This is a genomic window from Luteipulveratus halotolerans, from assembly GCF_001247745.1.
Lineage (GTDB): Bacteria > Actinomycetota > Actinomycetes > Actinomycetales > Dermatophilaceae > Luteipulveratus > Luteipulveratus halotolerans.
Genome location: NZ_LAIR01000002.1, coordinates 113,557 through 564,891, shown reverse-complemented (window position 1 = coordinate 564,891; position 451,335 = coordinate 113,557). Strand labels below are relative to the sequence as shown.

At 70.1% G+C, this 451,335-nt stretch carries 449 protein-coding genes, 8 tRNA genes, 1 other RNA gene, 2 pseudogenes, 2 riboswitches and 1 other annotated feature (2 of these 463 cut by a window edge); of the genes and pseudogenes, 182 read left to right on the top strand and 278 right to left on the bottom strand.

The features are described 5' to 3' along the window. Positions 1-817, top strand: the 3' portion of a protein-coding gene (locus VV01_RS03205; RefSeq protein ID WP_050668623.1) for a hypothetical protein. Its footprint begins 38 nt before the window's first position; the window shows 817 of its 855 coding nt (coding positions 39-855); its start codon lies beyond the left edge, outside the window; the stop codon is at positions 815-817. Between the two features lie 74 nt (positions 818-891). On the opposite strand, the gene VV01_RS03200 is transcribed toward VV01_RS03205, so the two are convergent. Then, positions 892-1,341, bottom strand: a complete 450-nt coding sequence (locus tag VV01_RS03200; RefSeq protein ID WP_050671692.1) for a DUF6326 family protein — start codon at positions 1,339-1,341, stop codon at positions 892-894. A 161-nt stretch (positions 1,342-1,502) separates the two neighbouring features. Here VV01_RS03200 and VV01_RS03195 point away from each other — a divergent pair, with 161 nt between their 5' ends. Beyond that, a complete protein-coding gene (locus tag VV01_RS03195) occupies positions 1,503-2,642 on the top strand; it encodes a sensor histidine kinase (protein WP_050668622.1) in 1,140 nt (379 codons plus the stop codon). Further along, a complete protein-coding gene (locus tag VV01_RS03190; protein ID WP_050668621.1) occupies positions 2,639-3,295 on the top strand; it encodes a response regulator in 657 nt (218 codons plus the stop codon). Before VV01_RS03195 ends, VV01_RS03190 begins: the two co-directional genes overlap by 4 nt. A gap of 78 nt (positions 3,296-3,373) precedes the next feature. On the opposite strand, the gene tuf is transcribed toward VV01_RS03190, so the two are convergent. The 6 genes from tuf to rfbA all read right to left on the bottom strand — a co-directional run bounded on the left by tuf (position 3,374) and on the right by rfbA (position 9,492). Beyond that, complete coding sequence (tuf, locus tag VV01_RS03185) at positions 3,374-4,567, bottom strand: elongation factor Tu (protein ID WP_050668620.1); 1,194 nt, start codon at positions 4,565-4,567, stop codon at positions 3,374-3,376. Between the two features lie 90 nt (positions 4,568-4,657). After that, entirely contained in the window at positions 4,658-6,772 is a 2,115-nt protein-coding gene (fusA, locus tag VV01_RS03180; protein WP_050668619.1) for an elongation factor G, read from the bottom strand. 104 nt (positions 6,773-6,876) lie between these two features. Next, positions 6,877-7,347 carry a 30S ribosomal protein S7 gene (gene rpsG, locus VV01_RS03175; protein ID WP_050668618.1) on the bottom strand — a complete coding sequence of 157 codons (471 nt, stop codon included), beginning with the start codon at positions 7,345-7,347 and terminating at the stop codon, positions 6,877-6,879. Continuing rightward, complete coding sequence (rpsL, locus tag VV01_RS03170) at positions 7,347-7,721, bottom strand: 30S ribosomal protein S12 (protein WP_050668617.1); 375 nt, start codon at positions 7,719-7,721, stop codon at positions 7,347-7,349. The genes rpsG and rpsL overlap by 1 nt, the downstream gene beginning before the upstream one ends. Positions 7,722-8,020: 299 nt before the next feature. Continuing rightward, a complete protein-coding gene (locus VV01_RS03165) occupies positions 8,021-8,617 on the bottom strand; it encodes a dTDP-4-dehydrorhamnose 3,5-epimerase family protein (protein WP_050668616.1) in 597 nt (198 codons plus the stop codon). Next, a complete protein-coding gene (rfbA, locus tag VV01_RS03160) occupies positions 8,617-9,492 on the bottom strand; it encodes a glucose-1-phosphate thymidylyltransferase RfbA (RefSeq protein ID WP_050668615.1) in 876 nt (291 codons plus the stop codon). Before rfbA ends, VV01_RS03165 begins: the two co-directional genes overlap by 1 nt. Positions 9,493-9,571: 79 nt before the next feature. On the opposite strand from rfbA, the gene VV01_RS03155 reads away from it, so the two are divergent. Genes VV01_RS03155 through VV01_RS03140 form a run of 4 tightly spaced genes read left to right on the top strand, consistent with a single transcriptional unit; the run spans position 9,572 to position 14,268 of the window. Further along, positions 9,572-11,164 (top strand): glycosyltransferase family protein, encoded by a 1,593-nt coding sequence (locus VV01_RS03155; protein ID WP_157508722.1) that lies wholly within the window; start codon positions 9,572-9,574, stop codon positions 11,162-11,164. Then, positions 11,161-12,156 carry a dTDP-glucose 4,6-dehydratase gene (gene rfbB, locus VV01_RS03150; protein ID WP_050668613.1) on the top strand — a complete coding sequence of 332 codons (996 nt, stop codon included), beginning with the start codon at positions 11,161-11,163 and terminating at the stop codon, positions 12,154-12,156. The genes VV01_RS03155 and rfbB overlap by 4 nt, the downstream gene beginning before the upstream one ends. Positions 12,157-12,158: 2 nt before the next feature. After that, positions 12,159-13,001 carry a dTDP-4-dehydrorhamnose reductase gene (rfbD, locus tag VV01_RS03145; RefSeq protein ID WP_071606271.1) on the top strand — a complete coding sequence of 281 codons (843 nt, stop codon included), beginning with the start codon at positions 12,159-12,161 and terminating at the stop codon, positions 12,999-13,001. Positions 13,002-13,059: 58 nt separating this feature from the next. Further along, positions 13,060-14,268: an MFS transporter gene (locus VV01_RS03140; protein ID WP_050668612.1), complete on the top strand. Its 1,209-nt coding sequence runs from the start codon at positions 13,060-13,062 to the stop codon at positions 14,266-14,268. A gap of 188 nt (positions 14,269-14,456) precedes the next feature. Here the strand turns inward: VV01_RS03140 and VV01_RS03135 are convergent, their stop codons facing one another. From VV01_RS03135 to VV01_RS03110, 6 genes are all read right to left on the bottom strand, one after another. Continuing rightward, a complete protein-coding gene (locus VV01_RS03135; protein WP_050668611.1) occupies positions 14,457-18,344 on the bottom strand; it encodes a DNA-directed RNA polymerase subunit beta' in 3,888 nt (1,295 codons plus the stop codon). Positions 18,345-18,460: 116 nt separating this feature from the next. Next, positions 18,461-21,946, bottom strand: a complete 3,486-nt coding sequence (gene rpoB / locus VV01_RS03130) for a DNA-directed RNA polymerase subunit beta (RefSeq protein ID WP_050668610.1) — start codon at positions 21,944-21,946, stop codon at positions 18,461-18,463. Between the two features lie 447 nt (positions 21,947-22,393). Then, positions 22,394-25,900 carry an ATP-binding cassette domain-containing protein gene (locus VV01_RS03125; protein ID WP_050668609.1) on the bottom strand — a complete coding sequence of 1,169 codons (3,507 nt, stop codon included), beginning with the start codon at positions 25,898-25,900 and terminating at the stop codon, positions 22,394-22,396. A gap of 125 nt (positions 25,901-26,025) precedes the next feature. Beyond that, entirely contained in the window at positions 26,026-26,412 is a 387-nt protein-coding gene (gene rplL, locus VV01_RS03120; RefSeq protein WP_050668608.1) for a 50S ribosomal protein L7/L12, read from the bottom strand. A 75-nt stretch (positions 26,413-26,487) separates the two neighbouring features. After that, entirely contained in the window at positions 26,488-27,096 is a 609-nt protein-coding gene (rplJ, locus tag VV01_RS03115) for a 50S ribosomal protein L10 (RefSeq protein WP_050668607.1), read from the bottom strand. Between the two features lie 263 nt (positions 27,097-27,359). Further along, positions 27,360-28,283: a hypothetical protein gene (locus VV01_RS03110; RefSeq protein ID WP_050668606.1), complete on the bottom strand. Its 924-nt coding sequence runs from the start codon at positions 28,281-28,283 to the stop codon at positions 27,360-27,362. Between the two features lie 203 nt (positions 28,284-28,486). Here VV01_RS03110 and VV01_RS03105 point away from each other — a divergent pair, with 203 nt between their 5' ends. From VV01_RS03105 to VV01_RS03095, 3 genes are all read left to right on the top strand, one after another. Then, positions 28,487-29,482, top strand: a complete 996-nt coding sequence (locus tag VV01_RS03105; RefSeq protein ID WP_050668605.1) for a hypothetical protein — start codon at positions 28,487-28,489, stop codon at positions 29,480-29,482. Then, a complete protein-coding gene (locus VV01_RS03100) occupies positions 29,479-30,033 on the top strand; it encodes a SigE family RNA polymerase sigma factor (protein ID WP_050668604.1) in 555 nt (184 codons plus the stop codon). The genes VV01_RS03105 and VV01_RS03100 overlap by 4 nt, the downstream gene beginning before the upstream one ends. A gap of 90 nt (positions 30,034-30,123) precedes the next feature. Next, positions 30,124-30,918: an isocitrate lyase/PEP mutase family protein gene (locus tag VV01_RS03095; protein ID WP_050668603.1), complete on the top strand. Its 795-nt coding sequence runs from the start codon at positions 30,124-30,126 to the stop codon at positions 30,916-30,918. A gap of 82 nt (positions 30,919-31,000) precedes the next feature. Here the strand turns inward: VV01_RS03095 and rplA are convergent, their stop codons facing one another. The 5 genes from rplA to VV01_RS03070 form a co-directional block, all read right to left on the bottom strand. Then, positions 31,001-31,726 (bottom strand): 50S ribosomal protein L1, encoded by a 726-nt coding sequence (gene rplA / locus VV01_RS03090; protein ID WP_050668602.1) that lies wholly within the window; start codon positions 31,724-31,726, stop codon positions 31,001-31,003. 80 nt (positions 31,727-31,806) lie between these two features. Beyond that, entirely contained in the window at positions 31,807-32,235 is a 429-nt protein-coding gene (gene rplK, locus VV01_RS03085; protein ID WP_050668601.1) for a 50S ribosomal protein L11, read from the bottom strand. Between the two features lie 89 nt (positions 32,236-32,324). After that, entirely contained in the window at positions 32,325-33,257 is a 933-nt protein-coding gene (gene nusG / locus VV01_RS03080; protein ID WP_050668600.1) for a transcription termination/antitermination protein NusG, read from the bottom strand. Between the two features lie 125 nt (positions 33,258-33,382). Beyond that, entirely contained in the window at positions 33,383-33,679 is a 297-nt protein-coding gene (gene secE, locus VV01_RS03075; protein WP_050671690.1) for a preprotein translocase subunit SecE, read from the bottom strand. Between the two features lie 36 nt (positions 33,680-33,715). Further along, positions 33,716-33,788: transfer RNA gene (locus tag VV01_RS03070), tRNA-Trp, on the bottom strand. A gap of 156 nt (positions 33,789-33,944) precedes the next feature. Here VV01_RS03070 and VV01_RS03065 point away from each other — a divergent pair. Then, the gene (locus tag VV01_RS03065; RefSeq protein ID WP_050668599.1) at positions 33,945-34,439 is read left to right on the top strand and encodes a DUF5709 domain-containing protein; all 495 of its coding nucleotides are present in this window, start codon (positions 33,945-33,947) and stop codon (positions 34,437-34,439) included. Then, a complete protein-coding gene (locus VV01_RS03060) occupies positions 34,436-35,467 on the top strand; it encodes an adenosine deaminase (RefSeq protein WP_050668598.1) in 1,032 nt (343 codons plus the stop codon). Before VV01_RS03065 ends, VV01_RS03060 begins: the two co-directional genes overlap by 4 nt. A gap of 27 nt (positions 35,468-35,494) precedes the next feature. Here the strand turns inward: VV01_RS03060 and VV01_RS03055 are convergent, their stop codons facing one another. The 12 genes from VV01_RS03055 to VV01_RS03000 form a co-directional block, all read right to left on the bottom strand. Further along, positions 35,495-36,169, bottom strand: coding sequence for a hypothetical protein (locus VV01_RS03055; protein WP_157508721.1), 675 nt, complete (start codon positions 36,167-36,169; stop codon positions 35,495-35,497). A 152-nt stretch (positions 36,170-36,321) separates the two neighbouring features. Then, positions 36,322-36,996, bottom strand: coding sequence for a hypothetical protein (locus VV01_RS03050; protein WP_050668596.1), 675 nt, complete (start codon positions 36,994-36,996; stop codon positions 36,322-36,324). A gap of 126 nt (positions 36,997-37,122) precedes the next feature. Further along, positions 37,123-37,980: a hypothetical protein gene (locus tag VV01_RS03045; RefSeq protein ID WP_050668595.1), complete on the bottom strand. Its 858-nt coding sequence runs from the start codon at positions 37,978-37,980 to the stop codon at positions 37,123-37,125. After that, positions 37,977-39,047 carry a UDP-N-acetylmuramate dehydrogenase gene (locus tag VV01_RS03040; RefSeq protein ID WP_050668594.1) on the bottom strand — a complete coding sequence of 357 codons (1,071 nt, stop codon included), beginning with the start codon at positions 39,045-39,047 and terminating at the stop codon, positions 37,977-37,979. Before VV01_RS03040 ends, VV01_RS03045 begins: the two co-directional genes overlap by 4 nt. Further along, the gene (locus VV01_RS03035) at positions 39,047-39,463 is read right to left on the bottom strand and encodes a MaoC family dehydratase (RefSeq protein ID WP_050668593.1); all 417 of its coding nucleotides are present in this window, start codon (positions 39,461-39,463) and stop codon (positions 39,047-39,049) included. Before VV01_RS03035 ends, VV01_RS03040 begins: the two co-directional genes overlap by 1 nt. After that, positions 39,463-39,909: an FAS1-like dehydratase domain-containing protein gene (locus VV01_RS03030; protein ID WP_050668592.1), complete on the bottom strand. Its 447-nt coding sequence runs from the start codon at positions 39,907-39,909 to the stop codon at positions 39,463-39,465. Before VV01_RS03030 ends, VV01_RS03035 begins: the two co-directional genes overlap by 1 nt. An 83-nt stretch (positions 39,910-39,992) precedes the next feature. Then, positions 39,993-40,163, bottom strand: a complete 171-nt coding sequence (rpmG, locus tag VV01_RS03025; protein ID WP_050668591.1) for a 50S ribosomal protein L33 — start codon at positions 40,161-40,163, stop codon at positions 39,993-39,995. Between the two features lie 73 nt (positions 40,164-40,236). Beyond that, a tRNA-Met gene (locus VV01_RS03020) sits at positions 40,237-40,313 on the bottom strand. Positions 40,314-40,358: 45 nt separating this feature from the next. Beyond that, positions 40,359-40,431 (bottom strand) — tRNA-Thr (locus tag VV01_RS03015). 164 nt (positions 40,432-40,595) lie between these two features. Then, positions 40,596-41,459: a MaoC family dehydratase gene (locus tag VV01_RS03010; protein ID WP_050668590.1), complete on the bottom strand. Its 864-nt coding sequence runs from the start codon at positions 41,457-41,459 to the stop codon at positions 40,596-40,598. 94 nt (positions 41,460-41,553) lie between these two features. Next, a complete protein-coding gene (locus VV01_RS03005) occupies positions 41,554-42,918 on the bottom strand; it encodes a 3-oxoacyl-ACP reductase (RefSeq protein ID WP_050668589.1) in 1,365 nt (454 codons plus the stop codon). Continuing rightward, positions 42,915-44,198 carry an acetyl-CoA C-acetyltransferase gene (locus VV01_RS03000; protein WP_050668588.1) on the bottom strand — a complete coding sequence of 428 codons (1,284 nt, stop codon included), beginning with the start codon at positions 44,196-44,198 and terminating at the stop codon, positions 42,915-42,917. Before VV01_RS03000 ends, VV01_RS03005 begins: the two co-directional genes overlap by 4 nt. Positions 44,199-44,306: 108 nt before the next feature. Here VV01_RS03000 and VV01_RS02995 point away from each other — a divergent pair, with 108 nt between their 5' ends. Together VV01_RS02995 and VV01_RS02990 are read left to right on the top strand one after the other, a co-directional pair. Next, positions 44,307-44,996, top strand: coding sequence for a TetR/AcrR family transcriptional regulator (locus VV01_RS02995; RefSeq protein WP_050668587.1), 690 nt, complete (start codon positions 44,307-44,309; stop codon positions 44,994-44,996). 30 nt (positions 44,997-45,026) lie between these two features. Continuing rightward, the gene (locus VV01_RS02990; protein WP_082220798.1) at positions 45,027-47,078 is read left to right on the top strand and encodes an acyl-CoA dehydrogenase family protein; all 2,052 of its coding nucleotides are present in this window, start codon (positions 45,027-45,029) and stop codon (positions 47,076-47,078) included. On the opposite strand, the gene VV01_RS02985 is transcribed toward VV01_RS02990, so the two are convergent. From VV01_RS02985 to VV01_RS02975, 3 genes are all read right to left on the bottom strand, one after another. Beyond that, entirely contained in the window at positions 47,047-47,232 is a 186-nt protein-coding gene (locus VV01_RS02985; protein WP_050668586.1) for a hypothetical protein, read from the bottom strand. The genes VV01_RS02990 and VV01_RS02985 overlap by 32 nt on opposite strands. Positions 47,233-47,284: 52 nt before the next feature. After that, positions 47,285-48,106, bottom strand: a complete 822-nt coding sequence (locus VV01_RS02980) for a DUF4097 family beta strand repeat-containing protein (RefSeq protein WP_050668585.1) — start codon at positions 48,104-48,106, stop codon at positions 47,285-47,287. 82 nt (positions 48,107-48,188) lie between these two features. Then, a complete protein-coding gene (locus VV01_RS02975; protein ID WP_050668584.1) occupies positions 48,189-48,701 on the bottom strand; it encodes a toxin-antitoxin system HicB family antitoxin in 513 nt (170 codons plus the stop codon). Between the two features lie 102 nt (positions 48,702-48,803). On the opposite strand from VV01_RS02975, the gene VV01_RS02970 reads away from it, so the two are divergent. Then, positions 48,804-49,592 (top strand): alpha/beta fold hydrolase, encoded by a 789-nt coding sequence (locus VV01_RS02970; protein ID WP_050668583.1) that lies wholly within the window; start codon positions 48,804-48,806, stop codon positions 49,590-49,592. A 3-nt stretch (positions 49,593-49,595) separates the two neighbouring features. Here the strand turns inward: VV01_RS02970 and VV01_RS02965 are convergent, their stop codons facing one another. Next, positions 49,596-51,032, bottom strand: a complete 1,437-nt coding sequence (locus VV01_RS02965; RefSeq protein ID WP_050671688.1) for an MFS transporter — start codon at positions 51,030-51,032, stop codon at positions 49,596-49,598. A 64-nt stretch (positions 51,033-51,096) separates the two neighbouring features. Here VV01_RS02965 and VV01_RS02960 point away from each other — a divergent pair, with 64 nt between their 5' ends. Genes VV01_RS02960 through VV01_RS02945 form a run of 4 tightly spaced genes read left to right on the top strand, consistent with a single transcriptional unit; the run spans position 51,097 to position 53,885 of the window. Continuing rightward, positions 51,097-51,960: a DMT family transporter gene (locus VV01_RS02960; RefSeq protein ID WP_050668582.1), complete on the top strand. Its 864-nt coding sequence runs from the start codon at positions 51,097-51,099 to the stop codon at positions 51,958-51,960. Positions 51,961-51,987: 27 nt separating this feature from the next. Next, positions 51,988-52,422 carry a cytidine deaminase gene (locus tag VV01_RS02955; RefSeq protein WP_071606496.1) on the top strand — a complete coding sequence of 145 codons (435 nt, stop codon included), beginning with the start codon at positions 51,988-51,990 and terminating at the stop codon, positions 52,420-52,422. A gap of 3 nt (positions 52,423-52,425) precedes the next feature. After that, the gene (locus tag VV01_RS02950) at positions 52,426-53,049 is read left to right on the top strand and encodes a GyrI-like domain-containing protein (protein ID WP_050668581.1); all 624 of its coding nucleotides are present in this window, start codon (positions 52,426-52,428) and stop codon (positions 53,047-53,049) included. A gap of 17 nt (positions 53,050-53,066) precedes the next feature. After that, positions 53,067-53,885, top strand: coding sequence for a MerR family transcriptional regulator (locus tag VV01_RS02945; protein WP_050668580.1), 819 nt, complete (start codon positions 53,067-53,069; stop codon positions 53,883-53,885). Between the two features lie 132 nt (positions 53,886-54,017). On the opposite strand, the gene VV01_RS02940 is transcribed toward VV01_RS02945, so the two are convergent. The 3 genes from VV01_RS02940 to VV01_RS02930 form a co-directional block, all read right to left on the bottom strand. Continuing rightward, positions 54,018-54,102, bottom strand: a tRNA-Tyr gene (locus VV01_RS02940). 49 nt (positions 54,103-54,151) lie between these two features. Then, positions 54,152-54,754 carry a ClpP family protease gene (locus VV01_RS02935; protein WP_050668579.1) on the bottom strand — a complete coding sequence of 201 codons (603 nt, stop codon included), beginning with the start codon at positions 54,752-54,754 and terminating at the stop codon, positions 54,152-54,154. Then, entirely contained in the window at positions 54,751-55,374 is a 624-nt protein-coding gene (locus tag VV01_RS02930; protein WP_050668578.1) for a ClpP family protease, read from the bottom strand. Before VV01_RS02930 ends, VV01_RS02935 begins: the two co-directional genes overlap by 4 nt. 126 nt (positions 55,375-55,500) lie before the next feature. Between VV01_RS02930 and VV01_RS02925 the strand changes: the two genes are divergently transcribed. Both VV01_RS02925 and VV01_RS02920 read left to right on the top strand, forming a co-directional pair. After that, positions 55,501-55,998: a YajQ family cyclic di-GMP-binding protein gene (locus tag VV01_RS02925; protein ID WP_050668577.1), complete on the top strand. Its 498-nt coding sequence runs from the start codon at positions 55,501-55,503 to the stop codon at positions 55,996-55,998. Further along, complete coding sequence (locus VV01_RS02920; protein ID WP_050668576.1) at positions 55,995-56,438, top strand: DUF4440 domain-containing protein; 444 nt, start codon at positions 55,995-55,997, stop codon at positions 56,436-56,438. Before VV01_RS02925 ends, VV01_RS02920 begins: the two co-directional genes overlap by 4 nt. On the opposite strand, the gene arr is transcribed toward VV01_RS02920, so the two are convergent. Continuing rightward, on the bottom strand, positions 56,435-56,863 hold the full coding sequence (arr, locus tag VV01_RS02915; RefSeq protein WP_050671686.1) for an NAD(+)--rifampin ADP-ribosyltransferase: 429 nt from the start codon (positions 56,861-56,863) through the stop codon (positions 56,435-56,437). The genes VV01_RS02920 and arr overlap by 4 nt on opposite strands. Beyond that, positions 56,863-57,612: a DsbA family oxidoreductase gene (locus VV01_RS02910; protein ID WP_050668575.1), complete on the bottom strand. Its 750-nt coding sequence runs from the start codon at positions 57,610-57,612 to the stop codon at positions 56,863-56,865. The genes arr and VV01_RS02910 overlap by 1 nt, the downstream gene beginning before the upstream one ends. Before the next feature lie 135 nt (positions 57,613-57,747). Here VV01_RS02910 and VV01_RS02905 point away from each other — a divergent pair, with 135 nt between their 5' ends. Then, complete coding sequence (locus VV01_RS02905) at positions 57,748-58,668, top strand: hypothetical protein (RefSeq protein WP_071606269.1); 921 nt, start codon at positions 57,748-57,750, stop codon at positions 58,666-58,668. 77 nt (positions 58,669-58,745) lie between these two features. Here VV01_RS02905 and VV01_RS02900 read toward each other — a convergent pair whose 3' ends face one another. Then, positions 58,746-59,414, bottom strand: coding sequence for a TetR/AcrR family transcriptional regulator (locus tag VV01_RS02900; protein WP_082220797.1), 669 nt, complete (start codon positions 59,412-59,414; stop codon positions 58,746-58,748). A gap of 104 nt (positions 59,415-59,518) precedes the next feature. On the opposite strand from VV01_RS02900, the gene VV01_RS02895 reads away from it, so the two are divergent. The 4 genes from VV01_RS02895 to VV01_RS02880 are packed head-to-tail and all read left to right on the top strand — an operon-like array spanning position 59,519 to position 62,677. After that, a complete protein-coding gene (locus VV01_RS02895; protein WP_050668573.1) occupies positions 59,519-60,664 on the top strand; it encodes an acyl-CoA dehydrogenase family protein in 1,146 nt (381 codons plus the stop codon). Position 60,665: 1 nt separating this feature from the next. Continuing rightward, positions 60,666-61,418, top strand: coding sequence for an SDR family oxidoreductase (locus VV01_RS02890; RefSeq protein WP_050668572.1), 753 nt, complete (start codon positions 60,666-60,668; stop codon positions 61,416-61,418). Between the two features lie 47 nt (positions 61,419-61,465). Next, positions 61,466-62,221 (top strand): 3-oxoacyl-ACP reductase FabG, encoded by a 756-nt coding sequence (gene fabG, locus VV01_RS02885; RefSeq protein WP_050668571.1) that lies wholly within the window; start codon positions 61,466-61,468, stop codon positions 62,219-62,221. 3 nt (positions 62,222-62,224) lie between these two features. Further along, on the top strand, positions 62,225-62,677 hold the full coding sequence (locus VV01_RS02880) for a MaoC family dehydratase (RefSeq protein ID WP_050668570.1): 453 nt from the start codon (positions 62,225-62,227) through the stop codon (positions 62,675-62,677). Between the two features lie 68 nt (positions 62,678-62,745). Here VV01_RS02880 and VV01_RS02875 read toward each other — a convergent pair whose 3' ends face one another. Genes VV01_RS02875 through VV01_RS02825 form a run of 11 tightly spaced genes read right to left on the bottom strand, consistent with a single transcriptional unit; the run spans position 62,746 to position 76,492 of the window. Beyond that, positions 62,746-63,216 (bottom strand): HIT family protein, encoded by a 471-nt coding sequence (locus VV01_RS02875; RefSeq protein WP_050668569.1) that lies wholly within the window; start codon positions 63,214-63,216, stop codon positions 62,746-62,748. Then, positions 63,213-64,106: a serine hydrolase gene (locus VV01_RS02870; RefSeq protein ID WP_050668568.1), complete on the bottom strand. Its 894-nt coding sequence runs from the start codon at positions 64,104-64,106 to the stop codon at positions 63,213-63,215. The genes VV01_RS02875 and VV01_RS02870 overlap by 4 nt, the downstream gene beginning before the upstream one ends. Next, complete coding sequence (gene pepN / locus VV01_RS02865) at positions 64,103-66,589, bottom strand: aminopeptidase N (RefSeq protein WP_050668567.1); 2,487 nt, start codon at positions 66,587-66,589, stop codon at positions 64,103-64,105. The genes VV01_RS02870 and pepN (VV01_RS02865) overlap by 4 nt, the downstream gene beginning before the upstream one ends. Then, entirely contained in the window at positions 66,586-69,111 is a 2,526-nt protein-coding gene (pepN, locus tag VV01_RS02860) for an aminopeptidase N (RefSeq protein ID WP_071606494.1), read from the bottom strand. Before pepN (VV01_RS02860) ends, pepN (VV01_RS02865) begins: the two co-directional genes overlap by 4 nt. A gap of 46 nt (positions 69,112-69,157) precedes the next feature. Next, entirely contained in the window at positions 69,158-70,027 is an 870-nt protein-coding gene (gene htpX / locus VV01_RS02855) for a zinc metalloprotease HtpX (RefSeq protein ID WP_050668565.1), read from the bottom strand. A gap of 38 nt (positions 70,028-70,065) precedes the next feature. Then, on the bottom strand, positions 70,066-71,508 hold the full coding sequence (locus VV01_RS02850; protein WP_050668564.1) for an NADH-quinone oxidoreductase subunit N: 1,443 nt from the start codon (positions 71,506-71,508) through the stop codon (positions 70,066-70,068). Then, complete coding sequence (locus VV01_RS02845) at positions 71,505-73,025, bottom strand: complex I subunit 4 family protein (RefSeq protein ID WP_231635140.1); 1,521 nt, start codon at positions 73,023-73,025, stop codon at positions 71,505-71,507. The genes VV01_RS02850 and VV01_RS02845 overlap by 4 nt, the downstream gene beginning before the upstream one ends. Further along, a complete protein-coding gene (locus VV01_RS02840) occupies positions 73,022-75,019 on the bottom strand; it encodes an NADH-quinone oxidoreductase subunit 5 family protein (RefSeq protein ID WP_050668562.1) in 1,998 nt (665 codons plus the stop codon). Before VV01_RS02840 ends, VV01_RS02845 begins: the two co-directional genes overlap by 4 nt. After that, on the bottom strand, positions 75,016-75,324 hold the full coding sequence (gene nuoK / locus VV01_RS02835) for an NADH-quinone oxidoreductase subunit NuoK (protein ID WP_050668561.1): 309 nt from the start codon (positions 75,322-75,324) through the stop codon (positions 75,016-75,018). The genes VV01_RS02840 and nuoK (VV01_RS02835) overlap by 4 nt, the downstream gene beginning before the upstream one ends. Continuing rightward, positions 75,321-75,881, bottom strand: coding sequence for an NADH-quinone oxidoreductase subunit J family protein (locus VV01_RS02830; RefSeq protein ID WP_071606268.1), 561 nt, complete (start codon positions 75,879-75,881; stop codon positions 75,321-75,323). Before VV01_RS02830 ends, nuoK (VV01_RS02835) begins: the two co-directional genes overlap by 4 nt. After that, complete coding sequence (locus VV01_RS02825; protein WP_050668560.1) at positions 75,878-76,492, bottom strand: NuoI/complex I 23 kDa subunit family protein; 615 nt, start codon at positions 76,490-76,492, stop codon at positions 75,878-75,880. The genes VV01_RS02830 and VV01_RS02825 overlap by 4 nt, the downstream gene beginning before the upstream one ends. 206 nt (positions 76,493-76,698) lie before the next feature. On the opposite strand from VV01_RS02825, the gene VV01_RS02820 reads away from it, so the two are divergent. The 3 genes from VV01_RS02820 to VV01_RS02810 all read left to right on the top strand — a co-directional run bounded on the left by VV01_RS02820 (position 76,699) and on the right by VV01_RS02810 (position 80,094). Next, complete coding sequence (locus VV01_RS02820) at positions 76,699-77,172, top strand: hypothetical protein (RefSeq protein ID WP_050668559.1); 474 nt, start codon at positions 76,699-76,701, stop codon at positions 77,170-77,172. 89 nt (positions 77,173-77,261) lie between these two features. After that, positions 77,262-77,879, top strand: a complete 618-nt coding sequence (locus tag VV01_RS24860) for an MmcQ/YjbR family DNA-binding protein (protein WP_407942884.1) — start codon at positions 77,262-77,264, stop codon at positions 77,877-77,879. 256 nt (positions 77,880-78,135) lie between these two features. Beyond that, complete coding sequence (locus tag VV01_RS02810) at positions 78,136-80,094, top strand: HNH endonuclease signature motif containing protein (RefSeq protein ID WP_050668558.1); 1,959 nt, start codon at positions 78,136-78,138, stop codon at positions 80,092-80,094. A gap of 500 nt (positions 80,095-80,594) precedes the next feature. On the opposite strand, the gene VV01_RS02805 is transcribed toward VV01_RS02810, so the two are convergent. From VV01_RS02805 to VV01_RS23770, 7 genes are read right to left on the bottom strand one after another with little or no spacing between them, the layout of a single operon-like run. Next, positions 80,595-81,218 carry a hypothetical protein gene (locus VV01_RS02805; RefSeq protein WP_231635139.1) on the bottom strand — a complete coding sequence of 208 codons (624 nt, stop codon included), beginning with the start codon at positions 81,216-81,218 and terminating at the stop codon, positions 80,595-80,597. A gap of 12 nt (positions 81,219-81,230) precedes the next feature. Next, positions 81,231-82,187 carry an NADH-quinone oxidoreductase subunit NuoH gene (nuoH, locus tag VV01_RS02800; RefSeq protein WP_050671683.1) on the bottom strand — a complete coding sequence of 319 codons (957 nt, stop codon included), beginning with the start codon at positions 82,185-82,187 and terminating at the stop codon, positions 81,231-81,233. Between the two features lie 5 nt (positions 82,188-82,192). Then, positions 82,193-82,726: an NADH-quinone oxidoreductase subunit C gene (locus VV01_RS02795; protein WP_050668557.1), complete on the bottom strand. Its 534-nt coding sequence runs from the start codon at positions 82,724-82,726 to the stop codon at positions 82,193-82,195. Continuing rightward, complete coding sequence (locus VV01_RS02790; RefSeq protein WP_071606267.1) at positions 82,723-83,340, bottom strand: NuoB/complex I 20 kDa subunit family protein; 618 nt, start codon at positions 83,338-83,340, stop codon at positions 82,723-82,725. The genes VV01_RS02795 and VV01_RS02790 overlap by 4 nt, the downstream gene beginning before the upstream one ends. Next, a complete protein-coding gene (locus VV01_RS02785) occupies positions 83,322-83,702 on the bottom strand; it encodes an NADH-quinone oxidoreductase subunit A (RefSeq protein ID WP_231635138.1) in 381 nt (126 codons plus the stop codon). Before VV01_RS02785 ends, VV01_RS02790 begins: the two co-directional genes overlap by 19 nt. Before the next feature lie 9 nt (positions 83,703-83,711). Next, entirely contained in the window at positions 83,712-85,046 is a 1,335-nt protein-coding gene (locus tag VV01_RS02780) for a hypothetical protein (protein WP_407942932.1), read from the bottom strand. Next, positions 85,046-86,059: an NAD-dependent epimerase/dehydratase family protein gene (locus VV01_RS23770; protein WP_071606265.1), complete on the bottom strand. Its 1,014-nt coding sequence runs from the start codon at positions 86,057-86,059 to the stop codon at positions 85,046-85,048. Before VV01_RS23770 ends, VV01_RS02780 begins: the two co-directional genes overlap by 1 nt. 163 nt (positions 86,060-86,222) lie before the next feature. Then, positions 86,223-86,334: riboswitch (SAM riboswitch) on the top strand. A 195-nt stretch (positions 86,335-86,529) separates the two neighbouring features. Here VV01_RS23770 and VV01_RS02770 point away from each other — a divergent pair. The 14 genes from VV01_RS02770 to VV01_RS02705 all read left to right on the top strand — a co-directional run bounded on the left by VV01_RS02770 (position 86,530) and on the right by VV01_RS02705 (position 100,641). Further along, the gene (locus tag VV01_RS02770) at positions 86,530-87,486 is read left to right on the top strand and encodes a MetQ/NlpA family ABC transporter substrate-binding protein (RefSeq protein WP_050668554.1); all 957 of its coding nucleotides are present in this window, start codon (positions 86,530-86,532) and stop codon (positions 87,484-87,486) included. Beyond that, on the top strand, positions 87,483-88,514 hold the full coding sequence (locus VV01_RS02765) for a methionine ABC transporter ATP-binding protein (RefSeq protein WP_050668553.1): 1,032 nt from the start codon (positions 87,483-87,485) through the stop codon (positions 88,512-88,514). The genes VV01_RS02770 and VV01_RS02765 overlap by 4 nt, the downstream gene beginning before the upstream one ends. After that, a complete protein-coding gene (locus VV01_RS02760) occupies positions 88,511-89,182 on the top strand; it encodes a methionine ABC transporter permease (RefSeq protein WP_050668552.1) in 672 nt (223 codons plus the stop codon). The genes VV01_RS02765 and VV01_RS02760 overlap by 4 nt, the downstream gene beginning before the upstream one ends. A gap of 186 nt (positions 89,183-89,368) precedes the next feature. Then, a complete protein-coding gene (locus VV01_RS02755; protein ID WP_050668551.1) occupies positions 89,369-90,859 on the top strand; it encodes a CoA-acylating methylmalonate-semialdehyde dehydrogenase in 1,491 nt (496 codons plus the stop codon). Positions 90,860-90,869: 10 nt separating this feature from the next. Continuing rightward, positions 90,870-91,376 (top strand): mycothiol transferase, encoded by a 507-nt coding sequence (locus VV01_RS02750; protein WP_050668550.1) that lies wholly within the window; start codon positions 90,870-90,872, stop codon positions 91,374-91,376. A gap of 57 nt (positions 91,377-91,433) precedes the next feature. After that, positions 91,434-91,736 (top strand): urease subunit gamma, encoded by a 303-nt coding sequence (locus VV01_RS02745; protein ID WP_050668549.1) that lies wholly within the window; start codon positions 91,434-91,436, stop codon positions 91,734-91,736. Continuing rightward, a complete protein-coding gene (ureB, locus tag VV01_RS02740; protein WP_050668548.1) occupies positions 91,733-92,047 on the top strand; it encodes an urease subunit beta in 315 nt (104 codons plus the stop codon). The genes VV01_RS02745 and ureB overlap by 4 nt, the downstream gene beginning before the upstream one ends. Next, positions 92,047-93,750 carry an urease subunit alpha gene (locus tag VV01_RS02735; protein WP_050668547.1) on the top strand — a complete coding sequence of 568 codons (1,704 nt, stop codon included), beginning with the start codon at positions 92,047-92,049 and terminating at the stop codon, positions 93,748-93,750. The genes ureB and VV01_RS02735 overlap by 1 nt, the downstream gene beginning before the upstream one ends. An 8-nt stretch (positions 93,751-93,758) precedes the next feature. Then, the gene (locus tag VV01_RS02730) at positions 93,759-94,418 is read left to right on the top strand and encodes an urease accessory protein UreF (RefSeq protein ID WP_050668546.1); all 660 of its coding nucleotides are present in this window, start codon (positions 93,759-93,761) and stop codon (positions 94,416-94,418) included. Then, entirely contained in the window at positions 94,411-95,109 is a 699-nt protein-coding gene (ureG, locus tag VV01_RS02725; protein ID WP_050668545.1) for an urease accessory protein UreG, read from the top strand. The genes VV01_RS02730 and ureG overlap by 8 nt, the downstream gene beginning before the upstream one ends. Beyond that, positions 95,106-95,813 carry an urease accessory protein UreD gene (locus VV01_RS02720; RefSeq protein ID WP_050668544.1) on the top strand — a complete coding sequence of 236 codons (708 nt, stop codon included), beginning with the start codon at positions 95,106-95,108 and terminating at the stop codon, positions 95,811-95,813. Before ureG ends, VV01_RS02720 begins: the two co-directional genes overlap by 4 nt. A 105-nt stretch (positions 95,814-95,918) precedes the next feature. Continuing rightward, a complete protein-coding gene (locus VV01_RS02715; RefSeq protein WP_050668543.1) occupies positions 95,919-97,529 on the top strand; it encodes a purine-cytosine permease family protein in 1,611 nt (536 codons plus the stop codon). Positions 97,530-97,663: 134 nt separating this feature from the next. After that, a complete protein-coding gene (locus VV01_RS02710) occupies positions 97,664-99,574 on the top strand; it encodes a 2-oxoacid:acceptor oxidoreductase subunit alpha (protein WP_050668542.1) in 1,911 nt (636 codons plus the stop codon). Next, positions 99,571-100,641 carry a 2-oxoacid:ferredoxin oxidoreductase subunit beta gene (locus VV01_RS02705; RefSeq protein WP_050668541.1) on the top strand — a complete coding sequence of 357 codons (1,071 nt, stop codon included), beginning with the start codon at positions 99,571-99,573 and terminating at the stop codon, positions 100,639-100,641. The genes VV01_RS02710 and VV01_RS02705 overlap by 4 nt, the downstream gene beginning before the upstream one ends. Before the next feature lie 20 nt (positions 100,642-100,661). On the opposite strand, the gene VV01_RS02700 is transcribed toward VV01_RS02705, so the two are convergent. Next, entirely contained in the window at positions 100,662-101,474 is an 813-nt protein-coding gene (locus tag VV01_RS02700) for an SMP-30/gluconolactonase/LRE family protein (protein ID WP_050668540.1), read from the bottom strand. On the opposite strand from VV01_RS02700, the gene VV01_RS02695 reads away from it, so the two are divergent. Further along, on the top strand, positions 101,434-102,621 hold the full coding sequence (locus VV01_RS02695) for an acyl-CoA dehydrogenase family protein (RefSeq protein ID WP_197274980.1): 1,188 nt from the start codon (positions 101,434-101,436) through the stop codon (positions 102,619-102,621). The genes VV01_RS02700 and VV01_RS02695 overlap by 41 nt on opposite strands. Before the next feature lie 132 nt (positions 102,622-102,753). Here the strand turns inward: VV01_RS02695 and VV01_RS02690 are convergent, their stop codons facing one another. The 5 genes from VV01_RS02690 to VV01_RS02670 all read right to left on the bottom strand — a co-directional run bounded on the left by VV01_RS02690 (position 102,754) and on the right by VV01_RS02670 (position 107,176). Then, entirely contained in the window at positions 102,754-103,146 is a 393-nt protein-coding gene (locus VV01_RS02690) for a PIN domain-containing protein (protein WP_050668538.1), read from the bottom strand. An 8-nt stretch (positions 103,147-103,154) separates the two neighbouring features. After that, entirely contained in the window at positions 103,155-103,424 is a 270-nt protein-coding gene (locus VV01_RS02685) for an AbrB/MazE/SpoVT family DNA-binding domain-containing protein (RefSeq protein ID WP_050668537.1), read from the bottom strand. 188 nt (positions 103,425-103,612) lie between these two features. Further along, the gene (locus VV01_RS02680; protein WP_157508718.1) at positions 103,613-104,284 is read right to left on the bottom strand and encodes a hypothetical protein; all 672 of its coding nucleotides are present in this window, start codon (positions 104,282-104,284) and stop codon (positions 103,613-103,615) included. Between the two features lie 404 nt (positions 104,285-104,688). Next, entirely contained in the window at positions 104,689-105,999 is a 1,311-nt protein-coding gene (locus tag VV01_RS02675) for a D-arabinono-1,4-lactone oxidase (protein ID WP_197274979.1), read from the bottom strand. Then, positions 105,992-107,176: an alanine racemase gene (locus tag VV01_RS02670; RefSeq protein ID WP_231635137.1), complete on the bottom strand. Its 1,185-nt coding sequence runs from the start codon at positions 107,174-107,176 to the stop codon at positions 105,992-105,994. The genes VV01_RS02675 and VV01_RS02670 overlap by 8 nt, the downstream gene beginning before the upstream one ends. Before the next feature lie 240 nt (positions 107,177-107,416). On the opposite strand from VV01_RS02670, the gene VV01_RS02665 reads away from it, so the two are divergent. Continuing rightward, positions 107,417-109,351 (top strand): PhoX family protein, encoded by a 1,935-nt coding sequence (locus tag VV01_RS02665; RefSeq protein ID WP_082221155.1) that lies wholly within the window; start codon positions 107,417-107,419, stop codon positions 109,349-109,351. A 70-nt stretch (positions 109,352-109,421) separates the two neighbouring features. Here VV01_RS02665 and VV01_RS02660 read toward each other — a convergent pair whose 3' ends face one another. Continuing rightward, complete coding sequence (locus VV01_RS02660) at positions 109,422-109,778, bottom strand: hypothetical protein (protein WP_050668534.1); 357 nt, start codon at positions 109,776-109,778, stop codon at positions 109,422-109,424. 174 nt (positions 109,779-109,952) lie between these two features. Here VV01_RS02660 and VV01_RS02655 point away from each other — a divergent pair, with 174 nt between their 5' ends. Continuing rightward, positions 109,953-112,028: an ArnT family glycosyltransferase gene (locus VV01_RS02655; RefSeq protein WP_050668533.1), complete on the top strand. Its 2,076-nt coding sequence runs from the start codon at positions 109,953-109,955 to the stop codon at positions 112,026-112,028. A 43-nt stretch (positions 112,029-112,071) separates the two neighbouring features. Next, positions 112,072-113,343, top strand: a complete 1,272-nt coding sequence (locus tag VV01_RS02650; RefSeq protein WP_231635136.1) for a glycosyltransferase — start codon at positions 112,072-112,074, stop codon at positions 113,341-113,343. A 128-nt stretch (positions 113,344-113,471) separates the two neighbouring features. Here the strand turns inward: VV01_RS02650 and VV01_RS02645 are convergent, their stop codons facing one another. From VV01_RS02645 to VV01_RS02565, 17 genes are all read right to left on the bottom strand, one after another. Continuing rightward, on the bottom strand, positions 113,472-114,467 hold the full coding sequence (locus VV01_RS02645; protein WP_050668532.1) for a polyprenyl synthetase family protein: 996 nt from the start codon (positions 114,465-114,467) through the stop codon (positions 113,472-113,474). Beyond that, positions 114,464-116,026, bottom strand: a complete 1,563-nt coding sequence (gene nuoN, locus VV01_RS02640; protein ID WP_050668531.1) for an NADH-quinone oxidoreductase subunit NuoN — start codon at positions 116,024-116,026, stop codon at positions 114,464-114,466. Before nuoN ends, VV01_RS02645 begins: the two co-directional genes overlap by 4 nt. After that, on the bottom strand, positions 116,023-117,585 hold the full coding sequence (locus tag VV01_RS02635) for an NADH-quinone oxidoreductase subunit M (RefSeq protein ID WP_050671678.1): 1,563 nt from the start codon (positions 117,583-117,585) through the stop codon (positions 116,023-116,025). The genes nuoN and VV01_RS02635 overlap by 4 nt, the downstream gene beginning before the upstream one ends. Continuing rightward, positions 117,585-119,462, bottom strand: a complete 1,878-nt coding sequence (gene nuoL / locus VV01_RS02630; protein WP_082221154.1) for an NADH-quinone oxidoreductase subunit L — start codon at positions 119,460-119,462, stop codon at positions 117,585-117,587. Before nuoL ends, VV01_RS02635 begins: the two co-directional genes overlap by 1 nt. A 78-nt stretch (positions 119,463-119,540) precedes the next feature. After that, positions 119,541-119,840 (bottom strand): NADH-quinone oxidoreductase subunit NuoK, encoded by a 300-nt coding sequence (gene nuoK, locus VV01_RS02625; RefSeq protein ID WP_050668530.1) that lies wholly within the window; start codon positions 119,838-119,840, stop codon positions 119,541-119,543. After that, entirely contained in the window at positions 119,837-120,760 is a 924-nt protein-coding gene (locus VV01_RS02620) for an NADH-quinone oxidoreductase subunit J (RefSeq protein ID WP_050668529.1), read from the bottom strand. Before VV01_RS02620 ends, nuoK (VV01_RS02625) begins: the two co-directional genes overlap by 4 nt. After that, positions 120,757-121,377, bottom strand: a complete 621-nt coding sequence (nuoI, locus tag VV01_RS02615; protein ID WP_050668528.1) for an NADH-quinone oxidoreductase subunit NuoI — start codon at positions 121,375-121,377, stop codon at positions 120,757-120,759. Before nuoI ends, VV01_RS02620 begins: the two co-directional genes overlap by 4 nt. Then, positions 121,370-122,794: an NADH-quinone oxidoreductase subunit NuoH gene (gene nuoH / locus VV01_RS02610; RefSeq protein WP_050668527.1), complete on the bottom strand. Its 1,425-nt coding sequence runs from the start codon at positions 122,792-122,794 to the stop codon at positions 121,370-121,372. Before nuoH (VV01_RS02610) ends, nuoI begins: the two co-directional genes overlap by 8 nt. Continuing rightward, positions 122,791-125,298: an NADH-quinone oxidoreductase subunit G gene (locus VV01_RS02605; RefSeq protein WP_050668526.1), complete on the bottom strand. Its 2,508-nt coding sequence runs from the start codon at positions 125,296-125,298 to the stop codon at positions 122,791-122,793. Before VV01_RS02605 ends, nuoH (VV01_RS02610) begins: the two co-directional genes overlap by 4 nt. Then, on the bottom strand, positions 125,295-126,602 hold the full coding sequence (nuoF, locus tag VV01_RS02600; protein WP_082221153.1) for an NADH-quinone oxidoreductase subunit NuoF: 1,308 nt from the start codon (positions 126,600-126,602) through the stop codon (positions 125,295-125,297). Before nuoF ends, VV01_RS02605 begins: the two co-directional genes overlap by 4 nt. Positions 126,603-126,610: 8 nt before the next feature. Next, positions 126,611-127,366: an NADH-quinone oxidoreductase subunit NuoE gene (nuoE, locus tag VV01_RS02595; RefSeq protein WP_050668524.1), complete on the bottom strand. Its 756-nt coding sequence runs from the start codon at positions 127,364-127,366 to the stop codon at positions 126,611-126,613. Beyond that, positions 127,363-128,784: an NADH-quinone oxidoreductase subunit D gene (locus tag VV01_RS02590; RefSeq protein ID WP_050668523.1), complete on the bottom strand. Its 1,422-nt coding sequence runs from the start codon at positions 128,782-128,784 to the stop codon at positions 127,363-127,365. Before VV01_RS02590 ends, nuoE begins: the two co-directional genes overlap by 4 nt. After that, a complete protein-coding gene (locus tag VV01_RS02585) occupies positions 128,784-129,668 on the bottom strand; it encodes an NADH-quinone oxidoreductase subunit C (protein WP_082220795.1) in 885 nt (294 codons plus the stop codon). The genes VV01_RS02590 and VV01_RS02585 overlap by 1 nt, the downstream gene beginning before the upstream one ends. Beyond that, positions 129,665-130,219 carry a NuoB/complex I 20 kDa subunit family protein gene (locus VV01_RS02580; RefSeq protein ID WP_050668522.1) on the bottom strand — a complete coding sequence of 185 codons (555 nt, stop codon included), beginning with the start codon at positions 130,217-130,219 and terminating at the stop codon, positions 129,665-129,667. Before VV01_RS02580 ends, VV01_RS02585 begins: the two co-directional genes overlap by 4 nt. 30 nt (positions 130,220-130,249) lie before the next feature. Then, the gene (locus VV01_RS02575) at positions 130,250-130,624 is read right to left on the bottom strand and encodes an NADH-quinone oxidoreductase subunit A (protein WP_050668521.1); all 375 of its coding nucleotides are present in this window, start codon (positions 130,622-130,624) and stop codon (positions 130,250-130,252) included. Positions 130,625-130,687: 63 nt separating this feature from the next. Next, positions 130,688-132,001 carry a geranylgeranyl reductase family protein gene (locus VV01_RS02570; RefSeq protein WP_050671675.1) on the bottom strand — a complete coding sequence of 438 codons (1,314 nt, stop codon included), beginning with the start codon at positions 131,999-132,001 and terminating at the stop codon, positions 130,688-130,690. Between the two features lie 106 nt (positions 132,002-132,107). Further along, a complete protein-coding gene (locus VV01_RS02565; protein WP_050668520.1) occupies positions 132,108-132,800 on the bottom strand; it encodes a demethylmenaquinone methyltransferase in 693 nt (230 codons plus the stop codon). Positions 132,801-132,935: 135 nt separating this feature from the next. Here VV01_RS02565 and VV01_RS02560 point away from each other — a divergent pair, with 135 nt between their 5' ends. Genes VV01_RS02560 through VV01_RS02550 form a run of 3 tightly spaced genes read left to right on the top strand, consistent with a single transcriptional unit; the run spans position 132,936 to position 135,989 of the window. Next, positions 132,936-134,222: an isochorismate synthase gene (locus VV01_RS02560; protein WP_050668519.1), complete on the top strand. Its 1,287-nt coding sequence runs from the start codon at positions 132,936-132,938 to the stop codon at positions 134,220-134,222. A gap of 1 nt (position 134,223) precedes the next feature. Next, positions 134,224-134,679, top strand: a complete 456-nt coding sequence (locus VV01_RS02555) for a flavodoxin family protein (RefSeq protein ID WP_050668518.1) — start codon at positions 134,224-134,226, stop codon at positions 134,677-134,679. Positions 134,680-134,735: 56 nt separating this feature from the next. Further along, entirely contained in the window at positions 134,736-135,989 is a 1,254-nt protein-coding gene (locus VV01_RS02550; protein WP_050668517.1) for a GNAT family N-acetyltransferase, read from the top strand. On the opposite strand, the gene menD is transcribed toward VV01_RS02550, so the two are convergent. Further along, the gene (gene menD, locus VV01_RS02545; protein WP_050668516.1) at positions 135,986-137,710 is read right to left on the bottom strand and encodes a 2-succinyl-5-enolpyruvyl-6-hydroxy-3-cyclohexene-1-carboxylic-acid synthase; all 1,725 of its coding nucleotides are present in this window, start codon (positions 137,708-137,710) and stop codon (positions 135,986-135,988) included. The two genes, VV01_RS02550 and menD, sit on opposite strands and share 4 nt — an antisense overlap. Positions 137,711-137,748: 38 nt before the next feature. Between menD and nagA the strand changes: the two genes are divergently transcribed. Both nagA and VV01_RS02535 read left to right on the top strand, forming a co-directional pair. Then, complete coding sequence (gene nagA / locus VV01_RS02540; protein ID WP_197274978.1) at positions 137,749-138,885, top strand: N-acetylglucosamine-6-phosphate deacetylase; 1,137 nt, start codon at positions 137,749-137,751, stop codon at positions 138,883-138,885. A gap of 249 nt (positions 138,886-139,134) precedes the next feature. Then, complete coding sequence (locus tag VV01_RS02535; protein WP_050668515.1) at positions 139,135-139,677, top strand: MarR family winged helix-turn-helix transcriptional regulator; 543 nt, start codon at positions 139,135-139,137, stop codon at positions 139,675-139,677. 51 nt (positions 139,678-139,728) lie between these two features. Here the strand turns inward: VV01_RS02535 and VV01_RS02530 are convergent, their stop codons facing one another. The 5 genes from VV01_RS02530 to VV01_RS02510 form a co-directional block, all read right to left on the bottom strand. Beyond that, positions 139,729-140,367 (bottom strand): PadR family transcriptional regulator, encoded by a 639-nt coding sequence (locus VV01_RS02530; protein WP_050668514.1) that lies wholly within the window; start codon positions 140,365-140,367, stop codon positions 139,729-139,731. Positions 140,368-140,377: 10 nt separating this feature from the next. Further along, on the bottom strand, positions 140,378-141,448 hold the full coding sequence (locus VV01_RS24250) for an aldose 1-epimerase family protein (RefSeq protein ID WP_050668513.1): 1,071 nt from the start codon (positions 141,446-141,448) through the stop codon (positions 140,378-140,380). 62 nt (positions 141,449-141,510) lie between these two features. After that, positions 141,511-143,151, bottom strand: coding sequence for an AMP-binding protein (locus VV01_RS02520; protein ID WP_050668512.1), 1,641 nt, complete (start codon positions 143,149-143,151; stop codon positions 141,511-141,513). 420 nt (positions 143,152-143,571) lie between these two features. Beyond that, positions 143,572-144,852, bottom strand: coding sequence for an MFS transporter (locus VV01_RS02515; RefSeq protein WP_050668511.1), 1,281 nt, complete (start codon positions 144,850-144,852; stop codon positions 143,572-143,574). Continuing rightward, positions 144,845-145,426 (bottom strand): ArsR/SmtB family transcription factor, encoded by a 582-nt coding sequence (locus VV01_RS02510; protein WP_197274977.1) that lies wholly within the window; start codon positions 145,424-145,426, stop codon positions 144,845-144,847. Before VV01_RS02510 ends, VV01_RS02515 begins: the two co-directional genes overlap by 8 nt. A gap of 81 nt (positions 145,427-145,507) precedes the next feature. On the opposite strand from VV01_RS02510, the gene VV01_RS02505 reads away from it, so the two are divergent. Next, positions 145,508-147,721: a helicase-associated domain-containing protein gene (locus tag VV01_RS02505; protein WP_050668509.1), complete on the top strand. Its 2,214-nt coding sequence runs from the start codon at positions 145,508-145,510 to the stop codon at positions 147,719-147,721. A gap of 147 nt (positions 147,722-147,868) precedes the next feature. On the opposite strand, the gene VV01_RS02500 is transcribed toward VV01_RS02505, so the two are convergent. Genes VV01_RS02500 through VV01_RS02490 form a run of 3 tightly spaced genes read right to left on the bottom strand, consistent with a single transcriptional unit; the run spans position 147,869 to position 151,846 of the window. Then, entirely contained in the window at positions 147,869-149,821 is a 1,953-nt protein-coding gene (locus VV01_RS02500) for a M13 family metallopeptidase (protein WP_050668508.1), read from the bottom strand. Between the two features lie 39 nt (positions 149,822-149,860). Then, positions 149,861-150,790, bottom strand: a complete 930-nt coding sequence (locus VV01_RS02495; RefSeq protein ID WP_050668507.1) for a hydroxymethylglutaryl-CoA lyase — start codon at positions 150,788-150,790, stop codon at positions 149,861-149,863. A gap of 51 nt (positions 150,791-150,841) precedes the next feature. After that, positions 150,842-151,846 carry an IS481 family transposase gene (locus VV01_RS02490; protein WP_050668506.1) on the bottom strand — a complete coding sequence of 335 codons (1,005 nt, stop codon included), beginning with the start codon at positions 151,844-151,846 and terminating at the stop codon, positions 150,842-150,844. Positions 151,847-152,004: 158 nt separating this feature from the next. Between VV01_RS02490 and VV01_RS24245 the strand changes: the two genes are divergently transcribed. Beyond that, positions 152,005-152,511, top strand: a complete 507-nt coding sequence (locus VV01_RS24245) for a hypothetical protein (RefSeq protein ID WP_050668505.1) — start codon at positions 152,005-152,007, stop codon at positions 152,509-152,511. Between the two features lie 99 nt (positions 152,512-152,610). After that, the gene (locus VV01_RS02480; RefSeq protein WP_050668504.1) at positions 152,611-154,254 is read left to right on the top strand and encodes a DNA repair helicase XPB; all 1,644 of its coding nucleotides are present in this window, start codon (positions 152,611-152,613) and stop codon (positions 154,252-154,254) included. 101 nt (positions 154,255-154,355) lie between these two features. On the opposite strand, the gene VV01_RS02475 is transcribed toward VV01_RS02480, so the two are convergent. Together VV01_RS02475 and VV01_RS02470 are read right to left on the bottom strand one after the other, a co-directional pair. Further along, positions 154,356-154,958 (bottom strand): LysE family translocator, encoded by a 603-nt coding sequence (locus tag VV01_RS02475; protein ID WP_050668503.1) that lies wholly within the window; start codon positions 154,956-154,958, stop codon positions 154,356-154,358. Then, the gene (locus tag VV01_RS02470) at positions 154,955-155,659 is read right to left on the bottom strand and encodes a metallophosphoesterase (protein WP_050668502.1); all 705 of its coding nucleotides are present in this window, start codon (positions 155,657-155,659) and stop codon (positions 154,955-154,957) included. Before VV01_RS02470 ends, VV01_RS02475 begins: the two co-directional genes overlap by 4 nt. 47 nt (positions 155,660-155,706) lie before the next feature. On the opposite strand from VV01_RS02470, the gene VV01_RS02465 reads away from it, so the two are divergent. After that, positions 155,707-156,291, top strand: a complete 585-nt coding sequence (locus VV01_RS02465) for an ABATE domain-containing protein (RefSeq protein WP_050668501.1) — start codon at positions 155,707-155,709, stop codon at positions 156,289-156,291. Positions 156,292-156,343: 52 nt separating this feature from the next. On the opposite strand, the gene VV01_RS23760 is transcribed toward VV01_RS02465, so the two are convergent. Together VV01_RS23760 and VV01_RS02455 are read right to left on the bottom strand one after the other, a co-directional pair. Next, positions 156,344-156,607, bottom strand: a complete 264-nt coding sequence (locus VV01_RS23760; RefSeq protein WP_197274976.1) for a dihydrofolate reductase family protein — start codon at positions 156,605-156,607, stop codon at positions 156,344-156,346. Between the two features lie 449 nt (positions 156,608-157,056). After that, positions 157,057-158,535 carry an NCS2 family permease gene (locus tag VV01_RS02455; RefSeq protein ID WP_050668500.1) on the bottom strand — a complete coding sequence of 493 codons (1,479 nt, stop codon included), beginning with the start codon at positions 158,533-158,535 and terminating at the stop codon, positions 157,057-157,059. A 117-nt stretch (positions 158,536-158,652) separates the two neighbouring features. Between VV01_RS02455 and VV01_RS02450 the strand changes: the two genes are divergently transcribed. Continuing rightward, a complete protein-coding gene (locus tag VV01_RS02450; RefSeq protein WP_050668499.1) occupies positions 158,653-158,904 on the top strand; it encodes a DUF2530 domain-containing protein in 252 nt (83 codons plus the stop codon). Positions 158,905-158,915: 11 nt separating this feature from the next. Here VV01_RS02450 and VV01_RS02445 read toward each other — a convergent pair whose 3' ends face one another. From VV01_RS02445 to VV01_RS02435, 3 genes are read right to left on the bottom strand one after another with little or no spacing between them, the layout of a single operon-like run. Next, positions 158,916-159,155: a DUF6458 family protein gene (locus tag VV01_RS02445; protein ID WP_050668498.1), complete on the bottom strand. Its 240-nt coding sequence runs from the start codon at positions 159,153-159,155 to the stop codon at positions 158,916-158,918. Continuing rightward, a complete protein-coding gene (locus VV01_RS02440; protein WP_050668497.1) occupies positions 159,155-159,904 on the bottom strand; it encodes a DUF3027 domain-containing protein in 750 nt (249 codons plus the stop codon). Before VV01_RS02440 ends, VV01_RS02445 begins: the two co-directional genes overlap by 1 nt. Before the next feature lies 1 nt (position 159,905). Then, positions 159,906-160,289, bottom strand: coding sequence for a cold-shock protein (locus VV01_RS02435; protein WP_050668496.1), 384 nt, complete (start codon positions 160,287-160,289; stop codon positions 159,906-159,908). Positions 160,290-160,462: 173 nt separating this feature from the next. Between VV01_RS02435 and VV01_RS02430 the strand changes: the two genes are divergently transcribed. Beyond that, positions 160,463-161,272, top strand: a complete 810-nt coding sequence (locus VV01_RS02430; RefSeq protein WP_231635135.1) for a metallophosphoesterase — start codon at positions 160,463-160,465, stop codon at positions 161,270-161,272. Here VV01_RS02430 and VV01_RS02425 read toward each other — a convergent pair. Genes VV01_RS02425 through VV01_RS02410 form a run of 4 tightly spaced genes read right to left on the bottom strand, consistent with a single transcriptional unit; the run spans position 161,260 to position 163,784 of the window. Then, on the bottom strand, positions 161,260-161,874 hold the full coding sequence (locus tag VV01_RS02425) for an HAD family hydrolase (protein ID WP_231635134.1): 615 nt from the start codon (positions 161,872-161,874) through the stop codon (positions 161,260-161,262). The genes VV01_RS02430 and VV01_RS02425 overlap by 13 nt on opposite strands. Next, a complete protein-coding gene (locus VV01_RS02420) occupies positions 161,871-162,563 on the bottom strand; it encodes a hypothetical protein (RefSeq protein WP_050668495.1) in 693 nt (230 codons plus the stop codon). Before VV01_RS02420 ends, VV01_RS02425 begins: the two co-directional genes overlap by 4 nt. Positions 162,564-162,572: 9 nt before the next feature. Beyond that, entirely contained in the window at positions 162,573-163,181 is a 609-nt protein-coding gene (locus VV01_RS02415) for a histidine phosphatase family protein (protein ID WP_231635302.1), read from the bottom strand. 42 nt (positions 163,182-163,223) lie between these two features. After that, entirely contained in the window at positions 163,224-163,784 is a 561-nt protein-coding gene (locus VV01_RS02410; protein ID WP_050668493.1) for an MmyB family transcriptional regulator, read from the bottom strand. Between the two features lie 156 nt (positions 163,785-163,940). Between VV01_RS02410 and VV01_RS02405 the strand changes: the two genes are divergently transcribed. After that, positions 163,941-164,378, top strand: a complete 438-nt coding sequence (locus tag VV01_RS02405) for a VOC family protein (protein WP_050668492.1) — start codon at positions 163,941-163,943, stop codon at positions 164,376-164,378. Between the two features lie 23 nt (positions 164,379-164,401). On the opposite strand, the gene VV01_RS02400 is transcribed toward VV01_RS02405, so the two are convergent. Then, positions 164,402-166,273 (bottom strand): ABC transporter ATP-binding protein, encoded by a 1,872-nt coding sequence (locus tag VV01_RS02400; RefSeq protein WP_157508715.1) that lies wholly within the window; start codon positions 166,271-166,273, stop codon positions 164,402-164,404. An 82-nt stretch (positions 166,274-166,355) separates the two neighbouring features. Here VV01_RS02400 and VV01_RS02395 point away from each other — a divergent pair, with 82 nt between their 5' ends. Both VV01_RS02395 and VV01_RS02390 read left to right on the top strand, forming a co-directional pair. Beyond that, the gene (locus tag VV01_RS02395; protein ID WP_050668490.1) at positions 166,356-166,811 is read left to right on the top strand and encodes a MarR family winged helix-turn-helix transcriptional regulator; all 456 of its coding nucleotides are present in this window, start codon (positions 166,356-166,358) and stop codon (positions 166,809-166,811) included. Between the two features lie 55 nt (positions 166,812-166,866). Then, on the top strand, positions 166,867-167,637 hold the full coding sequence (locus VV01_RS02390; RefSeq protein WP_050668489.1) for an inositol monophosphatase family protein: 771 nt from the start codon (positions 166,867-166,869) through the stop codon (positions 167,635-167,637). Here VV01_RS02390 and VV01_RS02385 read toward each other — a convergent pair. The 5 genes from VV01_RS02385 to VV01_RS02365 form a co-directional block, all read right to left on the bottom strand. Beyond that, complete coding sequence (locus VV01_RS02385; RefSeq protein WP_197274975.1) at positions 167,634-168,944, bottom strand: RNA polymerase sigma factor; 1,311 nt, start codon at positions 168,942-168,944, stop codon at positions 167,634-167,636. The two genes, VV01_RS02390 and VV01_RS02385, sit on opposite strands and share 4 nt — an antisense overlap. Further along, a complete protein-coding gene (locus tag VV01_RS02380; protein WP_050668488.1) occupies positions 168,941-169,357 on the bottom strand; it encodes a YciI family protein in 417 nt (138 codons plus the stop codon). The genes VV01_RS02385 and VV01_RS02380 overlap by 4 nt, the downstream gene beginning before the upstream one ends. A 29-nt stretch (positions 169,358-169,386) precedes the next feature. Next, positions 169,387-169,926, bottom strand: a complete 540-nt coding sequence (locus VV01_RS02375) for a dihydrofolate reductase family protein (protein WP_050668487.1) — start codon at positions 169,924-169,926, stop codon at positions 169,387-169,389. 123 nt (positions 169,927-170,049) lie between these two features. After that, positions 170,050-171,039 (bottom strand): o-succinylbenzoate synthase, encoded by a 990-nt coding sequence (locus VV01_RS02370; protein WP_050668486.1) that lies wholly within the window; start codon positions 171,037-171,039, stop codon positions 170,050-170,052. After that, positions 171,036-171,530 carry an NUDIX hydrolase gene (locus VV01_RS02365; protein ID WP_050668485.1) on the bottom strand — a complete coding sequence of 165 codons (495 nt, stop codon included), beginning with the start codon at positions 171,528-171,530 and terminating at the stop codon, positions 171,036-171,038. The genes VV01_RS02370 and VV01_RS02365 overlap by 4 nt, the downstream gene beginning before the upstream one ends. 104 nt (positions 171,531-171,634) lie before the next feature. Here VV01_RS02365 and VV01_RS02360 point away from each other — a divergent pair, with 104 nt between their 5' ends. The 4 genes from VV01_RS02360 to VV01_RS02345 all read left to right on the top strand — a co-directional run bounded on the left by VV01_RS02360 (position 171,635) and on the right by VV01_RS02345 (position 173,778). Further along, positions 171,635-172,006, top strand: a complete 372-nt coding sequence (locus tag VV01_RS02360; RefSeq protein WP_050668484.1) for a hypothetical protein — start codon at positions 171,635-171,637, stop codon at positions 172,004-172,006. After that, positions 172,003-172,374 carry a hypothetical protein gene (locus VV01_RS02355; protein WP_050668483.1) on the top strand — a complete coding sequence of 124 codons (372 nt, stop codon included), beginning with the start codon at positions 172,003-172,005 and terminating at the stop codon, positions 172,372-172,374. Before VV01_RS02360 ends, VV01_RS02355 begins: the two co-directional genes overlap by 4 nt. Positions 172,375-172,376: 2 nt before the next feature. Then, positions 172,377-172,730 carry a hypothetical protein gene (locus VV01_RS02350; protein ID WP_157508714.1) on the top strand — a complete coding sequence of 118 codons (354 nt, stop codon included), beginning with the start codon at positions 172,377-172,379 and terminating at the stop codon, positions 172,728-172,730. A 106-nt stretch (positions 172,731-172,836) separates the two neighbouring features. Then, positions 172,837-173,778: a 1,4-dihydroxy-2-naphthoyl-CoA synthase gene (locus VV01_RS02345; RefSeq protein ID WP_050668481.1), complete on the top strand. Its 942-nt coding sequence runs from the start codon at positions 172,837-172,839 to the stop codon at positions 173,776-173,778. 55 nt (positions 173,779-173,833) lie between these two features. Here the strand turns inward: VV01_RS02345 and VV01_RS02340 are convergent, their stop codons facing one another. From VV01_RS02340 to VV01_RS02310, 7 genes are all read right to left on the bottom strand, one after another. Further along, positions 173,834-174,469, bottom strand: coding sequence for a hypothetical protein (locus VV01_RS02340; RefSeq protein WP_050668480.1), 636 nt, complete (start codon positions 174,467-174,469; stop codon positions 173,834-173,836). A gap of 76 nt (positions 174,470-174,545) precedes the next feature. Next, positions 174,546-174,983 carry a hypothetical protein gene (locus VV01_RS02335; RefSeq protein WP_050668479.1) on the bottom strand — a complete coding sequence of 146 codons (438 nt, stop codon included), beginning with the start codon at positions 174,981-174,983 and terminating at the stop codon, positions 174,546-174,548. 131 nt (positions 174,984-175,114) lie between these two features. Then, complete coding sequence (locus VV01_RS02330) at positions 175,115-176,119, bottom strand: sulfate/molybdate ABC transporter ATP-binding protein (RefSeq protein WP_050668478.1); 1,005 nt, start codon at positions 176,117-176,119, stop codon at positions 175,115-175,117. Further along, positions 176,116-176,952 (bottom strand): sulfate ABC transporter permease subunit CysW, encoded by an 837-nt coding sequence (cysW, locus tag VV01_RS02325; RefSeq protein WP_050668477.1) that lies wholly within the window; start codon positions 176,950-176,952, stop codon positions 176,116-176,118. The genes VV01_RS02330 and cysW overlap by 4 nt, the downstream gene beginning before the upstream one ends. Then, positions 176,949-177,863, bottom strand: a complete 915-nt coding sequence (cysT, locus tag VV01_RS02320) for a sulfate ABC transporter permease subunit CysT (RefSeq protein WP_050668476.1) — start codon at positions 177,861-177,863, stop codon at positions 176,949-176,951. The genes cysW and cysT overlap by 4 nt, the downstream gene beginning before the upstream one ends. Next, positions 177,864-178,913 carry a sulfate ABC transporter substrate-binding protein gene (locus tag VV01_RS02315; RefSeq protein ID WP_050668475.1) on the bottom strand — a complete coding sequence of 350 codons (1,050 nt, stop codon included), beginning with the start codon at positions 178,911-178,913 and terminating at the stop codon, positions 177,864-177,866. A 135-nt stretch (positions 178,914-179,048) separates the two neighbouring features. Further along, on the bottom strand, positions 179,049-179,792 hold the full coding sequence (locus VV01_RS02310; protein WP_050671670.1) for an SDR family NAD(P)-dependent oxidoreductase: 744 nt from the start codon (positions 179,790-179,792) through the stop codon (positions 179,049-179,051). A 59-nt stretch (positions 179,793-179,851) separates the two neighbouring features. On the opposite strand from VV01_RS02310, the gene menE reads away from it, so the two are divergent. The 3 genes from menE to VV01_RS02295 are packed head-to-tail and all read left to right on the top strand — an operon-like array spanning position 179,852 to position 182,230. Continuing rightward, positions 179,852-181,012 carry an o-succinylbenzoate--CoA ligase gene (menE, locus tag VV01_RS02305; protein WP_050668474.1) on the top strand — a complete coding sequence of 387 codons (1,161 nt, stop codon included), beginning with the start codon at positions 179,852-179,854 and terminating at the stop codon, positions 181,010-181,012. A 27-nt stretch (positions 181,013-181,039) separates the two neighbouring features. Then, a complete protein-coding gene (locus VV01_RS02300) occupies positions 181,040-181,294 on the top strand; it encodes a PLD nuclease N-terminal domain-containing protein (RefSeq protein WP_050671669.1) in 255 nt (84 codons plus the stop codon). Positions 181,295-181,345: 51 nt separating this feature from the next. After that, entirely contained in the window at positions 181,346-182,230 is an 885-nt protein-coding gene (locus VV01_RS02295; protein ID WP_050668473.1) for a 1,4-dihydroxy-2-naphthoate polyprenyltransferase, read from the top strand. 138 nt (positions 182,231-182,368) lie between these two features. Here VV01_RS02295 and VV01_RS02290 read toward each other — a convergent pair whose 3' ends face one another. From VV01_RS02290 to VV01_RS02250, 9 genes are read right to left on the bottom strand one after another with little or no spacing between them, the layout of a single operon-like run. Beyond that, a complete protein-coding gene (locus VV01_RS02290; protein ID WP_050668472.1) occupies positions 182,369-183,739 on the bottom strand; it encodes a GH1 family beta-glucosidase in 1,371 nt (456 codons plus the stop codon). 40 nt (positions 183,740-183,779) lie between these two features. Further along, on the bottom strand, positions 183,780-184,019 hold the full coding sequence (locus VV01_RS02285) for a DUF4229 domain-containing protein (protein ID WP_071606263.1): 240 nt from the start codon (positions 184,017-184,019) through the stop codon (positions 183,780-183,782). After that, positions 184,019-185,014 (bottom strand): c-type cytochrome biogenesis protein CcsB, encoded by a 996-nt coding sequence (gene ccsB, locus VV01_RS02280; protein ID WP_050668471.1) that lies wholly within the window; start codon positions 185,012-185,014, stop codon positions 184,019-184,021. The genes VV01_RS02285 and ccsB overlap by 1 nt, the downstream gene beginning before the upstream one ends. Further along, complete coding sequence (gene resB, locus VV01_RS02275; RefSeq protein WP_082220793.1) at positions 185,011-186,696, bottom strand: cytochrome c biogenesis protein ResB; 1,686 nt, start codon at positions 186,694-186,696, stop codon at positions 185,011-185,013. The genes ccsB and resB overlap by 4 nt, the downstream gene beginning before the upstream one ends. Next, positions 186,693-187,439, bottom strand: coding sequence for a cytochrome c biogenesis CcdA family protein (locus tag VV01_RS02270; RefSeq protein ID WP_050668470.1), 747 nt, complete (start codon positions 187,437-187,439; stop codon positions 186,693-186,695). The genes resB and VV01_RS02270 overlap by 4 nt, the downstream gene beginning before the upstream one ends. Before the next feature lie 4 nt (positions 187,440-187,443). Then, positions 187,444-188,037 (bottom strand): TlpA family protein disulfide reductase, encoded by a 594-nt coding sequence (locus VV01_RS02265; RefSeq protein WP_050668469.1) that lies wholly within the window; start codon positions 188,035-188,037, stop codon positions 187,444-187,446. Positions 188,038-188,096: 59 nt separating this feature from the next. Further along, a complete protein-coding gene (locus tag VV01_RS02260; protein ID WP_050671667.1) occupies positions 188,097-188,756 on the bottom strand; it encodes a histidine phosphatase family protein in 660 nt (219 codons plus the stop codon). 2 nt (positions 188,757-188,758) lie between these two features. Continuing rightward, complete coding sequence (gene hemL / locus VV01_RS02255; RefSeq protein WP_050668468.1) at positions 188,759-190,096, bottom strand: glutamate-1-semialdehyde 2,1-aminomutase; 1,338 nt, start codon at positions 190,094-190,096, stop codon at positions 188,759-188,761. Positions 190,097-190,143: 47 nt separating this feature from the next. Then, entirely contained in the window at positions 190,144-190,635 is a 492-nt protein-coding gene (locus VV01_RS02250; RefSeq protein ID WP_050668467.1) for a MarR family winged helix-turn-helix transcriptional regulator, read from the bottom strand. A 104-nt stretch (positions 190,636-190,739) separates the two neighbouring features. On the opposite strand from VV01_RS02250, the gene VV01_RS02245 reads away from it, so the two are divergent. Next, positions 190,740-191,270, top strand: coding sequence for a YceI family protein (locus tag VV01_RS02245; RefSeq protein WP_050671666.1), 531 nt, complete (start codon positions 190,740-190,742; stop codon positions 191,268-191,270). Between the two features lie 77 nt (positions 191,271-191,347). On the opposite strand, the gene VV01_RS23175 is transcribed toward VV01_RS02245, so the two are convergent. The 19 genes from VV01_RS23175 to VV01_RS02155 form a co-directional block, all read right to left on the bottom strand. Next, on the bottom strand, positions 191,348-192,379 hold the full coding sequence (locus VV01_RS23175) for a M15 family metallopeptidase (protein WP_050668466.1): 1,032 nt from the start codon (positions 192,377-192,379) through the stop codon (positions 191,348-191,350). 82 nt (positions 192,380-192,461) lie between these two features. Continuing rightward, positions 192,462-194,039, bottom strand: coding sequence for an alkaline phosphatase D family protein (locus VV01_RS02235; protein ID WP_050668465.1), 1,578 nt, complete (start codon positions 194,037-194,039; stop codon positions 192,462-192,464). Between the two features lie 125 nt (positions 194,040-194,164). Next, the gene (gene hemB, locus VV01_RS02230; RefSeq protein ID WP_050668464.1) at positions 194,165-195,187 is read right to left on the bottom strand and encodes a porphobilinogen synthase; all 1,023 of its coding nucleotides are present in this window, start codon (positions 195,185-195,187) and stop codon (positions 194,165-194,167) included. Continuing rightward, positions 195,184-196,809 (bottom strand): bifunctional uroporphyrinogen-III C-methyltransferase/uroporphyrinogen-III synthase, encoded by a 1,626-nt coding sequence (locus tag VV01_RS02225; protein ID WP_050671665.1) that lies wholly within the window; start codon positions 196,807-196,809, stop codon positions 195,184-195,186. The genes hemB and VV01_RS02225 overlap by 4 nt, the downstream gene beginning before the upstream one ends. 8 nt (positions 196,810-196,817) lie before the next feature. Next, positions 196,818-197,819, bottom strand: coding sequence for a hydroxymethylbilane synthase (gene hemC / locus VV01_RS02220; RefSeq protein WP_231635133.1), 1,002 nt, complete (start codon positions 197,817-197,819; stop codon positions 196,818-196,820). Further along, the gene (locus tag VV01_RS02215; protein ID WP_050668463.1) at positions 197,816-199,105 is read right to left on the bottom strand and encodes a glutamyl-tRNA reductase; all 1,290 of its coding nucleotides are present in this window, start codon (positions 199,103-199,105) and stop codon (positions 197,816-197,818) included. The genes hemC and VV01_RS02215 overlap by 4 nt, the downstream gene beginning before the upstream one ends. Next, on the bottom strand, positions 199,102-199,803 hold the full coding sequence (locus VV01_RS02210) for a redox-sensing transcriptional repressor Rex (protein WP_050668462.1): 702 nt from the start codon (positions 199,801-199,803) through the stop codon (positions 199,102-199,104). The genes VV01_RS02215 and VV01_RS02210 overlap by 4 nt, the downstream gene beginning before the upstream one ends. 196 nt (positions 199,804-199,999) lie before the next feature. Beyond that, positions 200,000-200,269 carry a glutaredoxin family protein gene (locus tag VV01_RS02205; RefSeq protein ID WP_050668461.1) on the bottom strand — a complete coding sequence of 90 codons (270 nt, stop codon included), beginning with the start codon at positions 200,267-200,269 and terminating at the stop codon, positions 200,000-200,002. Beyond that, positions 200,266-201,516 carry a lysophospholipid acyltransferase family protein gene (locus tag VV01_RS02200; RefSeq protein WP_050668460.1) on the bottom strand — a complete coding sequence of 417 codons (1,251 nt, stop codon included), beginning with the start codon at positions 201,514-201,516 and terminating at the stop codon, positions 200,266-200,268. Before VV01_RS02200 ends, VV01_RS02205 begins: the two co-directional genes overlap by 4 nt. Continuing rightward, positions 201,513-202,517, bottom strand: a complete 1,005-nt coding sequence (locus VV01_RS02195; protein WP_050668459.1) for an NAD-dependent epimerase/dehydratase family protein — start codon at positions 202,515-202,517, stop codon at positions 201,513-201,515. Before VV01_RS02195 ends, VV01_RS02200 begins: the two co-directional genes overlap by 4 nt. Positions 202,518-202,732: 215 nt before the next feature. Then, positions 202,733-202,831 carry a 30S ribosomal protein bS22 gene (locus tag VV01_RS22135; RefSeq protein WP_003792170.1) on the bottom strand — a complete coding sequence of 33 codons (99 nt, stop codon included), beginning with the start codon at positions 202,829-202,831 and terminating at the stop codon, positions 202,733-202,735. A gap of 119 nt (positions 202,832-202,950) precedes the next feature. Then, on the bottom strand, positions 202,951-203,151 hold the full coding sequence (locus VV01_RS02190) for a helix-turn-helix domain-containing protein (protein ID WP_050668458.1): 201 nt from the start codon (positions 203,149-203,151) through the stop codon (positions 202,951-202,953). A gap of 184 nt (positions 203,152-203,335) precedes the next feature. Beyond that, a complete protein-coding gene (locus VV01_RS02185) occupies positions 203,336-204,517 on the bottom strand; it encodes an acetoin utilization protein AcuC (RefSeq protein ID WP_050668457.1) in 1,182 nt (393 codons plus the stop codon). A 35-nt stretch (positions 204,518-204,552) separates the two neighbouring features. Beyond that, positions 204,553-205,128 (bottom strand): GNAT family N-acetyltransferase, encoded by a 576-nt coding sequence (locus VV01_RS02180; protein ID WP_050668456.1) that lies wholly within the window; start codon positions 205,126-205,128, stop codon positions 204,553-204,555. Positions 205,129-205,209: 81 nt separating this feature from the next. Then, on the bottom strand, positions 205,210-206,052 hold the full coding sequence (gene proC, locus VV01_RS02175; protein WP_050668455.1) for a pyrroline-5-carboxylate reductase: 843 nt from the start codon (positions 206,050-206,052) through the stop codon (positions 205,210-205,212). Between the two features lie 3 nt (positions 206,053-206,055). After that, complete coding sequence (locus tag VV01_RS02170) at positions 206,056-207,009, bottom strand: proline dehydrogenase family protein (RefSeq protein ID WP_197274974.1); 954 nt, start codon at positions 207,007-207,009, stop codon at positions 206,056-206,058. 249 nt (positions 207,010-207,258) lie between these two features. Beyond that, on the bottom strand, positions 207,259-208,098 hold the full coding sequence (locus tag VV01_RS02165) for a transglutaminase family protein (RefSeq protein WP_050668454.1): 840 nt from the start codon (positions 208,096-208,098) through the stop codon (positions 207,259-207,261). 2 nt (positions 208,099-208,100) lie between these two features. Beyond that, positions 208,101-209,027, bottom strand: a complete 927-nt coding sequence (locus tag VV01_RS02160; protein WP_050668453.1) for an alpha-E domain-containing protein — start codon at positions 209,025-209,027, stop codon at positions 208,101-208,103. After that, positions 209,021-210,616, bottom strand: a complete 1,596-nt coding sequence (locus VV01_RS02155) for a circularly permuted type 2 ATP-grasp protein (RefSeq protein WP_157509042.1) — start codon at positions 210,614-210,616, stop codon at positions 209,021-209,023. The genes VV01_RS02160 and VV01_RS02155 overlap by 7 nt, the downstream gene beginning before the upstream one ends. A gap of 222 nt (positions 210,617-210,838) precedes the next feature. Between VV01_RS02155 and VV01_RS02150 the strand changes: the two genes are divergently transcribed. The 4 genes from VV01_RS02150 to VV01_RS23750 all read left to right on the top strand — a co-directional run bounded on the left by VV01_RS02150 (position 210,839) and on the right by VV01_RS23750 (position 213,005). Further along, on the top strand, positions 210,839-211,462 hold the full coding sequence (locus tag VV01_RS02150; RefSeq protein WP_050668452.1) for a hypothetical protein: 624 nt from the start codon (positions 210,839-210,841) through the stop codon (positions 211,460-211,462). Between the two features lie 78 nt (positions 211,463-211,540). Further along, positions 211,541-211,921, top strand: coding sequence for an ArsR/SmtB family transcription factor (locus tag VV01_RS02145; protein ID WP_050668451.1), 381 nt, complete (start codon positions 211,541-211,543; stop codon positions 211,919-211,921). Beyond that, on the top strand, positions 211,918-212,424 hold the full coding sequence (locus tag VV01_RS23755) for an SRPBCC family protein (protein ID WP_050668450.1): 507 nt from the start codon (positions 211,918-211,920) through the stop codon (positions 212,422-212,424). Before VV01_RS02145 ends, VV01_RS23755 begins: the two co-directional genes overlap by 4 nt. Next, complete coding sequence (locus VV01_RS23750) at positions 212,421-213,005, top strand: TIGR03086 family metal-binding protein (protein WP_050668449.1); 585 nt, start codon at positions 212,421-212,423, stop codon at positions 213,003-213,005. Before VV01_RS23755 ends, VV01_RS23750 begins: the two co-directional genes overlap by 4 nt. Positions 213,006-213,058: 53 nt before the next feature. Here VV01_RS23750 and VV01_RS02130 read toward each other — a convergent pair whose 3' ends face one another. Beyond that, positions 213,059-213,853, bottom strand: coding sequence for a sugar phosphate isomerase/epimerase family protein (locus VV01_RS02130; protein WP_197275138.1), 795 nt, complete (start codon positions 213,851-213,853; stop codon positions 213,059-213,061). Between the two features lie 53 nt (positions 213,854-213,906). After that, positions 213,907-214,833: a Ppx/GppA phosphatase family protein gene (locus VV01_RS02125; protein WP_050668448.1), complete on the bottom strand. Its 927-nt coding sequence runs from the start codon at positions 214,831-214,833 to the stop codon at positions 213,907-213,909. Between the two features lie 96 nt (positions 214,834-214,929). On the opposite strand from VV01_RS02125, the gene VV01_RS02120 reads away from it, so the two are divergent. Beyond that, complete coding sequence (locus tag VV01_RS02120; protein ID WP_050668447.1) at positions 214,930-215,724, top strand: hypothetical protein; 795 nt, start codon at positions 214,930-214,932, stop codon at positions 215,722-215,724. Then, entirely contained in the window at positions 215,721-216,416 is a 696-nt protein-coding gene (locus VV01_RS02115; RefSeq protein ID WP_050668446.1) for a class I SAM-dependent methyltransferase, read from the top strand. Before VV01_RS02120 ends, VV01_RS02115 begins: the two co-directional genes overlap by 4 nt. A 5-nt stretch (positions 216,417-216,421) precedes the next feature. Here VV01_RS02115 and VV01_RS02110 read toward each other — a convergent pair whose 3' ends face one another. Together VV01_RS02110 and VV01_RS02105 are read right to left on the bottom strand one after the other, a co-directional pair. Next, positions 216,422-216,820 carry a L,D-transpeptidase gene (locus tag VV01_RS02110; RefSeq protein ID WP_050668445.1) on the bottom strand — a complete coding sequence of 133 codons (399 nt, stop codon included), beginning with the start codon at positions 216,818-216,820 and terminating at the stop codon, positions 216,422-216,424. 244 nt (positions 216,821-217,064) lie between these two features. Continuing rightward, complete coding sequence (locus tag VV01_RS02105; protein WP_071606262.1) at positions 217,065-219,488, bottom strand: NB-ARC domain-containing protein; 2,424 nt, start codon at positions 219,486-219,488, stop codon at positions 217,065-217,067. 227 nt (positions 219,489-219,715) lie between these two features. Between VV01_RS02105 and VV01_RS23745 the strand changes: the two genes are divergently transcribed. The 9 genes from VV01_RS23745 (at position 219,716) to VV01_RS02055 (ending at position 230,105) form a co-directional block, all read left to right on the top strand. Next, positions 219,716-219,922, top strand: coding sequence for a hypothetical protein (locus tag VV01_RS23745; protein ID WP_197274973.1), 207 nt, complete (start codon positions 219,716-219,718; stop codon positions 219,920-219,922). Then, the gene (locus tag VV01_RS02090) at positions 219,922-220,497 is read left to right on the top strand and encodes a peptidoglycan recognition protein family protein (protein ID WP_050668441.1); all 576 of its coding nucleotides are present in this window, start codon (positions 219,922-219,924) and stop codon (positions 220,495-220,497) included. Before VV01_RS23745 ends, VV01_RS02090 begins: the two co-directional genes overlap by 1 nt. 43 nt (positions 220,498-220,540) lie before the next feature. Further along, the gene (locus VV01_RS02085; RefSeq protein WP_157508713.1) at positions 220,541-221,125 is read left to right on the top strand and encodes a phage tail tip lysozyme; all 585 of its coding nucleotides are present in this window, start codon (positions 220,541-220,543) and stop codon (positions 221,123-221,125) included. A 153-nt stretch (positions 221,126-221,278) separates the two neighbouring features. Next, the gene (locus tag VV01_RS02080) at positions 221,279-221,755 is read left to right on the top strand and encodes a hypothetical protein (RefSeq protein WP_157508712.1); all 477 of its coding nucleotides are present in this window, start codon (positions 221,279-221,281) and stop codon (positions 221,753-221,755) included. Positions 221,756-221,832: 77 nt separating this feature from the next. Next, positions 221,833-224,370 carry a helix-turn-helix domain-containing protein gene (locus VV01_RS02075; RefSeq protein ID WP_050668438.1) on the top strand — a complete coding sequence of 846 codons (2,538 nt, stop codon included), beginning with the start codon at positions 221,833-221,835 and terminating at the stop codon, positions 224,368-224,370. Positions 224,371-224,459: 89 nt separating this feature from the next. Next, complete coding sequence (locus VV01_RS24240) at positions 224,460-225,803, top strand: M23 family metallopeptidase (protein WP_050668437.1); 1,344 nt, start codon at positions 224,460-224,462, stop codon at positions 225,801-225,803. 37 nt (positions 225,804-225,840) lie between these two features. Beyond that, positions 225,841-227,277, top strand: coding sequence for a glycoside hydrolase family 19 protein (locus VV01_RS02065; protein WP_050668436.1), 1,437 nt, complete (start codon positions 225,841-225,843; stop codon positions 227,275-227,277). 108 nt (positions 227,278-227,385) lie between these two features. Then, positions 227,386-227,497, top strand: a riboswitch (SAM riboswitch). 28 nt (positions 227,498-227,525) lie between these two features. Further along, positions 227,526-228,710 carry an LLM class flavin-dependent oxidoreductase gene (locus VV01_RS02060; protein WP_071606261.1) on the top strand — a complete coding sequence of 395 codons (1,185 nt, stop codon included), beginning with the start codon at positions 227,526-227,528 and terminating at the stop codon, positions 228,708-228,710. A 21-nt stretch (positions 228,711-228,731) separates the two neighbouring features. Continuing rightward, positions 228,732-230,105 (top strand): NtaA/DmoA family FMN-dependent monooxygenase, encoded by a 1,374-nt coding sequence (locus tag VV01_RS02055; RefSeq protein WP_050668434.1) that lies wholly within the window; start codon positions 228,732-228,734, stop codon positions 230,103-230,105. Positions 230,106-230,114: 9 nt separating this feature from the next. On the opposite strand, the gene VV01_RS02050 is transcribed toward VV01_RS02055, so the two are convergent. Then, positions 230,115-230,750 (bottom strand): flavin reductase family protein, encoded by a 636-nt coding sequence (locus VV01_RS02050; protein ID WP_050668433.1) that lies wholly within the window; start codon positions 230,748-230,750, stop codon positions 230,115-230,117. A gap of 73 nt (positions 230,751-230,823) precedes the next feature. Between VV01_RS02050 and radA the strand changes: the two genes are divergently transcribed. From radA to VV01_RS02025, 5 genes are all read left to right on the top strand, one after another. Further along, the gene (radA, locus tag VV01_RS02045; protein WP_082220788.1) at positions 230,824-232,353 is read left to right on the top strand and encodes a DNA repair protein RadA; all 1,530 of its coding nucleotides are present in this window, start codon (positions 230,824-230,826) and stop codon (positions 232,351-232,353) included. A 165-nt stretch (positions 232,354-232,518) separates the two neighbouring features. Next, positions 232,519-233,718: an ROK family transcriptional regulator gene (locus VV01_RS02040; RefSeq protein ID WP_231635132.1), complete on the top strand. Its 1,200-nt coding sequence runs from the start codon at positions 232,519-232,521 to the stop codon at positions 233,716-233,718. 97 nt (positions 233,719-233,815) lie between these two features. Continuing rightward, positions 233,816-235,402: a multiple monosaccharide ABC transporter ATP-binding protein gene (mmsA, locus tag VV01_RS02035; RefSeq protein WP_050668431.1), complete on the top strand. Its 1,587-nt coding sequence runs from the start codon at positions 233,816-233,818 to the stop codon at positions 235,400-235,402. A gap of 29 nt (positions 235,403-235,431) precedes the next feature. Further along, positions 235,432-236,736, top strand: a complete 1,305-nt coding sequence (gene mmsB, locus VV01_RS02030) for a multiple monosaccharide ABC transporter permease (RefSeq protein WP_082220787.1) — start codon at positions 235,432-235,434, stop codon at positions 236,734-236,736. 34 nt (positions 236,737-236,770) lie between these two features. Further along, positions 236,771-237,886 carry a substrate-binding domain-containing protein gene (locus VV01_RS02025; RefSeq protein WP_050668430.1) on the top strand — a complete coding sequence of 372 codons (1,116 nt, stop codon included), beginning with the start codon at positions 236,771-236,773 and terminating at the stop codon, positions 237,884-237,886. A gap of 84 nt (positions 237,887-237,970) precedes the next feature. Here the strand turns inward: VV01_RS02025 and VV01_RS02020 are convergent, their stop codons facing one another. Then, positions 237,971-238,483, bottom strand: coding sequence for a YsnF/AvaK domain-containing protein (locus VV01_RS02020; RefSeq protein WP_050668429.1), 513 nt, complete (start codon positions 238,481-238,483; stop codon positions 237,971-237,973). 173 nt (positions 238,484-238,656) lie between these two features. Between VV01_RS02020 and disA the strand changes: the two genes are divergently transcribed. Beyond that, positions 238,657-239,733: a DNA integrity scanning diadenylate cyclase DisA gene (gene disA, locus VV01_RS02015; RefSeq protein ID WP_050668428.1), complete on the top strand. Its 1,077-nt coding sequence runs from the start codon at positions 238,657-238,659 to the stop codon at positions 239,731-239,733. Then, positions 239,730-240,605 carry an HhH-GPD family protein gene (locus VV01_RS02010; protein ID WP_050668427.1) on the top strand — a complete coding sequence of 292 codons (876 nt, stop codon included), beginning with the start codon at positions 239,730-239,732 and terminating at the stop codon, positions 240,603-240,605. The genes disA and VV01_RS02010 overlap by 4 nt, the downstream gene beginning before the upstream one ends. 365 nt (positions 240,606-240,970) lie before the next feature. On the opposite strand, the gene VV01_RS02005 is transcribed toward VV01_RS02010, so the two are convergent. Then, positions 240,971-241,561, bottom strand: a complete 591-nt coding sequence (locus tag VV01_RS02005; RefSeq protein WP_082221150.1) for a gluconokinase — start codon at positions 241,559-241,561, stop codon at positions 240,971-240,973. Positions 241,562-241,627: 66 nt separating this feature from the next. Here VV01_RS02005 and VV01_RS02000 point away from each other — a divergent pair, with 66 nt between their 5' ends. From VV01_RS02000 to VV01_RS01990, 3 genes are read left to right on the top strand one after another with little or no spacing between them, the layout of a single operon-like run. After that, complete coding sequence (locus VV01_RS02000) at positions 241,628-242,434, top strand: ABC transporter permease (protein ID WP_050668426.1); 807 nt, start codon at positions 241,628-241,630, stop codon at positions 242,432-242,434. Then, on the top strand, positions 242,427-243,227 hold the full coding sequence (locus VV01_RS01995; RefSeq protein WP_050668425.1) for an ABC transporter permease: 801 nt from the start codon (positions 242,427-242,429) through the stop codon (positions 243,225-243,227). The genes VV01_RS02000 and VV01_RS01995 overlap by 8 nt, the downstream gene beginning before the upstream one ends. Continuing rightward, positions 243,224-244,177 carry an ABC transporter ATP-binding protein gene (locus tag VV01_RS01990; RefSeq protein ID WP_050668424.1) on the top strand — a complete coding sequence of 318 codons (954 nt, stop codon included), beginning with the start codon at positions 243,224-243,226 and terminating at the stop codon, positions 244,175-244,177. The genes VV01_RS01995 and VV01_RS01990 overlap by 4 nt, the downstream gene beginning before the upstream one ends. Here the strand turns inward: VV01_RS01990 and VV01_RS23160 are convergent. Beyond that, positions 244,159-244,644 carry a hypothetical protein gene (locus VV01_RS23160; protein WP_157508711.1) on the bottom strand — a complete coding sequence of 162 codons (486 nt, stop codon included), beginning with the start codon at positions 244,642-244,644 and terminating at the stop codon, positions 244,159-244,161. The two genes, VV01_RS01990 and VV01_RS23160, sit on opposite strands and share 19 nt — an antisense overlap. Between VV01_RS23160 and VV01_RS01980 the strand changes: the two genes are divergently transcribed. Beyond that, entirely contained in the window at positions 244,634-244,813 is a 180-nt protein-coding gene (locus tag VV01_RS01980; protein ID WP_157508710.1) for a hypothetical protein, read from the top strand. The genes VV01_RS23160 and VV01_RS01980 overlap by 11 nt on opposite strands. A 92-nt stretch (positions 244,814-244,905) precedes the next feature. Here VV01_RS01980 and VV01_RS01975 read toward each other — a convergent pair whose 3' ends face one another. The 3 genes from VV01_RS01975 to VV01_RS01965 form a co-directional block, all read right to left on the bottom strand. Then, positions 244,906-245,871, bottom strand: coding sequence for a peptidoglycan-binding protein (locus VV01_RS01975; RefSeq protein WP_157508709.1), 966 nt, complete (start codon positions 245,869-245,871; stop codon positions 244,906-244,908). Between the two features lie 109 nt (positions 245,872-245,980). Next, the gene (locus tag VV01_RS01970; RefSeq protein ID WP_050668420.1) at positions 245,981-246,514 is read right to left on the bottom strand and encodes an amino-acid N-acetyltransferase; all 534 of its coding nucleotides are present in this window, start codon (positions 246,512-246,514) and stop codon (positions 245,981-245,983) included. An 18-nt stretch (positions 246,515-246,532) separates the two neighbouring features. Continuing rightward, positions 246,533-247,687 carry an LCP family protein gene (locus VV01_RS01965; protein ID WP_157508708.1) on the bottom strand — a complete coding sequence of 385 codons (1,155 nt, stop codon included), beginning with the start codon at positions 247,685-247,687 and terminating at the stop codon, positions 246,533-246,535. Between the two features lie 111 nt (positions 247,688-247,798). Here VV01_RS01965 and VV01_RS01960 point away from each other — a divergent pair, with 111 nt between their 5' ends. Further along, positions 247,799-248,731 carry a MauE/DoxX family redox-associated membrane protein gene (locus VV01_RS01960; RefSeq protein WP_050668418.1) on the top strand — a complete coding sequence of 311 codons (933 nt, stop codon included), beginning with the start codon at positions 247,799-247,801 and terminating at the stop codon, positions 248,729-248,731. Positions 248,732-248,793: 62 nt separating this feature from the next. Here VV01_RS01960 and VV01_RS01955 read toward each other — a convergent pair whose 3' ends face one another. Together VV01_RS01955 and VV01_RS23740 are read right to left on the bottom strand one after the other, a co-directional pair. Then, positions 248,794-249,432 carry a hypothetical protein gene (locus tag VV01_RS01955; protein ID WP_157508707.1) on the bottom strand — a complete coding sequence of 213 codons (639 nt, stop codon included), beginning with the start codon at positions 249,430-249,432 and terminating at the stop codon, positions 248,794-248,796. A gap of 139 nt (positions 249,433-249,571) precedes the next feature. After that, positions 249,572-250,144, bottom strand: a complete 573-nt coding sequence (locus tag VV01_RS23740; RefSeq protein WP_197274972.1) for a helix-turn-helix transcriptional regulator — start codon at positions 250,142-250,144, stop codon at positions 249,572-249,574. A gap of 48 nt (positions 250,145-250,192) precedes the next feature. Here VV01_RS23740 and VV01_RS23735 point away from each other — a divergent pair, with 48 nt between their 5' ends. Beyond that, positions 250,193-250,861, top strand: a complete 669-nt coding sequence (locus tag VV01_RS23735; RefSeq protein WP_050668415.1) for a helix-turn-helix domain-containing protein — start codon at positions 250,193-250,195, stop codon at positions 250,859-250,861. 460 nt (positions 250,862-251,321) lie between these two features. Here VV01_RS23735 and VV01_RS01940 read toward each other — a convergent pair whose 3' ends face one another. Next, positions 251,322-252,617 (bottom strand): ISL3 family transposase, encoded by a 1,296-nt coding sequence (locus tag VV01_RS01940; RefSeq protein ID WP_050668175.1) that lies wholly within the window; start codon positions 252,615-252,617, stop codon positions 251,322-251,324. A 21-nt stretch (positions 252,618-252,638) separates the two neighbouring features. Here VV01_RS01940 and VV01_RS01935 point away from each other — a divergent pair, with 21 nt between their 5' ends. Beyond that, a complete protein-coding gene (locus VV01_RS01935; RefSeq protein WP_071606259.1) occupies positions 252,639-253,940 on the top strand; it encodes a sugar transferase in 1,302 nt (433 codons plus the stop codon). A 52-nt stretch (positions 253,941-253,992) separates the two neighbouring features. On the opposite strand, the gene VV01_RS01930 is transcribed toward VV01_RS01935, so the two are convergent. Continuing rightward, entirely contained in the window at positions 253,993-254,523 is a 531-nt protein-coding gene (locus VV01_RS01930; RefSeq protein WP_050668413.1) for an arsenate reductase/protein-tyrosine-phosphatase family protein, read from the bottom strand. A gap of 122 nt (positions 254,524-254,645) precedes the next feature. On the opposite strand from VV01_RS01930, the gene VV01_RS01925 reads away from it, so the two are divergent. The 9 genes from VV01_RS01925 to VV01_RS01885 all read left to right on the top strand — a co-directional run bounded on the left by VV01_RS01925 (position 254,646) and on the right by VV01_RS01885 (position 264,123). Further along, positions 254,646-255,935 (top strand): MATE family efflux transporter, encoded by a 1,290-nt coding sequence (locus tag VV01_RS01925; RefSeq protein WP_050668412.1) that lies wholly within the window; start codon positions 254,646-254,648, stop codon positions 255,933-255,935. Next, positions 255,925-256,842, top strand: coding sequence for a glycosyltransferase (locus tag VV01_RS01920; RefSeq protein ID WP_050668411.1), 918 nt, complete (start codon positions 255,925-255,927; stop codon positions 256,840-256,842). Before VV01_RS01925 ends, VV01_RS01920 begins: the two co-directional genes overlap by 11 nt. After that, positions 256,839-257,147 (top strand): PqqD family protein, encoded by a 309-nt coding sequence (locus VV01_RS01915; RefSeq protein ID WP_050668410.1) that lies wholly within the window; start codon positions 256,839-256,841, stop codon positions 257,145-257,147. The genes VV01_RS01920 and VV01_RS01915 overlap by 4 nt, the downstream gene beginning before the upstream one ends. Beyond that, entirely contained in the window at positions 257,144-258,061 is a 918-nt protein-coding gene (locus VV01_RS01910; protein WP_050668409.1) for a nucleotidyltransferase family protein, read from the top strand. The genes VV01_RS01915 and VV01_RS01910 overlap by 4 nt, the downstream gene beginning before the upstream one ends. 5 nt (positions 258,062-258,066) lie before the next feature. Beyond that, entirely contained in the window at positions 258,067-259,098 is a 1,032-nt protein-coding gene (locus tag VV01_RS01905) for a glycosyltransferase (RefSeq protein ID WP_197274971.1), read from the top strand. Then, positions 259,095-260,120, top strand: coding sequence for a glycosyltransferase family 4 protein (locus VV01_RS01900; protein ID WP_050668407.1), 1,026 nt, complete (start codon positions 259,095-259,097; stop codon positions 260,118-260,120). The genes VV01_RS01905 and VV01_RS01900 overlap by 4 nt, the downstream gene beginning before the upstream one ends. Next, a complete protein-coding gene (locus VV01_RS01895) occupies positions 260,120-261,190 on the top strand; it encodes a polysaccharide pyruvyl transferase family protein (RefSeq protein ID WP_050668406.1) in 1,071 nt (356 codons plus the stop codon). The genes VV01_RS01900 and VV01_RS01895 overlap by 1 nt, the downstream gene beginning before the upstream one ends. After that, a complete protein-coding gene (locus tag VV01_RS01890) occupies positions 261,187-262,548 on the top strand; it encodes an O-antigen ligase family protein (RefSeq protein ID WP_050668405.1) in 1,362 nt (453 codons plus the stop codon). The genes VV01_RS01895 and VV01_RS01890 overlap by 4 nt, the downstream gene beginning before the upstream one ends. A gap of 117 nt (positions 262,549-262,665) precedes the next feature. Next, the gene (locus VV01_RS01885; protein WP_071606257.1) at positions 262,666-264,123 is read left to right on the top strand and encodes a polysaccharide biosynthesis tyrosine autokinase; all 1,458 of its coding nucleotides are present in this window, start codon (positions 262,666-262,668) and stop codon (positions 264,121-264,123) included. A gap of 78 nt (positions 264,124-264,201) precedes the next feature. Here the strand turns inward: VV01_RS01885 and VV01_RS01880 are convergent, their stop codons facing one another. Next, on the bottom strand, positions 264,202-266,751 hold the full coding sequence (locus tag VV01_RS01880) for an ATP-dependent Clp protease ATP-binding subunit (protein WP_050668404.1): 2,550 nt from the start codon (positions 266,749-266,751) through the stop codon (positions 264,202-264,204). A gap of 487 nt (positions 266,752-267,238) precedes the next feature. On the opposite strand from VV01_RS01880, the gene VV01_RS01875 reads away from it, so the two are divergent. Further along, positions 267,239-268,246 carry a hypothetical protein gene (locus VV01_RS01875; protein ID WP_050671660.1) on the top strand — a complete coding sequence of 336 codons (1,008 nt, stop codon included), beginning with the start codon at positions 267,239-267,241 and terminating at the stop codon, positions 268,244-268,246. A gap of 118 nt (positions 268,247-268,364) precedes the next feature. Then, positions 268,365-269,522: a hypothetical protein gene (locus tag VV01_RS01870; protein WP_157508706.1), complete on the top strand. Its 1,158-nt coding sequence runs from the start codon at positions 268,365-268,367 to the stop codon at positions 269,520-269,522. Here the strand turns inward: VV01_RS01870 and ku are convergent. Next, positions 269,519-270,442 (bottom strand): non-homologous end joining protein Ku, encoded by a 924-nt coding sequence (gene ku / locus VV01_RS01865; protein ID WP_050668402.1) that lies wholly within the window; start codon positions 270,440-270,442, stop codon positions 269,519-269,521. The genes VV01_RS01870 and ku overlap by 4 nt on opposite strands. A gap of 18 nt (positions 270,443-270,460) precedes the next feature. Here ku and ligD (VV01_RS01860) point away from each other — a divergent pair, with 18 nt between their 5' ends. Both ligD (VV01_RS01860) and ligD (VV01_RS01855) read left to right on the top strand, forming a co-directional pair. Then, entirely contained in the window at positions 270,461-271,429 is a 969-nt protein-coding gene (gene ligD / locus VV01_RS01860; RefSeq protein ID WP_050668401.1) for a non-homologous end-joining DNA ligase, read from the top strand. Then, positions 271,422-272,333, top strand: coding sequence for a non-homologous end-joining DNA ligase (gene ligD / locus VV01_RS01855; RefSeq protein ID WP_050668400.1), 912 nt, complete (start codon positions 271,422-271,424; stop codon positions 272,331-272,333). Before ligD (VV01_RS01860) ends, ligD (VV01_RS01855) begins: the two co-directional genes overlap by 8 nt. A gap of 3 nt (positions 272,334-272,336) precedes the next feature. Here the strand turns inward: ligD (VV01_RS01855) and VV01_RS01850 are convergent, their stop codons facing one another. The 6 genes from VV01_RS01850 to VV01_RS01825 form a co-directional block, all read right to left on the bottom strand. Further along, on the bottom strand, positions 272,337-272,972 hold the full coding sequence (locus VV01_RS01850) for a (2Fe-2S)-binding protein (RefSeq protein ID WP_050668399.1): 636 nt from the start codon (positions 272,970-272,972) through the stop codon (positions 272,337-272,339). Positions 272,973-273,004: 32 nt separating this feature from the next. Beyond that, the gene (locus VV01_RS01845) at positions 273,005-273,331 is read right to left on the bottom strand and encodes a histone-like nucleoid-structuring protein Lsr2 (RefSeq protein ID WP_050668398.1); all 327 of its coding nucleotides are present in this window, start codon (positions 273,329-273,331) and stop codon (positions 273,005-273,007) included. Between the two features lie 64 nt (positions 273,332-273,395). After that, positions 273,396-273,590: a hypothetical protein gene (locus VV01_RS01840; RefSeq protein WP_050668397.1), complete on the bottom strand. Its 195-nt coding sequence runs from the start codon at positions 273,588-273,590 to the stop codon at positions 273,396-273,398. Positions 273,591-273,680: 90 nt separating this feature from the next. Continuing rightward, complete coding sequence (locus VV01_RS01835; RefSeq protein WP_157508705.1) at positions 273,681-274,181, bottom strand: methylated-DNA--[protein]-cysteine S-methyltransferase; 501 nt, start codon at positions 274,179-274,181, stop codon at positions 273,681-273,683. A 9-nt stretch (positions 274,182-274,190) separates the two neighbouring features. Further along, entirely contained in the window at positions 274,191-275,681 is a 1,491-nt protein-coding gene (locus VV01_RS01830; protein WP_050668396.1) for an AlkA N-terminal domain-containing protein, read from the bottom strand. Positions 275,682-275,813: 132 nt separating this feature from the next. Next, positions 275,814-276,725 carry a Rossmann-like and DUF2520 domain-containing protein gene (locus tag VV01_RS01825; protein ID WP_231635131.1) on the bottom strand — a complete coding sequence of 304 codons (912 nt, stop codon included), beginning with the start codon at positions 276,723-276,725 and terminating at the stop codon, positions 275,814-275,816. 46 nt (positions 276,726-276,771) lie between these two features. Between VV01_RS01825 and VV01_RS01820 the strand changes: the two genes are divergently transcribed. Then, on the top strand, positions 276,772-277,740 hold the full coding sequence (locus VV01_RS01820) for an SAM-dependent methyltransferase (RefSeq protein ID WP_050668395.1): 969 nt from the start codon (positions 276,772-276,774) through the stop codon (positions 277,738-277,740). Positions 277,741-277,746: 6 nt separating this feature from the next. On the opposite strand, the gene VV01_RS01815 is transcribed toward VV01_RS01820, so the two are convergent. The 4 genes from VV01_RS01815 to VV01_RS01800 all read right to left on the bottom strand — a co-directional run bounded on the left by VV01_RS01815 (position 277,747) and on the right by VV01_RS01800 (position 281,605). Next, complete coding sequence (locus tag VV01_RS01815; RefSeq protein WP_050668394.1) at positions 277,747-278,991, bottom strand: hypothetical protein; 1,245 nt, start codon at positions 278,989-278,991, stop codon at positions 277,747-277,749. A 19-nt stretch (positions 278,992-279,010) separates the two neighbouring features. After that, positions 279,011-280,228, bottom strand: coding sequence for a hypothetical protein (locus tag VV01_RS01810; RefSeq protein WP_050668393.1), 1,218 nt, complete (start codon positions 280,226-280,228; stop codon positions 279,011-279,013). A 19-nt stretch (positions 280,229-280,247) separates the two neighbouring features. Beyond that, entirely contained in the window at positions 280,248-280,967 is a 720-nt protein-coding gene (locus tag VV01_RS01805) for a hypothetical protein (RefSeq protein WP_050668392.1), read from the bottom strand. 86 nt (positions 280,968-281,053) lie between these two features. Further along, positions 281,054-281,605, bottom strand: coding sequence for a CGNR zinc finger domain-containing protein (locus VV01_RS01800; protein ID WP_050671657.1), 552 nt, complete (start codon positions 281,603-281,605; stop codon positions 281,054-281,056). An 81-nt stretch (positions 281,606-281,686) separates the two neighbouring features. Here VV01_RS01800 and VV01_RS01795 point away from each other — a divergent pair, with 81 nt between their 5' ends. Continuing rightward, positions 281,687-282,649: an EamA family transporter gene (locus tag VV01_RS01795; RefSeq protein WP_071606255.1), complete on the top strand. Its 963-nt coding sequence runs from the start codon at positions 281,687-281,689 to the stop codon at positions 282,647-282,649. A gap of 7 nt (positions 282,650-282,656) precedes the next feature. On the opposite strand, the gene VV01_RS01790 is transcribed toward VV01_RS01795, so the two are convergent. Genes VV01_RS01790 through VV01_RS01765 form a run of 6 tightly spaced genes read right to left on the bottom strand, consistent with a single transcriptional unit; the run spans position 282,657 to position 287,444 of the window. Beyond that, positions 282,657-283,931, bottom strand: coding sequence for an AAA family ATPase (locus VV01_RS01790; protein ID WP_050668391.1), 1,275 nt, complete (start codon positions 283,929-283,931; stop codon positions 282,657-282,659). Positions 283,932-283,937: 6 nt separating this feature from the next. Further along, positions 283,938-285,005 carry a tetratricopeptide repeat protein gene (locus VV01_RS01785; RefSeq protein WP_157508704.1) on the bottom strand — a complete coding sequence of 356 codons (1,068 nt, stop codon included), beginning with the start codon at positions 285,003-285,005 and terminating at the stop codon, positions 283,938-283,940. A 60-nt stretch (positions 285,006-285,065) separates the two neighbouring features. Next, positions 285,066-285,419 carry a hypothetical protein gene (locus VV01_RS01780; RefSeq protein ID WP_157508703.1) on the bottom strand — a complete coding sequence of 118 codons (354 nt, stop codon included), beginning with the start codon at positions 285,417-285,419 and terminating at the stop codon, positions 285,066-285,068. 23 nt (positions 285,420-285,442) lie between these two features. Next, a complete protein-coding gene (locus tag VV01_RS01775; protein ID WP_050668388.1) occupies positions 285,443-286,843 on the bottom strand; it encodes a tryptophan-rich sensory protein in 1,401 nt (466 codons plus the stop codon). A 50-nt stretch (positions 286,844-286,893) separates the two neighbouring features. Beyond that, a complete protein-coding gene (locus VV01_RS01770; protein WP_050668387.1) occupies positions 286,894-287,103 on the bottom strand; it encodes a hypothetical protein in 210 nt (69 codons plus the stop codon). Then, positions 287,100-287,444 (bottom strand): sigma-70 family RNA polymerase sigma factor, encoded by a 345-nt coding sequence (locus VV01_RS01765; protein WP_157508702.1) that lies wholly within the window; start codon positions 287,442-287,444, stop codon positions 287,100-287,102. Before VV01_RS01765 ends, VV01_RS01770 begins: the two co-directional genes overlap by 4 nt. A gap of 154 nt (positions 287,445-287,598) precedes the next feature. Between VV01_RS01765 and VV01_RS01760 the strand changes: the two genes are divergently transcribed. Then, a complete protein-coding gene (locus tag VV01_RS01760; RefSeq protein ID WP_050668385.1) occupies positions 287,599-288,480 on the top strand; it encodes a MerR family transcriptional regulator in 882 nt (293 codons plus the stop codon). Positions 288,481-288,523: 43 nt separating this feature from the next. Here the strand turns inward: VV01_RS01760 and VV01_RS01755 are convergent, their stop codons facing one another. Next, complete coding sequence (locus VV01_RS01755) at positions 288,524-288,961, bottom strand: SRPBCC family protein (RefSeq protein ID WP_050668384.1); 438 nt, start codon at positions 288,959-288,961, stop codon at positions 288,524-288,526. A gap of 101 nt (positions 288,962-289,062) precedes the next feature. Here VV01_RS01755 and VV01_RS01750 point away from each other — a divergent pair, with 101 nt between their 5' ends. Continuing rightward, complete coding sequence (locus VV01_RS01750; RefSeq protein ID WP_050668383.1) at positions 289,063-290,229, top strand: NADH-quinone oxidoreductase subunit D; 1,167 nt, start codon at positions 289,063-289,065, stop codon at positions 290,227-290,229. 78 nt (positions 290,230-290,307) lie between these two features. Here the strand turns inward: VV01_RS01750 and VV01_RS01745 are convergent, their stop codons facing one another. The 3 genes from VV01_RS01745 to VV01_RS01740 all read right to left on the bottom strand — a co-directional run bounded on the left by VV01_RS01745 (position 290,308) and on the right by VV01_RS01740 (position 294,371). Further along, positions 290,308-290,718, bottom strand: a complete 411-nt coding sequence (locus tag VV01_RS01745; RefSeq protein WP_157508701.1) for a hypothetical protein — start codon at positions 290,716-290,718, stop codon at positions 290,308-290,310. Further along, positions 290,711-290,869, bottom strand: a complete 159-nt coding sequence (locus VV01_RS23155) for a hypothetical protein (protein ID WP_157508700.1) — start codon at positions 290,867-290,869, stop codon at positions 290,711-290,713. The genes VV01_RS01745 and VV01_RS23155 overlap by 8 nt, the downstream gene beginning before the upstream one ends. A gap of 457 nt (positions 290,870-291,326) precedes the next feature. Further along, positions 291,327-294,371: an RHS repeat-associated core domain-containing protein gene (locus tag VV01_RS01740; RefSeq protein WP_050668381.1), complete on the bottom strand. Its 3,045-nt coding sequence runs from the start codon at positions 294,369-294,371 to the stop codon at positions 291,327-291,329. A 437-nt stretch (positions 294,372-294,808) separates the two neighbouring features. Between VV01_RS01740 and VV01_RS01735 the strand changes: the two genes are divergently transcribed. Both VV01_RS01735 and VV01_RS01730 read left to right on the top strand, forming a co-directional pair. Then, positions 294,809-295,729: a DUF6801 domain-containing protein gene (locus tag VV01_RS01735; RefSeq protein ID WP_050668380.1), complete on the top strand. Its 921-nt coding sequence runs from the start codon at positions 294,809-294,811 to the stop codon at positions 295,727-295,729. A 90-nt stretch (positions 295,730-295,819) separates the two neighbouring features. After that, entirely contained in the window at positions 295,820-296,734 is a 915-nt protein-coding gene (locus tag VV01_RS01730; protein ID WP_050668379.1) for a class F sortase, read from the top strand. A 167-nt stretch (positions 296,735-296,901) separates the two neighbouring features. On the opposite strand, the gene VV01_RS01725 is transcribed toward VV01_RS01730, so the two are convergent. From VV01_RS01725 to dacB, 11 genes are all read right to left on the bottom strand, one after another. Continuing rightward, positions 296,902-297,390 carry a DUF3180 domain-containing protein gene (locus VV01_RS01725; RefSeq protein ID WP_197274970.1) on the bottom strand — a complete coding sequence of 163 codons (489 nt, stop codon included), beginning with the start codon at positions 297,388-297,390 and terminating at the stop codon, positions 296,902-296,904. Next, entirely contained in the window at positions 297,387-298,280 is an 894-nt protein-coding gene (folK, locus tag VV01_RS01720; protein ID WP_050668377.1) for a 2-amino-4-hydroxy-6-hydroxymethyldihydropteridine diphosphokinase, read from the bottom strand. Before folK ends, VV01_RS01725 begins: the two co-directional genes overlap by 4 nt. Then, positions 298,277-299,116, bottom strand: a complete 840-nt coding sequence (folP, locus tag VV01_RS01715; RefSeq protein ID WP_050668376.1) for a dihydropteroate synthase — start codon at positions 299,114-299,116, stop codon at positions 298,277-298,279. Before folP ends, folK begins: the two co-directional genes overlap by 4 nt. A gap of 6 nt (positions 299,117-299,122) precedes the next feature. After that, complete coding sequence (folE, locus tag VV01_RS01710) at positions 299,123-299,701, bottom strand: GTP cyclohydrolase I FolE (RefSeq protein ID WP_050668375.1); 579 nt, start codon at positions 299,699-299,701, stop codon at positions 299,123-299,125. Then, positions 299,679-301,706: an ATP-dependent zinc metalloprotease FtsH gene (gene ftsH, locus VV01_RS01705; protein WP_050668374.1), complete on the bottom strand. Its 2,028-nt coding sequence runs from the start codon at positions 301,704-301,706 to the stop codon at positions 299,679-299,681. The genes folE and ftsH overlap by 23 nt, the downstream gene beginning before the upstream one ends. Before the next feature lie 234 nt (positions 301,707-301,940). Then, a complete protein-coding gene (locus tag VV01_RS01700; RefSeq protein ID WP_157508699.1) occupies positions 301,941-303,068 on the bottom strand; it encodes a hypothetical protein in 1,128 nt (375 codons plus the stop codon). A gap of 321 nt (positions 303,069-303,389) precedes the next feature. Continuing rightward, on the bottom strand, positions 303,390-304,496 hold the full coding sequence (locus VV01_RS01695; RefSeq protein WP_050668372.1) for a hypothetical protein: 1,107 nt from the start codon (positions 304,494-304,496) through the stop codon (positions 303,390-303,392). A 192-nt stretch (positions 304,497-304,688) separates the two neighbouring features. Next, positions 304,689-305,240 carry a hypoxanthine phosphoribosyltransferase gene (hpt, locus tag VV01_RS01690; protein ID WP_050671656.1) on the bottom strand — a complete coding sequence of 184 codons (552 nt, stop codon included), beginning with the start codon at positions 305,238-305,240 and terminating at the stop codon, positions 304,689-304,691. Positions 305,241-305,277: 37 nt separating this feature from the next. After that, positions 305,278-306,318: a tRNA lysidine(34) synthetase TilS gene (tilS, locus tag VV01_RS01685; protein WP_050668371.1), complete on the bottom strand. Its 1,041-nt coding sequence runs from the start codon at positions 306,316-306,318 to the stop codon at positions 305,278-305,280. 3 nt (positions 306,319-306,321) lie between these two features. Further along, positions 306,322-307,368 (bottom strand): zinc-dependent metalloprotease, encoded by a 1,047-nt coding sequence (locus tag VV01_RS01680; RefSeq protein ID WP_050668370.1) that lies wholly within the window; start codon positions 307,366-307,368, stop codon positions 306,322-306,324. A 159-nt stretch (positions 307,369-307,527) separates the two neighbouring features. Continuing rightward, positions 307,528-308,955 carry a D-alanyl-D-alanine carboxypeptidase/D-alanyl-D-alanine endopeptidase gene (gene dacB, locus VV01_RS01675; protein ID WP_050668369.1) on the bottom strand — a complete coding sequence of 476 codons (1,428 nt, stop codon included), beginning with the start codon at positions 308,953-308,955 and terminating at the stop codon, positions 307,528-307,530. Between the two features lie 109 nt (positions 308,956-309,064). On the opposite strand from dacB, the gene VV01_RS01670 reads away from it, so the two are divergent. Next, complete coding sequence (locus VV01_RS01670; RefSeq protein ID WP_050668368.1) at positions 309,065-309,658, top strand: inorganic diphosphatase; 594 nt, start codon at positions 309,065-309,067, stop codon at positions 309,656-309,658. Positions 309,659-309,718: 60 nt separating this feature from the next. Here the strand turns inward: VV01_RS01670 and VV01_RS01665 are convergent, their stop codons facing one another. Both VV01_RS01665 and VV01_RS01660 read right to left on the bottom strand, forming a co-directional pair. Further along, positions 309,719-311,041 (bottom strand): MFS transporter, encoded by a 1,323-nt coding sequence (locus VV01_RS01665; protein ID WP_050668367.1) that lies wholly within the window; start codon positions 311,039-311,041, stop codon positions 309,719-309,721. After that, entirely contained in the window at positions 311,038-311,679 is a 642-nt protein-coding gene (locus VV01_RS01660) for a GntR family transcriptional regulator (RefSeq protein ID WP_050668366.1), read from the bottom strand. Before VV01_RS01660 ends, VV01_RS01665 begins: the two co-directional genes overlap by 4 nt. An 80-nt stretch (positions 311,680-311,759) precedes the next feature. On the opposite strand from VV01_RS01660, the gene VV01_RS01655 reads away from it, so the two are divergent. The 5 genes from VV01_RS01655 to VV01_RS01645 all read left to right on the top strand — a co-directional run bounded on the left by VV01_RS01655 (position 311,760) and on the right by VV01_RS01645 (position 315,638). Then, complete coding sequence (locus VV01_RS01655; RefSeq protein WP_331456402.1) at positions 311,760-312,365, top strand: alpha/beta fold hydrolase; 606 nt, start codon at positions 311,760-311,762, stop codon at positions 312,363-312,365. Further along, on the top strand, positions 312,347-312,643 hold the full coding sequence (locus VV01_RS24740; protein ID WP_331456401.1) for an alpha/beta fold hydrolase: 297 nt from the start codon (positions 312,347-312,349) through the stop codon (positions 312,641-312,643). Before VV01_RS01655 ends, VV01_RS24740 begins: the two co-directional genes overlap by 19 nt. A 206-nt stretch (positions 312,644-312,849) precedes the next feature. Further along, entirely contained in the window at positions 312,850-314,577 is a 1,728-nt protein-coding gene (locus VV01_RS01650; protein WP_050668365.1) for a TIGR03767 family metallophosphoesterase, read from the top strand. Between the two features lie 80 nt (positions 314,578-314,657). Further along, positions 314,658-314,783 (top strand): hypothetical protein, encoded by a 126-nt coding sequence (locus VV01_RS24575; protein WP_269431107.1) that lies wholly within the window; start codon positions 314,658-314,660, stop codon positions 314,781-314,783. Positions 314,784-314,822: 39 nt separating this feature from the next. Further along, positions 314,823-315,638, top strand: a complete 816-nt coding sequence (locus VV01_RS01645) for a hypothetical protein (protein ID WP_050668364.1) — start codon at positions 314,823-314,825, stop codon at positions 315,636-315,638. Here the strand turns inward: VV01_RS01645 and VV01_RS01640 are convergent. Further along, positions 315,612-316,712: a serine hydrolase domain-containing protein gene (locus VV01_RS01640; RefSeq protein ID WP_050668363.1), complete on the bottom strand. Its 1,101-nt coding sequence runs from the start codon at positions 316,710-316,712 to the stop codon at positions 315,612-315,614. The genes VV01_RS01645 and VV01_RS01640 overlap by 27 nt on opposite strands. 96 nt (positions 316,713-316,808) lie before the next feature. Here VV01_RS01640 and VV01_RS01635 point away from each other — a divergent pair, with 96 nt between their 5' ends. After that, positions 316,809-317,777, top strand: coding sequence for an esterase/lipase family protein (locus VV01_RS01635; RefSeq protein WP_050668362.1), 969 nt, complete (start codon positions 316,809-316,811; stop codon positions 317,775-317,777). A 10-nt stretch (positions 317,778-317,787) separates the two neighbouring features. Here VV01_RS01635 and VV01_RS01630 read toward each other — a convergent pair whose 3' ends face one another. The 8 genes from VV01_RS01630 to VV01_RS01595 form a co-directional block, all read right to left on the bottom strand. Then, entirely contained in the window at positions 317,788-318,600 is an 813-nt protein-coding gene (locus VV01_RS01630; protein ID WP_050668361.1) for a hypothetical protein, read from the bottom strand. A 30-nt stretch (positions 318,601-318,630) separates the two neighbouring features. After that, on the bottom strand, positions 318,631-319,167 hold the full coding sequence (locus VV01_RS01625) for a hypothetical protein (protein ID WP_157508698.1): 537 nt from the start codon (positions 319,165-319,167) through the stop codon (positions 318,631-318,633). Between the two features lie 105 nt (positions 319,168-319,272). Next, positions 319,273-319,800, bottom strand: a complete 528-nt coding sequence (locus tag VV01_RS01620) for a hypothetical protein (RefSeq protein ID WP_050668359.1) — start codon at positions 319,798-319,800, stop codon at positions 319,273-319,275. 128 nt (positions 319,801-319,928) lie between these two features. Next, a tRNA-Thr gene (locus VV01_RS01615) sits at positions 319,929-320,005 on the bottom strand. A gap of 159 nt (positions 320,006-320,164) precedes the next feature. Next, positions 320,165-321,739 (bottom strand): alpha/beta hydrolase, encoded by a 1,575-nt coding sequence (locus VV01_RS01610; RefSeq protein WP_231635130.1) that lies wholly within the window; start codon positions 321,737-321,739, stop codon positions 320,165-320,167. A 207-nt stretch (positions 321,740-321,946) separates the two neighbouring features. Then, positions 321,947-323,179, bottom strand: a complete 1,233-nt coding sequence (locus VV01_RS01605) for a DNA polymerase III subunit delta' (RefSeq protein ID WP_082220780.1) — start codon at positions 323,177-323,179, stop codon at positions 321,947-321,949. Continuing rightward, entirely contained in the window at positions 323,176-323,808 is a 633-nt protein-coding gene (gene tmk, locus VV01_RS01600) for a dTMP kinase (RefSeq protein ID WP_050668357.1), read from the bottom strand. Before tmk ends, VV01_RS01605 begins: the two co-directional genes overlap by 4 nt. 182 nt (positions 323,809-323,990) lie before the next feature. Then, positions 323,991-324,776 (bottom strand): MerR family transcriptional regulator, encoded by a 786-nt coding sequence (locus tag VV01_RS01595; RefSeq protein WP_050668356.1) that lies wholly within the window; start codon positions 324,774-324,776, stop codon positions 323,991-323,993. Positions 324,777-324,859: 83 nt separating this feature from the next. Here VV01_RS01595 and VV01_RS01590 point away from each other — a divergent pair, with 83 nt between their 5' ends. Together VV01_RS01590 and VV01_RS01585 are read left to right on the top strand one after the other, a co-directional pair. Further along, complete coding sequence (locus VV01_RS01590) at positions 324,860-325,063, top strand: CopG family transcriptional regulator (protein WP_071606254.1); 204 nt, start codon at positions 324,860-324,862, stop codon at positions 325,061-325,063. Then, entirely contained in the window at positions 325,060-325,422 is a 363-nt protein-coding gene (locus VV01_RS01585; protein ID WP_050668355.1) for a type II toxin-antitoxin system death-on-curing family toxin, read from the top strand. Before VV01_RS01590 ends, VV01_RS01585 begins: the two co-directional genes overlap by 4 nt. Here VV01_RS01585 and VV01_RS01580 read toward each other — a convergent pair. The 3 genes from VV01_RS01580 to VV01_RS01570 are packed head-to-tail and all read right to left on the bottom strand — an operon-like array spanning position 325,358 to position 328,205. Then, positions 325,358-326,641, bottom strand: a complete 1,284-nt coding sequence (locus VV01_RS01580; protein ID WP_050668354.1) for an APC family permease — start codon at positions 326,639-326,641, stop codon at positions 325,358-325,360. The genes VV01_RS01585 and VV01_RS01580 overlap by 65 nt on opposite strands. A 40-nt stretch (positions 326,642-326,681) precedes the next feature. Continuing rightward, entirely contained in the window at positions 326,682-327,317 is a 636-nt protein-coding gene (locus VV01_RS01575; RefSeq protein WP_050668353.1) for a GNAT family N-acetyltransferase, read from the bottom strand. Positions 327,318-327,371: 54 nt separating this feature from the next. Continuing rightward, positions 327,372-328,205: a hypothetical protein gene (locus tag VV01_RS01570; protein ID WP_050668352.1), complete on the bottom strand. Its 834-nt coding sequence runs from the start codon at positions 328,203-328,205 to the stop codon at positions 327,372-327,374. Positions 328,206-328,423: 218 nt separating this feature from the next. Between VV01_RS01570 and VV01_RS01565 the strand changes: the two genes are divergently transcribed. After that, the gene (locus VV01_RS01565; RefSeq protein ID WP_050668351.1) at positions 328,424-329,788 is read left to right on the top strand and encodes a serine hydrolase domain-containing protein; all 1,365 of its coding nucleotides are present in this window, start codon (positions 328,424-328,426) and stop codon (positions 329,786-329,788) included. A gap of 60 nt (positions 329,789-329,848) precedes the next feature. Here VV01_RS01565 and VV01_RS23150 read toward each other — a convergent pair whose 3' ends face one another. From VV01_RS23150 to topA, 4 genes are all read right to left on the bottom strand, one after another. Then, complete coding sequence (locus tag VV01_RS23150) at positions 329,849-330,538, bottom strand: hypothetical protein (protein ID WP_050668350.1); 690 nt, start codon at positions 330,536-330,538, stop codon at positions 329,849-329,851. Positions 330,539-330,689: 151 nt separating this feature from the next. Beyond that, positions 330,690-331,394 carry a hypothetical protein gene (locus tag VV01_RS01555; protein WP_050668349.1) on the bottom strand — a complete coding sequence of 235 codons (705 nt, stop codon included), beginning with the start codon at positions 331,392-331,394 and terminating at the stop codon, positions 330,690-330,692. Positions 331,395-331,509: 115 nt separating this feature from the next. After that, on the bottom strand, positions 331,510-332,058 hold the full coding sequence (locus VV01_RS01550; RefSeq protein WP_050668348.1) for a DUF3105 domain-containing protein: 549 nt from the start codon (positions 332,056-332,058) through the stop codon (positions 331,510-331,512). 12 nt (positions 332,059-332,070) lie between these two features. Next, positions 332,071-334,887, bottom strand: a complete 2,817-nt coding sequence (gene topA / locus VV01_RS01545; RefSeq protein WP_050668347.1) for a type I DNA topoisomerase — start codon at positions 334,885-334,887, stop codon at positions 332,071-332,073. 164 nt (positions 334,888-335,051) lie between these two features. Between topA and VV01_RS01540 the strand changes: the two genes are divergently transcribed. Beyond that, a complete protein-coding gene (locus VV01_RS01540) occupies positions 335,052-335,834 on the top strand; it encodes a dioxygenase family protein (RefSeq protein WP_050668346.1) in 783 nt (260 codons plus the stop codon). A gap of 254 nt (positions 335,835-336,088) precedes the next feature. Here the strand turns inward: VV01_RS01540 and VV01_RS01535 are convergent, their stop codons facing one another. From VV01_RS01535 to VV01_RS01520, 4 genes are all read right to left on the bottom strand, one after another. After that, positions 336,089-337,597 (bottom strand): DUF7059 domain-containing protein, encoded by a 1,509-nt coding sequence (locus VV01_RS01535; protein WP_157509036.1) that lies wholly within the window; start codon positions 337,595-337,597, stop codon positions 336,089-336,091. Between the two features lie 4 nt (positions 337,598-337,601). Continuing rightward, entirely contained in the window at positions 337,602-338,306 is a 705-nt protein-coding gene (locus VV01_RS01530) for an AIM24 family protein (RefSeq protein ID WP_050668344.1), read from the bottom strand. Between the two features lie 62 nt (positions 338,307-338,368). Further along, positions 338,369-339,373, bottom strand: coding sequence for an IS481 family transposase (locus VV01_RS01525; RefSeq protein ID WP_050668343.1), 1,005 nt, complete (start codon positions 339,371-339,373; stop codon positions 338,369-338,371). 121 nt (positions 339,374-339,494) lie between these two features. Next, positions 339,495-339,845, bottom strand: a complete 351-nt coding sequence (locus VV01_RS01520; protein WP_050668342.1) for an anti-sigma factor antagonist — start codon at positions 339,843-339,845, stop codon at positions 339,495-339,497. Positions 339,846-339,937: 92 nt separating this feature from the next. Here VV01_RS01520 and VV01_RS01515 point away from each other — a divergent pair, with 92 nt between their 5' ends. Together VV01_RS01515 and VV01_RS01510 are read left to right on the top strand one after the other, a co-directional pair. After that, positions 339,938-342,277, top strand: a complete 2,340-nt coding sequence (locus VV01_RS01515) for a DEAD/DEAH box helicase (RefSeq protein WP_050668341.1) — start codon at positions 339,938-339,940, stop codon at positions 342,275-342,277. A gap of 78 nt (positions 342,278-342,355) precedes the next feature. Continuing rightward, positions 342,356-342,868 (top strand): hypothetical protein, encoded by a 513-nt coding sequence (locus VV01_RS01510; protein WP_050668340.1) that lies wholly within the window; start codon positions 342,356-342,358, stop codon positions 342,866-342,868. Positions 342,869-342,999: 131 nt separating this feature from the next. Here the strand turns inward: VV01_RS01510 and srmL are convergent, their stop codons facing one another. The 10 genes from srmL to VV01_RS01460 form a co-directional block, all read right to left on the bottom strand. Beyond that, the gene (gene srmL / locus VV01_RS01505) at positions 343,000-344,124 is read right to left on the bottom strand and encodes a PheS-related mystery ligase SrmL (protein WP_050668339.1); all 1,125 of its coding nucleotides are present in this window, start codon (positions 344,122-344,124) and stop codon (positions 343,000-343,002) included. A 193-nt stretch (positions 344,125-344,317) separates the two neighbouring features. Next, on the bottom strand, positions 344,318-345,655 hold the full coding sequence (locus VV01_RS01500; protein WP_050668338.1) for a M20/M25/M40 family metallo-hydrolase: 1,338 nt from the start codon (positions 345,653-345,655) through the stop codon (positions 344,318-344,320). A 12-nt stretch (positions 345,656-345,667) separates the two neighbouring features. Beyond that, on the bottom strand, positions 345,668-346,066 hold the full coding sequence (locus VV01_RS01495) for an Rv3654c family TadE-like protein (protein ID WP_071606250.1): 399 nt from the start codon (positions 346,064-346,066) through the stop codon (positions 345,668-345,670). After that, a complete protein-coding gene (locus VV01_RS01490) occupies positions 346,063-346,395 on the bottom strand; it encodes a TadE family type IV pilus minor pilin (RefSeq protein WP_050668336.1) in 333 nt (110 codons plus the stop codon). The genes VV01_RS01495 and VV01_RS01490 overlap by 4 nt, the downstream gene beginning before the upstream one ends. Positions 346,396-346,505: 110 nt before the next feature. Continuing rightward, positions 346,506-346,724 (bottom strand): DUF4244 domain-containing protein, encoded by a 219-nt coding sequence (locus VV01_RS01485; RefSeq protein ID WP_050668335.1) that lies wholly within the window; start codon positions 346,722-346,724, stop codon positions 346,506-346,508. 109 nt (positions 346,725-346,833) lie between these two features. Beyond that, complete coding sequence (locus VV01_RS01480) at positions 346,834-347,295, bottom strand: type II secretion system F family protein (protein WP_197274968.1); 462 nt, start codon at positions 347,293-347,295, stop codon at positions 346,834-346,836. A 104-nt stretch (positions 347,296-347,399) separates the two neighbouring features. Further along, positions 347,400-348,104, bottom strand: coding sequence for a type II secretion system F family protein (locus VV01_RS01475; RefSeq protein ID WP_050668333.1), 705 nt, complete (start codon positions 348,102-348,104; stop codon positions 347,400-347,402). After that, entirely contained in the window at positions 348,101-349,225 is a 1,125-nt protein-coding gene (locus VV01_RS01470; RefSeq protein WP_050668332.1) for a TadA family conjugal transfer-associated ATPase, read from the bottom strand. The genes VV01_RS01475 and VV01_RS01470 overlap by 4 nt, the downstream gene beginning before the upstream one ends. Then, positions 349,222-349,932 (bottom strand): hypothetical protein, encoded by a 711-nt coding sequence (locus tag VV01_RS01465; RefSeq protein WP_157508697.1) that lies wholly within the window; start codon positions 349,930-349,932, stop codon positions 349,222-349,224. The genes VV01_RS01470 and VV01_RS01465 overlap by 4 nt, the downstream gene beginning before the upstream one ends. A 686-nt stretch (positions 349,933-350,618) precedes the next feature. Then, the gene (locus VV01_RS01460) at positions 350,619-351,467 is read right to left on the bottom strand and encodes a Fic family protein (RefSeq protein WP_050668330.1); all 849 of its coding nucleotides are present in this window, start codon (positions 351,465-351,467) and stop codon (positions 350,619-350,621) included. Positions 351,468-351,587: 120 nt separating this feature from the next. Between VV01_RS01460 and VV01_RS01455 the strand changes: the two genes are divergently transcribed. The 10 genes and pseudogenes from VV01_RS01455 (at position 351,588) to acs (ending at position 360,307) form a co-directional block, all read left to right on the top strand. Next, positions 351,588-351,935 carry a DUF485 domain-containing protein gene (locus tag VV01_RS01455; RefSeq protein WP_050668329.1) on the top strand — a complete coding sequence of 116 codons (348 nt, stop codon included), beginning with the start codon at positions 351,588-351,590 and terminating at the stop codon, positions 351,933-351,935. Continuing rightward, positions 351,932-353,572 (top strand): solute symporter family protein, encoded by a 1,641-nt coding sequence (locus tag VV01_RS01450; RefSeq protein WP_050668328.1) that lies wholly within the window; start codon positions 351,932-351,934, stop codon positions 353,570-353,572. The genes VV01_RS01455 and VV01_RS01450 overlap by 4 nt, the downstream gene beginning before the upstream one ends. 114 nt (positions 353,573-353,686) lie before the next feature. Then, positions 353,687-354,355 carry a nucleoside/nucleotide kinase family protein gene (locus tag VV01_RS01445; RefSeq protein ID WP_071606249.1) on the top strand — a complete coding sequence of 223 codons (669 nt, stop codon included), beginning with the start codon at positions 353,687-353,689 and terminating at the stop codon, positions 354,353-354,355. A gap of 162 nt (positions 354,356-354,517) precedes the next feature. Continuing rightward, positions 354,518-355,480 (top strand): OmpA family protein, encoded by a 963-nt coding sequence (locus VV01_RS01440; protein WP_050668327.1) that lies wholly within the window; start codon positions 354,518-354,520, stop codon positions 355,478-355,480. Positions 355,481-355,700: 220 nt separating this feature from the next. Beyond that, the gene (locus tag VV01_RS01435; protein WP_050668326.1) at positions 355,701-356,294 is read left to right on the top strand and encodes an AMIN-like domain-containing (lipo)protein; all 594 of its coding nucleotides are present in this window, start codon (positions 355,701-355,703) and stop codon (positions 356,292-356,294) included. Positions 356,295-356,371: 77 nt separating this feature from the next. Next, positions 356,372-356,677, top strand: a complete 306-nt coding sequence (locus tag VV01_RS01430; protein WP_157508696.1) for a hypothetical protein — start codon at positions 356,372-356,374, stop codon at positions 356,675-356,677. Beyond that, positions 356,674-357,324, top strand: a pseudogene (locus VV01_RS24735) (alpha/beta fold hydrolase); the annotation flags it as partial. The gene VV01_RS01430 and the pseudogene VV01_RS24735, both read left to right, overlap by 4 nt. Then, positions 357,230-357,460 (top strand): alpha/beta fold hydrolase, encoded by a 231-nt coding sequence (locus VV01_RS24730; protein ID WP_407942931.1) that lies wholly within the window; start codon positions 357,230-357,232, stop codon positions 357,458-357,460. The pseudogene VV01_RS24735 and the gene VV01_RS24730, both read left to right, overlap by 95 nt. After that, positions 357,457-358,146 (top strand): response regulator, encoded by a 690-nt coding sequence (locus VV01_RS24725; RefSeq protein WP_331456469.1) that lies wholly within the window; start codon positions 357,457-357,459, stop codon positions 358,144-358,146. Before VV01_RS24730 ends, VV01_RS24725 begins: the two co-directional genes overlap by 4 nt. Before the next feature lie 172 nt (positions 358,147-358,318). Further along, positions 358,319-360,307 carry an acetate--CoA ligase gene (acs, locus tag VV01_RS01420; protein WP_050668324.1) on the top strand — a complete coding sequence of 663 codons (1,989 nt, stop codon included), beginning with the start codon at positions 358,319-358,321 and terminating at the stop codon, positions 360,305-360,307. A gap of 57 nt (positions 360,308-360,364) precedes the next feature. On the opposite strand, the gene VV01_RS01415 is transcribed toward acs, so the two are convergent. Further along, a complete protein-coding gene (locus VV01_RS01415) occupies positions 360,365-360,811 on the bottom strand; it encodes a nitroreductase family deazaflavin-dependent oxidoreductase (RefSeq protein WP_050668323.1) in 447 nt (148 codons plus the stop codon). A gap of 131 nt (positions 360,812-360,942) precedes the next feature. Here VV01_RS01415 and VV01_RS01410 point away from each other — a divergent pair, with 131 nt between their 5' ends. Then, positions 360,943-361,644, top strand: a complete 702-nt coding sequence (locus VV01_RS01410; protein WP_050668322.1) for a TetR/AcrR family transcriptional regulator — start codon at positions 360,943-360,945, stop codon at positions 361,642-361,644. A gap of 59 nt (positions 361,645-361,703) precedes the next feature. Here the strand turns inward: VV01_RS01410 and VV01_RS01405 are convergent, their stop codons facing one another. Then, positions 361,704-362,045 carry a hypothetical protein gene (locus tag VV01_RS01405; protein ID WP_050668321.1) on the bottom strand — a complete coding sequence of 114 codons (342 nt, stop codon included), beginning with the start codon at positions 362,043-362,045 and terminating at the stop codon, positions 361,704-361,706. A 210-nt stretch (positions 362,046-362,255) separates the two neighbouring features. Here VV01_RS01405 and nhaA point away from each other — a divergent pair, with 210 nt between their 5' ends. The 3 genes from nhaA to VV01_RS01390 all read left to right on the top strand — a co-directional run bounded on the left by nhaA (position 362,256) and on the right by VV01_RS01390 (position 365,097). After that, entirely contained in the window at positions 362,256-363,572 is a 1,317-nt protein-coding gene (gene nhaA / locus VV01_RS01400) for a Na+/H+ antiporter NhaA (protein ID WP_050668320.1), read from the top strand. 127 nt (positions 363,573-363,699) lie between these two features. Next, a complete protein-coding gene (locus VV01_RS01395; protein WP_050668319.1) occupies positions 363,700-364,101 on the top strand; it encodes a phage holin family protein in 402 nt (133 codons plus the stop codon). A 75-nt stretch (positions 364,102-364,176) separates the two neighbouring features. Then, positions 364,177-365,097, top strand: coding sequence for an alpha/beta fold hydrolase (locus tag VV01_RS01390; protein WP_050668318.1), 921 nt, complete (start codon positions 364,177-364,179; stop codon positions 365,095-365,097). Here VV01_RS01390 and VV01_RS01385 read toward each other — a convergent pair. Together VV01_RS01385 and nth are read right to left on the bottom strand one after the other, a co-directional pair. After that, on the bottom strand, positions 365,084-365,722 hold the full coding sequence (locus VV01_RS01385) for an NUDIX hydrolase (protein ID WP_050668317.1): 639 nt from the start codon (positions 365,720-365,722) through the stop codon (positions 365,084-365,086). The genes VV01_RS01390 and VV01_RS01385 overlap by 14 nt on opposite strands. Beyond that, entirely contained in the window at positions 365,719-366,408 is a 690-nt protein-coding gene (gene nth / locus VV01_RS01380; protein WP_082221146.1) for an endonuclease III, read from the bottom strand. Before nth ends, VV01_RS01385 begins: the two co-directional genes overlap by 4 nt. Positions 366,409-366,608: 200 nt before the next feature. On the opposite strand from nth, the gene VV01_RS01375 reads away from it, so the two are divergent. Then, the gene (locus VV01_RS01375; protein WP_050668315.1) at positions 366,609-367,286 is read left to right on the top strand and encodes a Crp/Fnr family transcriptional regulator; all 678 of its coding nucleotides are present in this window, start codon (positions 366,609-366,611) and stop codon (positions 367,284-367,286) included. 117 nt (positions 367,287-367,403) lie between these two features. Here VV01_RS01375 and VV01_RS01370 read toward each other — a convergent pair whose 3' ends face one another. After that, a complete protein-coding gene (locus VV01_RS01370) occupies positions 367,404-369,128 on the bottom strand; it encodes a S53 family peptidase (protein WP_050668314.1) in 1,725 nt (574 codons plus the stop codon). Between the two features lie 140 nt (positions 369,129-369,268). Further along, positions 369,269-370,060, bottom strand: coding sequence for an MBL fold metallo-hydrolase (locus tag VV01_RS01365; protein ID WP_231635127.1), 792 nt, complete (start codon positions 370,058-370,060; stop codon positions 369,269-369,271). Positions 370,061-370,174: 114 nt separating this feature from the next. On the opposite strand from VV01_RS01365, the gene VV01_RS01360 reads away from it, so the two are divergent. Further along, a complete protein-coding gene (locus tag VV01_RS01360; protein ID WP_050668313.1) occupies positions 370,175-370,993 on the top strand; it encodes a lysozyme in 819 nt (272 codons plus the stop codon). On the opposite strand, the gene VV01_RS01355 is transcribed toward VV01_RS01360, so the two are convergent. The 4 genes from VV01_RS01355 to VV01_RS01345 are packed head-to-tail and all read right to left on the bottom strand — an operon-like array spanning position 370,994 to position 373,771. After that, positions 370,994-371,836 carry an NUDIX hydrolase gene (locus VV01_RS01355; protein WP_050668312.1) on the bottom strand — a complete coding sequence of 281 codons (843 nt, stop codon included), beginning with the start codon at positions 371,834-371,836 and terminating at the stop codon, positions 370,994-370,996. It lies immediately after the preceding gene. Between the two features lie 2 nt (positions 371,837-371,838). Beyond that, entirely contained in the window at positions 371,839-372,303 is a 465-nt protein-coding gene (locus VV01_RS01350; protein WP_050668311.1) for a RidA family protein, read from the bottom strand. Positions 372,304-372,306: 3 nt separating this feature from the next. Continuing rightward, positions 372,307-372,432, bottom strand: coding sequence for a DUF4177 domain-containing protein (locus tag VV01_RS23145; RefSeq protein ID WP_071606248.1), 126 nt, complete (start codon positions 372,430-372,432; stop codon positions 372,307-372,309). A 55-nt stretch (positions 372,433-372,487) separates the two neighbouring features. Further along, positions 372,488-373,771, bottom strand: a complete 1,284-nt coding sequence (locus tag VV01_RS01345; protein ID WP_050668310.1) for an NAD(P)/FAD-dependent oxidoreductase — start codon at positions 373,769-373,771, stop codon at positions 372,488-372,490. Between the two features lie 169 nt (positions 373,772-373,940). Here VV01_RS01345 and VV01_RS01340 point away from each other — a divergent pair, with 169 nt between their 5' ends. Then, complete coding sequence (locus VV01_RS01340) at positions 373,941-374,951, top strand: ArsA-related P-loop ATPase (protein ID WP_050668309.1); 1,011 nt, start codon at positions 373,941-373,943, stop codon at positions 374,949-374,951. Further along, positions 374,951-376,105: an ArsA family ATPase gene (locus VV01_RS01335; RefSeq protein ID WP_050668308.1), complete on the top strand. Its 1,155-nt coding sequence runs from the start codon at positions 374,951-374,953 to the stop codon at positions 376,103-376,105. The genes VV01_RS01340 and VV01_RS01335 overlap by 1 nt, the downstream gene beginning before the upstream one ends. A gap of 55 nt (positions 376,106-376,160) precedes the next feature. Here VV01_RS01335 and VV01_RS01330 read toward each other — a convergent pair whose 3' ends face one another. Next, the gene (locus VV01_RS01330; RefSeq protein ID WP_050668307.1) at positions 376,161-376,472 is read right to left on the bottom strand and encodes a WhiB family transcriptional regulator; all 312 of its coding nucleotides are present in this window, start codon (positions 376,470-376,472) and stop codon (positions 376,161-376,163) included. Positions 376,473-376,700: 228 nt separating this feature from the next. Here VV01_RS01330 and VV01_RS01325 point away from each other — a divergent pair, with 228 nt between their 5' ends. Further along, positions 376,701-379,079: a transglycosylase domain-containing protein gene (locus VV01_RS01325; RefSeq protein ID WP_082220776.1), complete on the top strand. Its 2,379-nt coding sequence runs from the start codon at positions 376,701-376,703 to the stop codon at positions 379,077-379,079. 109 nt (positions 379,080-379,188) lie between these two features. Here the strand turns inward: VV01_RS01325 and VV01_RS01320 are convergent, their stop codons facing one another. Beyond that, positions 379,189-379,644 carry a GatB/YqeY domain-containing protein gene (locus VV01_RS01320; protein ID WP_050671650.1) on the bottom strand — a complete coding sequence of 152 codons (456 nt, stop codon included), beginning with the start codon at positions 379,642-379,644 and terminating at the stop codon, positions 379,189-379,191. A gap of 67 nt (positions 379,645-379,711) precedes the next feature. Here VV01_RS01320 and VV01_RS01315 point away from each other — a divergent pair, with 67 nt between their 5' ends. Both VV01_RS01315 and VV01_RS01310 read left to right on the top strand, forming a co-directional pair. After that, the gene (locus VV01_RS01315; protein ID WP_050668305.1) at positions 379,712-380,662 is read left to right on the top strand and encodes a metallophosphoesterase; all 951 of its coding nucleotides are present in this window, start codon (positions 379,712-379,714) and stop codon (positions 380,660-380,662) included. Positions 380,663-380,719: 57 nt separating this feature from the next. Beyond that, a tRNA-Pro gene (locus VV01_RS01310) sits at positions 380,720-380,796 on the top strand. 102 nt (positions 380,797-380,898) lie between these two features. Here VV01_RS01310 and VV01_RS01305 read toward each other — a convergent pair. After that, positions 380,899-381,240, bottom strand: a complete 342-nt coding sequence (locus VV01_RS01305) for a tyrosine-type recombinase/integrase (RefSeq protein ID WP_050668304.1) — start codon at positions 381,238-381,240, stop codon at positions 380,899-380,901. A 255-nt stretch (positions 381,241-381,495) separates the two neighbouring features. On the opposite strand from VV01_RS01305, the gene VV01_RS01300 reads away from it, so the two are divergent. Next, the gene (locus VV01_RS01300) at positions 381,496-382,743 is read left to right on the top strand and encodes an IS256 family transposase (protein WP_050668298.1); all 1,248 of its coding nucleotides are present in this window, start codon (positions 381,496-381,498) and stop codon (positions 382,741-382,743) included. Positions 382,744-383,014: 271 nt separating this feature from the next. Here the strand turns inward: VV01_RS01300 and VV01_RS23140 are convergent, their stop codons facing one another. From VV01_RS23140 to VV01_RS01280, 5 genes are all read right to left on the bottom strand, one after another. Then, a complete protein-coding gene (locus VV01_RS23140; protein WP_050668303.1) occupies positions 383,015-383,221 on the bottom strand; it encodes a helix-turn-helix domain-containing protein in 207 nt (68 codons plus the stop codon). Positions 383,222-383,467: 246 nt separating this feature from the next. Beyond that, positions 383,468-383,974, bottom strand: a complete 507-nt coding sequence (locus VV01_RS01290; RefSeq protein ID WP_050668302.1) for a hypothetical protein — start codon at positions 383,972-383,974, stop codon at positions 383,468-383,470. A gap of 697 nt (positions 383,975-384,671) precedes the next feature. Continuing rightward, positions 384,672-384,839, bottom strand: a complete 168-nt coding sequence (locus VV01_RS23135; RefSeq protein WP_157508695.1) for a hypothetical protein — start codon at positions 384,837-384,839, stop codon at positions 384,672-384,674. A 347-nt stretch (positions 384,840-385,186) separates the two neighbouring features. Next, positions 385,187-385,819, bottom strand: a complete 633-nt coding sequence (locus tag VV01_RS01285; RefSeq protein WP_071606247.1) for a hypothetical protein — start codon at positions 385,817-385,819, stop codon at positions 385,187-385,189. A gap of 5 nt (positions 385,820-385,824) precedes the next feature. After that, entirely contained in the window at positions 385,825-386,292 is a 468-nt protein-coding gene (locus tag VV01_RS01280; protein WP_050668301.1) for an HAD hydrolase-like protein, read from the bottom strand. A 278-nt stretch (positions 386,293-386,570) separates the two neighbouring features. On the opposite strand from VV01_RS01280, the gene VV01_RS01275 reads away from it, so the two are divergent. Then, complete coding sequence (locus tag VV01_RS01275; RefSeq protein ID WP_050668175.1) at positions 386,571-387,866, top strand: ISL3 family transposase; 1,296 nt, start codon at positions 386,571-386,573, stop codon at positions 387,864-387,866. Here the strand turns inward: VV01_RS01275 and VV01_RS01270 are convergent. Then, complete coding sequence (locus VV01_RS01270; protein WP_050668300.1) at positions 387,839-388,153, bottom strand: hypothetical protein; 315 nt, start codon at positions 388,151-388,153, stop codon at positions 387,839-387,841. The genes VV01_RS01275 and VV01_RS01270 overlap by 28 nt on opposite strands. 244 nt (positions 388,154-388,397) lie before the next feature. On the opposite strand from VV01_RS01270, the gene VV01_RS24230 reads away from it, so the two are divergent. Then, a complete protein-coding gene (locus VV01_RS24230; protein ID WP_050668299.1) occupies positions 388,398-388,973 on the top strand; it encodes an N-6 DNA methylase in 576 nt (191 codons plus the stop codon). A gap of 487 nt (positions 388,974-389,460) precedes the next feature. Here the strand turns inward: VV01_RS24230 and VV01_RS01260 are convergent, their stop codons facing one another. Then, on the bottom strand, positions 389,461-390,708 hold the full coding sequence (locus tag VV01_RS01260; RefSeq protein ID WP_050668298.1) for an IS256 family transposase: 1,248 nt from the start codon (positions 390,706-390,708) through the stop codon (positions 389,461-389,463). Positions 390,709-390,857: 149 nt separating this feature from the next. Then, a complete protein-coding gene (locus VV01_RS22110; RefSeq protein ID WP_157508693.1) occupies positions 390,858-391,442 on the bottom strand; it encodes an RES family NAD+ phosphorylase in 585 nt (194 codons plus the stop codon). A 465-nt stretch (positions 391,443-391,907) separates the two neighbouring features. Here VV01_RS22110 and VV01_RS23125 point away from each other — a divergent pair, with 465 nt between their 5' ends. After that, the gene (locus VV01_RS23125; RefSeq protein ID WP_157508692.1) at positions 391,908-393,131 is read left to right on the top strand and encodes a hypothetical protein; all 1,224 of its coding nucleotides are present in this window, start codon (positions 391,908-391,910) and stop codon (positions 393,129-393,131) included. 108 nt (positions 393,132-393,239) lie between these two features. Here the strand turns inward: VV01_RS23125 and VV01_RS24855 are convergent, their stop codons facing one another. Then, on the bottom strand, positions 393,240-394,256 hold the full coding sequence (locus VV01_RS24855; protein ID WP_082220773.1) for a replication initiation protein: 1,017 nt from the start codon (positions 394,254-394,256) through the stop codon (positions 393,240-393,242). 899 nt (positions 394,257-395,155) lie between these two features. Between VV01_RS24855 and VV01_RS22710 the strand changes: the two genes are divergently transcribed. The 3 genes from VV01_RS22710 to VV01_RS01220 all read left to right on the top strand — a co-directional run bounded on the left by VV01_RS22710 (position 395,156) and on the right by VV01_RS01220 (position 396,969). Further along, positions 395,156-396,050 (top strand): IS5 family transposase gene (locus tag VV01_RS22710; RefSeq protein WP_157508690.1). Its coding sequence is split into 2 segments (ribosomal slippage): positions 395,156-395,506 and positions 395,508-396,050, totalling 894 coding nucleotides; the frame shifts between segments, so codons are not numbered across the junction. A gap of 107 nt (positions 396,051-396,157) precedes the next feature. Further along, the gene (locus VV01_RS01225; RefSeq protein ID WP_050668291.1) at positions 396,158-396,439 is read left to right on the top strand and encodes a hypothetical protein; all 282 of its coding nucleotides are present in this window, start codon (positions 396,158-396,160) and stop codon (positions 396,437-396,439) included. 209 nt (positions 396,440-396,648) lie between these two features. After that, on the top strand, positions 396,649-396,969 hold the full coding sequence (locus tag VV01_RS01220) for a hypothetical protein (protein WP_050668290.1): 321 nt from the start codon (positions 396,649-396,651) through the stop codon (positions 396,967-396,969). Positions 396,970-397,121: 152 nt separating this feature from the next. Here VV01_RS01220 and VV01_RS01215 read toward each other — a convergent pair whose 3' ends face one another. The 3 genes from VV01_RS01215 to VV01_RS01205 all read right to left on the bottom strand — a co-directional run bounded on the left by VV01_RS01215 (position 397,122) and on the right by VV01_RS01205 (position 399,288). Next, positions 397,122-397,469 (bottom strand): hypothetical protein, encoded by a 348-nt coding sequence (locus VV01_RS01215; protein ID WP_050668289.1) that lies wholly within the window; start codon positions 397,467-397,469, stop codon positions 397,122-397,124. 641 nt (positions 397,470-398,110) lie between these two features. Beyond that, entirely contained in the window at positions 398,111-398,860 is a 750-nt protein-coding gene (locus VV01_RS01210) for a hypothetical protein (RefSeq protein WP_231635126.1), read from the bottom strand. 20 nt (positions 398,861-398,880) lie between these two features. Further along, complete coding sequence (locus VV01_RS01205) at positions 398,881-399,288, bottom strand: hypothetical protein (protein WP_050668287.1); 408 nt, start codon at positions 399,286-399,288, stop codon at positions 398,881-398,883. Positions 399,289-399,305: 17 nt separating this feature from the next. On the opposite strand from VV01_RS01205, the gene VV01_RS01195 reads away from it, so the two are divergent. Next, positions 399,306-400,549 (top strand): IS3 family transposase gene (locus VV01_RS01195; RefSeq protein ID WP_157508689.1). Its coding sequence is split into 2 segments (ribosomal slippage): positions 399,306-399,594 and positions 399,594-400,549, totalling 1,245 coding nucleotides; the frame shifts between segments, so codons are not numbered across the junction. Then, positions 399,593-399,721 (top strand) — a sequence feature (AL1L pseudoknot). It overlaps the preceding gene by 129 nt. Here VV01_RS01195 and VV01_RS01190 read toward each other — a convergent pair. The 5 genes from VV01_RS01190 to VV01_RS23725 form a co-directional block, all read right to left on the bottom strand. Beyond that, entirely contained in the window at positions 400,513-400,842 is a 330-nt protein-coding gene (locus VV01_RS01190) for a hypothetical protein (protein ID WP_050668285.1), read from the bottom strand. The two genes, VV01_RS01195 and VV01_RS01190, sit on opposite strands and share 37 nt — an antisense overlap. Then, positions 400,839-403,319 carry a type IV secretion system protein gene (locus VV01_RS01185; RefSeq protein ID WP_050668284.1) on the bottom strand — a complete coding sequence of 827 codons (2,481 nt, stop codon included), beginning with the start codon at positions 403,317-403,319 and terminating at the stop codon, positions 400,839-400,841. Before VV01_RS01185 ends, VV01_RS01190 begins: the two co-directional genes overlap by 4 nt. A 352-nt stretch (positions 403,320-403,671) precedes the next feature. Continuing rightward, positions 403,672-404,193 carry an OsmC family protein gene (locus tag VV01_RS01175; RefSeq protein ID WP_050668283.1) on the bottom strand — a complete coding sequence of 174 codons (522 nt, stop codon included), beginning with the start codon at positions 404,191-404,193 and terminating at the stop codon, positions 403,672-403,674. 140 nt (positions 404,194-404,333) lie between these two features. Beyond that, positions 404,334-406,127, bottom strand: coding sequence for a LamG-like jellyroll fold domain-containing protein (locus VV01_RS01170; RefSeq protein WP_197274967.1), 1,794 nt, complete (start codon positions 406,125-406,127; stop codon positions 404,334-404,336). Continuing rightward, a complete protein-coding gene (locus tag VV01_RS23725) occupies positions 406,124-406,891 on the bottom strand; it encodes a sugar-binding domain-containing protein (protein WP_197274966.1) in 768 nt (255 codons plus the stop codon). Before VV01_RS23725 ends, VV01_RS01170 begins: the two co-directional genes overlap by 4 nt. A 165-nt stretch (positions 406,892-407,056) precedes the next feature. Between VV01_RS23725 and VV01_RS01165 the strand changes: the two genes are divergently transcribed. From VV01_RS01165 to VV01_RS01150, 4 genes are all read left to right on the top strand, one after another. Then, complete coding sequence (locus tag VV01_RS01165; RefSeq protein WP_050668282.1) at positions 407,057-407,689, top strand: TetR/AcrR family transcriptional regulator; 633 nt, start codon at positions 407,057-407,059, stop codon at positions 407,687-407,689. Between the two features lie 64 nt (positions 407,690-407,753). Further along, complete coding sequence (locus VV01_RS01160; RefSeq protein ID WP_050668281.1) at positions 407,754-409,424, top strand: fatty acid--CoA ligase; 1,671 nt, start codon at positions 407,754-407,756, stop codon at positions 409,422-409,424. A 60-nt stretch (positions 409,425-409,484) separates the two neighbouring features. Continuing rightward, positions 409,485-410,396, top strand: coding sequence for a LysR family transcriptional regulator (locus VV01_RS01155; RefSeq protein WP_050671649.1), 912 nt, complete (start codon positions 409,485-409,487; stop codon positions 410,394-410,396). 136 nt (positions 410,397-410,532) lie between these two features. Next, positions 410,533-411,231, top strand: a complete 699-nt coding sequence (locus VV01_RS01150; RefSeq protein ID WP_050668280.1) for a hypothetical protein — start codon at positions 410,533-410,535, stop codon at positions 411,229-411,231. 92 nt (positions 411,232-411,323) lie between these two features. Here the strand turns inward: VV01_RS01150 and VV01_RS01145 are convergent, their stop codons facing one another. Beyond that, positions 411,324-412,103: an amino acid ABC transporter ATP-binding protein gene (locus VV01_RS01145; protein ID WP_050668279.1), complete on the bottom strand. Its 780-nt coding sequence runs from the start codon at positions 412,101-412,103 to the stop codon at positions 411,324-411,326. After that, the gene (locus VV01_RS24720) at positions 412,100-413,569 is read right to left on the bottom strand and encodes an ABC transporter substrate-binding protein/permease (protein ID WP_082221142.1); all 1,470 of its coding nucleotides are present in this window, start codon (positions 413,567-413,569) and stop codon (positions 412,100-412,102) included. The genes VV01_RS01145 and VV01_RS24720 overlap by 4 nt, the downstream gene beginning before the upstream one ends. A gap of 477 nt (positions 413,570-414,046) precedes the next feature. Here VV01_RS24720 and VV01_RS24215 point away from each other — a divergent pair, with 477 nt between their 5' ends. From VV01_RS24215 to VV01_RS24205, 4 genes and pseudogenes are all read left to right on the top strand, one after another. Beyond that, positions 414,047-414,664 (top strand): immune inhibitor A domain-containing protein, encoded by a 618-nt coding sequence (locus tag VV01_RS24215; protein WP_231635125.1) that lies wholly within the window; start codon positions 414,047-414,049, stop codon positions 414,662-414,664. A gap of 34 nt (positions 414,665-414,698) precedes the next feature. Next, on the top strand, positions 414,699-415,175 hold the full coding sequence (locus tag VV01_RS24210) for a M6 family metalloprotease domain-containing protein (protein ID WP_231635301.1): 477 nt from the start codon (positions 414,699-414,701) through the stop codon (positions 415,173-415,175). Between the two features lie 12 nt (positions 415,176-415,187). Beyond that, positions 415,188-415,574: pseudogene (locus tag VV01_RS24715) on the top strand (immune inhibitor A domain-containing protein); the annotation flags it as partial. Between the two features lie 21 nt (positions 415,575-415,595). After that, a complete protein-coding gene (locus VV01_RS24205; RefSeq protein WP_407942930.1) occupies positions 415,596-416,168 on the top strand; it encodes a hypothetical protein in 573 nt (190 codons plus the stop codon). A 123-nt stretch (positions 416,169-416,291) separates the two neighbouring features. On the opposite strand, the gene VV01_RS01130 is transcribed toward VV01_RS24205, so the two are convergent. The 10 genes from VV01_RS01130 to VV01_RS01090 all read right to left on the bottom strand — a co-directional run bounded on the left by VV01_RS01130 (position 416,292) and on the right by VV01_RS01090 (position 425,774). Continuing rightward, positions 416,292-417,224: a hypothetical protein gene (locus VV01_RS01130; protein ID WP_050668278.1), complete on the bottom strand. Its 933-nt coding sequence runs from the start codon at positions 417,222-417,224 to the stop codon at positions 416,292-416,294. Positions 417,225-417,338: 114 nt separating this feature from the next. Continuing rightward, positions 417,339-418,424: an aspartate-semialdehyde dehydrogenase gene (locus VV01_RS01125; RefSeq protein WP_050668277.1), complete on the bottom strand. Its 1,086-nt coding sequence runs from the start codon at positions 418,422-418,424 to the stop codon at positions 417,339-417,341. Positions 418,425-418,430: 6 nt separating this feature from the next. After that, a complete protein-coding gene (locus VV01_RS01120; RefSeq protein WP_050668276.1) occupies positions 418,431-419,471 on the bottom strand; it encodes an aspartate-semialdehyde dehydrogenase in 1,041 nt (346 codons plus the stop codon). Continuing rightward, positions 419,468-420,736: an aspartate kinase gene (locus VV01_RS01115; RefSeq protein ID WP_050668275.1), complete on the bottom strand. Its 1,269-nt coding sequence runs from the start codon at positions 420,734-420,736 to the stop codon at positions 419,468-419,470. Before VV01_RS01115 ends, VV01_RS01120 begins: the two co-directional genes overlap by 4 nt. Positions 420,737-420,891: 155 nt before the next feature. After that, positions 420,892-421,494, bottom strand: coding sequence for a DUF5063 domain-containing protein (locus tag VV01_RS01110; protein ID WP_050668274.1), 603 nt, complete (start codon positions 421,492-421,494; stop codon positions 420,892-420,894). Then, positions 421,487-422,086 (bottom strand): recombination mediator RecR, encoded by a 600-nt coding sequence (recR, locus tag VV01_RS01105; RefSeq protein WP_050671647.1) that lies wholly within the window; start codon positions 422,084-422,086, stop codon positions 421,487-421,489. Before recR ends, VV01_RS01110 begins: the two co-directional genes overlap by 8 nt. 51 nt (positions 422,087-422,137) lie before the next feature. Then, on the bottom strand, positions 422,138-422,806 hold the full coding sequence (locus VV01_RS01100) for a lysophospholipid acyltransferase family protein (protein ID WP_050668273.1): 669 nt from the start codon (positions 422,804-422,806) through the stop codon (positions 422,138-422,140). A 31-nt stretch (positions 422,807-422,837) separates the two neighbouring features. Continuing rightward, entirely contained in the window at positions 422,838-425,294 is a 2,457-nt protein-coding gene (locus VV01_RS01095; RefSeq protein WP_050668272.1) for a DNA polymerase III subunit gamma and tau, read from the bottom strand. Positions 425,295-425,404: 110 nt separating this feature from the next. Further along, positions 425,405-425,501: signal recognition particle sRNA small type (gene ffs, locus VV01_RS22095), an RNA gene on the bottom strand. Between the two features lie 185 nt (positions 425,502-425,686). After that, a tRNA-Ser gene (locus VV01_RS01090) sits at positions 425,687-425,774 on the bottom strand. Between the two features lie 309 nt (positions 425,775-426,083). Here VV01_RS01090 and VV01_RS01085 point away from each other — a divergent pair. Continuing rightward, positions 426,084-426,863 (top strand): LytR C-terminal domain-containing protein, encoded by a 780-nt coding sequence (locus tag VV01_RS01085; RefSeq protein ID WP_050668271.1) that lies wholly within the window; start codon positions 426,084-426,086, stop codon positions 426,861-426,863. A 21-nt stretch (positions 426,864-426,884) separates the two neighbouring features. On the opposite strand, the gene VV01_RS01080 is transcribed toward VV01_RS01085, so the two are convergent. Further along, positions 426,885-428,441, bottom strand: a complete 1,557-nt coding sequence (locus VV01_RS01080; protein WP_050668270.1) for a helicase HerA-like domain-containing protein — start codon at positions 428,439-428,441, stop codon at positions 426,885-426,887. Between the two features lie 130 nt (positions 428,442-428,571). On the opposite strand from VV01_RS01080, the gene VV01_RS01075 reads away from it, so the two are divergent. The 3 genes from VV01_RS01075 to VV01_RS01065 are packed head-to-tail and all read left to right on the top strand — an operon-like array spanning position 428,572 to position 430,298. Next, positions 428,572-428,865, top strand: coding sequence for a type II toxin-antitoxin system VapB family antitoxin (locus VV01_RS01075; protein ID WP_050671646.1), 294 nt, complete (start codon positions 428,572-428,574; stop codon positions 428,863-428,865). After that, on the top strand, positions 428,862-429,401 hold the full coding sequence (locus tag VV01_RS01070) for a LytR C-terminal domain-containing protein (RefSeq protein ID WP_050668269.1): 540 nt from the start codon (positions 428,862-428,864) through the stop codon (positions 429,399-429,401). Before VV01_RS01075 ends, VV01_RS01070 begins: the two co-directional genes overlap by 4 nt. A 3-nt stretch (positions 429,402-429,404) precedes the next feature. Beyond that, positions 429,405-430,298 carry an ABC transporter substrate-binding protein gene (locus VV01_RS01065; protein ID WP_050668268.1) on the top strand — a complete coding sequence of 298 codons (894 nt, stop codon included), beginning with the start codon at positions 429,405-429,407 and terminating at the stop codon, positions 430,296-430,298. 563 nt (positions 430,299-430,861) lie between these two features. Here VV01_RS01065 and VV01_RS01060 read toward each other — a convergent pair. After that, entirely contained in the window at positions 430,862-431,743 is an 882-nt protein-coding gene (locus tag VV01_RS01060; protein WP_050668267.1) for a crotonase/enoyl-CoA hydratase family protein, read from the bottom strand. A 37-nt stretch (positions 431,744-431,780) separates the two neighbouring features. Further along, on the bottom strand, positions 431,781-432,797 hold the full coding sequence (locus tag VV01_RS01055; RefSeq protein WP_050668266.1) for a metallophosphoesterase: 1,017 nt from the start codon (positions 432,795-432,797) through the stop codon (positions 431,781-431,783). Positions 432,798-432,948: 151 nt separating this feature from the next. Between VV01_RS01055 and VV01_RS01050 the strand changes: the two genes are divergently transcribed. The 3 genes from VV01_RS01050 (at position 432,949) to VV01_RS01040 (ending at position 435,239) form a co-directional block, all read left to right on the top strand. Beyond that, a tRNA-Ser gene (locus tag VV01_RS01050) sits at positions 432,949-433,038 on the top strand. Between the two features lie 176 nt (positions 433,039-433,214). Continuing rightward, a complete protein-coding gene (locus VV01_RS01045; RefSeq protein ID WP_050668265.1) occupies positions 433,215-433,817 on the top strand; it encodes a hypothetical protein in 603 nt (200 codons plus the stop codon). Positions 433,818-434,003: 186 nt separating this feature from the next. After that, complete coding sequence (locus VV01_RS01040; protein ID WP_331456467.1) at positions 434,004-435,239, top strand: FAD-dependent oxidoreductase; 1,236 nt, start codon at positions 434,004-434,006, stop codon at positions 435,237-435,239. Positions 435,240-435,252: 13 nt separating this feature from the next. Here VV01_RS01040 and VV01_RS01035 read toward each other — a convergent pair whose 3' ends face one another. Continuing rightward, positions 435,253-435,738 carry an ATP-dependent zinc protease family protein gene (locus VV01_RS01035; protein ID WP_050668263.1) on the bottom strand — a complete coding sequence of 162 codons (486 nt, stop codon included), beginning with the start codon at positions 435,736-435,738 and terminating at the stop codon, positions 435,253-435,255. Positions 435,739-435,755: 17 nt separating this feature from the next. On the opposite strand from VV01_RS01035, the gene rimK reads away from it, so the two are divergent. Then, positions 435,756-436,952, top strand: coding sequence for a 30S ribosomal protein S6--L-glutamate ligase (gene rimK, locus VV01_RS01030; protein WP_050668262.1), 1,197 nt, complete (start codon positions 435,756-435,758; stop codon positions 436,950-436,952). 133 nt (positions 436,953-437,085) lie between these two features. Here the strand turns inward: rimK and VV01_RS01025 are convergent, their stop codons facing one another. Beyond that, positions 437,086-437,895: an alpha/beta fold hydrolase gene (locus tag VV01_RS01025; RefSeq protein WP_050668261.1), complete on the bottom strand. Its 810-nt coding sequence runs from the start codon at positions 437,893-437,895 to the stop codon at positions 437,086-437,088. Positions 437,896-438,051: 156 nt separating this feature from the next. Here VV01_RS01025 and VV01_RS01020 point away from each other — a divergent pair, with 156 nt between their 5' ends. After that, positions 438,052-438,726, top strand: a complete 675-nt coding sequence (locus VV01_RS01020; RefSeq protein WP_050668260.1) for a GOLPH3/VPS74 family protein — start codon at positions 438,052-438,054, stop codon at positions 438,724-438,726. Here the strand turns inward: VV01_RS01020 and VV01_RS01015 are convergent. After that, positions 438,723-439,202 carry a nucleoside deaminase gene (locus VV01_RS01015; RefSeq protein ID WP_407942880.1) on the bottom strand — a complete coding sequence of 160 codons (480 nt, stop codon included), beginning with the start codon at positions 439,200-439,202 and terminating at the stop codon, positions 438,723-438,725. The two genes, VV01_RS01020 and VV01_RS01015, sit on opposite strands and share 4 nt — an antisense overlap. Before the next feature lie 16 nt (positions 439,203-439,218). Here VV01_RS01015 and upp point away from each other — a divergent pair, with 16 nt between their 5' ends. Beyond that, on the top strand, positions 439,219-439,860 hold the full coding sequence (gene upp / locus VV01_RS01010; RefSeq protein ID WP_050668259.1) for a uracil phosphoribosyltransferase: 642 nt from the start codon (positions 439,219-439,221) through the stop codon (positions 439,858-439,860). A gap of 98 nt (positions 439,861-439,958) precedes the next feature. Here the strand turns inward: upp and VV01_RS01005 are convergent, their stop codons facing one another. From VV01_RS01005 to VV01_RS00995, 3 genes are all read right to left on the bottom strand, one after another. Then, a complete protein-coding gene (locus VV01_RS01005) occupies positions 439,959-441,206 on the bottom strand; it encodes an MFS transporter (protein ID WP_050668258.1) in 1,248 nt (415 codons plus the stop codon). Further along, on the bottom strand, positions 441,203-441,766 hold the full coding sequence (locus VV01_RS01000; protein WP_050668257.1) for an ArsR/SmtB family transcription factor: 564 nt from the start codon (positions 441,764-441,766) through the stop codon (positions 441,203-441,205). The genes VV01_RS01005 and VV01_RS01000 overlap by 4 nt, the downstream gene beginning before the upstream one ends. A gap of 76 nt (positions 441,767-441,842) precedes the next feature. Beyond that, positions 441,843-442,817, bottom strand: coding sequence for a small ribosomal subunit Rsm22 family protein (locus tag VV01_RS00995; protein ID WP_050668256.1), 975 nt, complete (start codon positions 442,815-442,817; stop codon positions 441,843-441,845). A gap of 109 nt (positions 442,818-442,926) precedes the next feature. Between VV01_RS00995 and VV01_RS23720 the strand changes: the two genes are divergently transcribed. The 4 genes from VV01_RS23720 (at position 442,927) to def (ending at position 446,192) form a co-directional block, all read left to right on the top strand. Then, on the top strand, positions 442,927-443,097 hold the full coding sequence (locus tag VV01_RS23720) for a hypothetical protein (protein WP_197274965.1): 171 nt from the start codon (positions 442,927-442,929) through the stop codon (positions 443,095-443,097). 5 nt (positions 443,098-443,102) lie between these two features. Next, positions 443,103-444,020, top strand: coding sequence for a PH domain-containing protein (locus tag VV01_RS00990; RefSeq protein ID WP_050668255.1), 918 nt, complete (start codon positions 443,103-443,105; stop codon positions 444,018-444,020). Between the two features lie 66 nt (positions 444,021-444,086). Then, a complete protein-coding gene (locus VV01_RS00985) occupies positions 444,087-445,574 on the top strand; it encodes an amino acid permease (protein ID WP_050668254.1) in 1,488 nt (495 codons plus the stop codon). A 39-nt stretch (positions 445,575-445,613) separates the two neighbouring features. After that, positions 445,614-446,192, top strand: a complete 579-nt coding sequence (gene def, locus VV01_RS00980; RefSeq protein ID WP_050668253.1) for a peptide deformylase — start codon at positions 445,614-445,616, stop codon at positions 446,190-446,192. A gap of 500 nt (positions 446,193-446,692) precedes the next feature. Here def and VV01_RS00975 read toward each other — a convergent pair whose 3' ends face one another. Genes VV01_RS00975 through VV01_RS00965 form a run of 3 tightly spaced genes read right to left on the bottom strand, consistent with a single transcriptional unit; the run spans position 446,693 to position 449,312 of the window. Further along, positions 446,693-447,457 carry an energy-coupling factor ABC transporter ATP-binding protein gene (locus VV01_RS00975; protein ID WP_050668252.1) on the bottom strand — a complete coding sequence of 255 codons (765 nt, stop codon included), beginning with the start codon at positions 447,455-447,457 and terminating at the stop codon, positions 446,693-446,695. Further along, positions 447,454-448,242, bottom strand: coding sequence for a cobalt ECF transporter T component CbiQ (gene cbiQ / locus VV01_RS00970; RefSeq protein WP_231635124.1), 789 nt, complete (start codon positions 448,240-448,242; stop codon positions 447,454-447,456). The genes VV01_RS00975 and cbiQ overlap by 4 nt, the downstream gene beginning before the upstream one ends. A 5-nt stretch (positions 448,243-448,247) precedes the next feature. Continuing rightward, complete coding sequence (locus tag VV01_RS00965) at positions 448,248-449,312, bottom strand: energy-coupling factor ABC transporter permease (RefSeq protein ID WP_050671643.1); 1,065 nt, start codon at positions 449,310-449,312, stop codon at positions 448,248-448,250. Between the two features lie 62 nt (positions 449,313-449,374). On the opposite strand from VV01_RS00965, the gene VV01_RS00960 reads away from it, so the two are divergent. Further along, positions 449,375-450,229, top strand: coding sequence for an SMP-30/gluconolactonase/LRE family protein (locus VV01_RS00960; RefSeq protein WP_050668251.1), 855 nt, complete (start codon positions 449,375-449,377; stop codon positions 450,227-450,229). 25 nt (positions 450,230-450,254) lie between these two features. Here VV01_RS00960 and VV01_RS00955 read toward each other — a convergent pair whose 3' ends face one another. Then, positions 450,255-451,335, bottom strand: partial view of a hypothetical protein gene (locus VV01_RS00955; protein WP_050668250.1) — the 3' portion only. Its footprint extends 347 nt past the window's final position; 1,081 of the gene's 1,428 nt are visible here — the last part of the coding sequence; its start codon lies off the right edge, out of view; it ends in the stop codon at positions 450,255-450,257.

Genomic DNA, 451,335 nt, shown 5'->3' with positions numbered 1-451,335 from the left:
CGCCCTGGCCGCCGCGCTCAGCATGACGGCGTGCAACGAGGAGATGGACGCACCTCCCGCTGCCGACCCGACCGCGACGTCCTCGGCGACGCAGGCGCCCAGCACTGAGCAGCCCACCTCCCCCGAGACCAGCTCGCCGGCCGCCTCGCCCGAGTCGACCACGGACGGTGGCTCAGCGACCGCGGCCCCGCGCTCCTCTCGTGAGGACGCCAGCGACAAGAGCGGCCTGGACGCCGAGGCCTCGGCCATCCCGGCCGGCCCGGTCACGGACATCACGATCAAGAAGCTCGGCGGCTACTCCAAGGCTCAGGGGCAGTACGGCACGTTCTACGCCGTCCTCGACGTGAACTCGAGCGCGCGCGGCCTGGTCAAGCTGGAGTACGTCCTGCTCGACGCGTCCGGCAAGGAGCTCAAGACCGTCAAGGACAACATGGCGGTCGGCGGCACGGCCCATGAGCTGAAGATCACCCGCGCCACCGGCCAGCTGCCGCCCCCGAGCGAGGGCAAGGTCGCCAAGGTGCGCCTGCGCATCACCGAGAACGACGCCAACAGCTACGCGACCGTGACGTCGATCGACCAGATCACCCCGGGCTACGACTCCACCATGAAGACCGCCACGGTGTCCGGCCGCTACAAGACCGACGGCAAGGGCTCGGTCACCACCCTGAACGCGATCTGCAGCGACGGCGCGGGCACCGTGGTCGCCGGCAACAGCGCCGTCGACCGGATCAACGCGCCGACCTGGACGCCGTTCAAGGTCACCCTGTTCGACGCCCCGCCGAGCTTCCACGCCACCAAGTGCTACGTCGGCTCGTGACCTGACCTCCTCCCAGGGCACGCGACACGGCCCCGAGTCCTCATGGACTCGGGGCCGTGTCGGTGGTGGTCGGCTCAGCACACCGAGGAGGCGACCTGCGTGGTCCGTGGCCAGGTCCAGGCGTACCGCAGGATCAGGGCGAGAACGACCAGCTCGAGCACGACGCCGAGTCCGTAGAAGTACAGCCACGACTCACCCGCCAGGTTGAAGGCCGTGACGGGGACGTACGCCGCTGCCACTACGAGATTGGCCGGCCGGTTCACCCTCGCGGGCAGCGTCATCACCAGCACGATCATCAGGATCGGGGCGGCCATCAGGGTCAGCGCCGTGACCGAGAAGGCCTGGGAGAGGTCGAACTCGAAGACCGTGCCGTCGAGGATGTCCTCGACCACGCCGGGGGTGAAGAAGTTGAGGATGTCCACATACGCGTACAGGAGCATGAAAGCGGTCCACGCAGCGGCGAGCTTGGCTCTCACCGGGACGGGTTGCTCATCGAGAGCGGTGGTGGGTCGACGTGGTCGCATCGCGGGCTCCTGAGGGTCGTTTAGGATCGGCAGGTCCACGATCGTGCGCGCCACCGGCCGTCACATCAGCCCGGAGGCCGGAGTCCTGCAGCCGATGGAACGGCGTAGCGGTCGTACTTTCGGCCGGTACGCCAGTGCCCGCCGATCCCTAGGCTGAGGCGGTGGTCTCCGTCCGGCACTCCCTCTGGCGCGAGCCGCGGCCCGCTGACGCCCCGCCCGTCGGCCGCCTCGACGGGCTGCTGGTCGGACTGCTCGCTGCTGCCGCCGTCATCGAGGGCGCCTTCCGGCCCGACGTAGCCTGGCGACCCCTGGTCACGGTGCTCGCCCTCGCGCTGGTGCCCGCTGTGCTCTGGCGGCGACAGCATCCCCTGACCACGGCCGTGGCCGGGTGGGGCGTCGCCGGCCTGCTGTCGGTCCTCCAGCTCACGGCCCACCCTGGCGACCTGGGCCTGTCCGCCATGATGGCCGTTCTGCTCCTGCTCTACTCCCTGGTGCGATGGGGCTCGGGCCCGGAGATCGTCATCGGAACGGCGTTCGTGACAGTCGTCGCCGCACTGGGGATGTACGCGAGCTCCGCCGACGGGGCCGAGGTCTTCGGCGGAAGCGTGCTGCTGCTGCTCGTGATCGCCCTCGCCGTGCTGTTCCGCTACCGCGCCGACCTGTGGCGACGCCAGCAGCGCGAGATCCGCAACCAGGAGCGGGTGGCACTGGCCCGCGAGCTGCACGACACGGTGGCCCACCACGTGTCGGCCATCGCGGTGCAGGCGCAGGCCGGTGGCGTGGTCGCCCGCGTGCAGCCCGAGAAGGCCACCGAGATCCTGTCCGCGATCGAGGCCGAGGCGTCGCGCACCCTGGAGGAGATGCGATCGATGGTGCGGGTGCTGCGTGAGGACAGCACCGTCGTCTACGCACCGCAGCCCGGTGTCGCCGACCTCTCCGCACTCGCGAGCACCGGTACGACGCCCGTCGTCGAGGTCTCCCTGGAGGGTTCGTTGTCGCGGCTGGCCCCGGCTGTGGACGTTGCGCTCTACCGGCTCGCGCAGGAGTCGCTGACCAACGCGGCACGCCACGCCCGCGGTGCGACCCGAGTCGGGATCGAGGTACGCCGGGAGAGCCACTCCGTCACCCTGCGGGTCAGCGACGACGGCCAGGCCCAACCCGGGCCGGCCGCAGAGCCCGGCTTCGGCCTGCTCGGCATGGCCGAACGCGCGCACCTCCTGGGCGGGTCGCTGTGCGCCGGACCGGGACCGGACGGCGGCTGGGTGGTCGAGGCCGTGCTCCCGGTGGAGACGCAGGTATGAGCATCCGGGTGGTCGTGGCCGACGACCAGGACCTGGTCCGGACCGGGCTGGTGATGATCCTCGGCGCCCAGCCCGACCTCGAGGTCGTGGGTGAAGCCGCGGACGGGATCGCGGCGCTCGACCTGGCGACCCGGCTGCGGCCGGACGTCGTCCTGGTCGACATCCGGATGCCCGGCCTCGACGGCGTCGAGGTGACGCGGCGCCTGGCCGGGCCGCAGGTGGCCGATCCGTTGGCGGTCGTCGTGATCACGACGTTCGACCTCGACGAGTACGTCCTCGGGGCCCTGCGCGCCGGCGCCCGCGGGTTCCTCCTCAAGGACGCCGGGCCCGACCTGCTCGTGCAGGCGATCCACGCGGCAGCCACCGGAGACGCGATGATCGCCCCGAACGTCACGCGCAGGCTCCTCGCCACCTTCGTCGGCCAGACACCCGCTGCACCGGTCCAGCCCATCGACCCGCTCACCGAACGCGAGGAGCAGGTGCTCGCGCTCGTGGCACGCGGGCGGACCAACGCCGAGATCGCCATGGAGCTCTTCGTCGGCCTCAGCACGGTCAAGTCCCACGTCGCGTCGCTGATGGCCAAGCTGGGCGCCCGCAACCGCGTCGAGGTCGCGATCTGGGCCTACGACACCAGACGCATGGGAGCCGGCTAGGGAGTGCAGGGCACAGCAAAAGGCCCCGAGTCCGTGAGGACTCGGGGCCTTTCGTGATGCTGCCTCAGCAGCGAGAGATCACTTGATGATCTTGACGACGCGACCGGCGCCGACGGTGCGGCCACCCTCGCGGATCGCGAAGCGGAGACCCTCCTCCATGGCGATGGGCTGGATCAGCTCAACGCGCATGTCGGTGTTGTCACCGGGCATGACCATCTCGACACCCTCGGGCAGGTGCACAACGCCCGTCACGTCCGTCGTACGGAAGTAGAACTGCGGACGGTAGTTGTCGTAGAACGGCGTGTGACGGCCACCCTCGTCCTTGCCCAGGATGTAGACCTGAGCCTCGAACTCGGTGTGCGGCGTGATCGAGCCGGGCTTGACGACGACCTGGCCGCGCTCGACGTCCTCGCGCTTGGTGCCACGCAGGAGCAGACCGACGTTCTCGCCCGCACGACCCTCGTCGAGCAGCTTGCGGAACATCTCGATACCGGTGACGGTCGTCTTGGACGAGGTCTCCTTGATACCGACGATCTCGACCTCCTCGTTGACGTTGAGGACGCCGCGCTCGATACGACCGGTGACGACGGTGCCACGACCGGTGATCGTGAAGACGTCCTCGATCGGCATCAGGAAGGGCTTCTCGATGTCGCGGACCGGGTCCGGGATGGACTCGTCGACGGCCGTCATGAGCTCCTCGACCGACTTGACCCACTCGGCGTCGCCCTCGAGCGCCTTGAGCGCCGAGACCTTCACGACCGGGGCGTTGTCGCCGTCGAACTCCTGGCTCGACAGCAGCTCACGGACCTCCATCTCGACGAGCTCGAGGATCTCCTCGTCGTCGACCATGTCGGCCTTGTTGAGCGCAACCAGGATGTAGGGGACGCCGACCTGACGGGCGAGCAGCACGTGCTCGCGCGTCTGCGGCATCGGGCCGTCGGTGGCGGCGACGACGAGGATCGCGCCGTCCATCTGGGCCGCACCCGTGATCATGTTCTTCACGTAGTCAGCGTGGCCCGGAGCGTCGACGTGCGCGTAGTGGCGCTTGTCGGTCTCGTACTCCTGGTGGGACACGTTGATCGTGATGCCGCGCTGCTTCTCCTCGGGCGCGTTGTCGATCTCGTCGAACGCCGAGGCAGTGTTCAGGTCGGGGAACTTGTCCGCCAGCACCTTGCTGATCGCAGCGGTCAGCGTCGTCTTGCCGTGGTCGACGTGACCGATGGTGCCGATGTTGACGTGCGGCTTGTTCCGCTCGAACTTGGCCTTAGCCACTGTGGTCCTCCTTCAAGGACTGTTTCTGACGCCGGGGCGGCGCCGGGTGGGTGTTCTCTTTCCTTACCGGTGGGCTGACGCGCGAGCGCGTCACTCGCCCCGGATCTTCTTGATGATCTCCTCCGCGACGTTCCGAGGAACCTCAGCGTAGGAGTCGAACTGCATCGTGTAGTTGGCACGACCCTGCGTCTTGGAACGCAGGTCACCGACATACCCGAACATCTCCGACAGCGGAACCAGGCCCTTGACGACCTTGGCGCCGCTGATGTCCTCCATGGACTGGATCTGACCACGACGCGCGTTGATGTCGCCGATGACGTCACCCATGTAGTCCTCGGGCGTACGCACCTCGACGGCCATCATCGGCTCGAGCAGGACCGGGTCGGCCTTGCGAACGGCCTCCTTGAGGGCCATCGAGCCGGCGATCTTGAACGCCATCTCCGAGGAGTCGACGTCGTGGTAGGCACCGTCGAGCAGCGTCGCCTTGACACCGACCAGCGGGTAGCCGGCGAGGACACCGAGCTGCATGGCCTCCTGGATGCCCTGGTCGACCGAGGGGATGTACTCGCGCGGGATGCGGCCACCGGTGACCGCGTTCTCGAACTCGTACAGCTCGCCCTCGGTGGTCTCCAGCGGCGCGAAGGTGACCTGCACCTTGGCGAACTGGCCCGAACCACCGGTCTGCTTCTTGTGCGTGTAGTCGTACTTCTCGACCGCACGGCGGATGGTCTCGCGGTAGGCGACCTGGGGCGCACCGACGTTGGCCTCGACCTTGAACTCCCGCTTCATGCGGTCGACCAGGATGTCGAGGTGGAGCTCGCCCATACCGCCGATGACGGTCTGGCCGGTCTCCTCGTCCAGGTGGACCGAGAACGTCGGGTCCTCCTGCGCGAGCTTCTGGATGGCGGTGGAGAGCTTCTCCTGGTCACCCTTGGTCTTGGGCTCGATGGCCACGTGGATGACCGGCTCCGGGAAGCTCATGGACTCCAGGACGATCTGGTCCTGCGGGTCGCACAGCGTGTCACCGGTGGTCGTGTCCTTCAGACCGATCGCCGCGTAGATGTGACCGGCGACGGCCTCCTCGACCGGGTTCTCCTTGTTGGCGTGCATCTGGAAGAGCTTGCCGACGCGCTCCTTCTTGCCCTTGGTGGAGTTCACCACGGCGCTGCCGGCGGCGATGCGACCGGAGTACACGCGGATGAACGTCAGGGTGCCGAAGAACGGGTGCGCCGCGACCTTGAAGGCCAGGGCCGAGAACGGCTCGTCCTTGCTCGGCGCACGGGTGATCTCCTCGTCCTCCGAGCCCGGCTTGTGACCGATCATCGGGGGGACGTCCAGCGGCGACGGCAGGAAGTCGACGACCGCGTCGAGCATCGGCTGCACACCACGGTTCTTGAACGCCGAACCGCACAGGATCGGGTAGAGCTCGGAGTTGACCGTGAGCTTGCGGATGCCCGCCTTGAGCTCGTCGACCGTGAGCTCCTCGCCACCGAGGTACTTCTCCATCAGGTCGTCGTCGGACTCGGCGACGCGCTCGACCAGGTGGTTGCGGTACTCCTCGGCCTTGGCCTTGAGGTCGTCCGGGATCTCCTGAATCTCGTACTTGGCGCCCATGGTGACGTCACCCTTGGCGTCACCCGGCCACACCAGCGCACGCATCTCAAGCAGGTCGACGACACCGATGAAGTCGGCCTCGGCACCGATGGGGAGCTGCAGCACGAGCGGCTCGGCACCCAGGCGGTCCTTGACCGTCTGCACGGTGAAGTAGAAGTCGGCGCCCATCTTGTCCATCTTGTTGACGAACGCGATGCGGGGGACGTCGTACTTGTCGGCCTGACGCCACACGGTCTCGGACTGGGGCTCGACGCCCTCCTTGCCGTCGAACACCGCGACCGCGCCGTCGAGGACGCGCAGCGAGCGCTCGACCTCGACCGTGAAGTCCACGTGACCGGGGGTGTCGATGATGTTGATCTGGGTGCCGTCCCAGAAGGAGGTGACAGCAGCGGAGGTGATGGTGATGCCCCGCTCCTTCTCCTGCTCCATCCAGTCGGTCGTGGAGGCACCGTCGTGCGTCTCACCGATCTTGTGGTTGACGCCGGTGTAGAACAGGATGCGCTCGGTCGTCGTCGTCTTACCGGCATCGATGTGCGCCATGATGCCGATGTTGCGGACCTTCTTCAGGTCGGTCAGCACGTCGAGTGCCACGTGAGTCTCTTCTCGTCTCTTGCGGGCCGGGTGGGGCGGGTTACTGCAGTGTGCAGGCGGTTCGTACGCCGGTCACGCGAGCTGCGCGACCGGCGTACGAGACGTCACCAGCGGTAGTGCGCGAAGGCCTTGTTGGACTCGGCCATCTTGTGCGTGTCCTCGCGACGCTTGACCGCGGCACCGAGGCCGTTGGACGCGTCGAGGATCTCGTTCATGAGGCGCTCGGTCATGGTCTTCTCACGACGCTGACGCGAGTAGCCGACCAGCCAGCGCAGCGACAGCGTGGTCGCGCGACCGGGCTTGACCTCGATCGGCACCTGGTAGGTCGCACCACCGACGCGGCGGGACTTGACCTCCAGAGCCGGCTTGACGTTGTCGAGCGCGCGCTTGAGCGTGACGACGGGGTCGGTGCCGGTCTTCTCCTTGCAGCCCTCGAGCGCGCCGTAGACGATGCGCTCGGCGGTGGACTTCTTGCCGTCCAGGAGGATCTTGTTGACCAGCTGGGTCACGAGCGGCGAGCCGTAGACCGGGTCGACGACGAGGGGGCGCTTCGGCGCGGGTCCCTTACGAGGCATTACTTCTTCTCCTTCTTGGCGCCGTAGCGGCTACGAGCCTGCTGGCGACCCTTGACACCCTGGGTGTCGAGGGAGCCGCGGATGATCTTGTAGCGGACACCCGGAAGGTCCTTCACACGGCCGCCACGCACGAGCACGATCGAGTGCTCCTGCAGGTTGTGGCCGACGCCCGGGATGTAAGCCGTGACCTCGATACCGGAGGTCAGTCGAACGCGAGCGACCTTGCGCAGCGCGGAGTTCGGCTTCTTGGGCGTGGTGGTGTAGACGCGCGTGCACACACCGCGTCGCTGGGGGCTGCCCTTAAGAGCCGGGGTGGAGACCTTGGAGGCCTTGTCCTGGCGACCCTTACGGACGAGCTGGTTGATGGTAGGCAACCTGTTCTCCGACCTTGTCGTTGTCTTGTCATGTCGGCGGCACGACGGACCGTGCTGCCGAGACTCCTTGGTTGTCCGGTCCGTACCCCCGACCCACGAGGTCGGGAGTGTCGGTCCGGCGCTCTCCCCTGCACTCCTGACGGACCCGTGGATCCGCCGGCGCCCGGCGAGAGTGTGTGCTGGCCGCCTTGCGGCGACTGGGCATGGAGAAGCCCACGCACGCGGTCCAGACTACCGGGCCGCGTGTCGGCCTTCCAAATCGGAATCCGAGGGCCACGGGAGCACGTGAGCGCCGCTCCTCACGACAGAGAACGCCGGAACGTCACGCAGTCTTCCCAGCGCGGCAGAAGCCCTCGGTCGAGGGCCTCTTGCAGCGACGGCGCGGCCGCGTCCTTGGGCGACAGCACCGGCGTCAGCCCGGCGGGCAGGTCGAGCGCCAGGTCGGGGTCGAGCGGGTGGATGCCGTGCTCCCGGTCGGGGGCGTACGCCGCACTGCACAGGTAGTGCGCGACCGACCCGTCCTGCAGCGACAGCAAGGCGTGACCGAGGCCTTCGGAGAGGTGGACGGCACGGCGGTCGACGGTGTCGATGAGGACCGACTCCGACCGCCCGAACGTCGGTGAGCCGACGCGCAGGTCGACCACCACGTCGAGGAACGAGCCGTGCAGCGCGGTGACGTACTTGGCCTGCGAGGGCGGTACGTCGGCGTAGTGGACCCCGCGCAGCACGCCCTTCGCCGACACGGACACGTTGGTCTGCACCACGCGCATCTCGTGGCCGGTGTGCTCGGCGAGCAGGTCGCCGCGGAAGGCCTCGAGGAAGACGCCGCGCTCGTCCGGGAACTGCCGTGGCGTGACCACGTGCGCGCCCTCGATCGTCATGGGACGGACGTCCATCATGCGTCCTTGCCGGCAGCGACGAGGTCGTGCAGGTAGGTGCCGTAGCCGCTCTTGAGCAGCTCGTCACCGCGCGCCGTCAGCTCGGCGTCGTCGATCCAGCCCTGCCGCCAGGCGACCTCCTCGGGGCAGCCGACCTTGAGGCCTTGACGGGCCTCGATGACCTGGACGTACTGGCTGGCCTCGATGAGCCCTGCGAACGTCCCGGTGTCGAGCCACGCCGTACCGCGCGGCAGCACCGTGACCCGCAGGCGCCCCTGCTCGAGGTAGGCGTTGTTGACGGCGGTGATCTCGAGCTCGCCGCGCTCGCTGGGCGTCAGTCCGCGGGCGATCTCGATGACGTCGTTGTCGTAGAAGTACAGACCCGGCACCGCGAACGAGGACCGGGGCCGAGCGGGCTTCTCCTCGATGGAGCGGGCGATGCCGTCGTCGTCGAACTCCACGACGCCGTACGCCGTCGGGTCGGCCACCTGGTAGGCGAAGATCCGGCCGCCCTCGACGTCGACGTTGTCCGCCAGCCGGGTGCCGAGCCCTGGCCCGAAGAACAAGTTGTCGCCGAGCACGAGGGCGACCGTGTCGTCCCCGATGAAGTCCGCACCGATGACGAACGCCTGGGCCAGACCCTCGGGTCGTTCCTGCACGGCGTACGACAGCCGCACGCCCCACGGCGACCCGTCGCCGAGCAGGCGTTCGAACTGCTCCTGGTCGGCAGGCGTCGTGATCACCAGGATGTCCCGGATGCCGGCGAGCATCAGCGTCGAGATCGGGTAGTAGACCATCGGCTTGTCGTAGACCGGCATGAGCTGCTTGCTGATGCCGCGCGTGATCGGGTGCAGCCGTGATCCCGTGCCCCCTGCCAGGACGATCCCCTTCATGGGCGTCAGCGTAGGGATCGTCGCGGCTGCGTGCCTCGGGTTCGAGCGCTACTGGCCGGTTCGGACTTAGCATGCGGCCATGGGGGAAGGGCGCGCGAGCGTTCCGGGCACGGCCGAACGACGCCTCGGGCGGGCCGTGCAGGTCGTCGTGGGCACCACGCTGGTGGTGGTCGCGGCCGGTGCCCTGATCTCTCCGCGGATGCCGTGGCGCAGCTACGACCGCGGTGTGGTCACCCTGCTGACGCCCGTTCTCGTCGCCCTCGCGCTGCTCGTGTGCTGGGGTGTGCAGCGACGGCCCCGCGCCCCGTCGCGGCGACGCGAGCTCGCCGTCGCGGCGGCCACGACCTGCCTGTGCACCGCCGTGTGCGGCGGCTTCGCGATCGCCCTGACCTATCGCCTCTCGTGGGACCCGCTCACCGTGGCACGGGCCTCGGGCTACGCCGACCCGCCGCCGTACCTGCAGGCCTACTTCGCGCAGTACCCCAACAACGTCCCGCTGCTCGCGATCGCCCAGGAGGTACGCCGGGTCGCCGGCGCCCTCGGGACGAGCTACGCCACCACGTTCATCCTGCTCAACTGCGTGGCGCTCGCCGCCACCCTCGCATCGGTGTACGCCGTCGGCCGCGTGCTGCGCAGTCACCGCGCGGGCATGGCGGCGCTGCTCGGCACGGCCGCGCTGGTCGGACTCTCGCCCTGGCTCATCGCGCCGTACAGCGACCTGCTCGTGGTCCCGTGCCCGATCGGTGGACTCGCCCTGGTGCTGCTCGCGGCACGGGCCGGTCGCCGCAGCACCGCCGTCGTGCTGACGGCGGCGGCGATGCTGCTGCTGACGTTCGGGACGCTCCTCAAGCCCACCGCAGCGGTGATGACGGTCGCCCTCGCAGCCGTCGCCGTACCTGCGATGCTCGCTCGCACTCGTCGACATCGCGCCGTCACCACAGCCGTGGTCGCAGTCGTGTGCGGACTGGCCCTCACCGGCCTCAGCACCGCAGCCCACGCGGCGTCGGAGTCCGCGAGCGATCTCGACGGCCACGGCGTGCACGAGGTCCACGCCGCGACGCCGCTCACCTTCCTCGCCGGTGGCCTGCTCACGCAGCACCCCTGGGACGGGCACGAGCGCTACGGCGGGTACGACCGTGGCTGGGTGCAGCGGCTCAAGGGCCTGGACGCCGCCGAGATGAACGACCTGTCGTGGGAGCTCATCGACCAGACGGTGCAGCGCCGCGGGATCACCGGCATGGCGTCGTTCGAGTGGGCGAAGGCCCGGTGGAACTGGGGCGACGGCATGTTCTTCGCCTGGGGCGAGGAGATGGACCCCTACGGATCGCTCACGGCGCACACCCGCCTGACGCCGTTCGTCCGTAGCTGGAACCACCCGACCGGTGACCTGTTCGCCGCTCGCACCGACCTCACCACGGCCTCGTGGCTGGCGCTGCTGCTCGTCACGGGAGGCGGCCTGCTCGTCGCGCCGTACCGCAGGCCGACGCTCACGATGGCGCTGGCCGTCCTCGGGATCGGGCTGTTCACCCTGCTCTTCCAGGGTCGCTCGCGTTACCTTCTCCCCTACGTGCCGGTCGTCGTGACGCTCGGCGCGCTCATGCTGCCGGAGCTGCACGCACGGCTGCGTCAGCTCCCGTCCGGCCTCGGACGCACACGGAAAGCCACCACATGAAGGTCCTCGTCACCGGCGGCGCCGGGTTCATTGGCTCCAACTTCGTGCTGCGCATGCGCGAGCAGCGTCCCGACTGGTCGATGACCGTGCTCGACGCGCTCACCTACGCCGCCAACCCCGCGACGCTCGCCCCGGTCGCGGGCGACGTCGAGGTGGTCAAGGGATCGGTCGCCGACGCCGACCTGGTCGACGACCTCGTGGGCTCCCACGACGCCGTCGTGCACTTCGCGGCCGAGTCGCACAACGACAACAGCCTCAGCGACCCCTCGCCCTTCGTCGAGACCAACGTCGTCGGCACCTTCCGTCTGCTCGAGGCCGTACGCCGGCACGGCACCCGCCTGCACCACGTGTCGACCGACGAGGTCTACGGCGACCTCGCGCTCGACGACCCCGCCCGGTTCACCGAGCGCACGCCGGTCAACCCCTCCAGCCCCTACTCCGCCACCAAGGCGAGCGCCGACCTGCTCGTGCGGGCCTGGATCCGCTCGTACGGCATCCCGGCGACGGTGAGCAGCTGCTCCAACAACTACGGCCCGCGCCAGCACGTCGAGAAGTTCATCCCGCGCCAGATCACCGGCGTCCTCGACGGCGTCCGCCCCAAGCTCTACGGCACCGGCACCAACGTGCGCGACTGGATCCACGTCGATGACCACAACGACGCGGTCGTCGCGATCCTCGAGCACGGCCGGGTCGGCGAGACCTACCTGATCGGCGCCGACGGCGAGGCCGACAACCTCTCCGTCGTCCGGCTCCTCCTGGAGCTCATGGGACAGCCGACCAACGCGTACGACCTGGTGCCCGACCGTCCCGGCCACGACCTGCGCTACGCCATCGACTCCTCCAAGCTGCGCGCCGAGACCGGGTGGGCGCCCCGGTTCGGCGACCTGCGCCAGGGCCTGGCCGACACGATCGAGTGGTACCGCGAGCACGAGTCGTGGTGGCGTGACGCGAAGGCCGAGACCGAGCGCGCGTACGCCCTCCTCGGGCGCTGACCGTGCGCGTCCTGGTCACCGGCGCCGGGGGCATGCTCGCCGCCGACCTCCTGCCCCGCCTCCACGCCGCCGGCCACACGGTGACCGCGGCCGGTCGCGCCGACCTCGACATCACCGACGCCGCGGCATGCGAGAGAGCCGTCGCGCGCCACGACGTCGTCGTCAACCTGGCGGCCTGGACGGCCGTCGACGACGCCGAGTCGCACGAGCGAGAAGCCTTTGCTGCCAACGCTTTCGGAGCCGCCAACCTCGCCCGCGCCTCCTCCGCCGCGGATGCGCGCATGGTGCAGCTGTCGACCGACTACGTCTTCGACGGCGACGCCATGGCTCCCTACGCCGAGGACTCCCCCACCGGGCCACGGTCGGCGTACGGCCGCACCAAGCTCGCCGGCGAGTGGGCGGTCCGCACACTCTGCCCCGACAGCTGGGTCGTGCGCACCGCCTGGCTGTACGGCGCCGGCGGGCGGTCGTTCGTCGGCACGATGGCGCGGCTCGCGTCCGGCGACGGACCGGTCGACGTCGTCGACGACCAGCGCGGCCAACCCACCTGGACCGGCGACCTGGCCGACCAGCTGGTGCGGCTGATCGCCTCGCAGGCGCCGTTCGGCACCTACCACGGCACGGCGTCCGGCGACGCGAGCTGGTACGACCTCGCGCGGGCCGTGTTCGCCGGGCTCGGCCACGACGTCGCGCGCGTCCGGCCGACGACGAGTGCGGCGTTCGTACGACCGGCGCCGCGACCGGCGTACAGCGTCCTCGGGCATGACCGCTGGGCCCGCGCCGGGCTGCCGACCTTGCGCGACTGGCGGACCGCGCTCGACGAGGCGCTGCCTCTCATCGGCTGACACGTCGACCACCGTCGAAGCATCCGCATGTGAAGGTGGCCAGGTGCGTAGGCCTTCGATGCAACCCTGGTTCCGCGTCTCGCTGGCGCTGCTCGTCGTCGGCTGGGGCGCCAACCACTTCGTCACGATCATGCCCGTCTACCGGTCCGAGGGGCACCTGAGCGAGACGGTCGTGACCGGGATGTTCGCGGCGTACGTCCTCGGGCTTGCTCCCGCACTCGTGCTCGCCGCGCGGATCGGGCAGCGCGTCGGGCACCGCCTGGTGATCCGCTGGGTGCTGGCCGGGTCGGTGGTCGGTTCGGTCCTGCTCGCGGTCGCCGGCACCCACGTGCCGCTGCTGTTCGCCGGGCGGGTGCTGTACGGCGCGTGCATGGGAGCCGCGATGGCGCCCGGGACGACGTGGGTCAAGGAGCTCTCGGCCGGGGCCCCGATCGGCACCGGTGCACGTCGGGCCGCCATCGCCGTGTCGGCAGGCTTCGGAGGTGGACCGCTGGTCAGCGGCGCCCTCGCCCAGTGGGCACTGGCCCCGCACCTGCTGCCGTACGTCGTCCACATCGCGCTGACGCTCGTCGTGATCGGCATCTCCTGGAACACACCCGAGCCGCCGCCCGCGACCGCCGTTGCCGCGTCGACCACTCCGGCAGCGCACCCCCTGCGTACGCGTGCCTTCTGGAGTCGGGTCGCGCCCGTCGCATGGCTCGTGTTCACCTGTCCCAGCGTCGGATTCGTGATCGTGCCGAGTCTCGTGCGCTCACAGACCGACGGCGTCGCGATCGCGTTCACCGGACTGATGGCCGGGATCACGCTCGGCACCGGCGTGCTCGTCCAGCAGCCGGCTCGACGGCTCGAGGCGCGCCGTCCCGGCACGGTCAGCCTGGTCGGTGGGGCAGCCTCCGTGGCTGCCCTGGTGCTGGCCGCAGCTGTCGCCACGCGGCCGTCCGCCGCGCTCGCGCTGCTCACGGCCGTCGCCCTCGGCGGTGGCTACGGCTGCTCACTGGTGGGCGGGCTCACCCGGGTCGAACGGATCGCCGCACCCCACCAGCTCGCGATGACCAACGCGGTCTTCTACTGCCTGGCCTACGCCGGCTTCTTCGTCCCGACGATCGTCTCCGCCGTGTCCGACAGCTGGTCGACCCGCACCTGCCTGATCGCCCTCGCCGCCCTCGCCGCGGCCGGCACCGTCGTCGCCTCCAGCGCCGGCCCGCGTCGTCCGGGTACGCCGAAGGGCGGCCCCTCCCTCGCAGGAAGAGCCGCCCTTCGGTCGTGAGCGATCAGCCTCAGCTGTCGTGCTTGCCACGACAGCTTCTGTCGCGCTCCGCTTCGGCCGCGGGCTCGTACCTCGCCCACAACCTCCGCTGCACGCTCGTCAGCTGTCAGAGCCTTCTCGACAGCTTCTGTCGCGCTCCGCTTCGGCCGCGGGCTCGTACCTCGCCCACAACCTCCGCTGCACGCTCGTCAGCTGTCGGTGAACCCGAGGCTCGCGTCGTCCAGTCGGACGGCCTCGCCGCTGCCCGGGCCGAAGACCGGGTAGTCGTAGGCCTGGTAGTCCGGCAGGGCGTACAGCGCGGCCTTGGCCTCCTCGGTGGGCTCGACCGTGACCTGGTTGTAGCGGGCCAGACCGGTACCGGCCGGGATCAGCTTTCCGAGGATCACGTTCTCCTTCAGGCCCAGGAGCGAGTCGCTGCGGGCGTGCATGGCCGCCTCGGTCAGCACCCGCGTCGTCTCCTGGAAGGAGGCCGCCGACAGCCACGAGTCCGTGGCCAGCGACGCCTTGGTGATACCCATCAGCTCGGGACGACCCGACGCCGGACGGCCGCCCTCGGCCACCGCACGACGCGAGGAGTCCTCGAACCGGCCACGCTCGGCGAGCTCGCCGGGCAGCAGGTCGGTGTCGCCCGCCTCGATGATCGTCACGCGACGCAGCATCTGGCGCACGATGACCTCGATGTGCTTGTCATGGATCGACACACCCTGCTGGCGGTAGACGTTCTGGACCTCGTCCACCAGGTGCTTCTGCACCTCGCGGGCGCCCAGGATGCGCAGCACCTGCTTGGGGTCGATCGCACCCTGCACGAGCAGCGTGCCGACCTCGACGTGCTGGCCGTCCTCGACCAGCAGGCGCGCACGCTTGCTGACGGGGTAGGCGTGCTCCTCCGAGCCGTCGTCCGGCGTGAGCAGGAGACGACGCGTCTTGTCGGTGTCCTCGATCTGGATGCGACCGGTCGCCTCGGCGATCGGCGCGACACCCTTCGGGGTACGAGCCTCGAAGAGCTCCACGACGCGCGGCAGACCCTGGGTGATGTCATCACCTGCGGCACCACCGGTGTGGAACGTACGCATGGTCAGCTGCGTACCGGGCTCACCGATCGACTGGGCCGCGATGATGCCGACGGCCTCACCGATGTCGACCAGCAGACCCGTCGCGAGCGAACGGCCGTAGCACTTGGCGCACGTGCCCACGCGCGACTCACAGGTCAGCACCGAACGGATCTTGACCTCCTCGACACCGGCCGCGACCAGCTTGTCGAGGTTGACGTCACCGAGGTCGGCACCGCCGGGGGCCAGGACCTCGCCGTCGACCTCCACGTCGGTGGCGAGCGTACGGGCGTAGACCGAGGTCTCGACGTCGTCGTGCTCGACCAGCTCACCGGAGGCGTTGCGCTGCGCGATCGGCAGCACCAGGCCACGGTCGGTGCCGCAGTCCTCCTCGCGGATGATGACGTCCTGCGACACGTCGACCAGACGACGGGTCAGGTAACCCGAGTCGGCCGTACGCAGCGCGGTGTCGGCCAGACCCTTACGGGCACCGTGCGTGGAGATGAAGAACTCCAGCACCGACAGGCCCTCACGGAAGTTGGCCATGATCGGACGCGGGATGATCTCGCCCTTCGGGTTGGCCATGAGGCCACGCATACCGGCCAGCTGTCGCAGCTGGAACCAGTTACCACGCGCACCCGAGGCCACCATGCGGTAGATCGGGTTGTCCTTCGGGAAGTTGTTCTCCATCTCCTTGGAGACGTCGTTGGCAGCCTGGGTCCAGATCTCGATGAGCTCCTGGCGGCGCTCGTCGTCGGTGATCAGACCACGGTCGTACTGCTGCTGAACCTTGTTGGCCTTGGTCTCGTAGCCCTCGAGGATCTCGCCCTTGCGACCTGGCATGACGACGTCACCGATGGCGACGGTCGTGCCGGAACGGGTGGCCCAGTAGAAACCGGTCTCCTTGAGCGCGTCGAGCGACGCCGCGACCTGCACCTTGCTGTAGCGCTCGGCGAGGTCGTTGACGATGGCCGACAGGGTCTTCTTGTCGACCGGCTTGTTCACGAACGCGTAGTCCTCGGGCAGCGTGTCGTTGAGGATCGCGCGGCCCAGCGTGGTCTCGACCAGAGCGGTCTCGGCCATGCCGTTCTCGCCGACCTCGACGCCCTCGGGGAGCGGCGCGTTGGACGAGGGGACGAAGTCACGCAGACGGATCTTGACCTTCGAGCCCAGCTCGATCTCGCCCGCGTCGAACGCCATCCGCGCCTCGGCGACGGTGCCGAACAAGCGGCCGGCGCCCTTGCCGTCCTCGACCTCGGAGGTGAGGTGGAACAGGCCGATGATCATGTCCTGCGTCGGCATGGTCACCGGGCGACCGTCGGCCGGCTTGAGGATGTTGTTCGAGGACAGCATCAGGATGCGGGCCTCGGCCTGGGCCTCAGCGGACAGCGGCACGTGCACGGCCATCTGGTCACCGTCGAAGTCGGCGTTGAACGCCGAGCAGACGAGCGGGTGGATCTGGACGGCCTTGCCCTCGACCAGCTGCGGCTCGAACGCCTGGATACCGAGTCGGTGCAGCGTGGGTGCACGGTTGAGCAGCACCGGGTGCTCGGTGATGACCTCTTCGAGGACGTCCCACACGACCGGGCGCGCGCGCTCGACCATGCGCTTGGCCGACTTGATGTTCTGCGCGTGGTCGAGGTCGACCAGTCGCTTCATCACGAACGGCTTGAACAGCTCCAGGGCCATCTGCTTGGGCAGACCGCACTGGTGCAGCTTCAGCTGCGGGCCGACGACGATGACCGAACGGCCGGAGTAGTCGACGCGCTTACCGAGCAGGTTCTGACGGAAACGACCCTGCTTGCCCTTGAGCATGTCGGACAGCGACTTCAGCGGACGGTTGCCGGGACCCGTGACCGGGCGACCACGACGGCCGTTGTCGAAGAGGCTGTCGACGGCCTCCTGCAGCATCCGCTTCTCGTTGTTGACGATGATCTCGGGCGCACCGAGGTCAAGGAGTCGCTTGAGGCGGTTGTTGCGGTTGATGACCCGGCGGTACAGGTCGTTCAGGTCGGAGGTCGCGAAGCGGCCACCGTCGAGCTGCACCATCGGGCGCAGGTCCGGCGGGATGACCGGGACGCAGTCCAGGACCATGCCGCTCGGGCTGTTCTTGGTCTGCTGGAACGCGGTCACGACCTTGAGACGCTTGAGCGCGCGGGTCTTCTTCTGACCCTTGCCCGTCGCGATGATCTCGCGCAGCGAGTCGGCCTCGGCGTCGAGGTCGAAGGTCTCGAGGCGCTTCTGCAGCGCCGCGGCACCCATGCCGCCCTCGAAGTAGAGGCCGAACCGGTCGCGCATCTCGCGGTAGAGGACCTCATCGCCCTCGAGGTCCTGGACCTTGAGGTTCTTGAAGCGGTCCCAGACCTGCTCGAGGCGCTCGATCTGCTGGTCGGCGCGCTTGCGCAGCTGATTCATCTCGCGCTCGGCCGACTCGCGCACCTTGCGGCGGGCGTCCGCCTTGGCGCCCTCCTTCTCGAGCTCGGCGAGGTCGCCCTCGAGCTTGGTGGCGCGGGTGTTGATGTCGCCGTCGCGGCGGTTCTCGATCTCCTTCTTCTCGACCTCGATCTGCGCCTCGAGCGAGGGCAGGTCAGCGTGACGCTGGTCCTCGTCGACGGACGTGATCATGTACGCCGCGAAGTAGATGACCTTCTCCAGGTCCTTCGGGGCGAGGTCGAGCAGGTAACCGAGGCGCGACGGAACGCCCTTGAAGTACCAGATGTGGGTGACGGGAGCGGCGAGCTCGATGTGGCCCATCCGCTCACGGCGCACGCTGGAGCGGGTGACCTCGACGCCACAACGCTCACAGATGATGCCCTTGAAGCGGACACGCTTGTACTTGCCGCAGTAGCACTCCCAGTCACGGGTCGGGCCGAAGATCTTCTCGCAGAAGAGTCCGTCCTTCTCCGGCTTCAGGGTGCGGTAGTTGATGGTCTCGGGCTTCTTGACCTCGCCGTGGCTCCAGGTACGGATGTCCTCAGCGGTGGCCAGGCCAATGCGCAGCTCGTCGAAGAAGTTGACGTCCAGCACAGTTGCTGCCTTCCTTCTTTTCTAAGTTCTAAGAGGTCTGAATGTTGTTGAGTAACAGTCTGTTTCGCCGGTACGCCGGAGCCTGAGCCCCGGCGTACCGGCGTACCGGCGAAGGATCAGACCTCTTCGACGCTGCTCGGCTCGCGCCGCGACAGGTCGATACCGAGCTCCTCCGCCGCGCGGAAGACCTCCTGGTCGGAGTCACGCAGGTCGATGGTCTGACCGTCGGAGGAGAGCACCTCGACGTTCAGGCACAGCGACTGCATCTCCTTGATGAGCACCTTGAAGGACTCGGGGATGCCCGGCTCGGGGATGTTCTCGCCCTTGACGATGGCCTCGTAGACCTTCACGCGACCGTTGACGTCGTCGGACTTGATGGTGAGCAGCTCCTGCAGCGCGTACGCAGCGCCGTACGCCTCCAGGGCCCACACCTCCATCTCACCGAAGCGCTGACCACCGAACTGCGCCTTACCACCCAGCGGCTGCTGCGTGATCATGGAGTACGGACCGGTCGAACGCGCGTGGATCTTGTCGTCGACCAGGTGGTGCAGCTTCAGGATGTACATGTAGCCGACCGACACCGGGTCCGGGAACGGCTCACCGGAGCGCCCGTCGAACAGCTGGGTCTTGCCCGAGCCGTCGACCAGACGGACACCGTCACGGGTCGGAGTCGTCGAGTCGAGCAGACCGCGGATCTCCTCCTCGCGCGCACCGTCGAACACCGGGCTGGCGATGCGCGTGTTGGCCGGGGCCTCACGAGCGTCCTGGGGGATCTTGGCGGCCCACTCGGGCTCGCCCTCGATCTTCCAGCCGCGCGAGGCGGCCCAACCGGTGTGCAGCTCCAGCACCTGACCCGGGTTCATACGGGACGGGACACCGAGCGGGTTGAGGATGATGTCGACCGGGGTGCCGTCCTCCAGGAACGGCATGTCCTCGACCGGGTTGATCTTGGCGATGACGCCCTTGTTGCCGTGACGGCCGGCGAGCTTGTCACCGTCGGTGATCTTGCGCTTGTTGGCGACGTAGACGCGCACCAGCTGGTTGACGCCCGGGGGAAGCTCGTCGCCCTCCTCACGGTCGAACACCTTGACGCCGATGACCGTGCCGGTCTCGCCGTGCGGGACCTTCATCGAGGTGTCGCGGACCTCGCGCGCCTTCTCACCGAAGATCGCGCGGAGCAGGCGCTCCTCCGGGGTCAGCTCGGTCTCACCCTTGGGCGTGACCTTGCCGACCAGCAGGTCGCCGTCGCGGACCTCGGCACCGATGCGGATGATGCCGCGCTCGTCGAGGTCGGCGAGGACCTCCTCGGAGACGTTGGGGATGTCCCGCGTGATCTCCTCCGGGCCGAGCTTGGTGTCACGAGCGTCGATCTCGTGCTCCTCGATGTGGATCGAGGACAGGACGTCGTCCTGCACCAGACGCTGGCTGAGGATGATGGCGTCCTCGTAGTTGTGGCCCTCCCACGGCATGAACGCCACGAGGAGGTTCTTGCCGAGCGCCATCTCGCCGCCGTCGGTCGCCGGACCGTCGGCGATGAACGCACCGGCCTCGACCCGGTCACCCTCGTTGACCACGACACGCTGGTTGTAGCAATTGCCCTGGTTGGAGCGGGTGAACTTGGAGATGCGGTACGTCTGGCGGGTGCCGTCGTCGTTGCCGATCGTCACCAGGTCGGCCGAGACCTCCTCGACGACGCCGGCCTTCTCGGCGCGGACGACGTCACCGGAGTCCAGCGCGGCGCGGTACTCGATGCCGGTGCCGACCAGCGGCGCCTCGGACTTGACCAGCGGCACGGCCTGACGCTGCATGTTGGCGCCCATGAGCGCACGGTTGGCGTCGTCGTGCTCGAGGAACGGGATGAGCGCCGTCGCCGCGGAGACCATCTGGCGTGCGGACACGTCCATGTAGTCGACCTCGTCGATCGGCACGTCGCTGGCCTCGCCACCCTTGGTGCGTCCGAGCACGAGCTCGTCGGCGAAGTGGTTGTCCGGTGTCAGCGGCGCGTTGGCCTGCGCGATGACGAACTCGTCCTCTTCGTCCGCGGACAGGTAGACGACCTCGTCGGAGACCTGACCGTCGGTGACCTTGCGGTACGGCGTCTCGACGAAGCCGAACGCGTTGATGCGGCCGTAGGAGGCGAGCGAGCCGATCAGACCGATGTTGGGGCCCTCAGGCGTCTCGATCGGGCACATGCGGCCGTAGTGCGACGGGTGGACGTCACGGACCTCCATACCGGCGCGGTCACGGGACAGACCACCCGGGCCCAGCGCGGACAGACGACGCTTGTGCGTCAGACCGGCGAGCGGGTTGTTCTGGTCCATGAACTGCGACAGCTGGCTGGTGCCGAAGAACTCCTTGATGGAGGCGACGACCGGCCGGATGTTGATCAGCGTCTGCGGCGTGATCGCCTCGACGTCCTGGGTGGTCATGCGCTCACGCACGACGCGCTCCATACGGGACAGACCCGTCCGGACCTGGTTCTGGATCAGCTCACCCACGTTGCGCAGACGACGGTTGCCGAAGTGGTCGATGTCGTCGACCTCGACGCGGAACTCGGCCGGCTCACCGTCGCGGATGCCCTCCATCGAGGTCTCGCCGGCGTGCAGCCGGACGAGGTACTTGATGGTGGCGACGATGTCGTCGATGCCCAGCACGGACTCGCCCAGGGGAGCCTGGACGCCGAGCTTCTTGTTGAGCTTGTAGCGACCGACCTTGGCCAGGTCGTAGCGCTTGCCGTTGAAGTAGAGGTTGTCGAGCAGCGTCTGCGCGGCCTCACGGGTCGGCGGCTCGCCCGGGCGCAGCTTGCGGTAGATGTCCAGCAGCGCCTCGTCCTGACCAGCGGTGTGGTCCTTCTCGAGGGTCTGGCGCATCGACTCGTACTCGCCGAACTCCTCGAGGATCTGCGCCTCGGTCCAGCCCAGCGCCTTGAGCAGCACCGTGACGGACTGCTTGCGCTTGCGGTCGACACGGACACCGACGGTGTCGCGCTTGTCGACCTCGAACTCCAGCCACGCGCCACGGCTCGGGATGACCTTGGCCGTGTAGATGTCCTTGTCGGACGTCTTGTCGATGGAGCGCTCGAAGTAGACGCCCGGGCTGCGGACGAGCTGGGAGACGACGACACGCTCGGTGCCGTTGATGACGAAGGTGCCGCGGTCGGTCATGAGCGGGAAGTCACCCATGAAGACCGTCTGGCTCTTGATCTCACCGGTGGTGGTGTTCATGAACTCCGCGGTGACGAACAGCGGAGCGGCATAGGTCATGTCCCGCTCCTTGCACTCGTCGATGGAGTACTTGATCTCCTCGAAGCGGTGATCACGGAACGACAGCGACATCGACCCGGAGAAGTCCTCGATCGGGGAGATCTCCTCGAAGATCTCCTCCAGACCAGAACGCTCCGGGACGTCGACACGACCGGCCTCCTGCGCGGCGGCGACGCGAGCCTGCCAGCGCTCGTTGCCGAGCAGCCAGTCGAAGCTCTCCGTCTGGAGCGCGAGGAGGTCGGGGATCTCGAGGGGTTCGCGGATCTTGGCGAACGAAAGGCGGCCGGAAGCCGTCTTCGCAGAGGACAGAGTCTGAGTCGCGGTACGCGAGGCAGCCAACGAGGGGTCCTTCCACAAGGCCTTACTGAGCGGCGGTCAGCGCGAGCCCTGCGACGGCACGACGGTCACAGCACGACTCCGGCGAGCGGGGCCGGTGAGGGCCACCGGGCATGGCCGGTCAGTGCTGGTGATCAGTGGTGTGGGCGAAGACAGGGCAGCGCAAAGCAACAGCATACACAGCATTGGGCATGATGTCTAGGCGCGGCTCATCGGCCTACGCTCCCCCGGCCCAGCAACCCGTGCTCCCCAGCACGTCACGCGTCGAGGATGGACCCCACGGGGCGGCCTGGTCAAGGCTTTCGGGAGTTCCGGGCGCGTCTCCCCGTGAGGAAGCGGGAGCAGCAGCGCACTCCTCGTCACGTCGAGCGCGCGCCGGCCACTGCACTCCTTGAGGAAGCGAGAGCAGCAGCTCACGACTCCTCACATCGACCACGGCGGCCGCCGCCGTCAGCCGGCGAGCTGCCCGAACCGCTGCTCGAGCTCGGACCAGGGCCCGACGGCCTCGACCCGTCCCTGGTGCAGGACCACCACCCGGTCGGCCTGCTCCAGGGCCGCTCGCTTGGACGTCGCGCCCACGACCGTGGCCGCCCGCGCGCGCAGCGCCCGCCACAGCTCGAGCTCGGTCGCTGCGTCGAGAGCGCTCGAGACGTCGTCGGCCAGCAGCAGGTCGGTCTGCGCCGCGAGAGCCCGAGCCAGCGCCAGCCGCTGCACCTGCCCGCCGGACAGCCGCAGGCCGCGGTGGCCGACGACCGAGCCGGGGCCGCCTGCTGCCTCGACGTCGGGTGTGAGTCGGGCGTCGGCGACCGGCTGCTCGAACGGGCGATCGGCATAGCCGAGCTGGACGTTGTCGACGAACGTCCCGGAGAACACCCGCGGGACCTGCGCGACGTACGCCACCCGCCGGGGCCGCAGGAACGCCTGGGCGTCCTGCACCTCGGCACCGTTCCACGCCAGGGAGCCGGTGTGGTGCACCAGGCCTGCCAGCGCACGCAGCAGGCTGGACTTGCCCGACCCGACCTGGCCGAGGAGCAGCACCAGCTCTCCGCGTCGCACGGTGAGGTCGACGTCGGTGACGCCGATCGTGCCGTCGTCGTGGACCGCGCTCAGACCGCTCAGCCGGACCTCGTCGAGAGGTTCGGACACCACCGAGGTCGGCTCGGGCGAGCTGCCGGACAGCAGGTCGACGCCCTCGGGGACGTCCATGAGGTCGGCGCCACCGGCGTACGCCGACGTGGCCTTCTGCCAGGCGCGGGTGCCGGGGGCCTCGGTGACGACGGCTCCCGCAACGCGACCGAACCAGTCGAAGCCGTTGACGGCGGTGGTCACCAGGATGGCGGTGACCAGGCCCCAGATGCCGTGCACGAGCGCGGCCCAGGCGGCGACCACGCCGACCTGGACCATGATGATCGGCACACCGTCGAGCACGGCCTGCACCCGGTGCTCACGCACGGCGGCGTCGACGCGCCCGCTGTCGACGCTGCGCAGGTGGGCGTGCACCTCGGGGGTACGGCCGGCGAGCTTGACGGTGCGCGCCGACTCCAGCGACGACACCAGGGACCGCCCGAACCGTGCGCGGGCCGCCGACGACTGCGCGGCCGTCCGACCAGCGACGGGGCGCCCGAGGATGGAGGCACCCGCAGCGGCCGCCATGACGACCAGCAGCACCAGGCCGGCGATCCAGGTGCCGGCGGCCACCGCGGTCACGAGCGCGATCGCGAGACCGTTGACGAAGTCGACCCAGCGGTCGGCGTAGCGCGCGTAGCGGTCGGCGTCCATGGCGCGTGCGACGACCTCGCCGGCCGGCGAGGCGGGCAGCCGGTGCTGGGCGGTCTGGCCGCGCAGGACGGACATGCGGGTGCGTAGGAGGACCTCGACCCACCAGCGCGGGTAGAGGGCGATGGCGACCGACAGCAGCACCGGGCCGAGCAGGAGAGCCCCGACCAGGACAGCCGAGAGGACCGACGGCGTCTCACCGGCACGCAGGTCGACGACGACGTGACCCCAGACCAGGCCGGTCAGCGCACCGACCGAACCGAGCATCGCCGACAGCGCGAACAGGCCGACCGCGAGCAGTCCCCACTCGGGCCGCACGCGCAGGACGCGCCAGATGCCGCGCGCCAGGCTCGGGCCGGTGCCGACCTCGGGCAGGTCGGGTGCGGCACCGGTCCGGCGTACGCCGCCGACGGCTGCCGCCTGTGCCTCGTCGCCGTCGTGCTCCTGGGTGGCGCTGGCCTCCCACAGCGTCCGGAACGGGCCGGGGTGCGAGCGCAGCGTCTGCATCGGACCGGCCTGGACGACCCGGCCGTGGTCGAGCACGGCGACGAGCTCGGCGCGGCGGGTCGTGGACAGACGGTGTGTGACGAGGATGCCCGTACGGTGCGCGAGCAGTCGGTCGGAGGCGGCGACGACGCGCGCCTCGGTGACCGGGTCCATGCGTGCGGTCGCCTCGTCGAGGATCACGATGCGGACGTCGCGCACGAGCAGGCGCGCGAACGCGACCAGCTGCTCCTCCCCCGCCGACAACGACGTGCCGGACGCTCCGAGGACCGTGTCGAGACCGTCGGGCAGGCCGGCCACCCAGTCGGTGAGGCCGAGCTCGTCGACCGCCGCCTCGACACGAGCGCGCTCGACCGGCGCGAAGAGGGTGATGTTCTGCTCGAGCGTGCCGGCCAGGATGTCGGTGCGCTGGGTGACCACGCCGACCGTGGCGCGCAGGTCGTGCAGGTCGATGTCGAGCACGTCGACGCCGCCGATCAGGACGGTGCCGGGTGCGGGCTCGACCGCGCGCGACACCAGGGACGCGAGCGTCGACTTGCCCGATCCGGTGCGGCCGACCAGTGCCATCGTCTGGCCGTGCGGCACGTGCAGGTCGATGTCGCGCAGCGCGAATCCGCTGTCGTCGTAAGCGAAGTCGAGGCCGGCGAACTCCAGGTCGAGGTCACCCTCGGGCACGTGGGTGCCGCCGACGGGCTCCGGCGGCGAGGACAGCATCTGCCGCAGGCGGACCAGGGCGCCGAGCCCGGCCTGCAGGTCGGGCAGGTGCTGGGCGACGTTGCTGATCTGGCCGACGAACATGCTCGTCACCAGGAACAGCGTGATCAGCCGGCCCACCGGGAGGTCACCGCTGACCGTCATCGCGACACCGGCGACGGCGACGCCGGCGAGGGCTGCGTGCATGACGAGGCCCGCGCGCAGCAGGAGCGAGCGCTCGACCGTCAGCACGGACCGGAACCGCTCGTGCACCGTGGCCGACAGACGCGCGATGCGGCGTACGGCGAAGGGCTGCCCCAGGCTCGTCCGCAGGTCGTCGCGGCCGGCGATGCTCTCCTCAAGGGCGGCGGCGTGATCGGTCCAGGCCATCTCCTCGATGACCTTGAGCTCAGCGATGCGCGGCATCAGACGTCGGATCGCCGGCCAGATGAGGAACGCAGCGAGCGGGAAGACGAACCAGGCGGGCCACCAGGTGAGGCTCGCGACGACCCACATGGGGACGACGCCGAACCCGGCGCGCAGCACACCCCACAGCTGCATGCGGGTGAGGGTGCCGACCTCGTGGGTGTCGTCGTCGACGCGGTCGAGGATCTCGCCGACCGCCTGCTCGGACAGGGCCGCCAGCGGCTGGTGCAGCGCGGCGCTCAGGAGGTCACCGCGCAGGGCGCCCTCGGCGCGATCGGACACCGCGGCCCACACGACCTGACCTGCGGTGACGAGGACCGCACCACCCACGACTGCGAGAGCGAGCAGTCCGACGAGTCCGCCGGACGGGTCGATCGCGAGTCGGCCGGCGATCACCGTGCCGAGCGCCTGCCCGACCACGCCGACCGCGAGCGCCAGGAGGGCGACGGCGGCCGCGGGTGAGCGCAGGCGACGCCAGGTGACCCGGCGGGCCGGGTCGTCGGGGGCGAGCGGGGTCGGTGCAGGGGTCGCCGGGGCGCGGCGATCGGTCGTCGTCATGGTTCCTCCACGCTATGCGCCGCCGCCGACAGCGCGCCTCTGGTTTTACGGCCGCGACCGGGCACAGAACAGCCCCCTTCCGGCCGGAGTCGGAAGGGGGCTGCTCGTGATCTAGAAGATCAGGCTCACTTGAGCTCGACGGTCGCGCCGGCGCCCTCGAGCTGCTCCTTGGCCTTCTCGGCGGCAGCCTTGTCGACCTTCTCCAGGACGGGCTTGGGGGCGCCGTCCACGAGGTCCTTGGCCTCCTTCAGGCCGAGGGAGGTCAGCGCGCGGACCTCCTTGATGACCTGGATCTTCTTGTCGCCGGCCGCAGCCAGGATCACGTCGAACTCGTCCTGCTCGGCGGCAGCCTCGCCACCAGCAGCGCCGGCCGGAGCCGCGCCCGCAACGGCAACGGGGGCCGCCGCGGTGACGTTGAAGGTGTCCTCGAACTGCTTCACGAACTCGGAGAGCTCGATCAGGGTCATCTCCTTGAAGGCCTCAAGGAGCTCGTCGGTGCTGAGCTTCGCCATGATGGGCGTCCTTTCTTTCTATGCCGTATGAGTGGCGGTGTGTTGGTCAGCTGAGCGATCGGCGTACGCCGGTCGTCAGCTCTCGTCGCCACCCTCGGCGACGTCGGTGGTGGCCTCATCGGCCGGTGCCTCGTCGGCGGCCGGAGCGGCAGCCTCGGAGACGGGTCCCTCGGTCTCGACCTTCGCGCGCAGCGCGTCGACCACACGAGCGGTCTGCGAGAGCGGCGCGGCGAAGAGGTAGACCGCCTGGCTGAGCGAGGCGTTCATGGCGCCTGCCAGCTTGGCGAGCAGAACCTCGCGCGACTCAAGGCTCGCGAGCTTCTTGATCTCGTCAGCGTCGAGCGGCTTGCCGTCAAGCACACCGCTCTTGATGACGAGGAGGGGGTTGTCCTTGGCGAAGTCACGCAGGCCCTTGGCCGTCTCCACCGGGTCACCGGTGACGAAGACGATCGCGGACGGACCCTCGAGCTGGCCGTCGAACGCGGTGACTCCCGCGGCCTCGGCAGCACGCTTGGTCAGCGTGTTCTTCACCACGGCGTAGGTCGCGTGCTCACGGATGGAGTTGCGCAGCTCGGTGAGCTGGGCCACGGACAAGCCGCGGTACTCCGTCAGCACGGCCGCATTCGAGGTGCGGAACTTGTCCGTCAGCTCTGCGATCGCCGCGTCCTTCTCGGGGTTCGCCATGCGGGCCTCCTTCCGGGTGAGTGCCGGTCTCGTCCGGGCCCGGAACAAGGAAAGAGCCCCGGCGCAGATGCGCTCGGGGCTCACAGTGGTACGAGCCGACCCTGCGGTCGTCGTACGGCCTCTTGCTCACCTGCGCTGGTCGCTCGCTCCTGGCGAGGCCTTCGGTCGCCACCCTCACGGGCGCGACAACCGGCGGTCATTGGTATGAGCAAGAGTACGGGGCGGCGCGCCGCTGCGCCAAATCGGTGCAGCGGCGCCTCCCGTCACCCGGCGGGCGCGTCCTCTTCCAGGACGTCGTCGGCGTCCTTGACCTGGGCGGCAGGCGGGGCGGCGATGTGCACCGGCGCGCCCCAGCGCGAGTAGTCGACGACCGCGACCGGAGCCGGCTCGTCCGCGTCCTCGCCGGCCTCGCCGAACGCGAGAGCCATCATTGCGAGGTCCGTACGGATGCGGACGGGACGGTCGCGGTCGTCGAGCCAGACGTCGTACGCCACCGTCCTGCCCTTGGCGCTCTTGCGCATCTCGGCGCGGTCGTTGGGGCTCAGGTCGCCGGTCTCGTCGAACGCCTCGACGACCTTGTCACCCGGGACCTTGATGACGTAGTGGGTGGTCGAGGCACCGCGGACGGTCGCCGGACCGCGCGAGGTGAACGTGCCCTTCTCCCACAGGTCGACCTGGGTGTCGACGTCGGCGATCATCGTCAGCGCCGCCATCGGCAGGAGCATCAGACCGGCCATCGAGTCGCTGTCCTCGGAGACCCGCACCCAGGTGCGGCCGGCGAGGTCGGGGTCCTGGAGGTAGACCGTGCCCCCGACGCTGCGCATGCGCGTCGTCGGGCCCATCTGGATCGCGACGTCGCCGTCCTCGTCGGCCAGGTCGGCGAAGTCCATGGTGACCGTGTCCTGCTCGCCCGGCGAGGTCATCTGCACGTGAACCGTGCGCTCGGCGTCGACCGCCGTCCGGATGCGCATCGCCACCGAGCCACCGCCGGCGGCCTGCGATGTCGTGGAGGCGGTCGCGGTCACCGGTGCGGCCGTCGTCGTCGACGACGACGAGGGCGACGAGGACGCCACCGGTGGGCTGGTGGACCTCGACCCCGCCGTCGTGTCGTCACCGCACGCGGTGAGCGTGAAGGACAGCGCGACGACCGACGTGAGCGCGGCCGTACGACGCATGGTGCTGATCATGGGATCCTCCCCCTGTGCAGCCGGTCAGGCCCGGCACGAAGACCGCTCCGGCGTGCGGGCCGGGCGCGGAAAGCAGCTCAGAGTAGAACCGTGCCGACCCGCCGATCCCGGTGTCGGCCGAATCGTGATGTACGGCGCGGGTCACGCAGGTGGTCCTCCACCGCGTCTGCAGGTCGAAGAACTCCCTCGACCCAGGAGGAACCATGCCGAAGGACCCCGAGCTCACGTCGATCGCCGACCAGCTGCGCGCCGGGTACGCCGACGCCGGCGCCGAGCCGTTCGACCACGAGCGCGTGCTGGACGCCGCCCACCGCCAGGCCCGCGGTGCTCGTCGCAGGCGCCGTGCGCTGGCCGGTGCCGGCACGCTGTGCGGAGCAGCCGCCGTCACCGGAGCGGTCGTCCTGAGCGTCGGCCTGCGAGGAACCGGCACGGAGCACGTCGTGACCCCGGCCGCCTCGAGCACGTCGACCGCACGCACCTCCGCGAGCTCGGCGGCGCGGCCGGTCGTCCAGACCCCGGACGGCCCGCGCGGGTACGACCTGCCTGCGTTGTTCCCGACCCGGCCGGTGGGCGGGCTGAGCTTCACCCAGGCGGGCACGCAGAACGCGCTCGCCCCGGCGTTCGACAACCAGACCTGCAGCCTCTTCCCGCGCGAACGCCGCCACGACGGCGTGCAGGACGACACCTATGAGGCACCGGCAGCGATGGTGTCGCAGACGCAGGCCGGCAACGGCCTGCGGGTCCGGATCACGATCAGCGACCCCGGCGGCGGCATCGGCTACGCCAGCATCAAGCAGGCCTCGTCGTACTGCCACTTCACCCAGGCGCAGCCCGCGACCTGGATCACCGGCGACTGGGAGGACCTGCGCGAGGGTCACCGGCGCACCTACCGGTGGACCGCCTCCCCCACCGACCCGAGCCGGCCGGGTTCCGACACGGCCATCGGTACGACGGTGCAGGTCGGCGCGCTGCTCGTGACGGCGTCCGCGCAGGCCGCCGATCCCAGGACAGCCCGGACGACGGCACTGGCCGCAGCAGCCGCCACGGCCGAGCGGATCACCACGTCCGGTTACGCGTACACCCAGTCCCGCTTCGAGACCAGGCCACCGCAGTGGGTGCAGAAGTGGCACGCCGTCACCGCCACCTCGCAGGAGCCTGCGCCACGGACGGCGGGCAACCAGCCCCAGGTCGTCCGGTGATCGGCCGACGTACGGAGCGGTCCATCACCGACGACGGTCTGGACCAGTTCCTCGGCCGCGACATGTCGCGGCCGAGCGGGCGCGCGCTGTCGCTGACCGGCAACCGGCACGACGCCGAGGACCTGCTTCAGGACACCCTGGCCAAGATCATCGACAAGTGGTCGAAGGTCTCCGCCAGCCGTTCGCCTGGCGCATACGCCAGGTCGATGATGGTCAACACGTTCCTGTCCGCCAAGCGCCGGTCGGCGAGTGGTGAGGTCGTCTCCGACGCCGTGGTCCGCAGTCATGCACGGGTCACCGGAGGCGCAGCCGATCAGGTCGCCGACCGCGATGCACTCCTGCGGCTGGCCGGTGGACTGCCTCGGCAGCAGCGAGCCGTGCTCGCCCTCCGGTTCTACGAGGACATGCCCGTCGCCGAGGTCGCCAGGGTCCTCGACATCTCGAAGGTCGCCGTCCGCAGCAGCTGCCACAAGGCGCTCACCACGCTGCGCGCGAGCATGGCCGAACACGCTGACATCGAGACGACTGACCGACGCCTGCGACCGGCGTGAGACCGCGACCCGATGGTCGACCGACGGCGCTCGACCATCGGGTCGCGAACCTGCCAGCACCTGTCAGCACTCCCGCCTAGCGTGCCGGCCATGGCCACCGACCTCGCTGCCCGTTTCCATGCCCTCCACGACGACCTCGTGGTGCTCCCCAACTGCTGGGACGCCGTCACCGCCCGGCTCATCGAGGACGCGGGCGCTCCCGCGCTCGCCACCACCAGCGCCGCCGTCGCGTGGTCCCTCGGCCGTCCTGACGGCAACCACCTCGAGCGTGATGTGATGCTCGAGGCCCTGCGGCGGATCACCTCGGCGGTCGACGTCCCCGTCTCGTGCGACATCGAGGGAGGCTTCGGCGAGGGCGACGAGGCGCTCGCCGAGACGACGCGGCTGGTGATCGAGGCCGGGGCGGTCGGCGTCAACATCGAGGACACCCACGCCGGAGGATTTCGGACCGTCGAGGACGCCGCCCATCGCGTGTCCGTCGTACGCCAGGCCGCCGACGCAGCAGGAGTCGACCTGTTCATCAACGCCCGCACCGACTCCTACCTCGCCGGCACCGCAGACCTGGACGACGCGCTCGTACGCGCGCGTGCCTACCTCGCGGCCGGGGCGAGCGGCATCTTCGTCCCCGGCACCGGCGACCTCGACGTCATCGGCCGCATCACCGCTGCGATCGACGCGCCGGTCAACGTGCTCGTCGGCCCTGGCTCTCCCAGCGTGCCGGAGCTGCGGGCGGCCGGCGTACGACGGGTGTCGGCCGGGTCCTCGCTCGCGGGCGCCGTGCTGGGGCACGTCTCACGCGCCGCCCGCGAGATGCTCGACGAGGGCACCTACACCCAGATGGACGACGCCCTCGGCTGGGGCGACGTCAACGCACTCTTCGCCTGACAGCGGTCCGTCGATCCCGACGACGACGGCCGCCCACCCCAGCTGGGGTGAGCGGCCGTCGTACGCGACTGCGGAAGGAGGCTCAGGCCTCCTCGCCGGCAGCCTCCTCGGAGGTGAGGTTGCGGGTCTTGCTGGAGTCCAGCGGGATGCCCGGGCCCATCGTCGTGCTGATGGTCGCCTTGGTGATGTAGCGGCCCTTGGACGACGACGGCTTCAGACGCAGGATCTCCTCCAGCGCGGCCGCGTAGTTCTCGACCAGCTTGGTCTCGTCGAAGCTCGCCTTGCCGATGATGAAGTGCAGGTTGGCGTGCTTGTCGACGCGGAACTCGATCTTGCCGCCCTTGATGTCGGAGACAGCCTTGGCGACGTCCATCGTGACGGTGCCGGTCTTGGGGTTGGGCATGAGACCTCGCGGGCCCAGGACCTTACCGAGACGACCGACCTTGCCCATCAGGTCCGGGGTGGCGACGACCGCGTCGAAGTCGGTCCAGCCACCGGCGACCTTGTCGAGCAGCTCGTCCGAGCCGACGTAGTCAGCGCCGGCAGCCTCGGCCGCAGCGGCCTTGTCACCGTTGGCGAAGACGAGGACCTTGGCGGTCTTACCGGTGCCGTGCGGCAGGTTGACGGTGCCGCGGACCATCTGGTCGGACTTGCGCGGGTCGACACCGAGGCGGAAAGCCACCTCGACGGTCGAGTCGTACTTGGTCGTCGCCGTCTCCTTGGCCAGACGCACCGCCTGGAGGGGGGCGTACAGCTTGTCGGCGTCGATCTTCTCCACCGCAGAGCGGTAGGACTTGCTGCGCTTCATGTCTGCTCCTTGTGCATAGCGCGTGTTGCGGAGTTGTGGTTGTACGGGCCAGCGCCGGCCCAACCACGGTGAGACCGATGTCAGTCGGTCGTGATGCCCATCGAACGAGCAGTGCCCGCAATGATCTTGCTGGCCTGGTCGATGTCGTTGGCGTTGAGGTCGGCCATCTTCATCTCGGCGATCTCGCGGACCTGGTCCTTGGTGAGCTTGCCGACCTTGTTGGTGTGCGGCTCGCCCGAGCCCTTGGCGACACCGGCGGCCTTCTTGATCAGCTCAGCGGCCGGCGGGGTCTTGGTGATGAAGGTGAAGGAGCGGTCTTCGTAGACCGTGATCTCCACCGGGATCACGTTGCCGCGCTTGTCCGCCGTGGCGTCGTTGTACGCCTTGACGAACTCCATGATGTTGACGCCGTGCTGACCCAGCGCGGGGCCGACCGGCGGAGCCGGCGTGGCCTGACCGGCCTGGATCTGCAGCTTGATGAAGCCGGCGACCTTCTTCTTGGGGGGCATGCGATGTTCCTCTACTTGGTTGTGGGCCCACGCCGTGGGCGATGACCCGGTTGCAGGACGTCACGCGGCGAGGCCGCGCGGGGCGTCGATCAGATCTTGGCGACCTGGTTGAACGCCAGCTCGACCGGGGTCTCCCGGCCGAAGATCGAGACCAGAACCTTGAGCTTCTGGGTGTCGGGGCTGATCTCCGAGATGGTCGCCGGCAGCGTCTCGAACGGACCCTCCATGACCGTGACCGACTGGCCGACCTCGAAGTCGACCTCGGCGGACGACGCCGCGGGGCGCGTACCGGACGACGCAGCAGCGCCGGACTCCGGCGAGGCGGCAGCGTCCTCCTCGGCGGTCTCGAAGACCGGGTTGAGCATCGTGACGACCTCGTCGATCGACAGCGGCGAGGGCTGGTGGGCGTTGCCCACGAAGCCGGTCACGCCGGGCGTGTGGCGCACGGCGCCCCAGCTCTCGTCGGTGAGGTCCATGCGGACCAGGACGTACCCGGGCATACGGACGCGGGTGCCCGTCTTGCGCTGGCCGTTCTTGATCTCGGTGAACTCCTCGATCGGCACCTCGACCTGGAAGATGTAGTCCTCCATGTTGAGGCTGGTCATGCGCGTCTCGAGGTTGGTCTTCACGCGCTTCTCGTAGCCGGCGTAGGAGTGGATGACGTACCACTCGCCGAACTGCGCCTTGAGGTCGGCGATGAACGCCTCGCGCGGGTCATCCGCAGGCTCGGCCGGGACCGGCTCGGCCGACTCGGGGTCGCTGATCTCGGGCTCGGCCTCGAGCACCGCGTCGACCTCGGACTCGCTCGACTCGTCGGGCTCGGACACGTCGGCGTCGGCCTCGGACGGCTCGGCTGCCTCTTCCTCGCGGGCGGCGACGGCATCGGCGTCGACGTCGGCCTCCGCGGTGTCGACAAGGTCAGCAGCAGGCTCGGCCGACGGGGTCGCCTCGTCCGCCGACGTGCCCTCCTGGACCTCATCGGTCTCGGGCGCCTCGGCCTCTGGACTCCACTGCTCGGTCATTGACCTGCTTCCTTCACTGCTTGTCACCTGGACTACTCACACGGACGCCGAGCGCGACGCCCGTACACCGCGAGCGCCGGCCAGACGAGTCGACCTCGCCGCCGGCGCCCCAGTGGTGCGTGGTGTCACGCGGATCCGAAGACCCAGGACACCGCGCGTTGGAACACCTGATCCAGACCCACGACGTAGGCCATGATCAACACGATGAACACCAGCACGACCGCGGTGTAGTTGATCAGCTCCTGACGCGTGGGCCAGACAACCTTGCGCATCTCGTCGAGGACCTGCCGGATGAACAGCGCGATGCCGCCGAAGAAGCGCGCGAGCGGGTTGCCCGTGCGGCTTCCCGCGCTGCGACCTGCTCCACGACTGCGCGTGGTGCTCGTCTCAGTCACGACCACTTCTTTCGTCTCGGCGACCATCGGGTGCCCGATGGTGGTCTTCGATCCTGCAACGTGCAGGGCACGAGGGACTTGAACCCCCAACCCCCGGTTTTGGAGACCGGTGCTCTGCCAATTGAGCTAGTGCCCTTCGCCCCGGGGCCAAGGCTCCGGAACCTGACGACGCGGGCCCGTGGGGCGGCCTCGTCGTCCGACGTGCGAGTGTACGCGACCAGCGGCGGCCGAGGCCAACTCGCCTGCCCGGGTTGCTCTCCACCGCCATCGTCGCACGCAGTAGCGTCGGCCCATGACGGACTACGAGAACACGTCAGCCGAGTCGGACCAGACGACCTACAGCCTCGATGACGAGGACCAGCTCCAGCCCGAGGACACCCTCGTCGACCGCGGTGTCGACGACGCCCTCGACGAGGGCTACTCCCCCGCCGACCGCCCCAGCCCCGGCTACGGCAACACCGCCGCCGAGCAGGAGGCCGGCGAGACGATCGACCAGCGGATCTCGCAGGAGGTGCCCGACCCGCAGTCGGCGTACGGCGCCCCCGACAACGAGAGCGGACTCGACACCGACCGCGTCGGTGGTGACGACCCCGACGCGATCGACGCTGACCAGGACTTCCTGAGCGATGACGAGGTCGGCGACGAGCGGGCCGGTCGCCTGGTCGCCGAGGACGAGGGCCTCGGCGAGGACACCGAGAAGGACCTCGTCGCGGGTGATGCCGGCATCGACGGCGCAGGCGCCTCGGCCGAGGAGGCCGCCGTCCACGTCGTCGACGACGAGGAGTGAGCACCGCCGCGCCCCGTGCCACCGCCGACCTGCCCAAGGCGCACCTGCACCTGCACTTCACCGGTTCGATGCGCATCACCACGCTGCGCGACCTCGCCGACAAGCACGGGCTGCGCCTGCCCCAGTCGTTGCTGTCGGAGTGGCCGCCCCAGCTGTCGGGCACCGACGAGCGCGGCTGGTTCAGGTTCCAGCGCCTGTACGACGCGGCCCGCGCGTGCGTCCGCGACGAGGACGACATGCGGCGCATCGTGCGCGAGGCCGCCGAGGACGACGCGCTCGAGGGCTCGCGCTGGTTGGAGATCCAGGTCGACCCGACGTCGTACGCCGGTCACTTCGGCGGGCTGACCCCGACCCTGGAGATCGTGCTCGACGAGGCGCGTCTCGCGAGCGAGGCCACCGGCACGGGCGTCGGCGTGATCGTGGCGGCGTCACGGCTGAAGCACCCGCTCGACGCCCGCACGCTCGCGCGGCTGGCGGTCAAGCACGCCGGCGAGACGCCGGGCTCGGTGGTGGGCTTCGGGCTGAGCAACGACGAGCGGCGGGGCATGACCGAGGAGTTCGCTCACGCGTTCGCGATCGCTCGCGACGGCGGGCTCGCATCGGTGCCGCACGCCGGCGAGCTGCTCGGGCCGATGGCTGTCAGCCAGACGCTCGACGCGCTCGCGCCCGACCGGCTCGGCCACGGCGTACGCAGTGTCGAGTCCGATGCGGTCCTGCAGCGCGTGGTCGACTCGGGCGTCGCACTCGAGGTCTGCCCGCGCAGCAACGTGTCGCTGGGTGTCTACCGCGAGCCCGACCAGGTCCCGCTGCCGCGGCTCATCGACTCCGGCGCGCAGATCGCGCTCGGGGCCGACGACCCGCTGCTGTTCGGGAGCCGGCTCGTCGCGCAGTACGACTCCGCGCGGCACGACCACGGTCTCGACGATGCCGCGCTCGCCGAGCTTGCGCGCTCGTCCGTCCGGGTCTCCCGCGCTCCCAGCGACGTCAAGGCGGACATCCTCAAAGACATCGACGCCTGGGAGGCGTGAACCTCCCAGGCGTCGGGTGCCGATCGGTCAGCGCGTGGTCGAGGCGCTGACGACGTCCCAGATGGTCGGGGTCGAGTACGTCGCGAAGCGGTAGTCACGCGCGACGTTGTTGCGCAGCTGGAAGCGCACGGTGCCGTTGGAGCCGGTCTTGACGCCGACGAGCGTGCGCCAGGTCGAGGTGCCGCGGTCGCGGTACTGGAACTGGCCGGCGGCGTACGCCCGCTTGACGAAGCCCTCGGTGGTCGGCGAGTAGGTCAGCGCCGTGCCGGTCAGGGTGACGATGCTGCCCGAGCGGTACGACGAGATCCACGCGGCGCCGTGCAGGCGCACGCTGGTGGAGACCGTGTTCTGGGACAGCTCGTTGTAGCTGCTGTCGTACGCGCCGCCGGGCCGCCACGTGTACCCGCCAAGGTCGTCCCAGTCGTACACGTCCCAGATCGTGCTGGACGTGTGATCGAAGGAGGCGACGGCCGAGAGGCCCTGCGTGGAGTGGTAGCCGTACCAGCCGCCCCAGCCACTGCCGTACGTGCACGGGCCCGAGGCGCGGAGCGTGATCGCCTGGTAGGGCTTCCAGATGGACACCTTGGCTGGCGCGCTCAGGGTGCAGGAGCCCGCGGCTGAGGCGGGGGCTGAGGTGGCGGCGAGTGCCGCGCCGGCGAGCAGCGCCGAAGCGCCAAGGGTCGCCAAAGTACGACGAAGCATGATGTTTCCCCTGTCGAACGACGGACGGTCTGAGGCACGTCGCCCTTCGCATCACGTCCGGTGCGCAGAGATTAGAACTGCCGCTATCGGTGACGCCAGCGTTCCTGGTGAAATAACAGATCGCGCTCAGGTCACGATGGCCCTGGCGCCGATCACTTCGTGACCGGCGAGCTCACCCCGTCCCAGATGGTCGAGGTGGAGTAGACCGCGAACCGGTAGTCGCGCACGACCGGGTTGGTCAGCCGGAACGTGACCTTGCCGCCGGTGCCGGTCGTGACCCCGACCAGCGGCTTCCAGGTCGAGGTGCCGCGATCGCGGTACTGGAACTGGCCACCCGCGCCGTAGCGCGGCGTGAACGTCTGCGTCGTCGAGCTGTAGTTGATCGCGGTGCCCGTGAGCGTGACGACGCTGCCCGAGCGCGACGCGGAGATCCAGCCACCGCCGTACAGCCGGATGTCGGTGCGCGGAGTGTTCTGGCTGAGCGCGACGCGGTTGGGGTCGTACGCACCGTTCGGCTGCCAGGTCTGCAGGCCACGGCGGTCCCAGTCGTAGACGTTCCACGCCTTGGAGGTCACGCCCTCGAACCGGACGAACTCCTGGGTGCCGTACGACGGGTGCACCAGCGACCACGCCCCGGCGCCTCCGGCGCTGGTGCAGGCTCCGGACGCCGTGAGCGTGAACGGCAGCGTGGGCTTCCAGATGCTGACCTTGGCCGGGGCGGTCAGAGTGCAGGAGCCCGCGGCGTCGGCCGGTGCGGCGGCCAGGGTCGAGAGCGTGGCGGCGAGGGCGGCGGTCGAGGCGGCTGCGGCGATCAGGCGACGGTTCATCGTTCTCCCAGGAAGCAGCACCGCTCACGACGAAGGCCCGGATGCCCTTCGCATCGGCTGCGCGGCACGCGAGCACAGTAGGACCTGCCCGGCGGACACGCCCGACGCGGCGGCGGGTGTGTCGCCTCAGGCGAGCGGACGCCCGGTGCCGACGCCGCTCAGCTCGTCGTGCAGAGCGATGATGCGTGCCTCGGCAGACCCCGGGTCCGGCACCGGGCCGTGGGTCGACAGCAGGTCCGCCGCGGCGTACGCGGCGACGCCCTCGTCGTACCTCTGGATCGCGCGGTCGTCGGCGCCGCCGTCGAACGGCCAGTTGATCCGGATGCTGCCGAGCCCTGCTCGCCACGGCTTGGCGGTGAGGCGCGCACGGTAGGTCTCGTGCTGCCGGCACAGCTCGATGTAGACCGGGTCGCTGTCGAGGCCGACCAGGACGTCGCGTGCCTCCTGGGACGCGGGCGCAGCATCCGTGCCGGTGACGAGGACCCGCAGCCCAGCGGTGACGTACGCCCGTACGCCGAGGTCGGGGTGCGCGGTCGCCCATGCCTGAACCCGGACGAGCGCGTGCGTACGCGGGTCGTCGGCGGGGTCGGCCGAGGGAGCCTCGGCCCGTCCGAGGAGGCGCGACCAGCGGCCGCGACGCGCGGGCGCTGCAGGAGGTTCGGCGTCGATGTCGGCGACCAGGACGCGCTCGGTGTTGAGGACGTGCGCCGCATCACGGTTGCGGGTGACGAGGGCCACCGTCTCACCGTCGACGACGAGCTCGCGCAAGGTCTCCTCCCGCAGCGGCAGCCGCGGGTAGTAGCCGCCCAGCAACGGCCGGCCGGCACGCACCTCGGCGAGCGCCGCGTCCAGCCGCTCGCGGGCGACCCGGGCGGCGTCGGCCACCGACGTGTCGGACCAGCCGTGCACCCCGAGGTGCCACGGGCGGCCCGCCGGGTCGGGCGCCTCGCCCTCGTCCTTGACCCAGAACCGCGCGATCCTCACAGGCTGTGACCGACGAACACCGGCTCGTTGACCAGCCGTACGCCGAACGCCGCCTCGACGCCGTCGCGGACCTCGCGGGCGAGCGCCGCGATGTCGGACGCCGTGGCCGCGCCGCGGTTGGTGACGGCGAGCGTGTGCTTGGTCGACAGCGCAGCCGGACCGGGCATGCCGTGGCCCTTGCCGAAGCCGGCCTTGTCGATCAGCCACGCGGCGCTGGTCTTGAGCGAGCCCCGGTCGCCGGGGAACTCCGGCGGCGCCACGCCCTCGCCCAGTCGGTCGGTCACGCGGCGGCGGAACACCTCGAAGTCGGCCGGGCTCAGCATCGGGTTGGTGAAGAACGAACCGCACGACCAGGTGTCGTGGTCGTCGGCGTCGAGCACCATGCCGCGCTTGCGCCGCTGAGCGATCACGCCGTCACGGGCGTCGGCGAGCGCGACGCGGTCGCCCTGCTCGACGCCCAGCTGGCGGGCCAGGTCGGCGTACGCGATCGGCTGCGACTGCTCGGTCAGCTCGAGCTGGAACAGCACGTCGAGGACCACGAATCGTGCGGTGCCCTTGAACTGCGAGTGCCGGTAGGTGAATCCGCAGTCCGCGTTGGCGAACGTGCGGACCTCCTGGCGGTGCCGGTCGTACACCCGGACGGACGCGATGGTCTGCGCGACGTCCTGGCCGTAGGCACCGACGTTCTGCACCGGCGTCGCACCGGCGAGGCCAGGGATGCCCGACAGGCACTCGACGCCCGACCAGCCCTCGGCGACCGTGCGCGCGACGAAGCCGTCCCACTCCTCACCGGCGGCGACGCGGACCATCGCGCCCGCGCAGCCGTCGGCGGACTCCAGCTCGACGCCGCTCGTACGGACCACGACGGCCGTGCCGGCGAACCCGTCGTCGCTGATGACCAGGTTGGACCCGCCCGAGACGACGAGCAGCTCTTCGTCGGCGTCGTCGACCTCGCGCACGGCGTCGACGAGCTCATCGGTGGTGCTGACCTCGACCAGCCGCGCCGCCGGGCCGCCCACGCGCATCGTGGTGTACGACGCCAGGTCGGCGCCTTCGTACTCGCGCATCAGCCGAGCGCCACGGTCGCGAGCGCGCGGGTGAGCACCTTGGCGCCGTCGTGAGTGGCCGTGATCTCGACGACGGCGCGACGGGTCTCGGCGTCGACGGACTTCACGACCGCACTCACCTCGACGTCAGCGCCGCCGTCGTACGAGACCGGCACGGGAGCGCTGAACCGCGTGGAGTACTCGAGGACGGTGCCGGCGTCACCGACCCAGTCGACGACGACCTGGACGGCGGCGCCCATCGTGAGCATGCCGTGCGCGATCACGTCGGGGAGACCGACAGCCGTCGCGAACCGCTCGTCCCAGTGGATCGGGTTGAAGTCACCGCTCGCACCCGCGTAGCGCACGAGCGCCGCGCGGTCGAGATGGATCGTGCGGGTCGGCAGCTGCTGGCCGACCTCGGCCTGGACCTGCGCCATCACTCGCCTCCTCGGATGACCATGAGCGACGTGGCCGTGCAGACCGGGTCGCCGCCGGTGGCGGTGATCTGCGTGATGAGCGTGACCATCGAGTGGCCGCCGGCCTGGCGTACGCGCTCGACCGTGGTCTGCGCGGTGACCTCGTCGCCGGCGACCGCGGGACGGTGGTGGACGAACTTCTGCTCGCCGTGCACCAGCCGACCGAAGTCGATGCCGGCCTCGGGGTCGAGGATCGCGTGCGCCTCACCCTGCTGCGCCACGCTCACCAGGAACGTCGGCGGCGCGACTACGTCGGCGTAGCCGCGGGAACGAGCGACCTCGACGTCGGTGTGGGCGGTGTCCTTCGCCTGCACCGCCTCGGCGAGCTCGCGGATCTTGGCGCGGGAGAGGACGTACGGCGCGGTGGGTGGGTACGTCCGACCCTCCACCTCAGGATTCACAGGCACACCCCGCAGCCTAGGACGCCGCACATGCGAAACGCCGCCCGGTCCGGGTGGACCAGGCGGCGTCGGGAACGCTGTGAGCGGACTCAGCGAGTCTCGCGGTGCTCGGTGTGCTTGCCGCAGCGCGGGCAGAACTTCGCCAGCTCGAGCCGGTCGGGGTCGTTGCGGCGGTTCTTCTTGGTGATGTAGTTGCGCTCCTTGCACTCCGTGCACGCCATGGTGATCTTGGGGCGGACGTCTGCGCTCTTGCTAGCCATCGGGGCAACCTGCTCTCGGGAAGTTCGTCTCGGTCCAGCTCGGCTACCCGGACCGGGTCCTGCGTGTCTGACTTGGTAGCGGGAGCGGGGCTCGATCCCGCGACCTCACGATTATGAGTCGTGCGCTCTAACCAGCTGAGCTACCCCGCCGTGGGGCTGATGGGCCGCCCGTGTGACGGGCCGGCTCTCAACCAGAGCCCCCAAACGGAATCGAACCGTTGACCTTCTCCTTACCATGGAGACGCTCTGCCGACTGAGCTATAGGGGCCTGCGCTTCGCCCGAGGCACGCGACCGATCGGCCGCGCCTCACAGCAGCGCAGGACGAGGTTACACGTCCACCCCGGCCAACGCGAAATCGAGCCCTCCGCAGACGCCGAAACCCGCTCCAGGCCTGGCCCGGAGCGGGTTTCGGGGCGTCGTACGAGCGTGGCTCAGGCCAGCGGTGTGATGCTGCCGCGGGCGTGCTCCGTGCCCTTCTTGTGGTTGCGCAGCGCGATGTCGAACCCACCGGTGGTGGGGTCCTGACGCGCGACGAACCGGACGGTCGACGGGATGAGCACCGGCTTGCGGAACGACACGTCGTACGTGAACGCCTCCGGCAGCCGGTTCTCCAGCGCCCCGAGCATGCGGGCCATGCTCCAGGCACCGTGCGCGATGGTCTGGGGGAAGCCCAGCGCCTTGGCCGCGAACGGGTTCATGTGGATCGGGTTGACGTCGCCGCTGACCGCCGCGAAGCGTCGGCCGAGGTCGCCGGGCAGACGCCACAGGGCGCCCGGACCGTCGACCGCGTCGCCGGAGTCGGCCTGCTCCTGCGCTGTGCCCTCGGCCTTCTGACCGCGGTACAGGTAGGTGCTGACACCCTCCCAGACCAGCTCGTCACCGACGCGCGCCTCGCTCAGCACGTCCGCGAGCGCACCACGGCGGTGCGGGCGGGCGTTGGCGGTGCGCACGGTGAGCGTGACGGCCTCGTCGAGGCTCACCGGACGGTGCTGCGTGATCCGGTTGGACAGGTGCACGCTGCCCATCAGCGGGTACGGGTAGGAGCGGTCGGCGAACAACGTCACCTGCAGCGGGAACGACAGGTTGTGCAGGTAGGTCGCCGGCAGCTCGTTGCGCAGCGGGAACCCGGTCAGCTGGTCGTACGCCGCCAGGTGCCCCGCGTCGACCCGGATGTCACGCCGGACGACGTCCAGCTGCGGCAGGGCCTTGCCCGAGCGCAGCTGGGCGGTCGCCACGGCCTTGGCCATGACGGGCGCGAGCGACGGGCTGGAGGTCAGCTCGATGGTGCGCGTCATCGTGCCCTCCGTCGCGCTCGGTCGAGCTCCGCTGCGGCCGGGCGCTCGGCTAGCGCCTCGCCCCCAACCTTCGCTGCACTCTTCTCGCCGCTCATCAGGCCCCCAGCTGGCTCTGCCCGCACACCCGCAGCACCTGACCGGTGACGCCGGCGCTGCCGGGCTCGGCGAAGAACGCGATGGCCTCGCCCACGTCGACCGGCTCGCCACCCTGCAGCAGGGAGTTCAGGCGACGGCCCACCTCACGGGTGGCGACCGGGATCTTGGCGGTCATCTCGGTCTCGATGAAGCCGGGCGCCACGGCGTTGACGGTGATGCGACGGGCCGCGAGCTCCTTGGACAGCGAGCGGACCATGCCGATGACACCGGCCTTGGACGCGCCGTAGTTGACCTGGCCGCGGTTGCCGCCGATGCCGGCGATCGACGCGACACCGATGATGCGACCGCCGTCCTTGAGGCCACCCTCGACACTCGGGTCGAGCAGCACCTTGTTGATGCGGAACTGCGACTGCAGGTTGACGTTGATGACGCTGCCCCAGCGCGCCTCGTCGGTGTTGACGAAGAGCTTGTCGCGGGTGATGCCGGCGTTGTGGACGATCACGTCGAGCCCGCCACCGGTCTTGGCGACGGCAGCCGCGATCTTCTCGCCGGCGTCGGGCGCCGTCACGTCGAGCTGCAGCGCGGTGGCGCCGAGCTGGTTGGCGACCTTGGACAGGGCCTCACCGGCGGCCGGGATGTCGACGACGATGACCTTGGCGCCCGCGCGAGCGAACACCTTGGCGATCTCGGCGCCGATACCGCGGGCGGCACCGGTGACGACGGCGGTCTCGCCGAGGAACGGCTTGTGCCAGTCGTCGACGTCGGGGACCTCGCCCTCACCGATGCGGATCGGCTGGCCGGAGACGTACGCCGACCGGCTGGACAGGAAGAAGCGCAGCGGCGCGGCCAGCACGGCCGAGTCGCCCTGGGCCTCGAGGCTGAGCCAGAACAGGTTGGCGGTGCCACCGGCGCGCAGCTCCTTGCCGAGCGAGCGCGTGATGCCCTCGAGCGCCTGCTGCGTGGCAGCGGCCTCGGGGTCGGCGAGCTCGTCGGGCGGGGTGCCGATGACGATGACGCGGGCGTTCTTGCCGAGCGCCTTCACCGCCGGGCCCAGGGTCGTACGCAGACCCTCGAGCTCGTCGAGCGTCCGAGCGCCCGAGGCGTCGAAGACGACCGCGGCGAGCTTGTCGGCGTACTGCGAGTCCGCAGTGGCCGCAACGACCTCCGCACCCGAGGCCTTGATGATGGCGGCGGCCGACGACGCGACCGTGCCCTCACCGATGCCGCCCACGGCGGCCGGGCCCTCGAGCAGGTCCTGGCCCTCCTTGTAGCGACGGAGCAGAGCAGGACGGGGCAGGCCGAGCTTGGTCGTGATCGTCTTGCCGATGCCCTCGTTGGCGAACTTGGTCAGCGTGTCAGTCACTTGGTGGCCTCCAGAATCGCGACGACGCCCTGGCCGCCCGCGGCGCAGATGGAGATCAGGCCACGGCCCGAGCCCTTCTCGTGCAGCTGCTTGGCGAGCGAGGCGACGATGCGGCCGCCGGTGGCGGCGAACGGGTGACCCGCCGCGAGCGACGAGCCGTTGACGTTGAGCTTGCTGCGGTCGATGGAGCCCAGCGGGGCGTCCAGGCCCAGCTTGTTCTTGCAGAACTCCGGGTCCTCCCACGCGGCGAGCGTCGAGAGCACCGTCGAGGCGAAGGCCTCGTGGATCTCGTAGAAGTCGAAGTCCTGCAGCGACAGGCCGTTGCGGGCGAGCAGACGCGGGACGGCGTACGCAGGAGCCATCAGCAGGCCCTCGTCACCGTTGACGTAGTCGACCGCGGCCGTCTCGGCGTCCACGAAACGGGCGAGCACCGGCAGGTTGCGCTCAGCGGCCCACTCGCGGCTGCTGAGCAGCACGGCCGAGGCACCGTCGGTGAGCGGCGTGGAGTTGCCGGCGGTCATCGTCGGGTTGTCACCGCTCTTGCCGTAGACCGGCTTGAGCTTGGCGAGCTTCTCGAGCGAGGTGTCGGCGCGCAGGTTCTGGTCCTTGGACAGGCCGAGGTACGGGGTGACCAGGTCGTCGAAGAAACCACGGTCGTACGCCGCCGCGAGGTTCTGGTGCGAACGCAGCGTGAGCTCGTCCTGGGCCTCACGGGTGATGCCCCACTGAGCGGCCGTCTGCGCCATGTGCTCGCCCATGGACAGGCCCGTACGCGGCTCGGAGTTCTGCGGCTGCTCGGGCGCGATCTGGTTGGGGCGGATCTTGGCGAACGCCTTCAGACGCTGCTGCGTCGTCTTGGCGTAGTTGGCCTCCATCAGCGTCTTGCGCAGCTCGTCGTTGAGGGCGAGCGGCGCGTCGCTGGTGGTGTCGGAGCCGCCGGCGATGCCGGAGTCGATCTGGCCGAGGGCGATCTTGTTGGCGACCAGGATGGCCGTCTCGAGGCCGGTGCCGCACGCCTGCTGCACGTCGTACGCCGGCGTGGTCGGGGCCAGGTGCGAGCCGAGGACGGCCTCACGGGTCAGGTTGAAGTCGCGGGCGTGCTTGATGACGGCACCCGCGGCGACCTCGCCCAGGCGCTCGCCCTGCAGGCCGAAACGAGCGACGAGACCGTCGATCGCAGCCGTGAGCATGTCCTGGTTGGAGGCCTTGAGGTACTTGCCACCCGAACGGGCGAAGGGAATGCGGTTACCGCCGACGATGACGACGTCGCGAGTGCTCATGCGCTCTCCTGCGTTGCGATGCGTGAGGCCGGTCCAGGGCGGACGCCTCTGATGACTTACCGGTACGGACAGTAGCAGGTACAACGCGTAGCGGGTACTGTCCATTCCATGAGCGCATCCCCACGAGACCCGCTGGCCCGGCCGGACGGTCGCGACAGCCGCTGGGAGCAGCACCGGCTCACCCGTCGACAAGAGCTGGTCGACGCCGCCATCAGGGCGATCCGTGAGCAGGGCGCGAGCATCGGGATGGACGAGATCGCCGCTTCGGCCGGCACCAGCAAGACCGTGATCTACCGGCACCTCGGCGACCGCCTCGGGCTCTACATCGCGGTCTGCGAGGCGGTCGACACGCTCATCGTCAAGGACGTCGGCACCGCACTGGACCACTCGGTCGACGCCGCCGACCTGGACCAGCTGCGGACCGACCCGCGCCCCGCGCTCGCCGCGGTCATCGACAGCTATCTGCGGCTGGTCGAGCGCGACCCCGAGCTCTACCGGTTCGTGACGCGACGCCCGCTGGTCGACGTCCCGGTCGAGCAGGACCCGGTCACCGGGCTGTCCGACGCGATCGCCACCACGCTCGCCGGCATCTTCGAGGGCCCTCTCGCCGAGTCCGGCGGCGACCCGACCGCCGCGCTCACCTGGGCCCACGGCCTGGTCGGGTTCGTCCGCGAGTCCGCCGACCGCTGGCTCGTTGACCCGCGTCGCCTGCCCCGCGAGGCTGTGGTCCACCAGCTCGCCGACTTCGCCGCGTTCGGGCTCACCGGAGTGCTGGGCACGACACGTACGACCTCGTAAGCGCCACCGCACCGTCGTCCAGGAGTTGACATGGTCACCAGTCCACAGATGTCCGACGCCCCCGCACGGCCCGAGCTGACCTCCGGCCCGGAGGTGGTCGAGTCGATCCGCACGGTCCTCGACGGCGCCTGGGGCGATCTGCGGCAGCGCATCCGCACCGAGCTGCGGCCCGAGCAGATCCTCGGGGAGCCCGGCCAGAGCATCACCGAGCAGCGCGCCCGCGTCCGCGACCAGCTGCTCGGCCTCGCCGAGGCCGGCTACGGCCGGATCGGGTTCCCGGCGGCGTACGGCGGTGAGCTCGACTACGGCGCCTCGTGCGTGGCGTTCGAGATGCAGGCCTACGGCGACCTGTCGTTGCTGGTCAAGCTCGGCGTGCAGTTCGGGCTGTTCGGCGGTGCGGTCGCGCGCCTCGGCACCGAGCGCCACCACCAGGCCTACCTCGCCGACATCATGGCCGGAAGGTTGCTCGGGTCGTTCGGCATGACCGAGGTCGGGCACGGCAGCAACGTGCAGCGCCTCGAGACGACGGCGACGTACGACGCCGCCACCGGTGACCTCGTCATCCACACGCCCACCGAGTCGGCCGTCAAGACCTACATCGGCAACGCCGCGCAGGACGCCCGGATGGCCGTGATCTTCGCCCAGCTGATCACCGACGAGGGCGGCCACGGCGTGCACGCGGTGCTTGTCCCGGTGCGCGACGAGGCCGGCGCAGCGCTGCCCGGAGTCACGATCGGCGACAACGGCGTCAAGGCCGGGCTGCCCGGCGTCGACAACGGCACGTTCGCGTTCGACCAGGTGCGCGTACCCAAGGCCAACCTGCTCAATGCCTTCGGCGACATCGACGACAACGGCCACTACGTCTCGGACATCGACAACGAGAACCGCCGGTTCTTCACCATGCTCGGCACGCTCGTCCGCGGCCGGGTCTGCGTCGGCGGCGGCTCGGGCTCGGCGGCCAAGAAGGCGCTCGCCATCGCCATCCGCTACGGCGACCAGCGCCGCCAGTTCGAGGCGCCCGGCGCCGAGCAGGAGGTCGTCGTGCTCGACTACCTCGCTCACCAGCGCAAGCTGCTCCCCCGCCTGGCGAAGTCGTACGCACTCAGCCTCGCTCAGAACGTCGTCACCGAACGCCTCGAGGAGCTGCACGGCGCCGGAGCCGCACGGAGTGGGCCGTCGGTCGACGATGCCGGGCGGGAGAGCCTGCGAACCCGGCCGGAGGAGGAGGGCGGCGAGAGAAGCGCTTCGGACCAGGAGGCGCAGCGCGAGCTCGAGACCCGCGTGGCCGGGCTCAAGGCCGTCACCACCTGGCACGCGCTCGACACCATCCAGACCTGCCGCGAGGCCTGCGGCGGCGCCGGCTACATGGCCGAGAACCAGCTGGGTCAGATGCGGGCCGACGTCGACGTCTTCACGACTTTCGAGGGCGACAACACGGTGCTCCTGCAGCTGGTCGCCAAGGGCCTGCTGACCGAGTACAAGGAGATGTGGGGCGACCTCGACCCCGCCGAGATGGTCGGTCTGGTCAGCAAGCAGGTCGCCGAGGGTGTCGTCGAGCGTACGACGGGTCGCGCGGGTCTGCAGCGGCTCCTCGACCTGGCCAAGGGCCGCGACGACGACTCGGCGCTCGACGACCGCGGCTGGCAGCTGTCGATGTTCGAGCAGCGCGCCGATCACGTCCTCGAGACGGTCGGCAAGAGACTGCGAAAAGCCACCAAGGACAACGCTTTTCAGCTGTTCAACGCCGCTCAGGACCACGTGCTGCTCGCGGCCCGTACGCACATCGACCGGATCGTCATGGAGGCCTTCGCGGAGGCCGTGGACGACATGCCCGAGGGTCCGGCCCGCGATCTGCTCGACCACGTGTGCAGCCTCTACGCGCTGGCGTCGATCGAGGAGGACAAGGCCTGGTTCATCGAGCACGGTCGGCTGACGACGGCCCGGTCGCGGGCGGTGACCGCTCAGGTCAACCAGCTGTGCGGTGACCTACGGCCGCATGCCCAGGCGCTCGTCGACGCACTGGGCATACCCGATGGGTTGATCACGGCACCTATCGCACAGCGCGCAGGCGAGGCGCGCTGACCACCTCCCCGTGGTGCCAGCGGCGGGCGCGGCGCTGCACCGGTGCGGTGACCGCCGGCTCGACCTGCGGCGTGTGACGAGTCGCGGCGCGCTCGCGGTCGGCCTGCATCTGCTGGGCGATCTGCTCGTTGGGGCGGAAGAACGTGGCGAACATGGTCGTGTCCTCTCGGGTGGTGGGATGCGGTGGTGGGTGCGATGTGCGGTGCTCAGATGTGGCGCAGGTCGATGCGACCGCTGGCGGTGAGGATGTGCAGCTCGATGTGCGCCTGACCCTCGGTCGGCTCGCCGGCCGACGCGATGTCGCGGTGCACGGTGCCACTGACGGTGTTGATGTCGGCCCACACCGGGACGCCTTCGGCGAGGGCGATGGCGACGTCACCGGAGGCGGTGCGGATCTTCACCGCGCCGCCGCGCAGGCCCTGCACCGACACATCGCCCGAGGCGGTCGTGACCGTCACTCGCTGAGTGGTGTCGCCGATCGCGACGTTGCCGGAGCCGGTCTTGAACGACGACTCGGTGCCGCAGCCGTCGATCGCGAGGTCACCCGACCCCGACGAGATGTCTGCCGCGCCGGCGACCCGGCCGATGCGTACGCCGCCTGACCCGGACTTGCCGCGCAACGCACCGCCGACCTCGGCGATCCGGATGTCGCCCGAACCGGCCGTCGACACGACGTCGCCGGCGAACTGGGAGGCCTCCACGTCACCGGAGCCCGTCGTGAGCGCGCCCTGACCGAACCGGCCCGAGGTGCGGACATCGCCCGACCCCGTGCGGACGACGAGGTCGCTGCCGGTCGGGACGACAACGGTCACGTCGACCCGCTCGTGCCGGCTGAACAGGCCGGAGCGCTTGTGGCTCTTGACGACGATGCGACGTCCTTCCTGCGTCACCGTGACGTCATCCGCGCCCGGGCCGTCGACCGTGACCTGACTCGTGGCGACCTCGTCGGCGGTGACGTCGACCTGGCCGCTGCCGATCTCGACCGACAGCTCCGCCGGCTCGGGCGTCTCGAACGTGAACTCCTGCATGGCGTACTCACTTCCTGGAAAAGGGTGTGCGGGATCGCAGGACGTCGGTCGACGCCCCGTGTCGGGTGGGTGGTGGGAGTGCTTAGAGCCAGCCGCTCATGCGACGTGGTCCGCGGCCTCCGAACGGGTCGAACGACGCCGTCACGTGGACGCGGGCGTCGTCCTGGGTGGCCTGGCGGATCGCGTTGACCAGCCAGGTGTTGAGCGACTGCCCGGAGTCGGCGGCACGCTCCTCGGCCTTCTTCTTGACGTTCTCGGGGAGCCGGAGCGTCACGCGGGCCAGGCTCGCGTCGGCCTCGGGCTCCGGCGGCGCAGGAGGTGCGGGCGGGGCCGGCGGCGCCATCGGCTCGGGTGCCGTGACGTCGACGACGAAGTCGAGCTCGCGACCGCTGAGGCGGACGTCGACCGTGCCGGACGGCATCTCGGCGGTGATCTCGGCGGCCGCCTGGGTGACGGCCTCCATCAGGGCGAGACGGGCGGACGGGTCGAGCGCGATGAGGAGCCGCTCGGCCGCGGCGCGCCCGCTCTCCTCACCGACCGCTGCGGCGTTCTGCAGGTCTCGGCGGAGGAGCTCGACGTACGGCGTGATGTCCATGCGCACCACTATGACGTCATCATGACGTCACGTCAAGAGATTGATGGCGTCACGTGATGTCGTGGCGGCGTCACGGCGCCACCACCGGCGTACGGTGAGGCCATGGAGGTGCTGCGCACGCACGGTGTCGAGGTCGCGTACGAACGGGTCGGCAGCGGGCCGCTGGTGCTGCTCGTGCACGGGAGCGCGTGCGACAGTCGGATCTGGCGACCGCAGCTCGACGCGCTCGCCGACGACCTCACGGTTGTCGCCTGGGACCAGCCCGGCGCAGGTCGGTCGTCCGACCCGCCGCCCGGGTTCACGCTGAGCGACTACGCCGCGTGCCTCGCCGACCTCGTCGACCACCTCGCCCTCGGACCTGCGCACGTGGTCGGCCACTCGTGGGGCAGCACCCTCGCGCTGGAGCTCTACCGTCAGGCACCCGAGCAGGTCGCCACGCTCGTCCTCGTCGACGCGTACGCCGGCTGGAAAGGCTCGCTGCCGGCCTCCGAAGTGCGCGCCCGCGTCGAGCGCACGCGGGCGATGCTCGCCGCACCGCCGGCCGAGAACGTCGAGCTGCCAGGGGTTTTCGCGGGTGAGCCACCGGCGGAGTTCGCCGAGCTCGTACGCCGGCTGGCGGCCGACGTACGCCGCGGCCCGATGGCCGACCAGCTGACGGCTATGGCCGAGGCGGACCTGGGCGGCATGCTCGGCTCGATCGACGTGCCCACCCTGCTGCTGTGGGGAGAGCTCGACGCGCGGTCACCACTGACCGTCGCCCGCCGGATGGAGGCGGCGATCCCCGGCGCGCGGCTCGTGACGTTCGCCGGCGCGGGGCACACGCTCAACCTCGAGCGGCCGGCCGAGCTCAACGACGCCGTGCGCGAGTTCGTCCACGCGCACCCGGGCTGACCGTCACGACGTCGCCGTCGCCTCTCGCTCCGGCGCGACGACCGAGGCCTGGTCGCAGCGCTGCTGCAGCCCGAGCGCGGCCAGGACGGCGCCTGCCAGCACCAGTGCGGCGCAGCTCCACATGGCGCCGCGGTAGGCGTCGGCGACGGCCGGACCCTGCTCGTACTCACGACCGGACAGGCCGACGACCAGCGGCAGCACCGCGATGGCGAGCAGACCTGCGGTGCGCGAGACGGCGTTGTTGATGCCGCTGGCGAGCCCCGACCGGCTCTGCGGTGCGGCCGCGAGCACGGTGCCGGTGAGCGGCGCGACGAGCATCGACAGCCCGAAGCCCATGAGGGTGACGCCGGGCAGGATGTGGCGTACGAACGACGGATCGTCCGGTGCGAGCGCCAGCAACGACAACGCCACGACGATGACGAGCGAGCCCGCGAGCATCGGCGTACGGGCTCCGTACCGCGTCGCCACTCCCCCGAACCGGGATGCGAGGAAGAGCATCACGATGCTCATCGGGACGGTCGCGGCGCCGGCCGCGAGCGGTGTCCAGCCGGCGCTCACCTGCAGGTAGACCGCGAGGAAGAACATGCTTCCCGAGAGCGCGGCGTAGACCAGGAGCGTCACGAGGTTGATGACGCTGAACGTGCGGTTGGCGAACATCGACAACGGCACCATCGGGTCACGCTCGCTGCGCTCGGCGACGACGAACGCCACACAGGCCAGTACGCCGACCGCCAGACTCGCAAGGGTCGTCGCCGACGCGCCGGTCTCGGGCCACGCGGTGAGCGCCCACGTGATGCCGGCCAGACCGATCGGTGCGAGCAGCACGGCGGGCACATCGGTGTGGTGCGAGGCGTGCTCGTCGCGCGACTCGGGCGCCCAGCGCAGCAGCACCAGGATGATCGCGGCCAGGGGCAGGTTGATCCAGAACGCCAGCCGCCAGTCGATGCCGACCAGCCAGCCGCCCACGACCGGGCCGCCCGCGGTGGCGATGCCGAGCATCCCGGTCCACGCACCGATCGCCTTCATCCGGTCGTCGGGGTGAAAGCTCGCCTGCAGCATCGCGAGGCTGCCCGGTGTCAGCAGTGCCGCAGCGACGCCCTGCAGCAGGCGGGCTCCGACGAGGGTCTCGATGGTCGGCGCGAGGGCGCACGCCAACGACATGATGGCGAATCCGCCTATGCCCCAGGCGTATACGCGCTTGCGGCCCAGCCGGTCGCCGAGCGATCCGCCGATGAGGATGAGCGACGCGAGCGTCAGTGTGTAGCCGTTGATGACCCACTGCAGACCAGCGAGGTCGGCGTCCAGCTCGGCACCGATGTGGGGCAGGGCGACGTTGGCGATGGTGCCGTCGAGGAAGGCCATCCCCGAGCCCAGGATCGTCGTCAGCAGCAGCAACCGGCCCTGCGGCTCGTTGATGCGCAGCCCGGCGGTGTCGTCCACCTCACCCACACTGGCGCAACAGCCCGGCGCCGCGCCACATTCCGCGGGTGTTGGATGGGCGGCAGTGAGTCATCAAGCCCTGGCCCTCGTTCTGGTCGCCGCCCTGTGCCATGCCCTGTGGAACATCGCCGCCAAGTACGTCGACGGCGACCGCTTCGTCTTCGTGTGGTTGTACGAGGCCCTGTCGACGGTGCTGTGGCTGCCGGTCGGGGTCGTGCTGCTCCTGCGTACGGACCGACCGTGGTCGTGGGCGCTGCTCATCGCCTCGGTGGGGTCGGCCGTCCTGCACATCGCGTACAACCTGCTCCTGCAGACCGGGTACGACCGGGCGCCGCTCGGCGTCGTCTACCCGGTCGCGCGCGGCACCGGTCCGCTGCTGAGCATGCTCGTCGCGATCGCGCTGCTCGGCGAGCGACCCGGCTGGCACCCGGCCCTCGGCGGCCTGGCGGTCGTCATCGGCGTGGCCGTGGTCGCGACGCGCGGCTTCGGCCGCGCCGGCACGCTGTCCCGCCCGGGGCTGACGTACGGGCTCGCGACGGGGGCGACCATCGCGGCGTACACGCTGTGGGACGGCCACGCCGTCGACGAGCTGGCTCTGCTGCCGCTGCCGTACTTCGCGCTCACCGTGCTGTGGCAGACCGTGCTGATGACGCCTGAGGTGGTGCGTCGGCGGCAGCGCGTCGCGGCGACGGTTCGCGGGTCGTGGCGGCCGGCCGCCGTCACCGCGGTGCTGTCACCGGTGGCGTACGTGCTGGTGCTGGAGGCGATGCGGACCACGCCGGTCTCCCTGGTCGCTCCGGCGCGGGAGTCGAGCATCATCGTCGGCTCGCTGCTCGCGTGGTGGTTGTTCAAGGAGCCCGGGCCCGTACGCCGGCTCACCGGTTGCGTGGTCGTCATCGCGGGGATCACCCTGATTGCGTGGGGCTGAGACTCACGCGGCACTAGCGTCGTGCCCGTGCCCACTCCTGACCAGCTGACGGCGACCGTCGACGCCTGCCGAGACCTGATCCGCACCCGCTTCCCCGAGGGCGAGGAAGGCGCCGCCGCAATGCTGCTGGAGGACGGCACGATCCTCACGAGCACGGCACCCGAGGTGTTCAACGCCAGCGTCGAGCTGTGCCATGAGGTCGGGGCGTTCTGCGAGGCGTACAAGCTCGACCAGGCCGTCGTCGCCTCCGTCTGCCTCTTCCACCGCGCGGACGGGTCGATGCTGGTCCTGAGCCCGTGCGGCGTCTGCCAGGAACGGCTGATCCAGCACGGCCCCGACGTGCTCGTCGCCACCGCCGCCCTCCCGGCGACGGACGAGATCGCGTGGCGCACGCTGCGCGAGGTGCACCCGGCGTTCTGGGGTCGGGTCCTGGACAGCTCGCCCTGGCCGCCGGGAGCCTGAGCCGTGCCGGACAAGATCGACCTCAAGAAGACCCTCGACTCCTACCGGGCCACCGCCGGCGAGCTGAGCCTCATCGACGTCCCGCCGCTGTCGTACCTGATGGTCGACGGGCACGGCGACCCCAACACGGCACCGGCGTACGCCGACGCGCTCGCCTCGCTCTACCCCGTTGCCTACGCGCTGAAGTTCGCGAGCAAGGGCCAGGGCCGCGACTACGTCGTACCGCCGCTCGAAGGACTCTGGTGGGCCGACGACATGGCGGCGTTCACGACTCGCCGCGACAAGGCGCAGTGGGACTGGACGATGATGCTGATGGTGCCCGCGTGGCTGGACGCCTCAGCGGTCGAAGCTGCCCTGGCCCGGGCAGCTGCCAAGAACCCGCCTGCACTCGAGAAGGTCCGGTTCGCAACGCTTCTCGAGGGTCGATGCGTCCAGACGTTGCACGTCGGCTCGTACGACGACGAGGCCGGTGTGCTCGCGCGGATGCACGACGAGTACATCCCTGCTCACGGTCTGCGACTCGACGGCAGGCATCACGAGATCTACCTCAGCGACCCGCGCCGCGTCGCACCCGAACGGCTGCGCACGATCCTGCGCCAACCGGTCGTTGACTCTGCCACGATGTGAGAGGCCACGCTGAGCGCATGCCCGGTACCTCGGATCTCATGCCCATCGGCCGCTTCTCCGCACTCACGCGGATCAGCGTGCGGATGCTGCGCCACTACGACGAGCACGACGTCCTGCGGCCGGCGTACGTCGACGACACCACCGGCTATCGGTGGTACGCGACGACGCAGCTCGCCGACGCCCAGCTCGTCCGTCAGCTGCGCGACGTGGGGTTCGGCGTACCCGCCATCGGTGCGCTGCTGGCCACACGAGGCGACTCCACCTTCGGCCGGGCGCTGGACCAGCAGCGTGCGGCCCTCGTGGACGACGTCCGCGCGGCGACGCACCGCCTCACACTCATCGACAAGGTGCGCGAGGCGCATCGACAGGAGCAGACCATGGACATCACCCTCGACCGCACATCGTTCGCCGCCCGCACGGTTGTCGCGCTGCGCGGCACGATCCCGTCGTACGCCGACGAGGCCCGGCTGTGGGAGCAGATGCTCCCCGAGCTGGGACGGCAGGACATCACGATGACCGGCCCGTGCGGCGCGATCGACCTCGCCGACGAGTACCAGGAGAGCGACGTCGACAAGGAGGTCTTCGCACCGGTTGCAGCGGGAACGACGGCCGCCTCACCGCTCGTCGTACGCGATCTGCCGGAGCTGCCGGCGGCGCGGGCGGTGCTGACCGGGCCGTACGACCAGATCGGCGAGGCGTGCGACCAGCTGGTGCGCTGGGCCTCAGACCAGGCGCTGCAGGGTCTGGCCGGGATGCGCTACGTCTACGTCAACGACGTGCGCGCCACCCCGCCCGAGCAGCTCGTGACGGAGATCTACCTGCCCGTCGCCGGCTGAGCGGCCGGCACACGACGTTCGTGTGGTCACGGAGTGAGGCCAGGCTCACGGTATGACCACGCGAGCGCCCGACCCGGCCTGAGCACGACGAAGGCCCCGGAACCTGACGGTTCCGGGGCCTTCGTGCACTGGTGGTGCCAGGTCAAGGATTCGAACCTTGGAAGGCAAAGCCGACGGATTTACAGTCCGCTCCCATTGGCCGCTCGGGCAACCTGGCATGAGTGCACGAGGAGGATAGCAACGGGAGCGGCCCGGACTCCAATCGGCTACTCGGCCTCCACCTTGCGGTAGGCGACGACGTGGTCGGCGAGGCCGTACGCCACCGCAGCCTCGGGGTCGAAGATCCGGTCGCGGTCGGTGTCGCGGCGCAGTGTCTCGACCTCCTGCCCGGTGTGCTCGCTCAGCACCTGCTCGGCCGCGGCGCGCAGCCGGATGACCTCGTCGGCCTGCAGGATCAGGTCCGGGATCGCTCCCCTGCCCTGCCCGGACGGCTGGCTCAGCAGCACCCGCGCGTGCGGCAGCACCGAGCGGGAGCCCTTCGTACCCGCCGCGAGCAGCAGCGCCGCGGTCGAGCAGGCCTGCCCCACCACCGTCGTCGCGATCGGCGGCCGCACGAACCGCATCGCGTCGTACACCGCGAAGGCCGCCGTCAGCGAACCGCCGGGCGAGTTGATGTAGAGGCTGATCTCACGCGTCGGGTCCTGCGACTCCAGGTGCAGGATCTGCGCGATCAGCGCGTTGGAGACACCGTCGTCGATCTCGGTGCCGAGGTAGACGATGCGCTCGGTCAGCAGGTGGCTGTAGACGTCCATCACGCGATCGCCGCGCGAGCTCGTCGCGATGACGTTGGGGATCGTGTAGGTGCTCATCGCGCACCTGCCAGCGCGCCGAGGCCCATCCGCGTCCGCGGTCGTGGTCGGACCGCGTCGAGATCGGTGAGCACGTCGTCGACGAAGCCGTACGCCTTCGCCTCCTGCGCGGTGTACCACCGGTCCCGCAACGAGTCCTCGAAGATCGTCTCGACGGTCTGCCCGGTCATCTCGGCGATGAGCCCGAGCACGGTGTCGCGGGTCTGGCGCAGGTCGTCGGCCTGCAGCTCGATGTCGACCGCGCTGCCTCCGATGCCGGCCGACCCCTGGTGCATGAGCACCTTGGCGTGCGGCAGCGCGAACCGGCGCCCCGGCGTACCCGAGGTGAGCAGGAACTGCCCTGCGCTGCAGGCGATTCCGAGCGCAAGGGTCGACACGGCGTTGGGGATGAGCCGCATCGTGTCCATGATCGCGAGCATCGCCGGCACCGAGCCGCCGGGCGAGTTGATCCACAGGCTGATGTCGGCCTCCGGGTCGCTCGCCGACAGCAGGAACAGCTGCGAGCACAGCCGCGTGCCGCCCTCGTCGTCGAGCGCACCGTCGAGCAGCAGGATGCGCTGGTCGAGCAGCTGGGTCGCGGACAGGTGGTTGAGAGGGTTCGGGGGCGCTTCATCGCTCATGGCCTCACCCTCCGGCGCCCGCGCGCGGGAGACCAGAGATCTCTGCTGAGGGCAGAGCGGGCGTACGCCGGCCGCACCCCGAGGCGGCATACTCAGGACGCGACACCAGCGACCCCAGGAGGACCCATGGCCGACAGCTCGTTCGACATCGTCAGCAAGACCGACAAGCAGGAGGTCAGCAACGCCCTCCAGCAGGCCGCCAAGGAGATCTCCACCCGGTACGACTTCCGCGGCGTCGGCGCCGAGATCGACTGGTCCGGCGAGAAGATCCTCATGAAGGCCAACTCGGCCGAGCGGGTGCTCGCGGTGCTCGACGTGTTCCAGACCAAGCTGGTCAAGCGCGGCGTGTCGCTGAAGTCGCTGGAGTACTCCGACGACGGTGAGCCCAAGCCGTCCGGCAAGGAGTACCGCCTCGAGGCCACGCTGCGTGACGGCATCTCGCAGGAGAACGCCAAGAAGATCTCCAAGATCATCCGCGACGAGGGCCCCAAGTCGGTCAAGGCCCGCATCGAGGGCGACGAGCTGCGCGTCAGCTCCAAGTCGCGCGACGACCTGCAGGCCGTGCAGCAGCTGCTCAAGGGCTCCGACCTCGACGTGGCGCTGCAGTTCACCAACTACCGGTGAGCGAGAGCACCGGCCCCGCCGCCGACGTCGCCGAGATCGAGCGCATCGTCGACGTGTTCTTCGGAGCGTTCGTGAGCGGCCCGGAGGCGGCCGGCCGGCTGGCCGCGCTGCATGAGCTGTTCCTGCCGGAGGCCGTCGTGGTCGCCACCTGCGGGCAGCCGCCCCGGGTGTACGACGTCGACGGCTTCATCGCGCCCCGTCGTGAGCTGCTGATGAGCGGCGCCCTCACGGACTTCACCGAGTGGCGCGGCGGCGGTCGTACGGACGTGTTCGGCGACATCGCGCACTGGTGGGGCGACTACGGCAAGGCGGGCAGCCAGGAGGGCGAGCGCTTCACCGGGCGCGGCATGAAGTCGATGCAGCTGGTACGCATGCCGCAGGGCTGGCGCATCAGCGCGGCCGTCTGGGACGACGAGCGCGACGGCCTGAGCATCGACTAGTCGTAGATCACGGCCTCGCCGCGCCGGCGCAGGCCGTCGAGCCCGTCACGCATCTGCTGCAGCTGCTCGGGCGTGTGCCCGGTCCAGTCGTGCAGCTCGCCGACGATGCGCACCGGCTCGCGGGTGCGGTAGGACCGCGTGGGGTTGCCGGGCAGCTTCTTGTCGGTGACGTTGGGGTCGTCCTCGATGTCACCCGTGGGCTCGACCACGAAGATCCGCCCTGGCCCGTCGCCCGCCGCCATCTCGGCACCCCACGCAGCCGCGTCGAGCGTCGCCGTGACGTAGACGTGGTTCATGATCCGGCCCTGCTCGTAGTTGGACTCGCGGCCCGGCACGAGCAGGTCGCCGACGACGAGGTCGGCCTTGGTGCCGTGCAGGAGGACGCCCTCCTCGTAGACCTCGAACGGCGTGGGCGGCGTGCCCATCAGGCCGGTCGCTCGCACAGGTCGCCGCCCTCGGCGCCGCTGCCGCTGCCGCAGCCACCGGAACCGCACCCGCAGCCGCCACCGCAGCCACCGGCGCGGGGCATCGGAGCGGTGCCGCGGTCGTCGTACGCCTGCTGCAGCCCCGCGAGGAACGTCTCGACCGGCTGGGCACCGGAGACGAGGTACTTGCGGTCGAGCACGAACGCGGGCACGGCCTTGATGCCGATCTGATTGGCGGTCGCCTCGTCCGAGCGGACGTTGATGCCGAAGTCGTCGGACGCGAGCATCGCGAGCGTCTTGTCACGGTCGAGACCGGCCTCGGCGGCGAGGTCACCAAGCGTCTCGCGGTCACCGATGGCCCGGCCCTCGGAGTACCAGCCGCGCATGATCCGGTCGGTGACGGGCTGTTCGAGGTCGAGGCTGCGCGCGTAGTGGATGACACGGTGCGCGTCGTGCGAGCTGCCACCCTTGAGCTGCTCCCACTGGAAGTCCAGGCCGACCGCGGCGGCCTGCTGCGCCATGAGGCGGTGCTGCGCGCGCAGCTCGTCGACGGGCGCGCCGTACTTGCGGGCCACCGCCTCGATGACCGGCTCGTCGGAGGTGGCCGGCGCCTGCGGGTCGAGCTCGAAGCTGTGCCAGGTCACCTCGACCTCGTCGCGGTGCTCGAACTGCTCGAGGGCGAGCTCGAGGTGGCGCCGCCCGAGGTGGCAGAACGGGCAGACGATGTCGCTCCAGACGTCGATGATCACCGCTCAACGATAGGTCGACACCCGCGTACGGCCTAACGGGTGTCGTCCGGGGCGTCATGGCGCCCATTCCGACACCCACTGGTGCTGTCCACAAGCTCGCCAGCACAGTTCGGCCGGCCAGGCCACACTCCCGTCATGCCCGATCGCTCCGCGCGCCAACGCATCGCCGCCCCACTCGCCCGCCGTCAGGGCGGAGTCGTGAGTCGCGCACAGCTCGAGGCGCTCGGCATCACACGCTCGGAGATCAAGGTCGAGCTCGCGGCCGGGCGGTGGCACGCACGCGGTCGGCACGCCGTCGCCGTCCACGAGGTCACCCGGGACGGCCTGTTCGCAGCAGCTCTGATGGAGGTGCGCGGTGACGTCAGGCTCGACGGCGTGTCCGCCTTGATCTACCGCGGGCTCACAGGCTGGGACGAGGACCTGATCCATGTCTCCGTGCGCCACGGCACGCACGCTCCACCCGTCGCGGGCACCTCGATTCACCGAGTACGAGATCTCGAGCCGTGCGCGATCGGTGTGGGCCTCGCGACGAGCCACCCGACGTACGCCGCGATCCGCGCAGCTGTGTGGGCACGCTCGGACCGGGCTGCCATGACCATCCTGGCGATAGCGGTGCAGCAGGAGGTGGTCGCCGCCGACGCTCTGCTCGAGCGCTGGCGTCGGTGGAAGCGCCGGATCCCGCGACGAGCCCTCATCGATCAGGTCATCCGCGATGTGTGCGCCGGGGCCCAGTCACTCGGCGAGCTCGACTTCGCCCGGCTGTGCCGCGAGCGTGGCCTGCCCGAGCCGGACCGCCAGGTGGTGACGAAGGGGCCGAAAGGCCGCATCTTCCTCGATGTGCGCTGGAGCACGCTCGGCGTCGTCGTCGAGATCGACGGGGCACATCACGCATCAGGGCTGATGCCGGTCGACGACGCGCTCCGTCAGAACCAGGTCGTCCTGGGCGGCGACGTCGTTCTGCGCATCCCTGTCCTGGGCCTGCGCCTGGAGCCCGACGGATTCATGAACCAGGTCGCGCAGGCTCTCACTACCGCTGCTGAACGGCTCGCCTCGTAGCTGCGAGCGGGCCCAACGGGTGTCGTCCGGGGCGTCATGGCGCCCATTCCGACACCCGCTGCGCGCAGCCCCGTCGCTCAGGCGGCGCCGACCATCCGCAGGGCGGTGGCCGCCTGATGGTCGGCGATCTGCTCGGGCGTCCACGGGCCGGCGTCGTCGTACCAGCGGGCGACGTCGACCCCCATCCCCGCGATCGAGCGCCCCGTGAGCGCGACGTCCGCACAGCTGAACTCGCCCGCGTCGACGCCGGCCTGCAGCACGCCGAGGATCAGCTCGGAGATCTCCGTGGCGAGCGCGTCGGTGCGGGCGCGGTGCTCGGGCGTCAGCGCGGCCGCCTCGTAGTAGACGATCCGCGCTGAGGTGTGGTGGGCGGCGTGCCGCTGGGCGAACGCCCACACCAGCGCCCGCAGCTGCTCGGTCGGTGTCTCGTGGGAGGCGACCGCCTCGCGGACCGAGTCGAGGATCGCGCGGTGGCCGACCTCGGAGATCTGGAAGAGCAGCGACTCCTTGGTCGGGTGGTGCACGTAGACGGCGGCAGGGCTCATACCGGCCGCGGCCGCGATGTCTCGCGTCGTCGTACCGTGAAATCCCTTGGCAGCAAAGGCGTTTCGGGCGGCCTCGACGATGCCGGCGCCGGGCTCTCCGGCCCTGCTGGGCGGCGTACGACGACCAGCACCTGTACGTGCGACCTGCGCCACCACGACCTCCGACCTCTCCGACGACAGGGCCGCGCGGACGACGGCCATCGGGCAATTCTGCCCCTTCCGTTGACGAGGGTGCCCCCATGAGGGACGCTAAGCAAGCGCTTAGCGTTAAGCGCTTGCTTACCTCTGACGAAGGAGACCGCCGCATGCCCCGCAACATCTACTCCGAGGACCACGAGGCGTTCCGCGCATCCGTGCGTGAGTACGTCGAGCGGAACCTCCAGCCGCGCGCCGACGACATGATCCGTGACCACGTGATCGCGCGCGACCTGTGGATCGAGGCCGGCAAGCAGGGCTTCTTCGGTCTGACGATCCCCGAGGAGTTCGGTGGCGCGGGCATCGACGACTACCGCTTCAACGCGGTGCTCGCCGAGGAGCTCGCCGCGTTCAACGCCGCGACGGCCTCCTGCTTCGGCATCCACTCCGACATCACCGCGCCGTACATCGTGGCGCTCGGCACCGAGGAGCAGAAGCAGCGCTGGCTGCCCGGAGTGGCTACGGGCGAGAAGATCCTCGCGATCGGCATGACCGAGCCGTCCGGCGGCTCCGACCTCGCGGCCCTCAAGACCACCGCGGTCCGCGACGGCGACGACTGGGTCATCAACGGCTCCAAGACGTTCATCACCAACGGCCACCAGTGCGACCTGGCGGTCGTCGCGGTGCGCACCGACCCGAGCAAGGGCGCCAAGGGCATCTCGCTGTTCGTCCTGGAGGCCGGCGACGAGGGCTTCTCCAAGGGCCAGCCGCTGGACAAGGTCGGCCAGCCCGAGTCCGACACCTCCGAGCTGTTCTTCGACAACGTGCGCGTCCCGGCCGACCGCATGCTCGGCAGCGAGGGCCAGGGCTTCATCGTGATGATGCAGAAGCTGCCTCAGGAGCGCCTCGGCAACGCGATCGCCAACATCGCCAACGCCGACCAGATCCTCAAGGAGACACTCGCCTACGCCAAGGAGCGCAAGGCGTTCGGCCAGCCGATCGGTGCCTTCCAGCACAACAAGTTCAAGTTCGCCGAGCTGGTCACCAAGGTCGAGGTCACCCAGGCCTACGTCGACGACTGCGTCGCCGCGCACGCCGAGGGCAAGCTCACCGCCGTCGACGCCGCCAAGGCCAAGTGGTGGGCCGCCGAGGTGCAGTGCGCCGTGCTCGACGAGTGCGTCCAGCTGCACGGTGGCTACGGCTTCATGAACGAGTACCGCGTCGCCCGCGCCTGGAAGGACGCCCGCGTCCACAAGATCTGGGCGGGCACGAACGAGATCATGAAGGAGCTCATCGGTCGGGACCTGGGGCTCTGAGATGGGCCGCCTGAGCGGCAAGGTCGCGATCGTCACCGGTGCGAGCCGGGGCATCGGGTACGCCGCCGCCGAGCGTCTCGTGGCCGAGGGCGCCAAGGTGTGCATCACCGCCCGTAAGCCGGAGGCGCTCGACGAGGCCGCCGCGGCGCTGGGCGGCCCCGAGGTCGCCCTCGCCGTGGCGGGCCGGGCCGACGACCCGGACCACCGGGCCGACGCGATCGCCCGCACCGTCGAAGCGTTCGGCAGCATCGACGTGCTGGTCAACAACACGGGCATCAACCCGGCGTACGGCCCGTTGCTCGAGCTCGACCACGCCGCGGCCCGGAAGATGTTCGAGGTCAACGTGCTGTCCGCGCTGGCCTGGACCCAGGGCGTCCACGCGGCGTGGATGCAGGAGCACGGCGGCTCGGTCGTCAACGTCGCGTCGATCGCCGGCATCCGCCCGGCGCCCGGCATCGCGATGTACGGCGTCACCAAGGCGGCCGTCATCCACCTCACCGAGGAGCTCGCGATGGAGCTCGGCCCCGACGTCCGGGTCAACGCCGTCGCACCGGCCGTGGTCAAGACGAAGTTCGCCACCGCGCTGTACGAAGGCCGCGAGGAGCAGGTCTCCGCGGAGTACCCGCTCAAGCGGCTCGGCGTACCGGAGGACATCGGCTCAGCCGTCGCGTTCCTCGCATCGGACGACGCATCGTGGATCACCGGTCAGACGATGGTCCTCGACGGAGGCGTCACGTTGCGCGGCGGCGTCTGAGCTCGACTGGCATCATCGAAAGTCCCTGCTACTCAAGGAGAATCTGCATGTCAGAGACCCGTACCGCCATCGTCACCGGTGCCGCTCGCGGTATCGGCGCAGCGGTCGCCAAGCGCCTCGCCAAGGACGGCCTCCAGGTCGCCGTCATCGACCTCGACGAGGCTGCGGCGACCAAGACCGCTGACGAGATCAACGCCGAGGGCGGCAAGGCCATCGGCGTCGGCGCCGACGTCAGCAACGAGGAGGCCGTCAACGCGGCCGTCGAGCGCATCGCCTCCGAGCTCGGCGCTCCGACCGTGCTGGTCAACAACGCCGGCGTCCTGCGCGACAACCTGCTGTTCAAGATGTCGGTCGACGACTGGGACACCGTCATGAACGTCCACCTGCGTGGCTCGTTCCTGATGACGCGTGCTGCTCAGAAGTACATGACCGAGGCGAAGTTCGGCCGCATCGTCAACCTCTCGTCGACGTCGGCGCAGGGCAACCGCGGCCAGGTCAACTACTCCTCGGCCAAGGCCGGTCTGCAGGGCTTCACCAAGACGCTGGCGATCGAGCTCGGCAAGTTCGGCGTCACCGCCAACGCCATCGCTCCGGGCTTCATCGCCACCGACATGACGGCGGCGACCGCTGAGCGGGTCGGCATGGAGTTCGAGGCGTTCAAGGCCGCGGCTGCACAGGCGATCCCGGTGCAGCGCGTCGGCAACCCCGACGACATCGCCGCAGCGGCGTCGTTCTTCGCCAGCGAGGAGGCCGGGTTCGTCTCCGGTCAGGTGCTGTACGTCGCCGGCGGACCGCAGGACTGAGCGATGCGGACCTTCAACGGCATTGACGAGGCGAAGGCCGCGGTCGGCGAGCACCTCGGCTACAGCGACTGGCACGAGGTCACGCAGGAGTCGGTCAACCTGTTCGCGGACGCGACGGGTGACCACCAGTGGATCCACGTCGACGTCGACAAGGCGAAGGCCGGTCCGTTCGGCGGCACGATCGCGCACGGCTACCTGACCCTGTCGCTGCTGCCGACGCTGCTCGCGCAGATCTACACCGTCGAGGGCGTGCAGATGGGCATGAACTACGGCGCCAACAAGGTGCGGTTCCCCTCGCCGGTTCCGGTCGGGTCGAAGGTCCGCGCGGGTGCCGAGCTGCTCGCGCTGGAGCCGGCGTCGCTCGGCTACCAGTCGAGCGTGAAGGTGACCGTCGAGATCGAGGGCGCCGACAAGCCGGCGTGTGTCGCCGAGGTGCTCTACCTGATCGTCCCGTAGCGGCCCCCTCCCCGCGAAAACCGTCTGGCCGGCACTCCATGGAGTGCCGGCCAGACGGTTTTCGTCGTTCAGGTCTGGTCGTGCAGGTGGGCGGCGATCGCCGCACGGATCGGGTCGTGCTGGGGACCGAGCGCGGTCTGCGGATCGCTCCACCGCTCGACGGGGTACAACCACACCGGACGCTGGATGATCTCGGGCGGCTCCCACTCGTACCGCGGGAAGACGTGCGTGTGCAGGAACGGGTCGGCGTTGCCGAGGATCTCGATGTTGACTCGCCTGAACGCGGGATCGCTTGCGGCACAAGCATGCTCGACCGCGGTCGACAACCGCTCGACGCTCTCGAGGTACGCCAGTCGCCGGGCCCGCGGCAGATCGGTCAGTCTCCCGACGGCCGGGTCGTCGGTCAGCAGCACGCAGTAACCCGGCAGCCACTGCACGTCGCCGATGACCGCGAACGCCTCGGGCAGTCGACCGATCACCGTGGGGTTGTCGCCCCGGTGAGCCGCTGCGATGCGGTCCTGCTTCCAGTCCTCGGTCACGCTGCGCCTTCGCTCAGGCGGGCGCGGATGTCGTCGCCGAACTGCCGCATCCGGGCCAGCACGTCGTCGCGCGGATCGGTGCCGGGCTCCCAGTTGGCGAGGACGGCGTACGCGACGGTGCCACCCGCGGTCGACACCAGGCCGACGTCGGCGCGCACCGTGCTGTCGGTGCCGGTCTTGTTGACGAGCAGGAAGCCACGGTCGTCCTCGGCGTGCGCAAGCGGATCGAGCCCGAACGCCGATGCCACCATCGACAGGTCGGTGCCCAGCACCAGCCAGTCCTGCACCATCGGGTCGACGGTGCCGTCGTGCAGCAGCCGCAGGTAGCGCACCACCGATGCCGCCGACGCGCGAGACAACGTCGCGGCCACGCCGGGCAGCGACGGGTCGCGCCCCTCGCCACGGATGCGGTCGAGCAGCGCCATCGGCGCGAGGCCGTGCCGGTCGGCGTACGCCGCGACCGCGTCGAGACCGACGTGCCGCAGCAGCACGTTGGTGGCGAGGTTGTCGCTGACCGCGCCGACGAGCCGGCACGCGTCGACGACCGACAGGTCACGCTGGTCGAGGGCGTGCCACAGGCCGGAGTCGCGGACGAACTCGCTGTCGTCCCAGCGGATGCGCTCGTCGGGGTCCTGCTCGCCGGCGGCAATGCGTTCGGCGACGACGGCGAGCAGCAAGAGCTTGCCGACCGATGCCGTGCGCAGGACCGCGTCGGGCGACTCGGACAGCCACGCCTTGTCGCCGTCGAGCGGCTGGACGTGGATGCTCCAGGAGACCTCGGTCTCGATACGGCTCGCCCTGGGGGGCTCGCCTACTGGACCAGCGGGACCGGGCTCGCCTACTCGACCAGCGGGACCGGGCTCGCCTCCTCGACCAGCGGCAGGTGTCATGCGTACTTCTCCAGGGATCGCAGGGCGTCGTCGAGCCGGGAGCGCTCGTCGACGACGGCGCGGCGTACGGCCGGCGTGAGGTCCTGCGCAAGCGCGGCGTCGGCCGCATCACGCGTCGCGGTCGAGACCAGCGGCCACGGGAACGCCAGCCCGGCGAGGCGTTGCAGGGCGTCCTGGCCGACCCAGCCGGCCATCGCGGGCACGTCGGCGAAGTAGCGTTCGGCGTAGGGCTCGAGCAGGTCACGCTGCGACACCCGCCAGAAGCCGGAGGCGAGGAAGTTGCGCTCGTAGTGTGACCGGCCGTCGTCACGCGTGAGCTCGGCCCACGCCCACTCCTTGGCAGCCGCGGTCGGCGCAGAAGCCTTGGCGCGCAACGCATTACGGTCGCCGCTCATCGTGCGGTCGTTGTCGTGGACGGCGTCGATGTCGGCATCACCGCCTTCGCCGAGGACGACGAGCCGCGTCACCGCCGACCAGCGGAGCTCGTCGTCGCCCTCGAGACCGGCCGGGACCCGCCGTCCGGCGGCCCAGTCGCGCAGCAGAGCCACATCGCACGTCGTGTCGGCGAGCAGCCGCGCGGCCACCAGCGACTCGGGCGAGCCGGCAGGACGGGCGTCGAGCACCGCCTGGGCCGCGGCCGCCCGGTCGCGCACGACCTGCGCCTGCTCGGACGGCAGCAGAGCCGCCGTGACCGGCCCGAACAGGTGTCGGCCGACCGCCTCGAGCACCGTCAGCGACGGCTCGTGCGGCCAGGCCTGCACGAACGTGCGGTGCGCGTGCCTCGGGTCGACCGTCACCGAGCGGACGCCGTCGATGAGCGCCGTCCACAGCACGACACGCGCCGACGCGTCGGGCACCGATGACAGGTGCTCGGGCAGCGCGGCCAGCGTCGCGTCGTCGAGGTCGACCAGCGCCCAGGTGAGGTCGCCGGCGTTGGGGACGAGCAGCTCGGGGGCGGGAGCACCGACCAGCGCCGGTGCAGGGGTCATGGCCTCCAGCAGGGTCAGGTCGTCCTCGACCACCCGCTGACCGCCGCGGTAGCCGACCACGTCGAGGCGGTGGGCCCGCGACGTCGGGGCGGCGTCCGGCGTACGACGCATGACCGACGCACCGCGCACGTGGTCACCGTCGAGATCGAGCTCGACGCCGAGGGTGTCGCGGCCGCTCGTGCGCAACCATGCGTCCGCCCACGCGCCCAGGTCACGTCCCGAGGCGCGCTCCATGGCGGCGAGGAAGTCGGCGAACGTCGCGTTGGCGTCGCGGTGCTCGGCCAGGTAGGCCCGGATACCCGCGACGAAGGCGTCGTCACCGATGAACGCGATCAGCTGGCGCAGCACCGACGCACCCTTGGCGTAGGAGATGCCGTCGAAGTTCATCAGCGCCGAACCGGCGTCGACAGCCTCCGAACCCGCCACCGGATGGGTCGAGGGCGTGTGCTCGACGGCGTAGCCCCAGATCTTGCGAACGATGCCGAAGTCGACCCACGCCTCGGCGAATTCCGTTGCCTCCGAGAGGATTCGGTGCGCCATGTACTCGGCGAACGACTCGTTGAGCCACAGGTCGTCCCACCAGCGCAGCGTCACGAGGTCGCCGAACCACATGTGCGCCATCTCGTGCGCGACCGTGTTGCTGCGAGTCAGCACGTCGTTGCGCGTGTAGGCGCCGCGGAAGACGTACTGGTCGCGGAACGTCACGCAGCCGGGATTCTCCATCGCGCCGGCGTTGAACTCGGGCACGAACACCTGGTGGTACTCGCCGAACGCGTAGGGCACCCCGAAGAGCTCGTCGTCGTAGTCGTACGCCGCCTTGGTCACCTCCAGGATCTGCGGGGCCTGCTCACGCAGCTCGGTCGCGAGCGACCGGCGGGCGTGGACGCCGAGCCGCACGCCGCGGTGCTCGTCGTGGACCGAGGCGTAGGGGCCCGCGCAGACGGTCACGAAGTAGGTCGCGAGCGGCCGAGTGGTCGAGAGGGTCCACTCCCCCGGCGCCGTACGCGTGGGGTCACCGTTGCCGATCACCGTCCAGTCGTGGGGTGCCCGGACCGTGACGTCGTAGGGCGCCTTGAGGTCGGGCTGGTCGAAGCACGCGAAGACCGTGGGCGCCGCGTCGAGGAACAGGTGGCCGTAGACGTAGTGGCGCCCGTCGGTCGGGTCGACGGCGCGGTGCAGCCCCTGGCCGTCGCGGCTGTAGGTCATCGTCGCGCGCACCTCGACCGTGTTGGACACGGCCAGGTCGTCGAGCACGACGCGTCGCCCCTCGACAGCGGACGGCTGAATCTCGTTGCCGTTCAACGTGATCGAGTGCACGGTCGTCGCCGCGACGTCGAGGAACGTCGACGCGCCCGGCTCACGACAGGTGAACGAGATCGTCGACGTCGACTCGAAGGTCTCCTCGCCCGTGTCGAGGTCGAGGTGGACGCGGTAACCCGTGACGTCGACGAGGGCGGCCCGGGCCTGCGCCTCGGTGCGCAGCAGTGAGGTCACGCGTGGACGCTCCCGGCCAGGACAGCGGGGAACGCCTCGCGGGACGCGAGGACCTCGGCCAACCGGCCGCTCATGTCGGTGTACTCCTTGCGCAGCACCGGAGCGGTGTCAGGGTCAGCGACCGCGGACTCGGTGAGCTTGAGGGTGCGAGCGGTCGCCACGGGCAGCGGGTAGGCACCATAGGCCAGCGACATCAACGAGAACCCGTTCATCGTCCGCGACAGGTCGCGCATCGCGCCGAAGTAGCGCTCGACGTAGGGCTCGACGAGGTCGGGGTCGGGTGCCCGCCAGAACGTCGACGCGATCGCGGCGCGCTCCTCGGCCGAGAGCGACGCCTCGTCGAACAGCTGGGACCACGCCCAACGCTTGGCGCCAGATGTGGGACGAATCGCCTTGGCACTCAACGCACTCAACCGTCCGGAGGCGGTCTGGTCGCGCTCAGCGAGCGCGTCGATGCCGGCCTCGTCGAGGCCGCCGAGCCGTGCCAACGACGTCGCAGCGACCCAGCCGAACTCGGTGTCGCCGCGCAGCTGCTCGGGGCGCCCGTCGTCGTCGACCCATCGGCGCAGCAGGTCGCGGTCGGGCGTCGTACGGGCCACGAGACGTGCCGCCGTGAGCGCGTGCGAGCTCGCCGGGTCGGACGCCTCGAGCACCGCCTGGCCGACGTCGGCCAGCGCCGCCCGCCAGTGGTCACGCTCCTCCGCGGGGAGGAACAGGTTGCAGTAGAGGGTGGCCGCACGCTCGGAGACCAGCTCGAGGATCGTCGAGCTGGACTCCTGCGGGAGCGCTGAGACCGCGATGTCGAGCGCGGTCCGCGGGTCGACCTGGGCCCGGGCGACGCCGTTGTCGAGGGCAGCCCACACGGCCGACCGGGCAAGGGCGTCAGGGATGCGGGGCAGCTGCTCGGGCAGCGCTGTCGTCGTCGCGTCGTCGTAGACGATCGCCGCGAACGTGAGGTCGCCGGCGTTGGGGATGAGCACCTTGGGCACGGACGCACCGACGACCGACGGCAGGTGCTGCTCGGCGTCGGAGATCTCCAGCTGCTCGCTGAACACGGTCTCGCCGTCGGCGTAGCCGGTGAGGTCGAGCACGTGCGGTCGCTCCGCCGGGAAGTCGGCGGGCGGCGTACGCCGTGCGGTCGCCGCGGTGATCACGCCCCCCTCGTCGGTGGCGACCTCGACCGACAGGGTGTCGGTGCCGGCGGTCTCGAGCCACGCCCGCGACCACGAGCTCAGGTCGCGTCCGCTCGCCGAGGCCATCGCACGCAGGAAGTCCGACAGCGTGGCGTTGCCCCACAGGTGGTCACGCAGGTAGGTGCGCACACCGGCGAGGAACGCGTCGTCCCCGAGGTACGCCGCGAGCTGGCGCAGCGCGCTGGCCCCCTTGGCGTAGGAGATCATGTCGCAGTTCTGCAGGGCCGAGCTCACGTCGGGCGCGGGCATGCCCGCGATCGGATGGGTCGCCGGCGAGCGGTCGTTGGTGTAGCCGGTGCTCTTACGGGCGGCGCCGAAGCTCACCCACGCGTCGGTGAACCGGGTGGCCTCGGTCATCGCCCGGTAGGCCATGTACTCGGCGAACGACTCGTTGAGCCACAGGTCGTCCCACCAGCGCATCGTCACCATGTCGCCGAACCACATGTGGGCCATCTCGTGGGCGATGACGTTGGCGCGCTCCAGCCGCTGGGCATCGCTGATCGACCCGACGAAGAGGTACTGGTCGCGGAAGGTCACGCAGCCGGGGTTCTCCATGGCGCCCACGCCCGGCGGCAGCTCGGGCACGAAGGCCTGGTGGTACTGCGCGTAGGGGTAGGAGGTCTGGTACGCGTCGCGGTAGTAGTCGAGGCACTGCCGGGTCACCTCGAAGATCTCCGGTGACTGCGCCTCCAGCTGCTCGGCGAGCGAGGCGCGGGTGTGCAGGCCCAGCGGGATGCCGTCGTGCTCGGCGAAGACGCTGATGTACGCCCCCGCCACCAGGGTGACGAAGTACGGCGCGAGCGGCGGCGTCGTCCCGAGTCGCCAGTGCGTGCTGTCGAGCTGCTCGGACGCGCCGTTGCCGTAGGCGACCCAGCCCTCGGGCACGGTGACCTCGATGTCGAACGGCGCCTTGAGGTCGGGCTGGTCGAAGCAGGCGAACCAGCGCGGCGCATCGGCCGGTGCGCTCAGGGCCTGCAGGTAGACGTTGCCGTCAGCGGGGTCGACGGCTCGGTGCAGACCCGAGCCGTCCCGGCTGTAGCGCATGGTCGCGGTGAGCTCGACCTCGTTGTGCTCCTGCAGGTCGGCCAGCACGACCCGGTCGTCCGCGACCGTGACGTCGAGGTCGACCCCGTTGAGGCGTACGGACTGCACCGCCTCGGCGCTCACGTCGAGGAACGTCTGCGCGCCGGGCTCACGGCACGAGAAGGTGATGGTCGAGGTCGAGGTGAAGGTCTCGGGACCCTGGTCGAGGTCGAGACGCACCCGGTAGGCGTCGACGCCGATCAGGCTCGCACGCGCTTGGGCTTCCTGCAGAGTGAGCGAGGGCATGATGCCCACTCTTTCATCTGCCGTGGCGCCGTGCGGGCCCCTTGGGTCAGCCGACCTGGCGGCGGGCCATGCCCTCCAGCCGGGCGATGCGGTCGGCCGTCGGCGGGTGCGTCGAGAAGAGCTTGGAGACGTCCTGCTTGCGGAACGGGTTGGCGATCATCATGTGCGAGGCGTTGACGACGGCCGGCTCGGGCGCGAGGGGCGCACGGGCGACGCCGGTCTCAAGCTTGTGCAGCGCCGACGCGAGGGCCAGCGGGTCGCCGGTGAGCTTGGCGCCGTCCTCGTCGGCGTCGTACTCGCGGGTGCGGCTGATGGCCATCTGGATGATCATCGCGGCGAAGGGTGCGAGCAGCGACATCGCGAGCAGCGCGATCGGGTTGGGGCGGTCCTCGTCGTTGCCGCCGCCGAAGATGTTCATGAACATCAGCATCTGGGCGACCGAGGTGATCACACCGGCGATCGCAGCCGCGACGGACGAGGTCAGGATGTCGCGGTTGTAGACGTGCATCAGCTCGTGGCCGAGCACACCACGCAGCTCACGCTCGTCGAGCAGGTCGAGGATGCCGGCGGTGCAGCAGACCGCGGCGTGCTGGGGGTTGCGACCGGTGGCGAACGCGTTGGGCGCCTGGGTCGGTGAGATGTAGAGCCGCGGCATGGGCTTGCCGGCTGCGGTGGAGAGCTCGCGCACGATGCGGTACATCGCCGGCGCCTCGGCCTCGCTGACGGGCTGGGCGCGCATGGCGCGGATGGCGAGCTTGTCGCTGTTCCAGTAGCCGTAGGCGGTGGTGCCGACGCCGATGAGGGCGAACAGCCAGATGAACCTGCCGTTGCCGATGACGGCACCGAGAGCGAGGAGCAGGGCCCAGATGCCGCCGAAGAGGGCAGCGGTCTTGAGGCCGTTGAAATGGCGATGCATGTCCGGAAAACGTACAGGCACAGCGGTCTGTTCCGGGCTCAGCCGACCAGTCCGAGCAGCAGCTGCGGGGCCAGGCTCGTCGCTGCGAGGGCGAGCAGGCCGAGCACGACCAGAGCCACGTGCAGGCGGTGCGGACGGTCGACCACGGCATCGGCGTGGGGTCGTCCCAGCATCGCGAGCATCCAGCGCAGGTAGACCGCGAGGCCGAGCATCGCGTTGATCGCGGCGATGACCGCCAGCCACCACAGGCCGTCGGCGACGACCGGGCGCAGGGCCAGCACCTTGGCGACCAGCCCGATGATGCCCGGCGGAAGACCTGCCAGGGTCAGCAGCGCCGCACCGAGCGTGACCGCAGCGAGCGGACGACGACGGAACAGGCCGGCGTACGACGTCAGCCGGGTCGCGTGGTCACGCCCCTCGGCGTGGGCGACCAGTGTGACGACGGCGAACGCGACGAGGGTGGCGAGGCCGTAGACGAGGAGGTAGCCGGCCGATGCCCGGACGGCACCGCTCGCGACCGTGGCCAGCGGCAGGATGACCCAGCCGGCCTGCGCGACCGTCGACCAGGCGAGCAGCCGCAGTGCTGACGGCTCGCGCAGCGCCATGACGTTGCCGAGCGTCATGGTGATCGCCGCGACCACCGCGATCGCGAGCAGCGCCGACTCACCCAGCACGGTCACACCGCGCAGCACTGCGAGCAGGGCGCCGAGCGCCGCGAGCTTGGAGGTGACCGCGAGGAAGGCGCCGACCGGGATGGACGCGCCGGAGTACGCCTCGGGGGTCCAGGCGTGGAAGGGCACCAGCGAGAGCTTGAAGCCCAGACCGGCGACGATCAGGACGACGGCGAGGACGAGCACCCGGCGGGTCTCGGGGTCGGCTGCCGCGGCGAGCACCGCATCGCCGTCGAGCAGCGCCGAGCCCGTCGAGGCGAACCACATCGCCGCCCCGAGCGCGAGCACCGCGAACGACACCAACGACGTCGTGAGCAGCGACAAGGCGCCGTCGACAGCCGAACGCCGTGCCCGGAAGGCCACCAGCGCGACCGTCGGGATCGTGGCCAGCTCGATGAGCACCAGCCATGATCCGAGGTCACGGGCCGCCATGACACCGGTGCCGCCGGCCGCTGCGGTGAGGACGAGAGCCGAGGCGACCGGCGTACGGTCGACCGGCGCGCGGACCGGCAGGATCAGCAGGGCGACGACCGCCGCGGACACGAGCGTGGCGACCTGCAGGGCCGAGGCGACCCGGTCGGCGACGTAGAGGCACTGCGTGCCGTTGAGGCACAAGGTCGCGCGGGAGTCGTCGTACGACGTGAACGCCGGCACCGTGCTCGCGGCGCCCACGAGGAGCACGAGGGCGGCGATCGCCCAGTGCCAGTGGCCCAGGCGCGGCAGCAGTGCGTCGAGGAGCAGGACGAGCACGGCGCCGATCGCGGGCACGAGCACCGGCGCGAGGACGGCGTAGTCGAGGGTGACCTTCATCGGGTGGCCACCTCCAGCAGGTGGCGCACGACGGGCTCCGTGGAGTCGAGCAGGACGGTGGGCAGGACGCCGAGGCCGATGATCACGATCACGAGGACACCAGCGACGGCCCACTCGATGCCGTGCGCGTCGGCGGGTCGCGGCAGCAGGTGGGGCTCGTCCTGGTCGTCGTGGGCGCTGACCTGCTCGGCGAGCGAGCCCTCGGCCCACACGATGCGCAGCACGCGCAGCGCGTAGGCGGCGGCCAGCACGGTGCCGAGTGCGGCGCCCAGGGCCAGGACGCGGAAGAGCAGCTGGGGCCGGTCGCCGTCGGCGTTCCAGACCGAGGCGATCGCGAGCAGCTCGCCCCAGAACCCGGCCAGGCCGGGCAGACCGAGCGAGGCGGCCATACCGACGACGAGCGCGAACCCGAGTCGCGGCGAGGTGTCACGCAACGAGCCGCGCGGCTCGTCGAGGGCGTCACCGCGCCAGCGGTGCTTGAGGCCGCCCACCACGAAGAACAGCAGCGCCGAGATCACGCCGTGCGCGATGTTGGCGAACAGCGCGGCCTGCAGGCCGAGGCGGGTGCCGCTCATCAGGCCGAGCACGACGAACCCCATGTGGGCGACCGACGACCAGGCGATGAGGCGCTTGAGCGAACGCTCGACGAGGCAGACCAGGCCACCCCACAGGATGCCGATGACGGCCAGCACGGCGACGAACGGAGCGACCCGTTCGACGCCCTCGGGCACGGTGGGGACGACGAGGCGGGCGATGCCGTAGGTGCCCATCTTGAGCAGCACCGCCGCGAGCAGCACCGAGCCCGCGGTGGGCGCTGCCGTGTGAGCGGACGGCAGCCACGAGTGCAGCGGCCAGATCGGCACCTTGATGCCGAGGCCGACGAGCATGATCGCGGCGATCACGGTCTGCTGGGTGGTCGTGAGCCCGGCGCCGCCGGCGAGGCGGTCGAGGTCGGAGGTGCCTGTGAGATAGACCAGCGCGAGGATGCCGACGAGCATCAGCGTCGAGCCGAGCACGGTGTAGAGCACGAACTTCGCGGCCGCCGCGGCGCGGTGCTCGCGGTCGCCGAAACCCTTGATCAGCAACCACATCGGGACGAGGACGACCTCGAACGCGAGGAAGAACAGCACGGCGTCACGGGCGAGGAAGGTCGCGATCGCACCGCCGACGACCAGCAGCAGGCAGCCGAAGAACGAGCCGTGCCCGGAGCGCGTCGGCGGCTCGACTCGGCCGTGCAGCACCACGAGCACACCGAGCGCTGCGGTGAGGACGAGCAGGGGTGCGCTGATGCCGTCGACGGCCAGGTGCAGGCGCATCCCGATCGCGGGCACCCACTCGTGGTCGAGCTCGGGACGGCGCCACACCGACAGCCCGACGCACACCGCGGTGGCGACCGCTCCGACGAGGGCGACGCCGAACGCCGTACGCGGTGCGACGGGTGGGTCGAAACGGTCACTCGCGATCAGGACGGCACCCGTTACGACCGGGATGACGACGGACAGCAGCAGGACGGTCACCACAGCGTGACCCCCAGGAAAGCGACAACGAGGACGCCGCCGATGACGGCGAGCAGGCCGCTGGTCGGCGTGCGGGTGTGGACCCGAGCGGTCTGGTCGCCGAGGCTGCGAACCAGCGCGGGCGTGCGCTCGACGCCCCGGTCGAGCCGGGCGTCGAGCCCGGAGACGAGGCGAGCGAGCGCCAGGACCGGGCGCGCGACGACGGCGGTGTAGGCGGTGTCGACGCCGAGACCGCGCGACGCGAGCAGCCGCCACGACATCGGCAGGCGCTCGGAGGCGTCGCCGTAGGTCGTGCGCAGCGACATGACGCGTACGAGCAGACCGGCCGCAACCATCAGCAGGAGGGAAGAACCCATCAGCAGCCAGTCGGGGTGCTTCCAGTCGATGTCGAGCAGCGGTGAGGCGACCACCGCTCCCCCGACGACGCTGAGGAAGGCCAGGACCAGCAGACCGGTCGTCGGCATCAGCCCGGGCTGCGGCTCGAGGTCGTCGTCGACGACCGGACGTTCGCCGGGCGCGAGCTCGCGGCCGTACTCGTCGACCTGGGGCGAGTTGCGGAACATCTCGACGATGCCGACCTCTTGCACGGTGTAGCTGTCCTCGAACACCTCGATCTCGGAACGGCGTTGGAAGACCGTGCCGTGCTGCAGGACCAGCCAGGCCCGCATGGCGTAGGCGGCGGTGAGGACCGTCACGACGCCGAGGAGCACCATGCCGAGCAGCGCCGGTCCGTCACCGTCGGCCGCGTGGTGGGCCGCCGAGTCGATGATGAGGTCCTTGCTGACGAACCCGACCAGCGGCGGCACCCCGGCGAGCGCGAGGAACCCGACCGCGAGCAGGCGACGCAGGTCGCGGTAGCGGCGTACGACGCCCGACAGCCGCGGCACCATCGTGCCGCCGACCAGGACCGTGGCCCAGCCGATCATGAGGAACAGCAGCGCCTTGAACATCGCATGGCCGAGCAGGTGGGCGATCGCGGTGTCCGGCGGAGTGCCGGTCGGCAGGACGCCGAGTGCGGTCAGCATGATGCCGACCTGGCTGACGGTCGACCAGGCGAGGAGCTTCTTGAGGTCCTGCTGGAGGAAGGCGAGCACAGCGGCGACGACGGCGGTGACGCCGGCGAGCACGACCAGCGCCAGCCGCGCCGGCTCGGTGTGCTGCACCAGCGGCAGCAGCCGCGCGAGCACGACGGTGCCGGCGGCGACCATCGTCGCCGCGTGGATGAGCGCGGACGCGGGCGTCGGGCCCTCCATCGCATCGGGCAGCCAGTCCTGGAACGGGATCTGCGCCGACTTGCCGAGCACACCGCAGACGATCCCGAGCACGGCGACGGTGAGCGTCGTCGTACCGGCGTGCGGCTCGGCGGTCCAGAACCTCAGCACGGTCGGGATGTCGGTGCTACGGGCTCCGACGGCGAGCGCTGCGATGCCGACCAGCAGCGGTGCGTCGGCGAGGCGGGTGACGACGAACGCCTTGTACGCCGCCCGCCGGGCCTTCTCGCGCTCGGACTCGTGGCCGATGAGCAGGTAGGAGCACCAGCCCATGAGCTCCCAGCCGACGAGGGTGAGCACCAGGTCGCCGGAGAGCACGACGAGCTGCATGGCGGCCGTGAACAGGCCGACGGTCGCGGCGAACTGGCGGTAGCGCGGGTCGGACCAGAGGTACCAGCGGGCGAAGGTCTGGACCACGAAGGACACCACGGCGACGGCGACCGCGACGAGGACCGACCAGTCGTCGACGAGCAGGTGGAGCGGGATGCGCAGCCCGCCGCCGACGGCGAGGTCACCGATCGTCTCGGGCGAGGTGGTGGCGTTGCCGCGCAGCTGCTGGGCGAGCAGCGCGCACGCGGCGAACAGCGCGACGAAACCGGCAAGCAGGTTGATCGTCGCCGCGGCACGTGAGCTACGGCGTACGAGCAGGAGCGTGAGGACCCCGCCGATCGCCGGCAGGGCGACGGCCAGGTGGCTCGGCTGGATCGGCCCGTTGAGGTTCACGAGTCGTCCTCACGGGCCCGGGTGACGTCGATGTCGCCGCGAGCGCGGAACACCGCGACCACCAGGGCGAGCGCGACGGCGATCTCGGCGGCGGCGATCGTGATGACGAAGATCGTGAGGACGTGACCCGCGCGCAGGGTGTCCTGGACGGTCGAGCCCATCGTGACCAGGAGCAGCCCGGCGGCGGCGAGGACGAGCTCGACACCGATGAGCACGAGGATCGCGTTGCGACGGGCGAGGATGCCGTAGATGCCGGTGCCCGCGAGGACGCTGACCAGCAGGAGCGGCAGCTCGAGGTGGATCACGGGGCGACCTCCTGCGTCGCCTCGTGGTCGGTGTCTGCCGCGACGTCAGGGTCCGCGACGCTCGTGGTCGTGAGGCGGGCCAGTGCGAACGCCGCGACCAGCGCGATCAGCAGCAGCAGCGACAACAGCTCGAACGGCCACACCCACGTGCCGAACAGCTGCTGCGCCAGCGCACCGGTCGAGCCGCCCTGCACGTCGGCCTCACCGCCGAACGCGCCGATCAGGGTGGCGGCCAGCAGGGCAGCGGTGGCCGCGCCCGCGATCAGCGCGGCGACCCGTTGGGTGGCGCTGCCGTCGTGGGCGGTCGAACGACCGATCGGCGCGTGCGTCAGCATCAGCGCGAACAGCACGAGGACGACGACCGCGCCGACGTAGACGAGCAGCTGCACGAGGGCGACCAGCTCGGCGCCGAGCACGAGGTAGCACCCGCTGAGCGCACCGAGGCACACGACGAGCCACAGCGCGGCGTGCACCAGGTGCTTGGTCGTCACCGACAGCACAGCGCTCGCCGCAGTGATCACCCCGACGAGCACGAAGAACACGTCGTGGGTCGTCACGAACCGCTCCCCGGGTCGGCGTCAGGGCCGGGTGAGGTCTCAGGGTCGGGCGAGGCGACGTTGCGGGGAGGGCGCGCGGCGCGCGGCGTACGAGCGGGCTTGGCCGCTGCGGTCACCTCACCGGCGTCAGGGGCGCCCGGGTCGAGCGCGGCCGGAGGCGGCACGGTCTCCATCCACTCGCCGAGCCGTTCCTTCTCGTGGAGCAGGTCGCGGATGTCGGTCTCGGCGTACTCGAACTCCGGGCTCCAGAACAACGCGTCGAACGGGCACACGTCGATGCAGATGCCGCAGTACATGCACAGGCTGAAGTCGATCGCGAAGCGGTCGAGGACGTTCTGCTGGCGGTCGCGCCCGCCCTCGGGGCCGGCCGGGATCGTCTCCTTGTGCGAGTCGATGTAGATGCACCAGTCGGGGCACTCACGCGCGCACAGCATGCAGGAGGTGCAGTTCTCGTGCAGGAGGGCGATGACGCCGCGCGACCGGGGCGGCAGGTCGGGCTTGACGTCGGGGTACTGCTGCGTGTGGGCAGGGCGCGTCATCGTCCGGGCGGTGGTGACCATGCCCTTCACCAGGCCCGGAACCAGGCTGTTGCGCTTCTTGGGGCCCGCCATCGCTCTCTTCCGCCTCGTGCCTGCTCCGCTCGGGGCACGCTACCGGGCCGGGCGGGTCGCACCTAGCACCGACTCGTCGATCGGCCCGACCGGGAACGTGCGGTGCGGAAATAACCTGGCCCGGCGCAGCCGCACCTTGGAAGCATTCAGCGCAGTCGCTCCACCACCGATCGGTGGCGCCTACACCAGGGACGAGGCCACACTCCGTGACCAGCACGACTCGCACAGCCCAGAACCCGACCGCACGCGCCCGACGCACGCCCCGCCGCGGGCTCGCGCTGGGCGCCGCCGCCGTGGGCGCAGGCCTCCTGGCCCTCACCCCGATGAGCTCGGCGTCGGCGGCGACGTACGCCCTGAGAGCCGAGGTGCCCGGCGCCACCGGGACGGCGACGATCACCTGGACCGTCAAGGACGAGGCGCCTGTCATCTCCTACAAGATGACGGCGTACGACACCGCGCGCGACGGCAAGTCCGCCTCGGTCCGTGCGACGGTCTACCGCACCAACGGCAACATCGTGACGGGCTGGGTCACGGCGTACGGCGTGGGTCAGCCGCGCACGTGGACGACCAGCGGCTACGCGTTGTCCGTCAAGGGGATCCGGCTCCAGGTCTGCACTCACCGCAGCGGTGTCGCCGTGCAGTGCGCCTACTCTGCGTACGCCGACAACCCCTACACCTGACCGGGCCAGGGGGCGGTGCGGTCGTACCGCACGCCCCCAGCCCCTGAAACGGGTCGCGCGACTGCTCACTCCCTGGTCGACTGGCTCTCATGACCAGCAGTGATCTGTGGGACGCCGAGACCGCCGCGAGGTACGACGAGGGCTCGGCCTCGATGTTCGAGCCGTCCGTCCTCGACCCCACCGTCGACCTGCTCGCCCGGCTCGCCGGCGACGGACCGGCGCTGGAGCTAGCTCGCGATCGGCACCGGCCGGGTCGGCGTACCCCTGCTGCGGCGCGGCGTCCCCGTGACCGGCATCGAGCTGTCGGTGTACCGGCTGGACTCCTGATGGCCACCCTCGACGACGTGCTCGACCTCGGCTCCTCGCTGGAGCGGTCGTACACGGCCGTCGTGCGAGGGCGGCTGAAGTTCAGGGTGAAGCAGATCGTCTACGTCGCCTTCTCGCTCGACGAGACCGAGATGGGCTTCGGCTTCCCCAAGGAGGAGCGGGAGGCGATGGTCGGCGCGCGGCCGTCGGCTTTTCATCTCCCGCGCGAGTCGGACCTGCGGTTCCACTGGATCGAGTCCGACCTCGCCGCCCTCGACCCGACCGAGGCGCGCGAGCTCGTCGTCGATGCCTGGCGGATGGTGGTGCCGCAGAAGGTGTGGCGCGCGTACGACCTCACCCACCCTGACGGGCCTGGTCCGCCTCCCGTGTCTGCTGGGTGAGGCCCGTCGGCGCTCTCGCTGGTCGAGCCGGGCCTCCGCCGGTCGACCCGGGCGAGCCGGGCCTCCGCCGGTCGAGCCGGGCGAGCCCCACAGGGCAAGCCCGCGTCGAGACCACGGTGACCGCGGACGAGCACCCAGCCCCCGTCGTACCGCGCGAAATCCTGCATCCACAGCACTTCTCGCGAACTCCTGCACGGCTCCCGACTGTGCGATAGAGTCGTACAGACGTTCGAAGGCGAGAGGTGGGGAGGGCCGCATGTCGACGACCGACCAGGTCGATGAGCCCGTGCTGTCGCTCGCCGGCCTCCCCGTTCACCTCGCCGCGTGGATGACCGAGATCGTCCATGCCGCAACAGCTTCGGGCGGCATGGCCCGCCACTGCACCAGCGCTGACAGCACCGCAGGGGGCGACGACGCGTATGCCGCCGCCCGAGCCTCCTCCGGCGCTCTGATCACCGCTGCGCAGGGTGTGCAGGCGTGGGCCGAGAGCGTCGAGATCGAGGCGACACGAGCACTGCTACGGGCGGTCGAAGACGATCCCGGCCTCGATCTCGGCCAGCACGAGGCGCGTTCGACCCGACAGACCCAGGCGGCGCTGGCCCGCACCGCGGCGGCCACCGATGTCCAGCTGCTCACCGGTCGGCCGGTCACGCAGTGTCGCGATCGGGTGGCCCTCGCCTCGGCGACGCGTGAGCGCGCCGGCTATCTCCGCGCGCGGATGGCCTCCGGCACGCTCAGCGCCTGGCGAGCCATCACGCTGCTCAAGGAGACCCGGCACCTCGACCCGCTCACAGCTGACCAGGTCGCACGGCACGTGCTGCGAGTCGCCGGCCCCGCGACGGCGAACACCACCAGCGACGACGGCACGGGCGACGCGGCCGAGATCGCCGCGCTGCTCGAGCGAGTCCCGTTGTCCCAAGCCACTTTTCGCCGTCGCCTCGCGCGTCAGCTCGCATTGGCGGAGTCGGAGGTCGAGGCGGCTCGTCGGCGCGCTCGTGACGCCGAGGGTGCACGAGACGCCGACACCCTTGCTCAGCCGTTCGGCATGGCCTGTACGACGATCACGGCGTCCCGCGAGCGCGCGTTCGCCGCGCAGCGCCGGGTCACCGACCTCGCGCGCCGCGCCCGCGCAGCCGGCGACGCCCGTACCCTCGCTCAGCTGCGCTCGGACATCGCGACCGACCTGCTGATCCGTGGCCAGGTCGCCGGTGATGCTCTCCTGAGTGACGCTCCCCCGGCCCACCTGCAGGTCATCGTGCACCTGTCGTCCCTGTTCACGCCCGCCGCTGACGCCCGCGCGGCCGGCGTCGCTGACCACGCCACGTCGTCCGGGCAGGCGGCGAGCGCGGCCTTCGGCACGCCGTCCGGCACGGCGCCTGGCTCGCCGCTGACGAGTGCTTCGAGCCTCGACGGATCTGTGCCCAGCGGGTCCGCACCGGTCGTCGGCGGTGGCGTCGGCGAGGTACCCGGCCTCGGCTTCCTGACCGCTGAGCAGGTGCGCCGACTCGCGTTCGCCGAGGGCACCATCTGGCGCCGTCTGGTCACCGATCCTGTGTCGGGCGCCGTCGTCGACGCCGCGTCCACCTATCGCCCACCCGCCGCGATGCGGCGCCAGGTCCAGGCTCGCGACCAACGCTGCCGCGCACCCGGCTGCGAGCACCCGGCCGTCGAGTGCGACCTCGACCACGCCGTCACCTGGAACGCCCTCACCGACGAACCCTCAGGCGGCGCAACACATCCCGACAACCTGTACGCGCTCCATCGCGGGCACCACAACCCCAAGACACGCGGCTGGTGGCGGTCCGAGCAAGGCAGCGGCGGCATCGTGCGGTGGACGACGCTCACGGGCCAACGCATCACGACGCGCCCGTTCGACCATCACGACCCACAAGAGGTCTGCGGCCCGTCGTCACCGCGCTCGAGCATGGAGCGCGCACTCGCGGCCCTGATCGAGCCGTACGCCGATCCTGTCGCGATGGCGCCCGAGTCAGCAGCCCTCGCAATGGCGCTCACGCCGAGGACGAGGGCCAACCCTCCGCGACGAGCCGCCGCCACTGCGCAGCCTGACAGCTGTCCGCGGGCCGACGATCCGTCACCAGCAGGCGCTGCGAACGCGTCGGGCGGAGCGCCGGTTCAGGTGCAGGTGTTCCAGCCCGCGGAGCCGATCACGCTCGTACGAGCGGGCTCGCCCGACGACGACCCGCCACCGTTCTGAGCCGCGTCCCACCCGACCCTGCGCCGTGTCGAGAGACCCGACGTATGACGGGGCTCTCGTCAGGGCACGGGCCAGGTCGCGCGATGTCCCGCGATCTCGATGTGCGTGGATCCGCCGGAGCACCGCGCCGCAGGCGCGCAGCACTCCCACGGGATCGCGGTCGAGGAGGTCCTGTCCGTGGCGCCCGCTCACCAGGGCGGTCGTCACGGACAGCGCATCAGCAGCCACGACCTCTGGAACGGGCACGACATCGCGCAAGCCCCTGAGCGCCGCCACCTCACGAGCCACACGCACGGAGGCGTCGGGTCCGCGAAACTCCTTGTGCACCAACCCGTTCGAGGAAGAGGTCGAGTTGGTGTAGCCGTGCCTCATACGCACCTCTCGGCGACCGGTGTCACCGGTGTCAGATCGGGACGACCTGGGTGCGACCATCCCAGGCCCCGTGCTCGGACAGCGGCCTGAACCGCAACGTGGTGAACTCGGTGTGGAAGTCCTGACGCTCACGCTCGGCCATCGCGCGCGTGCCGATCCGGATCCGGCACCGAGCCGGTGCCGCTGGTCGCGCCATCACCATGGCCCTCGACCATGTCGCGCATCGCGGTCCCCGAGCGCCACACGCTGAACGTCGAGAACGTCCTCGGCGGCCGGACGGCTGCCACGGCCAGCGTCTGGCCGGGATGATCGCGGACGAGGCGCTCGACGGGGCGGCCCCACGTGAAGAACCTGCCGAGCTGGGAAAGCTTGAGATGGGCGAGCGTCACGGCGACGACCGGCTCCGCGGGGTCCATCGTGCTCGCGTTGAGCGGCAGCCGGTGCAGACCGGTGACCGCGCCCCACCGGCGTACGAGCTCCAGCCGGACGTGCCACCCGCGCGCGAGGTGCCGGCCGAGCGGGTCGGACCCGAGATGGGCCTCCAGCCCCTGCTCGGACTCCCACTGCGCGAACACCGCCATCCGTCGCAGCTGCAGCCGTTCGAGCGAGACGGCAGGTGCACCGAGCCGCATGAGAGACAGGTGCTCGATGTGCGTCAGGCCCGCGATCGGCGGTGCTGTGCGGTGTCGCAGCAGCGCACGCGCAGCAACCCCCGGCGGCACCTCGGCGAGGTGAAAGCTGTGGATCCCCATCACGCGACCGGTTCAGGCCGTGAGGACAACGCCGACCGCCGTGATCGCGAGCTGCAGCAGCGCGACCGGCACCAGGCACAACCAGGCGAACCGCTGCAGCTGGTCCTCACGCAGCCGCGGCCACGACACCCGCATCCAGATGATCAGCACGGCGATCGCGAAACCCTTGAGCAGCGTCCACAACCAGCCGATCCAGTGATCGAGCGGCCCGGTCCAGCCGCCGAGGTAGAGCACCGCGAACAGCACCGACATGACCACGATGCCGGCGTACTCGGCGAGCAGGAAGAACGCGAACCGCAGCCCGGTGTACTCGGTGTAAGGGCCCATGACGACCTCGGAGTCGGCCACCGGCATGTCGAACGGCGGCCGCTGCAGCTCGGCGGTCGCTGCGACCAGGAAGACCAGCGCCCCCGGCAGCTGCCAGATCAGCCACAGCGGTGTCCACGCGTGCGCGATACCGGTGAGCGACAACGTGCCGGCAGCCATCGCGAACGACGCGCACGACAGGATCAGCGGCAGCTCGTACGACACCAGCTGGGCGGCCGAGCGCATCGCGCCGATGAGGGCGTACTTGTTGCCGGACGACCACCCCGCCATCAGCGTGCCGACGGTGCCGACACCGGACACGGCGAGCACGAGCAGCAGCGACGCGGGCACGTCAGCCCCGACGAGCGACGGGGAGAAAGGCACCGCAGCGAGCGCGAGCAGGTAGGCGATCAGCGACACCGCCGGCGCCCACCGGAACGCACCCCGATCGGCCGCCGCCGGGACGATGTCCTCCTTCTGGGTGAACTTCACCCCGTCGGCGATCAGCTGCGCCCACCCGTGGAACCCACCGGCGTACATCGGGCCGAGCCGACCCTGCATGTGGGCCATGACCTTGTGCTCGGTCTGCCCGACGAGCAGCGGCAGCGTGAGGAACGCGATCAGGACGAGCACCGCGTGCCAGACGACGTCGAACCACGACAGGTTGCTCACCGCGGCCCCCAGGACGGGTCGGGTACGCCGGGTGGCAGGTTCTTGCGACGACCGGGCTTGCGCGGGGCGTCACCGGACTCACCCGGGTCCTTGGCTCCCGGCCACGGCTTGGACGCACGCGCGGCCAGCACGAACGACTTGCGCAGCGGTGTGCCGTCGAACCCGTCGGGCAGCAGCAGCGGACGCATCCCGAGACCGGACCCGTCGTCGAACCCGGCGAACTCGATGCCGAACATCTCGTGCGTCTCACGCTCGTGCCAGGCGGCGCCCCGCCACAGCGGCGTGACACTCGGCACGGCTTCACCGTCGGGCACACGCGTGCGTACGAGGGTGCTGCGGACAGCGCCCGGCGTCATGTCGTAGAGGTGGACGACCAGGTCGAACCCCGGCGCCTCGTCACGGTCGGTCTCGTCGACCGCGGTCAACCAGTCGAAGTAGTCGAACCCCTCGGCACGCAGAGCGCGCAGCGTGTCGACCCAGTGCTCGAGATCGCAGTCACGAGAAGGGGTTTCGGCCGCGACGTCGCTCATGCGTCGGACTCCGAGCGCGGAAGGATGCGCGTGGCCCCCGCCTCAGGCTCCTGGACCAGCGGCCGGGTGACGGCGCCGGCGAAGCTGCGCCTGGACGCGTACGAACGGGTCGACAGCCGCTCCTCGGCGATCTTGTCCTGCAGCCGCAGGATGCCGTGCAGCAGCGCCTCGGGCCGCGGCGGGCAACCCGGAACGTAGACGTCGACCGGGATCAGCTGGTCGACGCCCTTGGTGACGGAGTAGGAGTCCCAGTACGGGCCGCCGGAGTTGGAGCAGGCACCGAAGGAGATGACGTACTTCGGCTCGGGCATCTGGTCGTACAGCCGACGCACGGCGGGCGCCATCTTGTCGGTGACCGTGCCGGACACGACCATCAGGTCGGCCTGGCGCGGGCCGGGTGCGAACGGGATCACGCCGAGCCGGATGAAGTCGTGCCGGGCCATCGACGCCGCGATGAACTCGATCGCGCAGCACGCCAGCCCGAAGTTGAACACCCACAACGAGTAGCGCCGACCCCAGTTGAGGACGAGCCGCATCGGCTTGGGCGCGTGGTTGTGCAGGGGCCCGACGCGTGGGGTGGGCAGGTCGACGGTCATCAGCTCGTCACGTCCCATCGGAGCAGTCCGCGTCGTGCGGCGTGCAGCAGCCCCACCAGGATCACCGCGATGAAGATGCCCATCTCGGCCAGGCTCGCCGCACCCAGGTCGGCGTCACGCAGCACCGTCGCCCACGGGAACAGGTAGACCGCATCGACCGCGAAGATCACGTAGAGGAACGCGAACCCGAGGTAGCGCACCTGCGTCTGCGCCCAGTGCAGGCCGACCGGGTCGACACCGGACTCGTACGTCGTGAGCCGCACCGGGTTGGGTGACACGGGCGAGAGCAGCCGGCGCATCAGCATCGCGACGACGAACAGCAGGAGACCGGCGACAGCCACCGCCGCCACCACGAGGTATCCCGCCAGGTTCGCGCTCACCCGGGCAGCCTAACGAGCAGCGAGCCTCACCTGGTGGACCCGCCCGTCATCCGACCTGTCAGGTGTACGCCGGTCGCGCACCTGCGCGGCGACGACCAGGCCCACCGCCCCCACATAGCTCACCAGCCGGGTCGTCGACCAGTCCCACGGCAGGGCCGGAGCGAAGTAGGTCAGCGTCGGCGCGAGGCACAACCACAACCACCGCAACCGGCCGGTCATCGCGACGAGGACCACCAGCAGCAGCGGGTACCAGGGGTAGTTCGGGGTCGTCAGCGCGAGGTACAGCCCCACCGCCGTGACCGCCGTACACTCCGGCCGCTCGGCATCGCCCCACCACCACAGCGCGAGCAGCCCGCCCGCGAGCAGCAACGGGGTGACCACGGCCGCCGCTGCGTCGCCGACGAGCAGGCCGGTCACCAGGTAACGCCCGCCGTCGGCGTACTCCTCCTCACGCAGATAGCCCGGCAGGTAGCCCAGCACTGCGGGTCCGACGGCGACGACGTGCGGCAGATAGCCGAGCACGAGCACCGTGAGCGCTCCGGCCGTCATCCGCGACGGCCGGCGCCCCGCCGTGGCGAGCAGGACGACCGGGAACAGCTTGGTCGCGACCGCGGCCCCGAAGGCCAGCCCGGCGGCGTACGTCCTGCGGCGGTCCAGCGCGAGCAGCCCGAGCACGCTGAGCAGCACGGCGAGCCAGTCGATGTGAGCGTTGTTGGTCGCCTCGACCGCGACCAGCGGGTTGAGCGCCCACACCGCGACCCACCACAGCGGCGTCCCGCGCGTGCGGCTCCAGCGCACGAGCAGCAGTGCCACGGCGAGGACGCCGATCGCTGCGGACACCTGTAGCGGCCGGTGCGAGTCATGGCCGGCGCCGGCCACCCGCATCGCCACGAACGCGTTCTGCGCCACCGGCGGGTAGATCGTGTGGACCGTCGGGCGATTGATCTCGGTGCACACCTCGTCAGCCCGGTGCGCCGGGCACGGACGCTCGGTCGGGAACGCGAACTCGCCACGCAGCGGGGTGAGCTCGGCGTCGACCGGCGCGTACCGGTACGGGTCGGTGCCGCTCAGCTGCACCTTCGCGTCCCAGACGTAGCGGAAGTCGTCGTCGCTGCTCGACGGAGCCGCCGTGAGCGCGACGACCTGAAGGAGCGCGCACCCGCCGAGGAGTACGCCGGCCAGGACTCGTCGGGACAACACGGTGCGGCGCAGCCACCACAGCAGGGCGAGGAGCACCCCGAAGGCAGCCACCTGGGACCAGACCTGCACCGCATGGTCGCCCGGGTGATGCACGAAGACGGTGACGCCGACGACCATCAGGCCGACGAGTCCTCCAGCAACCATCACGCCCCCATCGTCGCCGGTAGAACGAGCGAGATCGACCGGATACCAACGTGTTCCGCACTTCGTAAGGGTCGAATCGGGGCCGTCGGCAGCACGATGGACCCATGCCGCCGACGCTCCCCCGCCTGCCCGATGCCCCACCCTCGTGGTGGCCGTCGTCCGACCCGTGACCGACGCGTGGCCGGCCGCTCACCGCTCGCCTCGGGCTCGCCGTCGGCGTGACCATGCTCGTCTGCTTCGCGACCGGGCTGATCAGCCAATACCACGCGCATCCGTGGGGGTGGCTGCCTCCGCCGGCCTCGCCGGCGTGGGGATACCGCCTCACCCAGGGCGTCCACGTGATCACCGGCATCGCGGCGATCCCGCTGCTGCTGGCCAAGCTGTGGTCCGTGCAGCACCGGCTGCGCCAGTGGCCACCGGTGCGTTCGCTCGTGCACGGCGCCGAGCGTGCGGCGGTCGGGCTGCTCGTCGCCGCAGCGCTGCTCGAGCTGGTCACGGGCTTCCTCAACGTCCTGCAGTACTACCCGTGGCCCTGGGACTTCGTCGCCGTCCACTTCGCGACGGCCTGGTTGCTGGTCGGCGCGCTGCTGGTGCACGTGGCGGCCCAGCTGCCCGCGATCCAGGAGGGGCTGCGCACCCGGCTCTCGTGGTCGCCCGCGAGTGACGCCGTGCTGAGGGCAACGGCCGCGCCCTTCTCCGTAGACGACCATCGAGCTCGCGAGCACCAGCCTGCGCACGCCACGGCGTGCCATCGCTGCCAGCAGCGTGGTCGTGCCGACGTCGTTGTGCGAGGCGTACGCCGGCAGGTCCGCCACGTCGACGCCGCGCCCGACCTTGGCCGCCAGGTGCGCGACGACGTCGACGCGGTGCACCGCGCGCTCGGCCACGTCCGGGTCGCGTACGTCATCACCGTCGACCAGGTCGAGCCGGGTCACGTCGTGACCGGCTGCCGTCGCAGCGTCCACGACGTGCCGTCCGATGAACCCGGCGCCGCCGGTCACGAGCAGTCTCATGTACTCACGCTAGGCGCGAGACCTGTTGGGACACAGCGGGATCGGCCCCGTCAGGCGATCGTTCCGCACTTCGTCACATCCGGTCCCGACGTGACCCACGTCATAATCCCGTGTTGGGTTACCCATTTGACTTCCCGCTGAACGCGTTCTTACCGTAGGCCCAGGTCATGAGACCCAGCGACAAGCCCTGGCTTGCTGGGCGGCAACCCTCACGGACGTGGCGGGGTGCTCCAGGTGACGACCGGGCGCGACCAACCCTCGCGCAAGCACTCCACTCCCGTAGTGGCCGACCTTCGAGGACGCCCATGCACCACCACACGCACCACTCGGCACCGACGACCACCCGTCGTTGCTGCTGTCCGCGCTGCCGCTGACAGGCGCGCCGCACAGCCCTCACGCACCCACCGCAGCAACCCCGCAGGGGTCGGCTGACCCTGCCGTCCTCCCTGCCCGCACCGAAAGGAACCACCATGTCCGAGACCCCGAAAACCCCTGAGAATGTTGACGGTTCGACGCCCGCGCTGCCCGACAAGCCCGGCCGCGGCAAGGGCGCTCTGTTCGGCGCTGCAGCCGCCGGCGTCGTCGTCCTCGTCGCCGCCGGCTTCGCGATCAAGGCCGTCGCGTCCGACGACGACGAGGGCGGCACGCAGACCGTCAGCATCGGGACGACCGAGGCGAGCGCGCCCTACTGGAAGCCGCTGCAGGACCTCGCCGCCAAGCAGGGCATCACCATCAAGGTGGTCAACTTCGGTGACTACACGCAGGCCAACCCCGCCCTCGCGCAGAAGCAGACCGACCTCAACCTGTTCCAGCACCTGCAGTTCCTCGCGACGTACGACGTCGAGGCGGACCAGGACCTGACGCCGATCGGCTCGACGGTCGTCGTACCGCTGGGTGTCTACTCCAAGAAGCACACGGCGCTCAACCAGATCCCCCAGGGCGGCAAGGTCGCGATCCCCAACGACCCGACCAACCAGGCGCGGGCGCTGCTCGTGCTGCAGCAGGCCGGCCTGCTCAAGCTCAAGGGCGGCGGCAACACGCTGTCGACCCCCAAGGACATCGACACCGGCGCCTCCAAGGTCACCGTCGCCCCGGTCGACGCCGCGCAGACCGTGGCCTCGCTGCCGTCTGTCGACGCGTCGGTGATCAACAACAACTTCGCCCTCGACGCCAAGCTCGACCCGAAGAAGGCGCTGTTCAACGACGACCCGAAGCGCCCGGAGGCCGAGCCCTACATCAACGCGTTCGTCGCGCGCGCCGAGGACAAGGACAACCCGACCTACCTCAAGATCGCGAAGCTCTACCACGACCCCTCGGTGATCACGCAGGTCGAGGCGTACTCCAAGGGCACCGCGGTCATCGTCGACAAGCCGCGGGCCGACCTGGTGAAGATCACGGACAAGCTCAAGGCGGACGCGAAGAAGTGACTGAGCACGACGCACTGATCGAGCTGCGGGGCGTCGGCAAGACGTTCACGCGCGGCAAGAGCACCGTCACGGCCCTGCGGGACATCGACCTCGATGTCCCGCAGGGTCGGGTGTCGGCGGTCATCGGTTACTCGGGCGCCGGCAAGTCCACGCTCGTACGCCTCATCAACGGTCTCGAACGCCCCACCGAGGGCAGCGTCGTCGTCGACGGCAAGGACCTGACTTCGTTGAGCGCCAAGGAGATTCGTGAGGTGCGTTCGCGCATCGGCATGATCTTCCAGCAGTTCAACCTGTTCTCCTCACGCACCGTCTTCGGCAACATCGCCTACCCGTTGCAGCTGGCCGGCTGGTCGAAGGAACGGCAGAAGGCACGCGTCGCCGAGCTGCTGTCGTTCGTCGGCCTCACCGACAAGGCGTGGGCCTACCCCGAGGAGCTGTCCGGCGGCCAGAAGCAGCGCATCGGCATCGCCCGCGCGCTCGCGACCAGCCCGCCGATCCTGCTCGCCGACGAGGCCACCAGCGCCCTCGACCCCGACACGACGCAGGACGTGCTGCGGCTGCTGCGCCGGGTCAACGAAGAGCTCGGCGTGACGATCGTGGTCATCACCCACGAGATGGACGTCGTGCGTTCTCTCGCCGATCACGTCGCCGTCCTCGACGGAGGCGTCCTCGTCGAGCACGGCCCCGTCCGTGACGTGATCGCCGCTCCGAGCCACGCGACCACCCGCCGCTTCCTCGACGCGACGCTGCGCACGCGGCCGGGCGACGGCGAGCTGGAGCAGCTGCGGTCGGCGTACGACGCTGAGGTCGTCACCGTGACCGTCGACGACCGGCACACCATCGGTGGTCGGCTCAGTGACCTCGTCCGCCGCCACGACGTGACGTTCGAGCTCGTCCACGGCGGCTACACCGCGGTCAAGGACGACGCCCTCGGCACGTTCACCGTGCTGCTGCAGGGCGACCCCGACGCCGTACGCCGTGCCGCCGCCGACCTGCGCGGCACCCTCGTGGACGGAGACGTCGCATGATCAGCGCCGACACCGCCTGGGGCGAGCTGCGTCCTGTCTTCCTCGACTCGATCCAGCAGACGCTGGTCATGGTGTCGCTGACCCTGCTCATCGGCGGACTGCTCGGTCTCGCGCTCGGGGTACTGCTGCACACCACCCGCAGCGGCGGCATCCTCGCCCACCGGCCCGTCTACACCGTCCTCAACGTGCTGGTGAACCTCGTACGGCCCATTCCGTTCATCATCCTGATCACCGCGATCGGGCCGCTCACGATGAAGGCGATGGGCACCACCATCGGCATCAAGGCGGCGACGTTCGCGCTGATCGTGGCCGCGACGTTCGGCATCTCACGCATCGTCGAGCAGAACCTCGTCTCGGTCGACCCCGGCGTCGTCGAGGCCGCTCAGTCGATGGGAGCCTCGCCCTGGCGGATCATCCGGACGGTCCTGGTGCCCGAGGCGCTCGGACCACTGATCCTCGGCTTCACGTTCGCGTTCGTCGCGGTGGTCGACATGTCGGCCGCAGCGGTCGCGATCAACGGCGGCGGGCTCGGCCAGTTCGCGATCTCCTACGGCTACCAGCGGTTCAACTGGGGTGTCACCTGGGCGGCGGTCGCAGCGATCGTGGTCATCGTGCAGGTCGCTCAGTTCGCGGGCCTGTACGCCGCCCGCCGCGTCATGCGCCGCTGACACTCCGCTGGTTGAGCCGGTCGAGCCCCACAGCGCGAGACCGTGTCGAAACCGAGGTGCCGCTCGGGGAGGGTCTCCCTCGCGGTCGCGGTGGTTTCGACACGGTCCTCGGCTTGCGCCTCGGACCGGCTCAACCAACGGGTGCGGTCTCGACCGCAGGGTCGCCCGGCGCGTAGCGTCGGTTTCATGGCTCAGCGCACTCGGATCGGTCACTACATCGGCGGCGAGCACGAGGCCGGGGGTGACCGGGTCGGACCGGTGTTCAACCCGGCCACCGGCGAGCAGAGCCACGACGTCGCCCTCGCGAGCGCGGACGACGTACGCCGGGCGGTGCAGGTCGCGCAGGACGCCGCGCGTGCGTGGCGTGAGACGCCGCTGGCCAAGCGCGCCGACGCGATGTTCCGGCTGCGGCACCTGCTGACGCAGCATCAGGACGAGCTCGCCCGCATCGTCACCTCCGAGCACGGCAAGGTCGTCAGCGACGCCGCCGGCGAGGTGAGCCGTGGCCTGGAGAACGTCGAGTTCGCCACCGGGCTGCTGACCCATCTCAAGGGCGACCGGTCCGAGCAGGTGGCGCGCGGCGTCGACGTGCATCAGGTCCGTCAGCCGCTCGGTGTGGTCGCCTGCATCACGCCGTTCAACTTCCCGGTCATGGTGCCGCTGTGGATGATCAGCACCGCCATCGCCGCGGGCAACACCGTCGTGCTCAAGCCGTCCGAGCGAGACCCCTCAGCGGCGCTGCGGCTGGCCGAGCTGTTCGCCGAGGCGGGCCTGCCGCCCGGCGTGCTCAACGTCGTCAACGGTGACAAGGAGGCGGTCGACGAGCTGCTCGACAACCCGACCGTGCAGGCGATCTCGTTCGTCGGATCCACGCCGGTCGCGAAGTCGGTCTACGAGCGAGCAGCCAGCAACGGCAAGCGCGTTCAGGCCCTGGGTGGCGCCAAGAACCACATGGTCGTCATGCCCGACGCCGACCTCGACGCGGCCGCCGACGCAGCGGTCTCGGCGGCGTACGGATCGGCCGGCGAGCGCTGCATGGCCGTCTCCGTGCTCGTCGCCGTCGGCGACATCGGCGACGACCTGGTCGACCGCATCCGTGACCGCGTCAGTCGCCTCACCGTCGGCGACGGCACCGACCCGGCCTCCGAGATGGGTCCCCTCATCACCGCGGACGCCCGCGAGCGCGTCACGTCCTACGTCGCGGGCGCCGCCGACGAGGGAGCCACCGTGGTCGTCGACGGCCGTGAGCAGCAGTTCGACGGGGACGGGTTCTTCATCGGCGTCTCGCTCGTCGACCAGGTCAAGCCCGGCATGAAGGTCTACGACGACGAGATCTTCGGCCCGGTGCTGTCGGTGGTGCGTGTGCCGTCGTACGACGAGGCGGTTGCCCTGGTCAACGCCAGCGACTTCGCCAACGGCGTCGCGATCTTCACCCGTGACGGCAAGACCGCTCGCGCGTTCGAGTTCGACATCGAGGTCGGCATGGTCGGCGTCAACGTGCCGATCCCGGTGCCGATCGGTGCGTACTCCTTCGGTGGCTGGAAGCAGTCGTTGTTCGGTGACACCCACATCTACGGGCCCGAGTCGTTCGACTTCTACACCCGCCGCAAGGTCGTCACCACCCGGTGGCCCGACCCGTCCGAGAGCCAGATCAACCTCGGATTCCCCACGCACTGAAGGAGATTCGATGACTGCGGCGACCGACATCCTCAAGGACGGGTTCGAGCGCGTCCGCGACAACGTCGCCACCGTCCTCGACGGCTTGACGCCCGAGCAGGTCCTTGCCCGACCCAGGCCCGACGCCAACTCGATCGGCTGGCTCGTGTGGCACCTCAGTCGTGTCCAGGACTCTCACCTGGCCGATCTCGTGGGCGCCGAGCAGGTCTGGAGCAGTGAGGGTTTCGTCGAGCGGTTCGCCCTGCCGTACGCCGCCGACGCGACGGGCTACGGCCAGAGCAGCGCCGATGTCGGCGCGTTCTCGACCACCGACACGGCCCTCCTGCGGGACTACCAGCAGGCCGCGCACGAGCTCACGCTCACCGTGCTGAAGGACCTCACCGACCAGCAGCTGGGCGAGGTCATCGACCGGCGCTGGGACCCGCCGGTGACCCGTGCCGTACGCCTGGTGTCGGTCGTCGACGACACCGCGCAGCACGTCGGTCAGGCGGCGTACGTCCGCGGGCTGGTCTCCTGACGCACGCGTCACCGGCGAGAAACATCGCCGACACATGCGGTTGCTCTACTGGCAGGCATGCACCTGACCCCTGGCGACACCGAGAAGCTGCTGCTGTCGGTCGCAGGCATCATCGCCCGCGACCGGCTCGCGCGCGGCGTACGGCTCAACCACCCCGAGTCGGTGGCGCTGCTGTCGACCTGGGTGATCGAGCGCGCTCGTGAGGGAGCGCTCGTCGCCGACCTGATGGAGCAGGGTCGCAGCGTCCTGAGCCGCGACCAGGTGATGGACGGCGTCGCCGAGATGCTGAGCGACGTGCAGGTCGAGGCGACCTTCCCCGACGGCCGCAAGCTCGTGACGCTGCACCACCCGATCGCATGAGCGGCGCCAGCACCGGCCCCGGCGCGATCCGCGTCCGGCCCGGCACCATCGATCTCAACGAGGGCCGCGAGCGCATCAGCCTCGTCATCGAGAACACCGGCGACCGACCCGTCCAGATCGGCTCGCACCTGCACCTGCCGGCCGCCAACAGCGCACTCGCGTTCGACCGCGCCGCGGCCGAGGGATTCCGGCTCGACGTCCCGGCCGGCACGTCCGTCCGGTTCGAGCCGGGCGTCTCGCGCGAGGTGAGCGCCGTACGCCTGGGCGGGCGCGCCGTCGTACCAGGCCTGCAGATCGGCGGTGACCGCTGATGGTGCAGATCGACCGCGAGCAGTACGCCGCGCTCTACGGACCGACCGTCGGCGACCAGGTGCGCCTCGGCGACACCGACCTGTGGATCGAGGTCGAGCGCGACCTCACCGTCGGCGGCGACGAGGCGGTGTTCGGCGGCGGCAAGACGATCCGCGAGTCCATGGCGCAGGGCACCCGCAGCAACGCCGACGGGGCGCTGGACACCGTCATCACCAACGCCGTGGTGCTCGACCACGGCGGGGTCGTACGAGCCGATGTCGGCATCCGCGCCGGGCGCATCGTCGCGCTGGGCCGGGCGGGCAACCCCGACATCGCCGACGGCGTCCACCCCGACCTCGAGATCGGCCCCGGCACCGACGTGATCGCCGGCGAGGGGCGCATCCTGACCGCGGGCGGCATCGACATGCACGTGCACCTGCTGTCGACCAGCCAGCTGCACGAGGCCCTGGCCACCGGCATCACGACGGTCGGCGGCGGGGGCACCGGACCGTCCGAGGGCTCCAAGGCCACCACCGTCACGCCCGGGCCGTGGCACCTCGCCCACGTCCTGCGTGGGCTGGACGACCTGCCCGTCAACGTCCTGCTGATGGGCAAGGGCAACACCGTCAGTGAGGCAGGACTGCGCGAGCAGGCGCTCGGCGGAGCCGCCGCGTACAAGGTGCACGAGGACTGGGGCTCCACACCCGCCGCGATCGACGCCGCCCTGCGGGCCGCCGACGAGTACGGCCTGCAGGTCACGCTGCACAGCGACAGCCTCAACGAAGCGGGCTACGTCGACTCGACGCTGCGGGCGATCGGCGGGCGCAGCATCCACGCCTTCCACACCGAGGGCGCCGGCGGCGGCCACGCTCCCGACATCCTCTCGATCGCCTCGGAGCCGAACGTCCTTCCGGGATCGACGAATCCGACGCTGCCGCACACCGTCAACACCGTCGCCGAGCACCTCGACATGCTCATCGTGTGCCACCACCTCAACCCGGCGGTGCCCGAGGACCTCGCGTTCGCCGAGTCACGCATCCGCGAGACGACGATCGCCGCCGAGGACCTGCTGCACGACCTGGGCGCGCTGTCGATGACGTCGTCCGACGCGCAGGCGATGGGTCGCATCGGCGAGGTCGTCACCCGCACCTGGCAGGTCGCTCATGTCATGAAGGCGAGGTACGGGCCGCTCGGCGAGACCCGGCCGGCGGACAACGAGCGAGCGCTCCGCTACATCGCGAAGTACACGATCAACCCGGCCATCGCGCACGGCATCGACCACGAGGTCGGCTCCGTCGAGACCGGCAAGCTCGCGGACCTGGTGCTGTGGGACCCGCGGTTCTTCGGCGTCCGCCCGTCGGTCGTGATCAAGGGCGGCGCCATCGTGTGGGCCGCGCTCGGTGACCCCAACGCGTCGATCCCGACACCGCAGCCCGTCCTGATGCGGCCGGCCCTGGTCAACGCCGCGGGTGCCGACCTGTCGAAGGCGTTCGTGTCCCCTGCGGCGCTCGACGACGGTCTGCGCGACCGGCTCGGCCTGCGACGCGAGCTGGTCGGCGTACGACCGACGCGCGACGTCACCAAGGCCGACATGGTCAACAACGACGCCCGACCGCGCATCGACATCGACCCCGAGACGTTCGCGATCGCCGTCGACGGTGGGACCGTACGCCCGCAGCCGGCCACCGAGCTGCCGCTCGCCCAGCTCTACTCGATGTTCTGAGGCGCGAGTTGTCCACTGCCACAGCCGATCTCGGCGTCCTGCTGCTCGCGGACGCGCGCCTGCCCACGGGTGGGCACACGCAGTCCGGCGGCCTCGAACCCGCGCTCCTGGCGGGCCTCCCCGAGGCCGACGTCCCGGCGTACCTGCGTACGCGCCTGCGCACCGCGACGACGGTCGACGCCGCCACCGCAGTGGTCGCCCTGCACGCCCTGCGCACCGGCGAACCTCTCGAACGGGTCACCGACGCGTGGGCGGCGCGCACCCCGAGCGAGGTCGTCCGCGCGGCCGCGATCGAGGTGGGCCGCGGCTACCTGCGCCTGCTGGCCCGGCTCGACGGCGGCTCTCAGCCGCGCGCGACCGAGCACCGGCCACGACCGGTCGCCGTCGCTCTGCTGGCTCACCACCTCGGCATCGACCCGCCCGCGCTCGCCCGGCTGATCTGCCACGACGACCTGCAGACCGTCGGCGCAGCGGCACTCAAGCTGGTGCCGCTCGACCCCGCCGAACCCGTCACCTGGACGCTGCAGCTCGCCGCCGAGGTCGACGACGTCGTACGCCGCGTCGCCGAGCTCACCGAACCCGACGACATCCCGGCTCCTGCCGCGCCCGCGCTCGAGCTGTGGCAGCACGCCCATCACCACGCACCCCGGAGGTTGTTCCGTGCCTGAGCCCACCCCCACCCGCGCCCTGCGCCTCGGCGTCGCCGGTCCGGTCGGCACCGGCAAGTCGTCGCTCATCGGCACGCTGTGCCGAGCGCTGTCCGGTGAGCTGCAGATCGGCGTCGTCACCAACGACATCTACACCGACGAGGACGCCCAGATGCTCCGCGCCGCAGGCGTGCTCGACCCCGAGCGCATCCGCGCGGTCGAGACCGGCGCCTGCCCGCACACGGCGATCCGCGACGACATCACCGCCAACGCGATCGCCGTCGAGGACCTCGAGGCCGACTTCGCACCGCTGGACCTCGTGCTCGTCGAGTCCGGCGGCGACAACCTGACCGCGACGTTCTCGCCCGCCCTCGTCGACGCGCAGCTGTTCGTCCTCGACGTCGCCGGCGGCGGGGACGTCGTCCGCAAGGGCGGGCCGGGCATCGCGCGGGCCGACCTGCTCGTCGTCAACAAGACCGATCTCGCGCCCCACGTCGGCGTCGACGTCGACCTGATGGAGCGGCAGGGCCGCGAGGCGCGCGGTGGCCGACCGGTCGTCGCACTCTCCCGCACCGACGTGGCATCCGTGCAGGCCCTCACCGACTGGGTGCGTACGACGCTCGCCGCCCATCGCAGCGGCGCGCACCAGCCGCAGGACCCAGGTCCGATGGCTCCGCACAGCCATGCCGACGGCACGGTGCACGCGCATTGACCGAACGCACCACGCGCATCACCGTCACGGCGGGGCCTGACGGCACCCGCGCCCGCGTCACCCTCAGCAGCGGGCTCCTCGCGCCACGGCTGCTGAACGCTGACGTCGGGTGCGCCTCGGTCGCGCTCGTGGCGACCTCGGCCACCCTGCTCGCGGGAGACCACGTGCGCGTCGCGGTCACGGTCGGCGCCGGGGTGCGGCTCGACCTGCGCGACGTGGCCGGCACGGTCGCGTACGACGGCCGTGGCGCAGAAGCGTTGTGGGACATGACGATTCGCGTTGACCAAGGCGCGTCGCTGGTCTGGCACGGCGAACCTCTCGTCGTCTCGTCCGGTGCCCGCGTGCGTCGCTCCCTCGACGCCCAGGTCGCCGAGGGTGGGCGCCTCCTGCTGCGCGACACGGTCTCGCTCGGCCGCACCGGCGAGGCTCCGGGCTCGCTGGTGTGTCGCACGCGCATGACGTACGCCGGCCGGCCGGCGTACGTCGAAGAACTCACGCTCGATGCCGAGTCCGTCGGGATGCCAGGCATGCTCGCAGGCCACCGGGTCATCGACACGGTCACCGTCCTCGGCCGGCGTCTCGACCCTCTCGCCGCCGGCGGGCCTGCGGTCCTCCGGCTCGACCAGCCCGGCGCCATCGCCCGCGACCTGGTCCACGACGCACACCGCTCGACGGCGGCACGCGCCTGGCACGCCTGGACGTGACCGACCCCACATCGGGGTTTACGCGCCCGAAACCTGACCGAACGACGACCACAACACGCTGCCGCCACCGTCATCAGGTCCGGTTCCCGACGGGAAGGCAGCACCATGACCGACACCGCTGTGCGCAGTGCGAACGAGACGCTGGAGGACTACACCCTGCGTTTCGCGCCACGCAGCTACCGCCGCTGGGGCACCGGCGTCGTCGCGACGTCCGCGCTCGGCGGCATCGCCTACCTGGCCGACTTCTCGATCGGCGCCAACATCGGCATCGCCCACGGCACGACCAACGCACTGCTGGGCATCGGCATCGCCGCGCTGATCATCTTCGTGACGGGCGTGCCTCTCGCGATCTACGCGGCGCGCTACAACCTCGACCTCGACCTGATCACCCGCGGCTCCGGGTTCGGCTACTACGGCTCGGTGCTGACCAACGTCATCTTCGCGACGTTCACGTTCATCTTCTTCGCGCTCGAGGGCTCGATCATGGCGCAAGGCCTGCAGCTGGGCCTGCACATCCCGCTGTGGCTGGGCTACCTCGTCTCCAGCGTGATGGTGATCCCGCTGGTGATCTACGGCATGAAGGCGCTCGCCAAGCTGCAGCTGTGGACGACCCCTCTGTGGCTGCTGCTGATGGCAGTCCCGTTGCTGTACCTCGTGATCCGCCACCCCGACAGCGTCGGCACGTTCCTGTCGTACGACGGCAAGGACGGCTCCGCGACGTTGTTCTCGTCCGCGATGCTCGCCGCCGGAGTGTGCCTGTCGCTCATCGCCCAGATCGCCGAGAACATCGACTACCTGCGGTTCATGCCGCCGAAAACCCCTGAGAACTCTCGGCGTTGGTGGTCGGCGGTCCTGATCGCCGGGCCCGGCTGGGTGGTCTTCGGCGCGATCAAGCAGATCATCGGCCTGTTCCTCGCGGTCTACCTGATCGCCCACGTGAGTGACGGTGCGTCGTTCGCGAACGAGCCGGTGCACCAGTTCCTCACGACGTACGACGAGATGATGCCGTACTGGCTCGCGATGACCCTCGCCGTCGTCCTGGTGGTGCTGTCCCAGATCAAGATCAACGTCACCAACGCCTACTCGGGCTCACTGGCGTGGACCAACTCGTTCACACGGCTGACGGGTCGCTACCCGGGACGGCTGGTCTTCGTCGTCGTCAACGTCGGCATCGCGCTCGCCCTCATGGAGGGCAACATGTTCGACGTCCTCAACGACATCCTGTCGTTCTACGCCAACATGGCGATCGTCTGGATCGTCGCGGTCGCGAGCGACATCGCGATCAACAAGTGGGTGCTCCACCTGTCTCCGACCGTGCCCGAGTTCCGTCGCGGCATGCTGTATGCCGTCAACCCGGTCGGCTTCGGCACCGTCCTGATCGCCGGCGGGCTGTCGATCCTGTGCTACTTCGGTGGCCTGGGTGACGGCCTCAAGCCCTACTCACCGCTGGTCGCCGTCGTGCTCGCCGCGGTGCTCCCGCCCGTCATCGCCGTCGCGACCCGTGGCCGCTACTACCTGCGGCGCGACCACGACGGCATCGACGAGCCGCTGTTCGACGAGCACGGCAACCCCTCGGCCGCCGAGCTCGACTGCCTCGTGTGCGCGCAGACCTTCGAACGCCCCGACATGCTCGCGTCGGCTCGCGGTGACGGCCATGTCTGCTCGCTGTGCCTGGCGACCGACCGATCCGGCACGCACGTGCTGCCCGCCCGTTGACCGGCGTACGCCGTCAGAGGGTGGAGCCTGCTCTCTGACGGCGTACGCGCCAACGTGCGTGCGAACGTCACACGCCCGGCCTAGTGTGGTGACAAGGCACGACCCGCACTCGCTAAGCCTGGTGAGCCAGAACGATGAGTTCCACGTCCACACAACGGCTCGGTCGCGTGGTCATCCGGTTCGCGGGTGACTCGGGCGACGGCATGCAGCTGACCGGTGACCGGTTCACCGCCGAGACCGCGAGCCTCGGCAACGACCTGTCGACACTGCCCAACTTCCCGGCCGAGATCCGCGCACCGCAGGGCACGCTGCCCGGCGTCAGCAGCTTCCAGGTGCAGTTCGCCGACCACGACGTGCTCACACCGGGCGATGCCCCCGACGTGCTCGTCGCGATGAACCCTGCTGCCCTGCGCGCCAACCTCGGCGACCTGCCCCGCGGCGCGACGGTCATCGTCAACACCGACGAGTTCACCCAGCGCAACCTCGCCAAGGTCGGCTACACCGCCGACCCGCTCGACGACGGCAGCCTCGACTCCTGGCAGGTCCACGGCGTCCCACTCACCTCGATCACGGTCGAGGCGCTCGACGGCTTCGACCTGACCCGCAAGGACAAGGAGCGCGCCAAGAACATGTTCGCGCTCGGTCTCCTGTCGTGGATGTACACGCGGCCCACCGAAGGCACCGAGACGTACCTCAAGACCAAGTTCGGCAACCGGCCCGAGATCCTCGCGGCCAACCTCGCCGCCCTGCACGCCGGCCACGCCTACGGCGAGACGACCGAGGCGTTCGCGGTGTCCTACACGGTCGCACCGGCCCCGATGCCGAGCGGCACCTACCGCAACATCACGGGCAACCTGGCGCTCGCGTACGGCTTCGTCGCCGCCTCCCACCGCAGCGGGCTCCCGCTCGTGCTCGGCAGCTATCCGATCACGCCGGCGTCCGACGTCCTGCACACGTTGTCGACGCTCAAACGGTTCGGCGTGACGACGATCCAGGCCGAGGACGAGATCGCCGGTGTCGGAGCGGCCCTCGGCGCGGCGTACGGCGGTGCGCTGGGTCTGACGACGACCTCCGGTCCGGGGCTCGCGCTGAAGTCGGAGACGATCGGCCTCGCCGTCTCGCTCGAGCTGCCGCTCGTCGTGGTCGACGTCCAGCGCGGCGGCCCCTCCACCGGGCTGCCCACCAAGACCGAGCAGGCCGACCTCCTGCAGGCGATGTTCGGACGCAACGGCGAGTCGCCCGTCGCCGTCGTCGCACCCTGCAGCCCGACCGACTGCTTCGACACCGCCATGGAGGCCGTGCGTATCGCGACGACCTACCGCACCCCGGTGATCGTCCTGTCCGACGGCTATCTCGCCAACGGGTCCGAGCCGTGGCGCATCCCCCGGGTGAGCGACCTCCCCGACCTCACCGTCGAGTTCGCCACCGAGCCGAATGCCGTTGACGATCAAGGCAGTCCGACGTTCCATCCCTACCTCCACGACGAGCAGACCGTCGCGCGCCCGTGGGCCGTCCCGGGCACGCCCGGGCTCGAGCACCGCGTCGGCGGCATCGAGAAGGCCGACGTCACCGGCAACATCAGCTACGACCCCGGCAACCACGACCACATGGTCCGACTGCGTCAGCGCAAGATCGACGTCATCGCCGACAGCATCCCGCCCCTCGAGGTCGACGACCCGTCCGGCGACGCACGCGTGCTGGTCCTGGGCTGGGGCTCGACGTACGGCCCGATCAAGGCGGCGGTCCGGCTCGTGCGCGGCACCGGCGCCACCGTCGCGCAGGCGCACCTGCGTCACCTCAACCCGTTCCCCGCCGACCTCGGCGACGTGCTGCACCGCTACGACCGGGTCGTGGTCCCCGAGATGAACCTCGGACAGCTCGCGCTGCTGCTGCGCGCGAAGTACCTCGTCGACGTCCGCAGCCACACCGCCGTGCGGGGGCTGCCGTTCAGCACCACCGAGCTCGCCGACGTGATCGCCGACGCCGCCGGGCGAGGAGGCGAGCCCCTCAGGGCGAGCCGTCTCGAGACCAAGGACCTCTCATGACCACCGACCTCGGCATGCCCGGGCTGCACGGCGTCCCCACCACGGACGAGCAGCAGACCCGCAAGGACTTCACCTCCGACCAGGAGGTCCGCTGGTGCCCCGGCTGCGGCGACTACGCGATCCTCGCCGCCGTCCAGGGCTTCCTGCCCGACCTCGGGCTGCGCCGCGAGAACATCGTGTTCGTCTCGGGCATCGGCTGCTCCAGCCGTTTCCCGTACTACCTCGACACCTACGGCATGCACTCGATCCACGGTCGCGCGCCGGCGATCGCGACAGGCCTCGCGACTTCACGGCGCGACCTGTCGGTCTGGGTCGTGACGGGCGACGGCGACGCGCTCTCGATCGGCGGCAACCACCTCATCCACGCGATGCGCCGCAACGTCAACATGACGATCCTGCTGTTCAACAACAAGATCTACGGGCTCACCAAGGGGCAGTACTCCCCCACGTCCGACATCGGCTCGGTCACCAAGTCGACCCCACTCGGCTCGGTCGACCAGCCGTTCAACCCGGTGTCGCTCGCGCTCGGCGCCGAGGCGTCGTTCGTCGCGCGCACCATGGACACCGACCGCAAGCACCTCACCGCCGTGCTCCGGGCGGCGGCGCAGCACCGCGGCACCGCCCTGGTCGAGATCTACCAGAACTGCCCGATCTTCAACGACGGCGCGTTCCAGCTGCTCAAGGACCGCGACGAGCAGACCGCGCGCATCCTGCACCTGGTCGACGATGAGCCGGTCCGGGCGGGCGAGGGCGACGGCGCTCGCGTGGTCGTCCGCGACGACCAGGGGCGACTCCGCGTCGTCCCCGAGGCCGACGCCGACCCGGCCCACGTCGTACGCCATCGGGTCAGTGATCCCGACCCGAGCCAGGCGTTCGCGCTGAGCAGGCTCGACGACCCGACGTTCGCGCAGGTGCCGATGGGTATCTTCCGCGACGTCGTCCGACCGACGTACGACGACGGTGTGCGTGCCCAGGTCGACGCTGCCGTCGAGCAGGCGGGCGGTCCTGCCGGCGACCGTGACCTGCAGACCCTCCTCGAGGGCAAGGACACCTGGACCGTCGGCTGACCCGGGGCGGACGCCCGCTCTCAGCGACCGCCGGCGTCGTAGCCGGCGGGCACCTCGTAGATCGCGCCGTTGACACCGGCCCGGAACCTCCGGCCGGCCGAGAAGCCTTGTGTGCCATGGCCATACGTCACCTGCGTGGTCAGCGGCATGCCGTCCTGGATCGAGCAGAACTGCCCGCCCTCGACCCGCCAGATCTGCCCCGCGGTCCAGGTCGTCACCAGCGGTCGGCCCGCGCTGTCGAGCGTCAGGCCGTCCGGCACGGCGAGCGCGTCGAGCAGGCCCGCCGAGACCCAGCGCTGCGGCGTCTGAGGCGCATCGACGGGGATGCGGAACAGTGAGGGCGCAGGGCCGGACTGGATGACGTAGACCGACTTCTGGTCGGGCGCGACGGCGATGCCGTTGGGGATCGGGACCTTCGCCCAGTCGTGGTCGACCGTGCCGTCCGGGCTGACGCGCCCGATGTTCTGCCCGCCGACCGTCGTCGTGTAGACGGTGCCGTCCTGCGCGAGCGCGATGCCGTCGATGCCGCCCAGCCCGTCGGCGTAGACCGAGACTGCTCCGGTGTCAGGGTCGACGAGCTTGACCTCCGAGTGCGGGAACAGGTCGCCGGTGGCCGAGGTCAGCAGGTCGTTGCCGGTGCCGACCAGCAGCTTGCCGTCGGGGCGTACGACGATGCCGCCCGTGGCGTTGATGCCGCCCGTGATCGCCACGGGCTGCGACTGCGGCGTGTCCATCCGGTAGACCTTGCCGCTGAAGTAGCCGGTCATGAACATCCGCCCGTGACGGTCGACGATGATCGACTCGATGTGCTCGCCGAGCTGGGCGAGCTTCACCGGCGCTGCGGCAGTGACCGACGCGCAGCCGGAGGCGGCCGTGCGCCGCTTCGTCGAGGGCGACGTGCTGCCGCACCAGGACCAGTGGGAGCGCGACGGCGAGCTGCCACGGTCGCTGCACCAGCGCGCGGCTGCGCTCGGACTGATCGGCGCAGGCTTCCCCGCGTCGGTCGGCGGCGGTGACGGCGACCTGGTCGACGCCATGACGATCGCCGAGGAGCTGCACCACGCGGGTGGCGCGGGCGGGCTCTTCGCGTCGCTGTTCACCTCGGGCATCGCACTCCCCCACCTCATCGCGGCGGGCGATCCTGCGCAGGTCGAACGGTGGGTGCGGCCGACGCTCGCGGGCGAGCTGATCGGCTCGCTCGCGATCACCGAGCCCGGCGGCGGCTCCGACGTCGGCCACCTGAGCACCACTGCGCGCCGCGACGGCGACCACTACGTCGTCAACGGCGCCAAGACCTACATCGCCTCAGGGTGCCGCGCCGACTTCGTCGTGACCGCGGTGCGCACGGGCGACGCCGGCGCCGGCGGTCTTTCGCTGCTCGTGGTCGAGAAGGGCACGCCGGGCTTCGAGGTGTCACGCAGGCTCGACAAGATGGGCTGGCTGTGCTCCGACACCGCCGAGCTCTCGTACACCGACGTGCGCGTGCCCGCGAGCAACCTGATCGGCGCCGAGAACTCCGGATTCGCCCAGATCGCAGGCGGATTCGTCACCGAACGGGTGGCCTTGGCCACCCAGGCGTACGCGTCCGCCCAGCGTTGCCTCGATCTCGCCGTCGCGTGGTGCCGAGACCGCGAGACGTTCGGGCGCCCGCTCATCAGCCGCCAGACCGTGCAGCACACGCTCACCGAGATGGCCCGGCGCATCGATGTCGCGCGCGTCTACACACGATCGGTGGCCGAGCGTCATGCCGCCGGCGAGCACGACCTGATCACGCAGGTCTGCTTCGCCAAGAACACCGCAGTCGAGGCCGGCGAGTGGGTGGCACGTGAGGCCATGCAGCTCTTCGGCGGCATGGGCTACATGCGTGAGAGCGAGGTCGAGCGGAAGTACCGCGACATGCGCATCCTCGCCATCGGCGGTGGCACGTCCGAGATCATGACCGACCTGGCCGGCAAGCTGTTCGGCTACACCTCGCGCTGACTCCCGCGCGGGGGTCGCTGACACGACGGGCCTCCGCCCACGACCTGTGCCGCACATGTGTGAACCTCAGCGCCGGACGAGCTCGCCGGCCCCAATCCTCGACCTGCGTTACGCCGATGCAGGCGACGTTACTCACGGTTCGACTCGCTCGATGGTCCCCACCTTGTCGATGCCTCGGTCAAACGAGATCACAGATGTGTCGCCGTCGTGTTCGGCGCGTGCCACCAGATATGCGTCGGCGAAGTCGAGCCGGTACTGCTCGTAGATCTCCACGGTCCGCAGTACCGTGTCGCGGCTGTCGACCACGATGCGCGGACTGTTGACGATGGCACGGACAAGCTCGGCGACGTCGGAGCGAGCCACGCGATAGACCGACTGCAGGACGTAGACCGTCTCGGCGACAATCAGGTGAGGCAGGGCGAACGTCACGCCGCTCGCGAGCATGGCGGTTGCGCGCTCGGCCTGGTCCGCAGGGTCGCCGGTCAGGTGACGGATCAGGACGTTGGTGTCGAGGTAGTCGACCATCCTGCAGCTCAGTCGGAGGTCGCACGTCGGCCGGCCACACGGTCGGCGCGCGCCTGCCAGGCGCGGACCTTGATCTCGGACCAGCCCTTGTCGCGAACGTCGTCGGGCACGCCCACCACGCCGGCGAGGTCAATCAGATCGGGCGTTGCGGCGACGGAGGCCTGGTGGCCCTTGACGCGGAAAACGAGCATGTCGCCCTCCTTGACACCGAGGGCATCGCGCACGGACTTGGGCACGGTGACCTGCCCCTTGCTGGTGATCTTGGCTGCCACATCCATGGCGCACTCCTTACATGGTGTTTTTGTAAGGTTACGCCTTTCCGTCGACTCCCGGTACCTCCAGGTCACCCGTCGCGGCGACTACGGTCCGCGCTTGACGTCACTCGCGGAGCACCTCGAACTGTCTTGCGAACTGGTTGGGAGACCGGCGAGTTCGGTCCCCACGACACGCTCAATTGCAAGAGCCCTCAATCCACATCGGCCTCGTCAATGGCGTAGCAGTGCTTCTTGGGGTTGCGCGTGCACTCCGCGACCGGAGTGCGCTCGGTCACCTTCCGCTTGGTGGTGCCGTCGGACGCGGTGAAGTCGATCCACGCGGTCGGCTTGTTATAGAAACGCAGCTTGCCGCCGCACGCGCCACGTCCCAGCTGCATCTGGCACCGCCCACCCAGGCGCAGCAGCGCCAGACGGCCGCGACCGGCGTCATCCGTGATGCCGGCCGCGACTGGCAGGAGGCTCACCCGCGAGAAGCACATAGTGCGCGACCGGATGAGGCGCCGCACGATCATCACGAATGCCCAAGCGGCCGCGAGGCCGAAGAAGACATAAATCGGCAGCATCTGCTGGTCAACCCCCGAGAACGGAGTCTCAGCTGCGGCGGAAGCCCGTCCATCGAACGGTAGGTTCTCCCAGAGTTGCATCACCGCCTTCCAACCTCCGAACGCCGCGGCAATCGTGATGATCGCCGCCACAAAGTTGATGCCGCGCTCCGTCACCGGGAGCAGCCATCGCTTCTTCACGAAGTACGGCTGGAGGTCGGGACCCTGGTCGCCGAAGACGGTGTAATTGCCGTTGCCCACGACATTTCTGTCCCCGCTGACGTTCCCGTCGCCGACAACGCTGCCGTGGATCTCGCCCATGTTCCTGATCTGAGACATCTCAACTGCCCTTCAATCGATGACTAAGACGCGCATCACAGTGGCATGTGGTACCGACATTGACTCGTGTCGAAGTCCCGGCCGCGTGGTGGCAGGTCGGGCGAGAGACGCGCTCTCCTGACTCTTCCGTGGGGGGACGTCCTCGATCGAGCGATCGGCACCGGTGCGCTGAGCACCTTGTCAATTCAGGTCCACACGATCAAAGGAAAGGACGTCTATCGCGTCCATGTCCCGCCATCAGCTCATCCGGTGTGGGCCAACGTGTAGGTTCCGAAGGGAGGCGCACTGCAGCGTGAGGAACACTTCTACGCGCGCATTAACAACAGCACCAGGCAGATCAAGAACGAGGAGAAACGCGGTCGCTACATCGCACGCGTTTGGCCTGACTAGCCGAGAACCGTTGCCAGATAAGGGTTCTCGAACACACGCTCCGGGTCGAGCTCGTCGCGCAGGGCGACGAAGTCGTCGTACCGCTCGTATCTCGGGCGCAGATCGGCCGCAGTGAGGTCGTGCATCTTGCCCCAGTGCGGGCGCGCACCTTCGATCGAGCGCAGCATCGACCAGAACGCGTCGAAGTACGCCCGGTGGTCACGCCGGTGGTACTGGTGGATCGCGACGTAGCCGGTCTCGCGGCCGAAAGCCGTTGACAGCCAACGGTCGTCGGCCGCCGCGAAGCGCACCTCGACCGGGAAGGCCACGAGCTCGTCCCGCCGGTCGCAGTACGCCTTGAGCTCGGCGAGCAGCTCGGGCACGACGGCCCGCGGAACGGCGAACTCCGACTCGCGGAACCTCACGGTGCGCTGGGTCGCGAAGATCTTGTACGACGAATCGGTGTAGGTGCGCTCGGACAGCGCCCGGCCCGACACCTGGTTGACCCGCGGGATCGCTTGCGGCACAGCGGTGGTCAGCCGGTTGATGCCCTCGAACAGCGTGTTGGACAGCAGCTGGTCGTCGAGCACCTCCCGCCACCGAGGCAACGGCGCACGCTGCCCCGGATCGCTGATGCGCGTGCTGGTCTTGGTCAGGACGCGGTCGGTGTGCGGGAACCAGTAGAACTCGAAATGGTCTGCTGCGTCGACGGTCTCGTCGAGCGAGCCGAGCACCGCATCGAGTGTGGACGGCGCCTCGTGCGCCTTCAGCAGGAACGCCGGGACGCACTGCAGCTCGTACTCGGTGACGACTCCGAGCGCACCCAGGCCGAGCGCCGCGGCGGGGACCAGGTCGGGACGGTGGGCGTCGTCGTACCGGACGATACTGCCGTCGGCGAGCACCATCTCGACTCCGACCACGAACCCGGACAGGCCGGTGAACCGCAGACCGGTGCCGTGCGTCCCCGTCGAGAGCGCGCCCGAGATCGTCTGCCGGTCGATGTCACCGAGGTTGGGCATGGCCAGCCCGAGGCGTTCCAGCGCCGGGTTGAGCACGTGCAGCGGCGTGCCGGCGCGCACCCGGACCCGCCCGGTCGAGACGTCGTGCGCGACCACGCCGCTCACGCGCTGCATCTGCAGCTGGAGGTCGACCGGCTGACCGACGGCGGTGAACGAGTGACCGGAGCCGATCGGCTTGACCTTGCGGCCCGTACACGCGGCGAGCGCCACGGCCTCGGCGACGTCGGCGGTGTCGCGGGGTGCGTAGACGTCGACCGCGTCGGCGGTCACGGTGCCGGCCCAGTTCGCCCAGCGCTGCTTGTCAGCCAAAGTTCTGCCCCTCACCTCGGTACGTCGGCAGCCGACCCGCGACCCGCCCCTGCTCGAGCAGCACGACCTCGTCGAACCGCTCGCACATCTCACCCGCCTTGGCGTGCCTGAACCAGACCAGGTCGCCGACCCGCAGCGCTCGAGCTGCGTTGCCACGCAACGGAGTCTGCACCTCACCGGTGCCCTCCTGCCCGAAGGTCCGCAGCCCTGCCGGGAACGCGACGTGCGGCACCCGGGACTCACCGGGCGGACCGCTGGCGACGTAGCCGCCGGAATAGGTCACGACCACGTCGTCGGACGGCTTGCGGACCACCGGTGACACGAAGTACGCCGCGGGGTGCAGGTGCGCGCCGTCGTACTGGTCGAACAGCGTCGGTGTGAAGAGGCCGGAGCCGGCGGCCAGGTCGGTGAGACCCGGCTCGTCGCGCAGCAGGTGCAGGCTGCCGGTGCCGCCCGCGTTGACGAAGTCGAGGGACGCATGGCGTGTGACCGCTGCCAGCACGCGCGACCTGCGGTGCGCGAGCTCACGCAACGAGGCCTTCTTCATCAGCCGCACCGCCGCGCTGGAGTCGGGCACGCCGGCGATCTGAGCGTCGTAGAACATCACTCCCGCCAGGCGTACGCCGGCCGTGCTGGTCACGAGCGCGGCGATCCGTTCGGCGTCGGCCGGTCTGTGGACACTGGAGCGGTGGGCGCCGATGGCGACCGGCCCGACGCGCAGGGAGCAGTCGACGTCGATGGCGACCCGCAGCGGGTGGTCGACCGCGCACTCCGACACCAGCTGTACGTGCTCGGGCAGGTCGACCATGAACGCGACCTCGGACGCCAGGCGCTCATCGGCGCTGATCGCCCGCAGAGTCGCCCGGTCGACCGTCGGGTAGGCGACCACGACGTTGTTGACCCCGTGGCCGACCAGCCACCGGGCCTCGGCGGCGGAGTAGGCCAGCACACCGGCGTACCCGTCCTCGCCCAGCAGTCGCTCGATGAGCCCGCGCACCCGGATCGACTTGGAGGCCAGGCGGATCGGCAGGCGGCCGGCACGCTCGCGCATCTCACGCGCGTTGGCCAGCAGCACCCCGAGGTCGATGACCGCGGTCGGGGCGGCAACGCCGTCGAGCCCGCCTCCGAGTGCTCCGGGACCCGTCGGCCCGGAAGTTGGTCGGTTGTCCAAGTCCACGTCGGCAGTCTAGGCGACGGATGCCGTCGTCGGGCTGAGGCTCGGACCTCGCCAGGTTGTCACGCACGGTTCACCTGCTGGTCGCCTGAAGCGCTGCGCCCGTCGGACCGACCGTCCTAGCGTGCCAACCGCCCCGCTGGACTCCCAGAAGGATCAACTCCCGTGACTGTCGACGACGCTCCTCGCAAGCGCCTCACCCTCCCGCTCCTGCGTCCCGCGCACGCGGGCGGCCGCAGTGCCATGACCTGCCACTACCGCTGTGACGACGCGTGCTCCAAGCCGATCGCCAACGAGTCGGACAACTCCTACTTCGGCGACATCGTCCGCGAGGGCATCAGCCGCCGTACCGCGCTCAAGGCCACCGGCGTGACCGCCGCGGTGGCCGGCCTCGCCGTCGCCGCTGGCGCCCAGCCCGCCGCCGCCGCGCCGGGCTCGGCCGCGAAGGCCAAGACCTCTCCGTTCGTCTACGACTTCGAGGCCACCGCGCCGCAGCCGTTCACGACCGACGACGTCATCACGCCCGAGGGCTTCACCTGGAAGCCGCTGGTCAAGTGGGGCGACCCGATCGTCGCCGGCGCCCCCGAGTTCGACTTCGACAACCAGACCGCCGCCGCGCAGGAGAAGCAGTTCGGCTACAACTGCGACTACGTCGGGCTGGTCCGCGACCGCCACGACCACAAGGGCGTCCTCGTCGTCAACAACGAATACACCAACGACGAGCTGATGTTCCGCGGCTACACCGGCGCCTCCGGCCTCACCGACGAGCAGATCAAGATCACGATGGCCGCGCACGGCCTGTCCGTCGTCGAGGTCCACAAGGCCGGTCGTGAGTGGAAGGCCCTGCTCGGCGCCCGCCGCAACCGCCGCATCACCGCCACGACGCCGTTCGAGCTCGACGGCCCGGCGGCCGGCTCCACGCTGGTCCGCACGAAGGCCGACCCGACCGGCCGCCGCGTGCTCGGCACGGTCGGCAACTGCGCCGGTGGCACGACCCCGTGGGGCACGATCCTGTCGGGTGAGGAGAACTTCAACGGCTACTTCAAGGCCACTGCCGCGCCCGCCGGCCAGGAGGCGGCGTTCGCCCGCTACGGCCTGACCGGCTCGACCGGCCGCGCCTGGGAGAAGGTCGACCCCCGCTTCGACGCCGCGCAGGAGCCCAACGAGTCGAACCGGTTCGGCTACATCGTCGAGGTCGACCCGCTCGACCCGACCTCGACGCCGCGCAAGCACACCGCGATGGGCCGCTTCAAGCACGAGGGCGCCAACGTCTCGGTCGCCCCCGACGGTCGCGTCGTCGCAGTCATGGGCGACGACGAGCGCTTCGACTACATGTACAAGTTCGTCTCGAAGAAGAAGTACGTCGAGGGCGACCGCAAGCACAACCTCACGCTGCTGTCCGAGGGTGACCTCTACGTCGCGAAGTTCACCGGCGACGGCTTCGAGGACGGCGTCAGCGACGGCACCGGCGAGTGGCTGCCCCTGGTCGTCGACGGCAAGTCCAAGGTCGCCGGCATGTCCGTCGAGGAGGTGCTGGTCCACACCCGCCTCGCCGCGGACAAGGTCGGCCCGACCAAGATGGACCGCCCCGAGGACGTGGAGCTCAACCCGGTCAACAAGCGCGTCTACGCCGCCCTGACCAACAACTCCAAGCGTGTCCCGAGCCAGATCGACGAAGCCAACCCGCGCGCCAGCAACAAGCACGGCCAGGTCATCGAGCTCACGGCTCCGGGCAACGACCACACCCAGGCGACGTTCACCTGGAAGCTCGTCCTCGTCTGTGGCGACCCGAACGACCCGGCCACGTACTTCAACGGGTTCGACCGCAGGGAGGTCAGCCCGATCTCCTGCCCCGACAACGTCGCCTTCGACTCGGTCGGCAACCTGTGGATCTCCACCGACGGCAACGCTCTCGGCAACGCCGACGCGTTCTTCATGATGCCGCTCGAGGGCCCGCACAAGGGTCACCTCAAGCAGTTCCACACCGTCCCGCACGGTGCCGAGTCGGCCGGTCCGCTCATCGTCGACGACACCACCGTGTTCTGCGCCGTGCAGCACCCGGGCGAGGTCGACGGCGCGTCGCCGAGCAACGTCCAGTCGCAGTTCCCGTACGACGGCACGGGCCAGCCGCGCCCGTCCGTCATCCAGGTGTTCGCCGACAAGCCCGGCCGTCGCTGACGCCTGACGCTGTACGACGAAGCCGCACCTCGGTCACCGGGGTGCGGCTTCGGCGTACTCGGGCAGCGGCTCAGGTCGTGCCGGTCGTCGGCGAGCTGGTGCTTGCCCGGCCGGGTACGCCGGGGACCTGGCCCTGCTGCGGCGCGTTGCCCTGGGTGCCGTTCTGGTTCTGCTGGTTCTGCTGCACCCACGGCGGCGCCTGACCGCCGCCCCGACCCATCCCGGGCGGGCCGCTCATACCGCCGCCACCGCCGGAGCCCTGCGGCATCGCTGCGGCCGCCGCGATGGAACCACCGGACGCCAGGCTGATCGCGAGGGCTGCGGTCACGGCGGTCTTCTTGCCCGACCACCGCGGTTCGCGGATCGCCGGCGCGGTGGACGGTGGCACGTCGTGCGGCCGCTGTGGGTCGTCGTACTGCTCGGTCATCGAGTCTCCTTGGGGTTGTTGACTTCTCAGCCGTACGCCGGTCCTCGACGACAGTGCTGACCGATGCTGTGCAGATGCTGTGGGAGGGCCATGACGTGCGTACGCGCGCTCTCACCCGGCCGCCAAAGGCGAACCACAGGATCCCCACAGACGCCGTCGCGACTCTCGCTGGCCATGGACACCATGACCTTCTCCCCCGGCTCCTCCGCGAGCCGCCGGCACGAGGCGACCGATGCACCGGGCGGCGGGCATGCCGCACTCCGGTCACGGGGTCGACGCTGGTGGCGCGGCCCCGACGACGACCCTCGGTGGGCTCGCCCCGCGCTCCTCGCTCTGCTGGTCGCGACCGCCGCGTTCTACCTGATCAACCTCACCGCCAGCGGCTACGCCAACGCGTTCTACTCCGCGGCCGTGCAGGCCGGCAGCCAGAGCTGGAAGGCGTTCTTCTACGGCAGCTCCGACGCGGCGAGCTCGATCACGGTCGACAAGCCGCCGGCGTCGCTGTGGCTGATGGCGCTGTCGGTCAGGGTCCTCGGCCTCAGCTCGTTCGCGATCCTGCTGCCGCAGGTGCTGATGGGTGTCGGCACCGTCGGTGTCGTGTACGCCGCGGTGAAGCGCTGCACCTCCGCGGCGGCCGGTCTGATCGCCGGTGCGGTCATGGCGCTCACCCCTGTCGCCGTGCTGATGTTCCGGTTCAACAACCCGGACGCGCTGCTGACGTTGCTGATGGCCCTGGGCGCGTGGGCCACGATGCGCTCGATCGAGAAGGGCTCCGTCCGATGGATGGCCATAGTCGGTGCCTTCATCGGCCTCGGCTTCCTGACCAAGACCCTTCAGGTCCTGCTGGTCGTCCCGTTCTTCGGCATCGCCTACCTCGTTGCTGCGCGAACGTCGTTGCGCCGCAGGGTGATCGGCAGCATCGTCGGTGTCGCAGCGATGGTGCTCTCGGCCGGCTGGTGGATCGCGGTCGTCGAGCTGATGCCGGCCAGCATGCGCCCCTACATCGGTGGCAGCCAGCACAACTCCTTCCTCGAGCTGACCTTCGGCTACAACGGACTCGGCCGCATCAACGGCAACGAGACCGGCTCGGTCGGCGGGGGTGGCGGCGGCAACGTGGGCGGCGGCTGGGGCGAGACCGGCCTGTTCCGGATGTTCTCCTCCTCCATCGGCGGTCAGATCAGCTGGCTCGTCCCGTCGGCGCTCGTCCTGCTGGTCATCGGACTGGTGCTGCGCGGACGCGCGCCGCGCACCGACCTGCGCCGGGCGGCGTACCTCGTCTGGGGTGGCTGGCTGCTCGTCACGACGCTGACCTTCTCGTTCATGGCCGGGATCTTCCACGAGTACTACACCGTGGCTCTGGCCCCTGCGATCGCTGCTCTCGTCGGCATCGGCGCCTGGGAGGCGTGGGAGCACCGCGACCGCTCGATCGGCTCGGTCACCCTCGCAGCGGCGACCGCGGCGGCCGCGACCTGGTCGTTCATCCTGCTGTCCCGCGTCGAGTCGTTCGGTCCCCTGCGCATCGGCGTCCTCGCGGTCGGCATGGCTGCCGCACTCATGCTGCTCACCCTGCGGTGGATGCACCGCCGGGCGATCCCCGTGGTCGTCGCGGCCGCACTGGTCGCCGGCCTCGCCGGGCCAGCGGCGTACAGCGTAGACACCGTCGCGACCGGTCACACCGGGTCCATCGTCACGGCCGGCCCGAGCTCGGGTGGCTCGGGCGGGTTCGGCGGCGGTCGTCCCCCGGGTGGGATGACCGGCGCGATGCCGGGCGCGCCTGGCGGCACCACCCAGCAGGGCGGTACGACCCAGCAGGGCGGTACGACCCAGCAGGGGCAGCGGGGTACGACGGCGTCCGGCGCACCTGGCGGCGGCATCGGCGGCCTGCTCGACGCCTCGACGGCGAGCAGTGCGGTGGTGAAGGCACTGCAGCAGGACGCGTCGTCGTACACCTGGGTCGCTGCAGCCATCGGCTCGCAGAACGCCGCCGGGCTGCAGCTCGGGAGCGAGCTGCCCGTCATGGCGATCGGCGGGTTCAACGGTTCCGACCCGAGCCCGACGCTCGCCCAGTTCAGGCAGTACGTCGCGCAGGGCAAGATCCACTATTTCCTCGCAGGAGGAGGCATGGGCGGCGGAATGGGCGGCAACGGGGCGGGCAGCCAGATCAGCAGCTGGGTCCAGCAGAACTTCACGGCCGTGACCATCGACGGCCAGACGTTCTACGACCTCACCCGACCGACCTCGGGCAGCTGAGCCCCTGCACTGCGAAACCGTTGACCTGAAAGGAGATTCGCACATGCCGTCCCTCGACACGACGCCCGCACCTGCGGCGCTCGAGATCGCTGCAACGACCGCGGTGGTCGACGTCCTCGTCCCGGTCCACAACGAGGAGCACGTGCTTGCCGCGTCCATCGAGCGGTTGCACGGTTACCTCACCGAGCATCTGGTCTACCCGTTCCGGATCACGGTCGCCGACAACGCCAGCACTGACGCGACGCTCGAGGTGGCGCACGGCCTGCGGCAGCGGCTGCCGGGTGTCGAGATCGCGACGTTGACCGAGAAGGGACGCGGCCGAGCTCTGCGCCAGGTGTGGCTCGCGAGCGACGCTCCCGTGCTGGCGTACATGGACGTCGACCTGTCGACCGACCTCGCGGCGTTCATGCCGCTCGTGGCGCCGCTGCTGTCAGGGCATTCGGACGTCGCCATCGGATCGCGAATCACACACGGTGCCAACGTGATTCGCGGCACGAAGCGCGGGGTCATCTCGCGCTGCTACAACCACGTGCTCCGCGTGGGGCTGGGTCACGGTTCACCGACGCACAGTGCGGGTTCAAGGCGATCCGGCGCGACGTCGCGCACGAGCTGCTGCCGCTCGTCGAGGACAACACCTGGTTCTTCGACACCGAGCTGCTCGTGCTCGCCGAGCGCTGCGGTCTGCGCATCCACGAGGTGCCGGTCGACTGGTACGACGACCCCGACAGCCGCGTGGACGTCGTCGGCACCGCGACCGACGACCTGCGGGGCGTGCTGCGGATGCGGCGCGCCCTCCTTCCGGTCGGGGGCGCTGCCGGTGGCGTCGATCAAGGAGCAGCTCGGTCGAGGCACGGTCGTGCTCGACGGACCGCACGGCCCGGTCGTGCAGGTCGCGCGCACAGGATCGCCGCTGGGCGGGCAGGTCATGCGGTTCGCGGCGGTCGGGGTGGCGAGCACGGTCGTCCACCTCGGGCTGTTCGCGGCGTTCGTCGCAGGCGGCACGGGTCGGCAGGTCGCCAACCTGGTCGCGCTGCTCATGGCGACCGTGCTCAACACGACCGCCAACCGGGCGTGGACGTTCGGCGTACGCGGTCGGTCACGGCTGCTGGTGCAGCACGGCCAGGCGTTGGCCGTCTTCGCCCTCACGTGGGGTACGACGGCCGCTGCCCTCGCCGTGCTCGGCGCCACCTCCGACGGTGCGAGCGCAGCGGCGGCGACCGTCGTGGTCGCCGGGGCGAACGTCGTCGCCACCGTGGCGCGGTTCGTGGCCATGCGTCGGTGGATCTTCCGCGCCCCAGCGCGGATCGCCGCCTGAGGCCCGGCCGCGGCCGACCCTCTCGGCCGAGTGCGCATGTCGTGCCAGTTCGCGAGCCTCGCAACGAGCGCGACATGCGCACTCGGCCGGATGGGAGGGGTGCGCCGGACGGCTCAGGTTCGGACGCGTCAGGCCGTGCGCAGGGCGACCGCGAGCGGCAGCTGCTTCAACGCGTCCTGGGCCGGCCCCTCACCCAGCGTGTCGATCAGGTCGGCGGCACGCTGGGCGAGGCCCTGCGTGTGCTCGCGGGCCTGCGCCACGGCTTGGTGCGCCCGCAGCAGACCGAGCGCCTCGGAGTGCAGTGCGTCATCGGTGAGGTCTGCCGAGAGCAGCTCGCGCAGGCGCGCATCGGCGGGGTCCTGCGAGCCACGGGCGTAGAGCACCGGCAGGGTGAGGACGCCCTCGCGCAGGTCGGTGCCCGGCGTCTTGCCCGACTCCTCCTCCTCGGAGGTGATGTCGAGGATGTCGTCCGACAGCTGGAAGACCATGCCGACCAGCTCGCCGTACTCACGCATGACCTCGATCGTCGAGTCGGGGCAGCCGCCGAACATCGCGCCGTAGCGCGCAGCCGTCGCGATCAGCACACCGGTCTTGTCGGCCAGCACCTGCAGGTAGTGCTGCATCGGGTCGGCGCCGGCGGGCGCCTGCTGGTCGTCCTGGATCTGACCGGCACACAGGCGTACGAAGGTCTGCGCCTGGATCAGCACCGCCTCGGCTCCGAGGCCGGCGACGATCTCCGACGCCTTGCCGAACAACAGGTCGCCCACGAGGATCGCGGTGGAGTTGTCGTAGACGGTGTTGGCGCTCGGGATGCCGTGGCGCACCTGCGCCTCGTCCATGACGTCGTCGTGGTAGAGCGAGGCCATGTGGGTGAGCTCGACGCCGGTCGCTGCATCGACGACCTGGTCGTTGCGCCCCGTGCCGAGCTCGGCCGCGAGCAGCGTGAGCATCGGCCGGAATCGCTTGCCGCCGTCGGCGAGGTGCGCCGACGCACGAGCGATGAACGGGTCGTCGTGGTCGATGACCTCACGCAGCCGCACGTCGACGGCCTTCAGCCCCTCGTCGAGGCGGGAGGTGAGCTCGCCCGATGCACCGGGCAGCGCCTTCAGCGCAGCAGCGGTCACGGCAGGAACAGCGAGGAGTCGTGGGCCAGGTCGAGCAGCGGCGACGGCACGATGCCGAGCAGCACGGTGGCTGCCACACAGATCGTGACGGCCGCGGCCGTCAGCACCGAAGGCCGCGCCACGACCGTGTCACCGGTCGGCTCGGAGAAGTACATGAGCACGATCACCCTCACATAGACGAACGCCGTCACGGCCGAGGCGAGCACACCGACCACCGCCAGCCACGTGCCGTCATGGGCGATCGCCGCACCGAACACCGCGAACTTGGCGGTGAAGCCCGACGTCAGCGGGATACCGGCGAAGGCCAGCATCAGGAACGAGATGGTGCCGGCAAGCACGGGACTGCTCTTGCCGAGACCCACCCACTGAGACAGGTGGGTCGCCTCCGACCCGGACGAACGCACCAGAGCGATCAGCGCGAACGCTGCGATGGTGGAAAAACCATAGGTCACGAGGTAGAACATCGTGCTCGACACCCCCGTGCGGTCCAGGGCGAGCACTCCGACCAGCACGAACCCGGCGTGGGTGATCGAGGAGTACGCCAGCAGTCGCTTCATGTCGGTCTGCGTCACCGACAGCACGGCCCCCACCACCATCGTGAGCGCCGCGATGACCGCGATCACGGGCTGCCAGTTCCAGCGCAGGCCCTCGAACGCGACGTACAGCACCCGCAGCAGCGCACCGAACGCGGCGACCTTGGTGCAGGCCGCCATGAACCCGGTGACCGGGGTCGGGGCGCCCTGGTAGACGTCGGGCGTCCAGGAGTGGAACGGCACCGCACCGACCTTGAACAGCAGGCCGACCGCGATGAGGATCACACCGGGCACGGCCAGGCTGTCGAGCCCGGCGACCTGCGGCACCGCCGCCGCGATCTCGCTGAAGCGCACCGACCCGGCGAAGCCGTAGACCAGCGCGGCTCCGAAGAGGAAGAACGCCGAGGAGAACGCGCCGAGCAGGAAGTACTTCAGCGAGGCCTCCTGCGACAGCAGGCGGCGTCGACGTGCGAGGCCGGTGAGGATGTACAGCGGCAGCGAGAGCACCTCGAGCGCGACGAACATGGTCAGCAGGTCACCCGCTGCCGGGAACATCATCATGCCGGTGACGGCGAACAGCACCAGTGGGAAGACCTCGGTGGAGGTGGCGCCCAGCCGGACCGCAGCGGCCTCCTGCGGCGAGCCCGGCACGGCCGACCCGGACTGGGTGAACGTGTCGGCCTCGCGCCCGTCGAGCCGCTCGGCCATCGCGAGGAGGGCGACCGCGCTCAGCACCAGGACGGTGCCCTGGAAGAACAGGGCGGGCCCGTCGACGACGATCGCGCCCGCAGCGGTCTTGGCCTGGTGCTCGCGGGAGTACAGGACGAGCACGAGGAACGCGGCGACCAGGCCCGCGAGCGTGAGCCCGAGCTGGATCCAGTACCGGGCGCGACGCGGCGCGAACGCCTCGACGAGGACTCCGACGAGCGCGACACCGAACACGATGAACATCGGCAGGACGGCGGCGTACTCGACCTTCGCCTGGACGAACTCAGCGGCAGGCACGCTGCTCAGCGCGGCGGTCACTTGGCACTCCCCTCAGCGGCGCCGACCGGGGTGTGGTCGGCGGCAGGTACGACGTCCGGCGTGGGATCGGTGACGCCCACGTGGTGCAGCGTGGTGCTGACCGCGGGGCGCAGCAGGTCCAGGGCCGGCTTCGGGAAGAACCCGAGGAACAGGAACGCCACGATGAGCGGCGCGGCGACAAGCTTCTCGCGCAGGCTGAGGTCGCGGACGTCGTCGCGGTCGGCCGGCTTGGGGCCGGTCATGACGTCCTTGTACATCAGCAGGATGTAGAGCGCAGCCAGGATCACGCCGAGGACGGCGAACACCGTCGCGACCTTGTACTTGTCGAACGTGCCTGCCATCACGAGGAACTCGGAGACGAAGGAATTCAGGCCGGGCAGGGACAGAGCCGACAGACCGGCGACCAGGAAGATGCCGGCCAGGGCGGGGGTGACCCGTTGCCAGCCGCCGTAGTCGCCGATGTTCTTGCTGCCGCGACGCGCGATGAGCATGCCGGCGAACAGGAACAGGGCGGCCGTGGTGAACCCGTGGTTGACCATGTAGAGCGTCGAGCCCAGGTGCGAGGTGCTGGTCATCGCGAAGATGCCGAGCACGATGAACCCGAAGTGGCTGACCGAGGTGTAGGCGATCAGACGCATCATGTCGGTCTGCCCGATGGCGACCAGTGCGGCGTACAGGATCGAGATGACCGCGAGCACGATGATCGCCGGCGTCGCCCACTTGGCGGCATCCGGGAACAGCTGCAGGCAGAAGCGGATCATCCCGAACGTGCCGACCTTGTCGAGGACGCCGACGAGCAGCACGGCGGTGGCCGGGCGCGCCTCGGTGGCGGCGTCGGGCAGCCAGGTGTGCACCGGCCACATCGGCGCCTTGACGGCGAACGCGAAGAAGAAACCGAGGAACAGCCAGCGCTCGGTGCCGGTCGAGATGTCGAGCCCGGTGAGGCGCGAGATCAGGAAGCCGTGCTCACCGCCCGGGCCCTGCGTGTAGAGAGCGATGACCGCGACGAGCATGATCAGCCCGCCGAGCAGCGAGAACAGCAGGAACTTCACCGCGGCGTACTGACGGTTGGCGCCGCCGAACGACCCGATCAGGAAGTAGACCGGGATCAGCATCGCCTCGAAGAAGACGTAGAACAGGAAGACGTCGGTGGCTGCGAAGACGCCGATCATGAAGGTCAGCAGCACCAGCATCAGCGCGTAGTAGGTCTGCTGTCGACGACCGGGCTCGGGCACGTCGTCCCACGCCGCCACCAGGCAGATCGGCACCAGCACCAGGCTCATCAGGATCAGGCTGAGCGCGATGCCGTCGACACCGAGGGCGTACGAGACCCCGAACTGCGTGATCCACGAGTGGGTCTCGGTGAGCTGGAACTGCGTGCCACCGCCGTCCCAGTCGAACTGGAACGCAGCCAGTACGCCGACCGCGAGGGTCGCGAGGGAGAACGCCAGCGCGAGCGGGCGGGCCAGGCGCGACAGGCCGGAGGGCAGGAAGCCCACGACCAGCGCACCGATCAGAGGAATGACCCCAAGGGTGGTCAACCAGGGGAAGTCGGACATCACTGCACCACCCACACGACACCGAGGACTGCGACGACGCCGAGCAGCATCGTCAGGGCATACGACCGGACATAGCCGTTCTGGATCTTCTTCAGGCGGGCCGAGCTGCCACTGATGGCAGCGGCCGTGCCGCCGACGGCACCGTCGACTCCCTTGTTGTCGGCGTAGACCAGCGCGCGGGTCAGGTGCAGACCGGGACGGGCGAAGACCGCCTCGTTGACGTCGTCCTGGAACAGGTCGCGGCGCGCTGCCTGGGTGGCGAGCGACCCGACGGGCGGGGCGATCGGCACCGGGTCGCGCCAGTACCGCATCCAGGCCAGCGCCACCCCGGCGACGACCAGCAGCATCGTGAGGCCGGTGATGAGCGGCACCGCCAGCACCGGCTCGTGGTGCTCGACGTGCCCGGTGATCGGCTCCAGCCAGTCGCTGATCACGCCGGTCGGGCCGAGGGCCAGACCGAGGAACGCCGACCCGATCGCCAGGATCATCATCGGCACCGTCATGGTCGCGGGCGACTCGTGCGGGTGGACGTCATCAGTCCAGCGGCGCTTACCGTGGAAGGTCATGAAGAACAGCCGCGACATGTAGAACGCGGTGATCCCCGCACCGATCAGCGCGGCGAGGCCGAACACCCACGGGCGCCAGCCCTCGCCGACGAACGCCGACTCGATGATCTTGTCCTTGGACCAGAAGCCGGACAGGCCGGGGAAGCCGATGATGGCGAGCCACCCGAGACCGAACGTGGCCCAGGTGATCTTCATGACCCCGGACAGCCCGCCGAAGCGGCGCATGTCGACCTGGTCGTTCATGCCGTGCATGACCGAACCCGCACCGAGGAACATGCCGGCCTTGAAGGAGCCGTGCGTGAGCAGGTGGAAGATCGCGAACGCGTAGCCGACCGGGCCGAGGCCGGCGGCCAGGACCATGTAGCCGATCTGCGACATGGTCGAGGCGGCGAGCGCCTTCTTCATGTCGTCCTTGGCGCAACCGACGATCGCTCCGAACAGCAGCGTGATCGCACCGACGATCGTCACGGCGAGGCGCGCGTCGGGCGCCCCGTCGAAGATCGCGCTGGAGCGCACGATCAGGTAGACGCCGGCGGTCACCATGGTGGCGGCGTGGATCAGTGCGGACACCGGCGTCGGGCCGGCCATCGCGTCACCCAGCCAGCTCTGCAGCGGGAACTGCGCCGACTTGCCGCAGGCGCCGACGAGCAGCAGCAGACCGATCGCGGTGAGGGCGCCCTCGGACGCACCGCCGACCGCGGCGTTGACCCCGGCGAAGTCGACCCGACCGAACGTCATGAACATCGCGAAGATCGCCAGCAGCATGCCGGCGTCACCGACACGGTTGACGACGAACGCCTTGTTGGCGGCCGTGGCGTACGCCGGGTTGTGGTTCCAGAACCCGATGAGCAGGTACGACGCCAGGCCCACGCCCTCCCAGCCGACGAACAGCAGCAGGTAGGAGTCGGCGAGCACCAGCAGCAGCATCGCCGCGATGAACAGGTTGAGGTAGGCGAAGAACCGGCGCTTGTCGGGGTCGTGCTCCATGTAGCCCAGGGAGTAGACGTGGATCAGCGACCCGACGAACGTGATCAGCATGACGAACGTCAGTGACAGCTGGTCGATCTGCAGACCGGCGTCGAGGTTGAACCCGCCGGCCGGGATCCACGAGTAGAGGTGCAGGTGCTGGGCCCGCTCCCCCTCGTCGCGGCCGAGCATCTCGACGATGGTCGCGACGCCGACACCGAAGCTGGCCCAGGCCAGACCGGTCGCGAGCGCGGGGCCGATCTTGTTGAGGGCCTTGCCGCCGAGCAGCAGGATCGCGGCGCCGGCGAGCGGCAGCGCGACCAGCAGCCAGGCGCTGGACGCCATGCCTGTGGCGTCGTGGACTCCACCGGTGGACTCCGCCACCAGCGAGGCAGCGGTACTCACGTGAGGCACGCCGGCTCCTTACAGCTTCAGCAGGTTGGCGTCGTCGACCGAGGCCGACCGGCGCGCACGGAAGATGGCCATGATGATGGCGAGGCCGACGACGACCTCGGCCGCCGCGACGACCATCACGAACAGGGCGATCACCTGGCCGTCGAGCTGCCCGTGCATCCGGGCGAACGTGACGAAGGCGAGGTTGGCGGCGTTGAGCATCAGCTCGATGCCCATGAAGACGATGATCGCGTTGCGGCGCAGCAGCACCGTGGCGGCGCCGATCGCGAACAGGATCGCCGACAGGTAGACGTAGTTGGTGAGGCTCACTGCTCGTGCCCCTTCTCGTCGTCGGTGCGCTCGGGCTCGTCAGCCGCGGGTACGACCGCCTCGCGCTCGCGCTCGAGGCCACTGGCGTCGCGGCGGCTCACGCCTGCCGGGGTGCCACCCGCGACGGTGTCGGTGCCGCTGCCGGGTGTGCGGTCGACGACGTCGTCTCCGGTCTCGTGCTCGAACTCGTCCGTGACCGTGGTGAGCGCGCCGGTCGTGCCGACCTGACCACGGGCCCGCAGCACCCGCGAGATCGACAGTTCGGCGGGCGAGCCGTCGGGCAGCAGAGCCGGGGTGTCGACGGCGTTGTGGCGGGCGTACACACCGGGCGCGGGAAGGCCGGCGACGTTCTCGCCCTTGCGGATGCGCTCACGCGACCAGTCGGCCTGGCTGGCCTTGGGGGTGAGCCGCTCACGGTGGGCGAGCACCATCGCGCCGAGCGCGGCGGTGATCAGCAGCGCGCTCGTGGCCTCGAACGCCCAGACGTAGTCGCCGAAGATCAGGCGTGCGACGCCGCTGACGTTGCCGTCCTCGTTGGCCTCCTGCAGACCGCGCGGCGCGCCGAAGGTCGCCTTGCCGATGCCGGCGAGGGTGATCGCGGCGAGACCGGCGGCCAGCAGCAGACCGGCCCAGCGCTGACCCTTGATCGTCTCGACGAGCGAGTCGGAGGAGTCGACGCCGACGAGCATGATGACGAACAGGAACAGCATCATCACGGCGCCGGAGTAGACGAAGATCTGGATGACGCCGAGGAACTCGGCCTGCTGGGTGATGTAGAAGACGCCCAGCACGATCATCGTCAGGGCCATGCCCATCGCGGCGTGCACCGCCTTGCGCGCGAACAGCAGCGCGAGGGCGCCGACCACCGCCAGCGGGCCCGCGATCCAGAAGAGTGCGGACTCCGCACCTCCGACGGTCATGCCGTGTCCTCTCGTCCGGCGGACTCCGCAGCGAGCTCGTGCTCGCGCTGCTGAGCCCAGGCCTCCTGCTCGGGCGTCGCCTGCGTGACCTTGCCCTGGTAGTAGTCGCGCTCCTCCATGCCGTCGACCATCGGGTGCGGCGCGGGGAGCATGCCGTTCTGCAGCGGCGCGAGCAGCTGGTCCTTGGTGAAGATCAGGTCGGCGCGGTTGTCGTCGGCGAGCTCGTACTCGTTGGTCATCGTGAGCGCCCGCGTGGGGCACGCCTCGATGCACAGCCCGCAGAAGATGCAGCGCAGGTAGTTGATCTGGTAGACGCGGCCGTAGCGCTCACCGGGTGAGAACCGCTGACCGTTGGCGTCGTCGTTGTCCGCGCCCTCGACGAGGATCGCGTCGGCCGGGCAGGCCCACGCGCACAGCTCGCAGCCGACGCACTTCTCCAGGCCGTCGGGGTGACGGTTGAGCTGGTGGCGTCCGTGGAAGCGCAGCTGGGTCGGCCGCTTGTCCTCGGGGTACTGCTCGGTCTCGATCTTGCGGAACATCGTCCCGAAGGTCACGCCGAAGCCGGCGACCTTCGAGAGCAGACCGGGCTCCTTGTCCTTGCTGGGCTTGTCAGCCACGGGGGTCCTCCGAACCTGAGTCGGTCACGGGTGCGTCGGGGGCGTCGTACGACGTGCTGGCGGCGGGGCGAGCCGCGGCCAGGGCCGGTGCGGGCTCGACCAGGCGCTGGCCGGGCAGGGGCGGCACCGGGTGGCCGCCCGCGAACGGGTCGACCTCGATGACGGGCTCCTGCGCCTCAGCGGCCTTGGCCTTCTTGACCTGCCGGTTGTCGTAGACCCAGGCGACGACGAGAACGAGCAGGGCGATGCAGGCGATCACGAAGAGCGTGGCGCGGGGGAACTCGCGGCCCAGCAGGCTGACCTTGCTGTCACCAAGGAAGCCCAGCTCGGCGGCCCGGACGAAGGCGACCATGACGACCCACACGAGCGTGGTCGGGATCAGGACCTTCCAGCCCAGGCGCATGAACTGGTCGTAACGGACGCGAGGCAGGGAGCCGCGCAGCCAGACGAAGAAGAACATGAACAGCCACAGCTTGATGAAGAACCAGAGCAGGCCCCACCAGCCGCCGTTGAGCATCCCGTCACCGATCCAGGCGATGCCGGGAGGTGCCGCCGGACCGCCGAGGAACAGCGTGGTCGCGAGCGCTGAGACGGTGAACATGTTGACGTACTCGCCGAGGAAGAACATCGCGAACTTCAGCGAGGAGTACTCGGTGTGGAAGCCACCGGTGAGCTCGCCCTCGCCCTCGGCGAGGTCGAACGGCAGCCGGTTGGTCTCGCCGACCATGGTGATGACGTAGATGATGAACGAGAAGAACGCCGGGATGATGTACCAGAGGTCGTTCTGCGCGAGCACGATCTGCGAGGTCGACATCGACCCGGCGTAGAGGAACACCGCGACCAGCGCGAGTCCCATCGCGATCTCGTACGAGATGACCTGGGCCGAGCTGCGCAGGCCGCCGAGCAGCGGGTAGGTCGAGCCGGACGACCAGCCGGCCAGCACGATGCCGTAGACACCGACACCGGCGACGGCCAGCACGAGCAGCGTCGCGACCGGGGTGTCGGTGAGCTGCAGGGGCGTCTTGTGCCCGAACATCCAGACGGTGCCGCCCATCGGGATGATCGCGAACGACACGAACGCCATCGCGCCCGCGATCGCCGGGGCCGCCCAGAACATGATCTTGTCGGCGGCCTTGGGGACGATGTCCTCCTTGAGCGCCAGCTTGATGCCGTCGGCCAGGGTCTGCAGCAGGCCGAACGGGCCCGCACGGTTGGGGCCGGGCCGCTGCTGCATACGACCGATCACGCGCCGCTCGAACCAGATGATCAGCAGCGTGTTGAGCAGGAGGATGACGAAGACCAGCAGAGCCTTGATCAGCGACAGCCACCACGGGGTGTCGCTGAAGTCGGCGGCCGGGTTGTCGGTGGTCGCCGGCAGGGCCGTCGAGTACGACGCGAGCGCGCTCACGACGTTCATGCGCTGATCTCCTTGTCGCTGGCTGCTGCGAGCTGCACGATCGCGCCGGCGTCGGCGCCCAGCGTGGTGCGCACGGTCGAGCCGGCCGAGTTGGTCGGCAGCCACACCACGTGGTCGGGCATCTCGGTCACGGCGACGGGCACCGTGATCGTGCCGGTCCGGGTCGACACCGCGAGCACCTCACCGTCACGCACGCCGGCTCCCTCAGCGGTCGCGGCCGACACGCGAGCGACCGCCGCGTGGGCCGTGCCGGCGAGGAACGGCTCGCCGGCCTGCATCCGGCCGCGGTCGAGCATCAGCGGCCAGGTCGCGAGGACTGCTTCGCCGACGAGCGGTCGCGGCAGCGCGCCGGCCGGGGTACGCGGACGCGCAGGGCGGGCGCCGGTCCACGGCCCGAGCTCAGCCATCTCGGCGCGGATCTCGGTGACGCTGCGGGTGCCGAGGAACTCGCCCATCTCACCGGCGAGCAGGTCGAGCACCCGGTGGTCGGGCATCGCCGTCGACTCCAGCGCCTGCTCGAACGGACGCACGCGCCCCTCCCAGCTGACGAACGAGCCGGCCTTCTCCTGCTGCGGCGCGATCGGCAGGACGACGTCGGCGTACGCCGGCACCTGGCCCTTGCGGATCTCCAGCGACACGACGAACGCCCGCTCGAGAGCGGCGGTCACGGCCTTCTGGTCGGGCAGGTCGGCGGGGTCGACGCCGGCGACGAGCAGGCCCGCGAGAGAACCGTCGCCGGCTGCCTTGAGGATGGCGTCGCCGTCGCGTCCGGGCTCGGCGGGCAGGTCGCTCGCTCCCCAGACCGTGCCGACCTGGCTGCGTGCGGCCGCGTCGGCGACCGGACGACCACCGGGCAGCAGGGTCGGCAGCGCGCCGACCTCGAGCGCACCGCGCTCACCGGCGCGCGAGGGCACCCACGCGACGCGAGCGCCCGTGCTCTCGGCGAGCGTCAGCACGGCGCTGAATCCGCCGGGCACGCTCGCGAGTCGGCTGCCGACGAGGATCAGGCTGCCCTGCTCCAGCGCCTTGCCGGCGTCGGCGAGCGGGCCCTCGCCCTGACCGAGGGCGGCCAGGACCTCGGCCTCGGTGCTCGGCGCGGTCGGCACGAGCGTGCCACCCATCTTGTCCAGGCCGCGGGTGGCGTACGGCGCCAGCGAGAAGATCTTGGCCTTGTTCTTGCGCCACGCCTTGCGCAGCCGCAGGAACAGGATCGGCGACTCCTCCTCGGGCTCCAGCGAGACCAGCAGGGTCGACGGCGCGGACTCGACGTCGGCGTACGTCACCGCACCCGCGTCGGGACCGGTGGCCACCACGGCGTGCGCGAGGAACTCCGCCTCCTCGGCCGAGTGCGGCCGAGCCCGGAAGTCGATGTCGTTGCTGCCGAGCACGAGACGGGTGAACTTGCTGTAGGCGTAGGCGTCCTCAGCGGTCAGCCGACCGCCGGTGAGGACGCCGACGCCGGCCGCGTCACGAGCGCGTGCGAGCCCGTCGGCGGCGGCCGCGATGGCCTCGGGCCAGCCCGCGACCTGCAGCGTGCCGTCGGCGTCGCGCACCAGCGGGGTGTCGAGGCGGTCCTTGGCGGTGGCGTAGGTGAACGCCCACCGGCCCTTGTCGCAGTTCCACTCCTCGTTGACGGCCGGGTCGTCCAGGGCCATGCGCCGCAGGACGACGCCGCGGCGGTGGTCGACGCGGATCGCGCAGCCGTCGGCGCAGTGCTCGCACACGCTCGGCGTGGAGACCAGGTCGAACGGACGCGAGCGGAAGCGGTACGCGGCACCGGTCAGCGCGCCAACCGGGCAGATCTGGACGGTGTTGCCCGAGAAGTAGGACTCGAACGGCTGCTCCTCGTAGATGCCGACCTGCTGCAGCGCACCACGCTCGATGAGCGCGATGAACGGATCACCGGCGACCTGGTCGGAGAACCGGGTGCAGCGGGCGCACAGCACGCAGCGCTCGCGGTCGAGCAGCACCTGCGAGGAGATGCTGATCGGCTTGGGGAACGTGCGCTTGACGTCCTCGAAGCGCGACACCTCACGACCGTTGGACAGGGCCTGGTTCTGCAGGGGGCACTCGCCGCCCTTGTCGCAGACCGGGCAGTCCAGCGGGTGGTTGATGAGCAGCAGCTCCATGACGCCGTGCTGGGCCTTGTCGGCGACCGTGGAGGTCTGCTGGGTCTTGACCTCCATGCCGTCGGCGACCTCCATCGTGCAGGAGGCCTGAGGCTTGGGCATGGGCTTCATCGAGCCGTCGGGAGCCTTGGTGGCGACCTCGACGAGGCACTGCCGGCACGCGCCGACCGGCTCCAGGAGGGGGTGGTCGCAGAAGCGCGGGATCTGGATGCCGACCTGCTCGGCGGCGCGGATGACCAGCGTGCCCTTGGGGACGCTGACCTGTACGCCGTCGACCGTCAGGGTGATGTCGTCGGGCCTGGCCTCGGGGACCTGGGCGTCGCCCCCGGACGAGACGGCGTTGCCGCCTGCGGAGGGTGAGGTCACGGTGCTCATGCGCGGACGGTCTCCTTCGCGTGAACGGGGTAGAGCACGGACTTCTCGGGCGGGAACAGCTCCCACCAGGGCTGGGTCATGCCGGCCTCGAACTCCGAGCGGAAGTACTTGACGGCCGACGTGATCGGCGAGGTCGCGCCGTCGCCGAGCGCGCAGAAGCTGCGGCCGAGGATGTTGTCGCAGACGTCGACGAGCTTGTCGATGTCGTCCTGGGTGCCCTGCCCGTGCTCGAGGCGGGTCATGATCTGCTTCAGCCAGAAGGTGCCCTCGCGGCACGGCGTGCACTTGCCGCACGACTCGTGGGCGTAGAAGTCGGTCCAGCGCGACACGGCTCGTACGACGGACACGGTCTCGTCGAAGATCTGCAGCGCCCGGGTGCCGAGCATCGACCCGGCAGCGGCCACCGACTCGAAGTCGAGCGGCACGTCCCAGTGCTCGTCGGTGAAGATCGGCGTCGAGCTGCCGCCCGGCGTCCAGAACTTCAGCCGGTGCCCCTCGCGGATGCCACCTGCCATGTCGACCAGCTCGCGCAGCGTGATACCGAGCGGTGCTTCGTACTGGCCCGGACGGGTGACGTGACCCGACAGGCTGAAGATGCCGAAGCCCTGTGACTTCTCGGTGCCCATGCCGGAGAACCAGTCGGCGCCGTGCAGCAGGATCGGCGGGATCGACGCGATCGACTCGACGTTGTTGACCACGGTCGGGCGGGCGTACAGACCGGCGACGGCCGGGAACGGCGGCTTGAGCCTCGGCTGTCCGCGACGACCCTCGAGGCTGTCGAGCAGCGCGGTCTCCTCACCGCAGATGTACGCTCCCGCGCCGGCGTGGACGGTGACGTCCAGGTCGAAGCCCGAGCCGTGGATGTTCTTGCCGAGGTGACCGGCGGCGTACGCCTCCTCGACCGCTCGCAGCAGCCGGCGGTAGACGTGCAGCACCTCACCGCGCACGTAGATGAACGCGTGGTTGCAGCCGATGGCGTAGGAGGTGATCGCCACACCCTCGATGAGGAACTGCGGCGCCGCCATCATGAGTGGGATGTCCTTGCAGGTGCCCGGCTCGGACTCGTCGGCGTTGACGACGAGGTAGCGCGGGCCGCCGTCCGGCTTGGGCAGGAAGCCCCACTTCATGCCGGTCGGGAAGCCGGCGCCGCCACGGCCGCGCAGACCGGAGTCCTTGGCCATCTGGACCAGGTCCTCGGCCTTCATCGCGAGGGCCTTGGTGAGGGCCTGGTAGCCCTCGTGCTGCTCGTACGTCGCGAGCGTCCAGCTCTCGGGGGCGTCCCAGAACTTCGTGAGGACGGGCATCAGATCGGTCACGACTGCTGCTCCTTCGGCTCCTCGGCCGCGGGCTCGGCCGCCGCCGGTGTCCGGGTGAACTGCTGCTCACCCGAAGCGATGCGCAGCCCCTGCAGCGACGCCGCACCCGCGCCGACTCCCTCGTCGGCGCGGCCGTCGGTGAAGCCCGCGAGCACGCGCGACATCTGCTTGAACCCGCACACCGAGGCCGCGCCGCGGGTGGGCCGCACCTCGCGACCGGCGCGCAGGTCGTCGACCAGCTGCACGGTCGACTCGGGCGTCTGGTGGTCGAAGAACTCCCAGTTGGCCATGACGACCGGGGCGTAGTCGCACGCGGCGTTGCACTCGATGCGCTCGAGCGTGACCTTGCCGTCGTCGGTGGTCTCGTCGTGGCCGATGCCGAGGTGCTCGCTCACGGTGTCCCAGATCAGGTCACCGCCCATCACCGCGCACAGCGTGTTGGTGCAGACGCCGACGGTGTAGTCGCCGTTGGGGTGGCGTTTGTACTGGGTGTAGAACGTCGCGACGCCGCTGACCTCGGCCTCGGTGAGGTCGAGCTGCTCGGCGCAGAACTGCACGCCGCGCCCGGTGACGTAGCCGTCGACGCTCTGGATCAGGTGCAGCATCGGCAGCAGTGCCGACCGCTTCTGCGGGTAGCGGCCGATGATCTCCTGCGCGTCCTGGCGGAGCGCTGCCAGCGTCTCATCGGAGTAGGGCTCGGCGCTGGCGTGCAGCGGGGTCTGGACGTGCAGGGGTCCGTGCTCGTCGCTCATCGGTCCACGCCTCCCATCACGGGGTCGATGCTCGCGACCGCGACGATGACGTCGGCGACCGCGCCGCCCTCGGACATCGCGGCCGTGGCCTGCAGGTTGTTGAAGCTCGGGTCGCGGAAGTGCGCGCGGTAGGGGCGCGTCCCGCCGTCGGACACCACGTGGCAGCCGAGCTCGCCCTTGGGGCTCTCGATGGCGGCGTACGCCTGACCGGGCGGCACCCGGAAGCCCTCGGTCACCAGCTTGAAGTGGTGGATGAGCGACTCCATCGACTCGCCCATGATCTGGCGGATGTGGTCGAGGCTGTTGCCCTGACCGTCGCTGCCGACAGCCAGCTGAGCCGGCCAGGCGATCTTCTTGTCGGCGACCATCACCGGGCCGGGCGTGGCGTCGAGCCGCTCGATGGCCTGCTCGACGATCTTGAGCGACTCGTGCATCTCGTGGATGCGGATGCGAAGTCGGCCGTACGCGTCGCAGGTGTCCTCGACCGGCACGTCGAAGTCGTAGGTCTCGTAGCCGCAGTACGGGTCGGTCTTGCGCAGGTCGTGCGGGTGGCCCGTCGAGCGCAGCACCGGACCGGTCACACCGAGCGCAATGCACCCGGTGAGGTCGAGGTAGCCGACGTCGACCGTGCGGCCCTTGAGGATGGGGTTCTCGAGCAGCAGAGACTCGAGCTCGCCAATTCCCTTGCGCAGCAACGGAATCGTCTCGCGGACCTGGTCGATGCAGCCGGCGGGCAGGTCCTGCGCGACGCCGCCCGGACGGATGTAGGCGTTGTTCATGCGCAAGCCCGTCACGGCCTCGAAGATGCGCAGGATGCGCTCGCGCTCCCGGAAGCCGACCGTCATGACCGTGGTCGCACCCATCTCCATGCCACCGGTGGCCAGGCACACCAGGTGGGAGGTGATGCGGTTGAGCTCCATCATCAGCACCCGGATCGTCTGAGCGCGCTCAGGGATCTGGTCGGTGATGCCGAGCGCCTTCTCGACCGCCATGCAGAACGCCGCCTCGTTGAACAGCGGCATGACGTAGTCCATGCGCGTGCAGAACGTCACGCCCTGCGTCCAGGTGCGGTACTCCATGTTCTTCTCGATGCCCGTATGCAGGTAGCCGATGCCTGCACGGGCCTCGGTGACGGTCTCGCCGTCGAGCTCGAGGATGAGCCGGAGCACGCCGTGCGTCGACGGGTGCTGCGGGCCCATGTTGACGACGATGCGCTCCTCGTGGAGTGCAGCCGCCTCCTCGGCGACGTCGTCCCAGTCGCCGCCGAAGGCGTTGAGGACCGGTGCGTCACCGGCATCACCCGGAGTCGCCGCTCCGAAAACGTCTTCTGGCCGCGCTCCTCCTCCGGTCGAGCTCGCAGGCTCACTCGATCCGGCATCGTCGCGACGGGTGTCGTTGTCTGTCGTGGGCGTTGCCATCAGGAGTACGACCTCCGCTCGTCCGCCGGGGGAACGGTGGCGCCCTTGTACTCCACCGGGATCCCGCCGAGCGGGTAGTCCTTGCGTTGCGGGTGGCCCGGCCAGTCGTCGGGCATCAGGATGCGCGTGAGAGCCGGGTGCCCGTCGAACTCGATGCCGAACATGTCCCAGGTCTCGCGCTCGTGCCAGTCGATGCCCGGGTAGACCGCGACGACCGACGGGATGTGCCGGTCGCTGTCGGGGCACGTCACCTCGAGGCGAACCCGCCGGCTGCCGTGCGTGATCGAGAGCAGGTGGTAGACCGCGTGCAGCTCGGCGCCGGTCTCCTGCGGGTAGTGGACGCCGGAGACACCCGTGCACATCTCGTAGCGCAGGCTCGGTTCGTCGCGCAGCGCGCGGGCGACGCCGACCAGGTGCTCACGGCGTACGAAGAGGGTCAGCTCGCCGCGGTCGACGACCACCCGCTCGACCGCCTCGTCGTACGACGGTCCGCCGGCGCGCTGCAGCGCCGCACCGAGGTCGTCGGTGACCTGGTCGAAGTGGCCGCCGTAGGGCTTGGGCGAGGCGCCGGGGAACAGGATCGGCTTGCGCAGACCGCCGTAACCGGTGGTGTCGTTGCCGAGCGAGGAGCCGAACATGCCCTGCCGCTCACCGACCTGGACGGCCTCGACGTCGCCGTGCTCCTGCGGGAGCACCGCGCCCTCCTGGGCGGCCTCGGTCACCGACTTCTCGGGAGCATCTGCCGGCTCCTTGACCGGGCCGGTCGCCGGGTCGCCGGCGACGGCCTTGTCCTTGACGGTGTCGGGCTCACCCTTGGCGTCGGTGGCCGGCGTGTCGGCAGGCTTCTGCTCATCGGCCTTGGTCTCGGGCTTGTCGTCGCTCATGCGAGCAACCCCTTCATCGCGTGCGTCGGCGTCGCCTCGAGCGCAGCCTTCTCGGCGGCGCGAGCGGCCTCGACCCGGTTGACACCGAGCTTGCTGTTCTGGATCTGGTCGTGCAGCGTCAGGATCGCGTTGAGCAGCATCTGCGGGCGCGGCGGGCAGCCCGGCAGGTAGACGTCGACCGGGATGACGTGGTCGACGCCCTGCACGATCGCGTAGTTGTTGAACATGCCGCCCGAGCTGGCGCACACACCCATCGAGATGACCCACTTGGGCTCGGGCATCTGGTCGTAGACCTGGCGCACGACGGGAGCCATCTTCTGGCTGACGCGGCCGGCCACGATCATCAGGTCGGCCTGGCGCGGCGTGGCGCTGAAGCGCTCCATACCGAAGCGCGCGATGTCGTAGTCGGGCGTGCCGACGGCCATCATCTCGATCGCGCAGCACGCGAGACCGAACGTCGCCGGCCACACCGAGCTCTTGCGCATGTAGCCCGCGACCTGCTCGACCGTGCTCAGCATGAAGCCCGCGGGGAGCTTCTCCTCGATACCCATGTCAGTGGCCCCTTCCGAAGGTCATGAGGCTCAGTCCCATTCCAGGCCGCCGCGGCGCCAGACGTAGGCGTAGGCGACGAACACGGTGATGATGAACAGCACCATCTCGACGAGCGCGAACAGGCCCATCTGCTCGAACGCGACCGCGAACGGGTAGAGGAAGACCGACTCGATGTCGAAGATGATGAAGAGCATCGCGGTCAGGTAGTACTTGATCGGGACCCGACCGCCGCCCTCGGCGTGCGGGCTCGGCTGGATGCCGCACTCGTACGCCTCGAGCTTGGCGCGGTTGTAGCGCCGGGGGCCGGCGAGCGCCCCGGCCACCACGGAGAACACCGCGAAGAACGCGCCGATGCCGGCGAAGAAGAGCAGGGGTGCGTAGGAGTAGGACGTCAGCCCGTTCATGCCACAGGCTCCTTCCGTACGCCGACGGGGCGCGTACTCGTCGTGACGTTATCCATCTCGTCGTCAGGCCGCAGGCGCAATGCGGGACAAGGCGTTGAACAGCCGGTCGCCGGCCGAACCGCCGTGCGGCTCGGAGAGGTTGGCCATCACCTTGAGCGCGTAACGCATCATGGTCTCGCGGGGCAGGCCGTACTTGACCGCGAGCTTCATGACCTCGGGGTTGCCGATGACCTTCGCGAACCCGCGGCCGATCGTGTAGTAGCCGCCGAGGGCGTTCTTCATCACGCCGGGGTAACCCTGCAGGACACGCTCGCGGCCCGCGTCGTCGGCACGGGCGAACGCCTGGGCGACCACCTCGGCGGCCAGCCGGCCGGACTCCATGGCGTAGGCGATGCCCTCGCCGTTGAACGGGTTGACCATGCCGCCGGCGTCACCGACGAGCAGCAGGCCGTCGGCGTAGTGCGGCTGGCGGTTGAAGCCCATCGGCAGAGCGGCGCCGCGGATGTCGCCGATCATCGTCTCGTCGTTGTAGGTCCACTCCTGCGGCATCGTCGCGACCCACTGACGCATGACGTCCTTGTAGTCGGTCTTGCCGAACGCGCTGGAGGTGTTGAGGATGCCGAGGCCGACGTTGCTGGTGCCGTCGCCGACCCCGAAGATCCAGCCGTAGCCGGGCAGCAGGACGTCCTTGCCGTCCTTGTCCTTGGACCACAGCTCCAGCCACGACTCCAGGTAGTCGTCGTCGTGGCGCGGGCTCGTGTAGTACGTGCGGACGGCGACGCCCATCGGGCGGTCCTCACGCTTGGTGCGGCCCATGGCGAGCGACAGGCGCGAGGAGTTGCCGTCGGCGGCGATGACCAGGGGCGCGGCGTACGTCATCGTCTTGCCGGTGGCGCGCCCGTTGTCGTCCATCTCCTTGGCGGTGACACCGGTGATGCGCCCGGTCTTGTCGTCACGGACGGCGCCGGAGACGTTGGTGCGCTCGCGCAGTCGCACACCGTGCTTGACCGCGTGCTTGGCCAGGATGTCGTCGAAGTCCTGGCGAGTGCGGACCAGGCCGTACGGAGGGAACGTCGACAGGTCGGGCCAGTCGAGCTGCAGCCGCATGCCGCCACCGATGATGCGCAGACCCTTGTTGCGGATCCAGCCGTCCTCCTCGGGCGTCGGGATGCCCAGGGTGATCAGCTCGCGCACCGCGCGCGGGGTCAGACCGTCACCGCAGACCTTCTCGCGCGGGAAGGAGGTCTTCTCCAGGAGGAGGACGTCCAGGCCGGCCATCGCGAGGTAGGCGGCAGTGGCCGAACCTCCGGGACCGGCGCCGACGACGATGACGTCGGCGGACTCGTCAGAGGCCGTTTCGGGCGTGTGCTGGCTCACGTTCGCGTCCTTGCGCTTGTGATTCACTTCACGAACTCGACCACTCTAGGCCCGTCCGCCAGCGGCACCCTAGTGAGGGAGACCTAAGTCGAGACGAAGATCACATTCAGCCCTTGACGGCGCGGTGCAGCGCGACGATTCCGTTGCTCAGGTTGCGCCACTCGGGGGCGCTCCAGCCGGCCGTACGCAGGTGCGCGGCCAGGCCCTCCTGGTCGGGCCAGGACTGGATCGACTCGGCCAGGTAGACGTACGACTCGGCGTTGGAGCCGACCCTGCGCGCGATCTGTGGGAGCGACTTCATGAGGTACTCGCTGTAGACCTTGCGGAACGCCGGGTTGGTGGGCGTCGAGAACTCGCAGATGACCACGCGCCCGCCCGGCCGGGTGACCCGCTGGAACTCCGCGAGCGCCGCGACCGGGTCGACCACGTTGCGCAGGCCGAACGACATGGTGACCGCGTCGAACGACGCGTCCGCGAACGGCAGCCGCATCGCATCGGCGGCGGTGAACGACAGCTCGGGGTACTGCTTCTTGCCCTGCCGCAGCATGCCCAGGGAGAAGTCGGCCGGGACGACGTGGACACCGCCCTGCGCGAACGGGCGGCTGCTCGTCCCCGTGCCCGCCGCGATGTCCAGGACCGTGTCGCCGGGTCGCGCACCCACCGCGTCCAGCACGAGCCGGCGCCACCGACGGTCCTGCCCCAGGGACAGCACGTCGTTGGTGAGGTCGTAGCGCGCGGCCACGTCGTCGAACATGCGGGCGACGTCCTGGGGGCGCTTGTCGAGGCTGGCGCGGTTCATGGGCGCCATCCTCCCCCACCCCGGCTGTGCACCGGCCATGACGTCGCTGTGCCCCACCTTCGGGTGATCGAGGCCTCGTCCGACCGCACCTCGGCGGGAGGCCGGACACATCGACGTCCTTTAGTCTGTCGCCTCGTGACCTCCGAACCGGCGGGCCCTCCGTCATCCGTCCCCGTGCTGGTCGCGCGCACCTCTGCGGTCGCCGACCCGGGTCAGCTGATCGCGCTGCTGCCCGACGACCAGCACCCCAGCGACCTCATGTCGTGGTTGCGCGAGGGGGACGGCATGGTCGGCTGGGGGCGCGCCGCGTCGATCAGCACCAACGGACCGACCCGCTTCGACGACGCCGCCGCCTGGTGGCGTGACATCTCCGCGCGCGCGGTCGTGCGTGACGACGTACGCCGACCCGGCACCGGCCCGGTCGCCTTCGGCTCGTTCGCCTTCCGCAGCACCTCGGCCTCCGGTGCGACCCTCGTCGTCCCCGAGGTCGTCGTCGGCCGCCGCGACGGCATCGCCTGGGTGACCACCGTCAGCGTCGCGGGCAACCTCCCCCAGCAGCCCGAGCTGCGCACGCCGCCGTGCCCGGAGTCCCCGGTCGGCCTGCAGCTCACCGACGGTGCCCTCACCGGTGCGCAGTGGTCGGACGCCGTGGATGCGGCCGTCCAGCGCATCCGCGCCGGCGAGGTCGACAAGGTCGTGCTCGCCCGCGACGTCGAGGTCCGCGCCGACAGCGACCTCGACGCACGCTGGCTGCTCGGCCGTCTCGCGTCGAGCTATGCCAACACCTGGACGTTCAGCGTCGACGGCCTCGTCGGCGCGACGCCCGAGATGCTCGTCCGCCGAGAGAAGGGCCTGGTGCACTCGCGCATCCTGGCCGGCACCATCCGGCGTACGGGCGACGACGAGCACGACCTCGCACTGGCCGCCAAGCTCGCGCGCTCGTCCAAGGACCTCGAGGAGCACGAGTACGCCGTGCGCTCGGTCGCCGAGGCGCTGAGCCCGCACTGCCAGTCGATGAACGTGCCCGAGGCGCCGTTCGTGCTGCACCTTCCCAACGTGATGCACCTCGCCACCGACGTGGCCGGCGTCCTCACCGACGAGGCCACCTCGCTCACCCTCGCGCAGTCGTTGCACCCGTCGGCCGCCGTGTGCGGCACACCCACGGCCCAGGCCGCCGAGGTCATCGACGAGCTCGAGCAGATGGACCGCGGGCGCTACGCCGGGCCTGTCGGATGGATGGACACCAAGGGCGACGGCGAGTGGGGCATCGCGCTGCGCTGCGGCCAGATCGACGGCGAAAACCCTTCTCGCATACGGCTTTTCGCCGGTTGCGGCATCGTCGCGGGTTCCGACCCGGCCGCCGAGCTGGCCGAGTCCGAGGCCAAGCTGCTCCCGATGAGGCACGCCCTCGGTCACGAGTGACATGGCGCGGCTGCTCGTCCTGCACCACTCCCCCACACCGCTCACCCGATCGCTGCTCGACGCCGTCCTCGAAGGCGCGCGCGACGACGCGATCGACGGCGTCGAGGTCCGTGTGGTCGCCGCACTCGACGCCACGGTCGAGGACTTCCTCACCGCCGACGGCTACCTCCTCGGCACCACCGCCAACTTCGGCTACATGTCCGGTGCACTCAAGCACGCGTTCGACTCGACGTACGACGACGTGCGCGGCAAGGTGAGCGGCCGCCCCTTCTCGTTCTGGATCCACGGGCGCTCGGACACGACCGGCGCCCGGCGTTCGGTCGAGTCGATCACCACCGGCCTGGAGTGGAGGCTGGCCGCCGAACCCGTCGAGGCCCTGCGCGCGGTCGCTCCGGCCGAGCGTGAGCAGTTCGTCGAGCTGGGCGGCACGCTGGCCGCCCTCCTGATGGACGCCTGACCGGCGACGAGCGAAACCGGTTGCCCACGACCCGCCCCGAGGTCGACGCTGGAGCCATGAGCGACGTACGGGTGGGGCCCGCCGATGACGCCGACCGCTACCTGAGCACCGATCTGCTCGTGTGGTTCGACGAGCCACCCACCGAGCCGACCGAACGTGTGCTGGACGGCATCCCCGAGGACGGCCGGTTCGCGGCGCACGTCGACGACGCCGACGAGCGCTGGTACGCCGGCGTCTACCCCCTCACCCTGACCGTGCCCGGACCGCGGAAGTCGTTGCGGCAGCTGCCTGTTGCCGGTCTGACCTGGGTCGGCGTCCACCCCGACGAACGCCGCCGTGGCGTGCTCACCGCGATGCTGCACGACCACTTCGAGCGCACGCGTGACGGCGACTGGTCGGGGCTGTCGGTGCTGCACGCGAGCGAGCCGGCGATCTACGGTCGGCACGGTTACGGCATCGCTTCGTGGGAGACGCGCCTGACGCTGTCGCGCGGCGCGACGCTCACGGCGCCCGGTCTCGACGAGGCGGCCTCGGCGATCCGTACCCGTCTGACCAACGCGTCCGACGAGGGCATCGGCGAGCGCCTGCGCCAGGTCGCCCTCCGGGTCGGTGCCACGCACCTGGGGGCTGTCGTCCGTGAGCGAGCGCTCTACGACCAGTTCGCCCGAGACAACGCCCAGAGCATCCGTGACCGTGAGCCGCAGCGCTTCCTGTTCGCCCAGCTCGACGGCGAGGACGTCGGCTACGCGTGGTTCCGGCGTACACCCAAGTGGGACGACGACCAGCCGCAGGGCACCGTCGCGGTCATCGAGATGGTCGGTACGCCGGCCGCCGAGCTCGCGCTGCTGCGCCGCCTGGTCGACCTCGACCTCACGACGTCGGTCAAGGTGAGAGGCCGGTCGGTCGACGACCGGATCGTCGCCTGGGTCGGCTCACCACGCACGGTGCTCGGCGGCGTCACGGACAGCCTGTGGGTGCGCCTGGTCGACCTGCCGAAGGCACTGACCGCTCGGGGTTACGCGGCGGCCTGCGACGTGGTGCTCGACGTCGACGACGCCCGGGCACCGTGGAACTCCGGCCGGTGGCGCCTGACGGTCGACGACGACGGCGCCGCGACGGTCGAACGCACCGATGCCGACGCCGACGTGCGGCTGAGCACCCAGACCCTCGCGTCGGCGTACCTCGGCGCGAGAAGCCTTGTCGCACAACGAGACTCGGGCCTGCTCACCGAGCTGCGGGCGGGCGCCACCGACGAGCTCGACGCTGCTCTCCGGACCCTGGTGGCGCCGGTGGGTGCGGTCGGGTTCTAGGCGAGTGCCGCCGCGGCTGCGTCCTTGAGCTGCTGGCGCAGGTCGCGCTGGTTGTCGCGCGGGATCGGCACCTCGACGACGTGCAGTCCGGGCGACGGCGTCATGATGCGTTCGACCAGCCGGTCGCGGTGGGTGACCCGTTCGTGCTCGACGTCGTGAGCGGCGCACAGGTCGGCGATCCGCGTGCCGGTCGGCGTCGAGAACACCCGCTCCAACGCGTCCGACAGCTCGGCACGGCCTTGCTCGAGCGTGCCGAAGATGCCGCCGCCGTCGTCGTTGACCACCACGATGGTGAGGTCGGGCACCGGCTCGTGCGGCCCGATGAGCAGCCCGTTGGCGTCGTGCAGGAAGGTCAGGTCGCCCATCAGCGCGACGTTGGCCTGGCCCGGCCGCGACAGCGCCATGCCCACCGCTGAGCTGACCACGCCGTCGATACCTGCGAGACCGCGGTTGGCGACCGACACCACGTCGCGGGCGATGCGCTGCGGGTCGCGACCGAGGTCGAGGTCGCGCACCGAGTTGGACGACCCGATGTAGAGGCCGCCTCCGGCCGGCAGGTTGTGGGCGACCGTCGCCGCGACCGACAGGCCCGAGGGCCAGGAGCCGTCGACGACAGCATCTGCGGCCACGCCGATGCCCGACGCGGCCTTGCGCCAGGCCGCCGCCCACGAGCGGTCGACGCAGCCGGCGACGGCCGAGTGGCTGCGCTCGATGTCGGCCCAGTCGTGGACGCGGCGTACGACGTGGACGGCGTCGGCCCACGACGTGAGCGGGGTGACGACCTCGACCGTGACGTCCGGGTGCTGCAGCAGCCGGTTGACGTCGCGAGAGAGGGTGAGGCGTCCGCCGATCAGCACGCGCTCGGGACGGTGCTCGTCCAGCCAGTCGTAGGCACCGAGCATGAGCGGGCCGTGCGGGCTCACCCGTCCACGGTGATAGCGGCCGAACGGCTCGGCGAGCATCGGCCAGCCGGCCGCCGCCGCCAGCTCGGCGAGCTCACCGCCCTGGGCCGGGTCCGGGAGGTCACCGAGGATCACGAGCGTGCGAGGCACCGGTGCGATGCCCGGGCCGGTGACCGCCGGCGGGTGGCTGTGCGGGGCACGCAGGGCCAGCCACGGCTGCCCCTGCTCACGGCCGTCGAGGCCCTCGGGCCACGGCTCGCCGTCGTCCGTCGGCACCAGCGGGTCGCGCAGCGGGATGTTGAGGTGCACCGGGCCCGGATCGCCGCTCGGCAGACCGCGGCTCTCGGCGATCGCCCGACCGACGAGACTGCGCCAGGTGCCGTTCTGACCGACGCGGCGCTCCGGGGTCGCCGTCTCGTGGAACCAGCGCGTCGCGCGCCCGAACAGCTTGACCTGGTCGGTCGTCTGGTTGGCGCCCGTGCCGCGCAGCTCAGCGGGCCGGTCGGCGGTGATGACGACCATCGGCACACTGGCCTGGCTCGCCTCGAGCACGGCCGGGTAGAGGTTGGCCACAGCCGTGCCGCTGGTCGTGATGACCGGCACCGGCACCCGGCTGACCTTGGCCAGCCCGAGCGCGGTGAACGCTGCGGACCGCTCATCGACCCGCACGTGCAGCCGCAGACGTCCGTCGCGGTCGGCCTCGTGCACGGCGTACGCGAACGGCGCCGACCGTGATCCCGGGCAGAGCACCACGTCGGTGACTCCGTGCCGGATCAGCTCATCGACGATCACGGTGGCCAGCGCGAGCGAGGGGTTCACTCAGCCATCCTGCACCACGGGTGCGAGAAGATCGGCGGGTGCCTCACCTCATCCACGCCCGACGTCTGCTCACCGGCTCAGCCGACTCGCCCACCCGTGAGGGGTGGGTCCGCATCGACGACGGCCGGGTCGTCGAGCTCGGTGAGGGTGCGCCGGCCGCGAGGGCCGACGTGACCTTGACGGACGGCTGGCTCGCACCGGCGTACGTCGACATCCACTGCCACGGCGGTGGCGGCGGCGACTTCACGTCTGCCGATGCCGAGTCGGTCCGCGCCGCGGCGACCTTCCACGAGCGTCACGGCACCGGTTCGCTGCTGGCGTCACTGGTCACCGCGCCGGTCGACGCACTGTGCGAGCAGCTCGCGGTCGTCGCTGACGTCGTCGAGACGGGCGACACGATCATCCGCGGCTCGCACCTCGAAGGTCCTTTCCTGTCGGCGGCCCGCTGCGGCGCCCAGAACCCGGCGTACCTCACCGACCCCGACCTCGACGGGTTCGCCCGGATGGTCGAGGCGGCGCGCGGCACGCTGCGGATGATCACGGTGGCACCCGAGCGCCCCGGCTCGGGCGAGCTGATCGATGCGGCGCGGGCGGCCGGGGTCGCCGTGGCGGTCGGGCACACCGACGGCACGTACGACGCGTGCACGGCTGCGTTCGCCCGCGGCGCCACGGTCGCGACGCACCTGTTCAACGGCATGCGGCCCCTGCACCACCGCGAGCCCGGCCCGATCGGCGCGAGCCTCGACGCACGCGCGTGGGTCGAGCTGATCAACGACGGTATCCACCTGCACCCGGCCACGTTGCGCACGGTGCTCGCGGCGCGTCCCGACCGCGCTGTGCTGATCACCGACGCGATCGCTGCCTCCGGTGTCCCCGACGGCCAGTACGAGCTCGGCGGCCTCGCGGCCACGGTCGCCGACGGTGCCGCCCGGCTGACGGACGGCGGGTCGCTCGCGGGCAGCACGCTCACGATGGACGAGGCCGTACGCCGTGCGGTCGAGGCCGGCGTCGACGTCTCGCTCGCGGTCGCCGCCGCCACCTCGCACCCGGCCACCGCGGTCGGCCTGACCGGACGGGGTCGCATCGAGGTCGGCGCCGCGGCGAACCTCGTGCACATCGCCGATGACCTCACGAAGACGGCCTTCTCATCGCCTCACGGTCACGCGGAGGCCTGACGCACGCTGCGACGCGAAGGCATTCAGGCCGACAGGGGTGTCCGAAACTTGCGCAACGAGGTTGCGGGAGTCCGCAACCTCGTTGCGCTTGTCTCACCACCCCCTGTCGACCTCACGTGCGCGGTCAGGTCCACCTTCTGGGGCCCCGGTTGTCCACATCCCCGCTACCCAGGCGCCGAGAACCGTTGCCGTTGTGGACAACTCGCGGCGTGGGAGTCGTGGGTCCAGAGGATGCGCCACAGTGCTCGCATGGACGAGACCGACGACTACTCGACGCCGGCACCACGGCGCCCGGGCGCCGTACCCGATGCGCTCGACCATCTGGATCCGGTGCGCCGACACTTCCTGCGGCTCGACGAGGTCCCGCCCGTCACCGCCCTACCTCAGCTGCTTCGACGGGCGTCGGCGGTGATGGACGCGGCCGTGCTCGAGTCCGTCCATCAGCGTGGATGGCGGGAGCTCACAGACGGCGACCTCAAGCTGCTCGACAGCCTCCGCGATCGGACCGTCCCGATCTCGACGCTCGCCGAGCTGTTGGGTGTATCGCATCAAGCGGTGTCGCGCCGGGTCACCGACCTGGTGGCACGAGGCATGGCCACGAAGGACCAGGGGTGGCAGGACGTCCGTGTGGTCCTCGTCCGTCTTACAGCCCGTGGCCGCGCAGCCGTGCGTGCTCTGGACGAGAGCGTCGACGAGGCGCTCGGCTTCGTGGTCGATGACATCCCGGCCGAGCACCTCGAGAGGTTGCTGGTCCACCTCACCGTCCTCGCCCAGGAGCTCCCCGGCGCCTGAGCGACCGACGTCATGGCCGTCGCTGCCGGCATGCGCGCCAGAGCGCCCAGGTCAGCGGCCGAGCATCTCGCGATAGCGGCGGCGGTCGGCATCCATCTGCCAGCCCGGGTCGTCGGCGGGTGGCTGCCACGTCTGCGGGTCGCCGGCGAGCTCGAGCGAGCCGGCCTGCACCTGCTCGATCACCCGTTGCAGCCACTCCTGCTCGGTCAGCGCGCTGGCCTGCCAGAGCTCGACGAGGTCCTGGACGTGGGGCGGCAGCTGGTCGCGCGTGGTCGACGCGCGGCGGCCGTCGTCGATCTGGGCCTGCAGCGCCGTCGCCCGCACCTTCAGGCTGCTCAGCACGACCTCGCGCGGCATCAGCGGAAGCAGGCTGAGCGCGGTGTAGAACCCCAGTCGCGAGGCCATGTCGACCGTCTCGACGGCCACCGAGAACAACCGCTCGAACTCGTCGCGCCCGTCGTCGGTGATCGTGTAGACCGCGACCTCACGCCCGCTGTCGACCAGGTCGTGGCGTTCGAGGCCACCCTGCCGGGTGAGCGTCGAGAGCGCGGAGTAGATCGAGCCGGGCTTGATGTGCGCCCAGTCCTCGACCCGCCACGACAGCAGCTCGCGCCGGATCTGGTAACCGTTGACCGGCTCGAACAGCGACACCGCCCCCAGCACCATCAGGCGGATCTCCGTGGCTGCCATGAGCGCGAGTCTACGAAGGCACCCTGGACGGACGAACTCCCCAGGGAGCGCTCCACGTGTCACCGGGCTCGATGCGTACGAGCGAGTCACCGGTCGCGAGCGCGTTCGCCGGGCAGGTCATCGGCTCGACCGCGACACCCGTGCGCCGGGCCTTGTCGCGGGGCAGCGAGTCGCCGGTGAACACCTGCACGAACGGGTACGCCGACGCGTCACCCCACAGGGTCGTGCTCACCTCTCCCCTGCTCACCGACACGAGCCACACCCGCCGGTCGAGTGCGCCCTCCCGCTGGTCGAGTGCGCCCTCCCGCTGGTCGAGTAGGCCCTCCCGCCGGTCGAGTACGCCCTCCCGCCGGTCGAGTGCGCCCTCCCGCTGGTCGAGTAGGCCCGGAGCGCTAGCGGAGGGCCGTATCGAGACCAAGGGCTCCGCCTCCAGATCCGTGAACGCGTGGTCGAGCTGAGTGGCCCCGATCGCGCGCGCCTCACGGAAGTCCAGGTCGCGCGGTACGCCGGACCGCCCGGTCGGGATCAATCGCTCGTCCACGTCGAGCACGGTCGAGCCCGGCAGGCTCAGCGTGAGCTCGTCGACGGTCTCCTCACCGGCCGTCAGGTAGGGGTGCGCGCCGAACCCGAAGGGCGCGACCGTCGTACCGACGTTGGTGGCCGACGGTGTCACTGTGAGGCCGTCGTCGTCGAGCTCGTACCGCACGCGCAGGTCGAGCCGCCAGTCCCAACCTTGTTGTGGCAGAAGCGAGTACGCGACCGTGAGCGCGTTCTCCGACTGCTCGACGAGCGACCACAACGACCACCGGACGAGGCCGTGGGAGGCGTTGAAGCGGGAGGGCTCGGACAGGGCGAGCTGCTCGTCACGCCCCTCGAACGAGAACTTCCCGTCGCGGACGCGGTTGGGCCACGGCATCAGCAGCTGACCACGCCCGGCATCGGCCTTCGCGTCCTCTGCGTAGCCGTGCAGCACGGGTCGGCCACCGACCGTGTAGGACCGGATGCCGCCGCCGACCTGGACGACCACCGCCTCCTGGTCGCCGTGCCGGATCGACCACTGCTCACCGCTGGGAAGAGTCACGGGCTCACGCTATGGCTTCAGGCCGCTCGACCTCGACCCGACGGCCGCCCGAGGCCCTTCGCCTAGTCGCTCGTCGCTGCCAGGATGTCGACGGAGCGCTCGCGCATCTCGACCTTGCGGACCTTGCCCGTCACCGTCATCGGGAACTCCTCGGTGACGTGCACGTAGCGCGGGATCTTGTAGTGCGCGAGCTTGCCTGTCGCGAACTCCCGCACTGCCTCGGTCGTCAGCGGCTCCTGATCGGGCCGCATCACCACCCAGGCCATCAGCTCTTCGCCGTACTTCTCGTCGGGCACCCCGATCACCTGCACGTCCGCGATCGCCGGGTGGGTGTAGAGGAACTCCTCGACCTCGCGCGGGTAGACGTTCTCGCCGCCGCGGATGACGAGGTCCTTGATGCGACCGACGACGTTGAGGTAGCCGTCGTCGTCCATGGTGGCGAGGTCGCCGGTGTGCATCCAGCGGGCGGTGTCGATGGCCTCGTCGGTCTTGTCCGGCTGCTCCCAGTAGCCGAGCATCACCGAGTAGCCGCGGGTGCACAGCTCGCCCGTCTCACCGCGCGGCACCGGCCGACCGGTCACGGGGTCGACCACCTTGACCTCCAGGTGCGGCATGACCCTTCCGACCGTCTCGGTACGCCGGGCCAGGTCGTCGTCGACGCGCGTCATGGTCGACACCGGCGAGGTCTCGGTCATGCCGTAGCAGATGGCCACCTCGGCCATGTTCATCTCGGCGACGACGCGCTTCATCACCTCGACCGGGCAGGGGGAGCCGGCCATGATGCCGGTGCGCAGGGTCGACAGGTCGTACGACGCGAAGTCGTCGAGACCGAGCTCGGCGATGAACATCGTCGGCACGCCGTACAGCGACGTACAACGTTCGGAGACAACGGCTTTCAGCGTCGCGGTCGGATCGAACGACGGCGCCGGGATCACCATGCAGGCGCCGTGCGAGGTGGCCGCGAGGTTGCCCATGACCATGCCGAAGCAGTGGTAGAACGGCACCGGGATGCAGATGCGGTCCTGCTCGGAGTAGCCCACCATCTCGCCGACGAAGAACCCGTTGTTGAGGATGTTGTGGTGCGTGAGCGTCGCGCCCTTGGGGAAGCCGGTGGTGCCCGAGGTGTACTGGATGTTGACCGGCTCGTCGGCCGCGAGCTCGCCGGCCCGTCGTACGAGCTGGTCGTCGGACGTCCGCGACCCGGCCGCGACCAGGTCGTCCCAGCTCGACTCGCCGATGTAGACGGTGTCGCGCAGGTCGGGGCAGTCGCCGCGCACCTCCTGCACCATGGACCGGTAGTCGGACGTCTTGTGCTGGACGGCGCTCACGAGCATGCGCATGCCCGACTGCTTGACGACGTAGGCCAGCTCGTGCGAGCGGTACGACGGGTTGACGCAGACCAGGATCACGCCGATGCGGGCGGTGGCGTACTGCAGCAGCACCCACTCGGCGCAGTTGGGAGACCAGATCCCGACCCGGTCGCCCTTCGAGAGACCCTGCGCGACCAGACCCTTGGCGAGCGCGTCGACATCGGCCAACAGCTCGGCGTACGTCCAGCGACGGCCGCTCGGCACGTCGACGAGAGCCTCACGATCGCCGTGACGCGCGACGGTGCGGGCCAGGTTGTCGCCGATGGTGTCTCCGAGCAGAGGTACGTCCGAGATGCCGGAGGCGTACGACGGTCGGAGGGGTTGCGGGGCCATGGGTCCTCCTGCTGCCGTGCGCGATGTGTCGTCGCTCACACTAGTTCGCGCGGAGGATGCTCATGACAGGGGATGGCCGGCAACGACGCGAGCGTCGCACCGACTCCCCGCGTGGTTCACGACGCCCCGAAACGCCGCCACCACACCGGAGTCGAGTCGGCGGCACGCGGCGCGGCCTGTCCCTGGGCCACACCGCCGCACGACGCCCGCGACGTCACCGGATCAGCCGCATCCGTGGACCCGGCCGAGGGCGAGCAGGTCAGCTCGCGAACGCTGTCAACGCACCAGCCCCCACCGGTGACGCCGACAGCGGTTCGCGACGACCTCCGCCCAGACACAGATTCTGGTGGTCGCGCGCTGGGCAGATCAGGTGAGTGCGGCGTTCGAGACCGAACTGAGACCCAAGGGCGTCCCGACAGCTCACGCAGGTGCCGGGTGCGGGGGTACGTCGACGGCGTCGAGCCCGTCGACCGACCGGACGCGGATGGTCGGCGAGCCGAGGAGCCACAGCACCGAGAGCGAGCCGCCGACGCCCGCAGCGATCATCGTCGGCCCGACCCCGACCAGCTCACCGCACAGGCCGCCGACGACGGCCCCGAGCGGCCGGATGCCGTAGTTGATCGTCGAGAACGCACCGGCCACCCGGCTCCGCATCGGATCCGGGGTGACCGCCGACTGGACGGCGTTGTTGTTGATGTCGAACAGCATGACGCCGACCGAGCTGACGAACTCCACGAGCGCGAGCGCCGCCGCCCTGGCCCAGACGGGGCCGGACGCCAGGGGCACCAACGCCATCGGAGCGGAGAAGATCACGGCGCCGACGGCGATCGTCGGCCCGGTGCCGATGCGGCGCGCGACCCGCCCCGCGAGCACCACGCCGAGCAGCCCACCCGTCGCCCCGATGCCGAACGTCAGACCGATCACGCCCGCGGACAGGCCGAGTCCGCGGCTGGCGTACAGGATGATCAGCGCGCTCGCGACGAAGTTGAAGAAGTTGATGGTGGTGGAGCAGCCGAGCGAGACCTTCAGGTAAGGGTGCCGCAGGACGAACCGCATCCCGTCGCGTGAACGCCGGAGCAGACCGTCCGCGGACGTCTCGCGCTCGCGCACGGCCTCGTCCACGTCGACCCGGTGCGTGAGCAGTGCGCCGACGAAGAACGACAGGGCGTCGACCACGATCGCGACCGGGGCGGTCAGCACCTGGATCAGCAGGCCACCGAGTGCAGGTCCGGCGATGAACGAGCCCGAACGCGTCGTACTGACAAGGGAATTCGCCTCGACGTACTGATCGCGACGCACGAGCGAGACGAAGAACGTCGGGTAGGACGTCTGGTAGAACACGCTCGTCAGCCCGGCGACCAGCGCGACCACGAACAGATGGGTGAGCGTGATCGCGCCGAAGGCGTACGCGACCGGCAGCGTCAGCATCGCCAGCCCCTGAATCACGTTGGCCCACACCATGACTCGCTGCTTGCGGGCTTGCCCGTCGACCCACGCCCCCACGAACAACGACGCGATGTTGGGGAGCCAGACCGCCGCCGTGAGGAACCCGACCGCGCTGGGGCTCGCGTGCAGCATCGTCACGGCGATGAGCGGGATCGCGAGCTCGGTGACGCGGTCGCCGAGCTCGGAGACGCCCTGACCGGCCCAGTACGTCGCGAACCTGCGATCACGCCACAGCGGAGATCCGTTGTCACTCATGGCTTCTCGCGCCCTGCGGCATCGCGTGGCGCAGGAGCCTCACCTCGCGCGCGCCGTCGGGCGCGGTCTCCGGTGCGTCCTTGCGCAGGACGTACGGCGCGAGCACCTGCTCGATCGCCCCCTCGACCTCGGCCGCCTCCTGCGCCGTGACGAGCACGGTCGTGTTGGACCGCCCGGCCACCTCGGCCCACTCCGGCTCGAGGTGCGGCTCGACGTCGCGCTGCCAGTCACCGACCAGGTCACCCTCGGCGGCCTCCATGGTGGTGCGCAGCGCGTCGTACGCCGCCCGGCTCGCGTCGTCGGTCGCGGTGAACCGGATGCCGCGCGCCGCCGCCTCCCACCAGCGCTCGCGCCCGCTGCCCCGCTGCTCGGAGTCGCGGACCAGGCCGTGCTTGGCGAGGTGGCGCAGGTGCCAGCTGGCGACCGACGGCGTCGCGCCGACGTGCTCGGACAGCGCGGTGGCCGTGCTCGGGCCGTCGGACTGCAGCCGCGTGAGGATCGCCAGCCGCACCGGATGGGCCAACGCCCGCATGCCCTGGGCGTCCAGCTCGATGTCGCCGTACGGGTTGGTCATGGCGTCCACCTGACGTGAGAGAACTGTTTCGAGACGACTGTCTCACGTCATCCATCGTCCGGCAAGGCATAGGCTGATCCGGTGCCCGAGCCCGTACGCAGCTACGCAGACGATCTGCGCGCGCGCACCGACGCACAGCTGCACGAGCTCGTCCGCCTGCGTCCCGACCTGGCGCGACCCGCGCCCGCCGACCTGTCGGCGCTCGCCGCCCGTGCCGCCACTCGCCCGAGCACCCAGCGGGCCCTCGAGGCCGTCGACGCCCGGCTGCTGCGCGCGCTCGAGGCCGTGCTCGTGGCCGGGCACTCCGGCCCGGCGACCGCCGACCTCCTCGGAGTCAGCGAGAACGACCTGCGCGAACCGCTGGACGACCTGTGGCGGCGCGGCCTGCTGTGGCAGTCGGCCGAGGGGCTGCGCCCCGCGCGGGCCGTCGGCGAGGTCCTCACCCACCCAGCGCACCTGGGGCCGCCCGCGGCCGAGCTCGGCATACGTCCTCCTGCTGACGTGGCTGCTGCTGTGCGCGACCTCAGCGAGCCCGCACAGCGCGTCCTGGACCGCCTGCGCTGGAGCGCGCCACGCGCCGCGTTCGACGGCCCCGCGCTGCTCGCAGCACGCGACGAGCTCGTCGACGCCGGCCTCATGGTGCGCGTCGACCAGGCCGACGGCGCACTCCCCCGCGAGGTCCAGCTGGCTCTGCGCGACGGTCGGCTGTACGAGCACGGCCTCGAGCCGCCGAGCACCGAGACGGCGACGCGGGCCCCCGCTGACGTCGACGCCGCGGCGGGCGCCGAGGTGCTCGAGCTGCTCTGGCGCGTCGAAGAGCTCGCCCGCTCGTGGGAGGCCGGTCCCCCACGTGTGCTGCGCTCAGGCGGTCTGTCAGTGCGCGATCACAAGGCTGCGACGCAGACGATGGAGACCGACTCCGATCAGGCGGCCTTCATCATCGAGATCGCTGCTGCCGCAGGGCTTTTCGCCCAGGACGGCGCACTGGATCCCGTGTGGGCGCCGACGTCGGCGTACGACGAGTGGTCGATCCGCACGACGGCCGACCGGTGGGCGCGCCTCGCCGAGACGTGGTGGCAGACCACCCGAGCACCGTCGGTCGTCGCGCAGGGCACCGCCTCCGGCTCGGTCAACGTCCTGAGCGACCTCGTGACGTGGCCGCTGATCCGTGGGCGCCGGCACGACGTGCTCCAGGTCCTGGCCGACCTTCCCGACGGCGCCGCGCCCGAGGTGCACGACATCGACGCCCACTTGCACTGGCGGCGCCCGCTGCGACTGCCCGAAGGCACACCGACGCGTGCGGACGTCGTTCTGCGCGAGGCGTCCTGGCTCGGACTCACCGGCCGTGGCGCTCTCTCGTCCGCGGGTCGCGCGCTCGTGAGCGGCGACGACGTCTCGGCCGCGATGGCCAAGCACCTCCCCGCTCCCGTCGACCACGTGCTGCTGCAGGCCGACCTCACCGCGATCGCGCCCGGCCCGCTCGACGACGACCTCGCCCGCTTCATGCGCCTCGCTGCAGACGTCGAGTCCCGAGGCGGCGCAACGGTTTTCAGGTTCACGGCTGCGAGCGTGCGTCGGGCTCTCGACTCCGGCCTGTCAGCAGCAGAGCTGCTCGACCGGGTCGCGTCCTCCAGCCGTACGCCGGTGCCACAGCCTCTCGACTACCTCGTCGGCGACATCGCGCGCCGCCACGGTCAGGCACGCGTGGGTTCAGTCGGGGCCTACGTCCGCAGCGACGACGAGACCGCGCTGTCGGCGATGCTGGCCGACCACGGGCTCGCGCCGCTGCAGCTGCGCCGCATCGCGCCCACCGTGCTCGTCACCCCCGCCACGGCGTCGGCTGCGCTCGACCTGCTCCGCGAGCACGACCATGCACCGGTGGCCGAGACGTCCGACGGCGGCCTGGTGCTGATGCCGCACGATGCGCACCGGGCGCCCGCCCGGCGTACCCCCACCTCGCCGGTCAGCGTCGAGCAGGTCGACCAGGCCGCGGCCGAGCAGCTGATCACCGCGCTGCGCCGACGTGAGGCGAGCGAGGCCGAGCGCACCCTGACGCAGCAAGGCCCGCGCATCCCCGAGACCGACCCGACCGAGACGGTGACGATGCTGCAGGACGCCGCGGCCGAGCGCGTCGCCGTGTGGATGGGCTATGTCGACGAGACCGGCGCGACGCGCAGGGCGCTGTTCAGGCCCGAGCGGGTCGACGGCGGCCGGGCGGTCGGCACGGTCGACGGCTCACCGTCGAGGCGCGCGTTCGTCGTACACCGCATCACCGGCGTCGCCCCCGCCCACTGACCCCACCCTCTCGGCAGAAGTTGGCGAGCTGGACAGGTATGCGTGTGCAGCTCGCCAACTTTCGCCGGGACCTCCCTCACGAAAACGGTCTGTCCGGCAGTGCATGGAGTGCCGGACAGACAGCTTTCGTCGAGAGTCGGGCCAGGATCAGAAGATGCGGACCTGGTCGGCCTCGGCGAGGTACATGCCGTCGCCCTCGGCCACGTCGAACTCGGCGTGGAACTCACGCAGGTTGCGGGCGATGTTGGCGCGGACGTCGGTCGGGCTGTGCGGGTCGATCGTGAGCAGCCGCTTGGCCTCGGCCTCGCGCGCCTTGCCGCACCACACCTGCGCCCAGCCGAGGAAGAACCGCTGGCCCGGGGTGAACCCGTCCAGCTCGTCGGCCGGCGTCTGCTCCTGGGCGATCTGGTAAGCCTTGTAGCCGATCGTCAGGCCGCCGAGGTCGCCGATGTTCTCACCAATCGTGAGCTCGCCGTTGACCTTGTTGCCCGGGGCGTCCAGGCCCTCGATCTCGTTGAACTGCGCGATGAGCTTCTGAGCCAGCGCGTCGAACGCCGTCCGGTCGTCCTCGGTCCACCAGTCGGTGAGCGAGCCGTCACCGTCGTACCGCGAACCCTGGTCGTCGAACCCGTGCCCGACCTCGTGCCCGATGACCGCGCCGATACCGCCGTAGTTGACCGCGTCGTCGGCGTCGACGTCGAAGAACGGTGGCTGCAGGATCGCGGCCGGGAAGACGATCTCGTTCATGACCGGCATGTAGTACGCGTTGACGGTCTGCGGCGTCATGAACCACTCGGCCGAGTCGACGGGCTCGCCCACGCGACGCAGCATCCGGTCGACTTCCCACGCCGACGCCCGCGCGACGTTGCCGACCAGGTCGTCGGCGCGGATCTCGATGGCGGAGTAGTCCTTCCACTCATCGGGGTAGCCGATCTTGGGCGTGAACTTCGCGAGCTTGTCCAGCGCCCGCTCCTGCGTCTCGGCGCCCATCCAGGGCAGGTCGTCCTCGAAGTCGCGCCTGAACGCCTCCAGCAGATTGGCGACCAGCTCGACCATCCGCTCCTTCGCACGCGGCGGGAAGTGCTTCTCGACGTACAGCTGGCCGGCCGCCTCACCGATGAGCGACTCGACGAGCGTGACGCCGCGCTTCCACCGCTCCTTCAGCTCGGGGATGCCCGACAGCGTGCGGCCGTTGAAGTCGAAGTCCTCCTCGACCATCGCGCCGGTGAGGTACGACGCCCGGTCCGAGACCAGCCGCCACGTCAGCCACGCCTTCCACGCGTCGAGCGGCTCGTCACGCAGCGCCTCGGCGAATCCCGTGAGGTACGAAGGCTGTTCGACGTTCGCCGGGTCGAGGACCTTGGCGTCCGCACCCACTCCGTCGAGCCAGGCGTCCCAGTCGACGCCGGGCGTCAGCTCGTCGAGCTCGGCCCGCGACAGCTTGTTGTACGTCTTCACGGCGTCACGCGAGGCGACCCGGTCCCAGTGCGACTTGGCCAGGCGCGTCTCCAGCGCCATGACCGTGTCGGCGAGTCCGGCGTCCAGACCGGCCAGGCCGAGCAGGCGGCCCATGTGGGCGACGTACTTCTCGCGCGTCTCGGCGTGCTCGTCCTCGCGGTAGTACGACTCGTCGGGCAGCCCGATGCCGTCCTGCATCACGTAGAGCACGTTGCGCTGCGGGTCCTTGGCGTCGGCGATCGAGTAGAACCCGACAAAGCCGGACACGCCCGTACGCTGCAGCCGGCCCACGAGGCGCAGCACGTCCGCGGTCGAGGACACCGCGTCGATGGCGGCCAGGTCGTCGGCCAGCGGCGTGACGCCGAGCTCGTCGGCACGGGCCTCGTCGAGGAACGAGGCGTAGAGGTCGCCGACCTTGCGGCGCGGCGTGCCGGGCTCGGCGTCGGACTCGGCGGCCTCGGTGATGATCTCGCGCATCGCCGCCTCGGACTCCTCGCGCAACCGGTCGAACGTGCCGTACCGCGCGCGGTCGGCCGGGATCTCCGTACGCTCACGCCACCCACCGTTGACGAAGCCGAACAGGTCGTCCTGCGGGCGTACGGAGCGGTCGAAGTTGTCGAGGTTCAGGCCTGAACGCGTCATGCGCCCACCGTAAGCGGTGGGCACCCGGGACGCGCCGGACTATCCCGCGAGGGCTCGTAAGACGGCCGACGGCGAGGGTCGGCCGAGCTGCCCCGCCATCCACACGCTGGTGTCGACGAGCTGGTCGAGGTCGACGCCGGTCTCGATGCCCAGGCCGCGGCAGGCCCACACGAGGTCCTCGGTGGCGAGGTTGCCGGTGGCGCTCTTGGCGTAGGGGCAGCCACCCAGTCCGCCGGTCGAGGCGTCGACGACGGTCACGCCCTGACGCAGCGACGTGATCGTGTTGGAGAGTGCCTGGCCGTAGGTGTCATGGAAGTGCACACCGATCTGGTCGACGCCGATTCCCTTGTCCTGCAACGCATCCAGCAGGCGTACGACGTGGCCGGGTGTGCCGACGCCGATCGTGTCGCCGATGCTGAGCTGGTCGCAGCCGAGGTCCATGAGGCGGCGGCTGACGTCGACGACCTGCTCGACGGGCACCTCGCCCTCCCACGGGTCGCCGAAGCACATCGAGACGTAGGCCCGCACCCACAGCCCCTCCGCGCGCGCCCGCTCGACCACCGGTGCGAACATCGCGACCGACTCCTCGACCGTGCGGTTGAGGTTCTTGCGCGCGAACGTCTCGGTCGCCGACCCGAAGATCGCGATCGCTCCGACACCGGCGGCCAGTGCGTTGTCGAGGCCGCGCTCGTTGGGCACCAGGACCGGTCGTCGTACGCCGGTGCCGGCCTCTCCCAGCTGCTCCAGCAGCTGGGGCGCGTCGGCGAGCTGCGGGATCCAGGACGGAGGCACGAAGGAGGTGGTCTCGACCGTCTCGAGCCCGGCTGCGAGGAGCCGGCGCACGAACTCGGCCTTGACCTCGGTGGGCACGACCTCCTTCTCGTTCTGCAGCCCGTCGCGCGCCCCGACCTCGTAGATCGTGATCCGCTCGGGCAGCCCGTCCATCGACACCGTCGTCGGCAAGCTCATGGGTCCATCGTCGCACCGGTGGATACGGAACGTGAGCCAGCACCCACCCGTCTAGATGTAACTGAGCATGAGGTTGGTGACGCCGGCTGGCAGTCGTGAGGCCGGCGGCTGATCGCCCGCGGCGGTGTGGGGGCGATGGTAGTTGTAGTGGACCTGCCACACCTGGAGCTGGTCGCGACGCTGCTGCTCGGACTCGTACGCGGCGGCGTAGAGGACCTCGTGGGTGTAGGTCTGCTGGTAGCGCTCGACCTTGCCGTTGTGCTTGGGCGTGAACGCCTTGATCCGCTGATGCTTGGCCGCGAAGGAGTGCACGGCCCGGGTGAACGCACTGGCGCGGTAGCAGGACCCGTTGTCAGTCACGATCCGGGTGAAGCGGGTGATGCCGTGCGCGGCGAAGAACACCCGGGCACGGAACAAGAACCCGATCGCGGTGACGGCCTTCTCGTCGTCGTGGGCTTCGGTGTAGGCCAGCCGGGAGAACCCGTCGAGGGCGGAGTGCAGGTAGGTGTACCCGGTGCGGGCGCCACGGGTCTTGGCCCGGTCGGCGGCCTTGGCCTGGGCCGACCCGCGACCGTGCACCCGCCACCCGCCGCCGTCGGGGATGCGCCCGACCTTCTTCACGTCCAGGTGGGTCATGTGCCCGGGGTACCGGGCAGTGATCTTTCCCGGCGCCCGCAACGGTTCCCCGTCAACGTCCAGGTGCCGCAGCCGGTTCAGTCCGTGCCGGACCAGGATCCGGCTGATCGTGCACACCGCGATCCTGACGCCCTGGGCGCTCAGCTCCAGATGGATCCGCCGCGCGGACCACTTGCGTTTGCGCAACGCGATGACCTGTTCCACCACCTGCGGCGGTGTGGCGGTCGGGGAACGGCGGGGCCGGCTGGTCCGGTCGTGCAACCCTTCGTCGCCGTGCTCACGCCACCGGGCGTACCACTTCGACAAGCACTGCCGCGAGACCGCGGCCTCCGCTGCGACGTGCGCGATCGGGCGGTGCTGGCACCGGCGCACCAGGCGACGACGTCCTTCGAACGACAGGGCGGCTTTACTGTGGGGCATAGGGCAGGTTCCTTCGGCTGACTCGACGTGATGAACGGCTTGACACCTTCATCCTGTCGCCGCAGGGACCTGCCCGCCCTTAGCTACCCGGCCGTGTCACCAACCTCATGCGCCGCAACATCTAGAGTCTGCTCCGACCACAGACGTGAAGGGACCGCATGAGCACCGACGACCCGTACCGGACGCCGGACGACCCGCAGCACCAGCCCGAGCTGGGCCAGCAGCCGGAGTACGGCCAGGCCCCGCCGCCCCCGCCCGTCTACGGTCAGCAGCCGTACGACCAGGCCCCGCCGCCGGCGTACGGGCAGCAGCCGTACGGTCAGCAGCCACCACCGGTCTACGGCCAGACTCCCTACGGCGGCCAGCCGTACGGCGCGCCGTACAACCTGCCACCGTCGGGCTACGTCCCGGCACCCACGCCCGGGCCGACCGGATCGACCATCGCCCTGATCGTCGTGTCCGCGATCATCGTGCTCACGTGCTACGGCATCATCATCGGCGCCCCGAGCCTGATCATGTCGATCATCGCCGCGTCCAAGGCCTCGACCGACCCGGCCGGCGCAGCGCACCTGACCAAGATCGGCTGGATCGTGCTCGGCGTGCTGTTCGGCATCGCCGCTCTCGCCATCGGCGTCGGCATCGCGTTCGCGGTCAGCAACGGCTAGCGCGGAGCGTCGCGCACACGCAGCGGCGGGCGCCGCCGGGAAGAGACCCGGCGCGCCCGCCGTTACGCTCCTTGGCGTCGACATCATCAAGGAGCGTGCATGCCGGACGGACCGTTGATCGTCCAGAGCGACAAGACCGTGCTGCTGGAGGTCGATCACCCACAGGCCGAGGAGGCCCGTCGAGCGATCGCGCCGTTCGCCGAGCTGGAGCGGGCGCCCGAGCACGTCCACACCTACCGGGTCACACCGCTCGGCCTCTGGAACGCCCGCGCCGCCGGCCACGACGCCGAGCAGGTCGTCGACGCGCTGATCCGCTTCTCGCGCTACCCGGTGCCGCACGCGCTGCTGGTCGACGTGGCCGACACGATGGACCGGTACGGCCGCCTGCGCCTGGAGAAGGACGGCGACCAGCTCACGCTGGTGACCACGGACAAGGCCGTGCTGGAGGAGATCCTGCGGCACAAGAAGATCAAGCCCCTGGTCGGCGACCGGCTGGACGAGCACACCGTCGTGGTCCACAACTCCGACCGTGGTGCGATCAAGCAGCAGCTCATCAAGGTCGGCTGGCCGGCCGAGGACCTCGCGGGCTACGTCGACGGTGAGGCCCACCAGATCGACCTGGCGCAGGACGGCTGGTCGCTGCGCCCGTACCAGCAGCAGGCGGTCGACGGGTTCTGGCACGGCGGCTCGGGCGTCGTCGTCCTTCCCTGCGGCGCCGGCAAGACCCTGGTCGGCGCGGGCGCCATGGCGCAGGCGAGCGCGACCACGCTGATCCTGGTCACCAACACGGTGAGCGCCCGGCAGTGGCGTGACGAGCTACTCGCACGCACCACGCTGACCGAGGACGAGATCGGCGAGTACTCCGGCGCCCGCAAGGAGATCCGCCCAGTCACCATCGCGACCTACCAGGTGCTCACGCTCAAGCGAAAGGGCGCCTATCCCCACCTGGACCTGCTCGACGCGCGCGACTGGGGTCTGGTCGTGTACGACGAGGTGCACCTGCTCCCCGCGCCGATCTTCCGCATGACCGCCGATCTGCAGGCGCGGCGGCGCCTCGGCCTGACGGCCACGCTCGTGCGTGAGGACGGCCGCGAGTCCGACGTGTTCAGCCTCATCGGGCCCAAGCGCTACGACGCTCCGTGGAAGGACATCGAGGCGCAGGGCTACATCGCCCCGGCCGACTGCGTCGAGGTCCGCGTGACGCTCTCGGAGTCCGACCGGATGGCGTACGCCACGACCGAGCCCGACGAGCGCTACCGGTTCGCGTCGTGCGCGACCGCCAAGGACTCCGTCGTCGAACAGCTCGTCGAGCGCCACCGAGGCGAGCCGACGCTCGTGATCGGCCAGTACCTCGACCAGCTCGAGACCCTGGCCGGCCGGCTCGACGCCGAGATCATCACCGGCGAGACGTCGGTGGCCGTGCGACAGAAGCTCTACCAGCAGTTCCGCGACGGCGAGATCTCGACGCTGGTGGTCTCCAAGGTCGCCAACTTCTCGATCGACCTGCCCGAGGCATCGGTAGCGATCCAGGTGTCGGGCACGTTCGGCTCACGCCAGGAGGAGGCGCAGCGCCTCGGCCGGGTGCTGCGTCCGAAGGGCGACGGGCGTACGGCGCACTTCTACACCGTCGTCGCGCGCGACACCGTCGACGCCGACTTCGCCGCGCACCGGCAACGGTTCCTGGCCGAGCAGGGCTACGCCTACCGCATCGTCGACGCGGACGACCTGCCCACTCTCGCCTGACGCAGCTCTCGCCGAGAGGCACACCGATCAGCGAGGGGCACACCCCAGGGTTTTGCCTCTCGGCGATCGGTGTGCCTCTCGGCGAGGTGGGTGATGGCACCTCACGCGCCTGCAGCCGTGACCGCCGCCAGCACGGCCAACCACACGGCGCCGGCACGCAGTAGGCGACCACGCCACACGGTGAGGTCTCGGCGCTCGAGCAGGCGAGCGCTCAGGCGCCCGATGAGTGTCAGCCAGCCCAGGACGAGCAACGCGTGGGTCGCGGCGAAGGTCAGGTAACCGGTGGCCGTGGGCACGCTCAGCACCGAGGGCGCGACGACCAGGTAGACGGACAGTGCCTTCGGATTGCTGACCACCATCAGGTAGGACGAGGTGACGACCGAGCGGGTCGGACGGCCGGACGTCGACGGCGAGGCGCCGGCAGCACGCCAGGCGCTGACCGCAAGCCACAGGAGCACCACCGCGCCGATCACAGCCAGCAGCCGTGTCAGCCGGTCGTCCCGTGCGATCAACGACGGGACACCCGTCGCGGCAACGACAACACCCAGCAACACGACTCCCAGCGCGGTCCCGATGCCGACCCGCAAGGGTGCGCGGGCGTCGCCGCGAAGCAGCTCGTTCAGCGCCAGAGTCAGGCTCGCTCCGGGCGAGACCACGACCGGCACGAGCACGAGCACCACAGCCGCGAGGCCGGCGCCGGTCACCAGGCGTAGTGGAACGTCGTGCGCACGTGGACCGCACCGTCGAACACGTGCAGCGCCATCCCCGGCGCGGCCGCGGCGTCGGCGATCGGGCGGGCCCGGTCGTCGGCGCGGAGCGCTGACGCGATCCCCGGTGCACCCAGCACTGGTCGACCTGAACGCGAGCTGACCCACGCGGTGTGCACATGGCCGACGAGAACCGCTGCGACAGAAGGGATCTGGTCGATCAGTCGGTCGAGCAGGTCAGGGTTTGTCAGCGCCATGGAGTCAGCGACCGCGTGCCCCAGCGGCACGGGATGGTGATGCATCACGAGGAGGACGGCGTCCGCGCCCTCGCTCTGCTCGCGCACCCGCTCACACTCCTGCTCGCGCAACGAGCCGTGGTCCTCACCCGGCACGACGACGTCGACCGGTACGACGCGTACGCCGCCCACCTCGCGTGCGCGTGTCAGCTCGGGGCCGAGCGTCGAGGCGAGCACGTCGGGCAGGTCGTGGTTGCCGGGGCAGACCACGACGGGTGCAGGTCCCAGGACAGCGCGGAACGCGTCGTACTCACGCACGAGACCGCGATCGGCGATGTCTCCACTGATGACGAGCAGGTCCGGCGAGGTCGTCGACGCCAGGTCGAGGGTGCGCCGCAGCCGGTCCAGGCTGCGGTCCGATGCACCGATGTGCGGGTCGCTGAGGTGAGCGATCGTGATCATGCGTGGCACACTAATGGTATTTCCTCATCAACCATTAGCGGGGCTCCATGACACGTCACGCACTCGCCCGAGGCGAGGACGGCGAGCTCGCTCTCGCGCTCGTCAGCACGATCCGTCACGACGGCCACGGTGGAGTCGCCGACGACTTCGCCGACGACGAGGCCGTCCGGCAGTGGGTCGCCGAGCACTGCACCCGGCCAGCGGACGCCGCCGGCCTCCCCGACGCGGTGCGCGAGATCCGTCGAGCGGCACGCGCGCTCTTCGCGATGACGGTGCGCCCAGCGCCCCCGAGCCGGGCGGACTCGCGTGAGCTGCTCCCGGACGACCAGGCGCTCGCAGTCCTGACCGCCGCCGTCGACGCGGCCGCGCCCGCCACCGAGTACGACCTGTCGGGCGATCGGGTCACGGCCCGGCGCGTGACCCGATCCACCGACGAGCCGTCCGTCGTGCGGGCGATGCTCGCGCTCGCGGTGCTGGACTTCCTCTGCGGCCCGAACGCCGAACGGTTGCGCTCCTGTCAGGCACCACGGTGCGTGCGCTACTTCATCCGTCACGGCCGACAGGCCTGGTGCAAGGACTCGTGCGGCAACCGCGCGCGAGTGGCCCGTCACGCGGCGCGCACCCAACACTGAAACCGTCTGTCCGGCAGTGCATGGAGTGCCGGACAGACGGTTTTCGCGCAGGTCACGCAGGGGCGGCGCGCGTCACCTCCAGGACGATCCGCAGCCGCTGGCCGATCTGCTCGGCCTTGCGGAACCGCAGCCGTGACGAGGTGATCCGTCTCGGCAGCAGTGGGTCGCCGGCGCCCAGCGTGACCGGAGCCATGCCCAGGATGATCTCGTCGAGCAGGCCCGCGTCGTCGAACTGCCCGACGACGTCACCGCCGCCGAGCACCCACACGTTCCTGCCGGCCGCCTTGGCGAGGATGTCGTCGTACGCCGCTGCCACGTCCCCTGCACGAACGTCACGTCGACGCCCGGGATCGCCGGCAGCTCGCGGTGGGTGAGCACGAACGCCGGCCGGTCGTCGTAGAAGTCGGCCCACGTGCCCGGCTGAGCGACCATGTCGTGCTCGCGCAGCATGTGCTCGTACGTCGTCGCACCCATCACGAGCGGGCCGACGTCGACGATGAACGCGTCCCAGTAGCCGTCGTCGACGGCGTGCGGCACCTCGTACAACCAGTCGAGTGCGTGCTGTTCGTCGGCGATGAACCCGTCGAGGGAGCAGGCGGTGAAGTACTGGACCGTGGTCATGTCGCCGACGCTAAGCCCGCCGTCCCCGGCCCGCTTGATCGCGATTGCCGACCCGGACGAGAGCGGCACGGAAACGCCACGAGCGGCACGTCGTACGACGTGCCGCTCGTGATGCTGTCGTGCCGCTGTCGCGGCGGCTGGGTCTTACGAGACGCCGAAGATCTGCTTGATCGGGTCGATCGCGAAGTACACGACGAACATGACCGCGATCAGCCACATCAGCGGGTGGATCGCCGAGAGCTTGCCGCGGGCCACCTTGATCACGACGTAGGCGATGAACCCAGCGCCGATGCCGGCCGTGATCGAGTACGTGAACGGCATCAGCACGATCGTGAGGAACGCCGGCAGCGCGATCTCGATGTCGTCCCAGGCGATGTCCTTGGCCTGCTGCATCATCAGGAAGCCGACGATGACCAGCGCAGGGGTGGCCGCCTCGTACGGCACGACGTCGACGAGCGGGGCCAGGAACGTCGCGAGCAGGAACAGCACGCCCGTGACGACCGACGCCAGGTCCGTACGAGCGCCGTCACCGACACCGGCGGCCGACTCGACGTAGGAGGTGTTGCTGCTGACCGAGCCGGCACCACCAGCAGCCGCCGCGACCGAGTCGACGATGAGGATCTTCTGGCTGTTCGGCGGGTTGCCGTCCTCGTCGAGCAGGTCACCCTCGGCGCCGACCGCGACCATCGTGCCCATCGTGTCGAAGAAGTCGGCGAGCAGCAGCGTGAAGATCGTCAGGATCGTCGCGACCGCACCCAGCGACGAGAACGACCCGAGCAGCGAGAACTCACCGAGCAGGTCGAAGTGCGGTGTGGCGACGACCTGCTCGGGCAGCGCCGGGACGTTGAGGCCCCACGCGTTGGGGTTGACGACCTTGCCGGTGGCGTCGGTCTGGCTGCCGATGTCGGCGATCGCCTCGACGATGATCGCGAGGACCGTGCCGCCGATGATGCCGTAGAGGATCGCGCCCTTGACCTTGCGCACCTGCAGCACGACCATCGCGATCAGCACCGTGCAGAACACCAGGATCGGCCAGCCGGCGAGGTTGCCGCCGACGCCGAGCTCGAGGGGTACGCCGGCCGCGGGCTTGCGTACGAAACCCGCGTCGACGAGCGCGATGATCGTGACGAACATGCCGATGCCGATGGTGATCGCGGTCTTGAGCGGCGCCGGGATCGCGTAGAAGACCGCCTTGCGGAAGCCGGTGAGCACCAGCACCAGGATGATCAGGCCCTCGAGCACGACCAAGCCCATCGCGTCGGCCCAGGTGACCTTCGGCTGGGCGGCGATGCTGAAGGCGACGAACGCGTTGAGCCCGAGGCCCGTCGCGAGCGCCAGCGGATAGTTGGCGACGACACCCATGAGGATCGTCATCACCCCGGCGACCAGCGCCGTACACGCCGCGACGACAGCGAGGTTGGGCGTCGTGCCGCCGCCGAGGTAGTGCCCGGTGCCGTCCTTGACGGTGCCGATGATCAGCGGGTTGAGCACCACGATGTAGGCCATCGTGAAGAACGTGACGACACCGCCGCGGATCTCACGGGTGAGCGTCGAACCACGCTCGGTGATGTGGAAGAAGCGGTCCAGCCCGCTGGTCGGCTGCGGCGCCGTCGTCGTACTCATGAGGCGTCCCCGCGAAGGACCTGCCGGAGCGAAGCGGGGGAAGAACTTCGTGGGGTGCTTCTCATGGGCGCAGACTAGGGGAACGAGGCCCCCGCAGGCGGGCCGTACGCTGGTGTTGTGACCGACCCCGCAGGCCCGAGCCACTTCGACCCGAAGCACCCGACCCCGCTGCCGTTCGACACGCTGCGGGTCATCGAGATCGGGATGGTGCTGTGGGGGCTTGCGCTGGTCGTGCTGCTCGCGGTGCCTGCTCTGCACGAGGGCGACCGTGACTGGTGGCCGTGGGTGCCGGTGGCCGGCATCGCGCTCGGCGCACTCGGCTGGTTGTACCTGCGACGCGGACGGGGCAACGCCGCCGACCTGGCCTGATCACGCACCGCTCAGGCGGTGGTGTCCTCGCCCTCGTCCTCGCGGATCGTGCGCTGCACGGTGCCGTCGTCGGCGATGCGGGTGATGGAGGTACGCCGGCGGCGGCGGCCGTAGTAGTTGACGCCGATCATCACGATGCCGGCGATCATGAGGATCACACCGGCCGTCTGGATGTCGAAGCCCTTCGGCTCGAACCGCACCGCGAAGGTGAGGATCGCCCCGAAGACCAGCAGGCCGATGCCGCCGCCCATCACTGCACCACGTCGAACGCCAGCTCATCGAGCACGGGAGGCTCGATGTGCTCGGGCTTGGGCTGCTCCATGTCGACCTCGGAGTGCGCACCGCACCCGTGGTCGAGCGAGACGACCGAGCCGTCGGAGGGCGACCAGGCGTTGGCGCACACGCCGAACACCTGGCGCAGCGCACCGGCCATCGGGACGAAGAAGCCGCAGCTGGAGCAGGGGGCGGGAGCCTTCTCGGCGACCTCGGCGTGCGGACCGTGGGCGCCGTCGTACCAGCGCTGCGCCGCGACGTCGCGACCCTCGGCCGAGAGCACCCTCGTACGCCCGAGACCCAGCTCGAAGAACGCCACCTGGTCGACGTCCTCCTCACCCGTGGCCTCGAAGCCGGCCTCGAGCAGCGGGTCGTCCTCGATCATCGGCGTGACGTCGCCGGGGCCGATGTCGCCGGGGGCGAGACGGTCGGCGTACGGGAGCCAGTCGGGCGACAGCAGCGCCTGCTCGCCCGGGACGAGGTTGGTCTCGCTGACGGTCGCGAACTTCTGCCGCGCCGCACGAGCGACGGTGACGGCCCACACCCAGCCGGGGTAGGCCTTGCTGGTGCACGCGAAGTAGTGGGTCGCGAGGCGCTCGCCGTCCATGGTGACGCGGACGTGGTCGCCGACCGCGCCGGGAGCGGCGATCGACTCGGCCGCCTCACGCGCCAGGTCGACGGCACCGACGAGGACCTTGTCGGCCTTGATCTCCTTGACCTTGGGCATCTCAGACCTCGAGGTCGTCGGCGACTGCGCGCAGCACCGCCGAGACCTTGGTCGCCTGCGCCTTGTCGGGGTAACGCCCCTTGCGCAGCCCTGCGGACACGCCGTCGAGCAGCTTGATGACGTCCTCGACGATGACGCTCATGTCGTCGGCGGGCTTGCGATGGCGGGCCGCGAGCGACGGCGTCGGGTCGAGCACCTTGACGCTCAGCGCCTGTGCCCCGCGACGGCCCTCGGCCACGCTGTACTCGACGCGCGTGCCGCCCTTGAGGGTGCTGACGCCGGTGGGGAGGGCGTTGACGTGCAGGAACACGTCCTGCCCGTCGTCACCGGACACGAAGCCGAAACCCTTGTCGGCGTCGAAGAACTTCACCTTGCCGGATGGCACTGTCCACCTACTTGCTCGAATGGTCGCAACTGCAGTCTCGTGGCTGTCGGCCCGCGCGCCGCCCACGAGGCGGCGGGGCACACGACAACCCGATCAGGTTATCGGCTCATACACCCGCGCCGAAATCCATCGCACCAGGTGAGCGGCGTTTCCCCAGGTCGTAGAGTTTTCCGGTGCCCATCGACGAGACCCGTCCCCTGTACGTCGTCGGCGACATCCACGGTCACCGCGCCGAGCTGCGGGACGCCCTCCAGCAGGCCGGTCTCGTCGACGCGGCCGGTGACTGGTCCGGCGTGGACGCCGACGTGTGGTTCCTCGGCGACTTCGTCGACCGCGGTCCCGACGGCGTCGGCGTCATCGACGACGTGATGCGCCTGCAGCGCCAGGCCCGTGAGTCCGTCGGCCGGGTCGACGCCGTGCTCGGCAACCACGAGGTGCTGCTGCTCGGCTACCACCAGTTCGGCAACGCGGCCGATGCCGCCGGCGTCCACAGCTTCGGGCTGAGCTGGCTGCGCAACGGCGGCCAGCAGTCCGACCAGGACGCCCTCACCGACGAGCACCTCGCCTGGCTCACGACGCGTCCGGCGATGGCGCGCGCCGGCGACCACCTGCTGGTGCACTCCGACACCGTCCGCTACCTGGAGTGGGGGCGCACGATCGAGGACGTCAACGCCGTCGTCACCGAGCGTCTCACCGCCGACGAGCCCGACCTGGAGCTGTGGTTCGACCTGTGGCGCAACCTCACCGCGCGCGGCAGCTTTCACCACGACGAGGACGGCGTCGACCAGGCCGAGCTGATGCTGTCGACGTTCGGGGGTCGGCAGATCGTGCACGGCCACACGATCATCGCGGCGTGGCTCGGCGTCGACGCGCCGGCGGTCACCGGGCCGCTGTCGTACGCCGGAGGGCGGGCGCTCGGTGTCGACGGCGGGCTCTACGAAGGCGGGCCCTGCCTGGTCGTGCCCTTGCCCTACGACTCCTGAGCCTGCTGCTCGACCGCAGGGAGGACCTGGTCGAGCGATGAGACGACCGCGCTCGCACCGGCCGCCCGCAACGTGGCCCCGTCGTGCGGTCCGGTGGTGACACCGATGCCCGGGATGCCGGCGGCGCGTGCCGCGCGCATGTCGCCTGCGTGGTCGCCAACGTAGGCGGTGGCGCCGTGCTCGACCAGTGCGGTCGCCTTGCCCTCGGCGAACAGGCTGCCCACGACCTCGTCCGGCCGCAGGCCGACGTGGTCGAGCACAGCGTGGATCGCGGGCTCGACCTTGGCGCTGACGACCACCACCCGGCCGCCGCGTCGGTGAATGGCGGCGATCAGGTCGGCCGCGCCGGGCATCGCGGTCGTGATGGGCACGGCGTCGGTGAGGTAGGCCGCGCGGTAGTCGGCCGCGGCGGCATCGACCTGATCGGCCGGCAGGAACTGCGCCAGGTTGTCGTGCAGCGGCGCACCGATGAGCGGCCACAGGTCGGCGTCGGTCGCGCAGCCACCGTGCAGCGCGAGCGCGTGGTGCATGCACGCGACGATGCCCGCGCGCGAGTCGACCAGGGTCATGTCGAGGTCGAACCCGACGACGAGCGCCGTCACCGCTGCGGACCGTAGGGGCCCTGCGGTGGCTGCTGACCGTCGTACGGCGGAGGCTGCTGCTGGTACGGCGGCTGGCCGGGGCCGTAGGGCTGGCCGTACGCCGGGTAGGGACCCGGTGCGTAGGTCTGGGCGGCCTTCTTGGACGAGCTGAGCTTGACCAGGCCCCAGATGAACAGGCCCAGGCCGGTGACACCGACGAGGAACGGCACCACGAACGCCAGCAGCACGGTGCCGCCGAGGCGCTTGCCGAGGTTGCTCGCGAAGTCGCTGTCCATCGCGAGTACCTCGGAGTCGCCGCAGCGGACGGTGTAGGCGCCGGCGGTGTCGGCGTGCAGCTCGTAGCCCTCCTGCCAGCGCTCGTTGTCACGGGTGACCGAGCTGCCCGTGGACGTGGTGAGGTCGACGGGCTGACCGTCGGGCCCGGTCGCGGTGCAGATGACGTCAGGGATCGAGGTGCTGTCCTGGTCGAACCCGTCGCCGCCGGAGGACGTGCCGGACAGCACGTAGAGGGTCACCTCGTCGCCGGCCTGCATCGTGATCGACTCACCCGGCGAGAGCCGGTCGGCGTCGTCGATGGCCTCGCCGGCCCAGCGCACGCCGAGGATGATCGCGAGCACGAAGATGCCGGGCGCGATCAGGAACGCCATGAGCGCTCCGATGATGGTGCGTTTCAGGCCCTGTCGTCGCATGCCAGCCCCTCAGACCGTCGACTTGTCGGTGGTGCCCGGCCACGTGACGACCTGCCAGCGGTCACGGCTGACGTCGACCTCGGCAGGGACGCAGTTGGGCAGGAAACGCTGGGCCGCGAGGTCGTCGCGGACGTTGTCGGACAGCCGCGGGATCACCAACGACATGACCCCACCATGGCTGAAGGCGAGGACCGTCTCGCCGGGGTGGGCGTCGGCGATGCGGTCGAGCGCCTCGCGCACCCGCGCCACGACCTGGTGGCCGTTCTCACCGCCGGGGATGCCGACGTCGAGGTTGCCCGAGAGCCAGGCGTTGAACACCCGCTGCGCCCGCGGGTCGTTGTAGGGCACGCCGGCGAGGTCGCCGACGGCGTACTCCTGCAGGCCGTCGACCGCGAGCTCGGGCACCCGCAGCATGGCTGCGGCGATCGAGCCGGTCTGCACCGAACGCTGCATGTGGCTGGTGTAGACCGCGCTGATGCCACGGTCGGCGAGCGCGCCGGCGAGGCCGGTGGCCTGCGCGCGACCGGTCGCCGTCAACCAGCCGCCGTCGTCGCTGAGCACGCCGTGCACGGCGTACTCGGCGTCGCCGTGACGGGCCACGAGCAGGCGGGTGGGCATCGTCACGCCCACACCCTATGTCGGGTCGACGCCCCGCGCGGGTCAGGCGCTCGCGGCGGCCGCGCGCTCGCGTCGGTGCTGGTCGACGTGGGCGTCGACGGGCGCCAGACGCTGCTCGGAAGGCATGGTCAGCAGGCGGCGCAGCCGGCCCGCGGCCTGCTCGCCGCTCGGGGTGAACACCTGCACCCACGCCCCCGCCGGCGCCGGCAGCGCCAGACCGGTCATCGTCAGGTCGATGTCGCCGACGGCCGGGTGCCGGACCGTACGGATGCGCAGCGCAGGCGTCGCGACGTCGTTGCGCTCCCACATGCGCGTGAACTCATCACTCGCCCGGCACATCCGGTCGATGAACGCGTGCCACTCGGGGTCGTCGACGTTCTTGCCGTACGCGGCCCGCAGGTAGGCGACCATCCGCCCCACCTCGTCGGCGCGCGTGACGAACGGGTTGCAGCACTCCTGGAGGGTGAAGATCTCCCACAGGATGTTGCGCTGCCGCCCCTCGGCGTCGGTCCTGCGGCAGCGGGGGAAGAGGCGCTCGTACGCGTCGTTGTGGGCGAGCAGGTCGTACCTCGCGCTCACGACGCTCGCCGGCAGACCCGACATCCCGTCCAGGCATCACGCTCGTGGTCGAGGGCGTCGCCCTCCTCGCGGCGGCTGCGCTGTCCTGGCGAGCCACCCGCCCCACCCCGGCTCGCCGATAGTGCAAGCCAGGAAGGAAGCGGACGCGTCCGGTCCGCTTGACCGAGCAGGCTGGCCTTTATGAGCCATCGCATCCAGATCGTCATGGACACCCGCGACGCACACACGCTGGCCGACTGGTGGGCCGACACCCTGGACTGGGTCGTCGAGCCCAGCGACCCGGCGTTCATCCGGTCGATGATCGAGCAGGGCCGCGCCACCGAGGCCGACACCACGACCCACGGCGGGCAGCTGGTGTGGCGCGGCGCCGCAGCGATCTGCCCCGCCGACCAGGTCGAACGTCCCGACCGGCTGCGCATCCTGTTCCAGGACGTGCCCGAGGCCAAGACCGTCAAGAACCGCCTGCACTGGGACGTGCGGATGGGTGACGACTTCGCGACCGCCCGCGAGACGCTCGAGGCGCGCGGTGCGGCGTACGTCGACACCCGCAGCCAGGGGCCGTTCACCTGGCACGTGATGACCGACCCCGAGGGCAACGAGTTCTGCGTGACGCCCTGACTCGACCAGGCATGGCCGAGAGGTCAGGCGGGTACGCCGGTCGGCTCGGCCTCCCGGTCCGTCACCTCTCCCTGGGCCGCGACCAGTGCGGCGTAGCGACCATCGCGGGCCATCAGCGACTCGTGCGAACCCACCTCGACCGCTCGGCCGTGGTCGAGCACGACGATGACGTCCGCGTCGCGCACGGTCGAGAGGCGGTGGGCGATGGTGAGCGTCGTACGCCCGTGGCTGAGGGCGTCGAGCGCGTCCTGGACAGCCCGCTCGGTGCGGTTGTCGAGCGCGCTGGTCGCCTCGTCGAGCACGAGCACCTTCGGATCGCGAAGGATGGTGCGCGCCAACGCGATTCGCTGCTTCTCGCCCCCGGAGAACCGGTACCCGCGCGCACCCACGACCGTGTCGTACCCATCAGGCAGGTCGACGATCAGGTCGTGCACCTGGGCCGCGCGGGCGGCTCGCTCGATGTCGGCGTCGGTCGCATCAGGCCGGGCGTAGCGCAGGTTCTCGCGGATGGTGGTGTGCAGCAGGTAGGTCTCCTGGCTGACCACACCGACGAGCTCGGCCACGGTCGAGAGGCGCAGGTCGCGCACGTCGTGACCGTCGATCCGTACGACGCCCGCGGTCGGGTCCATCAGCCGCGACACCAGGCCGGCCAGCGTCGACTTGCCCGAGCCGGTCGCGCCGACGAGAGCGACATGGCTTCCTGCGGGTACCTCGAGGGAGACGTGCGACAGAGCGTCACGGTCGGCGTCGGCGTACCGGAACGACACGTCGTCGAGGGTGAGGTGACCACGAACGTCGTTGCGCGACAACGTGATCGGCGACTCGGGGTCGGCGACCTCGACGGTCATGTCGAGGTACTCGAAGATACGGCTGAACAGCGCCATCGAACTGGTGACCTGGACTCCGACGTTGAGCACGCCCATCAGCGGACGGAACAGCGCGGCCTGCAGACCGGTGAACGCGACCAGCGTGCCGATCGTCATGCCACCGCTCGTGGCCGGCAGCCCCGCAGCCAGGTAGATCATCGCCGGGATCGCCGCGAAGATCACCGACATCGACGCCATCCGCCACCGACCGGCGAGCTGCGACTGCACCTCGAGGTCGGTCAGCTGGAGCGAGGTGTCCGAGAACCGTTGCGACAGCTGCGGGCCCGAGGCCAGCGTCTTGCTCAGCTGGACGCCGCTGATCGACAGCGACTCCTCGATCTGGGTCTGCAGGTCGGCGAGCGCGCGCTGGGCGCGAGCCGTGACCGTACGCCGCATGCGCGCGACGCGACGCGTCAGGTAGATCGCCGGCGGCAGCACGATGAGGCTGAGCAGGGACAGGCGCCAGGACAGCGCGACCATCGCGACCGCCGTACCGACCGCAGTCGTGACGTTGGAGGCGATCGACGTGGCCGAGGAGGTCACGACCGACTGCATACCGTTGATGTCGTTGGTGAGTCGCGACTGCAGCTCGCCACCGCGCGTACGGGTGAAGAACGCGAGCGGCATGCGCTGCAGGTGGGTGAACACGTCGGTGCGCAGCCGGTGCATGATCCGCTGGCCGATCACGGTGGCGAGCCAGGTCTGCACGACGCCGAGCACGGCGGTGACGACGGTGATGGCGAGCATCAGCGCGACCAGGGTGACCAGCAGGCCGACGTCCTGGTGCGGGATCGCGTCGTCGATGAGGTGCTTGGTGATGAACGGGTTGGCCAGGCCGACGAGCGACGTGGCGACGATGAGGCCGGTGACGACGGCCAGGCGGCCGCGGTACGGGCCGAACAGGGCGCCGATGCGCCGCAGGCTGACGGGGTGCTCCTGCAGCTGGCGCTGGTCGAGCGGGTCCTTGCGTGCACCGACGCCCGCTCCCCCGCGGCCGCCGCGCACTCCTTCGTGCATGGGGGCGGTCATACGCATCCCCTTTCGTCGATCAGAAAGTCTTTGTGAGGTTACCTCACTATCCTGTAACCACAGGATCGGTAGGATCATTCCCATGCCTGCCGACCAGCCCGACCGCGACCTCGGTTCCCTGCTGGTCGAGCTCACCCGGCTCATCCGCCGTCGCTCGCTCACCGCCCTCGAGCCGTTCGGGCTGTCGCCCGCCCAGGGCCGCGCGTTCCGCGTCATCGCCCACCACGAGCGGGCTCACGACGACGAGCTACGACTGTCCGGGCTCGCCGAGCGGCTGCGCATCGCACCCCGCTCGACCACGGAGGTCGTCGACCGGCTCGAGGAGCTCGGGCTCGTACGCCGCACGCCGAGCCCCACCGACCGACGCGCCACCGTGCTGGGCCTGACCGCCAAGGGCTCCCGGCTGCGCGCGTCGATGGACCGGGCCCGCGTCGAGGGGACGGGTGACCTGTTCGCGGCCCTCACCCGAGCCGAGCGCGACCAGCTCGAGCACCTGCTCACCAAGGCCCTCGCCGCCGCCGACGACGATCACGTGTGACGCAGATCGCCCGGGCCGAGCGGCACCGTCGTACGGGCTCGGGCAGACTGGCCGCGTGGACTCCGATGCCGTCCTGGCCATGCTGCAAGAGGTCGCCGCCGAGGTGATCACGCCGCGCTTCCGCCGGCTCGCCGAGGGCGAGGTGATGGAGAAGAACCCCGGCGACCTGGTCACCGTCGCCGACCACGAGGCCGAGGAGATCATCACCCGACGCCTGCGCGAGGCCTACCCCGATGCGCTGATCCTCGGCGAGGAGGCCGCATCGGCCCATCCCCGGCTGTTCGACGAGCTGACCTCCTCCGACCACTGGTTCACGGTCGACCCGGTCGACGGCACCAAGAACTTCGTGCACGGCTCCCCCGACCACGCGGTGATGGTCAGCGAGGTCCACGGCCGCGAGATCGTGCGCGCCTGGATCTGGCAGCCCGAGCTCGGCCACGCCTACGTCGCCGAGCACCAGGCCGGCGCCTATCTCGACGGCGAACGGCTCACCCTGCGTACGCCGCCCGCCCTCGACTCCCTGCGCGGTGTCACCTCGGTGCGCTCGCAGGTCGGCACCTCGCTCGGCGACCTGCCGCCGCTGGACCTGTCGTGGGTGTGCTGCGGCGTCGACTACCCGCAGCTGGTCACCGGTGGCACCGACTACATCGTCTACGGCCGCACCAAGCCGTGGGACCACGTGCCGGGCACGCTGCTGACACGCGAGGTCGGCGGCTACGTCGCGCACACCGACGGGAGCCCCTACCTCCCGGCCGACATGCACGGCGCCCTCCTGGTGGCCGCCGGCCCCGAGGCGTTCGAGAAGGTCCAGGCGCTCCTGCCCTAGAGCGCGTCGCGCCGCGCCTCCAGCAGCTGACGCTCGCGCACACTCGGGCAGCGCTCGACCGCGGTCGCGAGCTCGACACGCGCCTCGTCGGCGCGGCCGAGCCGACGCAGCAGCTCGCCGCGCACGAGCGGCAGCAGGTGCGAGTGCGGCAGGGCCTCGGCCGCGATGAGCTCGTCGACCAGCGGCAGTGCTGCAGCCGGGCCGTCAGCCATCGACACCGCGACCGCCCGGTTGACGGCGACGACCGGCGAGGGCGTGAGCGCCAGCAGACCGTCGTACAGCACGACGATGCGCGACCAGTCGGTCGCCTCGGCGGTCGGTGCGATGTCGTGGCACTCGGCGATCGCGGCCTGCAGGCCGTACGGCCCGAGCCCACGCCCGACCCGCTGCGCCGCCACCAGCGCCGCCCGCCCCCGGCGTACGGCCGCGGTGTCCCAACGGCGCCGGTCCTGGTCCTCCAGCAGCACGGGGTCGCCGGCCTCGTCGACACGAGCCGGGAAGCGCGCGGCCGTCAGCTCCAGGAGCGCGAGCAGGCCGTACGCCTCGGCCTCGTCGGGCATCAACCGGGTCAGCACGCGCGCGAGGCGGATGCCCTCACGTGCCAGGTCGTGGCGGATGACGTCGTCACCGGCAGTGGCGGACGAGCCCTCGGTGAAGATCAGGTAGATCACGCTCAGCAGACGCCCGAGTCGCTCGCGGCGCTCGCCCGGCTCGGGCACCTCGAACGCCACCCGCTCGGCCGCAATCGCCTTCTTGGCCCTGGTGATTCGCGCCTGCACGGTGGCAGCCGGCACCAGGAACGCGCGCGCGATCTCGTCACTGGTCAGACCACCGACGACGCGCAGCGTCAGCGCCACGCTCGCCTCGCGCGACACCACGGGGTGGCAGGCGATCAGCATGAGGGCGAGCACGTCGTCGTCGACGCGGTCAGGGTCGGCGAGCACCTCGACGTCCTGCCGTTCGTACGCCGGTGCGCCGGCTGCCGCCTGCCCCTCACCGAGCTCGTGGGCGAGGGTGGAGTAGCGGTCACGCTGGGTGGCGTTGCGGCGGAACGTGTCGATGGCCCGTCGCTTGCCGCAGGTCAGTAACCACCCGGCGGGCTCCTTCGGTACGCCGTCGCGCGGCCAGGTCACGAGCGCCTCGGCCAGCGCCTCCTGCGCCAGGTCCTCGGCCAGCGCGAAGTCGCCGGTGTAGCGCGAGAGCGTCGCGACGATGCGCGCCGACTCGATGCGCCACACCGCCTCGACGGCGGCCCGGCCGGAGGACGTCGTCCTGCCGGCCGGGCGCGCGCTGCGTCGGTCGGTCACAGCTGACCGGTCTCCTCGCGCCAGGCCTTCTCCTTCTTGATCCACGGGTTGTCCTGCGGGAACTCGTCGATCGTCGTGACGCGTCGGATCTCGGTCTTCATGCCGGGGCCGGCCATCGGCATCCGCTTGGCCCACTCGACGGCCTCCTGCTCGGACGCGACGTCGAGCAGGTAGAACCCGCCGAACAGCTCCTTGGTCTCGCCGTACGGCCCGTCGGTGACGAGCGGCGTCTCACCGGAGTGGTCGACGACGACACCCGGAGCCGGGTCGAGGCCCTCGGCCGCGAGCAGCACACCGGCCGAGATGAGCTGTTCGTTGAAGCCGCCGACGATCTCGAGCATCTGCTCCATGTCGACGTCCTGGAACTGCCCCATCGTGGTGTCGTCGGCCCGCATGATCAGCATGTACTTCATGGTCGTATCTCCTTGGTGGTGAAAGGTTTTCAGGACTGGGTGGGTCGGTAGACGAGGTAGGTGACGCCGGTGGAGAGAGCGCGCGAGTCGGCCAGCTTCAGCTCGTGCTTGTCGCCGCCCTCGAACAACCGCTGACCCGCGCCGACGACGACCGGGTGCTGCAGCAGGTGCAGCTCGTCGAGCAGGCCGTTCGCCAGCAACCACCGGACGGTGGTCGCGCTGCCGGAGAGCACGAGGTCCCCGTCGATCGAGTCCTTGAGCTGCTGGATCGCGGCGACGTCGCCCGGCACGACGGTCGTGTTGTTCCACGTCGGGTCCTGCAGCGTGCTGGAGACGACGTACTTGGGGTGGCTGTTGAAGAAGTCGACGAAGTCGCCGTCCTCGCTCGTCGGCCAGTACGCCGACCACTCGTCGTAGAGCTTGCGGCCCATCAGAAAGGCCTTGTTGGTCGCCATCCCGGCGCCGACGATCTCGCCCATCTCGTCGTTGAAGTACGACATGTGCCAGGTCTCGGGTGCCTCGACGACGCCGTCGAGCGAGATGAAGAAGTTGCTGACGATCTTGCCCATGACCGGGTCCTCCCAGGTGGTGGCGGGCCCTCGTGGCCTGCCCTTCACCCCTCGGTCGAACGGTATCGACGCCGATCGACACGTCTCGCGAACTTTTTCGAAGAAAGTTTCTGCGAGGGCCGGTCAGCCGAGCTCGGCGTACGCCGCGGCGAGCCTGCGACGCCAGTGGTTCAGCCGCTCGGCCGGCGCCTCCCACCGGTCGACCAGCTGGTCGTCGACGACCACCTCACGCGTCGGCAGCACCCCGCCGTGCGGCACGAGGCTCTCCCGGGTCACGTCAGCAGCGAGCAGCTCGACCGTGCCGAGCCCGCACGCGAACGGCAGATCCGGCAACGCGGCGGCGAGCGCGACGCCCGCGGCCATGCCGACCGAGCTGTCGAGGGCGCTGGAGACGACCACCGGGATGCCGCATTCGTGCGCGACGGCGAGCGCGCGGCGTACGCCACCGAGCGGAGCGACCTTCACGACGGCGACGTCGGCCGCCTTCATGCGTACGACGCGCAGCGGGTCCTCGGCCTTGCGGATCGACTCGTCGGCCGCGACGAGGACGTCAACACCGTTGCGTGCCAATGCAACTCGCAGGTCGCGCAGCTCCTCGACGGTCGTGCACGGCTGCTCGGCGTACTCCAGCCCGTACGCCGACAGGCGGCTCAGCGCATCGCTCGCCTCGTCGACGGACCAGCCGCCGTTGGCGTCGACGCGAATGCGGGCGTCCGCGCCCATCACGTCACGAACGGCCGCCACGCGATCGAGGTCGTCCTGCACCGACTGGCCGCGTTCGGCCACCTTGACCTTGGCGGTCTCGCAGCCGTCGTACCGCGCGAGCACGCCCGCGACCTGACCGGCGTCGACGGCAGGAACGGTCGCGTTGACCGGCACCTCGTCGCGCACGGCAGCCGGCCAGCCGTCGTACGCCGACTCGATGGCCGCGAGCAACCAGCGTGAGGCCTCGGCTGCGTCGTACTCCAGGAACGGCGCCCACTCGCCGTAGCCCAATGGCCCTCGTACGTAAGCGATCTCGCGTTCGAGCACTCCACGGAAGCGAGTGTGCAGCGGGAGCCGGACGACGCGCAGCCCGTCGACGAGCTCGTCGAGTGACGGCCGCGCGCTCACGCCGTACGCCCCTCTCGCCCGAACAGCACGTGCGGCCCGGGGTCCAGCGCGAGCCGCAGGTGCGACCGGAACCGGTCGTTCAGCTCGGGCAGCTCATCGAGCGCGAACCATCCGACATCGGTCGACTCGTCGTCACCCACCGACGCCTCGCCCGACACCCACCGGCACCGGAAGGCGTGGTCGAGGTACTGCGCCTGATCGCCGTTGGGGTAGGTCGTGGTCGACAGGGCCTGCACCGCGAGCAACCGCTCGACCTGGATGCGGACGCGCGCCTCCTCGAAGGCCTCGCGCACGGCCGTGACGTCGGGCTCCTCGCCCGGGTCGGTCATACCGCAGATCGGAGTCCACTGGCCGTTGTCGGACCGCCGGACGAGCAGCAGCTGGGTCGCGCCCTCGTGCTCGCGCACGACGTACGCAGTCGCACCCGGCAGCCACAGCAGCCGGGTCCCGATGTGCTCGCGCAGCTCGGAGATGTACGGCGGGATCGGCATGGCTCGACCCTACGGGCGCCGCGGGACCACGCGGGCGCAAGCCCTCACGGGTGTCGCGTAGCACTACTCATGGCACACGCCCGGCAGGCCGGAAGGCTTGCCTCGTGACCACGACACCAGCACCCCAGCCCACCTCGACCCGCTCCGGGACAGCCGACAAGATCAGCGCGTTCGTCCTGGGCGTCCTGCAGCTCGTCATCTCGTACGGCACGTTCATGGTGTGCGCGCTGTCGTTCGGCATGTCGTCCGACTCCTGCAGCTCCGAGGCCGTGTGCGACCGGATCGAGCAGTCCGCGTCGTACGCCACCGGCCTCGTAGCGCTCTCGATCGTCGTCGCGGGCGCCGTCTGCGCGTTCGGGCTCGACCGCGCCGAGCGCCGCGGGACCCCTCGGGCAGTGTGGCCCGCGTACGGCATCGCGATCGTCATCGGCTCGGCCGTCGTCGGCTCGCTGATCATGAGCGTGGCGATCCCGTGACCACGCCCCCTGCACCCCGGCCCACCTCGACCTCGACCCACAGCACCGCCGACATCGTGTGCGCCGTCGTGCTCAGCACGATCCAGGCGTTGCTGTCCTTCCTCGCGTTCGCCTTCTCCGGGCTCTTCATGATGGCGTCCGACTCGTGTGGCTCCCCGGCGGAGTGCGACTCGATCGAGCAGACCGCATGGATCGCGATGTTCGTCGTCTGGGGCTCCATCGCGGTGGGGGCCGCGATCACGTTCGCGGGCATGATCCACGCCGGCCGTCGCCACCAGTACATGTCGCTGTGGCCGGTCTTCGGCACTGTTGCCGTGGTGCTCGGCTTCTTCCTCGGCTTCGGCATCGTCAGCTCGACGGGAGCGTGAACATGACCACCCAGGTCAGCGATGGCAGGCGGAGCACCGCCGAGACCGTCACGGCCGTCGTTCTCGGCGTACTCCAGATCCCACTCGCGCTCCTGGCCTGCGCGACCGCTGTGGTGGTTGCGCTGACGCTCCACCCGTGCGCGACGACCACGTGCCACAGCACCCAGCAGAAGGAGATCGGGGCGGCAGGCGTCGTGCTCGCCTCGGCCGTCATCGCCGCCGCGGTCACGATCGGTGGCATCGCGTACGGCGTCCGTCGCCACAGCGCCATCGCGATCTGGCCGATGCTCGGGCTGACCGTGCTCCTGGTCGGTTTCGCGGCCGGCTACGGCCTGACCAGGGAGACGGGCGCATGACCAGCACACCGGCGGCCCGCTCGGCCCTGCTTGCGGCCGAGGCCGCCTCCGCCTGAGCACCACCATCAGGACCAGCGCTCGGCCGCCACGTCATACAGTCGGGCGCGTGACTGACGCAGCGAGCACCACCAACCCGTTCGACCCCGACGCCTGGGACGTCGTCCCCGGGTTCGACGACCTGACCGACATCACCTACCACCGGGCCAAGGACGTCGGCTGCGTGCGCGTCGCGTTCGACCGGCCCGAGGTGCTCAATGCGTTCCGTCCCCACACGGTCGATGAGCTCTACCGCGTGCTGGACCACGCCCGGCGTACACCCGATGTGGGCTGCGTCCTGCTCACCGGCAACGGGCCCGGGCCCGCGGGCACCGGCTCGGCTGGCAAGTGGTCGTTCTGCTCCGGCGGCGACCAGCGCATCCGGGGCCGCTCCGGCTACCAGTACGCCGACGGTGAGACCGGCGACACCGTGGACGAGCGCCGGGTCAAGGCCGAGGGCGGGCGGCTGCACATCCTGGAGGTCCAGCGCCTCATCCGCACGATGCCCAAGGTCGTCATCGCGGTGGTCGGCGGCTGGGCGGCCGGCGGCGGGCACAGCCTCCACGTCGTGTGCGACCTGACGATCGCCTCGCGTGAGCACGCCCGGTTCAAGCAGACCGACGCCGACGTGGGCTCGTTCGACGGTGGCTACGGGTCGGCGTACCTCGCCAAGCAGGTCGGCCAGAAGTTCGCTCGCGAGATCTTCTTCCTCGGCCGCACCTACTCCGCCGAGGACATGCACCGCATGGGGGCGGTCAACATCGTCGCCGACCACGCCGAGCTCGAGGTCGAGGCGCTGCAGGCCGCCCGCGAGATCATGGGCAAGTCGCCGCAGGCGCAGCGGATGCTGAAGTTCGCGTTCAACCTGTCCGACGACGGTCTGATGGGTCAGCAGGTGTTCGCGGGCGAGGCGACCCGACTGGCATACATGACCGACGAGGCCGTCGAGGGCCGCGACCAGTTCCTGCAGAAGCGCGAGCCCGACTGGTCGCCCTTCCCCTGGTACTTCTGACCCGGGGACGATGTGACCCTGGCCCCCGGACAGCGCAGGCTGTCAGGGGCCCTGGTCACGCCGTACGCCGCTCCACGAAGCTCCAGCGCTCCCCCAGCGGCGGCAGCTCGCAGCAGATCAGGTGCAGCTGCCCGAGCACCCAGCCACCCGAGATGCTCCGGTACGCCGGCCCCGGCGTACCGGCGACGCGGCGCCCGCGGTCGAGTGCGCGCTGCAGAAGGTGCAGGTCGACCTGTGCCGTCGGTGCGCGAAGCAGTAGATCGACTGTGTCGAGGACACCCGCGCCCACACCGTCCGTCAGATCGGGAGAAGGGTCGCGGCGCGAGCGCCAACCTCGGAGTGCGTGGAACGCGCCGACACGCTCATCGCCCGGCCACCTCGACGGGGAGGTCGGCGTGACCTCGTCGACCCAAGGGCGACGGAGCCCGGACCGTTTGCGGCGACAGCGCAGCGCGGAGTACTGAATCTCAGCTGCCAGCCGGGCATCGCGGGCGCTCACGAGGAGGTCCAGGGCGGGCAGGAGGAAGGCTGGGTCGCGGCGCTGCACACGCGTCCGTTGCTCGAGGTAGGACAACGTCCCGTTGAACCCGAGCGGCTGCTCCAGACTGATGGCCGAGCCCAGAGCGTGGAACCGCCACGCCAGTGGCAGGTCGCTGTCGCGCACACGGCGGGCTTCCACCCCGAACCCCATGGCCAGGCACGGTAGCGGGTCCACACTGAGGGGCCGTCGTCCACCGCACGGACGACGGCCCCTCAGCCGTCTGGGTTCAGGCGCTGCACTGCCCGATCAGCGCACCGATCGCGTCGCCGTAGGCGAGCTCACCGTGGTCGATGCCCTTGCCGTTGGAGCCAAGTCCCTTGGCATCCATGTTCTTGTTGTGCTCGGCGATCACGCCGTCCTGGCCCTGGGCCTGCTTGATCCCGAACACGAACGAGCTCGGGATCCCGGCAGCGGGAGCCTTCTCCTCGACACAGGCTGCAAGCGGTTCGGGCAGCCCGATGAACTCGGTCAGCACCACGTGCAGCGGCACGGACGCCCAGGCCTGAGACTTCGTGCCGGCCATGGCGTTGCCCTGGTCGGACCGGCTCGCGTTGAAGCACTCGTGAGCGAGCGCGCCGCCCGCCGTCCCTGCGACCAGCCCGGCCGCGATGCCCACTGCTGCGACGCCGCGCAGCGCACTCCGTCGTACGTCGATCATGGTCATGCCCTCCCGTAAGGCTCGCGCCCTCGCGCGAGCACGGGACTGAAACTAGCGACCCCTTATACCCTTTCGTTACTTAGTATGTGATATGGGCAATATTTGAAAGGAAAGGTATCGGGAGGTCGCCGCGTCACTCAGACGGCGAGCGCCGGGTCGATCTCCTCGGGCGGCAGCGGTCGGGTCGGGCGTACCCACACCGTGTCGCCCACCTCCAGGCCGAGCCGCTCGTCCTCGGCCCGCGTCACCTGCGCCGAGAACCGCTCGTCCGAGGCGACGTCGCGCAGCTCGACCCGCACCTCGAAGCCCAGGCGCACGACGCGGTCGACGACGGCCTCGGTGACCGAGATCCCTTCAGCACCAACGGTTTCGGAGGACGGTCGATCGCGGACCACCTCGATGTCGTGCGGTCGGACGAGCCTGCCGTCGAGCCGCGACACCGAGCCCAGGAACGACATGACGAAGTCGTTGGCGGGCCGCTCGTAGAGGTCGTCCGGCGTGCCGATCTGCTCGATGCGCCCCTTGTTGAGGACGGCGATGAGGTCGGCGACGTCGAGCGCCTCCTCCTGGTCGTGGGTGACCAGCACGGTGGTGACGTGCACCTCGTCGTGCAGCCGGCGCAGCCACTGCCGCAGGTCGGCACGCACCTGCGCGTCCAGAGCGCCGAACGGCTCGTCGAGCAGCAGCACCTGCGGGTCGACCGCGAGCGCCCGCGCGAGGGCCATCCGCTGCCGCTGACCACCCGACAGCTGCGCCGGGTAGCGGTGCTGGAACCCGCCGAGCCCGACGATCTCCAGCAGGTCGTCGACCTTGTGGGCGATCTCGGCCTTGGGCCGCTTGCGGATCTTGAGCCCGAACGCCACGTTGTCGCGCACGGTCATGTGCTTGAACGCCGCGTAGTGCTGGAAGACGAACCCGATGCCCCGCTTCTGGGCGGGCACCCGCGTCACGTCCGAACCCTGGATGACGACGGCACCGGTGTCGAGCTCCTCGAGGCCGGCGATCGCGCGCAGCAGCGTGGACTTGCCCGATCCGCTCGGGCCCAGCAGTGCGGTCAGCGAGCCGGCCGGGACCTCGAGACTGACATCGTCGAGGGCGGTGAAGTCGCCGTACGTCTTGTGAGCAGCAGAGACCGTGATCATGCGTCGTCCTTCGTTCGTGCGGCCTTCTTCGCGCCGAGCCGCTTGCCGTGCAGGGCGGTCATCAGCAGCAGCGTGACCAGGGCCAGGCCCATCAAGAGGGTGGCGGCGGCGTACGCGCCGTGGGTGTTGTGGTCGTCGATGTAACGCGAGTGCACGAGCAGCGTGAGCGTCTGCGAGACGCCCGGGAAGCCGGACGAGACCATGATGACCGCGCCGAACTCGCCGAGCGCCCGCGCGACGGTGAGCACGACGCCGTAGGTCAGACCCCAACGGATCGCGGGCAGCGTGATGCGCCAGAACGTCTGCCAGCCGGTCGCGCCGAGGGTGGCGGCGGCCTGCTCCTGCTCGGTGCCGATCTCGTGCAGCACCGGCTCGACCTCGCGGACGACGAACGGCAGGGTCACGAACGCCGTCGCCAGCACCATGCCGGGCAGGCCGAAGATGACCTTGAAGCCGGTGCTCTCGATGCCTCCGAACCAGCCGCCCGCGCCCCACAGCATGATCAGCGAGACGCCGACGACGACGGGTGACACCGCGAACGGCAGGTCGACCACGGCCTGCAGCAGACCGCGACCACGGAACCTGCCGCGTACGAGCGCGAGCGCCGTGACGACCCCGAACACCACGTTGAGCGGTACGACGATCGCGACGATGAGCAGCGAGAGGTTGAGCGCCGAGATGGCGGCCGGCGTACGGATGGAGTCCCAGAACACGCCGAAGCCGGGCTCGAACGTGCGCCACAGGATGAGCGCGATCGGCACCGCGAGGAGGAGGCCGAGGTAGCCGAGTGCGACGGTGCGCAGGGTGATGCGCACGGGGGCCGAGGTCTTCATGAGCTGCGCTCCTCACGTCGGCGGCCGCGCCCGGCGAGCACGCGCAGCACGAGCAGCGTCGCGAACGCGATCAGCAGCAGCGCCACCGAGACGGCGGCGGCGTTGACCGGCTCGTCGATCTCGATCTGCTGCTGGATGTACTGCGAGGACACCTGCGTCTCGCGCGGGATGTTGCCGCCGATGAGCACGACCGAGCCGTACTCGCCGATGGCGCGCGCGAAGGTCAGCCCGCCGCCGGAGATGATCGCGGGCAGCAGGGTCGGCAGCACCACCTTGGTGAACGTCGTCCAGCCGCTCGCACCGAGCGAGGCAGCGGCCTCCTCGACCTCGCGGTCGGCCTCGATCAGCACCGGCTGCACCGAACGCACCACGAACGGCAGCGTCACGAACGCCAGCGCCACGATCAGCGCCCAGCGAGTCGCGTTGATATGGATGCCGATCGGGCTGTTCGGTCCGTACAGCGACAGCAGCACGATGCTGGCCACGATCGTCGGCAGCGCGAACGGCAGATCGATGAGGGCGTCGACGATGCGCTTGCCGGGGAACTCGTCACGCACGAGCACCCAGGCGATCAGCGTGCCCATCACGACGTTGACGAGCGCGACGACGACCGAGACCAGCACCGTCGTCCGCAGCGACGCGAGCGCGGCGGGAGCGGTGACGGCGTCCCAGAACCCGCCGAACCCGTGGCCGAACGACTTCACGGTGAGCGCCGCGAGCGGCAGCAGCACCATGACGCTCAGCCACAGCGTGACGACGCCGACGCCGAGCGGACCGGTGTGGCCGGTGGCGCGCGCGACCCCGCGCCGGGCTCGGCGCGGGGTGCGGGCCGGCGTACGACGGTCGCCGGGGTCATCAGGCGAAGGCGCCGGTGTGGCGCCCCCGCCCTGACGTGAGGTGGTGACAGCCACTTACTGGGTCGCCTTGTCGTAGATGACCGCGATCTGGCCGGTGCCCTTCTTGAACAGGCCGCCGTCGACGGTCTTCCAGCCACCGAGGTCCTTGATGGTCCACAGCTTCTGCGGCTGCGGGAACTGCTGGGCGAACTCCTTCGCCACGGTCGGGTCGACCGGTCGGAAACCGGCCTGTGCCCAGGCGCGCTGCCCGGCCGGGGTGTAGAGGAAGTCGCGGAAGGCGTTGGCCTGTGCAGCGTGCTTGCTGTTCTTGAGCACGGCCACGGGGTTCTCGATCTTGAACGTCTGCGGCGGCGTGACGTGCTCCACGGCGTCGCCCTTGCGCTCGGAGAACAGCGCCTCGTTCTCGTAGCTGAGCAGCACGTCGCCGGTGCCCTGCAGGAAGGTCTCGGTCGCCTCGCGGCCGGACTTCGGCTGCACCTTGACGTGATCGCTGACGAGCTTGTCGATGTACGCCAGGCCCGCCTTGGGGTCCTTGCCACCGTTGCTCTTGGCGGCGTACGGCGCGAGCAGGTTCCACTTGGCGGAGCCGGAGGAGAACGGGTTGGGCGTGACGACCTCGACGCCCGGCTTGAGCAGGTCGTCCCAGTCCTTGATGCCCTTGGGGTTGCCCTTGCGGGTGACGATCGTGACGACCGAGCCGAACGGGATGCCCTGGTGAGCGTCCTTGTTCCAGCTCGGGTCGACCAGGCCGGCGTCGACGAGTCGGGTGATGTCGGGCTCGACCGAGAAGTTCACGACGTCGGCCGAGGCGCCCGCGGCCACCTTGCGTGACTGGTCGCCCGACGCACCGTACGACTGCTGGAACGTCACGCCCTTGCCCGCCGGCGTCGCGTTGAACGCCGGGATGACCTTGTCGAAGCCCGGCTTCGGCACGGCGTACGCGAACAGGTTGAGCGTCGTCCCGCCCTCGGGCGCGGCGCCGCCCTTCCCGGAGGCTGCCGGGGAGTCGACCGAGTCGGAGGCGCCGCCACCGGAGCACCCGGCCAGCGCCATGGTCGCGGCGGCGGCCGCCGCGGTCAGGACAAGTCTGCGGGGATGCTTCACGGGAACTCCTCGGGTCCAAGGGCGGCCCGCTGTGGGCCGCACCGGCACGCAGGAGTGTCTTATAGGCGTAAATTACCGGTCAAATAACCGCCAATTATGTCTCGGCAGATGGACCGCCGAGCCTTCGGCCGGAGCTCAGCTGGAGCGGCGGTGCACCTTGTGCTGGGCGGGCTGCGACCGCGGTCGCACCACCATCGAGTCGATGTTGACGTGCTTGGGGCGGGTCGCGACGAAGGCGACGCACTCGGCGATGTCCTCCTGCTGCAGCGGGTCGACCACACCGGCGTAGACCGCAGCGGCCTTCTCGGCATCGCCGTGGAAGCGCACCAGCGAGAACTCGTCCGACTCGACCATGCCCGGGTCGATCTCGCAGATCCGCACCGGCTGGTCGTACATCTCCAGGCGCAGCGACCCGAGCATCGCGCGCACCGCGTGCTTGGCCGCGACGTAGCCGCCGCCGCCTTCGTACGACACGTGCCCGGCGACCGAGCCGATCACGATGACCTCGCCCTCACCCGTGATCAGCGCGGGCATCAGCGCCTGGACCGAGGCGGCCACCCCGATGACGTTGGTCTCGTACATCGTGCGCCACTCATCGAGATCGGCGTCGACGACGTGCTCGGTGCCGAGCGCACCACCGGCGTTGGCGACGAGCACGTCGAGCCGGTCGCCGACCTCCCGCGCGAGTGCGGCCAGGTCGTCCGCCTTCGTGACGTCGCAGGTGACGGCGCGGCCGTCGATCTCGGCGGCGAGCGCCTCGATGCGGTCGGTACGCCGCGCCGCGCAGATCACCTCGAACCCCTCGGCGGCCAGGCGTCGGGCACTCGCCCGACCGATCCCGCTGCTTGCACCGGTCACCACTGCGAGAGGACGCGTCATGGTCGCCATTGTTCACCTGGCGTGCGGGCGCACCCGGCCCGGCTCGTACTGTGAGAGCCGTGCCCCAGCTCGAGCCGTTCGCCGTCGACCCCGCCCGCCTCCCGGCGTACCTCGAAGCCCTGGCCCGTGTCTTCGACGGCAGCGGCCCGGCCCTGCTCCCCTACGCCGCGGGTACGCCGGAGCCGCGGGTCTCGTACGACGCCGCCGACCTGCCCGACGACCTCGCGCTCGTGATGAGCACGTCCGGGTCGACCGGTGAGCCCAAGCGCGCGATGCTCACGCGGGCCAACCTCGAGGCCGGCGCCCACGCCACACACGCCCGCCTCGGTGGAGCCGGGCAGTGGCTGCTGCCGATGCCGGCTCATCACATCGCCGGCACCCAGGTGCTCGTCCGCTCTCTCGTCACCAGCGCCAACGCGATGCTGATGAACCTCGAGAACGGTTTCACCGCAACGGATTTCGCCGACGCCGTCGCATGGATGATGCCGTCACGTCGATACACGGCGCTCGTGCCGACGCAGCTGACACGGCTGCTCGACGACCCCGACGCCACCGCGGCGCTGCAACGGTTCGACGGGGTCCTGCTCGGTGGCGCCGCGTCGTCGCAGACCCTGCTCGCGCGCGCGACCGACGCCGGCGTCACCGTGCTCCCGACCTACGGCATGAGCGAGACCGCAGGCGGGTGTGTCTACGCCGGTCGCCCCCTCGACGGCACCACGGTCACGATCGCCGACGACGGGCGCATCGGCCTGAGCGGACCGACCGTCGCAGCGTGCTACCTCGGTGACCCCGCTCGTACAGCAGCCGCCTTCGACGTCGACGACACCGGCCGGCGCCGGTTCTGGACCGACGACGTGGGCGAGCTCGCCGACGACGGGACCCTCCACGTGCTCGGCCGGCGTGACGACCTCATCACCACCGGCGGGCTGAAGGTCGCCCCGCGCGTCGTCGAGGACGCGGCCGTCTCCCTCGCCGACATCGCCGAGGCCGTGGCGGTCGGCACCCCGGACGCCGAGTGGGGGCAGGCGGTCAGTCTCGCCGTCGTACCCGCCGGTGGGTCGACCCCGTCGCTGCGCCAGGTACGCGACCGGCTGCGCGACGCGTTGCCGGCCCACGCCCTCCCCCGGCGGCTGCTCGTGCTCGACGCGCTGCCCACCCGCGGCCCCGGCAAGCCCGACCGCGCTGCTCTGGCTGCCGACACCGGGTGGCAGAATCTCTAGCCCGGCCGGTCGACAGAGAGGGCAATGATGGCTCGCGTGGTCCTCGCCCTGCTCGTCCTCGGAGTCGTCGTCTACTCGCTCGTCGACTGCATCCAGACCGATGAGTCCGAGCAGCAGCACCTGCCCAAGCTCGTCTGGATCGCACTCATCGTGATCGCCCCGCCGTTCGGCGCCATCGCCTGGATCCTCGTCGGCCGACGCCGCCGGCGTCCCGTCCAGCGGCCGCGACCCTCGGGTCCGCGCGGCCCGGACGACGACCCCGACTTCCTGCGCGGCCTCTGACGCCGCGGCCTCCGCCCGCCTCGCTCGTCCGACCTCACCAGGAGTACACCTATGGCCACCCTGCAGGAGTGGGTTCAGGGAGCCCGCCCGCGCACCCTCCCGGCGGCGATCGCACCCGTGGCCGTCGGCACCGGGCTCGCCTACGCGATGCGCGACGCCAACCCGGGGTACGCGCTGCTCGCCCTGGTCGTGTCGCTCGCTCTGCAGGTCGGGGTCAACTACGCCAACGACTACTCCGACGGCATCCGCGGAACCGACGACGTCCGCGTCGGGCCGGTCCGACTCGTCGGCCAGCGCCTCGCTCAGCCCGGCAACGTCAAGCTCGCGGCGTTCCTCGCGTTCGGGGTCGCCGGCCTGGCCGGGCTCACCCTGATCACACTCTCGAACACCCCGTGGCTGCTGCTCATCGGGGCCCTGGCGATCATCGCCGCCTGGAAGTACACCGGCGGCAAGAACCCTTACGGCTACCTCGGCCTCGGCGAGGTGTTCGTGTTCATCTTCTTCGGGCTCGTCGCCGTCCTCGGCACGACCTACACCCAGACCAAGCACCTCGACGGCGCCTCGTGGGCGAGCGCGTGCGGTGTCGGCGCGATCGCGTGCGCGGTGCTCGTCGCCAACAACCTGCGCGACATCCCCGGCGACACCGAGTCGGGCAAGCGCACCCTCGCCGTACGCCTCGGCGACCCTGCCACGCGCGTCCTGTACGTCGTCCTCGTCCTCGCGTCCGCGGCGTGCGTCGTCATCGCCGCACAGACCTACGAGTGGGCCTACCTCGGCCTGATCGCCCTGCTCGCTGCGGTCGTCCCCGTCCGCACGGTCGTCACCGGCCGCAAGGGACGCGACCTGATCCCGGCGCTCGCCGGCACGGGCATGTTCCTGCTCGCGTACGGCGTCCTGCTCGGGCTCGGCCTGTACCTCACCTACCGCCTCGCCTGACCCTCCCGCCCCTTCACGAAAACCGTCTGTCCGGCACTCCATGGACTGCCGGACAGACATACTTCGACGCCGTCGTGCACGAATCTCGTCTGGTCGGCAGTGCATGCGCTGCCGACCAGACGAGATTCGTGCGAGAGGTCAGGGGTGGCGGGCCTTGATGAGCTGCTGGAACCAGCGGTAGGAGTCCTTCGGCGTACGCACCTGGCTGTCGAAGTCGACGTGCACCAGACCGAACCGCTCGGTGTAGCCCTCGGCCCACTCGAAGTTGTCGAGCAGCGACCAGACGAAGTAGCCGCGGACGTCGACACCGGTGTCGATCGCAGTCGCCACCGCCGCCAGGTGCTCACGGTGGTACGCCACCCGGCGCTCGTCGTGAACCCCGCCGTCGGCGGCCACGACGTCGTGGAAGGAGCAGCCGGACTCCGTGATGTAGACGGGCGGGAGCGCGTCGCCGTACCGCTCGTGGAACGTCACCAGGATCTCGGTCATGGCCGACGGCACGATCGGCCAGCCGAAGTCGGTCGTCGGGTGGTCCGCGATCTGGCGAGGCTCGAAGGGCAGACCTGCGGGCACGGGCGCGCCCCCGACCGCAGCCGGCCCGTCGGGTGAGCCGCCCGGAGCGCCGACGAGCGACGGCGCGTAGCAGTTGATGCCGTACCAGTCGAGTGGCGTGGAGATGATGCGCAGGTCATCGTCGACCGGCCCCGGCATCGCCTCGGCGAAGCCCTCCGGGTAGGCGCCGGTGAGCACGGGGTCGGCGAAGAGCCGGTTGACCAGCCCGTCGTAGAGATCGGCGGCCTCGCGGTCGGCGTCGGACGACGACGCGGGCCAGGTCGGGGCGTGGTTGGAGGCGATGCCGACGCTGTCGCAGCCGGCGGAGCGCAAGGCCTGCACGGCCAGGCCGTGACCGAGCAGCAGGTGGTGTGCGACAGGCAACGCTTCGAAGCCGAGCTGCAGGCCGGGTGCGTGCAGACCGGTCGCGTAGCCGAGCATCGTCACGACCATGGGCTCGTTGAGCGGCATCCACATCTGCACCCGGTCACCGAGCCGCTCGCCGACGATCGCCGCGTAGTCCGCGAGCCGTAGCGCCGTCTCGCGTGACTGCCACCCTCCGGCGTCCTGCAGTGCCTGCGGCAGGTCCCAGTGGAACAGCGTTGCGGCCGGGGCGATGCCGGCGGCGACGAGCTCATCGACGAGGCGGTCGTAGAAGTCGAGACCCGCGGCGTTGACCTCACCCGAACCCGTCGGCAGCACCCGCGGCCAGGCGATCGAGAAGCGGTACGCGTCGAAGCCGGCGTCCTTCATCAGGGCGATGTCGCCGGCGTACCGGTGGTAGTGGTCGCAGGCGGTCTCGCCGGTCTCACCGTTCTTGATGCGACCGGGCTCGGCGCAGAACGTGTCCCACACCGACCGGCCCCGGCCGTCCTCGTCGACGGCGCCCTCGACCTGGTACGACGCCGTGGCCGTGCCGATGGTGAATCCGGTGGGCAGCGCAGGGAAGTCGCTCACGCCGTCGAACGTATCCCGTGCCGGCCCACCGGGGCGAGGGTCACTCCTCGTCGTCGTCCTCGGCCGTGCGGTAGGCCTCGGCCTTGGCCTGACGCGCCTTGACCTTGGCGTCGATCTGGCTGGCGAACTGCTCACGCACGCCCTGCAGGGCGACCAGCGAGATGATCGCCGACACGATCGCCGAGATGGCGAGCAGCGCCCAGCTGCGCAGGCCGACGAGCCACAGGATCATCAGCGTCGCGAAGAAGATGAGCAGACGAAGCAGGGTGTAGCGGGCCATCACATTCCTGAGTACGAGTGCTGGCCGACGAAGAACACGTTGACCACGCAGTAGTTGACGATGATGCAGGCGAACCCGGCGAGCACGATGTACGACGCCCGGCGGCTGCTCCAGCCCGCGGTCACGCGAGCGTGGAGGTAGGCGGCGTAGACCACCCAGATGACGAAGGTCCACACCTCCTTGGGGTCCCAGGTCCAGTACGAGCCCCAGGCCTCCTGCGCCCAGATGGCGCCGGCGATCAGGGTGAAGGTCCACAGCGGGAACGCGATGATGTGCACGGCGTAGCTCTGCCGCTCGAGCCGCTCGGACGAGGGCAGGGCCTTCATGAACGCGAAGCGCTCGGTCTCGCCGGCCTCGACCCGCTCCTGGATCAGGTGCAGGACCGTCAGGCTGAACCCGATGGTGAACAGCGCGATCGACAGGGTCGCGACCGTGACGTGGATCGAGAGCCAGTAGCTCTTCAGCGACGGCATCAGCTGGGTGGCGTCGGTGTAGAACACCAGGGCCGCGAGCATCTCGACGAGCAGCACGGGCCCGACGATGAAGATGCCGAGCCAGCGCACGTCGCGGCGCAGCCCCCACAGCAGGTAGGCGACGATCGTGAACGCGCCGCCCACGATCGCGAACTCGTACATGTTGCCCAGCGGAGGGCGGTGCACGGCGGCACCGCGCATCGCGACACAGGCGATCAGCAGCAGCGCTCCGAGCCAGGACAACGACATGCCGATGCCGGCCCACTGACGCTTCTCGGGCTCGACCGGCGCGTCGTCCTCGGTGCGGGTGAGCACCGCGGTCGAGCCGCCGCCCTCGGCGGACTCCTGTGCGGCCGGCGTACGACGGGCGGCCTCGCGTGCGGCGCGCGCGGGAGACTGCGCGAGGTCGAGCCCGAAGGCCAGCATCGCCAGGGTCAGCACGACGGCCGAGGCGTAGAGGCTGTTGGTCGAGGCGTCGGCGAGCGCGGTGTTGGTCTCGCGAGTGAGCAGCTGGGTGATCATGCGGGTTTGCCTGTCCTTGTGGAGATGGCCTCGAGGATGTCCTCGAGCGCCGCGGCGAGTCGGGGGTCCTCGCCCTTGGCGAGGCCACCGACGGTGACCAGAGTACGTCGGTCGGTGCTGTCGGCGGTGGCCGTCGACGAGCCGCCCGAGTCGGCAGGAGCGACGCGGACGAACACGCGGCGTCGCCGCAGCGTGAGCGACATGACGAGGCCGAGCAGGCCGAGGAGCGCACCGGCCAGCGCGGGCATCTTGCCCGGGTCGGACCGGACCGAGAGGCCGGCCCAGCGCGGGACGTTCTGCTCGAGGGTGACCGAGCCCCGACCGCCCGGCAGCTGCACGGTCTTGCCGGGCTCGACGAGCAGTCGTGTCGGCTGGCCGTCGGTGTTCTTGAGCTGGGTCATCTTGGCGGTGTTGAGGGTGTAGACCGACTGCGGCCGGCCGTCCGGAAAGAGGTCGCCCTCGAACGCCGTGAGCACCAGGGCCGGACGACGCAGACCCGGGAACGTCGACACCGGGCCCTCCTCCTCGGTGAAGTCGAGGCTCGGGATGAAGAACCCGGCGAAGCCGAGCTGCTTCGGCGCGGCACCCGTGACCTTGACGGCCCCGACCGACTTGTAGGTGTTGTCCTGCGGGAGGAACGGCGTGGCCTTGCGGTAGACGACCTTGCCGGCCTTGTCACGCACGGTGATGACCGGCGCGTAGCCGTTGCCGAGCAGGTAGACCGAGGCGCCGCCCTGGGAGATCGGGTGGTTGACGGCGATCCGCTGCCGGGCGGTCTTGCCGTCCTCGTCGCCGGTGGTGACATCGGCGGTGAAGTCGCGCGGCTGGCCGAACTGCGGGCTGTCGGGCGGGACGCCGTCCTCGAACGACACGTGCAGCTTGTCGAGGTGCAGCGACCAGGGCGACATCTCGGAGACGTCGACCCACGGGCCGGGGTCGATGGTGTCGTACTGCGTGACGGTGCTCGCGAAGTCGCCGCCCTCGGGCACGATCACGTCACCGCGCCAGCCGAAGACGTGACCGGCCGCGACCGACACGATCACCAGCACCAGCGAGATGTGGAAGACCAGGTTGCCGGTCTCGCGCAGCGCGCCGACCTCACCGGAGACGGCGCCCTCCTGGTCGGTACGCAGCCGAAAACGCTTGCTGCGCAACACCTCTCGCGCTGTGTCGAGGACGTCCTCGGGCGCTGCGTCGAAGGTGCGCTGACCGTGGGCGGGCAGCCGGGTGAGATTGCGCGGGGCCTTCGGGGGCTGGGCGCGCATCGCCTGCCAGTGGATCTTGGTGCGCGGGATGATGCAGCCGAGCAGTGACACCACGAGCAGCAGGTAGATCGCTGCGAACCACGGCGAGGAGTAGACGTCGAAGAACCCGAAGCGGTCGAGCCAGGGCCCGATCGTCTCGTGCTTGGCGAGGTAGTCGGACACCCGCACCGCGTTGATGCCGCGCTGCGGCCAGATCGACCCGGGCACCGCCGCGATCGCCAGCAGCAGCAGGAGGAACAGCGCGGTGCGCATGCTCGTGAGCTGGCGCCAGAACCAGCGCAGGCCGCCGAGGAAGCCGAGCTGGGGCAGCGTCGCGCCGTCCTTGCCGGACGACGGTCGGGCACCGGACGCCGAGGCGCCCTCGCCGTCCTCGTCGGTGTCGGCGTAGGTGGACTTCAGGTCATCGGGTGGCGTCATAGAGCTGTCTCGAAGTCGGAGATGAGGTGGGTCTGGAGCCAGGCGGTGAAGTGCTCCCACAGGCCGGTGACCATCAGCACGCCGACGAGCAGCATCAGGACACCGCCGACGACCTGGATCGGCCGGTGATGATCGCGCAGCCACCGGGAGGCCTTCTCGGCACGGGTCCAGCCGGCGGCGATCAGGACGAACGGCAGGCCCATGCCGAGGGAGTAGATCGCTGCGAGCAGCACGCCGCGTCGGATGTCGCCGCTGTCATCGGACAGCGACGCCGACAGCGACACGATCGAGCCGAGGACCGGTCCGATGCACGGGCTCATGCCGAGCCCGAAGACCGCGCCGAGCACGGGCGCGCCGACCAGACCAGCGGCCGGCCGCCAGCGGATCGACAGGCCGCGCTGGCCGATGAAGCCGAGGTAGACGAGCGCGAGCAGGATCACGACGGCCCCACCGATGCGCATCAGCAGCTCGTGGTTGCCGCGCAGGAACCCAGCAGCCGACCCCGCGGCGTACGCGATCGACACGAACACGACGGTGAACCCGAGGACGAACAGCAGGGCGCCGGTGACCAGGCGCGTACGGCGCTTCTCGTCGGTGAGGCCGGTGACGTAGCCGAGGAAGCCGGGCACGAGCGGCAGCACGCACGGCGACGCGAACGACACGACGCCGGCAGCGAGCGCGAGCAGGACCGCCAGCGGCAGGCTGCCACTGGCGACCGTCTCGGCCGCGCCGGTGTGGATCATGCGATCAGGCCTGCTCGCCGAGGGTCTGGTCGACCAGGTTGCGCAGCGTGGTCGCGGTCGTCTCGCCCGAGATGCGCGCGGCGATGCGGCCCTGCTTGTCGATGACGAGGGTCGTCGGGGTGGTCACGACCTTGCCCTGCAGGCCGAGCAGCGTCTTGCCGCCGTCGTCCTTGAGCGAGGGGTAGGTCACCTTGAACTTCGCCAGCGTCGAGCTGGCGGAGTCGACCGAGTCGCGCTGCAGCAGCCCGACGAACTGCACGGGCTTCTTGGCCGAGGAGTACGACGACCAGGCGTCCTGCAGGTGCGGCAGCTCCTTCTGGCACGGCGGGCACCACGAGCCCCACACGTTGAGGACGACGACCTGGCCCTTGGCGGAGGCGAGGGTCCACGGCTTGCCCTGGAGCGTCGTACCGGAGACCTTGACCGGCTTCTTGCGGTCGCCGACGGCCAGCGACTCGATCTGGCCGTTGCCTGCGACATAGCCCTTGTTGTCGCCCTGCTTGGCCTGGCTGGAGATGGAGTTGGCGTCGTCACCGCACGCGGTGAGGGTGAGGCCGAGCGCGACGGCGGCGCCTGCGGCGGCGAGGCGGCGGCTCATCCGGGGTCCCCGCGGAGTAATCGGAGGAGCGGAGCGGTGGAGAAACTCCGTGGGGTGGTTCATGCGCCCACCACCTTCGAGGCCTGCGCGAGCAGCGGGGCGGCCGGCTCGGCGTACGACAGCGAGACGACGTCGTCGCCGACGAACGTGACCGAGGTGACCGACGCGAGCGAGCACTCGCGGCTGCGCGGGTCGTGCCACAGCCGAGCGCCTTCGTAGTGGCGACGGGCGGTCCAGACGGGCAGCTGGTGCGACACGATCACGGCCTCGTGACCGCGGGCGGCGTCGCGGGCGTCGGCGACGGCCGCGCTCATGCGCTCGGCGATCTCGGAGTACGGCTCACCCCACGACGGCTGCAGCGGGTCGCGCAGCTTGGTCCAGAAGCGCGGGTGCAGCAGCTGCTTGGGGTTGGAGCCGACCGTCAGTCCTTCGAAGTCGTTGCCGGCCTCGATGACGCGCTCGTCGAGCGTGACGTCCTGGCCCAGGGCCTCGGCGAGCGGCTGCATGGTCTCCTGCGCGCGCTCGAGCGGCGACGACACCAGGTGCGTGATGTCGCGCTCGCGCAGGTACGAGGCGGCCATGTCGGCCATCCGGCGACCCAGCTCGGACAGGTGGAAGTCGGGCATGCGGCCGTAGAGCAGCTTGTCGGGGTTGTGGACCTCGCCGTGCCGGACGAGGTGGACGACGGTGCGCTCGGTGGAGGGCGCGGGGTCGGGCATCGTCACAGTGTGCCTTCGCTTCCTGAAGCCGCCCTGGCAGCGGCGGGCAGCGCTGCCAGCACCGCCTCGACGGCCTCGTCGTCGTGCGACGCGCTGACGAACCAGGCCTCGAACGCGCTCGGCGGCAGGTGGACGCCCTGGTCGAGCATGCTGTTGAAGAAGCGGCCGAACGCCGCGGTGTCCTGGGCCTGCGCGTCGTCGTACGAGCGCACCTCGCCCTCGCGGAAGAACACGCTGAACATCGAGCCGGCCCACTGGATCGTGTGGGCGACACCGGCTGCGGACAGCGCGTCGTGCGCGGCGTCGGCGATGGTGTGGGCGACCTGGTCGAGGTGGCTGTAGACCTCGGGGGTGCACGCCTGCAGGGTGGCCAGGCCGGCGGCGGTCGCCACGGGATTACCGGACAACGTGCCCGCCTGGTAGACCGGGCCGTCGGGCGACAGCTGCGCCATCAGGTCGGCACGACCGCCGAACGCCGCGGCCGGGAAGCCGCCGCCCATCACCTTGCCGAACGTGAACAGGTCGGGCACGACGCCCTCGAGGCCGAACCAGCCGGCCGCCGAGCAGCGGAAGCCGGTCATGACCTCGTCGCTGATCAGCAGCGCACCGTGCTCGCGGGTGATGCGGCGCAGCGCCTGCGTGAACCCGGGAGCCGGCGGAACGACGCCCATGTTGCCGGGCGAGGCCTCGGTGATGACACACGCGATCTCGTCGCCGTGCTCGGCGAACGCGGCCTCGACCGCGGCGACGTCGTTGTACGGGAGCACGATCGTCTCTCCCGCGCTGGAGGCGGGTACGCCGGCCGAGTCGGGCAGCGCGAACGTCGCCAGTCCGCTGCCCGCGCTGGCGAGCAGGGCGTCGACGTGACCGTGGTAGCAGCCGGCGAACTTCACGACCTTGGATCGGCCGGTCGCGCCGCGGGCGAGGCGGAGCGCGCTCATCGTGGCCTCGGTGCCGGAGCTGACGAGGCGGACCTGCTCGACAGGCTCGATACGGCCGACGATCTCGGTGGCGAGAGCGACCTCGTTCTCACTGGGCGTGCCGAAGGAGAAGCCCTTGTCGGCAGCGGCCGTGACGGCGGCGAGGACGTCCGGGTGGCGGTGCCCGAGGATCATCGGACCCCACGAGCAGATCAGGTCGACGTAGCGGTTGCCGTCGACATCGGTGAGCCACGGGCCCTGCGCGGAGGCGATGAAGCGCGGCGTACCTCCGACGGCACGGAACGCTCGGACGGGAGAGTTGACGCCGCCCGGGGTCACCGTGCGGGCGTGCTCGATCAGCGCGTCGGAGCGCGCCGTGGAGGCCGAAGTACTACGAGAGGTAGTGGACGAGGACGCCATGCCTTCCATTGTCGCAAGGAGGGGCCCTCTGCGCAGAATCCGGGGTCCTAGAGCGCGCTCATCGGGATGCCCGGCTGCCCGGTGAGGCCTGCGCTGACACGCGCCATCGCCGACCCCAGAGCCAGGAACTCCTCGGGCGAGAGCACCGAGACCAGGTGCGCCCGGACGCCCTCGACGTGAACCCGGCTGGCCTTGTCGAGGGCGTTCCAGCCCTCGTCGGTGAGGACCAGCTCGACGCCGCGCCGGTCGTCCAGGACGGGCACCCGCTCGACCCAGCCGCGCGCCTCGAGACGCTTGGCCGTGTGGGTCATGCGGCTGCGCGACTGCACGACCATGTCCGCCAGGTGGCTCATCCGTAGCCGCCGACCAGGGGCCTCGGACACCATGGAGATGATCTCGTACTCGGCGAGGGAGAGCCCGTGCGCCTGCAGATCACGATCGAGCGCCACCTCCAGCTGTCGGCTGGCGCGCAGATAGGCGCGCCAGGCCCGTTGCTCGTCGGCGGTCAGCCACTCGGGATCGGAAGTCGGCGTACTCATCAAGGTTGAGCATACCGAGGCGGAATAACTCCCAACAGTTGAAAGTTCAACCACATGTCGCTACCGTGGGACTCACGGCGAACCAACCGAAGGAGCAGAACTTCATGAGCACGTTCAAGGACCTCACCCCCGGCGCCTACACCGTCGACGCGGCGCACAGTACGGTCGGCTTCGTGGCCCGCCACCTGATGGTGTCGAAGGTTCGCGGCAAGTTCAACGAGTTCGAGGGCGACGTCAGGATCGGCGACGACCTCGAGTCGTCGTCCGTCGTCGCGACCGTCCAGATGGCGTCCATCGACACCCAGCAGGAGCAGCGTGACGGCCACCTGCGCACCAACGACTTCTTCGACGTCCCGACCTACCCGACGATGACCTTCCGCTCGACCAAGGTCACCGAGGACGCGCTCGAGGGCGAGCTCACCATCAAGGACGTCACCAAGCCGGTGACCTTCGACCTGGAGTACGGCGGCTTCGTCAACGACCCCAACATGGGCGCCCGCGCCGGCTTCGAGGCCAGCACCGAGATCAACCGCAAGGACTTCAACGTGCAGTTCAACGCGGTCACCGAGGGCGGCGGCGCCGTCGTCAGCGACAAGATCAAGATCTTCCTGGAGATCGAGCTCGTCCAGGCCTGATCGCTCTCCCAGTACGCCGAACGGGCGGGACGTCGTCACGATGTCCCGCCCGTTTCGTGTGTCCGCTGCCCGCGGTCTTACGGGTTGGCGGCGAAGGCGTTGGGGCCGATGTAGTCGGGCGCTGCCGGCAGGCCGAGTGCCTCCTCGAGCGAGGTCTCGCCCGACTCCTTGAGGTAGGCGGTCATCCAGGTGCCGACGTAGCGCAGGTGCCACGGCTCGGGCGAGTAGCCCGTGATCACCGAGTTGACCGGGGTGTAGCGCACGAGGAAGCCGTACGCCGGGGCGTGGGCCGCGAGCCAGCGGCCCGACGGCGTACGACCGAAGCAGGCCTGCAGCGAGCACCGGTTGTCGATGGCCTTCGCGTCGAACGCCAGCCCGGTCTGGTGCTCGCTGTAGCCCGGGCGGGCGGAGTAGGAGTCGGCTGCAAGGGCGCCGTCGCGGCGGGCGTAGGAGGTGTAGAGCCCCTGCTGCCAGCCGTACGCGCGATAGCCGTTGGAGGCGTAGAAACCGGCCTTGTCCGCGGCCGCGGCCTTGATCATGGCCGCGAGCGGGGCGGCGGCTCGGCGGTCGATCTGAACGCGGGAGCCGACGACCAGCTCACGCGGTTTGTACGACGGGCCGGCCGGCGTCACCTTGTTGACGACGCGCCACTGGGAGGTGGCGAGCAACGCCGGCGCCGTGCTCGCGACCACCGGGCGTCGTGTCGTCGTACCGGGGAACGTCACGACGACGGGCCGCGTGCCGGACGGCTTGACGGTGACCGGGATGACCGCCTTGCCGCTGCGGGTCAGGTGGGCATCGGCGATCGGCGTGCCGTCGGCCGCCAGGAGCCGGACCACGTCGGTCGCGAGCTTCCAGCCAGCGGTGTCGACGGTGACCACGGCCTGGGTGGTGGAGACGGCAGCGGACCTGACGACCACCTGGGCCGTGGGTGCGGCGGTGGCGCCGAGCTGCGCGGCGGCGGCTCCGGCCACGAGCGGGGTGCCGGTGAGCACGGGCGCCGAGGGCCGGTCGGCGTGAGCGCTCGGGTGTGCCACGAGGGCGACGACCGAGGCGAACGCGCAGACGAGAACGCTCGCCCGTAGTCGACCCGCACGGGGGCTGCGCATGTCACTCCTCGATCGGCCGACGCGGCCGTTCCGCGTCGGTTCAACGGTAGCGGCAAGAGGTGCGCTGTCCTACTCGTGCAGGTCAGCTCTCGATCTGCGCGACACCAGGTCGACCGGCCTCGACATACGCCTTCGCGCGCGTCGTCACGGTCCCTCCCGGACGCGTGACCTGGTCGATCACCCGGTACTCCGTGACGAGCTCACGGTGGTCGAGGCGACACACCTGGTAGCCGCGCTGCTTGTTGTGGAACTTCATGTACGGGTTCTCATCCAGCCACACCTTGCCGAGGGCGTCCTGGTCGGATCCATTGCCGCCCGAGCTGATCGAGGTGCCGAGGAACTCGGCGCCGACGACCGCCGAGGCGTCGTCGCGGAAGTCCGCGAGCAGGTCACCCGCGACACTGCGATGCGCGTCGCCCGTGATGACGACGAAGTTGTCGACCTCGCGGTCGCGCAGCCCGGCGAACAGACGCTGCCGGGCACCGGCGTAGTTGGCCCACGTGTCAGTGCTGTACGACTCGCCCGGGCCCGCGGTGTGGTCGGAGTCGCTCATGTACACCTGGTTGCCCAGGACGTTCCAGCGGGCCTGTGACCGACCGAGGCTGTCGAGCAGCCACGCCTCCTGCTGCTCGCCGAGCATCTGCCGGTTCGGGTCCCACCGAGCGTCACACGGTTCGGCGCAGCCGAGGATCTGGTCGTCCCTGTAGCGACGGGTGTCCAGCACGTCCAGGTGCAGCAGGTCACCGTAGGTGAAGCTGCGGAACAGTCGCATCTCGGGCCCGCTCGGGCGCGAGGCCCGCCGCATCGGCATGTTCTCCCAGTACGCCTGGTACGCCGCCGCGCGCCGCTGCCGGAAGACCACCGGGTCCTGGTCGGGCTCGTTGTCAGGCTGGGAGATGTCGCCGGCCCAGTCGTTCTCGACCTCGTGGTCGTCCAGGATCGCGATCCACGGTGCATGGGCGTGCGCGAGCTGCAGATCGGGGTCGGTGCGGTACTGGGTATGGCGGATGCGGTAGTCGGCCAGGCTGAAGACCTCGTGCGTCGGCAGGTGCGACCGTCCGATCGCGCTCGCGCCGGCGCCCTCGTAGATGTAGTCGCCGAGGTGCACAATCAGGTCGAGGTCCTGGAGGGCTATGTCACCGAACGCGGTGAAGTAGCCCTCCGGGTAGTTCTGACAGCTCGCGAACGCGAAGGACAACGCGCCCACGGCGGCTCCGACCGCGGGCGCCGTGACTGCTCGCCCGACGGTCGAGATCTGGCCCGCGGCGCGGAAGCGGTACCAGTACTCCCGGCCCGGCTGCAGACCCTGCACGTCAACGTGTACCGAGTGGTTCCACTGCGGTGTCGCGACAGTCGTACCTCGCCGGGCGACCGATCGGAACGACGGGTCGGTCGCGACCTGCCACTGCACCGGCACCGAGTGCGGCGGCATGCCTGCAGCGCCGTCCGGCGCCAACGGCTCGGGTGCCAGACGGGTCCACAGGACGAAACCGTCCGGAAGCGGGTCACCCGAGGCCACCCCGAGCGAGAACAGGCCGCGCGGCACAGGCGCGCCCTGGGCCGGCGACGAGGCCGAGGTGAGCAGCGGTGCCGCGGCCGCAGCAGCGCCCAGGCCGAGGAGGCCGCGACGAGAGAGGTTCGGATCGTTCGGGCCGGACATGGGCACCCCAGGGTGGTCGTCGGAACGGTCGTCACCATCCAACGAGACCGAGGCTGCGGATGCGACAGGGCGCGGTTGACTTCACCGATCCTTCACGGAGCCGCCACCGAACGCTGACGAGAACGTCAGGCGCGCAGAGCCCGGGCGACCTCGACGGCGTAGTAGCTGAGGATGATCTGCGCACCGGCGCGACGGATCGAGGTCAGCGCCTCGTGGATCATCCGGTCGCGGTCGATCCAGCCCTTGGCCGCAGCCGCCTCGATCATCGCCATCTCACCCGAGATCTGGTAAGCCGCCACCGGCACGTCGGACTCGGCCGCCACCGCCGACACCACGTCGAGGTAGGGCAGGGCCGGCTTGACCATCACGATGTCGGCACCCTCGGCCAGGTCGAGACGCACCTCGCGCAGGGCCTCGACGGCGTTGCCGGGATCCTGCTGGTACGTCGACCGGTCGCCCTCGAGGCTCGACTCCACGGCGTCGCGGAACGGGCCGTAGAGCGCGGAGGTGTACTTCGCGGCGTACGCGAGCACGACCGTCTCGGTGTGACCGGCAGCGTCGAGGGCCTCGCGACACACGGCGACCTGGCCGTCCATCATCCCCGAGAGCCCGACCACGTGGGCGCCCGACTGCGCCTGCACGACGGCCATCTCGGCGTAGCGCAGCAGCGTCGCGTCGTTGTCGACGGTGCCGTCCTCGGCGAGCACACCGCAGTGCCCGTGCGAGGTGAACTCATCCAGGCACAGGTCGGCCATGAGGACGGTCGAGTCGCCGAGCGCATCACGCAGACGACGCAGCGCGACATTGAGGATGCCCTCGGGATCCGTTGCGCCAGAACCGATCTCGTCCTTGTCGGTGGGCACTCCGAAGAGCATGAGCCCACCGACGCCGGCCTCGACGGCCTCCTTCGCCGCGACCTCGAGGGAGTCGAGGGTGTGCTGCATGACACCGGGCATCGAGGGGATCTCGACCGGCTCGTCGATGCCTTCCTTGACGAACATCGGCAGCACCAGCTCGGCCGGGTGCAGCCTCGTCTCGCCGACCAGTCGCCGCAGCGCGGGCGACTGGCGCAGACGACGCGGACGCTGCGGCAGGCTCAGGGACGGCGTCGCCTCACGGCGACGTCGCGAACGACCGTCCTCGGTCATGCCTTGGCCTTCCGCCGCGACCCTGCCTTCTTCTTCTCGCTCGGACGACGCACCGGCTCACCGGCCTCGGACGCCTCGAGCATGAGCCCGCGACCGAAGTCGGCCAGCGCGTCGACGAGCGCCTCGGCGGACGCCTCAGCGGCCAGGACGTCGACCCGCAGGCCGTGCTCCTCAGCCGTCTTGGCGGTGGCCGGCCCGATGCAGGCGACGACGGTCGAGGCGTGCGGCTTGCCGGCGATGCCGACCAGGTTGCGTACGGTCGAGGACGAGGTGAAGCAGACGGCGTCGAACTTGCCGGTCTTGATCGCCTCACGCACCTCGGGCGCCGGCGGAGCAGCGCGCACGGTGCGGTAGGCCGTGACGTCGTCGACCTCCCAGCCGATCTCCTGCAGACCGGCCACCAGGGTGTCGGTCGCGATGTCGGCGCGAGGCAGGAAGACCCGGTTGATCGGGTCGACCAGCTCATCGAAGTCGGGCCAGTCCTCGAGCAGGCCGCGGGCGGACTGCTCGCCGCTCGGCACCAGGTCGGGCTCCAGGCCCCAGTCGCGCAGCGCGTCAGCGGTGACCCCGCCGACGGCGGCGATCTTGAGGCCGGCGAACGCCCGGACGTCGAGGCCGTACTCGACGAACTTCTCGCGGACCGCACGCACGGCGTTCTGCGAGGTGAAGCCGATCCACTCGTAGCGGCCCGTGACCAGGCCCTTGACCGCGCGCTCCATCTGCTGCGGCGTGCGCGGCGGCTCGACGCTGATCGTCGGGACGATGTCGCTGGACGCGCCATACGAGCCCAGGCGCTTGGTCATCGAACCCGCCTGGTCCTTGGTGCGCGGCACCAGGATGTTCCAGCCGTACAGCGGCTTGGTCTCCCACCACGAGAGCTGCTCGCGCAGGTCGACCGAGGAGCCGACGACGGCCAGGGTCGGGAAGGGTACGCCGCCGCGCTTGAGGAGCGCCTCGACCTCACCGAGCGTGGTCGTGCGGGTGGACTGCTGGATCGTGGTGCCCTGCGCGGTGAGCGCCACCGGCGTCTGGGGGTCACGACCGGCGTCGAGCAGGTTGGCCAGGGCGGGCGCGAGCGTGTCGGGCGCACCGAGCACGACGACCGTGACGTCCTTGTCGACCGACCGGCTCCAGTCGACCTTGGTCTCGCGTGCGGGGACGACGTGCACGGCACGCGACGACGACGTCGTGAGCGGCACACCGGCGTACGCCGGCACCGCGCCGACGGCGCTGACGCCGGGCACGATCTCGAACGGCACACCGGCCTTGTGGCAGGCGAGCGCCTCCTCGGCGAGCCCGTTGAACGTGGCCGGGTCGCCGTCCATCAGGCGTACGACGAGGTGGTCGCCCTCGCCGCCGGCGTTCTTGGCTGCGCGGACCACGAGCTTGGCGCGAGAGGCGGTCGTGAGGGCCTGACCCGTCTCGCCGTGGCCGGCGTCGACGATCTCGACGTCCTCACCGATCAGGCCGGTGAGGAACGCCTCACGCGCGACCTGGTCGATGACCACCGCGTCGGCGGCAGCCAGCAGCTCGACCGCGCGCAGGGTCAGCAGGCCCGGGTCGCCGGGGCCGGCGCCGACGAACGCGACACGAGCCGGGGCCTTGGACTTGGCGGACTTCATCGTGGTGCTCACTTCTCACGCTCCGTGGCGTTGGGTACTTCTGTGCGGCGTTCGGGGGACGGTTGGCTGGGACCTGCAGGTTTTCGGACGGCATCGGCAGCGCCGTCCTCGAGCAGGACGGCCGCCAGCCCGCGGCCCACCTGCTCGGGGGTGTCGTACGGGCCGACCCACGACCGGCGCAGCTCGAGCGAGCCGTCGAGCGTGCCGACGAAGGCGCGCAGCGAGATGACGAGCCGGCCGTCCTCCTCCTCGGCGACCTCGGCGAGCGCTCCGACCGGAGCGGAGCAGCCGGCCTCCAAGGTCTGCAGGAGGGCTCGCTCGGCGGTGGTGGCCGCGCGGGTGTCGGCGTCGTCGATCGCGCGCAGCGCCTCGACCAGCGCGGTGTCGCTCTCACGGCACTCGATGGCCAGCGCGCCCTGCCCGGGCGCCGGCAGCATCTGCAGCGGGTCGATGACCTCGGTGGCTCGGTCGAGCAGGCCCAGCCGGGCGAGCCCGGCGCGCGCCAGGACGACGGCGTCGCACTCGCCGGAGTCGATCCGGGCCATGCGGGTGCCGACGTTGCCGCGGATGCCGCGGACCTCGACGCCGAGGCCGAGCGCGTTGATCTGAGCGGCTCGACGCGTCGAGCCGGTGCCGATCACGCCGCCGGCCGGGATCTCACCGAGCGTGAGGCCGTCACGGGCGACGAGCACGTCACGCGGGTCCTCGCGCACCGGGATCGCGGCGATGACCAGGCCGGGCTCGGGTGCGACCGGCAGGTCCTTGAGCGAGTGCACCGCGATGTCGACCTCGTCGCGCAGCAGCGCCTGCCGGATCGCAGCGGCGAACACCCCTGTGCCGCCGATGGTGGTCATCGGCGCGAGGTTGGTGTCGCCCTCGGTGACGATCTCGACGAGCTCGACCTGGTGGCCGAGCTCGCGCAGCCGGTCAGCCACCCAGGTCGACTGGGTGGTGGCGAGCTCGCTGCGTCGGGTGCCGAGGCGCAGCGTGGTGGGCAGGGTCGTCGTCACGACAGTCCTTCCGGAGTCGGTGGCGTCGCGACCGTCGCGGCGTCGCGGGGGTCGAGGTCGAACAGCTCGCGCAGGGCGGCGGTGTAGTCGTGCCCCTCCCCCGCGAGCTGCTTCACACGCACGGTCGGTGTGTGCAGGAGCTTTTCGACGACCCGGTGCACGGTGAGCTGCAGCTGCGCCTGGTCGCCCTCGGACAGCTCGGGCAGCCGCTGCTGGAGCCGGCTCAGCTCGGCCGCCACGACATCGGCGGCCCGTGACCGCAGCAGCGCGACGGTCGGCGCGACCGACGCCGCACGGCGAGCCACGAGGTAGTCGGCGACCTCACCGGTCACGAGGTCCTGCACGGCGCGGACCTGCTGCTCGGCCGAGCCCTCGACACCGGTGCCGAGGTCGCCGAGCGACAGCACGCGTACGCCGACCCGCTCACCGATCTCGGGGGCGACGTCGCGCGGCAGCGCCAGGTCGATGAACGCCTGACGGTGCTGAGCGCGAGCGTCGGGGAGGTGGTCGAGCTCGATGACGTGCCCGACCGAACCGGTGCAGGAGATGACCAGGTCGGCCTCACCCAGAGCCGGCGACAGCGCGTCCCACGGCAGAGCGCGTCCGCCGGTGGCGTCGGCGAGTCGGCGCGCGGTCTCGAAGGTGCGGTTGATGACTGTGAGCTCAGCGGCGCCCGTACGCGAGATCGTATGTGCCGCAAGGCTGCTCATCGCTCCGGCGCCCACGACCAGCACGCGCTGCTGACCCAGTGGACCGACGTGCTCCTCGGCCAGGCGGACACCGCGTTCGACCAGCGAGCGGCTCACCGTGTCGATGTCGGTCTCGGAGTGGGCCCGCTTGCCGACCCGCAGCGCCTGCTGCACCAGACCGTCGAGGATCGAGCCGATCCGGCCCGACTCGCGCCCGGTGTGCAGTGACTCGCGCAGCTGCCCGAGGATCTGCGCCTCGCCGACGGCCATCGAGTCGAGCCCCGCCGACACCTGGAACAGGTGGGCGACGGCGCGGTCGTCGTAGTGGACGTAGAGGTGGTCGCGCAGCTCGCGCAGCGGCAGACCGGTGGCGTCGGCGAGGCTCTCACCGATCTCGGTGACGGCACCGTGGAAGGTGTGCGCCTCGGCGTAGACCTCGATGCGGTTGCACGTGTCGAGCAGCAGCGCCTCACCGACGTGCTCACCGCTGTCGAGGCTGCTCAGCAGCGACTCACGCGCGTCGCCGTCGAGGGCGACCTGCTCGAGGGTGTCGATCGAGGCGGTCTTGTGGGACAGCCCGATGACGATGATGCTCACGACGTCGCCTCCTTCGGCTCCTCCACGACCGGTGCGAGATCGGCGATGCCGTCGATCTCCTCACGCGTGTGCTGCTCGTGGAAGGCCAGGATCTGCAGCTCGGTCGCCAGGTCGACCTTGCGGACCTCGACACCGTCGGGGACGTTCAGGACGCACGGGGCGAAGTTGAGGATGGAATGGACGCCCATGTCGACCAGCCGGTCGGCGACCGCCTGGGCGGCGGTGGGCGGTGTGGCAATGACACCGATGACGCCCTGCGGCGGCTCGGATGCCAGGTCGTCGAAGCTGATGACGGTCAGCCCGGCGATGGTGCGGCCGATGATCGCGGGGTCCTCGTCGACCAACCACGCGACCCGGAAGCCGCGCGTCGCGAAACCGGAGTAGGCGGCGAGCGCGTGCCCGAGGTTTCCCATGCCGACGATCGCGACGGCCCAGTCGTGCTGGAGCCCGAGCTCGCGAGCGATCTCCTCGCGCAGGCGTACGACGTCGTAACCGACACCGCGCACACCGTAAGAACCCAGGTAGGACAGGTCCTTGCGGAGCTTGGCCGAACGCACGCCCGCGGCTTCGGCGAGCTCTTCGGAGGAGACGGTGTCGACGCCCGTCGCGGCGAGGGCTCCGAGTGCACGCAGATACACCGGCAGCCGCGCAACTGTCGCGCCAGGGATCCCCCGGCGTGCGGCTGGGGCGTCTGTCACGAGCGCCTTCGCTCCTCTCTTGCGGGCAGGCGTATACCAAACGCCGCCACCAGAGGTGTAGGGACCCCCTCACCCTAGGCGCTTGTGAAGGCAGGCACAAAGTCGCGTGAGACCGCCGAACGTGCTAGTGGAGGCGTGTGCTAGGCCAACAGCGGTGCGGGCCGCGACATTCCGCGACGGACGGGCCCCGGAGGCGTCAGCGCAACGCCTTGCGCAGCCGCCGCTCGTCCACAGTGAAGTAGTCGTGACGGCGCCCGTCGACCAGCGTGACCGGGATCTCCTCGGCATAGCGGTCGCGCAGCTCGGCGTCGTTCAGGACCGACTGCTCGTGCCACTCCACGCCGAGCTCGTCGCACACGCGGGCGATCACCGCGCGGGCGTCGTCGCACAGGTGGCACCCCGGCTTGCCGATCAGGGTGACGGTGTGCGGCGTACGCCGGCCGAAGGGCTTCACGCGGGCCGTCACCAGAAGACGGAGCGACGCTGCAGCAGCAGGGAGTACAAGGTCTGCTGGATGGTCTCGCGCACCTGATCGGTGAGGTCGAACACCAGCATCGGGTCGTCGGCGGCCTCCGGACCGAGCGTCGCGGTGTCGACCGGCGCCCCGAACTCGATGATCCACTTCGACGGCAGGGGCACCAGGCCGAGCGGGCCCAGCCACGGGAACGTCGCCGTCACCGGGAAGTAGGGGAAGCCGAGCACGCGGGCCAGGCTCTTGACGTTGCCGAGCATCGGGTAGATCTCCTCGGCGCCGATGATCGAGCACGGGATGATCGGAGCGCCTGTCCGCAGCGCCGCCGTCACGAACCCGCCGCGACCGAACCGCTGCAACCGGTAGCGCTCGCCGAACCCCTTGCCGACGCCCTTGAACCCCTCGGGGAAGACCGCGGTGAGCTCGCCGTTGGACAGCAGCCGCTCGGCGTCGGGGTTGGCGGCCAGGGTCGTGCCGGCCTTGCGGGCGAGCTCGCCGACGAACGGCGACTGGAACACCAGGTCGGCGCCGAGCATCCGCACGTGGCGGCGCTCGGGGTGCTGGTCGTGCAGCGCCACCTGCAGCATCAGCCCGTCGACCGGGATGGTGCCCGAGTGGTTGGCGACCACCAGCGCGGACCCGTCGGCAGGGATGTTGTCGATGCCACGCACCTCGACCCGGAACCACCGCTGGTAGATCGGGCGGAGCAGCGGCAGCCAGACCTCCTCGGTGAACTCGGGGTCGAAGCCGAACTCGTCGACGTCGTAGTCGCCGGTCACCCGGTGCCGCAGGAAGGTCAGCGCGCGGGCGACCCGGCGCTCGAGGTCGTCGCCCTCGAGGCCGGCGGCCGAGCCCGCGGACCGCAGCGCGGTGACGGCGACCGAGACCAGCCGCTCGACAGCAGCCACGGGCAGGCCGGCGCTCTCGCGCGGCGCGGCCTGCGCCACAGGGGCGGGCGCCTCGTCGATCTCGGAGATGTCGGGCACCGCGCGCAGGGGGCGGTCGGAGGACGCGCGACGTCGGGAGTACGCCGGGTGGTCGGTCTTGCCCGGCGCGGCCGCGTCGCGAATCTGCTTGCGAGCCGGGCGTTTACGAGCCTTGGCAGCTGCCGCGACCTCGGCCGGCTTGGTCGTGGGTCGGGGACCCGACGTCGTACGGCGCGCAGCCTTGGGGGCCTTCTTGGCCGACCCGGTGGGCTCGTCGTGGCCGCGCTCGCGGTCGTCGTCAGCGCGCTTGGTCATGACTCCCCTCCGATCATCGAGGCCAGCACGGCACCCGGCGACGGCGGGAACCGGTGCTGGTCGCCGAACACGTCCAGGATCGCCCCGCGGGTGGTGTGCGTCGGCTCGAACCCCAGCAGCTCGCGCATCCGGGTGGTGTCGACACCGCGGCCGAAGCACAGCCAGGCCATCTGGTCGGCGTCGAACGTGCCGAGCCGGCCGTGGTTGCCCACGATCGCGACCATGCTCGCCGTGCCCGGCAGCACGGGCACGATCGGCCGCCGCAGCAGACGTGCGGCCTGCTTGACCGTGACCATGCCGTCGCCGGCGATGTTGATGATGCCGGTGGCCTCACTGGTCACCGCCATGACCGCTGCGCGCACGGCGTCGTCGAGGTGCAGCACCTGCACCCGGCCGTCGAAGCCGACCGGCACGGGGATGGCGCGCATGCTGAGGTAGTCGGTGAGCGGGGTCCGCAGGCCGGGACCGACGACGTTGGCCATCCGGAGCAGGTTGACGGCGACGTCGGGTCGGCGACGGGCGAAGCCGCGCACATAGGTCTCGACCTCGAGGGAGTCCTTGGCGAACCCGACCGTCGGCACCTTGCGGGCCGTCATGTCCTCGGAGAACATCGCCGGGTCGCGCGGCGAGGCGCCGTAGACCGCGCTGGAGGACTTGACGACGAGCCGTTGCAGTGACTCGGCCTTCTGACAGGCCGCGAGCAGCTGCATGGTGCCGATGACGTTGATCTCCTTCTGGGAGACGCGCCCGCCGACGTGCCGCGGCGTCGTGATCACGCCCAGGTGCACGACCGTGTCGACCTGCTCCTGACGGATGATCTTGCCGATGATCGGGTTGCGGATATCGGCGCGGACGAACTGCGCGTCGCCGAGCGAGCTCGTCGGCGGGACGGCGTCGACCGCGATGACCCGGTCGACCGCGCCGCTGAGGCTGAGGTCACGCGCGGTGCGACCGCCGACCAGGCGCGAGACACCGGTGACCAGCACGACCTTGGCGGTCATCCCTGCACCTCCTCGCGTCCCGACTGTGCCCGACGACGATCCTAGGGTGCTCAGCCCGTCGACTCACGGCTCGTCCACCAGCCGACCGGTCCGGTGCGCTGTGACCCCACCCACACCCGGCCGCGGGTACGACGAAGGCCCCTGGGCCGGCGTACGGCACTCCAGGGGCCTTCACGTGAGCAGGACGGTGCTCGATCAGCCCGACCCGCGAGCGCTCACTTCTTGTTGCGGCGCTGGTGACGCGTCTTGCGCAGCAGCTTGCGGTGCTTCTTCTTCGCCATGCGCTTGCGACGCTTCTTGATGACGGAACCCATGCGTCACGTCCTTTGATGCTCGAGAGTGGTCAGTGGTGCGATGGCGTCGCGCCACTGCACGCACAGCCAATCCGGGTCAGCGTAGCGTCCGGGCCGCCCGTCACCCAAACCGAGCAGGCTCAGGCGGTCTCGATGAAGGACGTCTGCAGGTAGTCGTGGACAGCCTTCTCGGGCACGCGGAACGACCGTCCGACGCGCACAGCCGGCAGGTCGCCGTTGTGCACGAGCCGGTAGACCGTCATCTTCGAGACCCGCATCAGCGACGCAACCTCGGCAACCGTCATGAACTGCACCTCGCCGACCTGGCGCTCGTCTGCCATGGAAGCCCCGACCTCTCCGCTGCTCGCGTGTGCGCCGCCGACGTGACCTCTGGGACATGCGGGACCAGAGAGCACGGGTGCAGCGCCTGAGGTAAGCACGATAGAGCGAAAGAAGGGCGTAGCGAAACCCTTGACCTCGAGGTCGTCCACCCGACACGCCGTGTCGAGCAGAAAAGTCGGCGGTCTAGTCGAGCCAGACGTCGAGACCGTGAGCCGGGAAGACGGCTTCACGCGTGGCCATCACCGCGCGGTCGACAGCGCTCTCGGGGTCGTAGCCGGTCTCCCACGAGCGGAACCAGACGAGCCCGTCCTGGGAGACGCCGTCACCCATGCGGGGCGGCCCGGGACGACCGGCCAGCCGCGTGACGTGGTCACGCCATGCCTGCGGAACCGGTGTCTCGAGATCGATCGGGCGATGCGCCGCGACCGCCATCAGATGGGTCCAGGCGCGCGGCACGACGTCGATGACCTCGTAGCCGCCACCGCCGAGCGCGACCCATCGACCGTCGGTGACGTCGTGCGCGAGCCGGTGCAGCGTGGTGTAGGCGGTGCGCATCGCGTCGACCGACAGCGCCATGTGGGCCAGCGGGTCGGAGAAGTGCCCGTCGCAGCCCTGCTGGGTCACGAGCACCTCGGGGTCGAAGGCCCGGACGAGCGCCGGCACCACGGCGTGCAGCGCGCGCAACCAGGCTGCGTCACCGGTGCCGGCCGGGAGGGCGACGTTGACGGCACTGCCCTCGGCTCCCTCACCACCGCACTCGCCGGGAAAACCCGTGCCAGGGAACAGAACTCGGCCGCTCTCGTGCAGTGAGATCGTGAGCACGCGCGGGTCGTCGTAGAACACCCGCTCGACACCGTCACCGTGGTGGACGTCGATGTCGACGTAGACCACGCGCTCGGCTCCGTGGTCGAGCAACCACTGGATGCCGAGCGCGGCGTCGTTGTAGACGCAGAAGCCGGAGGCGTTGCCGGGCATCGCATGGTGCAGCCCGCCGCCGAAGTTGACGGCGTGGTCGACCTCGCGCTCCCACACCGCCCGGCAGGCCTCCACCGAGGCGGCGGCGATCAGCGCCGACACGTCGTGCATGCCCGCGAACGCGGGGTCGTCCTCCGTGCCGAGGCCGTACGCCGGGTCGGCGGTCGACGGGTCGGCCGACGAACGGCGTACGGCCTGGATGTAGTCGACGTCGTGGACGCGCTCCAGGAAGGCGTCACCCTCAGGCGGCAACGACGGGGCGACCACCTCGACGCCAGGAGCATCGAGGACGCCCAGCTCGTCTGCGAGCCGGGCGGTGAGGTCGAGGCGCACGGGGTTCATCGGGTGCTCGCGCCCGAAGTCGTACGCCGTGAGCCTCGGGTCCCACATCACGCGGGTGCGCGTGGGACCCGTCGTACGGGCGGTCAGGACGGGTCCGAGTTCGGTACGGCGCCCGGGTCGGAACCGAGGGGGAAGACCATCGCCATCTCGAGGTTGTCGTCGTCCTCGTCGTCGGAGGCGTCCTGGGGGCGCATCGGGCGGCGCGAGTCGGTGGGCCGGAAACCGAAGCTGCTGGCGAAGGCGACCGCGCGGCCGTTGTCGGTGCCGACCCAGTAGACGACGTGGTCACGGTCCTCGGAGCGCGCCTGCTCGACTCCGGCCTGGACGAGCTTCCAGGCGACGCCCTGGCCACGCAGCTCGGGGCTCACCCAGAGCCCGAACAGCTCAGCGGCGACCTCGTCGGTGTCACCGTCCTCGTCGAGGTCCTCGGTGTCGACGACGTCGCCGACCGAGACGACGCCGACCGGAAGACCCTCGCTCTCCGCCACCAGCCGACGCGAACGGGACATCCGCTCGCGCCAGAACGTCTCGTCGAGCTGCTGCTCCTGATCGACCTTGGCCGCGAACGCGTCAGGGGACTCCTTCAGCGCCGCCAGCCGGATGTCGCGGTAGACCTGCCAGTCCTCATCCCCGAGGGCACGCACCGTGATCGCTGTCATGGGATCCACTCTCGCACGCGGGCCCAGCGCCACGGGGCGCAGGTTCACCCATTACTCAGCCACCCCACAGGTTGAACCGTGTCAGCGCTGCCCCGACGCCAGCTCGGCCGAACGCCGCGCGGCCGCCTCCATCGCCGACAGGAAGGCTGCGCGGACCTTGTGGTCCTCCAGCTCACGCAGAGCCGAGACCGTGGTGCCGCCCGGGCTGGACACGCGCTCACGCAGGACGGTCGGGTGCTCGCCGGTCTCCTTCAGCATGGTCGCGGCGCCGTACAGCGTCTGGACCGTCAGCTCGGTCGCCGTGGCACGAGGCAGCCCGAGCAGCACGCCGGCCTCGATCATCGCCTCGACGACGTAGAAGATGTACGCCGGTCCGCTGCCGCTGATCGCCGTGACGGCGTCCTGGTGCTCCTCACCGACGGACAGCACCTTGCCGCAGGACCGCATCAGGTCCTGCGCGACCCACAGGTGGTGGGCGTCGCAGTGGGAGCCCGGGCTGACCGCGGCCATGCCCTCGTCGACCAGAGCGGGCGTGTTGGGCATGACGCGCGCGACCGGCGTGCCCTCGGGCAGCCGCTCCTCCAGGAACGCCGTGGTGATGCCGGCCGCGATCGACACGACCAGCGTGCCGGGTGCGAGGTGGTCGCGCACGACGGCGAGCACCTTGTCCATGTCCTGCGGCTTGACGGCGAGGACCACCGTGTCGACACTCGCGGCCGCGTCGGCCGCGGAGGCGACCGGCACGGCGTACTGCTCCTTGACGGCGGCGAGGCGCTCGGGGCTGCGGTCGCTGACGACGAGGCTGCCCGCGTCGCGGCCCGCGCGCAGCAGACCGGACACCAGCGTCTCGCCCATCACGCCGGCTCCGATGATCGCCACCTTGCCGGTCTGCACCTCGTGCGAGCGCTCGGCGGTCTCAGCCATGGGTCATCCCTTCGTCGCGACGGCTCTGAGGAAGAACATCGTGTTGGCGGGGCGCTCGGCCATCCGCCGCATGAGATAGCCGTACCACTGGTCGCCGTACGGGACGTAGACCCGCACCTGCTGCCCGTCGGCCGCCAGCCGCTCCTGCTCGTGCGGGCGGATGCCGTAGAGCATCTGGAACTCGAACGTCGACGGCGCCCGCAGCTCCTTGGCCGCGAGCGCGGTGCCGATCTCGATCAGGTGCGGGTCGTGCGTCGCGAGCATCGGGTAGCCGTCGCCCTCGAGCAGCACCTTGGCGCACCGGACGTACGACGACGCCACCTCGACCGAGTCCTGGAACGCCACCGACTCGGGCTCCTTGTAGGCGCCCTTGCACAACCGCACGCGGCTGCCGGCGGTGGCGAGGTCGCGGCAGTCGGCCTCGGTCCGACGCAGGTAGGCCTGCAGCACCGCGCCGACCCACGGGAAGTCCTGGCGCAGCTCGCGCAGGGTCTCGAGCGTGGCGTCGGTGGTGGTGTGGTCCTCCATGTCGAGCGTCACCGTGGTGCCGGCGTTGCGGGCGGCCTGACAGATCTCGCGCGCGTGGTCGAGCGCGATCTTGTCGCCGTCGCCGGGCAGCGCTTGACCGATCGCGCTGAGCTTGACGCTGACCTCGGCCGCGCCGTCGAGCGAGAGCCGCTGGTCGGCGAGAGCGGCCAACAGCTCGAGGTAGGCGTCGGTGGTGGCTCGCGCCTGCGCGACGTCGAGCGTGTCCTCACCGAGGAAGTCGATCGTCGCCAGCCGGTCGGACTCGCGCAGCTCTGTCGTGGCCCGTACGGCATCCGCCGTGGTCTCGCCGGCGACGAACCGGCGTACGACGTCACGGCTGACCGGCGCCTTCTCGATGACGGCCCGGACCTGGCTGCTTCGGCTCAGGCCGAGGAGTCCTTGTCGCAGCACGGCGGACGGGTCGAACATCGAGGCTCCTGCGGGGTCGGGGAGGGCGTACGGTCGGCGGCCTGTGGGCTCGGCCACAGGCTAGACCGGCGCCCGGGCGCGCCTCGGACCGGCCGCTCCCCCGCTCGCGGTACGTCACACCGTCGTCCACGGACCGAGCGACGGGATCCGGTCGGCTGACGAGACCCCCGTCGGATGTCGGGGGTCTCGTCAGCGCTCCGGGTCCGGTCGGCGACAGGCAGGGTCCTCGTGGCGTCGGCGTACGCCGCGTCAGGCCAGGCGGGTGATCTCGACCTGGGTGAACATCGTCGAGCCGGGTGAACCGGTGAAGATGCCGGACAGGGGTACGACGTCCTTGTAGTCACGCCCGACGCCGACCTCGACGTAGGTGTCGTCCGGGGGCAGGCCACGCGTCGGGTCGAGGGGCACCCAGGCGCCGTCCCACCACTGCACCCACGCGTGCGTCTCACCGACGTGGGTGCTGCCGATCTCGGCGTCGGCGACCGGGAGCATGTAGCCGGACACGTAGCGCGCCGGGATGCCGTACGAGCGCAGCGCCCCGATCGTCAGGTGCGCCATGTCCTGGCAGACACCGGCCCGGCCAACCCACGCTTCGGCGGCGCGGCTCTGCACTGTCGTACGACCTTGCAGATATTCGACCTCCTGGCGCAGACGGTCGACGACCTGGGCGACGAAATCGCCTGGTGCTGCTGCAGGCCGGCGGATCTCGGACAGCACCTTGTCGAAGTCGGGACCGGGCGCCACACGCGGGGTCACACCGAGCACCTCCAGCCAGGTGTCCCTGACGTCGGAGTCGGCCATCTCGTCCCACGACAGGTGCAGGCTCTCGGCAGGGCGACGGTCGACGGTGACCGTGCTGGTGGCGTCGACGAGCAGCTCGGGGTGGCGCTCGTGCACCTCGAACGACGTGACGAGCGTGCCCCAGTAGTCGGTCCACGACATCGTCCACGGGTTGGGGCTGACGTCGACCTTGGTGTGCTGCACGGTCTGGTCGGGGTTGGACTGAGGCTGCATGCGCGCCTCGTTGTACGACGCCGTCGCGCCGCCCTTGTAGGTGTAGCCCGTCTGGTGGTGCAGACGCAGGGTCATGGTCACTGGGTGCCTCCCAACCACTCGGGCGCCACAGCACCCTCGAAGTACCTCTTGGACACGGCGTCGGTGGCGTCGACGCACACGCGCTGCAGCCGCTCCATCTGCCGCGGCAGGTCGGACATCAGGTCCGACAACGAGCTCGCGTCGAGCGAGGCCTGCGCCTGTCCGATGATGCGGGCCGCGTCGCCGCCGAAGCCGATACGCCGCTGCCGGGGGTCGAGCACCTCCAGGCACGCGGCGGCCTGGGTGAGCCCGAAGACGACCGAGCGCGGGAACAGCCGGTCCAGCAGCAGGAACTCGGCGGCCGCGCGCGGCGACTCGATCGCCCGATAGGTGCGAGTGAACGCGTGGTGGGCGCCGCACGAGCGCAGTGTGGTCTGCCACGAGGCAGCACTGCCCGAGCTGTACGTCGTCGACAGCACCAGCCGGGCCGTCATGTCGACGCGCTCGATCGAACGGCCCAGCACGAGGAACTGCCAGCCGGTGTCGTGGCTGAGCGTGCCGTCGGCCAGCGAGGCGATCATGCTCGAACGCTCGCGCACCATGCGGAACGCGTCGGCCGGCCGCATGCGCGTCAGCCGGCCCGAGCCGATCTGGTTGTAGGTCGTGTTGATGGCCTCCCACATCTCGGTGGAGACGACCTCACGCGAACGCCGGGCGCTCTCACGCGCGGACTCGATCGCCCACACGACCGATGCGGTCGACTGACGGTCGTGGAGCAGCAGCCGCAGCACCGCCTGCTGGTCGTAGTCGCCGTCGTAGGTGACACCCATCGCCGCCAGCAGCGCACGACAGGTGGCCTCGCGGTCGATGGTGGGGTCCTCGGTGAGCACCTGCAGCTGGACGTCGAGGATGCGTGAGGTGCACTCGGCCCGCTCGATGTAGCGACCGATCCAGAACAGGGCTTCAGCGATGCGGCTCAGCATGCCGAGTCTCCTTCGCTGCCAACGGAATTGGCCGTCGTACGAGGTCTCCCGGGTGGCGCCGAACGGCCACTGGACCGTTGTTGCTGCTCCTGCTGCGACTGGGCAGGCTCGGCGGCACCGGGCTCCTGCTGTACGGGCGCGGCGGGCTTGATCGTCGGGTGGAACGGACCCTCGGTCGCCTGCTCGGGCTCGATGTCGGGCATGAGTCCGTCGGCCGCGAGCACCCAGGTGTCCTTGGACCCACCACCCTGGCTGGAGTTGACGATGAGCTCGCCCTCGGGCAGCGCGACGCGGGTGAGGCCGCCCGGCAGCACCGACACCTTGTCGCCGTCGTGCACCGCGAACGGTCGCAGGTCGACGTGGCGCGGCGCCATCGTGCCGTTGATGTGGGTCGGCACGGTCGACAGCTGGACGACCGGCTGCGCGATCCAGCCGCGCGGGTCGGCGAGCAGCCGGGTGCGCAGCTGGTCGATCTCGTCCTTGGTCGCCCGCGGGCCGATCACGATGCCCTTGCCACCTGCACCGTCGACGGGCTTGAGCACCAGCTCGTCGAGACGGTCGAGGACCTCCTCGCGGTGGACCGGGTCCTCCATCCGCCAGGTGTCGATGTTGCGCAGCACGGGCTCCTGCGCGAGGTAGTAGCGGATCAGGTCGGGCAGGTAGGTGTAGACGAGCTTGTCGTCGGCGACGCCGTTGCCGACCGCGTTGGCGATCGTCACGTTGCCGACGCGGGCGGCGTTGAGCAGTCCCGGGACGCCGAGCACCGAGTCGCGGCGGAAGTGCACCGGGTCCAGGAAGTCGTCGTCGACCCGGCGGTAGATCACGTGCACCGGGTGCAGGCCGTGCGTCGTACGGACGTAGACGTGACCCGCCTGAGCGACCAGGTCGCCGCCCTCGACGAGGCGGACGCCCATGAGCCGGGCGAGCAGGGCGTGCTCGAAGTAGGCCGGGTTGTAGACGCCGGGGGTGAGCACGACGACCGTCGGGTCGGCGATGCCGGTCGGAGCACACGCACGCAAGGCCGCGAGCAGCCGGTTGGGATAGTGCGCGACCGGGCGGATGCGGTGGTTGGTGAACACCTCGGGCAGGGCTGCCGACAGCGCGCGCCGGTTGGTCATGACGTAGGAGACACCGCTCGGGATGCGCACGTTGTCCTCGAGCACCCGGAACTCGCCCTGGTCGTCGCGCACCAGGTCGATGCCGGCGACGTGCACGCGCACCCCACCCGGCGGCCGGATGCCCATCGCGGGCCGCAGGAAGTGCGGCGAGCTGGTGACGACGCGACGCGGGATGACGCCGTCACGGAAGACCTGACCCTCGCCGTAGATGTCGGCGAGGAAGGCCTCGAGCGCCCGAACCCGTTGGGAGACACCGGTTTCGACGGTCTGCCAGGACTGCGAGTCGATGAGCCGCGGCACGATGTCGAGCGGGAACGGTCGCTCCTCACCACCGATGTCGAACGTCACGCCCTGGTCGAGGTAGGAGCTGGAGAGGTAGTCCGATCGGGCACGCAGCTCTTCGGGCGAGAGCCGATCGACCTGGGTACGCACCGTCGTGTAGCTCGGTCTGACCTCGTGGCCGTCGAACATCTCGTCGTACGTCGCAGGGCGCGGCTCGTAGGCGTCGAAGTGTCCGGTCACCCAAGGCAACCTAGTGGTCGTGCGTTTCCGGGACGTTGCGCCACGGCGGTGAGGTGTACGACGGTGGCCCCGGTCACGATGATCCGGCGCGTTCGCAGTCGTATCGGGCGCCGATACGGCTAGCGTCGGCCGGGTGACCTCCACCGTCGGCGCCGATTGCCGGACGCCGTGATGCGCACGCGACGCACACGGCGCGAGCCGCTGGACCTGGTCGACCTCGACCCCCGCACGCGCGCCCTGCTCGAGGCGATGATCGACGAGGGCGAGGGCACCGTCGTACGCGCCGGCGAGCCGGTCGGGACGCTGACGTTCAAGCCGCACGTGGTGTCCGGGACGGTCATCCCGCTGGATCGGCATCGTGACGCCGCCGAGCGGGCCGAGCGGTCCGACGTCACCGTGGTCGTCACGACCATGCAGCTGTCCGACGAGGCACGCGCCCGGCTGAGCGCGTCATTCGGGCCGGACTACCTCGTCGTCGACTACGGCTCAGCGCCAGAGACGGCCGACATCGTGCTCACCAACCCGGTGAGCCCGCAGCTGATCGGCCTGCTGGCGGGCCAGTTCCCGGACGCCCAGGTGATCGTCACCGAGATCCTCGACGCCGAGCTCGGCATCGACGTCAACGGGCCGGTCGGACGGCTGATCGACGCCGGCGCCCGCGCCTACCTGCCGCCGCGCCCGGTCGAGCAGGTCGCCGAGAACGTCCACGGCTACCTGCAGTCCGAGGGCCGCGGCGAGCTCGGCCCGGGCTCCGGCCCCGCGCCGCACCAGATCCACGGCGGACGCACCGACTGAAAGTTTCTTCAACCAAACGGTTGAATAAGGCGCGCGATGCGTCGTACGGTCTTCGTGTTCAACCAAACAGTTGAGGAGATGGCCGTGGAAGACCAGCTGTCCAGGGTGTTCGCCGCCCTGGCCGACCCGACGAGGCGCGACATGGTCGCCCGCCTCGCCACCCAGGACCGCACCGTCGGCGAGCTCGCTGAGCCGTACGACGTCTCGGTCCAGGCGGTCTCCAAGCACCTGAAGGTGCTCGAGGGCGCCGGCCTGGTCAGCCGCAGCAAGGACGCCCAACGGCGGCCCTGTCACCTCGAGGCGGAGGTGTTCGACCTCATGACGAAGTGGATCGACCGCTACCAGAAGGAGGCCGAGGAGCGCTTCACGCGTCTCGACGACCTGCTGGAGCGCATGGACGACGACGGATCCGTACGGCCGGCGACCCCGGCCACCGACGAGCGAGGAGCAGCATCATGAGCAACGCAACGACGACCGGCCGTGAAGCACAGATCGTGGCCGACCCCGATATCCCGGTCATCACGATCACCCGCGAGTTCGACCACCCGCCCGCCAAGGTCTACCGCGCGTGGGCCGAGCCCGAGCTGGTCAAGCAGTGGATGGGCCCGCGGTCGGTCGACATGGACATCGAGCGCTGGGACTGCTCGACCGGCGGCGGCTACCGCTACACCGCCACCCGCGACGGCGAGGAGCTCGCCCACTTCTACGGCTGCTTCCACCAGGCGGTGCCCGGTGAGCGGCTGGTCCAGACGTTCGGCTTCGAGGAGATGCCCGAGGCGGTCTCCCTGGAGATCATGGAGTTCGAGCCGCTCGATGACGGCACGCGCTGCCGCATCGTGTCCAGGTCGATCATGGAGTCGATGGAGGCCCAGGCCGGGATGATGGCCAGCGGTATGGAGGTCGGCGTCCAGGAGGGCTACGACAAGCTCGACGAGCTGCTCGCCGCCGAGGGTGCTGCATGACCCGCTCCCCCGCCGAGGAGCACCGCCGTGTCGCGGGCGCGTTCACCGAGCGCGTCCGCGGCACGACGGCGTGGGACGTGCCCGCTCCGCCCGCCGGCTGGACCGCCCGCGACGTCGTACGCCACCTGGTCGAGTGGTTCCCGCCCTTCCTGTACGACGGCGCCGGGGTCTCCCTGCCGTCCGGTCCGCCCGTCGACGACGACCCGGTGGGGGCCTGGGAGACGCTCGCGGCCGGCGTACAGGCCGTGCTCGACGACCCGGCCACACCGCGAAAAGTGTTGAGCAACAAGCACATCGGTGAGGTGCCGCTCGACCGCGCGATCGACCAGTTCTACACCGGCGACGTGTTCATGCACACCTGGGACCTCGCTGTCGCCACCGGCCAGGACACCACGCTCGACCCCGACAAGTGCGCTGAGATGTACGCCGGGATGCAGGACTACGACGAGGTGCTGCGGTCCAGCGGTCAGTACGGCCCGCGCGTCGAGGTGGCCGATGACGTCGATGTGCAGACGAAGCTGATCGCGTTCATCGGACGCGATCCCGCCTGGCGCCCGCCCACCGCACCGCCGACCGAGTAGGGCGAGCTCCCCGCCGGCCGAGTAGGGCGGAGCGCTAGCGGTGCGCGGCTCGGCTACTCGGCCGGTGCGGGCGCTGCGAAGTGCAGGCGCGCGAACGCCAGTGCCTCCGCGAGGTCGGCCTCACGCTGGTCGTCGTCGAGCCGGCGCGTGCCGATCTCGACCACGATGTCACCCGAGAAGCCTTGTGCGGCAAGGGTTTCGAGGAGCTCGGCACACGGCTGTCCGCCACGCCCCGGCACGAGGTGCTCGTCCTTGTAGGACCCCATGCCGTCGGCGAGGTGGATGTGCGCGAGACGGTCACCCAGCTGCGCCGCCATCGCCATCGCGTCCGAACCCGCCGTGGCGGTGTGCGACAGGTCGAGCGTGACGTGCTCGTAGTCGGACTCGGTGGGGTCCCAGTGCGGCAGGTAGGCCTGCATCTCGCGAGCCCTGGCCCGCCACGGGAACATGTTCTCGACGGCGAGGCGAACGTCGGTGCGCTCACTGCGCTCGCGGACCCCGTCGACGAACTCGGCGGCGTAGTCGCGCTGCCACCGGAACGGCGGGTGCAGCACGACCGTGTCGGCACCGACCTCCTCGGCGAGCTCGATCGACTTGTCGATCTTGACCCAAGGGTCAGTGCCCCAGACGCGTTGGGTGAGCAGCAGCGTCGGCGCGTGGATGGAGCAGACGGGCACGCCGTAGTGGTCGGCCAGGCTGCGCAGCGCACCGGCCTCCTGGCTGATCGTCTCGGTCCAGACCATGACCTCGACCGCGTCGTAGCCGAGGCGGGCGGCGATGTCGAACGCCGCCGTCGCACCCCGGGGGTAGACCGACGCCGTCGACAGCGCGATCCGGGCGTCCGGCACGTACGCCGCGCCGCCGCCCGTTGTCGCCTGCTCGTGGAGGGCCACCGGGACGATCACGCCTCCAACCAGTCCAGCCTGCGCAGGATGACGCCCTCACGCAGCGCCCACGGGCACACGTCGAGACGCTCCACGCCGAGGATGTCCATGGCGCCCTCGATGACCAGTGCACCCGCGAGCAGCTGTGGCGCACGGCTCGCCGACACACCCGGCAGGTCGGCGCGCTCGTCAGCAGTCATCTGCGCCAGCTGTGGCACCAGCTCGCTGAGGGCGGCCCGCTCGAGCGAGCGCGCGACGTACGGCCCCTGGTCGCTCGGGGCCGCACCGGTGACCCGCGCCAGCGACCGGATCGTCTTGCTCGTGCCGACGACGCGGTCGGGCGAGCCGAGCCGGGTGATCTCACGCACGACCCGGCCGATGTCGGAGCGGACGCGCTTGCGCAGCGCCCGGATGTCGTCGGGTGCGGGCGGGTCGCCGTGCAGCTCACGCGTCAGGCGCCCGGCGCCCAGGGGCAGGCTCAGCGCCGCGTCGGGCTCCTCGTCCAGACCCGCCGCGAGCTCCAGGGAGCCGCCACCGATGTCGAGGCACAGCAGACGCCCGCTCGACCAGCCGAACCACCGGCGTACGGCCAGGAACGTCAGCCGCGCCTCGTCGGGGCCGGACAGGACCTGCAGATCGGCACCGGTCTCGTCGCGGACCTGCTGCAGGACGGCCTCACCGTTGGGGGCCTCGCGGATGGCGCTGGTGGCGAACGCGAGGAGGTCCTCGATGCCCTGGTCCTCAGCCACCGTCAGGCACTCACCGACGAACGTCGACAGCCGTTTGATGCCCGCCTCGGAGATCTCACCCTCGTCCGTGGTGTGCTCGGAGAGCCGGAGGTCGATCTTGTGGGACGACGCCGGCAGCGGCTGTGCACCGCGATGGGCGTCGACCACGAGCAGGTGGACCGTGTTGGAGCCCACGTCGATCACCCCGAGCCGCATAGGCGCCAGGCTACCGACGCGTTCGTACGCCGTCTCCGGGGCGTCCGAACAGCGGCGGTCGGCCCGGGGTGCGCAGGCGCCGCCTAGAGTCGCCCTGTGCCTGAGACACCGCTGGAGACCGCCCGCACGTGGGTCGAGTTCGACAACCCCGCCGACCCGGCCGAGCGCTTCCGCTGCGACCTCACTTGGCTGACGTCGTCGTGGACCTGCATCTTCGGCAACGGCTGCCAGGGCATCTACGAGACCGCCCCCGACACCGGCTGCTGCACCCTCGGCGCGCACTTCTCCGACAAGGACGACATCAAGAACGTCAAGAAGGTCGTCGCCGAGCTCGGCCCCGACGAGTGGCAGTACTACGACGAGGGCCACTCCAAGAAGGGCTGGCGCGAGAAGGAGGACGGCGAGACCAAGACGCGCGTCGTCGACGGCGCCTGCATCTTCCACAACCGGCCGGGCTTCCCTGCCGGCGCCGGCTGCGCGCTGCACCAGCACGCGATGCTCGTCGGCGAGGAGCCGCACACCATGAAGCCCGACGTGTGCTGGCAGCTGCCGATCCGGCGTACGTTCCGCACCGTCGAGATGCCCGACGACACGTCCTACCTGGAGATCTCCATCGGCGAGTACGACCGGCGCGGCTGGGGCCCCGGCGGCCACGACCTCGACTGGTACTGCTCCGGCAACCCCGAGGCGCACGTCGGCAAGGACCCGGTCTACATCTCCAACGCCGGCGAGCTGCGCCACCTGATGGGCGACGAGGGGTACGACGAGCTGGTCGCCCGCTGCGAGGCGCACCTCTCCCTCGTGAAGGCTGCGCGCAAGGGCCCGGGCGGGCGCACGCTGCTGCCTCTGCTCGTCCACCCGGCGACGTTGGCGGCCGAGCAGCGCCGATGAGCACCGAGCACCAGGCGATCCCGTCGCCCAACATCTGGGGCGACCCCGACACGTACGAGATCGAGAACCACGCCGTCGACCCCGACGGTGCGATCTGGGCGGCGATGCGCGCGATCCGCGACTGGCGGGGCAAGCGCGTGCTCGACATCGGCTGCGGCGCGGGTTTCCATCTGCCGCTGCTCGCCTCGACCGCGGCGTCCGTGGTCGGCGTCGAGCCGCACGTGCCGCTGTACGACCTTGCGCGCCAACGTGTTTCGGGTCTCGACAACGTCGAGGTGAAGCACGGCCTCGCCCAGCACCTGCCCGTCGAGGACCACACCGTCGACATCGTGCACAATCGCTGGGCCTACTTCTTCGGACCGGGCTGCGAGCCCGGCCTGCGTGAGCTCGCCCGCGTCATGGCGCCCGGCGGGGTGGCGTTCCTCATCGACAACGACGCGACGCGGTCGACGTTCGGGCGGTGGTTCCGCGACGCCTGGCCGGACGTCGATGCCGTTGCGGTGCAACGGTTCTGGGACCGCCAGGGCTTCACGACCAAGCCGGTGATGATGCGCTGGGAGTTCGAGTCGCGTGCCGACCTGGAGCGGGTCGTACGCATCGAGTTCACGCCCGAGCAGTCCGACCGCATCCTCGCCGAGCACGACGGCCTGCGGGTCGACTACGCCGTCGCCGTGCGCTGGCGCCGCTACTGAGCGCGTCAGTCCGTGACCTTGAGCTGGAACGGAAGCCGCCCACCCTCACCCACATCCGGGAAGTGGTAGTGAATCGTCCGGTACAACGTGTCGATGTTCGTCGGGGTGAGCTTGATGCATCCGTTGGAGTAGTAGCGGCTGGAGCTCCACGGTGAGCTGGTGTGGATGAACAGCTCGGTGCGTGTCACCCCGTTGCCACAAGACTTGTCACTCAGCCAGAACGCCTTTCCGCGAACCGTCGTCCCGGGATAGTTCGCGTACATCCTCACGTCGTACCGCCCGTTCGGAAGCCAGCCGTGGTTCTTGTAGCACGGATCCTTGCTGCCGTCGCCGGAGCCGGCCCGGTACCTCAGCGTCTTCACGACGTCGCCGTCCTTGAGGATGGTCAGCCTCAGCTCGGACATGGTCGGGTCGCTGGGGTTCTTGTCGAAGACGAACCAGGCACTCTTGCCCGAGGCGGGCGGGGGTCGAGGCGGGGCCCGCCAACGTCGTGCCGGTCATGAGTACGACGGCTACAGCGGGGATGGTGCGCGAAAGCGTGCTGACCATGGCTGAACTCCTTCGGGAGAACGGGTGATAGCGACCAGCCTTCCCACCGTCGGCCAGGGGGACCACGCACAAACACCCGCACAATCATGGCGCGCCCGTTCAGGGGGTCGCCACCTCGTCAGCTCCCGCGTTCGGTCGGATGCTGCGGATCAAAGCCGCTCGCTCGAGCTCACCGCGCGTCTCGGCCAGCCGCGCAGCGACCACTCGCTCCTGCGCCGCTTCCTGATGCCGTCCGAGTCCGTCGAGCGCGGCCGCGATTCGTAGGCGCAGACCCACCTCCTCGCGCCTGGGGCCACGATCATCCACGAGCGCGAGCCCATCGTTGAGGATGCGTAGTGCGCCACTCGGATCCCCGTTCATCACGTGCCAACCACCGAGCTCGGCAAGAGCCTCGCTCTCGAGCGCCGCGTCGCCGACGTCTCGGCTCGCGGCGACAGCGCGTTCGAGGTGCTGGCGCGCCTGCACCATGTCGAGCTCGCGCAGCATCGCGCCGAGGTTGATATGAGCCATCGCGGCTCCGCGGGTGACGCCCACCTTCGTGTAGAGCTCGAGGGCGCGGCGCTGGGCGTGGACACCACCGACAACGTCGCCTCTCTGCTGGAGCAGAAGCCCGTGGTCACGCCAGGCCGACGCGGTCATACGGTCATCGGCCTGGGCCTCGCACAGCGCAATACTCCGACGGCTCACCGATGCAGCGGAGGACAACCGGCCCAGCCGTCGAAGTGCCAACGCGACAGTGGTACAGGCAGCTGCTTCGGCTCCTGGTTGTCCACTGTCGCGCGCAAGCGAGAGCGACTGGTACGCCCAGTGCAGCGCCCCCTCGTGCTGTCCACGGCCCGACAAGCCGAGCGCCAGGTCCTGCATCAGCCAGGCGCGTTCGACCACGGCGTCCTCGGGCGCACCTCGCAGGGCTGACTCCACCGCTTCCGGCCAGCCGAAGGTGTCAACTCTTGTGACGAAGTAGGTGACCATTCCGAGGACGAGTCGGGCGACTTCGAGACCGCGGTCACTCATCAGGTCAATGAGTGAGTGAATCTGTTCGCTGTCCCTCACGATCAGGTCGAGACTCTCGACCGGGTCGTCCAACGGTGACGCGACGACAATGTCCGCGGTGTCGATACCTGCCGGCGCGGACCGCGTCAGGACTCGGCTGACCCAGGCTGCGCCGACGTACATCCCGAGCAACCGGTCCAGTGCGGCCGACTGCTCTTGCGCCGACCACACAGCTCGTGCCTGCTCACGCGCCATGGCCTGGACGAGGTCGTGGACGCGGAACTGCCACTCGCCGACAGGTTCCAGGAGACTCACCTCGACGAGCCTGTGGAGGATGCGCTCCGCATTGCGCTCGGCGACATCGAGCAGGGCCGCGGCGGCATGAACCGACACGACGTTGTGCGGAAGGAGACCAAGAAGCCGAAGCGCGCGCGCTGCCGCTCGGTCGTTGGTGTCACCGCCGTCCAGCTGACCAACCGAACCAGCGAGTGTCTCGTTGACCGAGATCCCCGTGCTGCTCAGCTCATCGAGACGATGCTGCTCAACATGAAGTCGCCCTGCGATGTGCGACAGCGGCCACCCACCCAACGTACGGATCCGTGAACCGACGACGCGCAGAGCGAGCGGGAGCCCGGCACAGGCCGCAACGATCGCCTGCACTGCAGCCTTGTCGTCATCGGCCCGCGGGCCCACGGTCGCGCTGAACAAGGATCGCGCGGCGTCCTCGTCCAGGACGCCGACGTGGTGCGACTCGATGTCACCGGGACCCGACAGCACCTGGCGAGAGGTGAGAAGCACGGCCGCTTCCTCAGACCCCGGCAGCAAGGGTCCGATCTGGGAGCTGTCGGCTGCATTGTCGAGCACGAGGAGCACACGACGACGCGAGATGAGTGACCGGTAGTACGCCGCGGCCTCCGCCACGTCCGCGACCCCCTCGTCCACACGCCCGCCCAACGAGCCGATCACAAAGGTCAGAGCAGCCACTGCGCTGACGGGGCCCCCACTGCTGTGGCCCTTGAGGTCGATGAAGATCTGACCGTCCGGGAAGTCGGGCGCGAGGTCGTGCGCGATGCGCATCGCGAGCGCCGATTTCCCGACTCCACCCATCCCGACCAGGCAGTGGATCGCCGGCGTCCCTGGTGTGCCGCGTCGCAGGCTGCTGACGACCGCCGATCGAAGATCGTCGCGTCCGATGAGGACACCTGGCGCGGCCGGGAGCTGCCGTGGTGGCGCTGCACCGGCAGCACCGTCGGCCCCCGCGACATGCGCGTCCTGCTCAGACGCACGTCGTGCCCCAGAGGTCGGTGTACGGGCGCGCTGCGCTGCCGAACGGAACTCGCGCTCGGCGTCCGGGTCGAGCTCGAGTCCGCTGACGAGCAGGTTGACGGTGTCTGCACGTGGCTGCGTACGCACACCACGCTCGAGCATGCTGATCCCCTCGACACTGAGACCACAGCGATGCGCCAGAGCCTCCTGCGTCAGCCGTAGCCGACGCCGGCGTCCCCTCAGCAACGATCCGAAATCGCTCATCGGCCCCTCCTCCATCGCCGTTCGGCACAGGCTCACCGGACCGCCGTGGTGGACGAACCAGCACGTACGCACGCACAACGATCGTCCGTGAAGTTTGACCGTTTTGTGCGTGGTTGTGGGCGCAGCGCGCTGGCGAGGATGACCGCATCATGTGGCCGCCGGCTCGCTCGGGTCCTCCCCGCAACGTCGGACGGGCACGGCAGTCCGCCTCCCCGAAAGGACCCGCCATGAAAGACCGAACAACGATGCCTTCGTACGACCGCCATCTCGGGCGGCGTACGGTTCTGCGCGCCGTCGCCGCGACGCCGCTCGTCGCCCTCGCCTCATCCGGACTCGCGCACGCCAGCACGGCATCCCCCCCTGGAACCGTGGCACGGGCTGCCGACCGTGAGGCGCCGTCATGCCTGGCCGACCTCGTGCACGGTGGTGCGTGATGGGTCGCATCTACGTCGCCGACGCACTACGCAAGCAAGGGATCGCGGTCCACGCCGAGGACGGGTGGATGACGCGCGGGAGCAGCACCGGCTTCGCACCCCGCGGAGTCGCGCTGCATCACACCGCTGTCCGGTCCAGCGATGCCGATCCCTATCCCGCGCTCGAGGTCTGCCGCAACGGCCGCCCCGACCTCAACGGTCCGCTCTGCCATCTGCTCGTCGGCCGCCGGGGCGGCATCCACATGATCGCGACCGGCCGAGCCAACCATGCCGGGCCGATCCGAGCGAGCGGCCCGATGCCCGACGGAGACGGCAACAGCCTCTACGTCGGCATCGAGATCGACTACCACCCCGACTACCAGGAGGTGGGCCTGGAACAACGCCGGTCTGCGCTGATCGCTGCCGCGGTGATCCTGCACTCACTGGGCCAGCGCAGTGCGAGCTATGTGCGCGGGCACCTGGAGATCTGCGACCCGCCCGGACGCAAGATCGACCCCTCAAACTTCCGCACCTCGATGGACGGCGCGAGACGCAGTATCCAGGACGCGATGAACGCCCGCGGCTGGGGCTACTGAGACCGCATCACCCCGACACACCCACCACACACCGGAGGACACCATGCGCATTGCCACACCAGCACGTCTGACAGCCACAGCAGCTGCTGCTGCCCTCATGGCGAGCATCGCCCCCGCAGCACACGCCGCCGGAGACGACACGTCGGCGAGGTACAGCTCCACATCGTCTGTCTACGGATGCACGGTCACCACGGACTGGACCAACGCCAAGACCGCGTTCAACTTCTTCGTCGGCAAGGGACTGACCAAGAAGCAGGCTGCCGGCGTCGTCGGCAACTTCATCGCTGAGTCGGGTATCGACCCGAAGCAGTACCAGTGCGGAGGCGGCCCCGGCCGCGGCATCGCGCAGTGGGAGCGTGGGAGCCGCTGGGACACCGACTACCGCGACAACATGGTCTGGTACGCCCAGGCCGCGAGCCAGCCGTCTGCGTGGAACCTCACCCCGCAGCTGAACTTCACGTGGTTCGAGCTGAAGACGTACTCCTACTACGGCCTGAGCTCGCTGAAGTCGACCACGACGGTCAAGGACGCCACAGTGTCGTTCATGCGCAACTTCGAACGACCCGGCGTCGAGGCCATCGACAAGCGGTACGACGCGGCGCGCGAGGTGTACTTCCGATTCGCGTGACCTCGTCTCGCGTGGCCGGGTGCAGCACCCGCGCACCCGGCCGCGCGAGCCGCTCACCCGTGCATCGCCCGGACAACGCGCGCTGTCCGTGGCAGCGTAGGGGCCGCGCCGAGACGCTTCTCATGTCATCGAGCTACGACCTGAGGAGCACTCATGCGTAAGGGAATTCGCAACACCATGATCGTCGGCGCGCTCGGCGCCGCAGCCTTCACCGGCGGCACGGCCTTCGCCGAAGGCGGCAGCAACAAGGCCTCCAGCCAGGACAACCCGCTCGTGCAGCGCGGCTGCGTCATCCGCTTCGACACCCAGAGCCGCACCGGCACGACCGTGCCCCGCATCCACTCCAACTCCAAGCACTACTGCGTCGGCGTGACGGCCGAGCCGACGGTCGACGACCAGGGCCGCCTCGTCGTACGCACCGACGGCGGCGACCAGCCGGTCGTGAGCATCGCGGTCAGTCCCGACGAGACGCTCACCGCCAAGGGCATCACCTGCGGTGGCAGCGGCGGCACCGGCAAGACCGTGATCGCGTGCTACGACCGCAACGGCAAGCCCGTCCGCGCCGACTCGCCGACCATCCACGGCAAGTACGCCAACCTGTGGCTGACCTGGACCACCTGGGAGAAGTGACGTCACCTGGAACGGGGTTTGCTGCTGCGAACGTCTAGGGCCTGGACGTACACGACCGACCAGGCAGGAGCAGGGACATGGCCGACGACTTCGGAGGTCAGCTGAAGCGGGCACGCCGCGCCGCGCGGCTCACGCAGGAGGAGCTCGCGGGCAGATCGGGGCTCAGCGTCGAGGGCATCAGCCTCCTCGAACGCGGTCTGCGGCGGCACCCGCGGCGGGCGACGGTCGATCTGCTGATCGCGGCCCTCGCCCTCGACGAGGCGGCGGCCGACGCCCTGCGGGAGGCCGCTCTCGAACCGGACGACGAGCCCGGGGCCGACCAGGCCCCGGCCGTCGCCGGGCGGGCGTCGACCGATCTGCGCCCCGCCTCTTCCGAGAGCGCGGAGCCGAGCCGTACGCCGTCCCGCGCACCTCGCCCGCCACGTCAGCTGCCGCCCGCGCCGCGCCGGCTGTACGGCCGCGACGACGACCTCGTGCGCGTCCACGCCGCGGTCGCCGACGGTCGTCACCAGGCCGTCGCGGTCGTCGGCATGGGCGGCGTCGGCAAGACCGCGCTGACCCTGCGCGCCGCCGAGGACCTGGCACCGGCGTACGCCGACGGTCACGTCTACCTGGACCTGCGCGGGCACCGCAGCACCGAGACCGTCTCGACCCTGGACGCGCTGCGCTCGTTGCTCACCTCGCTCGGTGAGGACGCCGACAGCGTGCCGCGTGACGTCGACGGCGCGGCCGCGATGTGGAGGACGATGACCCGCGACGCACAGCTGCTCGTCGTGCTGGACAACGTCGCCGACGCCGAGCAGGTGCTGCCGCTGCTGCCGGGATCGAGCCGCTGCGCGGTCCTGATGACCAGTCGCAAGCACCTGATCACCTCAGGTGCCGACATCGCCCAGATCGCGCTCCCTCCGCTGTCCGACGACCATGCCCGCGCAATGGTGCGTGACCTGCTGCACGGCAGCGCCGCCGCCGACGCTCCCGCAGCCCTTGACGAGCTCGCCGACCGGTGCACCGGACTCCCCCTGGCCCTGCGCTTCGTCTCGTCCCAGCTGCTCGCGCGACCCCACTGGCCCGCGAGCTTCTTGACCGACCGCATCGATGCCTCGCACGACACGCTCGTCGACCTCGCGGTGGGCGACGTGACGCTGCGCAGCACGCTCGCGGCCTCCGTCCACGAGCTCACCGCGAGCACGGACGACGTCGACCTGCTGGCCGCGCACGTGCTCGACCTGCTGGGGCTGCTGCCCGGGACGACGTTCTCGACCACGATGGTCGAGCACCTGGCCGCGCGGCCCGTCGCGCAGGTACGCCGCGCCCTGGACCGCCTCGTCGACGTCAGCCTCCTGGACGCCGCATCGGTCCCCGACACCTATCGACTCCACGACCTGGTGCACGAGGTCGCCCGTGAGCGCGCCGCCGCGACCGTCAGCGCCGCCGACCAGGTCGCCGCGCGACGGCGGGTGCTGCGCCACTTCGTCGCGGTCGCCTGGCGCTCACGCGGGCTCGTACGACCCACACCGCAGGGGTACGACGACGCCGCGCTCACCGCGGCGCGGCCCGCCGGCTGGGACGCCACGACCTGCGTCGACGTGCTCGCCGCGCACGCTCCGCTGCTGCTACGGCTCGTCGACCAGGTCCGTGCGGACGACCCGACCAGCGCGGTCGACATCGCACGCCTGACGCTCGGGATGATCACCTACTACGTCACCCGCGTCGACACGGCCGGCTGGCCCGAGCAGGTGTCCCTCGCGATCGCGGGGCTGGGGCCCGACGCCTCCGCTGAACGAGCCTGGCTCGAGCAGGACCTCGCGCTCGCCCTCTCGGGACGCGGCGAGAACGCCGACGCACTCCGGCACGCACGCTCGGCCCTTGCGCAGGCGCTCCACCTGGACGACCCGGTGTGCGAGGGCTGGGCCCGGTCGGCGGCCGCACTCGCCCTGAAGCGGATCGGTCGGTGCTCGGAGGCCGCGCGCGAGGTCGAGCAGGTCCTCGACCTGGCCCGCGAGGCGGGCGATCTGCGGCTGCAGGCCTGCGCCTGGCGCGACCTCACCCTGATCCGCCGCGAGAGCGGTGCTCTCGACCAGGCGGCGTACTCCGGGAGGCAGGCGCTGGAGCTCTACACCCGGCTGGACACACCGCGTGGTGTGGTCATGGCTCAGATCAACCTGGGCGTCGTGCTGCGCGACCTCGCCGAGCTCTCCGAGTCCGGCCGACTGCTCGACTCCGCCGTCGCGGGCGCCCGTGCCATCGACGACCGGGCACTGGAGACCGAGGCGCTGGACGAGCTGGGCTACTGGTACGTCGTCTCCGGCGACGTGGGTGTCGGCATCGACGTCCTCGGCCGCGGCCTCGAGCTGGTCCAGGACGGTGGCGGCCTGCAGTGGGAGGGTCGGCTGCGGACCCGGATGGCGACCGCCCTCGACGCGATCGGACGGGCCGCGGAGGCGCAGGAGCACTGGGCGGCGGCCGCACGCGTACACCTGGCGCGCGGCGAGCACGCTCAGGCTATTGAGGCCGAGAAGCGTTGCGGTGCAAGGGTTTCGGTGACATCACACCTGACTGTCGTCCGACCCGTACGCCGGTCGCACGGGTGGACGTACGGGGTTCGTACGGGTTGATGTCCGTGGGATGACGAGTGCGCGCGCACGACGGTGGTGACGACGCCGGACGAGAGATCCGGTGCGGCACTCATCGAAGGGAAAGTCCCATGCGTACTCGTCATCAGATCACCGGCGCAGCCATCGTTGCTGCAAGCGCTCTCGGAGGCGTCGGCCTCACCCTGGCCGGCCCGTCCGGAACCGCCGACGCCACACCCGCGGTCAGCTCGACCGCCGCGAGCACCTCCTGCACAACCGCCAGCCGCGTCTTCCAGCTGCGCGGCGGCGGCACCCAGATCTGGGCCGCCTCGATCAGCAAGGCCAACAGCACCAAGCCGAGTGTCTACGGCTGGCAGAAGGTCTACACCGTCACCGGCGCCAAGGGCCTGTCCATCGCCGCGCACTCCGAGGGCAAGGAGAGCATCCAGATCCTCCTGTCGGACCAGACCGGCGCCCTGCGCTCCCTGGCCTACAACAAGAAGGACGGCAAGGTCACCAGCGCCCGCACCCTCGCCAAGGGCGGCACCACCACCAAGCCCGGCGCCTACCGCTTCACCTCCCTCACCTCCGACGGCACCCGCGTCTGGGGCGCCGGCAGCGGCCGCCTCACCGTCATGACCGGCATCTCCACCACCAAGGCCCCCACCGGCCGCTCCACCGTCGCCGGCCTCAAGGGCTTCTACCCCGCCGCGTTCTGGGCCAACGCCGGCGGCTCCTACGAGATCGCCTGGACCGACTCCAAGGGCAACGTCCGCTACGGCAACATCTCCGCCACCAAGGGCTGGCACCTGGCCAACACCACCACCGTCGCCAAGGGCTGGACCTCCGACGCCATCACCACCCCCGGCGCCGGCATCGTCCTGCGCTCCTCCGGCGACAACCTCGTCCGCCACCACGTCAACCCCTCCGCCAAGACCGGCAAGGTCACCAGGACCACCACCCTGACCAAGACCTTCAAGGCCCCCAACACCATCCCCATGACCACCGTCCCCGACACCTGCAAGACCACCGCACCACCGCAGTCCTCCAGCGGCTACTCGTTGCCCCTCGACAAGGGCGCTCAGCCGCGCAGCGAGTACGACGACCCCCACCACGACTACCCCTCGCTCGACCTCGCCGTCCCGACCGGGACCTCGGTCAAGGCGATCCGTGGCGGACGGGTGACGCATGTCGGAGGCGGATGCGGCAACGGCGTACAGATCTCAGCGGACGACGGTGGCTCCTACGTCTACTGCCACCTCTCGACCCGCAGCGTTGCGCCCGGCGCAACCGTCAAGGCCGGCCAGCTGATCGGCAAGTCAGGTAACACCGGCCACTCCACGGGTCCGCACCTGCACGTCCAGCTGAAGACCGGCAGCACGCTGCGCTGCCCCCAGCCGCTGCTCCTCGCGGTCTACGACGGCAAGACCGCACCGTCCCTGAACTCGCTCCCCACGTCCGGCTGCTCGTACTGAGCCCTTCCCAACCACACGCAACGCACAAGGAGAAGTCATGAACATCTCGAAGAACCGTAAGCTCACCACCGCAGTCGTCCTCGCCACCGCCGGCGCATCCGTCGGAGTCGGCTTCACCGTCCTCGGCCCGGGCAGCCCCGCTCAGGCGGCACCGTCGCTGAGCGCCGTCGAGTGCAGCACCAGCACGCGCATGTTCCAGCTGCGCGAAGGCGGTACGCAGCTGTGGTACGCCAGCGTGACGGGCATGGAGAAGGCCAGGCCCACGGCGTACCAGTGGACGAAGGTCGGCTCCCTGCCGAAGTCGCGCCCCGGCCTCGCGGTCGCCGCGCACACCGAGGGCAAGGGCTCGGTCCAGCTGCTCGTCACCGACCGCAACGGCGGCCTGCGCTCGTACTCGTTCAACAAGGACAAGCGCACGCTCAACTCGGGCACCAACCTCGCGAGCGGCACGGCGTCGAAGCCGAACAAGTACGGCTTCAGCCGGCTCACGTCCGACGGCAAGCGGCTGTACGGCGTCAAGGGCGGTGCGCTCTACGCCATGTCGAGCGTGACCACCACGAAGGCGCCGTCGGGGTACGTGAAGGTCGCCGGGTTCAACGCCTCACCGGTCGCGTTCTTCGGCAACGCCGGATCGGACTGGGAGCTCGGGTGGACCGACTCCCGCGGCAACCTGCACTACTCCGACCTGACCGCCGGCAAGAGCGGCTGGACCGAGCGTTCGCTGACCGTGCGCGAGAAGTTCGGCGCGTCGCGGGCGATCACGTCGGCCGGTGGCGGGGTCGTGCTGCGGCGTAGCGGTCAGGGCGTCTACCGCAGCCTGGTCGCCGACCCCAGCCGCGGCTCCGGCGTCTCGTCGGCCACGAAGGTGAGCTCGTCGTACCCCGCGGACGCCCCGATCACCACGGTGCCCGATACGTGCGCGGTGAAGACGGGATCCGAGAGCGGCACCGACGTCACCTACAACGACCTCAAGGCGATGTTCGGGACACGCGTCGGCGACAAGGCCACCGTCGAGAAGGGTCTGCCGTCGCTGAACGCCGCGATGAAGAAGGGCCGCATCACGACCCCGTCCCGCAAGGCGGCGTTCCTCGCGACGCTCGTCTCGGAGTCGAACGTGAGGTACAACGCGTCCGAGGTCGGGGTCGGCGCTCGGTACAAGGGACGCGGCTTCATCCAGCTGACGGCCGACTTCAACTACAAGTCCGCGGGCAGCTATCTCGGAGTCGACCTCCTGGGCACGCCGACACGGGCCGCGTCATTGAAGTGGAGTGCTCCGATCGCCCGGTGGTACTGGACCAAGGAGCGCCCGCTGAACGCGTACGCGGACCAGAACGACATGGGCCGCGTGGCCACGGCCATCGGGTTCGGTGGCAGCGACCAGCCGAGCAACCCTAGCCGCCAGCAGCGGTGCGCCGACTTCAAGAGCGCGTACAAGGTGCTGACCGGCAAGGCTCCGACGGGCGTCACCTGCTGATCGCGCCTGCGCACCCCCGGCCGCCCCGGTCAGGACTCACGCCTCACCGGGGCGGCCGATCATGCCCATCTACTTCTCATACGAATAACTGTGCGTTATCGTGATCGCGGTCTTGAGTGTCAGCGACAAGCCCTGGCTCGCTGACCGGCAACCCTCCGACCGCGGCGGGGTGCCCCAGGTGACGACCCGGCCGCATGAACCCGTGCGGCAAGCGCGACGACGCGGCGCGAGCCGCCCGGGAGGCACCCATGAGCACATCTTCGACGACCCATCTCGCCCTGGCCCTCGACGGCACCGGCTGGCACCCCGGCTCGTGGCGTGACCCGTCCGCGCGGGCCGACGAGCTGTTCACCGCCCGCTACTGGACCGACCTCGTCCTGCTCGCCGAGCGCGGCACGCTCGACCTGGTCACCATCGAGGACGGGCTCGCACTGCAGGCCGACGACGGCCTCCACCACGACCCCCGCACCGACCGCGTACGAGGACGGCTCGACGCCGTCCACGTCGCCAACCACGTCGGCGCGCTCACCAGCCGAATCGGGTTGGTACCGCTCGCGATCACGACACACACCGAGCCGTTCCACATCTCCAAGGCCATCGCCACGCTGGACTACGTCACGAGCGGCCGGGCCGGCGTACAGGTGCGCATCGGAGGCCGTCGTGACGAGTCGGCGCACTTCGGTCGCCGCGAGCTCGGCGACTGGTCCGACCTCGACGCCGACGGTCAGCGGTCGTTCGCGAACGCCCTGTTCGACGAGACCGACGACTACGTCGAGGTGCTGCGCCGGCTGTGGGACTCATGGGAGGACAACGCCGAGATCCGCGACGCCGCGACCGGCCGGTTCGTCGACCGCGACAGGCTGCACTACATCGACTTCGAGGGCGAGCACTTCAGCGTGCGCGGCCCCTCGATCACGCCGCGCCCACCGCAGGGACAGCCTGTCGTCGCGGCGCTCGGGCACGACGAACGCCCGTGGCAGCTGATCGGCACGTCCGCCGATGTCGGTTTCGTCACCCCGAAGGACGACGCCGCCGAGGCGTTGCCGACGATCCGCGCGGCGCAGCAGCGGGCCGGCCGTGAGGACGACGTCCGCGTGCTCGGGGACGTGCTGGTCGTGCTCGACGAGGACGCCACCCGTGCCGCCGAACGACTGGCGCACCTCAACGACCTCGCAGGCTCACCGTTGGAGTCCGACGCGCTGATCTACGTCGGTGGGGTCCCGGGCCTGGCCGACCTCATCGAGTCCTGGTCTGCCGCAGGGCTTTCCGGCGCCCGGCTGCGACCGGCAGTCAACACCGTCGACCTCCCTCACATCGTCGACGGACTCGTACCGGAGCTGCGTCGACGCGGACTCTTCCGGTCGGCGTACGACGGCCGCACCCTGCGCGACCATCTCGGCCTCGCGCGCCCCGCCAACCGATACGCCGCCTGAACCCGGAGAGGATGATCACGAATGTCGAAGCCCACCAAGCAGATTCACCTCGCCGCGCACTTCCCCGGCGTCAACAACACCACCGTCTGGAGCGACCCGCAGTCGGGCAGCCACATCGGCTTCGCGTCGTTCAAGGAGTTCGCCCAGACCGCCGAGCGCGGCAAGCTCGACTTCCTCTTCCTCGCCGAGGGCCTGCGCCTGCGTGAGCAGCGTGGCCAGATCTACGACCTCGACGTCGTGGGCCGTCCGGACACCTTCGCGATCCTCAGCGCGCTGTCGGCCGTCACCGACCGCCTCGGACTCGCTGGCACGATCAACTCGACGTTCAACGAACCGTACGACGTCGCAAGGCAGTTCGCCTCCTTGGACCACCTCTCCGGGGGACGCGCGGCCTGGAACGTCGTGACCAGCTGGGACGCCTTCACGGGCGAGAACTTCCGGCGCGGTGGCTACCTCCCGGCCGACCAGCGCTACGAACGGGCCAGGCTCTTCCTCGAGACGACCCTCGAGCTGCTCGACTCCTGGCGCGATGACGACGTGGTCGCCGATGCCGAGTCGGGTCAGTTCCTCGCCCGCCCGGATGCGGGCGAGTTCGCCCGCCACGACTCACAGTTCGACATCCACGGCCGGTTCAACGTGCCGCGCAGCCCGCAGGGACGACCGGTCATCTTCCAGGCCGGCGACTCCGACGAGGGTCGTGGCTTCGCCGCCGCCCAGGCCGACGCGATCTTCTCCCGCCACAGCGAGTACGACGCGGGCCGCACGTTCTACGCCGACGTCAAGAGCCGGCTGGCGAAGTTCGGGCGCTCCCGGGACGACCTGCTGATCCTGCCCGCCGCGACGTTCGTCATCGGCGACACCGACGCCGACGCCGAGGAGCGGGCCGCCGTCGTACGCCGTCAGCAGGTCAGCGGCGCCACGGCGATCAACTTCCTCGAGCAGGTCTGGAACCGCGACCTGTCGGCGTACGACCCGGAGGGGCCGCTGCCCGACGTCGATCCCGACACCGGTGAGCACACCATCGCGCGAGGCCGCGCGAGCGTACGCCGGCACGAGGACCCGATCGAGCTCGCCCGCACCTGGCGTGAGCGAGCTCAGGCCGAAGGACTGTCGATCCGCGACCTGGTCATCGAGGTCTCGGGGCGTCACTCGTTCGTCGGCTCGGCGCGCACGATCGCCGACGCGATCGACCGGCACGTGCAGGACGACGCGAGCGACGGGTTCATCCTCGTCCCGCACATCACGCCCGGCGGGCTCGGTGGGTTCGTCGACGAGGTCGTACCCCTCCTGCAGGAGAAGGGCGTCTTCCGCACGGACTACACGGGCGCCACTCTGCGCGAGAACCTCGGGCTACCAACGCTTTCCGACGACGAGGGTGCCGCACGGGCCTCGTGACGCCAGGGGTCACTGCCCCTGCTGCGACTGCCGACGCAACCGGTCGGCGTACGGCTCGCGCGGGATGTCGTGGACCTCGCCGAGGCTGCCCCACTCGTTGCGGCCCAGCCGCGACATCGGGCGCATCAGGTCGATGCGCGGGTGCGGCAGGCCGTCGCTGTCGTCGACCACGGCCGGGTCGAGGGCGATGTGCTGCACGCGGCCGAGCACGATCGTCGAGTCGCCGACCTCGATCGCGCGCTCCAGCACACACTCCAGCGCGATGGGTGAGTCGGCGACGCGGCTCGGCGCCACCGTCATCGACGGCTCACGCTCGATGCCGACCGCGTCGAACTCGCTCTGGTCGGACGGGAAGTCGGTCGCCGACTCGTTGATGTGGCGGGTCAACGCCTCGGGCGCGAAGCACACGACGAACTCCCCCGTCGCGACCGCGTTGCGCAGCGAGTCCTTCTCACCCACCGAGGTGAACTGCACGACGGGCGGGCTGGTGCTCGCGATCGTGAAGAACGAGTGCGGCGCGATGTTGTCGACGCCGTCGGCCGAGCGCGTCGACACCCACGCGATCGGTCGGGGCACGACGCTCGCCGTGAGCAGGCGATAGGTCACGGCGGCCTCGAGGTCGGCCACGTCCAGCTCTGTACGCATGTGGTCCAGTCTCCCCGACGCGCCCGCCGCGGGCTGCGGGACGTTGTCGGTGGGAGCACCTAGCGTCTGCGGCATGGCTTCGAAGACCGCTCGCTCCCGCTCGACGTTCCGCTGCTCCGAGTGCGGGTGGTCGACGGTCAAGTGGGTCGGCCGCTGCGGTGAGTGCCAGGCCTGGGGCACGGTCGCCGAGGCCGGCAGTGCCCCGGTGCGCACGGCGCCGGCCGCCCACATCGAGCGCCCCGCGGTCCCGATCGGCCAGATCGACGCCACCCGCGCCGAGGCCCGGTCGACCGGGGTCGGCGAGTTCGACCGCGTGCTCGGCGGTGGTCTGGTGCCTGGTGCCGTCGTGCTGGTCGCGGGCGAGCCCGGCATCGGCAAGTCCACGCTGCTGCTCGACGTGTCCGCGCGAGCCGCCAAGGAGCAGCGCAACGTCCTCTACGTCAGCGGTGAGGAGTCCGCCGCTCAGGTGCGGCTGCGCGCCGAGCGCATCGAGGCCGTCGCGCCGTCGCTCTTCCTCGCCAGCGAGACCGATCTCGCCACCGTGCTCGCCCAGATCGACCAGGTGGCACCCGACCTCGTCGTCATCGACTCGGTCCAGACGATCGCGTCCGCCGAGATCGAGGGCGCTGCAGGCAACGTCGCCCAGGTCCGCGAGGTCGCCGCATCGATCATCCAGCACGCCAAGGCCCGGGGCATCGCCGTGCTGCTCGTCGGCCACGTCACCAAGGAGGGCTCGATCGCCGGCCCGCGCGTGCTCGAGCACCTCGTCGACGTCGTCATCCAGTTCGAGGGCGAGCGCCACTCGCGGCTACGGCTCGTGCGCGCGGTCAAGAACCGTTACGGCCCCACCGACGAGGTCGGCTGCTTCGACCTGTCCGACGTGGGCATCGTCGGCCTGCCCGACCCGAGCGGCCTGTTCCTCAGCCAACGCGACGAGCCCGTCGCCGGCACCTGCGTCACGGTCACGCTGGAGGGCCGCCGGCCGCTGGTCACCGAGGTGCAGGCGCTCCTCGCGCCCTCCCCCGGAGGCTCGCCCCGGCGTACGACGAGCGGTGTCGACAGCTCGCGTACGGCGATGATCCTGGCCGTCCTCGACCGCCGCGTCGGCGTGCCCGTGCGGCAGTCCGACTGCTACGTCTCCACGGTCGGCGGCGCACGGCTGGCCGAGCCGGCGTCCGACCTCGCGGTCGCGCTCGCCCTGGTCAGCTCGGCCATCGAGAAGCCGTTGCCCGCTCGCACGATCGCCGTCGGCGAGGTCGGTCTCGCCGGTGAGGTGCGTGCCGTCACCGGCGTCGACCGCCGGCTCGCCGAGGCCGCACGCATCGGGTTCACCCGGGCGATCGTGCCGCGCGGCGCCCTCGACGACCGCCCCGCGCCGCCGTCCATGCAGGTGCTCGAGGTCGCCGACCTCGCCGCGGCCGTCGCTGCCGTCCACCCGGCCGGCCCGGCCGGCTCGGCCGACGCCGGCTCCCGCACCCCCGCACCGGCGCGGCCGACCACCCAGGAGTTCATCGACCAGCTCATCCGCGAGCGGCCGGCGTCCACCCGCCGCGACGCCCGCGCCGGCGAGGACCTCCCGCCGACGCCCCTGCACTCGGTGTGAGAGGCGGGCGCTCCTCCGCCCGCCTCTCACACCGTCACGCCCCGCCCCCGCACAACCAGGTGCTGTGCGCGGACCCGCCGAGCCACCACGGCGGGTGTCACGCCGACCGCCGCGCCGCTGCGTTCACTTCTTGACGACAAGGCTGCCACGGTGCAGGCTCACGCCGTGACCACCCCGCACGCGCCCGGGTCGCAGTCAGCGCTGCGACTGCGCAACCGTCAGGCCGTCGTCCACGCCCTGCTGACCGGCGGCCCCGCGACCCAGGCCGACCTCGCCCGTACGACCGGGCTGAGCAACGCCACGATCTCCAACATCGTGAAGTCGCTGAGCCAGGACGGCCTCGCGGTCACCGAGCCGACGACCAGCTCCGGGCGTCGCGCCATGTCAGTGCGACTGCAGGGCACGCGCGCCGTCGCGGCCGGCATCGACGTCGGACGCCGGCACGTCCGGGTCGTGCTCACGACGATCGGGTACGAGATCATCGCCGAGGACTCCCACTCCCTGCCGATCGGCCACAGTGCCGACGAAGGCATCGAGGCGGCCGCCCGCCTGCTCGAACGGCTCGTCGCGGAGGCCGGCGTACCGCGCACGTCGGTCATCGGTGCAGGCGTCGGACTGCCCGGCCCGATCGACCGGCGCACCGGCACGGTCCTCGACGGCGCGATCCTGCCCGCGTGGGTCGGCACCAGCGTCCCCGATGCGTTCGGCGAACGGCTGGGCCTGGACGTCCTGGTCGACAACGACGCCAACCTCGGAGCCATGGCCGAGATCGCCTGGGGTGAGCGCAAGGACGCCCAGGACCTGATCTTCGTCAAGGTCGGCACCGGCATCGGCGCGGGCCTGATCATCGACGGCCGGCTGCACTACGGCGCGCTCGGCACGGCCGGCGAGATCGGCCACACCACGGTCGACCCGCAGGGACCGTTCTGCCGGTGTGGCAACCGCGGCTGCCTCGAGACGCTGGCGTCGACGTCGACCATGCTCGCCTCACTCGCGCCGAGCTCGACCTCGGCGCTGAGCACGGCCGACATCGTCCGCAACGGGCTCGACGGCGACTCGGCGACCCTGCGCGTCATCGACGACGCGGGCTTCGTGCTCGGTCGCGTGATCGCGACGCTCGCCAACTTCGTCAACCCGCAGGTCGTCGTGCTCGGCGGCCCGCTCGCCGCTCTCGGCGACGTGCTGCTGGAGCCCGTACGCCGAGGGCTCATGCGTCACGCCGTCCCCGTCGTCGGCGAGACCACCCAGGTCGTCACCTCGTCGCTGGGTGACCGCGCCGAGGCTCTCGGCGCGGCCTCGGTCGTCCTGCGTCATGCCGGCCTCAGCCCGTCCTTGCGTTCATTGCTTGACGGCAAGCACAACTGAAGGCTTAACTACTCGCCACGCGTGATCCACCTCATATCCGCGACACCGTCGTCGCCCCGGCCGCGCCTGGGCACGCTCCACCCGAAGGACCCACCACATGTCGCAGCCCCCGGTCTCCACGACGGACGCCGAACCGGCGTACCTCCTGCGGATGCAGTCGATCACCAAGCGCTTCCCCGGAGTTCGGGCGCTCGACGACGTCAACCTCGACGTGCGCGAGGGCGAGATCCACGCGATCTGCGGTGAGAACGGCGCCGGCAAGTCGACCTTGATGAAGGTGCTGTCGGGCGTGCACCCCGTCGGCTCGTACGACGGTCAGATCACCTACCGCGGCCGCCCGGCAGGCTTCAAGAACATTCGCGAGTCCGAGGCCGAGGGGATCGTGATCATCCACCAGGAGCTCGCGCTCGTCCCCGAGCTGTCGATCACCGAGAACATCTTCCTCGGCAACGAGCCCTCCAAGCGCGGCGTCATCGACTGGCGGTTCGCCAAGGCCCGCGCTCAGGAGCTGCTCCAGCGCGTCGGCCTGCGCGAGGACCCCGACACCGCGATCAAGAACATCGGCGTCGGCAAGCAGCAGCTCGTCGAGATCGCCAAGGCCCTCAACAAGGACGTGCGGCTGCTCATCCTCGACGAGCCCACCGCCGCGCTCAACGAGACCGACTCGCGGCACCTCCTCGGCCTGATCACGGACCTCAAGGACCGCGGCATCACCTCGATCATGATCAGTCACAAGCTGGGCGAGATCGAGGCGATCGCCGACTCGATCACGATCCTGCGTGACGGCCACACCATCGAGACGCTCGACGTCGGCGCGGGCGGCGTCGACGAGGACCGCATCATCAAGGCGATGGTCGGTCGCACCCTCGAGTCGCGGTTCCCCGACCACACCCCGCAGATCGGCGAGGTGTTCTTCGAGGTCCAGGACTGGACCGTCCGCCACCCGCAGTCGTCCGAGCGCCTGGTCTGCAAGAACGCCTCGTTCACCGTGCGTCGCGGCGAGATCGTCGGCTTCGCCGGGCTCATGGGCGCCGGGCGCACCGAGCTGGCGCGGTCGGTCTTCGGACGCTCGTACGGCATCTACGAGTCGGGCCGAATCTTCAAGGACGGCAAGGAGATTCGCCTGCACAACGTGTCGCAGGCGATCGACGCCGGCCTGGGCTATGTCACGGAGGACCGCAAGTCGCTCGGCCTCAACCTGCTCGACGACATCAAGCGGACCACGGTCGCCGCAGGCCTGAAGAAGATCGCCCACAACAGTGTGGTCGACCGCGGCGAGGAGCACTCGGTCGCCGAGCGCTACCGCCGGATGCTGCGTACCAAGACACCGTCGGTCGACGAGGGCGTCTCCAAGCTGTCGGGCGGCAACCAGCAGAAGGTCGTCCTGTCGAAGTGGATGTTCACCGACCCCGACCTGCTGATCCTCGACGAGCCCACGCGCGGCATCGACGTGGGCGCCAAGTACGAGATCTACGGGATCATCCAGGCCCTCGCAGACCAGGGCAAGGGCGTCATCGTCATCTCCTCCGAGCTGCCCGAGCTGCTCGGCATCTCCGACCGCATCTACACGATCTTCGAGGGCACGGTCACCGGTGAGCTCACCCGTGACGAGGCCGATCAGGAGAGCCTCCTGCGCCTGATGACCTCCAACCCCCGCGCCTCTCGCACCGACCAGTCCGCCTGACCGGCGACCGACAAAGGAATCACCCCCTCATGGCTACTTCAGTCGACACCGCGCCCGCTCCGGCCGACCCGACGCCCGAGCCCGAGACCCGTGGCGGCTCGGTCTTCCACCAGCTGTTCGGCGACAACGTCCGCCAGTTCGGCATGCTCGGCGCGCTCGTGGTCATCGTGCTGTTCTTCCAGTGGTGGACCGGCAGCAAGATGCTGACCTCGGACAACCTGATGAACCTGCTCAACGGCAACAGCTACATCCTGGTGCTCGCGATCGGCATGGTCATGGTCATCATCGCCGGCCACATCGACCTGTCCGTCGGGTCGGTCGCGGCGTTCGTCGGGATCGTCGTCGCCAAGTCGATCGCCGACTGGGGACTGCCCTGGTGGGCCGGCATCCTGCTCGGCCTCGCCGTCGGCGCACTGGTCGGGGCGTGGCAGGGCTTCTGGGTCGCCGTCGTCGGCATCCCCGCGTTCATCGTGACCCTCGCGGGCATGCTCATCTTCCGCGGCGCCAACCAGTTCGTCGGCAAGTCCAACAGCATCCCGGTGCCCGACGAGCTGCAGAAGATCGGCGCCGGCTACCTGCCCGAGGTCGGACCCGACACCGGCTACAACAACCTCACCGTCCTGCTCGGCCTCGCCGCCTGTGCCGCCGTCGTCTGGGGGCTGTGGCGGGCTCGTCGTACGGCCGTGAAGATGGAGTCCGAGGTCGACCCGCTGTGGGTGACCGTCGTCAAGATGGTCGCGCTCTGCGCGGTCATCCTCTACCTCACCTACCAGTACGCCACCGGCCGCGAGGGCACGTCGTTCCCGATCCCCGGCCTGATCCTCGTCGCGCTCGTGCTGATCTACGGGTTCATCACCTCGCGCACGGTCATCGGCCGTCACGTGTACGCCGTCGGCGGCAACAAGCAGGCCGCTGAGCTGTCCGGCGTCAAGAGCCGTAAGGTCAACTTCCTCGTGCTCATGAACATGGGCCTGCTGGCCGCGGTCGCCGCGATCATGTTCATCGGCCGCTCCACTGCTTCGGGCCCGTTCGACGGCACCAACTGGGAGCTCGACGCGATCGCGGCCGTGTTCATCGGCGGCGCCGCCGTCAGCGGTGGTGTCGGCACGGTGACCGGCTCGATGGTCGGCGGCCTGGTCATGGCCGTCCTCAACTCCGGGCTTCAGCTCAAGGGCGTCGGCGCCGACGCGACCTCGATCACCAAGGGCCTGGTGCTGCTCGCAGCCGTCGCCCTCGACGTCTGGAACAAGAACCAGGGCCGCTTCTCGATCGTCGGCCAGCTCATGAAGGGCCGCGGGCAGCAGTCCGGCACGGCCACTCCCTCCCACGGCTAGCCATCCGGCCGGCACAACCGCAAAGGAAATCGGTATGCGTACCAACCAGCACCTCCGGACGATGGCTGCCGGTGCGGCTGTCCTCGCCCTCGCCCTGTCCGCCTGTGGCGGACGCGACGACAGCGAGTCGGGCGGCGGCGGCTCCGGCACGGCGTCCGGCGGCTCCGGCGGCTTCGCCAAGGACTCGGTCATCGGCGTCTCGCTGCCGCAGAAGACCAGTGAGAACTGGGTCCTCGCCGAGAACCTGTTCAAGACCGACCTCAAGGCGGCCGGCTACAAGCCCAACGTGCAGTTCGCCAACGGCGGCGTCACCGAGCAGCAGAACCAGATCAGCTCGATGGTCACCAACGGAGCCAAGGTGATCATCATCGGCGCGATCGACGGGTCGCAGCTCAACACCCAGATCAAGCAGGCGCACGACGCCGGCGCGGTCGTGATCGCGTACGACCGTCTGCTGCTGAACTCCCCCAACGTCGACTACTACGTGGCCTACGACAACTACAAGGTGGGCCAGCTGCAGGGCCAGGCGCTGCTGGACGGCATGAAGGCCAAGAAGCCCAACGGCCCCTACAACATCGAGCTGTTCGCCGGTTCGCCCGACGACGCCAACGCGAAGGTCTTCTTCGACGGTGCGATGTCGGTGCTCAAGCCCAAGATCGACGACGGCACCCTCAAGGTCGGCTCGGGCCAGAAGTCGTTCAACCAGGCCGTCACCCAGGGCTGGAAGCCTGAGAACGCCCAGAAGCGCATGGACACGCTGCTGTCCAACTACAGCGGCAGCAAGGCGATCGACGGCGTGCTGTCCCCCAACGACACGCTCGCCCGCGCGATCCTGACCTCGACCAAGTCGGCCGGCAAGCCCAACCCGATCGTCACCGGCCAGGACTCCGAGGTCGAGTCGGTCAAGTCGATCATGGCGGGCGTGCAGTACTCCACCATCAACAAGGACACCCGCAACCTGGTCAAACAGGCCGTCAAGATGGTCGGCGAGCTGCAGTCCGGCGGCAAGGCCGACACCAACGACACCAAGAGCTACAACAACGGCGTCAAGGTCGTGCCGGCGTACCTGCTGCCGCCGCAGATCGTGACCAAGGCCAACGCCAAGCAGGCGTACGCCAACGACCCGACGCTGTCGAAGATCACCGGCTGACGGCTCCTCCCCCAGAGCAACGGCCCGGCACCTCAACGACGAGGTGCCGGGCCGTTCTGTCGTCCTGAGGCGGACGAGCCGAGGTCAGGACGCGGCGGGCTCGGCTCGTACGAGCTCGACCTGCTCCCGGCGTACCGGCTCGGTCACCGAGTGCTCGGCGTCCTTGGTGCTGGGCACCATCCGCACCCGCTCGACCTGGACGGTCTGCAGGCTCACCACGGGTCGCTCCTCGTGGAGGACGACCTCCGTGGGGCCCTCGGGCAGCGCGTCGCCGTCGGCGTGGCCGAACCGCTCTCGTCGGGAGCCCATCGGTCGCGCGCCCACGGCGGGCGAGGTCTCGGCCGACTCGGCCGGCGTCTCGTCGGCCGGCAGCTCTTCGTAGACCAGGACCTCACGGCGGACCTGGACGGGGACCTGCACGGTCTCGACCACGACCTTCTTGCCGATCCGGACCTTGCCGGACGCGCGCCGCGACGTGCTCACGTCGAGTCGCTCCTCGTGCCTCACCACCGTGTGCTCGTCGCTCGCACGGGATGCGAGGGGGTCGGCAGCATCGGTCGTGGTGCTGGCTGTGCGGTCTGCGTCGTACTGCGTCACTACATCTCCCACAGGGTGGTCGGTCGGGCCGTCTGCGTCGGTGCCTGGCTGGCGTCGCCGCCTCCGCGTGGCCTGCGAAGAACCCGATGTACGAGCGTGACACATCCGCCTGAGTATTGGGGGAGGTCCGAGGGGAACGACCGGCGTACGACGGCGCCGTTAGACTCCCCGACGTGGACCGATCGGACGAGCGGCTGCTGAGCGAGACGCTCGCCGCCGTAGCCCCTGGCACCGAGCTGCGTGATGCCCTCGAGCGCATCCTGCGCGGCCGCACCGGCGCACTCATCGTGCTCGGTCACGACAAGGTCGTCGAGGAGATCAGCACCGGCGGCTTCCCGATCGACATCGAGTTCTCCGCGACGCGCCTGCGCGAGCTCGCCAAGATGGACGGCGCGATCGTGCTCGACCGCGACATGACGCGCATCATGCGCGCCGCGACCCAGCTCGTGCCCGACCCGAGCATCGAGACGCGCGAGTCCGGCACCCGTCACCGCACCGCCGAGCGCGTCGCCAAGCAGACCGGCTTCCCCGTCGTGTCGGTGAGCCAGTCGATGCAGATCGTGGCGCTCTACGTCGGCGGCGTCCGGCACGTGCTCGAGGGGTCCAACGCGATCCTGTCCCGCTCGGCCCAGGCCCTGCAGACGCTCGAGCGCTACAAGTCGCGCCTCGACGAGGTCACCGGCACCCTCTCGGCACTCGAGATCGAGGACCTCGTGACGGTCCGCGACGTCGCCAACGTCCTCCAGCGCCTCGAGATGGTGCGCCGCATCAGCGCCGAGATCGACCAGTACGTCGTCGAGCTCGGCACCGACGGCCGCCTGATGTCACTGCAGCTCGAAGAGCTCGTCGGCGGCCTCGGCAACGACCGCGAGCTGGTCATCCGCGACTACATCGAGAGCACCCGCGAGCAGCTGAGCGTCCAGGAGGCCATGGACCGCCTCTCGACCCTGTCGTCCACCGACCTGCTCGACCCGACCGCCGGCGCCCGCGCGATGGGCTTCCCGGTCATGGGCGAGGCGCTCGACGCCTCCGTCAGCCCGCACGGCTACCGCCTGCTGTCCAAGGTGCCACGGCTGCCGGGCGCGATCGTCGACCGCCTCGTCGATCACTTCGGCACGCTGCAAAAGCTGCTGGCCGCCAACTTCGACGACCTCACCGCGGTCGAGGGCGTCGGCGAGAGCCGGGCCCGCGCCGTCCGCGAGGGCCTGTCGCGGCTGGCCGAGTCGAGCATCCTCGAGCGCTACGTCTGAGCGTGTCCGACCTGCACGACGCCGTCCTCGACTGGTACGCCGAGGCCCAGCGCGACCTGCCGTGGCGCCGTCCCGACTGCTCGCCGTGGGGCGTGTTCGTCTCCGAGGTCATGCTCCAGCAGACGCCGGTGGTGCGCGTCCTGCCCGTGTGGGAGGAGTGGATGGCTCGCTGGCCCACTCCCGCCGACCTGGCCGGCGTCGCCTCCGGTGAGGCCGTACGCGCGTGGGGCCGCCTCGGCTACCCGCGCCGAGCGCTCCGGCTGCACGCCGCCGCGACCGCGATGGTCGAGCGTCACGACGGCGAAGTTCCCTCGAATCTCGTTGACCTGCAAGCACTTCCGGGCGTCGGCACCTACACGGCCGCGGCCGTCGCGGCCTTCGCGTTCGGCATCCGAGTGCCGGTGGTCGACACCAACGTGCGGCGGGTGCACGCCCGCGCCGTCACCGGCGTCGAGCACCCTGCTCCGTCGCTGACGAGGGCCGAGTCCGACCTCGCGGCGTCGCTGCTGCCGGACTCGGAGTCGGAGGCCCGGCTGTGGAACGTCGGCGTCATGGAGCTCGGCGCCCTCGTCTGCACCGCCCGCGGCCCGCGCTGCGACGACTGCCCGCTTCTGGGCCGGTGCGCATGGGTGCTGGCCGGGCGACCGGCGTACGACGGCCCACCCCGCCGGGGTCAGAAGTGGGCCGGCACCGACCGTCAGGTGCGCGGACGCATCGTGCAGCTGCTGCGCGAGAGCGACGAACCCGTCAGCCGGGCCGAGGTCGAGAAGGTCTGGTCCGATGAGATCCAGCGCGAGCGCTGCCTCGACGGCCTGGTCGCCGACGGACTCGTCGAACCGATGTCGGACAACAGGTTTCGCCTGCCCGCCTGACGCCGCCCCCGCCGGTTGAGCCGCACCATCGCCGGTCTAGTAGGCGAGCGCCTCGCCTACTCGGCCAGCGGGGGCCGGCTGTCGGGCGAGGAGGGGTTCGGCGGGCGCTGTGCACTGGTTCGCGTGGTGAACCACGGGCTCGCATGGCTCACCTGGCGAACCAGTGCACAGTGATCCACCACCCTGTTTCGGGCGGCGACCACAACCGCTGGTCGAGTAGGCGAGCGCCCCAGCGCGAGCCGTATCGAGACCCGGTGCGGCGCGGGGAGACTCGTCGCGCGCGGTCGCGGTGGTCTCGATACGGGCTCGGCCAGCGCCTCGCCCTACTCGACCAGCGGGCCGGCTCGGCCAGCGGGCCGGCTCGGCTAGCGAGATGTGGTGCCTCGCGACTCGCCCGTGGGCTCCTGGGCGATGCCCTTGCGTCCGCCTGCGGGTTCGTCGGCCAGCCCGAGCGCGGCGAGCGTATCGGCGAGCACTTCGTCGGGGCTGCCCTCGGCGTGGACGACGACGCCCGGCTCGGCCTTCTGCAGGGGCTCGAGATCAGCGAGCTGGCTGTCGAGCAGCGACGCCGGCATGTAGTGCCCCTTGCGCTGCGCGAGCCGCTCCTGCAGCACCGCGCGATCGACGTCGACGTGGCAGAACCGCACGCCCTGGCGCCCCTCGCGCAGGAGGTCGCGGTAAGTCTTCTTCAACGCCGAGCAAGTGATGACCGCGCTCTCGCGGCCCTCCTCGTGCTCGTCGATCCACGCCCCGATGGACCGCAGCCACGGCCAGCGGTCCTCGTCGGTGAGCGGGTGGCCGGCTTTCATCTTGTCGACGTTGGCCTTCGGGTGGAAGTCGTCGCCCTCGGCGAAGATCCAGCCCATCCGCTCGGCGATGCCCTTGGCCACGGTCGTCTTGCCCGACCCGGACACGCCCATGACGATGATGAACTGCGGCTGCGTCGCGTCAGTCATGCCCGCCACCCTAGGCCCGCTGGCAGGGTTGTGCCTCGGCACGTTGCGGAGTAAGTTCTCGCGTTTGTGCGTGCGAGCCTCCTCCCCTACTGGCGTCTGCTCGTCGCAGGCATCCGCCAGCAGTCGACCTACCGCCTCGCCGCACTCGGGGGCCTGGTCGCCAATGCGACGTTCGGGTTCCTCAAGGTCGCCGTCCTGTTCGCGACGGTCGAGGCCGCCGGCGGTGAGCTGGGTGGGTACGACGTCGGCACCATGAGTGCCTATATCTGGCTCTCCCAGGGGATGCTCGGCTCGGTCAACCTGTTCGGGCGCAGCGACATCGCCGATCGCATCAAGGACGGCTCGGTGACGACCGACTTCCTGCGCCCGCTGGACGTGCAGGCCGCAGCGATCGTCCAGGAGGTCGGCAAGTCGTTGTGGGCGCTGGTCCCTCGGGGCATCCCGTCGGTGCTGATCGGGGCCGTGGTCGTCGGGATGTCGATGCCGAGCTCGCCCTGGCCCTACCTGCTCGGCCTGATCAGCCTGGTGCTCGGCATCACCCTCGGTGCAGCGGTGGTCTACCTCGTCGCGACCACCGGGTTCTGGATGGTCGAGACCCGCGGCGTACAGGTGCTGTACATGGTGATCTCGGGGTTCCTCGCTGGGCTGTTCGTGCCGATCTCGCTGTTCCCGCAGTGGCTGCACGCGCTCGCGACGGCGACACCGTTCCCGTCGATGATGATGTACCCGATCGACGTCCTGTCCGGGCGCGTCGACGGGCTCGCCTCACTGGGCCTCGTCGCGGCCCAGGTCGGCTGGCTGGGTGCCGTCGCCCTGATCGGGCAGATCGTGACCCGACGCGGCCGCCACAAGCTGGAGGTCCAGGGTGGCTGACCTCGCGGCGTACCGCGCCGTCCTCGCCTCCCGGGTCAGGGCGCAGCGGTCGTACAAGGCCAACTTCCGCATCGACCTGCTCAGCTCGTTGCTCATCGGCATCATCGAGCTCGCCGAGGTGTGGGTGCTGTTCCACAACGTGCACTCCCTCGGCGGGTTCACGTTCAGCCAGATCCTCCTGGTGTTCGGGCTCGCCGACGTGGCGTTCTCGTTCACCGACCTGGCGTTCGGTCACTGCGACAACCTGCCGACCTACATCCGCGCCGGCACGCTCGACGTGTTCTACCTGCGCCCGCAGCCGTTGCTGCTGCAGCTGATCACGAGCGACATCAGCCTGCGGCGGCTGACGCGGGCGATGGTCGGGATCGCGTGCGTCGTCACAGCCCTGGTGGTCAACGACATCGCCTGGTCACCCTCCGTCGTCGCGCTGCTCGCGCTGTCGATGGTCAGCGGATTCGCCGTGTTCTCAGCGCTTTTCGTCTGGGCGGCAGGTGCGCAGTTCTTCCTGATCAACGGCGCCGAGATGACCAACGCGTTCGTCTACGGCGGTCGGTACGCAGCCACGCAGCCGGGCGCGGTGTGGAACCGCCCGCTCAAGGTGCTGTTCGGGTTCTTCTTCCCGATGGCGTTCACGGGCTACCTGCCGGCACTGGAGATCCTCGGCCTCCCCGGGCCGGAGTGGCTGCCGTCCTGGCTGGCCTGGTGCACACCGCTCGCGGCGATCTGGGCGTGGGCGATGGCACTGCTGTTCTGGCGTATCGGCGTACGGCACTACCAAGGAGGCGGCGGATGAGCACCATCATCGAGACCCACGCACTCACGCGGGACTTCACCGTACGAGATGGCTTGCGGCGCAAGAAGATCCGCGCTGTCGACGAGATGACGTTCAGCGTCGAGGCGGGCTCCGCCGTCGGCTACATCGGCGCCAACGGGGCCGGCAAGTCGACCACCATCAAGATGCTCACCGGCATCCTCGTGCCGACCTCGGGGTCGGTGGCGACGTGCGGACTGCGACCGGTGCAGGACAGGCGGCTGCTCGCGCGACAGGTCGGTGTCGTCTTCGGGCAGCGGTCCCAGCTGTGGTGGGACCTTCCCGTCCGCGAGTCGTTCACCATCCTCGCCGCGATCCACCGCCTCACCTCGGAGGGCGAGCGTCGGCGTACGGACGAGCTGGTCGAACAGCTCGAGATGGGCGACTTCCTCAGTACGCCGGTGCGGCAGCTCTCGCTGGGCCAACGGATGCGGGCCGAGGTGGCTGCGGCCCTGCTGCACTCGCCCCAGCTGGTCATCCTCGACGAGCCGACGATCGGCCTCGACGTGCTGTCCAAGCAGCGGCTGCGCGAGTTCCTGGTGCAAGAGCGCCGGTCACACGGCACGACGCTGCTCCTCACCACCCACGACATGGGTGACATCGAGCGGCTGTGCGAGCGGGTGCTGGTCGTCGACCACGGGCACCTCGCGTACGACGGCACCCTCACCGGTCTGTCGCGGCGCGTCGGTGCCCAACGGGTGCTGGTCGTCGACCTCGCCGAGCCGACGTCCGACCTGGTCGGCCTGCCGGCGACGCAGCACCTCGGCAGTGAGAGCCGCGGGCTGCAGCAGCGACTCGCGTTCGACGCCGAGCACACGACGGCCGCAGCCGTGCTCGCCGCGGTGTCCGAGCGCGCCGAGGTGCGCGACCTGTCGATCGAGGAGCCCGACATCGAGGACGTCGTACGCCGGCTCTACGCTGCTTCGCGCTGACGGGGGTCGGCGCTAGGGTCGCACCTGTCGTCACGCCGAGGGGGCTCGTCCATGAACCGTGCTGTCGCATCGACCCTGTCCGTCCTCGCGGTCACAGCCCTCGCGGCCTGCAGCGGCGACGACGGCTCGAGCAGCAGCACCACGCTCGCGACCTCGACGCCGGCGGCGACGAGTACGCCGAGCCCGTCGACGACCATGCCGGCGACCACCGCGACGACGACCACATGGTTCACCTCGCTGCCCGGCTCGTCGACGTCCGTGCCGAGCACGACCCCGTCGCCGACCTCGGCGTCATCGCGACCGACGACCCCGAAGTCGCAGCGCCCGACGACCGAGCCCGGCCCGTCCGACCCTGCTCCGACCCGGACGACCGCCACCCTGGCCGGTCCTGGCACCGACTGCAGCACGGCAGGCGAACCGCTCGTCGTGATGACCGGCCGCATCAGCTGCACGCTCGTGCGCAGCACCGCCCGCGGCTACGGCCGCGCGATCGAGTCGGGCAACGTCCAGGGCAACGGTGGATACGCCCAGGTCGGCGAGTTCCTCTGCAGCACAGCGGTGCTCGATGACCGCCCCATGTCCGACGCCTACCAGATCTGTCACGGCAAGGGCCGCTCCTTCCGCATCGGCGACTGAGCCACCGACCCAGCGACATATCTCGTCTGTCCGGCACTCCATGGAGTGCCGGACAGACGAGATTCGCAGCATGGTGACGCGGGAGGTTCGGGTCAGCCGTTGACGAGGCGGTCCCACGTCTGCGGGCCCGGGTAGCCGTCGGCGCCGCTGCCACGCCAGCCCTGGGCGAGCTGGAAGTCGCGCACGTTCAGACGCGTCGCCTCGGTGAACGTGCGGCTGGCCTGATAGCCGTTGCCGTCGTGGTGCTTCGTGTAGCCCTTCGCGATCAGCGCCTTGTCGAGGTCGAGCACCGCCGGGTCCGACTTGCCGATGCGGAACGCCTTCTCACCCGGGAACGGGAGCACCTGCCTACCGCCCTCGAACGGCGGCGCGGCGAAGTCCTCCTGCGCCTCACGCCGCAGGCGGGGGCCGTCGTCGTCGACCCATCGCTTCAGGTCGGGGCCAGGGCACTCGGTGCCGTAGTGGTCGTTGTGGCCGCTGATCGTGAGCGGCTCGGTGATGTGCGAGCGCCCGGGTCGGCTGAGCACCCGGTTGGTCTCGAAGTAGAGCCACTCCAGAGCACGCATCGCCTCGTCGCTGGGCGAGTCGCCCTCGCGGATGTGGATCTGCACCGAGATCGCCAGTGTGTTGAAGCCCTCGACCGCGCCGGCCAACAGGTCGAACCCGCGGCCCTCCCAGATCTCGCCCTTCTGGGTGATCACGAAGCTGTACTCGATGCCGGGGCCGTCGTCGTCCTTGGCGATCTCGTGCATCTGCTTGGGTGCGCCCGGACCGTTCTTGATCTCGTCATCCTTGAACAGGTCCTTGAGCCAGTTGCTCTTGGGGCCCTGCCAGTGCACGACGAAGTGGGTGCGCTTGCCGCGCGGCACCGAGTCGACCTTCTTGGCCCAGCCGTCGAAGCCCCACTCCGAGCGGGGCCGGATGCGGTGGCCCTTGGCGCTGGCGCCGGGCGCGTCCTTGAACGAGAAGCCGATGGCCGTCGCCGTGACGGCAGCGGCTGCACCGCCGAGGACCGTACGACGGCTCGGCCGGCCGTGGTGTGACGTGGAATCGGGCATGGTGGAACCCACAGGAAACAACTCCTCGGGCGGCTTCCCGCCCCTCGTCGATACGCGAACGAGGGTCCGACTACGTGACGGGCGAGGTGGTTCCGAGCCGCCGAATCTCCTACAGCTCCAACAACATTCGCGTGTTGCCGAGGGTGTTGGGCTTCACCCGGTCGAGGTCGAGGAACTCGGCCACGCCCTCGTCGTACGACTGCAGCAGCTCGGCGTAGACCGCCGGCTCGACCGCCTGCCCGTCGATCTCGACGAACCCGTGCCGGGCGAAGAAGCCGGTCTCGAACGTCAGGCAGAACACCCGGCGTACGCCGATCTCGCGCGCGTCGTCGAGCAGCCCCCGCAGCACGGCGCCCCCGACCCCGCGACCCTTGGCCCAGTCGGCGACCGCCAGCGTGCGCACCTCGGCGACGTCGTCCCACATGACGTGCAGCGCCCCGCAGCCGGCGAGCCGGCCGTCGAGCTCGACGAGCCGGAACTCCTGCAGCGACTCGTAGTACGCAACCGCCGGCTTGGGCACGATCGCGCGCCGGTCGACATAGGGGCGGACCAGCTCACGGATCTCGCGCACATCGGCGGCACGCGCACGACGGACGACCGGTCGGGCGTCGCGCTGCGGTGCGGAGGTCGGCTGCGTGTCCACCCGAGCGAGCCTAGGCCGTCACAGGTTGCCGTCGCGGAAGCGTCCGAACTCGGCCTTCGCCGCCGGCGTGAGGCGTACGACGGACGCACCCCCCGGTCCGCTGCCGGCCTGGCCGTCGGCGACGCTGCGGCCGACCCGCGACGGGTTGGCCTGGTAGGCGCTCGCGAGCAGAGTCAGCACCTGCGCCGGGGTGAGATCGGAGCTCATGTGCGGGCTGATCGCGGTCATCAGGCCGGGCAGGCGGGTCGGGCCGAGGGTGCGCAGCTTGGCGTAGCCGCTCATCAGGATCAGGCCCTGGTTGGCGGACCGGTCGAAGTCACCGCCGGGCAACGACTTGCGCTCGCGCGCCACGGTGAGGGCCTGCTTGGCGGTGAGGTTGTGCGTGCCGGCCGGCACGTCCTTGACCGGGCGCTTGAGCGTGACCGTGATGCCGCCGATCGCATGCACCGCCCGCTGGAACCCGACGAAGTCGGTCAGCAGATATCCCTGCAACGGGATGCCGGTGGTCCGCGAGACCGTCCGGGCCATCCCGGCCGGCCCGCCCGAGACCATCGCGCCGTTGATCTTGCCCTGGCTGCCGTTCGGGAGGGTCGTGAGCGTGTCACGCGGCAGGCCGAGGATGCCGCCGCCGCCCTTGCCGTCGACCCCGACGACCTGGATCGTGTCGGCGCGGCTGTGCTGGATGTCCTGCCCGAGGCGGGCGTCGGAGCCGAGGGCCACGACGTGCCGCTTGCCGCCGAGGTAGGGGCCCGGCGCGCCCTTCGAGGGCCACCAGCCGCCGACGATCTTCCAGGTGGCGCCCTCCTTGACCAGCAGCGTGACGTCCTGGCCCTGGGCACGGACCGCGATGCCGGTGCCCTTCCAGGTGCCGCGGGACGCACCCGCCAGCTCGGCGTCGGTGAACGACGTCTTGCCGAGGCGCTGCAGCACCTGCGGTGTGAGCGTGCCGTTGCCCGCCGCGAGCGCCGGACCGGACGGAGCGGCCGACGAGGTGGACGCACTGCCGGGCGAGCTCGTGGCCGCGGCCGCGCCGGTCGTCGTGGTCGGCGCCGCTGCCGACCCGGTCGTCGCCGAGCCGGAGTCGTCACCGGAGCACCCGGCCACCGAGGCGACGGAGGCTGCGACGAGGAGGCCGGCGAGCGTCGTACGAGCGGTGCGGCGAACCGAAGTCATGCCGCCACCGTAGCCGCGCACCGGCGGTACGGCGGCGCGGTGCCGAACGGCGCGGCGTCGCCTGGACTAGCGTCGCCGGAGTCACCGTCCGCCCCAGGTGAGGATCACATCGTGCGCGTGATCGCTGTGCTGGCCACGCTGGTGAGCGCCGGTGCGCTCGTCGTGAGCGGGGCCATGAAGCTCGGACGGTCCAGGCCGGTGCGGCAGGCGATGCGCGAGCTCGACGTGCCGCTCACCCTGCAGCGCTCGTCCGTGGCCGCGTGTGTGCCGGTCGTTGAGCTCGTCGCGGCTGTCGGGGCGCTCACGCTCGACGGCGCGTATCGCACCGCGTGCGCCGTGGCCGTCCTCGCGCTGCACCTGGTGTTCGTCGTCGTGGTGTGGCGCGTCGTCCGAGCCGAGCGCCCGGCGGACTGCCACTGCTTCGGGACTCTCTCGCGCAACCCGGTGTCGCGCCGGACCCTGCTGCGCAACGTGGGCTTTGCAGCGGCTGCCCTCGTGGGTCTCGCCCTCGGCGTCGCCGGCGACGACCGCTCCGTTGTCCGCGCCCTGGCTGCGGCCGTGGTCGTCGCCGCCGTCACGATGCGGGGCTGGTCCGAGCTGCGCACCTGGCGGTCGCGGCCGCGGCCCGAGCAGCTGTTCCTGCAGGACCCGCACGGGGCACGCCTGTCGCTGGTCGATCTGCAGCAACCCGCGACCGTGCTCGTGTTCTTCAGCGCTGGATGTCGCACCTGCCACGACCTGGTGCCGTACTTCCGGTGGTGGCCCACTCGCCTGCCCGACGGCCTCGACCTGCAACCCGTGCTGCGTGGCACCCCGGAGGAGTTCGCACAGCACGCGGTGTTCGCCGAGCTCGTCGAGCACGCGTGGTACGACGACGGTGATGTCGCCGCGGCCGTCGGCGTACCCGCGAGCCCTGGGGCGGCGTACATCAGCACACGGCACCCGCTCGGTGACGGCGGCGTCTTCGGACGTCACGCGATCGAGGACCTGCTGCGCCGGCACGGCGCCGACCTGACCGCAGCGCCGTTGCCGGGCTCGGACTGAGCCACCGCAGACCGACGGCCCCGAGCCCGGTACGGGGTCGAGGCCGTCGGGACGAGAGCGGCTCAGGCGGGCGTGAGCAGGCTGGTGAAGGTGACCGCTCCGATGCCGGCGACGCCCTTGCCGACCGCGGTCGAGGAGATGTTCCAGCACAGGGTCTGCGGGCAGGTGATCTCGATGAGGCTCGGCAGCCCGATGAAGATGAAGTTGAAGTCGATGCAGAACTTCGTCGGACGAATACCGCCGCTGGGGTAGGTCTGGGGGAAACCCGTGAACTTGCTCAGCGTGACATTCGAGAAGTTGCCCGCGAAGGCGAATGCGCTGATCGAGCCCAGCGTGCCCACTCCAGTGCCGAGGCCGAGGTTGGACTTATAGGTGCTGCCGTCGCTCATCGTCAGCGTGGCCGACGTCATGATCGCGGTGTAGGCCGGCTTGAACAACGACAGGTCGCACGAGCTGGCATTGACATTGGCCGTGACCACGAACGGGAACAGCGCGGCCGAGCCATTGGCGTTGGTGGCGACCGACACGACGGGCGTCGGAATGGATCCGGCACGCAGACACGTCGGGCAGGTCGGGGGCTCCGGACTGGCGGCGCTCGCAGGAGCGGCTGCGGCGACAGCAAGCACCGGAACAGACCAGGCAGCGCCCTTGGCAAGGGTCCGACGTGTCACGTCTGGGACGTTCTTCTGCTCCTCGGACATGATTACCTTCCTGGCCTGACTCGAAGAGTCGTTGAGATGAGAGGTCCGCACGCGGAAGGAAATCAACGATCTCCCCGACTTCCGCACGGCCACCGTAGCGGCGTTCGGAATGAACGCGCACAGAATTCACCCAGAAGGACTATGCGAGTCCCTTCGAGCTGCTCAGGTCACGCGCGGTCACGGCCCTTCGCAGCTGCACGCGGCTGGACCGTGACCCCAGCCCCAGCTTGCGGCGGGCTCGCCCCAGGTGCACCCGCAAGGTGTTCTCGCTGATCTGCAGCCGGCCCGCCACCTGCTCGCGAGACAGGTGCGGGAACGCGCACGCGTAGGCGTGCACCACCTCCAGCTCACGCTGCGTCAGCTGCTCCTGGGGCGCCCCGGCCAACGACGGGTAGGTGGTCAGCCCGTGGAAGGCACGACGGAGCGCGATGGCCACGTCCGCCGGGTGCGCCAGCAGCGTGACGTACGCCGCCGCGCCCCGCTCACGCAGGCCCGCCGCCCACGACTCGTGGCGGTATCCACCCCAGACGACCACCGGGACACGCGACTGCTCGACGAGCTCGTCCAGCCCCTCGCACCGCTGGTCGACGAGCAGCACGTCGACGTGGTCGTCGAGCTCGTGGTCGACCACCCGGCCCTCCAGCCGTGGCTGATGCGCCTCCTCGTCGAGCGCGCGAGCCAGGCAGTCGCGGTGCAGCAGCAGCGGTGACACGATCCCGACGAGGATGCGATCCGGCGAGCCTGTGCCAGCATCCTGTCCGTGGGGGACAAGGAGAGCGCCCGCGGCTGCAGCACCGGACTGGTCGTGTCCAGCCCGGTGCTCGGCCGGGCTGTTCGTCGGCTGGCTCGCAGCGCCCGTGAACTCGACATCACCTGCTCGGCCTACTCCTGGCACGACTTCAGCACCACCCTCCGAGCCGGCGGACGTCCTCCGACGACCGTGCTGCTGGACGCGTTCCTGGACGACTGGGTCCCGCTCGCACTCAAGATACGAGTCTTGGCCCGTCTCGGCACGCGCACGGTCGTCCTCGGCAGCGGTGCTGCCACTCCCCTTGCCGAGCGCGCGCGGCTCGAGGGTGCGGTGGGCTGGGTCGAGCCGACCGTCGGGCTCGACACGCTCGTACGACTCGTCGAGCGTCCAGGATGGCCGGCGGACGTGGTGAGGCCGAGCCTGCTCGGCGTCGAGCTCACCGACCGCCAGATCCAGGTCCTGTGCGCGTACGCCTCGCGCCGCGGCCTGTCGCCGGGGCAGTTCGCGCGGGTGATGGGGGTGAGCGCAGAGACCATGCGATCGCACCTGAGGTCCGGTCGGCGCAGATTCACCGATCGTGGTGTCGACGTGAGCTCGCAGGCTCTGCTCATCGATGCGCTGGTCGCCGACGGATACCTCGTCCCCGAAAGCCGATGGCGCGCCGAGGGCCGCTGGTAGTCGACCCGGCCGAGGGGTGACCGACCGAATTTCTTTACCATTCTTTTTCCCGGATTGTGGCTTGAGAAGGTCAGGTCTGCGTATTCTGGCGACGCGCGGGGGCGCAAGAATCGGCTTCTTGTTCTTTGGGGTGGGCGCATGTCGGATGGGAAGAACTCTGCCACTGGCCGCCGTGAGCACGCATCATTTTCGCGGCCACCGGTCGCCGTGCGCACGAGTCAGGGAAGTACGTCCCGCACGGACGTGATGACGTCGTACGTCCGACGTGTGATCATCTCCGACATCGTCGTCGTGTGCCTGGCGACGACAAGTGCTCTCGTTCTGCGTTTCGGTGCCCAGGACGAGTCGCAGTTCGGTGCGTATGCCGGGATCTCGGCAGTGCTGGCCATCTGCTGGTGCTGCGCACTCGCCGCACAGCAGAGCTATCGGGGCTCTTCGACTTTCAGCGTGACGTCGGTGTTCATGCCGCGCTTCGGGCGGCGTTGTAGAGCATGATGCGGCACTGGTAGTTCGTGTGTGAGCGGTATCCGCGACCTGCTCGCTTGATGTTCTTGATTGTGACGTTCGCGGCTTCGGTGCGAGCGTTGGTCGCACGGGTCTGGATGAACACCTTGATCGCGGCCCACCAGGTGTCGATGGTCTTCTTCAGCCGGGTCGTCTCGGGCATCGCGGCCCAGGACACGTACTGGTTGAACGTGGCCCGCTCGGCGCTGGCGTCGGCGATGCTGCTGGCCGCCAGCACACGGCGCAGCTGTTCCTTCACACCCCACGCGGCGCTGATCTCCTGGGCCGGATCATCCTGTGCCAGAACGGCGTTCAGCCGCTCCCGGGCACGGTTGGAGAGGGTGTCGTAGCCGCGTAGGAGCAGCAGGCGGTGCGCCCAGGCCAGGTCGGTGCCTCGACCGCGGCGCTCGTGCCGGTCCCAGGACACCCGCCGCCGCACCTTGGTCAGGGCGTCATTGGCGAGCTTGACCAGGTGGAAGTGGTCCACGGCGACCCTGGCCTTGGGCAACCAGGACCGTACGGCAGACCGGAACGCCGCGGACGGGTCAATCGCGACCGTCCGCACACGGTGACGCCACCATCGCGGCCGAGTCCGCAACCACGTCTTGACTGCTGCGCTGTCGCGGCCATCGACCACGCCCAGGACCTGCCCGGTGGCCAGGTCGGTGAACGTGGTCATCCACGGCTCGATCCGCTTCCAGGCACCGGCCTCATCGCGGAACCAGCGCACCGTGCGGAACCGGTGCTCATCGATCCCCAACGAGGCCACCGGTCGGGGCCGGAACTGCTCGGCCGCGGCCCGGGCAGCATGGGCCGCGGTCAGCTGCCGCATCACGGTCGGCCAGGTCACCCCGTACTCGGCGCCGACCCGGTCCACCGCCCGGACCTCACCGGACAGCGCCGCCACCAGCCGTTCCTTCAGCCGTGTCGTCAGCCGCGCCCGCGGCGGCACCTGCTCGGTATGCTCCGTGAACGTCGTCCGTGGGCACAACCGCTCGGCGCAACGCCACCGCCTCTTGGACCACAGCACCTCGACCGGCCCGTCGAACGGCACATCCCGCACCCGCTGCACCGTCCGCTGATGCACCCGCGAGGTAAGCACCCCGCAACCCGGGCACGCTGCCTCGACCACGCCAGCCTCGATCAGCACCTGCCGAGTCCCGCCCGCATCGCGAGTCACTGACAGCACCCGGTACCCCGGGAGATTGAACAACGTCGTCGCCGGATCGACATCGGCCGTAGCCTTGAACACGCTCGTGGTCCTGCCTGCTGGATGCGTAGAGAACACCCAGCCTGCCGCAGGGCCACGAGCCCCACCCTCAGACCGCTATCACGCGCAAGATCGAAGACCCGCTATCGGGCCGACATCTTCGGTATTGGTGCGGAGGAGTTCAGGCGGGTCTTCAGGGCCACCTTCTACGTGTTCGGGCTGTTCGCCATCCTCACGATGGTGGTGCGCACCGACATCTCACGCGGCTACATCGCGCTGGCCTTTCCGCTCGGCCTGGTCGGCCTCTTCATCAGTCGGGGACTGCACCGCCGGAGGCTGCTCGCGCAGCGCGAACGGGGCGTCGGACTGCGTCGCTCGGTCGTCGTGGGGTCGCCGTCCGAGGTCGAGTACGTCCTTCAGCGGATCTCGCACAACCCGAGAGCGGGGTACGGCGTCGCCGCGGTGGCGAGCGGTGGGTCGACGGCGACCGTCGAGCTGCCCGACGGTCGCCGGGTGCCCCAGCTCGGCGACCCCCGCGACTTCGTCGACAGCCGGCTGGCGATCGACTTCGACCAGGTCATCGTGGCCGGGTACGACAGCCTCGGCCGCGAGCGCCTCCGCGCCCTGGCGTGGTCGCTCGAGGACACCACCGTCGGGATGGCGCTGATGAGTGGGATGACCGACGTCGCCGGCCCTCGTGTGCACTGGCAGCCGATCGACGGGCTCCCGCTGATGAGCGTCGAGGTGCCGCACTACATCGGCCTGCGGGTCACGATGAAGCGCCTGTTCGACATCGTCGCGTCGGCGGCACTCGTCGTGCTGCTCGCACCTCTCATGCTCGTGCTCGCCGCGCTGATCAAGCTGTACGACGGCGGGCCGGTGCTCTACCGGCAGCGGCGCATCGGCGTGGGCGGCACGCCGTTCTCGATGACCAAGTTCAGGTCGATGACCGACGGCGCCGAGCGGATGTTCGATGCCCTGGCTCACCAGCAGCACGAGGGCAACTCGGTGCAGTTCAAGCTGCGTCAGGACCCGCGCGTGACTCCGATCGGACGGGTGCTGCGCCGGTTCTCCCTGGACGAGCTGCCCCAGCTGTTCGACGTGCTGCGCGGCACGATGTCGCTCGTCGGCCCGCGACCGCACGTGCAGGCCGAGGTCGACGCCTACGAGGCGCACGTGCGTCGTCGCCTCAACGTGCGACCGGGTATGACCGGCCCGTGGCAGGTGGGCGGACGGTCCGACCTCTCCTGGGCCGAGAGCGTGCAGAAGGACCTGTTCTACGTCGAGAACTGGTCGATGACCGGTGACCTGCTCCTCCTGCTCAAAACTGCACGCGCCGTTGTCAGCAAGAACGGTGCCTACTGAGCCCGGGGCGGTGTCGTACGCCGCCGAGCCGGTCGGCGTACCCCTGGCCCGCTCAGTCGAGGAGTCGCGGCACGGTGGCGTCCAGGACCTCGCGGATCGCGGCAGCCGCGCTCTGCATCGCCGCGGAGCCACGGCCGTACGGGTCGGCGATGCTGTCACCGGGTCGCGGGGCGACGACCTGTCCGGTCACGGCGTCCAGCAGGCGCCGACCGGTGAGCCCGGGCGGTTGTGCAGCGACGGCACGCTGCAGCTGTCGCAGCGTCAGGGTGCGACGTGCGAGCAGCGGGTGGTCGTCGACGACGTACGAGCGGTGGTAGCGCTCCATGGTCACCACGAGGTCGGCGTCGGTCAGCAGCGCCGGCGTGAGCTGCCGCGCCGCGAACCCCTCCGGGTCGGCGCCGTGCCGGGCGAGGTCTGCGGCCATCGACGTCTCGACCGGTGCGCCGACGACCGCCGACGTGCCCGCGCTGCCCAGCTGCCAGTCGGCGGCGCCGGCCCGTTCGACCAGCAGCCGGGCGTAACGCTCGGCGTACGGCGAACGGCAGATGTTGCCGGTGCACACGAACAGCACGGTGGTCGGCACGGCACCTCCACGAGGTTCGAGGTGGCGCTGCGCCACCCGTGCCGGGACCGTACCTCAACGATCTCGACGCCCCTCCGTCGTGGCGCCCACCGCGAGCGTCCCGAGGCGTCAGGATGGCCGGTGTGAGGAAGGGCATCCCCAACGCCTCGACGCGCATGGTCACGACGGGCCTGCCGGTACTCGTCGCGTCCGGCCTGCTCTACGTCCTGCCCTTGGCCGCCCGGCCGTTCCTGTCCGACGCCGAGTACGCCACCTGGGCCCTGGGAGCAGTGGTCCTGTCGATCACGCTGGTCTTCGACTTCGGGGCCACGCCGTACGTCCTCGCGGCTGAGGGAGCGGGCTCACTGGACCGAGCCCGGTTCGTCCGCGCGACCGTCCTGGCCGTGCTGGGCTCGCTCGCGCCCGGCCTCGTGCTCGCGCTGCTGTGGCTGCCCTACTCCGCGGGCAAGGACCTCGCGCTCACCGGCCCGGCCGGGTCGGCGTTCCTGCTCTCGGTGGCGGCGGGCGGCGCGCTGCGCAGTGCAGCCCTCGTCGCGACGGGGCTGATGCTCGTCCGGGGCGAGCTGCGGCGGCGTACGGTCGCGGTGCTGAGCCAGGCGCTGCTGCAGGCCACCGTCGTCGTCGCGCTCCTCGCGCTGGGCGCAGGCGTGTGGGCACTGCCCCTCGGGGGCGTGATCGCGGGGGCCGCCATGTGCCTGTACGCGTTCCGCCCCTTCCCCCGGTGGGAGCGCGCCGCACTGGACGACGTGCACTTCGGCGACTTCCTCCGTGCCCGCCTCGGCACCACGACGTTGAGCCTGAGTCTCACCCAGCTCGACCGCTGGGTCGTCGGCGCGCTGGTGCCGGTGGGTCTGCTGGCCCGGTACGACCTCGCCGCCCGGCTGGCCGGACTGCCTCGGCTGGTCGTCATCGCGCTGAGCGGTGTGCTCGCCGCGGACGCCGCGGTCAACCGCACCGATCGGCAGCAGCTCTCGCGGATCTACCGTGCGGCGCTGCGGGCGTGCGGCGCGGTCGTCGTCGTCCTCGGGCTCGCCACCGTCACCGCCGGTCTGCTCGTGCACCAGCTCAGCGGGCGCTCGCTGGACCCCGCGCTGCTCACGCTGCTCGTGGTCGCGTTCTCGTTGCACGCCCTCACCGCCGTCGGCACCCAGATGATGTCGGGCATCGGCGTCCCCGCCGTGGAGTACCTCTACCTCGTGCCGTGCTGTGCGCTGGTCGTCGCGATCTGGACGGCGGCGTGGTTCACGGGGTCGCACACCCTCGCCGTCGCGGCTGCCCCCACCGGCTTCGCGGTCACCTCCGTCGTGTTCCTCATCTGGATGGGGCGGCGCGCGAGCGCCGGACGGTGGGCGCGTCGTACGCCGGCACCGTCGGCTCTCGTGCCCGAGCGGGAGGTCCCCCATGGCCGCTGACCGTCCCTGGCTGAGCGTCGGGGTCGTCGCCTACAACGCACCGGCCGAGATGCTCGACCGGTGCATCGCATCGGTCCGCGCCGAGGCGACGAGACTGGGTCGCGACGTCCAGGTCGTCGTGGTCGACAACGCCAGCCCGCGACCGGTCCTGGAGCGCCCGGAGTGGCGTGCCGAGGTCGTGCGTTCGGGCGACAACCTCGGTTTCGGCCGCGCCTGCAACCTGATGATCGAGCACGCCCGGTCCGATCTGGTGCTCCTGCTCAACCCTGACGCCTGGCTCGTCGAGGGCTCGCTCGACGCCGTCCTCGCCATGGAGTCCGACGCCACGCCGGCGCTCTACTCCGGCTACCTCATGGCTCACGGCGCGGTCCAGGTCGACGCGTACTGGCACTGGTGGACCTCGACCGAGCGCGCGCTGCGTCGCCGCCGGGTGGCGGCCGGCGTACGCGCCATCGAGGGCCCGTCCACTCCTGTCGGCAAGGTCTGCGGCGGCGCCCTCCTCGCCCGCACCGACGTGCTGCGCGCACTCGGACCGTTCAACCCCGACTTCTTCCTCTACGGCGAGGACGCCGACCTGAGCCTGCGCGCGGCTGCGGCCGGCCACGCGCTGCTCCTGCTGCGAGAGCTGGTCGTCGGCCACGAGGCGGCGTTCTCGATGAAGGAGAGCTCGGTCCTGGTCGAGCAGGCCCGGGCTGACGCGACCATGCGGCTCGCAGCACTGCACCGGTCGTACCCGTTCGCGCTGTGGGTCCGCCTCGACCTGGCCTGTACGACGATCGCGGGCACGCTCGGTGGCCGCACGTCGGTCTCCGCGGCGTCACGCATGTCCCGGCTGCGTCAGGTCCGCCGATGGGGTGTGCGTCGGTACGTCGCCCGCCTCGACCCGAACCAGGTGCGGGTCCGATGAGCAGCCACGTCTCGACGCCGCGCTGGCGGCCACACCCCGACGTGCTGGTGGTCGCCGGTGCGGGGCGGTTCGTGGTGCTGCCGCCGGGCGCGGCCCAGCCGCTGGTGCTCGACGGCACCGCGGCCGACGCCTGGGAGGCCCTGTCGCGCGACGCGACCCTGGACGACGTGTGCGACCACCTGTGCGCGGTGTACGCCGCCGATCGTGACGTCGTACGAGCGTCCGTCATCCCGCTGATCGACCGCCTCTTCGAGCAGGGCGCGTTGGCCCAGCTCGCCGCCGCGCACGAGAGGGGTCGCGCATGACGCAGCAGACTGCGTTCTCGATCTCGGAGGCCGTCGAGCTGGCCTACGGCCTCGTCGCTCGCGAGGCCGAGGCCCTGGGGGTGCGCGTGCTCGGCCTGAAGGGGCCGGCCGCTGCGCGCCAAGGATTCCGCGAGCGCGGTCCGTCGACGGACGCCGACCTGCTGGTCGACGGGCGCGCCGAGCCCGTGGTCCAGGCGCTGCGCGACCTCGGGTGGCGCACCCGGGTGCAGTCGCCCGCCCCGCGCTTCTTCCCCGACCACTCGGTCGAGCTCTACCACCCGCGCTGGCCGTGCGACATCGACCTGCACACGTTCTACCCGGGCTTCTTCGAGGACCCCGACGTCGTGTTCGAGCGGCTGTGGGAGTCGCGAGAGACGGTCGAGCTCGCCGGGAGAGCGGTCGACGTGCCGTCCCGGGCCGGCCAGGCGCTGGTCATCGCGGTGCACGCAGCCCGGACGCCGGACCGACCCAGGAGCCGCAGTGACCGCAGGCGCATCGTCACGATGCTGCGGGATGACGCCGCGATGCGTGCTGAGTTCGCTTCTCTCGCAACGACTTTCAGGTCCGATCAGGTGCTGGAGAATCTCTGGGCCGAGATCGGCGTTCCGGTCTCCGGCGACCTGCACCCCGCCGAGCAGCTCGCCTGGGACCGGCTGCTCGCGGGCGGTGGACGCTCCACGGCGTTCCACCTCTACGTCGCTCTGTCCACGGGCGGGCTGCGGCACCGCATCTCGGCCGCACGGGCGGCAGCCGGCATCGCGCTCCGCACCGCCAGTCCCCGCAGCAGGGTCCTGCCCGACGGCTCGGTCAAGGCCCCGTGGTGGCGCCGCGTCCCTGAGCTGGTCGCCGAGGTGCGGCGCGCTCGTGCCGTGCTGCGCGCCCGCACCCGCGCCGGTCGGAGTGGGTCGCAGTGACGCCGGTGCGCGTGCTCCACGTCACCGACTCCTACGTCGGAGCCGGGGTGAGCCGGGTGCTCGAACGACTCGTCGAGCTGACCCCCGAGGTCGAGCACCACCTGCTGTGGGCCGGCGACTCCGGACTGGTCGACCGCGCCCGCGAGCGCTACTCGACGGTGACCGAGCTGCCGCGCGGTCACGGCAGGCGCATCCTCGCCACGAGCCGCGTCACCGCACGCCTGCGCCCCGACGTCGTCCACGCGCACTCCAGCTGGGGCGGCCTGTACGCCCGCGCGCTCGCCGTGCGCGCGCCCGTCGTCTACCAGCCGCACTGCTACAAGTTCGACGACGGCCGGCTCGCGGCCCCGGCACGGCTGGCCTTCCGTGAGGCCGAGCGGGCGCTCGCGCGCCGCAGCGCAGCCACGATCGTGCTGTCACCCCACGAGCAGCGGCTCGCCCGACAGCTGCACCGGGCGGCCGTCACAGCGGTCGTCCCCAACTCGGCCACCGTCCCGACGGCCGAGGTGACACCGACCGACGTCGTCCCCGACCGGGTCGTGATGGTCGGTCGCATCTGCTCGCAGAAGGACCCCGCGTTCTTCAGCGACGTGCAGCGCTGCCTGCGCGCCCGCGGCTCGACGTTGCGCATGGTGTGGGTGGGCGACGGCGACGACGGCGGTCGGGCGATGCTGCAGGCGGCCGGCATCGAGGTGACGGGCTGGCTCGACCAGGACGCCCTGGTCGCCCAGCTGTCGTCGGGCGCGCTCTACTTCCACTGCGCCCGCTACGAAGGCTTCCCCGTCAGCGTCCTCGACGCCGCAGCGCTGGGGTGCCCGGTCGTCGTACGCGACATCGCCGCCTTCGAGGGCACACCGCTCACCCGCTGCGCCACGCCCGAGAGCGCTGCAGACACCTTGGTCGACGCGGCGGCGCACGCCGCGACACGCGCTCGCCTGCGCGCCCAGGCGAGCGCCCTCACCACGACGATGGGCAGCGCCGCCCAGCGCGATGCCGTCATGTCCCTCTACACCAGGTTGGCAGGCCGTCCGAGATGAAGGTGCTCTTCCCCGACCGCATCGTCAGCCGCCACGTCGGCGGCAACACGACGTACGCCCGGGCCCTGCGCGACGGGTTGCACGCCCACGGCCACACGACCGGTCTCATCCCGAGCCACGGCCACCCGGCCCTGACGATGCTCGGTGAGAGCCTGCACGGTCTGCGCCGCCACGACGACTCGACGGTGCTGCACTACAGCGCCGACACCGGGCCACTCCTACGCACCCGCGGCCGTTCGGTCGCCACCGTGCACGGTGTCGCCAGCCGCTGGATCGACGTGGCGCGCACGCCCCGGCAGGAGGCGGTGTGGCGGGGTCGAGTGCGCCGGGCGATCTCCTCGACCGACCGGCTGATCACGGTGTCGCACTCGGCCGCGCGCGACATCGCCGAGGTGTTCGACGTGCCCGCCGACGAGATCGTCGTCATCCACCACGGCATCGACCAGGACGCGTTCGCGACGGCCCGCACCGTGTCGGCCGAGGTCGAGGCCCGGCTCCCGGATCAGTTCCTGCTCTACGTCGGCAACATCGAGCCGCGCAAGAACCTCGTCGAGCTCATCGGCGCGGTCGAGACGCTGCGTCGCCGTGGCAGTGGCCTCCCCCTGGTGATCGCCGGCCGCCCCGCATGGAACTTCGCCGAGACGATGAGTCGCATCGAGGCGTCGCCGGACGTCGTCCACCTCGGGTTCGTCTCCGACGGCGACCGCGCCGCCCTGATGCAGCGGTGCACGGCCTTCGTGTTCCCGAGCCTGTACGAGGGGTTCGGCTTCCCGGTGCTGGAGGCCATGGCCGCCGGAGCCCCCGTCATCACCTCACCGCGCGGCTCACTCGCCGAGGTCGCCGGGCCGTCGTGGCAGACCGACCGGCTCGACGCGGTCGGCATCGCGGCCGCCGTCGAGGACGCTCTCGGCGACACCGTCTGGCTCGCGGACGCCGCCGAGCGCGGCCGCACCTGGGCGACGCAGTTCTCCTGGGAGACCAGCATCGCCCGTCACGTCGACGTCTACGAGAGCCTGCTGTGATGGCCGGCGACGTCACGCGCATCGTCGTCATGCACGCCTACAGCGCGGGCAACCTCGGCGACGGCCTGCTCGTCCAGGAGGCCGTCGCTCTGCTGCACGAGGCGTTCGGGTCCGACGTCGAGCTCACCCTCGTCGCCCGCGACCCGGACTCCTTCACCGACTTCGACGGCACCCGACTGCCGAGCCTCCCCTCGGCCGGTGGGCTGGCCGCCGTCCCGGCCATCGCTCGTACGATCCGACGCGCCGACCTGGTGGTGAGCGTCGGCGGAGGTTATGCGCGCGGCGACACCGCGACGGCGTTCACCAAGTACGCCGTGGTGCACGGCACCCAGACCGCGCTGGTCGGGGCTCTGGCCCGCCGCTCGCTCTACCTCCCGCAGTCGGTCGGGCCCTTCCACCGCACGCTGTGGCCGGTCGTGCGGTCGGCGTACAACCGCATCGACCTGGTCGCGCTGCGCGACGACCGCTCGGTCGAACAGCTCGGCGGACGCACGGCCGAGCGCGTGCCCGACAGCGCCATCCTCACGATGGACCGGCCGGCGCCCGTCACGACTCCTCCGGCCCGCCCGGTGGTGCTGAGCGTACGCACGGTGTCGCCGCGCGCTCGTACGCGCCTGGAGACGCTCGCGCGCTCGCTCGGATCGTTCGACGGCTACGTCCAGAGCGCCACCCTCGGCAACGACGACACCGCACCCATGCACACGCTCGGGCCTGCACGCGTCGTGCCACGCACCGAGCTGCTGAGCCCCGAGTCACCGCGCCGCGTCGTCGTCGCCGTCCGACTGCACGCTGCGCTCATGGCCCTTCGTGCCGGCCACCACGTCGTCCATCTCGCCTACGAGCGCAAGGGTTTCGGGGCGTTCCAGGACCTGCGGCTGCCTGCGTACTGCCACAACGTCAACACCTTCGAACCCGCCGCCGTCGTCGAGCAGGTCCAGCTGCTGCTCACCGACCCGGCCGCACGCCACGCCTACGACCAGCACATCCGCGAGGCGATGGGCGAGGTCACGACGCGACGGGCGCACCTGGTCGACACCCTGCGTACGATCGCGGCAGGTGAGCGCCCGTGACTGCCGTGCTCCAGGGCGGCTCGACCCGCCTGATGCCTGACGGGCCCGCGCTCCGGCTGCCGCACAAGCTCGTCCTCGTGGCCGTCGCCACCTCGCCGTTCCAGAAGGCGCTGACCCTCGACGCCGGCTTCCCGCTGAAGATCAGCGAGGTCCTGGTGGTCGTCGCCGGCGGCGCCCTGCTGCTGCAGCTGCGCTCGCGCCCGAAGGTCCCCGCCCACCTGCGACCGCAGGCAGGCTGGCTCGGCGCGCTCGGCGCGCTGGTGGCTCTCGCCGCCCTGGTCAACCTGGTCACCGCGACGCCGCCACCGCCGTACCCCGGATACGGGCGGTCGCTCACGACGGACCTGCTGCTCTACGTCGGCTACGCCGCGATGGTCTTCGTCGTCTGGAGGACGATGCTCGACATCAGCTCGCGGCTCATCCTCGACGCGATGGCCTGGGCCGTCCGGCTGGCGGTGCTGTTCTGCCTGCTGCAGTGGTACCTCTACGAGACCGCGCAGGAGTCGCTCATCAGGGCGCTCGGGTTCGAGATGGTGATCGGTCAGGCGTACGGCACGCTGATGCCCCGCAACGGCCCGTTCTACGAGGGCAACAACCTCGGCGTCTTCGCGGTGCTCGCCGCCCTGATGATGCTCCGCCGGCGCGACGGGTGGGGCGTGGCCGGCGCGGTCTTCTGCGTCGGCTACTCCCAGTCGACGTCGGCACTGCTCACCGTCTTCGCAGCGCTCGCGATCGCCGCGCTGCTGGTGGCCTCGCCGCGATGGCGCTTCCGCGTGGTGGTCACCGGCCTGCTCGCCCTGGCCGTCGTGGTCGCCGTCCCGAGCGCCCGGCAGTACGTGCAGTTCCAGGCCGAGAAAGTCGGGCTCTCCGCCGGCAGCGGCACCACCGACTCCGGCGACCGCACCGACCTGTCCCGCTCGCTGCGCAGCGCCAAGAACGGCGTCGGCATCGACATGACGCTCGCCCACCCGGTGGCCGGCGTCGGCCCGGGTCGCTTCGGGGCATGGTTCGGCGAGTACGCCGACCCCGCCGACTTCCCGCCGGGCTACACCACCGGCGGACCGCACCGCGACTCACGCCGCATCGTCGAGAACGGCTACGTCCAGGTCGCCGCTGAGGTGGGTCTGGTCGGGCTGTTCTGCCTGGTGATGTTCCTGTTCGGACTCGCTCGCGCCACCGCCCGGGTCGGTTTCGTCGAGCTCGCCCTCACCGTCGCGATCATGCTGCTGCTCGTCACGGCGGCGGCGTGGACCCTGCTCGCACTGTGGTTCGCGCTCGGCTACCAGGCGGCCGTCACCCGCGAGTACGGCGACGGGCTCGTCCCAGCTCCTCGAGCGACGGCTGAGGCGCCGACATGACGCGCCACGCGATCAGGAGGAAACGATGATGCTCAGGCTACGATCGGCGCCGGGTGGCCGTCTGGCAGTGCCGTGGGCTCCAGGCCCGACGACGGCCGATGTCGGGAGGTGCGCAGCGTGACCCTGGAAGACTTCTGGAAGCTCACTCGCCGCTACTGGGTGCTGCTGCTCGGGTTCGCCCTGCTGGGCCTGCTGTGCGCGGGCGCCTACACCCTCACCCGCACCAAGCAGTACACCGCCACCGCGACGGCGTTCGTGGTCGCCAAGAGCTCCGGTGACGACACCGGGTCGGCGTACGCCGGCTCGATGCTCGCCCAGACCAAGGCCAAGGCGTGGCTGCCGCTGTTCAAGAGCACGCCGGTCGCCTCACGCGCCGCCCAACAGCTCGGCCTCCCGGACAGCCCGACCGCCATCGCCTCACGGGTCTCGACGTCACTCACCGACGAGACCCCTGCCATCACGGTCACCGCAACCGCGCCGACGCCCGCCGGGGCGCGCTCACTGGCCGACGCCGTCGTCAACGCCACCGCCCAGCAGGTCCAGCAGATCGAGGGCGCGGGCGGCGCCGCGTCCATCAGGCCGGTCCAGACGGCAGAGCTGCCCACCCGGCCCAGCTTTCCGCGACCCGAGCGCACGCTGCCGCTCGGAGTGCTCGGCGGACTCCTCGTCGGCTACGCCGTCGCCCTCGTACGCCACCGCCAGGACACCCGGATCCGGTCCTCCGAACAGCTCGAGCAGCAGCTGTCGACCAGCGTCCTCGCGGTGCTGCCCACGTCCAAAGCACTCAGCCGTCGCGAGGACGGGCGTTTCAACGGCGACACCGACTTCCACACCCGTGAGGCGTTGCGCCAGCTGCGCACCAACCTGCGGTTCGTCGACGTCGACCACAGCCCCCGGTCGATCGTCGTGACGAGCGCCCGGATGGGCGAGGGCAAGTCGACGATCGCCTCCAGCCTGGCCAGCGTGCTCGCGCAGTCCGGGCAGTCCGTCCTCCTCGTCGACGCCGATCTGCGCCGGCCGGCGATCAGCACGATCTTCGACGTCGACTCGGCCATCGGCCTCACGCAGGTGCTCGCGGGCACACTGTCGTTCGCGGACGCCGTGCAGTCCTCGGGCGTGCCCGGCCTGTCGATCCTCGCGGCGGGGCAGATCCCGCCCAACCCCAGCGAGCTGCTCGGTTCGCACCGCATGAGCCGACTCATCGCCGAGCTCAGCGCCGACCACATGGTCATCCTCGACGCACCACCGCTGCTGCCTGTGACCGATGCTGCGCTGCTGACCGCCAGCTGCGACGGCGCGCTGATCGTGGTGGCCGCGGGCGAGACCCACGAGGAGCACGTCAAGCGCATCGCGGCCAACCTGCGGCGGGTCGACGGCAAGGTCCTCGGCGCGGTCCTCAACCGCGTCAACACCCGGCGCCTGCGCGAGATCGTCTACGGCGACCAGCGCTACGGCCAGGGTGCCTACGGCGAGTACGGCGAGACGGCGTACGTCCAGGCCACGGCCGACCCCGGCGCGCGTGGTGGCGGGTCCAAGGCGTTCCGCGGCGGTCCGCACCGCAGGCCGAACGTCTGACCGGCGGCCCTCCTCACCGGTACGACGAAGGGCCGGGTGCGTGATGCACCCGGCCCTTCGTGGTCATGCCGTGGACGGTCAGCCGGCCTCGGAGTCGGTCGGAGCCGCGGTCGAACCGCCGCCCGAACCGGCCGTCTCGACCGGGATCGAGTCCGGAGCCAGCGCCTTGGGCGTGCCCTGGAAGGTGAACTCGCGGGCCTTGCCCTCGCCCTCGACGTCGACCAGGACGATCTCGCCGGCACCCAGCTCGCCGTAGAGGATCTTCTCGGACAGCACGTCCTCGATGTCGCGCTGGATCGTGCGACGCAGCGGACGGGCACCGAGCGCGGGGTCGTAGCCCCGCTTGGCCAGCAGCTCCTTGGCGGACTGCGTGAGCTCGATGGCCATGTCCTTGTCCTTGAGCCGCTCCTCGAGACGGTCGATCATCAGATCGACGATCTGGACGATCTCGTCCTGGCTCAGCTGCGGGAACACGATCGTGTCGTCGACACGGTTGAGGAACTCAGGCCGGAAGTGCTGCTTGAGCTCGTCCTGGACCTTGGCCTTCATCTTGTCGTAGTCGGTCCGCATGTCGTTGCCCGACGAGAACCCGAGCGAGACGCCCTTGGCGATGTCACGCGTACCGAGGTTGGTGGTCATGATGATGACGGTGTTCTTGAAGTCGACCACCCGGCCCTGGGAGTCGGTCAGGCGACCGTCCTCCAGGATCTGCAGCAACGAGTTGAAGATGTCGGCGTGCGCCTTCTCGACCTCGTCGAACAGCACCACCGAGAACGGCTTGCGCCGCACCTTCTCGGTGAGCTGGCCGCCCTCCTCGTAGCCGACGTAGCCGGGAGGCGAGCCGAACAGCCGCGACACGGTGTGCTTCTCGGAGAACTCCGACATGTCGAGCGTGATCAGGCTGTCCTCGTCACCGAAGAGGAACTCGGCGAGCGCCTTGGCCAGCTCGGTCTTACCGACACCGGTCGGACCGGCGAAGATGAACGAGCCACCGGGGCGACGCGGGTCCTTCAGACCGGCGCGGGTACGACGGATCGCCTGGCTGAGGGCCTTGATCGCGTCGTCGTTGCCGACGATGCGCTTGTGCAGCTCCTCCTCCATGCGCAGCAGTCGCGAGGACTCCTCCTCGGTCAGCTTGAACACCGGGATGCCGGTGCTCGCAGCGAGGACCTCGGCGATGAGCTCTTCGTCGACCTCGGCGACGACGTCGATGTCGCCGGCCTTCCACTCGTTCTCACGCTGAGCCTTGGCGTCGATGAGGTTCTTCTCGTCGTCGCGCAGGGACGCGGCCTTCTCGAAGTCCTGCCCGTCGATCGCCGACTCCTTCTCGCGACGCACGGCCGCGATCTTGTCGTCGAACTCGCGCAGGTCCGGCGGAGCGGTCATCCGGCGGATGCGCAACCGGGCGCCCGCCTCGTCGATGAGGTCGATCGCCTTGTCGGGCAGGTGCCGGTCGTTGATGTAGCGGTCGGCCATGTTGACCGCGCCCACCAGCGCCGCGTCGGTGATCGTCACGCGGTGGTGTGCCTCGTAGCGGTCACGCAGACCCTTGAGGATCTCGATGGCGTGGCTGATCGTGGGCTCGGCGACCTGGATCGGCTGGAAACGGCGCTCGAGCGCAGCGTCCTTCTCGATGTGCTTGCGGTACTCGTCCAGCGTCGTCGCACCGATGGTCTGCAGCTCACCGCGAGCCAGCATCGGCTTGAGGATGGAGGCCGCGTCGATGGCGCCCTCGGCGGCACCCGCTCCGACGAGCGTGTGGATCTCGTCGATGAACAGGATGATGTCGCCGCGGGTGCGGATCTCCTTGAGGACCTTCTTCAGCCGCTCCTCGAAGTCACCGCGGTAGCGGCTGCCGGCCACGAGCGAGCCGAGGTCGAGGGTGTAGAGCTGCTTGTCCTTCAGCGTCTCGGGCACGTCACCGCGGACGATGTCGGCCGCCAGGCCCTCGACGACGGCGGTCTTGCCGACGCCGGGCTCGCCGATGAGGACAGGGTTGTTCTTCGTACGCCGGCTCAGCACCTGCATCACGCGCTCGATCTCCTTCTCGCGCATGATGACGGGGTCGAGCTTGCCCTCGCGGGCGGCCTGGGTCAGGTTGCGGCCGAACTGGTCGAGCACGAGCGACCCCGCGGGCGTGCCCTCCTGGCTGCTCTGACCGCCGACGCCGGCACCTGCGGGCTCCTTGCCCTGGTAGCCGGACAGCAGCTGGATGACCTGCTGGCGGACGCTGGACAGGTCGGCGCCCAGCTTGACGAGGACCTGGGCAGCGACGCCCTCGCCCTCGCGGATCAGGCCGAGCAGGATGTGCTCGGTGCCGATGTAGCTGTGGCCGAGCTGCAGGCCCTCACGCAGCGACAGCTCGAGAACCTTCTTGGCGCGCGGCGTGAACGGGATGTGCCCGGACTGGGTCTGCTGGCCCTGACCGATGATCTCCTGCACCTGCTCGCGGACGGACTCCAGCGAGATACCGAGGCTCTCCAGAGCCTTCGCTGCGACGCCTTCGCCCTCGTGGATCAGGCCGAGCAGGATGTGCTCGGTGCCGATGTAGTTGTGGTTGAGCATGCGCGCCTCTTCCTGGGCGAGCACCACCACTCGCCGGGCGCGGTCGGTGAACCGTTCGAACATGTCGTCTCCTCGCGTACCGGGGTCGCTCTCACGATGTTATCCGCGCTGCCGCGTCAACCCGTGGTTTCCCCTGGTCCCTTGCTGTTCTTGAGCCGGTCAACGCCGCCGTGTGCGCGGGTGTTCCGCCCGGCACGTTCGCCCATGGCGGAATCACCTTCTGGGCGCGGCGTACGAGGTCTTGCCGGTCTCCCGGTGTGACCCACTGCGAGGGGACGAGCTCGGTGTGACCCACCGCGACATGCACACTCCTCCCGCAGGCCGAGCTCGGTGTGACCCACTGCGAGCAGCACGCCTCCGTGTGACCCACCGCGACATGCACACTCCTCCTGCAGGCCGCGCCCGGTGTGACCCACTGCGAGCGGTCGAGCTCGGTGTGACCCACCGCGAGAACGCCCGCCCCGTGCACATCCCCGCCGCGACCGCCGTCGCGTCCACAGGGCGCGTCATGCGGCTCGCCCCGCGTCCTGGGCTGGTGAACGGTCATGGCATGACCACGACCGACGAACGACCGCAGCCCCTGACCGGGCGTGGCCGACCACGACGCGAGGCCCGTCATCGGCGTACGCGCGACCTCGCGCAGACGTACGACGGCGTCGCCTCACGCGCCCTCCTCCGGCGAGCCGGCATCACGCGGCACGACGTCAGCTGCGAGGTCGCGGCCGGCCGATGGAGCCTGCACGGCACGCAGACCGTGGTGCTGTCCCCCGGTCGGCTGACCGCCGAGGCCCGATGGTGGGCCGCGCTGTGGGAGACCGGTTGCGGAGCGGTGCTCGACGGCGTGACTGCTTTGCACGCGGCCGGGTTGCGCGGGTTCGACAGCGACACGATTCACGTGTCCGTGCCGGGCGGACACCGCCCCCGGCGATGCAGCGGCGTGGTCGCACACACGCTGCGACACGTCGGCGAGACGAGGACCGGAGGCGTCCCACGCACCGCACCCGAGGTCGCGGCGGTGCGCGCTGCGCAATGGGCGATCTCCGACCAGCAGGCGGCGTTGCTGCTCGCGATGAGCGTCCAGCAGCGCCTGGTCCTCCCGGACAGGCTGCTCGACGTCTGGCGGGTGATCAAGCGGTCACCGCGTCGGGCGTTCATCGACCGCACGATTCGCGACGTGTGCGACGGAGCGCAGGCGCTGAGCGAGCTGGAGTTCGGGGCGCTGTGCCGCGAGCGCGGCCTGCCCGAACCGACCCGCCAGTCGGTGCGCACGCTCAGCTCCGGTCGCGCCTACCTCGACGTCGAGTGGGTCGAGCTCGGCGTGGCGGTCGAGGTCGACGGGAGCTATCACTTCCAGGGTCTGCAACCCGTCGAGGACGCACTGCGCCACAACGAAGTGGCAGCAGAGGGCACCGTCGTGCTGCGCGTACCTCTGCTCGGGATCAGGCTCGCGCCGGGGCGGTTCCTCGACCAGGTCGAGCGTGCCCTTCAGCTCGCCATGGCCCGGCACGGCGTGAGCGACCTCGGTGTGACCCACCGCGAGCGGTTGGGCTCGGTGTGACCCACCGCGACGCGCAGCCCGCCAACCAGCCCAACCCCGATGTGACCCACCACGAGCAGCACGCCTCCGTGTGACCCACCGCGATGCCACATCGGCACCAGTGCGCTCGCCTAGGTTGGTGGCTGTGGGCGAGGTCGTACGCATCGAGGCGCTCGGCGCACGCGTCGAGATCGTGGCCGCGCCCGACACCGCCCAGCGGCTCCGGCGTCAGTGGTCCCGGTGCGCCCCGCCCGCAGCAGCGCAGGCGACCGGTGCTGCCCCCGCGGAGCAGCACGACAGCGACCCCGACCTGACCGTCGACCTCACCGGCTCGTTGTCGAGCGAGGACGCCGACACCGTCGACTACCGCGTCACGACCCGTGTCACGCGCGCGGCGATCGCCTCTCGCGCCGGCGAGCGTCTGCTGCTGCACGCGGCCGCTCTTGCCGACCCGGGCACCGGCCGGGCCGTCGTTCTCGTCGCCGCGTCGGGCACGGGCAAGACCACCGCCGCGGCCACGCTCGGCCAGCACCTCGGCTACCTGACCGACGAGACGGTCACCCTCGATGACGCAGGCGGCATCGAGGCCTACCCCAAACCGCTGTCGACGGTGATCGACCCGGCCAACCCGTACGCCAAGTCGCAGCACTCGCCCGACGACCTCGGCCTGCTCCCCGCGCCACCGCGAGCGCGAGCAGCCCTGCTCGTCGTGCTCGACCGTGACCCCTCCCGCGACGGCTCGCCCGCCCTGGACGACATCGGCCTGATCGACGCCCTGCTCGCCGTGATCCCGCAGACGTCCGCGCTTCCCGAGCTCGACCGGCCGCTGCTGCGACTGGTCGACCTGATCGCGGCCGTCGGGGGTGCACGTCGGCTGACGTACGCCGAGGTCGCCGGCACCGCAGACCTGCTCACCGACGCGCTGTCCACGGCCACCCCCGTCGCAGCGAGCGTCGAGCATCACCCGCCACGCATCCGGCCCACCGACCTGTACGCCGAGCCGGTGCGCTACCCCGCGCGGGAGCTGCGATCGGACACCGAGCTGCAGCGGTCGGCGTACGTCGACGCGGTGCAGGTCGACGACGAGGTACTCGTCCTGGTCGGCGCGACCCCGGTACGGCTCACCGGACTCGGCGCGACGATCTGGTTGGCGTGCGCGAGCCCTCAGCAGCTCGGGGCGCTGCGGACGCGCTGTCTCGCCGAGCACGGGCCCCACCCCGACGCCGAGGCCTTGGTCGTCGACGCTGCCCAGGCGCTGCTGTCGTACGGCCTGCTGTCGTACGACCCGCTGACCTAGCTGGCCTTCTTCTTGGCCGTCGACTTCTTGGCGGCCGACTTCTTCGCCGGAGCCTTCTTGGCAGGTGCTTTCTTGGCGGGCGCTTTCTTGGCAGCAGTCTTCTTGGCGGGCGCCGGCTGGTCGTCGTCCGTCGCCTCGCCACGAGACTTCTTGGCCCGGTTGACGCTCTGCTGCAGCGCCGCGAGCAGGTCGACGACCTCGCCGCCGGAGTCGGCCTCCTCGACGGGCGCCTTCACCTCGCCGCCCTCCAGCTTGGCCTGCACGAGCGCCTTGACCGCCTGCTCGTAGTCGTCCTCGTACTCGTCGGGCTCGTAGTCACCCGCGAGCGACTCGACGAGCATCTGCGCCATGGCCTGCTCGGCCGGCTTGACCTCGTCGTCGGCGTCGTTGAGAACGCCGAAGTCGGCCGCGCGCACCTCGTCGGGCCACAGCAGGGTCTGCAGCGTGATCACGTTGTCACGCACGCGCAGCACGGCCACCGTCATCCGCGTACGCAGCGAAACCGTCACCAGCGCAACGCGATCCGCCTGCGTGAGGGCCTCGCGCAGCAGGACGTACGGCTTGACCGCGGCCTTGTCGGGCTCGAGGTAGTAGCACTTGTCGTAGTACATCGGGTCGATCTGGTCGACGGGCACGAACTTGTCGACCGCGATCTCACGGCTGGTGCTGATCGGCAGCTCGGACAGGTCCTCGTCGGTGAGCACGACCATCTGGCCGTCCTCGGTCTCGTAGCCCTTGGCGATGTCGTCGTACGCGACCTCCTCGCCGTCGATTGAGCACGTCCGCTTGTACTTGATGCGGCCGCCGTCCTCGCGGTGCACCTGGCGGAACGACACGTCGTGGTTCTCGGTCGCGGAGTACAGCCGCACGGGCACATTGACGAGGCCGAAGGAGACGGCGCCTTTCCAGATCGCACGCATGGCACCCAGGATGGCCCCATGCGCCCCATGCTGGCCACCCCCTCGGACCGGGTCCCGCCCGGCGATGCATGGTGCCACGAGATCAAGTGGGACGGCATGCGGGTGCTCGTCGACGTCCAGGCCGGTGTCGTACGCGTGTCCTCACGTACCGAGCGCGACGTCACCATCGCCTTCCCCGAGCTGGTCCGCGACGACGCCGGGCTGACCGCGTACGACGACATCCTGCTCGACGGTGAGCTGGTCGTGATGGCCGAAGGGCGGCCGTCGTTCAAGGCGTTGGCCGAGCGGTTCAACGTCACCAACGCGCGCGTCGCCGAACAGCTCGCGGGCTCGGCGCCGATCACGTTCATGGCGTTCGACGTGCTGCGGGTCATGGGTACGCCGGTCACCTCGCGCCCGTTGCGCGAGCGTCGGCAGCTGCTCGAGGGGGCCGGGCTGGGCAGCCCGTGGGTGCAGGTGCCGCCGGTGTTCGACGAGGGCGAGACGCTCCTGGGGGCCACCGTCGAGCAGGGCATCGAGGGTGTGGTCTCCAAGCGGTGGTCGTCCTCGTACAACGCCGGTCGCCGGTCGGACGACTGGCGCAAGATCGTCCACCGGCGGACGGGCTCGTACGTCGTGGGCGGCTGGAAGTTCGAGACCGACAGCCGAGATCGGTTGGGATCATTACTGATCGGCGCGATGACGCCAGCCGGCCTGCTCTACCGCGGGCGCATCGGCAGCGGCCTCGCCGGCAGGACCGGTGCGGCGCTCCTGCCCCGCCTGCGCGAGCTGTCGGACGGTGGCAACCCGTTCGTCGACGAGGTGCCCCGCGAGGAACGGGTCGGCGTGACGTGGGTCGAGCCGGTGCTCGTCGTCGACATCGAGCACCATGGCCACGCCGACACCGGCAGACTGCGTCAGCCGAGCTGGCGCGGCGTACGGCACGACCTCACCGTCGACGAGCTGCTGCGCAACGACCACGCCGAGGAGGACCCGGCCGATGCCTGAGAAGGACCTCGTCACCGTCGACGTCGGCGGGCGGCGGATGCGCCTGAGCAGCCTCGACAAGCTGCTCTACCCCGCGACCGAGACCACCAAGGGTGAGGTGCTCAACTATTACGCCCAGATCGCGCCCGTGCTGATGCCGGTGATCGAGGGGCGGCCGGTCACACGCATCAGGTGGCCGCACGGCGTGGGCGACATGATGTTCTTCGAGAAGAACATGCCTTCCGGTGCGCCGTCCTGGATCGAGCGGGTGACCATCACCGGCCACGGCTCGCGTGGTGGCGGCGACGTCGTCTATCCGCTGGTGAGCGATCTCGCAGCACTCACCTATCTGGTCAACCTCAACTCGCTCGAGCTGCACGTGCCGCAGTGGCGCGTCTCGGACGACGGCGAGCCCGAGCACCCTGATCGCCTGGTGATCGACCTCGACCCCGGCTCGCCCGCGGGCCTGCACGAGTGCGCCCAGGTGGCACTCGTCGTACGCGAAACGCTTGCGGCAGAAGGGTATTCGTCGGTCCCGGTCACCTCCGGCAGCAAGGGCATGCAGCTGTACGCCGCCCTCGACGGCTCGCAGTCGTCCGACGAGGTGCGCGAGTGGACCAAGGGCATCGCGCAACGCCTCACCAAGGAGATGCCCGGCCAGGTCGTGTGGAAGATGACCAAGTCGCTGCGCCCGGGCAAGGTGCTGCTGGACTGGTCGCAGAACGTCGCCGCCAAGACCACGATCGCGCCGTACTCGCTGCGCGGCAAGGAGCGCCCGACCGTCGCCGCGCCGCGCACCTGGGACGAGGTCGAGCAGGGGGCCGACGACCGAGATGCGTTGCAGCAGCTCGACATCGACGATGTGCTCGAGCGTGTCGACGAGTACGGCGACCTCTTCGGCGACCGGCTCACGCCGCCGGAGTAGCGCTCAACCGGCGGACCGCAGGCGTGGACACCGGGCGCACTCATGGGCTCCCGGCAAGGCGTAGATGAAGCAGCACGATGCGCGCCACCGGTCGGGTGACGTTCGGCCGAGCACCGCCCGGCTCGCACCGGCCCAGGCCGACTGCCACGCGTCCTCGACCGACCCGACGCGATGCTGGCTGCTCATCTTGACGCCGGGATCGTACGACGTCGCGAAATCGCTTGCATGCGAACGAAATTCGCGCTCGACCCGGTCGAGACGATCGGCCAGCAGGGGCACGTACGCCGGGGCCTCGCCCGGGACCAGACCGAGCCGGTCGGCGTACCCGCCGGGAGAGCTCAGCCCGATCGACAGCCGACTGGGTGTGAGGTCGAGCAGGTGAGGCGTCGCCAGTGTGAGGTGGGCAAAACCCGTGGCGAGGGCGCCGACATACCACTGCAGGACGAAGGTCGCCGCCACCGACGACGGCACGACACCGACGCCGTGCTGACGGGCGAGGTCACGTTCGCAGGCCGCGCGCCAGGCTGCCGTCGGGTCGCCGCCGGCGCGCTGCTCGCCGAGCACGGCGGCGCACTCGAGGTCGAGGGTGCCGACGACGACCGAGAGCCAGCCGCTGGTGCGGCTGGCTCTCGTGGACACGCTCGCGAGGAGCGCGCTGCTGTCAGGCGTGATCAGTCCTGCGCCTTGTCGTAGGCCTCCTGGAGCTCCTTGGAGACACGGCCGCGGTCGCTCACGGTGTAGCCGTTGGCACGGCCCCACTCACGGACCTTGTTGAGGTCCTGGCGCGAGGACGAGGCCGCCGCACGACCGGTGGCGCGACGGCCGCCGGTGCGTCGGGCGTGACCGATCCACGTGGCGAGCTCGTCACGCAGTCGGGCGGCGTTGGCGCTCGAGAGGTCGATCTCGTAGGTCACGCCGTCAAGGCCGAAAGTCACGGTCTCCTCAGCGTCACCGCCGTCGACGTCATCGACGAGCAGGACCTGAATCTTCTGAGCCATGGGGTGATCTCCTGGTAACGGTGAAATTTGATCGGGATCAACCCTATCGAACCGAACTCCAGAATTATTCGGAGAGGGTATTTTTTCGCGACGAGTTGTTCACAGAATCCTGATCCGCTTCCCACTGGGCGTGCGCAATGCGTTCGCGACGATCGCCTTCCATGATGTGCTTCATCACGAGGTAGAAGAGATAGAGCAGACCCAGCGTGGGTAGCAGCGCCGCGAGATACGGCCACAAGCTGCTCCACAGGTCGGACACGAGCACACCTCTGCTGGAAGGGACGAACGGCGGCGCACACGATACCCGCGCCACCTGGGAGGCCAGGACGCGCTCCCGGCCGCACGACCGCTATGCCGAGGCGGCCTCACCCCGTTCCAGCGCGAGGAGCGCGCGCTTGCGCTCGATTCCGCCGCCGTAGCCCGTCAGGTCGCCGCTGGCGCCGATCACGCGGTGGCACGGCACGATGATCGAGATCGGGTTGCGACCGTTGGCCAGACCGACCGCGCGGCTGGCCCGCGGCGCCCCGATCTGCTGAGCCAGCTGGCCGTACGTCACCGTCGCGCCGTACGGGATCTCCTGCAACGCCTTCCACACCGTCGACTGGAATTCCGTTCCTCGTGCCGCGAGCGGCAGATCGAATTCTCGGCGTACGCCGGCGAAGTATTCGTCGAGCTGTCCGACCACGCGCAGTACGAGCGGGTCATCGGAATCCGCCGGCGGACCGAACGTCTCCGGACCGGGGGCATGGCGGTGCTCGGTCATGTAGAGCGCGCTCACGGCATCGCCGTCGAGAACGATGGTGAGAGGCCCCAAAGGGGTGTCCTCGATGATGTGGTGGCGAATGGTCATGGTCACGCCTCAGCCTTTCGGAAGGTGATTGATCTCGTGGTCGGTGGTGGCCCACAGGTGCTGTGCGGCGTACGCCCGCCAGGGCCGCCAGGCCGCAGCCTCGGCGAGGATGGTGGGCTGCTGGTCGGCGATGCCGATGCGTGCGGCGCCGGCCCGGATGCCGAGGTCGCTGGACGGGAACGCGTCGGGGTCGCCGAGGGCCCGCATCGCGATCGACTCGACCGACCAGGGCCCGATCCCGGGCAGGGCGAGCAGGGTTGACCTGGACATCTCCCAGTCCGAGCCGAGCGTCAGGTCGATCTCGCCGTCGGCGAGGGCCCCGGCGAGTGCGACGACCGTACGCTGACGCGAGGCCGGCATGGCGAGGTGCTCGGGCGGCGTACCCCGCACCTGGTCGCTCGTCGGGAACAGGTGCGTCAGGCCGCCGACCGGCGCCGCCAACGGATCACCGAGCGCCGCGACGAGCCGCGCGCCGTGCGTACGCGCCGCCTTGGTGGACACCTGCTGACCGAGGACGATGCGGATCGCCATCTCGTCGCTGTCGGCCGATCTGGGCACCCGGCGCCCGGGCGCCCCTGCGACGAGCGGCGCGAGACGTTCGTCGGCCGACAGAGCCGTGTCGACGGCCTCGGGATCGGCGTCGAGATCGAGCATCCATCGGCACCGGCTGGTGGCGACCATCAGGTCGCGCAGGTCGGTCAGCCACAGGCTCGCGGCGACGTGGTCGGCCTGCGGCGCCAGCGCGACGACTCCCGGTCCGTGCGGCAGCCGCAACGTCCGCCTGTACGCGCCGTCTCGCCACTCCTCCACCCCCGGGACCGCCGTCGCTGCCAGGTGCCCGAAGACGTTGTCGGGCAGGAACGGCCTGCGGAACGGCAGCCGAAGACGCAGGTGGTGCCAGGAGTCGGCGCCGACGGCCGGCTCAGTGGTCTTGGAATGCGTTGCGCGAGAACGCATCTCGCGCGGCGTGGTCGAGAACACCTCGCGCACCGTGTCGTTGAACGCGCGGATGCTGCCGAACCCCGCGGCGAAGGCGATGTCGGCCATCGGCAGGTCCGAGGTCTCGACGAGAACCCTTGCGGTCTGGGCACGTTGGGCGCGCGCGAGCGCGAGCGGGCCGGCGCCGAGCTCGCGGCGGACCTGGCGCTCGATCTGGCGCACGCTGTAGCCGAGCTGCCGGGCGAGGCCGGCGACGCCCTCGCGGTCGACGACACCGTCCGCGATCAGGCGCATCGCGCGGGCCACCAGATCGGCGCGGACGTTCCACTCGGGCGAGCCCGGACTCGTGTCGGGACGACACCGCTTGCACGCCCGGAAGCCGCCCGACTGAGCGGCAGCCGCGCTCGGGTAGAACACCATGTTGCGAGCCTTCGGCGTGGTCGCCGGGCAGCTCGGCCGGCAGTAGATGCCGGTGGTCTTCACGGCCGTGTAGAACCAGCCGTCGAAGCGCGCATCGCGCGAGCTGACGGCCCGGACACAGGCCTCGGTGTCGAGGTACATGCCTTCGAGTCTGATCGCTCCGACTGACAGTTACTAGCCGGAATACGACATGGCGATTTCCTGCCAGTACATCGATCCGCCGGTCGAGTAGGGCCGGAGCCTCACCGCTGGTCGAGTGGGAGCTCGGCCCGCCTACTCGACCGGTGGGGTGGGGCTGTCGTCCAGCACCGCGAGGAGCGGCTGGACGAGCTCGGGGGTGAGCGCTCGGCGTACGATCGCGCGCTCGGCACTGGCGCGGGCCATCGCCCGGTACGCCGCCGCGACGTCGGCCGGCTCGTCACGCAGCGCGTCCAGGTGAGCCGCGACCGTACGGACGTCACCGCGGGCCACCGGACCGGTGAGCGCGCGGTCACCTCGTTCGAGGGCGTTGTCGAGCGAGGCCTCGGTGAGCGGTCGCAGCACGCGCGCCGGGTCGTCGAACCCGCACTCGCGCAGCACCTGCATCGACTGGCCGATCAGGGTGACGAGGTGGTTGGAGCCGTGCGCGAGGGCCGCGTGATAGCGGACGCGGTCCTCCTCGGCGACGCGTACGGGCTCGCCGCCGAGGTCGATCACGAGAGCCTCGCCGAGCACGAGCGTCTCGGCCGTGGCGGTCACCGCGAACAGGCAGCCCGACAGCCGGTCGAGGTCCTTGGCGGTGCCGGTGAAGGTCATCGCCGGGTGCAGCGCCAGCGCGACACCGCCCCGCTCGACGACCGGCTGCAACGGTTCGAGCCCGAGCGCGCCCGCCAGATGGACGACGACGCGTGGATCGTCGAGCACGCCGACCTGCGCGAGTCCGCTGACGACAGAAGCGATCTCGTCGTCCGGCACCGTGACGAGCACGAGCTCCGCGAGACGTACGACGTCGGGCACGTCGAGCACGGGGACGCCCGGCAGCATCGTCGCGGCCCGCTCTCGGGAGGCCTCGCTCACCGCCGACACGGCCACGACCTGGTGCCCGGCGCCGCGCAGGGCGGCGCCGATGCTCGCGCCGACACGACCGCAACCGATGACACCCACGCGCAACGACGGCCGGCCCACCTGGTCCTCGAAGTCACTCACGGCGGCCACGCTACTGCGGAGCACCACCCGGCCTAGAGTGACGGCCATGTCGCGCGAGCCCTGGGAGTCGGCCTGGCAGCGAGCGCTCTACGGCCCCGGCGGGTTCTACCGCCAGCCGGTCGGTCCGGCCGGTCACTTCGCGACCTCTGCCCAGGGCATCCCCGGCGTCGGCCGGGTCCTGGCGCGCGCCGTCGTCGCTCTCGCCGAGCAGTACGACGTCGCTCACGTCGTCGAGGTCGGTGCCGGTCGGGGTGAGCTCCTGCGCCAGGTCCACGCGCTCGTACCGGACCTGCACCTGACCGGTCTCGACGTGGTCGACCGGCCGGAAGGCGTCCCGGCCGCGATCGACTGGCAGGTCTCCCCCGGCGGGTCCGCGCTGCCGGACGAGCTCGGCCCGCTCACCGACGTGCTGGTGCTCGCCCACGAGTGGCTGGACGTCGTACCGCTCGTGATCGGTGAGGTCGACGACGAGGGCGAGCTGCGGGTCATCGAGGTCGATCGCGCTGGCGACGAGTCTCTCGGCGATCCGCTCGACGGAGCGAGTCGTCAATGGTGCCAACGGTATTGGCCGTCAGCTGTTGAGCCAGGCGATCGGGTCGAGGTCGGCACGACCCGCGACGACGCGTGGGCTGACCTGTGCTCCCGCGTCCAGCACGGCGTCGTGGTCGGCGTCGACTACGCGCACGCGCTGGACGACCGGCCGATGTACGGCACACTCACCGGCTACCGCGACGGCGCGCAGGTGTCACCGGTGCCTGACGGCTCGTGCGACATCACCGCGCACGTCGCCGTCGACTCGCTCGAGACCGACTGGCGCACGACGCAGCGTGCGTTGTTCGGTGAGCTCGGCCTCGTCGCGCCACCTGCCCAGCACGCGTTGTCACGCTCCGACCCGGAGCGCTATCTCGCCGGGCTCGCCGACCGCAGCGCCGGGCTCACCGCCACGGCGAGCCCGGGGCTGGGTGACTTCGTGTGGTTCGCCCGCGAGGTCGGCGTACGCCGCTCGACCCACTGACCACCGTCAGGACAACGGACGGGCGGACGCGAGGATCTGGTCGAGCGTCTTGTCGTCGATCTGGTCGGGGATGCCCTTGTCGCGCACGAGCACGACGGTGGCGGTGGCATCGCCCGTGGTGAACGACTGCACGACGACCTCGACGCTCTTGGGCTCGGTGCAGTACGCCGGGTCCTGCGCCCGGGTGACCGCGACCGTGGTCCGTGACTGGATCGCCTGCGTCCGGCCGCCGTTGATCGCGACCTGCGTGCTGACGACCGGCGTGGACTTCTCCTTCGACCCGTCGTCCTTGAGCGCGACCGCGTCGGCCCACATCGCTGCGACGTCGGGAGCAGCATCGGCGGGATCACGGTCACCGGTCAGCTGATAGGCGATGAACCCCCGGTCGGCGTCCTTGCCCTTCGGCTTGGTGCAGTAGCCCGCTCGGTAGCGGACAGCTCGCACGGCCGTGACGAGTGGCTTGTTGTCGTTGTCGCTGAGCGTCACCTTGGCGTCGCCCGTGAGGAACGACCACAGCTGCTGAGGCTCCGCATTGACCCCCGACGCCGGAATGGTGGTCGCCGGTACGTCGAACGCCGCCCGGTTGCCCTCCTCGTCGTCGAAGGTCCGCACCTGCCACCCCGGGACGAGAGGTGGTACGGCGACCGTCCCGAGGCCCGTGCCGGTCGACCCAGGCGCACTCGCGCTCGAGCTCGTCGACGGACTCGGACCCGCCGACGGGGCGGACGCGCTCATCGACGGGGCGACCTGTTGCCCACCTCCGTCGTCGTCACCACGCATCAGGGCATAGGCACCTGCACCGAGCACCGCGACCAGGCCCACCGCGCCCGCGACGAGCAGAGCCGTACGCCGACGACCGGACGACGAGGGCGATCGCGGAGGCGGGTTCGGGGAAGGTGCGTTCGGCGCGTCCTGCCAGGAGGACTGCGGCACCGGCACCTGATCGCCGTAGTAGCGCTCCTGCCCCTGGCCGAACTCACCCTGGCGCCACGACTCGCCGAACGAACGGCCGCCGAACTGGTGACCGTACGTCGACGGCCCGGCCTCGCCGATGCCCTCAGCGGCCGCCGGTGGGCCACCGGTGGGCGGTGTCGGCGTCTGCTCCGGAGCAGCCGGGACGGACTCCTCGGGTCGAGGCACGCGCCGGGCCCCGCCCCGGCTGGGACCGGGTGCGCCGCCGGGCAGTCGGTGCCCCGGCTGCGCGTGGCCGGAGTCGGGCCGACCTGCTGGGCGCTGGTCGTCGTGGGTCACGCGTCAGACCTCGCGCCCGTCAGGAGACCGGTCGCGCGGACGCGAGGATCTGGTCGAGGGTCTTGTCGTCGAGGGCATTCGGGACGCCCAGCTCGCGCACGACGATGACCGTGGCGGTCGCGTTGCCGTTGGTGAACGACTGAGCGACGATCTCGCGCTTGGGCGCGCTGCACTCCTTCGGATCCGCCGAGTCGGTGTTGGGGACGGTGATCCGCGATCGGATCGCTTGCGTCCTACCGCCGTTGATCGCCACCTGCTTGCTCACCGGCGGACCGAACTTCTCGTGGGAACCATCCTTCTTGAGCGCCGCCGCGTCGGCCCAGGTGACGATGACGTCGGGTGCGATGTCGGCCGGGTCGCGGTCCCCCGAGGTCTGGAAGGCCGCGAACGCGAGATAGTCGGACGGGTCCTTCGGGCAGTAGCCCCGTCGGTAGGTCGACGCCTCGTGGGCTGTGATCACGGGCTTGCCGTCGTTGTCGCCGTAGCCGAGCTGCTGGCCTTCCTTGAGCTGCCAATCCGTCAGGGGGAAGTCGACGGCGGTGGTGTTGCCTTGCTTGTCCGTGTCCTTCTTGACCCGCCAGCCGGGCACGAGCGGCGGCGTACCGTCACCGCCACCGAGGCCACCACCGGAGCTCGAACCCGACGACGTGGCCGGGCTCGCCGTGCTCGGCTGCGAGGTCGGCGTCGCCGGTGCGCTGGAGGTCGGGCTCGTCTGCTGGCCGGCCCGGTCGTCACCGAGGCCCTGCGACAGGGCGTAGCCGCCGCCACCGAGCACGGCGACCGCAGCCACGGCACCCGCAGCGATCAGTGCCGTACGCCGGCCACCGCGCTTCGGCGTACCGCTCGGACCCGACGGTGGCGCGCCGTACTGGACGGGCGATCCCTGGGCCGGACCCGGCACCTCGGGGCCGTAGTAGCGGTCCTGACCGTGGCCGAACTCCTCCTCACGCCACGACTCACCGAAGGACCGGCCGCCGAACTGGTGGCCGTACGTCGACGGCCCGGACGAGTCGGACTGCGGCGGTCCCTGCGGAGGCTGCGGCGGACCGGCGTACGGCGGCTGCTGAGGCGGGGGGTGCGGCAGCCGCTGCCCCTGGTGCGGGGTCGCAGACGTGTGGCCGTGCGGCTCGGTCGGGCCGGGCAGGCGCCGCGCACCGCCGGGCGCTCGGCGTGCACCGGGGAGGGGGTGGCCGGTCGTGCCGCCTTCCTCGGGACGCTGGTTGGCTTCGTCGTTCATCAGATCCCTGTCGTTGGTTTCACGCTGAGCTGGGACGCACCGAGGCCAGGATTCGGTCCCGCAGGTCGTCGGACAGCTGCCCCGCCACGTCGAGGTCTCGGACCAGGACGAGCGTCGTCGCGTCCTGGGCCGTACGCGCGGTGACCGTGGTGATCTCGACGCGCGGCGGCAGGCAGCCTGCCGTGTCGCGCTCCAGGAGCGTGACGACCGTCCGGCTGCTGGTGGCCGACACACCCGGCGTGTGCGTGTCGATCGTGCGACTGATCACCGGCGAGTGCGGGTCGATCCGCCCGTCGGCGTGATGGCCGATCGCGCCCGCCCACGCCGTCGCGACGGCCTTGGAGGACTCGACCACACCGTCGGGAGTCGGCGAAAATCCGGCCCAGGCGCGTGCGACGCCCGCGCCCGTGGAGCAGTAGCCCGCCTGGTAGTACGCCGGGCGCTGGGCCTTGGCGAGCACCGTGCCCTTCTCGTCGGCGTAGGCCATCGTCTCGCCACCGGTGGACAGGCTCCAGCCCTCCGAGCGCGGCGGGACGAGGTAGGTGCCGAGCGCGTCGCGCTCGCCCTGCCAGCGGTCGTTCGCCCCGGCGGTGGTGGGCGCCCCGGCGGTGGTGGTGGGCGCCCCGGACGCGCTCGCCGTGGGAGCGCCGGGTGATGTCGACGCGGAGGCGGCGGTCGGCGTACGGGCCGCGCCGGAGACCCCGGGGGTGCCGCCACCGGAGTCGTCGCGAGCGAACACGAAGCACGAGGGTCGACCGGCTGGGTGTTCACGCGGGCCAACCTACTGAACGGTCGGCACCCGCAGTGCCGCGCCGTCGACCGGGCTCAGCCGTCGGCGGAGCGGCGGGCCCGGTAGGCGGCGACGTTGACCCGGTTGCCGCAGCCGGCGTCGCAGTAACGGCGGGAGCGGTTCTTGGACAGGTCGACGAGCAGGTCCTCGCAGTCGTCCGCGGCGCACACGCGCAGGCGTTCGAGCTCGTCGGAGCGGACGACGTCGGCGAGTGCCATCGCCGCCTCGACGGCCATCCGGGTCGCGAGCGGTGCATCGGACGTCGTCGCGTGCAGGTGGTAGTCCCAGCCGTCGTGCTTGACCAGCTGGGGCAGGGCGTGCGAGCGGGCGAGCAGGTCGTTGACGACCTCGACGACACCGTCCTTGTCGCGCGACCAGACCTCACGCAGCCGCGGGCGCAGCGCACGCACATGAGCGAGCTCGAGCTCGTCGTGAGTACGCGCCCCGGTCCAGCCCCACTCGTCGATGAACGCGTCGAGCGCGGCGACGTCGGGCAGCTCCTCGACGCTGCGAGGCCCGTTGGCCTGGGTGTTGACCAGCGCTGCGGCACTGGCCAGAGCCATCTCCGTGTCATGGGCGAACTGCATGTTGACTCCTGACATCGGGCGCTCGTACCGTCATGAGCATAGTTGCGTTTGGCCCCTTACGGGGGCTCGAGGAGGTGTGCGGTGACCGAGATCCAGCCCGTGGTCGAGCAGGCTCCGGTCCGTCGTACGCCACCGACCCGGCTGGCGTTCGCGCTCGCCCTCGTGTCGGCCGCCGCGTTCGGCACGTCCGGCCCGTTCGGGAAGGCGCTGTTCGAGGGCGGCTGGACACCGGCCGCCGCCGTCACCGCACGCATCGGCATCGCCGCGCTCGTGCTCGCCGTGCCGACGTACCTCGAGCTCCGGGGTCGCTGGCACCTGCTGCGCAAGAACCTCGGGATCGTGCTGCTGTACGGCATGACCGGCGTCGCAGGTTGCCAGCTGTTCTACTTCGTCGCCGTCGAGCACCTGTCGGTCGGCGTCGCGCTCCTGCTGGAGTACCTCTCCCCCGTGCTGCTCGTCGGCTACACCTGGCTGCTGACCCGCCGCGCGCCGAGTCGGCTCACCCTCGCGGGCGCTGCCACGGCGATCGCCGGGCTCGCGCTCGTGCTCAACGTGTTCGGTGACGTCCAGCTCGACACGGTCGGCGTGGCGTGCGGCCTGGCGGCGGCGTTCTGCTCGGCCGCGTACTTCGTCGTCGCCTCGCACACCCACGAGGACAGCCTGTCGCCGCTGGCCCTCGCGGGCGCAGGCATGGCCGCCGGTGTGCTGCCCCTCGTCGCGGTCGGGGCGCTCGGACTGCTGCCGTTCAGGGCCTCGACCGACGACGTGCCGTTCGCCGGGCACGAGGTCAGCTTCGTGATCCCGCTGCTCGGAATCGCTGTGATAGCAGCGGCTTTCGCGTACGTCACCGGTGTCGTCTCGGCGCGCATGCTCGGTTCGCGGCTCGCGTCGTTCGTCGCGCTGTCCGAGGTGCTGTTCGCGGTGCTGTTCGCGTGGTGGTTGCTCGGAGAGCTGCCGTTGCCGGTGCAGCTCGCGGGCGGCGTACTCATCGTCGCGGGCGTGCTGCTGGTCAAGGCGTCCGAGGACTCACCGCTGGTCGAGTAGGGCGGCGTCAGAGGCGGTGCTTCTTCATGTACGCCCGCAGCTCGTCGTACGTGCCGTCCTGGTTGGCGAACTGGACGACGTTGCGCGCCGACTCGAACCACGCGCGCGTCGACGGGCGGATCTCACCGATGGCCGCCGCGAGGTCGCCCATCTGGATCATGCGCGGCGAACCCGACTGCACGCTCGCCATGAGCGCCTTCTCGGACGCGGTCTCGCACACGTGCTGGATGTCGGCGCCGGAGAAGTCGGGTGTACGCCGGGCGAGCTCGCCCAGGTCGATGCCCTCGACCGGCCGCGCGCGGAGGTGGTAGCGGAAGATCGACGCCCGCGCCGACTCGTCCGGTGGCACGACCAGCAGCGTGCGGTCGAGCCGACCGGGGCGGCGCAGCGCGGGGTCGATGTCCCACGGCTGGTTGGTGGCGCCGATGACGAAGACGCCCTCGTTGGACGACTCGACACCGTCGAGCTCGGTGAGCAGCTGGTTGACCGTCGTCCGCATCGCCGAGCTGCCGTGCGCGCTGCGCTTCTGGCCGAGCGCGTCGACCTCGTCGATGAACACGACGACCGGGGCGTGTGCGCGGGCCAGCCGGAACACGTCCTGGATGTTGCGCTCGGAGCGGCCGATGTACATGTCGAGCACGTCGGCCAGCCCGATGTTGACGAACTGCGCGCCGAGCTCACCCGCCACCGCGCGGCCGAGGAACGTCTTGCCGCACCCGGGCGGGCCGTAGAGCAGCATGCCGCCGCGCAGGCTCTTGCCGTAGAGCCTGCGCAGCTCGGGATTGCGCAGGGGTTCGAGGAACGCCGCCCGCAGCCGAGCCTTGACCTCGTCCATGCCGCCGACGTCGTCGAGCGTGACGTCGGAGCGCTCGACGTCCCAGGCGTCGACGGGCGGGGCGTCGTCGTCACCGTCGGCGTAGCGCTTGGCGGGCGCGACGTCCTGGACCTGCGACTCTGCCTGCTCCCAGTCGAACTCGGGAGGCTGCGCGGGTGACGTCGGCTGCTGCGGCAACGGCGCGCGTACGCCGGTCGGTCCGGCCACCGGGTCGTGCGGCGGCTCAGGGGCTGCCGGCGTACTGCCGCCGAGTGCCTGGCGCATCAGCGCCTGCGCGTGCTCGCTGGCCGGCTCGTGCTGCAGTGCGACCGCGCAGTGCGCGACGGCCTCGCCCGGAGCGCCGCGCTGGATGAGCACCTCGGCGAGGTGGAGGCGCAGGGGTACGTCAGCGGGTGCGGCCTCGACGGCACGGGTCAGCGACTGCACCAGCGGATCGGTGAATGTCATTGCGGCTCAAGCCTTTCGGCGGTTGACGAAGAACGAGATCCAGGACAGGACGGCGCCGGCGAGCAGCGCGACTCCGGCAACGGCGATGAGCGCCGTCGAGGCGTCACCGCCCACGCACGCGGCCGCCACGAAGAACGTCGTCGCGACCACGAGCAGCCCGGCCCACGCCGCGGCGAGCTTCTGGCGGCGGGCGAACCCGACGAGGAACGGGCGCAGCATGGCCGGCGGCACCTCGCGTACGAGCTGAACACCCACCCAGGCGAACAAGCCCAGCGAGATCATCGCGAGCACCACGAGGATCGGCCATGACAACCGGCCGTCCTCGATGCCGACGTTGCGCAGCACCAGGAACGCCACGAACAGCACCAGGTGGGCTCGCGCGGTCAGCATCCCGAGCAGCGCGTCCATGTTGGCCTGGAACATCGGCTCCATCGGGTTGGCCGCCGTCGCTCGCGACAGCGTGCCGGCCGCGCGGACACCGCCGCCGCGCTTGGACTGCACGCGCGCGAGGTTGTTCATCGCGACGTCGTCGGAGGGGTCGATGCGCAGCGCCTCACGCAGGTGGTGCTCGGCCTCACGCAGCCGCGCCCGGTCGTACATCCTGACCGTCGGCGGCGCGAGCGCGTTGGCCATCGCGTGGTGGCTGAGCGACTCGTCCGGCGCCATCGCGAGGGCGGTGCGCGCATGGTGCTCGGACTCGTCGCGCATCCCGCAGTCGGACATCACGTTGGCGGCGACCGCGTGCACCACCCAGCTCTGCGGGGCCAGCGACAGCGCACCCTGTGCGTGGTAGAGCGCGCCGCCGAGGTCGTTCATGTGGTGCAGCCGCTCGGCGAGGCTGACCGCGAGGACGACCGACGACGGGTGCGACGCCTGCGCGCGCTGCAGGGTCTGTACGGCGTCGTGGTCCTGTCCGAGCGCTCCCTGCGCCCGCGCGGCCTCGATCAGCGCGTCCTCGGTCGCCGCAGAGCTCGACAGTGCGGGCGTCAGCACCCGCAGCGCGTCGGCCGGCCGGCCCAGGTCGTTGAGGTGGCGGGCGTGCTCCACCGCCTGATCGGTCATGTCCCCTGTCACGGCAGGCAGCGTACGTTCTCGCCCGCGCTCGACGCAGCGAGCGCGGGCGGGCGGACAGGCTCAGGAGAAGCGCGGGCGATCCGGGTGCTCGGGATCGGCGGTGGAGTGGTGGGGTCGGGGATGCGGCAGCCGACCGTGCAGCACAGCGCCGTCCGGGCCGACGACGCACAGGTCGTTGCCCGCGACCGCGATCTGCTCGGCCACGCGGGAGTACGACGGGTCGGCCAGGCGCACACCGTCGGTGTCGAGCCGGTCGCGCAGCCGCTGCTCGACCTCGCCCGCGGGCTCGCCGTCGTACCCCTCTGCGAGGTCGACCAGCGCGCGGACGTAGGCGTCGACACCGGCCGGGCCGACCTGGTCGGCCCAGGGCTGGTTGATCGTGATGGTCAGGCCGTGCTCGAGGGGGTCGGTCATCGGAATCTCCGTCTGCTCGTCGGTCATCGGTTGCGGCGGGCGATCTCGGTGGACAGCGCGGTCGCGAAGGCGCACCAGGCGGCGTACAGGCCCAGCCCGGCGCGCGACCGGCCAGAGACCGCGCCTGCCCGGCGTGCGAGATCGGCGCTGGACAGGGTCAGCAGCCCCGCTCCGACAGCCGCCGCCACGGGCCGGCGCGAGCGGAAGAACAGCGCGGGCCAGGCCGCGTTGAGGACGAGGTCGGCCGCGAGTGCGCGCCGGTACGCCGTCGCCTCGCGGGTGCGGCCCTCGCGCTCCAGCCGGGTCAGGGTGACCGCGGAGGCGCCCGCGATGTCGGCGTACAACGTCGTCCACACGACCGGGAACGCGAGGGCGGGCGGCTGCCAGGCGGGCAGGTCGAGGGAGCGGTACCACCGACTGGTCGGGTCGGCGCCCAACGTGCCGGCGGCTGCGCACACGGCGGTGGCGGCGACGGTCGTGGCGAGGTTGCGGGGCCCGGTGTCGCGGTCGAGGCGTCGTACGGCCGAGCGCACGGCGTCGTCGAACCCCAGGGGCGGGTCCGGCGGCGGTGCGAGCCGTGCCAGGTCGTCCTCCTGGCAGACCACCTCGTGGACCAGTGACTGCACGAGCGGTTTGGCGAGCCCGGACGGCACCGGCGTGACCAGGCCGACCCAGTGACCTGCGAGCTGTGGGGTGAGCACCGGGACGGTCACCACCAGCCGGCGCCGCAGCCCGGTGAGCCGGGCAAAGCGCTGCATCATCTCCTCGTAGGTGAGGACGTCCGGGCCGCCGATGTCGAAGGTGCGGTTGACCTCCTTCGGCAGCGACGCGGCCCCGACAAGGAGATGCAGCACGTCCCTGATCGCGATCGGCTGGATCCGGTTGTGCAGCCACCGCGGCGCGACCATCGCCGGCAGCCGGTGGGTGAGGTGGCGCAGCATGTCGAACGACGCCGAGCCGTCGCCGAGTATGACCGCCGCCTGCAGGACCGCGGCGGGCGTCTCGGCGTGGAGGAAGACCTGGCCGACCTCGACGCGCGAGGCCAGGTGGGGCGAGAGCTCCTCGCCGTCAGGGTGCAGACCGCTGAGGTAGACGATGCGACCCACACGGGCGCGGTCAGCCGCCTCGGCGAACGTGCGCGCGAGCTCGCGGTCACGCTGCGCGAAGTCGCCCGCGCCGTCCATCGAGTGGATCAGGTAGAAGGCCACGTCGACATCACGCATCGCAGTGTCGAGGTCGTACGCCGAGCTCGCGTCACCCTCGACCACCTCGACGTCATCGGCCCAGTCCATCTCGTCGAGCCCCGACGCGTGCCGGGTGAGCACCCGAACCGTCCACCCGGCGTCGAACAGGCGGGGCACCAGGCGTCCACCGATGTAGCCGGTCGCACCAGTCACCAGGGCGTGTCCTGTGCGGTCTGTCATCGCGGCTCACTCCTCTCGCTGTGCTGGCGTCTGTCGTGCACGGCCGCGGACTACAGAGGGGACGACGTACGTCGGCGCCGCAGCTCGCGCACGATCATCATCTCGCGTCGTTGCAGCAGCACACGGTGCTGCTCGTGGTCAGTCGGATCAGGCAGCGGCACCGCGCGCATCAGCTGGTCCTCGAGGTCGCGCAGCTGGATGATCAGGTCCCGCAGGCTCAGCCGGGACAACGCCTCTGGAGCGGCGCTCGGGGTGGTCATCTGGGGGCTCCTTCGGTCGGGTCTACGCAACGGGCGATCTCCTCCGACGTGATGCGCAGCAGCCAGGCGAGCGCACAGGTGCGCTCGCGTCGGAAGCCGACGCTGTCGCGCCAGACACGCGCATAGATGCGGGTCGTGACCTGTGCTGCGCCGGCATCGGTGCTCGTACCCGCCCGAGCCAGGCCGTAGACGAGGCCGCAGGTCCTGTCGTACAGCTCGGCGATCGCCGCGCGGTCGCCGCGAGCACAGCGCTGCACGGCTGCAGTGATGTCCGCGACCGGATCACGCGGGCTGCCGTCGCCGGCAGGGTCGAGCGGCCGCTGATCGTGCGACGCAGACATGGTGAGCACCGGCCGTCCTTTCTGCACGCGTCGGGGAAGGAGTCCCCAATCTTTCACAAGAAGATGTTTCTGTCGAGACTTCTGTAGAGTTTCCCGCCGGGTCAATCCCTGCACAGAAGGCGCACAAGCCCACCGATCTGTATAAGGTGAGGCGATGCGGACGGACTACTCGATCGGCGAGGCCGCTGCCCTCACCGGCGTCAAGGCGGTGACGCTGCGCGCCTGGGAGTCCCGTTACGGCCTGGTCGCCCCAGGGCGGTCCGACTCGGCGTACCGGCGCTACAACGACCACGACATCGAGCTCGTACGCCGGATGCGGCTGCTGGTGGACTCCGGCGTCCCAGCCCGCCGGGCGGCGGCGATGACGCTCGGCGGTGCGACCGATGAGCCCGACCGCCCGTCCGCCCCGGTCGGCGGCCTGGTCGGCCTGCAGGACACCGCCGCCATCGCGCGGGCCGGGGCAGCGTTCGACGCCCCCGCACTACGACGCATCCTCGACGAGGCGTTCGCGATGGCCGAGACCGAGACCGTCGTCGACCTGTGGCTGATGCCGAGCATGCGCGAGGTCGGGGCTGCCTGGGAGCGGGGCGAGCTCGACGTCGCCTCCGAGCACTTCATCAGCTCAGCGGTCATGCGCAAGCTCTCGGCGCTGTTCGAGGCGACCCCGGCCCGCGGTCCGCGTGTTGTCGTCGGGATGCCGGCCGACTCGCGGCACGAGCTGCCGGCCCTGGCGTTCGCACTCCTGCTGCAGCGAGCGGGGGCCGAGGTGCTCTACGTCGGGGCCGACGTCCCGCTGCAGAGCTGGACGCGGGTGGTCGACGTGTGGAAGCCACAGTCCGCGGTCATCGCGGCGACCTCAGCGCGCGACATCGCCGTGGCCGGCGCCGCCGCTGCAGCCCTCGCAGAAGGCGGGGTCGACCCGGTCTACATCGGCGGCGCGGCGGCCGGCCAGGTCGAGGGCACCATCCCGGTCCCCGACTCGCTCGCGACGGCCGCTCAGGTGGTTGCGGCAGCGGTCCGCTACCGCCACGCCTGACCGTCTGCGCGCGCCGGGCGGCGGTGTCGTCCGATCAGCCGGATCAGTCCAGAGAGGCCGCCGCCCGCTGGATGCCCTCCACCGTCTTGGCGGCAAGGCGCTCGAACACCAGCCGCATCACCGGGTCGGCCAGCCACGCGGCCTTCTTCATCTGCACGCTCGCGCGATAGGTGACCTCGCTGCGCCCGTCGCCGAGGTCACGCACGCTGATGTCGTCGGACGACTCGGCCGACGCGTTGCGACCACGGAGCACGACACGCTCGGCGTCCCACACCTCGAGGGTGTAGTCGAGCTCAGTGGTCCATCCCAGGAGCCTGCTGGTGTTGTGCCACTGCGAACCGACGCGCACGGGTGGCTCAGTGGTGGGTTCGCACCGCACCGTGCCGGGATCCCAGTCGGTCGCGTGGGCGAAGTCGGCGAGGTAGTCCAGCAGTGGTGCGGCTGGGCTGTCTGTCGTGAACGTACGGGTGACGGTCGCCATCGTCGGCTCCTGTCTTCGGGTCCGACCAGCATCGCAGCGACCTCCGACGCGTACGCGGGCGGTCGGCGTACGACGGCCGCTCGGCTGGCAGACTGGCGCGCATGTCCGAGGCACCCCGCGAGCTCACCGTCGGCGTCGGCGCAGGTGGCCTGGCCACCGCCGACATGGTGCTCAACATCGGCCCGCAGCACCCAGCCACCCACGGCGTGCTCCGCCTGCGCATCACGCTCGACGGCGAGCGCATCGTCAAGGCCGAGCCGATCGTCGGCTACATGCACCGCGGCGCCGAAAAGCTGTTCGAGGTGCGCGACTACCGCCAGATCCTCGTGCTGGCCAACCGGCACGACTGGCTGTCGGCGTTCAGCAACGAGATCGGCCTGGTGCTCGCAGTCGAGCGGATGCTCGGCATGGACGTGCCCGAGCGCGCCACCTGGACCCGCACGCTGATGACCGAGCTCAACCGGGTGCTCAACCACCTGATGTTCCTCGGCTCCTACCCACTCGAGCTCGGCGCGATCACGCCGATCTTCTACGCGTTCCGCGAGCGCGAGGACCTCCAGGCCGTTATGGAGGAGATCTCCGGCGGCCGCATGCACTACATGTTCAACCGCGTCGGCGGCCTGCGCGACGACCTGCCCTCGGGCTGGCTCGGCCGGGTCGAGTCGACGATCGCGGAGGTACGCCGGCGCCTGCCCGACCTCGAGTCGCTCATCGTCGGCAACGAGATCTTGCACGCCCGCACGCGCGGGGTCGGCGTTCTCGACCTCGCGACCGTGTCGTCGTACGGCGTCTCCGGTCCGATCGCGCGAGCGTCCGGGCTCGACGTCGACCTGCGTCGCGACCAGCCCTACCTGTCGTACGCCGAGCTGTTCGGTCCCGACGGGCCCGGACGGGTCGTGACCCGGACCGCCGGCGACTGCCAGGCCCGGCTGGAGGTGCTGCTGGAGCAGGTGCACGTCAGCCTCGACATGGCGGACTACTGCATCCAGCGGCTGCGGGGGCTGGAGCGCGGGCCGGTCAACGTACGGCTGCCGAAGGTGCTCAAGGTGCCGGAGGGATCGGACTACGTCGCGACCGAGAACCCGCTCGGATTCAACGGCTACTACCTGGTGTCCCGCGGTGAGAAGACGCCGTGGCGACTGAAGCTGCGGTCGGCGTCGTTCAACAACGTGGCCGTGCTGAGCGAGCTGCTCGAAGGCTGCCTGCTCGCCGACATGGTCGCGATCCTCGGCTCGATGTTCTTCGTCGTCGGCGACATCGACAAGTAGGTCCCTCACACGAATCTCGTCTGGTCGGCAGTGCATGGAGTGCCGACCAGACGAGGTTCGTACCGATGCGTGCGGCCTTCATCGGTCGGCGTGGTCGCGCTGCCGGGTCGCGTGGGTTTGCTCGATCAGCATGACCACGCCGCCGATCGTCCAGCCGGCTCCTGCAATGGTCATGGCCGACGACGGGTGGTTGTCAGCGAAGTAGTAGCCGAACTGCATCGTCAGAGTGAGCATGCCGACCCCCAGCATCCACCAGCCGCCGGCCCTCGAAGTCGGCATGCCCTCCCAGCCCTTGGTCTTCAACCGACGGTGTGTCACCCAGATCAGGACGACGACGAACAGGCATCCGATCGCACCGGCCCAGCGGTTCGCGGCACCGCTCCCACGCAGCGCGACCACCAGCATGGCCGCGAACGCGACGACGCCGAAGAACAAGAACACCGCGTAGCGCCATACCAGCGTCGTAGGCAAGCGCGGCCGCTCAGTCATCCTGCCGGTCCGTCAGCCCCACGCCCATGAACAGCCCGCACGCCGCGCCGCCGAGCAACCCGTACGCCAGCGCGGACCAGAAGCCGCGGTCACGGAAGATCGCTCCAGCAACGAGCGAACCCACGGTCCAGACCGCCATGGTCAGGATCACGCTGCGCACGGAAGGGTGTCGGCGCGCCCAGTCACGTACGCGCTTCATGGTCGACCCGCAGTGCAAAGGCTGTCTGTCCGGCAGTGCATGGAGTGCCGACCAGACGAGATTCGCGGGTCTCCTTCGATCGCTCGCGTCCCTCACTGCGTATCCACCGCCCGACCTACGCGCCGTCACATTCACCATGCGACGTCACTCGCCGGCACGCGCAGAGGGACACGCACGACGGACCTCGCCCCATCAGCGCTTCAGTCCGACACGGGCGAGATCCGTCGTGTGAGGTCTCCATCAACTGCGGTGCAGGGTCCTTATGACTACCGCGACACCGACTAGCACGTATGCAGCGAAAGCGGCAATCAACAGAGCCCCCGATATGTCCAAGGCGCTCAACACAACGCCGAGAACCACGCCAACCACCAGGAAGGCGAGGGAGGCCTTCGCCTGGGGCGATCTCAAATCAGTCATCTCCCCAGATCGCTTCAGCTGTTGCGTACCCAATGCCGAATGCCCCACCGCCAGCTGTGCCGATCGCCCCGCCCGGTACAGCCCCTTCGACACATCCGGCGGCGATCGTGACCGCGCAGCCGACTGCGGCTCCCACGCCGCCACCGCCGCCGGCGAACTTTCCAACGGTCTCAAACCAACCTTCGATACCGTCATCACGGCCAGCGGGGTCGAACCGGTTAATGGGATCGTCGCTGGTGTAGGTGTACGGGTTCGCCCGGTTCGGGTCGTTGAGTTTCGTGATGGGATCGACGGACGTCCACGTTCCCGTGGCCGTGTCGTGCCAGCGGGTGCCGCGCTTCCAATACCCCTTGACCACCTCGTCCTGGACGCCAGTGGTCGACCACGGCACCTGCCCCGCACCGGACGCGTTCAGCTCAGTGGCCTTGCCCGCAGCCTCCTTGCTCGCTGCCGTGCCTGCCGGATAAGTGATATCGGTGAGCTCCAGGAATGGGTCATAGGTGTACTTGCTGGTCTGCGCCCCGTCTTCACCGACGGTGCCCACCATCCGTCCGAGCCCGTCGAACATGACGAACAGGTTCTGCCCGCCGTCCTTGTAGTTGAGCGGCATCCCAGCACTGTCGTTGTCGATGACCGTGGCGACCCCGTTGTAGGTCGAGTGCTCCATCGTCGGCACACCGGCCTGGTTGGTGCGGCCCCAGACGTAGGTCTTGGTCGTGTCCGCGTCCTTCTGCTGGATCAGCTCGTCCTGGCCCTCTCCCGCATACGAGTACGTACCTGAGCTGGTGCCGTTGGTCCGCGCACTCGTCTGCCCGAGGTCGTTCCAGGTAGTGGACCCCTGACCCGCGGCCGCTGTACGACGGCCGGCCTTGTCGTAGTCATATCCGCTGCTGGAGATCTGGTTCGCAGCGTTGTAGGTCAGACTTTGGACAGTCGTTCCGTCGCGCTTGACCGACGTGCGGTTTCCCACCGAGTCATAGGTATAGGCGTAGCTGTGACCTTCCCAGTTCGAGGCCGAGACCAACCGGTTCCGGTTGTCGTACCCGAGCTGCGTGATCGCGCCCGTCTTCCCGTTCTTGATGTACTGAATCTTCCCGGTGTTGAGCGAGGACGAGGTGTTCCACGGGCAGGTCGGAGCATCCGCGTACTTCGCGTTGCAGTACGAGTAGTCGTACAAGCGGTTACTGTCATCGCTTTTGACCGAGGTCCATTGCTGCGCGAGATTGCCACCGGCGCCGAAAACACTCCTGCTGTGCGCCGCGAACTGCGAGTTGTCGCTGTTGGTGCGCCAGTAGGTGTCGGTGCGCTGTCCGGCATTGTTGTACTTGAAGCTGGTGATCGAGCCGTCTGCCAGCGTCATGGCGAGAAGTTGGTTCGCGTCGTCGTAGACATACTTCGTTGTCGAGCCAGCGACCGTACGCGATGCAATGTTGCCGCTCTTGTCGTAGGTGTAGCTCACCGTGCTCGCGGCCGGCGCGCTGCCACCTGCCACTGGTGTTGCGGCGATCTCACTCACGTTGCCGCGGGCGTCGTACCCGTATGTCACCTTCTGGTTCTTGTCGGTCCGCGAGGTCACCCGGCCGGAGGCGTCATAGGTGTAGCTGACCGACTGGGTAGCGGTCGCGACTTTGTCCACGCGGTATCGGTCGTTGTACGTGTACGTCGTCGTCTGCCCAGCACCGTTCGTGACCGATGTGGCCGGATTGCCGCTGATCGTCGTTGCGCCCATCGGGGACCCACTCGGCGGTGTGATCTTGGTGATGTACTTCGCACTCGGGTCCTCGGTGTAGGTCGTTTGTCGGCCGGCCGGGTCGGTAGACGTCTTCGGTAGCCCGTCGTCGTAGTAGCTCACCTCCGCCTTAGCACCCGAGGATGTCGTTGACGCCGGTCGGCCCGAACCGTCGTACGTGAACAGGGACGAGTTGCCCTGCGCGTCGGTCCCCGAGGCGGGGTCGTATGCGTTGTTGCCTGTCCCATAGGTGTACGACTGGCTGGCGCCGAAGGCACTGGTCGCCTTGGTCAGGGACGCACCACCGTTGGCTCCGTATGCGCCGGTTGCGGTGCCACCCATCCCGTTCGTCTGTGACGCGACGTCGAAGAATGGCGTGTAGCTCGTATCCCGTTTGCGACCAAGGGGATCCGTGACCGAGGTGACCCGCTGGCTGCTGTTGATCGTGTATGTCGTGTGCGGAACCGACGGGAAGTCCTGGTTCTGGTCGGTGGTCGGTGCGGCGACCTGCGTCTGCGTACTCGAAACGTACGAGAAGCGGGTCTTTGCCGTGTCGCTGGTGGTGCCATGAGTCACGGCGGTCACGCGATGGCTGCCGTCGTACGCCATGGCCAGGAGGTGCCCATCGGTCGAGACCAGCACGAGATTGCCCGATCCGTCGTAGCCGAACCCCACCGTGCTGGCCGGGCTACCGCCCACGGCCGGCCGGCTGATTGCGCTCAGACGGCCGGAGCTGTCATACGAGTAGGTGACCGTGCCTGCGGCGAGTGAACCGTTGGCCGGTCGGGTGATGGAGCTGATCTTCCCGTTGGCGAAGCTCACCGCCAGCTTCTGCCCGGTCGGAAGGGTCACGGACGACACGTTGCCGCCGGAGTAGGCGAAAGTGGTCGCCTGGCCGCTGCGGTTGGTCTGCGAGACAAGCCGACCGTCGGTGCCGAACTTCGACACCACCCGGCTACGCAGGTCGGTCATGGAGTAGGTGCCGTCGGAGTTCTTCACGAGCGACTTCTTGAAGCCAGCCGGTGCGGAATAGCCGCTGCTACCGCTGATCGGCGTGAACTTGCCCTGCTGAGCATCGGTTCCGAGATAGAGCAAGGAACCGTCGTCGTTGCTGACCAGGCGGTTGTCCTGCCCCATGGTCATGAACCAGCCTTGCCCGGCGGCGCCGGACTTGAGCTGCGATGACGTGCCCTGGCTCATGGACTGGTAGGTCAGCCCGAAGGCCTGGAGACCCTGGATGCTTGGCGCCGTGCGGTCGATCGTCGAGACCATCAAGTTGCCGGAGCCCACGTCGACCGAGGCGCTCACCTGGTCACTGAGCTGGAACGGGATTCGTGTCGCCCCCGGACGTGCGCCCGTTGCGACGGGCGTCGCTGTCCCTGCCGCGTGGGCTAAATGGGGGGGGCGAGCCCACCCCGGTCGCTGCGCCGCTGACGATCAGCGCGGTGGCTACAACTGCTGCCCGAGTCATGCGTGACGACATGCCTTACCTCCCCAGGAAGACCACCGGCTCCGTCGCCGGCGCTCGTTCCTGCAGGAAACACCCGTTCCGCGGAACAGCACAGCGTCACTTCGGTCACGTTTTGATAACGCCGTTGCTCGCGCCTGCGCGCGGCTGCCCTGACTGTTCCCTGACCAGTTCTTGCGAATCCGTTGCGACGTGGGTCACATGGCCGTACCTTCTGAACTACTTACTCAAAGGTAGGTAGACACGGGGGTCTGCCTTCGCCCTAGCAAGGAGCACCATGACGCAGCACAGCTCTGCCCGTTCCATCCGCCGCCTGGGAGGCGCGGCCGTCGTCACCGGCGCGCTCGCTGTCAGCATGGTGGGCCTGTCCTCGGGCGACGCCCACGCAGCTACGGCCGTGAAGTACGACTGCAAGGCCACGGTGTTCGGCACGGTCATCCCGCAGGGTGAGTGGACCGCCGAGGTCACCGTCGACGTTCCCGCAAAGGTCGAGCCCGGCGAGGCCATCCCGGCTCCGGCAGTCACGGCCAAGGTCACGACCTCCACCGCGGCTGCGGACACCCTGCGCAGCCTCAGCGTGAAGTCGCTGTCCGGCACCAGCGCCGCGAAGTACACCGTCGACGGCACCGCTCGCACCGCGGACCTCACCGTGCCGACCACCTCGGTGCCCGCCACCGGCCCGGTCGTGACCAACGCGAGTGGCACCGGTGCCGCCGAGACCGCTCCGAGCGAGCCCGGCACGATCGAGGTCAAGGTCGGCGACTTCACCGCTGACCTCAAGACCGACAGCGGCCTCGGCCTCCCGATCGAGTGCGCGCTGAAGCCGGGTCAGAACACCACGATCGCCACCATCCAGGTCGGCGACGCCGGCCCGACCGAGTCACCCACCTCGTCGCAGAGCCCGACCGACTCGCCCACCACGGACGAGCCCACCGACAGCCCGACCACGGACGAGCCGACCGACTCGCCCACCACGGACGAGCCCACCGACAACCCGACCACGGACGAGCCCACGGGTGAGCCCACCGGCTCCGAGACCACCCCGGCTCCGACCGGCACGGTCAGCGGCCCGCCCGTCCAGACCGACATGGTCGGCGACGAGGGCGGCGCCAACACCGCCGTCGCGCTCGGCGGCCTGGCCACCCTCGGTGGCGTCATCGGTGCGGGCGTCGTCGCCCGTCGCCGCATGAAGGGCTGAAGGACCAAGCACTAGCCGCTCGGGGTGGGGCCTGCCAGACTTGGCGGGTCCCACCCCTTGCCATTGCCCCTGACGTCTGGGGAGGACGCCATGACCCGCAAGACCTCGCTCGCCAGCGCCGCTCTCACGGTGGGCCTCGCCGTCGGACTGGCCGCCTGCGGCACTGCCGACCAACGCGCCGACCTGCCCACCCAGTCACCGACCTCGATCGACCCCGGCCCGGCGCGCACGTCATCCGCACCGGGTACGCCGACCGGCCCGGCGCCCACGACCGCTGACACCCCGAGCGCAGCAGCATCCAGTGCCTCAGCGACCTCGGCGGGCACCAAAGCACAGACGGGCGACCCGACCCAGGCTGGCACCGGCGTACGGGCCTACGCCAGCTCGGACGGCAAGGTCACCAGCGGACCGTCAGCCACGGGTGACGCCACCACCGACGGCGACAGCTCGACCCCCAGCACCCGGCCGTCTGCAACGAAGACGCCGGGCACCTCGACCGGTTCGGGCACCGAGAACGCCGGCACGCTCCGGTCGTCCACCACGAAGCGCCCGACCAGTCGACCCGTCAGTGTCAGCGTCGTGAGCTCGTCCGGCCGCACCCTGCTCACCCAGTCGATCGGCCCGGTCGGCCTGACGAACGGCGAGCTCAACCCGCCCGGCGGCGTCGCCGGCTGGTACTCCGGCGGCGGCTACGTGCGGCCCGGGTACGCCGGCACGTCCGTCCTCGTCGGCCACATCACCCATGCGGGCGCGCCCGACACGTTCTACAACCTGCCCAAGGCGCAGCCCGGCGACCGCGTGCTGATCCGCTACCGCGACGGCTCGCAGATGGCGTTCCGCGTCACGCAGTCAGCGGGGCGCGACAAGAAGGCCGCGCAGTACGACGGGTCGATCTGGGGCAAGACCAGCGGGCCGAGCCTCCGGCTGATCACCTGCGACCTCAACACCCGCATCCGAGCCGGTCACCGCACCGGCAACTGGGTCGTCTGGGCCACCCCGGCCTGAGCCACACCGCTGGTTGAGCCGGTCGAGGCGCTAGCCGAGACCGAGTCGAAACCCCTTATGGCGCAGGGAGACTGAGCGGACGCCTGACCTGGTTTCGACACGGGCCTCCGCTAGCGCTCCGGCCCGGCTCAACCAGCGGAGTATCGGCTCGACCAGCGATTGCGGGGTCAGGCGGTGGTGCCGGGCAGGTGGTCGCGGTCGGCGTCGTCGTCCTCGGGCGGGTTCTTGCACCACGCCTGCGCGACGAGGCCGGCGACCGACAGCCCCGCACTCACGACGAACAGCACCGACGCCCGGATCAACGCAGACCGGATCGAGTCGACGTCGGCGTTGGGCAGATGGACGAACGCCTGCGCGAGATACCACCCCGCCGCGGCCCCGCCACCGACGATCGTGGCCTGCGCCCCCACGAGCGTGCGACGGGCGCGCTGCGGCGTGGGTACGACGGTCGACTCACCCTTGACGTAGCGGTGGATCTCACGCGCCGCGACCAGGATCGCGACCGCCATCAGCACGATGATCGCGACCGCGAACCACGAGTTCTGCGGCATCGCACGCCCGCTCGAGCTCCACAGCCGCAGGCCGACGTACGCGGGCACGGCCACCACCGCAGCCGCACCGGCGGCGTGCTTCCAGGTCAGACCTTCGTCGTTCACCACGGCTCCCAGTCCGGTCCGGGCCGCACACCGGACACATCGAGATCGGCGAGCAGGTCAGCCACCCGCTGCACACCCTCGGGTGTGCGCAGCCGCGCCTCGGCGTCGGCGGCCAGCCAGGGCACCAGCACGAACGCGCGCTCGTGCGCGCGCGGGTGCGGGAGGGTCAGCGCTTCATCGTCGGACGTGAGGTCGTGGCCATCGGCGGGGTCACCGACCTGGATGAGGTCGAGGTCCAAAGTCCTTGCACCCCAACGGATCTCGCGAGTACGCCCGTGCCAGGACTCGATCTGGTGCAGCCGCCGCAACAACGTCGCGGGCGCCAGGCGCGAACGCGCGATGATGACGGCGTTGGCGTAGTCGGGCTGGTCAGGACCACCGACCGGATCGGTCTCGACGAGCGGCGAGACGCGTACGAGCTCAAGGCCCTCAGTCGCCACCAGCGCCTGGACGGCCGCGCGCAGCGTCGCTGCGCGGTCACCGAGGTTGGCCCCCGCCGCGATCACCACCGGGCGGTCCTGCTCGCGACGGACGGTCACCGATGGACCGTCGAGCACCGGGTCACGGAACGGCACTCCGGCCGGTGCCTGCGGCTTGTGGATCGCCACCTCGACCGCCTCGACGGTCGGTCGTGCGAGCGCGATCGCGGCGATGCGCTCGGCGAGCGTCTCGATCAGGTCGACGCTCGGACCGGACAGCACCCGCTCGGCCTCCTGCGCGATCTCGGCATAGCTGATCGTGTGATCCAGGTCGTCGCTCTCGCCGGCCCGGCGCAGGTCGGTCTCGAGCACGATGTCGGCACGGAACGGCTGCGGCTCGACCTTCTCGGAGTCGAGGACACCGTGGCACGCCGTGACCGAGATGCCTTGCAGCGCAATGCGATCCGTCATCGGCCGGCCTCCGCGACGCGGGCTGCGACCTCGAGCGCAGCCATCGTCGACGGCACGTCGTGCACGCGCACGCCCCAGACCCCGGCCTGCGCGAGCAGCACGCTGGTGGCGGCCGTGGCCGGGTCGCGCCGGTCGGGCGGCAACGCGGCGTCCGGGCTGGTGACGTGCGAGAGGAACGACTTGCGTGACGTGCCGATCAGCACGGGCAGACCCAGCCGCTCGAACTCGGCCACCCGCGCCAGCATCTGCCAGTTCTGGTCGGCGGTCTTGGCGAAGCCGAAGCCGGGGTCGACGACCAGCTGCTCACGGCGTACGCCGGCCGCCTCGAGAGCGGCGACCCGCGCCTCGAGCTCGGCGCACACATCGGCCACGACGTCGGCGTAGTCGGTGCGCTGCTGCATGACGGTGCTGTGGCCACGCCAGTGCATGGCGACGTAGGGGACGTCGAGGCCGGCCACGACGTCGGCCATCCGCTCGTCGGCGAGGCCGCCGCTGACGTCGTTGACGATCGTGGCGCCCGCCTCGACCGCCGCAGCCGCCACCGATGAACGCATCGTGTCGACGCTGACCACGGCGCCCTCGCCGGCGAGCGCACGCACGACGGGCTCGATGCGGCGCAGCTCTTCGGCCTCGTCGGGGCGGCCCGCGCCCGGGCGGGTCGACTCACCGCCGACGTCGAGGATGTCGGCGCCCTGCCCGATCAGCTCGCGGCCGTGGGCGATGGCGGCGTCGGCGTCGAACCAGCGGCCGCCGTCGGAGAAGGAGTCGGGCGTGACGTTGACGACCGCCATCACCAGCGGACGGTCGGCCGGGGGCTGCGGCAGCGTGCGCGGCATCGCGGCCTACCGACCCATGACGAGGCTCATGGCCTCCGCACGCGTGGCGGGATCGCGCAGCTGACCGCGCACCGCGGACGTCAGGGTGCGGGCGCCGGGCTTGCGTACGCCGCGCATCGACATGCACAGGTGCTCGCACTCCAGGACCACGATCACGCCCTGCGCGTCGAGGTGGTCGACGATCGCGTCGGCGATCTGCGTCGTGAGGCGCTCCTGCACCTGCGGACGCTTGGCGAAGACGTCGACGAGTCGGGCCAGCTTGGACAGGCCCGTCACCCGGCCGGTCTTGCTCGGGATGTAGCCGACGTGCGCGACCCCGTGGAACGGGACCAGGTGGTGCTCACACGTGGAGTAGACCTCGATGTCACGCACCAGCACCATCTCGTCGTGGTCGACGTCGAAGGTGCGCGAGAGCGCCTCCGCAGGGTCCTGGTGCATGCCGGCGAACTGCTCGGCGTACGCCCGGGCCACCCGGTCAGGGGTGTCCTGCAGACCTTCGCGCTCGGGATCCTCGCCAAGCGCGATCAGCAGCTCGCGGACCGCGGCTGCTGCCCGCGGGAGGTCAATCCCCCTGGGGGTCGACATAGCCGCCCTCGGGAACCTCGATGACCGCCTCCGGCGGGTGAGCCTCGACGTGCTGCTTGTCCTCGGGGACGTAGTCGCCACGCTCGATCGCCTCGCGCTCCGCAGGCGTCAGCACCGGCCCGCGATCGCTGACCGTCCGCATGTCGCTGGACAGCCACACCGGACGGTCGGGGCGCTTGCGGACGGGGGCGAAGATCTCAGCCAGCGCGTCATGGTTGAGCGTCTCCTTCTCGAGCAGCTCGAGCACGAGCTGGTCGAGGATGTCGCGGTTGTCGTTGAGGGCGTGCCACGCCTCGTCGTGCGCGGCCTCGATCAGGCGGCGCACCTCTTCGTCGACGACCCCGGCGAGCTCTTCGGAGTAGTCGCGCTCGTGGCCCATGTCGCGGCCGAGGAAGACCTCGCTGTTGCCCGACCCGAGCTTGATGGCGCCGACCCGCTCGCTCATGCCGAACTGCGTGACCATCTTGCGGGCCAGGCCGGTGGCCTTCTCGATGTCGTTGGACGCACCGGTGCTCGGGTCGTGGAAGACGACCTCTTCCGCGACGCGGCCACCGAGGGCGTACGCGAGCTGGTCGAGCAGCTCGTTGCGGGTCGTGGAGTACTTGTCGTCGACCGGCAGCACCATGGTGTAGCCGAGGGCCCGACCGCGCGGCAGGATCGTGATCTTGCTGACCGGGTCGGTGTAGTTGAGCGCCGCCGCGACCAGGGCGTGACCGCCCTCGTGGTAAGCGGTGATCTTGCGCTCCTTGGCGCTCATCACGCGCGTGCGCTTCTGCGGGCCGGCCATGACGCGGTCAATCGCCTCGTCCAGCGCCCGGTTGTCGATGATGCGCGCGTTGGAGCGAGCCGTCAGCAGCGCGGCCTCGTTGAGGACGTTGGCCAGGTCGGCACCGGAGAAGCCCGGCGTACGACGCGCGACCGTCAGCAGGTCGACGTCCTGAGCCATCGGCTTGCCCTTGGAGTGGACCTGCAGGATGTGGTGGCGGCCGACCATGTCGGGCGCCTCGACCGCGATCTGACGGTCGAACCGCCCCGGGCGCAGCAACGCCGGGTCGAGGATGTCAGGACGGTTGGTCGCCGCGATCAGGATGACGTTGGTCTTGACGTCGAAGCCGTCCATCTCGACCAGCAGCTGGTTGAGGGTCTGCTCGCGCTCGTCGTGACCGCCGCCGAGACCGGCGCCACGGTGACGGCCGACGGCGTCGATCTCGTCGACGAAGATGATCGCCGGCGCGTTGGCCTTGGCCTGCTCGAACAGGTCGCGCACACGCGAGGCGCCGACACCGACGAACATCTCGACGAAGTCCGAGCCCGAGATCGTGTAGAACGGCACCCCGGCCTCACCGGCGACCGCACGCGCGAGCAGGGTCTTACCGGTGCCGGGCGGGCCGTAGAGCAGCACACCCTTGGGGATCTTGGCGCCGACCTCGAGGAACTTGCGCGGCTCGGCCAGGAACTCCTTGATCTCGTGGAGCTCCTCGACCGCCTCGTCCGAACCGGCAACGTCGGCGAAGGTGACCTTGGGCATGTCCTTGCTGGCCAGCTTGGCCTTGGACTTGCCGAACTGCATGACCCGCGAGCCACCGCCCTGCATCTGGCTCATGAAGAACCAGAACAGACCCAGGATCAGCAGCAGCGGCAGGATCGTCAGCAGCATGCTGACGAAGACGTTCTGCTTCTCGGGGTCGTCGGTGAAGCCCTTGGCCGGCGGGTGGGCGTTGAGCTGGTCGACGACGCTGTCACCGCGGGCGGAGACGTAGTACGCCTGGACCTTGTCGGTGTCCTTGGCGTCGCCGACGTCCTGCTTGGCCTTCAGGGTCAGGTCGATGCGGTCGGGCGTGACCTTGGCGGAGTCGACCTTGTCCTGCTGGATGAGGGACATCGCCTGGGAGGTGTCGACACGCTGGTAGCCGCCGGTGTTGCCCAGCGTGAACCACAGGAAGCCGATCGCCACGATGAGGACGATCCACAGGCCCGGGCTGCGGGCGAAACGCTTGACGTTCATGTACGTGCGGGGCGGGCGCCCCGATCCTCCTGCTCACTAGGCCACAACGGCCGTCGTACCCCATGGGGCACGCGGCCGCGGCAACAGACTCGCACGACGTTACACGGCAGCACACATCTGCGTAGACGCGGGCGGTTGCCGATCCTCGCTGACAACGTGCCGTACGACGCCAGTGTTCCGACCGGCGTACACGGCTCGGCCCCGGGACCGTCGTGGTCCCGGGGCCGAGTGCGCTCAGTGGTGGCCGTCGACCGTCCGGGCGTCGGTGATGACGCCGCCGGAGGGCGAGCCGGAACCCGCGAGGACGCGCACCTTGTTGGTCACCGTGTCGTACGCCTTCAGCGAGCTCTCGCCGATCTGGCCCCCGATGTCGGCGTACGTCGTCTGGACGACCCACGCCGTACGACTGTCGGCACCGCTCACCGTGTAGTCGGCCGCGCACCGCTCGATCGGCATCGTCGGCACCGCGCTCAGGGTCACGCCGGTCAGCACACCGAACTGGTTGCACGCGGCGCCCGACTCAGGTGAGTGACGCCAGGCCGTCCGACGCGGAGTGGTGGCCAGCGCCCAGGCCGAGTCGGCCGGGGTCAGCTCGCTGACGGAACCGCCGGCACCGAGCCGGAACGACTGCGACGCTCGCGTGCCGTCGGCGTCGATCTTGCTGCAGTCGAGGGCGGACGAGCCGGCGTCCCACTGCTGGCTCACGGTGCATGCGGTGTCGTTGTCGGCGTACGCGGCCGGGATCACCCACGACCACCCCAGGTCACCGGTGCTCGCGTCCCACGAGCTCAGCGCCACGGTCGCCGGGCCCGGCGTCTTCGAGGAGAAGATCTGCGAGCCGTCCGGCGAGACCGTGTAGGCCTTGACCGGGAGGCCGAGGGAGCGCGCGGCCCCACCCGTGATCGAGCGGGTCTGCACACCGGCGTCGGTCGACAGCAGCAGCCCGTCACCGCCGAACGCCAGGAGCATCGGCTGCCATGTGGCGTCGAAGGTGTAGGTGAACGGGCTCGCCGCACCGGTCCGGGTGTCCCACACCGTGGCGGTCACCTCATCGATGCCGATGCTCGCCGTCAGCACGTGCCGGCCGTCGGCGCTGACGTCGTACACCCGCTCGTAGTCGGCGACCGCGCCGAGCGTGCGCGTCTGGCCCTGCGGCGAGACGACGACGAGGGACCCCATCCCGTCGTCGGCGGCGTACTCGTGCCGGATGGCCGCGGTCCAGCCGGTGCCGACCGGAGCGACCGAGACCGTGGCCTGCGTCGACGAACCGGTCGCCGCCTGCGCGCCGGTCGTGGCCAGGCCGCCCCATGCGACGCCGGCCACGGCGAGCGCCACCAGTCCTCGTGACATACGTGTACTCATGTTCCTTACCCCCTGTGATCGCGCGCGGCCCGGCCGCAGGCTCCCCCACTGACGCGCCGGTCGGCCGGTCACGAGAAGGATCGGCCACCACCACTCCGGCGACCATCGGACGAAGACCGAAGTCCTAGGACCCCAGTTCAGACCGAGTCGCAGACAACCTCGGCCGGCGACGAGCGTCGTACCGGAGACGCACGCCGAGGGCGTACACCGCAGTGGTGTACGCCCTCGGTCAGGTCACCCCGCCCGTCCGTCCGTGAGGACGGGCCGTGCCGAGACGGGACGGGGTGATGGGATGGCCCGGCACGGCCCGCGCCGGATGGGTCAGTGGTGACCGTCGACCGTCTGCGCCTGGGTGATCACGCCGCCGCTGGAGGAGCCTGCGCCCGCGAGCCGGGTCATCGTGTTGGTGGAGATGTCGTACTTGCCGAGCCACAGGTACGCCGGCGTGCTGGCGGCGCCCGACTGGAAGTTGTTGACGTAGGCGAGATTGCTGTAGGCCCCCGTGATGCTCGGCGACCCCAGCCCGAAGTAGCCGGTCAGCTCGACGAAACCCGAGCCGTACATGAACCCGATCGCCGAGTCGTTGCCGCGGTTCTGCTTGGCCATCCACTTCGGCGACGTCGGGAAGGCGATCGCCGAGTTGGCCGGGCCGATCGCGGTGCTCTGCCCGGTGGACCTCACCAGGCGGAACGTCTGCTCGGTGCCGACGCCGTCGCCGGTGCAGGCGAGGCGCAGGGACGTCGAGTCCCAGGTCCCGCTCGTCCAGCAGTCACCCGCCGCACCCCGGTAGGCGGTCGGGACGGCGTACGTCTTCTGGAGCGCACCCGTCTTGGCGTCACGCTGCTGGATGCTGTCGCCGATGCTCCAGTAGGTCGTCGCACCGTTGGGCGAGACCTCCAGCGAACCCAGCGAGCTCGGCGCGGTGTACGACCGCACGAGCGTGCCGGAGAGCGTGCGCGACTCGATCTTGCCGTCCCGCTTGACCAGGATGCCGTCGCCGCCGAACCGGACCTCGATCACCGAGTTCGGGCCGGCCACCCGGAAGTACGTCGGCGTGCGGGTCGCGGTGTCCCAGACGGTGACCCGCAGCCCCTCACCGGTCTGGAAGCGCGCGGTCAGCACCTTGCGGGCGTCCTGGCTGACGTCGGACACCGAGGCGTCGTCGGACACGGCCCCCATCGTCATGATGCCGCCGGTCGGCGGCACGAGGACGAGCGTGCCCTTGCCGTCGCCGAAGTTGCTCTGGTGACGGATCGCCGCCGACCAGCCGAGCGCCGTCGTACCCGCCGTGGGGACGCCGGCCGTGACGGTCGTGACTGTGGTCGCCGTGGTCGCCGATGCGGACTGTGCGGCGAGCGCGGCGCCCGAGCCGGCCAGCGCCGTGCCCGCGAGAGCCAGTGCAGTGAGTCGTGCGGTGGACCTGGTCATCGTGACTCCCCTTCGAACCGGCGCCCCCGGCGCCTCCCGTGTCGGCCGAGCGGCCGTCCCACGAGAAGGATCCGTCGCGGGCAGCAGCCGGCTCTACGGGACTGAGACCGATCTGGTCCGAGAGGTCCTACGACCAAGTCGCAGGCACGCAGAAGGCGCCGGACCGATCGGTCCGGCGCCTTCGTACGACACTCAGCTGTAGACGTGCGGGGCGAGCGTGCCGATGTCGCGCATGTTGCGGTAGCGCTCGTCGAAGTCGAGACCGTAGCCCACGACGAACTCGTTGGCGATGTCGAATCCGACGTATTTGCAGTCGATCTCGACCTTCGCGGCGTCCGGCTTGCGCAGCAGTGTGCAGATCTCGACCGACGCCGGGTCACGCGACTCGAGGTTGGAGCGGATCCACGACAGGGTCAGGCCCGAGTCGATGATGTCCTCGACGATCAGCACGTGCTTGCCGCTGATGTCGGTGTCGAGGTCCTTCAGGATGCGCACGACGCCGGAGGACTTGGTGCCCGAGCCGTACGACGACACCGCCATCCAGTCCATCGGGACGCTGCCGGGGAGGGTGCGCATCAGGTCGGCCATCACCAGCACCGCGCCCTTGAGGACGCCCACGAGCAGCACGCCCTTGCCCTCGTAGTCGTTCCAGATCTGCTCGCCGAGCTCGGCCAGCCGGTCCTGGATCTGCTGCTCGGTGTAGAGCACCTTCTCCAGGTCATCACCCATGTGGCTCGCGTCCACGGTCACGACTCCTTCGTCTGCGGTCGGGCTGCCGCACCTATTGAAGCGGACCGGCCCGGCGTACGACGACGCGCCCGTCCTCGCGGGAGGCTCGCAGGCCGCCGGGCACGTCGAAGGGGCCCTGCCCCTTCCAGCGCATGACCAGGTCGTCGACCCAGCCGATCTGGGGCGAGGCGAGCGCGGCAGGGTCGGCGCCGGCGTCCAGGAGCAGCAGGCGGATCACGCGGGTGCGTACGCCGGTCGGCAGGTCCGCGAGCGGGGCGACCGCGACCCAGGCAACTGCGTCTCGTGAGTCTGACTCACGTGCAAGTGCGTCAGGCTCACGAGACGCAGTTGCCTCGCCGTACGCCGACTGCGCGAGCTCGTCGAGCGTGTCACCGTCGGCGCGCAGCAGGTCGGCGGAGCGGGCCAGACCTGCACGGACGCCCGGGCCGATGCGCTGCTCCACGTCGTCGAGCAGCCGGCGTACGCGCACGCGCAGGTAGCGGTCGTCGGCATTGTGCGGGTCGTTCCACACCGCCAGCCCCTGGTCGTCGCACGCCTGCCGGGTCTCGGCCGCGGTGACGTCGAGGAAGGGCCGCAGCAGCGTGGCCGTACGCCGGGGCATGCCCGACAGCGAGCGCGTGCCCGAGCCGCGCGCGAGGCCGAGGAGCACCTGCTCGGCCTGGTCGTCGCGGGTGTGGGCGAGCAGCACGTGACTGGCGCCGAGCCTCACTCGCGCGGCCTCCAGCGCGGCGTACCTCGCCTCACGCGCCTCGGCCTCCGGGCCCTGACCGGTGCCCGCCGCGACTTCGACGCGCAGCACCTCGACCGACGTCAGACCCAGCTCGCGGCACTGGTGGGCGGCGCGCTCGGCGACGTCACCCGACCCAGGCTGAAGGCCGTGGTCGACGATCACGGCACCCACGTCGTACGCCGCCCGCGGCCCCTCGAACGCGAGCGCTGCGGCGAGCGCGAGCGAGTCGGCGCCACCGCTGACGGCAGCCAGCACGAGCGAGCGCTGCGCGACCCGACGAGAGGTGAGCGACCGGCGTACGGCCAGACGGGTGACCGCGACGGCGGCGGGTGGGCCGGGCACGACTCAGCCGTGCACGCGGGCGACCCAGGCCTCGGGGCGCTCGATCTCGGCGGCGCTCGGAAGCGTCTCGGGCGAGGTCCAGACCGCGTTGAACCCGTCGACGCCGACCCGGTCGACGACGGCCCGGACGAACACGGCGCCGTCGCGGTACTGGCGCATCTTGGCCTCCAGCCCGAGCAGCCGACGCAGCAGCCGGTCGACCCCACCGGCGCCCTGACGGCGGGCGTCGAACTTCTCGCGGATGTGCGCGACGGTCGGGACGATCTGCGGGCCGACCTCGTCCATCACGACGTCGGCGTGGCCCTCGAGCAGCGACATCACCGCGGTGATCGCCGCCATCTCGGCGCGCTGCTCGGGCGTGGCGACCAGGTCGGCGATGCCCTGGCCGCCCTCGCGCAGCATCTCGGGCAGGCGGCCGGCGATGTTCTGCAGCCGCTGCTGCAGCGCCTCGGGGTCGGGCACCAGGTCGGTCATCAGACCGCGAGCGCGCTCGATCAGGTGGGCGCGCAGCCACGGCACCGCCGTGAACTGCACCCGGTGGGTCTCCTCGTGCAGGCAGACCCACAGCCGGAAGTCGTGGCTGTCGAGCTCGAGCTGGCGCTCGACCTGGACGATGTTGGGCGCCACGAGCAGCAGGCTGGGCGTGCCGCCCGGTGCGAGGTCGTACTGCCCGAGGACCCGGCTGGCGACGTATCCCATGACCGCGCCGGTCTCGGTGCCGGTGATCTTGCCGCTGATCCGACGGGCCGTCGCGCTCGGCGGGCGCTTGCTCGTGAGCTGGTCCAGGACCGGGGTGAGCAGCGCGGACATCGACTGCACGTTGGTGTCGATCCACCGCTTGCGGTCGACGACGTGGACCGGGCTCGTGTCGTCGGGCGCGTGCAGGCGCGCGGTGTCGGCGACCGGCTGATGGGCGCGGGCCGCAGCGCCGCGCAGGTCCTCGACCGCGGCGTGCGCCTCGCCCTCGGTGACGCTCGGGCCGTCCTTGACGATCCGGTGGCCGGTACGCCGGGCGAGCTGCCAGTCGATGTAGTCCGGGACCTCAGTCATGCGCCCATCCTCACATCTGACCTCGCGGACGCCCTGCACGAATCTCGTCTGTCCGGTAGTGCATGGAGTGCCGACCAGACGGATTTCGTACGAAGCGATGACGAATCTCGTCTGTCCGGCAGTGCACGGAGTGCCGACCAGACAGTTTTCGTACGAGGGTCAGCGGCAGCCGCAGGTCGCGAGCGCCGCGACGATGCGGTCGAGCGCTGCCCGGGCGTCGAGCGGGCCGCGCGGCTGCTTGCCGTTGTTGATCACGGTGAACGTGAGCAGCCGGCCGTCCTTGTCGGTGACCGTGCCGGCAAGGCTGGTGACCGAGGGCAGGCTGCCGGTCTTGGCGCGTACGACGCCGACGCCGCCCCGCGTGCCGCTCACCCCGAACCGGTTGTGCAGGGTGCCGTTGAGGCCGGCCGTCGGAAGCCGTGACACGACCTCCTCGAACGTCCGGTCGCGCCCCGCGGTCGCCTTGCCGAGGACGTCGGCGACGACCCGCGCCGGGATGGTGGTGCCGTCCCCCAGCCCACTGGTGTCGGCGAGCTTGACGCCCCGCAGGTCGATGCCGGCACCGCGCAGCGTCTGCAGCACCCAGGCCGTCACGGACGCGGTGTCACCGGGCTTGCCTGCCTTGGCGGCGCCCTGGCGTGCGAGCGACTCGATCATCGCGTTGTCGCTGTCCTGCAGCGCCACGCCGAGCACGTCGAGCACCGGCGCCGAGTGCACGACACCGAGCTGCTGCGCGCCGGCCGGCGCCGTCGTCGTACGACCGACCGTCGCCGTGATCCCTTGCGCCGCAAGGGCTTTCACGAACGCAGCCACCGTCGTACGGGCCGGGTCCTTGGGTGGTGGGTTGCCCGGGTCGGAGCGTTCGGTCGACAGGCCGAGCATCGCGATGCGGGTGGTGTAGCCGCCGTCGACCAGCCCCTGGTCCCAGCTGGACGCCTGCAGTGGGCCTGGCGCGTGCGTGAGGTCGTAGTCGACGCGGGTGGTCGTGGCACCGCTCGCCTTGAGCCGGGCGGCGACCTGCGCGGCGAGGTCGGCCAGACCCGCGCGACCGGTGACGGCGCTGGGGTCGCCCTTGCCGGGGTTGAGCACCGTGTCGCCACCCGCCTTGAGCACGACCGAACCCGGTGCGCCCGCCGTGACGGTCGTGTCGAGCGTGGAGTGCAGGTCGAGGCTGTGGGCGATGGCGTACGCGCTGAGCATCTTGGTGATCGACGCCGGGGTGTAGCTGCCGTCGGCGTTGACGTCGAGCAGGTGCTGCCCGGTGCGACCGTCGCGGACCGTGATCGCGGTGCTCGGCCCGAGGTAGCGGTTCTTCAGCAGGGGGCGTACGAGGGCGCTCACCTTGGCGGGCGTGGGCACCGGCGCGTCGGCGGCCTGGGTGACGGCGGCGGCGCGTGCGGGTACGGGCGGCTGGGCCGAGGCGGCCGGAGGTGGTGCGCTCTGGCCGGGCGCGGGCACCGGGTCACGCTGCGCATCGGCCGTGGTCAGCACACCCGGCACCACGTCGTACGTGTCGAGCACGGCGTAACCACCGATCAGCACCGCGAACGCACCGACACCCGCCGTGACCTTGCCGGCTGTCCGCATTGCCGCCCCTTTACACATTCGCGCCGTCCGTGGGAGACACTAACCCGCGGACATTGCCCGGGGCGGCACGAGCCGGCCCCACCCGTACGAGACAGGATTGGCCAGCCCCATGGAGTTCGACGTCAGCATCGAGATCCCGCGCGGAACTCGCAACAAGTACGAGATCGACCACGAGACCGGTCGCATCCGCCTGGACCGGCTGCTGTTCACGGCGATGAGCTACCCGGCCGACTACGGCTACATCGAGGACACCCTCGGTGAGGACGGCGACCCGCTGGACGCCCTGGTCCTGCTGGACGAGCCGACGTTCCCGGGCTGCGTCGTGCGTGCGCGCGCCATCGGCGTCTTCAAGATGGTCGACGAGGCCGGCGGCGACGACAAGATCCTGTGCGTCCCCGCGGGCGACCCGCGCAAGGACGGCATCCAGGACCTGGGTGACGTCAGCGAGTTCACCATCAAGGAGATGCAGCACTTCTTCGAGACCTACAAGGCGCTCGAGCCGGGCAAGTCCGTCGAGGAGGGCTCGCACTGGGTCGGCGTCGACCAGGCCGACAAGGTCATCACCGACGCCCTCCAGCGCGCCAAGGACGAGGGCGTCACCACCGCCCGCTGGGCCATGCCGGGTCACGCACCCGACGACACCGAGCGTTCGATCGACCGCGACGAGTCGACCGACAGCCAGGCCGACAAGCCCGAGGCCTGAGCCCCACGCATCATCTGAGGCGTACGCCGACCGCACCGGTCGGCGTACGCCTCACGCGTTTCAGGCGGGGACGCGCAGGCGCTCGGGGATGAGGTGCTCGTACGCACCCGTCTCGTCGGCGTGCACGTGCCGGCGGGTGCGGTGCCGGTAGCGCACGATCATCACGACACCGAGCCCCCACACGAGGTACTGCACGGCCATCGCCCACCGGAACGAGTCGACGGTGTAGGTCGACGGGCCGCCGGGTGACACGTGGTCGAGCGCCGCACCGATGAGCACGATCGTGCTGAGCGCCGCGACGAACCCACCCACGTTGACGATGCCGGTGGCGCTGCCGATGCGCGTCGGCGGGTTGAACGTGCGCGCCAGGTCGAAGCCCACCATCGACCCCGGTCCGCCGACCGCCGTGACGACCACGAGCACGACGAGCAGCCACAGCGGTGCCCGCCCCGGCCAGAGCAGGACGACGGTCCACACCGTCACGATCGCCGCGACCAGGCCGAGGATCAGCGTCGAGCGGGAGTAGGGGTAGCGCGTCACGAACACCCCGAACAGCGGGCTGGTGAGCACCGTCGTCACGACCATCAGCGCCAGCAGCTGTCCGGCACGACCGGTCGACAGGCCCTGCCCGGCCGTGAGGAACGGGAAGCCCCACATGATCGCGAACATGTTCGAGCTGAACTGCGACGTGAAGTGGCACCACAGGCCGAGCCGGGTGCCGGGCTGCCGCCACGCGTGCGCGACGGCCCGACCGACGGCGCGCATCTTGAGCTCGGTGCGCTCGCGGTCGGCGTACGGGCTGTCCTGTACGACGACGAGCAGCACCAGCCCGAGCACGACTCCCAGCCCGGCCGCCAGCAGGAACGAACGCGTCCAACCGAGACCGTCGAGCGCGGCGGCGAGCGGGCCGGCCGCCGCGAGCGCGCCGAGCTGACCGGCGAACCCGGTCACCTGGGTGACCATCGGCGTACGGGCCGGCGGGAACCACAGCGCCACCAGCCGCAGCACCGACACGAACACCATCGCGTCGCCCATGCCGACGAACACGCGAGCCAGGATGCCCGCGGCGTAGGAGTCGACGAACGCGAACGCCAGCTGGGCCGCCGACATCGTCGTCACCCCGGCGAGGAGCAGCACCTTGGAGCCGTAGCGATCGAGCAGCGCCCCGACCGGGATCTGCATGGCCGCGTAGACCGCGAGCTGCACCATCGCGAAGGTCGCGAGCTGCGCCGAGCTGATGTGGAACCGGTCGGCCGCGACGATGCCGGCCACGCCGAGCGAGGTGCGGTGGAAGATCGCGAGGACGTAGACAAGCACGGCGCTGGTCCAGACCGTCCAGGCGCGGCGGCCTCCGAGCGGATGACGCAGGACGGCGTCGTTCATCGGGCCACCCCCAACCGGTCCATCGCGTCGACGACGTGCGCGCGCGACTCACGGACGAACTCGGCCTTGGTGCCCTGCTCGAGGACGCGGATGAGTGTGCGGTGCGCGGTGATCGCGTGCGTCATGCGTGAGGCGCTGGCCCGGATGCCGTCGGCGAGGATGCACAGCTGACGGTCGCGCAGCATGCGGTACTGCCGGGTGAGGACCGCGTTGCCGGCGGCTTCGACGATCGCCTCGTGGAACGTGCGGTCGGCCTCGCTGAACGCCGCGACGTCGTCGGCAGCCTTGGCCTGCTGCATCGCGGCGAGGTGCGGCCGGAGGGCCTCCACGAGCGCAGCCCGGTGCGGCCACGCGCGCCCGGCCGCCCACTCCTCGAGCAGCAGGCGCGCCTCCAGCACCTCGTGCGCCTCGCGCGGTGTCACGGGTACGACGAGCGCGCCCTTCTTCGGGTAGAGCGCGACCAGCCCTTCGGCCTGCAGGCGCAGCAGGGCCTCGCGCACCGGCGTACGGCTGACGCCGACCTCGTCGGCGACCTGGCCCTCGGTGAAGAACGCGCCGCCCTCACGGTCACCGCGCAGGATGGCCCGCTTGACGTGGTCGTAAGCGCGGTCGGAGGCAGGTGCGATGGTGTCAGACATGTTGCATCTATGTTAGATACAACATGCTTCGGGGCGCTGGACGGTGCCACATGCTGAGAGCGGCGCCTACGGTGGAGCGCGTGGACACCTTCGCCAACGACGGCCTGACCTTCGACCTCATCGACTCCGGCCCGCGCGACGGAGAGGTCGTGCTGCTGCTGCACGGCTTCCCGCAGGACCAGCACGCGTACGACCGCGTCCTGCCCCCGCTGCACGACGCCGGCCTGCGCACGGTCACCTTCGACCAGCGCGGCTACTCCCCCGGCGCGCGGCCGGCCGGGCGGTCGGCGTACGACATGAAGCACCTCGTCGCCGACGCGCTCGCTGCGATGGATGCGTTGGGAGTGCAGCGTTTTCACGTCGTCGGCCACGACTGGGGCGGCGCCGTCGCATGGTCGCTCGCCCAGCTCGCGGCACAGCGGGTGCGCACCGTGACGGTGCTCTCGACCCCGCACCCCGACGCCCTGGTGCGCGCGTTCGGCACGCTCGACCAGGCGCGCAAGAGCTGGTACATGGGGTTCTTCCAGCTGCCTGTCATCCCGAGCGCGTCATCCCGGGGACGCTGCGCAAGACGTACGCCGGCCTCGACGCGAGCGACATCGACCGGTACGTCGCCCGGTTCAGCTCGCCCGACTCCCTCACCGGGCCGCTCAACTGGTACCGCGCGATGCCGGCCTCGCAGCTGAAGGCGCTGCGTGCGGCCCGCCAGGCGAAGAAGGTGCGCGGCACGGTGCCTCACACGCGACGGCCGGGCGTCGTCGTACCGACCACGTACATCTGGGGCCGCAACGACTTCGCCCTCGGGCGCGCGGCCGCCGAGATGACCGAGGAGTACGTCGAGGCCGACTACGCGTTCATCGAGCTCGACGCCGGCCACTGGCTGCCCGAGCTGAACGCCGAGGACGTCGCGGACGCCGTGATCGACCGCATCCGCAGCGCCCGAGGCGGCGCCTCCCGCGCCTGACCCCCCGTCGAGAGGCCGGTCTCTCGACGGCGCCACCCCTTCCGTTGATGAGGACCCCGACATCCGTCGGGGTCCCCATCAACTCGTGGGCATCCGTCTCTCGTGGCACCGGTGCGACAGAAGTCGGCTGCTCGTTCGTCACCTCTTGGTCATGTGACCAAGGCATGATCGGGCCACCACCTGTGTCGAACTGCTGGAGTCTCCCGATGTCCTCGATCAACCGTCGCTCGTTCCTGCTCGCCGGTGCCGGCGGCATCGGAGCCGTCGCCCTCAGCTGTGGGCGCGGCAGCTCGGCGTACGCGCTCGACCAGCGCCTGCGCCTCGGAGCGCAGCGGGCGGTCAGCACCGCCGGTACGACGTTGGAGCAGGCCGCCTCACCCGCCGGCGCCTCGGGCTACCGCCGCCTCACGGCCGGCCCCGGCTACGCCCTGACGGTGCGCAACGACCTGGCGACGGGCAAGGCCGACCGCGACGACCGGCGTACCCCGCTGGCGTCGATCGTGCACTTCACCGACCTGCACATGATCGACGCCCAGTCGCCGATGCGGTTCGAGTTCCTGCACGACATCACCGGCTCGGCGTTCCGCCCGCAGGAGGCCCTCGGCACCCATGGCGCCGCCCAGCTCGTCAAGCGCGTCAACGACATCAAGGTCGGCCCGTTCAGCGGTCGCCCGTTCGACTGCGTCGTGTCGACCGGCGACAACACCGACAACCACGAGGACGTCGAGCTCGACTGGTTCCTCACCGCGATGAGTGGCGGCACGATCACCGCCAGCACGGGCGACTCGACCCACTGGGAAGGCGTCCAGTCCGGCGGCGACAGCAACTACTACAACCCTGAGCTGACCGTCCAGGACCGCTACAAGAAGGCCGGATTCCCCACTCTCCCAGGCTTTTTCGGCCGCGCGACCGCTCCGCACAAGAGCGCCGGTCTCGACACGCCCTGGTACTCCGTCTTCGGCAACCACGACGACTCGATCGAGGGCACGCTGCCGTCGAACTTCCTCGGCCTGGACGCCGTCTACACCGACAGCTTCAAGTTCACCGGGTTCGCCGACAGCACGAGCAACGCCGCGCTGCAGGACGCACTGCGCACCCAGAGCACCGCGATCCTCAACCAGGACGGCACGATGACCTCCGGCTGGAAGGTCACGCCCGACTCGCGCCGGCGCCCGTTCACCCCGGTCGAGTACATCGAGCGGCACCGGCGCGCGGCGTACACCGGACCGGGCCCGTTCGGCCACGGGTTCGACGAGGAGGCAGCGGCCACCGGCCGCGGCTACTACGCGTTCCCGATCGCCCCGGGCGTCACCGGCATCGCCATGGACTCGACCAACCGGGCCGGCTTCACCGAGGGCTCGATCGGCGACGAGCAGTGGCGCTGGCTCAAGAAGCGCCTGCAGGCCGGGTCGAGCACCTACTGGGACTGGGGCTTCAAGCACACGCACGCGGTCGAGGACGAGTACTTCGTGCTGTTCAGCCACCACACGTCGGCCTCGATGAGCAACATCCTGATGGACCCGGCCAAGCCCGAGCTGCGGCACGCCGGCTTCGAGCTGCTGCGCATGCTGCACGACTTCCCCAACGTGCTCGCCTGGGTCAACGGCCACACCCACCGCAACGCGATCACGGCGCAGGGGCACGCCGACCCGCGCCGCGCGTTCTGGGAGATCAACACCGCCTCGCACGTCGACTTCCCACAGCAGGCCCGCATCATCGACGTGTGCGACAACAAGGACGGCACGCTGTCGCTGTTCACCACCCTCATCGAGTCAGCCGCGCCCTACCAGTCGTCGTACGACGCGGGCACCCAGTCCGCGCTGGCGTCGCTCTACCGTGAGCTGTCGTTCAACGACATCCACGCCGACCTCTCGCAGGAGGGCGCCGCCGGCGACCGCGACACCGAGCTGCTGCTGGTCGACCCGCGCCTGTGAGCGCCGCTCCCCCGGGCGGGTGACAAGAGTCGTCCGCTCAGGGGAGGCACCGTCGTGCGCCGGCCGCCGAGCCTGAGCGCATGACGACGCTCACCGCTCCACCTCCGACACCTGCGGCGTGGCCGCCGACCGACCGACGGCGTACCCGCTTGTGCATCGCCACGATCCTGGCGTGCCTGCCGTACGTCACGCTCAAGACCGCCTGAATCCTCGGCTGGGGCGTCGGCGCCAAGACCGACGACTTCGTGACCGACACCCGTGGCGCCAACATCATGACCGTCGGCATGGACCTGGTCGCAATCCTGTTGGCAGTGCTGCTGATTCACCCGATCAGCCGGCGGATCCCGACCTTCGCGATCGCTGGTCCGCTGTGGATCGGAGCAGGGCTGCTCGTCCCGATCGGCATCGGCACCCCGACCGGCACACTCCTGCAGCTCGCCACCGGCGGAGGCAGCCCGGTATCGAGCGAGGAGGACCTCGCACCGTGGGTGTTCTTCACGGTCTACTCCGGCTTCGCCGTCGAGGCGGTGCTGCTGCTGGCCGGGTTCGTGCTGTACGCGCGTGACCGCTGGCCGCTCGCGCTCGGTGGCGGACGCCTCCGCGACGGGGCCGGCCTGACCCGCCCGCTGCAGAACCTGCTCGGCTGGTTCTTCGTCCCGGCCGCCCTCGGGTACGCCGTGATCTCGACCCGCTGGTCGATCACCGGCGGTGGCGACTTCGAGGACCCGTCGACCGCCCAGCGCGTGTTCCTCGTCGTCAACGCGGCCCTCGCGCTCGCCGGGGCGCTGGCGTACGCCGCGCTCCTGCGCGGGGCGCGGCTGCGGGTCCGCTGGCTCACGCTCGGGTTCGTCGGAAGCGCGGTCGTCATGAGCAGCACGCTCACCACGCTGATCAACGTCGCCGTGATCGCCAGGGACGAGTGGGGCGCCTCCGGTGTCACGCACGGCGAGACGCTGGCGTACCTGTTCATCTGCCTGTGCGCCCTCGGCGGCGCGATCGGTGGCGCGCTGCGGCTGGTCGAGGAGCAGCGTCCGTCAGTCGAGCGCATCGGCCACGGCTGAGGCCCAGGCTGCTCGGACCGGGTGGATCGAGCCGAGCTCACGGCTGGGATGCACCCTGTTGGTGAGCAGCACGGCCGCCGCTCGTCGGTCGAGGTCGACCACCAGCGAGGTGCCGGTGAACCCCGTGTGACCGATCGTCCGCGGCCCGCTGAGCCGGCCCATCCAGGCGGGCCGGTCGATCTCGAACGCCAGACTGTGCGCCTCTCCCTCGACACCACGTAGGTCACGGGTCACCAGGTCGAGGCCGGGCGCGCCGAGGAGGCGGCCACCGTCGTACCGCCCCTCGTCCATCAGACACCGGGCGAGCAGGGCCAGGTCGCCGGCGGTCGAGAACAGTCCGGCGTGGCCGCTGACCCCGCCGAGTGACCAGGCGTTCTCGTCGTGGACGACGCCGCGCACCAGGCCGCGACCGGCCTCGACCTCGTCCTCGGTGGCCGCGCACAGCTCGGTGAGGACCCGTCCGAACGACGTGTGCTCCATCCCCAGCGGACCCGTGATCCGTTGCAGCACAAGGAGTTCGAGCGACAGACCGGTCACCGCCTCGATCACCAGCTGGAGCGTGATGAGGTTGAGGTCGCTGTAGGTGTAGCGCGTGCCCGCCGGCGCCTCCAACGGGCAGCGGAGCACCGCCTCGAGGCGTGCCTCACGCGTCGGCCAGTCGCTCCACAGCGGCAGCCACCACGGCAGACCGCTCGTGTGGACGGCCAGCTGCTCGACCGTCACGTCGTCCTTCTCGACGAACTCGGGCAGGTACGCCACCACCGGGCTCGCGAGGTCGACCGCACCCTCCTCGACCATCTGGGTCAGCACGAGCGTCGTGAACACCTTGCTGATCGAGGCGATGTCGAACCGGGTGTCGGCGGCCATCGGCACCCGCTCGGCGACGGGCACCTCGCGGCCGGCGCGGTCGGCGTACAGCACCGCCCACCCGGAGGCCTCACACGCGACGACCTCACCGTCGACCATCGCGAGCGCCACCGCACCGGGCAGCAGCGGCCGCCCGGTCGGGCCGGGCTCGGACTGCGCCCGCCGGACCGCGTCGAGTCCCAGCGTGAACGCCCGAGTGGATCGCATCAGGACAGTGTGACCCTTGACACATACTGGAGATTAGGTGATCTTGCTCACACGGTGGGCGTCTGCTCATCGTCCCCCACCCTCGGAGGCATTTCCATGCCGAAGCGCGGCATCCTCGTCTCAGCAGTCCTCACCGGCGCGACCGCTCTGGTCGCCGCCATGCCCCAGTCCGCCAGCGCTGCCGAAGATCCTGTCGGACCGGTGCAGCTGGGCTTCCTGGCCGCCAAGGCCTACGCGACCGCAGTCCCCACCGCGGTCGCGCCGGGCATGAACGACTGGAGCTGTAAGCCGAGTGCGGCACACCCTCGTCCTGTCGTGCTCGTGCACGGCACCTGGGCCAACCGCTACGACTCGTTCGCACTCATCTCGCCCGAGCTGAAGAAGGCCGGCTACTGCGTCTACGGCCTCAACTACGGCGACGAGAACGACTCGGTGCTCGGGAAGATCCCGGGGGTCTACGCCACGGCGGCCATCAAGCCCTCCGGCGGCGAGATCGCGGCGTTCGTCGACAAGGTGACCGCCTCCACCGGCAGCAAGCAGGTCGACATGGTCGGCTGGTCGCAGGGTGGGATCGCGGCCCGCTCGTACCTGCAGTTCTACGGCGGCGCCGACCCTAGCAACCCCGCCAACAACAAGGTCAAGAACCTCATCACCTACGGCGCCACCCACCACGGCACGACCCTGAGCGGCCTCGCGACCCTCGCCCAGAAGATCGGGATCCTCGACTCCACGCCGCCGGTCCTCGGCCAGGCTGCTGTCGACCAGACCATCGACTCGCCGTTCCAGCAGGAGCTCAACGCCAACGGCGACACCGTGCCCGGTGTGAGCTACACGGTGATCGGCACGAAGTACGACGAGGTCACCACGCCCTACACCCGCACCTTCCTCACGGCAGGCCCCGGTGCGACCGTCAAGAACATCACCCTGCAGGACGGCTGCGCGATCGACTTCAGCGACCACCTGTCGATTATCTACAGCTGGCGCACGATCGGCCTCACCAAGAAGGCGCTCGACCCGAGCGCCAACGTCTTCGTGCCCTGCCTCCCGAACGCACCCGTTCTCTGAGCGGACGACCTCACGACCGGCCGGCTGTACGACGTGCAGCCGGCCGGTTGCGTACGTCCACCAGGCGTGAGATCTGTTCTGGCACAGCAAGACTCGCGTCGAGGTTGACCAACGAGAGCAGCTGGATCGGCTCACCCGCCTCGGCCGCGGCCTCCATCTTGTGGTGCCCGTCGAGCAGGAAGTGCGTGAGGCCCCAGTGCGCGTAGTAGTCGTCATGCAGGTCCAGCGCGGGCTCGCACACGTCGAGCGTCGAGACCGCCACCGCGGTCATGGTCGGACGCAACGCGGCGCGCAGCTCGGCGACCCGTGCCCGGTCGTTCTGGGTCGGCGCCACCATGGGCACCACGAACTCGTACAGGTGGGCATCGCCCGCGACCTCGGACTCCCAGGTGCGGTAGTACGCCACCCGCGGCGACTCCGGCAGCCCCCAGAACGGGTCGATGCCCCAGGTGGAGACCTGCTCGTGCGAGAAGTAGTCGTCGGCGTCCGTCGGGCGCACCATCCGTGGCCGGACCTGCAGGAGCAGCGGCAGGTAGCGCCCCCGCTCCAGCAGCGTGGCGTACGCCGCGACGACGTCCTCGTCGATCTCGCCGATGCCGTCGGTGAGCAGGTCGGCCAGGCGCTCCAGCGAGGTCGTGCTGGCCGCACCCGACTGCCGCTGGAACAGCAACGGGCAGGTGCCGCACCAGTGGCTCAGCTCGTACGCCGCATCGCCGTCGAGCCGCAGCGCGCGCGGCCCGTCGTCGGCGCCCGAGGAGAACGTCACCCGCGCACGGGCAGGGGTGACGCCGAGGATGCGGACGTCACCGGACTCGATCAGCATGGCGCGACGGTAGCCGACCGCCGCGCGGGCTCAGGCGCCGGCGAACGTCGCGAACGGTCCCTCGGCGATCGCCGCGGTGATGCTCAGCGACTCAGGCTCCGGGCAGGTGTAGACCAGCTGGAAGCGCACCTGGCGGCCGGGCTGGACGTAGCGGTTGACCGGCCCGTAGGCCATGCCCGTGTCACCGATGTCGGCCTTCGGCGACACGGCGGGCTTGTTGGAGCAGGCGCCGGTGAACGACACCTCGGACGACGGGAACGGGCTGCTGCCACCGTTGGTCAAGGTGATGCGCACGGCGGCGTACTTCTGGTTGTGGTCGACGGCGTCGTCCTTGAGGGACACCCGGCGCGGCTTCTCGACGGTGACGGCGGCGCCGGTGGAGGACGAGCGCTCCTCGCCGAACGGTGAGACCCCGACCTGCGACGGCGTGGCGCTCGCCCCGTCGTCGCTCGCGTTGACCGTCACTGCGGCCTGACTGGTGGGTGGCGCGTCGGCCTCACCGCCACATCCACTGATCGCGAGTGCCATGCCAGCCGTCGTGGCGAGCAGTGCGGGCCTGCCCCTCATCTACTTCTCCGTCCGGTCGTCGGCGGCCATTGTCGTGTACGCACGGTCTCACGCGCCAGCCGTCGTCCAGACCGGCGTACGACGACCGCTGAGCTCCTCGTCCCGCTACTGCGCGATGCGTCCGCCGACCGCGAGCATCACGCGGTACGCCGTCCCGGCGGGTGGCTGACCACCCTGCGGGCCGATGAAGCTGACGACGAACTGCGACCCGACGACGGCCGGACGACCGGCACGCTCGGCGGTGACCTGCTGCGGGGTGGGCGTCTTGCGGAAGGTCCGGACGTTGACGGTCGTCCACACCGGGGCGCCGGCGGGGTTCGTGCCGGCGAGCGTGCACTGCACCGTGCCACCGCCGTCGTCCCACGGCACCGCGACGGCGCCCTTCGGGAGGACGCACCCGGGGATGCGGCGGGCGATCGGCACGGGGTCGCCGACCACCTGGGCCTGCGCGCTCGTACGGGCTGCGGAGTCCGTGGCGTGCACCTGGTTGTCGTACCACCACGCCTGGGCGACGCCGGTCGGATGAGTGACGGTCGGGGTGCCGCCGGGAGCGTGCTCGGTGCCTTCGCTCGGGCTGCCTGCGCACCCGGTGAGGACGAGCGCGATCGCTGCTCCTGCGATGGTCGCCTTCATGGTCCTCCCCTCGTCCGCTGACGTGGCCCGACCATCATGCGCACGGACGCGGTCGCGCGCCACGACTTCGCCCGCGAGTCCCCGCAGACGCCAGCAGCGCCCCGACCGGAGTCGAGGCGCTGCTGAGGTGGAGCCGCCTATCGGAATCGAACCGATGACCTATTCATTACGAGTGAATCGCTCTGGCCGACTGAGCTAAGGCGGCAAGCGTCCGCGGGATCGCCGCGGACGCGCACCGAGTATACGCACGGCCCGGCGCCACCTCGAAATCGGCCGCCCTCGGCCCGGGCGCGCTCACGATGTGACCCACCGCGAGCTGCCGCTCACCGTGTGACGTACCGCGAGATCGAGGGCGGCGCGCCCGTCAGCACTTCACGTTCTTGCCCGGGTCCTTGCCCTGCAGCAGGTAGGCGTCCACGGCGTTGTCGACGCACGCGTTGGAGCGGCGGTACGCCGTGTGGCCGTCACCGTCGTACGTGATCAGCCGACCGTTCTGCAGCATCGCGGCGAGGCGCTGCGACCACTCGTACGGCGTGGCCGGGTCGCGGGTCGTGCCGATGACCAGGATCGGGTCGGAGCCGGCAGCGGTGATCTTCTTGGGAGCGCCCGTCGCCTTGACCGGCCACGACCCGCAGATCGCCGTGCCCCACGCGAGCATCGGCCCGAACGTCGGCGCGGTCTTGGCGAAGGCCGCCTGGTCCTTCTCGTACGACGCGGTGTCGGCGCTGCCCTGCCGGTCGAGGCAGTTGACCGCGTTGATCGCCTGCATGATGTTGCCGCTGTAGGAGCCGCTGCTGTCACGCTCGGCGTAGGTGTTGGCCAGGCCCATCAGCGCGTTGCCGTCGCCGTTGAACGCGTTCTGCAGAGCGGTCGTCAGCTGCCCCCAGCTGCCCTGGTCGTACATCGCGGCGGCGATGCCCATCGACGCCCAGCCCTCGGTGAGGCGGGTGACCTTGTCGTCGTTGGTGACGGGGATCGGCGTGGCGTCGACCTGCTTGAGGAAGTCGCGGATCTTCTGCTCGCCGGCGGCCTGTGTCGAGCCGAGCGGGCAGCTGCCGTTCGCGACGCAGTCCTTGACGTAGGCCCGGGTCGCGCGCTCGAACCCCTCCGCCTGGCCCTTGTTCATCTCGGTGTTGGTGAGGTCGGGCGCCACCACGCCGTCGAGCACGAACTTGCCCACGCGAGTAGGGAACTGGTCGGCGTACGTCGACCCGAGGAAGGTGCCGTACGACTTGCCGAGGTAGTCCAGCCGGGGCTCGCCGAGGGCCGCGCGCAGCACGTCCATGTCCTTGGCCGCCTCGACCGTCGACACGTGGCCGAGCAGCGGTCCGGCCTTGGTCTTGCAGGCGTCGCCGAAGCCCTTGGCGCCCTTCATGAACGCCGCCTCCTCGGCCTTGTCGTCCGGGCTCGGGTCAGCGCCGAGGTAGCCGTCGAGCTGCTGGTCGTCGAGGCAGGTGATGGGTGCCGAACGCTGCACGCCCCGCGGGTCGAAGCCCACGACGTCGTACGCCTTGCGCACCTTGTCGCTCACGACGTAGTCGGCCGCCGCGGCGTAGTCGACACCGGAGCCACCCGGGCCGCCCGGGTTGACCACGAGCGAGCCCTTCTTGTCGCCCTTGGCCGGCGACTTCAGCACCGCGATGTTGACCGTGCCGCCCTCGGGCTTGGCGTAGTCGATCGGCACCTTCAGGCTGGCGCACTTCGAGCCGCCGGTCTCGCAGTCCTCCCACGTGAGCTTCTGGTTGTAGAACTTCGCGAGCGCGGCGCTGGGAGCGGCCGTCGCCGCGCTCGTACCGGTGGCGCTGCTGGCCGAGCTGCTGCCCTTCGGCCCGTCGACGCTCGCGTCGCGGTCACAGCCGGCGAGCACGGTCGCCAACCCGATCACGCCGACCGCGGCCATGCGCCCGTACGACGCCCGGCGCGTTGTCGTCGATGTCACCTGTCGTCTCGCTTCCCTGGGAGGCACGTCGGGACAGCACGCTAACCGACGCACCTGATCGCGGCGGCTCAGCCGTCCGCGGCGATCCCGCCCGGGCCGAGTGCGCATGTCGCGCTAGTTCGGAGGCTGGCCAACTAGCGCGACATGCGCATTCGGCCGGATAAGGAGGTGGGGCGGGACGATCACATGGTCACCGGCAGCGTGCCGTCAGCGGGGCAGGCGCAGTGAGATCGCCATGGCCTCCAGGGCCAGCAGCGGCGGCACGTTGGCCTCGATGCGTTCGCGCGCGGTGCCGATGGCGTCCATCGCGCCGAGCAGCTGCTCGGAGGTGAGGTGCTGAGCGAGGGCGCGGACGTCGTCGTCCAGGTCGGCGTTGACCAGCTCGACCGGCATTCCGGCCTGCGCGACGAGGGCGTCGCGGTAGATCGAGAGCAGGTCGACCAGCGAGCGGTCGATGACGTCGCGCCCGAAGCGGGTGGCGCGGGTCTTCTGCTCCTTCTCGAGAGCGTTGAGCTGCGAGCGGATGTGCGGCGGCTGGGTGCGGGCCTCGGGGTCAGCGCCGAGCTGTTCGAGCAACCGGGCCTTCTCGGCGGCGTCGCGCTCGGCCGAGCTGGCCGACTGCTCCTGCGTCGCGATCGCGGCCAGATCGGCGGCCGCCTCCATCGCGTCGCCCAGCGAGCGGACGCGCCCGGCAAGGCGCAGGATGTCGCGGCGCCGACCACGGGCACCCTCGTCACGAGCGAGCCGGCGCGCGAGACCGACGTGCGACTGGGCGGCGCGCGCAGCGTACGTCGCCATCGCGGGCTCGATGCCGTCGCGGCGGGTGAGCAGCTCGGCCACCGCGGCGACCGGGGGCGTACGCAGTCGCACGTGTCGGGAGCGGCTGCGGATCGTGATGATGACGTCCTCGACCGACGGCGCGCACAGCAGCCAGACGGTGCGCGGCACGGGCTCTTCGAGAGCCTTCAGCAGCGCGTCGGCCGCGCGCTCGGTGAGGCGATCGGCGTCCTCGATGACGATGATGCGCCAGGCTCCGACCGAGGGGCGGTGCTGCGCGAGCTGGGCCAGCTCACGTGCGTCCTTGACCTGGATCGACAGGCCCTGGGTGGCCAGCACGGTGACGTCGGCGTGGCTGCCGTCGAGGGCCGTACGGCACTCGTGACACTGCCCGCACCCGCCGTCGGGGCACAGCAGCGCCGCCGCGAACGCCCGCGCCGCCGTCGACCGCCCTGAGCCGGGCGGCCCGGTGAGCAGCCACGCGTGCGTCATGCGGGCCGGGTCACGAACGGCGTCCTGCAACGTCGCGACGGTCTGCTCCTGGCCGATGACGTCCTGCCAGACGCCGGTCGCCGTCCCACTGGTCGCGCTCGGTCGGCCTCCGCTCCGGCCGCGTGCTCGTGCCTCGCCCGCGACCTGCGTTGCGCCCTCCTCGCCGCTCATGCGACACCCACGATCTCGGCGACCCGCTCCTGCACGATTGCCGCGATCTCGTCGACGGGCAACGCCGCATCGACCACGAGGTAGCGGTGCGCCTCGGCCTCGGCGAGGGAGAGGAAGTGCCGGCGTACGCGGTCGTGGAAGTCGTCGCTCTCGCTCTCCAACCGGTCGTGCACGTCACCGCGGCGCGCACGACCCGTCTCGGGCGAGACGTCGAGCAGAACGGTCAGGTCGGGGCGCAGGTCCTGGGTCGCCCACAGCGACAGGCGCTGGACCTCGTCGGCGTCGAGGTCGCGGCCCGCACCCTGGTAGGCGACCGAGGAGTCGAGGTAGCGGTCCTGCAGCACCACGGCACCGCGGGCGAGCGCAGGGCGTACGACGGTTGCGACGTGGTGGGCGCGGTCGGCGGCGAACAGCAACGCCTCGGCCCGCGGGGCCAGGTCGTCACCGTGCAGCACCAGCTGCCTGATCTGCTGACCGACCGGCGTGCCGCCCGGCTCACGGGTGACGACGACCTCACGACCCTGCTGGGACAGCCAGCCGTGCAAGCGCTCGATCTGGGTCGTCTTGCCCGCGCCGTCACCACCCTCGAACGCGATGAAGACGCCGGGCTCTGGATCGACGCTGGACATGGCGATGAGCCTAGGCCAGCCGTACGACGGCGGGCACCGGCGTACGCCGACCGGTCGGGTCGGCGTACGCCTGGCCTGCCGGTTGCGGCCTCCCGCCCCACGCAACGACGCTCACACGCGCAGACGACGCGGATATGTGCGCGTCGTCTGCTGGTGTGAGCGTCGTTCGCAGATCCGGCGTGTCAGGCTTGCTCGGCGCGGTCGCTGCTGGCGTAGATCGCGTCCCGCACCCACTGGGCGAGGCCGGGCGCCTCGAAGCCCTCGTCGTACGTCGCGGTGTAGCGCGGGTCCGAGACGTACAGGTCGCCCAGGCAGCGATGGAACTCGGGCGACACCGTCATGAACCACCGGTTCATGTGAGCGCGGTGCGCCTCGACGGCGTCCATCGCCTCGGGGCTGTCGGCAGCGGCACCACCCTTGAACACCTGCGCCAGGTGCTCCTGGATCTGGTCGGCCTCGGCCTTGATCGCGACCCAGTCGGCCTTGGTGTAGCCCTTCGTACGCCGCTGCGACTCCTTCCAGGCGTCGGTGTCACCCCAGCGCTCCTGCGCCTCCCCCTGGTACTCCTCGATGCTGTCGCCGAACAGCTGCTTCATGTCCTCGGTGGTCATCGGCTCGTCGGCCATGGTCTTCTCCAGTGCGTTGTCGATCGCTGCGACGAGCTCGTTCAGCTCGCTCAGCCTGGCGATGACCGCGTCGCGCTGACGGCGCAGATGCGTGCTCGCGTCACCGGACTCGAGCACCCGCGCGATCTCGTCCAGCGGCATCTCCAGCCTCCGGTAGACCACGATGTGCGCGAGCCGCTCCAGGTCGGCGTCGGTGTAGAGGCGGTAGCCGGAGGTGGACCGCTCGCTCGGCACGAGCAGCCCGATCCGGTCGTAGTGGTGCAGGGTCCGCACGGTCACCCCGAGCTCCTGGGCCACCTGTCCGACGGTGTACGCCACCGCTGCCTCCTGCGTCTCGGTCATGGCATCGACGATCGGGCCTCACGTCACGTCAGGGTCAAGTCGCCGTCGACGGCCGGGATGGCACCGGATTGGTACCATCGACCATGGCCATCAACGTACGCCTGACTGACGAAGCAGACCGCGTCCTGACCACCCTCGCCGAGCAGCAGGGCATCAGCAAGAACGACGCCGTCAACCGCGCCATCATCGAGCAGGGCGCCCGCTCCGCGCAGCGCGAGGACGTACGCCGCCTGGCGCAGAAGGCCGTGCGCAACTACGGCCCACTCCTCGACCGCCTCGCGCAGTGACCCGCTACCTCACGACGGAGGACCTGCTCACGATCATCGACGCGATCGGTGACCTGCCGGTTCGCGACGTCGGGCTCCTGGACAGCGCCGCGCATCGGCCGGCCTCCACCGTGTTCGGTGACGAGGCCTACCCCGATGTCCATCTCAAGGCGGCCGTACTCATGGAGTCGATCGTCCGCAACCACCCGCTGGTCGACGGCAACAAGCGACTCGGATGGACCTCTGCTGTCGTCTTTCTCGGCCTCAACGACATCGAGCTCGATGCGCCGTTCGACGACGCCTACGACCTCGTGATCAGCGTTGCCGAGGGTCGCTGCCCAGCCGAGGAGACCGCTGCCGCGTTCCGCCGCTGGAGCTGATCAGTCGCCAGGCGACACCGACGACGAGCACGACCAGGCCCAGGGCCACCGACCTCCAGGGCAAGGTCGCCACGAGCGACAGGCACCCGAGCAGACCGAGCACCTGCAACGCCTTGGGGTAGCGCCGGTGCTCACCGCTCTGCGTGTACGCCGCCGCGTTGGCGACCGCGTAGTAGAGCAGCACCCCGAACGACGAAAAACCAATGGCCCCACGCAGATCCGCGACGAGCACGAGCGCGGCGACGACGACGCCGACGGTGATCTCGGCGTGGTGCGGCACGTGGTACGCCGGGTGCACGGCCGCGAGCCAGCGCGGCAGGTCTCCCTCGCGCGCCATCGCGAGGGAGGTACGTCCGATGCCGGCGACGAGGGCGAGCAGCGCTCCGACGGCAGCCAGTGCACCGGCCACGCGCACGAGCGGCTCGGCCCACGACCACGCAGACCCGGCAGCCTCGGCCAACGGCGCGGTGGTCGTCGCCAGCTGCTCCGGGCCCAGGACGGCGAGCACGGCCACCGCCACGACGGCGTACAGCACGACCGCGACGGAGAGCGCGATCGTGATGGCGCGCGGGATCGTACGCCGCGGGTCGCGTACCTCCTCGCCCATCGTGGCGATGCGCGCATAGCCCGCGAACGCGAAGAAGAGCAACCCGGCGGACTGCCAGATGTCATAGACACCAACGGAACTCGTCGACCAGACACGGTCGAGGTCGGCCGCTCCCCCGGCGAAGCAGGCGACCAGCAGGAGCACGAGCAGCGCCAGCACGATCGTCACGATCACCTTGGTGGCCGCGGCAGTTCGAGTCACGCCGCGCAGGTTGACCGCGGTGATCGCGAGCACGACCGCTGCAGCGACCGGGCGCTGCCAGCCGGACGGCACGGCGTACGCCGCAGCGGTCATCGCCATCGCCGCACAGCTCGCCGTCTTGCCGATGACGAAGCACCAGCCGGCGAGGTAGCCCCACCACGGCCCGAGCCGCTCGCGCCCGTAGACGTAGGTGCCGCCCGACGACGGGTACTGCGCAGCGAGCTGACCCGACGACGTCGCGTTGCAGAACGCCACGACGGCTGCGAGCACGAGCCCGACCAGCAGCCACGAGCCGGCGGCGGCAGCAGCCGGGGTGAACGCCGCGAACAGCCCTGCACCGATCATCGAGCCCAGGCCGATCGTCACCGCGTCGCTCAGCCCGAGACGCCGCGCCAGAGAATTCGTTGTCATGACTCGATCCTTATGTGTGTCAAGGGTTTCGGCTTGATCGTCATTGCGGGTCGACCGTGCGCGTCGGCCACTCCTCGCGCAGCATCGCCAGGTGGAGGTCGTCCCACCAGGTGCCGTCCTCGCCGAGCACGGCCTGCACGGTGCGCCCTTCGAGGCGCATCCCGAGTCGACGCAGCAACCGCTCGGAGGCGACGTTGCCAGCGAACACGTCAGCACGCACCCGTCTCAGACCAAGCCGCTCAAAAGCGATGCGCAGCAACGCATCTGCGACCTCAGTGCCCCAGCCCGCACCCCACTTCGCGCGCTGCAGCGTGTAGCCGATGACGCCTTCCCACTCGGCGGTCGGGTGCATCCCGACCGCCTGGGACGGCTTCAGCCCGATGAGCGCGTCGCCCCACATCCGACCGTCGGACGGGTCGATCACCGCGAGGGCGATGCCGGGCTCGTCGGAGTCGGGCTGCATCCGCGAGACGTTGAGGGCCACTCGTCGCTGGGCGTCCCCACGCGACATGGCCGGCCCACCGCAGAACCACTGCACCTGCGGGTCGGAGCGGAGCGCGTACATCGCCTCGACGTCGCTCTCGACGATCGGTCGCAGCTCCAGGCGCTCGGTGCGCCACGGCCACTCGATCGACTGCACGTCCGGTCTGCGCGCGCTGAGCTCCTCGGTCACCATGCGGTCATCTTCCCAGCGGGACCAGGAAGGGTTTGAGCCGCGCAGCCGGCGACGTCAGGCACGTCGGGCGAAGACGCCCAACGCGTCGTACGCGATCCAGGAGCCCTGCTCCTTGGCGATCTCGATGACGTTCTCGCCGCGCCTGAACAACGCCCTGCTCACCGGGCGTTCGAGGTACGCCGGTCCGGCACCTCTCCCCGGCACGGCCGGCGCCGCCAACGGGGCTGCTTCGACCTCGTCGGCGAAGATCAGCGGGTCGATGACCGCACCGTTGACCGTGAGACCGGCGGCACCTGCACGCACCGGATGGCGGTCGGTCAGCCAGACGGCCAGGTCGAGGTCGTCGGTCGGCACGTCGTCCAACCAGAAGCGCAGACGGAACCGGTGGCTACGCCGCCCGGCCCACGCGTCGTCCGGCCCGGGCTGCAGATAGCTCCACGCCGTGTCTGGCCGGTCACGACCATGGGTGAAGTCGACGTCGGCGGGGAACACCGACTGGTAGCGCGCGAACCCCGACGGCGACAGGGCCAGCTCATGGCCACGCCCGTTGAAGGAGCCGACGGTCGCGACCGGCGTACCCGTCACCGTGACCGACGTGGTCGAGGTGGCCTCGACGGGCTCGCTGCTCGCGCACGGCTCACCGTGGGCGTCGACCGCGACCACGAGGTACTCCCACCGCTCACCGTGCGGGCTGAGGTCGTGCTGGGCGTAGACCGGGGTGTCGACCTCGGCCATCAGGTTGTGCTCGGCGGGTCGCAGGCGGGCGGCCGGTGAGCGGCGTACGTGCTGGCCGTGCACCCGGTAGGACGCGACGTCGAGCAGATCGGGCTGCTCCCACGTCACCCGGATCCGGCGCAGGTCGCCGGAGGCCCGGGCCGGCAACGTCACGGGCGCACGATGAGGTGGCGCGAGAGCCATCGCAGCACCCCCTTCGTCGTACGCCGGCCCGTCGGCCCCGTCCTCGCGGTCTCGGCCGGTCGGTGGGCGCGTCCACCCGCGCCCACCGATACGTGTGGTGATGCCTACTCTTCGCGACCAACGTGGCCGTGGCGCGACCTGCGGGTGTCCTGACGGTGACCTTTGCTCGGGGCGTAGGTTCGGGTGTCATGACTCAGGAGCCGTCGCCGATCAGCCCCACCACCGACCGTGAGCTCACCCGCACAGCGACCGGCCGCCAGGTCGACGGACGCGTGCCGGGCCTCGTCGCGGCGGTCGGCCGCCACGGAAAGCTGTTGTGGCACAACGGCATCGGCGTGGCAGACCTCGACGACCAGAGTGTCGATCTCGGCGCCGACACCCACTTCCAGGTGGCGTCCAACACCAAGACGTTCACGGCCGTCATGGTGATGCAGCTGCGCGACGAGGGGCGGCTCACCCTCGACGACACCGTCGACCAGCACCTGCCCGAGACCCAGCACCCGCGGGTCACGCTCCGCCAGCTGTTGTCGCACACCACCGGCATGCAGCGCGAGCCGGTCGGCGACGTCTGGGACACCCTGGAGTTCCCCGACCGCGCAGGGCTCGTGACCGGGTGGAACGACGCCGAGCGCGTGCTGCGCCCGCACACCACGTGGCACTACAGCAACCTCGGCTACGCCGTGCTCGGCGAGATCATCGCCCGCCTCGACGGTCGCGAATGGGGCGAGAGCCTGCGTGCGCGTCTGCTCGACCCGCTCGGCCTGCGCCGCACCGCGTTGCGCCCGTCCAGCCCGGTCGCCGGCGCCTACTACGTGCCGCCGTTCAGCGACGTGCCCGTGACCGAGCCACGCGTCGACAAGCAGGCGACCGCATCGGCCGGGGCGATCTGGAGCACCGCCACCGACATGGCGGCCTGGCACGGGTTCCTCGCCGCGCCCGACCCGTCGGTGCTCGCACCCGCGACCCTCGAGGAGATGTGCCAGCCGCAGATCGTCGGCGACACCACCGGTTGGTCGTTCGCCTGGGGCCTCGGGCTCGAGCTCGCTCGACGGGACGGCCGCACCTGGGTCGGTCACACCGGCGGGCTGCCGGGCTCGGTCTCGGGTGTCTTCACCGAGCGCTCGTCCGGCACGACGGGCATCATCCTGATGAACGCCACCAACGCCCCTGACCCACGCGCTGCGGCGCTCGACCTCGCGTCGTACGTGCTGGAGCACGACCCCGAGCCGCTCACGCCGTGGACGCCAGGCACCGAGCAGCCGGCCGAGCTCGTACCCCTCACCGGGCGCTGGTGGTCCGAGGGCCAGGGGTTCACGTTCGTCATTCGTGACGGTGGCCTCGAGGCCCGCATCGACGGGCTCCCGGCGGCCCGGCCGTCGTCGCGGTTCGAACGGGTCGAGGACGACGTCTACCGCACGGTCGCCGGCCGCGAGAAGGGCGAGCTGCTGCGCGTCGCACGCCACTCCGACGGGTCCGTACGCCAGCTGCTCTGGGCGACCTACCGGTTCACCCGCGAGCCGCTCGCGTTCGGCGTACCCGTCGAGCAGCACTGACCGCGGGTACGACGCAGGGCCCGGCCGCCGTCGCGACCGGGCCCTGCGTGCGTGCGGGTGCTACTTGGTCCAGGTGAGCTTCTGGGGCGAGCCGGCGTACTCGACATCAGTGATCGGTGCGCCGTCGATCTGGTAGATGTAGCAGTTCGTCTGCGTCGCGCCGGGGGCCAGGTCGCCGGCGGTGCCCTTGCAGGCCGGCGTGCTGCCGTAGAGCACCTTCGGTCCCATCATGCCGCCCGCGTCGGTCTTGGGGTGCAGGTAGCGGCGGTTGACGTGACCTTCGACGTCGCCGACGTTGCTCACGTCGAACGTCAGGTAGTACATCGTGCCGTCGGCCTTGTCGAGGTTGGCGGCCGCGTAGTCGGAGTCCGGGGCCGCCGCGAGGGTCTTGGGCGTCACGCGAAACAGCTCGCCGTCCCGGGTCTCGATCAGCGCCGGCTGGCCGACCTTCAGCGTCGTCCCTGACGGTGTGACCTTCATGTCGCCCTTCGACGCCGAGGTCGTCGGCGACGCGGCGGTGGTGCTCGTCGTCGTGGACTCCTCGACGGGAGCCGCGGACTCCGAGGTCGGCGCGGCGGACGTGGCCGCCGGGGTCTCGGCGGATGAGCTCGGCGCGGCCGCCGAGGTCTGCGCGGCCGTCGACGCCGGCGCGCTGACCGACGCATCATCCGAGCACGCGCTCAGTCCGAGGGCACCTCCCAGAGCGACGGCGAGGACGGCGGCGCGGGCGCGCCTACTGCTTCGGGGCATGACGAAACTCCTGATGCGGTGTACGGGGCGCTCGCAACCTATCCGCTGCCACGCCTTGTGGCCGGTGCTCACGATGGCTGACTCTCGCCACTTCGGGTACGACGAAGGGCCCGGCCGCCGTGGCGACCGGGCCCTTGCGTACGTGCTGGTGCTACTTCGTCCAGACGACGCGGCTGTCGCCCGCACGGAAGATCACGTCGGTGACGGTGTTGCCGGTGATCTGGTAGACCTCACAGCCGTCACCGGTACCGCCGACCGGGATGTCGTCGCTGGGGGTGTCACAGGCGTCGATCGAGCCGATGAGCTTCTTGCCCTTCTGGTCGGGCGAGAGCTTCGGGATGAACATGAAGCTGTTGACGTCCGACGCACCCCACGTCGCACCGGACTTGCCGATGTTGGTGGCCTTGTAGCGCAGGTAGTACACCTTGCCGTTGGCCTTGTTGAGGTTCTCGGAGGTGTAGACCGAGTCGGGTGCGACCTCCAGCGCGGTGGCCGAGAGGCGGTAGGTGTCGGCGGAGTCGCCCGAGCCCTCCTTGACGACGGCCGGCTGACCGAACTTCAGCGTCGTGCCCTCGGGGGTCAGGGTCGTGTCGCCCACCGGACCACCGGCGGGAGCCGAGGTCGAGGCGCTGGGCGCCGCGGTCGTGGACGGAGCCTCGGACGTGGCCTCCGTGGTGGGAGCCTCCGAGGAGGGTGCCTCGCTGGTGGGCTCGGCAGCAGCCGACGAGGTGGGGGCAGCCGACGTGGGCTCAGCCGCGGTGGGGCTGTCCTCCTGGCAGGCGCTCAGTCCGAGCGCGCCGGCGAGGGCGAGCGAGACGACGGCGGCGCGAGCGGCGCGGTTGCGGGTGCGGGGCATGACGAACTCCTTGTGCGGTAACCGTTGCAGTGGGTCGTGCCTGCGACGGGGCCACGACCTCCTCCGGTTCCATGGCCCCCCGAATAGATCGTGTGCGTGCTCCCCGACGATCCGCTCAGACTGTCGCACCAGGAGCGTATCCGCCGGAGCAGGGGGCACCGGGTTCTGGAGTCTGCGGACCTTGGACGTATTTCTTCAAGAAGTCCGCGACCGCCGCGTCCTTGAGGTCGGCGACGGCGACCTGCTTGCCCCACGCTGTGAGGACGAACGGAGCCTCCTGGCGCGCGTACGAGGACACCAGGACGTACTGGCCGGATGCGAGTCCGCTGACGTACGAACGGTTTTCGGGCGACAAGGGCTTCTTGTAGGTGATCCAGACCGCGCCGTGCTCGAGCGAGTGCACGGCGTTGGGCTCAGGGACCTCGGCGTCGTAGACGCCGCAGCTGGCCCATTCCGCATAGTGGTCGCCGCCGACGGCCGGATGCTGGGCGTACGACGGCCAGGTCGTCACGTGGTTGCGTGACGTGACCGTGTAACTGCGCACGACACCGAGTCCTTCGATGCGTTCGGCCGGCGTCGTCGCCGGCGGTGCCTCGGCCTGCTGGCAGCCGGTCAGACCGGCCGCCAGCAGCGCTGCGCCGACCGCGGCGGGGATCGTACGCATCAGGCGAGGACCTCAGCTCGACTTCTTGACGGCGGCCTTCTTGGCCGTCGTCTTCTTGGCCGGAGCCTTCTTGGTGGTCTTCTTCGCGGCCTTCTTGGCGGTCTTCTTGCGCGTCGTCGGGCCCTTGGCGCGCTTCTCGGCGAGCAGCTCGAAACCGCGCTCCGGCGTGATCGTCGCCGGGTCGTCGTCCTTGCGCAGCGTCGCGTTGGTCTCGCCGTCGGTGACGTACGGGCCGAAGCGACCGTCCTTGACCACGACGGGCTTCTCGGACGCCGGGTCGGTGCCGAGCTCCTTCAGGGGCGGCGCGGCCGCACGCCCGCGCCGCTTGGGCTCGGCGTAGATCTTGACCGCCTCGTCGAGCGTGATGTCGAACAGCTGCTGCTCGGTCTGCAGCGAGCGCGAGTCGGTGCCCTTCTTGAGATAGGGCCCGTAGCGGCCGTTCTGCGCCGTGATCTCGACGGGCTTCTCGACCTCGTTGCCGTCGTCGTCCTTGACCGTCTCGCTGACGACGCCGACCACGCGCGGCAGGCTGAGCAGCTTGAGCGCGGTGTCGATGTCGATCGTGGCGAGGTCCATGTCCTTGAACAGGCTCGCCGTCCTGGGCTTGGGCTTGGCGACCTTCTTGGTGCGCTTGGGCTTCTCACCGTCGGCGGGCGGGGGCGGCGGCGCGTCCTCGGGCAGCACCTCGGTGACGTAGGGGCCGTAGCGACCGGCCTTGGCCACGATGTCGCGCCCCGTGGCGGGGTCCTGGCCGAGCACGCGACCGTCGTCGTCGGCAGCCTCGAGCAGCTCGCGGGCCTTGGCCGGCGTCATCTCATCAGGTGCGATGTCGTCGTTGATCGTGGCGCGCCGCGGCGTGCCCTTCTCAGCGGCCTCGGCGTCGGTGACCTCACCCGTGGCCGGGTCGACGCCCTTCGGCACGGTGTCCTCGACGTAGGGGCCGTAGCGACCCACGCGGACGACGATGCCGTCGCCGATCTCGATGGTGGAGATGCCGCGGGCGTCGATGTCACCGAGGTGGTCGACCAGGTGGCGCAGCCCCTCGGCCGACGTCGCCTCGTTGCCGAAGTAGAAGCGCGACAACCAGGCCGCGCGGCCGTCGTTGCCCGCCGCGATCTCGTCGAGCCCCTCCTCCATGGAGGCGGTGAACTCGTAGTCGACCAGGCTCGGGAAGTGCTCCTCGAGCAGGCGCGTCACCGCGAACGCGAGCCAGGTCGGCACCAGCGCGTTGCCTCGGGTGCCGACGTAGCCGCGGTCCTGGATCGTGCCGACCGTCGCGGCGTACGTCGACGGGCGGCCGATCCCCTTCTCCTCCATGGCTTTCACGAGCGTCGCCTCGGTGTAGCGCGGCGGCGGGCTGGTGGTGTGACCGTCCGCCTCTGCGCGCAGCACCTCCAGGCCCAGGCCCTCGGCCATCTTGGGCAGACGGCGCTCGGTGTCGGAGTCGTCGGCGTTGCGGGTCGCATCGCGGCCCTCTTCGTACGCAGCGAGGAAGCCGCGGAAGGTGATCACGGTGCCGCTCGCGGAGAACTCGGCCGTCTTGGCGAACCCGCTGGACTCGACGGGGACGGACAGCCGCACCGTGGCGGTCGACCCGCGGGCGTCGGCCATCTGGGAGGCGACGGTGCGCTTCCAGACCAGCTCGTACAGGGCGAACTCGTCGCCGCGCAGCTCACCGGCCACCTGCGCCGGCGTACGGAAGCGGTCACCGGCCGGGCGGATCGCCTCGTGAGCCTCCTGGGCGTTCTTGGACTTCTTCTCGTAGCGGCGCGGCGCGTCGGGGACGTACTCGGCGCCGTACAGGTCGCGCGCCTGCTGACGAGCGGCGGTCAGCGCGGACTCCGACAGCGTCGTCGAGTCGGTACGCATGTAGGTGATGTAGCCGTTCTCGTACAGCCGCTGCGCCACGCGCATGGCGTTCTTGGAGGACAGGCGCAGCTTGCGGCTGGCCTCCTGCTGCAGCGTCGACGTCGTGAACGGCGCGGACGGCCTACGGGTGTAAGGCTTTTCCTGCACCGAGGTCACGGTGGCGCGCGACTGCGCGACCGACTCGGCGAGCGTCGTCGCGCGCTGCTGGTCGAGGTGTACGAGGTCGGCGGACTTCAGCTGACCGCGGTCGTCGAAGTCGCGACCGACCGCGACGCGCTTGCCGTCGACGCCGGAAAGCCTTGCGGCGAAAGCCTGTCCGGCCGACTCGGGCTTGAACTCGCCCTCGACGTCCCAGTACGACGCGGCGACGAACGCCATGCGCTCACGCTCACGCTCGACGACCATGCGGGTCGCGACGGACTGCACACGACCGGCGGACAGGCCGCGGCGGATCTTGCGCCACAGCACCGGGCTGATCTCGTAGCCGTAGAGACGGTCGAGGATGCGGCGGGTCTCCTGCGCGTCGACGAGGCGGTCGTCGAGCTTGCGGGTGGCGTTGGCCGCGCGCTGGATCGCCTCCTTGGTGATCTCGTGGAACACCATGCGCTTGACCGGCACCTTGGGCTTGAGCACCTCGAGCAGGTGCCACGCGATGGCCTCGCCCTCGCGGTCCTCATCGGTGGCGAGGTAGAGCTCGTCGGAGTCCTTGAGGAGGCGCTTGAGCTCGGCGACCTTCTTCTTCTTGTCGGCGTCGACGACGTAGTACGCGTCGAACCCGTTGTCGACGTCGACGGCGAACTTGCCGTACGGGCCCTTCTTCATGTCGGCCGGGAGCTCCGACGGCGTGGGCAGGTCGCGGATGTGGCCGACGCTGGCGTCGACGACGTAGTCGCTGCCGAGGTATTCGCCGATCTTCTTGGCCTTGGCCGGTGACTCGACGATCACGAGCTTGCGTGACACGGGGACGGACTCCTGTTCTGGCCGATCACGTGCAGCGGATTCGTCGCTGCTCCGACGTGGGACCGGTATGACCATAAGGCCTGCTCTGCGGCGCCTCGCGCCAGGCCGATCCCGGACACGGTCACGTTATTGAACGTTCAACTTTATTGGCGTACGATCGCTGCATGAGCGACCGGCAGCCTGTCCTGTACCTCAGCCACGGCGCACCACCCCTCGCCGACGACGCCCGCTGGACCCACGAGCTCGGCCAGTGGGGCGCCGACCTGCCGCGCCCCGACCGCATCCTCATCGTCTCGGCCCACTGGGAGGCCGCGCCGGTCGCGCTCTCGTCCACCAGCGGCGCTCCCCTGCTGTACGACTTCTGGGGCTTCCCGCAGCGGTACTACGAGGTGACGTACGACGCCCCGCCCGCTCCCGACCTCGCCCGTGACGTCGAGGCGCTCGTGCGGCAGCCCGGCGTACCCGTGCACCGTGACGAGGAGCGCGGGCTCGACCACGGTGCGTACGTCCCGCTCAAGGAGATGTTCCCCGACGCCGACATCCCCGTCCTGCAGATGTCGATGCCGACGCTGGACCCGCAGCAGCTGTTCGCGCTCGGCCGTCGCCTGGCCCCGCTGCGCGACGAGGGCACGCTCGTCGTCGGCTCCGGGTTCACCACGCACAACCTGCACTGGTTCGACCCGCGCGCCGGCGCCGACGCCGCTCCGCCCACGCCGTCGTCGGAGTTCGACGCCTGGGCCGCAGAGACGATGGCCTCGGGTGACGTCGACGCCCTGATGGACTTCCTGCACCGTGCGCCCGCCGCCCACGAGGCCCACCCTCGTACGGAGCACTGGGCGCCGCTGTACGTCGCCCTGGGCGCTGCGGCCGACGGCAACGGTGACGTGCGTAGCGTGATCGACGGCTTCTGGTTCGGTCTGTCCAAGCGCTCCTGGCAGCTCGCCTGACCCACCTGTCCGCTGACGTGTCGACCGCTGGTTGAGCCGGACGGAGCGCTAGCGGAGTCCGCGTCGAAACCACGGTGCCGCACGGGGAGACTCCCGAAACCGCACACTCACCTCCGGCTCCGGGCAGGGGGCCGCCTGCGTCGCAAACCATCCGGCCTCGCAAGCTCGGCCTCCCGCCAGACCCACCATGCTCCTCCGGCGGCCCCCTGCCCTCCGCCTCCGTAGCGACATCGCTCTCGCAAGCAGACGTCCGGTTAGTCCGTCGGGTCGATGAGGAGGCCGTCGGCGATCAGGTCACGAATCTGCGGAACCGCTTGCGCGCGAACGGTTTCCGGACTCGCATCAACCAGTGTGGCGATCGCGTCGAGGGCCTGACCGGCGGTGAGCGAGCCGTCGCAGACCGAGAGGTACGCCGCGAGCACGGTGTCGGCGCGGAACGCCCGCCCCAGCCCGCCGCCCTGACGTACGAGAATCACGCTCGGGTCGTCTGCGCCCGGTCGGCCGTGCCGTTCTTCGGTGACGTCGGCCGCGCACTGCCACGCGGTCGCGAGCACCCCGGCGTCGCCGTGCTCGGCCAACCAGGTGCGGGCCGCGAGTCCTGCGGCGACCGACGGGCCCATCGGCGAGGCCACCGAACCAGTGGACGCCACGAGGTCGCGCCACGGCTCGCGGCCGTCGCGCGGGCGCTGCAGGGTGATGACACCGAAGCCGATCTCACCGACACCGCGCGACTCGAAGTCGGCCAGCCACGCGGCGTACATCTGCTCGAATCCTGTTGTGCCGGAACGGTGTCCGCCGTCGCCGGCCCACAGCTCGGCGTACTCGGCGGGGTCCTGCACATCGCGCTGGACGACCCACGCGTCGAGCCCGGTGCCGGCGAGCCACCCGCCGACGACGTCCTCCCACGAGCCGCCCTCGGGGACCTCCCAGTTGCCGAGCAGCTGTGCGACACCACCGGGCGTGAGGTGCTGCTCGACCGACCTGACCAGGTCGGCGACGACCGCGTGGCCGACCTGCCCGCCGTCGCGGTACTCGTAGGTGGGCATGTCGTCGGACCGGGGCGTGATGACGAACGGCGGGTTGCTGACGACCAGGTCGAACGTCTCGTCGCCGACCGGCTCGAGCATCGAACCGCCCCGCACGTCCCAGTCGAGGTCGTTGAGCGCGGCGTTGAACCGCGTGGTGGCCAGCGCCCGCTGGGAGATGTCGGTGGCCACCACGGACGACGCGTGCTGCGACAGGTGCAGCGACTGGACCCCGCACCCGGTGCCGAGGTCGAGGGCGCGACCGACCGGCGTACGGGTCGTCCAGGACGCCAACGTGGTCGAGGCGCCGCCGATGCCGAGCACGTGATCGACCGGCAGCGGCCGACCGGTCATCACCTCGGACAGGTCGGACAGCACCCACCACTCGCGCTGCTCGTCGCCGTAGGGGCGCAGGTCGAACAGCGTGCGTACGTGATCGCCCTCGACGGACACCAGCCCTGTCCGGGCGAGGCGGTCGACATCCCAGCCGGGCAGCACGCGATCGAGGGCGGAGGCCGAGACGGGCCGACCGAGGGTGAACAGGCGGACGAGGACGCCGACCGGCGCGGTCGTTGTACGGGTCACGAGGTCGGCGGGCACCGCCTGCTCACGGTGCAGCGCGCGGCTCGCACGCTCGCCGAGGCAGTCGGCGACGCCGTCGAGGGTGAAGCCGACGTCCCGGAGCGCGTCACGCAGCGACGGCAGGTCGGACGACGCGAGCGGGACGTCGGCGGTCACCACGTCAGCTCATCAGGTTGCCGAGCAGACCGCCCTGCTGCTGCTGACCGCCGGCAGCCGGGGTCCACTCGCTCGGCTGGACGACGACGAAGCCCGGACCGTGGAAGGCGTACTGGAACGCCTCACCGGTGCCACCGCGCAGCATGGACTTCATGTTCATGCTGTTGACGACCTGCGGCACCAGGTTGGACGACCACGCGACGGCCGCCTGGACGTCGACGTAGGTCGGCTGCTGCGAGCAGTCGAGGACGACGGGCTGGCCGACCGCGTGCATCGCGACCGTGCCCTGCCCCTGCAGCACCATGTTGAACAGGCCGCCGCTCATCATGCCGGCGCCCTGCACCCGCTTGATGTCCCAGCCGATCGAGGAGTCGAACGCCAGCAGGTTGCGGCCGTTGACGGAGATGCCGTCGCCGGTGAGGTCGACCAGGAACACGAACCCGGCCTCGGAGGCGAAGAACACCTCGCCCTGGCCGGAGACCCGCATCAGCGGGACGTCCTCGCTGGTCACGACCTTCTTGAGCAGCTTGCCGACCGAGCCGGCGCCCTCGTGGTTGAAGGTGATCTGTCCCTGGTAGGCGACCATGGCGCCCTTGACGGACAGGACGTCCTGACCGAGCGAGACCCTCAGCATCTGCGGGTTCTGGAGGCCGAACCGCTGCTGGCTCTGGACCTCGAGGTTCTGCTGGTCGAACAGGTTGCTCTGCATGATCTGCGCCCCTTGGCGTGTGGTGGGTCGGTGTCCGTAGGAGACGACGAACGGATGCGGGCCTAGCTGTAACTGAGCATGAGGTTGGTGACGCCGGCTGGCAGTCGTGAGGCCGGCGGCTGATCGCCCGCGGCGGTGTGGGGGCGATGGTAGTTGTAGTGGACCTGCCACACCTGGAGCTGGTCGCGACGCTGCTGCTCGGACTCGTACGCGGCGGCGTAGAGGACCTCGTGGGTGTAGGTCTGCTGGTAGCGCTCGACCTTGCCGTTGTGCTTGGGCGTGAACGCCTTGATCCGCTGATGCTTGGCCGCGAAGGAGTGCACGGCCCGGGTGAACGCACTGGCGCGGTAGCAGGACCCGTTGTCAGTCACGATCCGGGTGAAGCGGGTGATGCCGTGCGCGGCGAAGAACACCCGGGCACGGAACAAGAACCCGATCGCGGTGACGGCCTTCTCGTCGTCGTGGGCTTCGGTGTAGGCCAGCCGGGAGAACCCGTCGAGGGCGGAGTGCAGGTAGGTGTACCCGGTGCGGGCGCCACGGGTCTTGGCCCGGTCGGCGGCCTTGGCCTGGGCCGACCCGCGACCGTGCACCCGCCACCCGCCGCCGTCGGGGATGCGCCCGACCTTCTTCACGTCCAGGTGGGTCATGTGCCCGGGGTACCGGGCAGTGATCTTTCCCGGCGCCCGCAACGGTTCCCCGTCAACGTCCAGGTGCCGCAGCCGGTTCAGTCCGTGCCGGACCAGGATCCGGCTGATCGTGCACACCGCGATCCTGACGCCCTGGGCGCTCAGCTCCAGATGGATCCGCCGCGCGGACCACTTGCGTTTGCGCAACGCGATGACCTGTTCCACCACCTGCGGCGGTGTGGCGGTCGGGGAACGGCGGGGCCGGCTGGTCCGGTCGTGCAACCCTTCGTCGCCGTGCTCACGCCACCGGGCGTACCACTTCGACAAGCACTGCCGCGAGACCGCGGCCTCCGCTGCGACGTGCGCGATCGGGCGGTGCTGGCACCGGCGCACCAGGCGACGACGTCCTTCGAACGACAGGGCGGCTTTACTGTGGGGCATAGGGCAGGTTCCTTCGGCTGACTCGACGTGATGAACGGCTTGACACCTTCATCCTGTCGCCGCAGGGACCTGCCCGCCCTTAGCTACCCGGCCGTGTCACCAACCTCATGCGCCGCAACACCTAGCGTTCCCCGGTCATGTCGGCGAGGCCTTCCTCGACCGTGGGATAGATCCGGAACACCTTGTCGAGGCCGGTGATCTGGAAGTTGCGCAGGACCCGGTCACTGCTGATGACCAGGCGCAGCTCGCCGTCCTGGACGCGGACGGTCTTGAGGCGGCCGACGAGGACTCCGAGGCCGGTGGAGTCCAGGAACGGGACGTCGGTGAGGTCAGCGAGCAGGCGGGTGCCGCCACGCGCGATGACCGTGGACATCTCGTCACGCAAGGTCGGGGCACTGAACACATCGACCTCGCCGGCAAGGGTCACGACGGTGACGTCGCCCTCGTCGCGGGTGGTCACGGTCAGGTCCACGGTGCTGCTCCTTCTGATGGGGACGGTCTGTGGGGAGGTGACCCTGAACACTAACGACCCCGGCCCTGCCAAGGACATAGCGTGTCCTGTCGATGGATGCCTCAGCCTCACGTGCGTTCGACCCGGCCCAGGCGCTCGGGCGGCTCGCCGAGGGCGTCGGCACCGGGCGCCTGCTGCACGTCGAGGACCTCCCCGAGCGGCACGAGCAGCTCGCCGACTGGCCCGACTGGGTCAACCCTCAGGTCGCGGCCGCCGTCCGCGGCACCGGGCTGACGAGGCTGTGGAGCCACCAGCGCGAGGCGGCCGACCTGGCGTACGCCGGCCAGCACGTCGTCGTCTCGACCGGCACCGCGTCGGGCAAGAGCCTGGCCTACCTCCTGCCGATCCTCTCGGCCGTCGCCGACGGGGCGAGCGCGGCCTCGGGTCGCGGCGCCACCGCGCTCTACCTCGCGCCCACCAAGGCCCTGGCCGGTGACCAGCTGGCGCGCATCTCGTCGTACGCCGTGCCGGGCGTGCGGGCGGCGACGTACGACGGCGACACCCCCGCCGACGAGCGCCGCTGGATCCGCGACCACGCCCAGGTCGTGCTGAGCAACCCCGACCTGCTGCACCACACGCTGCTGCCCGGGCACGAGCGGTGGGCGCCGTTCCTGCGGTCGTTGAAGTACGTCGTGGTCGACGAGTGCCACACCTATCGCGGTGTGTTCGGTGCGCATCTCGCGGCCGTGCTCCGACGGCTGCGACGGGTGGCCGCGCGCTACGGCGCCGACCCGACGTTCGTGCTGGCGTCGGCGACGGTGGCGGACCCGGCAGCGCACGCGTCCACGCTCGTCGGCGAGCCCGTACGACCGGTCGCGATCGACGGATCGCCCAGAGCAGCAATGACTTTCGCGCTCTGGGAGCCCGGCCCGCCTCCGGGGCGCGCTGAGGACGACGGTCGCCGTTCGGCCGTCGCCGAGTCGGCCGACCTGCTCACCGCGCTCGTCGGGGACGGCGTGCAGACCCTCGCGTTCGCGAAGTCACGCGTCGGCGTCGAGGTCGTCGCCGACATGGCCCGCGAGCGCCTCGCGCAGTCCGCGCCGGGGCTGGAGGCGACCGTCGCGGCGTACAGGGGCGGGTATCTGCCCGAGGAGCGGCGCGAGCTCGAACGCGCCCTGCGCGACGGGTCGCTGCGCGGGCTCGCCGCGACCAACGCGCTCGAGCTCGGCATCGACGTGAGCGGTCTCGAGGCCGTCGTCCTGGCGGGTTGGCCCGGCACGGTGGGCTCGCTGTGGCAGCAGGCCGGGCGGGCCGGGCGGCGCGGGCAGCGGTCGCTCGTGCTGTTCGTGGCGGCCGACGACCCGCTCGACACCTATCTCGTCCACCACCCCGACATGCTGCTCGGGCGGGCGGTCGAGGCGTCGGTCGTCGATGCCGACAACCCGTACGTCCTCGCTCCCCACCTCGCGGCAGCCGCCGCCGAGCTGCCGCTCACCCCCGAGGACGAGGTGTACTTCGGGCCGACGATGCGGCCGCTCATCGACACGCTCGTGCAACGGCAGATCCTGCGACGGCGACCGCGCGGCTGGTTCTGGGCGCGTGACGACCGGCCCGGTGACCACCTGTCGTTGCGCGGCACCGGCGACCCCGTCGTCCGTATCGTCGAGAACCGCACCGGCCGCGTCCTCGGCACGGTCGACGCCGAGCGTGCGCACAGTGCCGTCCACACCGGTGCGGTGTACGTGCACCAGGGGCAGACGTACGTCGTGTCCGACCTCGACCTGTCCGACGGGTCGGCGCACGTCACGGCAGGTGACCCCGGCTGGTCGACGGTCGCGCGGTCGGTGAGTGCGTTCGACATCGTGGCGAGCGAACGGCGTACGACGTGGTCCGGCGTGTCGTTGCACTTCGGCACGCTCGACGTACGCACCCAGGTGACGTCGTTCCTGCGCCGGCTCCCGTCGGGTGAGGTGCTCGGCGAGCACCCGCTCGACCTGCCCGAACGCACGCTGCGCACCCGCGGTGTGTGGTGGACCGTCGACCCGGCGCTGCTGCTCGAGGTCGTCGACGAGCGCGATCTGCCGGGCGCGCTGCACGCCGCCGAGCACGCCTCGATCGGGATGCTGCCGCTGGTCGCCCAGTCCGACCGCTGGGACATCGGCGGCGTGTCGACCGCGCTGCACCCCGACACCGGGCTGCCGACCGTCGTGGTCTACGACGGCTATCCCGGTGGGGCGGGGTTCGCCGAGCGTGGGTACGAGCGCGCCGCCACCTGGCTGCGCGCGACCCGTTCGGCGATCGCGGAGTGCGCCTGCGTGAACGGCTGCCCGTCGTGCGTCCAGTCGCCCAAGTGCGGCAACGGCAACAACCCGCTCGACAAGGCCGGCGCCGTCGCCGTGCTCGATGTGGTGCTGAGTGACATGGCCGACCCGGGTCCGCGGTCCTCTGCTTGAGCGCCATCGACCAGTAGGGTCCGAACCAGGACCAGTCCACCCACGCGCGTCCCCTCACGCGCCAGGAGGTAGTCATTCATGATCGCCGTAGCCGTAGTCTTCCTCGTCCTCGCCGCCCTGCTCGTCCTGTGGTTCCTGCTCGCCACCGGCGACTCGGCCGACGTCGACCTGTCCGCCGCGGGCCTGGACGTGCACGTCAGCCCGCTCGTCGTGTTCGTGCTCGGAGCCGTCGCGCTGGGTCTCCTGCTCGCCGCCCTGCGGTTCTTCTACTGGGGCAGCAAGCGTGGCGCCCGCAAGCGCCGTGAGCGCAAGGACCTGGAGAAGCAGGCCAAGGTGAGCGCCCAGCAGCGCGACGAGGCGTTGGCCGAGCGCGAGCGTGAGCACGCCCGCCTGGTCGAGCGCGAGCAGGCCGCGGCCGGCCCGCTGGCCGACCGTGACGCCGACAGCCGTCGTCTCGACACCGACCGCCCGCTGAGCGCCGACGGCCGTCGTACCGATGACCTCGACGTGGACGGTCGGCCGCTGGGCGACCGGGGCCTCGACGACCGCGGTCGGTTCGGCGACGACCTGCCCCCGGACGACCGCCGCTGACCCACCGACGAAGGCTGTCTGCCCGGCACTCCATGCACTGCCGGGCAGACAGCCTTCGTCATGTCCGCAGACGAATCTCGTCTGTCCGGCACTCCATGCACTGCCGGGTAGACGAGATTCGTGCAGGTGCGTCAGCCGATGAGCTCCAGGACCGCACCCTCGTGAACCGCGCGGTAGACCTCGTCGCGGATCACGTTGGCCTCCTCGTGGGTCAGGGTCCGGTCCAGCGGCCGCAGCGTGAGACGCACCAGTGCGTTGACCTGACCGGGCCGCAGCTGCAGCCGCCGGCGCGCCTGGTCCGGCAGGTCGTCGTACGTCGACCGCGCCAGCAGCCGCACCGCCTCCAGCAGTGACTCCCGCGGGCCGAGAGCGAGGCGCACCCGGTCGCCGATCGTCTCCTCGTCGGCCGACCAGCCGACCACGAGCGACAGGTCACGCCTGATCGCCGGCTGCATCGACACCGGCCGCCACGGGTCGAGGTCGAGCATCTGCTCGGCGATCCGCGGGTCGGTGGCGCGCAGGAGCCGGATGTCGTGAATTCCCTTGCGCAGCATGAGTGCTCGTTCGATGCCCATGCCGAGCGCAAGCCCGGACCACAGGTCGGGGTCGAGCCCGCAGCGAGCGAGCAGGTCGGGGTCGACCAGTCCGCACTCGGCGAGCTCGAGCCACTCCCCGCCGTGACGGACGTCGACCTGGCGACCGTCGACCGTGTAGGGATGCTCCGCGTCGACCGCTCGCCAGCGCGCCCCGGGCAGGACGGCCTCGACGACCGCTCCGATCATCTCGGCGAGCTCATCGGGGGTACGCCGCTCGCCACGGCTGAGCCGCCACACGTCGACCTGGTGCGGGGCACCGACGTGCGTACGGTCGATCGCGTCACGCCGGTGCACCAGGCCGGGCAGGAGGTGGAGCCGGTCGTACGCCGTCGGACTGTCGCGCGCGATCCCCTGCAGCAGTGGAGGGACTCCAGCGCTGGTGTGGCTGCGCAGCATCACGGACGGTCCGACGTAGCGGGTGTAGCGAGCGTCCCTCGTGACGGCGGCGGGGTCGTACCCGAGGTGGTCGTAGTTGTCGGCGACGCTCACCAGCGGGCTGCTGCGCACGACGTCGACCGGTGTGTGCGGCCACATGTCGCGGAGGGCATCGGTGAGGGCGGTCAGGAGGAGCTGCGCGGCGTGCGGGCCCTGGTCGGGGTCGGTGAGGTCACGCAGGGCGAGCGCGTCGGCGAGCTGTGCGGGGGTGAGGTGATCGGTCATGGCAGGTCCTTCGGTCTGAACGGGCGGTGGGTGGGCTGCACCCCCGGCCGGACCGGTGCGGGACCTAGACGCGCGCGAACGCTGCCCCGCGGCCGGTGATCGGCCGGGGGCGGATAAATCGCAGTACGCCTCGCATGGGTCCAGGGTACGCCGACCGGTCGCCTGCCCGCCTCGAAGAACCCGAAGGCGACCGTCAGGCGTGGTCGGCGATCAGGCGCCGGTAGAACACGACCCCGCGTCCCAGCGCATCGATCGTGACGTGCTCGTCGACGCCGTGGATGCTGTCGCGCTGCGCCCGGGTCATCGCGAGCGGGCTGAACCGGTAGACGTGCTCGCTGATCGCGTGGAAGTGGCGGGCATCGGACGCCTGGAGCATGACGTACGGCGCGGTCACCGCTTCGGGATAGGTGGCCGCGACTGCGGCCCGGATCGCCGCGAACTGCGGTCCGTCGCTCGGCGAGATCGGCGTCGGGTCGGCGGCCGACACGACGTGGAGCTCGACCGTCGGGTCGTGGACGACCTGGGTGAGCCGGTCGAGCGTCGTCCGCACGGTCTCGCCGACCTGGATGCGGATGTTGGCGTGGGCGGACGCGGTCGAGGCGACGACGTTGGCGGCCGGGCTGCCCTCCAGCCGGGTGATCGCGACGGTCGTGCGCACGACGGCCGCAGTCTCAGGACCGAGCCGGGCGAGCAGGCGCGCAAGGGCCGGTCGCGCCCGATCGGCCCGGGCGAGCAGCGGCCGTAGCGGTGGCGCGAGATGCGGGCCGAGCGTCTGCAGCATCGTGACGAACGGCGGGGTGAGACTGACCGGGAACGGGTGGGCGTCGATGCGGGTGATCGCCGCGGCGAGCCGTGCCACCGCGCCGTGCCGGGCGGGCATCGAGGCGTGTCCGCTGCTGGCACTCGTGCGGATCTCGACGTCGAGGACGCCCTTCTCGGCCAGGCCGACGAGCGCGGCCGGCTTCTTCAGCCCAGGGAAGACCCCCTCGACCACGGCGCCGCCCTCGTCGATCACGAGCCAGGGCGTCACCCCACGCCGACGCAGCTCGTCGACGGCGGCCGGCGCGGTCGTACCGGAGATCTCCTCGTCGCAGCCGAACGACAGGTAGACGTCGTACGACGGCGAAAAGCCTTGCGCCAGAAGGGATTCGACCGCTTCGCAGATCACGACGAGAGAGCCCTTGTCGTCGAGCGTCCCACGACCGTGCACGGTGCCGTCGGCGATGCGTCCCGAGAACGGGTCGTCGCTCCACTGCTCCGGCTCGACCGGCACGACGTCCCAGTGCGCCATCAGGACGAGGGGCCGCGCGTCGCTCGCGCCCTGCCACCTGAACAGGAGTCCGCCGTCGCCGACGGTCGTGAGGTCGAGGTGCTCGTGCAGCAGCGGGTACGCGCTCTGCAGGGCCCGCGGGAACTCCGCGAACGCCTCGGTGTCGCGATCTGCCGGGTCGGGCGTCGACACCGTCGGGATGCGTACGAGCTCGGACAGGTGACGGGCGGCTGACTGCTGGTGCTGTACTCCGATCGTCATGGCCGACACCTATCACGGCATCGGGCGGGTGGGCGGAGAAGACGCCGACTCGGGGCTGAGCCCGGCCCGGCTGCGCGCGGTCGCCGCGCCGATGACACTCGCCGACGACTCGACCCGCACGGTGACGACGACGTCGTCCTGGCCGGTGGAGCATGCAACGAGCTCGCCGCCGTTGGCCGCCGCGAGACGGCTCGCCCGCGTGCACGGCGCCTCGCCGGGAGTCGGGTTGAGGACGAGGTCCGCCGCGGCGAGTGCGGCCAGGTCGGCGGCCGCGCGTGCGCGCGCGCTCGCATGGACCGCGCTCACCAGCACCATGGCACCGGTGAGCAGGACGAGGAGCACGCCGCACACCCCGATCATCAGCAACGACCCCGACCCCCGGTCGCTCCGCCGAGACACTCGATCGCTCATGGGGCGGCCGCCGTCTCACGCTGCGCACGCACGGTCGCGCTCAGGTCGGCGCCTCCGACGAGCCACCCGAACGGACCGGGAACCGGGCTCGTCACGGTGACCTGCACGAGGTCGCCGTTGCCCACCAGCACAGTCGCCCGGTCGGGTGCGTTGCGCAGACCCGCTGCCCGAACTGCCTCAGCCGTGTCACCTCGAGCGGCAGCGCGTGCGGCGAGCCTGGCTCCGTCAGCGCACCGGACCTGGTCGATGCCGATCGCAATGGCGTTGAGGGCCACCGCCAGGACGAACACGACGGCCGGGACGGCGGCTGCGAGCTCGGCGGAGACCATGCCGCTCTGGCTGCCACGACGGGGGCGACGAGTCGGCGACTCGTCGAGAACGTGGCGAGAACCGTTGCGTACGAATGGCTTTCGCTTGTGCGCCCACAGCCGCCGTCGGTTCATGAGACGGTGCTCAGCGCCGACTGGATGATGCCCGTGAGCGCCGCCTTGACCGTGCCGGACTTGATGACGGCGATGAGCAGTGCGGCGAACGCCACCGCCGCGAGGGTGCCGACGGCGTACTCGGCGGTCGTCATGCCGGCGTCGCGACCGCGGACCGCGACGGCTCGCCACCGGGCAGCAAGTCGACGACGGGCGGTCAGAGTGTTCGGATTCATATTTCCTCCAAGGGTTTTCGCGTGCGCCACGGTGGCGTACGACGGTGTTTGGCTCGACGTACGAGCCGGCCGCGAGCGCGGCGTCTGAGCGGCGCGGGCGCCGAGCAGGTCAGGGGCCGCCGGTGAGCAGACCGGAGGCGAGGGCGGCGACGACGGGGATCACGGTCAGCAGCCCGAACGCCGGCAGGAAGCACAGCCCGAGTGGTACGACGATGCGCACGGACAGCCGGGCGGCCGACTCCTCGAGGCGTCGGCGTTCGGCCTCGCGGACGTCGTCGGCTGCGCGCCTGAGCAGGCTGCCGGGTGCGACGCCCGCGATGGCCGCGAGCGCCATCGCCTGCGCTGCCGGCCGCCACACCCGAGGCAGTCCGTCCCAGGCGACGGTGGGCTCGACGCCCCAGCGCAAGGCGGCTGCGACGTGGCGCAGGTGAACAGCGACCACCGGGCCTGCTCGGTCGGCGACGGCCTCGACCGCGGTCACCACAGCGGCACCGGTGCCGAGGGCGAGAGCGAGCAGGTCCATCGCCTCGGCGACGGCGAGCGGGCCCTCGTCGGACGTGGCTGTCGCCACCGGAGGCGCCGTCGGTTGGGGCGCTGACCCTGCCAGGACGGGGCGCGTCGATCGTCCGGGCCACAGGCACCATGCGAGCAGGACGAGCCCGCCGAGAACGGCGGTCATGTCAGAGCCTGCTGGGCGGTCGCGCGGCGCACCATCCTGGCCACGGCGTAACGCCCGATCAGGAGCAGGGCGATCCCGGGCACGCCGGCCAGGACCAGAACCCGCGCGGAGTAGACCTCCGACAGCGGCACCCCGATGATCGGCGCGAGGCCGAGCCCACCCACGGGCAGCAGCGTGAGCAGCTGCATGGTGGCGCGCGGTCCGGCGATCAACGTGTGCACCTTGCGCTCGTGCTCGATCCGGGCCCGCATCGTCGCGGTGGCCGTGGCGAGCGCGTCGGCGAGGGGCGACCCGAACCGGTCCGACAGCGTCCACGCCCGGCCGACCTCGCCGATCGCGTCGGAGTGGTGGCGCTCAGCCATCCGCAGCCAGAGCGGTCCGAGGTCGTGACCCTGTGCGCCGGCCTCGACCAGCTGGTCGACGTCACTGCGGAGCGCGGCATCGTGGATCCGGGTCGTGCGCACCGCGACCTCGACGGCTTGCGCAGGGGGCACGCCCGCCTCGACCGCGGGCGCGACCGAATCGAGCAGTCGGAGCACCGTGCGTGAGCGTTCGCGGTCGGCCCGTGACGCGCGGCGACGACGAGGCCGGCGTACGGGCGGTGTGATCGGCTCGACCTCCGCGCCGGGCAGGACCGCTCGCCGGTGCGGCCAGGTCATGACGGCCAGGCCCACGAGCAGCCCGACGACCAGCACGGTCATGACAGGCGCTCCTGCAGCGTGGCCCACGCCGGGCCCGGCCGCAGCTCGCCGGACTCGCGGACGAGCCCTGGCACGACCTCGACCTGCCCGTCGTGCCTGCGCAGGACGCCGACCTCGCTGACCTGACGTCCGGCCGGCGTACGGCGCAGGTGCACGACGACGCTGATCGCGCTGGCGAGCTGGGTGCGCACGGCCTCGGGAGACATCCCCGCGAGTGCGCCGAGCGCCTCGAAGCGTGCGACGACGTCGGTGCTGGCGTTGGCGTGCACGGTGCCGCACCCACCCTCATGACCGGTGTTGAGCGCGCTCAGCAGCTCGCGCACCTCGGCACCGCGCACCTCACCGACGACCAACCGGTCGGGGCGCATCCGCAACGACTGGCGCACGAGCGTGGTGAGCGTGACCTCGCCGCGTCCCTCGACGTTGGGGGCGCGTGCCTCGAGCCGCACGACGTGCGGGTGGTCGACCTGCAGCTCACGGACGTCCTCGACCAGCACGATCCGCTCGGCGGGGTCGACCTCGCGCAGCAGCGCGCCGAGGAGGGTTGTCTTGCCGGAGCCGGTGCCGCCGCTGATCACGAACGCTGACCGTGCGGCGACCAGCCGGCGCAGGAGCGACAGCCCGGCGTCGTCAACGGCCCCCAACCGGTGCAGCGTGGCGAGGTCGGGTCGTCGGCGCTGCGGCACCCGCAGCGAGATGTGTGCGGCTCCGTCGACGAGCGGTGGCAGCAGTGCGTGCAGGCGTACGCCGCCCGGCAGCAGGCCGTCGACGTACGGGCTGGTCTCGTCGAGGCGGCGACCGGCCGCGCCGGCCAGACGCACGGCGAGACGGCGTACGGACTCGGCGTCGCCCAGGTCGACGGCGACGGTCCGTAGGCCGTCGCCCCGGTCGACCCACACGCCCGACGTGCCGTTGACGAGGACATCGGTGACGCCCGGCTCGGTGAGAAGGACCTCCAGCGGACCGGCCCCGAGGACGTCGGCCGACAGCCGCCGACGCAGCTCATCGGCGCGTTCGGCGCCGAGCACGGCCGAGTCGTGGCGTACGAGGGCGGCGACGTTGGTCGGTGTCGGCGCCTCTCCCTCACGGATGTGTCGCCAGATGGTGCCGCCGACGGTCATGCGGCCGCGCGCCGTTCGATGAGCAGGTCGCGCAGGACCGTGTCGGCGACCCGCGCGAGCACGGACTTGTGGGAACGCCCTGGGGGCACGCCGCGCGCGAGGTCGGACTCGACCGCGGACTCGCTGCGCAGCTCGGCGAGCAACGGCGTCTGCAGGACCTCGCACACCTGGTGCACGACGTGGTCAGCGACGTCTCGGGTGATCAGCCATGGCTCGACCGAGGTGCTGAGCAGGTGGTCCGCGGTGACCTGGGCGCCGGCGAGCCCCGACAGCGTGCCGTGCGCGAGCAGCACGGCAGCGTCCATCGCGGTCGGCACCGCGCGATGGCGCGCACGGTCGAGGACGACGACGTCGACGCCCGCCCGCAGTCCGTCGATGACCGTGCGCTGCATGGCCGCGTCGGCGTCGAACCATGCGCGGTCGTAGGACAGCACCGCCAGTCCGTCGGCGGTCGTCGGGAGCTGGTCGATCAGTGCGTCCGAGTCGAGCGCACCACGCAGGCCGTGCAGGTCACGCCAGCGCGGACCCGGAGCGTGCTCAAGCCCGAGCACCACGTCGAGACCGCCGCCCGCAGGGTCGAGGTCGACGGCAACCGTGCGATGGCCGGCCTTGGCCGCGCGGGTCGCGATCGCACCGGTCAGGACGGATGCGCCGCATCCTCCGCTGCCGCCGATCACGCCCAGGGAGAACGCTGCTCGAGATGTCATGCGCCGATCCGACCGCGGCGGGAACCCGCTCGGCCAGGTGCACGTCAGTCGTTGTGGAGGCCGGTTGGTCTCGCATCGGGGATGTGGATGAGGGGATCTCCGGAGCGGGCCACCCGGCCTCCCTCCATGTCCCCGCCATCCCACAACGCTCACCCGCGGTGACGCTCGTACGACACGTCGCGCCGACGATGCCGTCCGGGCGAGCCTGCGAGCACGGTCGGCGGAGGAGTGAGAGCCACGAAAACGGAGACGGGCCCCGCTGGGGGGACAGCGGGGCCCGTCGAAGCGCCAAACCCCAGGGGGGGATGGGGCTGGTGCTCCGGGCGCTCGACCCGAAGGGAGCGCGTAGATCCATTGTTCGGCGTCGAGCGTGGCGACGCAACGATTCGAGCCGACGGAATGTTCACATGCGAAATGGCCCCCACATGGGTGATGGCACCCCACCGCGAGGGTGGGGTGCCATCGACCGCGACCTACGTCAGGTGACCAAGCGTGCATTCCTTGGTTTGTCGACCGGGGACAAGCCCCGTGACGAGCGGTCCATTAGTGAACTGCCTGCGCGTGGGTGCCTGGGTCAGTCGCGGTAGCTGTGAAGTTCTCTGCCTTCGTTTGTACGCCGGTCGGACGCCGAGAACAAGACTTGTTTCCCGCTCCCCCGGGGCGCACAATGCCGCGCTGCGGAAAGGTCAGGTCAGCCGGCCCGCGAGCACCGCGTCAGCGATGCGCAGCCCCTCGACCGCGCCCCGTTGGACGGCCTCCGCGCAGTGCTTCAGCCACAGCGCGACGCCCTCACGGGTGCCGCCGGCGTACGCCGCGAGCGCACCTGCGTAGCCCGCGACGCCTTCGTGTCCGTGACCGATCTCGGGGACGACCACGCCGGTCGGGTCGAGCCCGGTCTCCTGGAGCAGAGCACGCTCGAATCCCCTTGCCACCACCGCGTTTCCGCGCACGAACGGTCGAACGGTCGCGACCTCCGCGTGGGCGATGGCCGCGACGACGAGCGCGGGAGCCTGCGTACGGGCGGCGACGACGTCGGCGAGTCCGCGCAGCCTCTCGGCGGCTTCTTCTGCAGACGGCGCCGACCCGACCTCGACCAGCTCGCGGGAGTCCTCGTCGCCGACGCGCGGGCGTCCGACCTGGTCGGCCGGGAGCAGAGGTGCTCCCGCCCCGACGTGCAGGCGCGCGAGGGCCTGGGCGGGCGACGTACCGACGAGTGCACGGACGTGCTCGGTCTCGGCGGTGCACTGCACCGCTGCGCGCACGGTGTGCATCACCGGGTCGTCGTCGGTGGGCCAGGCGACGGCTCCGCGCATCAGGTCGCGCACGGTGTAGACGTCGACCTCGGCGCCTTCGAGAGCAGCGCTCGCACGAGCACCGCGGACACGCGACTCTGCTGCGGCCTCAGGGATACGACGGCGCAGGGCGTTGTGCCAGCGCAGCTCGGTGCAGGCGTCGCGCGCTGCGATGACGGCGTCGGCGACACCCGGGAGCTGTTCGAGGGCTCGCAGGCTGGCGGCGACGTCGGGGGCACTCACGCCGACACCCTAGATCGGATGGTGCGAAGTCCCCGATTCCGCCCACGGTCACCGTCATCATGAAGTGATTCAGATCACACCGACACCGGTGGCCGCATCCACCGGCGGAAGGGGCCACTCATGTCGTCCTCCCGTGCCGACACCGCGGACGGACCCCGGAGCGAGTCGTACCGCGAGGTGCAGGACTCCCCCGAGTTCGCAGAGCTACGAAGCAGATTCCGCAAGTTCGTCTTCCCGATGACCGCGCTGTTCCTGGTCTGGTACTTCGCCTACGTCCTGCTCGGCGCGTACGCCCACGACTTCATGGCGCACAAGCTGTGGGGCAACATCACGACCGGACTGGTGCTCGGGCTCCTGCAGTTCGTGAGCACTTTCGCGATCACGCTGCTGTACGTGCGGTGGGCCAACCGCACGTTCGACCCGGCCGCCGACGCCCTCGCCGCCCGCATCGAGGGGAGCGAGCGATGAACGCCCTCATGCCCGCCCAGACCCAGGTCGGCAACTCGACGGTCAACATCGTCATCTTCGCGATCTTCGTCGCGATCACGCTCGCGATCGTCATCCGCGCCTCGCGCAACAACCGCACCGCAGCCGACTACTACGCCGGTGGCCGCGCGTTCACGGGGCGGCAGAACGGCATCGCGATCGCCGGCGACTACCTGTCCGCGGCGTCGTTCCTCGGCATCGCCGGGGCCATCGCGCTCAACGGTTACGACGGTTTCCTGTACTCCATCGGCTTCCTCGTCGCCTGGCTCGTCGCACTGCTGCTGGTCGCCGAGCTGCTGCGCAACACAGGGCGATTCACGATGGCGGACGTCCTGTCGTTCCGCCTGCGCCAGGGCCCCGTACGCACCGCGGCCGCGATCTCGACGCTCACCGTGAGCTTCTTCTACCTGCTCGCACAGATGGCCGGCGCCGGTGGCCTGGTGTCGCTGCTGCTGGGCGTCGAGGGCGTCAACGCCCAGCGCCTGGTGATCGCGATCGTCGGCATCATCATGGTGTTCTACGTGCTCGTCGGCGGCATGAAGGGCACGACCTGGGTGCAGATCGTCAAGGCCGTGCTGCTCATCATCGGTGCGTTCGTGATGACCGTCTGGGTGCTGGCGAAGTACAACGTCAACCTGTCGAGCGTGCTCCAGGGCGCGATCGACAACTCACCGAAGGCCGGCGACAAGCTGCTCGGCCCCGGCCTGCAGTACGGCAAGTCCGAGACCACCCAGCTGGACTTCGTCTCGCTCGGCCTCGCGCTCGTCCTCGGCACCGCCGGCCTGCCTCACGTGCTGATGCGCTTCTACACCGTCCCCACCTCGAAAGAGGCTCGCAGCTCAGTGGTCTGGGCGATCTGGCTGATCGGGTTCTTCTACCTGTTCACCCTCGTCCTCGGCTACGGCGCGGCCGCTCTGGTCGGACCGGACAAGATCTCGGCGGCACCCGGCAAGGTCAACTCGGCAGCACCGCTGCTGGCGTTCGAGCTGGGCGGCGAGATCCTGCTCGGACTGATCTCAGCGGTGGCGTTCGCGACGATCCTCGCGGTCGTCGCCGGCCTGACCATCACGGCGAGCGCGTCGTTCGCACACGACGTGTACGCCAACGTGATCAAGAAGGGCGAGGTCTCGCCCGACGGCGAGGTCCGCGTCGCGCGCATCACCGCGCTGGTCATCGGTGCCGTCGCAATCGTGGGCGGCATCTTCGCCAACGGCCAGAACATCGCCTTCCTCGTGGCCCTGGCGTTCGCCATCGCCGCGAGCGCCAACCTGCCGACGATCCTGTACTCGCTCTTCTGGAAGCGGTTCAACACCCGCGGCGCGCTGTGGTCGATCTACGGCGGACTGACCTCGGCGCTGGTGCTGATCGTCTTCAGCCCCGTCGTGTCGGGCAAGCCGCCGGGCAAGGACGGCAAGAGCCTGTCGATGATCACCGACCCCTCGATCGACTTCCACTGGTTCCCGCTGGACAACCCGGGCATCGTGTCGATCCCGCTGGGCTTCTTCCTCGGCTGGCTCGGCAGTGTCACCAGCAAGGAGCGGTCCGACCCCGACAAGTACGCCGAGATGGAGGTGCGCTCCCTCACCGGCGCCGGCGCCGAGAAGGCCGTCCAGCACTGAGGCGTACGCCGACCGCTCGGCCCCGGGACCACCTCATCGGTCCCGGGGCCGAGCCCTGCCCCGGCAGAAGCGGGCACACCCGGACCTGTGCCCGCGACCACCTTGTGCCGAAGGATGAAGCCCGTGAAGGCCGAACCGTTGACCCGCGACGCAACCACGGCGTGCGCCGAGCTCGTACGACGACTGCTCACCTCCGTGCCCGAGCCCGGCCGGTTCGTGCTCGGCATCGCGGGCGCTCCGGGAGCAGGCAAGTCGACGTGCGCGGCCAGGCTCGTCGACCAGGCGACGGCTGCTGGGGTGTCGGCGGTCGTCGTACCGATGGACGGGTTCCACCTGGCGCAGTCCGTGCTCGAGGCTCGTGGCCTGGCCGACGTGAAGGGAGCCCCTGAGACGTTCGATGCGTACGGGTATCTCGCTGTGCTGCAACGGGTTCGGGCCGCTGACCACACGGTGTGGGCGCCGTCATTCGATCGGACCCTGGAGGAGCCGGTCGCGGGCAGCATCGCGGTCGAGCCGGGCGTCCGACTGGTCGTGACTGAGGGCAACTACCTCCTCGATGCAGCCGATCCCTGGGTCCGGACGGCCGACCTGCTCGACGAGACGTGGTTCGTCCAGGTGCCTGACGAGCTGCGCCGCACGCGGCTGATCGCGCGGCATAAGCGGTTCGGTCGCTCGCACGCCGAAGCGGTCGAGCACGCTCTCGGCAGCGACGAGCGCAACGCCCGTCGGATCGCCGCGACCCGCGAGCGCGCCGACCTCGTCATCACACCGCCGGTCGACTAGGCGAGCCCCCACCTCGCCGGTCGAGGAGGCGAGCCCCACAGGGCGAGCCGTATCGAGACCGCCCCATCGCGAGGCGGCGATGGCGTGGGAGCCGATCGGGTCCGGCGTACGTCAGAGGCGGAGTTCGCCCGCGCGCGTGGGCCCGACGACCGAGGAGTCACGATGAGGACCACGACCCGCCTGGGCGCCCTGACCGCAGTGATCGCAGCGGCCACCCTGATGACCGGCTGCCAGGAGGACCAGACGATCGTCGACGGCGCTCCGACCGCTTCCACCGCTCCCACGAGTGCCGGTGCATCCACAGCCGCCGGCCCCGACGGCAGCGACGCCGGCCGGCAGGAGCACCTCACCGAGAAGGGCGGCTACGTCGTCCAGGGCTCCACGGTCACCTTCGTGTTCAGCAACGGGCTGCGCCAGTCGTACGACGTGGGCCAACCGATCGGTGACCGCACCAGCATCCGCAGCGGCACCGGCAGGCTGACCCTCGGCAGGACGACCGCCTCCTGGGTCGACCTGCCCGGCCGCACCACGATCCGGGTCGACGGCCAGGGCGCCGGCACGGTGGCCGACAAGAACGGCGTCATCGTCGTCGCGCCCGACGGCGCCACGACCTGCGCCAACGGCCAGGGCCTGCAGTTCGTCGGCGCCGACGGCCAGCGCGCCGCCGCCAGCCAGAACGGCGCGTTCTTCGTCGACGAGAGCGGCAAGCGCACGTCGTACGGCCAGCCGTCCGCCGGGGGCCGGCTGGCGGGCCGGTTCACGGTGTGTGACGCGGCCAAGACGGTGAGCGTCAACCTCTACTCCGACGTGCTGTTCGAGTTCGACAGCGCCCGACTGACGCCGGCCGGCAAGACCGCGATCGCCAGCGCTGCCAAGACGATTCGCTCCGACGTGAGCGGCAAGCAGGTCAAGGTCGTCGGCCACACCGACAGCACCGGGCCGCAGTCGGCCAACCAGACGCTCGGCCAGAAGCGGGCCGACGCGGTGGCCGCAGAGCTGCGCACCCAGGTGCCCGGGATTCAGCTGCAGACCAGCAGCGCCGGCGAGACCCAGCCCGTCGCGACCAACGCGACCGACGCCGGACGCGAGAAGAACCGTCGGGTCACGATCTCGTACGCCCGCTGAGACATCCGCGCGAACGCCCGGCCGGAACGCCCCGGCCGGGCGCCCGTGTATCAGCGGGCACACACGCGATTCTTTTCGTGTGACGCAGATCACACAAACCTGCACGCGGTGCCAACCCGTGGAGCACACCACGCGTCCTCCACGCACTCGAAGCCACTCCGGCTCCGGGCGCCGACCGGCCGACCCGACCGGCGTGCAGGAGAAAGAACCAGGGGGAGTCATGTCCCGATCACTCACCACTCGCAGTCCGCGGCTCGTCACCACACTGGCGCTCGTCGTCCTCGGGCTGATGCTCGGCCTCGTCGGTCCGCTGGCTGCGGCACCGCGCGCAGGCGCCACCGTCTGCGAGGCGCCATGGGGTTCGCTCGCCAAGACGTCGTCCGCGCACACCACGAAGCCGCTGACCGGCGTACGCACCGGCCAGAACCTCTGCTACGACCGGCTCGTCATCGACATCGGTCGCTCCGGCACGGGCGGCGTCGGCTACGACGTCCGCTACGTGACGACCGTGTACTCCGAGGGACAGGGTGCTCCCCTGCCCGTGCGGGGTGCCGCCGACATCAAGGTGACGATCAACGCTCCGGCGTACCACGTCACGACCGGCGCGCCGACGTACACACCGGCCAACCCGAACGAGCTCGCCAACGTGTCGGCCTACCGCACGTTCCGGCAGCTGCGTTGGGGTGGTTCGTTCGAGGGCCAGTCGACGATCGCACTCGGGGTGCGGGCGCGGCTGCCCATGCGGGTCTTCGTCCTCAGCAGCACCGACGGCTCACGCCGGCTGGTGATCGACGTCGCCCACCTCTGGTACTGACAGGCCCCACTCACCCGGCGAAATGTGACTTCCAGAGTGCGCATAGCAGCCCTGGAAGTCACATTTCGCCTGTGGAGGTGGGGGTTCAGCGTTTGACGGCCAGCCGGCGTACGCCGCCGCAGCCCGACCACGATGAGCTCCGCCCCGACCTCGTCGGCGATGTCGAGAACCAGGTCGGCGATGTCGGCGCCCATCGGCTGACGGACCTCGTACGCCACGCCCGAGTCGTCGAGCCCGGCTCGCAGCGCGTCGACGTCGGTGCCCTGGCTGAACCGCGTGTCGACGTCCACGCCACCAACGGCGACCATGGGGCTGTGCTCACCGCCCGACTGCAGGTTCGGCCGCACCGCGACCTCGCCGACACCTCCGAGGAGGACTCATGAACGACGTGACCCGCACCGACGACGGCGCGCTCCTCGCCCACCAGGACGACGGTGGCGACGCTCCCCCGGTCCTGCTGCTGCCCGGGCAGGCGAGCTCGCACACGTGGTGGACCGACCTGCGCGATCGGCTGCGGCCGGCGTACCGGACGATCACGTTCGACTACCGCGGCACCGGCGAGTCCAAGTCCGACGAGTTCGACTGGAGCACAGCACTTTTCGCCGACGACGCTGCAGCCGTTCTCGCTGCCTGCGGGGTCGGGAAGGCCCACGTCTACGGCAGGTCGATGGGCGGGCGCGTCGCTCAGGAGCTCGCGCTGAGCCACCCGCACCTGGTCGACCGTCTGGTGCTCGCGTGCACGTCGCCCGGCGGTGCGGGCGCGCAGGAGCGCGACGCCGACGTACGCCGCGAGCTCGCCTCTCCCGACCCGGTCGCGCGCACCCGGTCACTCATCCGGCTGTTCTACACACCCGCGTGGAAGACCCGTCGTGTCCGCAGTCGGCTTTTCGGCCGACCAGACGATGACCGCGGGTGCACGCCAGCAGCACCTGCGCGTGAGCGCCCGCCACGACGCCTGGGACAGACTCGCTCAGGTCAGCGCGCCCACGCTCGTCCTGCACGGCAGCGACGACCGCATGTCACCGGTGTCCAACGCGCACGCGATCGGCGGGCGCATCCCCGCCGCGCGGGTCGAGGTGACCGAGGGCGGCCGACACGGCTTCTTCGACGAGTTCAGCGACACGATCACGCCTCGGGTCGCCGCGTTCCTGGCCGGTGCGCCGTGACCGCCCCGCTGACCGTCGTGGTCGTCGACGACGACTTCATGGTGGTGCGGGTGCACACCAAGTTCGTCGAGCGTGTCGACGGGTTCGAGGTCGTCGGCTCCGCGCGCTCGGGCACCGAGGCGCTCGACGTCGTACGCCGGCTGCGCCCTGACCTCGTCCTGCTCGACGTGCACCTGCCAGACATGTCCGGGCTGGAGGTGCTGCGCGCGCTGCGCGCCGAGGGCGACGACTCCGACGTGCTGATGGTGACGGCCGAGCGCGAGCTCGACAGCGTGCGGGCGGCCCGCAGCTCGGGAGCCGCCGGTTACCTCGTCAAGCCGTTCACCCAGGACGACCTCGCCACCCGGCTCGCCGACATCGCCCGCGTACGCCGGCGCCTGGCCGACCTGGACGCACCCGGCCAGGCCGACATCGACCAGGTCTTCGGTACGCCGCCACCCGCACCGGCCGACGTACGCCTGCCCAAGGGGCTCAGCCCCGCGACGGGCGACCTCGTGCTGAGCGCGCTGCGGGACCACGGCGAGCAGTCGGCGGCCGAGTGCGGCGAACGCGTGGGCCTGTCACGCGTCACAGCACGGCGCTATCTGGAGCACTTCGCCGAGACCGGGCGGGTACGGGTGCGGCAGCAGTACGGGCGGGTGGGCCGCCCGGAGCGGATGTACAGCGCCCTCCCCGGCAGAAGCTGAGCACGAGCACGTCCGTACCTGTGCCGGTCGTCAGCTCTCGCCGACGGGCCTGGCCGAACGGGCAGGTCTGCGCCTCGTCGTCCGGTCCGCAACCCTCGACAACGGTTGTCCGGCGGCGCGTGGAAGAGTTGAGTGGCCTGAGACACATTGTCGATGACGAGGAGGCCGTGCGGTGGCTGACGCTGCATCCGAGGAGACGCTGGACAACCTGCTGCGCGAGGACCGCGAGTTCCCGCCCGACCCGGCGTTCACCGCCCAGGCCGTCGGCACGGCCGACCTGTACGACCAGGCCGACGCCGACCGCGAGACGTTCTGGGCCGACCAGGCCCGCGAGCGCCTGACCTGGAGCACCGACTTCACCCAGACGCTCGACTGGTCCGAGGCGCCGTTCGCGAAGTGGTACGCCGACGGCCGGCTCAACGCGGCGTACAACTGCGTCGACCGACACGTCGAGGCCGGCCACGGCGACCGCGTCGCGCTGCACTTCGTGGGCGAGCCGGGTGACACCCGCGACATCACCTACGCCGAGCTGCTCGACCAGGTCAAGCGTGCGGCCAACGTGCTGCTCGAGTCGGGCGTGAGCAAGGGTGACCGGGTCGCGATCTACCTGCCGATGGTCCCCGAGGCCGTCGTCGCGATGCTCGCGTGCGCCCGCATCGGCGCCCCGCACTCGGTGGTGTTCGGCGGGTTCTCCGCCGACGCGCTGCGCTCACGCATCGCCGACGCCGAGGCCAAGGTCGTCATCACGGCCGACGGCGGTTTCCGGCGCGGCAAGCCGTCCGGTCTCAAGCCGGCCGTCGACGAGGCCGTCGCCGACAGCCCGTCCGTGCTCAAGGTCCTCGTCGTCAAGCGCACCGAGCAGGACGTCGCCTGGAACGACGACAAGGACGTCTGGTGGCACGAGGCGCTCGAGGCCGCGTCGGCCGAGCACACGGCTGAGCCGATGGAGGCCGAGCACCCGCTGTTCATCCTCTACACCTCGGGCACGACCGGGAAGCCCAAGGGCATCCTGCACACCACGGGCGGCTACCTCACCCAGGCGGCTTACACCAACGCCGTCGTCCACGACGTGCACCCCGAGTCCGACGTCTACTGGTGCTCGGCCGACGTCGGCTGGGTCACCGGCCACACCTACATCGTCTACGGCCCGCTCGCCAACGGCGCGACGCAGGTGCTGTACGAAGGCACGCCCGACACCCCGCACCAGGGCCGCTGGTGGGAGATCATCGAGAAGTACAAGGTGTCGATCTTCTACACCGCCCCCACGGCGATCCGCACGTGCATGAAGTGGGGCAAGGACATCCCCGAGAAGTTCGACCTGTCCTCGCTGCGGGTGCTCGGGTCGGTCGGTGAGCCGATCAACCCCGAGGCGTGGGTCTGGTACCGCCAGGTCATCGGCGGCGGCAAGACTCCCGTCGTCGACACGTGGTGGCAGACCGAGACGGGCGCGATCATGATCAGCGCGCTGCCGGGTGTCACCGCGCTCAAGCCGGGTTCGGCACAGATCGCGGTTCCGGGCATCTCGGTGGATGTCGTTGATGAGCAAGGCAACTCGGTCGACAACGGCCACGGCGGCTACCTCATCATCGACAAGCCGTGGCCGTCGATGCTGCGCGGCATCTGGGGCGACCCGGAGCGGTTCAAGGAGACCTACTGGTCGCGCTTCGAGGGCATCTACTTCGCGGGCGACGGAGCCAAGAAGGACGAGCAGGGCAACATCTGGGTGCTCGGCCGGGTCGACGACGTCATGAACGTCAGCGGCCACCGCCTGTCGACCACCGAGATCGAGTCCGCCCTGGTGTCGCACCCGAAGGTCGCCGAGGCCGCCGTGGTCGGTGCGACCGACGCGACCACCGGTCAGGCGGTCTGTGCGTTCGTGATCCTGCGCGGCGATGCGGTGCAGGAGGCCGACGAGCCGGGTGAGGGCGAGGACCTGGTGGCCGAGCTGCGCAACCACGTCGCCAAGGAGATCGGCGCGATCGCCAAGCCGCGCCAGATCCTCGTCGTCGCCGAGCTGCCCAAGACCCGGTCCGGCAAGATCATGCGCCGCCTGCTGCGTGATGTCGCCGAGAACCGCGAGGTCGGCGACGTCACGACGCTGGCCGACTCGTCGGTGATGGACCTGATCCAGCAGGGTCTGGCCAAGCCCGCCGCCGACTGATCCGACCCGCTCCGGAGGCCCCGTCGTCCACCTCGGACGGCGGGGCCTCTCGACGTGTCAGGAGCGTGCGTCGAGGCGGAAGACCGGATGGTCGGGCAGGATCGCGAGCAGCTCGGCGTCCGACGACCGCGCCGAGATGCCGTCCGGGAAGAACTGACCGACCTCCCACGCCCACTTCTTCAGGTAGTACCGCAGCACGGGCAGCGCCTCCTCACCGTGGATCTCGACGGCGTCGTACGCCGATGCCTTCCGCCCCAGCCGCAGCGTCACCGCCGGGTTCTTGCGCGCGTTGCGCACCCAGTCGGTGTGCCCGCGCGGCGCGACCAGGTGCGCACGGCCGTCGACCGTCATCAGGTTGACCGGGGTCGTCCTCGGCTGCCCACTGCGACGTCCGATCGTCTCGAGCTCGCGGGCTCCGGCGAGGCTGACGCCCGCGCGCGCCAGGCGCCCGACGACCTGGTTGAACATCCTGGTGCTCCGGCTGATCTGCACCTGCGTGGCCATGTCGCCCTCCCGAGACGATTGCGAGAGCAGTGCTCTCTGTTCGATGCGACCAGCATGCACCTCGGCGCGGGAGAAAACAAGAGCACTGCTCTCCCTTGCGAGCATTGCTCTCTGGTGGCACTCTCACGGCCATGACCGAACGCCCCGCCACCGCACGCGAACGCGCCCGTCAGGACGTCATGGCGCAGATCCTCGAGGCCGGCCGCCGCGAGCTGGCCGAGCACGGCGCCGGCGGGCTCTCGTTGCGGGCGGTCGCGCGTGAGGTCGGCATGGTGTCCTCGGCGGTCTACCGCTACGTGAGCAGTAAGGACGAGCTGCTGACCGCCCTGATCATCGAGGCGTACGACGACGTGGGCGCGGCCGCCGAGAAGGCCGCCGGCGGTCGTACGACACCGGGACGGCGATTCGTCCGCGTCCTGGCCGCGATCCGCACGTGGGCGAACGAGCACCCTCACCAGTACGCGCTGGTGCACGGCTCTCCCGTGCCCGGCTACGAGGCGCCGCAGCGCACGGTCGAGTCCGCCTCACGCGCGCCTCTTGCCGCGGGACGCCTCGTCCAGGAGGCGTACGACGCCGGCACCCTCGACGTCGATCGCCCCACTCCGAAGGTGAGCCGGGCCCTCGGCCAGCAGTGCACCGCGATCCGGGATGCGCTCGGGTTCGATGCGCCCGACGTGGTGATCGTCCGGTTTATGCAGGCCTGGACCCAGGCGTACGGGCTGATCAGCTTCGAGCTGTTCGGCCAGCTGGTCGGCTCGTTCGACCCGGCCGACGCGTTCGCCGCGCACACCTTCACCTCGGCGGCCGAGCACGTCGGGTTCACCGACCTGTAGACAGCAAAGCGGTGCGGCACCCCGGGCCGGGTGCCGCACCGTCGTTCACTGATGCGAGGTCAGGGCGTCAGGGTCGACTTGCACTCGTTGGTGGCCTTGTCGATCTTCTTCTCGTCGTCCTTGCTGATGTCGGCGTCGGTGTCGCCGTCCTTGATGGCGTTGAGCGTGTCGGCGCTGAGGTCGTCGTAGGTCTTGTCGACGATGCAGCCGGTGAACTTGTCCATCGACTTCTTGAACTCGGGGTTCTGAGCGCTCGCGCCCACCCGACTCGAGGCGACCTTCGCGTAGCCGGCCTTGACCTCGCCCTTGCTCGGCTTGTCACCGCCGCCGCACGCGGCGAGGCCGAACGGGATGGTTGCAGCCAGAGCGAGTGCGGCGGTCCGGCGCATGATGGTGTGCATGTGTTCCTCTCATCGGTGAGCGGGCCCGTGCGGCGGGCCCTGGGCCAAGACGCGGGCGTCGGGGGCGCGGTTCCCTCGTGGACGAACTTTTTCCGGACCGGCTCACCTCGGTAGGCTGGCCGCGGTGAGCCGGGAAGTCTGGTCGGCCATCACGGGGTGTCGCTACCGCGTGGTGACGACGACACCCGACCCGTTCTCAGGGAGACGACCTTGGTCCTGCCGCCCCCGCTCCGACCGCGCCTGTTCAGCCGAGGCTCCTGGCCCGAGGCCAGGCGCGTCGCCGCCGCTCTGCGCACCGAGACCGTCGGCGGCGCACTGCTGCTGGTCGCCGCCCTGCTCGCCATCGTGTGGGCCAACACCCCCTGGCGCGAGGCCTACGAGTCGCTGCGCGACGCCCACATCGGCCCCGCCTCTCTCGGCCTGGACCTGAGCCTGGCCCACTGGGCCTCCGACGGACTGCTCGCGATCTTCTTCTTCGTCGTCGGCCTCGAGCTCAAGCACGAGTTCGTCGCCGGCGACCTCAAGGACCCGGCCAAGGCGGCCGTGCCGATCGTCGCCGCGGCGTGCGGCGTCGCCGTACCAGCCCTGGTGTTCGTCGCGGTCAACGCCGGCCTCGACGGACAGCTGCGCGGCTGGGCCATCCCGACCGCCACCGACATCGCGTTCGCGCTGGCCGTGCTGGCCGTGCTCGGCACCCACCTGCCGTCAGCGCTGCGGTCGTTCCTGCTGACGCTGGCCGTGGTCGACGACCTGATCGCGATCACGATCATCGCGCTGTTCTACACCGGTGACCTCGACCTCCCGGTCCTCGGTCTCGCGCTCCTGCCGATCGTCGCGTTCGGCGCGCTCGTCCAGCGCGGCGTACGCACACCGTGGCTGCTCGTCCCGCTCGGTGTCCTCGCGTGGGCTCTCGTGCTCAACTCCGGCATCCACGCCACCATCGCCGGCGTCGTGCTCGGGCTGCTCGTCCCGGTCAAGGCCGTACGCCGGGGGTCGGCCGCTCCCGAGGGGCAGGAGTCGCACGCCGGGCGCCTGGACCACCTGCTCCGGCCGGTGTCGGCGGGTGTCGCGGTGCCCGTGTTCGCGTTCATGTCCGCGGGCGTCACCGTGGTCGGCGGCGGCTTCGGCGAGGCCGTCACCGATCCGGTCACGATCGGCATCGTGCTCGGCCTGATCGTCGGCAAGTGCGTCGGCGTCCTCGGCGGCACCTGGCTGATGTCCCGGTTCACCCGGGCCGAGCTCGACGACGACCTCGCCTGGTCCGACGTCCTGGGGCTGAGCCTGCTCGCCGGCATCGGGTTCACCGTCTCGCTGCTCATCGGTGAGCTCGCGTTCGGTGCCGGCTCCGCGGCCGACGACCACGTCAAGCTCGGCGTCCTGCTCGGATCCCTGTGCGCGGCGCTGCTGGCCGCGGTCGTTCTCCGGCGTCGCAACCGGGTCTACCGCCGCATCGAGGAGTACGAGACCCGCGACGCCGACGGCGACGGCGTCCCCGACTGCTACGAGGACGACATCGCGCGTTCCTGACCCGCCATACGAGACGCGCCCGGCCGGACGAGGGCTGGTCTCGCACTCCCCGACGACCGGTCGGTAGGGTTCAGGCAGAAACATCGACGGGCTGCAGTCCCGTGACGCCAAGCATCAGGAGGTAGGCATGGCCATCAGCACCAACGGGTCCGAACGCACGCTCGGCCAGCTGGTCGCCGACGCCTCGACTGACCTGTCGAGCATCGTCAAGGGCGAGCTCGACCTGGCCAAGCTCGAGATGAAGTCCGAGGTCAGCAAGGCCGGCAAGGGTGGCGGGTTCCTCGCAGCAGCGGGGCTCTTCGCGCTCTACATGCTGATGTTCCTGCTGCTGGCTGCGGCGTGGGGCATCCACGCGGCCGGACTCTCACTCTGGTTGAGCCTGCTCATCGTCGCCGGTGTGCTGCTGCTCATCACGCTGATCCTGGCGCTGCTCGGCCGCAGCTCGCTCAAGAAGATGCAGGGCGGTCCCAAGAAGACCATCGAGAACGCCCAGCAGACGGTCAAGGCCATTAAGCCCGCCAAGGGCTGACCAGCACCACCACCAGTACGGGCCCGCGCGGCCCCGTACTTCTTTCTCGCCCACCGCACGACTCAGGGGAGTGCGATGCCCAGCCCGGCCGACGTGTCGCGCGTCCTGATCGACGGCCCGTGGCAGCACCGGTTCGTCGCCGCCAACGGCGCGCGCTTCCACGTGGCCGAATCCGGTGAGGGCCCGCTCGTGGTCCTCCTGCACGGGTTCCCGGAGTTCTGGTGGGCCTGGCGTGACCAGATCCCCGCGCTCGCCGACGCCGGCCACCGTGTCGCCGCCCTCGACCTGCGCGGCTACGGCGCCTCCGACAAGCCGCCTCAGGGCTACGACACCTTCACGCTGGCCGCCGACGTCGCCGCGGTGATCCGCTGCCTCGGCGAACGCCAGGCCACCGTCGTCGGGCACGGCTGGGGCGGCTGGATCGCGTGGTCGATGGCCAGCATGCAGCCCGACGTCACCCGCGCGGTCGCGTCGCTCGGGATGCCCCACCCGCTCGTGCTGCGCCAGGCCTCGGCCCGCAGCATGCGCCAGGTGCGAGCCAATGCCTACCTGTTCGGGCTGCAGCGCCCGTTCGTCCCCGAGCGGCAGATGGTCGCCGGGCCGCGCTACGTCCGCAGGCTCATGTCGGCCTGGTCGGGTCGCCCCGGCTGGCCCTCCGGCGACGTCAGCCAGCTGTACGCCGACGCGCTGACTCTCCCGTTCGTCGCCCACTCCGCCGCCGAGTACTACCGCTGGGTCATGCGGTCGGTGATGCGTTCGGACGGCCGCCGCTTCGTGGCGCGCCTGAGCCAGCCGGTCGGCGTACCCGTGCTGCACGTGCACGGTGAGTCCGACGGATGTGTGCTGCCCGAGAGCTCGATCGGCTCACAGCAGTGGTGCTCGGGGCGCTACGACGAGACGCTGCTGCCGGGTGTCGGTCACTTCATCCCCGAAGAGGCCCCGGACGCCACCAATCGTCTGCTGATCGACTGGCTGGGCTCGCTCAGCGGGTCATGAACCTCTCGGGTACGACGCGCTCGTCGTGCTCGTCCCACGGCCGGGTCAGCCCGGCGAGGTCGAACGTCTCGGACAGCACGATCGCGGTGAAGCCCCAGATGTAGAGGCCGTCCACCTCGAACGCCGGCGCCGCGAACGCCCGCGACGGGTGGGTGGCCGTGAACCGGTGCGCCGGGTCGAGCAACGCCTCGAGCGGCACCCGCACCACCCGCGCGACCTCAGCGGGGTCGACCGCCAGGATCGAGCTCGGACGCGGCCACCACGCGAGCACTGGCGTCACCGAGAAGCCGGTGACCGACAGCGGCAGCCGAGGCAGCTGTCCGACCACCTCGACGCCGTCGGTGTCGAGGCCGATCTCCTCGCGGGCCTCGCGCAGTGCGGCCTCGACCGGCCCGTCGTCGGTGTCGTCGATCGTGCCGCCCGGGAAGGACACCTGACCGGCGTGCTTGCGCAACGTCGCCGCACGCTCGGTCAGCACGACGTCCTGGCCGCCGTCGTCCGAGGGCCCGAACAGCATGAGCACCGCCGACTGGCGGCCGTGCGCGAGCCCGGCCAGCCGGCGTACGAGCGGGATGTCGTCGTGCGAGGTGTCGGCGACCCGCTGCAACCAGTCGGGCGCGCTCACGCGCTCGCCTCGACGGCCGGCGGCTGAGCCCCGGGCGCGAGCTCGTACTTGAGCAGCGTGGCGGCCTTGTCGGGGTCGGTCTCTCCGTCGCCGTACGAGGGGCACCAGCGCGCGACCGGGCAGACACCGCAGGCGGGTTTCTTGGCGTGACACATGCGGCGGCCGTGGAAGATCAGGACGTGGCTGAGCATCGTCCAGTCCTTGCGCGGGAACAGCGCACCGATCTCGTGCTCGACCTTGACCGGGTCGGTCTCGTCGGTCCAGCCGAAGCGGCGGACGAGGCGGCCGAAGTGGGTGTCGACCGTGATGCCCGGGACGTCGAACGCGTTGCCCAGCACCACGTTGGCGGTCTTGCGGCCCACGCCGGGCAGGGTGACGAGGTCCTTCAGACGCGGTGGGACCTCCCCGTCGAACCGCTCGACCAGCGCCTGGCCGAGCGTGATGACCGAGCTGGTCTTGGCGCGGTAGAAGCCGGTCGGCCGCAGCAGCTCTTCCATCTCGGTGCGGTCGGCCTCGGCGAGCGCCTTCGCGTCGGGGTAGCGCGCGAACAGGTGCGGCGTGACCTTGTTGACCATCACGTCGGTCGTCTGGGCCGACAGGACGGTGGCGACCAGCAGCTGCAGCGGGTTCTCGAAGTCGAGCTCGCAGTGGGCGTACGGGTAGGTGTCGTGGAGCGCGCGGTACATCTTGCGCGCGCGGCGGGTGCGGCCGACCGGAGTCTCGTGGGTGACGTCGAGGCGCTTCACCCACAGCACCCTAGGCGCCGCCTCCGACAGCCGTCTCGCGGGCGACCGCGGGGCCTATGCCCTACGGTCCTGCCCACCGGAATGTCGCGTCACCGGACGAGGTGTGACCGGTTGCACGACGCGCGTGGCAGACTGACCGCGTGGATATGGAAGTCGTGCGCCAAGCCCCGCTGTTCGCACCCCTGGACGACGAGGCCGCAGAGGCGCTGCTGTCACAGATGACCCGCAGCCGGATCGAGCGTGGCCAGGAGCTGTTCCACGAGGGTGACCAGGGCGACCGCCTCTACGTCATCACCGAGGGCAAGATCAAGCTCGGCCGCCGCTCCCCCGACGGTCGCGAGAACCTCCTCGCGATCCTCGGCCCGGGCGAGATGCTCGGCGAGCTGTCGCTGTTCGACCCCGGCGCCCGGACGGCGACGGCCACTGCGGTCGCCGAGACCGAGCTCGTCGGCCTGAGCCACCAGGAACTCACCGTCTTCCTCGACGGGCGCTCCGAGGTCGCCGTGACCCTGCTCAGCGCGTTGGCGCGCCGCCTGCGCCGCACCAACGAGGCGCTCGGCGACCTGGTCTTCACCGACGTCCCCGGCCGTGTCGCCAAGGCGCTGCTCGACCTGTCGTCGCGCTTCGGCCGCCCGGCCGAGGAGGGCGTCCTCGTCGCCCACGACCTCACCCAGGAAGAGCTCGCCCAGCTGGTCGGCGCCTCGCGCGAGACCGTCAACAAGGCGCTCGCCGACTTCGCCTCGCGCGGCTGGCTCAAGCTCGAGGCCCGCGCGGTCACGCTGCTCGACGTCGAGCGGCTCCAGCGCCGCGCCCGCTGACACACGCACGACACGACGGGCCGTCCGGTTCACCCGGGCGGCCCGTCGTCGTACACACATCGACTGCCCGGCACTCCATGGAGTGCCGGGCAGTCGAGATTCGTGCGTGGGTCCGACCTACTTCGTGACGGCGTCCAGCCAGGCCTGGCCGTCGGGCGAACCGACACCCGTCACGTCGTCGTACGCCGGGCGCACGTGGATCGTGAGCGGCTCGTCGTCGTCGAACCAGCGCGCGGTGTAGGAGTAGCCGTCGGCGTCGTCGACACCGGTCTGGGTCTGGCCGACCGCCGTGCCCGTGGTCGGGTCGCCCAGCGCCGAGACGTCCGGTACGACGCGCTGCGCGGCACCGCCGTAGGTCTTGCTGAGCGCGTCCGGAACGACGCCCTTCTGGTAGGCCGGCTGCGCGAACAGCCTCGACGTGCCGCCACCCGAGCCGTACTGGTAGGTCGCCGGCGACCAGGCACCGTTGACGAGCGTGCTGCGGCCGGTCTCCCAGCCGAGCTCGAACTGCCGTGAGTCGTCCTTCGTGACGCCCAGCGAGGTGCCGCCGACGGCGGTGACCCACGGGCTGGACGCGGGCCAGTCCGGTGTGGGTGCGACCGAGGAGTCGCCGCCCGTCTCGTCCCCGGAGTCACCCGAGCTGAAGAAGATGCTGATGCCCTCGGCCGCCGCCTGCACCTGCGCGTCGACCTGCGGCTTGATGTAGCCCTGCGGCAGCGCCTCACCGCCGTACCCGTAGGAGTTGGTGATGATGTCGGCGCTGTGGCTGTCGACGACATGGTTGAGCGTGGCGTCCATGTCGCGGTAGTTGTTCGGCGCTCCGACGTAGAGGATGTTCGCGCCCGGCGCCGTGGTGTGCACGGCCTCCAGGTCGAGGGTCTCCTCGCCGGCCCAGCCCTGCGGGTCCTGCTTGCTGTTGACCGCGCGGTTGTAGGTGCCCGGTGCGACCTGCTCCTTGAACAGGCCCTTCGTCGACGGCAGCCCGTGCTTGGCCGAGTACGCCTCGAGGTCCTGCGCTGCGGTCGGCGAGGCGTACGCGTCGATCACGGCGACTGTGACGCCCTTGCCGTCGTTGCCCGAGGCGATCGCCTGCTTCACGCCGTACGCGCCCTGCAGCTGCGTGCCTGCGTACCCGCACGGTGAGAACGCGCTGGGCGTCGAGGGCAGCTTCGTGCCGTCCGGCGTGGCGGTGTTGGCGACCGTCTTCTCACCCCAGTACGCCGAGCACGGCTGGGCGTTGACGAACACCGGCGCCGGAGGCACCACGTCGTGCTCGACCAGAGCCATCGAGTCGTCGAGCCCGATCACGGCCTGCACACCGCCGACGTCGGAGGGCACGGACAGCTCGGAGTCGTTGGAGCGCAACGACTTCCCGCGATAGGTGTATTGCGAGAACGTCGTCCCGAACGCCTTGCCGGCGGTGGCCACCGAGCCGTGCGCCTCGACGTACCGGTTGTTGGCGGGCGTGTAGCCGACGCTCAGGCCCTGCGAGCGCAGCCACTGCTTGAGCGCGGCGACCTGCGATGCCGTGGGCGCGTACTTCGCGCGGTACTGCGCGGGTGTGAGGAAGTGCTTGTACAGCGCGCTGCCCGGCGTCGACACGGCGGTGGCGTACGCCTGTGCGCCGGCGTCGTCACGACCCTGGAGGTAGACCCGGAAGTTGACGGTCTCGCTCTGGTCGGAGGCGCCGGTGCGGTGAGCCTGCGTGGCCCAGGAGGCCTTGCTGCCGGACAGGGCCGTGCGCGTGGTCGGCGCGGCTTGGGCCGTGCTCAACGACAGTGCCGCGAGCGCGGTGGCGCTGAGGACGGCGAGGGTGAGGCGGGTTGGTGCTGGTCGTGACACGAGAACTCCATCTGCGTGGGTTGAACTCGTCGGCTCCCCCGACAGGCGGCTACCGGGTCAGGACGCCCGGTAGCGCTGATCGAACACCGGTCGCCGCCGGCGTGCGCATGACAGATGTCACGAGCCGTCGGGCCGCGCGTTCACCGCTCCAGATAGGTCAGCTGCGCCTGCACGGTGAGGCGGGCGGCGGGCCAGACCGAGCGGTCGACGTCGGCGTAGACCCGCTCGACGACGGCCTCGACCACGTCGTCGGCGTCGCGAGCGCCCGCGTCGAGGGCCTCGCGGACCTGCTGCAGCCGTGCCTGTCGGTGGTCGCGGTAGTAGGTCAGGACGGCGTGGGCGTCGTCGATGACCGGACCGTGGCCGGGTGCGATGGTGTCGATCTCCTGACCGGAGAGAGCGATCATGCGGTCGAGCGAGGTGAGGTACGACGCGACGTCGCCGTCGGGGTGGGCCACCACCGACGTGCCGCGCCCGAGCACCATGTCGCCCGTCAGCAGCACCCGGTCGCCGGGCAGCACGAACGACACGGAGTCCTGGGTGTGGCCAGGCGTGAGAACGGCGCGGATCTCAAGGCCTGCCAACGCAATTCGCTCGTCGTCGGCGAACGGATCGCCGAGGCCAGCACCCCGGACAGGTGCTCCGGTGAGCTCGGCCCAGCGGTCAGCCGACTCGGCGTGGTCGAAGTGGTTGTGGGTGAGCAGGGTCAGCCCGACCGAACGCTCGCCGACGTGGTCGAGCACCCGCTGCAGGTGGCTCTCGTCGAGCGGCCCCGGATCGATGACCACCACCTGGTCGGCACCCGGCTCGGCGAGCACCCACGTGTTGGTGCCGTCGAGGGTCATCGGACCGGGGTTGGGGCACAGCACGCACTCGGCACGCTCGCTCACCCGCCCACCGGACCACGCGTCGTACGCCGTCGAGGTCGTCACCCACGGCACGCTAGCAACGTCACCCGACTGTCATTCCTTGACCATCGGCCGGTAACTCTTTGACGGCAGCGTTCCTACGGTGACAAACACTGACCCCTCGTCCCGGGAGTGCACATGAAGACCTCACGCACGCTCACGGCCGCAGTCAGCGCGGCCGCATCCCTGGCCCTGCTCACCTCCACCGTCGCGGACGCAGCCCCGCGCCCCGGCCCGACGCCCAACGCCAGGGCGCACGGCATCGAGAAGCGCGGCGACGCGTACATGGGCTGGAACAACCCCCGGCTCCCCGCGACCAAGACCAACCCGGGCGTGCTCGCCACCGTCAGCGGTATCGACGTGAGCTCGCACCAGGGCAATGTCGACTGGTCCGCGCAGTGGGGCGCAGGCCACCGGTTCGCCTACGTCAAGGCGTCCGAGGGCGACTACTACGTCAACCCGTACTTCGCCCAGCAGTACAACGGCTCCTACAACGTCGGCATGATCCGCGGCGCCTACCACTTCGCCACACCGGGCGACAGCGGCGGCGCCGCCCAGGCCGACTACTTCGTGAACCACGGCGGTGGCTGGTCGAGGGACGGCAAGACCCTGCCGGGCGTCCTCGACATCGAGTACAACCCGTACGGCGCCACCTGCTACGGGCTCTCGCAGTCCTCGATGGTCAGCTGGATCAAGGCGTTCTCCGACCGCTATCGCTCGCGCACCGGTCGGGACGTCGTGATCTACACGACCGCAGGCTGGTGGACCCAGTGCACCGGCAACACGACCGCGTTCCGCTACACCAACCCGTTGTGGGTCGCGAGGTACGCCAGCACTCCCGGCACCCTGCCCGGCGGCTGGCCGTACTACACGTTCTGGCAGTACACCAGCACGCCCATCGACAAGGACTACTTCAACGGCGACCTGACGCGCCTGAAGGCTCTCGCCAACGGCTGATCACTGCTCGACCAGATGAGCCCGGAGCACGACTCCCTCGTCGGTGTGCACCGGCTCGGGCATGACGCGTACGACGGGTGGGCGGGCTGCGACGAACGCTTCGGGGGACGTCGCGCTCGCCACCCGTCGTACGTTGACCACCGTCGGCGGCAGCATCAGTGCCTCGCGCGAATCGGCCTGTGCCAGAAGGGTTTCGGGCTCGATCCACACCGCGGTGTCAGCCTCGGTGGTGGCGTCGTCGGCCACCTGACCGATCGGCAGCAGAGCCGCGAAGAAGTAGGTGTCGTAGCGCTTCGGCTCGAACTCCGGCGTGACCCAGTGATCGCGCAGGGTGAGCAGGTCAGAGCGCAGCACGAGCCCGCGCCGCGTCAGCAGCTGCGTGAACGACTGCTCCTTGGACAGCAGGGCCGCACGCTCGGCGTGCCACTCCTGGCCCGACACGTCACCGACGACGGTCTCGGCGTCGGGACCGGCGAGCAGGACGCCGCACTCCTCGAACACCTCCCGGACAGCGGCGATGACGAGCTGCTGAGCGGTGGGCTCGTCGACACCGATGCGCTCGGCCCAGTCGGTCGGCGACGGACCCGCCCACGGCAGGCCGGGCTCGGCGTCACGCTGGTCGACGCCACCACCCGGGAACACCCACATCGACGGCGCGAACTCCATCGTCGGCACCCGTCGGAGCATGAACACCTCGACGGCACAACGGTTTCCGGAGCGTACGAGCATCACCGTGGACGCGAGCCGCGCCGCGGGCGGGTCGGTGACCGGTCGCTCGGCGTGCTCACGCAGACGGCCGCCGACCGGGAAGTCGACGGCCGTCGTACGAGGCTGTGAGGTCACGGTCAGTCCTGGACCGCGACGACGATCTCGACCTCGACGGGGACGTTCTTGGGCAGCACCGCCACGCCGACGGCCGACCGCGCGTGGGCGCCCTTGTCGCCGAAGGCCTTGCCGAGCAGATCGCTCGCGCCGTTGATGACCCCGGGCTGACCGTCGAACGACGGGTCGGACGCGACGAAGCCGAGCACCTTGACGACCTGGGTGACCTTGTCGAGGTCGCCGATGAGGTCCTTGACCGCAGCGAGCGCGTTGAGGACGCAGGTCTGGGCGCAGGCCTGCGCCTCGTCGGCGGACACCTCGGCGCCGACCTTGCCGGTGGCCTGCAGCTCACCGTTGACGGCCGGGATCTGGCCGGAGGTGTAGACCAGGTCGCCGTGCCGCAGCGCGGGGACGTACGACCCCGCAGGCGTGGCGACATCGGGGACCTTCAGGCCCAGGGCAGCGAGGTTGTCCTCGACGACTGACATGGTTCAGCTCTCCTTCGGACGCTTCAGGTAGGCGACCAGGCCGTTGCCGTCAGGACCGGGCACGACCTGCACCAGCTCCCAGCCGTCCTCGCCCCACTGGTCGAGGATCTGCTTGGTCGCGTGGATCATGAGGGGGACGGTGGCGTACTCCCAAGGCGTAGTCTTGGGCCTGAGATTACGGGCGTCACCGGGTCGGGTCGAACGGCACCAGCTCGCGGGGTACGACACCGCTCACCATCTGCTCGGCCAGCAGCTGACCGGACAGCGGACCGAGGGTGATGCCCCACATGCCGTGGCCGCCGTTGACCCACACGCGCGGCACCTTGGTGGCGCCGACGAGCGGGAGACCGTCGACCGTGACAGGCCTGCCGCCGACCCAGACGTCCTCGCGGTCGTCCCAGTCGACACCGGTCAGCAGCGGTCGGCCCGAGCGCACGATGGCCTCGACGCGGTCGGCGTTGAGCGGGGCCTCGGTGTCGGCGAACTCCATCGTGCCGCCGACACGCAGGCGGTCGCCGTACGGCGTACAGGCGACGCGCTCGTACGGGAAGTAGACGGGGCTCGGCACAGGCCGGGCGGTCGGCTCGGTGACCGCGACCGAGAACGAGTAGCCGCGACCGGCGCGCAGCGGCACCTTGACACCGCAGCGCGCCGCGAGCTCGGGCAGCCACGCGCCGGTGGCGAGCACGACGGCGTCGCCGTGCACCGGCTCGCCGGACACCATCTCGACCGTGACGCCCTGCGGGCCGTGACGCAGCGCGCGCACGTTGGAGCCGATGACGACGTCGCCGCCGCGCTCCTGCACGGACGCGGCGAGCGCCTCGACGTAGGCGCCCGGGTCGATGTAGCGCTGGCCGCCGATACGGATGGCGCGCTCGACCTTGTCGGACACGATCGGCAGCTCGGCGCGCAGCGTGGCGTTGTCGACCTCGGTCGTCTCGAGGTCGAGGCCGGCCTCGTGGATGAGCTCGATCTCGTGCTCGAGCCCGGCCGCGTCGGCCGCCTTGAGGAAGGCCGCCATGATCGGCGCCTCGTGCGAGATCGCTTTGACACCACCGGTCTCGAGGGCGTCGTACGCCGACAACGCCCGCTGGTTGACCGGCACGTAGTGGTGCATGGTGCGCATCCACTGACCGGGCGTGCAGCGGCGGGCGAACCCGAGCATGAACCGCGCGAGGCGCGCGTCGGGCTTGAGCGGCACGTAGAGCGGCGAGTTGGGGTCGAGCACGGCCTTCATGCCGTACTTCAGCACCGACGGGTCCGACAGCGGCACGCTCAGACCGGGCGAGATCCAGCCGGCGTTGCCCCACGAGCTGCCGGCGGCGACACCGCTGCGCTCGACCACCGTTACGTCGACGTCGTGCTCCTGCAGGAACCACGCGGTCGAGAGCCCGACCATGCCGGCACCGACGACCACGACGTGCGCACGACCTGAGCCCCGCACCGGGGTCAGCCGCTCCTTGCTCATACCGCTCCTCCTGGCTCACCGACGACTCCGTCGGCCACCCCAGTGCGGCCTCGGCGTCGTCGCCTGGCCGACCGTCTCACCTTCCTGGCGTACTCGCGAGTACGCACCCGCGCCGTCCGGTGGGCGCCCATCCGGCGCGCGCAGGGCCGCAGGTGTCTACGCTCGGCGTGTGACCGACAACCGCCCCAGCGGGGCCGACTGGAGCGGCGTGCGGCTGCACATCGTCACCGGCAAGGGCGGCACCGGCAAGACCACCGTCGCCGCGTCCCTGGCCATGGCGCTCGCGAGCGAGGGACGCCGGGTCCTGCTCGCCGAGGTCGAGAGCCGTCAAGGCATCAGCCGCACCTTCGACGTCGCCCAGCTCGGCGACGACGAGCGCCGGGTGGCCCGCGGTCTGCACGGCGGTGAGGTGGTCGGCCTGTCGATCGACGCCAAGGCCGCGCTCATGGAATACCTCCAGATGTTCTACAAGCTCGGCCGCGCCGGTGGCGTGCTCGAGAAGTTCGGCGTCGTCGACTTCGCCACCACCATCGCGCCGGGTGCCCGGGACGTGCTGCTGATCGGCAAGGTCTACGAGGCCGTCCGGCGGCGCGAGGGCAAGCGCAAGAACGGCCCCCACCTGTACGACGCCGTGGTGCTCGACGCGCCGCCCACCGGCCGCGTCGGCCGGTTCCTCAATGTCAACCACGAGGTCGCGGGCCTGGCCAAGGTCGGCCCGATCCGTCAGCAGGCCGACTCGATCACCGCGATGCTGCGCTCCCCTGCGACCGTCGTCCACCTCGTGACGCTGCTGGAGGAGATGCCGGTGCAGGAGACCATCGACGCGGCTGCCGAGATCGAACGCATCGGGCTGCGCGTGGGCGGGCTGGTGATCAACCAGGAGCGCGAGCAGCAGCTGACCGACGCCGCCATCGACGCACTGCGCCGCGACCCCGACGACGTCGCCGCGCTCGAGACCGACCTCGCCACCGCCGGCCTGCGGGTCGGCCCCACGCTGGTCAACGGGCTCGTGCAGACCGGCCTCGACCTGGGCGACCGCCTCGACATGGAGACGCGCGAACGCAAGGCGCTGACTGCCCTGGACCGACCGACGTACCACCTGCCGCTGCTCCACGAGGGGCTCGACGCCGGCGGGCTGCGCGAGCTCGCCGATGCGCTGGTCGGTCAGGGGATGGCGTGATGGACGCACTCAGCATCGACCCGCTCATCGCCAGCAGCGCCACCCGCACGGTCGTGTGCTGCGGCTCCGGGGGCGTCGGCAAGACCACGACGGCCGCGGCGATCGCGGTGCGCGCGGCCGAGTCCGGACGCCGGGTGGCCGTGCTCACCATCGACCCCGCCCGCCGGCTCGCGCAGGCGCTCGGCCTGGAGGAGATGGGCAACGAACCCGTGGCGGTGCCCACGGTCGACACCTCCGCGGGCGGCTCGCTCGACGCGATGATGCTCGACATGAAGCGCACCTTCGACGAGGTCGTGCTCAACCACTCGACCCCTGAGAAGGCGCAGCAGATCCTGGCCAACCCGTTCTACCAAGCGGTGTCGAGCTCGTTCGCGGGCACGCAGGAGTACATGGCGATGGAGCGGCTGGGGCAGCTGATCGCCGAGCGGGTCGACGGTGAGCCGCGCTGGGACCTGATCGTCGTCGACACGCCTCCGTCACGGTCGGCCCTGGACTTCCTCGACGCACCCAAGCGGCTCGGGTCGTTCCTGGACGGCCGGTTCATCCGGCTGCTGACCGCGCCGGCCAAGGTCGGCGGCCGGGCCTACCTCAAGGTCGTCTCGGTCGGCATGGGCGCGGTGAGCGGAGCGATGACCAAGGTTCTCGGCGCCCAGCTGCTCACCGACGTACAGACGTTCGTCGCGGCTCTCGACACGATGTTCGGCGGGTTCCGGGAGCGGGCCGAGTCGACGTACGCGCTGCTGCAGGACCCCGGGACGGCGTTCGTCGTGGTGGCGACGCCCGAGCGGGACGCGTTGCGCGAGGCGTCGTACTTCGTCGATCGGCTGGCCGAGGAGGGCATGCCGCTGGCGGGACTCGTGGTCAACCGGGTGCAGATGACCTACGTGCCGTCGGTGTCGGCCGCACGTGCCACAGCCGCCGCAGAGGTCCTCGACGGTGAGGACGACCGCAACGGCTGGTCGGGTGCCGACAGTGCGGCGCTGCTGCGGGTCCACGCGGATCTGGCGGACCACGCCGCGCGTCACGCGTCGGCGATCGGACGTTTCACGGCATCGCACCCGGACATCGCCCTGGTGCAGGTGCCGGCGGCTGCACACGACGTGAACGACGTGGACGAGCTGCGGAGCATCGGGGACAGTCTGGCCGGCGTCTGAGCCGGCCGAGCCTCGCAGCGGGCCTCGCCGCACTCATCGAGTGCGGGTCGTGGGATCAGGCCAGGGTGTTGGCCTCGTCCGCGCGGGCGGTCTTGAACAGGCTGGCCCAGGATCGGACCTCGGGGCGACGACGCAGCAGAGCGCGGCGCTCGCGCTCGGTCATCCCGCCCCACACGCCGTACTCGGTGCGGTTGTCCAGGGCGTCGGCCAGACATTCGGCGACGACCGGGCAGCGCTGGCAGATCACCTTGGCGGTCTGCTGGGCAGCGCCCTTGGCGAACAGCTCGTCGGGCGATCCGGAGCGGCACACAGCGCGCGCAGCCCAGTTCTCGTCCCACAGCGGAGTTTCAGCAGCAATTGCTGTCATGAGGGTGTGGCCTTCCGATGTACTTGTCGTACCCGCCCCCACGGGTCTGCTCAGGTTATGAACTTGGTTCGGAACGCCACCAGAGCCCGCTAGGACTATTTACACGTAGTCCCTTCGGACTATATAAGAGTGGGCCGCGACCTTCCTGAGAGCTCGCGCCCTCGCGTACGCCGACCGCCCCTCTGCGGCTCCCAGGTGGAGCACATCGCTCGGGTTACCCTGGTGCCCATGCGTCAAGCGTCCCGCGTGGCCAATGTCATGAGCCTTCTCGGAGCCCTGCTGGCCACCTCGCTGGTCATGGGGCTTCTCGCTGCCGGGCTGGTCCTCCCGGCGGTCGGTGCGTCCGGCCAGGCGGCCAAGTCGAGCGTCGGCATGTTCAACGACCTGCCGTCCGACTTCGAGGTCAACCCGCTCAACCAGCAGTCGCGCATCCTCGCTGCCGACGGCTCGACGATCGCGACGCCATACGACGAGAACCGCATCGTCGTCCCGCTGTCGAAGATCGCGCCGATCATGCGGCACGCGCAGGTCGCGATCGAGGACAAGCGGTTCTACGAGCACGGCGGCGCTGACCCGCAGGGTCTGGCCCGTGCGGTCGCCGCCAACATGGTGAGCAGCGGCACCCAGGGTGGTTCGACGCTGACGCAGCAGTACGTCAAGGTCGTCCAGGCCGACCAGGCCCGCAAGTCGGGCAACAAGGAGGAGGCCGAGCGCGCGATCTCGCGCACCGGCACCGAGGGCTACCTGCGCAAGCTGCAGCAGCTGAAGTACGCCATCACGCTCGAGGGTCGGATGACCAAGGACCAGATCCTCGAGGGCTACCTCAACACGGTCTACTACGGCGACCAGCAGTACGGCGTCGAGGCCGCGGCCCGCCACTACTTCGGCGTCCCGGCGTCCAAGCTGAGCATCAGCCAGGCGGCGACGCTCGCAGGTGTCGTGCAGCGCCCGGGTCAGACCGACCCGATCCACAACCCCGAGGACTCCACGCACCGCCGCAACGAGGTCCTCAACCGGATGCTCGCGCAGAAGTACATCACCCCGCAGCAGCACGCCACGGCGACCGCTCGCAAGATGAAGGACGACCTCAACGTCACCAACTTCGACCAGTCGTGTGCGTCGTCGAAGTACCCGTACTACTGCTACTACGTCCAGGACTGGCTGCTCCAGCAGCCCTCGCTCGGCAAGACGCCGCGCGAGCGCCTGAAGACCCTGCAGACCGGCGGGCTGATCATCCAGACCGCGATGGACCCCAAGAAGATGGCCATCCTCGACAGGCAGATCAAGTCGCGCGTCCCCGTCGGCAATGACGCGGACGTCCAGGCCGCCGCCGTCCAGGTTCAGCCCGGCACCGGCCTGGTGCAGGCCATGGGCCAGAACACCACCTACGACAACCGCGGCGGCGTCGGCAAGAGCGCGGCCAACTACGTCGTCCAGAAGACCGAGAACCCGCGTGCGGGCTTCTCCGTCGGATCGGCCGGCAAGATCTTCGCGATCATCACCGCGCTCGAGAAGGGCCGGAAGGTCAACTCGCCGGCCAAGATCCCGCCGTACAACACGGTGCGCGACGGTGACCCCGCACGAATCTTCACGAAGAAGGAGTTCCCCTCACCGTGCGGCGTGGGTCGCACGCCCTGGATCGTGCGCAACGACCACACGGTCCCGCCGCGGACGAGCACCCTCACCGAGATCACGGGAGAGTCGGTCAACACCGCGTTCGCTCAGCTCGTCAGCGAGATCGGCGCATGCGATGTGGGCAAGACGATCGACAAGCTCGGTGTGCACAAGCCCAACGGGGACCTCGAGCTGAAGACGCCGTCGACGGTCACCCTGGGTGCGTACAGCACGCCGTTGATGATCGCCAACGCGTACGCGACGGTCGCCTCGGGCGGCATGTACTGCTCTCCGCGCCCGGTCGTCTCGATCAAGAACACCCGCGGCAAGGCCCTGCCCATCCAGACGAGCGCGTGCAAGCGCGTCCTCAGCCAGCCCGTGGCAGCAGGCACGGCCAAGATCTTCCACGCACCGCTCGCCAAGGGTGGCACGGCGTTCGGCAACGGCCTCGCCGGCGGACGCGACGCCTTCGGCAAGACCGGTACCGAGGGCGGCGCCACGTCGACCTGGTTCGTCGGTTCGACCCCGCAGCTCACCACCGCGACGTGGGTCGGTCGTGCGCAGGACGGCAAGAACGGCAGCAAGCGCGTCGACGGGCAGCTCGTGCCGCTGCGTGACCTCACGCTGGCGGGCAAGTTCATCAAGAGCTACGTCTACGGTGGCACGGTCGCTGCACCCATGTGGAAGTCGATCATGGACGAGTCGCTGAAGGGCCAGCCCGTGATGAAGTTCCCGCAGCCGCCTCAGAGCATCATGGGCACGCCACCTAAGAGCACCGACAAGCCGAGCGACAAGCCCTCCACGGCCTCCCCCGCGGCGTTCAAGGAGGACGACGACGACAAGCCGAAGGCCACGCCGCGCTCGACGCCGACCGTGCAGGCGCCGCGCCCCCAGCCGACGTGGCCCTTCCCGCTGCCGGACCGCCCGCGCGACCGTGACAAGGGCAAGGACAGGCCCAAGCCCGGCTGGACGTTCCCGCCGCCGCGAGACTGACCGACGCCCCTCGCCGAGAGGCCCACTCACGCCCGAGAGGCCCACTCGTTCACCTCGAACGAGTGGGCCTCTCGTCTGCTAGTGGGCCTCTCGGTGAGGCCGTGAGCGATCAGGCGCCGAGCGCTCGCTTCACCGCCGCTGCGACCCGGCCGCCCTCGGCCTGGCCCTGCACCTTGGGCTGGACGACCTTCATGACCTGCCCCATCTGCGCCATCCCGGACGCGCCGGTCTCGGCGACGGCCTCGGCCGCCAGCGCGTCGAGCTGCTCGTCGGTGAGCTGCTTCGGCAGGTAGGTCTCCAGAACGGCCAGCTCGGCCCGCTCGGTCTCGGCGAGCTCGGGACGCCCGGCGCCGTCGTACGCCTCGGCCGACTCGCGACGCTTCTTGGCCTCCTTGGTGATGACCTGCAGGACCTCGTCGTCGGTGAGCTCCTTGGCCTCCTTGCCGGCGACCTCGGCGTTGCCGATGGCGGCGAGCGTCATGCGGATGGTGCCGGAGCGCAGCTGGTCGCGCGCCTTGATGGCGTCGGTCAGGTCGGAGCGAAGGGTCGCCTTGAGGTCGGTCATGGCGCAATTCTGACAGCCGCCGCGGGTGTGCTCCATCGAGTTCGGACGCGGTGCGAGGATGACGAGCATGTCTGTCGTACGCCGCGTCGCCGCCACCACCGTCGCCGCGGGCGCTGCAAGCCTCGCCTGGGCGACGCTCGTCGAGCGCCACTGGTACGCCGTGCGCCGGGCCCACCTGCCCGTGCTCGCCCCGGGGTCCAAGCCGCGGAGCGTGCTGCACGTGTCCGACCTGCACCTCGTCCCCCGCCAGGAGCATCGCATCCGCTGGGTGCAGGCGCTCGCCGGCCTGGAGCCCGACTACGTCGTCAACACCGGGGACAACTGCTCCGACCTGCACGCCGTGCCCGCAGTGCTGCGCGCGTTCGAGCCGCTCATGCACGTGCCGGGTGCGTTCGTGCTCGGGTCCAACGACTACTTCGCACCGCAGCCCAAGAACCCGTTGCGCTACTTCGACCTGTCGCACCGGCGCGGCGCCGACATGGGCATGCCGTCACTGCCGGTCGCCGAGCTGGTGGCCGGGTTCACCGCCGGCGGCTGGACCGACCTGACCAACCGGCGTACCCGCACCGACATCCGCGGACTGGACGTCGAGCTGGTCGGCGTCGACGACCCGCACCTGGACTACGACCGCTACGACGCGGTCACCGCACCGGCCGACCCCCGAGCCGCGCTGACGCTGGGAGTCGTGCACGCGCCGTACACCCGCGTGCTCGACGCGATGAGCTCCGACGGCGCCCAGCTGATCCTGGCCGGCCACACCCACGGCGGCCAGCTCGCGGTGCCGTTCTACGGCGCGCTCGTCACCAACTGCGACCTCGACCAGCGGCGCGCCCGCGGCGTCTCACGGTGGTGGCCGGGCGCGGTCGGACGCCCCGACTCCGAGGCTCCGAGCGACGCCACCTGGCTCAACGTGTCGGCCGGTCTGGGCCACAGCAAGTACGCCCCGGCCCGGTTCGCGTGCCGCCCGGAGGCGAGTCTGCTGACCCTCGTGCCCCGAGGTGCCGAACCGATTTCATGACTGGCGGGGGCACCAGGTATCGTGTGCTCTCGTGCCCGCACGGTTGTGCGGGCGCACCGGGGTGTGGCGCAGCTTGGTAGCGCGCTTCGTTCGGGACGAAGAGGTCGCAGGTTCAAATCCTGTCACCCCGACCATCCGAGAGACCGGCTCTGACCAGCGCAAACGCTGGCTAGAGCCGGTTTTCTTGTGTCTGGCTCTCCTGCCCGATGCGGCCAGCGAGGCACAAATAGGGAACATCAGCCGAGATCCTCCTGACCCATGTTGGGCGCAACCTGGTTGCCGGCCGCGCGGAGGCGGTCGGCGGCACCGGCAGTGCGATGCGTGTAGCGCGACAGAGTGAAAGCCGCCGACGCGTGGCCCGCCGCCGAAGCGACCGCAGATGGGTCCACGCCTTCGGCGACGAGAGCAGAGATGTATGCGTGTCGTAGACCGTGGAAGGTCGTAGGCGCGGCGGCGCGGCGCACGATGCGGCCGACCGCCTGAGCCTCGGTCCGGACAGTCTCTTCGTTGGGCATCCCGTCGCGATCGGTCCAGTGAGCAACCCATCCGCCGCCGGGGGCCTCGACGAGGGAGCCCATGAGACCCGCACGCACGAGACCCGGGCGAAGGATTCGCGATCTGCCGTGCCCCCGGGAGTAAGGAGTGTCCAGAGCTGTCGCGAATAGCAGACCACTCGAACTGGCTGGGTAGCTCGCCATGTGGCAGTTGAGTCCCTGATAGTGGTGTAGCGCGGTCGCTGGCCATCGTTGACGAGTTGGTCGTGGACGTGGGTGCGGCCACCGCGTGATCCTTCGAGTGAACCTTCCACAGCACTCTCGAACGGAGTCATCACGATGACCGCACCACACATTGTCGACCCTGCTGGCCTGTTGGGTGAAGCCCTGGCCGAAGCGTCCCCTGATCTGATGCGCAACCTGCTGCAGTCGATCATCAACACGTTGCTGTCCGCGGACGCTGACGCGGTCGTGGGCGCCGAGTACGGCCGGCCCAGCCCGTCGCGCACGGCTCAGCGCAACGGGTACCGGCACCGGGACCTGGACACCCGCGTCGGCACGATCGATGTCGCAGTCCCCAAGCTACGCACCGGCAGCTACTTCCCCGAATGGCTGCTGGAACGGCGCAAACGGGCCGAGTCGGCGCTGATCACCGTGGTGGCCGACTGCTACCTCGCCGGGGTGTCCACCCGGCGCATGGACAAGCTGGTGAAGACCCTGGGAATCGACTCGTTGTCGAAGTCGCAGGTCTCGCGGATGGCGACCGACCTGGACGAGCACGTCGACTCCTTCCGCCACCGCCCACTGGGCGAGGCCGGCCCGTTCACGTTCGTGGCCGCCGACGCGCTCACGATGAAGGTCCGCGAGGGCGGCCGGGTCATCAACGCCGTGGTGCTGCTGGCGACCGGCGTCAACGACGACGGGCACCGCGAGGTCCTGGGCCTGCGCGTCGCGACCGCCGAGACCGGCGCGGCGTGGAATGAGTTCTTCGCCGACCTGGTCGCCCGCGGCCTGACCGGGGTGCGGCTGGTCACCTCCGACGCCCACCACGGGCTGGTCGAGGCGATCGCAGCGAGCCTGCCCGGCACGACCTGGCAACGCTGCCGCACCCACTACGCCGCCAACCTCATGTCGATCTGTCCCAAGAGCATGTGGCCGGCGGTCAAGGCGATGCTGCACAGCGTGTACGACCAGCCCGACGACCAAGCCGTACAAGCCCAGTTCGACCGGCTCATCGAGTACACGGCCGAGAAGCTGCCCGCCGTGGCCGAGCACCTCGCACACGCCCGCGAGGACATCCTCGCGTTCACCGCGTTTCCCAAGGACGTGTGGACCCAGATCTGGTCCAACAACCCCGCCGAACGCCTCAACCGCGAGATCCGCCGCCGCACCGACGCCGTCGGCATCTTCCCCACCCGCGCGGCGATCGTGCGGCTGGTCGGCGCGGTCCTGGCCGAGCAGACCGACGAATGGGCCGAAGGCCGCCGCTACCTCGGCCTGGACCTGCTGGCCCGCTGCCGCATCAACATCGTGCCCACCACCGAACCCGACACCGGAGTTGATGACCTGCCCGCCCTGACCGCCTAAACCCTCAGCAAGGAGAACGCAGCGCTACACCACTACAAGGGACTTGACCGCGCATCGAGCACTTTTCGCCCGTACTCGGCGACCGTGAGCGCACTCCCCGCCTCATTCAGGTAGGTCCCATTGCGTGCCGCAACCTTCATCTCTGCTTCGAAGGTGTTCGCAGCCTTGGCGGTCTTGAACGACTTGCTCCGCTGGCGCGTCTCTCCTGGCAGTCGGTACCGCACCCGGTATGACTGCACTGTTCCGTTGTCGCGCTTGACCCTGGATGCCATCAGCCGACCTGATCCAGCCAGTGCTGAAGGGCGGCTCGCGAGACAAGTACACGGCCGCCGATACGGAGGCGGCCCGGGATCTCTCCGCTGTTCAGCGCGGCGTACGTGCCGCTCAGCGAGATTCCGATGAGTTCGGCAACCTCTCGGACGGTCAGCGTCAGCCGCCCGTCCGGGTCGGCTGTGGTGCGTCGCGTTGCAGTGGCCACAGTGGGTCCTGCGCCCGGATGGTCAGTCCGGTCTCCTGCGCATCCTTCCAATACGTGCGGCCTGCGGGCGGTCGGTCCCGGAGCGGCCTAAGCGATGAGGTTCCTCACACCTCAGCCAGTCGGTACTGGCAGTTCTACAGTAACCATCCGTCTCACACATCCCAGGTCGACGCGCCGATCGAACTCGACTGCCCTGCAACAGGATTCGTAGTGCGGATGTACTCCCATGCGCATGTCATGACATCCCTACTCGGGCATGCGCGAGCCATGCTGGCTCCGCCCGCACAACTCACCGTGTGCACAATTCGCAACCAGGTTGGAAGCCATCCAGAGCGCGTAGCTCGACGTCCAGCCGGTCCGCGCCCATGCCCGCGCATCGCCTGCGCGCTCGACGAGAACGTCGACGGCCCCACGGGCAGCCAACGCTTTCTCCGGTTCTCCCGCGCTGGGGCCGGACCACCCGACGTAACTCGCCCACATCAGAAGATCTGTGTCGAGGACGAGTGCGTCTCCCCGCCCCGCACAAACCACCGTGCCTGGGATGCACCACCTGTCCTCGCCCAGGAACGTCGGCTTCATGACGCGGCGTTCCTGAGATCGGGAAGCGATCCAGAGAGTGCCCTTGCGGTCTACGGCGGCAGCGTTGATCCCGCCGCCGTGCTGCGGAGTGCGCGCGACCTTGACGATCAGTTGCGCGACCTGCCTGTCTGTAAGGCCATCAATCGTTGCCGTCTGCCGAGTTGCCGTGGCCATGATGCGGTCCTGCGCCCGGATGGTCGGTCCGGTCTCCTGCGCGTCCTTCCAATGCGTGCGGCCTGCGGGTGGTCGGTCCCGGAATGGCCTATGCGGTGAGGCTCCTCGCACCTCAGCCAGCCGGTGCTAGCAGTTCCAGGATAGCCAAGTGTCGCGGGTGATCCGTAGCCCAGCGACGGCGAGTCGCATTGTGGCGCAACAGGATTCATCGGCTTGCAGTGGGGATGGACGCGCGTCCACACATGCGCACGTCATGACATACGTATGACCCCCACTACGTCCGCACCCGTGCTGGACTGGCGCCATGGAGACCCTCGTCCAAGAAGCAGTCGATCGAGCACTAGCGCTCCGCGGAGCCCGACGCTGGCTGTTCTTCGCGGCCGCCTTCCTCCTCGGAGTGCTCACGACTGACTCGAGTAGTCGCCGTGTCATCGGATCAGTAACTCGACTCGCGGCCCACGAAGTCCTGCGCTCCCCAGCATTGGCCACCGGCTTCCTGACTCTCCTCGCCACTGCCGTTGCCTGGGATGCAGCGACCCGATGGAGCGAACGCAAGTGGCAAGACGAATCCGCGCAGCATCTACTCGAACCTCAGACGTACGAATGTTCCGCTGGCCAGCTGGAGGCATCGGTTAGGAGCAGTTGGAACGAGCGTCACCGAAGGTTCGATCACGCCCTGCAGGTCGCTTCAACCGGATCAGAGCGCATGATTAACGTTCGCGGTGTCGTGCACATCATCGACAACCTCGGCGTGCGCATTCAGGAGTTCCCCTTCGAAATCTCCTATTTGCCAGCAGGGCAACAGGTTCGCGTGGCTGAGCCAGACAGCGACATCCATTACGGCAGGGTCGACCTCCTCGTCCATCCAGCTGACCCCGATGGAGAATCCACTTACTACAGAGGAAAGGAGTATATGAGAAGTTACACGTGGCTATTCCGGGCGCGTCGGAGGCGGGTTATGTGGCCCCTGAAGACGCGCCGCAATATCTACCATCTCGCGCGAAGGTCCCGGACGGCTCGAGGATATATCCGAGAGCGGTACCGAGGCGCATTTCACCGGGTGCTCCGGGCAATAATTGTGCTCGGACTGGTTGGCCTAGCAGCATCGGCGGCTTGGGCAGCAATTCACGCGGTCGCCTGGATTTCTTATGGCGTGTACGAAGTCACGCATGGGTGGTTCATGCGACACTGGTAGCGCCCCCGCACTAATGATTAAGGATGACGCGTCGAAACCGTCGATGAAGTCACCACATGGCTTGACGGAGTCGCGGTGGGCGCATCACTGGCCGGACCATTAGTCGCTGATGTACCGAGAGATACGCCGACCTGTAGACAAATCGCGGCCCCGGCGAGAGCTGTTGCTCCGATCTTGTAGAACCAAACCAATTTATCGTCGGAGTGCATGACTTTTCTACGACTTAGAAGCCGGACGACTCGCTTGGTCTCGTACTCGCTCCGCTCAGTGATGGTGGCAGTCATCGCGGCCACAGGTAGTGATTTCTTGATTTCGTTTTCGATGTCGGTACCAGTCGATACCGCAGCCTTCAGCAACGGGTGATACCAGACTCTGTCGACGAAATAGAAGGCGTACCAAAGCAGCAGCCCGATGACAAGGACGAGCGTGCCCAGGGAAACCCAACCTACCCGCGTGCCATCCTTCGCGGCGACACCGGCGGCGCCAAGCGCGAATGTCGCCACCGTAAGGGCGAGGCCGCGGATCCGCCACTCGATGTCATTGAAGTGCATTTGGACCGCAACAGCCTGCTTGTACAAGTCTAGGTAGTGCGTGACCTGTTGATCCCGCGTGAGCTGTTCTCCGTCGCCGGCGCCATCGGGGATGGTCACGTCGCTCAACGCGCTGCCATCAGAGCCGGCCCGAACGTGGGCAGAATATCTGCGAATCCGTCATGACAAACGATGCTCGGAGTCACGGCGCCCCTTGGTTTCGCGAGTTCCCTCTCTCGGGCTACGTCCTTGTCTGACCAATGAGTCACCCGCCGCAACAGGTCGTACTCCGCGCGATGTTGGGCAAGGCCGTACTGAGCGTGCGCGTCCAGGACTCCCGCATCCTGCGCCATGGCGATATCTTTCATCAAACTGTCGCCGAGGTAGACCGCGTCGCCCGGGGCGCAGTCCTGCTCGTCGAGGATGGTGTTCAGGATCTCCACATTCGGCTTGAGGGCTCCGTTCGGAACGAAGCGGTGCTGCGTGCCACGCAGCCGGTAGTGATCGTCACCGTAATGACCAGTACGAAGGTCAGCACTATCAACGCCCGCCAACTGATCGTGGTCTGGCGACGAGTAGAGGACATCGATCACGCCGTCCAGGCCTGTGTGCCTAATGCGCCACCCAGTCCAGAAGGCTCCTGATTCGGTGTAAGCGACGATGCGGACTCCGCCGCTCCTGAGGCGCTGAAGCCCGTCAGCAACTCCCGGATACAGGCGGGTAGCTGCCTTTCGTCGCGAATTCTGGGCGTGAAGCGCCTGGTCGTATACCGGGTCTTCGATCTTGCGCGTGATAGCGGTCTGAGGGTGGGGCTCGTGGCCCTGCGGCAGGCTGGGTGTTCTCTACGCATCCAGCAGGCAGGACCACGAGCGTGTTCAAGGCTACGGCCGATGTCGATCCGGCGACGACGTTGTTCAATCTCCCGGGGTACCGGGTGCTGTCAGTGACTCGCGATGCGGGCGGGACTCGGCAGGTGCTGATCGAGGCTGGCGTGGTCGAGGCAGCGTGCCCGGGTTGCGGGGTGCTTACCTCGCGGGTGCATCAGCGGACGGTGCAGCGGGTGCGGGATGTGCCGTTCGACGGGCCGGTCGAGGTGCTGTGGTCCAAGAGGCGGTGGCGTTGCGCCGAGCGGTTGTGCCCACGGACGACGTTCACGGAGCATACCGAGCAGGTGCCGCCGCGGGCGCGGCTGACGACACGGCTGAAGGAACGGCTGGTGGCGGCGCTGTCCGGTGAGGTCCGGGCGGTGGACCGGGTCGGCGCCGAGTACGGGGTGACCTGGCCGACCGTGATGCGGCAGCTGACCGCGGCCCATGCTGCCCGGGCCGCGGCCGAGCAGTTCCGGCCCCGACCGGTGGCCTCGTTGGGGATCGATGAGCACCGGTTCCGCACGGTGCGCTGGTTCCGCGATGAGGCCGGTGCCTGGAAGCGGATCGAGCCGTGGATGACCACGTTCACCGACCTGGCCACCGGGCAGGTCCTGGGCGTGGTCGATGGCCGCGACAGCGCAGCAGTCAAGACGTGGTTGCGGACTCGGCCGCGATGGTGGCGTCACCGTGTGCGGACGGTCGCGATTGACCCGTCCGCGGCGTTCCGGTCTGCCGTACGGTCCTGGTTGCCCAAGGCCAGGGTCGCCGTGGACCACTTCCACCTGGTCAAGCTCGCCAATGACGCCCTGACCAAGGTGCGGCGGCGGGTGTCCTGGGACCGGCACGAGCGCCGCGGTCGAGGCACCGACCTGGCCTGGGCGCACCGCCTGCTGCTCCTACGCGGCTACGACACCCTCTCCAACCGTGCCCGGGAGCGGCTGAACGCCGTTCTGGCACAGGATGATCCGGCCCAGGAGATCAGCGCCGCGTGGGGTGTGAAGGAACAGCTGCGCCGTGTGCTGGCGGCCAGCAGCATCGCCGACGCCAGCGCCGAGCGGGCCACGTTCAACCAGTACGTGTCCTGGGCCGCGATGCCCGAGACGACCCGGCTGAAGAAGACCATCGACACCTGGTGGGCCGCGATCAAGGTGTTCATCCAGACCCGTGCGACCAACGCTCGCACCGAAGCCGCGAACGTCACAATCAAGAACATCAAGCGAGCAGGTCGCGGATACCGCTCACACACGAACTACCAGTGCCGCATCATGCTCTACAACGCCGCCCGAAGCGCGGCATGAACACCGACGTCACGCTGAAAGTCGAAGAGCCCGTATACCTTCGCTGGATCGAGCGGCGCGGCAGCTTCGATGAGTGCGGGGACCTCACGCACCAGATTGGAGTACTCGGTGGTGCCTCGCCGCTGGTGCACGTCCTTGATCTGCCCCTCGAGAACTAGTCGGTCGACCCCGCTGAGAGTCTCCAAACTTTCAAGGAGCGCCGAGAACGACTGATACCACGCCTCAAACCAGTCCCACAGGGTGTTGTCGAGATCTGTGATGAGCAATCGTGGAGGCGTGTCCGTCATGTCGCCACGGTAGACCCGGACCCAGACATTGAGCCCCTGGCTTCATGGACTCGCGTCCGCGGAGCTCGATCCATCGCAACTTCGACGAGCCGCGCCACCGGGATGCGGACGCATCGGCGGGCCCTTCGCTACGCGACGCCATGCGCAGCATCGTGCACGAGCGAGCCCAGTCACCGCCGCATCACGCCTGCTGGCGAGCAGATCGGCCACGTCAGCGACCAGGGCGGGGCGCCACGCCACGACCGTGGACGTGCGGCAGGATGTGCGCATGCCTGCCGAAGACACTGCCGTCATGCGCAAGGCTCGAGGAGCGTTCTTCACTCCACCGCCGGTCGCGCGTTTCATCACCGCGTGGGCGGTCCGCGACACCGCGGACGACGTCATCGAGCCCTCCTGCGGCGAGGCTGTCTTCCTCCACCAACTTGGCAAGGACCGCACCGGTCGAACAGTGGGTGTCGAGATCCACCCGGCATCCGCCACTCGGTCACAGGACACGCTTCGCTCCGAGGGGATCGCGGCCGACATCCACGTGCGCGACTTCTTCCTGCATGACGAGTTCGGCGAGTACGACGTGGCAGTCGGCAACCCGCCCTACGTCCGGGAGCCGGAATTGGACCTCGACCTCGACCTCATCGAACAGCAGCTCGATGCCCTCCCCCCAGTCGCCCTACGGCACGACGTCGTGCCCGACGAGGTCAGTCCTGCCCGGTTCTTCGCAGTGATGCTCGCGAAGGTTCTCGATAACTCCCCCGTCGATTATCACGTGACCGCGCGCGACCTTCGCGCACGCGCTGGATCCAGCGCGCCCGGGACTTCCTGACACGCGGCCTAGCCCACGCACCTGCCGGACCACAGGGCCGAGTCAGCGGCTGCTTGGCTAGCGGCTATGAGAGAGATCAGCAACTCTGAGTTGGGCATGCTCGCAGTCGCAGTTGGCTCCCTTGTTCAACTCCTTCGCGGCACCATCGACCACAGACGCGCCCTGCTGGCAAAGCAGGAAGAGCCAGCAGCGAGCCGAGCAACGTACTGGGGCTATGACCGCGATGTGGCCCGCGCACGGCTGGACCTGTTCGGATGGGTCTGCGTAAGCGTCGGTTCGTGGTGGCAGGTGCTCGCATCTCTCGGCGTCCTAAGCGAGTAGACCACAGGGGCAGATCGCCTACGTCAATCTCCATTATCGAAGGTAACGCTCCGACAGGTTGAAGTCAGCCGTGCTCCTCAGCGAAGGCGGCAGCGGTGACCAGGTGGGCGCTGGTTCGGTCAAGTCCCTTGTAGTGGTGTAGCGCTGCGTTCTCCTTGCTGAGGGTTTAGGCGGTCAGGGCGGGCAGGTCATCAACTCCGGTGTCGGGTTCGGTGGTGGGCACGATGTTGATGCGGCAGCGGGCCAGCAGGTCCAGGCCGAGGTAGCGGCGGCCTTCGGCCCATTCGTCGGTCTGCTCGGCCAGGACCGCGCCGACCAGCCGCACGATCGCCGCGCGGGTGGGGAAGATGCCGACGGCGTCGGTGCGGCGGCGGATCTCGCGGTTGAGGCGTTCGGCGGGGTTGTTGGACCAGATCTGGGTCCACACGTCCTTGGGAAACGCGGTGAACGCGAGGATGTCCTCGCGGGCGTGTGCGAGGTGCTCGGCCACGGCGGGCAGCTTCTCGGCCGTGTACTCGATGAGCCGGTCGAACTGGGCTTGTACGGCTTGGTCGTCGGGCTGGTCGTACACGCTGTGCAGCATCGCCTTGACCGCCGGCCACATGCTCTTGGGACAGATCGACATGAGGTTGGCGGCGTAGTGGGTGCGGCAGCGTTGCCAGGTCGTGCCGGGCAGGCTCGCTGCGATCGCCTCGACCAGCCCGTGGTGGGCGTCGGAGGTGACCAGCCGCACCCCGGTCAGGCCGCGGGCGACCAGGTCGGCGAAGAACTCATTCCACGCCGCGCCGGTCTCGGCGGTCGCGACGCGCAGGCCCAGGACCTCGCGGTGCCCGTCGTCGTTGACGCCGGTCGCCAGCAGCACCACGGCGTTGATGACCCGGCCGCCCTCGCGGACCTTCATCGTGAGCGCGTCGGCGGCCACGAACGTGAACGGGCCGGCCTCGCCCAGTGGGCGGTGGCGGAAGGAGTCGACGTGCTCGTCCAGGTCGGTCGCCATCCGCGAGACCTGCGACTTCGACAACGAGTCGATTCCCAGGGTCTTCACCAGCTTGTCCATGCGCCGGGTGGACACCCCGGCGAGGTAGCAGTCGGCCACCACGGTGATCAGCGCCGACTCGGCCCGTTTGCGCCGTTCCAGCAGCCATTCGGGGAAGTAGCTGCCGGTGCGTAGCTTGGGGACTGCGACATCGATCGTGCCGACGCGGGTGTCCAGGTCCCGGTGCCGGTACCCGTTGCGCTGAGCCGTGCGCGACGGGCTGGGCCGGCCGTACTCGGCGCCCACGACCGCGTCAGCGTCCGCGGACAGCAACGTGTTGATGATCGACTGCAGCAGGTTGCGCATCAGATCAGGGGACGCTTCGGCCAGGGCTTCACCCAACAGGCCAGCAGGGTCGACAATGTGTGGTGCGGTCATCGTGATGACTCCGTTCGAGAGTGCTGTGGAAGGTTCACTCGAAGGATCACGCGGTGGCCGCACCCACGTCCACGACCAGCTCGTGTCGACGATGGTCAGCGACCGCGCTACACCACTATCAGGGACTCAACTGCTGGTTCAAACTCTGCCTAGACGAGTCGCAGGTGCGACTTGGCCGACCCGCGGGGGTCGGGCGGCAGACCGTCCCAAATCTCAGACTCCACCAGCACGGGGCGATCGACATCAGACAGGTTGGCCGGGAAAAGAGCCAACGTCTCGCCGAGCTGAGTGGCTGCAGGAACCAGCAGTCCCTTGCAGCCCAACTGATGCGCGGCGGACGCGACATCCCGACATGCTTCGTATGCGTCGATGCTCGATGTGCTTGAGTGCAGCTGCTCCATGGACAGACCCGCAAGCAGGCGACTGCCGGGTGTGGAGAGGTCCAAAATGTCACCGATCGACAACGTGCAGGTCAGAAGGACGCGAGGCGCAATCTCGTTCGCGATTGCACCCTCAACTGGGTCGACGAGGTGCCGATAGGCTTCAACGATTACTGAATCGAGCGGCCTGCCCAGATAGAGGACCGGGAATCCCGTCCGCCGACCCCATCGCCCGTCCGCTGCAATACCGTTGAGGCCACCGTCTTTGTAGCGAATGGGAACATGGCGTTGCCACCGCCCCGTGACTGTTGCGAGCGTGGCCTGCGACAGCCGATTTGGGAGGTCGTCGACCATCACCAACCACCGTGGAGTGACTCGACCTCTCGAAGGACCTCATCGACGTCGCCTTGCGACAGCCTGTCGATCGGCCTCGTCAGTCCAAGATGTTCGTTTCGTGAATGCAACCAGATTCGGATGCCCTCGGCCGTGTAGATGTCGCCCAGTTTCTGCACCATCAAGCGGACATCGAGTAGGCGCTGCGCCCGCACTCCCCGGGGTTGGTTACTTCCCGCCGCCCAGGTCTGAACCGTGCGAGGGCTAGCTCCGACCGCCCTCGCTACCTCCGTCTGACTCAACCCGGCCGTGCCGATCTCCTGCATGACCTGGACGAACGTGGTCGAGTCCATCGCTGGCCCACGACGCCGGGTCCCGCTGCGCTCCGTCACCCGTCACACTCCTCCATAGGGCGGCTACTTGCGTACAACGCACGCTACCAATTTCTACGTGGTTTGCGTACCATCTTGCGTACAGGAGGTCCAGATGGCCGATCTACTCGTCCGCGCCGCTTGGGGTGACGAAGCGTTCCTAGCCCGCGCGCTCACCCCTGGGCCTGGCGTCGCCCGGCCGCGTGGGATACGCATCGTGGCGGATGCCCACGTGATCGCACGCAAGCCGGGTCTGGCAGCGATCGCGCGCGCAGCCGGCGTGCCCCTGCTCGTCGACCCGCAGACCTACTTCCTCCAGGACACCCAGCAAGCGACAGATCCGTGGGTCAGATTGCCGTTCGGCTCGGCTGGCGCATCCCGCCCAACCGACTTCGCGACTGAGAGCGCAATCGATGACCTAGTTCATCGAGTTGTCACGGCGCAGGCGGTGGGCGGAGCGACCGCGATCGTCCCGCCATACTTCCACCTTGGCGCGGACGAGTCGGGCTGGGACGACGTGCAGGCACGCGTGTGGCGTCGCACGCCTGGTGTGATGACTGCGGCAGGAATCGGGCTGCCACGCCTCGCATTGGTCTCGGTCGACTGGGCCCGTCTCCGTGACCCGTCGTTCCTTACCTCAGATCAGGACTTGCATCGCGCCATGGTTGCAGTCGACCCTGCCGAGGTAGCGCTGGCAAGTTCCAGAAGCCACATGGGGCGTACCGCAGATGCACGGTTGTTCGACCTAGTCACTCTGATCCACCGACTGGCGGCCATGACGCCGGTCATCGCGTGGCAGCAAGGTGTCCTGGGCGAGGCATGCGTCGCGGCTGGGGCCGCGGGCTATGAGACCGGCATCGGGACGCGCGAGACATACGATGTGTCACGCACGCTGGCCGGCCACCGAGGAACGGCGAGCGCGGGTCCAGAGCAGCAACGGCGACAGGCTCGCCCGGTATTTGTACCTTCACTAGGCCGAAGCGTGGGCAAGCGCTCACTTGAGGCAATCTCGCGAATCGCGCCCCTATGGGCGCTTCTTATGTGCCACGACGCGGCATGCTGTCGGCCCGGCGGTGCATCGATGCTCGGCGACGCCCGGTATCACGCCGTGACCTCAAGGCGCCGGAGCTTGGACCAACTCACCAGCGTCGAACAAGCCCACTGGCGATGGGGCGTCCTCGCCGAGAAGGCCGCACTGGCAACGACACTCGCAACACGCATCAATCGGCTCGCAACTGACAGTGAGGACATCAAGCGCGTCGACCCGGTCCCTCTCGACGCGATCACGGTAGTCAGCGAGCAGCTGCGCAAGCCGACGAGCCGACCCCAGACTGCCTAACCGCACTTCGCGACGCGGCGTCTCCGTCGTGCCCAGCCAGGAGGCTCCGGGATCTCGTGGTTGCAGTTAGGCACGGCCGAGCACGCCGACATGGGCACACAGACGCTATTACCCTGAGGCTCCTGAAATGTCGCTCGCCCTGAGCGCGCGCTGGACAGTGCGAATCGTGACCCCCAACGCCTCCGCGATCTCCGCCGTGCTCGACCCCTGCGCCTGCAGTGCGCGGGCCGCTTCCGCGCGCAGAGTCGCCTGGGCGCTGCGCACAGCTGTGCCGGATGCTGCGCGCATCGAACGCTGCTGCGCCTGCGCTTCCGACGCCGCGCTCCCTCCCTTTCGACCGAACTCGGAGAGCACCTCGCGGACGGATCCGGGAAGTTCCTCGCTACCTTCCCAGCCGCCTCTCCGCTCCCGGTAGCGCAGGATCGACCGCACGATGCTCGCCACCTCTGCCGGGCTCAATGGCGGATCGCAGCGACGGTTGGCAGCCTCGGCCGCCGCACGCGGGTCGTCCGCCCGTCGCGCAATCTCGAAGATGGTGACGTTGCGTGCCCCGCGGCGGATCGGCCCACTGATGCCGAGGGATGTGTCGCCAGATACCGGACGTCGCAGCACAGCGCTCGGCCACAGGCCAGCGCTACGCAGCGGCCGAGCAAGCTCGCCGAGAGAGCGGGCTGACATGGGGCCCCAGTAGGTAATTGCGTGGCGCCACAACGGATTTCGTGATCGAACTCCCGTGAAATGCGGATCGCCCCCGACCGCATCACGGAGCGCCTCTCTGACGTCGGCGAGATATCGCTGGGGCTTTAGCCGCGCGTTCGGCCCGTGCGAGACGGGCTCGATGATCCACGCCGCGTGAGTATGCCCATTGGCTGGGTTTTCGACGACCCAGGACGGCTTGGGGACGGCGGTCCAGAGTGCCCTGGCGACTCCATCCGAGTGATCAACATCGACCGCGATCACCCAAGTCAAGCGCGCGGAGTTGGGCTCCCAGAACTCGTCGCCCCCATACCTCGCGGGGTCCGTGGCGACGACTTCGTGACGGCCCCGCGCACCACGCTCACCGGGGCGCTCTCGAAAGGGCGCGCACGCATCTCCCAGGTGCCGATGCCTTGGCACTCCGGGCATACCGGCCACGGTCCGTCGTCGATCGTCCAGAGGCCCAGCGTCCGGAGGCGATTTATCTCAAGGTGATCCAGTCCGCCACCGTCGCAGTCGAGACAGCGGACCTCCGTCACACCCTCCCAGTAGCTGCCTTGGTCTTGGCCAGTGTGCGCCTGTGGGGATATCATGACGAGTGTCCTTCTTCCTGGCGGGAGTGGGATGAAGATGTCGGAGGGCTGGCGTTGGCGCGCCGGCCCTCCTTTATGGCAGTTGGGGCGTCTTTTGCGTTGGCTTCTCAATGGCCGCACGCTCAATCGTGGGCCGGAGGATTGCACTGAGCGTGACCCTCTGGCTCATCGCGCGCTTGCGCAACTTCTCTGCGGCATCCGGCGATATTCTGACAGCTATGGCGACGCGCTTCGTCATGTGTTTACGCTACGCGCTCGCCGTTGGTATCGACAGCCGGAGAAGAGGCCGAGAACGATCACTACTCTCCCTTCTTGCCAGAAGCAGCACACTTGAATCGCCGAGCGCCGCAGATCTACTGCAAGGTTTCACGTTGCCGACTGGGCACGTATATACGTCGATGTCGTCTCGGAATGCGATACGGCCACAAAGGGCAGAGGCTAAATTCTAGGAATGACACCGAAGCGCGTGATCAGGGTGACGCCTGACGAGGTCCACGCGGCCCGGGCGCTACGACGGCTGCGCGGCGGACGGGTGCCGGAGATCGTGCACCGCATCGCGGACGCAAGGCCTCTGGCTCCGGCGCGACCCGGCCAGGAACGCCCCGTCGACGATGCCGGCCACCGGACAACGCGCACGTAAGTCAACGAGAGAACCGCGACGACCTCTGTTCGGCGGTCGTCGCGGTTAGGGCGTGTCTGACAAATAGTTCGGTGTTGGGCTGAGATTCTGCGGACGTGTCTCGTTTCCAGTTGCTCTCGGATGCCCAGTGGTCGTTGATCGAGGAGATGTTGCCGCGTCCTACGGGCCGCAGGGGTCGGCCGTTCTCCGACGCGCGCACGATGCTCGAGGGCATCATCTACCGGTACCGGTGCGGGATCGCGTGGCGCGACCTTCCGGAGTCGTTCGGTCCGTGGCAGACGGTGTGGACCTGGCATCGCCGGATGGCCACGGACGGCACCTGGGACAAGGTCCTGGCCAAGCTCACCGCCGCCGCGGACGCTGCGGGGATCGTGGACTGGTCGCTGTCGGTGGACTCCACCATCGCCAGGGCGCACCAGCACGCGACGAACACCACCCGTACCACAGGGGGCTGGGTCGAACTACACGAATCTGCTGCAAGAGCCGCCTGACCACGCCATCGGCCGCTCCCGGGGCGGGCTGTCGACGAAGATCCACCAGCTCGTCGACGGCAACGGGCTGCCGCTGGTCACGCTGATCACTGCGGGACAGGCCGGCGACTCACCCGTGTTCCTGCCACTGCTGGGACACCTTCGCGTCAGCCGCGACGTGGGGCGCCCACGCACCACACCAGACGCGGTCCGCGGCGACAAGGCGTACTCCTCACGCGCGATCCGCGCTCACCTACGTGCCCGCGGGATCAAGGCCGTCATCCCCGAACCCGACGACCAGAAGGGCCACCGCAAGCGCCGCGGATCACGCGGTGGCAGACCCGTCGGGCTCGATGCCGCCGACTACAAGAACCGCAACGTCATCGAGCGCCGCTTCTGCCACGTCAAGCAATGGCGCGCACTGGCCACCCGCTATGACAAACACGCCATCATCTACCGCGCCGCCGTCCTCATCCACGCCGCCATCGCCTGGACCCAGCAATTATCAGACACGCCCTAGGCGGCGCGTCGCGCTGGCGCGACGCGGTCCGCCGATTGGACCCCGTCACGTGACACAGGTGGGCAGCGGCACCCCGATACGTCGCCTGCTCCTGGGAGGATCCGAGCATGAAGTCGCTGCGCTTTGTTTTCGCGCCATGGCTGCGGTGGCCGGTCCCCTACGTCAGCTGGTTGGACGGCACCATCCTGCGGTACGCCATTTACGTCGCCGTGCTCACGTGGGGACTGATCTGCCTCGGCGCGGGAGCGCTCCTGTACTCCAACGTCACCGCCGGGGCGTGGTCGGGCATCGGCTGGGTCGTTATGGCGTGTGCATTCGCGGCCTTCACGGTGATGTTGCGTGCCCTGCAGTGGCTCCTCGGACTGGCCGAGCGTCACGCCCTGGGCTGACGTTCCTGCAGCCACACTGGCGCGCATCCAGAATGCGAGACGGCGCGGCAACGAATATCTCGTATATACACGAATTTGCCTTCGACGTTTCTGAACGCGCCCAGTCTCGTAAACGTGTGGCTGCTACTGGCAACCAGGGGCAAGAGGTCCGGCCGCACCCTCCAGAACTAGGCTTGTTTACACCTCACTCGCAAAATTACGTTTACACCATGAAGGTGATTGATCGAGATGATCTGAATCGACACTTTGAGGCGCTCCTCAACGACACAGACCGGGACGAGAGTCTGTACGTCCATCTGGAGACCGGCGCACTTCAGTCTCGCCGCGATGACCTGCGCCCCAGTCGTGCTGAGTGGGCTCTCCTGGCCCGGGAGGACCTCGGGGAGCGCTGGGGCTGGGGCTGGGGTGCAGAGTGGGATGACCTGCCCATGGCGAAACGTCGAGAGGAGATCGCCATTGTCCGCTCCGAAATCGAGCGATCCCCGGACGGCGAGTACCAGCGCATCTGTGATGCGCGAGAATTCGACTAAACACATTGGTCCGGGCCGACCCCGTGCGCGGGCGTGGAAGGCGCCTACGACCAGGGCGCACGAGGTCGGTCCTGTTGATCATCTGCGTGGGGATGTCATGACATCCCCACGCCACCACATCCGGATGTCATGACATCCCCAGAGCGCAAGGCTCAGGCACGGTCGATGCTCACGCCTGTGATCTCCCACTGGCCCGCCCGCTTCGTCAGGTCGACTATCAAATCGGGCTCTCGGTCGGGTCGGCGAAGGTCGTTCCCGAACACCTGGGCATGGGCGCCGCGATCCATCTGAATGGCTGAAGTGTTGAACGGCGTCGCACCCCAACGCGTGAGTTGCGGACCGTCCCCGATGTCGTCGACGAGCCCCTCCAGCAGGGACGTGCATGTCTCGCCCTCACCTGCCAGCTGGTTGACGGCCTCGTCGGTGAGCATCGAGCATGCCGTCGCGTAGTTCCGCGTCGATGTCGATTCGTAAAACCGGTGCGCGAGGTCCGCGATCACATCACGATCCCCCCGGGGGGACACACTCGACGACGTCGCTGGCGCGCCCGACTCGCCCCCGTCACTGCCCGACGAGCAACCCGCAACCACAGCCAGCACCAACACCGTCGCAGCCACGCGTGCGAGCCGGAGGGGGAGGGCACGCGAGGATCGCCAGGAGCGCAGCGACGACGCGACGCCTGGCGTGCCCTCCCCCGGAGGCGAGCCCCAACCACCCACAGAGGTGCACCGCGTCCACGAGGTGCGACCGGGCCGCCGGACCAGAGGTGCGTGCGCAGGAACAGGCGAGCCGCTAGGCGAGCCGTGACTGCGCACGCACCCTGGTCCGCGGCCCGGAGCCGACGCCGCAGGCCGCAGGGGCGAGGCCCAAGCCAGGGCGCCCGAGCTGAGCCGCGGCGGTGTCGAAGCTTGCGTAGACACCGCCGCGGCGAGGGACCACGAGGGCCACTGGCGGGCCTCGCCCCTGCGGCCAAGGCGGCGGCACAGCACCGAACCCAGCCACAGCGGGTTAGTCAGCCCTGCTCGACGACCGTGTAAACGCGGGCTGACCTGCGCGGACGCCACCTCATCACCTGTGTCACTGACGCGAGGCTCGTGCGGATGGGTGGACAGAGGGACAGACGGATATGTGGATGTAGGCATCAGCGCATCTCCCCATGCGCGCGCAGGCGCTTGACGTGAACCCGGGTCCCGAGCAGCCCGAGTTCCTGCGCGGTGCGCGACAGCGCGGTCGCCGTGGACCGCTCGGTGGCGTAGTAGATGACCCCGGCAAGGTGCCGGGACTGGCCGTACCCGGTGAGCACCCGCGAGATCTCCGGACGCTTCTTCGTCGTCAGTTCAACCTCGACCGCCCACGGCAACGGCTTCCCGTCCAGGCCAGGGTGCGCAGGGAACGGGAACCGGGTGGCCAGAATCTCGGCCTCATCACCGAGCGTCTCCGACACCTTGAAGTCATCCGGGACGGGCAACGCGACGAGATCGGGCATGTGCGGGAACTTCCGACCCGTCTGGTGGAACGGCGCATACGTCAACGGGTCGACCTGGGTCCGCCCGTCCCAGTAGTCAACCTCCATCACCTGCCGCTCCGACACCGACTCGTGCCCAAGCAGCGCATACGAGATCGCAACATCCGTGCACAGCAGAGTGTGCTTCACCGTGCCCAGCGACAGCGTCGGCTTCGGGTACGACCTGTTCGCGGCGGCAGCACCGGCCGCGGTGTGGGCAAAGATGCGAGGAATGCCGGCGAGAGGCCGCGCGGAGTGCAGGTATCCGACGCGGCAGAGCTGCCGAAGCCGCCTATCGAGATACCGCACGGAAGACCCCGTGCAGAGCCGCGCGAGCTGCGGCGCTGTCGCGTATCGGTACCGCGAGAGCCAGTCCAGCAGTAGCACATCACGGTCGCCAAGGCGGATCACAACAGTGTCCCGTCACGGCGATACTCGGCTGTTGCTCCCGGCAGGCGGCGCCGCGCGGGGTCACCACCCCACAGGTAGAGCGCGTGAACCACCTCGACACCTGACTCGCGGTCGTCAGTGATGCTCGCAACCGGCACCTCGCCAAGCTGATCCTCGGTCACGTAGCGATCGGTGACCGTGCACCATCGTGGCGCATCAACGCCATACAGGAATGCCTTGGCGCCAGGCCGCAACCAGGACGGCGTCGGCAAGTCATCAGACCACTCCCCCACCACTCCCACAGCGTCGAGAACAGCGTCGGCTGCCTCGAACAGCCGCGTCACGTCCCAGTCCGGCGACCACTCATCGAGCCCGCCCGCCACGCCAAGCAGATTGAACCGCCCCGGGATGTCCGGAGACTTCATTACTGGAGGATGAAGTCATGGCACGTCCCTCGAAGTACCCGCGTGAGCTGCGGGAGCGTGCGGTCCGGATGGTGACGGAGTCAGTCGCCGCCGGCGAGTACACCAGCGAGTTCGAAGCGATCCGCACGATCGCGGCTCGACTGGGCATCGGGTCTCCCGAGACCCTGCGTAAGTGGGTTCGCCAGGCCCAGGTCGATGGCGGGACCCGACCGGGTCGCACGACCCAGGAGCTGGAGGAGATCCGGGCGTTGAAGAAGGAGAACGCCGAGCTGCGCCGGGCGAACGAGATCTTGAAGTCAGCGTCGGCTTTCTTCGCGGCGGAGCTCGACCGCCCACCCAGGTACTGACCGAGTTCATCGACACTCATCGTGAGGAGTTCGGGGTCGAGCCGATCTGTCGAGTGCTGTGCGAGCACGGCGTCAAGATCGCCCCGTCGACGTACTACGAGGCCCGCGATCGGGCGCCCTCAGCGCGGACGCTGCGCGATGCGCAGGTCGGCGAGCTGATCCGGTCCGCGCGTCAGCAGCGGTTCGTGACCCGGTTCGGTGCGCGCAAGATGTGGTTGCACCTGCGCAGGCAGGGCCATGACGTGGCCCGGTGCACCGTGGAGCGAGTGATGGCCGCGAACGGCTGGCAGGGCGCACTGCGGGGCAAGCAGGTGCGGACCACCATCGCTGACCCGCGCGATGCCCGAGCGGCGGATCTGGTCCAGCGAGACTTCACCGCCTCGGCCCCGAACCGGCTGTGGGTCGCTGACTTCACCTATGTCGCGACCTGGTCCGGGACCGTCTACGTCGCGTTCGTCATCGACGTCTACTCCCGGATGATCGTCGGCTGGCGCGCGGCCACCAGCATGAGCACCCAGCTGGTGCTGGACACCCTCGAGCACGCGATCTGGTCACGCCGCCAGCACGGCGTGGACGACCTGACCGGGCTGGTGCACCACACCGACGCCGGCAGCCAGTACACCTCTTTCGCCTTCACTACCAGGCTGATTGACGCCGGCGTGGACCCATCAGTGGGTTCGGTGGGCGACGCCTACGACAACGCGATGGCTGAGTCCCAGATCGGCGCGTACAAGACCGAGCTGATCCGTCCCGACGGGCCGTGGCGCGATGTCGAGCACGTCGAGCTCGACACCCTGCAGTGGGTCCACTGGTTCAACCACGACCGACCCCACGAGTCCATCGACGACCTGACACCCATCGAGGTCGAATCAGCCCACTACGCTGCACGAAACCGTCTCATCCCGTCCGGGTAGAGACACAACACGAAGTGTCCGGAAACCCCGGGGCGGTTCAGATCGAGCGCCCGGCTCGCCATATGCACTGCGTCCCCGAAGTGCGGACGGAGAACGCGCGCAAGCTCGACCTGGCCATTCCCCTTCGTGAGCGGCGCGATCGTGATGCCCCCGCGCGACACCAGCACGCTCAGTCGACTGCCCGCAAACTCGACGTCTCGCCAGACCCGCGCTTGAACATGGGCAGCGAGCAGCTCCTGAGTCGCGGCGATGCTCAGGCGCCGAAATAGGAAGCGCGGCAGTCGAACGTTCATCGGTCCTCCTCCAGTCGGTCGATCGGCTTGTACGTGCGACGTGCACCACGCCCGCCGACCGCCGCGACGAACCCGCGGTAGGCGTACGACGCCTCATCCATGCGGACGCTGGCGGCACGGGCCTTCGCCTGTGCCAACTGGTGTTCACGCTTGAGGTCGAACGCGGTGGTGTGGTTCTTCTTCAACTCGGCCTTCTTCGCGGCGAGCTCCTTCTCCAGGGCCCGCTCACGCGAGGCCAGACGCTTGGTGTGAATGTGCTCAGCACCGTTCTCCCGCAACGCATTTCGGTGCGAGACGGATACGCGATTCCGGGTCTCCTGCAGAGTGTGGATCGTCGACTTGGTGTCCTCCAGGTTCGCCTTGGCCGAGTCAAACTTCACCCGGATGCGCTTCTCGTTCATGCGAGCCTCGTGCGCGTCGCCGGACGCAGCGTGCATGTGGCGTGCGACCTCGGATCGCTCGGCAATCTTCGACGCAACAGCCTCGCCACGGTCGCGCCCAAGTCGTTGCGCGTAATACGCGCTCGACGGCAGCAGGCCACGTGTGCCGCCCGCCAGAGCCGCGCGAGCGATGGCACCCTTACCCAGGCCACGAGCAGCCGCTCCGCCCGCGACCGCCCCGACCCCAACCCGCGTCGCACGCTGCGTGACACTCCCAGCCGCAGAGGCGGCTCGCTTGCCCATGTCGCCGTCGGTGTGGAGACGCTGGTCGCCGCCGGAGACGTTGAACTCGAACAGCTCCAGGAACTTCTTGCGGTACACGACGCCGAACAGTGCGATGAGGATCGCGAAGATCAGCCGCATGAACCAGGGGATCTCGGTGATGGTGAACAGGGTGCTGTAGAGCGCGAGCATCACCCCGAGGAACGCCCCGAGCGCGATGCGCTTGACGAACGTCCCGATGAACAGGTCGAGCCAGCGCAGGAAGATCCGCTGGCCCCAGTCGGGGATGAGCCCGAGCAGGAAGAAGATCGGCGCGAGGATCGCGAACATGATCGTGCCGATCTCCAGCATCAGGTACGACATGCAGATGAACAGCAGCACGACACCGACACCGAGCGCGGCGATGAGCGCGATCATCGCGATCAGGATGCGGTTGCCGGACTGGGCGCCTCGATAGTTGTCCCAGGTCGTGCAGTCCTTGACGCACGCGTACTTGCCGTCGGCGGCCGCGGTGTTGCCGTTCCACCCGGCCTTGTTCTGTCCGTCGGCGGAGTCCTCGACCATCTCGTTGACCATCTCGTTGCGGTCCTGCCACTTGCCGCAGGCCGACCAGGTCGCTTCCTTGTCGCGGACGGCGGGAGCGAAGTGCTCGTCGTCGTCCTTCACGGCGCACGAGTAGAACGACTCGGGCTTGCCCTGCTTGGAGATCGTCACCTGGTCGGTCGCGGAGAACGCCTGCTGCGTCAGGACACGACGTGAGAAGTCGTACGTCGTGTCACCAGTCGCAGGACCGTTTGCCGCTACCGGGTGCTCCTGCGGGGTCGACCCGGTCAGGCCCGTGGCCCAGGGGTCGAACACCAGCACGTTATAGAGGCTGTTGGCGATGCAGTCTGTGGGCTCGCCGACGTTCTTGCAGTCGGTGCCGGTCAGGGACGAGATCACGGTCTGGGTGACTTCGTTCGCGCCGGAGTTCATCTTCGCCACGTACGAGCCTGCGTTGGAGGCGAACACGTATGCCAGCCCGGCGACGACGACCATCCAGACGGCCTTCTGCATCAGCTCGCTGCTGGAGCGCTTGGTCACGACTCGCCAGCCGAGCACGAGGCCGCCGATCATGACTGCGGCGGTGATGAACTCCAGGAACAGCCGCAGGTGGAGTCGGTTGACGATCTCGGTTAGCGGCGACCGGTCGGAGGTGTCGCAGACGACGACCTGGCGGCCGTTCTCGTTGGGCTCGCGGTGGCAGCGGGTCGTGTCGGCGCCGGTGATGAACGCGTTGATCAGTTTGTCGTCGAACACCCACTGCACGGTTGAGATCGACGTCCGCGACACCGACTTGGAGATGTCGAAGACCATGTTGCCGATGGGCGTGAGGAAGATCCTGTTCGTCGAGGCGCAGCCTTCGTTGAATACCGGCCAGCGGGCGCCTGTGGTGCCGTACTGCCCGTAGAGCGTGTTCGGCTTGTCCGAGGGGTCGCTGATCAGCTGCTCCAGGCCGCTGCCGGACTTGACCGGCAGGTCGAACGATCGCTTGTCGCAGAGCTTTTCCTCTACGTCGAGCGGGCCAGCGTGTGCTGACGGGGTCGCGGAGACGAACCCGATCGCGAGCATCGCCAGCAGCACGGTGAGGACCACTACCACCGGCTTCTTCGCCCGGGCGGCACGGCGCAGCAGCACCTCCAGGCGCCGCTCACGGGGCGCCTGGACCGGGTTTCGGTCGCGCAGCCATGCCTGGTCGGCCGCTTCGTGCGGCAGGACACGCACGCTGCTGGTCGTACCGACGACGAGCAGCGCGGACGTCACGACGCGCCCCACTCAGACGTGCTCCAGGGAACACACGGGGAACAGAAGGCCGATATCGCACTGGAAGCATTGGATGCGACGGACGACGGCTGACCGCCTGACCTGCACGATCTGGAGCCTGAGGGATCGTCGGGAAGGTGACTCTCCGTTCGGGACGAAGAGGTCGCAGGTTCAAATCCTGTCACCCCGACCACCAGGCCGGGCCGGGTTGATCGACGTAGTCGAGTCAACCCGGCCCGGCCTTTGTCGTGGGACACGATGACGACGGCTCCCTGTCACCCGGCCGCCGTCTCGGTGTGCCACATGGCGACGTGCAGCTCGCGCTGCGTCACACCGCAAGCGGGCGCGGCTCACCCGGCGCGGGTCAGCGCAGCGTGAGCTCGACGGGGACGGCGGTGCTCAGGGTGTGACCGACGGGTGAGCTGGCCTCGACCTTGGCGTGCAGCGCCTCGAGGTCGGCCCGCGGCGCGTCGGACTCCAGCGTCACCACCGCCGTGATCGACCGGAAACCCGCATGCCCCTCGGCGAGACCGAGGAAGACGTGCAGGTCGAGGTCGCCCTTGAGGTCGATCTTCACGCCATCGAGGCGGATGCCGGCGACCGTCGCATTGGCGGCGTAGCCGACGGCGAGGCAGTTGCCGAGCGCGCCGAGCAGCTGTTCGACCGGGTTGGGCGCGGTGTCGCCACCGCCGAGCGCCGGCGGCTCGTCGGAGGGAGTCGGGTCGAAGCCGCGAACCCGTGCCTCCGACGCGAACCCGCCCTTCCAGGTGACGTGCGCGGACCATGTGGTCGCGGCGCGGGTCGGGTCGTCCTGGACGGCCTGCACCAGACCGCCGACGGCCTCGATGTCGACGTCGTTGAGCCGGGCGTGGGTGTCGATGCTCATGATCTCTCCTCGGGACAGCGGAACGATCCCGACATCATGTTCTGTTATTAATATCAACACAGCACGTTATTTATATGGTGGACGAGCACCGGAAGGCCCGGCCCGCGGCGTACGACGGACCGGGCCTCCCCTCACCTCACTCAGCGGGTGGTCGCGAGCTGCGCCACCTCCTCGTCGCTCAGCGCCCGGTCGAAGATGCGCACGTCGTCGGACGCGCCGTGCAGGTGGTCGACCTTGTCGCCGCCGAACTGTCCGCGCCCGATGATCGTGTGCCCGGTCGAGGCGTCGGCCGTGCAGACCGACTTCGAGGCGACCTTCTGCCCGTCGACGTAGAGCGCGAGCGTGCCCGCCGTGGCGCCACGGACACCGGTCAGGTGGTACCACTTCCCCGGCTCGGGCTTGGTCGGCGACAGCGCACGAACGCTCGCGAAGCTCATCGCCCACCGCTGGTCGGCACCGCTGTACTGCAGGAAGAACGCACTCGCGTTGCCGGTGTCCTGACTGACGACGGTCTGGAACCCGCCGCCCGCCTCGTCGAGCTTCGCCCAGGCCGAGACGCTGTAGCTGCCATCGGTCTTGACCAGCGACGCTCCGGTGTCGCCCTCGCCCGCACCGGCGAAGCGAGCCGCCGAGCCGGAGACGCCCGGCGCCCAGGTGGTGCCGGTGAGGGTCGCGTCCGCGTCGCCGACACCGTCGGCGGCCGTCGTACCCGAGCCCTCGTCGAAGGTGTACGCGTGCACACCGGCGAGCCCGGGCGTACCCGGTCCGTCGTCCGGCGGCGGCGTGCCCGAGCCGTCGGCATTGCGCACGATCGAGTCGTTGACGGCCTTCACCTGGTTGAAGTCCATCTTCTTGATCTGCCGGTCGTAGGTGTAGAAGCCGTTGACCTCGTGCTCGACGTCGGTCGTCTGGGTGTAGATCGAGCCGCTGATGCCGCACCGCTGAGCCGAGGTGAGCACGTCGCGCTGGTTGCCGACGTACAGGCTCGTGAGCTCGGCGGGCGTCTTGGCCATCTGGTAGGCGTGGCCGTCCTCGAACCACATGTGGTCCTTCACCTCGAGGCCGTAGCCTCCGTGCTCGCCGTCGATCGCGACCCGGTTGCCCTCGGGTGCGTTCTGGGCAGGACCGGTGTAGGCGTGCCAGTCGATGACGTCGCCCTTGCCCGAGTCCCCATGGGACGCACAGCAGTTCACGCCGCTGTGCGCGTTGACGAGTCGCGACGGGTCCCGACTCTTGACCTCGTCAGCGATGCGCCCGGTGTCGTCCTTGCTCCACTCGCCCCAGCCCTCGTTTAACGGGATCCAGCCGATGATCGAGGTCCAGCTGTGATGCTGGTCGACCATCTCGCGCAGCTCGGACTCTAACTGCGTCCGGGCCGCAGCCGGGGGTTCGCCGCCGGTCTTCATCGACGGCATGTCCTGCCACACGAGCATCCCGAGCTTGTCCGCGTGGTAGTACCAGCGGTCGGGCTCGACCTTGATGTGCTTGCGAATTGTGTTTAACCCCAACGCCTTTGTCTGCTGGATGTCCCAACGGAGTGCCTCGTCGGTCGGCGCCGTGTAGATGCCGTCCGGCCAGTAGCCCTGATCGAGGGTCGACAGCAAGAAGGTGATCTTGTGGTTGAGCGTGATGCGCAGCTTGCCGTCCTTGCCCTTGGCGGTGCCGATCTCGCGCATGCCGACGTACGACCCGACCTCGTCGACCGTCTTGCCATCGGCGAGCACGCTGACCTGCACGTCGTACAGGAACGGCTTGTCCGGTGACCACAGCTTGGCGTTCGGCACGGGCACGGTGATCGACGCGTTGGCCGGTCCGGTCGTGCGGGACACGACCTTCGCGCCGTCGCGTACGACGACCGCGACCGTCTGACCGGTGGCCCCACCAGCCGTATTCGCTTTCAGGGCAACGGAACTGGTGTCGATGTCGGCTGTCATGTCGAGCCTGGTGATGTGCGTCGGCGCAACCGGCTCCATCCACACGCTCTGCCAGATACCGGAGGCGCGGTGTAGAAGATGCCGCGGTCCGGCATACGACGCTGCTTGCCGACCGGCTGCCAGGTCGCGTCGGCACGGTCCTCGACACCCACGATGATCTCCTGCGGTCCCGTGCCCTTGAGGGCATCGGTCGCATCGACCGAGAACGCGCCGTAGCCGCCGGTGCGCTCACCGACCTTCGTCCCGTTGACCCACACGGTGGCCTTGTAGTCGACCGCACCGAAGTTGAGCATCAGGCGCTGGCCCTTGTCGACGTTCCACGAGCGGGGCACCTGCACGGTGCGCCGGTAGAACATGTAGTCCTCGTGCCGCTTGATGCCCGAGAGCGACGACTCGGTCGGGTAGGGCACGAGGATCTGCTCGGCCAGGTCGGCGCCGACCGGCGGCGCCTCACCGGCCGAGGCGCCCGCGAACTGCCACAGCCCGTTGAGGCTCTGCCAGCTCTTGCGGGCCAGCTGGGGGCGCGGGTACTCAGGCAGGGCGTTGGTCGGCGACACCTGATCGGTCCACGGCGTCGGCAGGGTGGCCGGCGCCTGCGACCAGTCGCCGGAGGCCGTGGTGGCCCCGGCGAGGGTGGCCGAGCCGGTCGCGGCGCCGGCGATCGCAGGCGGCGCGACGAGCAGGGCGGCGACCGTCAGCGCGAGGCTGATGAGGCGCCACCGGCGGTGGCGAGGAGGGGCGGATGCGGGGGGCACGTCGTACACGAGGGGCTCCTTCGTCGGTGCCGGCAATCGCGTGACGGGCGAGCTGCCGACGCTGTTTACAACGATGCATCCACACATTACAACGATGTATGTGACCTGTGTCACATCTTCCAGGACCATTTCTCCGGACGCATACGCCGGCACGGTGTGCCTAGTGTTGAGGGCGTGAGCCAGCAGCCCGACGCCCAGCCCAGGCGACGCCGCTACGCGCGCCGCATGACGGTCGACGAGCGCCGGGAGCAGCTGCTCACAGCAGCGCTCGCCGTGCTCGACCGGGACGGCTACCCCGGGTTGAGCGTCGAGGCGATCGCACGTGAGGCCGGTGTCACCCGACCGGTCGTGTACGCGGTCTTCGACGGCCTGCGCGACCTGCTCGACGCGCTGCTCGACCAGACCCGCGAACGCGCCCTCAACCAGGCGCTGGCCCTGATGGACCACGTCCACGACCACAGCGACGTCGGCGCCTGGGTCAGTGACATGACCAGCACGTTCCTCAGCACGGTGCAGGACGACCCGCAGGTGTGGCGACCGGTGCTCGGCCTGGTCCGCGGGGCACCGCCGGAGGTGAGCGAACGCATCGACACGACCCGCGATCTGATCTGCGCTCAGCTCGCGACCGGCCTCCGCGAACGCACTGCCGGCCACGGCGAGGCCGACGCCGAGCTGTACGCCCGGATCGCCCTGGCCTCCGCCGAGGAGCTCGCGCGGGCGGCGCTGCGCGACCCCGCGGCGTACACACCCGCGCGCGTCGCCTCGGCGTACTCCGTGCTCCTCGACCGGCACCGCGAGACCCGCTGACCAAGGACAGAACGATTTCGGCCAGTGACGCGCGCAGAACCGTCGGGAATGAGACCGTCGTCACATGAAGAGCACGATGCAGACGACGCCGCTGCTGATCTCCTCCCTCCTGCGCTTCGGGACGACCGCACACGCCGAGAGCGAGGTCATCACCTGGACCGACGACGGCGCACGCCGCACGACGTACGGCGAAGTCGGCACCCGGGCCGCCCAGCTCGCCCACGCCCTGCGCGGGCTCGGCATCACCGGCGACCAACGGGTCGGCACGTTCATGTGGAACAACGCCGAGCACCTCACCGCCTACCTCGCGGTGCCGTCGATGGGCGCTGTGCTGCACGCTCTCAACATCCGCCTGTTCCCCGAGCAGATGGTCTACGTCGGGCGGCACGGCGGATCGCAGGTCGTGATCGTCGACAACACGCTCGCCGAGCCGTTCTCGCGCCTGCTCGCCGCGCTGCCCGACGTCCGACACGTGATCGTCAACGGCCCTGTGCCGCAAGAGGTGCGGGACGCCCTGGGCGAGCCCGCGCACGTCGAGGAGGTCCACGACTGGGACGAGCTGCTCGACGCCCAGCCCACCACCTTCGACTGGCCGCAGGACATCGACGAGAACGACGCGTCGTCCATGTGCTACACCTCCGGCACCACCGGCAACCCCAAGGGCGTCGCCTACTCCCACCGCAGCAACTACCTGCACTCCGTCGGCGTCGCCGCCACACTCGGGTTCACCCAGGCCGACACGATGCTCATCGTCGTCCCGCTGTTCCACGCCAACGCCTGGGGTTACCCCTACTCCGCGATGGTCACCGGGGCCAGCCTGGTGATGCCCGACCGGTTCCTGCAGCCCGCACCCCTCGCCCAGATGATCGAGAGCGAGAAGATCACCGGAGGCGCCGGCGTACCGACGATCTGGAACGGCCTGCTCCAGGAGCTGGACGCCGGTTCGTACGACGTCTCGTCCTGCCGGATGCTGATGGTCGGCGGCTCGGCCGCACCCGAGTCGCTGATCAGGGCGTTCCACGACCGCTACGACATCGACATCATCCAGGGCTGGGGCATGACCGAGACCTCGCCGGTCGGCAGCCTCGCGCTGCCACCGGCCCGCATCGAGCCGGGCACCGATGACTACTGGCGGCTCAAGGCCTCGCAGGGTCGACTGCTGTGCGGTGTCGAGGGGCGGCTCATCGGCCCCGACGGCAGCGAGCAGCCGTGGGACGGGCAGGCCGTCGGAGAGCTGGAGGTGCGCGGCCCCTGGATCACCGCGTCGTACTACTCCAACGGCACCGAGTCCGACGCCGAGATCGCAGACATGGCAGGCAAGTTCGACGACGGATGGCTGCGTACGGGCGACGTCGGAGCGCTCACGGCCGATGCGTTCTTGTTCCTGACCGACCGCGCCAAGGACGTCATCAAGTCCGGCGGTGAGTGGATCAGCTCGGTCGACCTGGAGAACCACATCATGTCCCACCCGGACGTGCTCGAGGCGTCGGTCGTCGGTGTCCCCGACGAGAAGTGGGAGGAGCGGCCGCTGGCCACCGTCGTCCTCAAGGAGGGCGCCTCGGCGACACCCGCCGATCTGCGAAAGCACCTGGAGGGCAAGGTCGCTCGCTGGCAGCTGCCCGAGCGGTGGGCCCTCATCGACGAGGTCCCCAAGACCAGCGTCGGCAAGTTCGACAAGAAGGTCTTGCGCAAGAGGTACGCCGACGGCGAGCTCGAGGTGCAGGAGACGCGCTGACCCTGCAGCACGGCCGACGTTTCCTGGATTTTCGTTAAGGGGAGCCGTACGGTCGTGGTCATGCTCGATGTTCACCGCCTGCGCGTGCTGCGTGCCGTGGTCGCCTGCGGCTCGATCAACGCTGCGGCCGTCGCGCTCGGCTACACCCCGTCCGCGGTCAGTCAGCAGCTGACGACCCTGCAGCGTGAGACGGGTCTGCAACTGGTCGAGCGCAAGGGCCGCGGCATCGAGCCGACGCCGGCCGGTCGCACTCTCGCGGCCGAGTCAGCGCGGGTCCTCGAGACGCTCGCAGGCGTCGAGGGGCTCGTCGGCGACCTGCGCGCCGGCCGGGCGGGCAGCCTGTCGATCTCGTACTTCGCCTCGGCCGGATCGGCCTGGATCCCGCCCGTCGTGGCCGCTCTGGTGCAGGAGTTCCCCGACCTGCGGCTCGACCTGCGCCTCGTCGAGCTGGCCGGCGACGAGAGCCCCAGCCCGGACGTCGACATCTTCGTCGCCTCACCGGGAGCGGTGCCCTCGCGTGAGGGGTACGCCGTCGGCTGCCTGCTCGAAGACCCATACGTCGCAGCGATTCCTGCCGGCCATCCACTCGCCCACGCCGGGCAGGTGGGGCTCATCGACCTCGCCGGCGAGCACTGGGTCGACAACGACTTCAGCCGCGGGCCGTGCCGCCAGGTGTTCCTCGACGCATGCGCCCGCGTCGGGATCGTGCCCGACTTCCGCATCGAGACCCATGACTACCCGACGGCGCTGTCGTTCGTCGCGGCCGGTGTCGGCATCACCGTGCTGCCCGAGCTCAGCGTGGGTTCGCTGCCGGACGGCGTCGCCGTCGTACGCCTCGTTGACCCGACGCCCGTACGCCACGTGTACGTCGCGGCGCGCGGCGCGGTCGCCAACCACCCGGCCGTCGTCCGTGCCCTCGACCTGCTCGACGAACGGGTGAACCGGCCCACCGGCGTACCGGCGTCCGCCTGACCCGCTCCGCCACCCGAACGACGCTCTCCCGCGCAGACGACGCGCACATGTCAGCGTCGTCTGCGTGTCTGAGCGTCGTCTGCCCGCTCGGGCCGGCGCTGTGCCAGGATTCGGCCAGACTCGGGGGAGGTTCGACATGGCGACAGAGGCCGCTGCACCACCAGCGACGCCGCAGGTCCGCCGTCCGTGGTGGAAGAACGGTCGCCGTTGGTGCGGCGTGATCCTGCTCGGGCTCGCGGCTGCGTACCTGGTGGCTGCTGCCTGGATCGGGCCGCGACAGAACCCGTTCGGCGAGCCATTCCACATCGACCACGACGCCGCGGTCGTCGACGATCAGCCGCGCCGAGCGCATGAGCTCGCCTGGTGGCAGGACGACATCGTCGATCAGCTCCGCCCGACCGCCGGCCCGGACGTGTCGCCGGGAAGCACCACGATCAAGTACGTCATCTGGGACGGGCTCGACGGCCATCTGGTCTGGACGTCCATGCGGTCCGACGATCCTCGGCTCAAGGAGTTCGGTCAGCACGTGCGGGCCGGCGAGTCCCGTCCAGAACAGCTCATGCGCTGGGTCACCTACCCGGCGACGGCGCTGGCGATCTACACCTTCGTGGTGATCGTTGCGGGCGAACGTCCGAGGACGGGCACCCGATGGTACTGGTTCTGGCTGTGCATGTCGCCGCTGTGCCTCGGCGTCATCTGGTTCGCGCTGAAGGAGAAGATGCGTGACCCGGCCGAACCCCGGCCCCGACGCAAGACCGGGCTCGACGGCTTCGGCACGTCGATCGGCGCGTACGTCGCCGTTGTGATCGCCTTCGCAGCACTCGGCGGCCTCTGACCTGACGAAACGACCCGCCTGTTGCGAGACGACCCGCGGATCAGCGGGTCGTCTCGCAGAGAGCGGGTCGTCTCGTGGCGCGGCGCGCCCGATCAGATCGGGTCGAGGATGCGCTGCAGGAACGTCCGCGTGCGCTCCTGCTGGGGGTCGGCGATCACCTCGGGGCCGCCCCGCTCGACGATCAGTCCCCCGTCGATGAACAGCACCTGGTCCGACACCTGCTGCGCGAACTTCACCTCGTGCGTGACGATCGCCATCGTCCAGCCCTGCGCTGCGAGGTCCTTGATGACGCCGAGCACGTCACCGACCAGCTCCGGGTCGAGCGCCGACGTCGGCTCGTCGAACAGCACCAGCCGCGGCTTCAACGCCAGCGCCCGGGCGATGCCGACGCGCTGCTGCTGACCGCCGGACAGCTGGTACGGGTACTTGTCGGCGTGCTCGGACAAGCCCACCTGCTCGAGCAGCCCGGCGGCCGTCGTACGGGCATCGGAGTCCGAAATCCCTTGCACCACAACGGGTCCCTCGATGAGGTTCTCGACGACCGTCTTGTGCGGGAACAGATTGTGCGACTGAAACACCATGCCGCTCTGCGCGCGCAGACGGGCCGGCTGCTGGCGCGCGGGCTTCTTCAGCCGACCCCTGCGGTCTGGTGTCACCGACGCGTAGTCGACGGTCACGTCACCGATGCGTACGACGCCCGCGTCGGCGATCTCGAGCGCGTTGAGCGAGCGCAGCAGCGTCGTCTTGCCCGAGCCGGACGGGCCGATGATCGTCGTCACCGAGCCCTCGCCGATCGTGAACGAGATGTCCTTCAGGACGACGTGGTCGCCGAACGCCTTGGCCAGATGGTCGACCGTCACCAAGTCACTCATGCCGCAACGAACCTGTTCAGTCGGGTCTCAGCGCGAGACTGGAGGAAGGACAGCGCCAGGCAGACGACCCAGTAGATCAGGCCGGCCAGGACGTACACCGGGAAGAACTTCTGCGTCGGTGCTGCGGCGTTCTGGGCCGTGCGGACCAGCTCGACGACGAGGATCAGTGCACACAACGAGGTGTCCTTGACCGTCGAGATGAAGGTGTTGGACAGCGGTGGGACGGCGGTGCGCGCGGCCTGCGGGAGGATGACCCGGCGCAGCGTGGTCGCGTATCCCATACCGACCGTCGCCCCGGCTTCCCACTGCCCCTTCGGGATGCTCTCGATCGCGGACCGGATGATCTCCGCCGCATAACCGGCGACGTTGATGCTCAACGCAATGGCCGCTGCCACGAACGGGTTGAACCTGATCCCGAGCTCGGGCAGCCCGTAGAAGATGATGAACAGCTGCACGAGCAGCGGCGTGCCGCGCACCACGGAGATGAACAGGCGCGCCAGCCCGGACAGCACCGGCTGCTTGGACCTCCGCGCGAGCGCGACGAACAACGCGAGCACCAGGCCGACGCCGAACGAGATCAGCGCGAGCGGGATCGTCCGGATGACCGTCGCCTTCACCATCGGCCAGAAGCTGTCCTTCATGAGCGACCAGTTGGTGACGGGCTTCGGCTTGGCCGTGAAGTACTGGTCGTACGCCTTCTTCAGCGTGCCGTCGGCCTTCAGCTCGGCAATCGCCTGGTTGATCTGCGGCATGTAGCCGCTGCCCTTGCGCGCGGCCAGGACGGACTCGCCCTTGTCCTGGGTCTCCTGGACGATCTTGATCTTGGCGTCCGGGTTGAGCGCGAGGTAGTTCTTGACGGCCAGCTTGTCGTTGACCATCACATCGAGGCGGCCGTTCTCGAGGTTGTTGATCGCCTGGCTCATGTCCTCGACACCGACGATCGTGGCACCGGCCTTCTTGGCGGTCTCGGCCCAGTTGCTCGAGACGTTCTGGCCCGAACGCTTGCCCTTGATGTCGGCCAGGCCCTTGATGTCGTTGTTGTCCTTCGGCACCACGACGACACCGGTGGTCTCGACGTAGGGCGAGCTCAGGTCGTACAACGCCTGGCGCTCAGGGTTGAGCGTCACCTCGTTGGCCACGACGTCGATGCGCTTGGACTGCAGCGCCGCGAACATCGCGTCCCACGGGACCTCGACGTACTGGATCTTGACCCCGAGCTTCTGGCCCACCGCGTTCATGACGTCGATGTCGAAGCCGGTCAGCTTGTTGGACGTCGAGTCGTGATAGCTGAACGGTGGGTAGACACCCTCGGTGCCGACGCGCAGCACCTTCGGGAGCGCGGCAGGCGCCTGGGCGGCGCGGTCGTCGGCCTGCGCGGGGTGGGCGAGACCGATGGTCGTGGCCAGTGCGATCAGCACGGCGAGCAGAGCGGCCGGCGTACGCCTGACCACGGCGGAAACATGCATCACACCAGGTTATCCTTTCGCGAAGCAGACCCGAGACGCCCTCCGTCGGTGAACGCCTCACCTGGCACGGGAGCGATCGCCTCGAGACGCCGTACGACCGCGGCTGGGCGACGAGCACGGGGCACCTGGCCATCATGCCGCGTGCGCAGCACGGCCGTTCATCGCGGAACCGCCGAAAACTGACGCAGCGCAACGCGATCGGTGGCACACTCCCGCCAGGTCGGCCCACCCCGGGTCGCCCCCCACTCGGGGGCGTAGGGACCCGTTCGCCAGTGCGGGTCCTCCTTGAGAAGGAACCGCACAGATGAGACGTCTCACCATGGGCGTTGTCGTCGGCTCAGCACTCGCGACCGTCGTGGCCACCGCACCGGCCCCGGCGACCGCAGTCCGGCACCGACCGACAGCACCGACAACGTCGCCGCGCAGTCGCACCGCCCGGACAACCGCCCAGGTCGACTCGCCAAGCAGCAGACCGCGATGCGCAAGAGCGCGATCGACCTGGTCGCTCAGGGCAAGGCCAAGGCCAACGGGCAGGGCGTCGTCCAGCTCGCCGACGGCAAGTTCGTCGAGACCGAGACGACCAAGTCCGACAAGATCTTCACGATCCTCGCCGAGTTCGGCGACCAGAGCGTGAAGAAGTACGGCAGCGCGCCCGGCCCCAGGCACAACCAGATCCCGCAGCCCGACCGGACCACCGACAACTCCACGACGTGGACGGCCGACTACTCCAAGGGCTACTACGAGAACCTCTTCAACGGTTCCGGCGACTCGATGAAGGACTACTACGAGAAGCTGTCCAACGGTCAGTACTCCGTGACCAACACCGTCGAGGACTGGGTGCAGGTCCCCTACAACGAGTCCTACTACGGCGACAACGCTCGTGAGGACTTCGGCGGCTCCTGGGACTTCATCGAGGACAGCGGCACCGCTTGGTACAACGGGCAGATCGCCGCCGGCAAGACGCCCGCCGAGATCGACCAGTACCTCTCCCAGTTCGACGTCTGGGACCGCTACGACTTCGACAAGGACGGCAACTTCGACGAGCCCGACGGCTACATCGACCACTTCCAGGCGGTGCACGCCCGGCCAGGGTGAGGACGCCGGCGGCGGCGCCCAGGGCGAGGACGCCATCTGGTCGCACCGCTGGTACGTCAACGACACCGACCACGGCGCGACCGGCCCGTCGGTCGGCGGCGCCAGCAACCTCTCCGGCGGTGCCCGCATCGGCCAGTCGAAGTACTGGCTCGGCGACTACACCACCGAGCCGGAGAACGGCGGGCTCGGCGTGTTCGCTCACGAGTTCGGCCACGACCTGGGTCTGCCCGACTTCTACGACACCGACGGCGGCGAGAACAGCACCGCGTTCTGGACGCTCATGAGCTCGGGCTCCTGGCTCGGCCACGGCGCCGCGGCGGGCGAGGGCATCGGTACGACGCCGGGCCTGATGGGTGCTGAGGAGAAGATGTTCCTCGGCTGGCTCGACTACTCGACGGTCGACACCGGCTCGTCGGGCTCGTACACCCTCAACCCCTCCCAGCTGCACGTCGACGGCAAGGACCAGGCCGTGCGGGTCAACCTGCCCGCCAAGACCGTGTCCACCCCGTAGACCACGCCGACGTCGGGCACGCACGCCTGGTGGACCGGCAGCGCCGACGACCTCAACGCCTCGCTCACCCGTGCGGTGCCGGCGACCTCGCGCGTGACGGTCCAGGCCAGCGCCTGGTACGACATCGAGGCGGGCTACGACTACCTCTACGGCGAGTACTCCGTCGACGGCGGCAAGACCTGGCAGCGCGCCGGCAGCCCGGTCGACGGTGACTCGTCGGGCAAGTGGACGACGCTGCGCTGGTCGTACGCCGCCGGCGGGCAGCCGTCGCTGTTCCGTCTGCGCTACGACACCGACGGCGGCGTCCACCTCGCGGGCGCGTTCCTCGACGACATCGTCATCAAGAGCGGCGGCACCACGCTCGCCACCGACGACGTCGAGAACGGCACGGGCGAGTGGACCGCTGAGGGCCCCTGGAAGATCTCGACCGGCACCGAGACCGGGTCGTACGAGAACTTCTACCTCGTCGAGAACCGCGAGTACGTCGGCTACGACGCCACCCTGGCAACCGGCCCGTACCAGTTCAGCAAGGGCATCACGGCGCCCGACTGGGTGGAGTTCTTCTCCTTCCAGAACGGCATGCTCGTCTGGTACGTCGACCGCGCCTTCGCCGACAACAACGTCAGCTCCCACCCCGGTGGCGGCTCGGCGATGGTCGTCGACGCGCGGCCGCAGCCGTTCACGTACGACGACGGCACCCGGCCGAGCAACCGCCGCCAGCCGTTCGACGCGACGTTCGGCCTGGAGTCGACCGACGCGACCTGCCTGCACAAGGAGGTCCTGCAGGGCAAGGGTGGCAACCAGACGGTCGCCACGAAGGCCGCCTGCGCACCTGCCTCGGCGGGTATCGCGACGTTCGACGACACCGACCCGAACGCGTACTACAGCACGGCCAACCCGCAGGGCAGTGTGAAGGTCGCGGGCCACGGCACCAAGGTGACCGTCACCGGTGACGCCGGCGACGACCTCACCATCTCGGTGACCAACCCGTAGTCAGGTCCTGTACGACGGTGCCCGTCCCGGTTCGCCGGGGCGGGCACCGCTGCGTTCGCGTGGTCACAGGGTGAGGCCGGGCTCACGCTGCGACCACATGAGCGGGCGCGCGACGTGAGCTGGTCATGCCACGCGTCGCGCGTCCATCCCGAGTCCGGCGGCGACCTGGGCCATGAACTCCGCCTCCTGAACTCGTAGGCCCAGCACCGGGATTCGCAGGACACGATCGCCGCCGAGCATCACGACGTTCTGCCTCAGAGCGTCATCGACGACCGACATCCCGAGGGTGTGGTGCGCGCCGTCGACCTCGACGACGAGGGAGTGATCCCGCCATCGCACGTCGAGGTAATACCTGCTGCCGGCGGCCTCGACCACGACCTGCCTTTCGGGAGTGGGCAGGCGATAACGACGGCACAGCGCCGCGAAGTCGAGCTCGCCGAGCGACTGAGCACCGGCGCACACGTCTCGCACGACCGTGCCGATGAAGCTGCGGCGCCTGCACCGGCCGAGCGCCTCCCATGCTGCGAGCAGCTGGGAGCGTGAGGCCAGGCGTTGCTGAGCAGTCATCGCGATCAGAGTCGCCGCCTGACGCTCGGAGCGCGCCCACGAGGCGGCGCGGAGCGCGGCCGGTGCAGGGCGGGCACGCGGCAGCCCTGCAGACACCGAGGGCTCCAGCCGTGACAGCGCATGGATCGTGACGCCGTCGATGCGCCGCACTCTCGTGCCGTGAGGAACCGAGACGTCGATCGTGGTGTGCTCCCAACCGCTGAGCCCGGCATGGAGCAACGCCGTCACACCGTCGAGTCGAGCACCTGAGCCCACCTCGAAGATCGCCCGCCACCGCTCGGCGAGGTCTCCTCCGGGCCGGAGGACGACCGACTGCGAACCGGCCATCGACCAGCGTCCCGCAGCGACCTCTTCGCGCAGGTCCCAGCGAGTGACGCCGAGCCCGCGCAGCTGGGCCCGCGACACCACGCCGTCCTGGCCATGGGCGACCTCGGCGGTGACATGAGCGCGCCACGCCCGTCGACGCGCGTTCTTGGCCGGCTGTTCCATGGGCCGCAGTGTGGTCGCATCACACGCTCGAGCGCAGCGGACCTGTGGACGGTCCGTTCGCGTGGTCACAGGGTGAGGCCGGGCTCACGCTGCGGCCACACGAAGGAACGGCGTTCAGTCGTCCTCGGGGATGACGGCGCCCAGCTCGACAGCGACCAGCTCGGCGAGCTGGACCATGTTGAGGGCCGCGCCCTTGCGCAGGTTGTCGCTGCACACGAACAGCTCGAGCGAGCGCGGGAAGTCGGGCGACTGCCGGATACGGCCCACGAACGTCGGGTCCGAGCCCACGACGTCGGCAGGGTTGGGGAACTCCCCCGACGCCGGATCATCAAGCACGACAACGTAGTTGGGGCCCTCGATGAGCGCCTGACGCGCGGCGTCGACCGAGATCTCGGAAGCGAACGTCGCGTGCACCGACAGCGAGTGCACCGACACGACCGGCACGCGGACGCAGGTGGCCGACACCTTGAGCTTGGGCACTCCGAGGATCTTGCGAGACTCGTCGCGCAGGCGTACCTCCTCGGAGGTCCAGCCGCCGTCCATCAGGCGGCCGGCGAACGGCACGACGTTGTAGGCGATCGGACCCATGAACGGCGAGATCTCGGGCAGGTCGGACACGGCGCGGCGTACGTCACCAGGCACCTGTCCGACGCGACGGTTGCCGGCGAGCGTGCCGACCTCGTCGTACAGACGTTGTACGCCGGCGCGGCCGATGCCGGACACCGCCTGGAACGACGTGACGACCAGCTCGGACAGCCCCCAGCCGTGGTGCAGCGGCGACAACGCGGTCAGCACCGACGTGGTCGTCGCGTTGGGGCTGGTGATGATGCCTCGCGGTCGCTTGCGTACCTGGGCCGGGTTGACCTCGGGCAGCACGAGCGGCACGTCGGGGTCCTGCCGGAACGCACCGGAGCAGTCGATGACCACCGTGCCGTGCGCGGCAGCAACCGGCGCCCACGTCGTCGACACCGTGTCGGGCACCGCGAACAGCGCGACGTCGACATCGGCGAACAGCTCTTCGGTCAGGGGCTCGACCGTGACGCGCTGGCCGCGGACGGTCTCGACCTGGCCGACGTCGCGGTCGGCGCCGACGAGCCGGACCTCACCCCACACGTCCACGCGTGTGGACAGCATCTGCAGGGCGGTCGACCCGACGGCGCCGGTGGCACCGACGACGGCGAGAGAGGGACGGATGGCCATGACGGATCAGCGAGAGGCTGCGATGACCTCGGCGATCTGCACGGTGTTGAGCGCGGCGCCCTTGCGCAGGTTGTCGTTGCTGATGAACAGCACGAGCCCGCGGTTGTCGTCGACCGACTGGTCCTGGCGGATGCGTCCGACGTACGACGGGTCCTGGCCTGCCGCCGTCAGCGGAGTCGGCACATCGGCCAGCTCGACGCCGGGGGCGTCGGCGAGCGTCGCACGAGCCTGGTCGGGCGTGATGGCCTTCTCGAACTGCGCGTGGATCGACAACGAGTGCCCGCTGAACACCGGGACGCGTACGCAGGTGCCCGCGACCTTGAGGTCGGGCAGGCCGAGGATCTTGCGCGACTCGTTGCGCAGCTTCTGCTCCTCGTCGGTCTCCTCGAGGCCGTCGTCGACGATCGAGCCCGCCATCGGCAGCACGTTGAACGCGATCGGCGCGACGTACTTGGCGGGCTCACCCAGGTCGACGGCCGAGCCGTCGTGGGTGAGCTGCTCCATCGTGTCGGCGCCCTTGCGGACCTGACCGGCGAGCTCGTCGACGCCGGCGAGCCCGGAGCCCGAGACCGCTTGGTAGGTCGCGACCTGCAGACGCTGCAGCCCGGCGAGGTCGGTCAGCGGCTTGAGCACCGGCATCGCGGCCATCGTCGTGCAGTTGGGGTTGGCGATGATGCCCTTGGTGGCGTCCTTGATCGCCTCGGGGTTGACCTCCGAGACGACCAGCGGCACGTCGGGGTCGAGACGCCAGGCGGAGGAGTTGTCGATGACCGTGACACCGGCCTCGGCGAACTTCGGGGCGAGCGCCTTGGAGGTCGCGCCGCCCGCGGAGAAGATCGCGATGTCGAGGCCGCTCGGGTCAGCGGTCGAGGCGTCCTCGATCGTGATCTGCTCGCCCTTGAACTCCAGCTGCTTGCCGGCCGAACGGGCCGACGCGAACAACCGCAGCGACGCGACCGGGAAGTCACGCTCGGTGAGCAGGCGCAGAACGACCGCGCCGACCTGACCGGTGGCGCCGACGACGCCGACGTTGAGTCCCTGGCTCATCGACCGGTACCTCCGTACACCACGGCCTCGCCGTCCGAGGAGTCCAGCCCGAACGCCGTGTGCACCGCACGGACGGCGTCGTCGAGCTGGTCACCCGTGGTGACCACCGAGACGCGGATCTCCGAGCTGGAGATCATCTCGATGTTGATGCCGGCGTCCGCGAGCGCCTGGAACAGCGTCGCGCTCACACCGGGGTGGCTGCGCATCCCCGAGCCGACGAGCGAGAGCTTGCCGACCTGGTCGTCGTACTGGATGGAGTCGAAGCCGATCGACTCCTTGGCGGCCTGCAGGACCTTGACGCCCTTCTGGCCGTCGGTCTTGGGCAGCGTGAACGACACGTCGGTCTTGCCGGTGCTCGCGGCCGAGACGTTCTGGACGATCATGTCGATGTTGATCTCGGCGCCGGCGATGGCCTGGAAGATCTCGGCGGCCTTGCCGGGGCTGTCCTTGACGCCGACGACGGTGAGCTTGGCCTCGCTGCGGTCGTGCGCGACTCCGGCGATGATCGGGGCTTCCACGGACTCTCCTTCTGAGGGCTCGATGACCCACGTGCCTTCGCGGTGACTGAACGAGGACCGCACGTGGATGGGCAGGTTGAACCGGCGGGCGTACTCGACGCAGCGCAGCATCAGGACCTTGGCGCCCGAGGCCGCCATCTCCTGCATCTCCTCGTTGGTGATGCGGTCGATCTTGTGCGCGCTCGGGACGATGCGCGGGTCGGCGGTGAAGATGCCGTCGACGTCGGTGTAGATCTCGCACACGTCGGCGTTGAGCGCGGCGGCGAGCGCCACGGCCGTGGTGTCAGAGCCACCGCGGCCGAGCGTCGTGATCTCGTTGGTGCCCTGGCTGACACCCTGGAACCCGGCGACGATCACGATGTGGCCCTTGTCGATGGCCTCCTGGATGCGACCGGGCGTCACGTCGATGATGCGCGCCTTGCCGTGCGTGTCATCGGTGATGACGCCGGCCTGCGAACCTGTGTAGGAGCGCGCCGAGTCGCCGAGGTTGGCGATCGCCATGCTGACCAGGGCCATCGAGATGCGCTCGCCTGCGGTCAGGAGCATGTCCATCTCGCGGTCGGGCGGGCTCGGCGTGACCTCTTCGGCGAGGTCGAGGAGCTCATCGGTGGTGTCGCTCATGGCTGACACCACGACAACGACCTGGTTGCCGGCTTTGCGGGTGTCGACGATGCGTCGCGCGACACGCTTGATGCTCTCGGCGTCGGACAGCGACGACCCGCCGTACTTCTGGACTACCAGACTCACTGGTTGTTTCCTCCGGACGTTTTGAGTCAGACGGAGGGGCTCAGTTTACGGGCCGTTCGGATCGCGAGACCGGCGGCCCATATATCGGGACGAGCCAGACGTTCACACGGCGCGCCGATCGGCGTTCACTCCGTGACCGTACGCCGACCGCGCGCTCACGGGTGGAGCGCGTCGAACTCCGCGTCGGCGACGGTCTCCTCGTCGGCGTCGAGCCGCAGGTGACCGAGGATCGTGAGCAGCACGCGCAGGGCAGCGCTCGCCCGCACGCCCCACTCGGACAGATAGCTGAACTGCCACCACCACATGGCCTCGACAGGGCGGCCGCGGTCGTAGTGGGCCAGGCCGTGCTCGAGCGAGGCCACCACACCGGCCAGGTCGTCGCTGAGCGCACCGCGGCCGAGCTCGACCGACGTGAGCGGGTCGACCACGTCGGCGTAGTCGTCGATGCCCTCGAGCACGTTGGCCAGCGACGTACGCAGGGCGTCGTGGTCGGACTCGGGACCCGGGTCGGGCTCGAAGCGCTCGTCGGGCAGCACGTCCTGGATCGCGCCGAGTCGGGCACCGGTGACCTGCAGCTGGCTGATCACCAGCAGCAGCAACGGGATCGCGGCCTCGGGCGCGACGCCGGAGGCGATCTGGCGGACCGCTCCCGTGAAGTCGCGGACGTCGGTGGCCGTGTCGCGGGCCAGGGTCGCGAGGTCGCTGTGCTCGGGCGGGCCGGGTGCGGCCGGCTCCGGCTGCGGTGTCGTGTCAGGCATCGAGCAGTCTCCGTCCCTCGAACGCGCGGCCCAGGGTGACCTCGTCGGCGTACTCGAGGTCACCGCCGACGGGCAGGCCGGACGCCAGACGCGTGACCTTCAGGCCCATCGACTTCAGCAGGCGGGCGAGGTAGGCCGCAGTGGCCTCGCCCGTGAGGTTGGGGTTGGTCGCGATGATGATCTCGGCGATCTCGCTGCCGGTCAGGCGACGCATCAGCTCGGTGATGCGCAGGTCGTCCGGGCCGACGCCGTCGATCGGGCTGATCGCCCCACCGAGCACGTGGTAGCGGCCACGGAACTCACGGGTGCGTTCGAGGGCGATGACGTCCTTGGGGTCCTCGACGACGCAGATCTGGGTGCTGTCGCGGCGCGGGTCGAGGCAGATCTTGCACTGCTCGCTCTCGGCGACGTTGAAGCACGTCTCGCAGAACCGCACCTTCTCGCGGACGACGGTCAGCACCTCGGTGAGCCGTTGCACGTCCGCAGGGTCGGCCTGCAGCAGGTGGAAGGCGATGCGCTGGGCAGACTTGGGCCCGATGCCGGGCAACCGGCCGAGCTCGTCGATCAGGTCCTGGACCACGCCTTCGTACACCCGGCGAGCGTACTGCCCAGCACGGGCGAGGCCCACCCGGCGGGCGGCTGGTCAGCTCGTCGGCGGGTGCTCGTTGTAGTCGCCCGCGAGCTCCTGGCCGGTCAGCCCGTGGATGGCGTCCATGATCTCGTCGGTGACCTGGCGACGCGCCTTGCCGGCCGGCACGTCGGCGTACCGCTCGGCGAACCTCAGCGGCTCACCGAACCGGATCGTCGCGTGCGCGATGCGGGGCCGGTTGGACCCGATCGGCTGGATGTCGGGCGTGCCCGCCAGGCCCACGGGTACGACGGGTGCTCCGGTCTCGAGCGCGAGGTGCGCCACGCCGGTGCGGCCACGGTAGAGACGGCCGTCGCGCGACCGGGTCCCCTCGGGGTAGATGCCGAACGCCCCACCGCGCTGGAGCACGTCGAGCGCGATCTCGAGCGACTTGGCGGCCGCCCGCTTGTCGTCGCGCTCGACCGGGATCATGCCCATCGACGTCATCCAGACCCGCAGCGCCGCGCCCTTGAGCCCGGTGCCGGTGAAGTAGGAGGCCTTCGCCAGGAAGTGCACCTGCCGCGGCGCGACCATCGGGATCACGATGCTGTCGATGAACGACAGGTGGTTGCTGGCCAGGATCACGCCGCCGGTGCGCGGCACGTGGTGGGCGCCCTCGACCGTCGGGCGGAACACGGCTCGCAGCGCCGGCGCCACGACCATGCGCGACGTGAGATAGAGCATCGAGCCAACCTTAGTGCGGCCGGGCCGACGGCTACTCGCCCTCGGCGATGATGGTGCCGCCGAGCACGCTCTGGATCACGGGTACGCCGACCGCACCGGACTCCTCGATGTCCTCGTCGCTGCGGTCGGCCGCGCTGTCGTCGGCGACCGGGGCCGCGGGCTCGGCGTTCTGGCGCGACGTCGCACGAGCCGCCTGCATCGCCCGCTGGCGCGGCGTGAGCCCATCGCCCCCACCGCCGGCCGAGCCGCCGCCCGCACCGCTGGTTGAGCCGGGCGAGGCGCTAGCCGAGCCCGTGTCGAAACCCGGTGCCGCCTGGGGAGACTCGCCGTCCGCGGTCCCGCTGGTCTCGACACGGCTCGCCCTGGGGGGCTCACCGGCTCGACCGGCGGGAGCGGGGTCGCCTTGGGCCCACGCCGGCGGGGGCGTGCTCGGCGCGCCCCAGCTGTCGGCCGGGCCGGAGTCCCAGCCACCGCGCGGCGTGGCCGCTCCGAGCGCGGTCGCATCTGCGCCGCCGCCGGTGGGACCGTGGCTCGCGTCGCCCTGCCCGGCTGAACGCTGGGAAGCGCCCCCGCCCGAGGGCGGCTGCGGCGCGTCATCGCTGCTCGGACCGTCGGCGGCAGGTGGCCCGGACGGCGGCGGAGCCTGCGGCGGCGGAGCCTGCGGCGGCGGCCCGTCGTGGGGCTGCGCCTCGACCCGGACATCGACGCCCAGCGCGGCGTTGAGCGCCTGCCGGACGATGTCAGGATGCGGGCCGCGACGGAACGTCTCGGCCAGCCCGGCCGTGCTCGTGCCGAGCAGCAGCCGCTGACCGTCGTAGTCGAGCACCTGGGCGTTCTGGGAGACCAGCGCCCACGTCACCCGCTTGATCTGGGCGATGCGGTCGAGGATCGAGGGCCACTCACGACGGATCGCGTCGGTGTCGACTGCGCCGGGCGGACCGGCGACCGGTGCGGGCGCCGCCGACGGGGGCTGAGTCGGTGCAGCGGACTGGGTCGGCGCAGCGGGCTCAGGTGCGCCCGGCTCGACCGCCGGACGCTCCTCGGCCCGCGCGGCCGGGGCCGAAACCCCTTGCTGCTGCTCAGGACTCGCGCTCTGACCGCTCGGCGCAGTCGGCCGGGCCTCATCGCGCCGCTCGTCCTTCGACGGCTGCTCCGAGCGGTCGCCGGCCGCAGGCCGGTCCGTGGATGCCGGGGGCGAGGACGGCGCCGACGCGGCGGCGGGTGCAGAAGCCGCCGGCGCGGGTGCAGGCGCAGGTGCCGTCGGCGCGGGTGCGGTCGGTGCAGCCCCGGCGGCCGGCGTACCGCCACCGAGCTGACCCATGTCGAGGCGTCGCTCGAGGCGGTCCAGGCGCGCGGCGTAGCCCTGCTCGCCGGACGCGGCAGGCAGCAGGATGCGTGCGCAGATCAGCTCGAGCTGCAGGCGGGGCGCAGTGGCCCCGGTCATCTCGGTGAGGCCGGTGTTGGCGATGTCGGCAGCGCGCGACAGCGCACCCGCGCCGAACGCCGCGGACTGCTGGCGCATGCGCTCCAGCTGGTCCTCGGGGACCGCGCGCAGCACCTGACCGGCACCGTCGGGCACGGCCGCGACGATGATCAGGTCGCGCAGCCGCTCCAGCATGTCCTCGATGAACCGGCGAGGGTCGTGGCCGGACTCGATGACCTTGTCGATCTGGCGGAACACGGACGCGGAGTCGCGCGCGGCGAGCGCGTCGACGGTGGCGTCGAGCAGCTCACCGTCGGTGAAGCCGAGCAGTGACGCGGCACCGGCGTACGTCACGCCCTCGTCACCCGAACCCGCGATCAGCTGGTCGAGCACCGACAGCGAGTCACGCACCGAGCCGCCACCCGCGCGCGTGACGAACGACAGCACGCCGGGCTCGACCCGCACACCCTCGGCGTCGCACAGCGTCTGCATGTAGTCGGCGAGCAGGCCCGGCGGCACCAGCCGGAACGGGTAGTGGTGCGTGCGCGAGCGGATCGTGCCGATGACCTTCTCGGGCTCGGTCGTCGCGAACACGAACTTCACGTGCTCGGGCGGCTCCTCGACGATCTTGAGCAGCGCGTTGAAGCCCTGCGGCGTCACCATGTGCGCCTCGTCGATGATGTAGATCTTGAAGCGACTCTGCGCCGGGCCGTACGACGCCCGCTCGCGCAGGTCACGTGCGTCGTCGACACCACCGTGGCTGGCCGCGTCGATCTCGATGACGTCGACGGTGCCGGCGCCACCGCGCGCGAGCGCGACGCACGAGCTGCACTCACCGCACGGCGTGGGCGTCGGACCCTGCTCACAGTTGAGGCAGCGGGCCAGGATGCGCGCGCTCGTGGTCTTGCCGCAGCCGCGCGGGCCGCTGAACAGGTAGGCGTGGTTGACCCGACCCGACCGCAGCGCCTGCATCAGCGGCTCGGTCACGTGCTCCTGGCCGATGACGTCGGCGAACGTCTCGGGCCGGTATCGGCGGTAGAGAGCCGCCTGCGAGGTCTGCGTCACCTGGCCGACCCTAACGGCGACCGCCGTCAGCCGGGACCCGCCGTCCCCACCTGTGCAGACCGGGGGCGTACGACGACCGGACCGGTCGGCGTACGAGCTGCGCCGGGGCATGAAAGGACCCCTCACGCACCCGGAAGAGCTTGCCTACCCTTGCTGCATTCCTGCCCTGGGGGAGTTCGGCGAGGTACCGCCACGTGAGGGGCCGAGGCATCACTCTAGGCCAGCACCGGGGCGACCGCGAAACCGGCGGTCACGCGACCGTCGTCCACCACTGCACGAATCTCGTCTGGTCGGCAGTGCATGCAGTGCCGACCAGACGAGATTCGTCCGATGCCTGCATCCCTGGCACATGAAGAAGCCCCCGGTCGCAGGCTCCCGGGGGCTTCTTCGTGTGGCGGAGGATAGGGGATTCGAACCCCTGAGAGCTTTCACTCAACACGCTTTCCAAGCGTGCGCACTAGGCCACTATGCGAATCCTCCGCCGAGCAGAGTACAGGTCCGACGCCCTGGCACCGAATCGAGGTGATTCGCCCCGAGGTACGCCGACGTGGCGTCTCCCTCCATGAGCACGCGGTCCGTAATGTGGGACCCGGGAGCCCGACTCCGTGTGATAAGCGCCACAGCGCGCGCACCACGGGCGACCATGACAACGCGGAACGCCGCTGAGACGTCATGCAACTGTGACGGCGGGGGTGTCGGCACGACGCACGAAACACGTCACACTATGACCGTCTGGACGCGAGGTTTGGGGTACGAGGAATGGCTGGGGAGTCACGACGAGGCGCTGCGATGGCGCTCGCCGGTGCCGCCGTCGTCTTGAGCCTCGCCGTCGCCGGGTGCGGTGGCGACGCGAAGGGTCAGGAGCCGAAGGCGAGCCCGAGCTGCCCGACGACCGTCCCGAAGCCGACCTCCAAGATCGCGCCGTCGACGATCTACCTCAACATCATCAACGCGAGCGAGCACAACGGCGCGGGCGGCAAGACCGCCAAGCAGCTGGGCTGGCGCGGCTTCCACGTGCTCGACACCAAGTCGCAGAGCCTGATGGACGACCGGCCGACGCCGAAGGCCGCCGAGATCCGCTACGGCAAGGGCGGCCGACAGATCGCGCTGACGCTCGCCACGCAGGTCAAGAACCCCGTGCTCACCGAGGACGACCGCACCAACCCGACCGTCGACCTGGTGATCGGCGAGCAGTTCGGGCTCGTGCCCGTGCCGCCGCCGCCAGCGAGCACGGTGAGCATCAACGTCTACAACACGACCTACCGCGCCGGCCTGTCCGGTGAGGCGGCCGATGCGATGCGGGCCCGGGGCTTCAAGATCCTCAAGAACGACAACGACCCCAAGCGTCGGTTCCTGCCCGACGACGTCGCGCTGATCGTCTCGGGTGAGCGCGGCGAGCCGCAGGCCCGTCGGGTCGCGCTGCAGCTCAAGGGCGCCAAGATCGTGCAGGACGGGCGCCAGGACGTCACGGTCGACGTCGTCCTCGGCAACAAGTACGACCAGCTCGTGCCGGTGGCGCAGGCCACCCCGGCACCGACGCCGACCCCGGCCAAGCCGGCCGGCTGCTGACCGCAGCCGACCGGCCCTCGGTCAGCGGCGGCGGCGCGCCGTCCCGAAGATGCTGCGGGTGATCTCGCGGCCGATGACCGTGCCTGCCGAGCGCAGCGCGGACTTGAACGCACTGGACTTCACGACCTGCTCGACCATGCCGGGCTGCTCCTCGGCGGCCTTCTCGGGCGCCTTCGTCTGGGCGGGCGCCTGGCCCTCGGCGGGCTGCCCACCCTCGGGAGCCGCACCCTGCAGCCGGGCGCTGAGCTTTTCGTACGCCGACTCGCGGTCGACCAGCTCGGCGTACTTGGCCTTCAGCGGCGAGGCGGCGATGACCTCGTCGACCTTCGCCTCGGGCGAGGGCGCCATCAGCGACTCCGGCGCCCGCATGCGGGTCCAGGCGACGGGCGTCGGCGCACCCGACTCGGACAGCACGGTGACCACGGCCTCGCCGGTGCCGATCTGGGTGAGGAGCGACTCCAGCTCGTACCCGCTCTTGGGGAACGTCTGCACGGTCGCCTTGAGCGCCTTGGCGTCCTCGGGCGTGAACGCCCGCAGAGCGTGCTGGACGCGGTTGCCGAGCTGGGCGAGCACGCCGGACGGCACGTCCTTGGGGGTCTGGGTGACGAAGAAGACGCCGACGCCCTTGGAACGGATGAGCCGCACGGTCTGCTCGATCGCGTCGAGGAACGCCTTGGACGCGTCGTCGAAGAGCAGGTGTGCCTCGTCGAAGAAGAACACGAGCTTGGGCTTGTCGATGTCGCCGACCTCGGGCAGGTCGTGGAACAGGTCGGCGAGCAACCACATCAGGAACGTCGAGAACAGCGCGGGCCGGTCCTGGACGGCGGGCAGCTCGAGGCAGGTGACGACGCCCTTGCCGTCGTCGGACACGCGCAGCAGGTCGGCGGTGTCGAACTCGGGCTCACCGAAGAACACGTCGGCGCCCTGGTCGCTGAACGCGATGAGGTTGCGCAGGATGACGCCGGCGGTCGCGGACGACAGACCACCGAGGTTCTTCAGGTCGGCCTTGCCCTCGTCGGAGGTGAGGTGCTGGATGACCGCGCGCAGGTCCTTCAGGTCGAGCAGCGCGAGACCCTGCTGGTCGGCGTAGTGGAACACCAGGCCGAGGCTGGACTCCTGGGTGTCGTTGAGCCCGAGGACCTTCGACAGCAGCGTCGGTCCGAACGAGGTGACGGTCGCCCGGATCGGCACGCCCTTGCCGAGGCCGCCGAGGGACAGGAACTCGGTGCCGTACGCCGTCGCGGCCCACTGCTGCCCGACCTCGCTCGCGCGGCCGGTGACCTTGTCGTTGGCCTCGCCGGGCGAGGCCATGCCGGACAGGTCGCCCTTGATGTCGGCGAGGAAGACCGGCACGCCCTGACCGGTGAGCTGCTCGGCCATCAGCTGCAGCGTCTTGGTCTTGCCCGTACCGGTGGCGCCGGCCACGAGACCGTGACGGTTCATCATGGCGAGCGGGAGGCGTACGGGCACGTCGGCGTGAGCCTGCCCGTCGGTGACGGCCGCACCCAGCTCGAGCGCCCCGCCCTCGAAGGTGTAACCGGCCTTGATGCTGTCGATGATGCTCGTGGAGTCAGTCACGAGGGCGACACTAATGCGCGAGGGCGACGCTCGTCCGTCGCCTGCGTCACGTGGCGCGGACGGTCTGCGAGCGGCGTACGCCGTGGGTCGCTCACCCGACGCCCAGGTGGTCCCACTTAGACTGCCCACCGTGATCTTCAAGGCCGTGGGAGAAGGACGCCCGTACCCCGACCACGGCCTGGAGTCCCCGCGTGACTGGAGTCCGGTCGCTCCGCGCATGGTCCGGCTCGATGAGCTGATCACCACCAAGCGCACGCTCGACCTGACGATCGTGCTGTCGGAGGACTCCACGTTCTACGGCGACCTGTTCGCGCACGTCGTGCAGTGGCGGGGCGACCTCTATCTCGAGGACGGCCTGCACCGCGCGCTGCGTGCGGCGCTGCAGCAGCGCCCGGTCCTGCACGCGAGAGTTCTCGACCTGTGAGCCAGACACCGCACCGCCGCCCGTACGAGACGGGCCTGGCCCGCGCGCGCCGTCGCCGGCACCGCCGGTCGGTCGCCGTCATCACGATCGTCGGCCTGATGGTCGTCGGCGGCTTCGCCTACGCAACGGCGTACTGGCAGCAGTGGCTGCCCGGCCAGGCGTCGGGCACCGAACCGACCTGTGTGGTGACCACGACCGCACCGCCCGACCCGAAGACGACGTTCACGCTCAACATCTACAACGCCGGCGGTGAGCAGGGTCGCGCCAACGACGTCGCGCTCGGCATGAAGAACCGCGGCTTCGACGTGGGCATCGTCGGCAACGACCCCTACAAGAAGAAGCTGTCGGGCGTCGGCGAGCTGCGCTACGGCGCGACCGGTGAGGCCAAGGCCGACCAGCTCGTCCGTGACCTCGCGCCGGGCATCACGATGGTCCAGGACGGCCGCACCGACACCAGCGTCGACCTCGTGCTCGGCCAGGAGTTCCCGACGCTGCCCCAGGTCACCAAGGCACCCGAGCCCGAGAGCGCCTGCTGATCCGTGCGCGTCGTCTCGCTGCTGCCGTCGGCCACCGAGATCCTGCACGCGATCGGCGCGGGCGCCGAGGTCGTCGGCGTGACGTTCGAGTGCGACACTCCCGCTTCGGCCCGTACGACGGCACGCATCGTGTCGACGTCGGCACTGCCCCCTGACCTGTCCCCCGCCGAGATCGACGCGGCCGTCGCGGCCCGGATGCGGGCCGGTGAGGACCTCTACCGCCTGGACGCCGACGCCCTGCTCGGCCTCGACGCCGATGTCGTGGTCACCCAGGACCTGTGCGCCGTGTGCGCGGTCGACGTGTCGGTCGTCAGCGATGCGCTGGACCACCTCGGCTGCTCGGCACAGGTCGTCACCACCGACCCCTCGACGCTGGAGCAGGTCTGGGCCTCGGTCGAGCAGATCGGTCGGGCGACCGGCCATGCTGCTGCGGCGCGCACTCTCGCCGACGAGCTGCGAGCGCGGGTCGACGCCGTACGCCGGTCGGTCGCGTCGGCGGCCCCGGTGCGTTGCGCAGTGCTGGAGTGGCCGGACCCGCCCTTCGCGCCCGGCCACTGGGTGCCGGAGATGGTCGAGGTGGCCGGCGGTCTGAGCGTGCTCGGCGCGACCGGCGAGAAGTCCGTACGCACGACCTGGCAGGCGGTCGCGGCTTCTGAGCCCGACGTGATCGTCGCTGCGCCCTGCGGATACGGCCTCGACGAGTCGGCGCGGCTGACCCGCGAGCTGGTCGCGCAGGGAGACCTGCCGGCCGGCGTACCCGTGTGGGCCGTGGACGCCAACGCGTCGTTCGCCCGCCCTGGGCCGCGGCTGGTCGACGGCGTCGAGGCGCTCGCGGCGATCCTGCACCCGTCGCTCGCGGGTCGGCCGAATCCGTTGATGGCCAAGCAGATTCGCTGACCAAGCCCGGCGAGCCCCGACGATCGCTGGTTGAGCCGGGCGAGCCCCACAGGGCGAGGCCGTGTCGAAACCACGGAGACCGCGGACGACGAGTCTCCCTGCGCGGCACCAAGTTTCGACACGGCCTCGGCTAGCGCCTCGTCCGGCTCAACCAGCGAGTGCGGGTTTCGACACGGCCTCGGCTAGCGCCTCGTCCGGCTCAACCAGCGAGTGCGGGTTTCGACACGGCCTCGGCTAGCGCCTCGTCCGGCTCAACCAGCGAGTGCGGGTTTCGACACGGCCTCGGCTAGCGCCTCGTCCGGCTCAACCAGCGAGTGCGGGTTTCGATGCGTTCGCGCGGCGGCCGAGGTACCTCTCGTCGCGCAGTGTGCACTGGTTCGTGGGGTGAACCACGTACGCACCTGGCTCACCACGCGAACCAGTGCACACTCCCCGACGAACCCCTCACCCAGCGGACACCGCTGGTCGAGGAGGCGAACCCCGACCGCTGGTCGAGTAGGCGAGCCCCACAGGGCGAGCCGTGTCGAGACCTCCGTCACCGCGGCACCGGTCTCAGGCGCCCGTCAGGGCTGCGGGTCGTCCTGCCAGGGGTAGAACGGCGGCATCTGCGCGGCGGTGAACTCCGGCGCCCGCTTCTCGTGGAACGCCCGCACACCCTCCACACCATCGCCGAAGCTGGTGAAGTACATCGCCAGCGAGTCGACCCGATGAGCCTCCAGCGGGTGCGGCTGAGCGCTGTTGCGCCACATCATCTGCCGGGTCAGCGCGACACCGACGGCGGAGTGGCCGTCGACGAACCGGTGCGCGAGCTCGTACGCCGCGGGCAGCAGCTCGTCGGGTGCGTGCACCGATCGCACGAGCCCGCCCGCGAGGACCTCTTCGGCGGTGAGGATGTCGGCGGCGTACGTCCACTCCAGCGCCCGCGAGATGCCGACGAGCCGCGGCAGGAACCAGGACGAGCACGCCTCGGGGACGATGCCGAGGCGGCCGAACACGAAGCCCACCCGGGCCTTCTCGGACGCCAGACGCACATCGGCGGGCAGCGTCATGGTGGCGCCGATGCCGACGGCAGCACCGTTGATCGCGGCGATGACCGGCTTGGTGCACGCGTAGATCGCGAGCGAGACACGGCCGCCGGTGTCACGGACGCGCGCCTTGATCTCAGGGTCGTCGAGCCGCTCGTGCAGGTCCTCCAGCGTGGGGTCGCGGTCGATGCCGAGCCCGAACACGTTGCCCTCGACCGACAGGTCCATGCCTGCGCAGAACGCCCGCCCCGAACCGGTGAGCACGACCGCGCGGGCGTCGTCGTCGCTGTTGACGCGGGTGAACGCGTCGACCAGCTCGTTGGCCATCGTCACGGTGAACGCGTTGAGCTGGTCGGGCCGGTTGAGCGTGATCGTGCAGATGCCGTCGGCGACGGCGTACTCGAGCGTCTCGTAGGTCATGGACCGATGATGCCCGGTACGCCGTCGGCCGCGTGGCTCAGTGCTGGTACGGGATGCGCTCCCAGCTCAGCGGCGTCGGCTCGGATGCGCCGGTCACGGTGAGCTTGAGCCAGTCCTTGTTGTTGTCGGAGCCGTCGACGGTCACGCGGTGGAAGTTGGTGACGCCCTCCGTGAGCCCGTAGAAGCTGAGCCACTTCGACCCCGGCGCGAGCGGGTTGTCCGAGTCGTAGATGTGGCTGTCGCCGTTGAGCAGGTAGACCGGCTTGCCGAAAGCCTTTGTCTGCGAAGCGATCTCGCGCACGAGCGGGTCGAACGAGGAGTTGTTCTCGCGCGGCACGTCGTAGGTCGGGTCGAACATGTCGGCCTGCATCATCAGCACGACCGCGCGGCCGTGCGTGCTCTTGGCACGGTCGAACGCCTGGCGCACCCAGGTGATGGACGCGGCCATCCGCGACGCCTGCTCGGTGGTCTGCTCGGCCGTCGGCGTGGTCTTGCCGATGCCGGTCCAGGGGGCCATGTCGTTGTTGCTGCCGACGACGTGCACGGCCGCGAACTCGACGCCGTTGCGTGAGAACGCCGCGTTCTCGGGTAGGCCGATGCTCGCCTGGGTGTCGACGTGCTGCGGTCGACCGTTGGTCTGATCCGTCTTGCTGAAGAACGTGTCGCGCACGGTCGCCAGCCGGTCGAGCGGGTTGTACGCACCGTTGTTGGCACGGTGGCAGTCGGTCCACTCGTTGTCGCCGGGCGTGTAGACCAGCGGGTCGCTGAAGCGGTCGAACTCGCTCTTCACCCACTGGAAGTAACTGGTGTCGCAGCGCGTCGAGCCATTCTTGATGTCACCGAGGTGCACGTCGAAGCGCACGTCGGGGTCGGCGTTGATCTCATCGATCCAGGCCGGGAACTTCTCGATCTGCTCGGCGCCGTAGGGCACGTCGCCGATGATCGCCATCGTGTAGTCGTGCTGGGAGCCGTTGCCCGCGGCGTACGACGGCGCGGCCAGCGAGACCGCAGTGGCCGCTGCGGCAGCCAGGGCGAGGGGCGTACGAAGACGCATGGGTGGACCTTTCGCAGGTGGTGGGCCGAACGACTCATCGCACTGCCGCCGGGTGAACGCCGGCGGTCTCGTGGGGCGACGCACCGGTGAACTTCGCCGCACCGGGCGGGCCGATTTCGCGTACGGGCGTGGCTCGGGTACCGTCTTCGGCGGTGGCGTGTCCGAGCGGCCTAAGGAGCACGCCTCGAAAGCGTGTGTGGGGGCAACTCCACCGTGGGTTCAAATCCCACCGCCACCGCCATACGAAAAGCCCCCGGGAGCGTGCGACCGGGGGCTTTTCGTATGCGGTGGCGCAGGGATGCAGCGAGGAGCGGCTCGGGAACGCGACGCAGGAGCGGACCCGACCGCGACGGCTCCCACCACCGCAGCGGCACCGGATGCAACCCCGTGCGGACAAGCCGTGGAATTGTCAGTCGTATGGACGACGTCGACGACCCGGGGTGGATGATCCGGCACATCTACACGACCGCAGACTCACGGTTCGATCGATATGTAGGTCGCATGTCAGACCTGCTCGAGCGCGCAGAACATGCCGGATGGGCAGCACAGGTTGAGTCGAGGCCGGTGGGCCTCCCGCACGAGGTTGCGAGCGCACTGCACTCCATACGCCCCGGCGAGCTCGTGGTCTGCGACCTCCACGGGTGGGTCGACGATGAGGACCTGCTCAACGTTGCTGCGACATCTACCCAGGCAGGCGTACACCTACCCTGCGAGCGCACGTGGGCCTCCCCCGCAGCGCTCGTCTTCAGCGGCTGCACGTCGCTTCTCGAACGCCGGAGCGGGAGTTGGGGTCACGTAAGAACGCGCTTCGCAGAGCGCTCTACCGACACGATGGCGTTGATGGCGCATTTCGCCAAGGCAGGCTTTCGAGACGACACGCCTCTGGAAGGTGTGCGAAGAGTCCTGGCCGAGTCGCCCTCAGGCGATGCTCACGCGGCATTCACCGCCCTAGATGTCGCGCTGTATGCGGACCGGAGGGGATGGTTCGCGGACCTCATCGAACCGCCCTTCAGCTCCTGAGCAGCCGCATCGCGTCCGGCGAGGCGATCGTGAGTGCCTCGCCGTGGCGCCACGACCACCACACGGGACAGCACCTTGCGCGGGAGTGCCTGGGCGTGCTCGGGCATGCTTCCGGACCGCAGCTGCAGCGAAAAAGTCGTGACCCGGCCGACATCCGGATGACTCAATGGGCGTGCGACCACGCCGCTGCGAAGGAGACGTACGAGCACGCCCGTCGACCGCCTGTCCGTTGCCGTCGTCGGAGGCAGCATCGCCGGCTGTGCCTGCGCGATGGCCATCAGCCGGGCGGGGCACGACGTGACCGTGCTCGAACGCAGCGACGGCGACCTCACCGACCGCGGCTTCGGCATCGCTCTCCCGACACCGCTGCACGCGACGCTCCTGTCCAAGGGCTACCTGCCGTCTGACGCACCCGCGCTGTCGATCCCGCACCGCCTGTGGCTGACGCGCGAGTCCAGTGGCGACGGGTGGCGCGAGCTGTGGCGGCAGACGCCTCAGCTCATCACGTGCAACTGGGGTCTGCTGTGGAAGTCGTTGCGTACCAACGTTCCTGACGAGTCGTACCTCACCGGGCGTCGTGTCACCGGCCTGCGCCGCGACAGCGATGGGCGCGCCGTGGTGAGTGTCGAGGGAGAGCCCGACACGGCGTACGACCTGGTCATCGGGGCCGACGGTCATCGCTCGGTCGTACGCGGCCTGGTCGAGCCGCACGCCGCCCCCGCGTACGCCGGCTACGTGGCCTTCCGAGGCGTCACACCGTTGCGCAGCATCGAGCACGACCGTGAGCTCACCGAGCTGCTCTCCGACACCGGCCTCACCGTGATGTACGACGGCGGCCACCTGATCGTCTACGCCATTCCCGACGCGCACGGTGGCCGGTTGATCAACTGGGTGATGTACGCCGAGCCGCCCACCGAGACCGAGATCGACCCACTACGAGGGGTTTTCGCGCCCGACACCGCGGTCGACGGACTGCTGGCGTGGAGCCGTGAGCTCGCTGCAGCGCGACTGCCTGCTCGGATCAACCAGATCATCACCGCGACTCCGGCAGACGGCCTGGGCCTCCAGCCGGTGGTCGACCTCACGCTGCGGACGAGCGCCGATGCGCCCTTCCTGCTCGCCGGCGACGCCAACGCCGTCACTCGCCCGCACACCGGCAGCGGAGCGACGAAGGCGCTCCAGGACGCCCTCGGGCTCGAAGAAGCGATGACCACCACGCCCAGCCTCGTCGACGCCCTCAAGGTCTACGACACCGAACGCAACCCGGCCAGCAACGAGATCGTCGAGCTGGGCCGACGGATCGGCCGCGATCAGGCCGAGTACACCCCGGACTGGACGACGATGGACGCGGCGTCGACGGCGGCGTACGTCACGGCGACCTGGTCGGGGCAGACGCACTACCTGCTGCCCGCCGAGGACTGAGACCGGCCGAGGTTCAGCGGCCGGCGTTCTTGTCGCGGACCAGCCTTCGCGGACGACCGCCGACCCACGAGCGGCGCGAGTCGACGACGTAACCGCGCTCCAGGGCCTCACGGCCGACGAGCATCCGGAACCCCATCGCGTCGCGGTCGGCGAGGGTGACCTCGGCGGTGAGGCGCCGGCGTACGAGCACCAGGTCGAGCTGGACGACGATGCGCTCCTGCTCGTGCCCGTTGGAGCTGCGGACGAGCCGGCGGTCGTGCACCGGACGCTCCAGCACGACGGCGTCCTCGTCGCTGTGCTGCCAGGGGTGAACGGAGAAGCGGACCCACTCCCGGCCGTCGCGCGTGAGCTCCTCGACGTCGAACGCGTGGAGGGAGGAGGTGCGTGCGCCGGTGTCGATCTTGGCCTTCATCCAGCGCACATCGGTGCCGGGCAGGCGTACCCACTCACGCCACCCGATGAGGGTGCTTGAATGGGGCGGCTCTGGCACGTGTCCCATCTTTCCAGGTGTCCCCCATGAAGCTCGCCATCCTCTCGCGCGCGCCGCGTGCGTACTCCACACAGCGCCTGCGCAGCGCTGCGCTCGACCGTGGCCACGAGGTCAAGGTCCTCAACACGCTGCGCTTCGCGATCGACCTGTCGGGTGACGAGCCCGACCTGCAGTACCGCGGGCGCCCGCTGTCCGACTACGACGCGATCGTGCCCCGCATCGGCAGCTCGATCACCTACTTCGGCACCGCTGTCGTGCGGCAGTTCGAGCAGATGGACGTCTACACGCCCAACACGGCGCACGGCATCGCCAACGCCCGCGACAAGCTGCGCGCCACGCAGATCCTGTCGCGCCACAACATCGGGATGCCGGCGACGGCGTTCGTACGCAACCGCGCCGACGTGCGCGACGCCATCGAGCGGGTCGGTGGGGCACCGGTCGTCATCAAGCTGCTCGAGGGCACGCAGGGCATCGGCGTCATCCTGGCGCCCGAGGTCAACGTCGCCGAGGCGATCATCGAGACACTCCACAGCACCAACCAGAACGTCCTGATCCAGCGGTTCGTGGCCGAGTCCAAGGGGCGCGACATCCGCGCGCTCGTCGTCGGCGACCGCGTGGTCGCGGCGATGCGTCGGCGGGCCTCGGGCGATGAGTTCCGCTCCAACGTCCACCGGGGCGGTGCGGTCGAGTCCGTCGAGCTGCCGAAGGAGTTCGAGGAGGCTGCGGTGCGCTCTGCGCAGATCATGGGTCTGCGCGTCGCCGGCGTCGACATGCTCGAGAGCGACCAGGGACCGCTGGTGATGGAGGTCAACTCCTCCCCCGGCCTCGAAGGCATCGAGACCGCGACCAAGCTCGACGTCGCCGGCGCGATCATCGACCACATCTCCAACCAGGTGGCCTTCCCCGAGATCGACGTACGCCAACGCCTTACTGTCTCAACGGGTTACGGCGTCGCCGAGCTCGTCGTGCGCGGCAGCGCCGACCTGGTCGGCATGACCTTGCGCGAGTCAGGCCTCGAAGAGCGCGACATCACGGTGCTCACCATGCACCGGGGTACGAGCGTGATCCCCAACCCGAGCCGCGGCCTTGTCCTGGAGCCCGAGGACCGGCTGCTGTGCTTCGGCCGCCTCGAGGAGATGCGCTCGATGGTGCCCGAGCGTCGCCGCCGACGCGCCAAGGTCCGCAAGCTGCCCAAGCAGCCGATCAGCGACCCGACGACCTGAGTCGGCCTCCCCGCTGACAGCCGAGACGACCCGCTCTCTGCGAGACGACCCGCGGATCGGCGGGTCGTCTCGCAAAGAGTGGGTCGTCTCAGGTGCTGGGCGGGCAGGGAGAGATGACCGACCGGCGTACGAGTCAGGAAGCCAGCGTCGCCGTCGTGGCAGCCGGCACTGCGGCCAGCTGCTCGCGGATGACCTGCTCGATCGCGTCGGGGTCGTCCTCCATCGGCACGTGACCGACGCCGGGGACGACCACGTGCCGCGCCTTCGGCAGCGCCGCCTGCGCGATCTTGGCCTGGTAGGGCAGCAGGATCCGGTCCTGGCCCGCCCACGCGACGGTGGTCGGGACGACGGTCTCGCCGCTCCAGCGGACCGTGGGCGCCTGCTTCAGGATCGGGAAGAACGCCTTGCGGCGGCGCAGGCTCAGCGCGTCACCGAGCGCGCGCTCACCGTCGAGACGCTCGGGGTGGGTGTAGAGCGACCACAGCGTCGCCTTGCGCAGCAGCGGCTTGTCGGAGAACAGCCGCAGCACGGGCGTCGGCGTCATCGCCATCGCCTTGAGCGCGGTCAGCGAGGTCGCCGCCCACACGCGGCCGCGCACGTCCCAGAACGCCGCCGGTGACAGGGCCGTCACCGAACGCACGCTGCCCCGCTTACCGAGCTCGAGCGCCAGCAGGCCGCCGAGCGAGTTGCCGACCACGTGCGGGCGGTCGACGCCGAGCTCGACGAACAGCTCCTCGATCTCGTCGACCGTGGGCTCGAGCTGGTGCTTGTTCTCGGGCTCGGCCGGTGACCGACCGTGACCGGGCAGGTCGATGGCGATGACGTCGTACGACGCCGCGAGACGGTCGAAGACCTGACCCCACGCCTCGCGCCGGTGCCCGATGCCGTGGATCAGGACGACGGGCTCGCCCGTCCCCTTGCGGGTGTAGTCGATCGTGCTCATCGGAAGTCCTTCCGGTTGCCAACGGCGAGGTCAATCATTCGCGCTGAAGTATGGCGCAGGTCACGTCGGCGTGCTCATCCTCGGGACGGATCTCCTGCGCGGATGTACGACCTTCGGCCGATGCGCGCGGCAGGACGGAGTCCTACCGTCGTCCACATGCTGATCGCCGAGGACCTCCTGCTGCAGCTCACCGCCGCCGACGGCCGACTCATTGCCGCCGGCAACAAGATCGACCTCGGACTCGCCGGGGCCCTGCTCAGCGAGCTCGCCCTGCTCGAGAAGGTCACCGTGGACGACCGCGGCCGCCTGCTCGTACGAGACGCGCGCCCGGTCGGCAACCCGCACCTGGACGCTGCACTCGCCCACTTCGTCGCCAAGCAGGGCAAGAAGCCCAAGGACGCGCTGGGCAAGGTCGCCAAGGGGCTGCGCGGTCGGTTGTACGACGGTCTCGCCGTCGAGGGAGCCGTGCGGGCCGAGCGCTCGACCTTCCTCGGGATCTTCCCTCGGACGACGTGGCCGGTGCTCGACCGGCACGCTCAGGAGGCGACGCGTGACGCGCTCCTGCGTGAGCTGCTCGGCTCGGCGCCGGTCGAACCGCGTGGCGCCACCCTCATCTCGCTGGTCCACGCCATCGACGCCGTGCCGGCCGTGTTCCCTGACGCCGGCGGCCTGCCGAAGCGAGACCTGAAGAAGCGGGCCAAGGCGGTCGCCGACGGCAGCTGGGCCGGAGCCGCCGTCGGCAAGGCGATCGCCCAGACGCAGGCCGCCGTCAACGCGGCCATCACGGCAGCGATCGTCTCCAGCGCTGCGGGCGGTGCGGTGAGCAGCTAGCGCCGCGCCCGGAAGAACGCCGTCAGCAGGTCGGCGCACTCCTGCTCACGGATGCCGCCGACGACCTCGATCCAGTGCGGCGCCCGCTGCTCGCGAGCGACGTCCCAGACGCTGCCGCACGCGCCGGCCTTGGGGTCCCAGGCGCCGAGCACGATCCGTCGGACGCGCGCCTGGAGCGCTGCGCCCGCGCACATCGGGCATGGCTCGAGCGTGACCACGAGCGTGCAGTCGTCGAGCCGCCAGCCTCCGCGCGCCTCGGCCGCCGCACGCAGCGCCACCACCTCGGCGTGAGCGAGCGGGTCGCCGTCGGCCGTACGCCGGTTGCGCCCGTCGCCGACGACCTGCCCGTCACCGTCGACCACCACCGCGCCGACAGGGACGTCACCATCGGCCGCGGCCTCGCGGGCGAGCGCGAGAGGTCGACCCAGCCACGCGGCGTACGACGCATGGACGGCAGGCGGGCGCAGCTCGGTCACAGCTAGAGTCTGGCCCATGCGCGTCATCGTCGCGGACCACCCGCTCATCGCCCACAAGCTGACGTACCTGCGCGCCAAGGAGACCGACTCCCCCACGTTCAGGCGCCTCGCCGAAGAGCTGATGACGCTGCTCGCCTACGAGGCGACCCGCGACGTGCGCACGGAGCCGTTCGAGATCGAGACGCCTGTCGCGCCGACCACCGGCATCAAGCTGGCCAACCCCAAGCCTCTCGTCGTCCCGATCCTGCGGGCCGGGCTCGGCATGCTCGAGGGCATGGTGCGCATGCTGCCGTCGGCCGAGGTCGGCTTCCTCGGGATGGCCCGCAACGAGGAGACGCTCGAGGCCGTCACCTACGCCAACCGGCTGCCCGACGACCTGTCCGGCCGGCAGTGCTACGTCATCGACCCGATGCTCGCCACCGGCGGCACACTCGCGATGTCGATCCGATACCTCGTCGAGCGCGGCGCCGACGACATCACCGCGGTGACGCTGCTGTGCGCACCCGAGGGGATCGAGGCGCTCAAGAAGCAGATCGGTGACCTGCACGTGCCGGTCACACTGGTCACGGGCGCCATCGACGAGCGGCTCAACGAGCACGGCTACATCGTCCCCGGCCTCGGCGACGCGGGCGACCGCCTCTACGGCGTCGCACAATGAACCCTTGATCTCGGCTCCTCCTCCGGTCGGACTCGCAGGCTCGCCCGAGCCGGCATCGTCGCCGAGATGAGCCCTCCGTCCACGATCGAACCCAACGCCTACCCGGCCAGCGAACTCGCCTCTGTCGCAACGGGTTTCACGCGTCCGAGGTTGCGGACGCTTGGCACGAGGAGGATCCCGAGGGCGATGACGGTGTAGGCCACGCCGGTGACTGCGACGATCCTGCTCGGATCGGTCGCCGTGGCCAGCCAGCCGAACACCGTCGTCCCGATCGGGATCGCGACGAACGAGCCGAGCATGTCGTAGGACCACACCCGCGACTGTGCGTGCTCGGGCACGTTCTCCATCATGGCCACGCTCCAGCCGGTGCCGAAGGCCTCGGTGCCGACGCCTGCGACGAACGCGATCGGCATGAGCAGCAGCGTCATCGGCCGCACGCCGAGCACGAAGATCGGCGCGCCCATGAGCGCGACACCGATCATCCCGGACCGAAGCGGTCGGTTCAGCTGGGTCCGCATCAGCACCAGCGTCATCACGATCGCCCCGGCGGCCTGGGCGCTCAGGACGAGGCTCCAGCCGCGTACGCCGAGGGTGGGATCGGTCTCGGCGATGTAGGGGCCGAGCACCGCCCAGGCGCCGGCCGTCATGGCGTTGAGCACGCCGAAGCCGACGACGATCACCCACAGCCAGGTCCGCGAGGCGAACTCCTGCCAGCCCTCACGCAGGTCGGCCAGCATCGACTCACCGCTGTGCGCAGCGGGCGGCAGCGCGATGCGAGCCAAGGCCACGATGGCGATGACGTAGGTCAGCGAGTCGACGGCCAGGGCCCAGCCGCCACCGGGGCCGGCCACGATCAGGCCGGCCACCACCGGGCCGAGGATCTGCGTGCCGTAGCGCGCGAACGACATCAGCGCGTTGGCCTGCTGCAGGAGTCTCGGCTCGACCAGCTGAGGGACCAGCCCCTGCATCGACGGCATCGTGAAGGCCGACACTGCGCCGTTGACGCACTCGATCACCAGGATCATCGGGATGGTCGCGACCCCTGTGATGATGAGCGCCGCGACGCTGCCCTGGGTGATGGCGGTCAGGGCGTGCGACACCTGGATGACCCGACGGCGCGACATCCGGTCGGCGACGACACCTCCGATGAGCAGGAAGACGACGAGCGCGACCATGCGGCCCGTCATGACGGTCGCGAGAGCGCTCGCCCTCTTGTCGACGTGCAGTACGGCGAACGCGAGCGCCACCGGCGCCATCGACGAACCAGCGAGCGATGTGGCCCGCGCGATGAAGAACCACCGAAAACGCTTGTCCTGCAACGCTTCCCACGACTCGGCCATCTTCATCGGGCGGCCTTCGTGTCGTCGTTCATCTCGAAGAGGAACGCCTGCATGTTGACCTTGATGGTGCCTTCGGCGCGGGGGCGCTGGGCCTCCTGATGGACGAGGGCGCTCGCCTCGTGGACGAGTGAGGCGACCTTGCCCCACACCTCCGGGGTCACCCACAGCTCGGCGTCGGTGATGTTGCCCTTGCCGCCCGGCTTGCGGTCGCGGATCCGTCGGCGCAGCTCCTGAGCGATCGCCTCGATCTGCAGCTGCCAGTCGCCGGGGTCGAACGTCGACCCGCCGCTCCCGCCCCGAGCGGCACGGTCGGCCTCGCTGAGGTAGGCGTACTTCTTGGCCACGCCGCCGCGCACGCTCTCGGTGCCGACCTCCTGCACGTGGCCGGACCGGGCCAGCACCCGCACGTGATAGCTCGCGTTGGCCTGCGTGATGTCGAGCTCCCGGGCGATCTCGGCCGCGCTCATCGCGGCGCCGGTGAGCAGCGACAGGATCTGCAGCCGAACCGGGTGAGCCACAGCCCGCAACGCCGACGTCTGCTCGTCGGCCTCATCTCCCAAAGACATGTTTGGAAGTATGGGCAACCGGCCGTCGTACCGTCAAGCACTTCTTTGGCAGTTCGCCGACAGAGCGGGTGGAGCGTCAGGAGGGGTCGGGCGGCCAGGCGTCGCCCCAGGCCACGTCACGCGCCGCCTTGTACGCGGGCCCCTGCCGCTTGCTCACGACCTCACGCCCCGCGGAGCCATCCGGCCGGCACAGCTGCAGCTCGACCAGCCCCTTGCGCTTGACCGGGTGTCGTACGACGCGCGCCGCGCCTCCCGGCGACGGCGCCTCTCCCGGCCGGACGGCGAGCACGTAGGAGAACTTCTCGTCCTCGTGGCTGAGCTCGCCACCCTTGACCTTGCGGTGCAGCGCCGACCGGTTGACCCGCGCCGCGAAGTGACACCAGTCGTCGACCGCGAGCGGGCAGCCGAGCGCGTGCGGGCACGGAGCGATAACCTGCCAGTCGGCGTCGATCAACGCCGCACGCGCCGTGAGCACCCGCCGGTGACCGTCCGGCGTACCAGGCTCGACGACCAGGACCGCGCGCTGCGCGGCACCCGTCGCGTCGTCGACCACCCGCTGCTGCTGCGACGGCGAGAGCTCGCTCAGGACGTAGGACACCGTGACCAGGTCGCCCGCAGGCACCGGCTCGCCGAGCCGCCAGGTCCGCCAGTCGGCCCGCGGCAGAGTGTCGCCCGCGAGGTCGCGACCGAGCCGGTGCGCCTCGGCCACCTGCTCGAGCACGGTCGCCTGCGCCAGGCCCGGCAGCACGTCCGCCGCAGCCCACACCGACGCACCCGTGCCACCGCCCAGGTCGACGAGCGACTCGACCGCACCCAGCCCGGCGTCGAGCCCGTGCAGCAGGGCCAGGCGGACGGCGGCGTACGTCGCAGGCATCCGGTAGACGGCGTACGCCAGGACGTCCGCGCGACTGCTGAGGATCGGGCTGTCGGCGGCCGCGACGGTGCGATATCGGGCGCTGAGCCGTTCGACGGCGGCCGTCACCGCTACCGTGGACGCGCCGGACGACGCGCGTTCGAGAGCAGCGCGCAGCTCGGTGGAGATCTCGCTCATGGCGCCTGTGAGCGTACGCCGGTTCGCGCGTCTCCCATGTCACTCCAGTCACAGGCACCACATCTGTGGCAGGATCAGCCCCGGCCCATGTCACCCACGGAGGAACCCGATGGCGAAGATCAAGTCGTTCGTCCCCTGGGTGGTGCTTGCGTTCGTCGTCTACGCGGTCGTGACATCGCCTGACAAGTCCGCCGATCTGGTGCGCAACGTCTGGTCGATCCTGTCCGACGGCGTCACCAACATCGGCAACTTCTTCGACAACATCCTGAACGGCGGCTAACGCCCGTGGACGGCGTCAACCGGCGCGCCGTCGAACGACTGGCGCCCTACCGGCTCCCCAAGGAGAAGGTCGTCGTCGCCATGCAGGAGCACTGGGCGGCTCGCGTCGAACCCGTGGCGACCACGATCTTCGGGTTCTTCCTCGTCATCACGATCGGCACGATCGCACCGGCCCGCATGGGCCTGCTCACCAACGCCGCCTGGTGGCTGTGGTTCGTCCTGGCGATCCGCATGGCCTGGGTCATGGTCAACTGGCACTTCAGCTGGTTCGTCGCCACCGACAAGAGACTGCTGCTGCTCTACGGCATCATCACGCGCAAGGTCGCGATGATGCCGATGGCGCGTGTGACCGACATGTCCTACACCCGCTCGCCGCTCGGCCGCGTCCTCGGCTACGGCACGTTCGTCCTCGAGAGCGCCGGCCAGGACCAGGCCCTGTCGACCATCCACTGGGTCCGCGACCCCGACGAGACCTACCGCCTGATCTGCAGCCAGATCTTCGGCGGGTTCGACCCGGCCGAGGACGGCCCCGAGGCCGCCGGCGGCAAGCCCGGCACACCCGGCAACGGCGGGCCGACCCGCGGGCCCGGCGGACCTGGCGGCTCTGGCGGACCCGACCGGCCGGGTGGCGCGCCCGACCCGACCCTCGTCCGCGACCGGCCGGCTCCCGAGGCCGACGAGGAGGTCGAGGTCACCGACGTCCCGATCCACCACCTCGGTCGCTACCTCGAGAACGACGACGAGCGGACCCCGCTGCGCGACCGGATCCGGACGCCCTGGCACCGCCGCCACCAGTCGCGCGTCTCGCCCCGCGTCGTACGCCGAGCACGCGACCACGACCTCGCCGACGCCGAGTCCGACCCGGGCTGGACCATCTCGCGCGAGGACGTCTCACCACACCACTCCGTGGGACACACGGACTGACTCGCCAGTAATCCCTCCGATGTGGCTAGCCTGGCTCGCCGACTCATCGCCCGAAGGGAGCCACGCATGAGCGTCATGCGGACGAAGTCGATCGAGCAGTCGATCGGCGACACCACCGAAGACCACGAGTTCCAGCTCAAGAGACGGCTGACCGCCCTCGACCTGACCCTCTTCGGGATCGGCGTCATCATCGGCGCCGGAATCTTCACGACCACCGGCCGCGCCGCCCAGGAGCTCGCCGGCCCCGCCGTGGTGATCTCCTTCATCGTCGGCGCGGTCTGCTGCGGTCTCGCGGCCCTCTGCTACGCCGAGCTGGCCTCGACCGTGCCGGTGAGCGGGTCGGCGTACACCTTCTCCTACGCCACGCTCGGTGAGCTGATCGCGTGGATCATCGGCTGGGACCTGTTCCTGGAGCTCATGCTCGGCGCGTCCGTCGTGGCCCAGGGCTGGAGCCAGTACTTCACCGAGCTCATCAGCCACGCCGACTGGACGCTGCCCGCATCCGTGGCGCCCGGGTCGAGCTTCGACCTGATGGCGTTCCTGCTCGTCGCGGTGCTGACGGCGCTGATCGCCTTCGGCATCAAGGAGTCGCTGCGCGTCAACATGGCGCTGGTGTTCCTCAAGCTGTTCATCGTGCTGTTCGTGATCATCGCGGGCATCGGTTTCATCGACAAGGACAACTACAGCCCGTTCATCCCCGAGTCGACCGAGGCAGCCGCCAAGACCGGCATCCACCGCCCTGTGTTCGACACGATTCTCGGCCTGGACCCGGCGGCGTTCGGTGTCATGGGCATCTTCACCGCGGCATCGCTGGTGTTCTTCGCCTACATCGGGTTCGACGTCGTCGCGACCACGGCCGAGGAGGCCAAGAACCCGCAGCGCGACCTGCCCATCGGCATCATCGCCTCGCTGATCATCTGCACCGTGCTCTACGTCGCGGTCTCGCTGGTGATCACCGGCATGGTCAAGTACAGCGACATCGACCCCAAGGCGGCGCTCGCCTCGGCGTTCACCGACGCCGGCAAGGGCGGTTACGCGACGATCATCTCCGCGGGCGCGGTCGCCGGTCTGTGCACCGTCGTCATGACCCTGATGATCGGCGCCACCCGCGTGCTGTTCGCGATGGCCCGCGACAACCTGCTGCCCAAGGGACTGGCACACACCCACGACAAGACCGGTACGCCGGTGCGCCTCACCCTGGTCATCGGCACCATCGTCGCGCTGGTCTCCTCGCTCACGCCGATCGGCAAGCTCGAGGAGATGGTCAACATCGGCACGCTGTCGGCGTTCGCCCTGGTCTCGCTGGCGATCCCGATCCTGCGCAAGCGCCGCCCCGACCTGCAGCGCTCGTTCAAGGTGCCGTTCTCGCCGGTGCTGCCGATCGTGTCGGCGGTGATCTGCACCTACCTGATGCTCAACCTGTCGATCGAGACGTGGCTGCGGTTCCTGGTCTGGATGGCGCTCGGGTTCGTCATCTACTTCGCTTACAGTCGTCATCACGCCAAGCTCGGCCGCATCGACTCGGACACCGATCCGGACTACCTCAAGGCCTGAGCACCGCCCACCATCACTGACCGGAGGTCACGCGCCACCATGGCCGTTCGTCCCATCACCATCATCGGCCACAAGGCGCTGCACCAGCCCACCAAGAAGGTCCGTGAGATCACCGACGAGGTCCGCACGCTCGTCGCCGACATGTACGACACGATGGACGCTGCCAACGGCGTCGGCCTGGCCGCCAACCAGGTCGGCGTCCGGCAGCGCATCTTCGTGTACGACGTCCCGGGCGAGGAGGACGGCGTCGCCGACCAGCGTGGCGTCGTCATCAACCCGGTGCTCGAGAAGGGTCCGGTGCCGCCGGGCGAGCCCGACCCCGAGGACGGCTCCGAGGGCTGCCTGTCCGTGCCGGGCGAGCACTTCCCGACCGCGCGTGCCGACTGGGCCCGTGTCACCGGCACCGACCTCGACGGCAACGAGGTCGTGATCGAGGGCACCGGCCTGCTCGCACGGGCGCTGCAGCACGAGACCGACCACCTCGACGGCAAGCTCTACGTCGAGCGGCTCACCCCGACGCTGCGCCGCGAGGCCCGCGAGGCCGTCAAGGACCGCGGCTGGGAGGCCGCCCGCCTGACCAAGTGGGACCCGGCCACGCAGAAGGCCGAGAAGGTCTGATCACCGCCGGGCGAGCCCGACCGCTGGTTGAGCCGGGCGAGCCCGAACGCTGGCTGAGCCAGTCCGCTGGTTGAGCCGGGCGAGTCCGACCGCTGGCTGAGCCATTCCGCTGGTTGAGCCGGGCGAGCCCCACAGGGCGAGCCCGAGTCGAAACCGGGTGACCACGTGCACCTGAGTCTCCCCGTATGGCACCAGGTTTCGACACGCCCCTCGCCTAGCGGCTCGGACCGGCTCAACCAGCGAGCGCACGGCTCGACCAGCGAGCGCACGGCTCCGACCAGCGAGCGCGCGGCTCCGACCAGCGGTCCCCGTCAGGCACCCCCTCAGCGCTCGCTGTGCAGTGGTTCGTGTGGTGAACCACTGCCTGCGCGCTGGCTCACCACACGAACCAGTGCACAGTCCTCCACGAACCCACCCGCCCACGAGAGACGGACCCCGCACATCCACCCCGCCGGTCGAACCACCCGCCGGTCGAGCCGGGCGAGCCCCACCGCCGGCGGTCAGGCGCCGGGGACCGAGAGCGGGTCGAACCCGTAGGGCAGCTCGAGCCGGTGCTGGTGCAGCAGCGCGGTGTCGGCCAGCAGCTCACGCGTGGGGCGCTGCGCGACGATGCGCCCGTCGTCCATCAGCGCCGAACGACCGCACAGCTCCAGGGCGTACGGCAGGTCGTGCGTCACCATCAGCACCGCCACGGGCAGCGACTGGATGATCTCGGCGAGCTCGCGCCGGGCGGCCGGGTCGAGGTTGCTCGACGGTTCGTCGAGCACGAGCAGATCGGGGTCCATCGCCAGCACGGTCGCGACGGCGACGCGGCGACGCTGACCGAACGACAGGTGGTAGGGCGCGCGGTCGGCGTACTCCTGCATGCCCACGGCCGTCAGCGCCGACTGGACGCGCTCGCGCAGCGCCTCGCCCTTGAGCCCGAGGTTGGCCGGTCCGAACGCGACGTCGTCACCGACGGTCGGCATGAACAGCTGGTCGTCGGGGTCCTGGAAGACCATGCCGACACGGCGACGTACCTCGGCGAGGGTGTCCTTGGCCAGGCGCAGACCGCCCACCTCGACCGAGCCGGTGCCGGTGCCGCCCGCGACGGAGCCGAGGATGCCGTTGAGGTGCAGGACGAGCGTCGTCTTGCCGGCGCCGTTGGGCCCGAGCAGGGCGACGCGTTCGCCGGCCTCGACTGTGAGATCGACGCCGTAGAGCACCTGGTGGCCGTCGGGGTAGGCGAACCCGAGCCGGCTCACCTGCAGCGCGGGCGCTGTCATGCGAGCACCGCGACGACAAGGGCGACCAGCGCCGCGACCGGCAGCGCGAACGCCGTACGCCACTCGGTGGCGGTCGTCGTACGCCCCGAGAGCACAGGCATGGGCCCGTCGAGACCGCGGGCGAGCATCGCGCGATGCACCCGCTCACCCCGCTCGTACGTGCGCACGAACGTCGAACCCGCAGTGCCTGCAACGGCTTTGAGCGCCGAGGCCCGCCGACCGCTGCCCCCGCGTGCGAGCCGAGCGATGCGCGCACGCTCCAGGTCGTCGCTCGCGATCGCGAGGTATCGCACCGCGAACGCGATGATCGACACGAGAACCGTTGGCAACCGGAGCTTTTCGAGGCCGACCAGCATGTCGCGCGACTCGGTCGTGGCGGCGAGGACGATGGCCGCGACAACGCCGAGCGTCGCCTTGGCGAGCAGCAGCGCGCCGCCGACCAGCCCCGACCGTGACACCGAGAGTCCGAGCACGTCGACCTGCGGGCCTGATGCGACGAACGGCATCAGCAGCGCGAACACCACGAACGGCGTCTCGACGAGCATTCGGCGCGCAACGGTCGCGAGCGGCAGCCGCGCGATCACGACCACTGCGGCGAGCAGGCCGGCGTACGCGACGAACGCGGGCCAGGCCGAGGCCGGCGTCGCCACCACGACCACCACGAACGCCAGCAGCGCGACGAGCTTGGCCTGTGCGGGCAGCCGGTGGACAACGGAGGCCCGACGCACGAGCAGCGCGTCGGCGCCGCGCGCTGGCACGGCGCCGATGGCATGGGTGGCCGCCACGCGAATCAGCCTGCGACCGTTGAGGACTCGCGCTCGGCGACCTCGTCGCTCGCCGGGCGGGTACGACGGATCAGCCACGCGACAGCGCAGCCGACGAGCACGGTCAGCGCGACGCCGATGAGGCCGGCGAGCCCGCCGGAGAGGAACGAGTTGGAGACACCGCTGACGGCGTAGTCGGCCATGGGTCCGCCCGCGACGGCGGAGTCCTTGCCCTCGAAGCCGAGCTGCTCACCGACGTACTCGAGGCCGTCGGGGTGTGAGCTGGCGAAATAGCTGAGGCCGAACGCGACGACCGCGCTCGCGGCGAGCGCGATGCCGAGGCCGCGTCGGCCGAGCGGGCGGGTACGACGCGTGCCCGGCTGGGCGGAGTCGGCGGCCACGGTCGTGCGCTCACCGTCGGCGCCGACCAGCTCGAGGTCACGGCGCAGGTGGCGCGCGACGAACACCAGGTCGGGCCGGGACGACAGCACCGCGCTGAGCACGGCCGTGGTGATGAGCGCCTCGCCGATGCCGATGAGGACGTGCCAGCCGATCATCGCCGTGGCGACCTTGCCGACCGGGATCTCGACCGAGCCACCGATCGCGTAGATGCCGGTGAACACGACGGCCGCGGCAGGCACCGCGATCAGGGCCGCGACGAACGCCGACACCGACACGCTGGAGGTGCGCTCGGGCAGGACGCGCAGGAGGGCCCGCATGACGGCGTACCCGACGACGACGGTGACCACGCCCATGACCGAGATGTTGGTGCCGAGCGCGGTGAGACCGCCGTCGGCGAAGAACACGCCCTGGATGAGCAGCACGACCGTCATACACAGCAGGCCGGTCCACGGACCGACCAGCGCCGCAGCGAGCACTCCCCCGAGGAGATGCCCGCTCGTGCCTGCCCCGACGGGGAAGTTGACCATCTGCACGGCGAAGATGAACGCCGACACCAGGCCCGGCAGCGCCGGCCCCGACTCGCGGATCTCGGGCGCCGCCTTGCGCAGGGCGAACGCCACAGCACCGGCCGCGACGACTCCGGTCGCCGCGGAGGTGGGCAGGTCGATAAATCCGTCAGGGACGTGCATGGTGCCCACCCTCTCGCCACTTGCGACATGTTCGCAACTGGCCACCTGGATAGGCTCGTCACATGCGCGCCGAAGCCGTCTCCCAGCCGCACGCGTTCCACGCCGAGGGCCCCGTCTGGTGGCCCGACGGTCGGCTCCGTTACGTCGACCTGATGAAGGGCGACGTGCTCGCGCTGAACGACGACGGCTCGGTCGAGCGGGTCCACGTCGGCACCGTGGCCGCCGCCCTGCGCCCGCGTGCCGGCGGCGGCGCGGTCGTCGCGCTCGAACGCGGTTTCGCCCTCGCCTCACGCGACGACCTGTCCGACCTGGAGGCGCTGCCCGAGCTGTGGAACGGCGACACGGTCCGGTTCAACGACGGCGGCACCGACCCGGCCGGACGGTTCTACTGCGGCACGATGGCGTACGACGAGACGCCCGGTGGCGGGTCGCTGTTCCGGCTCGATCCCGACGGCTCCACCACCGAGGTGCTTCCGTCGGTGACGATCTCCAACGGCCTCGGCTGGTCACCCACAGGCGAGACGGCGTACTACAACGACACCCCGACCCATGCGATCTCGGTGTTCGACTGGAGTGCCGGTGAGGGTCTGAGCAACCGCCGGCCGTTCGTGACGCTGCCCGACGACGAGCCGGGCAACCCCGACGGCCTGTGCGTCGATGCCGAGGGCGGGGTGTGGGTCGCGCTCTACGGCGGCTCGGCCGTCCACCGCTACACGCCGGACGGGCAGCTCGACCAGGTGGTCGAGCTGCCCGTCACCAACGTCACGGCCTGCACCTTCGGTGGCGCCGACCTGAGCACGCTCTACATCACGACGACGCGTGAGAACGTTCCCGACGGCGAACAGCCTTCTGCCGGAGCGGTTTTCACGTGTACGCCGGGTGTGGCCGGCCTGCCCGCGCTCCCCTTCGCGGGCTGACCGACCACTGCTGGTCGAGCAGGCGTCAGCGGACGGCGTACGACACGGCCTTGACCTGCGCGGTCGTGCGCTGGGCGTCGAGGCCGGGGCCTGAGATTTGCACGGTCCACGCAGCGTGGCTCTTGTCGAACCACCCGCGCCCGCCGTCGTTCTCGCGCATCAGCAGCTCGCGCTTGTCGTTGCAGTAGTAGCGCATGATGTAGCCATCAGCGCGGACCCGCCCGCCACCGCCGAAGAACGGCTGGCAGGTCGTGCCGTCGGCGAGCACCACACCCCACGGCACCTCGTTCGCGACCTCGTGCGCCGTCGTCGGCTTGGTCAGGTTGAGCAGGTCGACGTGCTTGCGGTACGGCGAGGCCACGCACGCGGCCTGGTGATCGGCGAGCGCCCAGCACGCGTCGTACCCGGCGGCGTTGGCGCCACAGATGAAGATGCCGCTGCTCCTCGCGACCGGGCTCGACTCGCTGCCGTCGCAGCTCTCACCGGTCTTGGTGCTGGTCCAGCCCGCGGCCAGGTGACCGTTGACGACCGGGTTGATCGAGCGGATCTGGGTGCGGCTCACGGACGGGCCGCCGCCGTTGTCACCGCCCTCGTCACCACCGGTCGAGGCGCCATGCCCGGTGTGGACCACGACGTCGGTCATCACAGGCTTGCCGCCGCGCACCCGGATGACGCCCGTACGACGCGAGTCGGTCGAGCCCTCCAGCGGCTGGAATGCCTTCCAGGTGACGTTGAGTCCGCTGCGGCCGGCCGACCACGAGGTGACCCGGGCCTTGCCGTAGAACGCGTCCTTGTTGGCGAGGTGAGCGAGGTCGATCGTGCCGAGGACCCTCCAGTCCTGCCCGTAGACCACGATCACGCTCGGCCAGGTCACGCCGCCCGCGTCGCAGAAGAACTCGACCACCATCTCCTTGCGGCCGTCACCGGTCAGGTCGACCAGCGCGGGCTTGGAGCCGGGGTTGTAGTACGTCATGCCGACGCCCGGCATGTTGGCCTCGACGTTACCGAGGTGGCCGCGCATGTTCTTGCCGTTCTTGAGCGTGCCGGCCGGGTTCTGACACATCGCCGGATAGGGCGCGTTTTTGAGCCCGTCGAGGGTCAGCCCG

Bases quoted from the DNA above. Each gene is read 5' to 3' on its own strand.
- VV01_RS01750 (WP_050668383.1), top strand. From the start codon at position 289,063: ATGTCCGAGGCACCCCGCGAGCTCACCGTCGGCGTCGGCGCAGGTGGC.
- VV01_RS24215 (WP_231635125.1), top strand. From the start codon at position 414,047: ATGCGCAAGAGCGCGATCGACCTGGTCGCTCAGGGCAAGGCCAAGGCC.
- hemL (WP_050668468.1), bottom strand. From the start codon at position 190,096: ATGGCGTCCTCGTCCACTACCTCTCGTAGTACTTCGGCCTCCACGGCG.
- VV01_RS01565 (WP_050668351.1), top strand. From the start codon at position 328,424: ATGACTCAGGAGCCGTCGCCGATCAGCCCCACCACCGACCGTGAGCTC.
- VV01_RS01975 (WP_157508709.1), bottom strand. From the start codon at position 245,871: ATGCCCGATTCCACGTCACACCACGGCCGGCCGAGCCGTCGTACGGTC.
- nth (WP_082221146.1), bottom strand. From the start codon at position 366,408: ATGTACCGCGCGCTCCACGACACCTACCCGTACGCCCACTGCGAGCTC.
- VV01_RS03125 (WP_050668609.1), bottom strand. From the start codon at position 25,900: ATGACGACGACCGATCGCCGCGCCCCGGCGACCCCTGCACCGACCCCG.
- VV01_RS02825 (WP_050668560.1), bottom strand. From the start codon at position 76,492: ATGGCGGGCCCCAAGAAGCGCAACAGCCTGGTTCCGGGCCTGGTGAAG.
- VV01_RS02495 (WP_050668507.1), bottom strand. From the start codon at position 150,790: ATGAGCTTGCCGACGACGGTGTCGATGGACGGGCTGCCCGAGCGGATC.
- VV01_RS02735 (WP_050668547.1), top strand. From the start codon at position 92,047: ATGGTGCAGATCGACCGCGAGCAGTACGCCGCGCTCTACGGACCGACC.
- VV01_RS01780 (WP_157508703.1), bottom strand. From the start codon at position 285,419: ATGACCGACCCCCTCGAGCACGGCCTGACCATCACGATCAACCAGCCC.
- VV01_RS02395 (WP_050668490.1), top strand. From the start codon at position 166,356: ATGCCTGCCGACCAGCCCGACCGCGACCTCGGTTCCCTGCTGGTCGAG.
- VV01_RS02245 (WP_050671666.1), top strand. From the start codon at position 190,740: ATGAGCACGTTCAAGGACCTCACCCCCGGCGCCTACACCGTCGACGCG.
- VV01_RS01160 (WP_050668281.1), top strand. From the start codon at position 407,754: ATGAAGAGCACGATGCAGACGACGCCGCTGCTGATCTCCTCCCTCCTG.
- VV01_RS23755 (WP_050668450.1), top strand. From the start codon at position 211,918: ATGAGCAACGCAACGACGACCGGCCGTGAAGCACAGATCGTGGCCGAC.
- VV01_RS01390 (WP_050668318.1), top strand. From the start codon at position 364,177: ATGCCCAGCCCGGCCGACGTGTCGCGCGTCCTGATCGACGGCCCGTGG.
- VV01_RS02685 (WP_050668537.1), bottom strand. From the start codon at position 103,424: ATGGATGTGGCAGCCAAGATCACCAGCAAGGGGCAGGTCACCGTGCCC.
- VV01_RS01755 (WP_050668384.1), bottom strand. From the start codon at position 288,961: ATGGCGACCGTCACCCGTACGTTCACGACAGACAGCCCAGCCGCACCA.
- resB (WP_082220793.1), bottom strand. From the start codon at position 186,696: ATGACGCCACCCGATGACCTGAAGTCCACCTACGCCGACACCGACGAG.
- VV01_RS24720 (WP_082221142.1), bottom strand. From the start codon at position 413,569: ATGCATGTTTCCGCCGTGGTCAGGCGTACGCCGGCCGCTCTGCTCGCC.
- VV01_RS02350 (WP_157508714.1), top strand. From the start codon at position 172,377: ATGACCACCCAGGTCAGCGATGGCAGGCGGAGCACCGCCGAGACCGTC.
- VV01_RS01155 (WP_050671649.1), top strand. From the start codon at position 409,485: ATGCTCGATGTTCACCGCCTGCGCGTGCTGCGTGCCGTGGTCGCCTGC.
- VV01_RS01580 (WP_050668354.1), bottom strand. From the start codon at position 326,641: ATGACAACGAATTCTCTGGCGCGGCGTCTCGGGCTGAGCGACGCGGTG.
- VV01_RS01555 (WP_050668349.1), bottom strand. From the start codon at position 331,394: ATGCCCCGCACCCGCAACCGCGCCGCTCGCGCCGCCGTCGTCTCGCTC.
- VV01_RS01410 (WP_050668322.1), top strand. From the start codon at position 360,943: ATGACCGAACGCCCCGCCACCGCACGCGAACGCGCCCGTCAGGACGTC.
- VV01_RS01800 (WP_050671657.1), bottom strand. From the start codon at position 281,605: ATGCAGTTCGCCCATGACACGGAGATGGCTCTGGCCAGTGCCGCAGCG.
- VV01_RS02490 (WP_050668506.1), bottom strand. From the start codon at position 151,846: ATGCCCCACAGTAAAGCCGCCCTGTCGTTCGAAGGACGTCGTCGCCTG.
- VV01_RS01045 (WP_050668265.1), top strand. From the start codon at position 433,215: ATGGACGACGTCGACGACCCGGGGTGGATGATCCGGCACATCTACACG.
- VV01_RS02850 (WP_050668564.1), bottom strand. From the start codon at position 71,508: ATGAAGGTCACCCTCGACTACGCCGTCCTCGCGCCGGTGCTCGTGCCC.
- nuoE (WP_050668524.1), bottom strand. From the start codon at position 127,366: ATGAGCGACGAGCACGGACCCCTGCACGTCCAGACCCCGCTGCACGCC.
- VV01_RS01660 (WP_050668366.1), bottom strand. From the start codon at position 311,679: ATGTCTGACACCATCGCACCTGCCTCCGACCGCGCTTACGACCACGTC.
- VV01_RS24740 (WP_331456401.1), top strand. From the start codon at position 312,347: ATGCCGGCCTCGCAGCTGAAGGCGCTGCGTGCGGCCCGCCAGGCGAAG.
- VV01_RS01125 (WP_050668277.1), bottom strand. From the start codon at position 418,424: ATGGCCATCCGTCCCTCTCTCGCCGTCGTCGGTGCCACCGGCGCCGTC.
- VV01_RS02200 (WP_050668460.1), bottom strand. From the start codon at position 201,516: ATGACCAAGCGCGCTGACGACGACCGCGAGCGCGGCCACGACGAGCCC.
- VV01_RS03155 (WP_157508722.1), top strand. From the start codon at position 9,572: ATGGGGGAAGGGCGCGCGAGCGTTCCGGGCACGGCCGAACGACGCCTC.
- VV01_RS03140 (WP_050668612.1), top strand. From the start codon at position 13,060: ATGCAACCCTGGTTCCGCGTCTCGCTGGCGCTGCTCGTCGTCGGCTGG.
- VV01_RS01335 (WP_050668308.1), top strand. From the start codon at position 374,951: ATGGACGCACTCAGCATCGACCCGCTCATCGCCAGCAGCGCCACCCGC.
- VV01_RS02415 (WP_231635302.1), bottom strand. From the start codon at position 163,181: ATGCCCACCCGCCTGCTCGTGGCCCGTCACGGCGACGCCGAGTACGCC.
- VV01_RS02445 (WP_050668498.1), bottom strand. From the start codon at position 159,155: ATGGGCGGCGGCATCGGCCTGCTGGTCTTCGGGGCGATCCTCACCTTC.
- VV01_RS01455 (WP_050668329.1), top strand. From the start codon at position 351,588: ATGTCGTCCTCCCGTGCCGACACCGCGGACGGACCCCGGAGCGAGTCG.
- radA (WP_082220788.1), top strand. From the start codon at position 230,824: ATGGCTTCGAAGACCGCTCGCTCCCGCTCGACGTTCCGCTGCTCCGAG.
- VV01_RS02330 (WP_050668478.1), bottom strand. From the start codon at position 176,119: ATGATCACGGTCTCTGCTGCTCACAAGACGTACGGCGACTTCACCGCC.
- VV01_RS01315 (WP_050668305.1), top strand. From the start codon at position 379,712: ATGTCTGTCGTACGCCGCGTCGCCGCCACCACCGTCGCCGCGGGCGCT.
- VV01_RS02970 (WP_050668583.1), top strand. From the start codon at position 48,804: ATGGAGGTGCTGCGCACGCACGGTGTCGAGGTCGCGTACGAACGGGTC.
- VV01_RS02520 (WP_050668512.1), bottom strand. From the start codon at position 143,151: ATGGCCCCGCAACCCCTCCGACCGTCGTACGCCTCCGGCATCTCGGAC.
- VV01_RS01205 (WP_050668287.1), bottom strand. From the start codon at position 399,288: ATGAAGTCTCCGGACATCCCGGGGCGGTTCAATCTGCTTGGCGTGGCG.
- VV01_RS23125 (WP_157508692.1), top strand. From the start codon at position 391,908: ATGGCCGATCTACTCGTCCGCGCCGCTTGGGGTGACGAAGCGTTCCTA.
- VV01_RS02410 (WP_050668493.1), bottom strand. From the start codon at position 163,784: ATGTCGGGTCTGCCGGCGAGCGTCGTGAGCGCGAGGTACGACCTGCTC.
- VV01_RS01475 (WP_050668333.1), bottom strand. From the start codon at position 348,104: ATGACCGTGCTGGTCGTCGGGCTGCTCGTGGGCCTGGCCGTCATGACC.
- VV01_RS02465 (WP_050668501.1), top strand. From the start codon at position 155,707: ATGACACGTCACGCACTCGCCCGAGGCGAGGACGGCGAGCTCGCTCTC.
- VV01_RS01100 (WP_050668273.1), bottom strand. From the start codon at position 422,806: ATGCTCTATCTCACGTCGCGCATGGTCGTGGCGCCGGCGCTGCGAGCC.
- VV01_RS01345 (WP_050668310.1), bottom strand. From the start codon at position 373,771: ATGAGCAAGGAGCGGCTGACCCCGGTGCGGGGCTCAGGTCGTGCGCAC.
- VV01_RS24855 (WP_082220773.1), bottom strand. From the start codon at position 394,256: ATGCCCGGAGTGCCAAGGCATCGGCACCTGGGAGATGCGTGCGCGCCC.
- VV01_RS03200 (WP_050671692.1), bottom strand. From the start codon at position 1,341: ATGCGACCACGTCGACCCACCACCGCTCTCGATGAGCAACCCGTCCCG.
- VV01_RS01955 (WP_157508707.1), bottom strand. From the start codon at position 249,432: ATGTCCGAGGAGCAGAAGAACGTCCCAGACGTGACACGTCGGACCCTT.
- VV01_RS01490 (WP_050668336.1), bottom strand. From the start codon at position 346,395: ATGGTCTCCGCCGAGCTCGCAGCCGCCGTCCCGGCCGTCGTGTTCGTC.
- VV01_RS01130 (WP_050668278.1), bottom strand. From the start codon at position 417,224: ATGGAACAGCCGGCCAAGAACGCGCGTCGACGGGCGTGGCGCGCTCAT.
- VV01_RS02170 (WP_197274974.1), bottom strand. From the start codon at position 207,009: ATGTTCGACCCGTCCGCCGTGCTGCGACAAGGACTCCTCGGCCTGAGC.
- VV01_RS01395 (WP_050668319.1), top strand. From the start codon at position 363,700: ATGGCCATCAGCACCAACGGGTCCGAACGCACGCTCGGCCAGCTGGTC.
- VV01_RS01445 (WP_071606249.1), top strand. From the start codon at position 353,687: ATGAAGCCCGTGAAGGCCGAACCGTTGACCCGCGACGCAACCACGGCG.
- VV01_RS02565 (WP_050668520.1), bottom strand. From the start codon at position 132,800: ATGAACCGCGCCAGCCTCGACAAGCGCCCCCAGGACGTCGCCCGCATG.
- VV01_RS01290 (WP_050668302.1), bottom strand. From the start codon at position 383,974: ATGGCCACGGCAACTCGGCAGACGGCAACGATTGATGGCCTTACAGAC.
- ligD (WP_050668400.1), top strand. From the start codon at position 271,422: ATGCCTGAGAAGGACCTCGTCACCGTCGACGTCGGCGGGCGGCGGATG.
- VV01_RS23145 (WP_071606248.1), bottom strand. From the start codon at position 372,432: ATGATCCACGCGACCAAGCAGATCCTCGACCAGTGGGGCGAGGACGGC.
- VV01_RS01665 (WP_050668367.1), bottom strand. From the start codon at position 311,041: ATGAACGACGCCGTCCTGCGTCATCCGCTCGGAGGCCGCCGCGCCTGG.
- upp (WP_050668259.1), top strand. From the start codon at position 439,219: ATGCGCGTCATCGTCGCGGACCACCCGCTCATCGCCCACAAGCTGACG.
- VV01_RS02405 (WP_050668492.1), top strand. From the start codon at position 163,941: ATGAGCCATCGCATCCAGATCGTCATGGACACCCGCGACGCACACACG.
- rplK (WP_050668601.1), bottom strand. From the start codon at position 32,235: ATGCCCCCCAAGAAGAAGGTCGCCGGCTTCATCAAGCTGCAGATCCAG.
- tmk (WP_050668357.1), bottom strand. From the start codon at position 323,808: ATGTCCAGCGTCGATCCAGAGCCCGGCGTCTTCATCGCGTTCGAGGGT.
- VV01_RS01605 (WP_082220780.1), bottom strand. From the start codon at position 323,179: ATGAGCGGCGAGGAGGGCGCAACGCAGGTCGCGGGCGAGGCACGAGCA.
- VV01_RS02050 (WP_050668433.1), bottom strand. From the start codon at position 230,750: ATGCGTACAGAGCTGGACGTGGCCGACCTCGAGGCCGCCGTGACCTAT.
- VV01_RS02185 (WP_050668457.1), bottom strand. From the start codon at position 204,517: ATGTGGGACCCGAGGCTCACGGCGTACGACTTCGGGCGCGAGCACCCG.
- srmL (WP_050668339.1), bottom strand. From the start codon at position 344,124: ATGACCGATCACCTCACCCCCGCACAGCTCGCCGACGCGCTCGCCCTG.
- VV01_RS01910 (WP_050668409.1), top strand. From the start codon at position 257,144: ATGACGCAGCAGACTGCGTTCTCGATCTCGGAGGCCGTCGAGCTGGCC.
- VV01_RS02715 (WP_050668543.1), top strand. From the start codon at position 95,919: ATGACCGACACCGCTGTGCGCAGTGCGAACGAGACGCTGGAGGACTAC.
- arr (WP_050671686.1), bottom strand. From the start codon at position 56,863: ATGGGCACGCCGCCCACGCCGTTCGAGGTCTACGAGGAGGGCGTCCTC.
- VV01_RS01360 (WP_050668313.1), top strand. From the start codon at position 370,175: ATGAAGACCTCACGCACGCTCACGGCCGCAGTCAGCGCGGCCGCATCC.
- VV01_RS23770 (WP_071606265.1), bottom strand. From the start codon at position 86,059: ATGAGACTGCTCGTGACCGGCGGCGCCGGGTTCATCGGACGGCACGTC.
- VV01_RS01820 (WP_050668395.1), top strand. From the start codon at position 276,772: ATGTCGCGCGAGCCCTGGGAGTCGGCCTGGCAGCGAGCGCTCTACGGC.
- VV01_RS01260 (WP_050668298.1), bottom strand. From the start codon at position 390,708: ATGACCGCACCACACATTGTCGACCCTGCTGGCCTGTTGGGTGAAGCC.
- VV01_RS01965 (WP_157508708.1), bottom strand. From the start codon at position 247,687: ATGACTTCGGTTCGCCGCACCGCTCGTACGACGCTCGCCGGCCTCCTC.
- rpmG (WP_050668591.1), bottom strand. From the start codon at position 40,163: ATGGCTAGCAAGAGCGCAGACGTCCGCCCCAAGATCACCATGGCGTGC.
- VV01_RS02975 (WP_050668584.1), bottom strand. From the start codon at position 48,701: ATGGACATCACGCCGTACGTCGAGCTCCTCCGCCGAGACCTGCAGAAC.
- VV01_RS23175 (WP_050668466.1), bottom strand. From the start codon at position 192,379: ATGCGCAGCCCCCGTGCGGGTCGACTACGGGCGAGCGTTCTCGTCTGC.
- def (WP_050668253.1), top strand. From the start codon at position 445,614: ATGGCCGTTCGTCCCATCACCATCATCGGCCACAAGGCGCTGCACCAG.
- VV01_RS02005 (WP_082221150.1), bottom strand. From the start codon at position 241,561: ATGACTGACGCGACGCAGCCGCAGTTCATCATCGTCATGGGCGTGTCC.
- VV01_RS02455 (WP_050668500.1), bottom strand. From the start codon at position 158,535: ATGAGTACGACGACGGCGCCGCAGCCGACCAGCGGGCTGGACCGCTTC.
- VV01_RS01225 (WP_050668291.1), top strand. From the start codon at position 396,158: ATGAAGTCGCTGCGCTTTGTTTTCGCGCCATGGCTGCGGTGGCCGGTC.
- ccsB (WP_050668471.1), bottom strand. From the start codon at position 185,014: ATGATCACCCAGCTGCTCACTCGCGAGACCAACACCGCGCTCGCCGAC.
- VV01_RS02890 (WP_050668572.1), top strand. From the start codon at position 60,666: ATGGGCCGCCTGAGCGGCAAGGTCGCGATCGTCACCGGTGCGAGCCGG.
- VV01_RS02870 (WP_050668568.1), bottom strand. From the start codon at position 64,106: ATGACACCTGCCGCTGGTCGAGGAGGCGAGCCCGGTCCCGCTGGTCGA.
- VV01_RS00965 (WP_050671643.1), bottom strand. From the start codon at position 449,312: ATGCACGTCCCTGACGGATTTATCGACCTGCCCACCTCCGCGGCGACC.
- VV01_RS01085 (WP_050668271.1), top strand. From the start codon at position 426,084: ATGGCGCTCGCCGGTGCCGCCGTCGTCTTGAGCCTCGCCGTCGCCGGG.
- VV01_RS02660 (WP_050668534.1), bottom strand. From the start codon at position 109,778: ATGACCGAGCAGTACGACGACCCACAGCGGCCGCACGACGTGCCACCG.
- VV01_RS01515 (WP_050668341.1), top strand. From the start codon at position 339,938: ATGGATGCCTCAGCCTCACGTGCGTTCGACCCGGCCCAGGCGCTCGGG.
- VV01_RS02060 (WP_071606261.1), top strand. From the start codon at position 227,526: ATGAGCACATCTTCGACGACCCATCTCGCCCTGGCCCTCGACGGCACC.
- VV01_RS24860 (WP_407942884.1), top strand. From the start codon at position 77,262: ATGACCAGCAGTGATCTGTGGGACGCCGAGACCGCCGCGAGGTACGAC.
- ftsH (WP_050668374.1), bottom strand. From the start codon at position 301,706: ATGAACGTCAAGCGTTTCGCCCGCAGCCCGGGCCTGTGGATCGTCCTC.
- VV01_RS01440 (WP_050668327.1), top strand. From the start codon at position 354,518: ATGAGGACCACGACCCGCCTGGGCGCCCTGACCGCAGTGATCGCAGCG.
- VV01_RS02365 (WP_050668485.1), bottom strand. From the start codon at position 171,530: ATGCCGATCCCGCCGTACATCTCCGAGCTGCGCGAGCACATCGGGACC.
- VV01_RS02235 (WP_050668465.1), bottom strand. From the start codon at position 194,039: ATGTCCGGCCCGAACGATCCGAACCTCTCTCGTCGCGGCCTCCTCGGC.
- VV01_RS01680 (WP_050668370.1), bottom strand. From the start codon at position 307,368: ATGACTGAGGTCCCGGACTACATCGACTGGCAGCTCGCCCGGCGTACC.
- VV01_RS02935 (WP_050668579.1), bottom strand. From the start codon at position 54,754: ATGAGCACCTACACGATCCCCAACGTCATCGCGACGAGCTCGCGCGGC.
- rfbB (WP_050668613.1), top strand. From the start codon at position 11,161: ATGAAGGTCCTCGTCACCGGCGGCGCCGGGTTCATTGGCTCCAACTTC.
- VV01_RS01895 (WP_050668406.1), top strand. From the start codon at position 260,120: ATGGCCGGCGACGTCACGCGCATCGTCGTCATGCACGCCTACAGCGCG.
- VV01_RS02580 (WP_050668522.1), bottom strand. From the start codon at position 130,219: ATGGGTATCGAGGAGAAGCTCCCCGCGGGCTTCATGCTGAGCACGGTC.
- VV01_RS02500 (WP_050668508.1), bottom strand. From the start codon at position 149,821: ATGACGCGTTCAGGCCTGAACCTCGACAACTTCGACCGCTCCGTACGC.
- VV01_RS03035 (WP_050668593.1), bottom strand. From the start codon at position 39,463: ATGGCGCAGGTCCAGGCCGAGGTCGGCCAGCAGCTGCCGACCCGCACG.
- VV01_RS01695 (WP_050668372.1), bottom strand. From the start codon at position 304,496: ATGACCAGGTCCACCGCACGACTCACTGCACTGGCTCTCGCGGGCACG.
- VV01_RS02180 (WP_050668456.1), bottom strand. From the start codon at position 205,128: ATGACAGCGATCACGGTGCGTGCCCTCGGGGATGAGGACTGGCAGGTC.
- VV01_RS01020 (WP_050668260.1), top strand. From the start codon at position 438,052: ATGCTGATCGCCGAGGACCTCCTGCTGCAGCTCACCGCCGCCGACGGC.
- VV01_RS01175 (WP_050668283.1), bottom strand. From the start codon at position 404,193: ATGAGCATCGACACCCACGCCCGGCTCAACGACGTCGACATCGAGGCC.
- VV01_RS01470 (WP_050668332.1), bottom strand. From the start codon at position 349,225: ATGACCGTCGGCGGCACCATCTGGCGACACATCCGTGAGGGAGAGGCG.
- VV01_RS24245 (WP_050668505.1), top strand. From the start codon at position 152,005: ATGAGCACCGACGACCCGTACCGGACGCCGGACGACCCGCAGCACCAG.
- VV01_RS00960 (WP_050668251.1), top strand. From the start codon at position 449,375: ATGCGCGCCGAAGCCGTCTCCCAGCCGCACGCGTTCCACGCCGAGGGC.
- VV01_RS01835 (WP_157508705.1), bottom strand. From the start codon at position 274,181: ATGACCATTCGCCACCACATCATCGAGGACACCCCTTTGGGGCCTCTC.
- VV01_RS02310 (WP_050671670.1), bottom strand. From the start codon at position 179,792: ATGACGCGTCCTCTCGCAGTGGTGACCGGTGCAAGCAGCGGGATCGGT.
- VV01_RS01005 (WP_050668258.1), bottom strand. From the start codon at position 441,206: ATGAAGATGGCCGAGTCGTGGGAAGCGTTGCAGGACAAGCGTTTTCGG.
- VV01_RS02690 (WP_050668538.1), bottom strand. From the start codon at position 103,146: ATGGTCGACTACCTCGACACCAACGTCCTGATCCGTCACCTGACCGGC.
- VV01_RS03000 (WP_050668588.1), bottom strand. From the start codon at position 44,198: ATGAGCACTCGCGACGTCGTCATCGTCGGCGGTAACCGCATTCCCTTC.
- VV01_RS03165 (WP_050668616.1), bottom strand. From the start codon at position 8,617: ATGGACGTCCGTCCCATGACGATCGAGGGCGCGCACGTGGTCACGCCA.
- VV01_RS01325 (WP_082220776.1), top strand. From the start codon at position 376,701: ATGCGTCAAGCGTCCCGCGTGGCCAATGTCATGAGCCTTCTCGGAGCC.
- VV01_RS02945 (WP_050668580.1), top strand. From the start codon at position 53,067: ATGCCCGGTACCTCGGATCTCATGCCCATCGGCCGCTTCTCCGCACTC.
- VV01_RS02795 (WP_050668557.1), bottom strand. From the start codon at position 82,726: ATGAGCGACGTCGCGGCCGAAACCCCTTCTCGTGACTGCGATCTCGAG.
- VV01_RS02285 (WP_071606263.1), bottom strand. From the start codon at position 184,019: ATGGCCCGCTACACCCTGCTTCGTCTGCTCATCTTCTTCGCGACGCTG.
- VV01_RS01120 (WP_050668276.1), bottom strand. From the start codon at position 419,471: ATGAGCCAGGGACTCAACGTCGGCGTCGTCGGCGCCACCGGTCAGGTC.
- VV01_RS02770 (WP_050668554.1), top strand. From the start codon at position 86,530: ATGTCCGAGACCCCGAAAACCCCTGAGAATGTTGACGGTTCGACGCCC.
- VV01_RS01220 (WP_050668290.1), top strand. From the start codon at position 396,649: ATGAAGGTGATTGATCGAGATGATCTGAATCGACACTTTGAGGCGCTC.
- VV01_RS02260 (WP_050671667.1), bottom strand. From the start codon at position 188,756: ATGCCCGACCCCGCGCCCTCCACCGAGCGCACCGTCGTCCACCTCGTC.
- VV01_RS02145 (WP_050668451.1), top strand. From the start codon at position 211,541: ATGGCCGTGGAAGACCAGCTGTCCAGGGTGTTCGCCGCCCTGGCCGAC.
- htpX (WP_050668565.1), bottom strand. From the start codon at position 70,027: ATGCATCGCCATTTCAACGGCCTCAAGACCGCTGCCCTCTTCGGCGGC.
- VV01_RS02635 (WP_050671678.1), bottom strand. From the start codon at position 117,585: ATGTCCGACTTCCCCTGGTTGACCACCCTTGGGGTCATTCCTCTGATC.
- VV01_RS01450 (WP_050668328.1), top strand. From the start codon at position 351,932: ATGAACGCCCTCATGCCCGCCCAGACCCAGGTCGGCAACTCGACGGTC.
- VV01_RS23750 (WP_050668449.1), top strand. From the start codon at position 212,421: ATGACCCGCTCCCCCGCCGAGGAGCACCGCCGTGTCGCGGGCGCGTTC.
- VV01_RS02535 (WP_050668515.1), top strand. From the start codon at position 139,135: ATGGACGAGACCGACGACTACTCGACGCCGGCACCACGGCGCCCGGGC.
- VV01_RS01875 (WP_050671660.1), top strand. From the start codon at position 267,239: ATGACCACGACCGACGAACGACCGCAGCCCCTGACCGGGCGTGGCCGA.
- VV01_RS02115 (WP_050668446.1), top strand. From the start codon at position 215,721: ATGAGCACCGAGCACCAGGCGATCCCGTCGCCCAACATCTGGGGCGAC.
- VV01_RS02695 (WP_197274980.1), top strand. From the start codon at position 101,434: ATGATCGACTCGATGTGCTCGCCGAGCTGGGCGAGCTTCACCGGCGCT.
- VV01_RS02375 (WP_050668487.1), bottom strand. From the start codon at position 169,926: ATGGGCAAGATCGTCAGCAACTTCTTCATCTCGCTCGACGGCGTCGTC.
- VV01_RS01000 (WP_050668257.1), bottom strand. From the start codon at position 441,766: ATGTCTTTGGGAGATGAGGCCGACGAGCAGACGTCGGCGTTGCGGGCT.
- VV01_RS01550 (WP_050668348.1), bottom strand. From the start codon at position 332,058: ATGCGTACGATCCCCGCCGCGGTCGGCGCAGCGCTGCTGGCGGCCGGT.
- VV01_RS01405 (WP_050668321.1), bottom strand. From the start codon at position 362,045: ATGCACACCATCATGCGCCGGACCGCCGCACTCGCTCTGGCTGCAACC.
- VV01_RS24240 (WP_050668437.1), top strand. From the start codon at position 224,460: ATGCGTACTCGTCATCAGATCACCGGCGCAGCCATCGTTGCTGCAAGC.
- VV01_RS02985 (WP_050668586.1), bottom strand. From the start codon at position 47,232: ATGTTCGCCACGTTCTTCCGCCCCAACGAGCAGATCGCCCAGCAGATG.
- VV01_RS02530 (WP_050668514.1), bottom strand. From the start codon at position 140,367: ATGGCAGCCACGGAGATCCGCCTGATGGTGCTGGGGGCGGTGTCGCTG.
- VV01_RS01735 (WP_050668380.1), top strand. From the start codon at position 294,809: ATGACGCAGCACAGCTCTGCCCGTTCCATCCGCCGCCTGGGAGGCGCG.
- VV01_RS01845 (WP_050668398.1), bottom strand. From the start codon at position 273,331: ATGGCTCAGAAGATTCAGGTCCTGCTCGTCGATGACGTCGACGGCGGT.
- VV01_RS01990 (WP_050668424.1), top strand. From the start codon at position 243,224: ATGAGCACCATCATCGAGACCCACGCACTCACGCGGGACTTCACCGTA.
- secE (WP_050671690.1), bottom strand. From the start codon at position 33,679: ATGGTCGCCGAGACGAAAGAAGTGGTCGTGACTGAGACGAGCACCACG.
- VV01_RS02550 (WP_050668517.1), top strand. From the start codon at position 134,736: ATGAGCGACGTACGGGTGGGGCCCGCCGATGACGCCGACCGCTACCTG.
- VV01_RS02555 (WP_050668518.1), top strand. From the start codon at position 134,224: ATGGCGCGGCTGCTCGTCCTGCACCACTCCCCCACACCGCTCACCCGA.
- VV01_RS01770 (WP_050668387.1), bottom strand. From the start codon at position 287,103: ATGACCACCCCGAGCGCCGCTCCAGAGGCGTTGTCCCGGCTGAGCCTG.
- VV01_RS02900 (WP_082220797.1), bottom strand. From the start codon at position 59,414: ATGGCCGTCGTCCGCGCGGCCCTGTCGTCGGAGAGGTCGGAGGTCGTG.
- VV01_RS01765 (WP_157508702.1), bottom strand. From the start codon at position 287,444: ATGTCTGCGTCGCACGATCAGCGGCCGCTCGACCCTGCCGGCGACGGC.
- rplJ (WP_050668607.1), bottom strand. From the start codon at position 27,096: ATGGCGAACCCCGAGAAGGACGCGGCGATCGCAGAGCTGACGGACAAG.
- VV01_RS01190 (WP_050668285.1), bottom strand. From the start codon at position 400,842: ATGAACGTTCGACTGCCGCGCTTCCTATTTCGGCGCCTGAGCATCGCC.
- VV01_RS01540 (WP_050668346.1), top strand. From the start codon at position 335,052: ATGAGCGACCGGCAGCCTGTCCTGTACCTCAGCCACGGCGCACCACCC.
- VV01_RS02680 (WP_157508718.1), bottom strand. From the start codon at position 104,284: ATGGGCGAGATCCACGGCAGCGTTGTCGGCGACGGGAACGTCAGCGGG.
- VV01_RS01320 (WP_050671650.1), bottom strand. From the start codon at position 379,644: ATGACCGACCTCAAGGCGACCCTTCGCTCCGACCTGACCGACGCCATC.
- VV01_RS01465 (WP_157508697.1), bottom strand. From the start codon at position 349,932: ATGACATCTCGAGCAGCGTTCTCCCTGGGCGTGATCGGCGGCAGCGGA.
- VV01_RS01305 (WP_050668304.1), bottom strand. From the start codon at position 381,240: ATGGGCTCCCTCGTCGAGGCCCCCGGCGGCGGATGGGTTGCTCACTGG.
- VV01_RS02055 (WP_050668434.1), top strand. From the start codon at position 228,732: ATGTCGAAGCCCACCAAGCAGATTCACCTCGCCGCGCACTTCCCCGGC.
- VV01_RS01530 (WP_050668344.1), bottom strand. From the start codon at position 338,306: ATGCAGAGCAACCTGTTCGACCAGCAGAACCTCGAGGTCCAGAGCCAG.
- VV01_RS01700 (WP_157508699.1), bottom strand. From the start codon at position 303,068: ATGAGTACACGTATGTCACGAGGACTGGTGGCGCTCGCCGTGGCCGGC.
- VV01_RS01145 (WP_050668279.1), bottom strand. From the start codon at position 412,103: ATGAGTGACTTGGTGACGGTCGACCATCTGGCCAAGGCGTTCGGCGAC.
- VV01_RS02995 (WP_050668587.1), top strand. From the start codon at position 44,307: ATGAGCGCATCCCCACGAGACCCGCTGGCCCGGCCGGACGGTCGCGAC.
- VV01_RS02195 (WP_050668459.1), bottom strand. From the start codon at position 202,517: ATGACCGCCAAGGTCGTGCTGGTCACCGGTGTCTCGCGCCTGGTCGGC.
- VV01_RS02400 (WP_157508715.1), bottom strand. From the start codon at position 166,273: ATGACCGCCCCCATGCACGAAGGAGTGCGCGGCGGCCGCGGGGGAGCG.
- VV01_RS02110 (WP_050668445.1), bottom strand. From the start codon at position 216,820: ATGTCCGAGCTGAGGCTGACCATCCTCAAGGACGGCGACGTCGTGAAG.
- rfbA (WP_050668615.1), bottom strand. From the start codon at position 9,492: ATGAAGGGGATCGTCCTGGCAGGGGGCACGGGATCACGGCTGCACCCG.
- VV01_RS02750 (WP_050668550.1), top strand. From the start codon at position 90,870: ATGACTGCGGCGACCGACATCCTCAAGGACGGGTTCGAGCGCGTCCGC.
- VV01_RS02340 (WP_050668480.1), bottom strand. From the start codon at position 174,469: ATGGGGTTCGGGGTGGAAGCCCGCCGTGTGCGCGACAGCGACCTGCCA.
- VV01_RS03105 (WP_050668605.1), top strand. From the start codon at position 28,487: ATGCCGAAGGACCCCGAGCTCACGTCGATCGCCGACCAGCTGCGCGCC.
- VV01_RS01670 (WP_050668368.1), top strand. From the start codon at position 309,065: ATGGAGTTCGACGTCAGCATCGAGATCCCGCGCGGAACTCGCAACAAG.
- rpsG (WP_050668618.1), bottom strand. From the start codon at position 7,347: ATGCCTCGTAAGGGACCCGCGCCGAAGCGCCCCCTCGTCGTCGACCCG.
- cysW (WP_050668477.1), bottom strand. From the start codon at position 176,952: ATGAAGACCTCGGCCCCCGTGCGCATCACCCTGCGCACCGTCGCACTC.
- VV01_RS02270 (WP_050668470.1), bottom strand. From the start codon at position 187,439: ATGATCCACACCGGCGCGGCCGAGACGGTCGCCAGTGGCAGCCTGCCG.
- VV01_RS02335 (WP_050668479.1), bottom strand. From the start codon at position 174,983: ATGACCATGATCGACGTACGACGGAGTGCGCTGCGCGGCGTCGCAGCA.
- VV01_RS02480 (WP_050668504.1), top strand. From the start codon at position 152,611: ATGCCGGACGGACCGTTGATCGTCCAGAGCGACAAGACCGTGCTGCTG.
- VV01_RS01495 (WP_071606250.1), bottom strand. From the start codon at position 346,066: ATGAGCGATCGAGTGTCTCGGCGGAGCGACCGGGGGTCGGGGTCGTTG.
- VV01_RS23745 (WP_197274973.1), top strand. From the start codon at position 219,716: ATGAAAGACCGAACAACGATGCCTTCGTACGACCGCCATCTCGGGCGG.
- VV01_RS01650 (WP_050668365.1), top strand. From the start codon at position 312,850: ATGTCCTCGATCAACCGTCGCTCGTTCCTGCTCGCCGGTGCCGGCGGC.
- VV01_RS02300 (WP_050671669.1), top strand. From the start codon at position 181,040: ATGGCTCGCGTGGTCCTCGCCCTGCTCGTCCTCGGAGTCGTCGTCTAC.
- rplA (WP_050668602.1), bottom strand. From the start codon at position 31,726: ATGAAGCGCAGCAAGTCCTACCGCTCTGCGGTGGAGAAGATCGACGCC.
- VV01_RS03065 (WP_050668599.1), top strand. From the start codon at position 33,945: ATGACGGACTACGAGAACACGTCAGCCGAGTCGGACCAGACGACCTAC.
- VV01_RS02745 (WP_050668549.1), top strand. From the start codon at position 91,434: ATGCACCTGACCCCTGGCGACACCGAGAAGCTGCTGCTGTCGGTCGCA.
- VV01_RS02980 (WP_050668585.1), bottom strand. From the start codon at position 48,106: ATGCAGGAGTTCACGTTCGAGACGCCCGAGCCGGCGGAGCTGTCGGTC.
- VV01_RS02930 (WP_050668578.1), bottom strand. From the start codon at position 55,374: ATGAGCGATGAAGCGCCCCCGAACCCTCTCAACCACCTGTCCGCGACC.
- VV01_RS02165 (WP_050668454.1), bottom strand. From the start codon at position 208,098: ATGACCCTGCGTCTGCACCACCAGACGGGCTACACCTACAAGGGCGGC.
- VV01_RS01760 (WP_050668385.1), top strand. From the start codon at position 287,599: ATGCGGACGGACTACTCGATCGGCGAGGCCGCTGCCCTCACCGGCGTC.
- VV01_RS02190 (WP_050668458.1), bottom strand. From the start codon at position 203,151: ATGGCAGACGAGCGCCAGGTCGGCGAGGTGCAGTTCATGACGGTTGCC.
- VV01_RS02805 (WP_231635139.1), bottom strand. From the start codon at position 81,218: ATGGGGATCCACAGCTTTCACCTCGCCGAGGTGCCGCCGGGGGTTGCT.
- fabG (WP_050668571.1), top strand. From the start codon at position 61,466: ATGTCAGAGACCCGTACCGCCATCGTCACCGGTGCCGCTCGCGGTATC.
- VV01_RS02655 (WP_050668533.1), top strand. From the start codon at position 109,953: ATGGACACCATGACCTTCTCCCCCGGCTCCTCCGCGAGCCGCCGGCAC.
- VV01_RS02510 (WP_197274977.1), bottom strand. From the start codon at position 145,426: ATGACCAACCCGTACGGCGACATCGAGCTGGACGCCCAGGGCATGCGG.
- VV01_RS02780 (WP_407942932.1), bottom strand. From the start codon at position 85,046: ATGGTTGCTGGAGGACTCGTCGGCCTGATGGTCGTCGGCGTCACCGTC.
- VV01_RS01575 (WP_050668353.1), bottom strand. From the start codon at position 327,317: ATGGTGACCGAGGAGCTCAGCGCGCGCAGACCGGACGTGCAGTCGATC.
- rplL (WP_050668608.1), bottom strand. From the start codon at position 26,412: ATGGCGAAGCTCAGCACCGACGAGCTCCTTGAGGCCTTCAAGGAGATG.
- VV01_RS02085 (WP_157508713.1), top strand. From the start codon at position 220,541: ATGCGCATTGCCACACCAGCACGTCTGACAGCCACAGCAGCTGCTGCT.
- dacB (WP_050668369.1), bottom strand. From the start codon at position 308,955: ATGCGGACAGCCGGCAAGGTCACGGCGGGTGTCGGTGCGTTCGCGGTG.
- VV01_RS02905 (WP_071606269.1), top strand. From the start codon at position 57,748: ATGCCCGATCGCTCCGCGCGCCAACGCATCGCCGCCCCACTCGCCCGC.
- VV01_RS02585 (WP_082220795.1), bottom strand. From the start codon at position 129,668: ATGAGCGACGACAAGCCCGAGACCAAGGCCGATGAGCAGAAGCCTGCC.
- VV01_RS03040 (WP_050668594.1), bottom strand. From the start codon at position 39,047: ATGCGCGAGTACGAAGGCGCCGACCTGGCGTCGTACACCACGATGCGC.
- VV01_RS01485 (WP_050668335.1), bottom strand. From the start codon at position 346,724: ATGAATCCGAACACTCTGACCGCCCGTCGTCGACTTGCTGCCCGGTGG.
- VV01_RS01630 (WP_050668361.1), bottom strand. From the start codon at position 318,600: ATGCTGATCGAGTCCGGTGACGTCCGCATCCTCGGCGTCACCCCTGCC.
- proC (WP_050668455.1), bottom strand. From the start codon at position 206,052: ATGGCTGAGACCGCCGAGCGCTCGCACGAGGTGCAGACCGGCAAGGTG.
- VV01_RS02575 (WP_050668521.1), bottom strand. From the start codon at position 130,624: ATGAACGGGCTGACGTCCTACTCCTACGCACCCCTGCTCTTCTTCGCC.
- folP (WP_050668376.1), bottom strand. From the start codon at position 299,116: ATGCCGCGCACGCTGCCGCAGCCCCCGGCCGACCGTCCGCTGGTGATG.
- VV01_RS02080 (WP_157508712.1), top strand. From the start codon at position 221,279: ATGCGTAAGGGAATTCGCAACACCATGATCGTCGGCGCGCTCGGCGCC.
- VV01_RS22135 (WP_003792170.1), bottom strand. From the start codon at position 202,831: ATGGGTTCCGTCATCAAGAAGCGTCGCAAGCGCATGGCGAAGAAGAAG.
- VV01_RS00975 (WP_050668252.1), bottom strand. From the start codon at position 447,457: ATGACAGCGCCCGCGCTGCAGGTGAGCCGGCTCGGGTTCGCCTACCCC.
- rimK (WP_050668262.1), top strand. From the start codon at position 435,756: ATGAAGCTCGCCATCCTCTCGCGCGCGCCGCGTGCGTACTCCACACAG.
- VV01_RS02990 (WP_082220798.1), top strand. From the start codon at position 45,027: ATGGTCACCAGTCCACAGATGTCCGACGCCCCCGCACGGCCCGAGCTG.
- VV01_RS24575 (WP_269431107.1), top strand. From the start codon at position 314,658: ATGACGACGCTCACCGCTCCACCTCCGACACCTGCGGCGTGGCCGCCG.
- VV01_RS02925 (WP_050668577.1), top strand. From the start codon at position 55,501: ATGGCCGACAGCTCGTTCGACATCGTCAGCAAGACCGACAAGCAGGAG.
- pepN (WP_071606494.1), bottom strand. From the start codon at position 69,111: ATGCCCTCGCTCACTCTGCAGGAAGCCCAAGCGCGTGCGAGCCTGATC.
- VV01_RS01830 (WP_050668396.1), bottom strand. From the start codon at position 275,681: ATGTACCTCGACACCGAGGCCTGTGTCCGGGCCGTCAGCTCGCGCGAT.
- VV01_RS01640 (WP_050668363.1), bottom strand. From the start codon at position 316,712: ATGCGATCCACTCGGGCGTTCACGCTGGGACTCGACGCGGTCCGGCGG.
- VV01_RS00985 (WP_050668254.1), top strand. From the start codon at position 444,087: ATGAGCGTCATGCGGACGAAGTCGATCGAGCAGTCGATCGGCGACACC.
- VV01_RS01620 (WP_050668359.1), bottom strand. From the start codon at position 319,800: ATGAAGGCGACCATCGCAGGAGCAGCGATCGCGCTCGTCCTCACCGGG.
- VV01_RS02250 (WP_050668467.1), bottom strand. From the start codon at position 190,635: ATGAGTACGCCGACTTCCGATCCCGAGTGGCTGACCGCCGACGAGCAA.
- VV01_RS02380 (WP_050668488.1), bottom strand. From the start codon at position 169,357: ATGAAGTACATGCTGATCATGCGGGCCGACGACACCACGATGGGGCAG.
- VV01_RS01880 (WP_050668404.1), bottom strand. From the start codon at position 266,751: ATGTTCGAACGGTTCACCGACCGCGCCCGGCGAGTGGTGGTGCTCGCC.
- VV01_RS02150 (WP_050668452.1), top strand. From the start codon at position 210,839: ATGCGCACGCGACGCACACGGCGCGAGCCGCTGGACCTGGTCGACCTC.
- ureB (WP_050668548.1), top strand. From the start codon at position 91,733: ATGAGCGGCGCCAGCACCGGCCCCGGCGCGATCCGCGTCCGGCCCGGC.
- VV01_RS00995 (WP_050668256.1), bottom strand. From the start codon at position 442,817: ATGAGCGAGATCTCCACCGAGCTGCGCGCTGCTCTCGAACGCGCGTCG.
- VV01_RS03050 (WP_050668596.1), bottom strand. From the start codon at position 36,996: ATGAACCGTCGCCTGATCGCCGCAGCCGCCTCGACCGCCGCCCTCGCC.
- VV01_RS01635 (WP_050668362.1), top strand. From the start codon at position 316,809: ATGCCGAAGCGCGGCATCCTCGTCTCAGCAGTCCTCACCGGCGCGACC.
- nusG (WP_050668600.1), bottom strand. From the start codon at position 33,257: ATGACCGAGCAGTGGAGTCCAGAGGCCGAGGCGCCCGAGACCGATGAG.
- VV01_RS02605 (WP_050668526.1), bottom strand. From the start codon at position 125,298: ATGAGCACCGTGACCTCACCCTCCGCAGGCGGCAACGCCGTCTCGTCC.
- hemB (WP_050668464.1), bottom strand. From the start codon at position 195,187: ATGACCGAGGACGGTCGTTCGCGACGTCGCCGTGAGGCGACGCCGTCC.
- nuoL (WP_082221154.1), bottom strand. From the start codon at position 119,462: ATGGCGTCCAGCGCCTGGCTGCTGGTCGCGCTGCCGCTCGCCGGCGCC.
- mmsB (WP_082220787.1), top strand. From the start codon at position 235,432: ATGGCTACTTCAGTCGACACCGCGCCCGCTCCGGCCGACCCGACGCCC.
- VV01_RS01435 (WP_050668326.1), top strand. From the start codon at position 355,701: ATGTCCCGATCACTCACCACTCGCAGTCCGCGGCTCGTCACCACACTG.
- VV01_RS03110 (WP_050668606.1), bottom strand. From the start codon at position 28,283: ATGATCAGCACCATGCGTCGTACGGCCGCGCTCACGTCGGTCGTCGCG.
- VV01_RS02225 (WP_050671665.1), bottom strand. From the start codon at position 196,809: ATGAAGTCCGCCAAGTCCAAGGCCCCGGCTCGTGTCGCGTTCGTCGGC.
- VV01_RS02065 (WP_050668436.1), top strand. From the start codon at position 225,841: ATGAACATCTCGAAGAACCGTAAGCTCACCACCGCAGTCGTCCTCGCC.
- VV01_RS01900 (WP_050668407.1), top strand. From the start codon at position 259,095: ATGAAGGTGCTCTTCCCCGACCGCATCGTCAGCCGCCACGTCGGCGGC.
- VV01_RS01060 (WP_050668267.1), bottom strand. From the start codon at position 431,743: ATGACCTACGAGACGCTCGAGTACGCCGTCGCCGACGGCATCTGCACG.
- VV01_RS01035 (WP_050668263.1), bottom strand. From the start codon at position 435,738: ATGGGACACGTGCCAGAGCCGCCCCATTCAAGCACCCTCATCGGGTGG.
- VV01_RS01270 (WP_050668300.1), bottom strand. From the start codon at position 388,153: ATGACGGACACGCCTCCACGATTGCTCATCACAGATCTCGACAACACC.
- VV01_RS02440 (WP_050668497.1), bottom strand. From the start codon at position 159,904: ATGCCCAAGGTCAAGGAGATCAAGGCCGACAAGGTCCTCGTCGGTGCC.
- VV01_RS02895 (WP_050668573.1), top strand. From the start codon at position 59,519: ATGCCCCGCAACATCTACTCCGAGGACCACGAGGCGTTCCGCGCATCC.
- VV01_RS22110 (WP_157508693.1), bottom strand. From the start codon at position 391,442: ATGGTCGACGACCTCCCAAATCGGCTGTCGCAGGCCACGCTCGCAACA.
- VV01_RS02755 (WP_050668551.1), top strand. From the start codon at position 89,369: ATGGCTCAGCGCACTCGGATCGGTCACTACATCGGCGGCGAGCACGAG.
- VV01_RS02620 (WP_050668529.1), bottom strand. From the start codon at position 120,760: ATGACCGTCGGAGGTGCGGAGTCCGCACTCTTCTGGATCGCGGGCCCG.
- VV01_RS02810 (WP_050668558.1), top strand. From the start codon at position 78,136: ATGTCGACGACCGACCAGGTCGATGAGCCCGTGCTGTCGCTCGCCGGC.
- VV01_RS01330 (WP_050668307.1), bottom strand. From the start codon at position 376,472: ATGACAGCAATTGCTGCTGAAACTCCGCTGTGGGACGAGAACTGGGCT.
- VV01_RS02295 (WP_050668473.1), top strand. From the start codon at position 181,346: ATGGCCACCCTGCAGGAGTGGGTTCAGGGAGCCCGCCCGCGCACCCTC.
- VV01_RS02090 (WP_050668441.1), top strand. From the start codon at position 219,922: ATGGGTCGCATCTACGTCGCCGACGCACTACGCAAGCAAGGGATCGCG.
- ku (WP_050668402.1), bottom strand. From the start codon at position 270,442: ATGCGTGCGATCTGGAAAGGCGCCGTCTCCTTCGGCCTCGTCAATGTG.
- ligD (WP_050668401.1), top strand. From the start codon at position 270,461: ATGCGCCCCATGCTGGCCACCCCCTCGGACCGGGTCCCGCCCGGCGAT.
- nuoF (WP_082221153.1), bottom strand. From the start codon at position 126,602: ATGCCCGTCCTCACGAAGTTCTGGGACGCCCCCGAGAGCTGGACGCTC.
- VV01_RS01415 (WP_050668323.1), bottom strand. From the start codon at position 360,811: ATGGCCACGCAGGTGCAGATCAGCCGGAGCACCAGGATGTTCAACCAG.
- VV01_RS02650 (WP_231635136.1), top strand. From the start codon at position 112,072: ATGCCGTCCCTCGACACGACGCCCGCACCTGCGGCGCTCGAGATCGCT.
- VV01_RS02790 (WP_071606267.1), bottom strand. From the start codon at position 83,340: ATGGGACGTGACGAGCTGATGACCGTCGACCTGCCCACCCCACGCGTC.
- VV01_RS23150 (WP_050668350.1), bottom strand. From the start codon at position 330,538: ATGCCCCGAAGCAGTAGGCGCGCCCGCGCCGCCGTCCTCGCCGTCGCT.
- VV01_RS02880 (WP_050668570.1), top strand. From the start codon at position 62,225: ATGCGGACCTTCAACGGCATTGACGAGGCGAAGGCCGCGGTCGGCGAG.
- VV01_RS01110 (WP_050668274.1), bottom strand. From the start codon at position 421,494: ATGCCTGACACGACACCGCAGCCGGAGCCGGCCGCACCCGGCCCGCCC.
- VV01_RS01055 (WP_050668266.1), bottom strand. From the start codon at position 432,797: ATGCGTCTTCGTACGCCCCTCGCCCTGGCTGCCGCAGCGGCCACTGCG.
- VV01_RS02590 (WP_050668523.1), bottom strand. From the start codon at position 128,784: ATGGCAACGCCCACGACAGACAACGACACCCGTCGCGACGATGCCGGA.
- VV01_RS01775 (WP_050668388.1), bottom strand. From the start codon at position 286,843: ATGACAGACCGCACAGGACACGCCCTGGTGACTGGTGCGACCGGCTAC.
- VV01_RS03010 (WP_050668590.1), bottom strand. From the start codon at position 41,459: ATGACGCGCACCATCGAGCTGACCTCCAGCCCGTCGCTCGCGCCCGTC.
- VV01_RS01500 (WP_050668338.1), bottom strand. From the start codon at position 345,655: ATGACGATCGGAGTACAGCACCAGCAGTCAGCCGCCCGTCACCTGTCC.
- VV01_RS01730 (WP_050668379.1), top strand. From the start codon at position 295,820: ATGACCCGCAAGACCTCGCTCGCCAGCGCCGCTCTCACGGTGGGCCTC.
- VV01_RS01025 (WP_050668261.1), bottom strand. From the start codon at position 437,895: ATGAGCACGATCGACTACACCCGCAAGGGGACGGGCGAGCCCGTCGTC.
- VV01_RS02075 (WP_050668438.1), top strand. From the start codon at position 221,833: ATGGCCGACGACTTCGGAGGTCAGCTGAAGCGGGCACGCCGCGCCGCG.
- VV01_RS01350 (WP_050668311.1), bottom strand. From the start codon at position 372,303: ATGTCAGTCGTCGAGGACAACCTCGCTGCCCTGGGCCTGAAGGTCCCC.
- VV01_RS01590 (WP_071606254.1), top strand. From the start codon at position 324,860: ATGGCCATCAACGTACGCCTGACTGACGAAGCAGACCGCGTCCTGACC.
- VV01_RS02705 (WP_050668541.1), top strand. From the start codon at position 99,571: ATGACCACCGACCTCGGCATGCCCGGGCTGCACGGCGTCCCCACCACG.
- VV01_RS01745 (WP_157508701.1), bottom strand. From the start codon at position 290,718: ATGACTGAGCGGCCGCGCTTGCCTACGACGCTGGTATGGCGCTACGCG.
- VV01_RS02160 (WP_050668453.1), bottom strand. From the start codon at position 209,027: ATGCTGAGCCGCATCGCTGAAGCCCTGTTCTGGATCGGTCGCTACATC.
- VV01_RS01810 (WP_050668393.1), bottom strand. From the start codon at position 280,228: ATGAACGACGAAGCCAACCAGCGTCCCGAGGAAGGCGGCACGACCGGC.
- VV01_RS01790 (WP_050668391.1), bottom strand. From the start codon at position 283,931: ATGACATTCACCGATCCGCTGGTGCAGTCGCTGACCCGTGCCGTCGAG.
- VV01_RS01935 (WP_071606259.1), top strand. From the start codon at position 252,639: ATGCGTAGAGAACACCCAGCCTGCCGCAGGGCCACGAGCCCCACCCTC.
- mmsA (WP_050668431.1), top strand. From the start codon at position 233,816: ATGTCGCAGCCCCCGGTCTCCACGACGGACGCCGAACCGGCGTACCTC.
- VV01_RS01525 (WP_050668343.1), bottom strand. From the start codon at position 339,373: ATGCCCCACAGTAAAGCCGCCCTGTCGTTCGAAGGACGTCGTCGCCTG.
- VV01_RS23135 (WP_157508695.1), bottom strand. From the start codon at position 384,839: ATGGACGAGGAGGTCGACCCTGCCGTAATGGATGTCGCTGTCTGGCTC.
- VV01_RS02105 (WP_071606262.1), bottom strand. From the start codon at position 219,488: ATGAGCGATTTCGGATCGTTGCTGAGGGGACGCCGGCGTCGGCTACGG.
- VV01_RS02665 (WP_082221155.1), top strand. From the start codon at position 107,417: ATGACCTGCCACTACCGCTGTGACGACGCGTGCTCCAAGCCGATCGCC.
- VV01_RS02125 (WP_050668448.1), bottom strand. From the start codon at position 214,833: ATGCGGCTCGGGGTGATCGACGTGGGCTCCAACACGGTCCACCTGCTC.
- VV01_RS02515 (WP_050668511.1), bottom strand. From the start codon at position 144,852: ATGAGTGACAACGGATCTCCGCTGTGGCGTGATCGCAGGTTCGCGACG.
- VV01_RS03095 (WP_050668603.1), top strand. From the start codon at position 30,124: ATGGCCACCGACCTCGCTGCCCGTTTCCATGCCCTCCACGACGACCTC.
- VV01_RS01300 (WP_050668298.1), top strand. From the start codon at position 381,496: ATGACCGCACCACACATTGTCGACCCTGCTGGCCTGTTGGGTGAAGCC.
- nuoH (WP_050668527.1), bottom strand. From the start codon at position 122,794: ATGAACGTCGTGAGCGCGCTCGCGTCGTACTCGACGGCCCTGCCGGCG.
- VV01_RS02420 (WP_050668495.1), bottom strand. From the start codon at position 162,563: ATGCGACGACAGGGCCTGAAACGCACCATCATCGGAGCGCTCATGGCG.
- VV01_RS02025 (WP_050668430.1), top strand. From the start codon at position 236,771: ATGCGTACCAACCAGCACCTCCGGACGATGGCTGCCGGTGCGGCTGTC.
- VV01_RS01920 (WP_050668411.1), top strand. From the start codon at position 255,925: ATGGCCGCTGACCGTCCCTGGCTGAGCGTCGGGGTCGTCGCCTACAAC.
- VV01_RS01915 (WP_050668410.1), top strand. From the start codon at position 256,839: ATGAGCAGCCACGTCTCGACGCCGCGCTGGCGGCCACACCCCGACGTG.
- VV01_RS02710 (WP_050668542.1), top strand. From the start codon at position 97,664: ATGAGTTCCACGTCCACACAACGGCTCGGTCGCGTGGTCATCCGGTTC.
- VV01_RS01625 (WP_157508698.1), bottom strand. From the start codon at position 319,167: ATGAGGGGCAGGCCCGCACTGCTCGCCACGACGGCTGGCATGGCACTC.
- VV01_RS02155 (WP_157509042.1), bottom strand. From the start codon at position 210,616: ATGTTCGACGGCCACGAGGTCAGACCGAGCTACACGACGGTGCGTACC.
- folK (WP_050668377.1), bottom strand. From the start codon at position 298,280: ATGACGGATCGCATTGCGCTGCAAGGCATCTCGGTCACGGCGTGCCAC.
- VV01_RS01595 (WP_050668356.1), bottom strand. From the start codon at position 324,776: ATGACCGAGACGCAGGAGGCAGCGGTGGCGTACACCGTCGGACAGGTG.
- VV01_RS03190 (WP_050668621.1), top strand. From the start codon at position 2,639: ATGAGCATCCGGGTGGTCGTGGCCGACGACCAGGACCTGGTCCGGACC.
- VV01_RS02760 (WP_050668552.1), top strand. From the start codon at position 88,511: ATGATCAGCGCCGACACCGCCTGGGGCGAGCTGCGTCCTGTCTTCCTC.
- VV01_RS01510 (WP_050668340.1), top strand. From the start codon at position 342,356: ATGATCGCCGTAGCCGTAGTCTTCCTCGTCCTCGCCGCCCTGCTCGTC.
- VV01_RS03055 (WP_157508721.1), bottom strand. From the start codon at position 36,169: ATGCTTCGTCGTACTTTGGCGACCCTTGGCGCTTCGGCGCTGCTCGCC.
- VV01_RS23720 (WP_197274965.1), top strand. From the start codon at position 442,927: ATGGCGAAGATCAAGTCGTTCGTCCCCTGGGTGGTGCTTGCGTTCGTC.
- VV01_RS02265 (WP_050668469.1), bottom strand. From the start codon at position 188,037: ATGAGCCGCCGCCTCGCCGCCGCAGGCGCCGCCGTCGCGCTCGGCCTC.
- folE (WP_050668375.1), bottom strand. From the start codon at position 299,701: ATGTCGACCCCCAGGGGGATTGACCTCCCGCGGGCAGCAGCCGCGGTC.
- VV01_RS01150 (WP_050668280.1), top strand. From the start codon at position 410,533: ATGGCGACAGAGGCCGCTGCACCACCAGCGACGCCGCAGGTCCGCCGT.
- VV01_RS01170 (WP_197274967.1), bottom strand. From the start codon at position 406,127: ATGACAGCCGACATCGACACCAGTTCCGTTGCCCTGAAAGCGAATACG.
- VV01_RS02470 (WP_050668502.1), bottom strand. From the start codon at position 155,659: ATGATCACGATCGCTCACCTCAGCGACCCGCACATCGGTGCATCGGAC.